The following is a 333,988-nucleotide window of genomic DNA, read 5'->3' as shown; positions in this document are numbered from 1 at the left end:
GAGGGGTGGAGCTGACCGGTACTAATAGGTCGAGGGCTTGTCCGCTGCAGATAATTGGATGTTCGCGCATGCTTGTTCACTAGGGAATGCTTCCCACGGTGCCGGCCGGAGTGGTGTCTGGTTGGTGGTGTGGGTGTGAGGTTTCCGTGGTGGTTATGGTGGGAGGGTCACACCCGGTCTCATTCCGAACCCGGTCGTTAAGTCTCCTTGCGCTGATGGTACTGCCCTGTGGTGGGGTGGGAGAGTAGGTTGCTGCCACGGTTTTTCTTGAGGGGGGTCGTCTTTGCGGGCGGCCCCTCTTTTTTTGTGTGTGGTGTGTGGGGGGTCCTGGCGGGCCCCCCTTTTTTTGTTGGCTGGGGGTTGTTTGTTGCCCGGGGACCGGCGGAGGGGCGGGGTCGCCCCGGCTCGGCAAGGGCGGGGCTTCCCGCCCTTGCCGAGCGGTCACAGAAGCTCCGTCACGCCCATCGATGCCGGTTCGGCGTGGGCGTGGAGGTCGGCCGCCTCGATCTCCTCGCGGGTGATGCCCAGGATGAAGGCGATCGTGTCCAGGTACGGCACGTTCACCGACGTGTCCGCCTGCTGGCGGACCACCGGCTTGGCGTTGAAGGCGACACCCAGGCCCGCCGTCTGGAGCATGTCCAGGTCGTTGGCTCCGTCGCCGACGGCCACGGTCTGCTCCAGGGGGACGCCGGCCTCCGCGGCGAAGCGCTCCAGCGTCGTGGCCTTGCCCTTGCGGTCGATCACGGGGCCGACGAGGCCGCCTGTGAGACGGCCGTCGACGACCTCCAGCGTGTTGGCCGCGGCGTAGTCCAGGCCCAGCTTCTCCACCAGCACATCGGTGATCTGGGTGAAGCCGCCGCTGACGATGCCGCACTCGTACCCCAGCCGCTTCAGGGTGCGGATGAGGGTGCGGGCGCCCGGGGTCAGACGGATCTCCTGGCACACCTTCTCGATGGCCGAGGCGTCCAGCCCACGCAGGAGGGACACACGCTTGCGCAGGGACTCCTCGAAGTCGATCTCGCCCCGCATCGCCTCCTCGGTGACGCGGGCGACCTCCTCCTCGCAGCCGGCGTGGGCGGCGAGGAGCTCGATGACCTCCCCCTGGATGAGCGTGGAGTCCACGTCCATGACGATGAGGTGCTTGGCCCGGCGGTGGAGGCCGCTCGGCTGGACGGCGACGTCCACACCCTGGGTGGAGGCTTCCATGGCCAGTTCGGCGCGCAGCTGCGCGAGCTGGGCCGGGTTCCCGGCGGCGCCGGAGATCTCCATCTCCACCGAGGTCACCGGGTAGCTGGAGAGGCGGTCGATCCGGTCGATGTTGGCGCCGGCACGCGCGACGCACGAGGTGATGGCCGCGAAGGCGCCCGGTCGCAGGGGGTCGGCGAGGACGGTCACGTGGAGCCGCTCGGACGCGGAGGACTCGCTGACCCGGTCGCGGCCGTCGCCGCTGTCGTAGTCGACCTCCATGTCGAGGTCGATCGCGGTCTTGCCGAGCGCGCTGCGGACCTCCTCGAAGACACGGCGGCGGCTCACACCCGGTGCGACGCGCTCGTCCACGTCGAGGACGGCACCCAGGACGAGGCGTCCCGCCAGTACCACCTGCTCGAGGTCGACGATGGTCACGGGGAAGACGGAGAGAGTGCTCAGGAGACGCGCGCTGATGCCGGGACGATCGCGGCCGGTCACCGTCACCAACAACGTGGTTTCATCATTCATGGCGCTGTCCACGGTACTCCGCCGCCGGGGCTGCCCGGCTGACCGGCCTCCTTCTCCGTCCGGCCGGTGCGCCGGGTGGAGTCCTGGACCTACTTGGACTTCTTGTGCCTGCGCGGCTTCTTCGCCTTGACGGAAACGGCTCCGAGCATGCATGTACCAGTCAGTCGGATGACCGGGGCGTTCACATCCGTCACCTGGTCGGTGCCACCGAGCTCGGCCGCACCGAGAATCGCCGACGTGTTGTTGATCACCCTGACGCCGTGGGGAACGACGATGTCCACGGCACCGAGGATGACGGCGAGCTGAATGGTGACGTCGCGCTGACTGAGCACCGCCTCGCGCAGGTCCAGCTCGATGGCGCCGCACAGCACGGAGGCGTTGGTCCGGGGCTCGACGAGCCAGCGGCCCTTGCGCTCGCAGCCGCCGAACACGGCCACGAGGTTCTCCGAGCCCTTGCTCTGCCCCGCGAGGTCGCGGGCCTCCTGGCCGAGGAGCTGCATGCCGTCGGTCCCCGCCGGCTGCGATCCCGCACTCGTGTAGTCGTAACCGGGCTCAGGAAGGTCGGAGACGATCGGAGCCAGCTCGCCGATGGTCTTGGCCCTGTACAGGGTGTCCAGGCGCTCCTCGTGCTCCACGGGAGTGAGCCGCCCCTCCGCCAGCGCCTCCCGGAGCCGTTCGGCAACCTTGTCACGCTCCGCGTCGGAGGCTCGGATGTGCTCGGGCTGCATGATGACGGATCTCCTCGTCCTGTTCCACGGGGCCGTTGTCGGCCGTACACCAAGTATCGGCTCTTGCCTCCTTCCGGCGGATCAGGTGACAGCCCTGGTCCTACCCTGAGACCCGCCCCGGAGCCTGTCGCCTCGGGGAGAGGTACTCCCTTCCAGGGTCGTCCTCCGGCGCGGGAACGGCAACCCCGGTCAGCGCTCCAGGGCGGCGTGGGCCGCCACGAGCGCCCTGCGCACGGCGGAGTCCAGGCGGCGCAGCGCCTCCCCGCGGGTCCCCGCCTGGTGGGCGCTCATTCCGCGTCCCGACCTCGGGTCGGCCGTCTCCACGATCCGGGCCAGCCGGACGGCCTGGTCGGCCACCCGCAGTGCGCGCGGTGGGTAGCCGGGGGCCAGGGAGGGGCCGGGAGAGCGGGCGAGCCGCTCGCGCACGTCCGCGGGGAAGGCGGTGATGTCGTCGACCCCTTCCAGCAGTTCCGCGGTCTCCACGAGGGTCAGCCTGAGTGCCTGCTCGGCCTCCGCCAGGCCGGGGACCTGCGGAGGCGTGTCATTCGCCGGATAGGGGGTCCACGCGACGCCCGCGTAGGACGACCCGCGCCGGTCGGCGGAGGGCACCAGGCCGACCTGGCGGTCGGCGAGCCGCAGCAGTACCCCTTCCCGGGCCTCCAGCGCGGCCCGGTTGAGCTCCGCGGGGCCGACGAGCCCGAGAGGGTCGCCCTCGGCGGGCAGGGCGAGCCGGAAGGCGGACAGTCCCAGGCCACGAAGCCGTACCAGAGCGGTCCGCAGCGGTACGCCGCTGTCGAAGGGCAGGCCGGGGACCGGTACTGTCCCGATCATGCCGGGGCCGCCGATGCGTTCGACGGAGTCGACGGCCTCGTCGAGGCCGGTGTGCCCCGCCAGCCATGCGTTGCCCCAGGCGACGAGTGGTGCGGACGTGAGATGCATTGCTTCAGGGTAGGTCGGCCCGTGCACCGGTGCGGGACGCGGACGAGGTGAAGGAGGAAGATGGACGAGCGTGTTCTGGACCTGAGCGGGGTCACCGTACGGAGGGGCGGCACCGCACTTCTGGACGGGGTCGACTGGTCGGTCGGGGAAGGCGAGCGCTGGGTGGTGCTCGGGCCGAACGGTGCGGGCAAGACCACCCTCCTGAACGTGGCGTTCTCCCAGCTCCACCCCACGGCCGGCCGGGTGGAGATCCTCGGTGAGCGGCTCGGCGCGGTGGACGTGTTCGAGCTGCGTCCTCTCATCGGCTACGCGGGGGCGGCCGTCTCGAACCAGGTGGAGGAGGGCACCCCCGTGCTCGACCTGGTGCTCAGCGCGGCCTACGGCTACCTTGGCCGGTTCCGGGAGGAGTACGGGACCCCGGACCTGGGGCGGGCCCGCGCGCTGCTGGGCCACTGGGGGGTCGGTGACCTCGCGGACCGGAACTTCCACACGCTGTCGGAGGGCGAGCGCAAGCGGGTGCTGATCGCGCGGGCGCTGATGTCCAACCCCGAGCTGCTGCTCCTGGACGAGCCCGCGGCCGGACTGGACCTGGGCGGGCGCGAGGACCTGCTGCGCCGCCTGAGCTCGCTGGCCCGCAACGATGCGGCCCCCACCCTGGTCGTGGTCTCGCACCACGTGGAGGAGATCCCGTCGGGCTTCACGCACGCGCTGATGCTGCGGGAAGGCGCGGTGGTGGCGTCCGGCCCGCTCGACGAGGTCATGACGGCGGAGAACCTGTCGGAGACGTTCGGTCTGGAGCTGAAGGTCGAGCGCGACGGCGAGCGCTGGAGCGCCCGGGCAGCCTGAGTCGGGTGCCCGTCCGGTCCGCTTCGGAAAAATAGGTCCTACTCAAAATCAGAAAAGGAACGCCCCTAAAAAATATTTCTGTCCGGATATGGTTTGGCTGGTGCATATGGGGTAGCGTCAGCGACCGGTGAACGGACCGGTCCATTTCGACGCGCCTTATGATCAGCGGGTGCGAGCGGGACCGCCGTGACGCGGTCCGCTCCCGCGCTGCCTGCCGCCCCCGCCAGCAGATCCGGAGCTGCCCGATGCCGATGTCGAACACCGTTCCCCGGACACCCGGCGGGGTGCGCCCATGACCGCCGTCATCATCGTCGCTCTCTTCGTGGCCGTTCTGCTGGTCATCTTCTGGCGCAGCGTGCGCATCGTCCCGCATTCGACCGAGGACGTCGTCGAGCGCTTCGGCAAATTCCACCGGACGCTGGGCTCGGGGTTCAACATCGTCATTCCGGGTGTGGACCAGGTGCGCGAGCGCATCGACCGGCGCGTCCAGGTGGTGAGTTTCCCGCCGCAGTCGGCGATCACCGAGGACAACCTCGCGGTGGAGGTCGACTCGGCGGTCTACATCCGCGTCGTCGACGCCTACCGGGCCACCTACGAGGTCGCCAACTTCATCCAGGCCGTCGAGCAGCTGACCCTGGCGACGCTGCGCAACGTCATCGGCGGCATGAACCTGGAGGAGACGCTCACCTCCCGCGACCAGATCAACCGCGAGCTGAAGATCGTCCTGGACGAGGCCACCCGGGACTGGGGCATCGAGATCAGCCGCATCGAGCTCAAGGGCATCGAACCGCCGGGCTCGGTGCAGGAGGCCATGGAGATGCAGATGCGCGCCGACCGGGAGAAGCGCGCGCAGCTGCTCAGCGCGGAGGGCGAGAAGCAGTCCGCGGTCATGCGCGCCGAGGGCGAGCGGTCGGCGGCGGTGCTGCGGGCCCAGGGCCAGGCCGAGGCCCAGATGCTCACGGCCAAGGCCGACGCCGAGGCCCAGGCGGTGCGGGCGCGCGGTGAGGCCGACGCCATCCACATGGTGTTCAAGGCGCTGCACGCCAGCCACCTCGACTCCGACGTGCTGGCCTACCACTACCTGCAGAAGCTTCCCGAGATCGCCCAGGGCGACGCCAACAAGGTGTGGATCGTCCCCTCGGAGATGGGGCAGGCCCTGAACGGGGTCGGCACCGCCTTCGCGCGGCTGCGCGACGAGGTCGTGCGGTTCCCCAACGGCTCCCACTCCTGACCTCGCCGGGCCCCGCTCACGCGGGGCCCGCCCGCCTTCGGCGTCCCCCGGAGCACGGACCGGACCGCCCCCTCTCGTAGGCTGCCCCCGATCATCGGGCGAGCACGGCGAGGAGAGGGCACATGGAACTCTGGGAGGCCGCCGCCATCCTCCTCGCGGGTGTGGCGGCCGGGGGGATCAACGCGATCGCCGGATCGGGCACCCTCTTCACGTTCCCCGTGCTCCTGGCCCTCGGCTACCCGCCGGTCGTGGCCACGGTCTCCAACAGCATCGGCCTGGCTCCGGGGACGTTCAGCGGCGCTGTCGCCTACCGGCGCGAGCTGGCCGGGCAGCGCCGGAGGACGATCCGCCTGGGCAGCATGTCGTTCCTGGGTGCGATGACCGGTGCCCTGCTGCTGATCCACCTGCCCCCGGGCGTGTTCGAGACCGTCGTCCCGTTCATGATCGGCGCCGCGTGCGTGCTGATCGTCCTCCAGCCCCGGATCACCGCGTGGGCGCGCTCGCGTCGGCCCGCGGGCAGGGACGGCGGCCCGTGGCTCCCGGTGGGTGCCTACGCGACGGGTGCCTACGGCGGCTACTTCGCCGCGGCGCAGGGCATCATCCTGATGAGCATCCTCGGCATGGGGCTGGACGACGACCTCCAGCGGGTCAACGCCCTCAAGAACGTGCTCACCACGATCGCCAACAGCACGGCTGCGGTGTTCTACATCGTGCTCGCCGACCCGGCCTGGCCGGTGGTCGGCCTCATCGCCGCCGGAACGATCGTCGGCGGCTACCTGGGGGCGCGCTTCGGCCGCCGCCTCAGCCCGACGGCACTGCGCGTGTGCGTGGTGGTCGTCGGCCTGTCCGCCGCGGTCCAGCTCCTGGCCGGCCGGATCTGAGCCTCGGCCGGATCCGGGTTTCGGAAGGACCCGGGGCCCGGCGGGGGTCAGCTGCGGAAGTAGCCTCTGCGGTCGGCGTCGTCGACCAGGGCGGTGGCGTAGGCCCCCAGCGCCTCGGACCCCTCCTGGATCGCCTTCACCTTCTCCATCACCTGGGCACGGGTGACACCGAAGCGGACCCATGATCCGCCGTCGTTGTGCCAGTTGGAGAGCATCGGCGACAGGCGGTCCACGGCCCGGGCGAAGCGGGCCTCCGGGGTGGAGCGGGCCTCGAACTCCTCCCAGAGCTCGCGGGCCCGGTCCGCCTGGTCCTCGGGCAGCAGGGGGAAGATGCGGTCGGCCGCGGCGCGTTCCCGGGCGGCCCGCGTCTCGGCGCCGGCCTGGTCGAAGAGGAAGGTGTCCCCGGCGTCGATCTCCACGATGTCGTGGAGCACCAGCATCTCCACGACCCTGTCGATGTCGGTGCCGGCGGGCGCGTACTCGGCGAAGGTGCGGGCGGTCAGGGCCATGTGCCAGGAGTGCTCTGCCGAGTTCTCCCGGCGGGATCCGTCCACCAGCAGGTTCTGCCGCAGGATGCGCTTGAGTTTGTCGACTTCCAGGAGGAAGCGCAGTTGGGAGTTCAACCGCTCGTTGTCGACCCCGCTGGCAAAGACCGGTGCCGGTTCCGTCACGTGGTTCGCCCTCCTGAAGGATGAGTCGAAACGGTCAGGCGGACCGCGCGTGCGGTCGCACCTGGATAATCCCATGAAACGCATACCAACTGTCGCGGCGGTGTCCGCCGAGGGGCCGGGGGCGGAGGCGGGACGGTGCACGCGGTGGACACCGGACGGTGCGGGGACACGGGTTCGGACACGCGGTGAGGGCCTGGGAGATCAGTCGAGGGGATCGCCGGAGACCTGCGCGGAAGCCGTGAGGTGCCGGTGGAACCACTCGGTCAGCGCGCGGTCGGTGAGGACCCCGGCGGGGGTGAGGGGGCCCGGCTCCAGGCCGGGCTCGGGGCCGATGACGTGTGCCAGATCGGGCACCACGATGTGACGGAGGGCATGGGCGCCGTCCTGTCCGGTGGGCGCGGACGCGTCGGCCAGGGCCGCGCACAGGGCGGCGCCGTGCTCGGGGGGCACGACGTCGTCCCGTCCTCCGCTGACGACGAGCAGCGGGGTGCGTTCGCGGGCGAGCTCCTCGGCCCTGGCGGTGAAGTCGAGCCGGCCGCGGGTGCGGGCGGCCTGGTCGGTCCAGGTGTAGGAGGCGCCGGTGAGGCGTTCGCGGGCGGAGACGACCAGGGCCGGGTCGACGATCGGGTTGACGGCGGCGGCCGCGCCGACCGGCAGGTGTCCCTCGGCCAGGGTGAGCAGGACGGCCGACGCGCCCGCACCCACGCCGACGATTCCGACGGGGCCGTCCGTGACGGGGAACATCGACCGCAGCTCCGCGGTGACGCGGTGCAGTTCGGAGGAGGCCTCCTCGACCACGGGGCCGAACAGCTCGACGAGGTAGTCGCGCTCCCCGCGCCGGTTGACCTCGGCGACCCCGCCCTCGGGCAGGCGCGCTCCGAAGAGGGGCAGGCCCAGGTAGATCCGCCAGGCGGGGAGCGGGACCATGGGGACGGCCCCCGCGAGCGCGGCCTCGCTGCGCGGTGGCTCGAAGGCGTGCAGGGCGAGCACGAGCGGGGCCGGCCCCCCGCCCGCGGCGGGCGGGAGGGCGAGGAAGGGGATCCCGGCGGCGGTTCCGGTGACCGGCCGGGTCGGTGTGTAGGTGTCGGTCACCACTGCGGTGCTCCTCCATGGCGTTGAGAGAAGTCGGTCAGGTAGCTGCTGACCATGCGCTTGGTCTCGTAGACGAGGTCGGGGTCGCCCTCGGGGTCGTCGCGGAAGGCCAGCTTGAGCACGGCGTCGGCGGACTCGACGGCCACGTGCACGGCCTGGTCGAGCGCCTCGGAGTCGGGGACACCGGTGACGGAGACGATGATCTTGCGCAACTGGGTGGAGATGACGCGGTTGTTGTCCGTACCGCCGCTGAGCAGCCGCGGGTCGACGATGTCGCCGAAGTGCAGGCTGCGAAAGCCCGGCACGTTGCGGTGCATGTCGATGTACTCGTCGACGATGATGTCGACGGCTCCGGTCCAGTGGGTGATGGTGGCCTCGGAGAGGCGCGTGGAGACGCGGGTGCCGAACTGGTCGAGGAAGCGCAGCCCCAGGGCCTGGGTGATCGCCTTCTTGTCCGGGAAGAACTGGTACACCGACCCGATGGCCACGCCGGCGCGTTCGGCGATGCGGGTGGTGGAGAGGTTGTCGTAGCCGGCCTCGTCGAGGAGTTCCGCGCAGCAGTCGAGCATGCGTTGGACACGGGCCACACTGCGCTGCTGGGCGGGCAGGCGGCGGAGCGGGGCCTTGGCGAAGGCCAGTCCGTCGAGGGTGACACCGGATGATTCGCGGCTCTCACGCGCGGTGTGGCCGGTTTCGCTCCTGTTGGAGGAACGTCGCGGGCGCGAGGGCGTTGAGCTTCGGGAATTAGTCGTCACGAAACCTATGATGCCTTTGCTCAATCGCCTGGTTCCGAGGAAATGGCAGTTTGGTACCCACGGATCTACCTCGGAGGACGTCTGATGGGTGATATGGCGGAAAAAGCGATCGGACTCCGCTATGTCTGTTCGGTGTTGGGAGTAACCGGCAAGGCCCCGGCGTGCCTTCTGTCCGTTGCCGCTGCGGGCTGATACGGGAAGAGGCCGACCCCGGAGGGCCCGAGCGGGGGACCGGCGGGCCCGGGAAGCGAGGGGCATGCGTAGTCTCGCGCCATGGAGAACCAGCCGAACCCCGGCATCGACGCCCTCGTCCGCGACCTGCCCAAGGTGGAGCTGCACGTCCACCTGGAGGGCTCGATGCCCCCCGAGACCCTGTTCGACCTGGCCCGCAGGCACGGGATGGAGGACATCCCCGCCACGCTGGAGGAACTGAGGAGCTGGTACGCCTTCAGCGACTTCCCCCACTTCGTCGAGGTCTACCTGGCGTCGGTGCGGACCCTGCGCGAGGAGGAGGACTTCGCGCTCCTGGCCTCCGTGGTCGCGGAGCGCCTCGCCGCCCAGAACGTCCGCTACGCGGAACTGCACGTCAGCCTCTACACCCACCTCATGCGGGGGGTACCCGCGCGGGTGGTGTTCGACGGGATCGAGTCGGCGCGCCGGCAGGCCGAGCGCGAGCACGGGATCCAGCTGCGGTGGATCCCCGACTTTCCCGGTGACTTCGGGCTCACGAGCGCGGAGGCGACGGTGGAGGCGGTACTGCGCGACGCGCCGCCCAGCACGGTCGGCTTCGGGGTGGGCGGTGTGGAGACGCCGCTGGAGCAGTACGCGGAGGTGTTCGGGCGGGCCCGCGCAGCCGGACTGGCGAGCCTGCCGCATGCGGGGGAGCACGGCGGCCCCGAGCGGGTGCGCGAGGCCCTGGACGCCCTGGCCGCCGAGCGCATCGGCCACGGCATCGACGCGATGAAGGACCCTTCCCTCGTCGCCCGCCTGGTCGACGCGCAGGTTCCCGTCGACGTCAGCCCCACCTCGAACGTGTGCACGCGCGCGGTGGAGGAGATCGGCGCGCACCCGCTGCCGAGGATGCTGGAGGCGGGGCTCCTGGTCACGCTCAACAGCGACGACCCGACGATGTTCGGCACGGATCTCACGGGTGAGTACCTTGCGGCGCACGGTCTCGGGCTGTCCGCCGCCGACCTGGTCCGGCTCGCGGCCAACGGTGTCCGCGCCTCCTACCTGGGCGCCGCCCGCCGCCACGCGCTGCTGTCGGAGATCGCCGCCGTCGCGGAGCGGCACGGGGTGGAGGTCTCCGTGTAGGCGGGGGTGCGGAGAGCCCGCGCGGCCGGCACTGACGCCCCGCCCGCCTCCTGGAGGTGTCAGGCGGGGGAGCCGGTGAGGCCGAGCCCGCACTCGACGCGCATGTTCTCCCAGGTCCGCGTGGCGGTGTCGGCGTCGGCACCCTCGTAGGGGACGGGCACACCGCCCTGGATCCGGGCCGGCAGCCAGTCGGCTCCGACGACGCTGCCCCGGTCGAAGGTCAGGGTGAGCACGCCCGTCTCCGCGGTGGGGCCGTCGAAGTTGTAGAAGACGAAGTTGCCCAGCCCGTGGTGCACGTAGGAGTCGCCGAGGAAGCCGCCGGGCGAGAGCACGTGGGCGTGCCCGCCGACGACGGCGGCGGCGCCGGCGTCGACCAGCTCCTGGGCCAGGGTCGGCGCGTGCGGCAGCGGGCAGTGTGCGCCCTCCAGGCCCCAGTGCAGGAAGACCACGACGTTGTCGTACTCCTCCGCGGCCCCGGCGACGGCGTCGAGCATGTACTGCTTCATCTCGCCCTTGGTGGAGGCCAGGCCCGGCTTGCCCTCGCCCGCGGTCCACTCGGCGATGAGGTGGTCGTCCATGACGTCGGTGGCGCCGAAGAGGGCGACGGTCTGCCCGTTGACCTCGGCGACATGGGGCGCGTAGGCCTCCGCGATGTCGTTCCCGGCACCGACCAGGGAGACCGAGGAGCCCTGTGCGTTGGCCAGGGTGTCCGCGAGCCCTTCGGCGCCGTAGTCCATGCCGTGGTTGTTGGCGACCGTGGCCACGTCCACACCGGCGGCCTCCAGCGCGGTCAGTGCGGAGGCGGGTGCGCGGAAGACGTACTCCTTGCCGGGGACGGGCACGCCGCCCTCGGTGACAGCGGTCTCCAGGTTCACCATGGCCAGGTCGGCGGCGGAGAGGTGCTCGGAGATCGGGTCCAGGGCGGTCTCCGGATCGCTCAGGCGGGGCCTCAGCATGCCCTCGAACATCACGTCACCGCCGAAGGCGACGGTGAAGGGCCCGCCGGAGGCGGCCTCGGACGCCTCGGGGACCACGGGATCGGCGCTGTCGCTGGGAACGGAGGCGCCTTGCAGTTCCCCGGCGGGCTCCTCTGCGGGCGAGCAGGCGGCGACGAGCAGGAGGGAGAGCGTCGCGGCGCCGATGGGCAGGAAGGGCCTCGGTCGGCCGGGGTCGGATGCCGTCTGCATGTCGTTCTCCAGGGGGACGGGGGAAATGGAGGCGTCGTGTGGAAGGACGCGCGGCACATGTTCCCGGTTGCCGGGCGGTCGGGGAAAAGGGGCCGATTCCGCCTTTGATCACTTCTTGAATTCAGGCTGTTGCTTTGCGTGTCTGCCGGGGTGGCGGGGCGGGGGAGGTTCCGCCGAGGGTTCCCCTCTCCCTCAGGGTAGGCGCTGCTGACCAGCGGTTTTGCATGTTTGTGTGGCCAGAGGGTCGGGAGTGGAGGAGGTGAAGGGTGATGCAAGGCCCTGTTGCGCGCAAAAAGGGCAAAAAAGATATTCTTCATTATTCAGATGTCGAGGGATAAGGTTCTCGTTCGGGAGTGCGGGAGTGAAGCAACTAAGCAGCTTAGTTGCTTCTGTTTCGGGGTTTACCCGGAAATTTTTTTTGTTGATTTATTTCCCCCGAGGGCCCTTTGTGTACGAAGGGTAACCTCTTTGCCTGCCTCTGAGCTGGGCTTGTTGCGGAGGGTAATTGTTCCTCTGTCGGCCGGCTCCGGGTGGTCGGACAAACATTTCCTGAAATGGCTTGTGCGCCGCCCGCGCCTTGCTAGCGTTTCGGTCTGTCGGCGGTTCGGACCGAAGAGAACCGCGTCCCATCTCAGGTCATCCCGCCGTTCCACCGCGTTTCCCGGTGGCGGCTCGCACCTGCCGCAGAGTCGGAACCCCGCGCCCCCCGCGAAAAGGTTCCGACCGCGGCCCGCGCCGAGATCAGGCGTTTTCCCCAGGCTTCACCGTTGAAAGGCCGTACCAGATGCGCAACACACTCCGTTACTCCTTCGCCGCCGCTGTCGCCGCCGGCCTGGCCTTCGTCCCCGCCACGGCAGCGTTCGCGGACGCCACCACCGACGGTTCGGGCAGTGTGGCCGGCGGCAACCAGATCATCGTCCCGGTCGACATCGAGGCCGACCTGTGCGGCAACGCGCTCTCCGTCCTGGGGATCTCCCAGGCCACCTGCACCAAGGTGTCCGAGGTCCTCTACGAGGCCAGCGGCAGCGGCGGTGCCTCCACCGACGGTTCGGGCAGTGTGGCCGGCGGCAACCAGATCATCATCCCGGTCGACGCCGCCGTCGACGCCTGCGGCAACGCCGTCTCCGTCGCGGGGATCTCCAAGGCCGACTGCGTCGAGGTGGTCGAGACCCTGGAGGAGGAGAGCGAGACCGGCACCTACTCCACCGACGGTTCGGGCAGTGTGGCCGGCGGCAACCAGATCATCATCCCGGTCGACGCCGCCATCAACATCTGCGGCAACTCGGTCGCGGTCCTGGGCGGGTCCACCGCCAAGTGCACCACCGTCATCAACGTCATCCAGGCCTCCCCCGAGAACGAGGGCGGCCCCTCCACCGACGGTTCGGGCAGTGTGGGCGGCGGCAACCAGGTCGTCGTCCCGGTCGACGTGGCCACCGACATCTGCGGCAACGCGGTGGGCGTTCTCGGTCTGGCCGAGGCCTCCTGCCTGGAGGTCATCACCGAGGAGGGCGGTGACAAGCCCGGCGAGGACAAGCCCGGTGATGACGAGCCCGGCAACGGCGGCGGCGACGAGCCCGGTGGCGACGAGCCCGGCAACGGTGACGGCGACAAGCCCGGCGAGGACAAGCCCGGTGGCGACGAGCCGGGCAACGGTGACGGCGACAAGCCGGGTGGCGACGAGCCCGGCAACGGCGGGTCCGAGGGCGACAAGCCGGGGACCGGCGACGACAAGCCCGCCCCCGGGCAGCAGGCCGACGGCGAGCTCGCCGTGACCGGTGCCGCCCTCGGCGGTCTCGTGGCCGCCGCCGTGGCCGCGATCGGCGCCGGCGGTGCGGGCCTGTACTTCGCCCGCAAGCGCAAGGCGGCTGCCGCCTCCTCCGAGGAGTAACCGCAGTTCTTCCCGGTGCGCGGGGCCGTCGGCGGGGGCCGGCGGCCCCGCGCCGCGTCCGGGCGGGTCGGTGCGGGGTGGTCGGGGGCGTCTCATAACCTCGAAGACGTGCTCAAGGTCCTGTTCTCGCGACGCATGCTGGCATTCCACGCGCTGGTCCTGGTGGTCGTCCCCAGCTTCATCTGGCTGGGCTTCTGGCAGCTCGGCCGCTGGGAGGTGCGCAGTGCCGCGGCCCAGCTCCAGCAGGACAACCTCGCCGCGGACCCGGTTCCGGTCGCGGAGCTGACCTCCGTCGGCGGTGACATCGACCCCGGCGACCGGTGGCGCACGGTGGAGGCCACCGGGACGTGGGACAGCGGCAACGAGATCCTGCTGCGCAACCGCGACGGGTCCGCCGGCGTGGGCTTCCACGTGCTGACGCCCCTCGTCACCGAGGAGGGGCCCGCCGTCCTGGTCAACCGGGGATGGGTTCCGCGCGGCGAGACCGCGCTCGACGTTCCCGAGGTGCCGCCCGCACCGGAGGGGACCGTGGAGGTGGCGGGCCGCATCCACTACACGGAGACCGAGGAGAACACCGGGCTGAGGAACCGCGACAGCCTGCCCGAGGGCCAGCTCCTCATGGTCGACGTCCCGGCCGTCGCGGAGGAGCTGCCGTACGAGGTGTACGGAGGGTACGTGGAGCTCACCGCGCAGGACCCGGTGCCCGAGGAGGCGCCCGAACCGGTCGCGGTCCGCGAGACCGATCTCGGGATGAGCGCGTCCTACGCGTTCCAGTGGTGGGTGTTCAGCGTCGTCGCCGTGGTCGGATGGATCTACCTGATGCGGCGCGAGGTCCGCGAGACCGCCGGCACCGCGAAGCCCTCGGCCGGGAAGGACCCGGACGGGGAGGCGCAGGGCGAGGCGCGCAGCACGAGCACGGTCTGACGCGGCCGGGGAGGAGTCCCGGCGGTCCCTGTGGCGGGGTTCGCGTCCCGGACGTCCTGCGGCACCGCGGCGTGCCGGGCGTCCCCGAGGTAGGTGGAGGAAGCGTGTACGAGGAGAGCGGATATCCGGCTCCGGCCGGTTTCGGGCGGCGCGAGGTGGGCCCCGAGGAGAGCGCCCGTGCCGGGAGGCTGTGGTGGGACGGCGCGGCCGACGCCTACCAGGCCGAGCACGGGGAGTTCCTCGGCGACGCGGAGTTCGTGTGGTGCCCGGAGGGGCTGACCGAGGCCGAGGCCGGTCTGCTCGGGGACCTGGGGGAACTGCGCGACCGCCGGGTGCTGGAGGTCGGCGGCGGTGCGGGGCAGTGCGGTCGCTGGCTGCGTGCCCGCGGGGTGCGGCAGGTCGTCTCCTTCGACCTGTCGCTGCGGCAGCTCCAGCACTCCCGGCGCATCGACGAGCAGACGGGCGACCGCCTGGCGACGGTGCAGGCCGACGCGCAGCGGCTGCCGTTCGCCGATGCCTCCTTCGACGTGGTGTTCTCCTCCTTCGGGGCGTTCCCGTTCGTGCCCTCCGCCGACGACGCCCTGGCCGAGGCGGGGCGGGTACTGCGGCCGGGCGGGCGCCTGGTGTTCTCGGTGACCCACCCGGTCCGGTGGAGTTTTCCGGACGATCCCGGTGAGCAGGGGTTCACGATCACCCAGTCCTACTTCGACCGTCGTGCCTACGTGGAGGAGGACGACCGCGGCAACGCCGTCTACGTGGAGCACCACCACACACTGGGGGACTGGGTGCGGGGGATCTCCGGGGCCGGTTTGGTGCTGCGGGAGCTGGTGGAACCCGAGTGGCCGGAGGGCCATGAGCGGGTGTGGGGCGGCTGGGGGCCGGTGCGGGGCAGGATGATCCCCGGCACGGCGATCTTCGTCGCCGACCGGCCTCAGGAGATGTCGGGGTCCAGGTAGGCGGGCGGTACCGCGGGTACCAGCCAGACCCCGTTGGCCGTCACACGGAACTCGTGTCCGTCGGCGCGCATGCGCCCCGCGTCGACGGTGAGTACCACCGGTCTTCCGCGGCGGGCGCCCACACGCGTCGCGGTCTCGGCGTCGGGTGACAGGTGGACGTCGTGCCGCTTCCCGGGGCGCAGGCCCTCGGCGGTGATCGCGGGAAGGAAGCGGGCGACCGTGCCGTGGTAGAGGGTCGGGGGCGGCACACACGGCTCCAGCCCCAGGTCGACCGGGACGGAGTGGCCCTGCCGGGCGCGGATGCGGGTTCTGTCGGGGCTGAACTCGAACCGCCCCTTGCCGTCGCGGGCCACCACTTCGTCGAGCAGGTCCCGGTTGATCCTCCTCCCGCTTCTGCGGCAGCCGGCGAGGAGGTCGTCGACCGGGGCCCAGCCTCGGGCGTCGAGGCCGATGCCGGCCCGGGCGGGATCGTGGCGCAGCACGAGCGACAGGAACTTGGACGTTCGTACGATCTCTTTCTGGTCCATGGCCCCATGCTCGTGCGAAGACGCACCCGAGGCCCAAGGGTTTTCGTCAGTTCTCCCGGCCGGGGGCGCGAAGTGCCGACTCCCGGCTCTGGGCGAGGCGGCGCAGGGCGGCGAGAAGGGCGTCGCCGAGCACGGTCCCCACGACCGCGCCCTCGATGATCTCGTCCAGTTCCTCCGTGTCCCGGAGCGTGTCGAGGTCGACCCGGGCGACCTGCTCGACGGCCTCGGCGTAGCGGACGAGGTATTCCTCGCCGAGGGGGTGGCCGGTGCGCCGGTAGCCGGCCAGGACTGCGGCCAGGCCTTCGACGGCGGGGTCGTCGGGGTGGCAGTTCCAGCCGCGGTCCCTGACGAGCTCCTGTGCCCGGGCGAGGTCCTCCTCCTCGGGGGAGCCGTCCTGTCCGGCCGGAGGGATCGCGTCCAGTACCCGGCCGAGCAGATTGTGGGTGCTGGACCGGGGAGCGTCGACATGGGCGAGGACCTCGCGGACGGCGGCCACGGGCAGGCCGCCGACATCGGTGAGGGCGCGGACCAGGCTCAGCCGCCGGAGGTGCGCCTCGCCGTACCGAGCCTGGTTGCGGCTGGTCAGCTCACCGCGGTGGAGGAGGCCTTCGCGCAGGTAGTACTTGATGGTCGGCACCGGGACGCCCGACCGCTCACTCAGCTCGGCGATACGCATGACCCCCATTCTCCCGCCTCGGGCTTGCCACGCCTGCTCCTCATATGGATACTACGACTATCTACAGTAGATAGTTCTACTATCCGAAAGGAGTTCCGTGCACACCTCGCGGAAGCCGCACACCGTGCGGGAGGTCATCGCCTGGCACCGGCCGCTCACACTGACCGCCCTCCTCTGCCTGTCGCTCCTCCCTGTCTGCGCGGCGGGTCTGATCCTCGACGGACGCCTGGTGGCGGGCGATCCGGCCTGGCTCAAGCCCACCAAGTTCGCCCTGTCCGTCGCCGTCTACAACCTGACCCTGGCCTGGCTGCTGTCCCTGCTCACACGCCTGCGCCGCACCGGGTGGTGGCTCGGTGCGCTCATCGCCGCGATGACCACGGCCGAGGTCCTCCTGATCACGTTCCAGTCGGTGCGCGGCCAGGCCAGCCACTTCAACTACGCGACCCCGCTCGACACGGCCGTCTACGGCCTGATGGCGGTCATGATCACGATCGCGTGGACCGCCAATCTCGGGGTCGGCGCGATCCTGCTGGTCCAGCGCCTCGGGGAGCGCTCCACCACGTGGGCGATCCGCCTGGGTACCGCGATCGGTCTCGGCGGCATGGCACTGGCGTTCCTCATGGCCAGGCCCACCGAGGAGCAGGCGGTCGTACTCGAGGGAGGAGGGGTCGCGGACGTGATCGGGGCCCACACGGTCGGAGTCCCCGACGGCGGCCCCGGCCTGCCGCTCCTCGGCTGGAGCACGGTCGCCGGTGACCTGCGCGTCGCCCACTTCGTCGGTCTCCACGGGCTCCAGGTGATGATCCTGCTCGCGCTCGCCCTGGTGCTCCTGGCCGCGCGCCACCCGAGGATCTCCCCGGACGCCGTGCGCCTGCGCCTGGTCCTGGTCGCCGGGACCGCCTACGCGGGGCTGACCGCGCTCACCGCCTGGCAGGCACTGCGGGGCCAGCCGGTCGTCCGGCCCGACGCCCTCACCCTCGCCGCCGCGGGCCTCCTCCTCGCCGCCACGGCCGCCGGCCTGTGGTGGGCCCTGCGCACGGAGCGCCCCGGAGGGCTTCCCCCGACGGCGGTTCACGACGAGTTGTGCGACTCTTTGCCCCGCCCAGACCCCCCGTGCGAGGTCGAGCGGACAGACTCGGAGATGACCTGTGCGCGAAGAGAGGGGCCTCGATGATCACCACCGACTTCTTGCCCGGGTCCCCGAGCTGGCTGATGCTGTCGTCACCGGACGTCGACGCCTCGCTCGCCTTCTACGGGGATCTGTTCGGATGGGAGGCAGCGTCCGCGGGCCCGAGAAGTGCCGGGCACGTGTATCTGACTCTGGACGGGGACGTCGTGGGGGTCCTCGGCCCGCTCGTCGGCGAGGGCGAGAAACCGGCGTGGACGATCTTCTTCAAGGACCCCAACGTCGACGACACCGTGCTCGCGGTGGAGCGGCTCGGCGGAACACTGCTGGTGGAGCCGTTCGACATCGGTGAACTGGGGCGGGTCGCCCACTTCTACGACCCCCAGGGCGGCCACTTCGCGGTGGCCAAGCCCTATCACTTGCAGGGGATGGAGGTCGCCGACCGACCCGGTTCCCTGTGCTGGGTCGAGCTGTGGACACCGGACGGGGCCGCCGCGGTGGAGTTCTACGGCGAGCTGTTCCGGTGGGGGTTCACCGACCACGACATGCCCGCGGGGCTCGACGGCACCTACAAGCTCATCACCCCCGCGGGTGCGGGGCAGGAGCGGGCACACGGCGGCATCATGGCGGTCGACCCCGACGCGCTGCCCGCCGACAACGGCTCCGCCGACTGGCATCCCGCATTCGCCGTCGCCGACATCGACGCCGCGGTGGACAAGGTGAAGGCCGGTGGCGGCCAGGTGTACACGAAGCCCGAGGACACCCCGGTACTGGGGCGGTCCGCGTTCTGCGCCGACCCCTTCGGCTCCGCGTTCTCCCTGTTCAGGTATCTGCCGGAGTGAGGGGTGCGCTCTGCCGCCCCGGCGGCGGAGCGCACCCGGGCGGCGGGGGCGGTGGAGGCGCCGCATCCCCGGCGCGGGCCTCCGAGATCCTCCGCCGCGGCTCCGCGCGGTCCGGACACGGCCTCCGGCGTGTCGGCGCGGCCCCGTATACGCTCCTCGCGCCTCTCCCGCCGTCCCGGCCGGAGACGGGGCCTCGGCCGGAGCAGGGAGCACAAGGCCATCCTGTGTCTCTCCGGCCACTGGGTTCACTTTTTATTCATTTTCCACAGGCATTTCTCCAGTCCTCTTCAGACTCTCCAGTTTCAGAGGGAAACAGCTGCCACTGGAACTTCCCCCGAGATTCCGTGGCCGGAACCGGCCACATGGTGTTTCACGTGCGGTGCCGTGTCATTCGGATCACCCTTCCCCGAGAGGGGGGTATCTGACCTGGAGATATCTCTGGGTGAGTGCGGTGACGATGCCGTTCCTGGCCTCCGCAAAGACGAACAATGCGGGCAAATCGCGCATAATAACGATATGACATCGTCGTCTTGCGGAGTCAGGAAGATCAGCTGACTTTGAACATAATCCGCGTCTGCCGCCGCACCGCCGGCCGCACGCAGGAAAAAAGAGCAACCCGTACCGCTGCCGTGCACACCACGGCACCCGATCAGTCCCCGGTGGAGCCGCCCGGGGCAGCGGCGGACCGGCAACCTCACCAGGCCGGCGCGGACCTTCCTCCGCTCATCCGCAACCTCGACTTCCAAGCCCTCTGGAGCAGCCGCTTCCTCGCCGGCCTCGGCAAGGAGAGCGGCGAGGTCGCCTACCCCCTCCTCACACTCATGGCCTCCGGGTCCGCCGCGCACGCGGGCACCATCGGCGCCGCCCAGGCGGTCACGGCCATGGTCGCCGCCGTGCTCGGCGGCTCACTGGCGGACCGGGCCGACCGCCGCACCGTGCTGCTCTGCTGCGACGTGGGCCGCCTGGTCCTCATGGGCGCGTTCACGGTGCTCCTGCTCCACGCACAGGTGGCCCTTCCCCTCGTCCTGGCCGTGGCGGTGTGCTCCGCGGCGCTGACCGGCATCTCCAACCCCGTCGCGATGGCCTCGGTCAAGCAGCTGGTCCCGCCCGCGCAGGTGGCCACGGCCTCGGCCCAGAACCAGATCCGCTTCTTCACCACCACGGCCCTCGGCGGGACCGCCGCCGGGTTCCTGTTCGGTCTGGGGCGGGCCGTCCCCTTCCTCGCCGAGGCGTTCGCCTGCCTGGTGTCGGCGGTGCTCGTGCTGTTCATCCGGCGTCCGATGCAATCGGGGGAGCGGCGCGAGCGCAGGCCGTGGACACCGGGCGGGGCGGTCGGCGGCTTCACCTTCCTGGCCCGGCACCCTCTCTTGCGCCCGATGCTCTGCTGGATCGTCGGGTTCAACCTGGTCTTCTCGCAGGCGGGGGTGTCCCTGGCACTCATCGCCACGGCCGAGGGACTGGGGGCCGGCCACCTGCAGATCGGGCTCACGGTGTCCCTGGCCGGGTTCGGCGGACTCGCGGGTGCCCTGGTGGCCGGGCCGGTCGTCAGGCGGGTACGCCCCTCGGCGATGTTCCTCGCCGCGGCCTGGTCGGCCCCGGTGTGTGCGCTGCTGCTGGTGGTGACCCCCCACATCGTCTGGCTGGGCCTCTTCGTGGGCGGCGTGTTCGCGATCGTGCCGTGCGTGAACGCGGTCTTCTACGCCTACATCGCCGTGTCGGTCCGCGACGAGTACCAGGGGAGGGTCCTGGGCGCGGTGACGTTCACGTGCATGGCCTCCCAGCCGGTCGGCATCCTCGGCGTCGGTGTCCTCTTCGACCTGGCCGGGCCCACCTGGGTGTTCCTGGCCATGGGCCTGGTCTCGGCCCTGGCCGCGCTCTTCACCCTGTCCCCCGTGATGCGGGACCTGCCCAGGCCGGAGGAGCTCGCGGCCGTCTGAGAGGCGTCCCGGACCGGGTACGGCCCCTTTTCGGGGCACTGGGGTCGGTTCGGGTCCGCGCGTGCAGGAGGATGTTTCCGGTATGTCTCCCCAGTGATCGGAGTTCCCCCACATGGCGCGGAAGACGCCCCTCGCAGGAGTCGCGCTGATGGTCGCGGGCAGCCTCGTGCTCAGCGGCTGTTCGAGCATCTCGGGCTGGTGGTCCGAGACATTCGGGGACGCCTCGGGTCCTCCTGAGGTCAAGGAGGAGTTCCCGTACGTCCGTGAGGGCCGGATCTTCCAGGACACCGGCCAGGACGCGCAGATGCGCTTCGCCGTCACGGGACTGGAGCGCACCGACGAGTACACGGTCATGTACTACGAGGTCACCTACCTCGACGACATCACCGGTCCCAACCGGAACATGAGCATGGCCCACACCCTCGTCGATCCCCTCACCGGGCGCGTCTACCGGCAGTTCCTCGACGAGAACGGCCTCAAGTACGGATCCGAGAGCCCGGGCGAGGACGGCCTCTACCCGGTTCACGACGGCGTCACCAACGAGTACGTCCGCTACTACCCGCGCATCCCCGACGAGGTCGAGCAGGTGACGTTCGTCGGCAGCGGCCTCGGCGCGATGACGGGTATCCCCGTCCAGGACGTGGAGGAGGAGCGGCCCGACCCGGAGGACCCCAACGGGGCCGACCACCTGACCCCGGACGATCCGCCTGCCCGGGGCGAGAACCTGACCTTCCCCAACCGGCGGCCGGACGAGGACGCCTCCGCCGACGAGGGATGGGTGCAGAGCTTCGTGGACTCCGAGATCGCCTCCACCACCCGTGACGGCGACCGCGAGATCATCTCGCTGCACTCCGACGTGATGTTCGAGTTCGACCGCGACGACCTGACCCCCGAGGCCGAGGAGGTCGTGCGCAGGGCCGCCACCACGCTGGCCCGCAACGTGGACCCGGACGAGCCGGTCATCACGGTCATCGGCCACACGGACAGCCTCGGCAGCGACTCCTACAACGACGACCTCTCGGTGCGGCGCGCCGAGACCGTCCGCGATCTCCTCGCCGAGGAGATCGGCCCCGGCCACACCCTGGAGGTGGAGGGGCGCGGTGAGAGTGAGCCGGTTGCGCGCGAGGGCGGCCCCGACGACGAGCAGGCCCGTGCCCGCAACCGGCGGGTGGAGTTCTCCTACGTCTTCGACGACGCTCCCCGGGTGAGCGAGGAGGAGGAGTACGACGACGACGGTCTGGGTGTCGCCCAGCGCAACGTCACCTGGCCCGCACCCTACGACGACGACCCCGGTGCGGTCGTGGCCGAGAGCGAGAAGGACGGGATCCGCCTGGAGGTCCACCCGCTGCGCCGGGACGGCGCCTACGTCATCGGCACGGTCGCGCTGACCAACATCACCGACGGGCCGCTGACGCCGGACGTGGGCGGGTCCGAGGTCGTGGCCGGCGGCCCCGAGCAGTTCAGCAAGGGCACACTGGGCGGTTTCCAGCTGTTCGAACCGGAGAGCGGTCTGGTGCGGTACGTGGCCCAGATGGACCTCGGTGAGGGGCGCTACAGCAGCTTCGCCGACGAGGTCCACGTCCTGCAGCCCGGCAACACCTACAACCTGGTCGCGGTGTTCCCGGCGCCGCCCGTGGACGTGGAGTCGCTGACCCTGCGCGCGGGTCCCTTCGGCGAGTTCGAGGAGATCCCGGTCGAGTACTGATTCCTCCGCCCCGGGAGAAGGGGGCCGCCGGCGATGAGCCGGCGGCCCCCTTTTTTTCTCGTGGCCGCATCGCCGGAGGGCGCGGAGGTTTCGCGGTCGCGGAACGCCGGTTTCCTGCCCTGATGTGGACGTTCGCGTTCAGACAGCGGACAATACGGGGTGATATGGAAGGATTCTCAGGTGACTGAAGAGTTCCGTGCCGCGTTCCAGCGCGTGCTCGACACCGCTGCCGAACAGGCGCCCGGGTTCCCCGCGGCTGTGCACGACGTCCTCCGGCTCTCCTCACAGGTGCCGACGGAGGAACTCAGCGCGGCCATGGAGGCGCTCTTCCCCGTGCTCGGCGACTGCGAGCCGGCCGCGGGCATCGCCGCCGACCTCGCGGTTCTGGCCGGGGCGCTGGTGGAGGCCGGCGCCCCCGCCGGACAGGTGGGTCTGGAGGTGTTGCGCCAGCTCGGCAGCTACGGGCAGGCCGCGGTGGCCTTCATGCACGCCTGGGAGAAGACCGGTGGCGGGCAGCTGCCCGATCCCAACGGCGTCACGGAGGCGGAGGAGCAGCGGGTCGAGGAGGTCCTGGGGGACAACGCGCCCCTGGCCACCGTCGGCTGGTGGACCTCCCTGCGCTACGGCCTGGCCGCCAAGGCCATGCTCGGCGACGCGAGGGTGCGGGCCGCCGTCCGCTCCGATGCCAGCGCACTGGACGGCCTGAGCCAGATCGTGCGCGCGCTGGCCCTCCACCAGCCGGTCTACGGCGAGGTCGCCGAGCTGCTGCGGATGGCCGAGGCGGACACCGTCCTGGTGCTGGACCGCGCCTCCTGGCGCGGCTTTCGCGTGCGCTTCGACGGGATCGGCGACAATTTCCAGCTCCACACGCTGCTCGCCGACGCCCTCATCGGCAAGGAGGGCCTTCGCGTGCCGGGCAACCGCCCCGACCCGAGGTGGACGGCCGCCTGCCTGGACGCCCCCGCCGACCCGCTGGCCGACGTGGTGACGGGGGAGTGGGACCTGGTCGGCGGTGACGGCACGTGGGTCGGCAACGAGGCGTGCCCCGCTGACATCCCCGTGGTCGACGGGGAGCGGGTGCTGGTACTGGAGCCGCAGTCGCTCGCCCATTCGTGGCGTGCGGGGAGGCGGTACCCGCACATCCCCGGTTCGCTGGAGGTCGTGGCCGAGCTGTCCCCGGACGAGGCCACCTCGTGGTGGGGAAGGATGCACCCGGTGGGCTCGGTGCGCCATCCCATGGCCCCCGAGATCGAACACGGCGACACGGGCGCGCACCGGCCGCCGCTGCACTTCGGGGTGGCCGCGCACTTCGAGGAAGTGGACTCCGGCCCGATGGCGGCGCCCCTGGCCGAACCGGACCACCCGGAGGTGCTGCCGGAGCAGGCCCCCGAGCCCTGGGGAGGGGGTGACGCCCTGCGGTCCGAGCCGGAGCCGTGGGACGTGAGGGAGGAGCCCCCGGCCGGCTCGTGGGGAGGGGGTGACGCCCTGCGGTCCGAACCGGAGCCGTGGGAGGTGAGGGAGGAACCCCCGGTCGAGCCCCGGCACGCGGAGCCTCGGCCCGCGGAGTCCTGGTCCGCGGAGTCCTGGTCCGCCGAGCCCGAGCGCCGGGCCCCCGGTGCCGGATGCCCCGGCGCACACCTCGTACCGCCGATGCCGCCCGGTGTGTCGGACAGCTGGGCGTGGGCCCCCGAGTGGAAGTGGCCCCCGCCGCCCGTGCGGTAGGGAGTGTCCGGTGGATGCCCGCCCACGACGGGGGTGCCCACCGGGCACACCCCTGGACGTGTCCTCCGGCGGTGGGGTCCCGGTCACACACCAGAGGCGAAAGCCGCACTAGGGTGTGTTCGTAGGTGCCTTTCGTATCTCGCGGCGGTGCGGGGGACGTCGCGAGCAGTCGAGACGATTCGCGGAGCACACCTCAGGCCGGCGGTCGCGGACCGACACCCTGGCAGAGCGACCGCGCTGGGTGTGCAACACACTCAAGGAGATCCCGTCATGGGACAGCGACACTTCGATCTGGTGGTTCTCGGCGCTGGGCCGGGCGGATACGTCGCGGCGATCCGCGCGGCGCAGCTGGGGCTCAACACCGCTGTCATCGAGGAGAAGTACTGGGGCGGGGTCTGCCTCAACGTGGGCTGCATCCCCTCCAAGGCCCTGCTGCGCAACGCCGAGCTGGCCCACCTGTTCACCAAGGAGGCCGACACCTTCGGCATCAAGGTCGAGGGCCGGGTCGAGTTCGACTACGGCAAGGCGTTCAGCCGCAGCCGCGAGGTCGCGGACGGCCGGGTCAAGGGCGTCCACTTCCTCATGAAGAAGAACAAGATCACCGAGATCGACGGGCGCGGTACCTTCACCGACGACCACACCATCGAGGTCCGCGGCCGGGACGGGGCCACCGAGACCGTCACCTTCGACCACGCGGTGATCGCCACCGGGGCCTCCACGAAGCTGCTTCCGGGCACCGAGCTGTCCGAGCGCGTCGTCACCTACGAGGAGCAGATCCTCGAGAGCTCCCTGCCCGAGAGCATGGTCATCGCCGGTGCGGGCGCGGTCGGTGTCGAGTTCGCGTTCGTGCTCGCCAACTACGGTGTGGACGTCACCATCGTCGAGTTCCTCGACCGCGTCGTCCCCACCGAGGACGAGGAGGTCTCCAAGGAGCTCTCCCGCGCCTACAAGAAGCTCGGCGTGAAGGTGATGACCTCCACCCGCGTCGAGTCGGTCGAGGACACCGGCCAGGGCGTGCGGGTCACGGTCACCGGTGCCGACGGCAAGGAGCAGGTCCTGGAGGCCGACAAGCTGCTCCAGGCCATCGGGTTCGCCCCCAACATCGAGGGCTACGGCCTGGAGAGCACCGGCGTGGCGCTGACCGACCGCGGTGCCGTCGACGTCGACGGCCGCTGCCGCACCAGCGTCCCGCACATCTTCGCGATCGGCGACGTCACCGCCAAGCTCATGCTGGCGCACACCGCCGAGGCGATGGGCATCGTCGCGGTCGAGACGATCGCCGGGGCCGAGACGCAGGAGATCGACTACAAGTTCATTCCGCGCGCCACCTACTGCCAGCCGCAGATCGCCAGCTTCGGCTACACGGAGAAGGAGGCGCGGGAGGCCGGGTTCGACGTCCAGGTGGCGAAGTTCCCGTTCATGGCCAACGGCAAGGCCCACGGCATCGGCGACAGCCGGGGGTTCGTGAAGATCCTGTCGGACGGCAAGTACGGCGAGATCCTGGGCGCCCACATGGTCGGCCCCGACGTCACGGAACTGCTGCCCGAGCTGACGCTGGCCCAGCAGTGGGACCTGACGGTGCACGAGGTGGCCCGCAACATCCACGCCCACCCGACGCTGAGCGAGGCGGTCAAGGAAGCGGTGCACGGGCTGGCCGGCCACATGATCAACTTCTGATCCTCGGGGGCCGCACGGCCCCGAGGGAGCGGGCGGCGCGGGGGCCGGTGTCGGAGCGGCCGGGGACTTGCTAAGTTTCCCTGTGTCCCCCGCCGGGGCCCTCTCGCCCGCCCGGCACTCCCCGAGATCCGAAAGCCACCCATGCGACTGATCCCGTCCTCTCCCCTGTCGTGCCTGGGCACAGCCGCCGTCGCCGTCGTGGTCGGCGGTGCGGTTCTCGTCGGCTGCGGAGTCGTGGACATCGACGAGTTCGATCCGGACTTCGACCTCTTCTCCTCCGACGGCGCGGAGAGCCCGCAGGAGGAGCCCAGCCCGAGCCCGAGTGCCGCGGAGGAGGACGAGGAGGCCGCCTCCGCGCAGTACGCGCTGCCGGAGTCGTGCGCGGAGGCGGGTGCGGCCGAGGTCGTCGGCGACCTGGCCCCGGGCACCGCGCTGTCCGAGGAGCGCGGCGAGGTGGAGGGCTTCGACGAGGCCGAGCAGCTGGTCTGCTCGTTCGGCGACGGCAGCGGCACGGCGGGCTCCGCCACGTTCACTCTCGTGTTCACCGTCAACGTGGACCCGAGCCTCAGCCCCGACGTGGTGCAGGTGCCCGGCGCCGAGGAGGAGATGGCCTGGGAGGTGGACATCGACGTGGACGTCGACACCTACCACACCGACGAGGCCGACTCCCTGGGCGGCGACCTGGAGTACGTGGGCACGGTGGACGGCTCCACCCGGCACCTGTACCTGGCCCTGCCCGGAGAGCTGTACGTGACCGCCATCGCCCAGGGCGAGGAGGTCGCGCGCGAGGACCTGGAGCGCGTCGTCCTCCTCGCCGCGGAGAACCTCCGGGGCTGAGGAGCCTGAGACACCGGCGGCCGGGCGCGTCCCGGTTCGCCGGTCCGGGCGGGTCGCCCGCGCAGGGTCACGGCGGAGCCGACCGCGCGCCTGCCTCCGCGGCCGGCGTGCCCCGGTTCGGCGGTCCCGCCAGCGGAAGCCGGAGCGTGAACACCGTGCCCTCACCGAGCACGCTGGACACCGATACCCCGCCACCGTGGAGACCGGCCAGGTCGCGCACGATGGCCAGGCCCAGGCCGCTGCCCCCCGTCCGGCGGCTGCGCGACTTCTCGGCCCGCCAGAAGCGGTCGAACACGTGCGGCAGGTCGTCCTCGGCGATGCCGGAGCCCGTGTCCTCCACCTCGACGACCGCCTCGTCGTCCTCGCGGCGCGCCCTGACGGTGATCTTCCCCGGGGCGGCCGTGTGCCGCAGTGCGTTGTCCAGCAGGTTGCCGACAGCCTGGAGCAGACGGGTCCGGTCGGCGCGCAGTTCCACCGGAGCGGTGTCGGCGACCAGCTCCAGCCCCGACTCCCCGGCCCGCAGCGCACGGCCGGACACGGCCTGCTCCACCAGCTCGTCCACCGACACCAGTTCCAGGGACAGCCTCAGCTCGCCCGCGTCGGCCAGGGCCAGGTCGCGGAGGTCGTCGATGACCTCCTGGAGCAGCCGGGCCTCGCCGAGCAGCATCCGGACCCGCTCGGGGTCCAGTTCCGCCACCCCGTCCTGGGCGGCCTCCAGCCAGCCGCGCAGGTTGCTCAGCGGTGTCCGCAGCTCGTGGGAGATGTCGCTGATCATCCCCCTGCGCTGTTCCTCCAGCCGTTCCAGGTGCTCCGACATCGCGTTGAACGCCGTCGCGAGCCGGCCGATCTCCCCCGAGTCGGACACGTCGACCCGCGCGGGGCCGCGGCCCCGGTGTGTCCGCTGCACGGCGTCGGTGAGCGCCCGCACAGGGCGGACGAGGCGGGCCGACACCGCCACACTCACCAGCACCGTCGGCACCAGCACCAGCAGCACCATGCCGCCGATCCGCAGCAGCCCTTCCCCGGACAGGGACAGAACGGACTCGGCGCCCTCGGACGGGTCGTCGATGAACAGCAGGGCGGCCGGGGCGACGTACGGTTCCAGCTGCGCCCGGCGGCCGGCGTCCACGCAGTCGGCCACCGCCGGGTCCAGGTCGGCGGACTCCGGGAGGGGAGCGGCCTCGGAGGGAGGGGGAACGGCGGTGGGCTCCTGCGTGGGCGGCAGCCACCAGCCCTCGGGCTCCGGGGATTCGGTGTCCTCCGCCGAGGGCGGGTCCTGGCCCGGTGAGGGAAGCATGTCCTGGGCGGGAACGGGCAGGACCTCCCCCTCGGGAGGAGGCGCCTCGGGACCTGCACCGCCCTCGTCCGTGTCCGAGGGGGGAACCGGATCCGCCGGGGCGCGCGCCTCGTCCGCGGGCGGCTCCGAGGGCGCGGCCAGGGCGGCCGGGACCCCCGTGGCCCCGTCGATCCCGAACCGCACCCCCTGCCCGTCCCCGGGCAGGCAGGAGGCGGTGGTCTCCGCCAGCTCCTCCAGCGCCTCGCGCTCGGTGTCGGTCGGCTCGTCCAGCGCGTCCAGGCCGCAGTCGGACCACTGGGCGCTGCCGACACGCGCTCCCGTGACCACGGGGCGGCCGCTGGGCCGTACCTCGACCTCCGCGGTGAGTCCGTACACCCCGTCGAGGCAGGCCGCCCCCGACTCCGCGACGGACAGCAGGCGCGACCGCTCCTCGTCCGGCAGCGAGAAGGGGCCGACCGCGCGCGGGTCGATCCGCCCCTGGGCGTCCGGTGCCAGCGTGAGGTCCACGGCGAGCGGGTCGACCACCGCCGACGTCCGCCGCGGCAACTCCTGCTCCCCCTGGGCGGAGTCGGCGATCGGTACGCGGTTCTCGGTGGTCAGCGCGATTCGGCGCCCCGTCTCGTCGGCCAGCTCGCGGACCGTGTCCTCGACCCCCGCCCACCCGGGATGGGAGGCCGCGTAACCGACGAGGGTTCCGTGGATGCGGGTGTCCACCGCGAGGGTCTCCCCCCGCCGGACGCTGATCGACTCCGAGGTGCGCTGCACGGAGAGCCAGGCGGTCGCGGTGATCGAGCAGACCGCCACGATCACCGAGCTGGCCAGCAGCCGGGTCAGCATGCTGTGCCGGAGCCGGACGCGTCCGGGCTGTGCCCTCCGGCGCCTTCCCCGTCGCGGTCCGGTGCGGGTACCCGCCCACCACGCCCTAACGGTGCGCACCGTCTGTCCCGGCGAGCTTGTAGCCGACCCCGTACACGGTGAGCAGCCGCACCGGCCTGCGGGGATCGGGCTCGATCTTCCGGCGCAGGTTCTTGACGTGCACGTCGATGGTGCGCTCGGTGATGAACCGGCTGATCCCGTGGATGTGCTCCAGCAGCTGGGACCGGTCCAGGACCTGCCCGGGCCGGGCCGCGAGGGCCGCGAGCAGCTGGAACTCCGCCGGGGTGCACGCCACCGGGGCGCCGTCCACCCGGACCGTGTGCCGCCCGGGGTCCACCGCGACCGCTCCCGCCCGCAGTACCCGCTCTCCGCCGTCGGCGCTCCGGCGCGACCTGCGCAGCAGTGTGCGCACCCGCGCCATCAGCTCGCGCGGGCTGTAGGGCTTGGTGACGTAGTCGTCCGCCCCCAGGTCCAGGCCGTTCAGGAGGTCGTCCTCGGTCGAACGGGCGGTGAGCATGAGCACCGCCACGTCGGACTCGGCCCGCAGCGCCCGGCACACGGCCAGGCCGTCCATGCCCGGCATCATCACGTCCAGGACCACCAGGTCGGGACGGTCGCGGTGGTACTCCTCGACGGCGGCCCGCCCGTCGTGGACCACGCGCACGAAGTGGCCCTCGCGCTCCAGGTAGCGCCGGACCAGGTCGGCCTGGTTGGCGTCGTCCTCGGCGACCAGTACATGCGCGCACACGTGGGCGACCTCCGCTTCCGCACCCGGGGCCGCGGTCGGCCGGGCTCTGTGCGGACGATCGTACGGCCGCTTCCGCGGACCCCGGGCCGGTGCCTTCGCGGTGGAGCAGGTCACCACACGGAAAGCACACGGCGGGCACACAGGATGCACACATTCGTCGGACATTCTCGTGGGCGTCCGGTTCGGAGGGACCGGCCGGACGCCTTGCCGACCTGGAGGGACCACCATGGGCCGACGCCCCGCAGCCGGGCTCCCGGCGACCGGAATCCTGCCGGCGCTCGCCGCGGCCGCTCTGTTCGCCCTGACCGCCTGCTCGGCCGGATCGGACGGGCAGACCGGACCGGGGGGCGCGGGGACGTCCGAGGGCGCCGGTGCGCCCGCCGCGGGCGGCGCGTGGATCGCCGGGGTCGCCGGCGACCGGATCGAGGTCCGGGCCGAACCCGGGGGAGAGGTGCTGCACACCCTCGGCAGCCCGAACGAACTCGGCGCGGACCGGGTGTTCCTCGTCCGCGAGGACGCGGGGGAGTGGCTGGAGGTGCTGCTCCCCGTCCGTCCCAACGGCAGCACCGGTTGGGTCCGCAGGGACGAGGTGGAGCTGTCGGTCACCTCCTACCGGGTGGAGATCGACCTGTCGGAGTTCTCCTTCGCGGTCCTGGACGGCGGTGAGGAGGTGCTCGGCGGGGTGATCGGTACGGGGGACCCCGAGACCCCCACTCCGCCCGGGGACTACTACTTCACCGAGCTGGTCCGTCCGCCGGAGCCCGGCGGGCCCTACGGCGCCTACGCCTTCGGTCTGAGCGGCTACTCCGAGACGCTGGAGAGCTTCGCCGGAGGCCCCGGGCAGCTGGCGGTGCACGGCACCGACGACGAGGCCGCCCTGGGAAGCCGGGTCAGCCACGGGTGCATCCGCGTCTCCGACGACGACATCACCTGGATGGCCGAGAACTTGCCGCTCGGCACCCCGGTCGGGATATCCGAGTGACACGCCCGTCCCTGTGACACACCTACGAGAGAAGGACATGCCATGCGTCCGAAGACCTTCCTGATCGCCGCCGGCTGTGCGGTGTTCGCCCTGTTCGCCGCCGCTCCGGCCACCGCCGAGGAGGCCGCGCCGACCCCGGCGGCCGAGGCGACCCAGGACGCGCCGGCCCCGCCGGAGGCCGAGCCGACCGAGGCCCCGACCGAGGACGCGCCCGCGCCGCCCGAGGCCGAGCCGACCGAGGCCCCGACCGAGGACGCGCCCGCGCCGCCCGAGGCCGCTCCCGCCCCGCCCGTGGAGCAGGAGCCCGTCTACACCGGCTGATGCACCGGCTGACACCGCGGGGCCCCGCCTCCCCCGCCAGGGGTGGAGGTCGGGGCCCCGCGACGTGTCCGGTCGGTATCCGCCGCTAGAAGCGGTCGAGCAGCTGGGCGCAGCGGATGAGGCCCAGGTGCGAGTAGGCCTGCGGGTGGTTGCCCAGGGCCCGCTCGGTCACCGGGTCGTACTCCTCGGGGATGAGCCCCGTCGGCCCCGCGCAGTCCACCAGGTGCTTGAACAGCTCCTCGGCCTCGGCGCGCCGGCCCGTCAGCAGGTAGGCCTCGATCAGCCAGGCCGTACACAGGTGGAAGCCGCCCTCGCCGCCGGGCAGGCCGTCGTCGCGGTGGTAGCGGTACACCGTCGGCCCGCTGCGCAGCTCGGCCTCCACGGCCGTCACCGTCGCCTGGAAGCGCTCGTCGGCGGGGTCGATGAGACCCGACAGCCCGATGTGCAGGGAGGCGGCATCCAGGTCGGTGCCGTCGTAGGCGGTCGTGAACGCCTGGGCCTCCTCGTTCCAGCCCTTGTCCAGGACCTCGGCCGCGATCTCCTCGCGCAGCCCCTGCCAGGTCGGGTCGGCGTCGCGCCCGTAGGTGCGGGCCAGGGTGAGGGCGCGGTCCAGCGTCACCCAGCACATCACCTTCGAGTAGACGCGCTGGCGCGGTTCGTCGCGCTCCTCCCAGATGCCGTGGTCGGGCTCGTGCCAGCGGCGGGCGACCGCCTCGGCCATGGCGCGGACCAGCTCCCAGTCGCGGTCCGCGAGGGTGCCGCGCACCGACGACAGGTGGGCGATGAGTTCGACGACGGGCCCGAACACGTCCAGCTGGACCTGGTGGTCGGCCAGGTTGCCGACGCGGACCGGGCGGGAGCCCGCGTAGCCCGACAGCGAGTCGATGACCTCCTCGGGCCCCAGGTCGGTGCCGCGCAGCGAGTACAGCGGGCGCAGCATCTCGGGGCCGGGCAGGGACTCCACCACGCGGTGCACCCAGTCCAGGAAGGCCTCGGCCTCGGCGGTGGAGCCCAGGGTGACCAGTGCCTGGACCGTCAGCGCGCCGTCGCGCAGCCAGCAGTAGCGGTAGTCCCAGTTGCGGACGCCGCCGATCTCCTCCGGCAGGGAGGTGGTGGCGGCCGCCATGACGCCGCCGGTCGGTGTGCACAGGCCGCGCAGGGTGAGTGCGGAGCGGGCGGACAGCTGCCGGGCGGTCTCGGGCAGGGTGAGCGTGTCCAGCCAGTCCGACCAGTACGCACCGGTCCGGTGCCGCAGCTCGGACTCGGGCAGCGCGGACGGTTCCAGGGAGTCGGTGCCGCAGCGCAGCTCCAGGACCACCGGCTGCTCCGAGCGCGGGTGGACGACGGCGCGGGCCACGTCGTCGAAGCCGTCGTGGTCGATCTCCCACTCGACGCCCGGTGCGTACAGGGCGATGGGGAACTCGGCGCCGTGGACGATCAGGCCGTCGGGCCGGGAGACGATGCGCACGGGTGCGCGGCCGAAGTCGGGCCGGGGCGCGAACTCGACGGTTGCCGGGGTCACACCGCTGATCACCCGGATCAGGTCGGTACGGCCCTGCGGGGTGCCCTGGGCGAGGTAGTCGGTGACGTCCATGCGCGACCAGCGGGTGCACACGCTCATGGTGCCCGGGAGGTAGCGCTGGCCCAGAGGACGGCCGCCGTGGGCCGGGGCGACGGCGAAGACGCCCGCCTGGCGGCCGCCGAGGACCTCGGCGAACAGCGCGCCCGAGTCGGGCTCGGGGTGGCAGAACCACAGCAGGCGCGCGTCGGGGCCGATCAGGGCGACGGAGCTCTGGTTGGAGAGCATGGACATGCGCTCGATGGGGGTGGGCCGCTCGCCGAAGACCCAGGAGCGGCGTTCGGCGGCCAGGAGGGCCAGCAGCGAGGCCGCGGTGGGGGTGTCGGGCACGCGGTGCGCCGCGACGGTGGGCTCCTCGCCGACGCGGATGCCCGCGTCGGCACCGCTCAGGCGCAGGAAGACGGGTTCCTCCCCGTCGCCTCCGCCGATGTAGAGGGTGGAGGTCGCCTCGACCTGGTCGCGCAGCAGTTCGAGCGCGGCCGCCTTGCCGGACGGCTCGGAGTCCGGGCCGACACCCTCCGGGGTGATGGTCAGGTCGGTGTCGAACTCGGTGCCGTGGGCGCCCACGAGCCGGATCTCGCCGGGCAGCCGGGAGAGCGTCGCGAGGTCGCGCAGCGGGCGGGCCGAGATCACGGCGCACACCGTGCCCGGGAGGTCGGCGAGCTCGCGCAGGGCGCGCAGCGCCTCGGGCAGCGGGCGCCGGGTACCCGGCTCGGCGGTGTCCACGGGAGCCAGCGCGCCGTCGTAGTCGCATGCCACGAGAAGACGCGAGGTACGGGCCAGGGCGGACACGCGCCGGCGGACGTCGGTGGGCAGGGGTGCTGGGGCTGCTCCGGCGGGCCTTCCCGAGCTCTCGGGGAACGCCTCGACCGCCTGGGTGAGCGTCACGTTGCCTCCTCCATCGGTCCACGCATGACCAGGGGAAAGTAGGTGCACTTGGGGCTGCCGCGCATGCCGGCGGTTCACACAGGGCTGGTGTGGAGAACGTAGAACGCAGGGCTTGTGGCGCGGTTCCGACTCCAGGGACTTTTAGGAAGATCTCAAGATTTTTTAACGCGAACGCGGGCAATCTGGTCACGCGAGCCGTAAAGATCCTGTCCGCAGGAAGTCAACGCGAGACTACCCGCGTAAGACGGTGTCCGTGACATCGGGAGGCTGTGAACCAGATCACAAAATCATCAACAATTCGCAGATGAGAGCATCCGTCACGTATCAGACACCGCCGAATGACCCACGGTCATGGACAAACCGGGCCCCGCACCGGTGCGGGGCCCGGTGCGGGGCCGGTCCACGTGTGTTCGGGCACATCGGCCCGGGAGTCAGGAGTCCTTCTCGGGCTTGCGGAGGTGGTGGACGAAGGCCGGCGGAATGTTGGCGAACACCTTCTCGGAGCGGATGCCGTACCGGTCGATCCACTCCTGCACGACCCAGCTCGTGCGCGCCTGGCGCAGGTAGTCCTCGCGGCGCGCGATGACCGCCTTCACCTCCTTCGTGTACAGGTAGCCGTAGAAGGACAGCGTCCCCCCGGGGCGCAGCACCTCGAAGTAGTAGTCGAGGATCTCCCGTACCGCGTCGGCGGTGAAGTTGGCGAAGGGCAGACCCGACACGATCACGTCGTAGGTGCGGTCGGTACCCATGTCGCCCACGAGCGCGGCGTGCACCGCGGACTGCGCGGCGATCGGGGACAGCACCGGGTCGGTCTCCAGGAGCCGCTCCAGGTGTGCGGCGAACTCGGGGTTGGCCTCGACGATGTCGAGGGTGTCGCCGGGGCGCATCTCGGCGGCGATGCCGCGCGTGATCGCCCCCGTCCCGGCACCCACCTCCATGATGCGCAGGGAGGGGTCGAGCTGGGGGCGCCGGCGGAGGTACTCGGCCATCGCGCGGGCCAGCGCGGCACTGCTGGGCACGACGGAACCGGTGGCGTGGAAGGTTCTCAGCGCCTGGCCGAAGAACAGCTTGGTGTCACGGAGGCGCTCCTCAAGCCTCAGGGCGGAAAGGGGTCCGGCATGGCTCTGTGTCTCGGACATAGGTGAACGCTAACCGCTTACAGGCCTCCCACGGCATCAGCCACGATGGGTTCGGTCGAATTCCTCCTCGAATCCGCCGTGTTCTCCGCAGTGTCCCCGCCGTCGCGGCGGTCGTGCCCCGGGCCTGACCCGTGTTGTCCGGACGCCCTCGCCGTATCGGCGGAGCCGATCCTCCGGCGCGGCAGGGGGGCGCCTGGCGGCCGTGCGGCCCGAGATGATCCGAAAAGCAGGGCCTAACCTTGTCCCATGAGCGAAGAGAGTCCCCTTCCCCCGCAGGGCGCGACCCGGCCCCGGACCGCACTGGTCACCGGAGCCTCCTCCGGGATCGGTGAGGAGTACGCCCGCAGGCTGGCGCAGCGCGGCTACGGTCTCGTGCTCGTCGCCCGGCGGGCGGAGCTCCTGGACGAGCTGGCGCGGGAGGTGCGCGACGACTACGGCACCCTCGTCGAGGTCCTCCCCGCTGACCTGGCCACCGCCCAGGGGCTCGCCGCGGTCACCGCCCGCCTGGCCGCGGACGGCAGCGGCCGCGCGGCCCCCGTCGACCTGCTGGTGAACAACGCGGGGCGCGGCGACGGCGGCCTCTTCGCCGAGCAGGAGCCCTCCGAGATCGACGCCATGATCGACCTCAACGTCCGCGCGGTGCTGCATCTGACCCGGGCGGTCCTGCCGGTGCAGATCGCCCGGCGCGCGGCGGGGGAGAAGGCCGTGCTCGGCGTCGTCAACGTCTCCTCCCTGGCCGGCGAGCCGGTGTCCAACCCCGGCGGCTCGGTCTACGGGGCGGGCAAGAAGTTCCTCACCCTGTGGAGCGAGAGCGTGGCCGCCGAGGTCCGCCCCCTGGGGGTGCACGTCACCGTGGTCCTGCCCGGTTTCGTGCGCACGGACATGACCCGCTCGGTCCAGGAGAAGGGACTGCCCGAGTTCGCGTTCGTCCCCAAGGAGCACATCGTCCGGGACTCCCTGCGGGCCTGGGCCGCCGGTCGCTCCCGGGTGATCCCCGGCGCCCAGTACAAGACGGCGGACGGCCTGCTCAAGGTGCTGCCGCGGTCCCTGGTCCGGGCGGTGGCCCGCCGGATGGTCTGACGCGGCCGGCGGACGGAACCGACCACATGCTGAGACTTATCTCTCGGGGTGCTGCCCGGAGTCCGTCCGAGCCCCTAACCTGGAGAGCGCACTGCCGGTCGAGGAAAGAGACCATGAAGACCTTCGAAGAGCTGTTCGCCGAGCTGTCCGAGAAGGCGCGCTCCCGCCCCGAGGGGTCCGGGACCGTCGCCCAACTCGACGCGGGCGTCCATGCCATCGGCAAGAAGGTCGTCGAGGAGGCGGCAGAGGTCTGGATGGCCGCCGAGTACGAGTCGGACGAGCAGGCGGCCGAAGAGATCTCGCAGCTCCTCTACCACCTCCAGGTACTGATGCTGGCCCGCGGCCTGCGGCTGGAAGACGTCTACAAGCATCTGTAGGTCGGCGCACCCGCCCGGTGCGTACCGGCCCCTTGCCGACGTCCTTCCACAGCCGATGACGAAAGCCGTGAACATGCCTGACATGCTGAGAATCGCTGTGCCCAACAAGGGCCAGCTCTCCGAGCCCGCCGCCGAGATGCTGCGCGAGGCCGGGTACCGGCAGCGCAAGAGCAGCCGCGACCTGGTGATGGTCGACCCCGACAACGAGACCGAGTTCTTCTTCCTGCGCCCCAAGGACATCGCCGTCTACGTCGGCGAGGGCATCCTCCAGGCGGGGATCACCGGCCGCGACATGCTGCTGGACTCGGGAGCCCCCGTCGACGAGGTGCTGCCCCTGGGCTTCGGCGGCTCCACCTTCCGCTTCGCCGCCCCCGGCGGCGCGGGGATGTCGGTGGCCGATCTCGAGGGAAAGCGGATCGCCACCTCCTTCGACGGGCTCCTGCGCTCCTATCTGGAGCGCGAGGGCGTCAACGCCCGCGTCATCCACCTGGACGGCGCGGTCGAGAGCTCCGTGCAGCTGGGCGTGGCCGACGCGGTGGCCGACGTGGTCTCCACCGGCACCACCCTGCGTCAGGCGGGACTGGAGATGTTCGGAGATCCGATCCTGGTCTCCGAGGCCGTCCTCATCCGCCCGGCCGGCGCCGGCGAGGACCCCAAGTTCGAGACGCTGCTGCGGCGCCTGCGCGGCGTCCTGGTGGCACGCGACTACGTGATGATGGACTACGACGTCCACGCGGAGAAGCTCGAGGCGGCGGTCGCCCTCACGCCGGGCATGGAGGGGCCGACGGTCTCCCCCCTGCACCGCGAGGGCTGGGTCGCGGTCCGCTCGATGGTGCTGAGCAAGGACGCCCAGCGCATCATGGACGACCTGTGGCAGCTTGGTGCCCGCGCCATCCTGGTCACGGACATCTACGCCTGCCGCCTCTGACACGTCGCGGCGCACGGGCCCCGCGGCGTCGCCGCGGGGCCCGCGGCCGCTTTCGGAGCCGGTCCCGGGAAAGGGGAGGACCGGAAGAGGAATGACAGCCTCCTGTGCCACGATGCCTTGGTGATCGATAACTTCCGCCGTGCCGTCGCCGACATGGTCGCGGTCGCCGAGAAGCGGCCGCGCGACGTCCTCCCCCTCGCCGGCTCACTGTTCCAGATGGCCGGACACGTCCCCGCCGGTGCCCGGGCCGAGGCCCTCGCCGTCCTCGCCGGGCTCCTCCGCCCGCCCGGCCGCGTCGCCGTGGGAGCGGCCGCCGACATCGCCGTGCTGTGCGGTGCCCTGGTGGAGATCGGCACCCCTGCGGGCTCCGCCGGGGTCGAGGTCCTGTACCGGCTCCGGCACCACGGCGGGCACGCCGCCGCCTTCCTCACCGCGTGGGAGCGCACCGGGGGCGGGCCTCCGCCCGACCCCGCGCAACCCGAGGCCCTCGATGCCGCCGCCGCGCGGGTCGGCCCCGAACTGGGCGAGGCCACGGCCTCCGCCGTCGAGGGATGGGAGGTGCTGCACCGCTACGCCCTCGCCGCCAAGGCGGTGCTGGGCGACGCGGACGTGCGCGCCGCCGTGCGGTCGGACCGGTCGCTGCTCTTCGCCCTGTTCTCCCTCGCCCGGCAGGAGGGCCATCGCATCCGCGAGCTGGGTGAGGTCTTCGAACTGCTGCTGATGGCCGAGGCCGACCGGATCCTGGTGCTCGACCGCGCCTCGGGGCGGGCCTTCCGCGTCTGGTTCGACGGGGTCGGTGACAACTTCCAGCTGCACGTCCTGCTGGCCGACGCCCTCGTCGGACCGGAGGGGCGCGGGGTCCCCGGCCACCGGCCGCAGCCCGAGTGGGTGGCCTCGGCGACCGATCTGCGCGACGACCCGCGGGAGGCGATCGCGGAGGCCGTGTGGGACCTGGTCGGCGGCGACGGCAACTGGGTCGGCAACGAGGCGACGCCGGGGGCCGTCCCCGTCATCGACGGCGAGCGGGTGCTCGTGCTCGAACCGCTCTCCCTGCGTCACACGTGGCGCACCGGCCGCCGCCACCCGCACATCGAGGGCCGGCTGATGGTCGAGGAGGAGCTGGGGCCGCGGGAGGCCGCGGTGTGGTGGCACCGGGTCCACCCGCCCGGCAGCGTCCTGCACCCCCTCATCGAGGGACAGGAGGACACCTTCGCCGTGGTCGACGTCACGGAGGACCAGGCGACCCTGTCCCCGGTGGAGTCCTGGGTGGAGGGCGTTCCCGTGCCCACTGAGGGATCCGCCGCGCAGCCGGCGCTCCCGGCGGAGTCGGCCGCGCTCCTGTCGGGCGCCGCGATGCTCCCTCCCCTGGAGAGGCCGCCGGAACCCGCGTCCGTGCCTCCTCCCGAACCCGCCCCGGAGCCCGTGGCCACTCCCGAGCCCACCCCGGAGCCCGTATCCGCCCCCGAGCCCGTGCCCGGGGAGGCCCCGGCCCCTCCGACCGGCCCCGCTGTGGCCGCCGATCCGCCGCCCGTCCCGCGCCCGGAGGTGCCCCCGGCCCTGGCGGGGGCGTGGGAGCGGCCCGCGCCGCCGCCCCCGTACCGGGGCAGGAGAGGCGGGGGCAGCGAGGACTCGGCCCCCGGTGCGGGGCTCCTGGACCCGCTGCCGCCCGGCGTCTCCGACAGTTCCGGCTGGGGCCCCTCCTGGAAGACCCCGGGCCGTTAGGGCCCGACCTGCGGTGATCTTGCTCCCGGCGGTGCCGACGGCGCCCGGCGGTGCCGCCAGGAGCAAGATCGCGGGGAACGGGGCCCGAGCCGGGACGGCTCCCCGGCCCGGCCCCTCTCAGCAGCAGCGCGCCCCCGGGTCGGTGTCGCCCCGGTCCGTGTGGCGGCGCCAGAAGACGCGCTCCGACAGGGGCTCCTCCCCGGGGTGCTCGCGCCGGTGGTGCTCCAGGTAGATCTCGTAGGCCCGCTCACCGGCGATACCCCGGGCGATCTGCCAGGCCTCCCGCAGTCCGCGCAGCAGGGCCGGACCCAACCCCGTCACCGTCATCCCTTCTCCTCTGCCTCCGCGGACACCGGCGCGGCCGCTCCCGCGGCCGCGGAGCGGCGGGCGTACTCGCGTTCCTCACGGGTGGCGACCAGGCCCGAGGGTGCCCAGAGCCGGGATCTCTCGTAGGGGTCCTCGGTGGTGGGCAGCGATCCCTCGGGTGCGCGCAGGGCCTTGATCCACACCCGCACCGAGTCGACCAGGATGACGACGACGAGCAGGGCGAACAGCACCGACAGGATTCCGTCGACGGTCGTGTTGACCACGACCTTCTGCATGGCGTCCACGCCCTGGATGGCGCCCACGCCCGTCTCTCCGTCCGCCAGGGCCTCGGAGAACTGCCGGCGCTGGGCGAAGAATCCGATCGCCGGGTCGTCGGAGAACACCTTCTGCCAGCTGGCGGTCAGAGTGACCACCGCGTCCCAGGCCAGGGGCACCAGGGTGACCCACGCGTACTTCGCCCGCCCCGACTTGATGAGCAGGGTGGTGCACACCGCCAGCGCGATCGCGGCCAGCAGCTGGTTGGCGATGCCGAACAGGGGGTACAGCTGGTTGATCCCGCCCAGGGGGTCGTTGACCCCCGCCCACAGGAAGTAGCCCCACGCGCCCACGACCAGCGCGCTGCACAGCCACGCACCGGGTCTCCAGCTGGGGTCGCGCATCGGCTTGTAGACGTTGCCCAGCGTGTCCTGGAGCATGAACCGGCCCACGCGCGTTCCGGCGTCGACGGTGGTGAGGATGAACAGGGCCTCGAACATGACGGCGAAGTGGTACCAGAACGCCATCATGGCCTGGCCGCCGAACAGGGTGGAGAAGATCTGCGCCGCACCCAGCGCGAACGTCGGCGCGCCTCCGGTGCGGGCCAGGATCGACTCCTCCTCGATCAGGCGCGCCGTGTTCTCCAGCGTCTGGGCGTCGACGGTGAATCCCAGCTGGCTCACCGCCTGGGCCGCGCTCTGGACGCTGTCGCCCAGTGCGGTCGCCGGCATGTTCATCGCGAAGTACACGCCCGGGTCGATGACGCAGGCGGTGACCATGGCCATGATCGCCACGAACGACTCGGTGAGCATCGAGCCGTAGCCGATCACGCGGACCTGGCTCTCCTTCTCGATGAGTTTGGGCGTGGTGCCCGAGGAGACGAGCGCGTGGAAGCCCGACAGCGCGCCGCAGGCGATGGTGATGAACACGAACGGGAACAGCGAGCCGGCGAAGACCGGGCCCTGGCCGTTGAACGCGAACTCGGTGAACTGCGGCAGCCGCAGTGACGGCGAGGCGACCACGATGGACACCGCCAGCAGCACCACCACGCCGATCTTCATGAACGTGGACAGGTAGTCGCGCGGCGCCAGCAGCAGCCACACCGGCAGGACCGAGGCGATGAAGCCGTAGGCGATGAGGCCGAAGGTCAGCTCGTTCCTGCTGAACAGGAAGATCTCACCCAGCACCGCGTGGTCGGCCACCCAGCCGCCCCCCGCGATGGCGGCCAGCAGCAGCACGACGCCGATCGCGGAGGCCTCCATGACCCGGCCGGGCCGGAGATACCTCAGGTAGACGCCCATGAACAGGGCGATGGGGATGGTCATGATCAGGGAGAAGGAGCCCCACGGGGACTCGGCGAGCGCGTTGACCACGACCATGGCCAGCACCGCGAGCAGGATGATCATGATCGCCATGACGGCGATCAGGGCGGCGATCCCGCCGACCGGGCCGATCTCCTCGCGTGCCATCTGGCCGAGGGAGCGGCCGCCTCGCCGGGTGGAGAAGAACAGCACCACCATGTCCTGCACGGCTCCGGCGAAGATGACGCCGACGATGATCCAGATGGTGCCGGGCAGGAACCCCATCTGCGCGGCCAGGACCGGGCCGACGAGCGGGCCCGCCCCCGCCACGGCCGCGAAGTGGTGGCCGAAGAGCACCCTCCGGTCGGTGGGGTGGTAGTCGGCTCCGTTGTCGACACGCTCGGCCGGGGTGGCCCTGGTGTCGTCGGTCATCAGGACCTTGTACTGGATGAACCGGGCGTAGAAGCGGTAGCCGATGGCGTAGGAGGCCAGCGCCGCGAAGATCAGCCAGGACGCCGAGATCTCCTCGCCCCGGCCGAGGGCGATCATGCCCCAGGCGACGGCCCCGACCACGGCGACGCCGGCCCACAGCGCCACACGTCCGGGTGTCCACCTCTGTCTGCGCGGTGCGGCCTCGGGCCTCGCACCGTTCGGTTCAGCGGGCATCGCATCCCTCTCTCGTGCCGAACCGCGCGGCCGCCGGGGGAGGGGTGCGGGCCGCGCCTGGACGTGCGTGACCTACCCCGATCCTCACCGGAACAAAGTATTTCGTCACGGAGGGTGAACAACATTTCGGACACTGTCCGGGCCGGTTCCCCGGAGGTTCCGCTCCGGCTGCCGACTGCGGGACGCCGGTCGCCGGGCCTTCCGGAGCGAGGAGGGGCACAATGTGGGCCATGAAGACGCGAGACACCACGGAGGAGACGGTCACGCTGGCCCGGGTGACCGGGGAGACGGGAGGGGACCTGGTGCTGCGCCGGGTCGGCGCGCACTACGAGATCTACTCGAACGGGGTCTTCCTCATGGACACCCGCGACGGGACCTCGGAACGGGAGATGGTGCGGGCCTCCCTGGGCGCCCTGCCGCCGGGGCGCTCCCTGGCCCGGGTGCTCATCGGCGGCCTGGGCGTGGGCTTCTCGGCCCGCGAGGCCCTGAACCACCCCAGGGTGGCGACCGTGGACGTGGTGGAGCTGGAGCCGCACGTCATCGACTGGCACGACGGGGAACTGGGGGAGGCCGCCGACCGCGTGCACCTCGACCCCCGCTGCCGGGTGTACAACGCCGACATCGTCGACTGGCTGGAGGAGACCGCCGGGGCCGCACGGCCTCCGCGCTACGACGCGGTGTGCCTCGACACCGACAACGGGCCCGACTGGACCGTGACGGAGGGGAACGGGCGCCTGTACGAGGCGCAGGGGCTGGAGTGGCTCACCCGCCTGCTCGCACCGGGGGGTGTGCTGTCCTTCTGGAGCGCGAACGCGGTGCCGGCCTTCGAGGAGCTGCTGCGCGGCCGCTTCGCCTCGGTGGAGGTGGTGGAGGTGCCGGTCGCGCGGGGCGTGCCCGACACCGTCTACCTCGCGAGCGCGCCGTACCGGGTCAGCGCGAGGACATGTAGCGGCTGAACTCCTCCAGGGAGATGCGCCCGTCGCCGTCGCCGTCCATGGCGCCGACCACCGCGGCGGCCTGCTCCTCCGTGCACTCGTCGCCCAGGTTGCGCATGAGGGAGACCAGCTCCTCGGCGGAGATGCGCCCGTCACCGTCGGTGTCGACGAGTGCGAACGTGGCCGCGTACTCGGTGGTCTGGGACATGTGGCTCTCACTCCAGGGGTTCGGGGGCGCTGCTCGGCACAGGTTACCGCCGGCGGAGCCCGCACCGGAAGGAGCGTGCCGACGCCGGGGCCGCGCCGGGGGAAACCGTGGCGCGGCCCTTCGGCGGAGGGCGCCTACCTGCTCACAGAGGCCCGCGAACCGATCCAGCGGGCGGCGATCGTGAACACCAGGACCAGCAGGAACAGGCACAGGGCGGCTCCCCAGGCACGGTCGATGCCGGCCTCGAACGGCTGGAGCGCGCCCCGGTACAGCTGCATCGGCACGGCGCCCTGCGGCTCGCCCTGGAAGGAGGTCACCACCAGGCCGGTGCCGAACGCGGTGAGCAGCAGCGGGGCGGTCTCGCCGATGCCGCGCGCGACCGCCAGCATCGAGCCGGTGACCAGGCCGGGTGCGGCCGCGGGCAGCACCGTGTGGACGATGGTCTGCCACGTGCGGGCGCCCAGGCCGTAGCTCGCGTTGCGGATCTCGTCGGGGACCAGCCGCAGCATCTCCTCGGCCGAGCGCGTGACGATCGGCAGCATCATGATCGCGATCGCCACCGCTCCGGTGAAGGTGCCGAAGCCGAGCCCGCCCCAGCCGATCACCAGAAGGCCGTACACGAACAGGCCCACGAAGATCGAGGGGATGCCCGTCATGACGTCGGTGAAGAAGCGGATCGCCCCGGTCAGCCGGTTGGGCCCGTACTCCACGATGTACACGGCGGTGGCGATGCCGAACGGGATCGACAGGACGACGGCGAGCGCCATGATGTACAGCGTCCCGAAGAAGCCGGCCGCGTAGCCGCCGCCCTCGCGCCGGGGTGGCGGCTCGGTCGCGGTGAGGAACTCCAGGTCGACCACGCCGATACCGCGCCGCGTCACCTCGAAGACGATGAGGACGAGCGGGATCATCGCCAGGACCATGGCACCGGTCAGCACGACCGAGGCGGCGCGGTCCTTGAAGCGCCGGTAACCGGAGCCGGGCGGGCGCTCGCTCAGCGGCACGTGCCGCGGGGGCGCCGGTGGGGTGGTGGTGGCGGTGCTCATACGGCGGAGTCTCCCGTGATCTGTCCGAGGCGCCAGACGATGACGCGCGCCAGGATGTTGACGACCATCGTGACCAGGAACAGGGCGACGCCGATCGCCATCAGGCCGGTCCGGGTCTCGGGCGCGGCCTCACCGAAGGTGGCGGCGATGTGCGAGGCCATGCTGCTGCCGGTGTCGAAGAGGCTGCCCCCCCACGACTGGGAGCCGCCGATCAGCATCAGGACGGCGATGGTCTCGCCGAGTGCGCGGCCCAGGCCCAGCATGGTGGCGGCCACGATGCCGGAGAAGCTGGCCGGCAGGACCACCTTGGTGACGACCTCCCAGCGGGTGGAGCCCAGGGCATAGGCGGCCATCTGCTGTTCGAGCGGCTGGACGGCGACCACCTCGCGGATGATCGCGGTCATGATCGGCAGGATCATGATGCCCAGCACGATGCCGGCGGGCAGGTAGCCGACACCGCGCACGGGGCCCTCGAAGAGGAAGAACCAGCCCATGGCCGCTTCGAGCCGGTCGAAGAAGGGCCGCAGCACGTGGGGCAGGAACCAGTGCAGGCCCCACAGGCCGAAGATGACGCTGGGCACCGCGGCGAGCAGCTCCACCGTGTAGGAGAGCGGCTTGGCCAGGCGGCTCGGCGCCAGGTGCGTGAGGTAGACGGCGATCATGATCGACAGCGGCAGCGCGATGGCGAGCGCGATGGCCGAGGTGACCAGGGTGCCGTAGATGAAGGGCCAGGCACCGTAGGTACCGGTGATCTCGGTCCTGGACCGCCCGCTGTCCCACTCCTCCCCGAGGAGGAAGCCGAAGAAGCCCTCCTTGGCGAAGACCGGCCAGGCCTCTGCGGTGGTCCGCACGACCATCAGCGCCAGGATGACCAGCACGACGGTTCCGCAGACGCCGACGGTCCACTTGAAGATCGGGTCGGCCAGGCGCCCCTTGCCGGATTGCAGGGTTCCCCGCCGCGCGTCGGGGGCCTTCGGGGCCTCGGGGGCCTCGGTGGACATGTGCTTCTCCTCTGTGGCTTTCGTGGGGAGTGGAGAGCGGCCGCCCCGGCACCTGAGTGCGGGGAGGAAGAGGGGCGTGGGTCGCGGCCGGGGCGGGGCTGCGCCGCCCCGGCCGCGAAGGATGTGCTCCGGTGGGGGAGCGGGTCACTCCTCGGTGGTGTCGGCCTCGGCCTCGCCTTCCTCGGCGCCGCCCTCGGCGGGGGCGTTGTCGGCGTTGGTCTTCTCGAGCTCGGCGATGACGCGCTCGGTCAGGCCCTCGCCCAGGGGGGCGTAGCCCAGCTCACCGGCCACGTCGCGGGCGCCCTCGTCGGTCAGGGCCCAGGTCCAGAAGTCGATGATGGCGTCGGCGGAGGCCTGCTCGTAGCCGCAGGTGTAGGTGAAGATCCAGTTGGTGCCGGCGATCGGGTAGCCCTCGCCGCCGATGTCGTCGATCGAGAACTGGAAGTTGTCGGGGATGTCCGCCTCCTCGGAGGCGGCGATGGTCGCCTCCAGGGTGGGCTCGATCGGGGTGCCGTCCTCGTTCACCACGTGGGCGACGGTGAGGCCGGCCTCCTGGGCGAAGGACTGGTTGACGTAGCCCAGGCCGCCGGGGTTCTGGGTGATGCCCTGGGCGACGCCGTCGTTCTGCTGGCCGCCGACCAGGCCGTCGGCCCACTCCAGCTCCTTGCCCTCGCCGTACTTGTCGGCCCACCAGTCCACCTCGGTGGACAGGTAGTGGCTGAACACGGCGGTGGTGCCGGAGCTGTCGGCGCGGTGCACGGGGACGATCTCGTCGCCCGGCAGGTCCATGTCGGGGTTGAGCTCGGCGATGGCCGGGTCGTCGAAGGAGGTGATCTGCCCGTCGTAGATCTTGGCGATGGTCTCGGCGTCCAGGACCAGGCCTTCGAGGTCCGGGTTGTTGACGGCGATGACCACGGAGCCGAAGACGACGGGGAACTGGACGGCCTCGCAACCGCGCGCCTCGGCGGCGGTGGCCAGCTCCTCCTCGCTCAGGTGCTCCTCGGAGGAGCCGAAGTCGACGGTCTGCTCGAGGAACTGCTCGACACCGGCACCCGAGCCGACGCTCTGGTAGTTGACGTCGACACCCGGCTGGACGTCGTTGGTGTAGCTGTAGATCCAGTCCTGGAAGAGCGGGTCGGGGAAGCTGGCACCCGCGCCGGTCAGGGAGGCGCTGAGGTCGCCGCCACCGGAGCTGTCGCCGCCGGCATCGTCGCCTCCGCCGCCGCACGCCGCCGCGAGCAGGGGGACGGCCGCCAGTACGGCGAGCTTGGAACGCCCGTTGCGCATGTCGAAGTTCTCCTCGTTGAAACACCACTGTCGGGGCTGACGTGAAACGACATTAAACGGGTGCGGAGTCGCGGCGACATCGAAATAGCGGCGGGACGGTAGAAGAAGGATGAATGGCGGGTGAATGAAGGTAACCGTTGAATAACGGGCCTTGTTCAATGGGGGGGCGGGTTCTGTGTCCACCGGCCGACTCACGGTGATGACCTGCGGGTACGGGGAGCCGTGGGGTGTTCTCCGGTGACCTCGGGGAAAGGGAAGGGTCTCCGGTGGTTGCCCGGTAGTTCACTTTCGCGTGTGTCTTCGTGTGCCCTGGTGCGAACATGGTCGATGGGGCGCTCCGATGGTGCGGAAGCGCCCCTGGAAATACACCGGAAAACGGCTCGGGTGCTTATTCTCCGCTCGCCGCGTCCAGCCGGTAGCCGATACCTCGGACCGTGTGGATGAACCTCGGCCGGGCCTCGGAGTCGCCCAGTTTGTGCCGCAGGCGGCGGATGTGTACGGCGATCGTGTTGTTCACGGGGGGAAGCGGTTTGCGCCAGACAGCGGTCCAGAGTTCCTCGCGGCTGACCACCCGGCCGCTGCGGCGCAGCAGGAAGTCCATGATCCCGAACTCCCGAAGGGCCAGGTCGACAGGGCTTCCGTCCACGAACAGCCGGTGCCCCAGGGCGTCCAGCTCCAGCGCACCCGAGCGCAGCGGCACCGCGGAACCCGGGAGCCGCTCCACGGAGGCACCGTCCGCACCGGGGAGCGAGCCGCGCAGCAGCGCGGCCAGCTCCGGAATGCGGTAGGGGCGGTTGACGCAGGCGGTCGCGCCGGCCGCCAGCGCCCGCATCGCCCTCTGGGAGTCGTCGGGGCCGACCCCGATCAGGATCGGGATGTCGGTGGCCCGGCGGGTCACGCGCACCAGCGTCTCCAGGTCCACCTCGGGCGGGGCCGCACTGGTCACCAGGGTGTCCGGCCTCGCCATCCCCACCCGCAGGAGGGCCTCCGCACCGTCGACGCACACCGTGATGTCCACGTCGTGGCCGCTCAGCGACAGCACCAGCTGGTGCGACTGCTCGGACTCCGGCTCCACCAGGAGCACCCTGAGGGGTGCCTCCTGGCGTTCCGCGCGCTCCGGGGCCCCGCTGTCCCGGGCGGCCGCGGGCCGGGGGACGGAGGCCGGAGGAGGAAGCGCTGGCATGAGCGGGTCCACTTCATCGGAGGGGCGTACGTCCTGGCGTCCGGCCGATCAGCCGAAGCGGCCGGAGATGTAGTCCTCGGTGCGCTGGTCGGAGGGCTTGCTGAAGATCTTCGCGGTCTCGTCGAACTCCACGAGGCTGCCGTAGCGCTCGCCGCTGTCGTCGACGCCCGCGGTGAAGAAGGCGGTGCGGTCCGAGACGCGGGCCGCCTGCTGCATGTTGTGGGTGACGATGACGATGGTGTACTCGCCGGCCAGCTCGTACATCAGGTCCTCGATCTTGAGGGTGGCGATCGGGTCGAGCGCCGAGCACGGCTCGTCCATCAGGATCACCTCGGGGTTGACCGCGATGGTCCGGGCGATGCACAGGCGCTGCTGCTGGCCGCCGGAGAGGGCGAAGGCACTCTCCTTGAGCTTGTCCTTGACCTCGTCCCACAGGGCGGCCTTGGTGAGGGTCTCCTCGACCAGGTCGTCCATGTTGCCGCGCATGCCGTTGATGCGGGGGCCGTAGGCGATGTTGTCGTAGATCGACTTGGGGAAGGGGTTGGGCTTCTGGAAGACCATGCCGATCCGGCGGCGCACCTCGATGGGGTCCACGGACGGGGCGTAGAGGTCCTCGCCGTGGTAGGAGACCTTGCCCTCGACCCGGGCGCCCGGGATGAGGTCGTTCATCCGGTTGAGGGTGCGCAGGACGGTGCTCTTGCCGCAACCGGAGGGGCCGATCATGGCGGTGATCTGGCGGGGTCCCACCTTGAGGTCGACATCGCGCACGGCCTTGTTGGCGCCGTAGTGGATGGACAGTCCCGAGACGTCGAAGACGGGGTCGCCCAGGCCGGGCACCTCGCGGTTGTACCGGATGGTGTCGGGTGCGACACCGCGGCCGGAGTCGGTGCCTCGGAGGGACGCGGCGTTACTGACAGACATGGGGCCACTTCCGGGTCGGACGGTGCTTGCGCGGTCAGGGGGGTGAACCGCCGGAGCGCGGTCGCCATCCATGGAAATATGCCGGTGTGAATCCGCGGTGAACGAACCGAGTGCCCGGGGTGAACGTGCGCGGTGGACTCGGAGGCGTGGTGAACACGGGCATGGGCGAGGCGTCACCGAACAGGGGAGAAGTGTCCTGCTTCGCACCCTCGGGGGTGGTGCTGGGAGGTTCCGGGCGGGGGTGGACAGCACGGAACCCCTGCCGGATCCGGCAGGGGTTCCGACCGGAGGCTACTGGGAGGAGCCGTCGCCCTGCTCGGAGATCTTCTGGCGGACCTCGTCCATGTCGACCTTGCGGGCCTCGGCGATCAGGCTCTCCAGAGCCTCCGAGGGAAGCGCGCCCGGCTGGTTGTAGATGATGGTGCGGTCGCGCACGACCATCAGCGTCGGGATCGACTGGATCTTGAACTCGAAGGCGAGCTCGCGCTCGGCCTCGGTGTCCACCTTGGCGTGCACGATGTCGGTGTGCTTCTCGGAGGACTGGTCGAAGACGGGGGCGAACTGCCGGCAGGGCCCGCACCAGTCCGCCCAGAAGTCGATGAGGACGAACTCGTTGTTCTCCAGCGTCTCGGCGAAGTTGTCCTTGGTGAGTTCGACGGTGGGCACGGGAATCTCCTGGTCTGTCGGCGTCGGCGGGTGGCCGGGCACCCGCTCTCCTCTTCGGTTACTACAGCGGTGGTGCCCATTCGTTTGTTCCGTATGCCTTGCGGGCGCCCCTCGGCCTCCCGGTGGCCTGCTGTTTTCGGCCTCAACACGCGTTACCTACCTGTTTGGGAGGAAAGTGGCTTTGCGGTTACTGTCGGGGTCCAAGGGCCCCCGGGAACGGATGTGCTCCGTTCGGGGCCGTGGCGACGCACCGGGGAGGTCGGGATGGGGATGGAGCCTCCGGAGGAGGACCGGGGCGTCGACTACCGTTTCACCCTGGCCAACGAGCGGACGTTCCTGGCCTGGGTGCGCACCGCGCTCGCCCTGCTCGCGGGGGCCGTCGCCGTCCTGCACCTGCTCCCGCTCGAATGGACCAGCGGTATGCGCACGGCGATCGGCCTGATCCTGGCCGGGCTGGCCGGGTTCATCGCGGTGTACGCGCTGGTGCGTTGGTACCACGTGCAGCGCGTCATGAGCCGCGGGGAGAACCTGGAGATGAGTGCTCTGCCGCTGCTGACGACGATCACGGTAGGCCTGGTGTGCCTGCTGGTGCTGCTGGGGAACCTGCTGTGACCGTGCCGGACGATCAGAGGGATCCCGGGCTCCAGCCGGAGCGCACGCTGCTCTCCTGGCAGCGCACGCTCATCCTGCTCGTGGCCGTGGGGCTGCTCTTCCTGCGCGGTCCGCTGATCCCCGGATCGGGGGCGGTACCGGAGGCGCCTCTGCCCGTGCGGGCGGCGGTGATGGGGGCGGTCCTCGTCGTGGCCGGGGGGATCGCCCTCCACCTGCGGAGGCGCTGGCGGAGGTCGGGCAACGGGGTGCCGGGCGCGGGACGCACGCCTCGGAACGTGGGGAGTCCTTGGACGATGGTGGTTCTGTGCGCCGTCGTTCTCGCGCTGTGTGCCGTTCAGGCGGCCACGGTGCTCTGAATTCCGGCGGATGGGGCCGGTTCCCCGGTTGGCGGGCCCGGTGCGGTACCGGGGGCCGGGGTTCCGGTGTGTCTCACCGACCGGTCACGCCGGCTGGGGGACGGAGTCCTGCGCGCGGCGGTGCGCCACGATGGAGTTGATGATGTCGTTGAGGTTCCGGGTCGGCCGGTAGCCGATCAGCCGGTGTGCCAGCGAGGTGTCGGGGTAGCGGCGCTGCATGTCCTCGTATCCGTCGCCGTAGGCCTGCTCGTAGTCGATGTAGACGATCTCGCTGGTGGAACCGGTGAGCTCGACGACCCGGTCGGCCAGGCCCTTGATGGAGACCTCCTCGTGGCCGCCCAGGTTGACCGCCTGGTTGTAGGCCTCCGGCGTCTCCATGAGGCGCAGGAGGCCCGGGATCACGTCGAACACCGAGCCGAAGCAGCGGCGCTGCGCGCCGGTGCCGTAGACGGTGATCGGTGCGCCCCGGAGCGCCTGGTCGACGAACCGGGGCACCACCATGCCGTACTGCCCGGTCTGGCGCGGCCCCACCACGTTGAAGAAGCGGGTGATGACGCAGGGGACGCCGGACTCGACGCCGTGGACGTAGGCCACGAGCTCGTCCAGCCCCTTGGCCGCGGCGTAGGACCAGCGGCTCTTGATCGGGGACCCGTAGATGCGGTCGTCGTCCTCCTTGAGGCCGTCGGCGTCGTTCTTGCCGTAGACCTCGCTGGTGGAGGCGACCATGTAGGGGACGCGGTTCGCGACCGCGGCCTCCACGACGTTCTCGGTGCCCTGCAGGTTGATTCGCAGCGACTTGAGCGGGTTGTCCACGATGTTGTAGACACCCACCGCCGCCGCGAGGTGGAAGACGGTGTCGGCCTCCTCGACCAGGTTGCGCACGAGGTCCCGGTCGAGGATGTCGCCCTGGACGAAGGTGAACCCCGGCGTGCCCTCCAGCTGGGTCAGGTTCTCCATGGAACCGGTGGACAGGTCGTCCAGGACGACGACCTCGTGGCCCTGGGCGACGAGGTGGTCGCACAGGTGTGATCCGATGAACCCGGCTCCGCCGGTGACTACGGCCTTCATGGCTGTCCCTTCACTTTCTGTGCTTCTCGACGGTTTCTCGCAGGGAGAGTGAGGTTCGGACAGGGGGGATTTCCCGGCGCTGCCGTCAGGCCAGACAGCGCAGGACGTGGTAGCCCTCGCCGAGGGCCACCCCCGCCTGCATGCCGCGCAGGACGGCGAGGCTGCGCAGGGTGAGCTCGGAACGGGTGTGGGGGTGTTCGTGGGTCTGGGAGCCGTAGAGCTCCATGCCGCGGAGTTTGTCCCTCATCTCCTGCTCGGACAGTTCCACGACGAGGTTGGGCGGGCACACCGCGTCGAGGCGCCACTGGTCGGCGGCCTCCTCGTAGGCCAGCGCCAGGCGGGGATGGTGGCGCAGGGCGGTGTTGGAGGGCCGCAGGGCGGTGTGCACGGCCTCGGCCACGGCCTGGTGGTCCTGGTTGTAGCTGGTGCGGTGGGGGGCGATGACCACCGTCGGACGGAGGCGCTCGAGGGACAGCGGGCTCTCCCGCTCGATGACCTGGGCGAGGTCGACCCGGGGAACCGCGTCGAGGCGCAGATGGTACTTGTCGCCGGGCAGGGCCATGTGCCAGTCGTCCCAGCGGAAGTGGTCGGCCACCGCCTTGATCTCGGCGTTGCGCTCCTGCGCGGTGGAGAAGCCGCGCGGCGACTGGTCCGCGGTGTCTCCGACCGTGAGGAACTGTACGAACACCTCGGCGCCGGCCTTCTTCGCCTTGCTCATCAGGCCGCCGCAGCCGAGTGTCTCGTCGTCGGGGTGGGGGGAGTAGACCAGAACGCGTTCCTGGGACCAGTCGATCGTCATAAGGGGATGCCGTCCTTCACGGAAAACGGGGGAAACGGGCGGCAGGTGTTCACCTGCGGGACACGGGGCAGAGGCCGCCGCGGTGTTCGTGGATCACGGACTCAGGCGCGGGCCTGTCGGAGAATCCTCAGGGAGTCCGGGCCGGCGTTGAACAGGAGGTCGAGTGCCGCCATGCGCGGTACGAAGTCGTCGGGGTCCCGCTGGTGCTGGCGGTAGACCGGGTGGCGGAACTCCTGCCATTCGAGTCCGATGCCGTGGCGGGCAAGGATCTCGGCGTCCAGGTAGTTCCTCGCTCCCTCTCCGGAGAGGTAGATGTCGGCTCCGGCCTTGGCGCAGATCTGGGCGATGAGTTCGCTCTTCTGGCCGGAGAAATCCCCGAGTTCGCTCGCTCGGACCATCGGTGTTTCGATACCGAAAGCGCGCATCAGCATACGCGTCGTGGCCAAGGCGAGATCGGTGAGATCTTCCCACTCCCTTGCGTACAGAAGGCTGATTTCCTCCTCATGTTCGCTCCAGTACGGGGCTTTGCGATAGCAGTGCTCCGCAAGTGCCTTGTGATGTTTGCTGCGCCATTTCTGGGTGTTGTCGATGGACTTGTCCAGAATTCGGTCATCCCTATTGCCCTGGGAGACCGGGACGGTCAGCAGGACCGGGGCGCCGCGGCCGGCGACGTAGTTCCGGTTCTGCCACCCCCGCCGCTCGAACTGGACCGTGTCCAGGACGACGAAGAGGTCGCACCGGTCGAGTTTGTCCAGGAAGCCCAGCCAGGGGAGGTAGTGGGGCTGGTGCACCGCCACCCGGACTCCCCCCGCGGGCACGGCGGGGGCGCGGCTCGCGGCGGCCGCCTCCGGCGCACGGGGAGTGCGGACGGTGTCGGGCGACGGGGGTATTGATCCGCCGATCACTCCGGCATTCTCCTTCTCTCTCGGTGTCGTGTTTCGGTCGGTTTCACGAGGCTCTGCGTGACATCAGATGAGCAGATGGTGAACGCGGAGTGCTCCGCTGCAAATACCTTCTAATGGTTACCATCCCCGGCGACTCCTTGTATACGTTTTTCGTGGCCTACATAGGACGCCGACCTGTGTGAACCGTTCCGCGCGGCGGGGCGTCAACCTATCGCAGACTTCGTGAATTATCGTCTGCCCGAAACAGCTGCCTTTGGGAGGGGTTCCCTAGCTGTGCGTATCGCGCGTTTCATCGGCGGCCTGCTGACCGGGCTCGTGGCCCTGGCGCTCGCCGTCACACTTTTCGTCTACTGGTTCGACTTCGCGACCGACATGGTCGCGGCCTCCGGCTTCGGCCCCTGGGGTTATGCGCTCCTGTGGCTGGCCTTCGGGGCCAATCTCCTTCTCTGGACCGTCATGGGCCTCGCACGCCTGGGCGACGACGCGGTGCACGCCGCCCTCGGCCGCACACCGCGCTCCCGGTACCGCAAGGGAAGGGGGCGCAGCCGGGCCCGCGGGCGCGTGCTCGCCGCTGCCGGCGCCCCCGCCGGTGGGGCGGGAGCCGAGGCCCCCGCCGGCGGGGCGGACGACGCGGTGCCGGCGCCCGGCGAGGCCGCGGGCGACCCGCCGCCCGCCCGCATCGCCGTCGTCATCCCGGCGCACAACGAGGAGCAGGTCATCGGGGGGGCCATCTCCTCGGCACTGGAGCTGTTCGACAGATGGGACATCTACGTGGTGTCGGACTCCTCGGGGGACGCCACCGCCGGCATCGCCGCCCGTGCCGGTGTCAACGTGCTCGAACTCATGAAGAACCGGGGCAAGGCGGGAGCCCTGGAGGCGGTCATCGAGGAGTTCGACCTGGCCTCGAACTACGACGGCGTGCTCATCCTCGACGCCGACACCACGCTCGACGCCGGCTACGTGGAAGGAGCCAGGAGGCAGCTGCGCGACCCCGACGTCGCCGCCGTCGCGGGCTTCGTGGTGTCGGAGTGGAAGCCGCGCGAGCGCACCTTCGTCGGCCGGCTGATCTCGGCCTACCGGGACCGCCTGTACTTCATGCTGCAGTACCTCATGCGCTTCGGGCAGACCTGGCGCTTCGCCAACACGTCGTTCATCGTGCCGGGGTTCGCCAGCGTCTACCGCAGCGAGGCCCTGCGGGAGATCGACATCAACCCGCGGGGGCTGGTCATCGAGGACTTCAACATGACCTTCGAGGTGCACCGCAAGCGCCTCGGGCGCATCTCGATGAACCCCGACACCAAGGCCTACAGCCAGGACCCGTTCACGTTCGCGGACTACCGCAAGCAGGTGACGCGGTGGACGCTCGGCTTCTGGCAGACGGTGCGGCGGCACAAGCTGTGGCCGAGCGTGTTCTGCTTCTTCCTCGCGCTGTACATCATCGAGGTCGTGCTCGTGTCCTTCCTGCTCCTGGTCACCGCGTTGACCGCCGGGTTCGTCCTGGTGGGCACGGTCGCCGGGGAACCGTTCCTCGGGGTGCCCTTCGCCGGGGACCTGTTCGCCGGCGTGACGGCCTTCCTGCCGCTGGTCGCCCTCGCGATCGGCCTGTTCATCCCCGACTACATGCTCACCTGCCTCATGACGGCGATCCGGCGGCGCCCGTCCTACCTGCTGTACGGGCTGCTCTTCTTCCCCATCCGCCTGGTGGACTCCTACCTGGCGCTGAAGACGATCCCCCAGGCGTGGACGGCCAGGACCGACGGGACCTGGACCTCCCCGGTGCGGGGCTGACGCGGTCGGCGGGGCCTCTCCCGGGTGCGGGGAGGCCCCCGGAGGGTTCTGGTCCGCGGCAGCGTTTAGCCTCGGAGAAGAACCCCGGCCAAAAATGGGAATCCTCTGATGGGTGTGAAGTAGCGGTGGACAAGAGGCGTGTGTCGTTCGCGTTGTACCGGGTGCTGGCCTATGTGACCGGTGTCTTTCTCCTGGGTCTGACCTTCGTGGCCATGCCCGCGAAGTACCTGGTCGGGGAGACCGCGCGATTCTCCCTGATGGCCGCGCCCGCGGGGCTGGAGGGGTGGTTCGGCCCCGAGTCACCGCTGATGCTGTTCATCGCCATGCCGCACGGCTACATCTACATGGTGTACGTGTTCGTGGTCCTGTGGGTGGCGCTGGACCGCCGCTGGGGCGCGGGGAAGACGCTCGGCGTGGTGCTCGCGGGCACGATCCCGGTGCTCGGCTTCGTGGTCGAGAACCGGGTCGTGAAGTCGGAGCGGGCCGCGGACGAGGCCCGTTCCGGAACTCAGGAATCGGCCGCCGCGGCCTGATCCCCCTTCGGAACAGGGGTCTCCTCCGGTTCGGAGGGGGCCCCTTCCTCTTGTTCGCGGGCGTCGGCGAGCTCCCGGCGCATGAGGATGATCCAGAAGACCACCCCCGAGACGCCGAACATCGCCCACTGGAGCGTGTAGCTCAGGCTGCGCCAGTTGACCGTGATGCCGGTCGGCGGCTGGGGCGGTTCGTCGGGCACGAGGGAGTTGGTCGCGGGGTCCTGCTCCGGAAGGGCGACGTAGCCCTCGTAGAGCGGGTGGTCCCACTTGTTGACCAGGAGGGACGTGGCGATCCGCTCCACCTGGCCCTCGGGCGGGGACACCGGGGTGTAGCCGCCGTCGGCCACGGGCGGCTGGAGCCAGCCCGAGACGGTGACCTCCTCGTCGGTGACCGGCGGGATCTCCTGCCCCTCCTCCGCCCAGCCGCGGTTGACGGTGACCGCGGCGCCGTCCCCGGTGACGAGGGGGAGGATGACGTGGTACCCGCGCACGCCTTCCTCACTGGCGGGGACGAGCAGCTGGGAGTCCGCGTCGTAGTGCCCCGTGGCCGTGACCGCGGTGTTGGCGTGGGTCTCGGGGTGCATGTACTGGCCCGGCTCCAGGAGCTCACCGATCGGCACGGCGTCGGCGAGGTCCTCGGCGGGGTTCGTGATGACCGTGCGGTCGGGCTCGAAGGCACGGGCGAACTGCCATGCGGTGCCGGCGACGCACACCGCGGCGAGGAGTACGACCAGGAGGTGGATGCCGAGCCACCGTGGGCCGAGTAGCGGTGATCTCACCGGTCCAGGCTATGCGCGCCGCCGGAGTGGACGCCCATGACCCCCGCTTGACCCTGCCCACAGGTCCTTGGCACGGGGCCTGTACACCAATGATGATTACTTTAAGTAGTTTCCAGTGACAGAGGGTTGTCCTTCGAGGTGGGTGTCGGTAGTGTCTTCATCAACGCGGAACGACAGGATCGCTCCGGACAACCGGGACACCGGTCACCGCGTGACAGGCCTTCAAGGCCTCGACTCCAGGGGGGAGGAGTCGCAGGCCGCTTCCCGGCGCGAGGGTCGCTTCCGTACTTTGAGGGGGGATGCGGGAGCGGCCCTCGCCACCTTTTTCGGGGGGCACGTCCGAGAGGACGTGCCCCCCGGCGCATGTCAGCCCATGGTCCTCTGGCCGTCGAGGGTCTCGCGGAGGATGTCGGCGTGGCCGCAGTGCTGGGCGGTCTCCCGGACGAGGTGCACGAGCACGTCGCGGGCCGTCCAGGAGGTCCCCTCCGGAAACCACGGCGCCGGGGGAAGGAGGTGGGAGACCTCCAGGTCGGGCAGGGAGCGCACGGTGCGGTCGGTCTCCTCGGCCGCCTTCGCGTAGTCCTCCAGGACCGAGGCCAGGGTCTCCCCGTCCGCCAGGTGGAAGCTTCCGGCGTGCTCCTTGTCGTCGTCGCCGGCCACCGGTGAGCCCTCCGCGCCTTCCAGGACGAAGGACATCCAGTCCCGCTCGACCTTGGCCACGTGCTTGACCAGGCCGCCGAGGCTCAGCTCGCTCACGGTGGGCCTGCTCCTCGCCTGCTCGTCGGTCAGGCCCTGGACGGTGAAGCGCAGGAAGCCGCGCTGCTCACCCAGGATGCGCAGGAGACACTCGCGTTCGGCGTCCACCGTGCTCTGCCCTGTAGACATGAGGAGCTCCTCTTGTTGTGTTCCGAAGCACACCAGCCTAGGAAGGAGGTACGACATTTCGGGGAGGGAAGCGCGGCGAAGGGGAAGGTTTCCCGTGTGGTGGAACCGGTACGGAAAGTGTCGGTACTCTGGCCTCCCGGCCACCCGGAGGTGTGTATGACCGTTCCGCTCCACTACCGGATCGACGGGCCCCGGCACGCACCCGTCGTGCTTCTCGTGCCGACCTTCGGTACCACGATGTCGGTCTGGGAGCCCCAGCTGCCCGAGCTGACGCGCGTACGCCGGGTACTGAGGATCGACCACCGGGGCCACGGCGCCTCGCCGGCCCCGGAGGGGCCCTACAGCGTCGAGGACCTCGCGCTCGACATCCTGCGGCTGCTGGAGGAGCGGGAGTTCTCCGGGATCTCCGCGGTGGGTGCCGGGTTCGGCGCGTCACTGCTGGTGTGGATCGCCGCCAACTCCCCCCGGACACTGGAGCGGCTCGTGCTGCTGGCCGCGGCTCCGCGCACACCTCCGATGCACCGGTGGGACCTGATCGCGGAGCGGGCGCGGGAGGAGGGGACGGAAGCGGTCGCCGCCGAGCTGTCGCTGCCCTGGTTCACCCCCGACACGATGCAGCAGAGGCCGGAGACGGTGGCCCGGTTCACCAGGGAGCTCAACGGCATCGACCCCGGCGCGTTCGCCGCGCTGTGCGAGGCGGCCGACGGCATCGACCAGCGCCATCTGGTCGCCGGGGTCCGCGCCTCCACCCTGGTGGTGACGGGGGCCCACGACCCCCTGCTGCCGCCGGGGCACGGGCGCAGGCTGGCCGACGGCATCGCGGACGCCCGGTTCGAGGTGGTCCCGGGGGCGGCCCACCTGGTCGGCGTGGAGCGCCCCGACCGGGTCAACGAACTGATCATGGACCACCTGGGGGCGTGACCGGCGGGAGCGTCGGAAGAAATGCGTGGACAAATGCCGCAATAAAGGCATTTCGCGGAAATGTGAAGAAGTTTCATATGCCCTGATCGTGCGAGCGGTCGGGTATTTCCCCAACTTCTTTTCCTCTACTTTCCGGTAACGCTCCCCCCATCCCCTATGATGCTGCCAAATACAACTGAACACGTGACCCCGCGACGCACACAAGCGCCCGGGGTCGTGGCCAGCAACTCACCACTTGAAGAACAGGATTGCCAGCGTGCACCAGTTTAGTGCTGCGCTTGTGAGCCGTACCCTGGGTACGCTCCTGGCGCTGATCCTCCCCTCCCGCGGCCGCCACTGCGGTTCCGCTCGCTTCTCCCGTCGCCGCAGGTCGACGCGGGTCCGCCGCTACGTGGCCAACCCCGACCCGGCGACCGCCCCGCGACACACCCCCGCGCCTTCCCAGTCCCAGTCCCGGCCCCATCCGGCCGAGCCCCGTCTGGCCGAGCCTCGTCTGGCCGAGCCTCGTCTGGCCGAGCCCCGCCAGGTGCTGAGCGCCGACGATGTGGCGCTGGTGCGGCCCTACTACGAGGCCCACGAAAAGCACGTGGCCCGCATGCGCGCCGCCTTTCAGGCAGACACCCAGCCGAAGCAGGAGCCCCAGCCATCTCGGCCGCCCCAGCTCCCGCAAGCACCCCAGGAACCCCCGGTGCCTCAGCTGCCCCGGCTTCCGGAGCCGCGCATCCCGGTAGGTGACCTGCTCGCCGGCGAAACCGCACCCCTCCCCGAGCCCAAGCCTGAGCCCGCACCCGTGACCGCCCCTGTGCCGGTGCCTGTCCCTGTGCCGGCGCCTGCGCGGGGCCGTCACCACCGTGTGGACGAGGCCGAGCTGGACCGTGAACTGGCCCGGCTCACCCGCATGTGGCACATCCAGCGGCAGAACCTCCAGATGGGGGTGCCCGCATGAGCCTGCGCCGCGCCTTCTGGGAACACCGCACCTACCCGGGCGATCTGGCCCAGCTCAGGCAGGTCCGCCAAGACCTGGCCACCGACCTGGCCGGCTTCCCCGACGAGGCGGTCGAAACCCTCGCCCTGTGCGCCAGCGAGCTGTTCGCCAACGCGTGCAAGTACACCGCCTCCGGCCAGGAAGACGGCCAGGTTCTCCGCACGCTGTGCCTGCGCCGGGGCCGCCTGCTGCGCCTGGGCTTCACTGACGACGGCGGCAGCGGCAGTGCTCCGCAGATCCCTACCGAGCGCAGCGATGACGAGTGGAACTGGGCCGAGGGCCAGCGCGGACTCCTCCTGGTCCAGGAGTTGTCCACAGCCTGGGGATACTCGCGCACCTGCCCCTGGGCTGACCTGGGCACCTCCACCTGGGCCCTGGTCCCCCTGCCCGAGGGCACCGCGCCTCCGCCAGGCCTGAGGCCCTACATCTTCACCCGCTGACACGGTGGGAACTCCTCAACCTCTCCCAACGGTGGGGACTCCTCGGAAGGCCGAGGAGCCCCCACCCCCTCCTCCACACCCAGAAAAACCCGCCCTTCCTTTCTCAGCTATGTCTTATCCCCCGTGATCTTGTACCTAGCACCAACCTCACCCCGCTTTCCTTCCCTCCCGCATCCAGCGAAAGTGTCCGCAAGTACAAGATCACGGCAAGAAAATCCACTGACCAGAGGGGAAGGCCGAATCCCGGCCGAGGTGAGGAAGGCCCCGAACCGAACCAGCCCGGGGGTAGACCTGAGTCTTCGAACCGACCGAAAACCCGCGCTTCCTCTTTTCGCTGTGTCTTACTTCCCGTGATCTTGTACCTAGCGCCAACTTCATCCCACCCTGCTGTCCTTCCGTATTCAGCGAAAGTGACCGTAGGTACAAGATCACGGGAAGAAAATCCGCTGGCCAGAGGGGAAGGCCGAATTTTGGTCGAGGTGAGGAAGGCCCCGAACCGAACCAGCCAGGGGGTAGGTCTGAGACCCTTGAGGCGCCTGGGATCTCGAACCGACTGGGAAGTCGGCGCTCCCTTTCTCGGCTGTGTCTTATTTCCCGTGATCCTGTACCTGGGGTCAACTTCACCCTGTTTTTCTGCCCTCTCGCATGCAGTGAAAGTGTCCGTAGGTACAAGATCACGGGGAGAAAAGTCGCTGGCCAGGGTGGAATAGACGGAAACCTTTGGCCATTCCTGCGCCCGTGCTCGGATCCTGCGTTCACATCCACGCCCCTACTTGGGTCCTGGTCCCTACTTGGGTCCTCTCTTCCAGAAAAGGAGTTGTATGCCCAGCCGATCCCATGAGATCCCTTTGCGGTTGGTCCAGAACCAACCCGCCCTGGCCCCGGTGCTGCTGCGCGAGGTCCTGGACTATCCGCTGCCCGAATACTCGGAGGTGGCCTCCACCTCCGAGGCCCTGACCAACTGCGACCCCAAGGAATGGAACGTCGACAGCGCGGTGGTGCTGCGCCAGGGGACCCGCACCGTTCTGGGCGTGGCGATCGAGCGCCAGAACTGCTACGACCCCAAGAAGCGCTACAGCTGGTATGCCTATCTGGCCACTCTGTGCGGGCGCCTGGAATGTCCGGCGGTGCTGGTGGTGCTGTGCCCCGATCGGGCGCTGGCGCGTTGGTGTGCCCGGCCCTTCGAGACCGGCCATCCTGACTTCGTGCTGCGTCCGCTGGTGATCGGTCCCGATGACCTGCCGGTGGTGGCCGAGGTGGAGCGGGCACGGGAGCTGCCGGAGCTGGCGGTGCTGTCGGCCCATGCCCACGGCAGTGGTGATGTGCGCACGTTGAAGGCGCTGGTGGAGGCGCTGGATGCCACCGCTGACCGCAACCGTGCGTTCTACTATGACTATGTGCTGAGCGGTCTCAACGAGGCGGCTCGCCGGGAACTGGAGGGCCTGATGTCCGTGGAAACCTACGAATGGCAGAGCGACTTCGCCCGCAAGTACGTCGGCATCGGCCGTGAAGAAGGCCGTGAGGAAGGCCGGGAAGAGGGCCGCGCGCAGGGGGTGGCCCGTAGTGTGATCGGGGTTCTGGAGGCCCGCGGGTTCACCGTCTCCGACCAGGTCCGCGCCCGCATTCGGTCCTGCACCGATCTGGGTGTGCTGGAGGCCTGGGTGCCCAAGGCCGTTACCGTCCAAGCCCCCGAGGACCTCTTCGACTGACCCAACGCCCCGGCACACGCCGGCCGGTCGTCGACGATCTTGCTCCCGGTGGACGGGATCTCCGTCGAAGTCACCCCTGGGAGCAAGATCACCGCTGCTGGATATCGAGTGCCAATAGCATTCAGCGGTCGACCAGGGCCCGGACGGTGATCGGCAGGCCCGCGCCTCCCGCCCAGTCCCAGTAGAGGCTGAGCCGCTCGACCAGGTGCAGACCTCCCCCGTGGGGGCGCGCCCGGGGAAAGGGGTACCAGCCGTCGGCGCCCTGGTCGGCGCCGTTGTCGGTGACGGTGACCTGTACCTGGAAGCGGTCGCGGGTGACGGTGACCTCGACGGTTCCGCGGGGAGATCCGGAACGGGTGTGCTGGTGGGCGTTGCGCACCAGGGCGACGGTGATGCGGGCGACCTGGTCCGAGCAGGCCTGCCCGGAGCGAGCGGCCCGATAGGCCCAGGAGTAGACGCGGCTGTCGTACCACGAGGGGTCCGCCGGGTCGGCGGGGCCGAGCACGATCGCCGACGTGCTCGGGTTGTCGGTCCGCACACGCCGCAGGTGCGCCTGGGCTTCCCAAGGAACCCGGGGGTTCGGAGCAGCGGCTTGCATATGCCTCATCTCGCCTGTCGTGTATCGAGAAGGCCTCGCAACCCATTCTCTGCTTCGGTTTCCGAGGCCTTTTGTCCGCGACTTCCGATACGAAGTCACGAACCCTTTTCCACAACAACTCTCCCAGTGCCGAGTCCGGTGGTCTAGGATGATCGCTGAGCTCGGTTGCTTTTGTATGTCGCGCGATAAGAGCAGATAAGACAGCGATATCGGCGGTGAGGCATGGGTGGTACCGACCCTGCGCGAGAGCGCTTCGGTGTGCTGCTGAAGAAATACCGTGTCCAGGCGGGTGCGACGCAACAGGAGCTGGCCAGGTCGGCAATGGTCGCGCAGAGCACGATCAGCGATCTGGAGCGAGGGCGAAAAGGGACGCGCCGTGACCAAGTGGTGCGTATCGATTCAGCGCTTAACGCCCACGGGGTTCTCGTGAACGCCTGGGAGGCCGCGTTCTCACCCACCGGCATGACAGGTTACTTCCGCGAAGTGGCCGAAGCCGAGCAATCCGCTGTCGCGATCCGTCAGTACGCACTCGGCCTCGTGCCCGGTCTGGTTCAATCCGAGGCGTACGCGCGATCGGTGATCTGTCTTGCCTGGCCGCATGCGACCCCGGACATGATCGACCGGATCGTCCGCACGAGAATGCACCGCCAAGAGATTCTGGAGCGGGACCATCCTCCTGTACTGACTGTGATTCTGGATGAGACCGCGTTGCTCCGGAGGTTCAAGAGTCCCGAGGTGATGGAGGGCCAGGTGGACCACCTCATTCGCCTGTCACATCGTGACAGGGTGACCATCCAGATATTGCCGATGGACACCGAAGGACATCCAGGCCTAGGTGGCTCCTTTAAGCTGATAGCTGCCCCTGACGGCGGCGATATCGTCTACGTCGAGGGCCACGAGGTAGGCATATCCCTCAAGGAACCTGAGACCGTGAACGGCTATGACCGGATTTTCGCGGAACTTCGCAGCGCCGCGCTGCCGGTCTCGGTATCCCGGTCTCGGCTTGAGCAGATTCGAGGCGGCATCTGATGATGGACGAGAGATGGAAGAAGTCCAGCCACAGCAACGGCCATGGTGGTGACTGTGTGGAAGCGCGCGGTGACATGGCGGTCTCCAGGGTGCTCGTGCGTGACACCCGGAACCGGGAGCTGGGGCACCTGGACGTCCCCGCCGGTGAGTGGGCCTCCCTGCTGGGGCTCCTGCGCGGCTGAACTCCTGAAGCACCCCGGCCCTGCCCCGAGTCCTCGGGCAGGGCCGGACCTGTGTCTCCGCCGGCTCGCAGGAGCGGACCGGCCGCGAACGGAGGTCTCCGGGAATCAGACGGGGATCAGTGGCTGGTTGATCTCCAGCAGGTAGCCGTCGGGGTCGCGGAAGTGGGCCGCGCGCACCCCCCACGCGGTCCAGTCGCGGGGCGGCAGCACCTGGCGGGCTCCGTCGGCGGCCAGCCGGGCGGCGGTCGCGTCCACGTCGTCCACCTCGAACACGACCGCCATGCGGTCCTGGTGGGGGAGCTCGGGGTCGGCGGTGTCGGTCTCCAGGGCCTCGGCCATCACCTCACGTTGGTTGAGGGCCAGGCGGGTGGACGAGTCCACGTCGAACTCGGCGTAGCGGGTGCCCAGGTCGCCGCGCAGGACGGGGAACTTGAGCACCTCGGAGTAGAAGCGGAAGCAGGCCTCGTAGTCGTTGACGAGAAGTCTGATGTAGCTGCAGCGCATGGGGCCTCCCGTGGTCGTTGGTCGTCGGCGCCGGGCGGGGGGTCAGGAAGGCGCATCCCTGAGTATCCGTACCCCGATTGCGGACGATAAGCGGACACGCGCCGACTGTCGGATTTCTGTGTACGGGCGCGCCTGGTCCGGTGCGGTCACCTCGGCGTCCTTCTGTAGTGGTTCTCCCATGACATGTAGCCCCCTTGCGCTCATATGTAGTACATGTACTATCAACAGCAGCAGGAGGGCGACAGGAAGGAGAAGGGCTGTGACATCTCTCAGCTCCGGGACGCCGGCGAGGGCCGAGGCCCAGGCGACCGGAGCCCTCGGACGGGCCGTGGTCGAGGTCCGCGGTCTGCGTATGAACTACGGGACCACCGAGGTCCTGCGCGGGGTCGACCTCACCGTCCGGCGCGGCGAGGTCGTCGCGCTGCTGGGCCCCAACGGCGCGGGCAAGACCACCACCATCGAGATCCTGGAGGGGTTCCGGCGGCGCTCGGACGGCGAGGTCTCCGTGCTCGGCACCGACCCCGACCGCGGTGACGAGCGCTGGCGCGCCAGGCTCGGCGTCGTCCTCCAGTCCTGGCGCGACCACGCGCGCTGGCGGGTGCGCGAACTCGTGGACCACTTCGGGCGCTTCTACGCCCCCTACTCGGAGGAGGGCCGGACCCGGCCCGCCGACACCGACCGGCTGCTGGAGGTGCTCGGGCTCACCGAGCACGCGGGCAAGCGGGTCGAGGACCTCTCCGGCGGCCAGCGCCGCCGTGTGGACGTCGCCCTCGGCGTCGTCGGCCGTCCCGAGCTCCTGTTCCTCGACGAACCCACCGCCGGGCTCGACCCCCGGGCCCGGCGCGACTTCCACGAGCTGATCCACCGCCTCGTGGACGAGGAGGACACCACCGTCCTGCTCACCACCCACGACCTGGACGAGGCGGAGAAGCTCGCCGACCGGATCCTGATCCTCGCCGGCGGGCGGATCGTCGCCGACGGCAGCGCCGAACAGCTCACCGCCCTGGTGGAGCGGGAGAGCGAGGTGGCCTGGACCGTCGACGGCGCGCGCCACCTCCACACCACCGGCAGCCCCGCCCGGCACGTCGCCGAGCTGTACCGGGTGCACGGCGACGCCGTCGCCAACCTCCGGGTCACCCGCCCGTCGCTGGAGGAGGTCTACCTCGACATGGTCCGCCACCACGAGTCCGGTGCCGCCGAGCGCGCCGCCGCCGAGTTCGGCAAGGAGATTCGATGAACACCAAGGCCGACGCGGTCCGTGCGGGGCTGTCCCGGGGCCTGATCGAGATCAAGGCGTCGCTGTCCAACCCGGCCGAGTTGCTCAGCGGCTACCTGCTGATGCCCGCCATCTTCATCACCATCGTCTTCCTCCTCGGCGACGGAGAGGGAGAGGCGGGCGCCACCGCCGGCTCGTTCGTGATGGTGGGCGGTATCACGATGCTGCTCGTCATGCTCGGTACCGCCACCGTCACCCAGGTGCTGGGCAGCGAGCGCGAGGACGGCACGCTGCTGCGGGCCCGCTGCGTGCCCGACGGCATGGTCGGCTACGCGGTGGCCAAGACGGCGCACCTCGCCGGCATGGCGGCGCTGTGCCTGGCCCTGATGATCGTCCCCGGACTGCTGCTCGTCGACGGGTTCGCCCTGCGCGGTGCGGTCGAGGTGTTCACCCTGCTGTGGGTGTGCGCCCTGTCGCTGCTGGCGCTGGCGCCGATCGGCGCGATCACCGGGGCGCTGATGAGCAATCCGCGTATCGCGGTCAGCGTGTCCATGATGCCGGGCATCGCCCTCGTGCTGTCCTCGGGCGTCATGATCCCCCTGGAGATCATGCCGGACTGGGTGCAGGCCGCCGTCAAGGTCTTCCCGGTCTACTGGTCGGGGGTGGGCCTCCAGAGCGCGCTGATGCCCGCAGAGTACGCCGCCGCCGAGCTCGGCGGGGCCTGGCAGCTCACGCGGGCCGCCGGTGTTCTGGCACTGTGGGCCGTGGCCGGGTTCGCCGTCGCGCAGCGGGTGCTGCGCCGGGCGGCGCGGCACACGTCGGGGTCGAGGGTCCAGGAGGCCCGGGAGAAGGCGATGAAGCGTGGTTACTGACAAGGGCCGCCGCGGCAGGGCGGCGGCCGGGGGCACCGAGGCCATCTACAACCGGATCGCGGTGCTGCGGGCCGAGCGGAACGTGTCCCGCCGCCAGCTCGCGGAGGAGCTCGGCGTCCACTACCAGACCGTGGGCTACCTGGAGCGGGGCGAATACAGCCCCAGCCTCCACCTGGCACTGCGGATCGCCCGCTACTTCGAGGTGCCGGTGGAGGTCGTCTTCTCCACCGAGCCCTTCCCCCGTATCGGCCAGTGAGGCCCGAAGGAGAGTTTCCCGTGTCCGCAGACCGTTTCGACAGCACGTACCAGGAAGGCCTTCGCGCCTCCGTCGAGAACCCTCGGCGGCGCGCGTTCTGGGCGCCGCGTTCCCGGCGCCGCCTGGCGGTGGTTGCCCTGGCCGCACTCACCCTGGCGGCCGCGGGCACCTACGCGGCGGTGGTCGTGGCCGAGGGGCCCGCGGCCAGAGGGGCCACCATCGGTTTCGTCGTCCTGCTGCTCCTGACCGCGGTGCTGGGTACGCAGCTCAACATCGCGACACGCTGGGTGGCCGGATACACCGGGCTGGACGAGTACCAGCGGGCGGAGATGGCCAGGGCCACCAAGCTGGGCCACCACGTGACCGCCGTCCTGATGACACTGCTGATCGCTGTGGCCACAGGGTTCGGCGGTGCGCTGTCCGCGCTCGACTGGGACGGGCGCCTGCCGCTCGCGGTCCTCGTGCCGATGGTGGTGGTCACGGCGATGTGCCACGCGTCCTTCCCCGCCTGCTACCTGGCCTGGACCCGGCCGGACGAGATCCCCGACGAGGAGGACTGATCCGCGCGGGCCGTCACCAGATGTCGGGGCCGGCCCAGCCGTAGGTGTCGCGGTGGGAGATCTGGGCGAGCTCGTCCTCGGTGAGGACGCGGGGCTCGCCCAGCTGCCGTGCGCGCAGGTAGGCCGCGCACAGCCAGTCGAGCAGGCGCAGGTTCTCCAGCGCGTGCCCCGGGCCGCGGCCCAGGGCCACCCCGCCGTGGTCGGCGAGCAGAGCGGCGTCGCGGCCCTTGAGCGCCTTGACGGCCTGGTCGGCGATCTCGCCGGTGCCGTAGGTCGCGTACGGGGTGACGGCGACGGCTCCGCCGAGGGAGGCGGCGCGGTGGTGGATCGGGGGGAGCTCGGGCAGGACCGCGGAGACGGCGACGGTGTCGGCGGTGGCGGCGTCGACGACGGCGGTGACGTCGCGCCCGTGTTCGACGGCCAGGCGGTGGACGGCCATGTGCAGCGTGGTCTCGGCGGCCGGGTCGCGGCGGCCCTCCAGCACGCGGTCGTCGAGGGACATGACCGGGCAGTCGGCGGGCTGGAGCTGGTCGAGGGGAACGCCGTGGGGGGTGACGACCACCAGGTCGCCGCTGCGGACGCTGACGGTGCCGGTCCGGCCCGGGGCGGCACCGGGGAGGGCGGTGAGGGAGCGGGCGACGAGGCAGATGTCGCGGCGTTCCTGTTCGAGCAGCATGACGTCCTCAAGGGATGCGCGCGGCCGCGGTCCGGAGCGGACCGCCGGTGGGGACCGCCCGTGCGGCGGACGGAACCGTTTAGGTACACCTAATGTACGCCACACCTCTTTTTCCGGGCTGATCCACCCCGGCGAGCCTGTTGCTGTTGTGCCTGATGAGGGCTGTGGAGCCTGTGTCCCCGCAGGGGCGGGCCCCGCCGATCTCCTCGCGGGCGCACCCCTTGTCCCGGCACCCGGGAGGGCCGAGAATTCCCCGTGTCCGCCGCCGGAGGAGCTGAGGGAGGGCCATGCGCTGGGACCGGTGCGCCGCCGCGGTGGGAACGATGCTGTTCCTGGACGCGCTGCGGGTGTTCCTGCCCTCGCTGATCACCCTCTTCGGCCGGGCCGGGGAGACCGGCCCCGAGGTGATGGGCCTGTACGCGCTGGCCTGGTTCCTCCTGCCGCTGCCCCTGGCCGCCCTCTCCCGGAGGCTGCCGCCGCTGCCGGTCGCCCTGGCCGCCGGCGCCGCGCTCGCCCTGGCCCGCCTGGCGCTCCAGGCCGCCGACGGCGGCGACCCGCAGCTCCACCTGGCGTCCCTGGCGGTGGGCGCGGGCACCGTGTGGCTGACGGCCACCGCGTCGGCCGCGTCCGCAGATCCGCGCCTGTCGGGGCACGGCGTCATGGTCGGCGTCGTCGCCGGGACGGCGGGCTCGGCGGTCCTGCACACCCTGCTCGGCCTGAGGAGCCCGGCCTGGCAGGAGGGGTTCCTTCCGTGGCTGCTCGTGGCGGCCGGCGCCGCGCTCTTCCTGGTCTCCCTGGACAGGGTGCGGCGCTCGGACCCCGGCGGCGCCCCGGCTCCGGTGCCCGCGCGGGCCTGGCTCGCCCTGGGGCCCCTGTTCTTCCTCGGCGGCCTGTGCACCGCCAACCCCGCCGTCGGGGAGACCATGGGAGGTTTCCCGGTGGGAGCCGCGGTCGTCGCCACCGCCGCGGTGCTGTCGGTGGGGGTGGCGGCCGATCCGCGCCCCACCCTGCACCGGGCCCTGCCGCCGGCCGTGCTGACTGCTGCCCTGGCCGCGATGCGGTGGGCCCCGACCGAGGTGGACGGCGTTCCCGGTGTGCTGCCCCCGGCGGCGCTGGCGGTACTGCCGGTCGGCCAGATCGCCCTGGCCGCCTGCGTGGGCTGGGCCGCGTACGGCGGCGGAGGAGGGACCGGGCGGGTGGCCTCGGCCTGGTACGCCTTCGCGGGGCTGCTGTGCTTCGTGGTGTTGGTGTTCGCCTACTACGCGGCCTTCGACCTGTACTTCTCCCACGCCTTTGTGCCCTTCCTCGCCCTCCTGCCGCTGGTGGCGGCCCTGGTACGCGCGTGGCCGCCCGCGTCGGAGCCGCCGGGAGGCCGGGGGAGGAGCCCCGGCCGCTTCCCGCCGCCGGGGAAGGACACGGCGGGGAGCGCACCGGTCCGGCTCGGGGCCGCGGTCGGCGCCGCCGGGATCACCCTGGCGGCCACGCTCGCGGTGCCGGTCCTGCACACCGCCTCCGAGCCCGCCCCCGCACCGGACGCGGGCCGCGGGGAGGGCCTGCGCCTGGCCGCCTACAACGTGCGCATGGGTTTCGACACGGAGGGCCGCCACGCCCTGCATCAGCAGGCGCGGCTGCTGCGCGCGGAGCGGCCCGACCTCGTCGCCCTCAGCGAGGTGGACCGCGGCTGGCTGCTCAACGGCGGGCACGACATGCTCGGCTCCCTGGCCCGGGGACTGGACATGGAGGCGCACTGGGCACCCGCCGACGGCCCCCTGTGGGGCGACGCCGTGCTCACCCGGCTGGAGGTGGTCGAGCGGCGCGGTTTCCCCCTCACCCCCAGCGGGCCGACGGGCGCCCAGGCCCTGGAAGCGGTGGTGCTGTGGGAGGGGCGGGAGATCAGCGTCGTGGCCACCCACCTCCAGCCCGACGACTACGGTTTCGCGTCCGAGAGCTCGCGCTCCCAGCTGCGCGACATCGCGCGCATCGTGACCGGGGCCAGGGAGGAGGGGCGGCCCGCGGTGGTCGCGGGTGACCTGAACATCGAACCCGGCAACCCCGCCTGGCACATCCTGGAGGAGGCGGGGCTCCGCGACCCCTTCGAGCGCCCCTTCCCCACGATCCCCACGGCGGCGGGACCGCCGCGGGAGATCGACCACATCCTGGTGACGCCGGAGTTCACCGCCTCCGCGCCCGCCAACCCGGACGAGCCCTGGTCGGACCACCGGATGATCGCGCTCACCCTGGACCTGTGAGAGAGACTGTCAGCGTTCGTGGCGCAGACGGCGGTTCACCCAGTACACGTTGACGCACGCGGCCACGAAACCCGCGCCCAGCAGCACCATGAGCCACACCTCGTCGGTGAGCAGCACCGCGCAGACCGTACCGACCAGCAGTACCAGCGCACCGAACAACGCGAGGACCATCCGGAACCCCAGCGCGCTCGCCGGGCGCTCGGGACTGCCCAGAGGTCCCTTCAACCGGCCTCGTCGCATGCCGATCACTCCTTTCCTCCCCCTCTCCTACCGCATCGGGGCGGGGGCCTAACAAGGGCCCCCGCCCACGGCGGCGGGGGTGCCCCCGAAGGGACACCCCCGCTGTCCGGAAGAGAGGTCAGACCCCGCTCATGAGGGCCGGGAGCGTGGACTCGTAGGCCTCGCGCAGCTCCTCCAGCGGAATCTCCACCGCACCCGAGGGGTGCTCGACGACCAGCGCGTCGCCGCCCACGGTGCCGATCTCCTCGACCGGAACCCCGTGGTCGGTGGCCAGCGCCAGGAAGGCGTTCTCCTCGCCGGGCCGCACCGCCACGATCGCGCGTGCGGCGGACTCGCTGAACAGGGAGGTGAAGGCGTCGCCGGACACGGCCACCCGGATGCCCCGGCCGCCGTGCAGCGCCGACTCGGCCAGGGCGACGCCGAGGCCGCCGTCGGACAGGTCGTGCGCGGCCGCGGCCAGGCCGCGCTCGGCCGCGCCGGCCAGCACCTCACCCAGCGCCGCCTCGGCGGTCAGGTCGACCTCCGGGGGAAGGCCGCCCAGGTGGCCGTGCACGGTGTCGGCCCACGCCGAGCCGCCGAACTCCGGCCGGGTCTCGCCCAGCAGGAACACGCGCGCCCCGTCGGTGTCGAAGGCGGACTTCAGGCGCGTGCGCACGTCGTCGATCACGCCGAGCACACCGATCACCGGGGTCGGGTTGATCGCCACGTCACCGGTCTGGTTGTAGAAGCTCACGTTGCCGCCGGTCACCGGGGTGCCCAGCTTCTGGCAGGCGTCGGCCAGGCCGCGCGTGGCCTCCGCGAACTGCCACATGACCCCGGGGTCCTCCGGCGAGCCGAAGTTGAGGCAGTTGGTGACCGCGAGCGGGCGGGCGCCCGTCGCCGCGACGTTGCGGTAGGCCTCGGCGTAGGCCAGCTGGGTGCCGGTGTACGGGTCCAGGCGGGTGAAACGCCCGTTGCCGTCGGTGGACAGGGCCACGCCGCGGTGGGAGTCGTCGGCGATGCGGATCATCCCCGAGTCGTGCGGCGCCGACACCACGGTGTCGCCGCGCACGTAGCTGTCGTACTGCTGGACGACCCACGACGGGTCGCCCACACCCGGCGCGCCGAGGACCCGCAGCAGCTGCTCGCGCAGCTCGGCGTCGCCCTGCGGGCGGGGCAGCGCGGCCGCGTCGTCGGCCTGGAGGGCGTCCTGGGCCGCGGGGCGGGAGTAGGGGCGCTCGTAGACCGGGCCCTCGTCGGAGGCGGTCCGCGGCGGCATGTCCACCACGGTCTCCCCGTGCCAGGTCATGACGAGGCGTCCGCCGCGCTCGGCCTCCTCCGGGGTCACGTCGGTGACCTCGCCGATCTCGGTGGCGAGCACCTGCCACTTCTCGCAGACGGCGAGGAAGTCGGCCATCTTCGACGGCTCGACGATCGCCATCATGCGCTCCTGCGACTCGCTCATGAGGATCTCCTCAGGAGTCAGGCGCGGGTCGCGCAGCGGCACCTTGTTGAGCTGGATGCGCATACCGCCGGTACCGCCCGCGGCCAGCTCGGTGGTGGCGCAGGAGACGCCCGCCGCACCCAGGTCCTGGATGCCGACGACCATGTCCTTCTCGAACAGCTCCAGGCTGCACTCGATGAGGAGCTTCTCCATGAACGGGTCGCCGACCTGGACGCTGGGCCGCTTGGCGTGCGACTCGTCGTCGAAGCTGGCGCTGGCCAGGACCGAGGCACCGCCGATGCCGTCGGGGCCGGTGGCGGAGCCGAACAGCACCACCTTGTTGCCGGGGCCGGGCGCCTGGGCGAGCTTGATGTCCTCGTGCCGCATGACACCGATGCACAGGGCGTTGACCAGCGGGTTGCCGAGGTAGCCCTCGCCGAAGCCGATCTCACCGCCGATGTTGGGCAGCCCCAGGCAGTTGCCGTAGAAGGAGATGCCCGAGACCACGCCGGGCAGGACGCGCTTGGTGTCCTCGGCGTCGGCCGGGCCGAAGCGCAGCGCGTCCATCACCGCGACCGGGCGGGCGCCCATGGTGAGGATGTCGCGGACGATGCCGCCCACACCGGTGGCCGCCCCCTGGTGGGGCTCCACGTAGGAAGGGTGGTTGTGCGACTCGATCTTGAACGTCACGGCGCGGCCGTCGCCGACGTCGACCACGCCGGCGTTCTCGCCCATGCCGACGAGGAGGGCGTCGTTCTCGGGGGCCTTCTCGCCGAACTGGCGGAGGTGCACCTTGGAGGACTTGTACGAGCAGTGCTCGCTCCACATCACCGAGTAGATGGCCAGCTCGGCGGAGGTGGGGCGGCGGCCCAGGATCTCGCGGACCCGCTCGTACTCGTCCTTGGCCATACCCAGTTCGGCGTACGGCTGGGGCGTGTCCGGGCTGCTCTGCGCCACGGCGACGGTGTCGAGACGAGGGACTTCAGACATGCGTGGTTCCGTTCGCGTGTGCGGATGTGTGCCGAGCCGTGGCGTCCGCCGACCGGCGCGGAGGGTCGTGGGTGGTGCCGCTCCCCGGTCAGGAGGAGGGGAGCCGGGCGTTGCCGAGCATCAGGACCGCCGAGGAGTTTCCCCCGCCGTGGTCGGAGGAGTCGGCGATCAGGGTGGTGCCGTCGGTCAGGAAGGTCTCGCCGACGTACACGTCGTCGGGCGACTCGACGCCCTCGGGGAGCATCATCTTCCAGCCGTGGTCCATGAGGTGGTGGTAGACGGTCTCGACGGCCTCCTCGGAGTCCTCGGGCGCCTCGCCCTCCTCGGTGAGGACGGCCACGAGCCGGACGCACTCCATCGCGTCGCAGTGCACGCCGTCCTCGGGATCGGAGGAGTAGGCGAGCCCCGGCGGCGCCGCGCCGAGCACGTCGGCCCCCGGGGCGTCGGCCGGGTCCGGCGCCTCCGGAGCGCTCTGCCCCTCCGGGGCGGCGGGGGCGGAGGCGGGGGCCGTGGCGATCGCGTTGAACAGGCCGAGCGCACCCGACACCACCAGGCCGACCACGACCAGGCCGACCAGGAAGAACATTGCTTTACGGGAGCGCAGGAGCGCCATCATCGCGAGGATCGTCCCCCTGTTGTCCGGTGTGCTGTCGGCCGGGTGCCGTCTCAGACCCCTGCGGGGGCCTTGGCCATGTGGGCCAGCACCGAGGTGAAGAAGCCGAGACCGTCGGTGGAGGGGCCGGTCAGCGCCTCCACGGCGTGCTCGGGGTGCGGCATGAGGCCCACCACGTTGCCGTGCTCGTTGGTGACCCCCGCGATGCCGCGGCGGGAACCGTTGGGGTCGGAGCCGGCGTAGCGGACCACGACGCGGCCCTCGGCCTCGATCCGGTCCAGGGTCTCCTCGTCGGCGACGTAGCTGCCCTCGCCGCTCTTGAGCACGACCAGGATCTCCTGGCCCTCGGTGTAGTCGCCGGTCCAGGCCGTGGCGCTGCTCTCCACGCGCAGGAGCTGGGGGCGGTTGACGAACCGCAGGGAGGAGTTGCGGGTGAGCGCGCCCGGCAGCAGGTGGCTCTCGCACAGGATCTGGAAGCCGTTGCAGATGCCCAGGACCGGGAGGGCCCCGGAGCGGGCGGCCGGCACCAGCTCGGACATCAGCGGGGCGAACCGGGCGATGGCGCCGCAGCGCAGGTAGTCGCCGTAGGAGAAGCCGCCGGGGAGGACGACGGCGTCCACGCCCTTGAGATCGGCGTCGTCGTGCCACAGGGAGACGGGCTCGGCGCCCGCGAGCGCGACGGCGCGCGCGGCGTCCTTGTCGTCGAGGGAACCGGGGAAGGTGACGACGCCCACACGGGCTGTCATGAGCAACTCCGAGTCGATAGTTCGGTCCGTCCCCGCGGCTGCGGGGAGCATCGGCGGGAGGGGTGGCGGCGTCCCCGCCCCATCGCCGAGGACACTGCGTCCGCACCTCGCAGAGTACCCGCTCACCTGTACTCGGGTACGACGGTCTCCCTCGGAAAGGGCATCCGAACTGTGTGATCCTCCGAAGCGGCGGTGCCGGGAAAGGCCCCGGCAGGGAGGAACGGACAGGGGCGCGGTGTGCGCCGCACGTGTCCCTCCCCCTCCGGACCGGAGGCGGTCCTCACACCCCGTGCAGCAGGAAGGACGGGTCGCCGACGGCGAAGCGCCCGCCCCCGTCCTCCGAGGAGACGTCGCACGACGAGCGACGCTTGCGCAGCATCACCGTCACGCGGGGTTCGTCCTCGAACCCGACCTCGTCCATGAGGCAGCGCATCAGCAGAATGCCCCTGCCCGATTCTGCTTCGAACCTGGGAAGGGGCGGGGATGCGGTGAAACGTTCGGCGAGCGCCGAGGGATCGGCGGCTCTCCCTGTGTGGGACACCCTCACCTCGCACCAGCGGGTGTCCACCTCGGCTTCGACCCTGTAGTCGGATGCGGCTCCGCCGTGCTCGATCGCATTGGCGCAGGCCTCCGACACGGCCAGGAGGAAGTCGTCCACGCATCCCTGGCACAGGCCCATCCGGGTGAGAAGGGTGCCGAGGACGTCGCGCACGACGGAGACCGTGTGCGCCTGCCGCGGGAGGGAGATCGAGAAGACGGCGTCCATGGGCAACACCTCTCGTGCTCCTTGTCGGTTACTGGCCCGGCACGTTAGGACACCTTCCCGAGGGCCGTGTCGGTAAAACGAACAGCCGTGTCCTCAAAGGGACACGGCTGAACGTTTACCTATACAGCGGGCAAGGAACGCACCCCGATTTTTTTCGGGTCCGGGTTTTCGTTCGGGACCTTCGGATCAGGACTCGACCCGGACCTCGAAGTCCTCGATGACGGTGTTCGCGAGCAGGGTCTCGGCGAGGCGGCGGACGTCGGCGAGGCGGGCCTCGTCGACCTCGCCCTCGACCTCGATCTCGAAGCGCTTGCCCTGGCGGACCTGCGCGATGCCGTCGAAGCCCAGGCGGGAGCAGGCACCGGCGATGGCCTGGCCCTGCGGGTCCAGGATCTCGGGTTTGAGCATGACGTCAACTACGACGCGGGCCACAGGGTCCTCCACAAGAGAAATGGGTGTGCCGCCCTCCCGCCCGCCTGCGGCTCCCCGGCCGGGCGGACGCCTCTCCGTCGCTCGGAGCGGGCGACGCCAGAGTACGGCACAGCGGGGGGATCCGGAGCCGGATGAGGCGTTGGCCACACATGCGGGCAAGGCGTTCGTATCCCGGGAAGAGGGAAGGAGAGAAAGTCCGAAGGGGGAGGAGAAGGAGCGATTTTTTTACTCGATGCCGAACAGGGAAGGTGCGTGTTTGGAGGATTACGTGACTCGAATCACCTCGATTGATGTCATCATTGGAAGGACGAAGTGGCGTCTAACAGAGTGGAAGTAATCGTCCGGTCGTCTGAGGGGGAATCTTGACGACTATCCACATGGACCAGACCTCCACGGCAGGTGAGACCCGCGACGAAGAGCAGGTGCTCGACTTCGCCGCCGCGGTGACGCCGTTCGCCGACCAGCTCTATCCCACGGCCCTGCGGATGACCCGCAACCCGGCCGACGCAGAAGACCTCGTCCAGGAGACGTTCACCAAGGCCTTCGCCAACTTCCACCAGTTCCGGGCGGGCACCAACCTGCGGGCCTGGCTCTACCGGATCCTGACCAACACCTTCATCAACGGTTACCGCAAGAAGCAGCGGGAGCCGCGCCAGGAGACCACCGACGAGATCAAGGACTGGCAGCTCGCCGCGGCCGAGGCGCACACCTCCTCGGGGATGCGCTCCGCCGAGAACGAGGTTCTCGACCGCCTGCCCGACTCCGACATCAAGCAGGCGCTCGCCCGGCTGCCGGAGGAGTTCCAGGAGGTCATCTACCTCGTGGACATCGAGGGCTACGCCTACAAGGAGGTGGCCGAGCGCATGGGGACCCCGCTGGGGACGGTGATGTCCCGTCTGCACCGCGCCCGCCGCCAGCTGCGGGAGATGCTCGGCGACTACGCCCGCGACCGCGGCATCAGGGTGCCCGCCGCCCGCTGAGCCGGGCGCCCTCCCCCGCGCGGGGCACCTCTCCCGCGATCCCCCTGTCAGCACTCTCCGTGTTCCCACCCCGGCCCTTCGTCGCTCCCGGGCCGGAACGCCCCTTCCCGGCCGGGTACACCGGCATCCTCCGCGCCCGAAATCCCGGCACATGCTAGGAAGCCCTGCTAACGGGGCACGGGGGCGGTCGTGGATCATGGGCCGCGCAACTGAAAAGGTGGCGCTGAGGGCTTGCGCTCTCCATGGTGAAGTCTGTCACGATATGGGGAGTCTGTCCGTGACACCCATCACCCCGGGTGTGCGGACCGGGAACGGTCGATCAGCGTTCACCCACGCGAATTCGGCCCCGAACACCGAGGAGCGACGTGTCGGACACCGGCGTCCATGAGGAACCAGAGCTCATCCAGCTCCTGACACCGGAGGGGGAGCTGACGGGACACCCCGACTACCCCCTGGAGATCAGTGCGGACGAAGCCCGCGCGCTCTACCGCGACCTGGTGCTGGTGCGCCGGGTCGACAGCGAGGCCGTCTCCCTGCAGCGCCAGGGAGAACTGGGGCTGTGGGCCTCGCTCCTGGGCCAGGAGGCGGCCCAGATCGGCTCCGGCCGGGCCCTGCGCGAGCAGGACATGGCCTTCCCCTCCTACCGCGAGCACGGCGTCGCCTGGTGCCGCGGTATCCAGCCCAAGGAACTGCTCGGCATGTTCCGCGGCGTCACCAACGGAGGGTGGGACCCCCACGAGCACGGGTTCCACCTGTACACGATCGTCATCGGCAGCCAGGCCCTGCACGCCACCGGATACGCGATGGGTGTGCAGCGCGACGGCGCCCTCGGCGAGGACGGCACCGCCGTCATCTCCTACTTCGGGGACGGCGCCACCAGCCAGGGCGACACCAACGAGGCGTTCAACTTCGCCTCCGTGAACAACGCGCCCGTGGTGTTCTTCTGCCAGAACAACCAGTGGGCCATCTCCGAGCCGCTGGAGCGCCAGTCCCGCGTGCCCATCTACAAACGCGCCGCCGGCTTCGGCTTCCCCGGCGTGCGCGTCGACGGCAACGACGTCCTCGCGGTCCTGGCCGTCACCCGGGCCGCGCTCGCCAACGCGCGCGAGGGCAACGGCCCCACGCTCGTCGAGGCGTTCACCTACCGCATGGGCGCCCACACCACCAACGACGACCCCACCCGCTACCGGGCGTCGGCCGAGCTCGACGAGTGGAAGGCCAAGGACCCCATCCTGCGGATGCGCCGCTACCTGGAGGGGAACGGCCTCGCCGACGAGGAGTTCTTCGCCTCCGTCGACGCCGAGGCCGACGCCCTCGGCGAGCAGGTGCGCACCGAGTGCCGGTCCCTGCCCGACCCCGAGCCGCTGGAGATCTTCCACGAGGTCTACGCGGAACCCCACGTCCACATCGACCGGCAGCGCGCCGAGTTCGCCGAGTACCTGGCCTCCTTCGAGGCAGAGGGGGCCTGACCGACATGACCAACCTCACGATCGGCAAGGCGATCAACGCCGGCCTGCGCGCCGCCATGGAGCACGACCCCAAGGTCCTCGTCATGGGCGAGGACGTCGGCAAGCTCGGCGGTGTCTTCCGCGTCACCGACGGCCTGTACAAGGACTTCGGCGCCGACCGCGTCATCGACACCCCGCTGGCCGAGTCCGGCATCGTCGGCACCGCCATCGGCATGGCCATGCGCGGCTACCGCCCCGTGGTGGAGATCCAGTTCGACGGGTTCTTCTTCCCGGCGGCCAACCAGACCTTCACCCAGCTGGCCAAGATGCGGCGCCGCTCGGCGGGCAAGCTCAGCATGCCCGTCGTCATGCGCATCCCCTACGGCGGCGGTATCGGCGCGGTGGAGCACCACAGCGAATCGCCCGAGTCCTACTTCCTGCACACGGCCGGCCTGCGCGTGGTCAGCGTCGCCAACCCCGAGGACGCCTACTGGATGATCCAGCAGGCCATCCGCAGCGACGACCCGGTGATCTTCCTGGAGCCCAAGCGGCGCTACTACGAGAAGGCCGAGGTCGACACCGAGGCCTCCATCGCCGAGGCGGCACCCATGGGCGCCGCCCGGGTGGCGCGACCGGGCACCGACGTGACCCTGCTCGCGTACGGCCCGATGGTCAAGACCGCCCTCCAGGCGGCCGAGGCGGACACCGACCACTCGATCGAGGTCCTCGACCTGCGGTCGCTGGCCCCCGTCGACTACCCCACCGTGTTCGAGTCGGTCCGCAAGACCGGGCGACTGGTGGTCGCCCACGAGGCCACCCTCACCGGCGGCCCGGGTGCGGAGATCGCCGCCCGCGTCACCGAGGAGTGCTTCTACCACCTGGAGGCCCCGGTCATCCGCGTGGCCGCGTTCGACACCCCGTACCCGCAGTCCCGGCTGGAGGAGTACTACCTGCCGGACCTGGACCGGGTCCTGGACGGGGTCGACCGGGCGTTCGCGTACTAGGGATCGGGGAAACCGAAGGACATGGCGATTCAGAAGAGCGCGCCCGCCGTCGGCGGCGTGCAGGCGTTCAAGTTGCCCGACGTCGGCGAGGGCCTGGTCGACGCGGAGATCCTCACCTGGTACGTCAAACCGGGTGACGTGATCGAGGTCAACCAGATGATCTGCGAGATCGAGACCGCCAAGGCCGTGGTCGAGCTGCCGAGCCCCTTCGCCGGGACGGTCAAGGAGCTGCTCGTCGAGGAGGGCGCCACGGTCGACGTCGGCACGGTGATCATCACCGTGGACGACGGCACCGGAGGCGGGGAACCCGAGCCGGCGGCGGAGCCCGCGGCCGAGCCGGAGCAGGAGGAGAAGCGCGAGAAGCCCCTGGTCGGCTACGGCGAGAAGGCGGCCGCCACCCGGCGCCGCCCGCGCCGCCGTCCGGGGGCGCAGCCGGCCCCCGGGGCCGCGTCGGCGCCCGCCGCACCCGCACCCGCGCCCGCTCCCCGGGCCGAGCCCGCCGCGGCCGTGCCGCCGGGCCCGGCCCCCGGCCAGGGGCGCCCCCTGGCCAAGCCGCCGGTGCGCAAGCTCGCCAAGGACCTGGGCGTGGACCTGGCCTCGGTGGCCCCCAGCGGAGCGGGCGGCATCATCACCCGCGACGACGTCCGGGCCGCGGCCGGTCAGGCGGCCGGACAGGTGGAGGCACCCGCCCCCGCCCCCGCGCAGGCCGCCGGGCGCGAGGACGTGTCCGCGCCGGTCGCGGACCGGGGCGCCCGGGAGCGGCGCATCCCGATCAAGGGGGTGCGCAAGCACACGGCCGCCGCGATGGTCGGCAGCGCGTTCACGGCGCCGCACGTCACCGAGTTCCTCCAGGTGGACGTCACCCGCACGATGAAGGCGGTGCGGCGGCTGCGCGAGCACCCCGACTTCGCCGATGTGCGGGTGTCGCCGCTGCTCATGGTGGCCAAGGCGCTGCTGCTGGCGATCCGGCGCAACCCCGAGATCAACGCCTCGTGGGACGAGGACAACCAGGAGATCGTGGTCAAGGACTACGTGAACCTGGGGATCGCCGCCGCGACCGAGCGGGGCCTGGTGGTGCCCAACATCAAGGACGCCGGCGCCAAGACCCTGCCGGAGCTGGCGGCCGCCCTGAAGCAGCTCACGGACACCGCGCGGGCCGGGAAGACCACGCCCGCCGACATGTCCGGCGGCACCGTCACCATCACCAACGTGGGCGTGTTCGGTGTGGACGCCGGAACCCCGATCCTCAACCCGGGCGAGGCCGCCATCCTCGCCTTCGGGCAGATCCGGGACATGCCCTGGGTGCACAAGGGCAAGCTGAAGATCCGCAAGGTGACGACCCTGTCCCTGTCCTTCGACCACCGGCTGGTGGACGGGGAGCTGGGTTCCAAGGTCCTGCGGGACATCGGAACCGCCCTGGAGGACCCGGAGACGACCGCCCTCGCCTGGGGGTAGACAGGACCGCCGTCGGGGCTGACGGCGAACGGACGGCTCCCGGGGCGCACGCCCCGGGAGCCGTTCCGGTCAGAAGGTCAGAAGGCCGGAAGATCAGAAGGGCAGCCACACCAGCCCGTAGCGGAAGCCGAGCGCCAGGACCGCCGCCGAGGCCAGGACCGCCAGGGACAGGTGGACCCGGGCGAGGGGGCGCAGCCACCCCTTGGCCAGCGAGACCGCGGTGAGGGCGGCGCCGGTCAGTGCCAGGGGGACCGCCACCGCCAGCGGCGCGGTGAGGGCGGGCGAGCCTCCGATGACCCACGACTCCAGGGCGGCGGAGTTCGTCAGGCCGTACAGCAGCAGCCCGACCCCGGTGAAGCAGGCCAGAGCGGTCAGGGAGAGCAGGACGCGGGCGGCCAGGGTCCAGCGGTTGCCGCGGCGCTGGAAGGGGACGGCCGCGGTCAGCAGCACCAGGAGCCCGGAGACCGCGACGACGGCGTGCGTGATCGGGCTGTCCGCCAGGGTGGTCCGCTCGTAGGCGTTGGTGGGGTTGGAGTCGGCCACGAGCGCCGCGGGGGCGGAGGCGTCCCCGACGACGGCGAGCACGTCCGAGCCGTCGGAGGCCGAGAACCTGCCGTCACCCAGCGGCAGCCACCGGTCGTCCGAGGCGGTCAGGCCGCTCAGGGACAGGGTTCCGTCGCCGGCGTCGCGCACCACGAGGTTGTCGAAGAGCGCGATGATCTGCGCCGGCCCCTCGGCCGCACGCCGGGTCGAGACGTAGGTCCCCTCCAGCGCGCCCAGGTCCGCCCCGGGATCGGCGGTCCCCTCCGCGGCCGCCTGCGGGGCGAAGGTGTCCATGAAGTCCTCGACCACGGCCATGCGCAGGTCGAGGAGAGGGTTGCCGCCCGCCGCCTCCGCGGAGTCGTCGCCGTTGACCGCGACGTACACGCCCGCGTCCAGCTCCGGCAGGACGACGTAGGCGGTGTGCAGGCCGAGGAGGTCGCCGGCGTGGCCCACGGCGGGGGAGTCGCCCGCCCGCCATTCGTAGGCGCCGTAGCCCATGGCAGTCGTCTCCGGGTGCGCCTCGTACTGCCGCGCCGTCATCGCCTCGACGACACCGGCGGGCAACCCCTCACCGCCCTCGGCCTCGCCGCCGTTCAGCAGCGCGAGCATGAAGGCCGACATGTCGTCCGCGGTGACCATGGCCGCGCCGGCGGGGGACGCGCTGACGTGGATCTCCTCGGCGCGCGAACCGTCGGGCGTGTACAGGAGCGGGATGTCGTACACCTCGCGGGCGTCGTCGATCTGGACGAACTCCGAGCCGTCCATGCCGAGGGGCGCGAAGACGTGCTCCGCGACGTAGTCCTCGAACGGCATCCCGCTCACGGACTCGACGACGTAGCCGGCGACCGCCGTCCCGTGGTTGGAGTAGGCGGCGAACTCGCCGGGGGAGAAGAGGTACTCCGGCTCGCCGAGGACGACCGCCTCCTCCAGGGTCCGGTGCAGGTGGGTCTCCTCGATCCGGGGCATGTCGATCACCTCGGCGAACCCCGCGGTGTGGGTGAGCAGGTGGTGCAGCGTGACCGGCTCCCCGCCAGGAGCCGGGGCGAGCCGCGCCTCCTCGGGCAGGTAGGCGTTGACGTCCTCGTGCAGGTCGAGCTCACCCTGCTCGACCAGGGTGAGGACGGCTGCCGCGGTGAAGGACTTGGAGACCGAGGCGGCGGGGAAGGTGTGCCGGGTGTGATCCAGAGGGGTTTGTTCGGCGAGATCGGCGTAGCCGTGCGAGGCCGCGGCGATCTGCTCGCTCCCCGACACGACCGCCGCGGCGACGCCGGGCGCACCGTGCTCCTCCAGGAGCTCGGCCACCCGGGTGTCGAGGAACTCCTGGGCGGTCTCCGCGGTGAGCGGGACGGCCTCGTCCCCCCGCGGTGCGGACGGCGCCGGGGCGGCGGCCCCCGGCAGGGCGGTCGCGACGACCACCAGGGGTACGGCCAGGCAGGACAGGGCGCGGTGCAGGCGTTTCACAGGAACTCCGGGAGAAAGGGGGAGGCGGTTGCGTCCTCTGTCAGGAAATCTACGGAACCGCGTTTTCCCGCACACTGGCGCCTGCGGGTGTCTTCGGGGTACAGCCTGCTGTACCCCCGCCCCGGACTCAGCCCTCCAGGGTGCCCAGGAGCTCCAGATGGGTGTCGTAGACGGCGATCCGGCCCGTTTCGGGCTCCAGGCCCGCCAGCAGCGAGCCGTCCTGGGACATGGCGGCCGGATACAGGTGGGGGGTCTCCGCCTCGAACACGATCTCGTGCCCCGTCACGTACTGCCAGGCCGCCACGTTCCCGGTGCCGTTGACGGGGTCGAGGACGACCGCGAACACCCGCCCGCTCGCCGCGCTGTAGAAGACGTCCACCGGGACCCCGGTCTCCTGGGCGGGAGCGAACGCCTGGAGCACCTGTCCGGTGGCGGGATCCACCAGGAGGACGCGGCCCTCACGCAGGATGAGCACCTCCGAACCGTCGGGGACCAGGTCGAAGGCGTCGGACCCCACCTGCGAGCGGTCGCGGATCAGCCCGCTCCGGAGGCCGTCCCCGGCCTGCCAGGTCGCGACGCCGCCGTCGGCCTCCCCGCCGGCCACCACGCCGCCGTAGAGCGAGTACCTGACCGCGCCGAGTCCGCCCGACCCCTCCATCGCGGCGGCCGGCTCCCACGTGCCGGTGTCGTACAGGCGCAGGAAGTGCTCCTCGGGGTCGCTCTGCGAGGCGACGGCGAGGAAGGACCCGTCGGGGCTGAAGGCCACCGAGCGCACGGACGGGTTGGCGCCGACGGTGTGCGACCGGCCGTCGGCGAGGTCGGTGACGACCGCGCCCTCCGGTGAGCTGCGGGCGAGGAGGCACCCGTCGGGGCTGAACGCGACCGGGGAGATCGGTGCGAACGAGGACTCGTGGGGCACGGCGGCGAGGGGTTCGGACTCCTCCCAGTCCCACAGGACCGTCCTCCGGCTGTGGGAGACGGCCAGGACGGAGTCGTCGGGGGAGAAGGAGAGTTCGAGGGGGGCGTCCGGGTCGAACCGGGTCAGCGGATCGGCGGGCGGGGCCAGGTCCTCGGTGATCAGCCCGCCCTCGGGGCAGGAGCGCACGTCGGCACCCGCGCTCCCCGCACGGGGGCCCAGGAGGGCGTGCACACCGATCCCGGCGAGCAGCAGGAGCACACCGAGAAGGGCGGTGACCTGCAACGGCGCGCGGCGGGAGGCCCGCCCCGGGACGTCGGGGAACACCGGGACCGGGTCCGCCGGCACCGACGGGCCGAGCACGGGGGCGGCCGCGGAGCGGTAGGCGCGCTCGGCGCGGGCGACGGCCTCGCGTGCGCCCGCGGGGAGCCAGGTCCGCTCCGGGCAGCCCTCGGGGAGAGGTCCGCCCAGCTCCGCGAGCACATCGGCGGCGGAGGGGCGGTTCTGGGGCAGCTTGTCCAGGCAGGCGCCGACCAGGCCGTGCAGGGGCTCGGGGATCCCGGACAGGTCGGCGGGCTCGCGCAGCACGCGGCGCACCGTCGCGGGCGCGCCGTCGGCCGCGCTGTCGGACGCGCCGCCTCCGAACGGGTCGCGGCCGGTCGCCGCGAACAGGAGCACACCGCCCAGGGAGAACATGTCGCCGCCGGGCACGGCGGCGCCCCCCGTGAGCTGTTCGGGGGCGGTGTAGGCGGGGAGGCCGTCGAGGTTCCCGGCCTCGCCGGACAGGCGGACGAGCCGCGGACCCCCGGCGTCCACCAGGACGTGGTCCGGGTCCAGGCCGCGGTGGACGGCGCCCGCGGTGTGGATCCGGTCGAGGGCCTCGGTCAGGCAGCGCGCGAGGGTCCCGAGCGCGGGCGCGGCCAGGGGACCGGTCTCCTCCACCAGTGTGCGCAGGGAGGGGCCGACCACGTAGGCGGTGGCCACCCACGGGCGCGGCGCGGTGAGGCAGTGGCCGAGCAGCGGAGGGGTGAAGCGGCTCCGGGTGCGCCGGGCGAGCGCGGCGTCACGGGCGAACCGGGCCCGGAAGCGCCGGTCGGAGGCGTACTCGGCGCGGACGGTCCGAACCGCGGCGGGGCGGCCGTCCGGAGCGATGCCCAGGTACACGCGGCCCATGCCGCCGGATCCCAGACAGGCGATCAGGCGGTAGCCGCCGAGTTGGGTGGGCTCGTCGGGGTTCAGGGCGCGCATGGGTCCTCTGGGGGTCCAGGGGTGGGCGAGGACTCGGTCCCGACCGGGTGTCCGGGGTCGGAGAGGCTGTCGGTGGTGGCAGCTACGTTAACCCTGAAAGGTTGCCGAAAGAGAACGATTCGGACCGCGTCGCGGCCGGGGGCGACGGAAGAGTCCCGAGTGGCGCGTGTCACATATCAGATGTACATGGAACCGATGCGCGCGGGTAGGCGTCGAAGTGTGTCGGCGGAGTGACCGAGGTGTCAGACGGCGAGGGCCTGTCGGTTCTCCACCGCGCAGGCGAACGGGTTGAGGAGCGCCGCCGCTCCCGCCGGGTCGCTCGCGGGGTGGGAGATGGTCCCGCCCTGGAAGAGGTCGTTCCAGAAGAAGCGGCCGTCGCGGCACCAGACGTTGACGTCGCTGCGCACGGACATGACGGCCATGTCGGAGGTCCCCGACCAGTAGAACTGCCGGGGGACGGAGGAGGAGAGCTCACTCAGGAGGGCCATGATCGCGCGCTCCGCGCAGAAGGCGTGCCGGGGCTTGTGCTTGACCCGTCTGGCAAGCGCCGACTTCACCCGGGATGCCCGGGGGTTGTTCAGTCGCCAGTGACTCAAGACCGTCTCCAGTGTCTCTCGGTTTCCGCGGTACGGGGCCGTGTGTGGTTGTTGCGGCCACGCCGCCGCGGTTTCGAGGGGTTCCGCCTGTCATGGCGACATCGGCGGCTTCCCTCCACAAAGTTGATGAGGTGCGAACTATGTCGTTACCTCGTAGTTATGCTTTGCGCTCCGGATGCTAGCAGCACCTGACCCCCTGTAGTCGAGACCCTTAAGCGTGACCAATGTCACATCGAGCAGGTGGGTCTGGACCATTTGGAGCTGAATTGTCCCTGATGGTAAGGGCTTTTTGGGAAGTGTGTTCGATGGAAGAACGCGTGGACCCGGGTCGGTAGTCCCGCTCCGAGTGTCAGGTGTTTCACCCGGAACAAGTACCCCAGGCACAGGTTCTGTCGCTCTCAGTTACTTTGTCCGGATTGTGGATTCTTGACCCTGTCGGGGTTGCGGTTTGCCGAGGCCGAACTCTCCTGGTATGTGCGGTTTCCGCGCGCTCCGCGTCCGGGTGGAGCCGGTGTGGTCGGGCCTTCCCGCTCTGGCGGACACTGGAGAGGTTGTCGTAGAGGGGGAGAACCCGGCTCGTGGTGCAGATCGATTCATCCGGTGACAGGACCGCCAACGGGGGAGGGCCCGTGCCAGGGGAACCCCGGGGAGGCGGCCGGGCGTGGCTCGTGTGGGGCGTCGCCGTGGGGAGCTACTTCCTCGCGATGCTGCACCGCAACGGCCTGGGCGTCGCCGCCCTGGAGGCCCAGAGCCGGTTCGACGTCGGCCCCGCGCTGCTCTCCGTGCTGCCGATGCTGCAGCTGCTGGTCTACGTCGTGCTCCAGGTGCCCGTGGGGCTGCTCGCCGACCGGCTCGGACCGCGCTACACGCTGGTGATGGGCACGGCCGCGATGGCGGCGGGTTCCCTCCTCTTCGCACTGGCCCCGGGAATCGGTGCGGCCGTCGCGGGACGCTTCCTCATCGGCCTCGGTGACGCGCTCGTCTTCCTCAACGTCATCCGGCTCGCCGCCCTGTGGTTCCCCCGCAACCGCTACGCGCTCGTCAGCGGCCTGACCGGCGTGGTCGGCGGCATCGGCCAGGTGGCGAGCGCCGCACCGCTGTCGTGGGCCCTGGACGGGGTCGGCTGGGTCGCGGCCTTCCTCACCACGAGCGGCCTCACCGTCCTCATGGGACTGCTGGTCCTGCTGATCGTGCGCGACCGCCCCGCCGGCGAGGCCGGACGCGTCACCGTCGCCGAGCCGATCCCCGTCTGGGAGGCGCTCAAGGAGGCCCTGCGATCCCGCGGCCCCAGGATCGGCATGGCCCACCACGCCGCGGTGATGGCGCCGTTCACCATGATGATGGTGGTGTGGGGCTACCCCTTCCTGGTCGAGGGCCTGGGCCTGACCGAGGGGACCGCGGCCGCGACCCTCACCGCCATGGCGGCCGGGGCGCTGTGGGCCTCTCCCCTCGTCGGTGCGCTGATCGGCCGCAGACCCGCGGTGCGGGGGGCGATCGCCCTCTCCCTCGGTACCGCGCTGTCCCTGGGATGGCTGCTGATGGTGGCCTGGCCGGGAGGGGTCCCGACGGCGCTCGGCCTCGGGGTGATGGCGGCCAGCGCGGTCGGCCAGGCCCTGGCGCCCACCGTCTCCTTCGACTACGCCCGCGACGGGATCCCGGCCAGCCGCACGGGCGTGGCGTCGGGCCTGGTCAACATGAGCGGCTTCACCACCGCGGTGGTGTGCACGGTCGCGGCCGGCGCCCTGCTGGAGGTGCTGCCCGAGGGCCCGGGGTCGTTCCAGACCGCCTTCGTCCCCATGGCCGTGGCGACGGCGTGCGCCACGGCGGTGCTCTGGTTCTTCATCCTGAGCCGCCCCCGCACCCCGTAGGGTCCCGGGTCCGCGCTCCCGGCCGGCGCGCCGGAGGGCGCCCGAAGGCGCGGAGGGCCCTGTGAGGGCCGCCGGGGGCCGGGCCGCCCGCCGCGCGGCCCGGGACCCGGTCGGGTCATCCCGCGCGCCAGGTGGCGTCCTGGAGGGCGCCGCCGGCCTGCGGCCCCATGAGGGTCAGGCCGCCGTCGACGAACAGCGACGCCCCCGTGACGTAGGAGGAGCCCGGCCTCGCCAGGAAGGCGATGGCGTCGGCCACCTCGTAGGCGTGGCCCGGCCGGGAGACCGGATAGCCCGCCCGGGAGTCCAGCGCCGGCTCCTCCTCGTGCTGGTCCGTCATGGGCGTGGCGATCTCACCGGGCGCCACCGTGTTGGCCGTGATGCCGTACAGGCCCAGCTCCAGCGCCAGGACGCGCGTCAGGAGCTTCAGACCGCCCTTGGCGGCGCAGTAGGCGCCGGCGTTCACACGGGGGAACTCCTCGTGGACGCTGCTGACGTTGACGATGCGCCCGCCCCGCCCGGCGTCGCGCATGTGCGCGGCGGCGATCTTCGAGCACAGGAACGGCCCGTCCAGGTCGACCGAGAACACCTGGCGCCAGCGCTCGTAGCCGGTGTCCAGCAGAGGCTCCCCCGAACCGGTCCCCGCGTTGTTGACCAGGACCCCGATGCCGCCCAGCTCGTCGATCAGCCCCTTGACGGCCTCCGACCCGCGCACGGGGTCGGTGAGGTCGTGGCGGCGCACCGCGACCCGGCGGCCCGCCGCGCGGGCCTCCTCCTCGGTCTTGCGCACACCCTCCTCGTCCTCGTGGTAGGTGATGCCGATGTCGAAGCCCTCGTGGGCCAGGCGCACCGCGGTCGCCCTGCCGATCCCGCTGTCGGCCCCCGTCACGACCGCCACGCGGTCGTAGTCGTCGAACGCGTTCACACCGGCCACGCGGCCGTCACCGTTCCCGGCCATGCTGTCCCCCTTCCGCGCCTTCCCCCGAGGCGCTCGGGTGTGCCAGCTACCCGCGCCGCCCTCCCGTACACGCGCGGGCGCCCGCGGCCGTGCGGGGTTACGCCGGTGGGACGGGGCCCCGCGGACCGGGCGGAGAACGCAGAGCGGGCGGGACGGCAGAGCCGTCCCGCCCGCGATGATGCGAGGGTTCCCCGAAGGGGAGAGCGCGCCTAGAAGGCGGACTCGGGAACCTCCATGAGGTCGTTGGTGACGGCCTCGGCGATGCGGCGCTCGGCGGCGATGCGCGGCAGGAACTGGTCGGCGAAGAAGCGCGCGGCGGCGATCTTGCCGGTGTAGAAGTCCTTGTCGGCCTCGTCGGCGCCGTCGATGCTGCCGAGGGCGATCTCGGCCTGGCGCAGCAGCAGCCAGGCGAGGACGACGTCGCCGAAGACCATGAGCAGGCGGACGGAGTTCAGGCCGACCTTGTAGAGCTCACGGGGGTTCTCGGCGCCGGCCATGGCGTGGCCGACCATGAGCTCGACGATCTTCTCGACGTTCTCGATGCCCTCGAGGAGCAGCTTGCGCTCCTCCTTGAGCTGGCCGTTGCCGGCCTCGCTCTGGGCGAAGGCCTTCATCTCGCCGGCCAGCGTGCCGAGGGCCTGGCCGCCGTTCTTCAGGATCTTGCGGAAGAAGAAGTCCTGGGCCTGGATGGCCGTGGTGCCCTCGTACAGGGTGTCGATCTTGGCGTCGCGGATGTACTGCTCGATCGGGTACTCCTGCAGGAAGCCGGAGCCGCCCAGGGTCTGGAGGGACTCGGCGAGCAGCGCGTAGGAGCGCTCGGAGCCCACACCCTTGACGATCGGCAGCAGCAGGTCGTTCATCGCCTCCAGCGCGGAGTGGTCCTCGCCCTTGGCCTTGGCGATCTGGATGGCGTCCTGCTGGGTGGCGGTGAGCATCACCAGGGCGCGCATGGCCTCGACGTAGGCCTTCTGCGTCATCAGGCTGCGGCGCACATCCGGGTGGTGGGTGATGGTGACCTTGGGGGAGCCCTTGCCGCCGGCCAGGTCGTTGCCCTGCACGCGCTCCTTGGCGTACTCCAGGGCGTTGAGGTAACCGGTGGACAGGGTGGCGATCGCCTTCGTGCCGACCATCATGCGCGCGTACTCGATGATGAGGAACATCTGGCGGATGCCGTCGTGCTTGTCGCCGACGAGGTAGCCGATGGCGGGGTGCTTGTCGCCGAAGGTCAGCTCGCAGGTGGTGGAGGCCTTGAGGCCCATCTTGTGCTCGACGTTGGTCACGTAGGCGCCGTTGCGCTCACCGAGCGAGCCGTCCTCGTTGACCAGGTACTTGGGCACGAGGAAGAGCGAGAGGCCCTTGGTGCCGGGGCCGGCGCCCTCGGGGCGGGCGAGCACCAGGTGGAAGATGTTCTCGCTCATGTCGTGCTCGGCCGAGGTGATGAAGCGCTTGACACCCTCGATGTGCCAGGTGCCGTCACCCTGGTCGACGGCCTTGGTGCGGCCGGCGCCCACGTCGGAGCCCGCGTCCGGCTCGGTCAGCACCATGGTGGCGCCCCAGCCGCGCTCGATGGCGAGCTTGGCGAACTCCTTCTGCTTCTCGTTGCCCTCGGAGAAGAGGATGCTCGCGAAGCCGGGGCCGGCCGAGTACATGTGGACGGCGGGGTTGGCACCGAGGATGAGCTCGGCCGCGGCCCAGACGAGGGAGCGGGGGGCACCCAGGCCGCCGAGCTCGGGGGAGAGGTCGAGGTTGTACCAGCCGGCGTCCATGTAGGCCTGGTAGGACTTCTTCAGGCTCTCGGGCATCTTCACCGAGTTGGTCTTGGGGTCGAAGACGGGCGGGTTGCGGTCCGCGTCCTCGAAGGACTCCGCGACGACGCCCGTGGCGAGGCGGTTGACCTCGTCCAGGATGGTCCGGGCGGTCTCCTCGTCCAGCTCCTCGAAGGGGCCCTGGCCCAGGATGTCCTGGCGCTTGAAGAGCTCGAAGAGGTTGAACTCGATGTCGCGCAGGTTGCTCTTGTAATGCGTCATGGACAGCTCCGCTGTGTCCCTGGCCGCGGTGTCTGTACACGCGGATCTACCGACTAGTAACAAAACAATGTTACTACCGAGTAGCCACCGGCGCCAGTGGGGGCAGGGACTTATGTCCCCAAAGGCACATTGACGTGGGGCGGAAGGCGCCGTAAGGGGCGCAAGGGGCCTACGGGAGCGCTCCCATAGTAGGGAGGGCGAGGCCGGAGGACCATGCCCCTTACGACGGTGGTCGCGGTGGTCGGGCCCGGGAGCGTGCCGGACGAGGTCGCGGCGGCCGGGCTCAGAGGACCCCGTACTCGGCGATGCTGTCGGCGGTGCCGCCCGTCACGGCGACCTCGGCGAAGACCTCCGTGCCGGCGGCCATGGCCTGCTCGAACAGGTCGCTGCCGCAGGGGACGTCGCCGTAGCTGCCCACGGTGGCGGACGCGCCCGCGACGGGGCAGGCGTAGAGGCCGGCGAGGATCTTGGTGTCCGCGGTGACGAGGAAGGACTGGCCGTCGACGGCGTACTCGCCCGGGCCGACGTACTGGAACTGCCCCGCGAGCGCACCGGTGAACCCGTCCCCCGCCGAGGCCTGCTCCCCGCCCGCGTCCTCGCCGGCCCCGGCGGGTTCCGACTCCTCGGGAGCCTCCGTGTCCGGGGACGGCTCGGGCGCCTCCTCGTACTCGGTGATCGAGTCGGCGACCCCCTCCTCGACCTTCACCTCGGCCAGGACGGTGGAGCCCTCCTGGAGGAAGGCCTCGAAGTCCTGGTGGCTGCACTCCACCACGCCGTTCCCGTCCCCGTCGGTGCTCGGGCCGTCCTCGGGAAGGCAGGCGTGGATGCCGGCGAAGATCAGGGTGTCGGAGGACATGGAGAACGCCTGCTCGCCGACGGCGTACTCGCCGGGGCCGAGATAGGAGACCTCGCCCCTGAGGACCTCGGTGTTGTCGTCCCCGGCCTCGCGGACCGCGCTCCCCGCACCGGAGGGCGCTTCCTCCTCTCCGGAGCAGCCGGTCCCCACGAGGAGGAGGACGGCGGCGGACGCGAGGAGAAGGGGGTGAGTACCGGGGTTCATACTCGTCGTTTCTGCTGTGCGGCGGAACCGGGGGCGGTGGAGCGGTTTCCGGGGGAGCGGAGGCGGGGCCTGCCGCTGCGGACCTGAGGAGGCGGAGCCCGGTGAGGGGACCGGCGAGCGCGCCGGCCCCGAGAACGCGAAGATGCTAGCACTACCGGAAGGTCTGCCCCGGGGCCGCGCCGGGGGCGGGCGGGCCGACCTGCGCTCTCTTCCCGGCGTCCGGTGTCCAGGCCCCGGAGCCGGGGCCTCGGAAACGGAAAAGGGCCCCCGGCGCCAGGCGCCGGAGACCCGTGGTCCCGAGAGGATCAGTACGTCTCGTACTCGGTGATGCTCTGGGCGACGCCGTCGACGATCACGACCTCGGCGAAGACGATCGTGCCGGACTCGAGGGTCTCCTCGAAGTCGGACAGCGGGCAGGAGACAGCGGCGTTGCCGTTCTCGTCCGTGCTGGGGCCGCCGTCGGTGTAGCAGGAGTAGATGCCGCCGGTGATCTCGGTGCTGTCCGAGACGAAGAAGGCCTGGTCGTTGACGATGTACTCGCCGGGCGCGAGGTAGGACAGCTCACCGGCGAGGCTCCCGCTCACACCGACCTCTCCACCGCCCGAGCCGTCGGCGGAGCCCTCGCCGGACTCGGGCGCGGTCGACCCGTACTCGGTGATGCTCTGGGCGACGCCGTCGACGATCACGACCTCCGCGAAGACGGTCGTGCCGGACGCGAGGGTCTCCTCGAGCTCGGACGCGGTGCAGGAGACAACGGCGTTGCCGTTCTCGTCCGTGCTGGGGCCGCCGTCGGTGTAGCAGGAGTAGATGCCGCCGGTGATCTCGGTGTCCTCCGAGACGAAGAAGGCCTGGTCGTTGACGATGTACTCGCCGGGCGTGAGGTAGGACAGCTCACCGGTGAGGGTCTCGTTGACGCCTTCGCTGGCCGCGACCTGCTCGGCAGCGGTCTCCAGGGCCGCGGACACCGTCTCCTCGTCCATGCAGCCGGTGGCGGTGGCGAGAAGGCCGGCCGCGGCGAGGGAGGCGAAGGAGAGGCGGATGCCGAAGTTCATGATGTTCTTTTCTCTCTGTGGAATCCGGAAGATTAAGCGCCGGGATCCGAGAGTGCACAGCAGAGCGGAAATGGCCGCCCAATGCTCTGGGATTCACGCGGTGCCGGAATTGCTTTGGGATTCCAGCGGGGCTTTCGCCCCTGAGAACAATGGTGATACTAGCACCCGATTGGGAGCTCTTCCAGGTGCTCCGCAAGGGCGGAGAGCTGTGACGGCCTGTGACTCTCCGCATCGCCCCGAAGGGCCGCCCAGGGCGGCGTGTAAGGCTCCGATAAATGTCCAGGTGAAAGGACGGTGCCCGGTTTACGTAATGGCTCGGGCCGAGAGTCCCGCAAGGGTTCGGGGAAAAAGTTCTGTCCGAGGGGCAGGTTTTTCGGGCAATTTTTCCGAGGTTCTGCGAAACCGCTGTGGTGTATGACACTTCGGCGGATGGGCGCGCCGGAGCAAGAAGATCCTCGGGTCGGGGGGGCCGTGGTCCAGGGCGCGGGGCAGGACTGGTGCAGGCTGACCAGGGAATTCGGGCGATCCCCCTCTGCCTCCGCGGGAACTGGAGCCGGGGTAGGCGGTCCGGCCCTCTTCCGGGTGCGGCGGGAAGGGGCCGCCCGCGCGGGGGCGAAGTTTCCCAGGGTGCCGGGGAGTGAGAACCAGGACGCTCCGGCGTCCTGCCGCCTCCTGGTTTCGGTCAGGTCAGAGTCTGGGGTCTTGCCCGCATCAACCCGTTCTGTCTGGCCATGGCTCTGATTGGGGCCTGAAGGAGCCCCCGGAGACCTGTTCGGGAACGGCTCGGCAGTACCGATGGCCCCGTCGGAATGTCCAAGGCTAGGCCGAACAACGGGGTGCCGGTCCTCACCCGGGGACGACCTGGTCCTCAGGCTCCCTCGGCGTTCAGGACCGCTGTGAGCAGGCCCGGCATGCGCGCCTCCAGGTCCTCCTCGCGCAGGCGGCTCAGGCGCGAGGTCCCCTCGTAGTGCTGCCGGATCACGCCGGCCTCGCGCAGCACACGGAAGTGGTGGGTGGAGGTGGACTTGCTCACGGGCAGGTCGAAGGCGATGCAGGCCATGTCGTCGTGCCCCTGGGCCAGGGCGCGCACGATGCGCAGGCGCACCGGGTCGGCCAGGGCGCTCAGTACTGCTTCCAGCTGGATCTCGTCGCGGTCGGGGTGGTGCAGTTGCCGACCCGACGCCGTCTGCCTGCTCGCGGACATGCTCCGACCTCCCTGCGGCTCACGTCACAAAGTACGAACGACGTCGTAGTTTGACAACCATCGTAGTACGACGTTTATCGTACCAAGGTCCCGTCCGACGACCTGAAGGATGCACCGTGAGCCTTCTGTTCACCCCGCTGACCCTGCGGTCGCTGACCATCCCCAACCGCGTGTGGATGGCCCCGATGTGCATGTACTCGGCCGCGCCCGAGGGCGACGCGGTCGGCGCACCCACCGACTTCCACCTCGCGCACCTGGCGAGCCGGGCGGCCGGCGGCGCCGGGCTGGTGATGGCCGAGGCCACGGGGGTGCGGCCCGACGGGCGGATCAGCCCGTGGGACCTGGGCCTGTGGAACGACCGCCAGCAAGAGGCCTTCGCACGGATCACTGCGGCGATCCGCGCCCACGGCTCCGTTCCGGCCCTCCAGCTGGCCCACGCCGGCCGCAAGGCCTCCACGGACAAGCCCTGGCTCGGCGGTCGGCACCTCGCGGAGTCCGAGGGCGGCTGGCAGGCGGTGGCCCCCAGCGCGGAGGCCTTCCCCGGGCACTCGGCCCCGCACGAGCTGACCGAGGCGGAGATCGACCGCCTGGTCGCCGACTTCGCGGCCACGGCGGAGCGGGCCCTGGCCGCCGGGTTCCAGGTCGTCGAGGTGCACGGGGCACACGGCTACCTGCTGCACTCCTTCCTCTCCCCCGTGTCCAACCACCGCACCGACGCCTACGGCGGCAGCATCGAGAACCGCATGCGCTTCCCCCTGCGGGTGGTGGAGGCCGTGCGCGAGGTCTGGCCGGAGGAGCTGCCCGTCTTCTTCCGCACCTCGGCCACCGACTGGCTGACGGAGAACCCCGAGGACCCCCGCGAGGGCTGGACCGCCGAGGACACCGTCCGCCTGGCCAAGGAACTCCAGGCGCGCGGTGTGGACCTGCTCGACGCCTCCAGCGGCGGCATCGTCCACGACGCCCGCATTGTCGCGGGTCCCGGCTACCAGGTGCCCTTCGCCGAGCGGGTGCGCAAGGAGACCGGTCTGCCCACCTCCGCCGTCGGGCTGATCCTCGAGCCCCGCCAGGCCGAGGAGATCGTGGAATCCGGGCGGGCCGACGCGGTCATGCTCGGCCGGCAGCTGCTGCGCGAGCCCTACTGGGCCCACCGCGCCGCCGCCGAACTGGGTGTACAGCAGGCCTGGCCCGCGCAGTACGGCTACGCGGTCGTCCGCCGCTGACCGGGGGATGTCCGGCCGGGCCTGCGGCCGGACACCCTCTCCCCGCCCGTATCCTCGGACTCCGACTTCCCACCGACGCGGAGAGCGGTACCACGATGCTGGAGATGCTGCCCGGACTCATCCGGATCTACGAGGAGTGGGCGGAGCGGTATCCCGACGTACAGCCGCTGACCATCCAGTTCGCGGCGGGCGAGACGTCGGACGGGGGACTCGACGGGGTCCTCGCCTACCCCCTCGACGGGCACTGGCTGCTGGTGACCTTCGGCCTGACCGAGCTGGGGGAGAAGACCAGTGACGAGCCACGGGTCTCCGGAGCGGGCTTCGAGTTCACCTGCCGCATTCCGCGCGAGGACCGCGACAAGTCCGTCCCCGCCTGGATCCTGCGTGTCCTCCATGCCCTGGCCGACCACTTCCTCTCGGGCAGCGACCTGGACGTGGGCCACTGGATCGTCACCCCGTCACCGCTCGGCGGAGATCCTGCCAACGGCGACATGACCTCCCTGGTGATCGTCCCCGACGTCGACGTCCGCGCCATGGACACCGACAACGGGATCGTCCTCTTCTTCCAGCTCGTCGGCCTGAAGGCCGACGAGGGCGCCGACGTCCAGAAGGCAGGGACCGCCGCCCCGCTCGTCGCGCTGCTGCGCGACCGCGACCCGAGGATGCTCACCAACCCCGGGCGGGAGACCGTCCGGCTCTGACCTCCCGGGGAGGTGTGGCCGTGCCGGCGGTACCCGGCACTTCCGCGTGTCACCCGGACTGCAGTTCCGCCACAGAACCATGCAGACCGTTGCGTTGGAGGCGGGCAAGGACGTCGGTCACCGTGCCGGGCGGCTTGCGCCAGGAGTCGGCGATCTGCTGGGCACAGGCCCAGACCACCTTCTTGTCCAGGTGGATCTGGTCGAGGACGAAGTCGTCCGGGCTCTTCGCCTCGATGTCCCACTCGGACAGAACTGGTGGGGGGAAGTCGGACAGGTTCTCCGTGACGATCACCTGGGCGCGTGCGCGGATCGCGGCGGCCAGAACGTGCCTGTCGTCGGGGTCAGGAAGTTCCAGGGAGGCGATCAGCGGCTCATAGCCCGTGACAAGGCAGTCCCGGACCGCAGAAATCATGAGTGCTCTCGTTCGCTGCAGCGCCTCGACCGGTAGGTCAGGACGGTTTCGAGCGAGGTTGTCAAAGGTCTCGTCCAGGATCTGGTGTGTCCACCTTGCCTGGACGAGACCGGCCTGGGCCACTCTGATGAGCAGGTCGCGCAGCGTACTCGGGTAGAGAACGTTCGCATCGTAGACGACGACGAAGGGCGTCTCAGTCCAGGCCCAGTTCCCGGGTCATCGCGGACAGCTCGTCAGCGGCCTCACGGCGGCGCTGGTCGTCCCTGCGCATGTACTCCATCAGGGAGGAAGCCTGGATGCGGCGGTGGGTGCCGACCTTGCGGTAGTCGATTTCTCCTGCCTGGAGGAGGCCGATGAGGTACGGGCGTGAGACGTTGAGCATGTCCGCGGCCTGCTGAGTGGTCAGCTCGGCGTGGTCGGGGACGACGGATACGCCGCGCCCGGCCGCCATGTGGGCCAGCACGCCGGCCAGCAGTTCGACAGCTTCCCGGGGAAGCAAGAGCTCTTCCTGACTGTCCTCGACGAGCACGGGGACGGAAGCCAGCGCTTCGGTGTGCTCGTCCAGGTAACGGCGGATTCGGGGCAGCGCTCCTGCGGCTGCCTGGGTCTGTTCGGTGTCCGGATGCGAAGACAACACGGCCATGGTTCCTCCTCACTCGGTCCAGCGACAGATACCTACCCTGCAATCGCATTATCCGAAACAAGCGAAGCAAGTGCAAGAAGACTGTCTGTTCCGCTGCCTCGCAGGGAAGAAGGAGGGCCTGGGAGGAGATGGTGGGCCAGCCGGAGACGTCATCGGTGGGCCGAGAGGGGACCTGACCTCGATGACTTGTACTTGCAGCTCGGCTCGATGCCTTGGGGCCAAGTGGTTGTCGCGGCGAGAAGCTCGTTGAGAGCCTCGGCCGGGGTGGCCCAGCTCAGGGCCTGACGGGGCGGTCGGGTGTCGGTCGGGTGGTTGGCGCAGCTTGTAGGACAGGATCCTGGGTGTCCCGAACAGGAGTCGCCTTGAGCGTGACGAGGCCCGGACATGGCAGACTGCTCAGGCGGGAAGTCCTTGTTTTCGGTCTATTGATAATCCGCTTGCTTGCCTGAAGTAATTGTTCCTGCTGGTCAGGGTATATATCGCGGCTAAACCTGTGTAACGTGTCCGAATTAGGCCAAAGTGGGCCTCGGTTCCCTTTGGGTCACTGAAGGCTCACGTCATGTGTCCGCGTGTCATGTAAAGTGATTTGTGTCACTTTATTTCCGGCTTCCTTCCAGTGCTAGTTTCTCGCTCGGTCCCAGACAAACCACCGACCGTGTCCGGATGGCACGGTCACCCCGGTGATCCCCCAACCTGGGTTAGAGAGCTTTGCCATGCCCCGCCATGCGCGGGCACTCGGCGCTGCCACCCTGGCGTCGGTGCTCCTCATGTCCGCTCTGTCCGCTCCCGCACATGCGGAGGAGGAGACCGAGAACGGAGCCTTCGTCGATACCGCCGACCTGGTCGGCGAGCAGGCGGCTCTGACCCTGGCCCAGGAAACCGGTGAACCGGTCGAGATCACCGTGGCGACCACCGAAACCACTCGCCACCTGGCCAACCCCGACGGTAGTTTCACCATGGAGCAGTCGGCTTTTCCCGTTCGCGTGCGCGACGAGGACGGCTGGGTCCCGGTGGACACCGATCTGGCCGTTGCCTCCAACGGCACGCTCCGGCCCAAGGCCGCTGTCGCCGACATCGCCTTCTCCGGGGGAGGGAACCAGGACCTGGCCCATATCGGCCTCGGTTCCAACAGCGTCACCCTCGGCTGGCACGAGGAACTGCCCGAGCCCGCGGTGAACGGTCCCCAGGCCACCTACGCCGACGTCCTGCCCGACGTCGACCTGGTGATGACTGCGGGGGTCGACGGTTTCGGGCAGGTTCTGGTCGTACACACCCCCGAGGCCGCCCAGCACCCCGACCTCGCCGAGCTGCAGATGGCCCTGTCCACCCGAGGCGTCACCATGCGCCTGGGCGAGAACGGAAACCTCGACGCGGTTGGTGAACTGGGACAGGAGAGCGTCTTCACTGCCGTGGCTCCGGCCATGTGGGACTCCGCAGGAGCCGAGGAAACGGGTGAGGACCCCACACTGATGGCGCCTGCCACCGCCCGTACCGAACTCCTCGACGTGGACCTGGCCGTCGACAGCATCCGCCTGGTGCCCGACCAGGCCATGCTCACGGACCCCGACACCGCCTACCCGGTCTACATCGACCCCTCGGTGGCGGTCAGCCGTGTAGGCCGCACCTACGTCAACGCCAACTACCCGAACCAGTCCTACTGGAACTATCCCACCTCCCACGCCCCGGGAGTCGGATACGAGCCCAGCCAGGGCAGCACCAAGCGTGCCTTCTGGCGCTTCAGCGTCGACTCGCGTACCAAGAACGCCACCATCACGCGGGCCACCTTCCGCGCCAAGGTCACCCACGCCTACGGGTGCACCAACGCGAAGGTCGAGCTGTGGCGCACCAACGCCATCACTTCTTCCACCACCTGGAAAACCCAGAACTCTTCCTCGTTCTGGGACGCTCGACTCGACACCAGAACCATCAACGCCGGTCGCTCCAACTGCTCCGGCGGTGCCTCCCCCACTGTGGAGTTCAACGCCACCAACGGCTACGTCTGGAGCCGTGACGCAGGCCACGCCACCACGACCGTGGGCCTACGCGGCAACGAGAGCAAGTCCTCCGGTAACCACGACTGGCGGCGCTTCGCCTCCAACCCCACCCTCCAGGTCGACTACAACAACCCGCCCGAGATTCCCACCAAGCTCTCGGACTCACACGGTGGCTCCTGCGCCACCAACCCCGACAACCCCCGCCTGATCAACCAGACCAGGCCCACGTTCACCGCTTACGTCCGGGACCGCGACTCCACCTCCAGCAACCGCCAGAAGGTCAAGACCCGTTTCGCCTGGTGGGTCGACGGCACACGTGTGGGCGAGGTCGACACCTCCTCCACCGATGTGGCCGTGTGGTCGTCGGGCTCCTACCAATCGGTGCGCGCAACCGCCTTGCCCGAGGACGTACTGATCGGCTACCGGGCCAACGCCCACGACGGAACCTCCTGGTCGGGCTGGTCGGCCTACTGCTACCTGATGGTCAGCACCGCCCGTCCCGATCAGGGCCCCGAGGTCACCTCCACGGATTACCCCGCTGGTGACGTTTTCCACGGTTCTCCGGGCCTGCCTGGTGAGTTCACCTTCACCAACAACGGTGTCACCGGGGCCACCGACTACTACTACGCCCTCAATGACAGCTCCTGCACCACGCGGCTGACCCCTGACGAGCCGGGCGGACCGGTGACCGTCACCCTCACCCCGCGCCAGAGCGGTCCCAACTGGATCTACGCACGTACCGTGGACGCCTTCGGCAACTCCTCCGACTGCGTCCTGGCCTACTCCTTCCTCGTAGCCGAACCCAGTGACCCCGTCGCCCACTTCCGGTTCGACGAGGGCCAGGGCGACCGGGCTGCCGACACCGCCAACCCCGGCGAGGGTGCCACGCTCTCCGGCGGAGTCGAATGGGTTCGCGGCAGGGTCGGTGCCACAGAGAATCCCGACACCAATCCCAGCCCGAGGATGGAGGGCACCGCCGTCCGGACCAGCGGCTACACCGACGGCGACCCCGGCCCCTATGACCAGATCAACGCCGACCACTCCGCGGTGGACACCTCCGGAACCTTCTCCGTCTCCGCCTGGGTGAAGCTGGACCGTGCCTATGCCCACCACACCGCGGTGGCCCAGGAAGGCACGGAACAGAGCGCCTTCCACCTGGGCTACCAGGGCAACACCGGTGAGTGGGTGTTCAAGATGTCGCCCGAGGACGAGTACTGGGACGGTTCGCGGGACTGGACCACTGTCACCTCCACCGAACCCGCCCAAGTAGGTGCGTGGACCCATCTACTGGGTACCTACGACGCCCAGACCGGGAAGACCACCCTGTACGTCGACGGTGTGAAGCAGGGCGAGGCCACCCACACCGGGACATGGAACGCCACCGGGCCGCTGACCGTGGGACGTGCCCTGTTCCAGGGCGCCGGCAACTACTACTGGCCGGGTTCCGTCGACGATGTCAAGGTGTGGGACCGCCTCGTCCTGGACGAGACTGTCGCCAGCAGTGAGACCTACAGCGAGGTGTGGCGCCTGGCCAACTGGCCGGTCGCGGTCGAAGGCCGCTGGATGCTCGACGAGTGGGACGGCACCGCGGTGGAGGACGCCACCGACCACGGCCTGGACGCCACCCTGCACGGTGACCCTCTCACTGCATGGAATGCCGCGGAGAACTACATCACCGCCTCACCCGGGGTGCGTCTGAACGGAGTCGACGAGTACATCGAGGCGCCCGGGCCCGCTCTTCGCACCGACCGCAGCTTCACCGTTGCGGCCTGGGTGCGCCTGGACGAGACCGGTGAGGGCGTCAATACCTCTGCCACCAGCCAGGCCGGCGAATTTCAGAGCGGCTTCCACCTGGGTTACCAGGGGTCGGAAGGCGCTTGGGTGTTCAAGATGGCGCCCCACGACGACAGCCCGACGTCGGGATCGTCCGGATGGACCTACGCCTACTCTTCCACCGGCGCAAGCCTCGGGGAGTGGACCCATCTGGCAGGGGTCTATGACCACACCCGCGGCGAGCTCGTCCTGTACATCAACGGATACGAGGAGTCCCGGGTCGCCGTGGACCATGCCTGGCACGCCGATGGCCCCCTGCGGATCGGCAGCGCCCAGCACGCCGGCTCCAACACCTACCACTGGACCGGCGACCTCGACGACGTCCACACCTACCAGGGCGTGCTTGATAACCGAAACCTGGTCCAGGTGTACGCAGGCGAATTCCCCCGTACTCAGAGTTGACTCCGGCTCAAGACTTCCAGCTCCCCGACCCTGTGATCGTCCCTGCCCGAGCGGTGGGACAGGAGGAAGACCGTGACCCCCCGCAGTGATGTCCCCATCCGTCCTGGTCGGATCAGGCGGAGCCTGACCTACGGCACCGCACTTCTGATGATGGTGGCGCTGTTCAATACGCTTCCGGCCTCGGCCAACGCCTACAATCACCAGCCCGAGGTCGATGATGTTCCTTCTGTCGAGGGCCACGACCTGGTGGCCCAGGCCATGGCTGAGGACAATGCGGTGGCCGAGGCGGCTCTCACCGCCCCAGAAGAGATTGATTGGCCGGAGGCTGCTTCCAGCGACCTTGCATTGGAGGATGGGGCCCAGAACCTGAGCGGTCGGGAAAAGTCGCCTATCACGGTCGCTCCGGTGACAGGAGCAGATTTCGACGAGTGGGATGTACCCGAGCATTGGCAAGAATGGGCCCCTGAGCTCCAACCGGAGGAAGACCCTCAAGAGATACCAGAACAGGAGGAATTGGTAGAGGAGAAGGCGCCGGAACAGGAAGAGCCGAGCACGGAGGAAACCGGAGAGATCTCCGAGGAGGGCCCTGAGCAGGGCAACGACGCGGAAGCCTCAGAAGCCGCTGTTTCTTCCCCTGAGAGCAGCTCATCCCCACCCCGGAGCGACTCCCGGAGAGAACCCACCAATCCTGATGCATCACAACCGCAGATTGATGTCTTCGCCGACCCCGAACCGGTGGAGTCGGTCCGGGTTGACCTCCTGGACCGTGCCGAGGCCGAGGCTATCGGCGTCGACGGACTGCTCGTCCACGTCACCCGCACTGATGACTCACCTTCCATTGCTCCAGTGCAGATGAAGGTTGACTATTCGGAGTTCGCCAACGCATTCGGTGGAGACTATGCCTCCCGTTTGAGCGTCGTCGAGGTCGATCCCTGTCTCCTTGACGATTCCTGTGCCTCTGACGCCCCGGTCACCTTCGATTCGCCCCAGCTTCTGGGTAATGACCTCGAGGAACAGAGCCTGTCCGCAGTTGTGGCCGCAGCCCCTGCCCAGGGGGCTCTGTTCGCAGTTGCATCTGCACCTGCGGGAGGTAACGGTGACTACGGTGCGACTCCGCTGTCTGCCTCCTCCACCTGGAACGTCAACACTCAAGCGGGCGACTTCTCTTGGTCCTACGGTCTGTCGGTCCCGCCCGCGCCCAGCCAGCTCTCCCCCGCGGTGTCGCTGAGCTATTCCTCAGGCGGGGTCGACGGACGTATTGCCACATCCAACAACCAGACCTCGTGGATCGGCGACGGTTTCTCCTACGCACCTGGCGCGATCGAGCGTCGCTACGCCGCCTGCGTCGACTCCGGACATGACACCGGTGACCTGTGCTGGAACACCGACAACGTCACTCTCTCCATGAGCGGGCACTCCGGAGCTCTTGTTAAGCACGAGGACGGCACCTACCGCCTCACCAACGACGACGGCACCAAGGTGGAGCGCCTCACCGGCGCCACCAACGGTGCCCACAGCGGTGAGTACTGGAAGGTAACCACTCCCGACGGCACCCAATACTTCTTCGGCCGCAACCGCCTTCCCGGTTGGTCCAGCGGTGACCCCGAGACCAAATCGGCACAGACCATGCCCGTCTACGCCGCCAAGTCCGGGCAGCCCTGCTACGACCCGAACTTCTCCGAGTCATGGTGCCAGCAGGCCTATAAGTGGAACCTTGACTACGTCGTGGATGTGCACGGCAATGTTATGACGTTCTACTACGCATCTGAGACCAACCACTACGGTCGTAACCTCACTAAAACCGCCACCCCTTACGTGCGTGCCGCCAATATCAGTCGGATCGAGTACGGGCTGCGCAGTGACGACGTCTATGCCATTGCCCCGGCCCGCATTGTCTTCTCCACCTCCGAACGGTGTCTGCCTACAGACTCCTTCGACTGTGCAGTAGAGAAGCGCACCTCTGCCAATGCCGAACACTGGCCCGACGTACCTCTGGATATGGCGTGCAAGGCGAATGAATCTTGCACTGGCACGCACACACCGACATTTTGGTCCACCAGAAAACTCGACTCCGTCACCACTCAGATCCGACAGGGTAACGAGTACACCAAGGTCGACTCCTGGAAGCTCGAACACTCCTTCCCTGAGTCAGGCGACGGCACAGGACCGACTTTGTGGCTGGACTCGGTTGAGCACACCGGTCACGTAGGCGGTACCGAGACCCTTCCCAAAGTGAGCTTTGCCGGCACTCAGATGCCCAACCGGGTCGATTCGCCCACCGACAACATCGCCCCCATGCTCAGGTGGCGTATCACCTCGATCTACACCGAGACAGGTGGGCAACTCGACATCACTTACTCCGAGCCGGAGTGCGAACCGGGCAAGACCCCTAAACCGCACAGCAACACCAAACTCTGTTACCCGGTCAAGTGGACCCCCGAGGGCGGAGTGGAACTGACCGACTGGTTCCACAAGTACGTCGTCACCGAGGTTAACGAACTCGACCTGGTCACCGACCAACCCACCCTCACCACCAGCTACGACTATGTGGGTACCCCGGCCTGGCGCTACACCGAAGCCGACGGCATGGTCAAGGACAAGTACCGGACCTGGGCCGATTGGCGTGGCTACGACCGTGTCATTGTCCGCACCGGGCACCCCAGTGAGCAACGTACCGAGACCGAGTACCTGTACTTCCAAGGCATGGACGGGGACAAGCAGCCCAGCGGGACACGCAATGTCTCTGTCACCGATTCGCGCGGAGTCGCCCACACCGACCATAAGGAACTCAACGGCATCCTGCGTGAGGTGATCACCCGTAATGGGGAAGGTGGCGAGGTGATCTCCCGTGAGATCACCACCCCCTGGCTGCAAAAGACTGCCGAGGTTAACCATTCCTGGGGCAGCCAGAGCGCCCACATGATTCAGACCGAACAGGTTGTCAAGTTCACCCGCAAGGCGGATGGAACCTGGTACCAGACCCGCGTCGACAACACGATCAACGAGCGAGGCGCGGTTACACAGGTGCGTGACCACGGTGACGTGGACGTGTCCGGTGACGAGAAGTGCGTCAACACCGACTACGTCAGCAACACCGACAAGTGGATACTCAACCTCGCTTCCCGGACCGAGACGCTGGCGGTGGACTGCAGCCAGAGCCCTGAACGCCCTGCCGATGTCATTACCGACGAACGTGTCTTCTACGACGAAAAGGAACATGGAGCGGCACCGACTCGGGGGTTGCCCACCCGTACCGAGAAGCTCGACTCCTACGAGGAGGGCGATCCCGTCTACCAGGTGGTCCAGCAGGCCGAGTTCGACCTCTACGGCAACACTGTTTCCGAAACTGATGCGGCCGGCGGTGTGACCACCACCGAGTACACCTTCACCAGCGCCGGGCTCCCTGAATCCACCACTGAGACAGACCCGCTCGGTCACACCACGACCACCAGAGTCGACCCCACGCGTGGTTTGCCTGTTTCAGAGACCGATGCCAACGGCCGCACTATGGCGATGTCCTATGACCCGCTCGGCCGCTTGGTCAGTGTGTGGCTTCCTGACCGGGATCCTGAAACGGTCAGTCCCACCACCGAGTTCGAGTATCACATTCGCCAGGACGCGCCTACCTCGATTGTCACGCATTCACTGGGGACACAGGGCGAATACGTCACCAGTTACGAGATCTTCGACGCGTTTCTGCGACCGCGCCAGGTACAGACCCCGGGTGTGAACGATGGGCGGCTGATCACCGACACCTTCCACGACACCCGTGGACAGATCGTCAAGGAGCGCGAAACATACCACAATAAGGAGAGTCCGAGCGACTCCTTGTTCATTGTCGCCAACGACGCAGACATCCCACGCCAGACCGAGACTCTCTATGACGGGGCTGGTCGTGCTACCGACGTCATCCATGTCGCTTTTGGCGAGGAGCGTTGGCGCGCCACTACCGAACACCACGGTGACCGATTCCTCATCACTCCGCCCGAAGGCGACATAGCCACCACCGTCGTCAATGACGCCCATGGACGGATGGTCGAAACCCGTACGCACTACGGTCCTACACCCGAGGGTGCATACGACTCGATCACCTACACCTACGCCAAGAACGATGAGCTTGCTTCGGCCACCGACCCTGAGGGCAACACCTGGTCCTACAGCTACGACCTGCGCGGTCGCCTGGTTCGGACCGAAGACCCCGTTGCCGGGACCACCACAATGTCCTACAACCAGCTCGATCAGCTGGTTGCCAAGACCGATGCCCGGGGGGAGACCCTCGCCTACACTTACGACGCTGTTGGCCGCCAGACCGGTCTGTACGACGACAGTCCTGACGGGACTCTGCGTGCCAGTTGGGTCTACGACACCCTTGCCAAGGGCCATCTGACCTCAGCTACCCGCTACGTGGATGGCAACGCTTACACCAGTCGGGTCGTGGCCTACGACAAGTTCTACCGGCCCACCACAACAGAGGTCCTCGTCCCCTCCAGCGAAGCAGGGATCTCAGGGCGTTATCGCTTCTCGACCTATTACAACATCGACGGCACGGTCCGGGCAGTGACAATGCCGGCGGCAGGTGGACTGGGTCGGGAAACAGTGGACTACTCGTTCAACGACCTGGGCCTGCCGGTTCAGATGTCAGGCCTTTCAAACTATGTCACCGAAACGCGCTACAACAACATCGGTGAACTGATCCAACGCACCATGGACCTGGGCGTCTCCGGTACGCATGCGACGTGGATGACTCGCAAATACGATAATGCCACGGGAAGGCTGACCGAAACGAGCCTGGTGCCTCAGTTCGGTGTCACCGGGTCCTTGGCCCAGCAGAGCTACACCTACGACGACGCCGGCAACGTGTTGAGCCTGCGCAACGAGCCCACCGCTGAACACCTGCGGTCGGACGTGCAGTGCTTCTCCTACGACCACATGCGCCGTATGACGGATGTGTGGACTCCTGATACGGAGGGCGAGCAGGCCTGCGCTTCCGATCCCTCGGCAGACGAGTTGGGGGGTGCAGCCCCTTATTGGCACTCCTACACCTACGACGCTCTGGGCAACCGCCTTGTCGAGACCCGCCATGACCCGGTGGCGGACACGGTGCGTACGTACACCTACGGCAGCCAAGAGGGTACGGCGTCGCAGGCACTGACCCAGGTCAACGAGACCGGTCCTGCCGGTGACCGCATGGAGCAGTACACCTACGACGAGGCCGGTAACATGACCGGCCGCATCACTGCCTCCCGGGACCAAGAGCTGGAGTGGGACCCCGAGGGCAAACTGTCCCGCGTGGTCGAAGAAGATGGATCGGCCACATCCTTCGTCTATGACGCCGACGGTCAACGGCTGATTCGCCATGCGCCGGATTCTTCCACTTTGTACCTGCCAGGTATGGAACTGCGTCTGGATCGCACAACACTGCTGAAGGAAGCGACCCGCTTCTATACCTTCGCTGATGAGGTTGTGGCGGTACGTGAAGACGACGGAACCTTGTCGTGGATCCACTCCGACCACCACGGGAGTGGGCAGGTCGCGGTCAACGCCCGCACCGGCGAGGCTACTCACCGATACATGACGGCATTTGGTCAGGAGCGGGCAGAGCAGGGGCAGTGGCCATCCGAACGCGGGTTCGTGAACGGAACTATCGATGAGTCGACAGGACTGACTCAGCTCGGTGCGCGCGCCTACGATGCGTCGTTGGGGCGCTTCATCTCAGTGGATCCGGTCATGGACGTGACCGATCACCAGCAGATGCACGGCTATACCTACGCCAATAACAACCCGGTTTCCTTCAGTGACCCTGATGGACTCTTCCTTGGGAAGATTGGCGACATTGTCGGACGCGTAATGAAGGTTGCGCTGAACCTGATGGCCAGGGTTGGGCAGCGCTATGGCGTTGACATGACCCAGAACCCTCAATGGCGATCCATGATGGGCTTGGCGAACAGGCTGTCTTTCCAAGGGGGTTCGGGTGGCTCTTCGGGGAGCACCTATCAGAGCCAGCAGAGCCAGGCTTATCTGGATGCCAAGAGAGAGCAGGAAGAGGCGAAGCAAAAACTAATCAAGGCCGCTTCTGGGTTGGCTCAGCTGGTTGCTGATGAGCTGGGGATCACGGCAGGACTGGAGTGCTTCACCACAGGGAACCTCGCTGCGTGTGGTGAGACGGCACTGAACGTGGCGCTCATGTTCGTGGGTGGCCTCCCTGCCAAGATTGCAGCGAAATACGGGCTGCGGTGGGGTAAGGCCGCCGAGTTGGGGCGAAAGATCACCGAGCTGGGCGGTGAGCTGGTCAGCGGTGTGAGGGACCTGCTCAAGGCCAACAAGAAGGTGAACAACCTCGGCCGTAAATGCAACAGTTTCATGCCTGGTACTCGGGTGGTAATGGCTGACGGGTCGACCAAGCCGATCGAGGACGTCGAGATCGGTGACAGTGTGTTGGCCACGAACCCGGAGACAGGTGAGCAGACCGCACGGACGGTATTGGCCACCATCATTGGCTCAGGCAGCAAACACTTGGTCGAGATCATGGTCGACCCCACCACCGAGCGTGACGCTCCCGAGGGTGAGAACGGCCAGACCGACTCTGGTTCTGAGGATCAGATCGAGCAGTCGGGTATTCCGGGGCCGGTTGCGGCCGGCGATGTGATCGTCGCGACCGACGAGCACCCGTTCTGGGTCCCTGAATTGGGTGCGTGGTTGTACGCCATCGACCTGTCCCCGGGGACGTGGCTGCAGACTTCCGCAGGCACCTGGGTACAGGTCAACGCGGTCCGGTCCTGGACCCAGTCGGCCACCGTCCACAACCTGACGGTCCAAGGCGTCCACACCTACCATGCGGCTGCTGGGCCACTCGACGTTCTTAGTCACAATTCTGGTGGTGAATCATGTAGCATCACCAATGCAGTCATCTCTGAAACAAAGGATGCCAGAGGTAAAGGTAGCATTGTAGGAAATGTGCCAGTCACTGCTGACCAGGCATTGGATGCAGGAATAGAGTTCCTCGGTTCGGGCTACAGGGAAATGGGCGAAGGCCGCGGGGTTTTTCGGAGTGCCGATGGTCTTAGGCAATTCAGAATCGATCCCGACTCGCTGGACGGGGGCCATTGGCCTGATTTTCCTCACGTGCATTTTCAGATGTTCGATAGTCCTGGTGACAAGAAGAATTCAGTGAACAATCACGTCCCACTCATAGGGAGGTAAGTGGGGTGTTCAATTGGTGATATGGGGTTGTCCTATTTGTTTAGGGGTTTTTAGGGTGTAGCTGCTTGCGGGGGTCAAAATTGGAGTTTCTTCTGTGATTAGTATTGGTGTTGTCGGTAGGATAGTGGAAGGCGATGAAGTGGGGAGGTTTGTCTTTGTCCAGGAGCTCCCAGACGATCCGCCGAGTTACCTGGTCCACACTGCGGCCGATAAAGACTTTAAAATCTCGGGTGGAGATGAGTGGGTTGAGGATTTCTCTTCGTTGGTTGAGTTCTTCAAAGAAGGTGGGTGGACTGTGGAGTGGCTTCGCTAGGTTCGGGTCGTGGCGCCTTACCGTGATCAATCACGGAAGGTTTTCATGGCGGCTTTTCGGGCCTGCCATGTGCCTCTCAATGAGATCGTCTTACTGGAGGCCTCGGGGCGTCCCCGTGAGCGTATTGGATGCCTCGGAGATCGTCTCATTTGGTGAATCTCGGTAGCAGATCAGTCCGGACACCTATCCCTGCCCAATGAGAAGTGCCCCGGCCGGCCGGCAGGGCGACCGCGCCGAGGGCCCGACTTGGACGGCGGACAACCGCCCCGACGCCGGTTCCGTGCAGGAGGTCCACGTCGTCGGCCGGGTTCTCGTACCTGAAGGAGGCGATGTGGCACGTATCGGGATCACCGGTCACTCGAACCTGACCGCGGACAGCGTGCCCCTGGTGCGCCGGGCGCTGGACGAGGCGCTGAAGCCCTACGCGGACAACCGCCTCGTCGGGATCTCCTGCCTGGCGCGCGGTGCGGACCAGCTCTTCGCCGAGGCCGTCCTCGACGCCGGCGGAACGCTGGAGGTCGTCCTGCCCTCGGTGGACTACCGGGAGAACAAGGTCAAGCCCTCCAACCGGGACCAATTCGACGCACTGCTCCTGCGCTCCTCGCTCGTCCGGTACATGCCGCACCGAACTGCGGGCAGTGCCGCCTACGCCGACGCCAACGAGGCAGTCCTGAGCGGGATCGACCGCCTGTTCGCCGTCTGGGACGGCCGTCCGGCCGGCGGCAGAGGCGGAACGGGGGACGCCGTGGAGGCGGCTCGCGGCCGCGGGGTCCCCGTCGAGGTGATCTGGCCTGCGGGGGCCGAGCGCGAGCAGTGACCGGAGAGGCAGCCGTTTTCGAGGAGGAACTGCCCTTCCCGACAGAACTTGCTCCGTATCGGCCACCGCTGGCGGCCCGCGGACGAAGCGCGTCGGTGGCGGACGCTGGGCCCGTTGGCGGGAACCGCGGCGGTGACGTGCGGGGGCGTCAGTTCTCGGACCAGACACCCAGTTCGTTGCCGCTGGGGTCGGTGAAGTGGAAGCGGCGCCCGCCGGGGAAGGCGTAGGGGCCCTGGACCACGCGCCCGCCCGACTTCTCCACAGCTTCGATGGACTGCTCCAGGTCGGTCGAGTACAGCAGTACGAAGGGGCCGCCCGCCCGTACCTCCTCACCCAGGGCGAGTCCGCCCACCTCGGGGGCGTCCGCTCCTTCCGGGTTCCGGATCCCCGCGTACCGGGGGCCGTAGTCGTTGAAGGTCCATCCGAACGCCTCGGAGTAGAAGCGCCGCGCCCGGTCCAGGTCGGTGACCGTGAACTCCAGGTAGTCGATGGCGTGGTGCCGGCGTGCTTGTGAGTGGGTCATGGGCGGATGGTGCACCACGGCTGCGACATTCCGCCGTACCAACACGGCCCTGGTCTGCCGCTGCGCACGGCCACATCCGGCCAGCCGCCGAGGCCCAGCCTTTTGCGGTGACAGGTACAGAGTTGACACGAGAGGAAGGAAGCGTGAGTCAGCGGCGTATGAGGTGCTGGGGGCGCGATTTCCTCGTCTGGAAGGGCGTGGAAGGTCTGGCAGTGAAGTCAGGTACTCCCAGGGTCGCCCGGCCCGTTTCCTGCAGGGGAGGGACGCATCTCCGAAGAATTTCTGCCCCTTTTGATATATTTTCTGCGGTTTGAATATAACTTACTCTATTCTCTTTTTTCTTGGCTTCGTGGATGATGTGGAGGGTGCTTTTATGCGAAGCCAAAGGGGTGTGTCGTGCGGACTCTTTCCTGCGTGGTAGCGGTTTCTGTGGCTCTGGTTCTTGCCTCGGCTCCGGGGGCGGCCTCGGCTGTCGAGAACGACGAGCCGGTCTCTGCCGATATCCGTACGTTTGCCGGCTACGGGGCTTCCGTGCTCGGGACTTTCGAGGCAGCCAGTGGCAACTGCGGTGTCCGGGTCGACATCCCGCATCCCTCGCGTACGACCAACAACCAGATCCACACCCGGGTGGAGTCCTTCTGCCAAGGGAGCGCCATCGTCGACAACACCATTACCGGTAAGTCTTACCGTTCACGTTGGTACGGCTGGGAGCACAGGCGAACCAAGACGAACGGGCCCAAGAACATTTGGCGTATTCGGGTCACTGTCGATGTGGATTGCGACTACGGAAGCCGGCACCGCTGGCGCACAGAAGGATACGGGAGCGGCATGCTCAACGGGCAGCCTGTCAGCGCCAGCGCCTACGAGCAGACCGACAACGAGATCACGTGCGGGGCGAACAACTGACGGGTCCCTCGGCACTGGGGCGGATATACGGCCGGATGCTTTGGGGTGCAGGAGCCGTCTGAGGGATCCTGATACCTCTTGCCGGATGCGTTCCTTCCACACCGGGCGAAAGCACGGATGTGGAAGAGGTGTCCAGTAGCAGGGCAGGAATTCCCTACCTGCCTCAGGAGCAGGTCGAAGCTCCTCTTCAGCCGCCGGGTCTGTACCTGGGCGATGGGTCCGGCGGAGCAGGACTGGACATGGTAGCTGTGGACTGGCGCTCTCTCGGTGGCCCCTTAGACCGACCTGCAGGGGTGGTCGAGTGGCCGGACCGGTCTGCTGTGTCCGAACCGGTGCTTACCCTCACGTTCGACACCCGGCAGCTTCCCTCCCGCGTGGTGCTCTACTCCTATCCGGAGGTCGGCAGGAACGGAGTACCCGACGAGACCGACGGTCGCGAGGAGAGGTGTCTGTTCGCCGAGGGCTCCGCAACGTGCTGGTACCAGGGCCGTGAGGGAGAGGAAGTGCGTGTCTTCGCCGACCGTGCGGATCTGGGTGAGTTCCTGGTGCTCCATGCGGCATGGCCCGTCCTGTCCACGCAGAGTGGAACCGATGATGTGGACATGGTGTCGGGATCCTGGCTGCTCAGAATCGATCCCTGAAGGAGGAAGCCATGCTTGTGGACGCGGCCGCGCTGCTGGCGCACATGACGCGTGAGAGTGCTCGCGCGTGTGTCCTGGTCGAGCGTTCGGAAGGCGAGAACCCGGGTGAGTCGGTCCCGCTCCGGTACCGGATTTCCGCACGTGACCTGCTGCACTGGGAGTACACCGTCGACGAGGCCGGGGCCACGGTGCTCCGGCAGGCCTGCGACGGGCGGGAACTGGTGCAGGACTCCGGACGCGGACCCCTGCGCTCCCCGGTGCCCGGGCACGACACCGTCGACGATCCCCGCTACTTCTACTCCTGGGTGGGAGCCGTCGACACCTGGTTGGTGGAGATGCTGCGTCCCGTCGACCTTCTGGCCCGGGTCCGGGTCACCTCGGTGGCGGAGGAACCTTCCGGTACGGGGTTGCGCATCGGTGCCCTGCCTCTGGGCAGCGAGCCGTCCCCCTACAGCGGCTTCTCCATGCCGGACGGGCGGACCCTGGACATGGTCCTGGACCCTGGACGCGGTCTGCTGGTCCGGGTCGGAATCAGGGCGGCTGACGGCTCCCTCATCGATTACTCGCTCACCGAGGAGTCCGGGAGCGGCACGGCGTGACAGCGGTTGGCACGAGCGCGGCCTGCTACCTGGGGGCGTGGGCGCGGTAAACGTCCAGACCCATCGGGTGGCCGCCGCTGCGGTGGCGGGACTCGAACACGTACCTGCTGGTCGCGGTAGACCGGACGGCGTGACGGATCTCAGCGGGGCCGCCAGGACTGTGTGGGGCTGGGCGATGCGCGTCGGGGTGCCGCGGCCCAGAGGGATCTTCGCGAACGCACAGCGGATGCGGATGCTGCCGGCGTGCGCGACACCGGTGATCTGCCGGTCCGGGCTGCGCCGCAGCTCGGGGCGGTGCCGGACCTTGACGGCCGGGCCACGCTCCCTGCGACGTGGGGCAGGTAGGACTCGACCATGCGCAGCACCACCTCGCTGACGCGGGTGTTGTTCGGTATCTCCCGCACTTGCAGGTGCGGGGCGACGTCATCTGCCATGGCGACGCTGTCGCGGTCCATGATGATGCGCATGTCCGCTCCTCTCGTCAGGGTTCCTTGCAGGAGTCACCCGCTCTCCCCACCCGGTTCGTCTCGCACTGGCTCACTGCTGACGGCCTGTGGACGGAGCACATCGGCGGTGACTGAGAACTGCCGGACGGGCGAAGTACCGAGGCGTCAGTTCTCGGAGCAGACACCCAACTCGTTGCTGCTGGGGTCGGTGAAGTGGAAGCGGCGCCCGCCGGGGAAGGCGTAGGGGCCCTGGACCACGCGCCGGCCCGCCTTCTCCACAGCTTTGACGGACTGTTCCAGGTCGGCGACCGTGAGCTCCAGGTGGTCGATGGCGTGGTGCCGGTGCGCTTGCGAGTGGATCATGGGCGGATGGTGCACCAGGGCTGCGACAGTTCCCGATACCGACACGGCCCCGGGCGGCTGATGCCGTACTCATGTGCTTCTTCGGCGAGTACGAGAACTTTGAGGACCTGCAGCCGGTCAGCGGCACTGCTGTCGAAGGAGGAAAGGCGTGATCGCGCCGACCAGGACCATCTCACCTCAGCGCGCGTTGCTGACCGTGGGCGCCCAGATCCTCATCTCCAGCAGGAGGCAGGACCTCACCGTCAACCAGGCATGGCACAGGTTCCAGGACTGGCGGGCCGAGCACGGCCACAAGGCTTCGGTCCCCTTCTGGTGGTTCGCCCTCGCCCTCGATGTCTTGTATGCGCTGGGGGTCGTCGAGATGCGAGGGGACGTTCTTGTCTTCGGGGAGGTACGGCACGGGGAAGGCCTCCCCGGTGATCTTGCTCCCGGTGGGCAGGGCCACCGTTCCGGTCACGCCTGGGAGCAAGATCATCGAGGCTGAGGGCGGTACGCCCTAGAAGCCGCCGTCGCTGCTGACGAGCTGGCCCGTGACCCAGCGGGCCTCGTCGGTGGCCAGCCACGCGATGACGCGGGCGGCGTCGTCGGGTTCTCCGCAGTGCCCCAGGGCGAACCGGGGAACCAGGTCCTCCATCACCTCAGGGGTGATGTACCCGGTCTGCACGGGACCCGGGTTGACGACGTTGACGGTGATGCCGCGCGGACCCAGTTCCGCGGCCAGGGTGGGGACGATCTGGGCCAGGACCGCCTTGGCGGAGGCGTAGGCGATCTCGCCGGGCATGGGGCCCTTGAACTGGCCCGAGGTCATGAGGACGACGCGCTCTCCGGGGCGGCCGTCGTGCTGCGCGGCGAATGCCTGCGTCAGCAGGAGCGGGGAGCGGGCGTCCACCGCCCAGTGGCCGTCGAGCATCTCGGGGGTCACCTCGGCGAGGGAGGCGTCTCCGCCGCTGCGGGCGTGGTTGGCGACGAGGACGTCCACGTGGCCGAACTCGGCGACGGCGGCGTCCATGACCCTCCGGGGTGCCTCGGGGTCGGCCATGTCGGCGGAGATGTGGGTGACGCGCGCGTCGGGGTCGCCGAGGGCGTCGCGGACGCCTGCGACGACGGCGTCGATGTCGTCGCCTCCCCACGGCTGCACCACGTCGTGCGGTCGGTAGTGGTGGAGCATGAGCCCGGCGCCGTAGGCGGCCAGGCGGCGGGCGACGGCGTACCCGATGCCGCCGCGGCGGCCGGCCCCGGTGACGAGCGCGGTGCGCCCGCGCAGCGGCAAGGGGTCGCGTGCCAGGTCGGTGCGGTCATCAGGGCCGGAGGTGTGTGCGCGCTCGGTCATCGGGAGCCACTGTGCCATTCCGCTCCCCCCTTGCGCACAAGGTTTTCCGGTGTCCCGGCCCGTGGCCGGCGCCCGGGCGGCGCGCCCGGTCCCGGCAGGGAAGCCGTGAGCCCGGTTCGGTGCGGAGGAGGAGTATGGACCTTTGCCTGACACCTTCCTTGTTCTAATATCGCACACATGGTTCTTGATGCCCGTCACCTCGGTCTCCGCGTTGCCGAAGCGCGTCAGCGCGCAGGACTCACCCAGAGCGAGCTGGCACGCTCCGTGGGCCTGGACCGGTCGAGCCTGGCCAAGATCGAGACCGGTGCACGCCGCGTCACGGCGCTGGAACTCGCCCAGGTGGCCGAGGCACTCGACGAGCGAATCGAATGGTTCGTCGAAGAGGCCCCGCCCGCGATCGTGTCCCACCGCAACGTCACCGACCCCGGTGAGCCCAGCCCGCGCATCGATCGCGAAGTGGAGCTGCGTGCCCGGGCGGTCGAGTTCGTGTCCCGGCATGATCCGATGCTGCGCAAGGCCCTGGACCGTCTGCCTGTCTTCTCCGTACCTGCTGACAAGGAGGAAGCGGAGCAACTGGCGCACGAGGCTCGGATGCTCTTGGGCGCAGAAGCGGAAGGGCCCCTCAAGGAACTCGGCGCCAGGGTGGTCCGAGCAGGACTCGTTCCCTTCGTGGCCGACCTGGGCACAGAATCCGCGGACGCGGCCAGTGTCCTGCTGGAGGCCGGAGCCGTGGCTGTTGTCAACGGAGGTCTGCGTGTGGGCCGCCGGCGCCTGTCCCTGGCGCATGAACTCGGCCATGTGCTGATGGCGGACGAGTACACGGTCGACTGGCGCATCGACGGCGCTTCGACCCCTGATCTCCGCGAGCAGCTCATCGATCGTTTTGCCCGGGCTCTTCTGCTACCGGAGTCCTCGTTCCGTGATGCGTGGGACAGGTGGCTTGCCGACAAGGGAGCCCGTGCAGCAGCGGTGATGGCGGCAAGCTGCTTCCGCGTCGACATGTCCACGCTGGCGCGCCGGCTTCTGGAGCTCGAGATGGTCGAGGGCACCCAGGCCGCACAGGTGAGAACGACCAGAACCACCAGAGCGGACATCGTCGAACACGATCTCGTCGTCTCGGACGAGCTGGGTTCCGGCTGGCTTCCGCGAGACTACGAGGCTGCTGTCCTGCGCCTCTTCAGGTCCGAGAGGGTGAGCGGGGCGAGGGCACTCGAGCTGCTGTTCGGCACGTGGGATGCGGCAGACCTTCCCGAGCTTCCGCAGCGGAACGCATCGGCGATATGGGACTTCGTCTCGTGAACGGCGATCCAGGTGAGGAACTCGTCGTCGACACCGGTCCGCTGAGCCACCTGGCGGAAGCAGGATGGCTCGGCGTTCTGCGTTCGGTTGCCGGAGCGAGGAAAGTGGTCGTACCTGACGCGGTCGAGTACGAACTGCGCCGGGGGGCGAGCACCAGACCCCATCTCCAGCAGGTTCTGGGAACGGAATGGATCTCCAGGTCTGCACTCGACACGCCTTCCGAGAACGCTGCCTTCGCTCACTTCTCCGCCTTCCTGGTCTCCGGGGGGAGGAACATCGGAGAGGCAGCCGTTCTGGCCTACGCCCAGGTTCACGGGGCGACTGCGGTCATCGACGACGGGGCAGCAAGGCGTGCCGCCAAGGAGGCGAAGGTCAGGTACACGGGTACGCTCGGGTTGCTCTGCGAGGCTGTTCGTGCGGGTTTCCTGACGCTGGCGATGGTGAGCAGTGTGGCAGACCACCTCATGGAGACCGAGTACAGGCTTCCCTTCGGGCCGGGTGAGTTCGAGAAGTGGGCGCAGGAGAACGGAGCTGTCTGAAGGCTGCGGTGAGCGCTTCCGTGCCGCCGCCGGGGCACGCCCGGGCGGGTTGCCCCTGTGTGGGGTCCTCCCGCCCGGGGGCGATACCGATCACCCCTGCTCCCTCCGGTCGAGGGCCGTGCTGATCTCGCCGACGCGGTCGGCGAGCAGGCCCATGGCGCCGATGGCCCTGGTGAGCGGGTCGTCCTCGGCCCCGCCCAGGGCCTGGGTGCGCCGGTAGGCCGCCTTGACCGCGGCCCAGCGCTCCTTCTGCTCCGGAGTCATCACCCCGCGCAGCTCCGCCAGCTTGAGGAGGTTGGCCTCCGCGCCCGAGGTGAGGGTCTGGGCCTCGCCCAGGTAGTGGTCGTCGACCACCGCCTCGACCTCGTCGTCGTTCATGACCGGGACGATCTTCTCCGCCATCCGGTTCATGTTGCGGTAGGAGCCCTGGAGCTGGAACGGCGGTTCGGTGCGGGCGTCCTCCGACTGCGCCGCGGAGGCGATGTAGGCCTGGTTGACCGCCAGCACCGTCTCCTGGAGCCGCAGCAGCTTGCGCAGCACCGACACGATCCGCTCCGCCTCGACCGCCGAGTACGGGTGGTCGAGCCGGTCGAGGGCCACCGAGTCGTCGCCGCGGGCCATGCGCACGAAGCGGTACACGTCCTCGCGTCCGCGCGAGGACAGCGGCGCCAGCACCGGGTTGGAGGTGAGCGCGTTCTCGATGTAGCTGAGCGCGAACACCTCCTCGCGCCCCGACAGCACGTCGCCCAGGTTGTACACGTCGGCGCGGTTGGCCAGCATGTCCGGGATGCGGAACCGCTTGCCCTGCTCGGTGTACGGGTTGCCCGCCATGCACACCGCGAACCGCTTGCCGCGCAGGTCGTAGGTGCGCGTGCGGCCCTCCCACACGCCCTCCATGCGGCGCTGGCCGTCGCACAGGGAGATGAACTTCTGCAGCAGCTCCGGGTTCGTGTGCTGGACGTCGTCCAGGTACAGCATCACGTTGCTGCCCATCTCCAATGCGAACGAGATCTTCTCGACCTCCTGGCGCGACGTGGCGTCCGGAGCCTCGGCCGGGTCCAGAGAGGTCACCGCGTGGCCCAGGGCCGGGCCGTTGACCTTGACGAACACCAGGCCCAGCCGGTCGGCCACGTACTCCATGAGGGTGGTCTTGCCGTAGCCGGGAGGGGAGATGAGCAGCAGCATCCCGCTCTGGTCGGTGCGCTTGCCGTCGCCGGCCGCGCCCAGCTGCTTGGCGAGGTTGTCGCCGATGAGCGGCAGGTAGACCTCGTCCAGCAGCCGGTTGCGCACGAAGCCGCTCATGACCTTCGGCCGGTACTCCTCCAGCCGCAGGCGCTCGCGCTCGGCCGCCACCAGCTCGTGGCGCCGGTGCTGGAAGTCCCGGTGGGCGGGCACCTCCTCCAGGCGGAAGCGGCGGGTGCGCTCCAGGAACTCGTCGATCCGCAGCTCCATCGACCGGTTCCCGATGCGCGGGTGCGTGCCCAGGAGGCCGGTGACGGTCTCGCCCACGGCCGCGGAGGACGCGTAGCGCTCCACGTCCGCCAGTGCCAGCACCGCAGCCTCGGGCAGGTCGCGCGGGTCGGCGCCCTCCTCGGTGGAGGCGTACGCCTCCAGCCAGGCCGACACCAGCTGGTACCGGGCCGGCAGGTCGCCGCCGAGCGCGCGCAGGTCCTCCTCGAAGGCGCGGCGCGTGGTCGCCCGGGAGCTGCCCAGCGCCCGGTGGAAGCGGTCCAGCAGGGCGCGGGCCGAGGCCCCCGACACGAACCCGCGCTCGCCCGGGGAGTCCAGGGCCAGCTCCTCGAAGAGGTACTCGGCCACCAGGTCCAGGTCGGCGTCCTGGTGCAGCCCGGTGCCGGTGAGGAACCCGTCGACCGCCTCGGCGAGCTCGGTGCGCAGCGCGTCGATCGCGGGGGAGCGGCGCGCCCCGAACACCGCGCGGGCGCGGGCCAGCGAAGCCGCGCGCACGCCCCAGGCCCTCCGGGGCTCCTCGGCGGTGCCGAAGGCCCAGAACAGCTGGGCCACCGCGCGCACCGGAGCCGGGTAGCGCAGCAGGCCCGCACCGGTGCGCAGGCGCAGCAGCGCCTCCAGGACCAGCCCCGCGTCGTGGTCGTGCACGCCGCGCTCGTAGCCCTCGTCGTAGCGGGCCGACGCGGCCCGGCGTGCGACCTCGGCCGGGTCGGCCTCGCGCAGCCCGTCCAGGGTGAGCCCGTCGCGGCCCTCCTCGGCGGCGGCCATCAGCGACGCCGCCAGGTACTCGGAGCGGTACACCTCCGGGCTCTCCGAGACCAGCGGCCGGTCCCACAGGTGGCGCGTCCGCCCGAAGGCGGGATCGGTGACCGGGGACCGGAAGTCGGTGCCGGTGATCGCCACCGCCATCTCCCCGCCGTACGGGGTGAGGGTGATGTCGACGGGCTGGGTGTTGACCGCGAACTTGTGCTTGCCCAGGCGGACGGTCTCGCCGTCGTACAGGTCGCTGCGGTCGCGCAGCGCGCGCCCGGCCTCCTGGCGGGCGGCCAGCAGGCGCCCCTCGAGCTCCTCGGCGCGCACGCTCTCGCCGAGTTCGCGCATCTCCTCGACGGTGCGCCGCAGCCGCGCCACCATCGCGTCGGAGGCGAAGTAGGTGTTGACGTCCTCCAGGGTGGTGAGCGAGGCGACGCGCCGCCGCACCCCGTCCAGGACCCGCTCGGCGGAGGAGGACAGCCGGTCGGCCCGCCGCGCCCGCTCGTCCACGAGGGTCTGCTTGCGGGAGGAGAACGCCTCGTACACGTCCTCGCGCTTGTCGGCCAGCTCGGCGAGGAAGTCGTCGAACTCGGCGAAGCGCGACTCCAGGTCCTCCAGCCGGAGCATGATCCGCCCCAGCTGCTCGTCGCAGCGGTCGGGGGTGTCGGCGGCGGCGAGCGCGCCCGTCACCGCCTGGCCCAGCAGGGCGAACTCGGCGGCGAACTCCGCCCGGCCCTCCACGGCCAGCAGTTCCCGGCGCCGCGTCTCCAGCACGGCGCGCGCCCGGTTGGTGCCGGCCAGCACCTCGCTGATCCGCTCCAGGATGCGCGTGCGCACCTGGGCGTCGCCGATGTCGAGGGAGCCGATCACCTCGGTGACGGTCTGCAGGCCCTCGGTCAGCTCACCGATGCGCTCGCCGACGGCCGCGGCGGCGCTCACGGCGTCGAGGGCCTCGGCGTCCTCGGCGAGCCGCTCCACCTCGGCGCGGTAGCCGTCGAAGGCGTCGTCGCGCTCCAGGAAGGCGACCGTGCGCCGACCCGCGGAGGCGATCTCCTCGCCGAGCCTGCGGTCCAGCTCCTCCAGGCGCCCGGTGTCCACGTGGCGGACCTCGCGCAGCGTGGCGGCCCGCCCCTGGGCGCGCCGCAGCCCGGTCAGCCGCTCCACCCAGCCCTCCGCCGTCCGGGGCGCCTCGCCCCGCGCGGTGCGGATGAGGGAGGCGGCCTCCTCCTCGGCCTCCGCCAGTGCCTCGGCCGCCTGCCGGGTGAGGGCCTGGACGGCCTCGAACTCCTCCAGGACCCGTTCCGCGGTGGCGCGCACCTGATCCAGCGGCTCGGCCAGGTCGCCGAGTTCGGCCTCGCCCAGCCAGTGGAACCGGTCGGCGACGCTGCGGCAGGAGGCGATGAGCGCTTCGAACACCTCGGTGGAGGGGCGCATCTCCTCGGCCATGCGTGCCACGGAGAGGCATTCGGAGACGCCGCGCACCAGCTCGGCGTTGCCCACCCGCTCCAGCGGACCGGTGCCCGCCGGCTGGGCGGCCGCGTACACGTCGGACACGTAGGGGGTCTGCCACACCTGCATCGGGTGCACCCGGGTGGGGCCGTCCGCGCTCTCGCGGAACACCGCCATGGTGCCGTCGTCGAACAGCGAGTACCCGTGGCAGACGATCGGGGCGGCGACCTCCTTGCGGATGGTGTTGTACGACAGCAGGAGGCTGCGCCCGTCGGCCCTTGAGTGGAAGACGTACAGCACGTCCTCCCCGTTGGGGGAGCGCACCACGCGCTCGAACTCCAGGCCGGTGACGTCGGTGTCGAAGGTCCGGACCGCTCCGGTGGACAAGTAGTGGCCGCCGGGGAAGATCAGCCCCTGGTCGTCGGGCAGCCGCCGGCACGCCTGGCCGATCCCGTCCAGGCGCAGCACGTCCTTGGTGCGGGTGTTGAAGACCAGATGGCGCCACTCGGTCTCGTTGTAGGGCAGGATCCGCAGCAGGATCAGCGATCCCACGCGGGCGTACATCACCGAGGCGTCGGCCAGGCTCTGCAGCGGCTCGTCGACGGGTTCGCTGTAGATCCCCTCACCGGACTCGGTGTTGTCCTCGACCTTGACGGTGAGGTCGCCGCCCACCGTCTCCACGAACACCTCGTCGAGGATCGAGATGTGCGGGTGGCGGCCCTGGACGTGGTCCTCGCGGGTGGCCTCGGTCCAGGTGAAGTCGTGCGAGGGCGGGAACACGTGGTCGCGCTCGCCCCGGTCGTCGAGGTAGGCCGTCTCCCCGGTGGGGGAGACCGACCAGCGCAGCACGCGGACGTCCTCGGTGCGCGGCCCGGTCTGGAAGACGGCGAGGAGGCGGCCCTCCAGCCGGCGCAGCTGGAGCAGCCGCGTGTCGCGGTAGTAGCGGTAGAGGTTGGCGAAGTCCTGGCGGAACCGCTCGTCGGCGAGCAGCCCCGGGACGGAGTCCTCGGACATGTCGGAGAACGAGAGCGCGTCGCCGTCGCGCTCGAACCGGTGCAGCGAGAACACGTCGGAGACGTGCGTCTCCCGCTGCATGCCGAGGAAGACGTTGTAGCCGAACAGCATGGTGTCGCCGACCGAGTGGCCCACGCCGGCGACGTCCCGGGGCACGCAGTTGTGCTCGGTGCGGATGCGCTCGGTGCCCAGCAGCGCCAGTTCGGTGCCGCCGAACACCTCCAGGCGGCGGGCGTTGAGCTCCTCGGTGCGCCGGGCGAGCTCGCCGGTCTGCTCGCGCAGGCGGGTGCGGAGCACCTCGTAGGTGCCCGAGTCCAGGCCGGGGGCCTCGGGCGCGCTGTCGGGTGCGGTGGACGGTCCCTCGGTCAACGTGCGGTCACCTCTTCGCTCTGGAGCTCTCACGCGGGGGAAAGGGGCGGGCCCGAGGGCCCGCCCCTGCCGGGAACGGTCAGTTCTTGACCGCGTTGCCGTTCAGCGCGGACAACGGCATCGAGTCCACGCCCAGCTTCCGCGCGGAGGCCAGCAGCTGGTCGAGCTTGGCGGCGTCGGGGCCGCCGGCGCCGATCAGCTTCATCAGCAGGGCGGAGAGGGTGAGGTTCTTGACGTCCTCGCTGCCCGCCGCGGCCAGGGCCCGGCCGAGCACGGAGTCGGTGCCGCCGTCGAGCAGGGACTCCCCGAGGGAGCGCACCGACTCGGAGTTGGCCACGAATCCGTCCACGGCCTTGCCCATGCCGATGGAGTTGACCATGCGGTCGAAGAACGCGCCGTCGCCGCCGACGATGTTGATGTCGGCGCTCTCCAGGCCGGTGGCCAGGACGGTGGCCTGGGCCTCGGCGACCTGGCGGTGGACGTCGATCCCGGCCAGGCGCACCTCCTTCTCGGCCTCCAGGCGCAGGCGGTACTCCTCGTGCTCGCGGCTGACCTCGTCCAGGGCGGCCATCGCGCCGGCCTTCTCGTGCAGGCCGGCGGCCTCGGCGCGCAGCTTCTGCTCGACGGCCTCGGCCTCGGCCAGCGCCTTCTCTCGGGCCACGGCGGCCTCGGCGCGGCCGACCTTCTCGATCGCCTCGGCGTCCTGCTCGCGGACCTGGACCTCGGCCAGCCCGGCGGCCGCGGTCTCGGCCTGGATGCCCTCGGCCAGGCGGATCTTGGCGCGGGTGTCGAGCTCGGCGGCCTGCTGGCGGGCCTCGGCGAGGGTGAGCTCCTCGGCGGCCTTGTGCTTGGCGGCCTCCTCCGCGGCCTCGGCGGCCTTGATGTCCTTGACCAGCCGCTCCTGGGCCTCGGCCTCGGCGTGGATGACGAGGGCCTGGCGCTCGCGCTCGGCCTCCTCCACGGTGCGCAGGCGCTTGATGGCCTCCTCCTGCTCGGCCACGGTGCGGTCGACGGCGACGCGTTCGCGGATCACCTCGGCGACCTCGCGGCGCTCGGCCTCGACCTCCTTGTCCTTGGCGATGCGGGTCAGCTCGGTCTCGCGCTCGCGGCCGATGACCTCCAGCAGCCGGTCCTTCTCGATGCGCTCGGTCTCGATGGCGATGACGCGCTCGCGGTTCTTCTCGGCGACGGCGATCTCGCGGCGCTGGTTCTCGTGCTGGACCCCGAGGGCCTCGGAGGTGCGGATGTTGGCGGTCTCGGCCTTGAGGCGCTCCTCGGCCTGGACGCGCGCGGTCTCGGCCTCCTCGCGGGCCTTGATGATCTCGATCTCGCGCTTGGCCTTGGCAGCGGCCTCCTCGCGGCGCTTCTCCAGCTCGGCGAGGGTCTCGGCGGTCTCGGTGTTCTGGCGGTCGATCTCCTTGCGGCGGTCGTTCTCGAACTCGTTGGTCCGCTTGTGCTCGGACGCGGTGCGCTCGGTGATCTTGGAGATGCCCTGCGCGTCGAGGATGTTGTTGGCGTCGTGCTGGTGCAGCGGCGTCTGCTCGAGGTAGTCGATCGCCACGTCCTCCAGGACGTAGCCGTTGAGGTCGGAGCCGATGACCGCGATGATCTGCTGGCGGAACTCCTCGCGCTGGGTGAACAGCTGCTCGAAGTCGAAGCGCTTGCCGACGGTCTTGAGGGCCTCGGCGAACTTGGCGTTGAACAGTTCCTGGAGCGTCTCGTGGTTGCTGGCCCGCTCGGTGCCGATGGACTTGGCAACCTTCTTGACGTCCTCCTCCGTCTCGTTGACGCGGATGAAGAACTTGACGCTGATGTCGGCCCGGATGTTGTCCCGGCAGGTCAGGCCTTCGCGGCCGCGGCGGTCCAGGTCCAGGGACTTGACCGCGATGTCCATGTACTCGGCCTTGTGCAGGACGGGCAGCACGACCGCGCCGGTGAAGGTGACGTGGACGTCGCGCGTCTTGGAGATGATCAGGGCCTCACCCTGCTTGACCTTCTTGAACATCTTCAGGACGGCGACGACCAGCAGGAGCAGTACGAGTACCGCGACACCGAGGGAGATGCCCACGGTCAGGAACGCCGCGTTGGCGGCTTCCTGGCCGGTGGAGGGAGCGCTCAGCAACACGTGGGGGCCTCTTTTCCGCGAGTGGACGGAAGGGAAGGCGGTCGGGGGTGCACGGGCGGGATGCCCTGGCCCGGGGACCGCTCACGGAAAGTGAGACGCGGTGCGACCGAACCCGGTTCCACTATTCGGAAGATTTCGCTCCCGGGGCGGAGGATCGCTGGGAGAAGGCCTGCTCAGGGCCGTCCGGGGTCCAGGGAGGGATCGAAGCCGGTGACGAGGAAGACGTCCTGCTCGTCGCTGCGCTCGAAGACCAGGGCGGTGCTGCCCACCGGCAGCACCTCACCGCCGATGGTGCGCACCGGGATGACAACGGTGGCCCCGCTCTCGGTGGTGATCTCGGCCTGCCCGAAGCTCTCGCCGGCCTCGCCGACACGGATCACGCAGGTGCGGCCCACCAGGTCCCGCTGGGAGGAGCCCCCGCGCCGGGGGAGGAAACGCTGCACGGCCATGACCAGGCCGCTGGTGAGCGCCCAGGCGGCCACCACCGCGATGACGAGCACGACCGCGCCCAGTGCCCAGGACAGGGCGCTGCCGGGGGAGGTGAGGAGACTGGTCACGATGCCGCCCATCATGCTCACGAACCAGGCGGAGAGCACCAGCGCGGTGATCTCCACCGTCACCGGTGCCTTGCTCAATCTCATGCGTTCCAGGACCGCGCTCGCACCCACCGGGCTGCCGTCGGCGTCCGCGGCGTCGAGCATCTCGGTGTCGGCCAGGCCGATCGCGACCACGATCCAGTAGAGGGTGACCACGGCGAGCACGGGTGTGAGGAGCACGGCCGGGAAGCCGAAGGCCGTGTCGAGAAACAGCCCCACGCGAGCCACACCCCTTGCGTCCACCGGGCCCCCGGCGGTGCCCGGAGGCTGCCGTCAGGACGGGGACCGTGCCCGGAACTCTACCGAACGCCCCAGTTCAAGACAGGAGGGAAGCCCCAGAATTGGCCGGAACCGGACACTCCGCTCCTTTTCTCGCCACGGCGGTCCTCAGTTGCGGCCGTTCCAGCAAAACCTCCGGCAGGACAGCAAAAGCCCGTGGCCGGACAGCGTGAACACGTCGACGAATTCCGTTTCGTACGTGTTTCCGAACGGTGCCGCGCGCCCGGTGAACCTGCCGATCGCCGCCACGGTGTCCCCTTCGGAAACCGTCTTGAATATGCGGTGGCGGCCGCGCGTGTAGGCCAGCGACTCCATTGCCGCTGCGGCCTCGTCCGGGCCGCGCGAGACCGGGTGGCCGGGGTGGTGCAGGCGTGCCTCCGGGTCGAGCAGCGACATGTAGCCCTCCATGTCGGCCTGGTCCAGATAGTGGTACGAGAGCCTCACGTGCTCCGCGCCGATGGTGGCGGCGACGTCACCTGCGGTGATGTCCGGGGCTCTGGCCTGGGAACGCATGGAAACCTCCTGGGGTCGGGCGTTCCCAGGGTGGGCCGGAGGGCAATCCGCCTGCTATCGCGGCGCTATCTTCCTTTTCGATAAAAAGTCAATTGGTGCTTCCCATTTTCCCTATTTGATGTGATATAAGTCCGAGTGTGCCGGGGTTATGTCCGCAGTGCCGACGGAAATGGGGCATCACCATAAGCACCGAAACAACCACCGTCAGTCATACGCCCCGGCCGTTCTTCCGCCTTCTCGGTTCACCGGAGGTCGAAGGTCCGGAAGGGCCCGTACGCATACCTCCCGGACGCCAGCAGGCGGTGCTCGCCTCCCTGCTGCTGGAACTCGGCCGGGTCGTCTCCACGGACCACCTGGTGGACGTCATCTGGGCCCAGGATCCTCCCGAGACGGCCCGTACACAGGTGCAGATCTGCGTGTCCCGGCTGCGCCGCCTGCTGTCCCCGCTGGGGACCACCATCGATACCCGGCCCCCCGGCTACCTCCTGCGCGCCGACCCCGGCAGCGTCGACGTCCACCTGTTCCGGGTCGCCGTGCGCGACGCGGAGATCCTCCTCAAGGAGGGCCGAGAGGAGGACGCCTCGGCCTGCCTCCGGGAGGCCGTGGAGTATTGGAGGGGCCCCGCGCTCTCGGGGCTCGACGGGGAGATCCTCCGCAACAAGGCCGTCCTGCTCGACGAGGACCGCGTCGCCGCTGTCGAGGCCTACATGGACATCGACCTGCGCCTGGGCCGGCACGCGCGCCTCCTCGGCGAGCTCGCCGAGCTCGTGGACCGGTACCCGCTGCGGGAGCGGCTGCGGGCCCAGCTCATGCTCGCCCTGTACCGCTCCGGCCGCCAGGCCGACGCCCTCCAGGTGTACCGGTCCGGCCGCGAGCTGTACGTCGACGAGCTGGGCCTGGAACCCGGGGGAGAGCTGAGGTCCCTGGAGGCGGCGATCCTCGGCTCCGACCCGGCACTCGACCTCCCCGTCCGGTACACCCCCGAACCGGGGCCCGGCACCGGGACCCCGGACGCCCGCGCCGGCACCGGCGCCCCCCGGACCCCGGACACGACCTCCGCAGCCCCGTTCCAGCTGCCGACCGCGGCCGCCGACTTCGTCGGCCGGCCCGAGGCCGTCTCCGCTGCCACCGAGATTCTCCTCGGAGACCCCGAGAAGGTCGGTATCGCCGTGCTCCTGGGCCGGCCCGGCGTCGGCAAGAGCGCCACCGCCGTCCACATCGCCCACCGCCTCGCCGAGGAGCACTTCCCCGACGGCCAGCTCTACTGCGACCTGCGGGGCAGCCACGAGTCGCCGCTGAACGCCGCGAACGTGCTCGGCAGGTTCCTGCGGGCGCTCGGCGTGCCCGGCCAAGCGGTGCCCGACGACCTCGACGAGCGGGCCGCCATGTACCGCGGCATCGTCGCCTCCCGCCGGCTGCTCGTCGTGCTGGACGACGCCGCCGCGGAGGCCCAGGTGGCGCCGCTCGTCCCGGGCAGCGGCGCGTGCGGGGTGCTCGTCACCTCGCGCGCACAGCTCACCGGGCTTCCCGGCGCGCGCCGCGTCGAACTCGGCATCCTCGACGAACCGGTGGCCCTGGCCCTGCTCGAACAGGTCGTCGGACCCGACCGGGTCCGGCGGGAGCCCGAGGCCGCCCGGGCCCTGGTCCGCACCGTCGGACGGCTGCCGCTGGCCCTGCGCATCGTGGCGGCGCGGCTGGCGGCACGACCGCACTGGAGCCTGGCCGCGATGGTGACGCGCCTGGCCGACGAGAGGAACCGCCTCGACGAGCTGGCGCACGGCGACATGACCGTCAGGGCCAGCCTCTCCCTCACCTACGACGGCCTCGGGGCGGAAGCGGCCCGGACCTTCGGCCTCCTCGGCGCCGCGGAGGGGCCGACCATCCCGGCGTGGGCGGCGGGCGCCCTGCTGGACGACCTCCGGCCCTTCCCCTCGGACCTGGCCGAACCGCTCGTGGACGCGCACATGCTCGACGTCACCGGCATCGACGCCGCCGGAGAACCGGTCTACCGCTTCCACGACCTGGTGCGCGGGTACTCCCGGGAGAAGGGCCGGGCCCAGGGCCTGCCGGGACCGGAGGAGACCCGGCGCCTGATCGGCGGATGGCTCTTCCTCCTGGAGGAGGCCAACCGCCGGATCCTCGGCACCAACCTCCTGCGCGTGCGGGGGCAGGGTGAGCGCTGGCGTCCCCCCGCCGCCTACACGGACCGCCTGCTGTCCGACCCCCACCAGTGGATCGACCGGGAGCTCCCCAACCTCCTGGCGGCCATCACCCAGGCGGCCCGGCTGGGGTTCGACGAGCAGTGCTGGGAACTCGCCTCGCAATTCTGCGTCTACGCGGAGAGGCGCGGCTACTTCGACGAGTTCGGCGAGGTCCTGCAGGTCGTCTCCGAGGCGGTCCGCGCGGCCGGCAACCGCCGAGGGGTCGCCGCCATGGACTTCGCCGCGTGCCTGCTGATGAGCAACGACCGCCGGACGGAGGAGGCCGACGAGGCGCTCTCCGCGTCGTTCGCCGGCTTCACCGAACTCGGGGACCGGTTCGGCCAGGGGCTGTGCCGGTCCTGGATGGCCGACTCCGCCCTGGGACGCGGGGACCGGAGCGGCGCGCAGAAGCTGGGCGAGGCGGCCCTGGACGACTTCGCGGCGGTCGGGGAGAGCGGGGCCGCCTGGCGGCCGCTGATCGTGCTCGGGCGCATCGCCGTGGACCAGGGGGAGCACGAGAGGGCGGACGCCCTCCTGGAACGGGCCCTGGGCTGCACGCGGGAGACGGGTGACCCGCGCGCACAGGCGCAGGTCCTCTACCAGAGAGCGCTGCACGACATGGCGCGCGCCGCCCACGCGGACGCCCGCGCGCACTTCCTCGACGCCCTGGACCGGATCGCCCATCCGGGGGACCCCGTCGGAGAGGCGCTCCTGCGCTTCGGTCTGGGCCGGGCCCAGGCGGCGATGGGGGACGTGGGGCCGGCCCGTGCGTCGATGGAGCAGTCGATCGCCCTGTGGGAAAGGCTGGGCGACCGGGAGGGCGCAGCCGAGGTGCGGGCCGCTCTGGAGGGGATCGCCGGTCTCGCCGACTCCGTCGTCACCGCGGCCGGGACACCGGGGGCACCGGGGAGCTGACCCCGGCGGGGCGGCCTACTTGGGCCAGTTGCCGCTGTCGGGGCAGGTGACCGTCTGGCAGGGGGGAGGCGGCGTCTCGGAGCCGTCGTCGGCCAGGGCGGGGGAGGCCAGCAGCGGGCCGAGGCTCAGGGCGGTCACGACGGTGAGGACCAGGGTGCGGACTCGCATGGGGGTTCCTTTCTCCGGGGCCTCTCCTCGAGGCGTGTCCCTACCGTAGAAATCCGTCCTGTTCCGCCCCTATCCCCGCGCTATCCCCGACCCGACCTGCGCCTCTCCCCTCATCCCGAGCACCGGTAACCGCGAGGACAGGGCCGTGATAGGCCTCTCCCCGACGGTGGTTCCACGTCCCAGCGAACGCTTCTGGAAAGGTCGTCGTGGAACATGGAACTCCGGGAAGAACAGCACTCCTTCGGACACCTCCTCCGCAGATACCGCCTCCGCCGTGAGATGACCCAACAGGAGCTGGCCGACTTCTCCACCATCAGCGTCCGCGCCATCAGGGACCTGGAGCACGGCCGGGCCCGCAACCCGCGCCGGGACACCGTGCGGCTGCTGGCCGACGGGCTCCGTCTCGGCGACCGGGACCGCGAGGACCTGAGGGCCGCGGCCGGCCGGGGACCGGGACGCAACCGGCTGCGCGCCGGGGCCCCGGGATCCGCCGGCGCCCCGCCCGCCGCCCGGACCCCCTTCGTGGGCAGGCAGGACGAGCTCCACTTCCTCACCTCCCGGATCTCCGCGTCCGAGGACCGCCTCTTCTCCGTCGTCGGGGCACCCGGGGCGGGCAAGACCCGCTTCGCACTCGAAGCCTCCGCCCGCCTCCAGCGCGACCTCGGCCTCCGCGTCGTCTGGTCCTCCGCCGACCTCCTCCGCGCCCCCGGGAGCCAGGGGCAGCCCCCCGGCGCCCCCGGGGAGGAGGGGCACGGGCAGGAGGCGCCCGACCCGGTGGCCGCGTCCGTCGGCGAGGAGGCCGCCCTGCTCGTTCTGGACGGACCCGGGACCGCGCGACCGGACCCCGGACCGGTGGAGGCCCTCCTGGAGGCCCACCCCCGCCTGCGTGTGCTGACCACCGCGCGCTGCCCGTACGGGACGGTGGACGAGCAGGTCTTCCTCCTCGAACCCCCCGGCGCCGGCGACGCCTCCGAGATCCTGCGCCACCACCTCCACCGGGCCGACCCCCTCGCGCAGGTCGACGACGCCCGGGCCGAGCGGATCTGCGCCCTGCTCGACCGGCTCCCCGGCGCCCTCGCCGCGGTCGCCACCTGGTCCGCCGTCTATGACCCGGCCTCCCTCCTCTTCCTCCTGGAGGAGGACCCGCTGCCCCTGCTCACCCCCCTCGGCGACGCCGGTGCCGAAGCCCGGGGCGCCGACACCCGGACGGCCCTCGCCTCGGCGATCGCCGACTGCCCCGAGGAGCAGCACCTCCTCCTGAGAGAGCTGTGCGACGCCGGCGGGGGAGCCACCGCCGCCTCGCTGGCCGGGGCCCGCGGAATCTCCATGGCCGACTGCGGCCGGGCCCTGGCCGGCCTGATGACCCGGGGGCTGGTGCTCCGCGACCGCAGGTCCGCGGAGTCCCTCTTCCACCCCTTGCGCCTGGCGGACGTGCTGGTCAGGGAACTCGACACTGCCGACGACAGGATGGAGATCGCCTCGTGAGCACCACAGGACGCCTCACCCGGGGGCTGCGGGCCGGGACCCGACGCCGGCTCTTCGAGGACGCCTCCCAGGACATCGGCGCCGAGCTGGCCCTCATCACCGAGGTCGACCTCGCCCACCTGGTCATGCTGGCCCGTACGGGACTCCTCGACCGGGCCCGGGCCGCCGCGATCACCCGAGCCGTCGTGCACCTGCGCGAGGAGCGGTTCGCCGGCGTGCGGGACCTCCCCCGGCCGCGCGGCCTCTACCTCGCCTACGAGGAGCACCTGAGCCGGCTGCTCGGCCCCGAGACCGGCGGTGCCCTGCACACCGGCCGGTCGCGCAACGACCTCAACGCCACCACCGCCGCCATGCGCCTGCGCGCCTGGACGCTCGACTTCCTGGAGCAGGCGCTCCGCCTCCACGCGGTGCTGCTCGGGCGGGCCCGCGCCCACCGCGACACCGTGATGCCGGTCTACACGCACTTCCAGGCGGCGATGCCGGTCACCTACGGGCACTACCTCCTCGGCATCGCCGAGGCCCTGGGCCGGGACGCCGACGCCGTCGCCGACGCGGCGCGGGGCCTGGAGCGGTGCCCGCTCGGTGCCGGTGCGGTCGCCGGCACCGACCTGCCCGTCGACCCGGCGGCGACAGCCGCGCTGCTCGGCTTCTCCGCACCCGCGCGGCACGCCACCGACGCCGTGGCCAGCCGCGACACTCATCTCCGGATCCTCGCGGCGGTCGCCGGGACGGGGGTCACCCTCAGCCGCCTGGGCACCGACCTCCAGCTGTGGAGCACCGCCGAGTTCGGCCTGGTCCACATGCCCGACCACCTGGTCGGCGGAAGCTCGGCCATGCCCCAGAAACGCAACGCCTTCCTCCTGGAGCACCTCAAGGCCAAGGCGGGAGCCGCCATCGGCGCCTGGACGGCGGCCTCGTCCATGGTCAAGTCCACCCCCTTCACCAACTGCATCGAGGTCGGGACGGAGGCGGTCGCCGCCTGCCGCCCCGGGCTCGACGCCGTGCACGAGGCGGTGCTCCTGGCCCAGGTCCTGGCGGGAGGCGCCCTGCCCAGGCCCGAGCGGATGGCCCGGCGTGCGGAGGAGGGCTTCACCACGGCCACCGCCGCGGCCAACCACCTCGTACGGGAGGGGGTGGCCTTCCGCACCGCCCACCACGCCGTCGGCGAGGAGGTGCGCAGGGCCCTGGAGGAAGGCCGCACCGGGCTGGACGCGGTCACGGTCGGAGGAACCCGCCGGCCGGTACCCGCACACCTCACCTCCCCGGAGGCGGCCGCCCGCGCCACCGGGGCCGGAGGGGGACCCGGTGCCTTCGACATCCTCTTCGAGCAGGCCCGCCGGGAGCTGCGCGCACGCGCGCTGCGGCACACCCGGGCCCGGCAGCGCCTGGCCGGCGCCCGCCGCGGCCTGGAGGAGGCGGTCCGCGAGCTCACCGCCCCGGTCGCCTCCGGCGGACGGCAGCCGGCGAGGACCCCTTGAGGCCGGACGGCGGGGACCGCCCCGCCGCCCGGACCGCACACCGCGCACACCACGACAGAAGGAGGGACCCCGTGTCCGCCACCCCGCCGAACCCCGACCGCCTGGTCCTCGTCGAGAGCAACACCACCGGATCGGGCCGCGACTTCTGCGACCGGGCCCGCGCCCGGGGCCTCGAACCCCTGCTCCTCACCCGCGACCCCGACCGCTACCCCTACGTCCGGGAGGACGCGGTGCCCGTGCGCGTCATCGACACCGCCGACCCCGAGGCGGTGCTGCGCGAGTGCCGCTCCCTCGGCGCCCGCGCCGCCGGTGTGACCTCCAGCTCCGAGTACCACGTCGCCACCGCGGCGGCCGCCGCACGGACCCTCGGTCTGCCCGCCCCCGACGCCGAAGCCGTGTCCCGCTGCCGCGACAAGGCCGCCCAGCGCCGGGCGCTCGCCCGGGCCGGTGTCCCCGGACCGGTCTTCCACGAGGTGCGCAGCGCCGCCGAGGGCGCCGCCCTGGCACGCGAGGCGGGCGGCACCGTCGTCGTCAAACCGGTCCTCGGCTCCGGGTCCGACGGCGTGCGCGCCTGCACGGGCCCGGCGGAGACCGCCGCCGCCCTCGCCCCCCTGCTGCGCGGGGAGCCGGGCCGCGCCCTCGTCGAGGAGTACCTCGACGGCCCCGAGTATTCGGTGGAGACCTTCGACGACCGGGTCGTGGGCATCACCGCCAAACACCTGGGCGCGCCCCCGCTCTTCCTGGAGACCGGCCACGAGTACCCCGCGCCGCTCCCCGCCGGAGTGGAGCAGGCCGTCGCGGAGACCGCCTTGGAGGCCCTGCACGCCCTGGGCCTGGGATGGGGGCCCGCCCACGTCGAACTCCGCCTGACCGCCGCGGGCCCCCGGATCGTGGAGGTCAACCCCCGGCTGGCCGGCGGCATGATCCCCACCCTGGTCCGGGCGGCCACCGGGATCGACCTGGTGGCGGCGGCGGTCGCCCGCGCCGTCGGCGAACCCCCCGCGACGGCTCCCGTGCGCGGAGGGGCCGCCGCCATCCGCTTCCTGTTCGCGGAGCGCTCCGGGACGGTCGCACTCGTGTCCCGGGACGGCGCCCGGACCTCCCCCGGTGTGGTCCGGGCGGCCGTCACCGTCCGCGAGGGCGACCGCGTCGAGGTCACGCACACGTTCCGGGACCGGATCGGCCACGTCGTCGCCGCCGCCGACCACCCGGAGACGGCCGCACGCAGGGCCGAGCACGCCCTCGGGCTCCTCGGCGTGCTCGTGGCCTCGGAAGGGGAAGTCACCGTTCCCGCCGACTGATTGCCTCTTCTTCTTCCGGTCCGCCGGGGACCCCGAGGGATACGTTTCTCACGCCTGACGAGAAGAACGCCCCCTCCGAGCCACTGGCGGTGTCCCATGAGGCCCATCCCCCAAGGCACGTCCCTCGCGGGTCCCGGACCCGTGACAGTACTTTCCGGAACCTCCTCCGACTCCCACACCTGGAACCTCGTCTTCCTCCAGCTCCTCCTGGAGGAGGCGGGGCACCGGGTCGACAACGTCGGACCCTGCGTCCCCGACGACCTGCTCGTCGACCGGGTGCGCGCACAAGAGCCCCGCCTCCTCGTGGTCAGCAGCGTCAACGGGCACGGGTACGAGGACGGACTCCGTATGATCACCGCCCTCCGCGCAGCCCCGGGAACGGCCGGGGTCACCGCGGTCATCGGCGGAAAACTGGGCGTCGACGGGGCCCTGGCCCCGGACCGGGTCCGCGACCTCCGCGACGCCGGATTCGACGAGGTCTTCGCCGACGGCGACGCCGGCGCCTTCCGCGGTTACCTCGAACGGCTCGTCCTCGAGGCGGCGTCATGACCCGCGACGACCTCCCCGACACGGACGCGTTCGGCTCCTTCGTCGCACGGGAGCACGCCCGGGGCCGCCTCGTGGTCCAACCGCGCATGGGGTTCGGCGACCCCCGCCGGATGCGGGCCGGACTCGCGGCCACCCGGGCCGCCGACGCCGCGTCGGTCGGCACCATCACGCTCGACAGCTACACGCGGGTGGGTGACAACGCCTCCGCGCGGCGCGCGGTGCTCGCCGGCACCGACCTCAACGGCTACCCCATCGTCGCCCGCCCCCCGGAGCAGACCCGCGAGGTCCTCGCCGGACTGGCCGGGCCGGACTTCCCCGTGCAGGTCAGACACGGCTCGGCGGCCCCGCAGGAGATCTTCCGGTCCCTGCTGCGGGCCGGGCTGACCGCGACCGAGGGAGGACCGGTCTCCTACTGCCTGCCCTACGGGCGGACCCCTCTGGAGCGGTCCGTCGCCAACTGGCGGGAGGGGGCCGCGATCCTTGCCGCGCACGCGGAGGACGGACGGTCCGCGCACGTCGAGACGTTCGGCGGCTGCATGCTCGGCCAGCTCTGCCCGCCGGGGATGCTCGTGGCCCTCAGCCTCCTGGAGGGCATGTTCTTCCTCCAGCACGGGATACGCGGCATCTCCCTCAGCTACGCCCAGCAGACCAGCCCCGCGCAGGACCGCGAGGCGATCCGCGCCCTGCGGCGCCTGGCCTCGGAGTTCCTCGGCGGTGCCCGGTGGCACGTCGTCCTCTACACCTACATGGGGCTCTTCCCCCGCACCCCCGGAGGAGCGCGCTCCCTGCTCCGGCAGGCGGCCAGGACCGCCGTGGAGGCAGGGGCCGAACGCGTGATTGTCAAGACCGAGGCCGAGGCGCACCGCATCCCCACCATCGGCGAGAACGTACGGGCCCTGGAGATCGCGGCGCGGGCCGCGGAGGAGACCCGGCCCGCGGCCGGCGGAGACCCCGACAGCGACGTCTACCTGGAGGCCCGGGCACTCCTGTCCGCCGTCCTGGAGCACTCCGACGACATCGGGACCGGGCTCCTGCGCGCCTTCTCCCGCGGCCACCTCGACATCCCTTACTGCCTGCACCCCGACAACGCCGGACGGGTGCGCTCCCGCATCGGCGACGACGGACACCTGCGCTGGGCGGACACCGGTTCGCTGCCCCTCCCCCCGGTGGCCCACCGCTCCGGCGCGGTGACCTCCGCCGACCTGATCTCGACCCTCTCCTACATGGAACGCAGACACGACAGCGGCGCGGCCCCCGTGCCCGAGAGAAACGGGTGAACCCATGACCGGCACGAAGACCACGGCCTACGGAAACGCCTTCACCGCCCACATGGTCCTGGCGGACTGGACCGAGGAGAGCGGCTGGTCCCCGGCGCGGACTGTCCCCTTCGGGGAGCTGCCCATGCACCCCGCCATGGTGGGACTGCACTACGGCCAGGTCGTCTTCGAGGGCCTCAAGGCGTTCCGGGGGCGCGACGGAGGCCTCGCCCTCTTCCGCCCCGAGGAGAACGCCCGGCGCTTCCGGGACTCCGCCCGCCGCCTCGCCATGCCCGAACTGCCCGAGGAGGTGTTCCTCGCGGCGGCGGAGGAACTGGTGGCGGTGGACGGGGGCATGCTCGGCGGCGACGGCTCGCAGAGCCTCTACCTGCGCCCCCTCATGTTCGCGAGCGAACCCGACCTCATGCTCCGGCCCGCACGCCGGTACACCTTCCTGCTCATCGCCTTCGCCACCGGCGGGCTCTTCGGCGACGCGGACGCCATCTCGGTGTGGGTGTGCCACGACCAGAGCCGCGCCATGCCCGGTGGGACCGGGGACATCAAGTGCGCGGGCAACTACGCCCCCACCTACCTCGCCCAGAACCGCGCCTCCGAGAAGGGATGCCAACAGGTCGTCTGGCTCGACTCGGAGGAGCGCCGCTGGATCGAGGAGGCGGGCGCCATGAGCCTGTTCTTCGTCCGCGGAGGCCCCGACGGGGCCCGGGTGGTCACCCCGGAGCTCACCGGTACGGTCCTGCCCTCCGTGACCAGGGCCAGCGTCCTCGACCTCGCCGCCGACCTGGGACACACCCCGGTCGTCGAACGGGTCTCGCTGGAGCAGTGGCGCAAGGAATGCGAGTCGGGCGAGATGACCGAGGCGTTCTCCTGCGGCACCGCGGCGGTCGTCACCCCCGTCTCCCGGGTCCGCGACGAAGGCGGCGACTGGACGATCGGCGACGGAACGCCGGGTCCCGTCACACGCGCCCTGCGCGGCGCCCTCCTCGACGTGCAGCACGGACGCGTCCCCGACCACCGCGGCTGGCTGAGGCCGGTCCCCGCCCGATGACATCCACTCCCGAATCACGACCGCACCACCCCCCCAGAAGGAGCCGTACCATGACCGTCACCGACACCGTCCGCGCCTTTCCCTCCGCCCCCTCCCGGCCGGCGCCCGCCTCCGCCGGTGAGCTGGACGCCCGTGCCCGCGAGGTCTACGCCCGGGTGGACGGGGGAGACATCGGCGGGCTCCTCGAACTCTTCAGCGACGACGTCGTCTACGAGCGCCCCGGCTACCAGCCGATCGTCGGGCGCACCTCCTTCGAGCGGTTCTACCGCGAGGCCAGGGTGATCCGCGAAGGCGTCCACACCCCCGACTCCGTGGTCGTGGGCGAGGACGGCCGCGTGGCCGTCCAGGGAAGCTTCGCCGGCGTCCTCAAGGACGGCACCTCGGTCTCCCTGCGCTACGCGGACTTCTTCACCTCCGGGCCGGACGGCCGCTTCCGCCGCCGGGACACCTACTTCTTCTCGCCCATGGTCTGACCGGGGCAGCGGACGGGGCAGACCGGCAACTGCCGTCGATCTGCCCCGCTCGTGTGCCGGGGACACGGGAGACGCGGAACTACGTTTCTGCTCGTACCGCAACGGCGGTCTCTGTGATCACCCGACGACGAGGAACCGTGCGATGTCCCCCCACCATGACGAGACCTGGCCGCTCAGTGAATCGCAGAGCGGGATCTGGTTCGCCCAGCAGGCCGACCCTGCGACACCGATGTTCGTCAATGCCGAGTACCACGAGATCGAAGGCCCGCTCGACGCCGAGGTGCTGGCGCGTGCCGTCGACAGGGTCGTCGAGGAGTCCGAGAACCTCCGGCTGCGCTTCATCGGCACCGACTCCGGACCGGTGCAGTACCCCGACCCCTCGGCACGCCGGCCCCTGAGGGTGGTCGACCTGAGCGGGGCCCCCGACCCCCGAGGCGCGGCACTGGAGTGGATGCGCCAGGACGTGGGCCGCGCACCGGACCCGTACACGGACGACCTGTGCGCCTTCGTCCTCTTCCGGATCGGCGAGCAGCACCACCTCTGGTACGTGCGCGCCCACCACCTCGTCGTCGACGGCTACACCTTCATGCTCCTGGCCCGCCGGACCGCCGAGGTGTACACCGACCTGGCCGCCGGAGCCGACCCTCTTCCGGCCTTCGGCTCCTTCCGGGAGCTGCTGGACGAGAACCTGCGCTACCGGACCGGCGACGAGGGCGCCGCCGACCGCGCCTACTGGGAGGCCCGGCTGGCCGGGGCCCCGTCGTACACCTCCCTGACCGGCCGTGTCGCCCCGCCCTCCCACCACCACCTGCGCTCCACCAGCGTCATCGGGGAGGAGGGGCTGGCCCGCATCGAGGCGGCGGCCGCCCGGATCGGGACGGGGTGGAAACAGGTGCTCATGGCCGCGGCCGCGGTCTACACGCGCCAGTGGTCGGGGGAGGAGGACGTCCTGCTCAGCCTGCCCGTCGCGGCGCGGGCCACCCCGCTCAGCCGCCGGACCCCCGGTATGCAGTCCAACGTCGTCCCGCTGCGCTGCTCGGTCACCCCCGGCACCACGTTCGCCGAACTCGCCCGGACGGTGGCCGCCGACCTGCGCGCCTGCCTCCCCCACCAGCGCCACCCGATCGCCTCGGCCCTGCGCATGCTCGGACAGACCGCCGACGCGCGGCACGAGTGCGGACCCATCGTCAACATCATGGCGTTCGACTACGGCCTCTCCTTCGCGGGCCTGCACGCGACGTCGCACAACATCTTCCAGGGACCGATCGAGGAACTGCGGATCGACATCCTCCAGCGCGAACGCGGAGGCCCCCTGCACGTCGACTTCGATGCCAACCCGGCGGTCTTCTCCCCCGAGGAGCTGGAGCGCCACCGCCGGAGCTTCGAGGCCCTGGTCGAGCAGCTGTGCGCCGCACCCGACACGGCGGTGCGGGACGCCGACGGCCTGGACCCGGCCGACCGCCTCCGCCAGATCACGGAGTTCAACGCGACCGGGAGCGGGGTGTGCGATCGGACGGCTGCCGAGGTGTTCGGGGAGCGGGTGCGGGAGGCTCCGGACGCGGTGGCGGTGGTGTTCGGTGAGGAGCGGCTGACCTACGCCGAGCTCGACGAGCGTGCGAACCGGTTGGCCCACCACCTGGTGGCGCGCGGGGTCGCGCGGGGCGAGGTCGTGGCGGTCCTGCTGGAGCGCGGGCCCGATCTCGCGGTGTCGGTCCTGGCGGCGGTGAAGGCGGGGGCCCCGTACCTGCTCCTGGATCCCGCCTTCCCCGACGAGCGGCTGGGCTCGCTGGTGGAGGGTGCGGGAGCGCGTCACCTGGTGACGTGTGCGCAGCAGGCGGGGCGCGTGTCCACGGTCTTCCCGCCGGTGGCGGTGGACACCGACGCGGAGGTGATCGCGTCGCGGCCGGGGGCGGCCCCGGGTGTGCCCCTGGGCGCGGCCGACGGCCTGTGTGTGATGTTCACGTCGGGTTCGACGGGGCGTCCCAAGGGTGTGCTGGTGCCGCATCGTGCGGTGGTGGGGACGCTGCGGGGTCAGGACTTCGCGGACTTCGGTGCGGATCAGGTGTGGTTGCAGTCGGGTCTGCTGTCGTGGGACGTGTTCGCGCTGGAGTTCTGGGGCTCTCTGCTGAACGGGGCGCGGTGTGTGCTGCAGCCGGGCCGGCACACGCGCCCGGAGTTGATCGAGGCTCTGGTGGCCGAGCACGGGGTGACGACGCTGTGGCTGTCGGCGGGGCTCTTCAACCTGATGTTGGACGAGTATCCGCGGGTGTTTTCGGGTGTGCGCCAGGTGATGACCGGTGGCGAGGCGCCCTCGGTGGAGCACCTGCGCCGGTTCCGGGAGATGTTCCCGGGGGTGCGGCTGGTGCATGGCTACGGGCCTGTTGAGGCCATGATCTTCACCAACGCGATGACGTTGGACGACATGTCCGGGGACTGCGCCCCGGTGGGCCGTCCGCTGTCCGGTAAGCGGGTGTATGTGCTGGACGAGCGGCTGCGCCCGCTCCCCGTGGGCGTGGCCGGTGAGGTGTATGCGGCGGGTGTGGGTCTGGCCGACGGTTATCTGGGTCAGCCGGTGGCCACAGCGGAGCGGTTCCTGCCGGATCCGTTCGGCGGTCCGGGGGAGCGGATGTACCGGACGGGTGACCTGGGGAGGTGGACCGAGGACGGTCATCTGGTGGTGGTGGGCCGTGCTGACGGCCAGGTGAAGATCCGCGGTTTCCGTATCGAGCCCGGCGAGGTCGAGACCGCGTTCACGGCGCTGCCGCAGGTGGCGGCGGCCGTGGTGACGGCCCACGGCGGCACCGTCGGGGAGAAGCGCCTGGTGGCCTACGTGGTTCCGGAGCCGGGGGCGGACCTGGAGCCGGTGGAGCTGCGGGCCCGGGCTGCCGAGGTCCTCCCCGAGCACATGGTGCCCTCGGCCGTGGTGCCGCTCGACGCGCTGCCCCTCAACGACAGCGGGAAGCTGGACCGGCGTGCGCTTCCCGAGCCCGATTTCGGGGCGCTGTCGCGGGGGCGTGCCGCACGCGATGCGCGCGAGGAGGTCCTGTGCGGGCTGTTCGCGGAGGTGCTGGGGCTGGAGTCGGTGACCATCGACGACTCCTTCTTCGACCTGGGCGGGCACTCCCTGCTGGCCGCACGCCTCATCGCCCGGATGCGGGAGGTGTTCGGCTCGGAGGTCACCCTGCGCGAGGTGTTCGCCCGACCGACGGTGGCGGCCCTGGCGGAACAGGTGGCGGACGGCGGCCCCCGGGCCCCGGAACTGCCGGCGGTCGTTCCGGTGGACCGTCCGGAGCGGGTTCCGCTGTCGTTCGCGCAGCGGCGGTTGTGGTTCCTGGACCGGTTGGAGGGGCCGAACACGACGTACAACATTCCGGTGGTGCTGCGTCTGTCGGGTGCGGTGGACGCGGGCGTGCTGGAGGCGGCGCTGGGTGATGTGGTGGAGCGCCACGAGTCGCTGCGCACGGTGTTCCGCGAGGCCGAGGGCGAGCCCTACCAGCACGTCCTCGACCCCGGACCGGCCCGCGAGGCGCTGGTGTTCGAGCACGGGGCGGAAGCCGCGTCCTCACCTGTCCCCCTGGCCGAGTACCGGTTCGACCTGTCGGCGGAGCTGCCGGTGCGGGCACGGTTGGCCGAAGAGCCCAGTGGGTGGTGTCTGGAGCTGCTGGTGCACCACATCGCGGGTGACGGTGCCTCGATGGGCCCGCTGCTGCGGGATCTGGAGGAGGCCTACCGGGCCAGGAACGACGGTCAGGCTCCGGCGTGGGAACCGCTGGAGGTCCAGTACGCCGACTACGCCCTCTGGCAGCGGGAGTGGCTGGGCTCGTCCGGCGGGGTGGGTTCGGACGAGGACGGCACGGGTGTGCTGTCGCGTCAGGTGGAGTACTGGCGGACCGCTCTGGAGGGTGCTCCGGAGGAGTTGGCTCTGCCGTGGGACCGGGTGCGTCCCGCGGTGGCCTCGCACCGGGGCGGGTTCGTACCGCTGGCTCTGCCCGACGAGGTGGGTGCGGCTCTCGAACGGGTGGCGCGTGCGCACGGGTGCACGCTGCACATGGTGTTGCAGGCCGCGGTGGCGGTGGCGCTGTCTCGGTTGGGCGCGGGGCCGGACATCCCCCTGGGCACGCCGGTGGCCGGGCGGTCGGGCCGTGCTCTGGAGGACCTGGTGGGGTTCTTCGTGAACACGGTGGTCTCCCGGGTGGATGTGTCGGGGGATCCGTCGCTGGGTGAGTTGCTGGGTCGGGTGCGGGATCGGGCCTTGGTGGATCTGGAGCACGGGGACGTGCCGTTCGATGTGCTGGTGGAGGAGCTGAATCCGGTGCGTTCGGCGGGCCGCAACCCGCTGTTCCAGGTCATGCTCACCCTCGAACACGACACCCTGGTGCCCCTGGACCTCGGCGGCACCTCCGCCCTGCCGGAACTGGACCCCGGCTACGACATCGCCAAGTTCGACCTGGAGCTGTCCTTCTCCCGGACCTCCGCCGGAGCACTCCGGGGCCGTGTGGGTTATGCGGTGGATCTGTTCGAGGAGTCGACGGTGCGCCGGCTGGCCGGTGTGCTGGTGCGGGTGCTGGAGCAGATGGTCCGGGACACCAGTGCGTCGGTGCACGGTATGGACGTGGTGTCGGATTCTGATCGAGCCGCGTTGGAGGCGTGGAACGCCACCGGGAGCGGGGTGGCCGACCGGACGGTGGCGGAGGTGTTCGAGGAGCATGCCCGCCGGGATCCGGGTGCGGTGGCGGTGGTGTTCGGCGAGGAGCGGCTGACCTACGCCGAGCTCGACGAGCGCGCGAACCGGCTGGCGCACCACCTCCTCGCGCGGGGAGCGGCCAAGGGTGACGTGGTGGCGATCCTGCTGGAACGCGGGCCGGACCTGGCCGTCGGTGTCCTCGCCGCTGCGAAGGCGGGAACGCCGTACCTGCTCCTGGACCCGGGGTTCCCCGACGAGCGGCTGCGCTCCCTGGCGGAGAGCGCGAACACCCGCTACGTCATCGGACGCGAACTGTTCGCGGACAGGGTGGTCACCGCCCATGCCCCCGTTCTCGTGGACACCGACGCGGAGGTGATCGCGTCGCGGTCGGGGGCGGCTCCGGATGCCGGTGTGGGGGCGGGGGATCCGTTCGGGGTGATTTTCACGTCGGGTTCGACGGGGCGTCCCAAGGGTGTGCTGACCTCGCATCGTGCGGTGGTGGGGACTTTCCTGGGCCAGGATTTCGTGGATCTGTCTCCGGATCAGGTGTGGTTGCAGTGTGCTCCGGTGTCGTGGGACGGGTTCGTGCTGGAGTTCTGGGGTGCGCTGCTGTCGGGGGCGGCCTGTGTGCTGCAGCCGGAGCGGTCTCCGGAGCCGGGTCGGATCGCCGAGTTGGTGGTGCGCGAGTCGGTGACGACGCTGTGGTTGTCGGCGGGGTTGTTCAACCTGTTGCTGGATGAGTATCCGCGGGTGTTTTCGGGTGTGCGCCAGGTGATGACGGGTGGTGAGGCGCCGTCGGTGGAGCATCTGCGCCGGTTCCGGGAGGCTTTCCCGCCGGTGCGGTTGGTGCACGGGTACGGGCCGGCCGAGGCGATGATCTTCACCAACGCGATGGCGGTGGAGGAGGTTTCCGAGGGCCGAGTGCCGGTGGGTCGGCCTCTGGCGGGCAAGCGGGTGTACGTGCTGGACGGCCGGTTGCGGCAGGTGCCGGTCGGGGTCGTGGGCGAGGTGTATGCGGCGGGTGTGGGTCTGGCCGACGGTTATCTGGGTCAGCCGGTGGCCACGGCGGAGCGGTTCCTGCCGGATCCGTTCGGCGGTCCGGGGGAGCGGATGTACCGGACCGGTGACCTGGGGAAGTGGACCGAGGACGGTCATCTGGTGGTGGTGGGCCGCGCCGACGGCCAGGTGAAGATCCGCGGCTTCCGGATCGAGCCCGGCGAGATCGAGACCGCACTCGCCGCGCTGCCCCAGGTGGCCGCAGGCGTGGTGACCGTGCACGAGGACAGCTCCGGTGACAGGCGGCTGGTCGGATACGCCGTACCTGCTGACGACTCACCCCGGATCGACGGTCCGGAGCTTCGGTCCGAACTGTCGGCGGTGCTTCCCGAGCACATGGTGCCGTCGGCGGTCGTGGTGGTGGACCGGCTGCCGCTGACCCCGAACGGGAAGGTGGACCGGCGTGCGCTGCCGGAGCCCGATTTCGGGGCGCTGTCGCGGGGGCGTGCTGCGCGCGATGCGCGTGAGGAGCTCCTGTGCGGGCTGTTCGCGGAGGTGCTGGAGTTGGAGTCGGTGACCATCGACGACTCGTTCTTCGATCTGGGCGGGCACTCCCTGCTGGCCGCACGCCTCATGACGCGCATCCGCTCCTCCCTGGGCGTGGAGATCACGCTCAAGGACCTCTTCCAGACCCCCACCGTCGCCGAACTGGCTGCCATGCTCCGGGAAGGGGGACGGAAGGACGGCCGGCGTCCGCAGCCGCGGCGTATGGAGCGTCCGGAGCGGATTCCGCTGTCCTATGCCCAGCGGCGGTTGTGGTTCCTGGACCGGTTGGAGGGGCCGAACACGACGTACAACATTCCGGTGGTGCTGCGTCTGTCGGGCACGGTGGACGCCGGCGTGCTGGAGGCGGCGCTGGGTGATGTGGTGGAGCGGCACGAGGTGCTGCGCACGGTGTTCCGCGAGGCCGAGGGCGAGCCCTACCAGCACATCCTCGACACCGATCGGGCAAGGGAGATGCTCGTCCTCGACCGGGGCGAGCACACCGACATCTCGGTCCCCCTGGCCGAGTACCGGTTCGACCTGTCGGCGGAGCTGCCGGTGCGGGCGCGGTTGTCCGAGGATGTCGGCGGCGGGTGGTGTCTGGAGCTGCTGGTGCACCACATCGCGGGCGATGGCGCCTCGATGGGGCCGCTGCTGCGGGACCTGACTCGCGCCTACGAGGCACGTCGCGCCGGCGTCACGGACGACCGTGCTCCTCTCGCCGTGCAGTACGCCGACTACGCCCTCTGGCAGCGGGAATGGCTGGGCTCGTCCGGCGGGGCGGGTTCGGACGAGGACGGCGGAAGTGTGCTGTCGCGTCAGGTGGAGTACTGGCGGACGGCTCTGGAGGGTGCTCCGGAGGAGCTGGTTCTGCCGTGGGACCGGGTGCGTCCTGCGGTGGCTTCGCACCGGGGTGGGTTCGTGCCGATCTCCCTGCCTGAAGGTATGGCCGAGAGGTTGGAGCGGGTGGCGCGTGTTCACGGGTGCACGCTGCACATGGTGTTGCAGGCCGCGGTGGCGGTGGCGCTGTCGCGGTTGGGCGCGGGGCCGGACATTCCGCTGGGTACGCCGGTGGCCGGTCGGGGTGAGGGTGTGTTGGAGGACCTGGTGGGGTTCTTCGTGAACACGGTGGTCTCCCGGGTGGACGTGTCGGGGGATCCGTCGCTGGGTGAGTTGCTGGGTCGGGTGCGGGATCGGGCCCTGGTGGATCTGGAGCACGGGGACGTGCCGTTCGACGTGCTGGTGGAAGAGTTGAACCCGGTGCGTTCGGCGGGCCGCAACCCGCTGTTCCAGGTCATGCTCACCCTCGAACACGACACCTTCGGAGACGTCGACCTGGGCGGGATCGGCGCGGTGGTCGAGGCCGACACCTCCGTCGACGCGGCCAAGTTCGACCTCACTGTCGCCTTCGAGTCGGACGGTTCCGGTCTGCGCGGTCGTGTGGGTTATGCGGTGGATCTGTTCGAGGAGTCGACGGTGCGCCGGCTGGCCGGTGTGCTGGTGCGGGTGCTGGAGCAGATGGTCCGGGACACCGGCGCGTCGGTGCACGGGGTGGACGTGGTGTCGGATTCTGATCGAGCCGCGTTGGAGGCGTGGAACGCCACCGGGGCCGGGGTGGCCGACCGGACGGTGGCGGAGGTGTTCGAGGAGCATGCCCGCCGGGATCCGGGTGCGGTGGCGGTGGTGTTCGGCGAGGAGCGGCTGACCTACGCCGAGCTCGACGAGCGCGCGAACCGGCTGGCCCACCACCTGGTGGCGCGCGGGGTCGCGCGGGGCGAGGTTGCCGCGGTCTTGCTGGAGCGCGGCCCCGATCTCGCGGTGTCGGTCCTGGCGGCGGTGAAGGCGGGAACGCCGTACCTGCTCCTGGACCCCGGATTCCCCGACGAGCGGCTGCGCTCCCTGGCCGACAGCGCCGGGGCGCGCATGGTGGTGACACGCCGGGAGGAGGCCGATCGGGTGCCCACGGGAGCGGAGCCGGTCCTGGTGGATGCCGACGCGGAGGTGATCGCGTCGCGGTCGGGGATGGCTCCGGATGCCGGTGTGGGGGCGGGGGATCCGTTCGGGGTGATTTTCACGTCGGGTTCGACGGGGCGTCCCAAGGGTGTGCTGACCTCGCATCGTGCGGTGGTGGGGACATTCCTGGGCCAGGATTTCGTGGACCTGTCTCCGGATCAGGTGTGGTTGCAGTGTGCTCCGGTGTCGTGGGACGGGTTCGTGCTGGAGTTCTGGGGCGCGCTGCTGTCGGGCGCGGCCTGTGTCCTCCAACCAGGACGGAACCCGGAGCCCGAACTGATCGAGAAACTGTGTGTCCAGCACCGTGTGACGACCCTCTGGGCCTCGGCGGGACTGCTCAACCTGCTCCTCGACCAGCACCCGGACACCTTCTCGTACGCACGTCAGGTGATGACGGGTGGCGAGGCTCCGTCGGTGGAGCATCTGCGCCGGTTCCGGGAGGTGTTCCCGCGGGTGCGGCTGGTGCATGGCTACGGGCCGGCCGAGGCGATGATCTTCACCAACGCGATGGCGGTGGAGGAGGTTCCCGAGGGTCGCGTGCCGGTGGGTCGGCCTCTGGCGGGCAAGCGGGTGTACGTGCTGGACGAGCGGCTGCGCCCGCTCCCCGTGGGCGTGGCCGGTGAGGTGTATGCGGCGGGTGTGGGCCTGGCCGACGGTTATCTGGGCCGGCCGGCCGAGACGGCGGAGCGGTTCCTGCCCGATCCGTTCGGTGCTCCGGGCGAGCGGATGTACCGGACCGGTGACCTGGGGAAGTGGACCGAGGACGGTCATCTGGTGGTGGTGGGCCGCGCCGACGGCCAGGTGAAGATCCGCGGTTTCCGGATCGAGCCCGGCGAGGTCGAGACCGCACTCGCGGGCACGGCCGGAGTGGACCACGCAGCCGTCCTCGTCCACGGTGACACGGTGGGCGAGAAGCGCCTCGTCGCCTACGTCGTTCCTGCGGGAGAGGCCGAGGTCGACCCCGCCCAGGTCCGGATGTCGGCATCGGCGGTCCTTCCCGAGCACATGGTGCCGTCGGCGGTCGTGGTGGTGGACCGGCTGCCGCTGACCCCGAACGGGAAGCTGGACCGGCGTGCGCTGCCGGAGCCTGATTTCGGGGCGCTGTCGCGGGGGCGTGCTGCGCGCGATGCGCGTGAGGAGGTCCTGTGCGGGCTGTTCGCGGAGGTCCTGGGGCTGGAGTCGGTGACCATCGACGACTCCTTCTTCGACCTGGGCGGGCACTCCCTGCTGGCCGCACGCCTCATCGCCCGGATGCGGGAGGTGTTCGGATCCGAAGTCGGTCTGCGGGACCTCTTCCTCCATCCCACGGTGGCCGCGCTGTCCGCAGTCCTCGGGGAAGAGGGACGCAAGGGCGGCCGGCGTCCGCAGCCGCGGCATATGGAGCGTCCGGAGCGGATTCCGCTGTCCTATGCCCAGCGGCGGTTGTGGTTCCTGGACCGGTTGGAGGGTCCGAACACGACGTACAACATTCCGGTGGTGCTGCGCCTGTCGGATGCGGTGGATGCGGGTGCGCTGGAGGCGGCGCTGGGTGATGTGGTGGAGCGCCACGAGTCGCTGCGTACGGTGTTCCGGGAAACCGAGGGCGAGCCCTACCAGCACATCCTCGACCCCGGACCGGCCCGCGAAATGCTCGTACTGGAATGCGCGCGTGCCGCGGATGGTCCCTCCTTCCCACCGCTCTCCGGGCACCGGTTCGACCTGTCGGCGGAGCTGCCGGTGCGGGCGCGGTTGTCCGAGGATGTCGGCGGCGGGTGGTGTCTGGAGCTGCTGGTGCACCACATCGCGGGCGATGGTGCCTCGATGGGTCCGCTGTTGCGGGATCTGGAGGAGGCCTACCGGGCCCGGGTGGCTGGGCAGGTGCCGGCCTGGGAGCCGTTGGAGGTCCAGTACGCCGACTACGCCCTCTGGCAGCGGGAATGGCTGGGCTCGTCCGGCGGGGCGGGTTCGGACGAGGACGGCGGAAGTGTGCTGTCGCGTCAGGTGGAGTACTGGCGGACGGCTCTGGAGGGTGCTCCGGAGGAGCTGGTTCTGCCGTGGGACCGGGTGCGTCCTGCGGTGGCTTCGCACCGGGGTGGGTTCGTGCCGATCTCCCTGCCTGAAGGTATGGCCGAGAGGTTGGAGCGGGTGGCGCGTGTTCACGGGTGCACGCTGCACATGGTGTTGCAGGCCGCGGTGGCGGTGGCGCTGTCTCGGTTGGGCGCGGGGCCGGACATTCCGCTGGGCACGCCGGTGGCCGGGCGGTCGGGCCGTGCTCTGGAGGACCTGGTGGGGTTCTTCGTGAACACGGTGGTCTCCCGGGTGGATGTGTCGGGGGATCCGTCGCTGGGTGAGTTGCTGGGTCGGGTGCGGGATCGGGCCCTGGTGGATCTGGAGCACGGGGACGTGCCGTTCGACGTGCTGGTGGAGGAGCTGAACCCGGTGCGTTCGGCGGGCCGCAACCCGCTGTTCCAGGTCATGCTCACCCTCAGACACGGAGGCATCGACGCGATCGACCTCGCCGGCGTCACCGCGACCCCGGATCTGGACGACGACCTCGACGTCGCGAAATTCGACCTGAGCATCGGCTTCGAGTCGGACGGTTCCGGTCTGCGCGGTCGTGTGGGTTATGCGGTGGATCTGTTCGAGGAGTCGACGGTGCGCCGGTTGGCCGGTGTGCTGGTGCGGGTGCTGGAGCAGATCGTCCGGGACACCGGTGTACCGGTGCACGGCATGGACGTGGTGCCTGAGCAGGACCGGCGCGCGCTGGAGGCGTGGAACGCCACCGGGAGCGGGACGGCCGACCGGACCATGGCGGAGGTGTTCGAGGAGCATGCCCGCCGGGGCCCGGGCGCGGTGGCGGTGGTGTTCGGTGAGGAGCGGCTGACCTACGCCGAACTGGACGAGCGCGCGAACCGGTTGGCCCACCATCTCCTCGCGAGGGGAACGGCCAGGGGTGACGTGGTGGCGATCCTGCTGGAACGCGGCCCCGATCTCGCGGTGTCGGTCCTGGCGGCGGTGAAGGCGGGAACGCCGTACCTGCTCCTGGATCCGGGATTCCCCGACGAGCGGCTGCGCTCCCTGGCCGGCAGTGCCGGGGTGCGCACGGTGGTGACACGCAGCGAGGAGGCCGACCGGGTGCCCACGGGAGAGGAGCCGGTCCTGGTGGATGCCGACGCCGAGACGATCTCCCACCTGCCCGGCAGCGTCCCCGACGCCCGGGCGAACCCCGCCGACGGTGCGTGCGTGATCTTCACGTCGGGTTCGACGGGGCGTCCCAAGGGTGTGCTGACCTCGCATCGTGCGGTGGTGGGGACGTTCTTGGGCCAGGATTTCGTGGATCTGTCCCCTGGCCAGGTGTGGTTGCAGTGTGCGCCGGTGTCGTGGGACGGGTTCGTGCTGGAGTTCTGGGGTGCGCTGCTGTCGGGCGCGGCCTGTGTGCTGCAGCCGGAGCGGTCTCCGGAGCCGGGTCGGATCGCCGAGTTGGTGGTGCGCGAGTCGGTGACGACGCTGTGGTTGTCGGCGGGACTCTTCAACCTGCTGCTGGACGAGTACCCGCAGGTGTTCGCGGGTGTGCTCCAGGTGATGACGGGTGGTGAGGCGCCGTCGGTGGAGCATCTGCGCCGGTTCCGGGAGGCGTTCCCGCAGGTGCGGTTGGTGCACGGGTACGGGCCGGCCGAGGCGATGATCTTCACCAACGCACGAACCCTCTCCTCCGTCACCGAGGGCCGCGTGCCGGTGGGCGGCCCGCTGGCGGGCAAGCGGGTGCATGTGCTGGACGAGCGGCTGCGCCCGCTCCCCGTGGGCGTGGTCGGCGAGGTCTACGCCGCAGGTGTCGGACTGGCGCACGGATACCTGGGGCGTCCGACCGAGACGGCGGAGCGGTTCCTGCCCGATCCGTTCGGCGGTCCGGGGGAGCGGATCTACCGAACCGGTGACCTGGGAAAGTGGACCGAGGACGGCCATCTGGTCGTGGTGGGCCGTGCCGACGGCCAGGTGAAGATCCGCGGCTTCCGGATCGAACCCGGCGAGGTCGAGGCCGCGTTCACGGCGCTGCCGCAGGTGGCGGCGGCCGTGGTGGTGGCCCACGGTGACACGGTGGGGGAGAAGCGCCTGGTGGCCTACGCGGCCCCCGAAGCAGGGGCGGACCTGGAGCCGGTGGAGCTGCGGGCCCGGGCTGCCGAGGCGCTCCCCGAGCACATGGTGCCGTCGGTGGTCGTGGTGGTGGACCGGATCCCGCTGACCCCGAACGGGAAGGTGGACCGGCGTGCGCTGCCCGAGCCCGATTTCGGGGCGCTGTCGCGGGGGCGTGCTGCGCGCGATGCGCGTGAGGAGGTCCTGTGCGGGCTGTTCGCCGAGGTCCTGGAGTTGGAGTCGGTGACCATCGACGACTCCTTCTTCGACCTGGGCGGGCACTCCCTGCTGGCCGCACGCCTCATGACGCGCATCCGCTCCTCCCTGGGCGTGGAGATCACACTCAAGGACCTCTTCCAGACCCCCACCGTCGCCGAACTGGCCCACAAGGTCGGTCAGGCGACCCCCGCCAAGCGGGCCCGGCCCAAGCTGAGCCGGCGCACCCGCCAGGGCGTCCGGCTCTGAGCAGGCAGGCGGGGACACCGAACCGGTGTCCCCGCCCGTCCGGGGCGTTCCCCGCCCCTTCGCCCCACCACCCCGGCGAACGTCGGACACCCCAACTGCCGCCCACCCTGCCCGTCCACCTGCCGAGGCGCAGCGGCTTCCGTTCCTAGTGTCGTGAGGGAAAGCGAAACAGAAGGCGAACGCCGGCAGGCGGGACGACAGGCGGGTCGACATGCTTCCCCTTTCTTTTGCTCAGCGGCGGTTGTGGTTCTTGGACCGGTTGGAGGGTCCGAGTGCGACGTACAACATTCCGGTGGTGCTGCGTCTGTCGGGTGCGGTGGATGCGGGTGCGCTGGAGGCGGCGCTGGGTGATGTGGTGGAGCGCCACGAGGCGTTGCGGACGGTGTTTCCGTCGGTGGACGGTGAGCCGTTCCAGCGGGTGCTTCCGGTGGGGGAGGCGCGTCCTGTGCTGCCGGTGGTGGAGGTCGGTGCGGGCGGGTCGGCGGAGCGGGTGGCCGAGGCGGTGCGCCATGTGTTCGACCTGGGGTGTGAGGTCCCGGTGCGGGGGTGGTTGCTGCGGGAGTCGGAGCGTGAGCACGTACTGGTGATGGTGCTGCACCACATCGCGGGTGACGGCTGGTCGATGGGTCCGCTGCTGCGGGATCTGGAGGAGGCCTACCGGGCCCGGGCGGTCGGACGGGCTCCGGGGTGGGAGCCGCTGGAGGTCCAGTACGCCGACTACGCCCTCTGGCAGGAAGAGGTTCTCGGCTCCGCCGACGACCCCGACAGCCTGGCGGCCGAGCAGATCTCCTACTGGGAGCACGCACTGCGCGACCTTCCCGAGGTGCTGGACCTGCCGACCGACCGTCCCCGGCCCGCCGTCGCCGGCTACCGCGGTGGTATCGCCCCGATCGCCCTGGCACCCGAGACCCACCGCGCCCTCCTGCGGCTGGCGGCGGAGCACGACGCCACCCTGTTCATGGTCCTCCAGGCGGCGCTGTCGGTGCTGCTGGACCGGATGGGCGCGGGCTCGGACATCCCCCTGGGCACACCCGTGGCCGGGCGTGACGACGAAGGTCTCGAGGACCTGGTCGGGTTCTTCGTGAACACGCTGGTGCTGCGCACCGACACCTCGGGCAACCCCGGTTTCGGAGAACTGCTGGACCGGGTGCGGGAGACGGACCTGGAGGCCTTCTCCCACCAGGACCTGCCCTTCGACCGGCTGGTCGAGGCCCTCAACCCGGCCCGGTCCACCGCGCACCACCCGCTCTTCCAGGTGATGCTCGTCCTCCAGAACAACGCCGGCGGCACGATGTCCCTGCCCGGCCTGGAAGTGGCGGAGGAGCCCTTCCGCACCGGCATGGCCAAGTTCGACCTCACGTTCATCCTCGGCGAGTCCTTCGCCGCAGACGGTTCCCCGGCAGGTCTGGAGGGCGGACTGGAGTACGCCACCGACCTCTTCGACCACACGACGGCGGAGTGCTTCGTCACCCGCCTCGTCCGGGTCCTCGACACCGTGGCCGCGTCCCCCGGAATTGCCGTCGGCGACATCGACCTCCTCACCGCCGAGGAGGAGGCGAGGCTCCGCGAGTTCAACGCGACTGGGAGCGGGGTGTGCGATCGGACGGCTGCCGAGGTGTTCGGGGAGCGGGTGCGGGAGGCTCCGGACGCCGTGGCGGTGGTGTTCGGCGAGGAGCGGTTGGCCTACGCCGAGCTCGACGAGCGGGCGAACCGGTTGGCGCACCATCTCCTCGCGCGGGGAGCGGTCAAGGGTGACGTGGTGGCGATCCTGCTGGAGCGCGGGCCGGACCTGGCTGTCAGCGTCCTGGCGGCGGTGAAGGCGGGAACGCCGTATCTGCTGCTGGACCCGGGGTTTCCCGACGAGCGGCTGCGCTCCCTGGCCGGCAGTGCCGGGGTGCGCACGGTGGTGACGCGCCGGGAGGAGGCCGACCGGGTCCCGACGGGATCCGAACCGGTCCTGGTGGATGCCGACGCCGAGGCGATCTCCCGCCTGCCGGGCAGCGCCCCCGAGCCGGGGACGGGGCCTGCGGACGGCCTGTGTGTGATGTTCACGTCGGGTTCGACGGGGCGCCCCAAGGGTGTGCTGGTGCCGCATCGCGCGGTGGTGGGGACGCTGCGGGGCCAGGACTTCGCGGACTTCGGTGCGGACCAGGTGTGGTTGCAGTCGGCTCTGCTCTCGTGGGACGCGTTCGCGCTGGAGTTCTGGGGAGCGCTGCTCAACGGGGCGCGGTGTGTGCTCCAGCCGGGCCGGCACACGCGCCCGGAGCTGATCGCGTCCCTGGTGGCCAAGCACGGGGTGACCACGCTGTGGCTGTCGGCGGGACTCTTCAACCTGATGCTGGACGAGTACCCGCAGGTGTTCGCGGGTGTGCGCCAGGTGATGACCGGTGGCGAGGCGCCGTCGGTGGAGCACCTGCGCCGGTTCCGAGAGGCGTTCCCGCAGGTGCGGCTGGTACACGGGTACGGGCCCGTCGAGGCCATGATCTTCACCAACGCCCTTCCTCTCGACTCCGTCGACGGAGAGCGCGTGCCGGTGGGTCGGCCTTTGGCCGGCAAGCGGGTGCATGTGCTGGACGGCCGGTTGCGTCGGGTGCCGGTCGGGGTCGTGGGCGAGGTGTACGCGGCAGGTGTCGGACTGGCGCACGGATACCTGGGCCGCCCGGCCGAGACGGCGGAGCGGTTCCTGCCGGATCCGTTCGGTGCTCCGGGGGAGCGGATGTACCGGACGGGTGATCTGGGGAGGTGGACCGAGGACGGTCATCTGGTGGTGGTGGGTCGTGCCGACGGCCAGGTGAAGATCCGCGGCTTCCGGATCGAGCCCGGCGAGATCGAGACCGCCCTGGTATCCCACCCCGACGTCACCCAGGCCGCGGCGGTGGTCCACGGTGACACCGTGGGGGAGAAGCGCCTGGTGGCCTATGTGGTCCTCGAACCCGGATCGTCCGCCACCCCCTCCTCCCTGCGTTCGGACCTGGCCTCCGCCCTTCCCGAGTACATGGTGCCCTCGGCCGTGGTGCCGCTCGATGCGCTGCCCCTCAACGACAGCGGAAAGCTGGACCGGCGTGCGCTGCCCGAGCCCGATTTCGGGGCGCTGTCGCGGGGGCGTGCCGCGCGCGATGCGCGCGAGGAGGTCCTGTGCGGGCTGTTCGCCGAGGTGCTGGGGCTGGAGTCGGTGACCATCGACGACTCGTTCTTCGATCTGGGCGGGCACTCCCTGCTGGCCGCACGCCTCATCGCCCGGATCCGCGGTGCGCTGGAAGCCGAACTCACCGTCCGCGACCTGTTCCGCGCCCCCACCGTCGCCGGGATCGCACGGACGCTGGAGCAGAGCGGTGCGGTGCCTCTCCGTGCGGCCCTGAGCCGGCGCGAACGTCCGGAGCGGGTTCCGCTGTCGTTCGCCCAGCGGCGGTTGTGGTTCTTGGACCGGTTGGAGGGTCCGAGCGCGACGTACAACATTCCGGTGGTGCTGCGTCTGTCGGGTGCGGTGGACGCGGATGCGCTGGAGGCGGCGCTGGGTGATGTGGTGGAGCGCCACGAGGCGCTGCGGACGGTGTTTCCGTCGGTGGACGGTGAGCCGTTCCAGCGGGTGCTTCCGGTGGGGGAGGCGCGTCCTGTGCTGCCGGTGGTGGAGGTCGGTGCGGGCGGGTCGGCGGAGCGGGTGGCCGAGGCGGTGCGCCATGTGTTCGACCTGGGGTGTGAGGTCCCGGTGCGGGGGTGGTTGCTGCGGGAGTCGGAGCGTGAGCACGTACTGGTGATGGTGCTGCACCACATCGCGGGTGACGGCTGGTCGATGGGTCCGCTGCTGCGGGATCTGGAGGAGGCCTACCGGGCCCGGATGCTCGGACGGGCTCCGGGGTGGGAGCCTCTGGAGGTCCAGTACGCCGACTACGCCCTCTGGCAGCACGAACTGCTGGGGGACGACGCCGCTCCCACGGAACTGCTCAGGGAGCAGAGCGAGCACTGGAAGGAGTTCCTCGACGGCATCCCCGAGGTGCTGGACCTGCCCGCCGACCGGCCCCGACCCGCCGTCGCCGGCTACCGCGGGGACGTGCTCACCTTCGAGATTCCCGCCGACGTCCATGCCAGGCTGGCACGGATCGCGGCGGAGCACGACGCCACCCTGTTCATGGTCCTCCAGGCGGCGCTGTCGGTACTGCTGGACCGGATGGGCGCGGGCTCGGACATCCCCCTGGGCACACCCGTGGCCGGGCGGTCGGACCGTGCGCTGGAGGACCTGGTCGGGTTCTTCGTGAACACGCTGGTGCTGCGCACCGACACCTCGGGCAACCCCGGCTTCGGGGAGCTGCTGGACCGGGTGCGGGAGGCGGACCTGGAGGCCTTCTCCCACCAGGACCTGCCCTTCGACCGGCTGGTCGAGGCCCTCAACCCTGCCCGGTCCACCGCGCACCACCCGCTCTTCCAGGTGATGCTGACCTTGCAGAACAACGCCGGGACGATGCTGTCCCTGCCCGGTCTGGAGGTGGCGGAGGAGCCCTTCCGCACCGGCATGGCCAAGTTCGACCTCACGTTCTCCCTACGGGAACGGCGCGGTCAGGACGGCTCCCCGGCAGGTCTGGAGGGCGGACTGGAGTACGCCACCGACCTCTTCGACCGGGAGAGCGCCGCACTCCTCACCGCCCGGCTCGCCCTCCTGCTCGACGAGGCCTCGGCCGACCCCGGGCGGGGCGTGCGCGACCTCCCCCTCGCCACGGGGGCGGAGTACCGCCGGGCCGTGCACGAGTACAACGACACCGCGGCCCCGGGCCGGCCCCGCGTCCTCGTCCACGAGCTGTTCGAGGACCGGGTCCGCGAGACACCCGACGCGGTCGCCCTGGTCGGCGACGGGGAGAGCCTGACCTACGCCGAGCTGAACACGCGCGCCAACCGGCTCGCCCACCACCTCGCCTCGCTCGGGGCGGAACCGGAATCGGCGGTGGCCGTGCTCGTGGAGCGCTCCGTCGACCAGCTGGTCGCGACCCTGGCCGTCGTCAAGTGCGGGGCCGCCTACGTGCCCCTGGCCGACTCCTTCCCGGTCTCCAGGGTCCGGGACATCATGGCCGACACCGGCGCCCGCGTCCTGGTCACCGACCGCGAGGGGGAGGTCCCCGCGGCCGAGGCGGAGCAGGGGACGGCCGTCGCACAGGTCCGCGACGTCCCCGCCGGCCTGCCCGACCGCGACCCCGCCGTCAGGGTGGGGGACCGGGCCCTCCTCTACGTCATGTTCACCTCGGGCTCCACCGGCCGGCCCAAGGGCGTCGCGGTGGACCACCACAACGTCGTCCAACTGGCCCTGGACCACTGCTGGGACGGGGAGAACCACCGGCGGGTCATGGTCCACTCGGCGTACGGCTTCGACGCCTCGACGTACGAGATCTGGGTGCCGCTGCTCCGCGGCTCGACCCTCGTGGTCGCCCCCCGGACCGACGGGGACGCGCACGTGCTGGCGCGGACCATCCGCGACCACGGCGTCACCGCCGCCTACTTCACGACCGGCCTGTTCAACGTCATGGCCGACGAGTGCGTCGAGGGGCTGGCCCTGCTGCGCGAGGTGTGGACCAGCGGCGACGTCGCCTCCCCGGCGGCCGTGCAGCGGGTCCTGGACCACTGCCCCGACACCGTGGTCGTGCACGGCTACGGGCCCACGGAGACCACGGTCTGGTCGAGCTACCAGACCTTCGGGACCGGGCAGCGCCGCCTGGACGAGCTGACGCTGGGCACCCCGATGGACAACACGACCATGTACGTCCTGGACGACAGGCTGCGGCCGGTCCCGCCCGGAGCGACCGGGGAGCTCTACATCGGAGGCTCCCACGTCGCCCGCGGCTACGTGGGGCGCCCCGACCTGACCTCGGAGCGCTTCGTCGCCGACCCCCTCGGCGAACCCGGCCGGCGCATGTACCGCACCGGCGATCTGGTCCGCTGGACCCGCCAGGGAGGTATCCGCTTCATCGGCCGGGTCGACGGTCAGATCAAGATCCGCGGCTTCCGCATCGAGCCCGCCGAGGTCGAGGCCGTCCTCGGTGCCTGGCCGGGGGTGGCGCAGTGCGCCGTGGTCGTCCGTGAGGACCGCCCCGGTGACAAGAGGCTGGTCGCCTACACCGTCATGGAGGCCGGATGCACGCTGGACCGGGAGTCGGTGCGCCGGAGCATGGGCGAGACCCTGCCCGACTACATGGTTCCCTCCCTGTTCGTCGCGCTGGAGCAGATGCCGCTCACCGGCAACGGCAAACTGGACCGCCGGGCCCTGCCCGCACCCGACTACGGCGCCCTGTCCCTGGGGCGCGGACCCCGCACGCCCCGCGAGGAGGTCGTCTGCGGAATCTTCGCGGAGGTGCTCGGACTCGAACGCGTCGGCATCGACGACTCGTTCTTCGACCTGGGCGGACACTCGCTGCTGGCCACCCGCCTCGTCAGCGGTGTCAACGAGGCGACCGGCCTCGGCCTGGGGGTGCGCGACCTCTTCCAGACCCCCACGGTCGCCGGACTCCTGGGCGAGGAGGACAGGTCCGGAGCCCTGGACGTCCTCCTGCCCCTCAGAACCGAGGGAGGCGAGAACCCGCTCTTCTGCGTCCACCCGGCCGCGGGTATGAGCTGGTGCTTCGCCGGCCTGACCCGGTGGCTCGGCGACGGGCAGCCGGTCTACGGGCTCCAGAGCCGGACCCTCACCGAACCCGGGTGGCTCCCCGCCACAGTGGAGGAGATCGCCCGTGACCACCTTCGGGAGATCCGGAGCGTACAGGCCCGAGGACCCTACCGGCTCCTGGGCTACTCCTTCGGAGGACTGGTCGCCCACACCATGGCGGCCCTCCTCCAGGAGGAGGGCGAGGACGTGGAACTGCTCGCCCTCATGGACTCCTATCCCGTCCACGGGATCCGGGACACCCCCGGACCCGGCCACGAGCAGCTCATGGACATGCTGCTGGGGAGACCGCCGGAGGACCTTCGGCCCGGCTCCCGGCAGGAGGAGCCCCCCGACATCGCCCGGGTCGTCCGCGAACTACGCGCAGCGGACCCGGTGATGGCCGGTTTCGCCGAGGCCGAGGTGACCGCACTGGTCACGGCAGCGGTGAACCACATGGAGATCGCCCGCGACCACGTCCCCCGTGTCTTCGACGGTGGCATCACCTTCTTCCGTGCGGAGCTGGGACGTGTCGACGGGGCCCCCGACACCGATGCGTGGACCGAGTACGTGAAGGGAGGGATCGACGTCCACCGGGTCGGTGCGACACACGGACAGATGGCGGAGCCGTCGCCGATCGAGCAGATCGGCGGTGTGCTGGCCGGACTCCTGAAGGCAGAGAGACGCGCCGGGCAGAGCGGCGCGATGAAGGAGATGCTGAGATGACGAACCCGTTCGAGGACAGCGAAGGCCGTTTCCGTGTCCTGGTCAACGACGAGGGACAGCACTCGCTGTGGCCGTCGTTCGCCGACGTCCCGGCCGGCTGGACCGTCGCGAAGGACGAGGACACCCGCCAGGCGTGCCTGGACCACATCGAGGAGAACTGGACCGACATCAGGCCCCTGAGCCTGGTCGGCTGACGGAGAACGACCACGGGCGGAGCGCGCCACGAGCGCGCGCACCCGCACCCGGCCGCCCCGGCACCACCGGCCGGCCGAACCCCGACCGGACCACCGCACCGGTACGTCCCCACGCGAGCCCCGGACACGGAGAGAGACCCTCTCCGTCCGGGGCTCGCGTGCGTCGCGGGAGCGGTGCGGAGACTGCCGGTGTGCTGCCGCAGGAAACTACCCGCCGCCGGCCGGAGCCCTCCGTAGCCTTCTTCGTGGTCGGCCCCGGGTCCGGCGGCCGGCTCCACGGCCGGTGCGCTCCCTCCCGGGTACCGGGAGGGCGGGAAACCGGCGAGCGCCACGGATGGGGTACGGGAATGCGGATATCGGAAGGCCGGACGACCGGTGGCACCAGTTCACCTGCGCAGGCGCCCCTTCGCCTGCGCGCGAGGCCGGGGGCCGGCGGCATCGGGTTCGGCTCGTGCGACGCGCACCACGGAGAGATCCTGCAAGGCGTGTTCGAGCACGGGGGCGAGCTCGTACGCGGACTGGTGACCCTGCCCTGCGACCTCTACCGCTCCTACGCGGTGTTCGAGCCCTCGCCGGTGCCGGTGCTCACGGTGGCGCCCGCGGACCGGGCCAAGGCGTTCCGGGCCGCGGCGGAGACGCTCGCCGTGCTGGGCCGCTCCTACACGGGCGGGCACCTCTACATCGAGTCGGGGGCGCCGCTGTCGCGCGGCTTCGGCTCCTCGACCAGCGACGTCATCGCGACGGTCCGGGCCGTCCACGACGCGTGCGGCTGGGTCGCGGACGGCGAGGTCACCGCCAGACTGGCCGTCGCCTCCGAGAAGGCCTCGGACTCCCTCATGTTCGAGGAGCACGCGGTGCTCTTCGCGCAGCGCTCGGGCTTCGTCGTGGAGAGGCTCCCGGCCCCGCTTCCCCCTCTGGCCGTCCTCGGGTTCGGGACGAGCCAGGACGGGGCCGGCGTCCCCACCCTGGGGATGAGCCCCGCCGTCTACGGCGACGCCGAGGTCGCCGCCTTCGCCGAACTGCGGACGTCGCTCCGCGAGGCCGTGGCGGCACAGGACGCGGCCGGCGTCGGCGCGGTCGCCTGGGAGAGCGCCCGCATCAACCAGCGCCACCTGCCGGTACCGGGCTACGCCGATCTGGAGTCCCTGGCCGTCCGCTGCGGCGCGGTCGGCCTCCAGGTGGCGCACAGCGGCGACATCGCCGGCCTGATGTTCGACTGCGCGGACCCCGCGCTCGGGCACCGGCTGGACACCGCCGAGGCCGGACTCCGGGAGCTGGGCGTGACGAGCAGCTGGCGGTTCACCACCCGCGGACATGGGAAGGACACCCCGTGAAACAGCAGACCCCCCTTTTCGACTCCATGGTCGAGGCAATGGCCATGCCCCGCTTCGTGCGCCTCCGTCCCAACCTCTACGCGGTCGTCTTCAGCCTGATGAAGATCCTGCCGGCCAAGCACATGGTCGAGCAGGCCCGTGCCGACGGCCGACTCTCCCCGGGCACGCCCGTCCTGGAGACCTCGTCGGGGACCTTCGCCCTGGGGCTGGCCATGGTCTGCCGCCGCTGGGGCCACCCGCTGACCATCGTGGGCGACCCGGCGATCGACCCGGCCCTGCGCGTCCGGCTGGAGATGCTGGGGACCCGGGTGGAGATCGTCGACGACTTCGACGCCCCCGGCGGTATCCAGGGGGCGCGGCTGGCCCGCCTGGAGGAGCTGCGCCGGGAGCAGCCCGGCGTGTTCGTGCCGGGGCAGTACGACAACCCGGGAAACCCCGCCTCCTACCTCCCCGTCGCCGAACTCGTCGCGGGCACGGTCGGAAGGGTGGACCGCCTCGTCGGCCCCGTGGGCTCCGGCGGCTCCAGCGGAGGCATCGCCGGTGCGCTGCGCATGTTCGGCGAGGAACTGGAACTGGTCGGTGTGGACACCCCCGGCAGCGTCCTCTTCGGCCTGGAGAACGGCCCCCGCCCCCTGCGCGGCCTCGGCAACAGCCTCTACCCGGGCAACGTCGTCCACCGGTCCTACGACGAGGTCCACTGGGTGAGCGCCGCCGCCGCGTTCCACACCACACGGCACCTGTTCGCCGAGCGCGGCGTGTTCGCCGGCCCGACGAGCGGGGCCGCGCTCCTGGCCGCGGACTGGCACGCGCGCCGATCCCCGGAGGAGACCACCGTCGTCGTCTTCCCCGACGACGGGTACCGGTACCAGGACACCGTCTACTCCGAGGACTGGCTGCGCGACCAGGGGCACTGGGCCCCCGACCTCGCGGACGACCCCCTCCTGGTGCGGAAGCCCTGCGGCCTGGACCCCCACTGGACGCGGATGCGCTGGGACCGGCGCCCCGCCCCCCGGCACGCCGTGGCCCGCTGACGGCCCGCTGCTGGCCAGCACCCCGACCTCGCACCGACCACCGGAGACCCCCGATGACAGACACCACCGCCCCCGCAATGATCGCCACGGCGGATCTCATGGACGAGCACGGCGCCCTCGCGGTCTGCTCCGCCCCCTTCCGCAGCTTCGGCGGCAGGTCCGCGTTCCACGGACCCCTCGCCACCGTCCGGTGCCACGAGGACAACGGCCTGGTCAAGGCCGCCGTCGCCGAGCCGGGTCGCGGCCGCGTCCTGTTCGTCGACGGCGGCGGCTCACTCGGCGCCGCCCTGGTGGGGGACAACGTGGCCCGTACCGCCGCCGGCAACGGCTGGGCGGGCATCGTGGTCAACGGCGCGGTCCGGGACACCCGGCAGCTGGCACACGTCGACATCGGCGTCCTCGCCCTGGGCACCCACCCCCGGCGTCCCTCGCACCTGGGGGCGGGCGAGACCGGTGTGCCGGTCGTCTGCGGCGGCACCGTCCTCCGGCCCGGCCGGCTCCTGTTCGCCGACGAGGACGGCGTCGTGGTCGCCCCGGACGACATGCCGCCCGCGTTCCCCGGCCTTTCCTCCCACCTCTGACCCCCACCTCCGACCCCCCGAGGAGCAACCGTGACCACCGCTGTACCGACGGAGAAACCGAACGCCCTGGGAAAGGACTTCTCCCGCTTCTGGTCGGGAAGCCTGCTGAGCAACCTCGCCGACGGCATCATGCTGACCGTGCTGCCCATGGTCGCCGCGATGCTGACCAACGACCCCATCCTGGTCTCGGGCCTCATGGTGGCCCGCTTCCTGCCGTGGCTGCTCCTGGGCCTGTTCGCCGGGGTGTTCGTGGACCGCCTGGACCGGGGCAGGATCATGGTCGTCGCGAACTTCGTCAGAGGCGGGGCCGTCGCCGCCCTCGCGGTCCTCGTCGCGACCGGGAACGCCTCGATCTGGGCCCTGTACGCCGTGATGTTCACTGTCATGACGTGCGAGGTCTTCTACGACCTCTCCGGCCGTGCGATGCTGCCCGCCCTGGTCCCGGCCTCGGGGCTGGAGAAGGCCAACGGCCGCCTCGTGGGCGGCAAGACCGTCACGGAGGACTTCGCGGGAGCCCCGCTCGCGGGCCTGCTCTTCGTGGTCGCCGCCGCGCTGCCCCTCGCGGTCAACGCCGGGGCCTACGTCCTGGGGGCGGTCGTCCTGCTCGGGCTGCCCCTGGCGGTCCGGCGGGCCCGTCCGGGCGGCGAACCGGACGAGGGCGCCTCCTCCGGCGCGATGGGCGCCGTCCTGGCGGAGATGCGCGCCGGACTCGCCCACGTGTTCACCGACCGCGTGCTCCGCCCGACCGTGCTGTTCGGCGCCCTCGTCAACATGGCCTTCATGGCCCAGGCCGGCATCCTGGTGCTCCTGGTCCAGGAGTACCTCGGCGTCCCCGAGGCCCTGTACGGCGTGTTCCTCGCCTCCTCCGCGGTGGGCGCGCTCGCGGGGTCCGTGCTGGTGGGGCCGATCACGAGCGCGCTGGGCCGGTTCCGCACCGAGCTGGTGTCCTTCGGCCTCATGGGCCTGTGCTGCCTGGTCTTCGGCCTGGTCCCCAACGCCTACGTGGCGGCCCTGGCCTGGATGGTGCTCGGTGCCGCCATGACGGTGTCCAACGTCGTCATGATCGGCGCGGCGCAGCTCATCGTCCCCGGCACCCACCTGGGCCGGGTCATGTCGGTGATGCAGGTCATCGGCTTCGGCCTCGCCCCGGTCGGTTCCCTGCTGGGCGGCCTCCTGGGCCGGGTGGAGCTGAGCTACGTGCCCGTCGCGTCCGGTGCGGTGATCCTGGCGGCCCTGGTCCTCAACGCCGGGGCCCTGCGCCGGCTCACCCGCCGCGCCGACGAGGCCGCCGCGGCCGCCGGATGACACCGGGCAGGGGGCGGCCCCCGACGGTTCGAAGCCTCCCCGGGAACACGCCCCGGTTGCGGGACCCGATGCGAAGCGCGGCCCGGGGCGCCGAGATGCCGCAACCGCCGCGGATTCTGCCGGCAGCAGTATGCCCTGGCGTGCCGGGAATCCGGCGGGGGAGACTGCCGGCATGAGACTTCTGGTGCTGGGTGGTACGGATTTCGTCGGATGGGCCGTGGCCGAGGAGGCGCTGGAGCGGGGGTGGGACGTCACGGTGTTCCACCGGGGGACCCGCCCCTCCCCGGAAGGGGCGGCCGTGCTCCACGGGGACCGGACGGCACAGGACGGCCTGCGCGCCCTGGAGAAGGGTGAGTGGGACGCCGTCGTCGACACCTGGTCGGCCGCTCCCTGCGCGGTCGCGGCGGCCGCACAGCTGCTGGCCGACCGGGTCGGCCACCACTCCTACATCTCCAGCCGCTCCGTCTACACCTTTCCCTCACCGCTGGGAGCCGACGAGAGCTGGCCGACGGTGGACGCCGATCCCGAGTCCGACGGAACCGACTACGCGGCGGACAAGCGCGGGGGTGAGCTGGCCGCCGAGGGGGCCTTCGGCAGCCGGGCCCTCGCGGTCCGCGCGGGCCTGATCCTCGGCCCTCGCGAGAACGTCGGCCGCCTGCCCTGGTGGCTGGGTCGGATCGCCCGGGGCGGGCCCTTCCCGGCACCCGGCCCCGCCGACCTGCCGATCCAGTACGTGGACGCCCGCGACCTGGCCGCCTGGACCTTGGACGCCGCCGCGTCCGGGCTGTCGGGGCCGTACAACCTGGTGAGCCCGGTGGGGCACGCCACCATGGGAGACCTGATCACCGCCTGCACCGAGGTCACCGGCTCGGGTGCCGAACCCGTGTGGATCACCCCCGAACAGGTCGCCGCGGCCGGGGTGGAACCGTGGACGCAGCTGCCGGTGTGGGTGCCGCCGGGCGAGGCGCACGACGCGATGCACGGCAGCGACGTCTCGCGCGCACTGGCCGCCGGCCTGCGCTGCCGTCCCGTCGCCGAGACCGTCGCCGACACCTGGGAGTGGCTGACCTCTCTCGGTGGCACTGCCCCGCAGCGCTCCGACCGCCCCGTACCGGGCCTGCCCGAGGGTGCGGAGGAGCGGCTGCTGGCCGGCGCACGGTAGGTCAGCAGGCACGCAGACGGGCGGCTGCCATGCGCAGGGTGAATGGCAGTCTGCCGCAGCGGTGCGCGATGTCGGCGCAGGCGGCCTGCATCGCGGCCACCGCCTCCGGGGCGGCGACATGGCGGATCAGCTCGACCGACGACTCCTCGGAGAGGACATCCAGGTGCAGGCGGTGGGCGCCCGACAGCGCGACCAGCGGCACCAGGCTGCTCCTCCTGGCGCCTCCGCCCTGGAGAGGCGATCGCGCTCACGTGGTGTCCCGGTAGCTCCGAGAGAAGGCATGTAGCACCGTGGGACACGGAAAGCTACAATCAGAGTATGAAGACCATCACCCAGCGCGAGTTCCGCAACAACGCGGCCTCCGTCATGGACCAGGTGGAAGCGGGCGAGAGCTTCTACGTGACCCGCAACGGGGTCGAGGTGGCCCAGGTCAGCCCTGTCGCACGCCGCCGGCGCCTCAGCGCAGAGGAACTCGTGGAGCGTCACCGCAGGCTCCCCCGGGTGGATTCCGCACAGATGCGTGAGGAAGCCGACGAGTTCTTCGGTGGCGAGGACCGGGTCGGGGACGACGAACGTGGCTGAGCGGCCTGACCGAGGCGTCCTCGACACGTGTGTCTTCATCGACCTCGGCGAGATCGATCCGGCTGGACTTCCCAGATTTCCCGACATCACCTCCATCACGATGGCTGAGCTCCACCAGGGCGTGGCGATGGCAAAGGACCCGGTGGGCAGGGCTCGACGCATGGAGAAGCTCCAGGCCGCGGTGAGGGACTTCTCCCCCCTGCCCTTCGGGGGCGAGGCAGCGGCCCGTTACGGAACGCTGGTCGCCCTCACCCTCGCGGCGAACCGCAACCCGAAGCCGCGCCGCCTGGATCTGATGATTGCCGCTGTGGCCTCACTGCACGGACTGCCCCTGTACACACGCAACGCCGACGACTTCGCCGGCCTCGACAGCGCCGTACAGGTAGTTCCGGTCTGAGCGCCGACCGGTCGGTCGCGGACGCGGCGAAAGGGCCGCCTCCCCCGCGGGGAGACGGCCCTTCCGCGCTCGTGTCCGGTTCAGGCCACCGGGGCCCCTCGGCCTTCTTCGCCGAGACGGTGAGGAGGAGGGGGAGCTCGCCCGGGCGCTGAGTCTTTACAGGGGACCGTTTCTCAGCAAGAGCTACAGCCCTTTTGCGGCCCAGACCCGTGATCACGTGGAGCAGCGGATCGCCCGCACCGCGATCGACAGCGACGACCTCGCCCTGATCGAGGCGGCGGACAGGGTGGTCAAGCATCCCGAGCTGAGCGAGGAGTTGGTGCGCAGGGGCAAGGACAGGATTTCCGCGTCTTTGAGCCGCTCCTGGTTGGCAGGGCTGGAAGCGGTTGTGTGAGTACCCGGATGACATACAGGAGAGGGGCCGACGGACGATCCGTCGGCCCCTCTCCTACGGGATGCCGTGATGTGTCAAGCGGTCTTGCGGTTCTGGCCCATGCGCGCGACGACTGCGACGACGCCGACGAGGAGTACAACGGCCAGGGCGATACGCAGAGGACCGTCGAGGGCAACGATGGAAAAGCCGGCGAAGACGGCCAGAATCGCGAGGACGATACCCAGGACGGAGTTCGAACGGTGCCACTGCTTGGTGGGCATGCAGATGTGCCTTCCGATGTCGGGGGGTGTGCGTACATGGTGTTGAGGCCCGGTGTGGTGAGGGTTCTTCACACGGGCATCACACAAAGACACACGCTGTCAGGAAAAGGGATTCCCCACTGTGGGGCTGGGGAAGCCTCTCGGGACAGAACATCTCAAAGACCTCTTGCCGGGTGCACGACAGCATGCCGATAAAGCCATGGAGGTGCTTTCAGAGGAGCGCCGCCGTCCACCACGGTGAGCTCGGCAGCGAGGTCGGCGAAGGCGGGAAAGGGTAGGGACGGGCCAGTCACGCAGCAGGGTCCGCTGAAGGCCGAAGACGTGGGATCCTCTGGTCCTCCAGCGGACTCCGCTGCTGTGTGCAGGGTTTCTGCCGAATCGCCGCGGTCGTGTGATCGTTGCTGATGGCACCCACTTCCGGTTCGGGAGTGGCCCTGCGGATCAGGGGACCGGATAGGGACAGATGCCCAGCCAGATCTGGCACAGCTGCGGGGGCCCGATGAGCCCGTTGGAGGAGCGGGAGTCGGCGGACGCGGAAGCAGCGTGCTCGGAGACGGCGGTGCTCTCATGAGGGGCCGCCGCGGCCGGGGCCTGGCCGAGGGCGAGGCTGCCGAAGACCAGTGCGGAGGCGACTGCGAGCTTTCGGGAAGACATGGTGGTCCTTTCGTCATCGGGAAGGACCATCGTCTGCTCTCCGCGCTCACACGGGCTTCACACCTGTTCGGGTACGGACGGCCACTGTGTCGGCCGTAGTGGGTTCTGGCCGGTTGCGGACGACCGGGAACTGTACGTACACGCGAGGGCCGCCCCTTCCGGGACGGCCCTTCGCGCATTCTGCCGGTCAGCCGGCCGGCTCCTCCGCCTTCTTCGCCGAGACGGTGAGCCTGTCGGCGTTGTCGCCGACGTCCACCACCACCGTGTCCCCCTCGGTCAGCCCGCCCGACAGCAGCTCGCGCGCCAGCGGGTCGCCGATGGAGGACTGCACCAGGCGGCGCAGCGGCCGGGCCCCGTAGTTGGGGTCGTAGCCGGACATCGCCAGCCAGTCGCGGGCGCCCGGGGTCACCTCGAGCGAGAGCTGCCGGTCGGCCAGGCGGCGGGCCAGCCTGTCCACCTGGAGGTCCACGATCTCCGTCAGGTTCTCGATGGACAGAGCGTCGAACATGATGACGTCGTCGAGCCGGTTGAGGAATTCCGGCTTGAACGTCGCCCGGACCACGTCCATCACGCGGTCGCGGCGCGCCGACTCCTCCAGGGTCTGGTCCACGAGGAACTGCGAGCCCAGGTTGGAGGTGAGGATGAGGATCGTGTTGCGGAAGTCGACCTGGCGGCCCTGACCGTCGGTCAGGCGGCCGTCGTCGAGCACCTGGAGCAGGGTGTCGAAGACCTCCAGGTGGGCCTTCTCCACCTCGTCCAGCAGCACCACGGTGTACGGGCGGCGGCGCACCGCCTCGGTCAGCTGGCCGCCCTCCTCGTAGCCGACGTACCCGGGAGGCGCGCCGACCAGGCGCGACACCGAGTGCTTCTCGGAGTACTCGCTCATGTCGATGCGCACGATCGCGCGCTCGTCGTCGAACAGGAACTCCGCCAGCGCCTTGGCCAGCTCGGTCTTGCCCACACCGGTCGGGCCCAGGAAGAGGAAGGAACCCGTGGGGCGGTCCGGGTCGGAGATGCCCGCCCGGGCGCGGCGCACCGCGTCGGACACCGCCGTCACCGCGTCCTTCTGGCCGATGAGGCGGCGGCCCAGCTCGTCCTCCATGCGCAGCAGCTTGGAGGTCTCCCCCTCCATCAGGCGGCCCACCGGGATGCCGGTCCACGCCGAGACGACGTCGGCGACCTCGTCGGCGCCCACCTCGTCCTTGACCATCGTGTCCTCGCGCCCGGTGGCCTCCTCCTCGGCCTTGGTCGCCTCCTCGATCTGGCGCTCCAGCTGCGGGATGTCCCCGTACATCAGCCGGGAGGCCTCGTCGAAGTCGCCCTCGCGCTGGGCCAGCTCCGCCCGGGTGCGCAGCTCGTCCAGCTGCCCCTTGAGCTCACCGACCCGGTTCAGGCCCGCCTTCTCCTGCTCCCACCGGGCGATGAGCCCGTTGAGCTGCTCCTGCCGGTCGGCCAGGTCGGCGCGCAGCCGCTCCAGCCTCTGGACGCTGGCCGGGTCCGACTCCTTGGCCAGCGCCATCTCCTCCATCTTCAGGCGGTCGACGGTGCGCTGGAGCTCGTCGATCTCCACCGGGCTGGAGTCGATCTCCATGCGCAGCCGGGAGGCCGCCTCGTCGATGAGGTCGATGGCCTTGTCCGGCAGGAAGCGCGCGGTGATGTAGCGGTCGGACAGGGTCGCGGCCGCCACCAGCGCGGCGTCAGCGATCTGCACCTTGTGGTGCGCCTCGTAGCGGCCCTTGAGGCCGCGCAGGATCGCGATCGTGTCGGTGGCCGAGGGCTCGCCCACCATCACTTGCTGGAAGCGGCGCTCCAGGGCCGGGTCCTTCTCGATCCGCTCCCGGTACTCGTCCAGGGTGGTGGCGCCGACCATGCGCAGCTCACCGCGGGCCAGCATGGGCTTGAGCATGTTGCCCGCGTCCATGGCGCCCTCGGCCGCGCCGGCGCCGACCATGGTGTGCAGCTCGTCGATGAACGTGATGACCTGGCCCTCGGAGTCCTTGATCTCCTGCAGGACCGCCTTGAGCCGCTCCTCGAACTCGCCCCGGTACTTGGCGCCGGCCACCATCGCCGACAGGTCCAGGCTCACCAGGCGCTTGCCCAGGAGCGACTGCGGCACGTCGCCGGCCACGATGCGCTGGGCCAGGCCCTCGACGACCGCGGTCTTGCCCACGCCGGGTTCACCGATGAGCACGGGGTTGTTCTTGGTGCGCCGGCTCAGGACCTGGACGACGCGCCGGATCTCGCTGTCGCGGCCGATCACCGGGTCGACCTTGCCCTCGCGGGCGCGCTGGGTGAGGTCGACGCCGAACTTCTCCAGCGCCTTGAAGGTGTCCTCGGGGCTCTCCGAGGTCACCCGGCCCTTGCCGCGCACCCGCCCGAACGCCTCCAGGAGAGCGTCGGGGGTCGCACCGGCGTCCTTCAGCAGACGGGCGGCCTCGCCGCCGTCGGCGGCCAGGCCCACGAGCAGGTGCTCGGTGGAGACGTACTCGTCCTCCATCTGCTGGGCGCGCTGCGCCGCCGTGTTGATCGAGACGATGAGCTGGCGCGAGGAGCTGGGAGAGCTGACCGTCGAACCGGAGACCTTGGGAAGCGCGGCGATGCCCGCCTCGACCTTGTCCTTGAGGCTGTCGGGGTTGGCGCCGATCTCCTTGAGCAGCGGCCGGGTGATGCCCTCGGCCTGGTCCAGGAGGGCGGACAGGAGGTGCAGGGGCTCGGTCTGCGGGCTGCCGTCCGCGGTGGCGCGGCGGATGGCCACCGACAGGGCCTCCTGGCTCTTCCGGGTGAGCTTGTAGTCCATGTGAGGCGACTCCTTTCACAAAGGGTGCAACTCAGAGTCATGAGATGGGGCCGGACGCGCCGCGCTTTCGCTGCGTGCCCGGGGTCAGCCGCGGTGGCCGCGGTTTCCCTCGGGGCCGCCCCTGTCCTCCTGGCCCGGCGGGGGGATCTCGGCGGTGTCGAAGACCGTCACGCGGGTGCGGCGGACCAGCTCTCCCCGGACCGGGGACGCCTCCGGCGCCCGGGTCCGGCGCGTCACCGCCCGGCGTGCGGCCTCCAGCTCGTTCGCCAGGTGGAAGACCTGCTCGCGCAGCTGCTCCACCTCGTCCTCCAGCTCCAGGATCCGCTTGATCCCGGCCAGGTTGATGCCCTCCTCCTGCGACAACCGCTGCACCTGGCGCAGCATCTGGATGTCGCGCATGGAGTAGCGCCGCCCCCGGCCGGACGTCCTCCCGGGGGAGACGATGCCCAGCCGGTCGTACTGGCGCAGGGTCTGCGGGTGCATCCCCGCCAGCTCGGCGGCCACCGAGATCACGTAGACCGGGGCATCAGGACCGAAGGAGCCGTTCACCTGTCTCACACACCCTTCGCCCGCGTTTCGAGCCCGTCACGCGGGTCGTAGTCGGACGTCGCCGCGCGGAACTTCTCCAGAGCCTCGCGGGCGTCGCTGCTGAGATTCTCCGGCACCGCGATCTCCAGGGTGACGATCATGTCGCCGGTGGTGCCGTCCTTGCGGGTCGCGCCCTTGCCGCGGACCCGGAGCTTGTGGCCGTTGCGGGTGCCCGGGGGGACCTTCACCGTCACCGGGAAACCGCTGAGCGTCGGAATGCGCACGTCGGCGCCGAGCGCGGCCTCGGGAACGGTCACCGGGACGGTGACCGTGATGTTGTCGCCGCTTCTGCCGAACAGCGGGTGCTCCTTGACATGGACGACGACGTAGAGGTCTCCGGCCGGGCCGCCGTTCTCCCCGGGCGCGCCCTTGCCCTTGAGGCGGATCTTCTGCCCCTCGGACACACCGCCGGGGATCCGGGTCTGAACGGTCCGGGTGCTCTTGCCGCGTCCGCTGCCCTTGCAGTCGGTGCAGGGGTCGTCCACGACCAGGCCGCGGCCCTTGCACTCGCTGCACGGCTCGGAGAGGGAGAAGCCGCCGAGGTTGGTGTTCTCGTGTCCGGTGCCCGAGCACCGGGGGCACATCCTGGGAGCGGTGCCCGCCTTGGCGCCGGTGCCCTTGCAGGTGGGGCACGGCGCCTCGCTGGCCAGCTGGAAGGAGCGGGTGGCCCCCTCCGCGGCCTCGCGGAAGGTCAGGGTGGTCTCGGTCTCGACGTCGGCGCCCCGCCGGCTGCGGGTCGTCCCCGTGCCGCGGCCCCGGCTGCCGAAGAGGCCGCCGAACAGGTCGCTGAGCCGCTCCCCGCCGGAGGTGCCGGTACCGCCGCTCTGGCCGAACAGGTCGCTCATGTCGAAGCCGCCCGCGCCGGAGGCGCCGCCCGGCCGGTAGGCGCCGCCGAACAGGGAGCGCGCGTCGTCGTACTCCTTGCGGCGCTTGTCGTCCGACAGGACGTTGTAGGCCTCGGAGATCTCCTTGAAGCGCTCCTCGGCCTTGGGGTCGCCGGTGTTGGCGTCGGGGTGGTTCTCCCGGGCCAGCTTGCGGTAGGACTGCTTGATCTCGTCCTTCGAGGCGGTCTTCGAGACACCCAGGACCTTGTAGTAGTCCTTCTCCAGGTAGTCCTTCGTGCTCATCGACTGGTGCCTTCTCCCGCTGGTGCCGGTGGTGTCCGATGTTTTCACGCGGCCCCGGGCCCGCGAGGGGCCGGGGCCGCTGCCGGGTCCGGCCGCGCCCGCTGTCGGCGGTCGCGGCCGGACCCCTCGCGGCCGGTGGCCGCTACTTGTCGTCGCCGGTGCCGGCCTCGTCCGCCTCGTCGGCGGACGCCTCGGTCCCGGTCTCCTCCGCACCCTCCACGGGGTCGCCGACGACCACTCGGGCCGGGCGGAGGATCCGCTCCCCCATCCGGTACCCCGGCTGGAAGACCTCCACCACCGACTGGGTGGAGATGCCCGGCATCGGGACCATGGTGAGCGCTTCGTGGATGTTGGGGTCGAAGTCGTCCCCCTTGTCCCCGTAGCGCTCCAGGCCCAGCTTGGTGGAGAGGGCCTCCAGGGCCTCACCCACCGCCTTGAACCCGCCGTTGAGCTCCTCGTGCTCGCGGGCCCGGCCGATGTCGTCCAGGATCGGCAGGAGTTCACCCAGGACCTGGGCGGTGGCGAGCTCGCGTACGGCCACCCGGTCGCGCTCGACGCGCTTGCGGTAGTTGGCGTACTCGGCCTGCACCCGCTTGATGTCGTTGGTGAGCTCGACAACCCTCTCGTCGGCGTTGATCGCCTCCGACACCACCTGCTCGGGGGTGTCCGGAACCTCGATCTCCACCTCCTCGGCCTCGACCTCCTCGGCCTCCTCGGTGTCCGGGGCCTCGTCGGCCTCGGCCTTCGGCTCCCGGACCTCGCCGGTCTCGGGGTCGATGCGGCGGTTGTCGCGGATCACCGGACCCTTGCGCTCGTCGCCCTCGCCGGTACCGTTCGTGCTGTCAGACAGCGCCATCGGGAAGCGCCCTCCTCTCCTCGACTCGGCCTCGGGTCAGGACTGCTTGCCCTTGTTGTCGTCCTCGTCGACGATCTCGGCGTCCACGACGTCCGCGTCGTCGGCCGAGTCGGAGGCAGCCTGGCCCTCGGCACCCTGCTGGCTCTGGCTGTAGATGGCCGAACCGATCTTCTGGCTGGCCAGGGCGACCTTCTCGCTGGCGGTGCGGATCGCCTCGATGTCGGAGCCCTCCAGGGCCGTCTTCAGCTCGGCGACCGCGGCCTCGGTCTCGGAGCGCACGTCCGCGGGGACCTTGTCCTCGTTGTCCTTGATGACCTTCTCGGTCTGGTAGACGAGGGACTCGGCGTTGTTGCGGACCTCGGCCTCCTCGCGGCGCTTGCGGTCCTCCTCCGCGTACTGCTCCGCCTCGCGGACCATCCGGTCGATGTCGTCCTTGGACATCGCCGAACCGCCGGAGATGGTGACGGACTGCTCCTTGCCGGTGCCCAGGTCCTTGGCGGTGACGCTGACGATGCCGTTGGCGTCGATGTCGAAGGTGACCTCGATCTGCGGCACGCCGCGCGGCGCCGGGGGCAGACCGGTCAGGTCGAAGACACCCAGCTTCTTGTTGTACTGCGCGATGTCGCGCTCGCCCTGGTACACCTGGATCTGCACGGACGGCTGGTTGTCGTCGGCCGTCGTGAAGATCTCCGAGCGCTTGGTCGGGATGGTCGTGTTGCGCTCGATGAGCTTGGTGAACACGCCGCCCTTGGTCTCGATGCCCAGCGACAGCGGGGTGACGTCCAGCAGCAGGACGTCCTTGACCTCGCCCTTGAGCACGCCGGCCTGGAGCGAGGCGCCGATGGCGACGACCTCGTCGGGGTTGACGCCCTTGTTGGGCTCCTTGCCGGTCATCTCCTTGACCAGGTCGACCACGGCGGGCATGCGGGTGGAGCCGCCGACCAGGACGATGTGGTGGATGTCCTGGAGGCTGATGCCCGCGTCCTTGATCACCTGCTGGAAGGGGACCTTGGTCCGCTCGAGGAGGTCGGCGGTCAGGCGCTGGAACTCGGCCCGGGTGAGCTTCTCGTCCAGGTGCAGCGGGCCCTCCGCCGAGGCGGTGATGTAGGGCAGGTTGATCGCGGCCTCGCTGGAGCTGGACAGCTCGATCTTGGCCTTCTCCGCGGCCTCGCGCAGGCGCTGCAGCGCCATCTTGTCCTTGGAGAGGTCGACGCCGTTGGCGTTCTTGAACTTCTCGACGAGCCAGTCCACGACGGCCTGGTCCCAGTCGTCGCCGCCCAGGTGGTTGTCGCCGTTGGTGGCCTTGACCTCGACGACGCCGTCGCCGACCTCGAGCAGGGAGACGTCGAAGGTACCGCCGCCCAGGTCGTAGACCAGGATGGTCGCCTCGTCCTCCTTCTCCAGGTGGTAGGCGAGCGCGGCGGAGGTGGGCTCGTTGATGATGCGCAGGACGTTGAGGCCCGCGATGGTGCCGGCCTCCTTGGTGGCCTGGCGCTGGGAGTCGCTGAAGTAGGCCGGGACGGTGATGACGGCGTCGGTCACGTCCTCGCCCAGGTAGGCCTCGGCGTCGCGCTTGAGCTTCTGGAGCACGAAGGCGCTGATCTGCTGGGGGTTGAAGGTCTTGTCATCGATCTTCACCGACCAGTCGGTGCCGATGTGGCGCTTGACCGAGCGGATGGTCCGGTCGACGTTGGTGACGGCCTGACGCTTGGCCACCTCACCCACGAGGACCTCGCCGTTCTTGGCGAAGGCGACGACGGACGGGGTGGTGCGGGAGCCCTCGGCGTTGGCGATGACCGTGGGCTCGCCGCCCTCCAGGACCGCGACACAGGAGTTCGTCGTACCGAGGTCGATTCCGACCGCACGTGCCATGGTTGATTCCTCCGTCGAAGTTGAGTCTTCCTGACGTAATTTTGCTTCGCCCCTTGAGCTCTGTCAAGTCAGTTGAGTCGACCCGGCTCAAGTTAATTTCTACGACCTGACAACGGTCGGCCACGCGAGGATGTTCCCGGGCGGGCCGGTTCTACCGGAAACACGGCCGAACTCCGGGGAAACCCGGGGGGATCCTTGACCCCTGCCCGGGGGTACCCCCGGCGAACACCGGGGGATCGGGTGGAGGGGTGTCGGGGTGAAGAGTGATGCACGACACATCGGCGCCCGCCCGGTTCGGGATCGGTGCACTCACCAGTTCTTCCGGCGCGGGCGCGCGGAGGATCGGCTTTTCGCCGCTCTCCGCATGCGATCGAGTGCCGAGAGTGATGTTCCGCGCCTCGGGGGCTGCTCGGAGGGGGGATAGGGGTGTACCCGCGTGATCTTTGGGTCCGGGGGCGAACTAGCGTGAATCAGAGGCGGTCAGCGCCCCGCCGGCGCTGTTGACTCCGCAGTGATTACTCGCTAGTAACATAGATTCGACCGCCGGTGTGTGGCGCACCGGACGACGAAGCAGGATGGGAGGCCACGGACGATGTTGTACCTGACACTGGGCATCATCACCTCGGTCTTCGCCGTGGTCGCGTTCACCATGTTCGGACTGGCGATTCGCCAGATCGTGCGAACCGTGGGTGTCGGCCGAGCGGTGGAGCCGGAGCGCAAGGGCCCGTTCGGGCAGCGCTTCACGATGACGCTCATCGAGATCCTCGGGCACGGACGGATGCTCAAGCGGCCGTGGGTCGGTATCGCCCACTGGTTCGTGATGGTCTCCTTCCCCCTGCTGTTCTTCACGGTGGTGGAGGCGCAGGGCGAGGTCTTCTACCCGCACTTCAAGCTGCCGATCATCCACGACTGGACGATCTACGGCCTGGCCATCGAGGTCATCGCCGGGCTGAGCCTGGCGAGCATCATCGGCCTGACGATCTACCGCCTGATCAAGGGGCCGCACCGCCTGGGGCGCGACTCCAGGTTCTACAACTCCAAGACCTGGACGGCCTACTACGTCGAGGCCTACCTGTGGGCCCTGCTGATCTCGATCTTCGTGATCCGCGGGTTCAAGGCCGCCATGGGCGACTTCCCGTTCCCCGCCTGGGCGACCCCGATCTCCACCGCCCTCGGCTCGATCCTGCCCGGTGACCCCGCGATCGCCGAGCCCGGCATCGCCCTGGTCGCCGCGTTCAAGCTGATCATCAGCTACCTGTTCTTCGTCGTCATCGCCCGCATGCTGACGATGGGCATCGGCTGGCACCGCTTCCTCGCCCCGGTCAACATCTACTTCAAGCGCAACGCCGACGGCTCCCCGACGCTGGGTGCCGCCAAGCAGATGATGGACAAGACCGGGACCAAGCCCCTCGACTTCGAGGAGGCCGACCCGGACGAGGACCCGTTCGGCGCCGGGAAGATCGAGGACTTCACCTGGAAGGGTCTCCTCGACTTCACCACCTGCACCGAGTGCGGCCGCTGCCAGTCGCAGTGCCCCGCCTGGAACACCGGAAAGCCGCTCTCGCCCAAGAAGGTCATCCTCGACCTGCAGCGGCACGCCTACGAGAAGGCCCCGTACCTGCTCGACGGCATCACCGCGGAGACGCTCGCGGAGAAGCCCGACGAGAGCCACGCCGGTGTGGACGTGCTCGCCCTCCTGGAGAAGCCGCTGGTCGGCACCGAGGAGGAAGGCGGTGTCATCCACCCGGACGAGCTGTGGGCCTGCACCAACTGCGGTGCCTGCGTCGAGCAGTGCCCGGTCGACATCGAGCACATCGACCACATCCTCGACATGCGCCGCTACCAGGTGATGGTCGAGTCCAACTTCCCGTCCGAGGCCAACACCCTCCTCAAGAACCTCGAGAACAAGGCCAACCCGTGGGGCATGTCCGAGGACAAGAGGATGGACTGGATCCAGGAGCTGGCCGAGCAGGAGAACCCTGTCGAGGTCCAGGTCGTGGACGACAAGCTCCCCGAGGACACCGAGTACCTCTTCTGGGTCGGCTGCGCCGGAGCCCTGGAGGACCGCGCCAAGAAGACCACCAAGGCCATCGCCGAGCTGCTGGACATCGCGGGCGTCAAGTTCGCCGTCCTCGGCGGCATGGAGGCCTGCACCGGTGACCCCGCGCGCCGCCTGGGCATGGAGTACGTCTTCCAGATGCTCGCCCAGCAGAACGTCGAGACCCTCAACGAGGCCGGCGTCACCAAGATCGTGGCCAGCTGCCCGCACTGCTTCAACACCCTGGCCAACGAGTACCCGCAGCTGGGCGGCACCTACGAGGTGATCCACCACAGCCAGCTGCTGGCCAAGCTCGTGGACGAGGGCAGGCTGACCCCGGTCGAGTCCGTCAACGAGAACATCACCTACCACGACCCCTGCTTCCTGGGCCGCCACAACAAGGTGTACACGCCGCCGCGCGACATCATGGCCAAGGTCCCCGGGGTCAAGACCCAGGAGATGCACCGCCACAAGGAGCGGGGCTTCTGCTGCGGCGCCGGCGGCGCCCGCATGTGGATGGAGGAGCGGATCGGCAAGCGCATCAACACCGAGCGTGTGGACGAGGCGCTGACCACCAACCCCGACACCGTCTCCACCGCGTGCCCGTTCTGCCAGGTCATGCTCGGCGACGCCATCAACGAGAAGAAGTCGCAGGGCGAGGCCAAGGAGTCGCTGGAGGTCGTGGACGTCTCCCAGCTGCTGCTCCGCTCCGTCCGGGGCGAGAAGGCGCAGGAGACCACCTCCGCCTGACGGCCGGGGGCCGGTGCTCCCAGGGGGCCGGGACGACCGCGAGGTCGCCCCGGCCCCCTCCGCTTTTCCGGTCCTGCTCTTCCGCGCTCAGGGGGCGAGGTGCTCACCGAGGAACTCCTCCAGCTCGTGCCGGGTGACCTGGCTGGCGAATCCGCCCCAGTTGAGGTCGAACATGTGCTCCGCCCAGGGGATCTCCAGGTGCTCGTGGGGGACTCCCGCCTCGTCGAGGCGAGCGGCGAACCGGCGGTTGTCCTCCGGGTCCAGGAACAGGTCGTGGCCGGGCATGACCAGCAGGGTCGGAGGGGTGTCGGGAGAGACGTGCTCGAGGGGCGAAGCCAGCGCGTACTCCTCGGGAAGCTCCTCCACGGTGCCGCCCATCATCTGCACGCTGCTCTCGTGCAGCTCCTCACCGAGGGGGGAGAGGCGTTGCCGCCACGGGACCTCAGGTGCGGACGCGGTCCCGTCGGATGCCGAGTACCAGGCAACGGCGGCGTCGACGCCGCTGTCGCCCTCGCAGCTCGGCGCGATCTCCTCGTCCGTGGTGTACGCGGCGAGGAGGGCGAGAAGGCCGCCGGCCGACTGCCCGGTGACAGCGACCCGGTCCGGGTCGGCTCCGTGCTCCTCGGCGTGCGCGCGGGCCCAGCCGATCGCGCACTTGACGTCGGACACCGGCACCGACCAGTCGCCGTCGGGGAAGTGGCGGTAGTCCGCGTCGAAGACGACGTAGCCGCGGTCGGCGATCCAGGTGTCCCAGCGGGGGAGAAGGCTCTGCGGCAGGTCCTCGGCGCCCCCGTGCACGTTCACCACGATCGGCAGCAGGTCCCTGTCGGTGTGCTCCGCGGGCCTCCATACGTCCAGAACCAGGTCCTCGGGGGTGTCGGGGTCGCCGACCGGGGAGTCCCCGGTCCGCAGGTAGACGTGTGTCTCGGGCTCCCGGTCGGTGCTGGTGGAGAGTCCGGCGGTGTAGGCGCCGAGGTCGAGCGGGATGCCCTCGTCCCGTGCCGTGGACCAGATCGCGGCGGGCGGGACGAGCGCGGCGACCAGCACGGCTCCGTTGGCCGCGGCGGCGATCACCCTGGCAGGCCCCCGCGCGAGGAGGGACGCCGACAGTCCGACCGCGGCCAGGGCGGCGAACAGCAGGCTGAACTCCAGCGCCAGGAGTGCGTACTGCCAGGCGCTCCAGGAGACCGGAGGGAGCAGGACGAGTGCGGTGGCGCCCGCTCCGGTGAGGGCTGTCGCGAACGTGAGTGCGGTGGCGCACCGGCGCCCGACCGCGGCCAGGCGCTTTCCGGCGGGATGTGATGGGTGCGGGTTCATGCCTCCTCCAATCGATACACTTGTATCGATACGACTGTATCATCATGGGTCCTGTGCCAGAATGTGCTCGTGCCCAGGTACGTGGACAAGGACGAACGCCGCCGCCAAGTGGCCGCTGCGCTTCACCGGATCGCTGCTCGGGAAGGGCTGGACAACGTCAGCATCCGCACCGTTGCGGCCGAGGCGGGGCTGTCCGCCGGCGCCGTCCAGCGGGACTTCGGCACCAAGGACGCGCTGCTCCACTTCGCGCTGCGGGAGGCGCTGGCCGGCGTCGAACGGCGCTTCTCGGAAGTGCGCGTCGGCCCGGGGAGGCTTTCCTTCGCCGACGGGCTGAGGACGGCCCTCCTAGACCTGCTGCCCACCGACGAGCAGCGTCTGGCCGAGACCCGCGTCTGGTCCGCGTTCTACGCGCGCGCCGCGGTGGACCCCGGCTTCGCCGACGTCCTCGCCGAACTCGACGCCCGGTCCCGCGAGGCGCTCCGCGCCGCGGTCGGCTGGGCCGAGGAGGAAGGCGAACTGGCGCCGGGGCAGGACCTGGACGCCCTCGTCGAACTCCTGATGGTCCTTGTGGACGGGATCTGGCTCAGTGCTGTCCGCCTTCCCCGGGACGCCTCGTTGGACGGCCTGAGGGCCGCCGTGGACGCGGCGGTGGCCGCTGTCACCGCCGGGGGGCCGCACCGCGGCTGACGGCGCCCGCGTATGACATCTGTCAGGTCCCGGGAACTGCGTCTCTCATGAGCAGCCGGTGACAGCGGTGTCTGCCGCGGGAAGCGGGATTCCGCGAACCTGGATCCATGACGACGACCAGCACCGAATCCCCCGGTACACCCCCCGCCGCGGCCGAGCCCGTGGTGACCGTGCGCGACCTCAGGCAGAGCTACGGCGACTTCGAGGCGGTCCGGGGCGTGTCCTTCGACATCCGCCCCGGCGAGCTGTTCGCCCTCCTGGGCACCAACGGCGCCGGCAAGACCACCACCGTCGACGTCCTGGAGGGCCTGAGACGCGCCACCTCCGGCACCGTCCGCGTCTTCGGCCACGACCCCTACGGCCAGCCCGCCGCGCTGCGGGGCCGCACCAACGCCGTCCTCCAGGGCGACGGGCTCCTCGACGACCTCACCGTCGCCGAGACCGTCGTGCTCTCCCGCGACCTGGCCGCCGACCCCCGCGACCCGGCCGAGGTGATGGAACTCGTCGGCCTGACCGACAAGCGCTCCGTCGCGGTCCGCCAACTCTCCGGCGGGCAGAAGCGCCGCCTGGCCCTGGCCTGCGCGCTGGTCACCCGGCCCGAGGTGCTCTACCTCGACGAGCCCACCACCGGCATGGACCCCGAGGGGCGCCACGAGATCTGGCGGCTCCTCCGCGACCTCAAGGAGCAGGGCACCGCGATCCTGCTCACCACGCACTACCTGGAGGAGGCCGAGCGCCTCGCCGACCGGCTGGCCATCATGCACAGGGGCGAGATCCGGGTCGAGGGCACGCTGCAGGGCGTCCTCGCCGACTGGGGCGACCGGATCGGCTTCCGGATGCCCGAGGACGTGGGTATCGCGGACCTGCCCCGGCCGGCCGACACCTCGGTCGCCGTGGAGACCCGCGACCAGGCCCTGTGGGCCGCCTACACCGTCTCGGGCCCCGACATCGCCGGCCGCGCCTCCGCGGCGGTCGCCGAGCTCCTGGCCTGGGCCGGGGAGCACGGGACCTCCCTGCAGCACCTCCACGTGCGCGGCGCCTCCCTGGAGGACGTCTTCCTCCGCGTCGCCGGCGACCTGAACCAGAACTGACCCCCGAGGAGAACGCCACCATGACCATCGCGACCACCCGGACCGCGCCCCGGCCCACCATGGGGGCCCTGCGGCAGACGCTGCGCCTGACCCGCATGGAGTTCACCCTCTTCATGCGCTACAAGACCGCCTGGCTGTTCCTGGCCATGGCGCTGTTCCTGATCGCCGTACCGCTCAACACGCCGGGGGAGGAGGTCTTTGGCGGCATGGCCTCCAACGAGCTCTCCGCGCTCGGGATGATGGGCAGCATCGCCGTGATCATCGGTGTGGGCCACCCCTCGAACGTGTTCACCGCGCGCAGGGAGGCCCTCGTGCTCAAGCGGATGCGGGCCGGCGGCGTGCCCAGCGCGGCGCTCTTCGGCGCCGTCACCGCCATCGTGGCGGGCTTCTCCCTGGTCATCGCGGCCCTGGGTGTGGGGCTGATGGTGTCCGTCGGCGCCGGCATGCCCCAGGACCCGGTCATGCTGCTGTTCGCCGTGGCCCTGAGCGCCGTGCCCATGACCTTCCTGGGGCTGCTGATCACCCCGCTGGCGCGCAACGCCGAGTCCGCGCAGATGGCGGCGATGGCGCCGATCATGCTCCTGCTCTTCAGCGGCGGTGTCATGCCGGTCGGCCTGTTCCCCGACATCCTGCACAAGATCTTCTCCCTGCTGCCCTCGGCCGCCACCGGCCAGCTGATCCAGGCGGGCTACACCGGGTACGACGTGTTCGGCGGGTTCGAGGGCGCCTCCGCGGTCGGCCCCTTCGAGCTGTGGGTCGCGGCCCTGCCCTCCATCGGCGTCCTGTTCGCCTGGACGGCGGTTCTGGGCGTCGCGGTGCACCGCTGGTTCAAGTGGGACCCCCGCCAGGCGTGACCTCGCGGCGTGGGTGATCCTGTAACCCGGTGCCCCCGCCGCCCCACCCCGCATCTCCCGAGGAACGACATTGACCGAGGACCCCGTCACGAGGGCGCCGCGCAGAGGTCCCGAGGCCGACCGCAGGCTCCGCATCGCCCGCGCGATCATCATGTCCACCCTGGCCTTCATCGTGGTCACGGTGCTGGCGCTCCCCCTGGCCGAGTTCGCGTCCTTCTTCGCCGGGGCGGGCCCGGTCGCGGAGGGCAGGACGCTGACCTGGTGGCGCCCCGCGGCGGCCGAGGTCCTCCTCGTGGTCATGGTGGTGCTGCTCTTCCTGCTGCTGCGCGACCGGATGGACGGGCGCAGGATCCCCGACCCGCGCCTCTACTGGGGTTCGCTCGCCCTGGTGGCGGCCTCGGTGCTGCTGCTCCAGACACCGGTCACGGGCATGAGCGTCGTGGGGGCGTGGTGGGCGATCGGGGCGTTCCTGGCCCCGCGGCGGCGCACCGCGGCGGTCACGGCCGGCCTCGTCCTCCTCCCGTGGGCGGCGCTGCCGCTGAGCCCGATGGACACCCATCCCGCGGTCCTCGTCATCACCTGGGTCCTGATGGTGCTGTGGGCGCTGCTGCTGGCGAGCGGAACCCTCGCCACCCTGTGGCTGTGGGACATCACCGCCGAGGCGGTGGAGGGCCAGCACGCGCGGGCCCGGCTGGCCGTCACCGAGGAGCGGCTGCGCTTCGCCCGCGACATGCACGACCTGCTCGGGCACAGCCTCTCGGCCCTGGCGGTCAAGTCGGAACTGGCGAGCAGGCTGGCCGAGCGCGACCCTGCGCGGGCCGCCGCGGAGATGACCGAGGTCAACGAGCTCGCCCGCCAGGCACTCCAGCAGGTGCGCAGCGCGGTCAGCGGCTACCGCGAGGTGAGCCTGGCCGACGAGGTGCACACGGTGGGCGAGGTGCTGTCCGCCAGCGGGACGCGGGTGCGGGTCAAGGGCCTGGACGGGCTGGAGCTCGACCCCGGCCAGGAGTCCCTCGCGGCCTGGGTGGTGCGCGAGGGCGGCACCAACGTGCTGCGGCACAGCGACGCCACCGAGTGCGGCATCGTCTTCTCCCGGACCGAGGACGCCGGCACGGGGGAGCGGAGCCTGGTCGTGGAGGTCTCCAACGACCGGGCCCACCCTCTCGGCGGCCGGGAGGGGGGCTCCGGCAACGGGCTCGCCGGGCTGTCGGAGCGGGTCGCCCTCGGCGGCGGCGTGCTGACGTCCTCGCGGACCAGGGACGGCGGCTTCCTCCTGCGCGCCGTCCTCCCGCTCTGAACTACAGCAGGGACACCGACGCGAAGGCGGCGTCGATGGCCTCGGTGGCGGCGTCGCCCCCGTTCGGGTTGAGGCCCAGCACGAACGCCCCGGCGCCGTCCTCCGGCTCCAGCAGGAGGAAGCGGCCGTAGGCCCCGTCGGCCTCGTCGCTCTCCAGGGTTGCCTGGAACGCGGGCACGCCGTCCACCTCGAGGGGGCCCGAGGGGCCCAGGCCGAGCGAACCGAGATCGGAGGCCAGACCGGCCATCGCCTCGACGGCCAGGCGGGCCCCGGCGACAGGGAGGGGCTCCACCGCGTTCAGCTCCCGGGCCCCGGTGACGATGAACGCGTCGGGGTCCTCCGGATCCCCGAGCACCACGTAGGAGGTGTAGCCGGAGGGGACCTCGTCGTCGCCGGCCCGGACCCAGCCGTCGCCGGGCAGGGGGTAGGACAGGCCCGCCCGGGGGTCGGTGAGAGTACCCTCCCCTCCGCCCCCGCCTGCCTCCGGGGCCGCCGCGCCCGGGCTCTCGGAGTCCGAGGCGGTGCCCTCGTCCGACAGCGGGCCGTCGTCGGAGAGGAACCAGCCGATGCCGACCGCGGTGACCAGGAGGAAGGCGAAGGTCACGACGAGCGCGACGGCGAGCGTGACCTTGCGGGCGGTGCCCTCTCCCCGGGCGTCGGTCCGGACTCCCCGGCTCTCCCCTGCGCTGTCCCGGTCGTCTGGGTACATGTGCTGCTCCTGAGCGTGTCTCCTCCGGGGCTGCGGTGCCCCGCAGGAGGCGTACCCCGCCCGGGTGCGGAAGCAGACATCCGAACGTGGCCGGTTGAGGACGATTTCTCAGGAACGCTGCGGGGAACGGGGGCTGGGAGCCGCTCCGGGAGGAGGCCGGCCCGGTAGATCGGCGGGGGAGACCCCGAGCACGCGGTCGATCTCCTCGGGGGTGAGTCTGCGGTCGGCACCGGCCACGGCGATGAGCACCTCGGCGTACAGCTCTATCTCGTCCAGTGCCTCGTGGTCGTGGACCGTGTCGGGACCGCGCGGGCGGATGCCGTACCGCACGTGCGCTCACCTCCAGGATTCGCCGTGGTCTGCCGCGGAGGGTGCCGGTCAGGGCGCGACTGTGTCCCCCCATGGAGAAGTGGAGGGATTCCAGACTACGTCGGGAGAGCGGCGGCGAACATGGTCCGTGCGGACCATGGAGGGCGTGATCCGGACGGGTCAGGAACGGCCGTCCGCCGCCCCGGGGCGGGGTGTCCGCGCCGCCGGGCGCGCGCTTACGGCTACGGGATCCGGGGAACCCCGCCGTAAGCGCACACCCGGCGGGACCGCCGTCAGCGCCAGGACACCTCCTGGTGCTGCAGGGCCAGTGAGGCGTAGTGTGCCGGGGTGTGCTCCAGCACGAGGCGGTCGTTGTCGTTCAGCTCTCGGACGACCTTGCCGGGCACGCCCGCCCACAGGGTGTCCGGAGGCACGGTCTTGCCCGGGGGCACGAGCGCTCCCGCCGCGACGAAGGCGCCCTTGCCCACGCGGGCCCCGCCCATGACGATCGCGCCGATGCCGATGAGCGCGCCCTCCTCCACGACGGCGCCGTGCACCATCGCCTTGTGGCCCAGGCTGACCCCGTCGTGCAGGACGACGGGTTCCCCCGGGTCGGAGTGCAGGCCGCACTGGTCCTGGATGTTGACCCTCTCGCCGACGGTGATCTCCTCCGTGTCGGCGCGCAGCACCGACCCGTACCAGACGCTGCTGTGCGCGCCCAGGCTCACGCGGCCGACCACGACGGCGCCCGGTGCGACCCAGGCGGTGGGGTGCACCTCCGGACGTCCGAACGGGGCGTCGCCGATCCGCGCGCCCTCCGGGGCGCCCGTGCCGCGGCCCTCCGTCTCGCTACCCATCTTCTCGTCCTCCCTCATGTGCGGAACAAGCATCCTTTTTCATGACGGGTCGGTCAGGGGTGAAGTTGACCGCTCTGCCCCGTACGGGGATGATCGCGCATACCTTGGTAGACAACGCGGTCAGGGTCCGCGCGGTGGGCACTGCCTCCGGCGCCTTCCCTGGTCGGAAACCCCGTGACGCCCCGACTCCGATTGATTCCCCCTCTTCGGCCTCAGGGGCGGCGAAAATGGACATATATGGGGGGAGCATGATTTACGTGGAACTGAGGATGCTCCCCTGGTAGGTGGGTACGGGGCAGATCTCACCTGCTGCGATGTGCAGTCAAGACGGTGTACAGGACAACGAAAGGCGCATGAGCGATATGTTGCCGGGTGGCGGGCTGCAACAGGACAGGTTCCCGACGGTGCGCAAGGGCGGCTACGACAAGGCCGCTGTAGACGAACAGTTCGTTCGTCTGAGCAATGAGAACCAGACGTACCGCGATCGTCTGCGGCGTATGGACGACGATCTGGAGCAGTACAAGCGCGATCTTGCCATTGCCCGGGAAAAGGCCCAGACCAAGCCCGAGCACGAGCAGATCAGCGAGCGCATGGCGGAGATCCTCCGGATCGCGGAGGAGGAGGCCAAGGAGCGCCGCGCCAAGGTCGACGCCGAGGTGCAGGAGATCCGGAAGAAGGCCCAGGAGGAGATCGCCAAGCTCCGCAAGGACGCCGAGGAGCACTCCGAGCGGATCATCTCCTCCGCGCGCAGCGAGGCCACCGAGCTGGTCGGCTCCGCCAAGAAGGAGGCCGAGCAGCTCCGCGAGCAGGCCAAGAAGGAGGGCGAGCGCCGTCTGAGCGAGGCCGAGGCCCGGGCCAAGAAGATCCACGACACCGCGGACCGCAGGCTCGCCACCCTCACCGCGACGCACGCCGAGGCGCTGCGCCGCCTCAAGGACATGAACTCCACCCTCGACGACCTGCTCGGCGCCGAGGACAAGGCCGGTCCCCTGGAAGCGGGACTGGCCCGCGGGGAGAGCTCCGGGCCCGCCCCGGCCGCGAAGGCGGCCGAGAAGGCCGACGGCCCCAAGGGGGCCGCGCCGGCCCGCGAGCAGCAGCGTCCCGAGCCGCAGCAGGCGGGGACCGGGCAGAAGCCCGGGACGGCCGGAGCGGCCAAGCCCCAGGCGGCGGGAAACGAGCGCAAGCCCGAGACCGCCAAGCCCGAGACCGCCAAGCCCGAGGCGGCCAAGCCCGAGGTCGCCAAGCCCGACGCTGCCAAGCCCGAGGCGGCCAAGCCCGAGGCGGCCAAGCCCGACACTGCCAAGCCCGAGACCGCCGGGTCCGAGTCGGCCCAGCAGGCCAGGCCCGTGCCCTTCCGGTCGCAGCAGGCCCGGCCCGAGCCGGCCGACGCCGCGCAGAAGGCCGGCCAGGCCGGAGCACAGCCGGCCAGGCCCGAGCGCCCCTGGGCGACAGGGACGCCCAAGGGGAACGACCGCTCCCCGGAGAACACCGGTCCGGCCCCGGACGAGGCGACCGTGCGCATCAGGCCCCTGGCGCGGCCCGAGGCCGCCGCGGGCGACTCCGCTCCGCGCCCGCCCCAGGGCGTCGGCTTCGCGGGTCCGGCTCCGCAGGGACCGGCACAGCCGTCCGCCGACAGCGGTGACCCCGGCGTCACCGGTGTCTACCCCCGTCCGGGCATGCCGCCCGCAGGCGGGGAGGGCGCGCAGCCCCGTCCCTAGAGCGTGTTCGGCGGGCGCCACCCGCCGTGAGCGCTGCCGCCATGCGTCCACCGCAGGGCCCCGGTGCTCCGAACGGCGACGAGCCGTGCGGATCGCACCGGGGCCCTGTGCGGCGGAACGGGCCCGGCGGGACGGACCCCGGCCGACCGGTTCCGGCGGGGCGCCTCCTCACGCGTCCGGCGGCGGCGACCCGGACGCGGTGCCGCGGAAGGTGCGCCGGTAGGCGCTGGGGGTCACGCCCAGCTCCGCGTGCATGTGCAGGCGCAACGACGCCGCCGTTCCGAAACCCGACCGGTCCGCGACGAGGTCCACGGACAGATCGGACTCCTCCAGCAGCTGCCGGGCCCGGTCCAGGCGCTGCTGGGACACCCACTTGCCCGGGGACAGCCCCATCTCCTCGCAGAACCGGCGGGTGAAGGTGCGCACGCTCATGGACTCCTGCTCCGCCATCTCCTTCAGACCCGGTTGCAGGTGGAGGTTGGCCAGGGCCCACGCCCTGGCCCTGGCGGTCGCCGGGCGCTCCGGCCCGGGCACGGGGCGCCGGATGTACTGCGCCTGGCCGCCGTCCCGGTGGGGCGGGACGACCGTGCTGCGGGCCACCTCGTTGGCGACGGCCGAGCCGTGGTCGGTGCGGATCATGTGCAGGCTCAGGTCGATGCCGGAGGCGACGCCGGCGGCGGTCAGTACGCGCCCGTTGTCGGTGTAGAGGACGTCGGGGTCCAGGTCGATGTGCGGGTACATGGCGCGGAAGCAGGCGGCGGACTTCCAGTGCGTGGTCACCCGGCATCCGTCGAGCATCCCCGCGGCGGCGAGCACGAACGCGCCGGTGCAGATGGAGGCCACGCGCGCCTCCGGACGCACGAATGCGAGGGCCTCGGCCAGAGCCGGATCGATCGGGTCGTGGGGGCGCTCGCCGTAGTCCTCGTCTGCTGCGGGCAGGATCACCGTCTGGGCTTCGCCGAGCACCTCGGGGCCCCGGGTGACGTTCAGGGTGAAGTCGGTGTCGGTCCTGACCTCTCCCGGTTCCAGGGCGCAGGTGACGACCTCGTAGAGCAGCCGGCCGCCCGCGTCGCGGGCCTGGCCGAACAGCCGGTGGACGATCCCCGCCTCGATGGGCAGCAGACCGTGCCGGGCGAGGACGGCCACGCGATGGCGCCCGGGGTGGACGAAAGCAACCATGGCCGGATCCTTGCACATGTTGGCATTCAGGACACTGTCGGCCGCAGCGGTCCCGAAGGACGCTGAGGGCATGTGCCACGACACCGCTGCCGAACGCAGGCCCGCAGCCGCACCCTTCCACCGCGCATGGCCGATCGCCCTCGTCGCGTGCCTGACCATCGTGGCCGCGGCGGCCTTCGCCGCCGTGCCCGGCCTCCTCACCGACCCCCTGCACACCGAGTACCGGTGGTCGCGCGCTTCGATCGGGGTCGCGGCGTCGGTCAACATGGTCGTCTACGGCCTCGTCGCCCCGTTCGCGGCGGCGCTGATGGACCGGTTTGGCATCCGCAGGACCGCCCTGGCTGCGCTGACCGTCATCGTGGCCGGGGCCGGGCTGACCACCGTGATGAACTCCGTGTGGCAGCTGACCCTGTACTGGGGGCTGCTCATCGGCGCGGGCACCGGATCCCTGGCGATGACCTTCGCGGCGACCGTCACCGACAACTGGTTCACGAGGCACCGCGGACTGGTCATCGGTGTACTGACCGGCGCCAGTGCCTTCGGGCAGCTGGTCTTCCTCCCCCTCCTCGCGGAGATCGTCGACCACCGGGGATGGCGGCCCGCCGTCGTGACCCTGGCCCTGGCGGCGGGCGCCGTGGCCGTGCTCGTCGCCCTGGTGCTGCGCGACCACCCCGCCGACGTGGGGCAGCGGCCCTACGGGGCGGTGTCCTTCGTACCGAAGCCGAAGACGGACCGGAGCGCCGCACGCCGGACCGCCCTGGTGCTGGCCGGCGCGGCGCGCGATCGCAGGTTCTGGCTCCTGGCCGGTTCGTTCGCCGTGTGCGGTGCGACCACCAACGGGATCATGTGGACCCACTTCGTGCCCGCCGCGCGGGATCACGGAATGGACCTCACGGTGGCCGCCTCCCTCGTCTCGGTGATCGGTGTGTTCTCCCTGGTGGGGACGGTCCTGTCCGGATGGCTGACCGACAGGTTCGACCCCGGGAGGCTCCTGGTCGGCTACTACGCGGGCCGGGGCCTTCTCCTGGTCGCACTGCCGGCGCTGCTCGGACCGGACGCCGGAGCCGCGATGGCGGCCTTCGTGGTGCTGTTCGGTCTCCTCGACGTCGCGACCGTACCCCCGACCGTCCTGCTGTGCCGCCGGATCTTCGGCCCGGACGGAGCCATCGCCTTCGGATGGGTCAACGCCGTCCACCAGGTCGGCGCCGGGGGCATGGCGGTCCTCGGCGGGTTCGCCCGGGACACGGCGGGAAGCTACGGCCCCGTGTGGCTGCTGGCCGCCGCCCTGTGCGCCGTCGCCGCGGCGGCCGTGCTCCGGATTCCCCGCAACGCCGGGGGCGGGGACGGCCCCGTCCGGGCGGTCGGGCGCGGAACCGGGCGGTCGGAGGCGTGAGCGGCACGGACAGGGACACCGGGGCGACCGCCGGCGGCCGCGAGCACCGCACGGCGTCCGGCGGTCCTTCCCTCCCGTTCTCGCTCGTCCTGCTGCTCCTGGCGGCGGCGGTGGCCCACATCGGCTTCACCGGCCTCGACCAGAGCCTGCGTGCGGCGCGCGGAGAGGGGATCCCGGGAACGTTCGAAGCGGTGGAGACCACGTGCGTCCGGCATCCGGGGCACGAGTCGTGCACCTGCCACGGCACCTTCACCGCCGAGGGAGGCGAAGAACCGCGCGGGGTGTATCTGCACGCCGCCGGGCGTGACACCTGCGTGGAAGAGGCGGAGATACCGGCCGTGGACGCGGGGGCGGACAACCGCGTCTACGGTCCCGACGGCTCCCGGGAGTGGATCGTGTCCGCACTGCTCCTCCTGGCCCCGGCGGCCGTCGCCGGGACGGTGGCGGCGACGTGGGTGCGCCACCTGCGGCGGGCCGGGTCCTCCAGGTAGTTCCGGACTCGGGCCTTTCCGGCATGGGACGGCAGCGACATGACCACACCGCTTCCCGACGGGAAAGGGTGCGCGGCCGGTCCACGGCGGTTGGCACTCATTCCGCGTCTTCCGTCTCGCCCACCGCCCCCGAAGCCGGGACGTCATGCCTCCGCCACGGGCCCGGGAGCGGCTTTCCACCGGACACCCACTCGTGAAGCCGGTCGAACGCGGCATCTGACTTCACGAGGCTTCGCCGGAGTGCGTGGAAGTCTTCCCTTGCCTGGACGAGGAACGCCCGAAGCTCCTGTGTGGTGGCACAGGACGGCGGGTCGGCCCAAGCCCCCGCTTCGGGCCGTTCCCGCAGTGTCTCCGACACCGTGTCGAACAACCAGTCAGCGAATTCCTCCGGGTCGTTCGCCTTCTCGGGGGCCTCGTCCACGTCGTCGTGCGTCACGCGTCGTCCTTCCGTCATCGCCTGTGTCCAGCGTGCCGGGGGCGCCTGTCCGGCGGAGTGGCCCGAGTGTGGGCCCCGTTGTGGGCCCCTCGTCGACAATGAGGAGCATGACCCCCGAAAACCTCCCCGCTTTGCTCCGCCGTCTGCGCACGGGCCGTGGTTGGTCGCAGGCGCGTCTGGCGGACGTGCTGTGCTCGGTCTCCGGGCGGCCCACCGTGACACGCCACGACGTGTCCAGGTGGGAGCGGGGAAAGCGCGTTCCCCGCGCGTGGCTCCCGTACCTCGCGGAGGTCTTCGGTGTCTCCCGGGAGCGGCTGGAACTCGCCACGGCCGCAGACACGGGACCCGGAGCGGCGGAGACACTGGCGGAGCTGCTTCCGCCGGGGGACGCGTCGGCCCCGCTGTCCGCGCGAAACGGCCGGAAGGTCGGACAGAGTACGGCCGCCGATCTCGCGGCACGAGCGCACGGCCTCCGCCTGGCGGACGACGTGCTGGCTGGTGGGGACCTCATCGGCCCTGTCTTCCGAGAACTGAGAGCGGCCGTTCGCATCCTCCGGGAGTCCACACACACGGAGGCGGTACGGCGGGAGCTGCTCCAGGCCGTTGCGGAACTTGCGCAGATAGCAGGATGGACGGCATCCGATGCGGCGGACCCGCGCGCGGAAGCGGCCTACCGCCTTGGTCTGGACGCCGCGAGGGAAGCCGGGGACGGAACGCTGGCGGCGCAGTTGGCCGGATCCCTCGGATATCACCTCGTGAACAACGGCAGGGTCCGGGAGGGGGCCGCGCTGTCTGTTGCGGCGGTCGCGGAAGCGGGCCCGGACGCTCCGGGAAAGACACGGGCGTTGTTCCATGACCGGGCCGCGTGGGCCCTCACCAAGGCCGGAGACGCACAGGCCGCCATGCGGTCTCTCGGGGAAGCACACGAGGCACTGGGGGAAGACACCGGGGGCAGCCCGTCATGGGCATATTGGGTGACGGAAGCGGAGCTGGAGGTCATGGACGCGCGCGTGTACACAGAACTCCGGCGGCCCCTCCGTGCTGTTCCCCTGCTGTCCCGCGTTCTCCGCGAATATCCGGCCACGTCCACGCGGGAACGAGCACTGTACGAGTCGTGGCTCGCCATCGCCTACGCGGATGCCAACGAGCCGGAGGAAGCCGCGCGCGTCGCGGCCCACGTGATGGCGCTGTCAGGGGATGTGGCGTCCGCACGGACATCCGACCGTGTCCGGGCCGTGTTGTCACGGCTGGCAGAGTACCGAGACGTCCCGGAGGTCCGGGAAGTACTCGCATCCTCCTAGGACGTGTTCGAAGGAAGGGCCTCCGAGCCGCCGCTCCTGGTGTTTTATGGCCTGCTGTAGGGCGACGTCCGCCTTGTCGCAGGCCGTCGGCTACGATTCCGACAGCCATGATTATCCGCGCGGCCATCAGGTCCGATCTCGGTGCGATTCTGCGTCTCCTCCGCGAGCTCGGTGACACCGCCCACATGCAGAGCGCTCATGTCCGCATGTCCTCGGCCGCGGTGCGTGCCTGGACCCGCATGGAGAGCGACCCCGACCGCACCATCCTGGTCGCCGAGGAGAGGGGCCAGATCATCGGCACCCTGGACCTGCTGGTGGTGGCCAACCTGACCCACGACGCCCAGCCCTGGGCCGTGGTGGACAATGTGGTCGTCGACCCCCAGCTGCGCCGCCGGGGCATCGGCCGGGCCCTCGTGGAGGACGCCCTGGACCGCGCGACCCGGGCGGGGTGCTACAAGGTGGAGCTGCTCTCGCACGAGAGCCCCGACGGCGTGCGGAAGTTCTACGCCGCACTCGGCTTCAGCGGTTCCGCACTAGGCTTCCGCCGCAGGCTGTGAAATGCCAGTCTGGGAACGGAAACCCGATACAGAGCCGCCGAGAGGTGCCGACATGGAGCGTCCGGAAGAGGCCGGAGGTGCCGCCGCCCCGCCGCGCGGTCGCGAGGCGACGAAGGCCCGCATCCTCGCCAGCGCACGGGAGCTCTTCACCAGCGAGGGCTACGGAGCGGTCTCGTCCCGCATGATCGCGTCGCACGCCGGCGTCAACGTCGCCCTCATCAACCGCTACTTCGGTGCCAAACGGGGCCTGCTGGCCGAGATCCTGCGCGAGGACGGCGTCTTCCCCCGCATCTTCGAGGGCGACCGCGACACCCTCACCCGCCGTCTGGCCGAGCACACGGTCAGCCGGCTGCACGGGGAGAGCACGGCGCTCCAGCGCACGCTGGACAACGCGGCGGGCGACCCCGATCTCCAGAAGGTCCACCAGGAGCGGATCAGCAGCGCGATGATCGACCCGCTCGCGGCCTACCTCGGCGGGGACGAGCGCGCGCGTGCGCACGCCTCCCTCCTGTCGGGGGTGCTGCTGGGGCTGACCCGTGTGCGGCTCGTGGAGGGCGCGACGGCGCTGCGGGCCCAGGACCGCGAGGTGCTCACCGCACGGGTGCAGGCCCTCCTCGACCTGTGCCTGGTGGGTTTCGAGGACGAGGAGCACGGGGAGGGCTGAACCTCCCCGCACGACCCTGCCGCGTCAGTCGCGCAGCAGCGCCACGACGTCGATCTCGACGAGGATGCCGGCCAGTTCCGATCCCACCGTGGTGCGGACCGGGTACGGGGCCTCGAAGTGCTCCCTGTACACCGCGTCGAACTCGGCGAAGTCGGCCTTGAGGTTGTGCAGGTGGACGGTCGTCTTGACCACGTCGGCCAGGGTGAGGCCGCGCTCGGCCAGCACCGCGGAGATGTTGGCGAGCACCTGGGCGGTCTGCTCGCCCACGGTCGGGGCCACCTCGCCGGTGCCGGGGTGCTGCGGCCCGAAGCCCGCCGTGTACAGGAAACCGCCCGCGGCGATCCCCTGGCTGTAGGCGCCCGCGGGAGCGGGGGCGCCGTCGGTGCGGACGGCCTGCCTCGTCATGGGTACTCCTTCTGTAGGTGCTGCCGCAGCTATTGGTAAACAAAGTTACCAATTATCTCGCGGAAAGCGTATCTTGGACCGTGCCGACACGCGGTCCGCCGGCACCGGGCCCTGAACGGAGGAACTGTGCAGTCCGAGACCGTACTGACCGGAGGGCTGGTGGCCGACGGCAGCGGCGCTCCCGCCCGGCCCGCCGACGTCGTCCTGCGCGGACCGCGCATCACCCACGTCCTTCCCACCGGGGACGGGCGCTCCGCGGCGGGCACCGGGGGAGGCCGGCCCGCCGACGTGGTCGACGTGACCGGGCTCGTCGTCGCCCCCGGCTTCATCGACATGCACTCCCACTCCGACCTCGCCGTCCTCGCGGACCCCGCACACGAGGCCAAGGTGCTCCAGGGCGTCACCCTGGAGGTGGTCGGACAGGACGGCCTGGGCCACGCGCCCGTCACCGACACCACCGAGGAGGAGCTGCGCGTCCGGCTCGCCGGATGGAACGGCACCCCGGACCTCGACACCTCCTGGAGAACGGTGGGGGAGTACCTCGACCGGGTCGACCGGGGCGCGCCCGTCAACGTCGCCTCCCTCGTCCCCCACGGCAACGTCCGCATGGCGGTGCTCGGCGACGACGACCGGCCGCCCGCGGAGGCCGAGCTCGACCGGATGCGGGAGATGATCGCCCGGGGGATGGCCGACGGGGCCCAGGGCCTCTCCACGGGGCTCACGTACACGCCGGGCATGTACGCCACGGACGACGAGATCGTCGAGCTCCTCCGACCCGTGCACGCCGCGGGCGGGTACTACTGCCCCCACCACCGCAACTACGGCTCCCGGGTCGTGGAGTCCTACCAGGAGTGCCTGGACATCGCCCGCCGCGCCCAGGTGTCGCTCCACCTCGCCCACTGCCACGTCAACTTCCCGCAGAACCGGGGGCGCGCCCCCGAGGTGCTCGACGCCATCGACGAGGCCACCGTGCGCCACGGCCTCGACGTCACCCTGGACAGCTACCCCTACACGGCGAGCGCCACCTACCTCGCGGCCCCGCTGCCGAGCTGGGCCCAGGCCGGAGGCGCGGCCGCCACCCTGGAGCGCCTGCGCGACCCCGCCACCCGCGCCCGCATTCTCCGCGAGATCGAGCACGAGGGGACGGACGGCAACCACGGCATCCCCATGGACTGGTCCTCGATCGTCGTCACCGGCACCGCCGACCCCGCCCTGGGCTGGGCGGTCGGCTCCTCCGTCGCCGATCTGGCGGCGCGGCGGGGCCGGGAGCCCGGCGACCTTTACGCGGACCTGCTCGTGGCCGACGAGCTGCGCAGCGGCTGCCTGCTCCAGGTCGGCAACGAGGACAACATCCGCACCATCATGCGGCACAGCTCCCACACGGCCGGCAGCGACGGCATTCTCGCCGGGGACAAACCGCATCCGCGTGGCTGGGGCACTTTCCCCCGTTACCTCGGCCACTACGTGCGCGAACTCGGCGTGCTCACCCTGGAGGAGTGCGTCCGCCACCTCACCTCCCGGCCCGCCCGGCGCCTCGGCCTCACCGACCGCGGCCTCCTCCACGCGGGAGCGACGGCCGACCTCGTGGTCTTCGACCCCGACACGGTGGCCGCCCGCGCCACCTACGACGAGCCCCGCCGCACCCCCGTCGGCATCGAGCACGTGCTCGTGTCGGGGGAGTTCACCGTCCGCGGCGGGCGGCGGACCGACCGCCTGCCCGGCCGCTCCGTGCGCAGGAACCGGTGAATGCGGCAGAGCCCGCGACCGGAGGGACCGGCGCGGAGATCGACGCCGTCTGCGTCGGCGAGACCATGGCGGTGCTGCACGGACGCGGACCCCTCGCGGCGGGGGCGCGGCTGACCGTGGGCACCGGCGGCGCCGAGTCCAACACCGCCGTCGCCCTGGCCTGGCTCGGCCACACCGCCGCGTGGGTGAGCCGGGTGGGCGGCGACCCCTTCGGCCGCATCGTCACCGAGGCGGTTGCCCAGGGCGGTGTGGACGTGCGCGGCGTGGTCGTCGACCCGGCGCGGCCCACGGGCCTGTACGTCAAGGACACCGGCCCCGGCGGCGCCGGAGCGCTGTACTACCGCGCGGGATCGGCCGCCTCGGCCCTGTCTCCGGCCGACGCCGACCGGGTGTGGTCGCGCCGTGCCCGGCTGATCCACCTGTCGGGCATCACCGCTGCGCTGTCCGCCCCGGCCGCCGCCCTGGTGGAACACCTGCTGGACCGGCGTGCGGGAGAGGGGGTGCTGCGCTCGTTCGACGTCAACCACCGGCCCGCGCTGTGGTCGCCGGGGACGGCGGCCCCGGCCCTGCTGGACCTCGCCCGCCGGGCCGATGTGGTGTTCGTGGGCCGCGACGAGGCGGAGCGGCTCTGGGGAACCCCTGAGGCGGAGGACGTGCGTGCGGTCCTGCCCGAGGTCCCGGTCCTGGTGGTCAAGGACGCCGGGCACGGGGCGACGTGCTTCGACGCCTCGGGGGAGGTGTTCGTCGCCCCTCCCCGGGTCGACGTGGTCGAGGAGGTCGGTGCCGGCGACGCGTTCGCCGCCGGGTTCCTGTCGGGGCTGCTCGACGGGCTCCCGGCGGAGCGGGGACTGCGGCTCGGCCACGCCGTCGCCGCCGAGGTGCTGCGCTCCGCCGGCGACACCCTGGAGAGCGTGCCGCCGGACGCCGCCGAGATCCGCAGAGGCTGAGCGCCTTCTCAGCCGATGACGACGGCACCCGCCAGGACAGGGGTGCCGAAGGTGACCGTGCCGCTGCCGGAGGCCAGGGCGCGGCTGCCCTGGCAGCTGGTGCCGGAGAAGAGCGCGAACCGCACCCTCGGCCCGCCGGAGATCCCGGTGACGCCGCCCTGGCCGGTCTCCAGGACCCGGCACCCGCCCTGGCGCACATCCTGATGGTGGCCCGACTCGAAGGTGATCCGGACGGGGAGATCCTGCTCCCCCCGGCCCGACAACCCGGCGACCGCTCCGGAGATGGTGGCGGACATGGTGGCGAGGTTCGCTGGACGGATCGGCACGGGCTCCCCTTCGGCTCGCTCTGCCGACCGGCGGGCAGGCGAGGTTCTCATCACGCTGAGTTATTCAGTTACAGAGGTCATTTAGCTACAGGAGCGCGGCGAACGAGCGGATCACCGGCGGAGTGTCGGCGGATTCGTGCCGGGGGAGGGACGGGCGCGTCGGACACGGGTAGCATGCAGGGGCAACCGGGAAAGGGAGGTGGGAACGTGGCGAACGCGCTCCTGGCCCTCCTCGAGTTCGTCCTGCTGGGCACCGTCCCGGCCGAACCCCTGCCCGTCCCCGCCCCGCTGGCGCTGCTGTTCGTCGCCGTCGGCGCGGTGGTCGCCTGGTACTTCCTGAGGGGCAGCGCCCCCGGCCCGGCGACCGAGGCGGTGGCCACCGCCGCGCGCGCCATGCGCCGCAGGTCGGAGCAGCTTCCCGTACTCCCCCTTCGTGACCCCGATGCGGCGGGCAGGCCGCGTCCGAGGGCACCCGGGCGGTCCCTGACCGCCCGCTGATCCCCGGCGAACCGGTACGCGCGCCGACGCGTGCCCCCGCCGTGTCCGGGCGGTCCACCACCGGTCGTGTGTCTCCCGCCTCCCGGACGAAGGGTCCTCTCCCGTGTACAGCTTCTGGCCGGTCTCGGCCGCCATGTCCCTGCTCACCGCCGTTCTGACCGCGCTGACGGACGCGCTCACCCCCGTCGCCGGCGGCACGGCCGCCGCCCTGGCGGTGGTGGCCCTGACCGTCGCCGTCCGCCTCCTGCTCCTGCCGCTGGGAGTGGCCCAGGTCCGCGCGGAGAAGGCCCGCGCCCGTATCGCCCCCCGCCTGGCCGAGGCCGCGGCCAGGTACCGGAACACGCCGGAGAAGCTCGCCGCCGAGCAGATGAAGGTGTACTCCGAGGCAGGCACGTCGCCGCTGGCCGGCTGCCTGCCGTCGCTGGCGCAGATCCCCGTGGTGATCGCCCTGTACGGGGTGTTCATCGGCGCCGGCGAGGCCCCGACACCGCTGCTGGAGCACGCCCTGGCCGGGGTGGAGCTGGGTGCGACCGCAGCCGCGGCGGGCGGGGCGGGAGCGCCGGTGTTCGTGCCGCTCCTGGCACTCCTGGCCGCGGTCGCCTGGGCCAGCCGGCGCTACGTCCTCCTGCCCGCGTCCGCCGCGAACCCGGCCCCGGCCCCGGAGCAGGCGGGGATCCTCCGGGTGATGTCGTACATGCCCTACACGACCGTGCTCTTCGCCGCCTTCGTTCCCCTGGCGGCCGGACTGTACCTGCTGGCCTCGACCGCCTGGACGGTGGGCGAGCGCGTGCTGCTGCGCCGCGTCGTCCCCGCCCCGGTGCTGCGAGGAGGGTCCTCGCGCCGATGACCTCGCACCTGCGGCCCGCCGCGCACGCCCGGGCGGGCCACGGGTACGAGGTCACGGTGCATGCCGGGTCAGAACTCGACGCTGACGCAGGCGAGGCGGTCTCCGGCGGAACCCGCCTCGCCCTCCTCGGTGCTCGTGTGCTCGGCGTGCAGGACCACGGAGGCGGCCTCGCCCTCCCGGAACTCCCACGGGACGGTCGCCGTGGCGAAGGCGTTGCCGTCCTCGCCGGTGGTGAAGTCCAGCCACACCTCGTTCTCGGGGTTGGCGTAGGCGGGGTCGGTGGAGGGCGTGCCCTCCCCGGCCGCGGGGTCGGCCTCGTCCTGGTAGTGCGGGCCCGCCTCCTCGGGGTCCTCCCCGCACGGGCGCGTGTGCACGTGGGCGCCGAAGTCGCGGTTCCCCTCCAGGCCGGTGCCGGTGAACTGCACGTAGGTGGAGCCGTCCTGGACACGCACCTGCACGTCGGCGGTGGCTCCCACGGGAACCGCCTCCTCGTCGTAGGTGACGGCGCCGGTGCTCTCGCCCGGCTCCATGAAGATGGCCGCGGTGACGCTGGGCGGGGCGGTCGGCTGGATCGCCGCGGGGCTCTCGGTGGCGGGGGAGCTCTCCTCGGTGTCGGCTCCGTCCTCCGAGCAGCCGGTGAGGAGGACCGCGGTCAGGGCCAGGAGGCCTGCGGTGAGGGGTGGCGTGCGCATGGCGGAACTCCAGGGTGTTCTCGACGGATACCCGCATCGTCACCAGACGTTAGCAACAGTGACTAGGGGTTCGGGGAGGTCGAGGCACCGGAAGGCTGCACCGAGGTCGGCCGGGGGAGGTCCGAAGGCGGAGGGAAGGGGGTCCTGAGGGTGAAGGCCTCGGGGGTGGGGCCGTGCTCACGCAGCAGGTCGAGACGCCTTCCGGCCTCCTCGACAGAGGGGATGTTATCGCTCGGGAACCACCACAGCACCAGATGGGCCGTGTCCATGCGCTCGAACCACTGCCGCCGCCCGCGCAGCAGCGCGAGGTGGTCGGTCCGGTAGGTGAAGTTCCAGAGGGACTCGACGTCCTCCCAGACGGAGTAGTTGACCAGGTAGGAGTCTCCGAAGGGGCGCAGGCCGGTGGCGTCCTCCTTGCCCTCCTCCACGAGCCGCCACACGAACCCGGGGGCGTGCTCGGCGAGCTGGTTGACCGCGTCGATCTGTGAGCTGAATCCCTCCATGGAGGGGTCGTCGAGGGGGGCCGTGAGGCGGCCGACGTTGAACTGCGCGAGGTGGTGCCGGGGGTCGCTCATGGGCACAGCACACCACGGCCCGGTTTCTATGTCAACGAATTTTGTTTTTAGAGACGGCGACGCAGCAGCCCTCCGTCCGCGGGGCCATCCGGGCGCGGTCGCCGTCCTCGCCGAGGCCCTCCAGCATTCCCCGCAGCAGTTCCAGGTTCAGCCCGCAGGCCAGCGGCGGGAACGCGCGCGCCAGCGTGTGGAAGGGGCAGTTGCGCATCCGGACGTCGTCCCCGGCCTCCTCGGGCTCGTAGCCGCGCTCGCGCAGCAGCTCCTCCACGGACCCGGCCCCGCTGCCGGCGCCGAGCCTGCGCCCCTCCTCGCGCGCCGCGGCGTGCACGGCCTCCTCGGCTCCGTGCCGCTCCACGGCCTCGGCCAGCACGTGCGCGGCCAGCTCGTACTCGCGCGGCGGCAGGTGCAGCGACAGCTGGTGCCCGGCGCGCCGGTACAGCTTGGCGGGACGGCCGGCCCCCGGCCCCTCGCGGCCGTTGACGCGGCGCCGCTCCACCTCCAGCAGGCCGGCCTCCTCCAGCCGGTCCAGGTGGTGCGCGGCCAGCGTCCGCCGGATCCCGAGCGCCTCGGCGGCCTCGCCCCGGCTCACCTCGCCGCCGGAGTCGGCCACGTACTCGTACAGCCTGCGTCTGAGCGGATCGGCGAGGGCTCCGGCCGCGTCGATCGAGGAGTCGTCCATGCCCCCATTGTCGGCGGTGGGGAGAAGTGGTCGAGGGGGACGGGGGGAGGCGCGGGCCGGTGCCCGGGGGAGGGGCGCGGCCGCAGCCGGCCCCGGGCACCGGTGTCCCGGATCCGCTTTCCGCGCGGCGGCCCGGGGGCCGCACCCCGGACCCGGCCCGGGAGTCCTACCGGGGGCGTTCGTAGGCGACCCGGTCGCTCGCGTCGAGGACCACTTCCAGGGTGTCGTCGCCGAAGGAGGCGAGGTAGCCCTCCGGCAGGGCGAGGGCCTGGAGGAGGCTCGGCCGGAGTTCGAGGAGCTGGTACACATGGACCGCTTCGAGGGAGTCGACCCCTTCGAAGTCCTCGCCCTCGGTGCCGACGAACCATCCGGAGTCGCCGGTGCCGGAGGGCGCGCTCCGCTGCGCCACGACCCTGGGGGCGGTCAGGGCGCCCTCGGAGAGCACGACCTTCTCGTTGAACACCGCGGGCTTCCCCGCCGCCACGCCCGCGAGGGAGAGCACGTGGGCCTGCTGCGCGTCGACGGCCAGTGCGAGGCTGAGGTTCTCGGTGTCGGAGGTGACGTCGCCGACGTAGTCGGGGCAGCGCACGGTCAGCGCCGTGCCGGTCCCGGCCAGCGAGTAGGCGCTCCAGCCGGCCCGGAAGACGAGCCCGTCTCCGAAGGACTCCGCGGGGATCTCGTGCAGGACCCCGAAGAACCGGTCCACCTGCGGCGAGAGAGCGTCGTCGGCCGTCACGGACACGGTCCTGCCCGAGACCTCCCGGGTGGTCGTCGCCATGCTGCGGTCTGCCTTCCTCTGGAGCGGCCCGGGAGCGGCGGCCCCGGGAAGGAACACGGGGATTCTCCTTCGGAGGAGGGATTCCGGGGCGCTGCGCACCCCGGGCGTCCGCCTCCTGGGTCGCGGGACGGGAGCCCCGGCGGAGAGGGCCGGAGGGGTCCCGCCCCGGGCGCCCTTCTACGGAAGCCCCTCCTCGTCCAGCTTCTCCAGGGAGGCGAAGAGGATCCCGGCCGTTTCGGGCTCGATCGTATAGCCCTCCGGTGTCTCCTGGTAGACGGGCGCGTATCCGCGGGCCTCGGCGTGCCTGTTGGCCCGCGCGATGTCCTCCCGGATCTCCTCGGGGGACCTCTGGAGCTCCTGTCCGGCGTCCTCCAGGGAGACGGACCTCCCCGGATGGTTGCTGAAGAAGCCGAGGGTGCCGGTCGCCGGCCGTCGAATCCTGAGGAGGTACGCCTCGACGTCGGCGGCCGGTATCTCCGGCGACCAGGGGCGCGGCGTCGTGCTTACGGTGTTCTCGTCCATGGCGGTCACAGCTCCGTGTCCGGTGGATGGGGCGGGTCTGGGGCGAAGCGGGCTCGTGTCCGGTGTGCTCCTCGGTCCTGCGGCAGCGGTCGTGCCCCCTTACTTCTTCCCACTTGCCGCCGGTCTCAGGCTCGGAATCCGACTCCGGGACGACCTCTGGCGGAGTTTTCCTTGCCCAAATATTTCTTGCCAGGAAGATATTTCCTGAGTATGGTTCGAGGTGTAGGCAAGGACGTCCCGGCAAGGAGAGGTGAAGGCCGACCGGCCACGGGGGCGCCGCACCGGAACAGACAACCAGAGGAGCAGCTCATGCCGATCAGCACGAGCGGACTGCACCACGTGACCGCCATCGGCGGAGATCCGCAGCGCAACGTCGACTTCTACGCGCGCGCCCTCGGACTGCGACTGGTCAAGACCACCGTGAACTTCGACGACCCGAGCGTCTACCACCTGTATTACGGGGACGGCGAGGGCAGGCCGGGCACCCTCATGACCTTCTTCCCCTGGCCCGGTGTGACCGGCGGCCGGCACGGCAACGGGCAGGCCACCGCCACCGCCTTCTCGGTCCCCGAGGCCTCGCTCGGCTGGTGGGAGCGGCACCTGGCGGACACGGGGGTGCAGACCTCGCGGAGCCGGACGCACGGCGAGGAGGAGACCCTCACCTTCCTCGACCCCGACGGGCTGCGGATCTCCCTGGTCGCGCACCCGCAGGGCGACCCGCGCGACCCGTGGGACACGCCGCTCGTGCCCGCCGAGCACGCCGTGCGCGGCCTGCACTCGGTGACCCTCCAGGTCTCCCAGGAGGACGCCACGGCCGGAATGCTGACCGAGGGGCTCGGCCTGCGCCACGTCGGCGGGAGCGGGGACCGGCTCCGGTTCGCCGCCGGGGACGGCGGTCCGGGCGCCCTGGTGGACGTGCTGGTCACCCCGGACGCCCCGCGCGGGCTGGTCGCGGGCGGCACGGTGCACCACGTCGCCTGGCGCGTTTCCGACGACGCCACCCAGGTCGCCTGGCGGGACGAACTCGTCGACAAGGGCGTGAGCGTCACCGAGATCCGGGACCGCCAGTACTTCCGGTCGATCTACTTCCGGGAGCCGGGCGGCACGCTGCTGGAGATCGCCACCGACGGACCCGGCTTCACCGCCGACGAGCCCCTGCTCGAACTCGGCCGCGCCCTGAGGCTCCCGCCGTGGCTGGAGCCCCGCCGGGAGCAGATCCGCGACTCCCTGGCGCGGCTCGACCTGCCCGAGGAGAACAACCCCGGAGCGGCCGGAGGCCCGCTCCGGCCCGCAGAGGGGAAGTAGGCCGCATGGGTACCGAGCTGTCCCTGGAACACCGCTTCACCGAGGGCGACCCCGCGGCGCCGGTGCTGCTGCTCCTGCACGGCACCGGCGGCGGCCCCGACGACCTCAGGGCCGTGGGCAGGGAGATCTGCCCCGACGCCGCCGTCCTGGCCCCGGCGGGCCCGGTCAGCGAGCAGGGCATGGCCCGGTGGTTCCGCCGGCTGTCCGAGGGCGTCTTCGACACCGAGGACGTGCGCCGGCAGGCCGGCCGGCTCGCCGACTTCCTCCTGGCCGCCCGTGAGCGGTACGGGTTCGAGGACCGCCGGGTGGTGGCCGTCGGGTTCTCCAACGGGGCCAACATCGCCGCGGCGACCGTGCTGCTGCGCCCGGACGCGCTGACCGAGGCGGTGCTGTTCGCGGCGATGGACCCGGTGCCGGACCCGCCCGGGCACGACCTCTCCGGATCCAGGGTCCTGCTGTCCAACGGGCAGCGCGACCCGATGGCCCCGCTCGACTCGGCCCGGCGGCTGGTGGAGTCCCTGAGGGAGCACTCGGCCGCCGTGCACGAGCACTGGCACGAGGGAGGCCACCAGATCACCCCCGAGGGGGTACGGCAGGCACGGGACTGGCTGACGGGGGAGACGGGCTGACCGGGAGGGCGGGCCGGTCGGGGGCCCGGCCCGTCCTCCCGTGATCCTGCTCGTGGCGGCGTTGCCGGTGTTCGGCAGCGCCGCCACGAGCAGGATCACCGGGGTTCGAGCCCCGCTCAGCAGCGGCCCCGAGGCGTGGAGGGAGAGCCGATGGAGGACGACGTCCGGGATGCGGGACCCGCGCGGGTGGTGTTCGGCACGGGCACGGCGGACAGGGTCCGGGAGGAGGCCGAACGACTCGGCGCGACGCGCGTACTGCTGCTGTCCACCCCTTCACAGGCACGGACGGTGCGCAGACTGCGTGAGATCCTGAACCCGCTTCCGGTCGCGGAGTTCGGCGGCGCGGCCCTGCACACCCCGGTCGAGGTGACCGAACGGGCCCTGGAGGTCCTGCGCGGGCACGGGGCCGACTGCCTCGTCGCGGTCGGAGGGGGATCGGCGATCGGGCTCTCCAAGGCCCTGTCGGTGCGCACCGGGCTGCCGCAGCTCGTCCTCCCCACCACCTACGCCGGGTCCGAGGCCACGCCCGTGCTCGGCGAGACCGAACACGGGCGCAAGACCACCCGGTCCGCGCCGGAGATCCTCCCGGACACGGTGGTCTACGACGTGGAGCTCACCCTCACCCTGCCGGTGGCGGTGTCGGTGACCAGTGCCGTCAACGCCCTGGCCCACGCGGTGGAGGCACTGTACGCACCCGAGGCCGGTCCGGAGAGCGACCGCAGGGCGCTGGAGGCGGTCGCACGCATCGCCCGGGCCCTTCCGGCGGTCACCGCCCGTCCTTCCGACCCGGAGGCACGGGCGGACCTCCTCCAGGCGGCCCGGCTCGCCGGAACCTGCCTCGGTGCGGTCGGCATGGGCCTGCACCACAAGCTCTGCCACACCCTGGGCGGCGCGTTCGGGATGCCGCACGCCGCGACCCACACGGTGGTCCTGCCCCACGCAATGGCCTACAACGCGTCCGCCGCACCCGATGCGATGGCTTGCATCGCCCGGGCACTCGGCGCGGACGGGAGCGCCCCGGCCGGGGTGTACGACCTCGTCGCCGGTGTCGGCGGCCCCACGTCGCTGCGCGGCCTCGGCATGGCCGAGGCCGACCTCGCGCGCGCCGCCGAACTCGCCGTGGCGCAGCCCTACCCCAACCCCCGCGACCCGACCCGGGAAGGGGTCGAGGCGCTGCTGATCGACGCCTGGCACGGCCGCCGGCCGGACTGAGGCAGGGCGCGAAGCCCGGACCGAGCCGGAGGCGGCGCGGAAGGACACGCTCCCCGGGTGTTCGGACGGTTCAGGAGCGGGCCTGCCGCCAGGGTTCGGGGAGGCGGGCGCCGGACCGCAGGTGGTGGTCGAGGGTGCTCAGCAGGCGGTCGGCCTCGCGCATCAGCTGGTAGGCCTCGCCGGCGTGCCGGGGGCGGGTGCGCAGCACCTCGGACAGCTGGTCGTAGAGCTCGGTGGTGTTCCTGCGCCGTGGAAGTTCCCTGCTGCCGAAGGGGCGGGTGCCCTGATCGGAGTGGCGGGGCACAGGTACCCGTTCGGCGTCGGCGGTCATCGCTCCCCGTCCTTCCTCGGTCGGCTCCCCGACCTGCGTGGGCTGTTCACGTGTGTTGCGACGCGGGCGGGCGGCCCGGCCGGGCTCGGCGCGGCGGTGTCGACCGCGGGGTGGAAGGGCGTGCGGCAGCCCGTGTTCCTCCGCACGCGGGCCGTGGGTCATGTGCTCACCTCGGGAGAAGTAGATGTGAGAACGACGTTACGGAGCGTGCGGGTCTCCGGTGTTCCGATTCGGAACACCGGGGTCCGTGACCTCTCAGCTGATCTGCATCCGCCTGGCCAGGCCGCGCAGCGGCTCGGGGACGGACCGGTGGAGGTCGATCAGGTGGGCGGTGACCGCGCGCGCCGACGGGTGGTAGCGGGTCATCTGGGGTGCGATCCGCTCGGCCGCCGCCAGCCGTGCCAGCGCCTTCTCCCGCTTGCCGGCCTCGACCAGCGCGCGTGCCATGTCGATGTCGTGGTGGGCGCGGCGCGCGGCGGGCAGGGACGCCAGCACCGACTCGGTGACGAGGGCGTCGCGGCGGAGGGCCTCGTCGTGGTCGCCCATCTCCACCGCGACCGCGCACCCGTGGATCTGCACGTTGGCCGGGTTGAACTGGAGGGCGTACCAGTCCCGGGTGTGCCCGGGCAGCCGCCGCACGGTCTCCTCGGCCCGGCCGAAGTACTCCCAGGCGTCCCCGGGGGTCGTCGAACCCGTTGAGGTGCCCCGCGCCGACAGCACCGCCGAGCGGAGTTGCAGGGCGCCGTGGACGGCAAGCGCCCGGGGCGTGTCCTGGTCGACGGACGAAGCGGCGGCGCGCACGATGTGGAGGCCCACCACCCATGAGCCGTACATCATCATCATGAGCGCCCGGGAGAGCTGTGCGAGCGCGGGGAGGTTGGGGTCGTCGCTGCGCGCCGCGCTCGCCGCGGCGTCCTTGATGGCGGACATGGCCAGGTCGGTGTAGCCCAGGCGCCGGGAGAGCGAGACGGCAAGGGCCTGCGCGGCGTTGACGTGCCGCCAGGTCCGGGGGTCGTCGCCGCTGTGCGCGTGGACGGCGAGTTCGGTGAGCAGGGCCGGCAGGCGGGTGCCGATCTGGAGGTGCTCGGCGTTCTTCGAGGCCAGCCGCAGCGACTCGATCTCCTGGACGAGCACGCTCATCGGCCGGGGCCGCACGTCCGGATCCGAGGGCACGTCGACCGAGTCCAGCGCCCTCCGCACCTGGGGGATGGTGGCGTGGATCCGGTCCTGGGCGAGACCGCGGCCGGGGCAGGTGTGGCCCGAGATCTCTGCGGGGTCCACGGCCAGGGCGGCGGAGACCGCGGCGATGAAGGCGGGGGTGGCCAGGCTGTGTCCGCGTTCGACCTTGGCGATCAGGCTGCGCGACACGTGGCTCCGGGCCGCGAGGCCGTGCTGTGTCAGTCCTCGGAGCTTGCGGAGTCGGGCGACGCGTTGGCCGGCGGTCTCTTCGATGTCCTGAACAGGCATGGCCCCGTCCTTTTCCTGAGCGGTCGCGCTCTCAGGGTAGGGCGGGGCTTTTGCCGTGTCAGGCGGTTGACCACATCGCAATCCGAGGAGAGGGAGGGCCGGGATCCGCTGTGCTCCTTGCGCGGAGCGGGACCGGGGGGCTCCCCCGGGGGCCCTGCCCGCGCCGAGCCGCAGCGGAAGAGGGGCGCCGGCCCTGCCCGCGCCGAGCCCTGCCCGCACCGAGCCCTGCCCGTGCCGAGCCCTGCCCGTGCCGCGCTCCGTCCGTGCGCTTCCCACTCACGCTGTGCTTCGCTCACGCCGAGCTCCATTCGCCGGACGAACGTGCGATCACCCAACTCAACCCGCGCGCCACTCCAGCCAACGACCTTTCTTCTCGTGATCTTGTACCTACGGCCACTTTCACTAGATGCAAGAGGGCAGCAAGGCAGGGTGAAGTTGTCGCTAGGTACAAGATCACGGGAATGAATCGCAGCTGGAGGGAGGATCGCGGTTTTTCGGCCGGGGTTGGGTTTGCGGTCCGCCTCGGATCGTAGGACCAGCCATCTGGTGAGGAAGTCAGCCAATCCGTCCACAGGGATGGGCCTTTCTCGTTTGGGAGAGTCTCGACGCATGGACGCAGTGGGCTTGGGGAGCCGTCCGCATATCTTCGCGGGAGTCTTGCTGAACGTCTAGGAAAAAATCACCGGGGCTGTCATTTCTCGAACGAGTGAGGCGGCGATGTCCTTGTGCTCGACCCCCAGGAATGCTGTCTCTGTCACATACCCGTTGGGCAAGGTCCTCTTGATGAAGAAGCACTTCTCCCGTACGCGGGTGCATGTGTTTTCCGTGTAGACCACAGGATCAGATGTCCTCTCGAAACTGGTGCCGGGAACCCGTAGTGCTTTCAGTGCCATGTAGAGGCCCTGGAGCACCTCGGCCTTCCTCTCGGCCGACCACGGTCTCATGACACGTTCACGGTGTAGATGACCAGCTCCAGCGCTCTGTGGAACAAGGACACGGGGCATGCCATCTCGCCGCCGCAGCGGTGCCACACGTAGAGGTCCTCCGAGACCGTGACGACGACGGGGACCCGCGTGCCGGGGATGGACACGTGCAGCTCCGGGGGCTCTCCGGCCTGCCAGAGTCGGCAGTCGTCGGACTCAAGGCCATCGAGGCCCTGGCCGTGGAGCACGCCGGACACCTGGCGCTGCATAAGTCCTTTTTGTAGCTCTTTAAGCTTCAGCAACTGCCAACGCCTGGCATCTCCTGAAGTCATGGTTTCCCTCAGGGGGCTTGTACTGGCCATGTCGGGAGGCTGCCACCTGCGTGAAGCTCATGGAAGACGAGATACAGAATGGTCACGACTGGTCTTATCGAGTACATGTGTGTACTCGCGCCGTGACACCATCGGTACATGGTGGACCAGAAGAAGCCGGTCTGGATCAGCTTTGGCGAACACGTCCGGGGTTTGCGCAGGCAGATGGGCTGGTCGCTTGACCAGTTGGGCAGGGAGACCACATACTCAGCCACCTACCACAGCAAGGTCGAGCGCGCCGTGAGATCGCCGAAACAAGGCATAGTGGAAGCGATGGACTCTGCCTTCGGTACAAACGGCGCCCTGCTCAGGATGTGGCGTGATGTGGCACGCTTGGAGAGTGGGGCGGGCTGGTATGAGCAGTCCGAGGAGTACGAGAAGGAAGCGAACGAGATCCGCTTCTTCCATCCCTTCGTGATCCCGGGGTTCTTCCAGACCGAAGGTTACTCCCGTGTGCTCATATCCCACACCGTTCCCATGGCGAACGAAGCGCGCATCCAAAAGACCGTCGCAGCGCGCAAGGCATGGCGCGAACGCCTGAAAACCGAAGATTCCCTCATGCTGAGCGTCGTCATTCCCGAGCTGGTCCTCACACAAAGAGTGGGTGGTTCCCAGGTGATGAGGGAGCAGCTCGGTCGTTTGGCGGAAGAAGCCATGGCAAGAGGAACGACAATCCAGGTGCTGCCTTTGGGGCTGAGCGACTTCACCTGGACCGTGGGGGCTTTCCGACTCATATACGTTGGTGATCGGAGCCCCATTGCGTGCTCAGAGCACACCACAGGAGAGCACGTAACTGACGAGGCCATGCAAGTGCGCAGGTTGGAGGTCGCGTACAATAAGCTTCTGTCGTGGTCCCTACCCCCCGACGCCTCTCTAGCGAGGATGACCGAAATAAAGGAAGCACTGTGAACGAGTGGCGCAAGTCCAGTTACAGTCAGGGAGAAACCAGCTGTGTGGAAGTCAAGGAAGGCTCGCACAGCGTTCTGGTTCGGGATACACAGAACAGGGATCTCGGGCATCTGAGCTTCAATGCCTCGGAGTGGGCTTCTTTCGTGCGGGACCTCAAGGGCGGCGACCAGTAGGACGAGCGAGTCGGTCGCTGCTTCGGGAGGCCCGCCCCGGCTCCGGCTCCGTGGTGGGTCTTCTGCGTGTGAGGAGACCTCCTTCCCTGTTCGCCGCCGCGGTCCCGCTGTACTCCCTCGACCCTGATCAGAGAACCCGTATCCCTCGTCCTTACACATTGGTATGAATGGGCTTACATCACCTGCCTCGTGAGATCGGAGCCCCCGGGTTGCTTGAGGACTGGCTGCGCACAGCGATCACCGAGTACGGCCAGGAGTGCGCCGACAAGCTCCAGGACGGCATCGGCCAACCCGAGGCGGCGATCCGCGGTCCGGTGGAAGGGTTTCTCACCAAGGTCGGCCTGGCCGCAAAGCTGAAGGTCGTCGTCCACGACGAGGCCCACCTGAAGGACGCCGGCGCCCGGCCGGACTTCGCGGTACGGGTGAACGGTGAGGTCACCGGCCTCGTCGAGCTGAAGAAACCCAAGGAGAACCTGGACCCGGCCAGGTTCAAGGGGCACAACAAGCGCCAGTGGGAACGGCTCAGGGACCAACCGAACCTGCTCTACACCAACGGCACGGAGTGGCGCCTGTACCGGTACGGCGAGCTCCAGCTCAGCGTGGAGTTCGACGGTGACCTCCACACCTCCGGTACGGATCTGACCAGCCACGACCCGGCGGTCGAGAACCTCTTCCGCGCTTTCCTCCAGTGGTCACCTCCGCCGATCACCACGGTCGACCAGCTCGTCAACCGGGTGGCCCCGCAGTGCCGCCTGCTGCGGGACTCGGTCCTGGAGCAGCTTGCCGAGGAGGCCAAGAAGCGCAAGGCAGGGGCGGACGAGTACGACCTGCCGTTCACCATGCTCGCCAAGAACTGGCGGGAACTTCTGTTTCCCACCGCCGATGACGAGGTGTTCGCCGACGGGTATGCCCAGACCATCACCTTCGCGTTCCTGCTGGCCCGTACGGAGGGCATCGACGTCGCAGGGCTGGAGACGTGGAAGATCGCTCATCAGCTCGGCGCGGGCAAGCCGCACGCGCTGATGTCCCAGGCGCTCAAGCTGCTGGCCAGCAGCGCGGTCTCCTCCTTCACCGTCACCATCGACCTGCTGCGGCGGATCATCGGCGCGGTGGAGTGGGAACCGATCTGGGCACAGCGGGAGGACGCCTACCTCCACCTGTACGAGTCGTTCCTGTCGGTGTACGACCCGGAACTCCGCAAGGAGTCGGGGGTCTACTACACACCGATCGAGGTCGTGCGGAACATGGTGCGCCTGACCGACGACATCCTCACCACCCGGCTGGACGCCGAACAGGGATACCTGTCGCCGTCGGTGACCACGATCGACCCGGCGATGGGTACCGGCGCCTACCTGCACGCCGTCATCGACCACGCGGCCAAGCGCGCCGAGGAGCTCGAAGGCCCCGGCTACGTGGGGCCGGCGATCAGCAACCTGGCCGAACGGCTCATCGGATTCGAGTTGAAGATGGGCTCCTACACCGTGGCGGAGATGCGCGCGGTGGACATCCTCAAGAAGTACGGTGCCACCCTCCCCAAGGGCGGGGTCCGGCTGCACGTGACGGACACCCTGGCCAACCCGTTCACTTCCGAGGTGTCGGTCATCCCGGATCTGGTGGCGCTTGCCAAGTCGCACAAGGCCGCCAACAAGATCAAGGCCGACACCCCCGTGACCGTGGTCATCGGCAACCCTCCCTACCGGGAACGAGCCCAGGGGCAGGGCGGGTGGATCGAGTCCGGAGCCGAGCATGTCGGAGGCGCCACGCCGCTGGACCGGTTCCGCAAGGTCGGCAACGGACGGTTGGAGAACAAGCTCAAGAACCTCTACGTCTACTTCTGGGCCTGGGCCACGTGGAAGGTGTTCGACGCCCACCCCCAGGACCGGCACGGGGTGGTCAGCTTCATCACCACCTCGGGCTACCTCAAGGGCCCCGGGTTCAAGGGAATGCGCCGCTACCTGCGCGAGACCTGCTCGGAGGGGTGGATCGTCAACGTCAGCCCCGAAGGCATGCGACCCGACATCCCCACCCGGGTGTTTCCGGGTGTGCAGCAGCCTCTGGCAATCGCGATCTTCGTCCGTAAGAAGGACACCGATCCCCGGACGCCGGCGAGGATCCACTACGCCAAGGTGACGGGCAAGCGGGAGGACAAGTACGCCCAGCTCGATGCCCTGGCCCTGGACAGCGACGCCTGGCAGACGGTGCGGACCGGATGGGAGGACCCCTTCGTGCCCGTTGCGGAGTCGGCGTGGGACGACTACCCGGCGCTGGAGGACCTTTTCTGCTGGTTCAGCCCGGGCTTCACACCCAACCGCAACTGGGTGACGGCCCCGTCTCCGAAGATCCTTCAGGAGCGCTGGAACAGGTTGGTCCACGAGCCGGACGAGGCGCGGAAGGCGGTCCTGTTCAAGGAGACGCGGGACCGGACACTCAAAAGCACGAAGGCTCCTCTCCCCGGGTTCCCAGAACAAGAGAAGGCGGTCTGCGAAGAAGCAGGCGAGTGCCCTACTCCAACGAGAGTGTCTTACAGGTGCTTTGACCGACAGTGGATCATTCCGGACAGCCGGGTGATCGACTTCCCCCGGCGGAGCCTGTGGGCAAGTGCAAATGTTGAGGGTCAGCTCTTCATCAATGAGATGCACAGACTCGCAATCAGCAGCGGGCCGGCAGTGGCTTTCGCTGCGCTGATCCCAGACGTCCACCATTTCAAAGGCAGCGAAGGCGGGAGGGAATTTCCTCTCCTACACCCCGATGGTTCTCCAAACATCGCTCCCGGCCTGCTCAGGCAGCTTGAAATTGCTCTCAAGCTCACCGTGACAGCTCAGGACCTGGCCGCCTACATTGCCGGGGTCACCGCCCATCCAGCGTTCACCGATGAGTTCACTGAAGAGCTCGACGCTCCTGGCGTGCGGGTTCCGCTCACCGCTGATCCCGCGCTGTGGGAAGCGGCGTGCGAGATCGGCCGACACGTGGTGTGGTCAGCCACCTATGGCGAGGCCTTTGCTGATCCGAAGGCAGGGCGACCTCAGGGGAAGATCAGCTTCGACCCCACGGACCGGCGCCGCCCCAAGAACCTATCTGCCATCGCAGCCGGGCTTCCCGCCAAGATCACTTACATTCCTGCCGAAGATGGTGAGGGACAGATCAGGGTGGGCGAAGGGCTCTTCGGACCTGTCACGGAGCGCATGTGGAACTACGACGTCGGTGGCACGAACGTCATCAACAAGTGGTTCTCCTACCGCAAGGAGAACCCTGGTGGCAAGAAGACCAGTCCTCTCGACGACATCCACCTGGACGCGTGGCCCATGGAGTGGATCACGGAGTTCAACGAACTCCTCACCGCCTTGCGCCGGGTCACGGAGCTGGAGGAACGCCAGAGCGAGCTCTTGGACAAGGTGGTGGCGGGGCCCGTTCTCACCCTGGACGACCTGAAGAAGCGGGGAGTCAAGATCCCGGATTCGAGCAAGGACCGAAAGCCCCGCTACAACCTAGCTGCCGTTTCCGAGCCCGACGATGGCTCTTTTCCGTTCCTCGAATAGGAGATTGCTGACGCCCCCGCGCTGCACAAGCGGTACGTGCTTTGGCGAAAACTTCCAGTCACCCCTACTCCAGCCAACGGATTTTCCTCGTGATCTTGTACCTGCGGTCACTTTCGCTGGATATTGGGAGGGCTGCAAAACGGGGTGAGGTTGGCGCTAGGTACAAGATCACGGGAAGTAAGGCAGAGCCGGGAAAGGGGACGCGGGTTTTCCTGGCCGTGGAGAGAATGGGCGTGGTGGGGACTCCTCGGAGAGGTCGAAGAGTCCCCACCGTGTCAGCGGGTGAAGATGTAGGGCTTCAGCCCCGGCGGAAGCGCGGTGCCGCTGGGCAAGGGGATGAGGGCCCAGGTGTGGGTGCCGGTGTCGGTCCAGGGGCAGGTGAGGTCATATCCCCAGGCTGTGGACAACTCCTGGACCATGAGCAGCCCGCGCTGACCCTCGGCCCAGTTCCACTCGTCATCGCTGCGCTCGGTCGGGATCTGCGGGATGCGGCCGCTGCCGCCGTCGTCGGTGAAACCCAGCCGCAGCAGGCGGCCCCGGCGCAGGCACAGCGTGCGGATCACCTGGCCGTCTTTCTGGCCGGAGGCGGTGTACTTGCAGGCGTTGGCGAACAGCTCGCTGGCACACAAGACCAGGGTTTCGACGGCTTCGTCGGGGAAGCCGGTCAGGTCGGTGGCCAGGTCTTGGCGGACCTGCCTGAGCTGGGCGAGGTTGCCCGGGTAGGTGCGGTGCTCCCAGAAGGCGCGCTGCACGCTCATGCGGGCACCCCCATCTGGAGGTTCTGCCGCTGGACGTGCCACATCCGGGTGAGCCGGGCCAACTCGCGGTCCAGCTCGGCCTCGTCCACACGGTGGTGACGACCCCGCGCAGGTACGGGCGCAGGGACAGACACCGGCACAGGGGCGGGCTCAGGCTTGGGTGCGGGCTCGGGCTCGGGGAGGGGTGCGGTTTCGCCGGCGAGCAGGTCGCCCTCCGGGATGCGCGGTTCCGGAAGCCGGGGCGCCTGAGGCACCTGGGGTTCCTGGGGTGCCTGCGGGAGCTGGGGCGGCCGAGATGGCTGGGGCTTCTGCTCGGATCCGTCATCTGCCTGGAAGGCGGCGCGCATGCGGGCCACGTGCTTTTCGTGAGCCTCGTAGTAGGGCCGCACCAACGCCACATCGTCGGCGTTCAGCACCTGGCGGGGCCCGGACAGATGGGGCCGAGGCCGGGGAGGCTCGGGGGTGTGTCGCGAAGTGGTCGCCGGGCCGGGAGCGGGGTCGGCGACGTAGCGGCGGACCCGCGTCGACCTGCGGCGACGAGAGAGAAGACCGGAGCCGGAGTGGCGGCCGCGGGGCGGGAAGATCAGCGCCAGGAGCGTACCGAGGGTACGGCTCACAAGCGCAGCACTAAACTGGTGCACGCTGGCAATCCTTGTCTTCAAGTGGTGAATTGCTGGCCACGACCCCGGGCGCTTGCTAGCGTCGCGGGGTCACATCGATTTTGATGAGAAGCGTAGGGGATGGCGGGGGTTGATGTGAGGGAAAAGCGAAGTGGACTGAAAAAAATTTGATGTGCGCAGGTCAGAGGCCTGGAAAGACTTTCCTCTCCAATTTCTCTAAAAGGGCTATTCGGGCATTCTGATCCGAGGTTGGATCCTTGCCGGTGGAATGGACGCGCCGGAAACCTGCCTGGCCTGAGCCCTCGTGTCCTCTGCGCCGACACCTCCGCGCGGCCCGCGTGCGTTCGCCCCGGGGCACGTCCCGGCGGGCGCCCTCCGGGGCGGGGTGGGAGACTGGGGGAAGACCACGACCTTTGTCCGGACAGGCGAGATGCGAACGATCAGGCGCGACGGCGAGTACGAGCTGGAGATCAAGAAGTCCCGGTTCCTCTGCGCCATGGCCAGGGTGGACAGCGAGGAGGCCGCACGGGCCTTCATCGCCGCGCGGCGCAAGGAGCATTGGAGCGCCACCCACAACTGCACCGCCTACGTCCTCGGTGAGGACGGCGACGTGCAGCGGTCCAGCGACGACGGCGAGCCCGCCGGGACCGCCGGGGTGCCGATGCTGGAGGTGCTGCGCCACCGGGAGCTGACCGACACGGTCGCCGTGGTCACCCGCTATTTCGGCGGTGTCAAGCTCGGCGCCGGCGGCCTCATCCGCGCCTACGGCAACGCCGTCTCCGCCGCGGTGGACGAACTGGGTGTGCTGGAGCGGCGCCGGCTCCTCGTGGTCGACGTCTACGCCGACTACGTGCTCGGCGGGCGGCTGGAGAGCGACCTGCGCGACTCCTCCCTCATTGTGCGCGGCACCTCCTACGAGGAACGCGTGCGGGTGGAGGTGGCGCTGCCGGAGGAGGACCTGGCGGAGTTCGAGGTCCGGCTGGCCGAGCTCACCGGGGGGAAGGCCGAGTTCGAGGTCCGGGGCGCCACGGTCGTCGACGTCGAGCCGTAGTGCCCGTGGCCGCCTCGGGGAGCAGGCCGGAGGCGGGAGTGCTCCCGGAGCCGAAACCACTGCGGGGCGCGTCCAGTATTCAGATGGCGTAACGACCGGTGTCCGTGTGTGTCCGCCCCTGCTCTTCCGGCTTAGGATTTGCCGTAAACGTCACCGTTCACGGGGAGAAACCGTTCATGTGCAGCTCACGGGTGCCTGGGGCCCTGGCCTGCGGGCTCGTCGCGCTGCTGGTCGCCGGATGCACCGGCGACCCCGAGCCCCCCGCACCCCCGGCCGGAACCCCGGAGGAGCCGGCCCCGGTGCCGACCTCCTTCGAGGGCGACCCGCCGCCCGGCATCGAGGGCGAGGTGCTGCGCTACCTGCACGGCGACTCCGCCGACGTCCACGAGATCTTCGCCGACCCCGGCGGTGTGCGCATCAGCGCGGTGGGGGACGCCTTCCTCGTCAGCGCGGGCAGCGAGGACCGCCACCTTCTGCACGACGCCGCCACGGGCGAGACCCTGTGGGAGGGCGGGGTGCGGCTGCGCGGGTTCGACGCCGACCTGGAGCGTGAGGCGGTCATGCTCATGGAGGACGCCGAGGGCACCTCCTTCGCCCTGGACGGGCAGGGCGGCGTGCTGTGGGAGGAGACCCGCGAGGGCGACATCTTCCTGGACGGCATCGCGGTGCGCAGGCCCGCCGAGTGGACGCACGACGACCCCTACGGCGAGTACGTGCTTCTGGACGCCGGTGGCGAAGAGCTGTGGAGCTACGAGTTCGCCGCTCCCGAGGAGGAGGGCGACGAGGAGGACGAGGCCGAGGAGGACGGCGAGGAGGACGACGGGTCCCAGGAGGAGCCCGCCCTCGGCGTGCCCGTCGCCGCCTGGCAGGACCTCGTCCTGCTCGCCTCCGGCGGCCCAGAGCTGCACGCCCGTTCCCTCGACCCCGACAGCGCCGGAGAGGAGCTGTGGACCGTCGACGGCGAGGACGAGGACCTCGGCCTCGTCTCCTCGGGCCCGGTGCCCACCCCCCAGGTCCTCGGCTTCCACCCGCTGCCCGACGAGGGGGGTGACGTGCTGCTGGTGCGCTGGGCCTCCTCCGAAGCGGCCTCCGTGCTCTCCGCGCACGACCCCGATGACGGGGAGCTGCTGTGGACCCTGGAGGAACCCGGCACCAACCCCGTCGCCCACCCCTACGACCCCGCCGGAACCGGAGGCGCCCTCTACGACGGCGAGACCGGAACGCTCCTGCTGCCCCAGGCCAGCGGGACCGCGACCGCCGTCGCCCTCGACCTGGCCGAGGGCGAGACCCTGTGGGGCCTGGAGGAGGAAGGCGGAGCCTTCTCCCCGGCCTTCGCCTTCGACGGCATGTTCTACGGCACTTCCCGGGGCGGAGGCGACCAGCCGGACACCCAGGTCGTCCTCGACGCCCGCAGCATGGACACCGTCTCCGGGGAACTGTCGTCCCAGGTGGAGGCGGTCACGGACAGCGGCCACGCCGTCCTCGTCCAGGGCCGCCAGCGCTTCGTCTACGGCCCGTCCCCGGAAGAGGCGGAGTCCTCGGAGAGCCCCTCCCCGGAACCGTCGGAGTAACGACCTGCGGAGAGGACGCCACCGGCGCGGCCACCACATATCCGGTGGCCCGCACGGCGGCCGCCATGGCCGGTATCGGCCTTTGTGTCCGCCTGGAGTGGAAGGAAATCTTAGAGCCACTAGTATCCGGATGTCCCCCTTGTGCGTGTTCTCCTCCTCCACCCCATGCCCCTCGGGGGGACCCCTCTGCGCATCTTCCGGACAGACCTGTGAGCCGACAGCCGTGAGCAAACCCCCCTTGGCCGTTGCCCTTCCCGCGACCGCGACGGACCTGACCTCCACCGACCCGGCAGCCATCGGCCCCTACCGGCTGCTCAAGCGCCTCGGCGCGGGCGGGATGGGGGTCGTCTACGCGGCCGTCGACGCGCAGGGCGCCCTCGTGGCGGTCAAACTGATCCACGCCGAGTACTCGGCCGACCCCGAGTTCCGGGCGCGCTTCGCCCGCGAGGTGGAGCTGCTCCACCGTGTGGGCGGCGCCTGCGCGGTACCGCTGCTGGCGGCCGACACCGGGGCCGAGCGGCCCTGGCTGACCACCCCGCTGGTGAGAGGGCTGACACTCAGCGCCTACGTCCGTGAGAACGGGCCGCTCGACGAGCGGCTGCTGCTGGGCCTGGCGGCCGGGGTGGCCGAGGCCCTGGTCAACATCCACGCGGCCGGGGTCGTCCACCGGGACCTCAAGCCCGCCAACATCGTGCTGTCCCCCGAGGGCCCCCGGGTCCTGGACTTCGGTGTGGCCCGCGCCGCCGACCAGACCGCGATCACCCGGACCGGGTCGGTGACGGGGTCGCCCGGCTGGATCAGCCCCGCCCACTATCAGGGCGAGGCAGCCCGCGCCGCCGACGACGTCTTCGGATGGGGAGCCGTCATGGCCTACGCCGCCACCGGACGGCCGCCGTTCGGCACAGGGGATCCGGCGGCGGTCGCGCACCGGGTCCTCGACGGTGAGCCGGACATGGAGGAGTTCACGGGGCCGCTCGCCGACCTCGTGCGGCGGTCGCTGGCCAAGCGTGCCGACGCCCGGCCCACCGTTCTGGAACTGGTCCGCACACTGGCATCGGTGAACTCCCCGTGGGATTCCTCCGGCCCGGTGAGGTCAGCGGAGGAGGCAGCCGGCGCGATGGCCGCCGTGGTCGGCCACACGTGGCAGGGGGTGCGGCCGGCACCCGAACAAGAGTTCCGGGTACCTCCGCCGAGCGGACGGAACAGGAAGGCCCTCGCGGTCGGCGCGGTGGCGGGCGCCCTGGCGCTGGTCGCCGGTCTCGGTGTCGGCGGGGTGGCACTCGCCGGGAACTGGGACTCGCTGCCGGCCGCCGCCTGGTTCACCGGAGAGGGGGAGGAGGGCTCCGCGCCGGGGCAGGGGACCGGAGAGGCGGAGGGAGAGCGCCCCGGACCGGGCGGCCAGGAACCGTCGGAGAGCGCAGCGTCCTCGGTGGAGCCGTCCGAAGAGCCCTCCGAGGCGGAGGAGGGCACGGAGGAGGAACCGGAGACCGGCGGCGGTGAGACCGTCACCGTCTCCGGGGTCGTCGGTTCGGGGGTGAGCGCCTCGGGGCCGCGACCCTCCGGCGAGCACGTGGTGCCCTTCCAGCCCGCGGGCGGTACAGGCGTGTACGCGCGGCTCGACGGCGCGACCGTCGTGTGCGCGTGGAGCTTCTGCCAGGACTCCGGCGTCAGCGTCTCCGAGGGCAGCACCGGGACGGTGCCCTCCAGCCCCTCCGCGCTGGCCGTCCACGTCAGCAGCGGCAACCGCACCGTCCAGGCGGAGGTCACCTACACGACCGACGCGGACGGGACCGTGACCATCACCCGTCTGGTCGAACGGCACAGCGCCGCCGGCACGGGGACCCCGCCGTGGTGACCGGGGGCCCGCGACGCGACGCACACGAGGAGGAGCAGGGATGAAGGCGATCGTCCGCAGGACCGCCGCAGGGCTGGGCCTGGCACTGATCGCGGCCACCGCGGGTGCGGCACCCGCCGCTGCCGCCACCTACGGCGGGCAGTGCGGCAGCGGCTACGGGGTGGTCAACCAGGCAGCGGTCCCCGGGGGAACGGTCTTCCTGACCTACAACTCCTCCACCCGCAAGAACTGCGCCGTCACCATCCGCTCCGCCCCGGGCGCGGCGATGAACATGGACGTCGCGCTCAAACGCAGCAACAGCACGGCGTGGCAGACCGACCCCGGCAACTGGACCCAGTACGCCGGACCGGTCCACCTGTCGGCGGCGGGGCAGTGCGTGGACTGGGGCGGCGCCATCGGTGACGACTGGATCGTCCGGACCGGCACCAACTGCGGCTAGCCTCCGCCCTCCAGCGCTCGCCCGGCGGCGTTGCGGGCTGCGGCCCCTGCTCGGGGACCGCATGGTGAACCCGGACAGCCCTACGATGGGCCGATGACCGAGCCGCTGCCTGCCGTCGGCCTCTTCGATGTCCGACGGCTCCGCCTGGTGGAGACCGAAGCACCGCAGCTGTCGCCCGAGGACGCACGGGCCAGGGACCGTGTGTGGAGCCGGGCGGTCCGGGCCAACCCGCACCTGTTCGACGGCCCGGTGGTGGCGTGTGCGGGGATGGCGCGGGAAGGGGACGGCCTCGTGCTGTCCTGGGCGCGGGTGACCTACCGGCACTACGCCCTGCGCCGGGTCCCCGGTAACACCTCGTGGCTGCCGCCGCTGTTCGTCAGCGTCGTACAGCCCACCTGCGGCGGGCATGTGCTGGTGGGAAGGATGTCGCCGTCGACGGCCGCTCCGGGACGGTGGCAGCTCCCGGGCGGGTCCGCAGAGCCGCCGGCGGACGGCGGGGCGCTTGACGAGGGGGCGTTGCGCAGCCACGCCGCGCGGGAGCTGGAGGAGGAGGCCGGCACCCGCCTGGATCCCGAAGACCTGCGGCTGTGGGCCGTCAGCCGTGGTGAGAACCGCAGTGTGGGTCTGTTCTACCTGGCTCCGCCCCGCTCGGCGGCCGAGTTGCGGGAGAGCTTCGAGGCGGCGACGGAGGCCGAGCGGGCCTCCGGGCGTGCCCCTGAGCTGGACCGGATCGCCTTCGTGGCCTCGCCCGCCGACCTCTCGGACCTGGAGGGCCCGCACGTGGCCTACCTGGAACACGTCGTGCGCCGCTGCTGGGGGTGCGGCGGCTTACCGAGCGGTGTCCGCAGTGCCAGATGAAGGGCCTCACCCGGATCACCGAGCGAGGCCCCGTCCTGTGTGACTACTGCGGCCTGAGCATGCAGGAGGCCAACCAGCGAATGAGGTCAGGAATGGGCGGCTTCGCTTCGTTCTGCACGCACCTGCCACCCACCGCCCTCCCGACGTAGCACAGGGCGCACCTGCGCCCATCCCGGACAGCCGGCGGTTCGCCACTCCTGGACCCACCCGCGCGCCGTGGACTCAGCGGGGGTACCGATGGTGAGAGCGTCCAGCCCGACCGGTCGGAACAGGAAAGCCCCAGCCGAGTCGGCCACGCCGATACCGAACCTCTGTGGCCCTCCGAGGACGACCAGCTCGCTCGGATGTGTGGCGTACAGCCAGGCCCGGAACTCTGCGGGGTCGTCGCCGTCCTCGAACACCCGGACTGTCCGTACTCCGTCAGCGAGCCGAGCCAACAGGCTCTCGGCGTCGGCCGGGTGCTCCCTCGCCCATGTCCCTGCGATCCACCACGTCGCGCCCTGGCCGTCCTGCGCGCGAGCGTCAACGCCTCGGGGCGGAACCGTCCATTGGTCGAGGTCGGCCCCGTGCATGCTGTAGCCCGAACCCGTTCTGATCTCCAGCACCTTCATGCCGGGCCGGAGATCAAGCCCGTCGAGAGTGGCGGCGATGCGCTCTCGGGCCGTGGTCTGCGTGATGAGAGATCCGTCGGCGTTGAACGTGTAGACGTCTTCGGGTACCGCCGCCAGGGCAGTGGACACGCGGGGGCTGTACTCCATGATGCCTTTCAGGTTCGGGTGATCACGATGAGCGGCCGGTCGTTAGCCTCGCACCATGATTCCTGTCTCCCTTGACGGCCCGGCCCTGTCACTACGAGAGCTGAAACCCTCCGACGCCGAGGCGCTGCACACCGTTTACGGTGACTCCAAGACCGTCGAACACCTCAGCTTCAGGCCCCGCACGGTGGATCAGTGCAAGGCGATCATCGACTCCGCCGTGAAGGATGCGGAGACCGAGCCGCGCACGGTGTACATGCTCGCAGTGCTCCATGACGAGGAGCTCGTCGGCGCTGCCAGGCTCGCGAAGGACGAGCGTCCCCATTCCGCGCAGATCGGCTTCGCCCTCCGTCATGACATGTGGGGGCGCGGACTCGGGGCGGAACTCGTCCAGCTCTTGCTCCGTCTGGGGTTCGCCGAACTACGGCTGGCCCGGATCTGGGGCGCCCGGTCTCCGGAGAACTCCGCGTCTGAAGCCGTGATGAACAAGATGGGGATGATCGAGGAAGGCCGCATCCGGAGACACCTGTGGACCGGGACCGCGTGGCGAGACTCCATCGTCCATTCGATCCTGTCGGACGAGTGGGCCGGCTAGTCACCGTTTCCTCGAAGCGCATCACCGCACGTCTTCAGATTCGATCTGGTGAGGGTCTGTGGTGATGCGCTTCCTCGGGACCGTGGACAAAGTGAGCCTTTTTACATCCTGCTTCTCGGAGATGAAGGACCAGCACCGCGCGGGTGATCTCCCCGACGCGATGCGGGCGGCAGCGCAGGCGGCGCAGGATGTCCCACTGCTTGAACTGGGCGAGGGCCGGTTCGAGATCGGTGTGTTCTCCTACGGGTCCCACGGTGAGCGCGCCGCCCAGGACTACATCGACATCCTCCGAGCCTGGGACCGCCACGACGGCTCCATGGCCCGGATCGAGGTCTGGCCCAGCGGCACACCCGACGCCGACCTACCCGCAGACCGGGTCTGGGTCCTGGACAAGCCGCACACGCACACGGTCCTGGCCTGGACCTGAATGCACCCTTCGGTGTCGTGTTCCTCCTGGCGAGGAGAAGAGCACCATGCAGGGGCCCGGGGCGGACCCAGGTCGAGCGCCAACCCGAACCAGGCACCGATCGCAGCAGGCGTTGGCCAGGTGCAAAGCCTGGCTCTCAGAGAAAAACGAGGCCTGTCCGGATCCGGCCAGACCCGGTGGCCCGGGCCTTCGACGGGGGTAGAACCGCAGTACCCGTCCCCCGACAGGAGATTCCCGTGGCCCAATGCTCTATGTGCAAGGGTGAAGGCACCATCGTGATGGAGTCCGACGGTGACGGCAGCGGAGGCGGGTGGGCCCACCGTGAAGTGGCCACCTGCAGCGGCTGCAACGGGACAGGAGAGAAGTGACAGATCTCGACGCGCTTCATACCGCCCTGGTGGCGCGTCTCGACACCGCCCCCGTGATCCGCGACGCGTTCGCCGCCCACCCCCGGCACCGTTTCGTCCCCGACATGATCTGGCCCGACGCGACCGGGCTACCGCTGTACCGGAGTTCCGACCCCGATCGGTGGACGAGCCTGGTCTACTCCACCGAAGCGGTCACCACCCAGGCCAACGACGGTGGCCCCGGGCCGCGCAACGAGCCCAGCTCGTCGTCCTCGGCCCCTCAGGTGATGGCGGACATGATCGCCGCGGCCGGGATCGAGGAGGGCATGCGGGTGCTGGAGATCGGAACCGGCACCGGGTGGAACGCCGCGATCCTGTCCGAGCTGGTCGGTGAGAAGGGGTCGGTCACCAGTGTGGAGATCGACCCCGGTGTGGCAGCCCTGGCCCGGGAAAGACTCACCGGTACCGGCGTCACCGTCCGCACCGGGGCAGCCCCTCCCGCCGACCAGGTCTACGACGCGGTCATCGCCACCTGCGCGGTGACACACGTTCCGCTTCCGTGGTTGGCCGCTCTTCAGGAGAACGGCACCCTCGTGCTGCCCTGGAGTCCCCACCCGGCCGCGCACAGCACACCGATCGCGGCGCTGCGGCGCCGGGGCCACTCGATCTCAGGGCCGTTCGTACGCGAGGGCGCGTTCATGCGCGACCGCACCCAGCGCCCCGGCGACCTACCTTTCCCGGGCCTCGGCCAGAGGCCCACACCTTTGCCGCCCTTCCCCGTCGGGTCGGTGGAGCTGATCGGTTCGGGGATGCTGACCCAGCTCCTGCTCATGCTGCCCGGGGTGCGTCTGGGAACCGGGTCGCGTCCTTTCAAGGGCGAGCCGGGAAGGATCGTGTGGATGGGTGCCGGTGCGGCATGGTCCTATCTGTGGCCGGACGGCACCGTCACCGGCGGCGGCGACCGTGCCTTGGGCGAGGAGCTGGCGGAGGCCTACCTGCTGTTGCAGGACAACGGGCTTCCGGGGCTGGAGAGCTTTGCTCTGGAAGCTGTCCCTGATCACGGCCTCTACCGGGTGACGTGCGCGGTTCTCGGCAGACACTGGGACCATTCCGTCTCCCCCCGAAGCTGAACGGCATGCGGGGGCAGGACCTTACCGGTCCAGGGTGGATGCCTGGCGGGTGAAGGAGGTCATGCGCCCGGGTCGGCTTCCCAGTCCAGTCGGCCTGTACCGCGCTGGTCCCACAGGGCGAGAAGGCGGGTGTGGCGTGTGGAGATCACCCGGGGTGCGTCCGGGAGGTCGGGGTGGGTGAGGAAGCGTGGGCCGGGGCCGCTGCGGTGCTCTCGGTCCCACCGCCGGACGTGGCCGACCATGAGGTCGACCAGTTCTGCGGCCTCGGGACCGTGGCCGCGGGCGAGGAACTCCCACCGGACCGGGTCGGTCGACACCTCGGGGAGCAGCAGGTAGGCCAGGGAGGTGCCGGTCCACATCGCCGGAGTCCGGTGCACACCCATCGTGGCGTGGCCCAGGTCGCCGGCGTCACCGGACAGAGTGGCGAAATCGGGCAGGGTGGTGGCCAGCCACAGCTGCAAGCCGCCGAAGTACTCGTTGCGGCCCATCCGCACCCCGGTGTACTGCTCGCGGGCAGCTTCCGCGAACACCTCGGGCAGGCGGTCAGGGGCAGGGACGGGATCGGCGTCGGTGGTCAGCACCACGGTGTCCGTCGCAGCCACGGTGGTGGGTGCCGGCGCGCCCAGGCCCTGCATCGGCACGAAGCCGGCATGGTCACCCGTCTCACCCACCAGCAGGCCTCCTCCGTGGTGGGTGAACGCGTAGACGCGCTGGAACCCCCGCAGGCCGAGGGGAAGTACGAGGCGACCTCCGCTGACGAGCTGGTCGGTCCACGCCCGGGGCAGATCGGTGGCGGCCACCGTGACGACGACCCGATCATAGGGAGCGCGGTCGGGATGGCCGTGTTCGGCGTCGCCGACGACCACTTCCACCCGATCGGCGTATCCGGTCTGTTCCAAGTGGATGCGGGCCCGGTCGACGACCTCCGAGTCGATGTCGATCGAGGTGACGTGCCCGTGGGGGCCGACAACTTCGGCGATCAGGGCGGCGTTGTACCCGCCGGACCCGATCTCCAGCACACGCATCCCCGGCCGGATGTCCGCGCGCTCCAGCATCAGGGTCTGGACCCAGGTGGCCGAGACGGAGCTGGTGGCTCGGCCGTCGCTGTCGAACTTGGTTTTCAGTACAGCTGTGGCGTCATAGACCTTCTCCAGCGGGAAATCTGGTGCGAACCGGTGACGCGGCACTGCACGCACGGCGGCGGTCACCCGTTCCGAACACAGGGCGTTGACAGCCCGCAGCCGCTCGATCATCCGCTCACGCAAGGCGTTGATGTGGCCGGTGTCCTGGGCGGGAGTGGTCTCGGAGGTCGTCACACCGGCAGGCTAGCCGGACAGGGCACGGCGGGCAGGGGCTTTCGGAACAGCAGTGCGGAAGAGGTAAGGGCGCCTGCCTGGTTCGGTCTGGGGGGCGGCGCCGTGCAGGTCGGAGCCATGTCCATGACCGCGTCGGTAAACGGAGCCCCACCGGCGCGACTTCGCGCCGCCACCACGTCTGGTCACCCCGTGCGTGTCTGAGAAGCAGAGCTCTCGGTTCAGCACCACAGCTGTCCGGCACCCGCGCTTCTGGTTGCTCGTGCGAAGACGGATACAGGTCTGCTCTCCGGGCACGAAGGCCACGGACAGCCGCAGCATCGCGAACGCCGAGTGGCGTTTTCCCAGAACACCGCTGCTCGTGCGTGCCGACGTTCTACGCTGACCCTGCCCCGGCCACCGTGAGGGCCGCCCGACACGGCAGAAGAGGTGCGATGACTTCGACCACCACCGGACACCCTCATGACCTGCTACGTCGGGCCATGGTGGATCGCCTGGCCCAGCGGCAATCCCTCACCGCTCCGGTGGCCGAGGCATTGCGGGAGGTGCCCCGACATGTGTTCGTGCCCCAGGCCTCGGCCGAGGACGCCTACGCTGACCGCACCGTGTCCGTCAAGGACGGCCCGGACGGCGACTCGGTCAGCTGCGCCTCACATCCCGGTGTGGTGGCCCACATGCTCACCCAGGCGGCAGTTGAACCGGGCATGCGAGTGCTGGAGGTGGGAACCGGGACGGGGTACAACGCGGCTTTGCTCGGCCACCTGGTCGGCCCGACAGGGCAGGTGGTGAGCGTCGATGTGGACGCGGATCTGGTCGAGAACGCCCGCGTTCATCTGAAGCAGGCCGGGGCAGGCAACGTGCGGGTGCGGTGCGCCGATGGCGCTTTGGGGGCGCCCGATCTGGCGCCGTTCGATCGTATCGTCGCCACTGTGGGCGCCCATCGTCTTCCCATCGCCTGGCTGGAGCAGCTCGTACCCGGTGGCGCGCTGGTCGTGCCGATGCGGGTGGTCGGGGACGTGGGGTACTCGCTGGCCTTGCGGGCTCACCAGGACCACTGGGTGTGCACCAGCGCCGAGCTGTGCAGCTTCATGCCGATGCGCGGTGGGATCGGGGACGACTCTCGTCGGTTGGTGGACGTGTCGGGGGACGGTGGGGTGCGGTTGCAGGTCAACCAGGAACAGGCCATCGCCGACTCCCAGGTGGCCGGGGTGCTGGAGGAGCCCGCGGAGACGGTGTGGACCGGTGTGAGGTTCGGCGGCATGGAGCCGCTGGACACGATGTGGCTGTGGCTGGCGCTGCACTTGGACAACGCGATCTCGCGGCTGATGTACAGCCGGGAGGAGGAAGCCCGCAGGGGGCTGGCACGCGGTCTGGGGTGGGGCGCGATGGCGAGTGTGCCGGTCAGCGAGCGCGGGTTGGCCTACCTCACCCACCGGGTTCTCGCCTCCGCAACGGAGGACCCGCTCCAGGACGGCCCCTCCACGGAAATCGGCGTGGTCGGACATGCCGCTGCCGGGCGAGCCCTGGCTCGTCGTGTGGCCGACGTCATCGATGCGTGGGCACCGCAGCGGCATGTGAAGCCCACCTACACCGTGTACCGCGCCGAGGCTCAGACACCGGCTCCAGGCCCACAAGCGTTCGTTCTGGATCGGGGGCCTGTCCAGGTGGTCCTGTCCTGGGATCTGTAGAAGGCAAGTGCTGGTCGGGTTCGCCTCGCCTGAGCAGGTACGTGCGGACTTGATCGGTCTCGGGACAGAAACGTCTGTGCACATCATGTCGGGCCGGCCGCTGTCCCGACGCTCTCACCAGGCCAACGACCGACAGTGCCGCCACCGCAGACAAACGGCCGGCGAATCCTGACACACCAGGTCTACAACCGGAGTACCAGGGTGCGGGTGTGAGTACTCGATGGACGGTCCACGACGAGAAGCTCGTGGACCAGAACCGGCACATCCGCCTCTCCACCGTCGATGTCACTCTCCCGGACGGGGTCTCGTTCACCCAGTACGTCGTTGCCATGCCCCCCGCCGCGATGACGATCGTGGTCAACGACCAGCGCGAAGTCCTGCTGATGCGGCGACACCGGTTCATCATCGACCGGTGGGTGTGGGAACTGCCCGGCGGCTACGTCGACGGTGCCGAGGACATCGAGGCCGCGGCGGCACGCGAGGTCGAGGAGGAAACGGGGTGGCGCCCCCGCTCGATGGAACACATGGTGACCTTCCAGCCCGCCATCGGATCGGTGGACCAGCCCCAGATCGTCTATCTGGCCCGAGGTGCCGACCTCACCGACACCCCTCCGGACATCAACGAGGCCCAGGAGATCCGCTGGTGGCCGTTGGAAGAGGCGGTGGAGATGATTGCCGGTGGGGAGATCGTCGGCGCCTCCACAGTGGTCGCCTTGTACCGGGCACTCACTCTGGTATGACCTCCCTGACGTGTGCAGTGAATTCTTCCGCCTGGGGCAGTTTCGGGTGAGGCCGAAGCCGGTGACGCAGGCGGCGCAGGTACGGCAGCACACGGGGCCTCCGGGCGCCGGCGCCGCACTCGGGACACGAATGCTCGGTCCCGGCCGCCGCGCGGCACCTGGGCGCCCGTGGCCCGCTCCTCGACCAGGATCCGGTGGGAGCAGTTCGGGACGCACGCTCACGGAAACGGGAGGAGTCGGCGGGCCCACCACAGGGCGCTCCAGGCAGCCAGGCCCAGGGCGGTGCCGGTGAGGGTGCCCACCAGCGCGGCGCGGACGAGGTCGTAGCCGCTTTCCGCCGGGTACCCGGACAGGCCGCCCAGCACCGTGCCCCCGAGGGCGCAGGCCGCGACGGCGGCCAGGGCGGCGGCGGGCAGCGGGCCCCGGGTGTGCGCGCGGGCCCGGGCTGCGGCCCACCACAGCACGGCGGCCAGGCCCAGGGCGGAACTCGCGTACATCAGCACGTTGTACAGCAGGTGCGGGCCGACCACCGGGGTGCTCAGCAGCGGCCACACCTGTACCAGCGCACCCCTGGTCTGGGTGAAGGAGTCCCACAGCATGTGGGTCGCCGAGCCCGCGGCCAGTGCCGCGGCGGCCAGGGCGGCCCCGCGCGGACCCGGCCGCGGCGGGGCGGGCGGTTCCAGGCCGGCCAGGGCGTGCAGCGGTGCCCGGAGCGCGTACAGGTACACCGCGAGCAGGCAGGCCCCCAGCAGCACGTCCGCGCCGAGCCCGAAGGGGGAGTGGGTGAGCGCCGGCGGAACCGGCACCGGAACGTAGTACGGGAGGTCAGGGGCGACCGCGCCGACGACCAGGGCGGACGGCGGGAGCACGCGGACCAGGGGCAGGACCGCGGCGGCATGGCTGGGGGTGAAGGGCACCGGATGCTCCGAAGGGTGGGGGCGCGGTCGTCTCCCGCCGCCTCCGGGGAAGGCGGGAGACGGCGGACGGCGTCTCCGTGATGCGGACCCCACCGAACCCGCGTTGGTTCTCGCACGGCGGCGGATGTGATGTGCGGCACATGTCCGGGCTCCACCGGTTCGCGCACGACCCGCTTTTCTCACAGGGAGGGAAAGCGGAGGCCATGAGAGCGTTCTCCTGCGCCACCCGGCGCACCCCCACGCACGCGGGACCGAACCCGGTTCTCTACCATCCCAGATATGGATGTCCCTGAGAGCGGGGCTGCCGGACCGGCCGCCCCTGACCTGGCAGAGGGGTTCCCCGCAGCGACCCTGGAGCGGTGGCGCGAACTCGTCGCCGGAGTGCTGCGCAAGAGCGGCGTCTCCGAGGACCGCCTGGCCGAGAACCCCGAATCGGTGCTGGCCACACGGACCTACGACGGCTTCGCCATCGAGCCCCTCTACACCGCCGAGCCTCCGGCGGCAGACCCCGGCTATCCCGGGCTCGCCCCCTTCACCCGCGGCTACCGGCCCGGCGGCGGAGTCCCCACGGGCTGGGACATCCGCGCGCGCCACACCGACGCCGACGCCGAGACCGTGCGCAAGCGGGTCCACACCGACCTCATGAACGGCGTCTCCTCCCTGTGGATCGCCGTCGGCGGACGCGGTCTGCCCGCCGCACGCCTGGGTGAGGCCCTCGCCGACGTCCACCTCGATCTGGCCCCCGTCGTCCTTGACCCCGGCGACGGGTACGCCGACGCCGCCGACGACCTGCTCGGCGCACACGCCGACGCCGACGTCCCCGACGGCCGCGTCGTCTCGCACCTCGGCATCGACCCCCTCACCTGCGCGGCCCGGGCGGGCCGGAGGCCCGACGTCGCCGACGCCGCGCGCTTCGCCGCCGACCGCGCCGCCGGCCGCCCCGGCCTCGGCCTGGTCGTCGCCGACGGCACCCTCGTCCACAACGCGGGCGGTTCCGAGGCCCAGGAGCTCGGCCACGCGATCGCCGCGGGCACCGCCTACCTGCGGGCGCTCACCGCGGCGGGTATGGACACCGCCGACGCCGCCGGCAGGATCGAGTTCCGCCTGGCCGCGAGCGCCGACCAGTTCTCCACCATCGCCAAGCTCCGCGCCGTGCGCGCCATGTGGAACCAGGTGCTGTCCGCGAGCGGGGTGCCCGCCGACCGGCGCGCCATGCGCCTGCACGCGGTCACCTCCGAGGCGATGGCCACCCGCCTCGACCCGCACGTGAACATGCTCCGCGCCACCGTCGCCTGTTTCGCCGCGGGCACCGGAGGCGCCGACGCGGTCACCGTGCTGCCCTTCGACGCCGCCGCCGGGCTGTCCGACGACTTCGCGCGCCGCATCGCCCGCAACACCCAGTCCCTGCTGATCGAGGAGTCCCACCTGGGCCGGGTCGTCGACCCCGCCGGCGGGTCCTTCTACGTCGAGGCGCTCACCCGCGACCTGTACCTGGCCGGATGGGCCTTCCTCCAGGAGCTGGAGGCCGCGGGCGGCGCCGCCGAGGCGGTCGCCGACGGCCTGCTGCGCGAGCGCGTCGACGAGGTCTGGGAGCGCCGCCGCCGCGACCTCGCCCACCGGACCGCCCCCCTCACCGGCGTCAGCGAGTTCCCGAACCTCGACGAGGAGCCCCTGGTCCGCGAGCCCGACCCGGCGGCCGTCGGGGACAGCTGGTTCCCGGTCCGGCGCTACGCTCGCGACTACGAGGAGCTGCGCGACCGCAGCGACGCCGCGCTGGCCCGCACCGGCGAGCGCCCCACCGCGTTCCTGGCCACCCTCGGACCCGTGGCCGCGCACACCGCCCGCGCCTCCTTCGCCGCCAACCTGCTGGCCGCCGGGGGTATCGCCTCGCTCAACCCCGGCCCCCTCGACGGGGCGGAGGCCGCTGCGCGCGCCTTCACCGGCTCCGGGCTCCGGGTCGCGGTGCTCTGCTCCTCCGACAAGCTCTACGCCGAACACGCCGCGGCCGCCGCGCGCGCCCTCAAGGAGGCCGGGGCCGAGCGCGTCCTGCTCGCGGGCTCCCCCGACGACGCCTACCGGGAGGCGGGGGTGGACGCCTTCGTCCACAAGGGGTGCGACGCCGTCGCCCTCCTCGGCGGCCTGTCCGGCCTTCTCACCGACGACACCGCGGCACCGTCCGCGAAGGGGGCGAGCGCATGATCCCCGACCTCTCCACCGTGGCCCCCGAGCCGCCCGAGTTCTCGGGGCAGGGCGCCGCCGACTGGCAGCGCGCTGTCGAGGCCGCCACCGGCAAGGCCCCCGACGCCCTGGAGTGGGAGACCCCCGAGGGCATCGCGGTCAAGCCGCTGTACACGCCCGCCGACCGGGCGGGCCTGGAGTTCACGGACGGCCTGCCGGGCATCCCGCCCTACCTGCGCGGGCCCTACCCGACCATGTACGTCAACCAGCCGTGGACCATCCGCCAGTACGCGGGGTTCTCCACGGCCGAGGAGTCCAACGCCTTCTACCGGCGCAACCTCGCCGCCGGCCAGAAGGGCCTGTCGGTGGCCTTCGACCTGGCCACCCACCGCGGCTACGACTCCGACCACCCCCGCGTGGCCGGCGACGTCGGCATGGCGGGCGTGGCCATCGACTCCCTCTACGACATGCGCCAGTTGTTCGACGGCATCCCGCTCGACCGGATGAGCGTGTCCATGACCATGAACGGGGCGGTGCTGCCCGTCCTGGCGCTGTACATCGTCGCGGCCGAGGAGCAGGGCGTCGCGCCCGAGAAGCTGTCGGGGACCATCCAGAACGACATCCTCAAGGAGTTCATGGTCCGCAACACCTACATCTACCCGCCGCAGCCGTCGATGCGGATCATCTCCGACATCTTCGCCTACACCTCGCAGCGGATGCCGCGGTTCAACTCGATCTCCATCTCCGGCTACCACATGCAGGAGGCGGGGGCCACCGCCGACCTGGAGCTGGCCTACACGCTGGCCGACGGGGTCGAGTACATCCGCGCCGGACAGCGTTCGGGCCTGGACGTCGACGTGTTCGCGCCCCGGCTGTCGTTCTTCTGGGCGATCGGCATGAACTTCTTCATGGAGGTCGCCAAGCTCCGCGCCGCCCGCCTGCTGTGGGCGCGCCTGGTCCGGGACCTGGGCGCGGCCAACCCCAAGTCGCTGAGCCTGCGCACCCATTCGCAGACCTCCGGCTGGTCGCTGACCGCGCAGGACGTGTTCAACAACGTGGCCCGCACCTGCGTGGAGGCCATGGCGGCCACCCAGGGCCACACCCAGTCGCTGCACACCAACGCGCTGGACGAGGCCCTGGCCCTGCCCACCGACTTCTCCGCGCGCATCGCCCGCAACACCCAGCTCCTGCTCCAGCAGGAGTCGGGCACCACCCGCGTGGTGGACCCGTGGGGCGGCAGCTACTACGTGGAGCGCCTCACCGCCGAGCTCGCGGCCAAGGCCTGGGGTCACATCCAGGAGGTGGAGAAGGCCGGCGGCATGGCCGCCGCCATCGACGCGGGCCTGCCCAAGATGCGCATCGAGGAGGCGGCCGCCCGCACCCAGGCGCGCATCGACTCCGGCCGCCAGCCGGTCATCGGCGTCAACAAGTACCGGCCCGACAGCGAGGACTCCATCGACGTCCTCAAGGTCGACAACTCCCGCGTGCGCACCGAGCAGCTGGAGAAGCTGCGCCGCCTGCGCGAGGAGCGCGACGAGCAGCGGGTGCGCGCGGCGCTGGACGCCCTCACCGAGGCGGCCGGGCGGGAGTCCTCCGCCGGGGAGGGCCTGCCCAACAACCTGCTCGCCGCGGCCGTGGACGCGGCCCGCGCCATGGCGACGGTCGGTGAGATCTCGGAGGCCATGGAGAGGGTGTTCGGGCGCCACTCCGCGAACATCCGTACCATTCAGGGCGTGTACAGGGAAGAGGCGGCGAACGGGGGCGGCGAGGCCGGCCTCATGGAGCGCGTCACCCGCCGGGTGGAGGAGTTCACCGAGGAGGAGGGGCGCCGGCCCCGCATCCTCGTGGCGAAGATGGGCCAGGACGGGCACGACCGGGGCCAGAAGGTGATCGCGACCGCGTTCGCCGACCTCGGCTTCGACGTCGACGTCGGCCCGCTGTTCCAGACCCCGGCCGAGGTCGCCGCGCAGGCCGTCGAGGCCGACGTGCACGTGGTCGGGGTGTCCTCGCTGGCGGCCGGGCACCTCACCCTGGTCCCGGCCCTGCGCGAGGAGCTGGCCGCGCTGGACCGCGGGGACATCATGATCGTGGTCGGCGGGGTCGTGCCCCCGCAGGACTTCGATGCCTTGAGGGAGGCGGGCGCGGCGGCGATCTTCCCGCCCGGAACGGTCATCGCCGAGGCCGCGATCGACCTGCTCGACCAGCTGGAAGAGCGCCTGGACGGCTGAGGGGGAGCGGACGTGGGCGACGGCAAGGCACGGCGGCGCCGTCCGGTGGACGTGGACGCCCTGGCCGAGGGGGTGCTGGCCGGGCACCGGCCGACCCTGGCCAGGGCGATCACGCTCGTGGAATCGCGCCGGCCCGACCACGTGCGGGCGGCGCAGGAGCTGCTGGTCCGGCTGCTCCCGCACACCGGCAACGCGGTCCGGGTGGGGATCACGGGCGTCCCCGGCGTCGGCAAGTCCACGTTCGTCGACGCGCTGGGCACCGATCTGACGGGGGCGGGCCACCGGGTGGCGGTCCTGGCCGTCGACCCGTCCTCCACCCGCACCGGCGGCAGCATCCTCGGTGACAAGACGCGCATGGCGCGCCTGTCCACGGACCCGAACGCGTTCATCCGGCCCTCGCCGACCGCCGGGACCCTGGGCGGTGTCGCCCGCGCGACGCGGGAGACCCTGCTGCTCATGGAGGCGGCCGGGTACGACGTCGTGCTGGTGGAGACCGTGGGGGTCGGCCAGTCCGAGGTCACGGTCGCCGGGATGGTGGACTGCTTCCTCTTCCTCACCCTGGCCCGCACCGGCGACCAGCTCCAGGGGATCAAGAAGGGCGTGCTGGAGCTGGTGGACGTGGCGGCGGTCAACAAGGCCGACGGTCCGCACGCCGCCGACGCACGCAAGGCGGCCCGTGAGCTGTCGCGGGCGATGCGGCTGCTGCAGTCGGTGCACCCCGACTGGCGCCCGCCCGTGCTGACGTGCAGCGGTCTGACCGGCGAGGGCCTGGACGAGGTGTGGGACGCGGTGCTGCGGCACCGCAAGGTGCTGGAGGAGAGCGGCGCGCTGGAGGAGCGGCGCAGCTCCCAGCGGGTCAGCTGGATGTGGGAGCAGGTGAGGGACCGCCTGATGGACGCCCTCGTGCGCGACCCGGCGGTGGGCGAGCTCGTCCCCGATCTGGAGGAGGGGGTGCGCTCGGGGCGGACCACGGCCACCCTGGCCGCGGGCACCCTGCTGGAGGCCTTCGCCGGCAAGGGCCGCGAGGCTGCGGGAGGGGGAAGCGCCGGAGCGGGATGAGGAGGGACCAAAGACCCTGAATTTTCCGCAGGAGTGGGTTATATATCCTGAAATCACCTAGTGTGATGGGATGATTTCGAACACGGTCGGGGAGGTTCGTGCCCCCGGGGCGAAAATTTCTTCCGGTATGGCATTCCCGAAAGTGCGGTTCGCTTATACCGTGTGTGTCCAACGACTTACCGGACAAGCGGCCGCGCGGGTGTCTCCCCTCCCAGCGGTCCGGCGCAGCGGGAGTGGCAGCCGGACCAGTGGCGCGGACGCCGTGTCTGCGTATGGTTAAGCGAAGGGACCCCCGCCATCTGAACGTGGGGCCGGGAGGAGTGAACGTGCACAGGCTCGGGCTGAGCACGCGGGTAGAGAGCCGCAGCGTCATCGTCGCGATCAAGGGGGAACTCGACATCGCGACCACCAGTGACCTCCAGGAACACATCCAGGCCGCCATCGCCGCACACGGCCCCTGGCTGATCCTCGACATGTCGGAGCTGGAGTTCATGGACTCCAGCGGACTGAACGTCGTCATCAACGCCTATCGGACCGTCCGCGAACAGGAGGGCGCCCTCGCGCTGGCCGCCCTCAACGAACGCGTCACCAAGGTCGTCCGCCTGGTCGGCCTGCACCGCCAGGTCCCGGTCCACCAGACCGTGGCCACCGCCGTCGCCGCGATGGAGGCCCTGGAGGCCAAGCGCCAGGCCGGGTAGCCTCGCGCGACACCCCCGGTGTTCCGGAACCGCCGCCCGGACCCCCGCGGCGGACAGCCGCAGATCCGTTCTCCCGTGGGCCGGACATCGAGCCGGAGCCCGGCCCACACCGCACGTCCTACCGCGCCCGGGTCGCACCGAGGGCCAGGACGAGCACCCCCGCGCACACGAGCAGGCAGTGCCCCACCGCCCAGGCGAGGGAGAGCATGTCGAGGGCGCGGGAGGGGTGGACGATCTCCTGCGCCTGCTCCACGAGGGCCAGGTAGCGCCACACCTCGACGAGCGCCGTGAGCACCGCCGCCGGGAGGAAGAGGCATGCCGCCCCCGTGCCGCCGGCCCCCCTCCTGCGGAGGGCGAGCAGGAGCAGTACCACCGCGGCTGCGGAGGAGACGGTGCCGAAGAGGACGTTGTACGCCGCGGGCAGCGGGAAGACGTGCCCGTCCGCCAACCGCAGGTGGTCGTCCACGTGGTCCGCGATCCGGAACAGGCCGATCAGCAGGGCGCTCACGGAGACCACGCCCCCGGCGAGCACGAGGCCCCCCGACCGGTGCGACGGGCGCGAGAAGGAGACAGCGACTCCGAGCCCCAGGAGGAGCTGGAGGGCGAGGAGCACCAGGAGGAGCGCCAGGAGGGGGAAGGACTGCTGGACGGGGGGTACCACGGCGGGGTTCTTTCGCGGGGACGGGGACATTCCCTGGGACGCCGCGCCCCGGCCGCCGGTTGCGGACCGCTCCCGGGGCGCCACCGATCCGGACGGGGCATTGCGCCGCCGGGGTGTCCTGCGTACCATCGCATCGAATCGCTTCGACGAGGAGGGGCGTCCCGGTGCGGATCTCCGATGTGGCCCGGCACGCCGGTGTGTCGCCCAGCACGGTCTCCTACGTGCTCAGCGGCAAGCGCTCCATCTCCGACAGCACCCGGCGCCGCGTGCTCGACAGCATCGAGACCCTCGGCTACCGCCCGCACGCCGGCGCCCGCTCGCTGGCCAGCCGGCGCAGCAACGTCATCGCGCTCGTCATTCCGCTGCGCGAGGACGTGCACGTCCCCGTGGCGATGCGCTTCGCGGTCTCCGTCGTCACCGCGGCGCGCGCCCACGACCACGACGTCCTCCTCCTCACCCAGGGAGAGGGGCCCGAAGGGCTGCACCGCGTCGCGAGCAGCGCGATGGTCGACGGAGTCATCGTCATGGACGTGGAGACCGAGGACGCGCGCGTACCCGTCCTGCGCTCCCTGGACCTGCCCTCGGTCCTCATCGGGGTCCCCGCCGACACCGAGGGCCTGACCTGCGTCGACCTGGACTTCGCCGCGGCGGGGGCGGCCTGCGTGCACCACCTCGCCGACCTGGGGCACGAGGACATCGCCTTCGTCGGGCAGCCGCCGTCGGTCTACGACCGGCGCACGGGCTTCGCCGAGCGCACCGTCTCCGGCTTCGAGGCCGCCGCCCGCGAGCGCGGCGTGCGGGCCGCCCTCCATCCGTGCGCCTCCGGCGAGGCGCGGGCACTGGCCGAGGAACTGCTCCGCCGGGACCGGGTTCCCACCGGCCTCATCGTGCACAACGAGCCGTCGGTCGTCCCCCTGCTCGACGCCTTCGCGGACGCCGGCCGGACCCCGCCCGACCTGTCGGTGGTCGCGATCGGCCCCCTGCCCCCGGGCTCGCCCGACCTGACCCGCGTCGACCTGCCCGCCGAGGAGGTGGGCGCCCGGGCGGTCGGCCTGCTCATGGACAAGATCGACGGCCCCGGCGGCGCCGGGGTCACCCTCCTGGAACCCCGGCTCGTCCGCGGAGGCAGCACCGCGCACCGACCCGGGCCGACCGTCTCCCTCTGAAACCCCGGACGGGGAAACCGCCCCGTTCGGCGCAGGCTCCGTCGAAGCGCTTCGACGGATCCGTGTCCGATCCACGTACCGAGCGTGACCGAAGGTCCCACCCCCCGACCGGAAGGACAGAGCGTGTTCCATCAGATCGAGGACGGCGTCGAGTGGCGCGGAAGCCACCAGGTCGTCCGCGCCCAGGCCTGGGGCGCCGACAGCATCCGCGTGCGCGCCGGGCTCTCGGTGGTCCGGGAGGACCTCCCCGGGGCCCTCGACGCACCCCCGCCCGCAGACCCCGGGTCGGTGCGGATCCGCGTGGACGAGGAGGGGGCCGAGCTCGCCAGCGGCTCCCTCGTCCTGCGGATCACCCCCGAGGGCATGCTCACCTTCCTGCGTACCGGCGCCGACGGGCGGCAGGAGGAGCTGCTGGCCGAGGAGCGCGCCCACTTCTGGTGGCCCGGCCCGCGCGCCTACACCTCCACCGGCAACGGCTACTACCGCATCGAGCAGCGCTTCAGGGCCTACGAGGACGAGAAGGTCTTCGGACTCGGCCAGCACACCCACGGCCTGTTCGACCAGAAGGGCGCGGTGATCGACCTCGTCCAGCGCAACGCCGAGGTCACCATCCCCTTCATGGTCTCCTCGCGCGGCTACGGCCTGCTGTGGAACAGCCCCGCCGTCGGCCGGGTCGAGCTGTCGGCCAACGGCACCCGCTGGGTGAGCGACAGCGCCCGCCAGATCGACTACTGGGTGACCACCGGCGACGGTCCGGCCGACGTCCTGGAGCACTACGCCGACGCCACCGGGCACGCGCCCATGCTGCCGGAGTACGCCTCGGGCTTCTGGCAGTGCAAGCTGCGCTACCGCACCCAGGACGAGCTCATGGAGGTCGCCCGCGAGTACAAGCGGCGCGGCCTGCCGCTGTCGGTCATCGTCAGCGACTTCTTCCACTGGACCCACCTGGGCGACTGGAAGTTCGACCCGGCCGAATGGCCCGACCCCGAGGGCATGGTGAAGGAGCTGCGCTCGATGGGGGTGGAGCTCATGGTGTCGGTGTGGCCGTCGGTGAGCCCGCTCAGCGAGAACTACGGGACGATGCTGGCCCGGGGCCACCTCGTGGCCACCGAGCAGGGCCCGCCGGTGCACGCCGACTGGGCCGACAAGGGCGTGGACGCCCAGATCCAGGTGTCCTTCTACGACCCCACCAACCCCGACGCCCGCGCCTTCGTCTGGGACCGGGTGCGCGAGAACTACCACTCCCTCGGCATCCGGCTCTGGTGGCTGGACGCCTGCGAGCCCGAGCTCAAGCCCGGCCACTCCGGGAACCTGCGCTACCACGCCGGCCCCGGTCTGGAGGTCGGCAACATCTATCCGGCCGAGAACGCGCGCACCTTCCACGAGGGCATGCGCGCCGCCGGGGAGCAGGAGATCCTCACCCTGTGCCGCTCGGCGTGGGCGGGCAGCCAGCGCCACGGGGCGGCCCTGTGGTCGGGCGACATCGCACCGACCTTCGCCTCCCTGCGGGCGCAGATCCGCGCCGGCCTCCACACGGCCATGTCCGGAATCCCGTGGTGGACCACCGACATCGGAGGCTTCCACGGCGGCGACCAGGAGTCCCCCGAGTACCGCGAACTCCTCGTGCGCTGGTTCCAGTACGGGGTCTTCTGCCCGCTGTTCCGCCTGCACGGCTACCGCGAGCCGTTCTCGCACGACCTCTACCCGAGCATGTCGGGCGGACCCAACGAGGTGTGGTCCTACGGGGAGGAGGTGTACGAGCTGCTCCGGGAGATGCTGTTCCTGCGGGAGCGCCTGCGCCCCTACGTCATGGAGCAGATGCGCGCCGCCCACGAGCGGGGGCTGCCGCCGATGCGCCCCCTGTTCGTGGACTTCCCCGGGGACGCCCGCGCCTGGGAGGTCGGGGACCAGTTCCTCTTCGGCCCCGACGTCCTGGTCGCCCCGGTCACCGAGTACGGCGCGCGCTCGCGCAAGGTCTACCTGCCGGAGGGATCCGGCTGGACCGACCCGTGGACCGGCGACGTCCACCCGGGCGGCACCGAGATCCTCCTCGACGCCCCGCTCGACCGCGCCCCGGTCCTGCTGCGCGAGGGTGCCGACGTCCCCGTCCGCCCCTGACCTGGCGGCCGGTGACCGCTGCGGGCCCCGCGACGGCCGCTCCCCCTTGCCCCGGGGAGCGGGGGCTCGTGCGGGGCCGGGCAGCGGGAGGGTCAGGAGGTGAGGGGATGGCCGCGCAGGACCGCGACCCCGCCGCCGGGCAGGCGGAGGCCCTCGGCCGGGGTGCCCGAGAGCAGGTCGACGGAGCCCGGGCCCAGTCCGAGGCGGGCCGGGTCGATGCGCTGCGCGTGGCGTCCGTGGTTGGTGAGGAACACCCATACCCCCTCGGGCCCGACCCGCCGCACCACGTCCAGGTCCTCCTCGGGGAAGGCGCCCGCGCCGGCGGCCTCGGTGATCACCCGGCCCAGGCCGCGGTCGTTCAGGTGCGCCGACACGTACCAGGCCTCACCCGCCCCGTGCCTGCGCCGCGTCACCCCGGGGAAGCCGTCCAGCGGACCGCCCGCGTAGCGCGCCACCGCCTCGGCCCCGGTCAGGTGGACGTGCTCGCTCCACCGCGACACCTCCTCGCGGACCATGCCCACGTCCATGCCGACCGTCTCGCCGGGGGCCATGGGGTACATCTCCTCCACCCGGATGCCGAGCAGGTCGCGCAGCGCGCCCGGGTAGCCGCCGGTGCGCACGGTCCCGGTGGGATCGGCGATCCCGCTCATGTAGGTGACCACGAGCGTGCCGCCGTCCTCGGTCCAGCGCGCCAGGCGTTCGGCGGCCCGGTCCGACAGCAGGTACAGGGAGGGCACCACGAGCAGCGGCACCTGCGGCAGGTCGCGGTCGGGCCGGACGAAGTCCACCGTGCGCCCGGACCGCCACAGCACCCGGTGCGCCTGGCGCACCGCCTCCAGGTAGTCCAGGTCCTTGGACGGCAGGGAGGCCGCCCCCATCGCCCACCAGCTCTCGGGATCCCAGACCACGGCCGCGTCGGCGAGCACGTCGGCGTCGCGGACCTCCGCGAGCCGGCCGAGGACCTCGCCCAGCTCGCAGATCTCGCGGAAGATCCGCGATTCCGGGCCGGCGTGCGGCACCATCCCCGAGTACCACTGCTCGGCGCCCCCGCGCGAGGCGCGCCACTGGAAGAACATGGCGCCGTGCGATCCCCGGGCCACGTGCGAGAGGCTGTGGCGGGCGATCTCCCCGGGGGCTTTGGGACGGGTGAGCCCGCCGGTGTAGACCACGCCGGCGGCCTGCTCCATGAGGAGCCAGGGCCGCCCGCCGGCGGGGACCCGGTCGGCCCACGACCGGGCCAGGTCGGCCGCGAACGCGGTCTGCTCGTCCCCGGACCCGCCGGGCCGGTCCGGGTAGTCGTCGATCGCGACCAGGTCCACGTGCTCGGCCCATCGCCACTGGTCCACGGGCACCCAGTCGCCGAAGGCCAGGTTGGTGGTGACCGGTACGTCCGGGGTGCGGGCGCGCAGCACGTCGCGCTGGTCCAGGAAGTGGTCGAGCATCTCGTCCGACAGGAAGCGGCGGAAGTCCAGGACGTGCGCCGGGTTGGCCAGGTACTGGGTGGCGCGCGGCGGCAGCACCTGCTCCCACGCCGAGTAGTGCTGGCCCCAGAACGCCGTGGTCCACGCCCGGTTGAGCTCCTCCAGCGTGTCGTGGCGCCGCCGCAGCCAGTCCCGGAAGGCGCGGGCGCAGTGGTCCGACCAGGTCCAGGTCCCGTACTCGTTGTGCACGTGCCACAGGGCCAGCGCCGGATGGTCCCCGTACCGCTCCGCCAGTGCGCGGGTGATCCGCACCGAGGCCTGGCGGTAGGCCGGGGCGCACACGTCGTAGGTGTCGCGGCTGCCGTGGACGAGCCGCGTCCCCTCGGCCCCGACCGGCATCGCGTCGGGATGGGCCAGGGTGAACCAGGGCGGCGGGGAGGCGGTCGGGGTGGCCAGGGAGACCCGGATCCCCGCCCCGTGCAGCCGGTCCATGACCCGGTCCAGCCACCCGAAGTCGTACTCGCCCTCCCGGGGCTCCAGGAGCGACCACGAGAACACGCCGACCGTCACCAGGGTGACACCCGCCCGGCGCATGAGTTCGAGGTCCTCTGCCAGGGTCTCCTCGGGCCACTGCTCGGGGTTGTGGTCGCCTCCGAACCACAGCGGTGCGGGCGGGGTGGGCATACGGACTCCCTCGGATCGGACGGTCCCCCGAAGTATGGCGAGAAAGCCCCTGTGCCGACACCCCCGACGCAAGGAGAGACATGGCCCGGACCCGGAGGTTCCACACCTTCCACCCCGTCGCGGACTGGGAGGACGCCCTGGTCACCGGCAGCGGCACCCTGGGCGCGCTGGTGCACTCGACCGCGGAGAGGATCTCCCTCACCCTCTGCCACGAGCGGCTCTTCCTGCCGGCGGCCGAGCCCCTCCCCGCGCCGCGGACCGCGCGCATCCTGACCGAACTGCGGTCGCTGCTGCGGAGCGGACGCTCCCGGGACGCGGCCGTGCGCATCGCGGAGTTCGCGGCGGCCGAGCACCCCGGTTACGCGGACACCCGCTGGATCGACCCCCTGGTGGGTGCCGCCGTGCTGTCCCTGGAACCGGACGAACCCGGCACGGGCCCGGTCCTGCGCACCTGCGACCCCGGCTCCGGCCTGGTCGGCGAGCACCTGCCGGACGGGACCGCGCACCGCGTGTTCGCCTCCCGCCCCGACGACGCCGTCGTCGCCGAACTGCGGTCCCCCCGCGGCCTCTCCGGGCGGCTGCGCCTCGGCCTCCTGCCCGAACCCGTCCCCGTTCCGGTACGGGTGCGCGCGCGGGCCGACCGCGACCGGCTGTCCCTGCGGGTGGACTTCCCCGCCCGCCCCGCCGGATCCCTGCCCGGCTACACGGTGGACTGCGCCGTCTCCGCCCGGGGCGGCGCGGTCCGGTGCGAGGACGGGGAACTGGTCCTGTCGGACGTCGCCCTGCTCCGGCTCGCCGTCCGCATCGGCACCGACCGGCCCGGAGGCCCGGCGGCGGCCCCGCGGGCGCGCGTCACCGGCTTCGACGGGGCCCTGCGGCGGCACCGCCGGGTCCACGGGGAGCTGATGGACCGGTTCCGCCTCCGGCTGGGCGGCCCCGCCCCCGACGCGCCGGGCGAGGAGCTCCTGGCGGGCGGGCCGACCCCGGAGCTGGTCTCCCGCCTCGTCGACGCCGGGCGCTACGTCACCGTGTCCGCCTGCGGGGAGCTCCCGCCCACCCTGCAAGGGGTCTGGAGCGGCACCTACGACCCGCCGTGGCGCTCGGGCTACACCTTCGACGGGAACCTCTTCTCCGCGGTGGCGGCGCTGCACACCACCGGCACGCCTGAACTCATGGTGCCGGTGTTCGACCTGCTGGAGGGCATGGCCGGAGACCTCCGGGAGAACGCCCGCCGCCTCTACGGCTGCCGCGGGCTGCTGCTGCCCGCGCACGCCTCCACCTCGGGGCGCCACCACCACTTCGGCCCCGAGTGGTGCCTGACCTGCTGGACCGCGGGTGCGGCCTGGGCGGCGCGGCTGTACTGGGACCACTACTCCCACACCCGCGACCGCGACTTCCTGCGGCGGCGCGCGTGGCCGTTCCTGCGGGAGGCCGCGCTGTTCCACGAGGACTTCGTGACCGAGGAGGGCTTCGTGCCGTCGTACTCCCCGGAGAACACCCCCGCGGACGGGGACGGCCAGGCCGCGGTCAACGCCACCATGGACGTGGCCGCCGTCCGCGACCTGTGCCGCAACCTCGTCCGGACGCACCGGATCCTCGGTGAGCCCGGCGCCCGGCGCTGGGCCGCGCTGGCCGCCCGGCTGCCGGGGTACCGGATCGCCCCCGGCGGCGAGCTCGCCGAGTGGGCGGGGCCCGCCGGGCCGGTGGCGCAGGAGGAGCGGCACGCCCACCGGCACGCCTCCCACCTGTATCCGCTCTGGTACGAGCCCGATCCCGTGTTCGCCGCGCCCCGGTGGCGCGCGGCGGCGGTGCGCGCGGTCCGCGCCCGGCTGGCGTGGTGGCGGGGGCAGGAGGCCGACGAGATGGCCTTCGGGCTGGTGCAGCTCGGGCTGGCCGCCGCGCGCCTCGGCCTGGCGGAGGAGGCGCACGAGACCGTGTCTCTCCTGGCCGCCCGCTACTGGCGGCCCACCCTCGTGCCGACGCACAACCGGGGTGCGCTGTTCAACACCGACATCGGCGGCGGGTTCCCGGCGGTGGTGGCGGCGATGCTCCTGGGGTCCACCGAGGGCCGGACCGACCTGCTGCCCGCGCTTCCGCGCGCCTGGCCCGAGGGCCGGGTGGAGGGGCTGCGGGGCAGGGGAGGCGTGGTCGTGGACCGGCTGGAGTGGTCCGGTGGGCAGGCCGAGGCCGAACTGCGCTCGGTGGAGCCGCGCACGGTCCTCGTCGGCCTTCCCGGCGGAACGCGGTGCCGGGTGGCGGTGAATCCCGGGAAAGCGGCTGTCCTGCGTTTCCGCGCATTCCCCGAAAGGAGTTGTCGAAGCGCTTCGAAAAATTCCGACTGACCCCCTTGCCGACCTGTTCCCGCCTCTTCACACTGATCGGGAATTGACGTCCGCCGCCGACCCGGAGCCCTCCGCGGCGGTGGGCGACCCCCCTGATCCGAGGAGGCGCACATGCCCCCCGCGCACCGACAACCCGCTCGATCGGATACTTCTCGGGAGCGCTCCCAGAGCCGTTCCCTGACCGCGGTGGCGACCGCGCTCGCCACGGCCGCCGCCACCGTGTCCCTCACCGTCGCCGGCAGCGCCGGCGCCGACCCCGTGGCCGCCGCGCAGGAGTCCTACACCTGGGACAACGTCCAGATCGCCGGAGGCGGCTTCGTCCCCGGCATCGTCTTCAACCAGACCGAACCCGGCCTGGCCTACGCGCGCACCGACATCGGCGGCGCCTACCGCTGGGAGCCCGACACCGAACGCTGGACCCCGCTGCTCGACTGGGTCGGCTGGGACCGGTGGGGCTGGACCGGCGTGGTCTCCCTCGCCACCGACCCGGTGGACCCCGACCGCGTCTACGCCGCCGTCGGCAGCTACACCAACGACTGGGACCCCGGCAACGGGGCCATCCTGCGCTCCGACGACCGGGGCGAGACCTGGGAGGCCACCGAGCTGCCCTTCAAGCTCGGCGGCAACATGCCCGGCCGCGGCCTCGGCGAGCGCCTGGCCGTCGACCCCAACGACAACAGCATCGTCTACTTCGGTGCCCGCGGCGGCCACGGCCTGTGGCGCAGCACCGACCACGGCGAGACCTGGGCCGAGGTGGAGGCCTTCCCCAACCCCGGCGACTACGTGCAGGACCCCGACGACGAGTGGGGCATGCACAGCGATGTCATCGGCGTGACCTGGGTCGTGTTCGACCCCCGGTCCGGCGGTGACGGGGAGGCGACCCAGCACGTCTACGCAGGCGTCGCCGACCTGGACGACCCCGTCTACCGCAGTACGGACGGGGGGCAGAGCTGGGAGCCGGTGGAGGGAGCGCCCACCGGCTTCCTGCCCGCCCACGCCGTGCTCGACCACGAGGGCGGGCAGCTCTACCTCGCCACCACCAGCACCCCCGGCCCCTACGACGGCGACGCGGGCGAGGTGTGGCGGATGGACACCGCCACCGGTGAGTGGAGCGACATCAGCCCGGTGCCCTCCGGCTCGGAGGACAACTACTTCGGCTACGGAGGCCTGACCGTCGACCGGCAGGACCCCGACACGCTCATGGTCGCCACCCAGATCTCCTGGTGGCCCGACATCCAGATCTACCGCAGCACCGACCGCGGGCAGACCTGGACCCAGGCCTGGGACTGGGGCGCCTACCCCGAGCGGGAGACGCGCTACGAGATGGACATCTCCACCGCGCCCTGGCTCGACTTCGGAAGCGAGGGCACGCCTCCCGAGACCCAGCCCAAGCTCGGCTGGATGACGCAGGCCATGGCCATCGACCCGTTCGACTCCGACCGGTTCATGTACGGCACCGGCGCGACGATCTACGGCAGTGACAACCTCACCAACTGGGACGCGGGTGAGACCTTCGACATCGAGGTCAAGGTGCACGGCCTGGAGGAGACCTCCATCAAGGACCTGGCCTCCCTCCCCGGCGGCCCGCTGGTCTCGGTGATGGGCGACATCGGCGGCTTCGTCCACGACGACATCACGCAGGTCCCCGAGCGCATGCACCAGCAGCCCTACTGGGGCAACGGCACCGGCGTGGACTTCGCCGAGCTGTCCCCCTCCACCGTGGTGCGGGTGGGCAACGCCGAGGACGACGCCAACTCCTCCATCGGCATCTCCACCAGCGGCGGCGACAGCTGGTGGGGCGGCCAGGAGCCCGCCGGGGTGACCGGCGGCGGCACGGTCGCGGTCGGCGCCGACGGGTCGACGATCGTGTGGAGCCCCGACGGCACCGGGGTCCACCGCTCCACCACCCTCGGCTCCTCCTGGACCGCCGCCGAGGGAGTTCCGGCCGGTGCCGCGGTCGAGGCCGACCGGGTCGACCCGGACGTGTTCTACGCGATCGCCGACGGCACCTTCTACACCAGCACCGACGGCGGTGCCACCTTCACCGCGTCGCCCTTCGCGGGCCTGCCCGCCGAGGGCGAGATCCGCTTCGGGGCCGTGCCGGGGCACAGCGGCGACGTGTGGGTCGCCGGCGGGAGCGCGAACGGCACCTACGGCATGTGGCGGACCACGGACGCCGGCGCGACCTTCGAGCGGATCGAGGCGGTGGACGAGGGCGACGCGGTCGGCTTCGGCGCCCCCGCACCGGGCTCGGACTACCCGGCGGTGTACACCAGCTCGCGGATCGACGGGGTGCGCGGCATCTTCCGGTCCGACGACGCCGGGCGGACGTGGGTGCGTATCAACGACGACCGGCACCAGTGGGGCTGGACCGGCGCGGTGGTCACCGGTGACCCGGACGTCTACGGGCGCGTCTACATCGGCACCAACGGCCGGGGCATCGTCTACGGCGATCTCGAGGGCGGCGCGCCCGGTCCCGGAGATCCCTCCGAGGAGCCCACGGAGCCCTCCGAGGAGCCGACGGAGCCCTCCGAGGAGCCGACGGAGCCTTCCGAGGAGCCGACGGAGGACCCCGGGCCCGGGGCGGAGGTCTGCGAGGCCGACTACCGGATCACCCACACCTGGTCTGGCGGGTTCCAGGCCCAGGTGACCGTCACCAACACCGGCACGGAGGAGATCGACGGCTGGGAGATGAGCTGGGACTTCACCGCCGGTGAGCGGGTCAGCAGTCTCTGGAACGCCTCCTACCGGCAGGAGGGCACGTCCGTCACGGCCTCCGACGCCGGCTGGAACGCCCGGATCGCCCCGGGCGGATCGGTGACGGTGGGCTTCAACGGCATCGCCGACGGCGAGCCGCAGGTCCCCGGCGCCGTCGAGCTCAACGGCAGCACCTGCGGCTGACCCGTCCGCAGCGCGGGCCCGTACCCGCGGTCGACCCGGTCCCGGTACCGGGGACGCCGCGGGTACGGGCCCGCCGGGGCGGAAGCCCCCGCCGGGCCGGTCAGCCCTTCACCGCGCCGATGATGACGCCCTTGGTGAAGTGCTTCTGCACCAGCGGGTAGACGACCGTGACCGGTACCAGCGCCACCACCACGATGGCCATCTGGATGGCCAGGTTGGGCGCCGACGCGGTGCCCTGCACGGCGTCGCCGACCACCGAGCTGGAACTGAGCTGCTGGCCCTGCTGCACGTACTGGCGCAGCACGAGCTGGAGGGGCCACTTGGCGTTGTCGTTGATGTAGAGGATGGCGTTGAAGAAGGCGTTCCAGTAGCCCACCGCGTAGAACAGGCCGACCACCGCCGTGACGCCCTTGGACATCGGCAGGACCAACCGGGTGAGGATCGTCCACTCGCTCGCCCCGTCCACGCGGGCGCTGTCGGCGATCTCGCCAGGCAGGTTCATGAAGAACGCCCGCATCACCACCAGGTTGAACGCGTTCACCGCCGTGGGCAGGATCAGCGACCAGTAGCTGTCGATCAGCCCGACCTCGCTGACCAGCAGGTACAGCGGGATCATCCCCGGTGCGAACAGGAACGTCAGGAGGATCGTGAACAGCAGCGGGCGGTGCCAGAGGGATCCCGGCCGTGAGAGCCCGTAGGCTGCCAGGACCGTGGCGGTCAGGCTGACCAGGGTGCCGACCGCGGTGACGCCCAGGCTCACCAGGACGGCGCGGGTCACCACGCCGCCGCCGAACAGGTCGGCGTAGGCCTGGAAGGAGATCCCCTGGGGGACCACGACCAGGCCGCCGGCGCCGTTGACCGCCGAGGCGGGGGACAGGCTGGTCAGCACGACCACGTAGATCGGGAAGACGACGGCGGCCGCGATGGCCGCCAGGACCGTGTTCTTCGCGGCTCTCGCGGGCAGGCTCGGGCGCTCCGCCCACACGGGGCGCCGGTTGTCGAACAGTGTGCTCATGCTCGCCTGTAGATTCCGTTCTCGCCCATCATGTGGGCCAGCTTGTTGGCGGCCAGGATCAGGACGAGGCCGACGACCCCCTTGAGGAGGCCGGCCACCGCGCCCGCGCCGAAGTTCCCCGTGACCAGGCTCTGGTGGTAGATGAACGTGTCCAGCACCTCCGACACCCCTGATCCGAAGGCGTCGCGTTGCAGGAAGAACTGCTCGAAGCCGACGTTGAGGATGTCGCCGAGCTTGAGGATCAGCAGCAGGACGATCACCGGCCGCAGGCCCGGCAGGGTAATGTGCCACAGCCGCCGCCAGCGCCCGGCGCCGTCCACGGCCGCGGACTCGTAGAGGTTCTGGTCGATGGCGGCCAGCGCGGCCAGGAAGATGATCGTCCCCCAGCCGGCGTCCTTCCAGATCATCTGGGAGGTGACCACGAGCAGGAACGCGTCGGGGTCGGTCATGATCTCCAGCGGTGCGTACCCGTTCTGGCGCAGCATCTGGGAGACGAGCCCGGCGCCGCCGAGGATCTGCTGGAACAGCGTCACCACCAGCACCCAGGAGAAGAAGTGCGGCATGTAGACAATGCTCTGGAGGACCAGCCGCATCCGCCTGCTGAGCACGCTGTCGAGCAGGATCGCCAGGGCGATCGGGACGGGGAAGAAGAACACCAGCTGGACCGACGCGATCACCAGGGTGTTGCCGACGGCGTTCCAGAACCGGGGGTCGGTGAGCAGCCGCTCGAACTGGGTGAGGCCCACCCACGGGCTGCCGAGGATCCCGTCCCACGGGTTGTACTCCTGGAAGGCGATGACGTTGCCGAGCGTCGGGACGTAGTGGAACACCGCCAGCAGGCCGATCGCCGGCAGCGCCATCAGCAGCAGCTGCCAGTCGCGGCGCAGCCGCGCCCCCAGGGAGGGGCCGCGCCGCCGGGGCGGGCGCCGCCCTCGCTCCGGGGGACTCCCCCCGGACGGCCGGGCGGCGCCGCGCGACCGCTCAGTCACGGCCGTGTTCACCGAGGACCTCCAGGTAGAACTCGCGGCCCTCGTCGCCGCCGTCGCGCCTCCAGTCGGCGACGGCCTGGTCGAGCTGGTCCAGGCCCTCGCGGCCGCGGATGATGTCCTCCACCTTGTCGGCCATGGGCGTCTCGGCGGCGGAGAACCGCTCGGGCCGCTGGATGCGGATGCCCGCGAAGGGGTCCTCCTCGGCGTACTGGACGGCGTGGTTGTACCAGTCGGTCTTCCACTGGACGAAGTCCGGGTACTGGCTCTCGGTGACCGCCTGCGGCCGGCCGCTGATGAAGTAGTAGCCGTCGTTGACCTCCTTGTGCCCGAGGTCGGTGAGCTGGGGCGCGCCTTGGTCGTCGAGCTCGTGGTGCACGCCCTCGGCCCCGTAGCGGTAGTCCATGTACTCGCGGGTGCCGTAGGGGGCGGCGCAGAAGTTGATGACGTTCAGCACCTCCTCGACCTGCTCGGGGTCCATGCCCTTGCGGACGAAAACGGATTGGGCGGAGGGGTCGTTGCCGTGCAGCACCGGGTCGCCGCCCTGGGCGCCGAAGACGGGCATCAGGTCCAGCCGGAAGTCGGGGGAGTCGCCGAGCATCTGCCCGTAGGCCTCGTGCCAGGCGCCGATGCCGTCCTGGTTGAAGAGGATCTGTCCAGAGTTGAGCAGTTCCTTGGCGTTGTCGCCCTTGGCCACGATGTCGGGGTGGACGAGCCCGGCGTCGAACACCTTGCGCATGTACTCGATGCTCGCCCGCCACTCCTCGGTCTCGAACATGTGGACGAGCTCGCCGTTCTCGTAGCGCCATTGCTTGGGCGCGCCGAAGATCTGGCGCATGGTCAGGTTGAAGTCGCCGAAGGCCCAGCGGTTGTTGTCGGGGTCGTTGACCTCCTCGCCGATCGCGAACAGGTCGTCCGGGCTCGCCGGCGCCTCCAGCCCGTACTCCTCCAGCAGGTCGCGCCGGTACAGGACCCAGTTGCCGAACGGCTCCGCCGGCCAGGGCACGCCCTGGAGCTTGCCGTTGAAGACGTTCCACCGCCAGGCGTCGCTGTCCAGGTTGGCCAGCAGCGGGTAGGCGGCGGCCGCGTCCCCGGCCAGGTGGGGCGTCAGATCCTCGAAGAGCTCGCCCACGGCCCGGTTGAACTGGGGGATCAGGTTGACGACCCAGTCGGGGATCATCGTGATGTCGGCGACGTCGCGCCCGGCGATGACGGCGTTCATCTTGTCGATGACCGTGTTGCCGTCCTGGAAGTTGAACTCGACCGTGGTCCCCATCCGCTCGTTGACGTGGTCGAGGAACGAGTTGTTGCCGAGGCCCGGGGGGACGGGGCCCCACAGGGGCGTCATCGCCGTGTAGTGGCCGCCCCTTCCGCGCGGTTCCGGGACCGCCGGGACGAACTCGGTCGGGTAGGCGGTGAACCCGTCCGGTGCGCCGCCGACGCCGGGGATGTCGGGGGAGACCCCCTCGAACGGGATGTACGTGGGGATGAGGCCGTCCAGCGAGGTGGCCTCGGAGGCGGAGCCCCCGCCGCTGCCCCCGGAACCGGAGGAGCAGGCGGGGAGCACCCCGGAGGAGAGCACCGCGGCGGCGCCCGCCATGCCGAGGAAGCGGCGGCGGGTGGGGGAGGGGAGGGCGAAACGGGATGCCCGGGGGGTGGGAGGCATGACGTCGTTCCTTCGTACGGTCGGGCCGAAGCCCCTGGGGGTAGGAAACGAGCGGCCATTTTGCTATGAATTATTTGGCCGTTGGGGAAAACAAATTACTTCAGTGTGAACTGTGACACAAGGGTCTGTCGGCGTCGAAGTCGAAGCGGTTCGATTTGGGTCGGCATTGCCCACCGACGAGAGGCGGAAACCCCCCATGACCCCTGCTCCGACCGCTCTGCCCCACCGAGACCCCGGCCTCCCGGACGAGGAGAGGCTGGACGCCCTGCTGGGCCTGCTCACCACCGAGGAGAAGATCGGCCTGCTCCACCAGCACCAGGCACCCGTCGAGCGCCTGGGACTGGCCCCCTTCCGGACGGGGACCGAGGCCCTGCACGGCCTGGCCTGGCTCGGCCCCGCCACTGTCTTCCCCCAGGCGGTCGGGCTCGCCGCCGCCTGGGACCCCGACCTGCTCCGCCGGGTCGGCGGGGCCACCGCCGACGAGGTCCTCGCGGCGAGGGACCGGGGCGCCGGCCGCAACGTGTGGGCACCCGTGGCCAACCCGCTGCGCGACCCCCGCTGGGGCCGCAACGAGGAGGGCTACTCCGAGGACCCCTGGCTCACCGGGCTGCTCGCCGCCGCCTACGCGCGCGGGCTGGCCGGGGACGGGCAGCGCCTGCGCACCGCACCGACCCTCAAGCACTTCCTCGGCTACAACAACGAGACCGACCGCTGCACCACCTCCAGCGACCTGCCGCCCCGCGTACTGCGCGAGTACGAACTGCCCGCCTACCTCCCCGCGCTGCGCGAGGGCTCCGCGGTGGCCGTCATGCCCTCCTACAACCTCGTCAACGGCAGGCCCGCGCACCTGAGCCCGCTCCTGGGCGACGTGCTGCGCGAGGAGGCCCCCGACGAGCTGCTCGTGGTGAGCGACGCCTTCGCCCCCGGCAACCTCCACGGGCTCCAGGGCTTCCACCCCGACGCGCCCACCGCCTACGCCGCCGCGATCCGCGCGGGCCTGGACAGCTTCACCCAGGACGACGACCGGCCCGAGGAGACCCTCGGCCACATCCGCGAGGCGCTCAAGCGCGGCCTGCTCACCGAGGACGACATCGACCGCGCCGCGCGCCGCGCCCTGTCGGTGCGGCTGCGGCTGGGCGAGTTCGACCCCGGCCCCGCCGACGAGGGGGCCGCCGACACCCCTGCCTTCCGAGCCCTGGCCCGCGAGGCGGCCGCCCGCTCGATCGTCCTGCTGCGCAACGAGGGCGGTGTGCTGCCGCTGCGCGACGTGCGGCGCGTGGCGGTCGTCGGCCAGCTCGGCGACACGGTGCTGGAGGACTGGTACAGCGGAACCCTGCCCTACGCGGTCACCGCCCGCGCCGGACTCGCCGAGCGCGTCGAGACCGTGTTCTGCGAGGGCGCCGACCGGGTGCGGCTGTTCACGTTCGGGGCGGGGGTGGTCGCCGAGCCCGGGGAGGGGGAGCCGCTGCGGTTGGAGTCCGTCGGCCGGGAGGCGGCGCCGGTGCTCCCGCCCGGCAGCGGGTTCGCGCTCCTGGACTGGGGCGGAGGGGCCTTCGCCCTGCGTTCGGAGCAGACGGGGAAGTACCTGGACGAAGGGCCGGACGGGGTGCTCGCCTGCACAGCCCCGGGGCCCGGGACGTGGGAGGTGCGCCAGACCTTCCGACTGGAGGAGGTCATCGCCGGCCACCTGTACACGCTGGTGCAGATCCACACCGGGCGCCACGTGTGCGTCGGCTCCGACGGCGCCACCCTCGAACTCTCCGAGGACGGGGCGCGCGCCCTGCCCGTGTGGATCCGGGGCCTGGGCTCGGGGGCCGAGGAGGCGGCGCGGGTCGCGGCCACGGCCGACGTCGCCGTGGTCGTGGCGGGGGACCACCCGATGGTCAACGGACGCGAGACCGAGGACCGCACCGACCTGGCCCTGCCCGCCGCCCAGGAGCGGGTGCTGCGCGCGGTCCGCGCGGCCAACCCCGCCACAGTGCTCGTGCTCAGCAGCGGATACCCGTTCGCCGTCACGTGGGCGGACGAGCACGTCCCGGCGGTCCTGTGGTCGGCGCACGGCGGCCAGGAGTACGGGCGCGCGCTCGCCGACGTGCTGTTCGGCGACACCGAGCCCTCCGGGCGGCTCCCCCAGACCTGGTACCGGTCCGCCGACGACCTGCCCGACCTGCTGGACTACGACATCATCTCGTCGGGCGGCACCTACCTCTACTTCGACGGAGAGCCGCTGTACCCGTTCGGGCACGGGCTCGGCTACACGCGGGTGGAGTACCTGGACCCGGAGGTCGCCGTCGACGGCGACCGGGTCTCGGTGAGGGTGCGGGTGGCCAACACGGGGACGCGCCCGGCCGAGGAGGTCGTGCAGGTGTACACCCGCCAGCTCACCTCGCGGGTGCGCGTGCCGCTGCGGGCTCTGCGCGGCTTCGCCCGGGTCCGGGTGGAGCCGGGCGAGAGCGCGGTGGCAGAGGTGTCCTTCGACACGGCGCGACTCGCGCTGTGGGACACCACGCGCGACCGCTTCACGGTGGAGCAGGCCCCGCGGGAGGTGCTGGTGGGCCGGTCGGCCGCCGACATCCGCTCCGTCCTCCCCTTGGACGTGCCGGGCGAGGTGATCCCGCCCCGGGACGCCGCCCGCGCCTGGGCCGCCGACGGGTACGACGAGGCCCGGGGAACCGTGCTGTGCCCCGCCGCCCCGGACCGGGGCGACGCCGTGCGCTCCCGCCACCCCGGTTCCTGGCTGCTGATGCGCGGGGTCGACTTCGGTGAGGGTGTCTCCTCGTGCCGGGTGAGGGCGGGCTCCGAGCGGCCCGCCGAGGTCCGCCTGGTCCTGGACGACCCCCACGCGGGGCCGACCCTGGCCGCGCTGAAGGTCGCGCCCGGCGGCCCGTACGACTTCGCCGAGGTCGCCGCGCCGGTGGTCGGGGCACAGGGGGTCCGCGACCTCTACGTCGTCCTCGACACCCCGGGCACGGCCGTGGCCGAGATCGCCTTCGACAGGTGAGGCGCGCCCGGGCGGCCGGCCCGCCCGCCGACCGCCCGGGCACGGGGACCCGCCGGGGCGGTCGGGCACGGGGGCGGGTGTCCGCGGAACACGCCTTAGGGTCGGGGCATGCCCGTACCTGAGTTTCTTGTGGAGTTGCGCCGCCATGTGGGACACGACCTCGTCCCCCTCGTCGGGGTGACGGGGATCGTGCTCGACGAGGAGGGCCGGGTGCTCCTGCACCGGCGTGCCGACGACGGCCGCTGGTGCACCCCCGGAGGAATTCTGGAGCCGGGCGAGCAGCCGGCCGGCGCGGTGGTGCGCGAGGTCCGCGAGGAGACCGGTGTCGAGGTCGCCGTGGAGCGCCTGGCCAGCGTGGTGGCGCAGGAGCCGCACACCTATCCCAACGGCGACCGGGTGCAGTTCCTCGACCTGGCCTTCCGCTGCCGCCCGGTGGGCGGCGCACCCAGTGCCGAGGGCGACGAGACGCTGGAGGTGCGCTGGTTCGCCCCGGACGAGCTCCCGCGGATGCACCCGCGCATCACCCGGCGCATCGACGACGCCCGCTCCGATCGACCCGACCCCTACCTCGTCCTCTGAGGGGCTTCGCGACACGCCGGGGCGGTGTCCCGGACACGGGGGCGCCGGGATTCTAGGGTGTTCGGCGGCCGGTTCTCCGGTTTCCCCTGTCACCGACAAACTCGAACACGAGTTCGATAGGCTGCCCCAGTGAGTCTTCTGAACGAACAGATCGACGTCCGCTCCACCGCCGGTGGGAACCCCGCGCAGTTCACCTGGCGCGGCCGCACCTTCCGGGTCCTCCGGATCATGGGCGACTGGTCCCCCCACCCGGAAGCGCCCGACACCCGCCTGATCCGCGTCTCGGCCGAGTCCGAGGCGGGCGAGCCCAGCATCATCGACATCAGGCGCGACGCGGCCTCCGACTGCTGGACCATGCGGCGGCAGTGGAACTGACGCCCGGTGCGCCTCCGGACCGCGGAGGCGCACCGGCCTCAGAGGAAGATCCGGCCCCGGCGGCCGCGGTCGCGCAGAGCGGCCATGCGGCGGATGTTGCTCGGCCGCCGCGACACCAGGTGGTAGAGCAGGAGCGAGAGGCCCCGGTCGGTACGCACGCGGTCGGCCATCTCCCCCATGTTCACCCTCGGGTACAGGTGCGGACCGCCCGCGTGGATCCGCACGGTGTGGGCGCCCTCGGGGAAGTACGCGTAGGCGTGGTTGTCGGCCGTGTACTCGGCCGCCCGTGCCAGCGCGGCACCCAGACCGGGGACGAGCTCGGCACCCAGGGTGGCCACCCTGCGCCAGAACCCGGTGTGCCCCGCGACCAGATGCCCGAGCTGGTGCGCCACCCGGAAGGTGAGGGCGTCGGGGTCACCGACCCTGGCACCGCCCTCGAACAGGGAGCCGGGCAGCACCAGGTAGCGGCGCAGCCCGTGCGCCGCCGCACCGCCGCGGCCGGGCGCGGTGAGCACGTAGGCCTCCGGCGGACGGGGCAGCCCCATGGCGGCGGACAGCGTCGTGACGATCCGGTGCGCGTCGGGGAACTGGGTGGGGGAGACCCGCACCGACTCCGCCCGGTGCCGCGCGTGGCGCAGGCCCCGCACCGCCCAGCACACGGCGGGCACCGCCGACACGGCGGCGGCCGTCCACACCGGTGATCCGGTCAGCGACCACACCGCCCCGGCCAGGAGCGCGATGGCGGACAGGCCGACGGCCGTGCACACGACCAGCAGGAGTGCCTCCCACGGGTGGGCGGTGACCGGAACGGCCTCCTCGTCGGCGCCGGGTTCGCACAACTCCTCGGGGCACGGCGGCGCGGAGTACTCGGGCATGCCTGCTCTCCTCGGGGCACGGGCCGCGAACGACACAGGGCAATGACTGTCTGTACTCGATTATTACTTTCCGTTTCCCCGGAGCGGGGACATCTCCCGGCGGCGTGTCAGGACTGCTCGTGGCCGCGCAGCTCCTCGGCGAGGAGATCCAGGAAGTGGTCGACCTGCGAGGGGTCGTATCCCGGCCGGGCCCTGGTGGTCGAGAACTGGACCCGCTCCACGTCCGAGGAGGTCAGGCACCGCCGGTCCCGGCGGCCCCTCAGGAGCATGTCCAGCGTGAACTCGGCGCGGTCCAGGAACTCGTCGACCTCCTGCTCGTTGTAGCCCGTGGTCAGGCGGGTGGTCGCGAAGCGCTGGTCGCGGACGTCCTGCGGCGTCATCCCCTGCCGGCGGCGCGCGGGGCCGGCGGCGCGCGCCGGCTCCGGCGGGGACGGCGCCGGCCGCTCCGGAAGCGGCGGTGCCTCGCTCGCCCGGCCGAGTCCGCGTCCCGCCAGGTCGGCGATCACGATGTCGAGGAAGTCGTCGACCTGGTCCTCGCGGTACCCCGGGCTCAGCCGCGTGGTGCGGAACCGGGAGTTGCGTACTTCCTCGGCGGTGACGAGCTCCCCCCGCCGCGGCCCGCCCTCCAGCGCGACGAGCGTGGCCTCGATGCGGTCGAGCAGCGCGTCGACATCCTCCTCGTTGTATCCCGGGCGCAGGCGCACCGTCTGGAACTTCTTGTTGCGGATGTCCGCCGGTGTCAGAGGCATGGTCCCCATTGTGCAGATCAGGAGGTTGTCGGGGCGGTCATCGAGCGGTGCGGTCCTCGGCCGCGCGCAGCCGCGCGACGAGGTCGTCGACGTACGAGCCCACCTGGGTGCGGTCGTAGCCGCGCAGGACCACGTCGAAGTTGAGCGCGGCGAGTTCGGCTGCGCCGATGTGCGGTGCGGAGGAGTCACCGTTCAGGGTGGCGAACGCGCGGGTGACCGCATCGGTCACCTGGGTGCGGTCGTAGCCGCGCAGGAGGAGGTCGAACTCGGGTGGAGGAGGAGCGGACGACGGAGGAGCGGGATCCCCGCCCTCGGCCACGCGCAGTTCCGTGAGGAGGTTGTCGACGTACCAGCCCACCTGGGTGCGGTCGTAGCCGCGCAGGACCACGTCGAAGTTGAGCGCGGCGAGTTCGGCTGCGCCGATGTGCGGTGCGGAGGAGTCACCGCTGACGGCGGCGTGGGCGCGGGTGACGGCATCGGTCACCTGGGTGCGGTCGTAGCCGCGCAGCACCACGTCGAACTCGGGCACGGGGGGAGGGGAAGGGAAGCCCATGCGCCGCATTATGCCGGGAGGCACTGTGGCGCGCCAGACTCGGCGCGGGCAGGTGTCCGATGGCGGACACGTCCTCCCGCTGGTTCCAGGCCCTGTTTTTTGGATGCTCTCGCCGTATCGGCGGAGCCGATTCCTCGGCGAACGGCCGGCCAAGCGTTCCCGTGCAGGGCGGAGAGCGCAGCTCGGCCTGGCGGGTTTCGCAAGCTCTCCGGCGCTGCAAGGGGGCGCCTGGCCGGCCGTGCGGCCCGAGATGCTCCAAAGAACAGGGCCTAGTTCCTCAGGAGGTAGACGGCCAGACCGCGGGCCACGGCCGAGGCTGCCTGTTCGCGCCACTCGGGGTCCTCCATGAGCGCGGCGTCCTCGGCATTGCGCATGTTGCCCATCTCCAGGAACACCTTCGGCACGTCGGACATGTTGAGCCCGCCCAGGTCGGTGCGCTCGTCGAAGCCCCCGTCGGCGAGGTAGTCGGCGTAGGGGATGCCGCTGCCGTCCAGGTACTCGCGGTGCAGGTCCTCGGCCAGGACACGGGACTCGTCGGTGATGTCGTCGGTGTAGCCCTCGACCTCGCCCGGCAGGATCACGTGGAACCCCCGGCCCGACTCGGGGCCGCCGTCGGCGTGGATGGACACGGAGGCGTCGGCACCGGCCTCGTTCCCGATGCCGGCGCGCTCGTCGATGCAGGGCCCGACGCTCTCGTTGTCCTGGCGGGTGAGGACCACGGTGGCGCCGTCCGCCTCCAGCTTCTCTCGGACGAGGAGGGAGACCTCCCAGTTGAACTCGTGCTCGGCGTAGCCGCTCGCGGTCTGGGCGCCGACGGTGTCGCACGCCTTCTCGTGCTGCCCGGCGGGGACGAGCTCGTTGATCTCGGAGGGTGCCTCGGCGTTGCCGCCGTTGTGACCGGGGTCGATGACGACGACGCGGCCGCCGAGGGGGCCGTCGCCGACCGGACCGGTGGAAGGAGCGGCGTCGCCCGGCTCTCCTCGCTCCTCCGTGCCCGAAGAACCGTCGTCGGGACCGGGGAGCGGCAGGGTGGCGGTGGGGTCCTCGCCGGGGGCCGGCCCCGGCGAGCCGGAGCAGGAGGCGAGCAGGAGGACCAGGGGGAGGGAGGTCAGGGCGCGGGCCGCGCGGCTCCGGTGCCCCGGCGGTGCGGAGTCGGGCATGGGCTCAACCTAACCGCTCGGAGGACCGGAGCACCCCGGCGGGTCCGGCACAAGGGGCCGGAAAGCCTTTCCTCCGGAAAAGGCGCTCTTGGTAAGACGCTTGAACGGGCGATTGGTTTACGCGATATTCAAAATTTTTCTCGCTCTGCTCTCTGTGTCGCCGATGTCGGTCCACGATGTGCTTGTGATGTTCTTGTTATCATATTTCGTACATTTCGGTCGTCTGTATATGTGTAAGCTTTACGCAGGAGATGGGAAGCGATCCGGTTTCGGATCCGCCGGCCCTTCCGTTCAAGGCCGAGTCCTGAGATTCCCCTGGTAGATGGCTTTTCCGTGCCGTCTTGTCCCCCCCGTCCCACCCTGGCCCACCCTTCCCGCGGTGACTTTCCCTTCGCCTGCGGTCGTTGTCCGGGTCAGGCGCAGTCCGACAGGTTCGGGCTGAGATCCCAAGAGGATTGATTTTGAAGAGCACCCCCAAAATCACCGCTCGCCGCATTCTCCAGGGCAGCGCGGCCTTCGCCGCTCTGGGTGCGATGAGTATTGCGACGGCCCTTCCCGCCGCTGCCGACACGAGTGCCGCCGGATGGGCCTATGCCTACGTCGGCTACGAGCAGGGCGTCTCCGCGACCGACGTCATCCCGCAGGGCGGGAGCGGCGGCGACAGCAACAGCTTCCAGGGCAGCCTGGACGAGTTCCTCAGCCTCAGTGCCTCCACCTCTGCCTCGGTCAACGGCAACGGCGCCAGCTCCACCGCCACGGTGGACAGCGCCCGGATCGTGCTCACCGCCGACGACGTCCAGGCCATCCTCGACGGTCTCGACGAAGAGGACGAGGAGGAGACCGAGGAGGACGAGGAAGACAAGGACGAAGCGGACGAGGCCGAGGAGACCGAGGACGGGGAGTCCGACGACGCTCCGGACGAGTCCTCCGAGGCCGACGGTGACTCCACCGGTGGCGACGACACCGGCAACGGCGAGACCGACGGTGGCTCCACCGGCGGTGACGACACCGGCAACGGCGAGGCCGACGGTGGCTCCACCGGCGGTGACGACACCGGCAACGGTGAGACCGATGGCGAGGCCGGTGGCGACAGCGGTTCCACCGATGGTGAGGCCGACCCCACCGAGGAAGAGACCGCCCCTGCCGACGAGGTGGACGCCGAGGCCGCGGTCGTCGACTCCACCGAGGACGAGGTTCTCGCGCTGGAGGAGTACGAGCTCACCGACGGCGGTGACGCGATCGTCCTGGACGCCACCCTCAGCGGCGCCAGCGTCACCACCACCTACAGCTGGAGCGGCAAGGTCTCCCACTCCTTCGACCCCGGCAGCGTCTCCTACTCCGTGAACGAGTTCGGAGCCAACGTCGAACCGTTCGATGTCAGCGAGGCCTGGACCTCCGTGGAGCTCGGCTACGACTGGCAGGACGCCTACACCGGCATCATGCTCGGCGTCGACGTCCCCGCGACGGACGAGGCCGACGGCTTCTACGGCGAATACCCCCTCGGCGTGGCCTACGCCAGCTACGGCCTCGAGTCCGTCGACGCCGGTGGCGGCGAGGACAAGGGTGACGACAAGGGCGACGGCAAGGACGAGGCCGAGAACACCCGGAACACCGAGGAGCTCGCCAAGCCCGAGCCCAAGCCGACCGAGGCCGCTCTGGCCACGACCGGCAGCCCGGTGGCCGGCCTGATCGCGGCCGGCGCCGCGATCGCCGCCGGCGGTGGCGCCGCCGCCTACCTGGCCCGCCGCAAGAAGAACGCTGTCGCCGACTCCGCCGAGGAGAACAGCGAGAGCTGAGTCCGGTAGGTCGACATCCGTCGGCCGACCGGCACGGACCGGCCCCGGGGCGCCCGCCCCGGGGCCGGTCGTTGTTTTCTCCGCTCCTGTGAGGGCAGGAACTTCTTCGGAGACGTCGTCGTTGTCCCCGTATCCGCTCCTACACGACGAGTAGCCCCCGCGTCCGGACGGTGGAACAGTTTCCGTTTTGTGATCCAACGGCTATTCTCACCTAAGGGCACTGAGCATGTGCGCTACGTGCCTGCCCCTTTCTGCGCGGGACAGCCTTCGGCCTCTCCCGCGCCCCGTGCCCGGTTCCGAGACCGGCCGCGCCCCTCGACGTCGAACGCGGGGCACAGGCCCGTTCCGGGAACGGACATCCCCCAGACCGGCAGGAGTGTTGTGGTGACTCCCGAGAGAACGACCATCCGTCGCCTTCTCAGCGGTACCGTCATGTCCACAGCTCTCGCGGTGGTCGGCCTCGCGGTCGCGGCTCCGGCCGCCGCGGACCCGCTCGTGTGGGGCAGCGCCCAGGCCTGGTCCTCCTCCGGTGACGCCGTCAGCGGTTACTCCACCGCGGTCAGCCACGGCGGCAGCGGTGAGGGGGAGGCCGTCACCGAGAGCACCTTCGGCGCGCTCTCCCCCTACATCGAGATCAAAGGGCGGACCCGCACCTACATCGACGCCCAGGGGGCCCACGCCGAGGCGGTCGTCGAGTCGGCGACCCTGCGCATGGAGGCCGACGACCTCGTCGACCTGGGCATCGTCGAGCTTCCGCCCGAGGACGGGAGCACCCCGGGGCATAGCGCGTCCGGGACATCGACCGGACAGAAGACACCTCCCGAGGACGCCCCGGAGGAGAGGACGGCCCCGTCCGGGGACGCCTTGCCGCCGGACGACGACCGGGCCCCGATCCCCCGGCAGACCCCGTCGGTGAAGCCCTCCGTCTCCGGAACGTGGCCGAGCCCGGGAGAGGACGACGTGATCGTCCTCGACGACTCCAACACACGCAGGCTCTCCTCGGGAGGCGCCCTGACGGTCACCGCCGCGGACGTGACCGCCACGGCCAGCGCCGGGTACGACGGCACGTCCGCCACCACCTTCGAGCACGGTGACCTCACGGCGTTCGGCATCCCGACCGGCCCCCTGGAGGGCGACGGCAACGGGTACCGGGTGGAGGACGTCCTGGAGGTGCTCGACGGGGACGGGAACGTGGTCGAGGAAGTTCCCGTCAGCGTCCAGTTCACCCGCCACCAGACGGCCTTCGGCGACGAGGAGACGGGTTGGGAGGGCGGCGGTGCCCGCACCTGGCTCGGCGTGCTGGTCCGGATCGGGGAGGGCGACGGCGCCCTCGAGTGCACGGTGGACCTCGCCGACGCCTGGGTGCTGGGATCCACCTACACAGCAGGAGGGACCCCCGAGCCCGGAGGCCGCAGCGAGAGCTTCCACCAGGGCGCGGTGGAGGAGGACCGCTCGGGGAACCGCCTGGCGATGACCGGCAGCTCGCTGGCCGCCCTCGTCACGGCCGCCGTGATCGCGGTGGGAGGCGGAGGCGCGGCCACCTTCCTGGCCCGCAAGCGCCCCAGTGCCCTGGACGACCGCTTCGAGGACTGAGACTGTGTTTGCTTTGGGGCCTCCGCTTCGCTTTGGCCCCGGTTCGGGCGCCTTTGGGGCGCGGTTCTTCGTCGCTGCGCTCACATCCTCGTTCCTCGGATGTTCGCTCCGCTCCTGCAGAACCCCGCCGGCGCCCTCACGGCATACCCCCTGGGGCTGGGGTGGACTTGCGGGTGACCGGCACTTCGCTCCGCTCCTGCAGAACCCCGCCAGCGCCCTCACGGCATACCCCCTGGGGCTGGGGTGGACTTGCGGGTGACCGGCACTTCGCTCCGCTCCTGCAGAACCCCGCCGGCGCCCTCCCCTGCCCCTTCGGGGCCTCCGCTTCGCTTTGGCCCCTGCTCGGGCGCCCTCAGGGCGGGGTTCTTCGTCGCTCGCTCCTGCAGAACCCCGTCGGCGCCCTCACGGCACACCCCCTAGGGCGGGGCTGTGCCTGTCTGGGGGCTCGCCTCGTCCTGGCCGGTGTCCCCGCCTGGTCCTCGGACATGCGGAGGGCGGGTCCTTCCTGGTGGAAGGACCCGCCCTCGGATCTCTCGGCTCCTGTCAGTGCGCGGAACCTGTACGGCTGTTCTCCCCCGGAGTCGGCGCAGCTCGGAAGGTCACTCCGTACGCTGGCTGGGGATCCCCGCCAGCAGGGCGCGGACCTCGGTCTCGCGGTAGCGGCGGTGTCCGCCCAAGGTGCGGATCGAGGTCAGCTTGCCCGCCTTGGCCCAGCGCGTCACGGTCTTGGGGTCCACGCGGAACATGGTGGCAACCTCGGCGGGGGTCAACAGGGGCTCCGCCTCGGGCGTGCGAGTTGACATGTGTACGGCCTCTCTCCTCCTGGATCTGCGTGCCGATCCTTGAGCCTGCATCCTGGCGCTTCGCCCGGATGTCCAATATTTCCCGTAGGTCCATATTGGCATCACCCGAGGTGATGATGCGACCACAACAAGCAACTTTGCATGTGGGAGGCGTCGGAAAGCCGCCCGTGGCCGCGTCACGCTAAGTGATTCTAGCGACACGTTTAGTGGCATGTGGCGTATTCGGTCAAAACTTCGTTCTCGGGCTTCGTTTTTCTCGATCCGGAGCGCCCGAAGTGCTACCGGGGGCCGACCGAAACCGGACTGCTCCGGTGTCGAGCGGCGGTGCTGTCCGTGCTCGGCTGCTGTGCGGGGAATGGGTTGCCGGAGGGGGCGACGTCCGGGTTTCGCCCGCTTCGGCGGCTTGGTCTGGCGGGGTGGAAAGCCCGTGCGGCAGGGGTTTTCGCCTTCGGGGGAGAGGGTGCGGCGTCGACGTACCGTGACCGGGCAACTACAGTCTATCGAGACCTATGGGGCGTTATGCCCAGCTTCCCGGGGGTGGCTCCCGGGTGGCGGGATCGGGCCCTTCGCAGGCCCTGCCACGTGCACGAACTCTTTTTCCGAAGAGGCGAGAAACCTGGCGTACCAGGTTGAGGAGCGGCGCGTCGCCCCTCGGGGACGGCGACAGAGGCCGCCGGGTGTCCACGAAAACATGAATTGCACTTCATGTTCAGTTGGCGTGTTCCAGTGCCTTGACGAACCTCCAGCGCCTCAGCATGCGCTCCCGCAACTCCAGCACGCGCTCCGTGTCGCCGTCGGCCAGCGCCCTCAGCGCCTCCGACACCTCCGCGACCGAGTGGTCGTCGTTGAGGTGGTCGTCGCTCAGCAGGTGCGGCAGCCCTCCGTAGTCCAGCTCCAGCAGCGAGTCGGGGTGCGCCGTCAGGCGCAGCCAGTCGACGAGTCCTTCGGTCGAGCCCGACGCGGCGTGCTGCCCGATGTACTCGCGCAGCACCCCGGACGTGTGCTCCAGCCGGCGTACCGCCAGCGAGGTCCGGGTCAGGTACAGCAGGGTCCGCGTCGTGTCCGCCGACAGCACCAGGCACCGCTCCTGCCCCTCGAAGGCCGCGAACCACGGCACCGGCACGGTCCAGTTGCTCGACAGGATGCCGGGCCGCACCTGGGCGCCCGAGTCGAGCCAGGACCGGTAGGCCTCCTCGGTGCGCTCGGCCTCGCTCTCGGGGACGAACGCCTCGCTCAGCGACGGCGGCGTCGCGTCGGCGAACTCGGCGAAGGCCTGCCACGACCGCAGCCGGGTCTGCCACGGGCACACGTACAGGCGCCCGTCCACCCGCCGGAGGTAGGCGTTGCGGCTCTCCTCGGCGGGTGCCACCACCGGGGGTGCGGCGACGAGCCTCTCCAGGCTCTCGGCGTGCTCCGCCGCCAGGGCGTTGATTCTGCGGGGGCGGTCGGAGGAGTCGGCGTAGCGCTCCCAGTGCAGCCGCTCCTCCCAGGGAAAGGAGCCGATCGGCTGGTAGATGCGGAGGTAGGCGGTGTAGGGAAGCACGCAGGAATGGTGGCACAGATCGCGTTGTGTGGCACTCATCACGCGGGTTCTCCCGCCTCTGTGTGCTTCACAGCCCCCACCGGCCACTGCACGCCGCTTCCGTCACACCCGGGGTCCGTAGGCATGGCGCCGCCCGACCAGGTACGGTTGTATGTGTACGTAAGCTGGCGCCTGTCGTCAGCCGCGTTTGACGGCCGTCAGCCCGATAGTGCGGGTTAGTTAAGGATCTGGGGTTCGTCGGAATCCCATCGTTGAGGGGGTCGAGCCAATGGGGCGCGGCCGAGCCAAGGCCAAGCAGCAGAAGGTCGCCCGGAAGCTCAAGTACAGCACCGGTGGGACCGACCTTGATCGGCTGCGGTCGGAGCTGGGTGTCGCTGAGCGTGCAGCGTCTTCGGAGCCTCCGGTTCCGGACGATGCCTACACGGAACCTCACGACGACCTGGTCGACCGTTACGCGGATCTCGCCGAGAAGTACTCCGACTCCGACAGATAGTCGGACGGATCTGCCAGACAGCTCGGACAACAACCGCTGACCTGTGTACACCGCCGGTCCCGCGCCTCGGGACCGGATCGGACAGGTGGATATAGCCGGTGCGAACCACTTCGGTGGTTCGCACCGGCTATGTTTGTGCCCTTCATACGCCTCCGTGCTCTCCGGACAGGCGCGCCCGGCCGGAGCCGGCCGTCACCGAGCCCAGCTGCCACGCGGGGACACCGCGTCCGGCCAGTACCTCCAGCGCGCGCCCGGCGTCCTCCGCCGCGACGACCGCGACCATGCCCACGCCCATGTTGAACGTGGCCTCCATGTCCTCCCTGCTCACGCCGCCCTTCTCGGCCAGGTAGCCGAACACGGGGGCCGGTACCCAGGTGGAGCGGTCCAGCTCGGCGTCCAGGTGCGCGGGCAGCGACCGGGACAGGTTGGCCGCCAGGCCGCCGCCGGTGATGTGCGCGTAGGCGTGCACCTCCACCGCCCCGGTCAGCGCCACGCAGTCCTGGGCGTACACCCGGGTCGGAGTCAGCAGCACGTCGCCCAGGACGCCGTCCAGCTCGGGCACGTGCGCCGACAGGTCCAGCCCGGCCCTGTCCACGATGTGCCGGACCAGCGAGTAGCCGTTGGAGTGCGGCCCGGAGGAGCCCATCGCGATGACGGCGTCGCCCTCGCGGATCCGGTCCGGACCCAGGACGGCATCGCCCTCCACCACGCCGGTGCCCGCGCCGGCCAGGTCGTACTCGTCCGGTCCCATCGCACCGGGGTGCTCGGCGGTCTCGCCGCCGATCAGCGCGCACCCGGCCTGGTGGCAACCCTCGGCGATGCCCCCGACGATCTCGGCGATGCGCTCGGGCACCACCGAGCCGCAGGCGATGTAGTCGGTCATGAACAGCGGCTCGGCGCCGCAGACCACCAGGTCGTCGACGACCATCGCGACCAGGTCGATGCCGATGGTGTCGTGGCGGTCCATCTGCTGGGCGAGCAGCACCTTGGTGCCCACGCCGTCGGTCGAGGTCGCCAGGACCGGATCCTTGTACTTGGCGGTGTCCAGGCGGAACAGGCCCGCGAAACCGCTGGCGTCGGGAACCTGCTCGGGCCGCCGTGTGCGCGCCACGTGGCGCTTCATCAGGTCGACGGCGCGCTCACCGGCGGCGATGTCCACGCCCGCGGCGGCGTAGGCGCCCGCCGTTCCCGTGCTGTCGGCTGCCACGCGAGATCTCCTCGTGCTGTGTGTGGGTGCTGGCGCCCCGCGGCGTCGAGCCGCCGCAGGGCACGGTCGGGTGAGGGCGCGGCGGAGTGCTCCGCCGCACGCGGTCACTTCTTGGTGCCGGCCAGGGTCGGGCCCCCGGGCGTTCCGCAGGCCTTCTCCAGCAGGTACTTGCCCCGGGACGCGGGGTCGACCTCGATCGGGTAGACGCCGTCGAAGCACGCCCGGCACAGGCGCTCCTCGGGAACCCGGGTCGCGGCGATGAGCTCGTCGAGGTCGACGAAGGCCAGGCTGTCGGCATCCACCGATGCGGCGATCTCCTCCACCGACAGGTTCGCGGCGATGAGCTCGGCGCGGGTGGCGAAGTCGATGCCGTAGTAGCAGGGCCACAGCACGGGCGGGCTGGAGATGCGCACGTGCACCTCGGCCGCACCGGCGTCGCGCAGCATCCGCACCAGGGCGCGCTGGGTGTTGCCGCGCACGATCGAGTCGTCCACGACCACCAGGCGGCGGCCCTCGATGACCTCGCGCAGCGGGTTGAGCTTGAGCCGGATGCCCAGCTGGCGCAGGGTCTGGCTCGGCTGGATGAAGGTGCGGCCCACGTAGGAGTTCTTCACCAGGCCCTGGGCGAACGGGATGCCGCTGGCCTCGGCGTAGCCCACCGCGGCGGGGGTGCCGGACTCGGGCACCGGGATGACCAGGTCGGCCTCCACCGGGTGCTGCCCGGCCAGGCGGCGGCCCACCTCCACGCGGGTGGAGTTGACGTTGCGCCCGGCGATGGTGGTGTCGGGACGGGCCAGGTAGACGTACTCGAACAGGCAGCCCTTGGGCTCGGCGGGAGCGAAGCGGCGCGAGCGCACGCCGCGCTCGTCGACGGTGATCAGCTCACCCGGCTCGATCTCGCGGACGAACTCGGCACCCACGATGTCCAGGGCCGCGGTCTCGCTGGCCACGACCCAGCCCCCCGCGTCCGAGGCGCTGCCCAGGCGGCCCAGCACGAACGGGCGGATGCCCTGCGGGTCGCGTGCCGCGTAGAGGGTGTTCTCGTCCATGAACACCAGGGAGAAGGCACCCAGGACCTTCGGGAGCAGCTTCATGGCCGCTTCCTCGACGGTGCTGCCGCTGCGTGCCTCGTCGGCCAGCAGGTTGGTGAGGACCTCGGTGTCCGTGGACGCGCCTCCCCGGCTGGGGGGCAGCATCGCGGCCAGTTCCGGGGTGTTGATCAGGTTGCCGTTGTGGCCGAGGGCGAGTCCCCCCTCGCGCGCCGTGTAGAACGTCGGCTGGGCGTTCTCCCAGGTGGGGGAACCGGTGGTCGAGTAGCGGCAGTGGCCGATGGCCAGATGGCCGCGCAGCGAGTCCAGGGTCGCCTCGTTGAAGACCTGGGAGACCAGTCCCATGTCCTTGTAGACGAGGATGCGTTCGCCGTCGCTCAGCGCGATCCCCGCGGACTCCTGTCCGCGGTGCTGAAGAGCGTAGAGGCCGAAGTAGGTGAGCTTGCTGACTTCTTCGCCGGGAGCCCAGACCCCGAATACACCGCAGGCGTCCTGCGGTCCGCGTTCGAGCGGGTCGAGGTCCATGGAGAGCCGGCCGTCGGAATGCGACACGGTCACAGCTTAGTGCCTGGGGCCCGGCGAGATGCCACCCGGGGTCGGAGGGGAAGGTGTCCGGACAGGTCGGCACGGGTGCCGCTGGCCTGTACCGCGTGCTCGGCGACCGCCTGTTCCCACGCGGTGTCACCGACGGCCAGGCGCAGCCAGGTGGTGGGGTCCGTCTCCACGACGCCGGGCGGGGTGCCCCGGGTGTGACTGGGGCCCTCGACCGCCTGGACGGCACCGAAGGGCGGTACGCGCACCTCCAGGGCGCGGCCGGGGGCGCTGTCGGCGAGCATGGCCAGGCTCGCGCGCACGGCTGTCCTCACAGCGGCCCTGGGTGGCTCCCCGGCGCGCAGGACGGCCCGTGCGCAGGCGAGGACGGCCTCCTCCTCACCGTCCGGGCAGGGTTCGCCCAGGGTGTCCAGGGCTTCGCGGAGACGGCGCACGAGACTCGGTGTCAGGGAAGGCATGCCGCCAGCGTAGGACCTCCCCGCGACAGCTGTCCGGAGCCTGCGGGCGATGGCCCGGGTGAACAGGTCCGGTACTTGTGTTTACGCCGGTATTGCCGGAAAGTGGAGATCGGGAACGCCGGTGGAACTGTCTACCGGTCTCCCCTCGATCGGGTGATTCCTGTCTCATCGCACCGCTGGTCAGAGGAGGCCCGACACGGTAGCGTCCCGAAGCGTCCCGGTGTTGTTGAGATTGGGAGGATTGCGATGGAACCCGGCCCCCGGGGTGTTCCGCGCACCGACACCGCAAGATGAACAGGGGATGTCCCCGTCCGTGCCCGGCGGCGCCTGCGCCTCCGTGACGTGCCGATTCCGAAGGCCCACGCCCCTTAACATCCACCAAGGAAGACCCACCGCACCATCGGGAGAACGACGTGCGCCTGCGTTTGCGCCCGCGTGATGACAGTTACTACGAGATGTTCACCGACTCGGCGAACAACCTGGTCATCGCGGCCCGCCTTCTGGTGGAGCTGATGAGCGACGGAGCCGATCGCGAGGCCATCACCGAGAAGATGCGCGCCTGCGAGCACGCGGGTGACGACGCCACCCACGCGATCATGCGCCGACTCAACAAGGGGTCGGCGCCGCCGATCAACCGCGAGGACATCTACCAGCTGGCCTCCAACCTCGACGACGTCATGGATTCCATGGAGGCGGCCGTCGACCTCATCGGGCTCTACGGGCTGGAGCGCCTCCCCAAGGGGATCATCGACCAGATCGAGGTCCTGGAGCGCGCGGCGGAACTCACGGCGGAGGCCATGCCCCGGCTCCGCCACCTGGACGACCTCACCAGGTACTGGATCGAGATCAACCAGCTGGAGAACCAGGCGGACCGCATCTACCGCAAGCTCCTCGCCCGGCTGTTCAGCGGCGAGTACGACGCCCTCACGGTCCTGAAGCTCAAGGACGTGATCGAGGAGCTGGAGAACGCGGCCGACGCCTTCGAGCACGTGGCCAACACCGTCGAGACGATCGTGGTCAAGAACGGCTGACCCCCTCCCCCTTCCTTCCCGGAGCCGGCACCCGTGCGGGCCCAAGGTAAAGAACGGGTACAGGATCTCCCTCCTTCCAGAAAAGTTCCGCCTGCGGCACCGGTCCCCGGGTAGTCGCGCCGTGACGGTCCGCTCGCCCGAGCGGGCCGTCGCGGCATGTCGTGCGGGAGGCCTCACAGGCCTGCCGCCGGCGCACGCGAACCCGGAAAGGAGCAGCCGTGGAGGAGTCCAACCCGCTCAAGGCGGCGGTCGACAAGGTTGTCGACATGGTGACGGAGGAGGGGGACCCGGCCGCGGCGGCCCCCGGGCGCCCGTCCGTCCGGCCACCGCAGTTGGAGGAGCCCACCCGACCGCGTGAGCCGCTCCCGCCCAAGCCGGACCAGGGCAAGCCCGAGCCGTACACGGCCACCGGCCGCCCCACGGGCGGATCGGCGGAGGCCCGGTCGCAGGGCGGTGCCCACCTGACCACCGCCCAGGGGCTGCGGCTCCCCGACTCCGACCACTCCCTCAAGGCCGGCCCCCGCGGGCCGGTGCTCCTGCAGGACCACCACCTGCGGGAGAAGATCATGCACTTCGACCACGAGCGCATCCCCGAGCGCGTGGTGCACGCGCGCGGCGCCGCGGCCCACGGTGTCTTCAAGGCCTACGGGACGGCCGAGACCGTCACCAAGGCGGCCTTCCTGCGCAAGGGCGTGGAGACCCCCGTGTTCACGCGGTTCTCCACCGTGGTCGGCTCGCGGGGCTCCGCCGACACCGTGCGCGACACCCGCGGCTTCGCCACCAAGTTCTACACGTCCGAGGGCGTGTACGACCTGGTCGCGAACAACATCCCGGTGTTCTTCATCCAGGACGCCATCAAGTTCCCCGACATCATCCATGCCGCCAAGCCGCACCCGGACCGGGAGATCCCGCAGGCCCAGAGCGCGCACGACACCTTCTGGGACTTCGTCTCCCTGCACACCGAGGCCATGCACCACACGATCTGGTTCATGGCGGACCGGGGCATCCCGCGCTCCTACCGCACCATGGAGGGCTTCGGCGTCCACACCTGGCGGCTGGTCAACGACCGGGGCGAGACCAGCCTGGCGAAGTTCCACTGGAAGCCCAAGGCGGGCGTGCACTCCCTGGTGTGGGAGGAGGCGCAGATCGTCAACGGCGTGGACCCCGACTTCCACCGCCGCGACCTGGCCGACGCGATCGAGGCCGGCGCCCACCCCGAGTGGGAACTGGGCATCCAGGTCTTCCCCGACACCCCCGAGCAGACCTTCGAGGGCATCGACCTGCTCGACCCGACCAAGATCGTCCCCGAGGAGCTGGCCCCGGTCCAGCCGATCGGCCTGCTCACGCTCAACGCCAACCCGTCCAACTACTTCGCCGAGACCGAGCAGGTCGCCTTCCACCCCGGCCACCTGGTGCCCGGCATCGACGTCACCGACGATCCCCTCCTGGCGGGCCGGCTGTTCTCCTACCTCGACACCCAGCTGATCCGGCTCGGCGGTCCCAACTTCGGACAGCTGCCGATCAACCGCACGCACGCGCCCGTCAACGACATGCTGCGCGACGGCATGCACCAGACGGCCGTGCACACCGGTGTCGCCCCCTACAAGCCCAACAGCCTGGACGGGGGCTGCCCCTTCTTCGCGGGGAACGAGGAGGGGGGCTACGTCGAGGTGCCCGCACCGGTCGAGGCCTCCAGGAAGGTCCGCCAGGCTCCCGAGTCGTTCGACGACCACTTCACCCAGCCCAGGCTCTTCTGGCTCAGCCTGTCGCCGGTCGAGCGCGAACACACCATCGCCGCCTTCACCTTCGAGCTCGGCCGGTGCTACGAGGACGCGATCAAGGAGCGCACCCTGCGGGCCCTGGCCGAGATCGACCCGTACCTGTGCGAGAAGGTGGCGGACGGACTCGGCCTGCCCGCGCCCAGGGCCACGAGGGAACTCCCCTCCGTCACGCCCAGTGCCGCGATCTCGCAGGTGGGCAAGGAGTGGCCCGTCAAGGGGCGGATGGTCGGCATCGTCGCCGACGAGAACTCCGACCTCGACACGGTCCGCGCGCTCCAGGGGAAGATCTTCGAGGGCGGCATGGTCCCGATCGTCATCGCCCCGACTGGGGGCAAGCTCGGCGCGGACAGCAGCGAGCCGGTCACCGCGCAGCGCAGCTTCGCCACCGCGCGCTCCATCGAGGTCGACGCCCTGATCCTGGCGGGCGCCCCCGGCAAGGGGGAGGACGCCTACGCGACCCGTGACGCCAAGGCCTGGAGCGGGGCCGTCGACGCGCCCGTCGACCCGCGCGTCGTGCTCATGCTCACCGAGGCCTACCGCCACGCCAAGCCGCTGGGCGCCGTGCCCGCGGCCCGGCAGGCGCTCGACGCGGCGGGCATCCCCGTCGACGCCCCCGGCGTCGCCGTGGGCGACGGCGACGCCGTCCTGGCACAGGTCGTCGACCTGCTCGGCCGCCACCGCGTCTGGGACCGCTTCCCGGTCCAGGCCTGACACCCGACCGAGCGGCGGCGGACACGAAAGGCGTCCGCCGCCGCCCGGCTGCCACGGCCCTCGTGCGTGGCCGAAGATTTCCGATCACCCCACCCCGGCCAGTGATTTTTCTTCCCGTGATCTTGTACCTACGGTCAACTTCGACCGACTACGAGACGACAGCGAGACGGGGTGAAATTGACCGCAGGTACAAGATCACGGGAATGGGGCACGACTGGGGGAGGGTGCGGGTTTTTGGTCAGGTCGAATTATCCTCCCTTTTCTGACCGATTCGGTCCGGTTTCTTCTCCACTCCGACCGGAAGTGAGCCCCTGCCCCAGTTGGAAAGGTCGTGCACGACTGTGGTCAGTGGCTTTCCTTCTCGTGATCTTGTACCTGCGGTCACTTTGGCCGGCTGTGGGACGGCGGCGAGACGGGGTGAAGTTGACCGCAGGTACAAGATCACGGGAAATGAGGAGTGATCGGGGGAGCGGGGGGCTGGAATTCCTGCGCCTTGGATCCTTGCAGCCCGTCCCCGGGTGATGTCGCCAAGCTTGAGGGTCCTGCCCGGATCGGTGTGGGGCCTGCGTCCGGATACGGTGTTGCTTCCACGAGTTGACACTACTCGGAGCTGACGCGAAGTCAGCAAAAATCAATAGACAACAACTTGAAGGAGCGTGTATTTCTATTGGTGGAAGTATGGCTGCTCATCGAGCAGGTGGCCAGAGGGGTATAGGTGTTGTTGTCGTTCAAGGAAGGCATGGAAGAACTGGGAAGGAGGGTTTGCGATGGTTGTGAGGATCTTGAGAGTGGGCATGGCCGTTGGGCTGTTTATTCTCAAGCGATCAAGGATGAAAATGAGTGGCCAGGATTATTGGAGCTGGTCAAGCAAGAGCCAGATAAGGCGGTCGCTTCGTCTGTTGTCGTAAACCTGCTGGAGTTGCTTCCGGAGTCCCGGAGAGGGGATGCTGTTGCGGTTCTTCCTGCTGGGAAGATTCGCGAGAATGCCGAACTCCGGTCTCGGGAGATCTCGGTGCTCGAAGCGCTTTCTGTTGAACGCGCGGTATTTGATGAGTCGAACTTGAACATCCGGGGGTGGTCCAACTGGCTGCAGATGCGGGTTGCTGTATCGGCTAGGCGCAAAGAAATCCTTGGTGCTCTGAGTACAGCTGGATCCACGAAGCGGATTAGGAATACTGCCAAAGAAAATTTACGCCTCCTTCTCCTTTCCGGAGACCGCGACGGGCGGTAGGGCAGCATGGAGTCTTTCTCATTCTGAAGGCGCAGGCCACAGCCTCGTGCCAGCCTGCCGGGAACACCCCTGACAGCAAAAAGACCCTGGCCGCACGTGCCATGCGGGTCCACCGCAGGAGGACCCGTTCCCGATGGCGGCGCCCGGCCCCTGCGCAGCAGGCACTGCTGGTGCTGGTCCGCCTGTACAAAGGCGGGACGTTCACCCAGGTCTCGGCCAATTTCGAGGTGGGCGCCACGACCGCCTGGCGCTACGTGCTCCAGGCCACGGCCCTGCTCGCCGAGCAAGCATCCACCCTGGCTCACCGCTCTGCAAGCAGAGGGGTATTTTGATGGATAAAATAGATCCTTTTCTGGTTCTTGCTTCTGCTGTTTCTGAGGGGAGGATTTCCGCTGAAGATTTCTCCGTCGTCTGTCTTCCCTTGTTCAAGGGGGGAAGCGGTAAATTTCCCTCCGAGGGGCAGTATCAGGCTGAGAATGGTTTGTTCTATGTGGCGCACGACTTCTGTGTTGACGATGAGTGCGCGGAAGACCCCTGTATCAACGAAGACCAGGTCAGGGAAGCGGCGGGGAAGATCGCCGAGAGAATGGAAAAGCTGAAGGCGTTGGCGGAGTGATCCCCTCCACCGGCCTTGGTGAGGGCATGGCTGCCTGTCGAGCAAGCGGCCGTGAGGGGCGGTGTGACGGTGTCGCTTTCCCCGGTGCGGGTGGCCCCGGTGCCGTTCTGTGGTGGGCCCGCACGGGAGTTCGGGCAGCGCCTGCGACCTGTGCACCGTCTTGGGGACGGAAGGTTGGAGGCTTCCCGGGTGCCCGGGGCGGGCACCCGGGGGACGCCTCAGAGGCCGCTGATCGCCCGTGAGGGGGTGGTCTGCCGGGTCAGGAGGTCGCGGATGAAGGCGTAGAAGCCCTCGGCATCGATCTCCTCGACCACCGTCGCGTTGGGCTCCAGGCCGTGGACGCCCCACGACATCGCCGAGTAGCCGCGGGTGAGCTCTCCGGCGGTCTCCACGTCCACGTGGTAGCGGGAGGCCTTGCGGACCAGCTCGGGGTGGAGCAGCACGGCGGCGGTCAGCGAGTCGGGGTGGGTGGTCCCGTCGATGCCCACCCGGCGGTCGAACTCCAGCGTTGCCGCGCACACCCGAGTGAAGAACGCCGACAGCACCGTCCCGAGGCCCTCGATCTCCGACAGCCGCTCCTGGCCGAAGACGGCCTGGCGTAGCGTCAGCGGGTCCCACGGGACGACCGTGACGTCGAAGCCCGCCGCGAACACGGCCTTGGCGGCTTCGGGGTCCACGTAGAAGTTGAACTCGGCGGCGGCGGTGATGTTGCCCCGGCCGTTGTTGGACCCGCCCATGACGTACAGGGACTTGACGTTGCCGGCGAAGGAGGGGTCCTTCACCACGGCGGCGGCGATGTTGGTCAGCGGGCCGATGGCCACGATCGAGAGCTCGCCTGGGTTCTCCGCGGCCAGCCGCACGAGTGCGTCCACGGCGTGCTCGGACTCGGGGACCAGGCCCTCCTGGTCCATGGACAGCCCGCCCGAGCCGTCCCCGTGGACGTTCTCCGCGCTCACCCACTCGCGCACGAGCGGGCGGCGGCAGCCCAGGTACACGGGGACCTCGCCCAGCCGCCCGGCCGCGGAGAGGGTGAGGAAGGCGTTGCGGACCTGCTGCTCGAAGCCCACGTTCCCGGCGACCATGGTGATCGCCCGCAGGTCGGCGGCGGGGTCGAGGAGGCCGACGAGCAGGGCGACGCAGTCGTCCTGCGCGGTGTCGGTGTCGATGATGAGAGGCATGGCCCCTGTCTATCCGACCCGGGGACCCGCCGCCCCCTCCGGGACGGACGAAACGGCAGGTCCGCTTATCCGAAGCGGCCGGTGATGTAGTTCTCGGTCTCCTGCTTGTCGGGACGGGTGAAGATCTTGTTCGTCTCGCCCATCTCGACCAGCTTGCCGGGCTTGCCCGGAGCCGAGAGGTTGAAGAAGGCCGTGCGGTCCGACACCCGGGCCGCCTGCTGCATGTTGTGGGTGACGATGACGATCGTGTAGTCCTCCTTCATCTTGTGGATGAGGTCCTCGACCGCCAGCGTCGAGATCGGGTCCAGGGCCGAGCAGGGCTCGTCCATGAGCAGGACCGAGGGCTTGACCGCCGTGGCGCGCGCGATGCACAGGCGCTGCTGCTGGCCGCCGGAGAGGCCCGAACCGGGCTTGTTCAGCCGGTCCTTGACCTCCTCCCACAGGTTGGCGCCGCGCAGGGACTCCTCGACCAGGTCGTCGGCCTCGGACTTCTTCATGCGCTTGTTGTTGAGCCGGGCCCCGGCGATGACGTTGTCGTAGATCGACATCGTCGGGAACGGGTTGGCCTTCTGGAAGACCATGCCGACCTCGCTGCGGACCATGACCGGGTCCACGTCGGGGCTGTAGATGTCCATGTCGTCCAGGAGCACCTTGCCCTCGGCGCGGGCGCCCGGGGTGACCTCGTGCATCCGGTTGAGGGTGCGCAGGAAGGTGGACTTGCCGCAGCCGGACGACCCGATGAACGCCGTCACCGACCGCGGCTCGATGGTCATCGACACGTCCTCGACGGCCAGGAAGTCGCCGTAGTAGACGTGGAGACCGGAGACGTCGATTCGTTTCGCCACTGGATGTGTTCCTCGTGAAGTCTGACCCGGGTGCGGGCGTGAGCGGGTGGTCAGCGGGCCTTCGGCGCGAACAGGCGGCCGATCATGCGGGCCAGGAAGAAGAGCAGCATCACCACGATGATGAGCGTCAGGGCCGCGGCCCAGGCCCTCTCGTAGTTCACGGCGCCGCCCATGCGGACCTGCGCGTAGATGAAGACGGGGAGGCTCATCATCTGGCCGTCGAACAGGTTCCAGTTGATCGCCACCGCGGAGGTTCCGGCGGTGAGGATCAGAGGAGCCGTCTCTCCGATAACGCGGGCGATGGCGAGCATGATTCCGGTGGTGAGGCCGGCCGCGGAGGTGGGCAGCACCACCTTGGTGATGGTCCGCCACTTGGGCACGCCCAGCGCGTAGGAGGCCTCGCGCAGGTCCTGGGGGACGAGCCGCAGCATCTCCTCGCTGGAGCGCACCACCACCGGGATCATCAGCACGGACAGGGAGATCGCGCCCGCGGCCCCGTTGGTCACGCCCGGGCCGAACAGGATCATCCACAGCGCCACGACGAACAGGCCGGCGACGATCGACGGGATGCCCGTCATCACGTCGACGAAGAACATGATCGTCTTCTTCATGCGGCCCCGGGCGTACTCCACCAGGTACACGGCCGTCATGACGCCGATCGGGACCGAGATGAGCGTGGCCATGCCGGTGATCGCCAGGGTGCCGACGATCGCGTGGTAGACGCCGCCGGCGTCCATGCTCGGCAGGACGCCGTTCATCGACACGCTCAGGAAGTAGCCGTCGAAGCGATCCAGGCCGTAGCCCAGCACGGTCCACAGCACCGACACCAGCGGCAGCATCGCCAGGACGAAGCAGCCGTAGACGAGGGTGGTGACCAGCCGGTCCTTGGCCTTGCGGCCGCCCTCGACGCCGGCCGAGACGGCGACGACGACGATCGCGTAGGAGGCCGCGGTCAGCAGGCCCCAGACGACGAGGCCGAACGAGGAGAAGGCCAGCAGGATCCCGGCGACGACGGCGGCGCACGCCGCCAGGAGGGCGGCGGGGAAGTGCCGGTGCAGGGAGCCGCGGCGGAGCTCCCGCTCGGTGGCGGGAGGCTGCGTGGTCGTGCTCATCGTGACTCCTTGCTCCCGCGCGCCACGATGTAGCGGGCGCCCATGTTGACGACCAGGGTGATCGCGAACAGGACCAGGCCCGCGGCGATCAGTGCGGACACTCCGTAGCCGGTGGCCTCGGGGTACTGGAGCGCGATGTGCGCGGCGATGGTCTGGTTGCCGCTCTGGAGCAGGTTCCAGGAGATGGCCAGCGAGGGCGACAGGATCATGGCGACGGCCATCGTCTCGCCCAGGGCCCGGCCCAGGCCGAGCATGGCGCCGCCGACGATGCCCGAGCGGCCGAAGGGCAGCACCGCCAGCCGGATCATCTCCCAGCGGGTGGCGCCCATGGCCAGGGCGGCCTCCCGGTGCCCCTGCGGGACCTGGTGGAACACGTCGCGGGACATGGCGGTGATGATCGGCAGGACCATGACGGCCAGCACGATGCCCGCGGTGAGGATCGTGCGCGCGGAGGTGGAGGCGGGGCCCGCGAACAGCGGGATCCAGCCCAGGTGGCGGGCCGCCGCGCTGTAGACGGGCACCAGCTGCGGGGCGAGGAACCCGATGCCCCACAGGCCGTAGACGACACTGGGGATCGCCGCGAGCAGGTCCACCAGGTAGCCGAGCACGGCGGCGAGCCTGCGGGGCGCGTAGAAGACGATGAAGAGGGAGATCCCGATCGCGACAGGCGTGGCCAGCAGCAGGGCGATGGCCGCGGCGAGCACCGTGCCGAAGGCCAGTGCCGCGACACCGAAGGAGGGGTTCTCCCGGACGTTGGGGTCCCAGCCCGTCTCGAGGAAGAAGTTCGCCGTGTTGGCGCGCAGCGACGGCCATGCCTGGATCACCAGGAAGGCGGCCACTCCGGCGAGGATCACCAGGATGAGGATGCCCGAGCCTCGGGCGAGCCCGGCGAAAACGGTGTCGCCGATCCGGCGCTTGCCCCGGGGCGGTGTCCCCGCCTCGGGCGCGTCCGTCATCGTCATGGATTGGCTCCGGTTCGGAATGGGTGCAGTGCCGGCCGCCCGCCCCGGAGGGCGGGCCTCGGACCCGGACGGGTACGGCTCCTGATCAGGGGGTTACCCCGAGGGAGATGGTCGCGACCGTCGAACGCGGAGCGGTCGCGATGCGCCGAATGCGAAGGTAGGGCCACTAAGTGACCAGATGTCCCAACAAAGATGAACAGGAGGTGAATGGAGCATCGCACTGCTGTGGCGGTAAGGAGTTCTGCCGATGAATGTGACGAGGCGCACGAGCCGGACCCGCTCAGACGGTCGGGGCGTACATCACATCGGTGTCCCACATGCCGAACCCCAGCGACTCGTACATCCGCACCGCGGCCGTGTTGTCCCCGTCCACGTACAGGTGGACCCAGGGCAGGCCGAGGTCGCGCAGGTGGCGCAGCCCCATGAGGGTCAGGGCGCGGCCCAGGCCGGTGCCCTGCCAGTCCGGATCGACCCCCACCACGTACACCTCGCCGACCGGCTCGCCGTCGGTGAGCCCGGCGCCGTCCGCGTGCACCTTGGTCCAGTGGAACGCGGCCACCTTCCCGTCCGCGGTGACGGCGAGGAAGAAGCCCTGCGGGTCGAACCAGTCCTCGGCCTCACGCTGGAGCAGGTCGTCCAGGTCGAGCTGGCCCTGCTCGGGGTGGTCGGCGAACGCGCGGGCGTTCGCGGCCAGCCACGCCTCCTCGTCCTGGCCCACCGTGAACGGGCGCAGCCGCACCCGCTCCGAGGTCTCGGGGCGCAGCCGCGGCTCGGGCAGTTCGGGCGCCCGCCACGGGCCGCCCGGCACGTCCTCGGGGATGTCGTGCAGCGGCATCCGCATCTTGTGGAGCTCGCGGACGGCGGTCCAGCCGCCGGCCTCCGCCACCGCGACCGCCTGCGGGGTGCGCCCGTGCGCCCACACGCGGACCCCGCCCGGGCCGGCGTCCGCCCGGACGGAGCGCAGCAGGGCGGTGCCGTGGCCGCGCCGCCGGTGGTCGGGGCCGACGACGACCTCTCCCGAGTCGGGTTCGCCCTCGACGCGCTCGACGAAGGCGAAGCCGACCACGCGGCCGTCCTCGACGGCGGTGTGGAAGCGGCTGCTGCCGGAGGGCGCGCCGTGCCGGACCCTGAGCAGCGTGTGCTCCGACAGCGGTGCGACCCCGTCGGCTCTTCGTGCGTCCTCTGCGAGTGCCAGGACCTGGGCGGCCGTGTCGGAGTCCAGGTCCTCGGTGACGTTCGGAGTGCTCATGGCCCGACAGCCTATGCCGCGGCGGTCCCCGGACCCTGTCCCGACTCCCCGCTCGGGCGTGCCGCCGGGTCAGCCCTTGCGGCGCCTGCCCTGGTAACCGCTGCCGAGGCGGATCCTTCGGGTGGGTGCCATCGGGGCGGCCAGCAGCAGCATGAGCAGGAAGGCGGCGAGCAGGATCGCGGGAGCCATGTTCGGCCCCATGTCGGTGTGGCCGGCCGCGACCTCGGTCTCCTCCGCCCCCTCGTCGGAGGGGGTGACCAGAGGCAGGTCGGCCAGGTCCTCGGCCGTGCCGGAGGTGAGCGGCGGCAGGTCGGCCTCGCCCTGGGGGAGGGTGGGGATCCGGGAATCACCGGTGGGGACGTCGCTCACCCCGCCCGTGGGGCCGCCCGGGCGCACCGGGGTCCCGGTGCCCGACGGGCTGCGGCCGCCGGAGGCGCCTCCCCTGTGCTCCGAGGGGGTGCTCGGCGATCCGGTGGCGGTGGGCGAGGGCCGCTCCGTCTGCTCCGGCCGGTCGGAGGGGGAGGGGGTGGGCCTCGGGCTGGGATCCTCCGGGGACGAGGGGCTGGGGGAAGGCTCCTTGGTGGGGGGATCGGAGGGCTCCGGGCTGGGATCCTCCGTCGGTTCCTCGGTGGGCTCCTCCGTGGGCTCCTCGGTGGGTTCCTCCGTGGGCTCTTCCGTCGGCTCCTCGGTCGGCTCCTCGGTCGGTTCCTCCGTCGGGTCGGGGGAGGGGGCGGCGACCGACACGTTCCACACCGCCGCCGCGGTGGCGGTGTCGCCGGGATCGGCGCACCCCTCCTCCGTCTCCGAGAGCACGTAGGCCAGGGCGGCCGTGACCGCGACGGACGCGTCGGCGGCACCGCCGACCGCGATGCCGGAGGCCGCCTCGCCGGGCGCCAGCCACCGCGCGGTGAAGCCCTCGGCGGTGAAGCCGCTGTCGACGTCCATCGAGACCAGGCAGACGCCGAGGTCGCCGTGGTTGGTGACGGTCAGGCCGTTGGCGGGCAGGGCCTCGCCGGGGGCGATCGTGTCGTGGGACCGCGTGAAGGAGAGGTCCACCGGCCCCTCGGCGGCGGGAGCGGCGTGGGCCGGGGAGATCACGGCGATCAGGGTGGACCCGACGAAGGCCGCACCCAGCAGCGTTCCGAGGCGCCGGCCGGGAGCGGGCGGGGTGTCCGCGGCGTCTGTGGACATCGGGGCGGGTCTCCTCCGGGGGGCACAACTCTGGGATCGCACCCGGCTTCGGTGAGTACGCCGCGCCTGCTGTTCCCGAGCCGGAGTGCCTTCCAGATCTTAGGCCCTTCCGCCGCCGAAAACGAGACCGGAACCGGGGTTTTCTCACGCTCGTGACACGTGCCGCGACCCTCCGGATACCCCGGCGCCCGGACCGCCCGGTACCCGCGGGTACCGGGCGGGGCGTCCCGGGCCCGTCAGGTGCCGCTCGTCTCCGGGGTGCGGCCGGCCTCCTCGGCGGGGAGCGCCTGGTTCCTGTTCGACGTGTCGGGCACGAAGCGGTAGCCCACGTTGCGCACGGTCCCGATGAGGGACTCGTACTCCGTTCCCAGCTTGGCGCGCAGGCGCCGTACGTGGACGTCGATGGTGCGCGTGCCGCCGAAGTAGTCGTAGCCCCACACCTCCTGGAGCAGCTGGGCCCGGGTGAAGACCCGCCCCGGGTGCTGGGCCAGGAACTTGAGGAGCTCGAACTCCTTGAAGGTGAGGTCGAGGATGCGGCCGCGCACCCGTGCCGTGTAGGTGGCCTCGTCGATGACGAGGTCGCCGCGGCGGATCTCGTCGGGGTCGTCCGACCCGGCGCCGGCGGATCCCACGGCCAGCCGCAGCCGGGCCTCCAGCTCGGCCGGGCCCGCGGTGGCCAGGACGAAGTCGTCGATCTGCCAGTCGGGTGTCAGAGCGGCGACACCGCCCTCGGTGAGGACCGCGAGCAGGGGGCAGTCCAGCCCGGTGGTGTCCAGGAGGCGGCAGAAGTTGCGTGCCGAGGCGAGGTCGGTGCGGGCGTCGACGAGAATGGCGTCGGCCGGCGTTCCGGCCCTTCCGCCCGCGCCGGGGGTGAGCAGTGCCCCGGCCTCGGCGGGTGCGACCCGCACCGAGTGCAGGAGGAGTCCGAGGGCGGGTAGTACGTGGTCGGACGGTTCGTTCGAGTTCGTGAGTAGCAGCAGATGGCTCATACGTCTCTTCTCGTCCTCCGCACTGATGCGGCCGAGCGAAGGCCCCGTTGCCCCCGTGAACAATTGTTTTCTTGTCGCCTCCGAGCAATACCAAGGATAATCAGCAGATGGTGAAGTGCACTATCAGGTACTGGGCCGCGGCCAAGGAGGCCGCGGGAACCGCCGAGGAGAGCGTCGATGCCGCGACCTTGGCCGACGCGCTCGACACGGCGCGCCGCCTCCACCCCGGCGACCGTTTCCACCGGGTGCTGGGGATGTCCTCCTTCCTGCTGGACGGCAACCCCGTGGGCCACCGGGAACACGGCGGAATCCCGGTCACCGAGGGAACCGTGATCGAGGTCCTGCCCCCCTTCGCCGGCGGATGAGAAACCGCAAGGTCCGTGGAATCCGGAGGAGACATGACCGAGAACCCCGAATGGGCCGGACGGGCCAGGGTCGTCGTGCTGGGAAAAGAGGGATGCCACCTCTGTGAGGACGCCTGGGGCGTCGTCACGCGGGTCGCCGACGACCTCGGGGCGAGCCGTGCCGAGGTGATGCTCGGCGAGGTCGGGGAGGCCGAACGGGAGGAGTACTGGGACAAGATCCCGGTCACCTTCGTCGACGGCCGCAGGCACGACTTCTGGAGGGTGGACGAGGGGCGCCTGCGCGAGGCGCTCGGTGCCCGCCTGTGAATCCGTGAGCCCGGCATCACACGGCCCCCCACTTTGTGCACCCTTTCACAAGCCCGTAATCTAAGGTGTCCGGCTTTCCCCGGGGCGCCGGCGGCCACGGCTCCTCGGCGGGCCGCGCCGCCGTCCCGGGGCAGCCCCCGTTCCGCCCCGCGATGCCCAGGAGCACCCGCCTGTGACCAGTCGAACGCCCAGGCCCCGGGAAAGAGGGATCCCGGAGGCCACCGTCGCCCGGCTCCCCGTCTACCTGCGCGCCCTGCAGGCGCTCCAGGAACGGGGAACCCCCACGGTCTCGTCCGAGGCCCTGGCCGAGGCGGCGGGGGTGAACTCGGCCAAGCTCCGCAAGGATCTGTCCCATCTGGGCTCCTACGGGACACGCGGTGTGGGCTATGAGGTGGAGCACCTCGTCCACCAGATCTCGCGTGAACTTGGTCTCACCCAGGACTGGGCCGTGGCCATCGTCGGTATCGGCAACCTGGGGCGCGCTCTGGCCAACTACGGGGGTTTCGGGACCCGCGGCTTCCGGATCGAGGCCCTGCTCGACGCCGACCCGGCGATGGTCGGACAGCGGGTCGCATCCCTGGAGGTAGGGCATATTGACAGTCTGGAAGAGGTTGTCGGTTCCAGAGGTGTCTCCATCGGGGTCATCACCACTCCCGCAGAGGCCGCGCAGGCGGTCGCGACCCGATTCGTCGAAGCAGGGGTCGGAAGCATCTTGAACTTCGCCCCCGTCGTGCTCAATGTGCCGGACGGGGTCGATGTGCGTAAGGTCGACTTGTCCATCGAACTCCAGATCCTCGCCTTCCACGCGCAGCGCAGGGCCGCCGGGGACGGACAGGTCGCGGCGGCGCCGGGACTGGAACTGACATGAGACGAGCAGGGGCGGAAGCAGGAGCACACCGCCTTTCGGGGGGTCGCGCACAGAGACCGGGGGCCCTGTCCGAGCATGGAGAGACGCTGAGTAGTGCCTGCATAGGAGAATGCGGATGAGTGTCCTGGCCGTGGGGTTGAGCCATCGCAGTTCGCCGGTGGCGCTGCTCGAACGTGTCGCGCTGAACGCCGAGATGCGCGTCAAGACGGTCGAGGAGATGCTCGGCACGGAGGCGGTCAACGAGGCCATGGTGGTCTCCACCTGCAACCGCACGGAGGTCTACGCCGACGTCGAGACCTTCCACGGCGGCGTCGCCGCCATCACGGAACTTCTCTCCTGGCACACCGGCGTCCCCCTCGGCGAGCTCTCCGAGCACATGTACGTGCACTACGAGGACCGTGCCGTCCAGCACCTGTTCTCCGTCACCTGCGGGCTCGACTCCATGGTCCTCGGCGAGGGCCAGATCCTCGGCCAGGTCCGCGACGCCCTCAAGGAGGGGCAGGAGCGCGGTTTCGTCGGCCGTGTCCTCAACGACCTGGGCCAGCGCGCCCTGCGCGTGGGCAAGCGCGCCCACACCGAGACCCACCTGGACCACGCGGGCGCCGACATGGTGAGCTTCGGTCTCACCGTGGCCATGGACGGCCTGGGCCTGGGCCCGACGGGCGGCCGGGAGACCACCGCCGACCAGACCGTGCCCGCGGTGGGCGCCACGCCCCCGGCCGGCTGCCCGATGTCCGCCGAGCCCGGCGACACCGGCTCCGCGCCGCTGGCCCGTGCCACCGAGGGGCCGCTCGACGGTGTCCGCGTCCTCGTTCTCGGCGCGGGCTCCATGAGCGCGCTGTCCGCCAACACCGTCGCCCGCCAGGGCGCCTCCACCGTGGTCGTCGCCAACCGGACCCGCGAGCGCGCCGAACGCCTCGCCGAGTGCCTCACCGAGGCCTACGACAGCGTCTCCTCCCGGACCGTCCCCTTCGACGAGGCCGCGTCCGCCCTGCCCGACGCCGACCTCGTCATCTCCTGCACCGGAGCGCAGGGGCTGGTCCTCACGGCCGACGAGGTGGCCGGCGCCACCGAGGGCCGTACCACCCCCCTCGTCTTCCTGGACCTGGCGCTGCCCCGCGACATCGACCCCGCCGTCCGCGACCTGCCGGGCGTGCAACTCGTCGACATCGAGGACATGCGCCGGGCCGCGGCCACCGGGGACACCGGTGAGGGCCGCGCCGGAGCGCTCACCCTCGTCCGCGAGATCGTGGACGAAGAGGTCGCCGAGTTCCGCGCGGTCCGCCGCGTCAACCAGGTCACGCCCACCGTCGTCGCCCTGCGCGCCCAGGCGCAGCAGGTCGTGGAGGCGGAGCTCTCGCGCCTCCACGGGCGCCTGCCCGACGACCTCGACGACCGCACCCGCGAGGAGATCACCCGCGCCATGCGCCGCGTCGCCGACAAGCTCCTGCACAGACCCACCGTGCGCGTCAAGGAGCTGGCCGCGGACCCGGACGGGGGCTCCTACGAAGCTGCACTGCGGCGACTGTTCGACCTCGACACCACGACGGCGGCACAGGCCGCCCAGGAGAAGGCATGACCGCCACCACAAGGCCGGCCAGGCTCGGCACCCGGCGCAGCAACATGGCCACCAGCCAGTCCCAGATGGTCGCCGACACCATCACCGAGCGCACCGGCCAGGCCATCGAGCTGGAGCTCATCACCAGCTTCGGCGACGTGACCCGCGCCCACCTGACCCAGCTCGGCGGCACCGGCGTGTTCGTCAACGCCCTGCGCGACGCGCTGCTGGAGGACAGGATCGACTTCGCCGTCCACTCGCTCAAGGACCTGCCCACCACGCCCGCCGACGGGCTCGTCCTGGCAGCCGTCACCGAGCGGGACGACCCGCGCGACGCCCTGTGCGCCCGCGACGGCCTCAAGTTCGCCGACCTGCCCGCCGGCTCCAAGGTCGGAACCGGTTCGCCGCGCCGCGTCGCCCAGCTCTCCATCCTGCGCCCCGACCTGGTCTACGTCCCCATCCGGGGCAACGCCGAGACCCGTCTGGGCAAGGTCGCCTCCGGCGAGCTCGACGCCGTCGTCCTGGCCTACGCGGGACTCGGCCGCGTGGGCAGGCTGGACGACGTCACCGACGTCTTCGAGCCCGAGCAGATGCTGCCCGCCCCCGGCCAGGGCGCCCTGGCGGTCGAGTGCCGCACCGAGCGCCGGGACGGGGACCTCGCCTACCTCGCCTCCGTCGACCACCCGGGCACCCGCGCCGCCGTCACCGCGGAGCGGACCGTCCTGGCCGAGCTCGAAGCCGGCTGCGCCGCTCCCGTCGGCGCCTACGCCGAGTACGACGGCGAGGCCGGCACCCTCCGGCTGCGGGCCGTGGTCGCGGCCACCGACGGCAGCGAGTCCGTGCGCCGCGAGCGCACCGTGGCCCTGGCCTCGGCCGGGGACCTCGACACGGCCGCCGCGCTCGGCCGCGACCTCGCCCAGCAGATGATCGCCGAGGGTGCCGACCGCATCGTCGCCGAAGCCTTCGAGGAACGGGACACGCCCTGAGTCCCCGCAGAGGAGCCAGTAAGTGAACGCCAACGCCAGTTCCCAGGACCGGCACGCCTCCGCGCGTGCGGGACACGTCGCCCTGGTCGGAGCCGGTCCGGGCGGCGCCGACCTGCTGACCCTGCGCGGCGCCGAGCTGCTGCGCCTCGCCGACGTGGTCGTCACCCTGCGGGAACCCGATGCCGAGGAACTCGCCGGCTTCCGCGCCGAGTTCCTCGCCCTCTGCTCCGAGGACGTCTCCGTGGTCGAGGCCGAGGGGTGCGGCAGCGACGTCAACTCGCTCGTCCTCGCCCGGGCCCGCGAGGGCCTGCGCGTGGTCCGCCTCTACTCCGGGGACCCGTTCTTCGGCTGCCGCGGCGCCGACCTCGTGGCCGCCTGCCACGAGGCGGAGATCGAGGTCGAGGTGGCCCCCGGCGTCTCCTCGGCCACCGCCGCGGCGACCTTCGCGGGCATCCCGCTCCTGGGCGACGCGGGTGCGGAGGTGCGCATCCTCGACGCCCGCTCGCGCGGCGGGGACGAGATCGACTGGCACGAGGCCGCGGCCGGCGGCGCCACCCTGGTCGTCCTGGGCGCCGACGCCCCCGCCGAGGCGGATCCCGAGCACCGCGGCCCCGGCTTCGACGTCCTGTGCAAGGCCCTGGTCGCCGGGGGCCGTCCGGCGACGACACCCGTCTCGGTGGTCCGCGCCGGCGGCACCACCCGCCAGACCACCGTCACCTCCACCCTGGCCCGCCTGGTCGCCGACCTCAAGGCCAAGGACGCCAAGGGGCACCACGTGACCGCGCCCGCGACGATGATCGTCGGCCCGGCCGCCGCCCGCCAGCCCGAGCTGTCCTGGTACGAGAGCAGGCCGCTGTTCGGCTGGCGCGTCCTGGTGCCCCGCACCAAGGAGCAGGCCGCGGCCCTCTCCGACCAGCTGCGCGCCCACGGGGCGGTCCCCGAGGAGGTGCCGACGATCTCCGTGGAGCCGCCGCGCACCCCGCAGCAGATGGAGCGCGCCGTCCGCGGGCTGGTCACCGGCCGCTACCAGTGGGTGGCCTTCACCTCCGTCAACGCGGTCAAGGCCATACGCGAACGCCTGGAGTCCTACGGCCTGGACGCCCGCGCGTTCGCCGGGGTCAAGGTCGCCGTCGTGGGCGAGGCCACCGCGCAGGCGGTCCGCGACTTCGGGATCGAGCCCGACCTCTCCCCGCCGGAGGAGGCCCAGTCCGGCGCCGGACTGGTGTCGGTCTGGCCGCCCTACGACGCGGAGATCGACCCCATCGAGCGGGTGCTGCTGCCGCGTGCCGACATCGCCACCGAGACCCTGTCCACCGGGGTGACCAACCTCGGCTGGGAGGTCGACGACGTCACCGCCTATCGGACCGTGCGCGCGGCGCCGCCGCCCGCCCCCGTCCGAGAGGCGATCAAGGGCGGCGGCTTCGACGCGGTGCTGTTCACGTCCTCCTCCACGGTGCGCAACCTGGTGGGGATCGCGGGCAAGCCGCACAACACCACCGTCATCGCCGTGATCGGCCCGGAGACGGAGAAGACCGCCATCGAGTTCGGCCTGCGCGTCGACGTGGCGGCGCCCAAGGCCTCCGTATCGGCCCTCGCGGAGGCTCTGGCGGAGTACGGTGCTGCCAAGCGCCGTGAGGCGATCGAGGCGGGCAAGCCCGTCCTCAAGCCGAGCCAGAAGCGCCGCGGCCGCCGCCGCAAGCTCTGACCGAGCCCGTCCGTACACACCAGGAGCCCGAAGTGACCGCCAGCAGCCACGACGCCGCCTTTCCCGTCGCCCGGCCGCGCCGCCTGCGCCGAGGCGCCGCGCTGCGCCGCCTGGTCGCCGAGACGCGGGTCCTGCCGGAGAACCTCGTCCTGCCGGTGTTCGTCAAGGAGGGGATCGACGCGCCCGTGCCGATCTCCTCCATGCCGGGCCAGGTGCAGCACACCCGGGACAGCCTGCGCAAGGCGGCAGCCGAGGCGGCCGCCGCCGGCGTGGGCGGGCTCATGGTGTTCGGGATTCCCGCGCACAAGGATGAGCGGGGCTCGGCCGCCGACGACCCCGAGGGGATCGTCCAGGCGGCCCTGCGCGACCTGTCCTCGGAGGTCGGCGACGACCTCGTGGTCATGGCCGACCTGTGCCTGTGCGAGTACACCTCGCACGGCCACTGCGGCCCGCTGGAGACCGGCGGCCACGTGGACAACGACCTCACCCTGGAGCGCTACGCGTCCATCGCCGCCGCGCAGGCCGAGGCGGGCGCCGCCGTGGTGGCGCCCAGCGGCATGATGGACGGCCAGGTCGCGGCGATCCGCGCCGGGCTGGACGGAGCAGGTTTCCCCCAGGTGCCGATCCTGGCCTACGCCGCCAAGTACGCCTCGTCCTTCTACGGCCCCTTCCGGGAGGCCGCGGAGGGCGCGCCCCAGTTCGGGGACCGCTCCGGCTACCAGCAGGACCCCGCCAACGTCCGGGAGTCGCTGCGCGAGGTGGCCCTGGACGTCGCCGAGGGCGCCGACATGGTGATGGTCAAGCCCGGCTTGGCCTACCTCGACGTCGTCGCGAAGGTCGCCGAGATCTCGCCGGTTCCCGTCTCGGCCTATCAGGTCAGCGGTGAGTACGCGATGATCGAGGCGGCGGCGGAGCGCGGCTGGATCGACCGGGAGAAGGCGATCCTGGAGACCCTGACCTCCTACCGGCGGGCCGGGGCCGAGCAGATCCTCACCTACTGGGCCACCGAGGCCGCGCGCCTGCTGCGCTAGCAGGGCCCCGTCCCGGTCGCGGCCGCCGGGGGACGGGACAGAAGGCCGCACCTGTTCCGGACCGATGGGGAGGACTCCCTTGGCAGAGGTGTTGTATCGGCGCAAACGGCGTCCGGCGGCGGCTGCGATGGTCGACGCCGCGCTGGGCTACGCGGCCCTGGGATGGCCCGTGGTCCGCGGCGCCGCGCCGGGGGAGGACCGCGCGTGCTCCTGCGACCGCATGGGATGCCCCGATCCGGCCGCGCACCCGATGACGGTGGCCTGGGGGGTGGAGGCCGCCACCGACGCCGACACCATCCGGCGCTGGTGGACCGACAACCCTGACGCCAACGTCGTCCTGCCGACCGGCCGGGTCTTCGACGTGTTCGACGTCCCGCGCGAGGCCGGTGTGATGGCACTGGCCCGGATGGGCCGCGCCGGGCTGCCGGCGGGACCGGTGGCGGCACTGGGCTCGCGGTACCTCTTCTTCGTCGCGACGCGCTCGCCGGTCGACGAGGACGAGTGGTGGTCGTGCCACCTGGACTGCGTGCCCGAGTCCGTCGAGGAGATGCCGGGCCTGCGCTGGCACTGCCGCGACAGCTTCGTCCTGGGCGCCCCCTCCCTGCTGCCCTCCGGCGACCGGGTCACGTGGATCCGCACCCCCCGCGACGGCGACGGATCGGTGGTCCTGCCCGACCCGATCGCGGTGCTCGGGATCCTCGCCGACGCCAGCGAGGAGTTCGGGCAGGGCTCCTGACGGCCCCTCCCCGGCACGCGGGCCTCAACGGAACGCAATCTCTTTTTCACGCGGTGTTTACAACTCGGTGTCGCGTGGCTACGCTCATGGGAGCGCTCCCGAAAAAGTGGGATGCGTCACTCGGAACAAGGCCTCCTGTCCGCGAACCCACCCGCACCGACCCCCCGCTCATTTTCGGAAGCGTATCCCGACGGCTGCTTGGGAGCGCTCCCGAAAAACGGTACGACACCGTCCGCCGGAGAATGCCATGCCCCGCGCACCACCACATCCGCAGAGAGAACCGGATTTTCGCAACAGTCGGAACGGCACGTCCCGACCGACACTTCTCACCCCCCTCCTTATTGGGTCCCCACACCATGAGGAAGCAGAAGATGAGCAGAATCCCCAGTGCGGCCCGGACCGGTCCGGCGCGCGCACGACGCGGCACAGCCGCTCTCTCCGCCATGGTGGTCGGTACCGCCCTGGCTTTCGTCCCCACCGCTCCGGCCAGTGCGGCCGCAGGCTGCTCGGTCGACTTCGACGTCAACGACTGGGGCTCCGGCTACACGGCCAGTGTCACCATCACCAACCACGGTGACGCGGTGAACGGCTGGGACCTGGAGTGGACCTACTCGGGCAATCAGCGGATCACCAACCTGTGGAACGGCACCTACAGCCAGTCGGGGCAGGACGTCACGGTCGGCGACGCCGGATACAACGCCTCCATCGCCTCCGGCGGCAGCGTGGAGTTCGGCTTCAACGCCTCCTACTCCGGCTCGAACACGAACCCGACCGAGTTCACCCTCAACGGCGTGTCCTGTGACGGCTCCGTGGAGGAGCCCGGGGATCCGGACGAGCCCGGTGAGCCCGGTGAGCCCGAGGAGCCCGGCGAGCCCGGGGAACCGGGTGAGCCCGGCAGCCGCGTGGACAACCCCTACGTGGGCGCCGACGTCTACGTGAACCCGATCTGGTCGGCCAACGCCGCGGCCGAGCCCGGCGGCGCCGCCGTCGCCGACGAGCCCACCGGCGTGTGGCTGGACCGCATCAGCGCCATCGAGGGCAACGACAGCCCCACCACCGGCAACATGGGCCTGCGCGACCACCTCGACGAGGCGCTCGAGCAGGCGGACGGCGACCCGCTGGTGTTCCAGGTGGTCATCTACAACCTGCCCGGCCGAGACTGCTCTGCCCTGGCCTCCAACGGCGAGCTGGGCCCGGACGAGATCGACCGCTACAAGAACGAGTACATCGACCCGATCGCCGACATCCTCGCCGACTACGAGGACACCGAGCTGCGGATCGTCACGACCGTCGAGATCGACTCCCTGCCGAACCTGGTCACCAACGTCACACCGAGGGACACGGCCACCCCGCAGTGCGACGAGATGCTGGCCAACGGCAACTACGTCGAGGGCGTGGGCTACGCGCTGGCGCAGCTGGGCGCGATCGACAACGTCTACAACTACGTGGACGCCGGCCACCACGGCTGGATCGGCTGGGAGGACAACTTCACCGCCTCCGCCCAGATCTTCTACCAGGCCGCCAACGCCGCCGGTGCCACCCCCGACGACGTGCACGGCTTCATCGCCAACACGGCGAACTACTCGGCCCTCAAGGAGGAGAACTTCTCCATCGGCCAGACCATCGCCGGTGTTCCGGTCCGGCAGTCCTCCTGGGTCGACTGGAACAACTACATCGACGAGCTGAGCTTCGCTCAGGCCCTGCGTGAGGAACTGGTCTCCCAGGGCTTCGACAGCAGCATCGGCATGCTCATCGACACCTCCCGCAACGGCTGGGGCGGCCCCGACCGTCCCGACGGCCCCGGCCCCACCGCCAGTGTGGACGCCTACGTGGACGGCGGCCGCTACGACCGGCGCATCCACCCCGGCAACTGGTGCAACCAGGCCGGCGCCGGCCTCGGCGAGCGCCCGCAGGCCGAGCCCGAGCCGGGCATCGACGCCTACGTCTGGATGAAGCCCCCGGGTGAGTCCGACGGTTCGAGCGAGCTCATCGACAACGACGAGGGCAAGGGCTTCGACCGCATGTGCGACCCGACCTACGGCGGCAACGTGCGCAACGGCAACAGCCCCTCGGGCGCCCTGCCCGACGCCCCCGTCTCGGGCCACTGGTTCTCCGAGCAGTTCCAGGAGCTCCTGGCCAACGCCTACCCGCCCGTCAACTGACGCGCTGAGGCACCCCTGGTGAGGCCCCCGGCGGGGCCCCACCGGGCCGGGCGGGCGACCCCGCCCGCCCGGCCCCTCCACACCACCCGAACCCGTTCCCCCCGGTCCCGCCAGCGCGGGTGGCGTGGCGCCGCCGTGCCCGGAACCGGCGGACGGGTGAGACGTCCAGGAGGACGAACGTGCACACCCTCCGCTCGGGCGAGCGCAGACGATGGCGCAAGCCCCCTCCCCTCGTCGCGGCCGCGATACTGGCGGCCGCCCTGCTCCCGGCGGCACCCGCACAGGCGGCCCCCGCCTGCGAGGTCGACTACCGGATCACCAACGACTGGGGCAGCGGCTTCACCGCCGACGTCACGGTCACCAACAACGGCTCACCGGTCTCCCCGTGGAGCCTCGGCTGGGAGTTCCCCGGCAACCAGCAGATCACCAACTCCTGGAACGGCACGCACAGCCAGAGCGGCAGCTCGGTCACGGTCACCGCACCGGCGTGGTCACCCGGCCTGGGCACCGGCCAGAGCGCGACCTTCGGGTTCCAGGGCACCGGCTCGGGAGCCGCTCCCACGGCGTTCAGCCTCAACGGCACGGCCTGCGGCGAGGACGCCGAGCCCGAGCCCGAGGAGTCGGAGCTGGTCGTCTCGCCCACCTCGGTCTCCCTCGACCCGGGCGGCTCGGCCACCTTCGACGTGGCCCTGTCCGCCGAGCCCGAGGACACCGTCGACGTCACCGTCGAGCGGTCCTCCGGCAGCGACACCCTCTCGGTCACCAGCGGTGCCGCACTGTCCTTCGACAGTGGCAACTGGGGCGAGTCCCAGGAGGTCACCGTCAGCTCCTCCGGCGACGGCAGCGGTGACCCGGCACGGGCCGAGTTCACCGTCTCCGCCGAGGGCCACGACCCCGTGACCGTCTCCGTGCGCGAGCGGTCCGGCGCCGGCAGCGCCTACGAGGAGGAGTTCCTCGACCAGTACGAGAAGATCAAGGACCCCGCCAGCGGCTACTTCCGCGAGTTCGACGGACTCCTGGTGCCCTACCACTCGGTGGAGACCCTGATCGTGGAGGCGCCCGACCACGGGCACGCCACCACCTCCGAGGCCTACAGCTACTACCTGTGGCTGGAGGCGACCTACGGGCGCATCACCGGCGACTGGGAGCCCTTCAACCAGGCCTGGGCGTCGATGGAGACCTTCATCATCCCGGGCACCGCCGACCAGCCCACCAACGCCTCCTACGACCCCTCGTCCCCGGCGACCTACATCCCCGAGTCCATCGACCCCAGCGACTACCCGATGGCGCTGGACCAGGGGGTCGAGGTCGGACGGGACCCGCTGGCGGCCGAGCTGGCCAGTACCTACGGGACCGACGAGGTCTACGGCATGCACTGGCTGCTGGACGTGGACAACACCTACGGGTACGGGTTCTGCGGCGACGGCACCGACGACGCCCCCGCCTACGTCAACACCTTCCAGCGGGGCTCCAACGAGTCGGTGTGGGAAACCGTGCCGCACCCCTCGTGCGAGACGTTCGCCCACGGCGGTGAGAACGGGTACCTCGACCTGTTCACCGACGACGAGAACTACTCCGAGCAGTGGCGCTACACCAACGCGCCCGACGCCGACGCGCGCGCCGTCCAGGTCGCCTACCTGGCGCACGAGTGGGCCTCGGAGCAGGGCAACGAGGGCGCCATCGCCGACAGCGTCGCCGACGCCTCCCGCATGGGCGACTACCTGCGCTACGCGATGTTCGACAAGTACTTCAAGGAGATCGGCGACTGCGTCGGCGCGACTTCCTGCTCCCCCGGAACGGGCAAGGACTCCGCGCACTACCTGATGTCCTGGTACTACAGCTGGGGCGGCGCCCTGGAGAGCGCCGAGTACCCGTGGGCCTGGCGGATCGGCGGATCCTCCGCCCACCAGGGCTACCAGAACGTCATGGCGGCCTACGCCATGTCGGAGAGCGCGGCCCTGGAGCCCGAGTCGCCGACCGGGGCCCAGGACTGGGCCACCAGCCTCGACCGCCAGCTGGAGTTCCTCCAGTGGCTGCAGTCCGCCGACGGCGGTATCGCCGGCGGTGCCACCAACAGCTGGGAGGGCACCTACTCCGCGCCGCCCGCGGGCACCTCCACGTTCTACGGCATGTTCTACGACGAGAAGCCGGTGTGGCACGACCCGCCGTCGAACCGCTGGTTCGGCTTCCAGGTGTGGGACATCGAGCGCGTGGCCGAGTACTACCGCATCACCGGTGACGAGCGCGCCGGGGAGATCCTCGACAAGTGGGTCCCCTGGGCGATGGAGAACTCCTCCGTCGGTCCGGACGGCGAGTTCGCGATCCCCGCCGACATGGAGTGGACCGGACAGCCCGACGACTGGACCGGGACCTCCACGGGCAACCCGGGCCTGCGGGTCGAGGTCCTCAACCACAACCAGGACGTGGGCATCGCGGCCGGCCTGGCCAAGACGCTCATGCACTACGCGGCCGCCACCGGCGACACGGAGTCGCGCGAGTTCGCCGAGGGCCTCCTGGACGCCCTGCTGCACCACGAGGACGACCTCGGTGTGGCGGTTCCCGAGGTCCGCGCCGACTACCAGCGGTTCGACGCCCCCTACGACTCGCCCGACGGCGGTCTGTACGTCCCCGACGGCTGGACCGGCCAGATGCCGAACGGCGACGTGATCGACTCCGACTCCACGTTCCTGTCGATCCGGTCCTTCTACGAGGACGACCCCGACTGGCCGAAGGTCGAGGCCTACCTCGACGGCGGTCAGGCCCCCGAGTTCACCTACCACCGGTTCTGGGCCCAGGTCGACGTGGCCACCGCCCTGGCCACGCACGGCGAGCTCTTCGGCTGATCCGCCGACACAGACGGGGGCCGGGCCTGCGGGCCCGCAGGTCCGGCCCCTTCCACCCGCAACGGCAAGACAAGAAAGGAAAGGAGTGGTCATGGCAGCAGGAAGAAGAACCGTGGCCGCGCGTGTGGCGGCGTTCCTCGCCGTCGCGTCCCTGGCCCTCGTCACGGGGGCGGCCGGGGCCGCACAGGCGGAAGAGACCCCGCTGCGCGACCTGGCCGACCGGCACGGGCTGCGCATGGGCGTGGCCGTGTCGTCCCATCTGCTGGACAACGCCCGGTACGCGGACATCGCCGCGACCCAGTACAACTCCGTCACCCACGAGAACTCGCTCAAGTGGGAGTCGGTCCAGCCCCAGCGCGGCCAGTTCAACTGGTCGGGCGCCGACCGTCTGGTCGACTTCGCGCAGGCCAACGGGCAGGACGTCTACGGGCACACGCTCGTGTGGCACAGCCAGCTGCCCTCGTGGGTGTCGAACGGGGGCTTCAGCGGACCCGAGCTGGAGCAGGTGATGGAGGAGCACATCTCCACCACTGTCGGGCGGTACCGGGGCGACATCGACTACTGGGACGTGGTCAACGAGGCGTTCAACGAGGACGGGAGCTTCCGGGACTCGGTGTTCCACCGGACCCTCGGTGAGGGCTACATCGCCACGGCCCTGGAGATGGCGCACGAGGCCGATCCGAACGCCCGCCTGTTCATCAACGACTACAACGTCGAGGGGATCAACGCCAAGAGCGACGGCCTGTACCGCCTGGCGTCCTCGCTGCTCGCCCAGGGCGTGCCGCTGCACGGGGTCGGCCTCCAGTCGCACCTCATCGTGGGCCAGGTCCCCAGCAGCATGCAGGCCAACATCCAGCGCTTCGCGGACCTCGGGCTGGAGGTCGTCATCACCGAGGTCGACATCCGCACGTCGACCCCCGCGAGCCAGCAGGCGCTCCAGCAGCAGGCGAACGACTACAGGACGGTCTTCGAGGCCTGTCTGGCGGTCGACGGCTGCGGCGGCGTGACCGTGTGGGGCGTCGCCGACCCCCACTCGTGGATCCCCGACACCTTCCCGGGGCAGGGCGCGGCTCTGCCCTACGACGACAACTACCAGCCCAAGCCGGCCTACTGGGCGATGCACGAGGCCCTCGGCGGCGGACAGACCGACCCCGGCCCCGACCCCGATCCGGACCCGGACCCCGAGCCCGGGGACGGCTCCTGTGACGTCGACTACACCGTCGTCAACCAGTGGGGCCAGGGCGCGGTCGTCGACGTCACCGTCCGCAACACCGGCGACGCGGCGGTGAACGGCTGGCGCCTGACCTGGACCCAGCCCTCGGGCGAGCGGATCACGAACGCCTGGAACGCGACGGTGAGCCAGAGCGGCAGCTCGGTGACCGCCGAGGGCGTCTCCTGGAACGGGACCCTCGCCCCGGGTGCGAGCACCTCGTTCGGCTTCCAGCTCACCCACACGGGACAGGCCGGAACGCCGAGCGGCTTCAGCCTCAACGGGGCCGCCTGCGGCTGACAGACCCCCGGGGCGTCCGACTCCCCACCGCGGGCGTCCCGGGCTCCACCCATGCTCCCGGGGGCCGGGCCTCCTCCTCCCGGTCCCCGGGACCCAACCCCCCACCGGAGAGATCCATGTTGCAACGACTGGCCATAGCGCTGGGATCCGTCCTGGCACTGGTCGCCTCCCTCCTGGCCCTCAGCCTGCCCGCCCACGCCGACACGGGGTTCCGCGTCGAGAACGGGCGCCTGGTGGACGCCGCCGGGAACGACTTCGTCATCCGCGGCGTCAGCCACGCCCACACCTGGTTCGCCCACGAGACCGGCGCCTTCGCCGACATCAAGAGCCACGGCGCCAACACCGTCCGCGTCGTCCTGAGCAGCGGTGACCGCTGGACGGAGAACAGCGTCTCCGACGTGGAGAACGTCGTCTCCCTCTGCAAGGCCAACCGGCTCATCTGCATGCTGGAGGTCCACGACACCACCGGCTACGGCGAGCAGGCCGGCGCGGCCACCCTCGACCAGGCGGTCGACTACTGGCTGCGGATCCAGGACGCGGTCAAGGGCGAGGAGGACCACATCCTCGTCAACATCGGCAACGAGCCCTACGGCAACGACGCCGCCGCCAACCAGGGCTGGGCCGCCGACACCGGTGCGGCGATCAACCGGCTGCGCGACGCCGGCTTCGACCACACCCTGGTCGTGGACGCCCCCAACTGGGGCCAGGACTGGCAGGGCATCATGCGCGACAACGCCTCGTCGGTCTTCGACTCCGACCCCGACCGCAACACGGTCTTCTCCATCCACATGTACGGCGTCTACCAGCAGGAGTCCACGGTCGTCTCCTACCTGGAGCACTTCACGGACGCCGGCCTGCCGCTGATCGTCGGCGAGTTCGGCCACGACCACAGCGACGGCAACCCCGACGAGGACGCCATCATGTCCCACACCGAGCGCCTGGGACTGGGCTACATCGGCTGGTCGTGGAGCGGCAACGGCGGCGGTGTCGAGTACCTCGACATGGTCGAGGGCTTCGACGGCGACAGCCTCACCCCGTGGGGCGAGCGGATCTTCTACGGTCCGAACGGCATCGCGCAGACCGCGCAGGAGGCGCCGGTCTACGGCGGTCCCGGCGGGGACCCCGGGGAGGAGCCCTCCGAAGAGCCTTCCGAGGAGCCCTCCGAGGAGCCGACCGACCCGCCGGCCGACGGCGGCTGCACCGCCGAGTTCCGGGTGGTCAACGAGTGGTCCGGCGGTTTCCAGGGCGAGGTCACCGTCACCGCCGACGCCCCGATCACCGGCTGGACCGTCACGTGGACCCAGCCCGCGGGCCAGAGCGTGACCCAGGCGTGGAACGCCGACGTGTCCACCTCCGGCAGCACCGTCACCGCCTCCAACGTCTCCTACAACGGCACCCTCGCGGCGGGGCAGTCCACCGCGTTCGGGTTCACCGGTACGCACAGCGGCGGGGCTTCGGCGCCCGACGCCACGTGCGCCGCCGCCTCCTGACCGGAGCGGCGGCGGCCCGGCCGGGCAGGCGCCCGGCCGGGCGTCACCCACCTGAAAGGAAGAACACATGAGGTCACGTATCCGCAACCTCCTCTCCACAGGGGTGGCCCTCGGCGCGCTCGCCGTCGGCTACTCGGTGGTGGTCGCCCCTCCGGCGGCCGAGGCGCACGGCGCCTTCACCTACCCCGCCTCCCGCACCTACGCGTGCTTCCAGGACGCCACCGGCGGCAGCTCCGGCGGTGCCCTGGCGCCCACCAACCCGGCGTGCGCCGACGCGCTGGCCGAGGGCGGTGACTACCCGTTCTGGAACTGGTTCGGCAACCTGATCAGCAACTCGAACGGGCAGCACCGCGCGTTCGTCGCCGACGGGGAGCTGTGCGGCCCGACCGAGCCCTTCAGCGCGTTCAACGCGGCCCGCACGGACTGGCCCTCCACCGCGCTCCGGGCGAACACGACGGTGGAGTTCCGCCACAACGCCTGGGCGCCGCACCCCGGCACGTTCTACACCTACGTCACCAAGTCGGGCTGGAACCCCAACCAGCCGCTGACCTGGGACGACCTGGAGCTGATCGACGAGGCCGTCGACCCGCCGCTGCGCAGCGGCGGGGACGCGGGGGCCGAGTACTACTGGGACGTCGACCTGCCCAACCGCGACGGCCGGCACATCATCTACTCGGTCTGGGAGCGCTCCGACAGCCCCGAGGCGTTCTACAACTGCTCCGACGTGGTCTTCAACGGCGGAACCGGTGACCCGGGCCCCGACCCGGAGCCGGACCCGGAGCCGGACCCGGAGCCGGACCCGGACCCGGACCCCGAGCCGGACCCCGGGCCCGACCCGGAGCCCGCGGAGGAGTACTGCACCGCCGAGTACCGGGTGGTCAACGAGTGGTCCGGCGGCTTCCAGGCCGAGGTCGAGGTCACGGCCGGTGACGACGGCACCGACGGCTGGATGGTCGACTGGGTCTACGCCAACGGCCAGCAGATCAGCAGCCTGTGGAACGGTTCGGTGGTCAACCACGGAGCCCACTTCGAGGTGACCAACGCGGCCCACAACGGCGTGCTCGACGCGGGGGAGTCCGCCACCTTCGGGTTCACCGCGACCGCGACGGGCACCAACATCGACCCCCGGGTGGAATGCGGGCCCGGGGCGTAGCGACCGCTGAGGCCGGACAGGGCCCGGCAGCGGTGTGACAGCAGGGGGAGGGCCCCGGCACGGGCGGAGGTCGACGGGACCGCCGCCCGAGGGCCGGGGACCTCCGCGGCCCGCACCGTCCGCAGGGCACGCCCCGGCCCACCAGGAGAAAGGATCCTCCCCGGGCGGCGACGCGCGCCCGGGGAGGATCCTTTTCGGCATCTCTTCCGGGAGGATCCGGAAGGGCGGGGAGAGGAACGTCCCCGGTTCCCGGTCGGCCCCGTGCCCCGTGTCCGGTCAGATCCTCTCGGCGTTCACCACGATGCCGTCCTCGTCGCTGTAGAGCCATTCTCCCGGGTGAAAGGTGACGTCGCCGAAGGTCACCGGCACGTCCAGGCGGCCCGCGGCGTCCTTGGCGGACTTGCGCGGGTTGGACCCCAGCGCCTTGACACCCAGGTCGAGCCCGCCGATCGCGACGGTGTCGCGCACGGCGCCGTGGATCACCACGCCGGCCCACCCGTTGGCCACCGCGGCCTCGGCGATCATGTCGCCCATCAGGGCGGAGCGCAGCGAGCCTCCGCCGTCCACGACCAGCACCGCGCCCTCGCCGGGGGTGTTGAGGACCTGCTTGACCAGACCGTTGTCCTCGTGGCACTTGACCGTGCGGATCGGGCCGGAGAACACCGCTCGGCCCCCGTAGCGACGGAACTGGGTGGAGCAGCTGCGCAGGGTGTCGCCGTGGTCGTCGATCAGGTCCGCTGTGGTGAAGTTCTCGGCCATGACAGCTCCGGTCTCGTGGTGAAGCGGATGGGCACCGCCCAAGTTACTTGTTGGTAGCTCCTCCGGTGGCGGAGCACCCGCCGTTTCCGGCACCGCCGGGATCGGCGCAGGCAGCAGGACTGCGAGGCGGGTCATGGTCCTGAAACCGGACACAGCTGACACACTGGTGAGGTGGGTACTCAACAGACTTCAGAAGAGCTCTTCCAGCGCGCCGCCGCCGTCATCCCCGGCGGGGTGAACTCGCCCGTGCGCGCCTTCGGCGCGGTCGGAGGCACCCCGCCCTTCTTCGTCGGCGGGCAGGGGCCCTACCTCACCGACTCCGACGGGCGCCGGTACGTCGACCTCGTCTGCTCGTGGGGTCCGCTGATCCTCGGCCACGCGGAGCCCTCCGTCGTCGCGGCACTCCGCGCCGCGGTCGACGCCGGAACCTCCTACGGTGCGCCGACGCCGGGCGAGGTCGAGCTCGCCGAGCTCATCACCGAGCGCGCGCCCGTCGAGAAGATCCGCCTGGTCAACTCGGGCACCGAGGCCACCATGTCCGCGATCCGCCTGGCCCGCGGCTTCACCGGGCGCAGCAAGGTCGTCAAGTTCGCGGGCAACTACCACGGACACGTCGACGCGCTCCTGGCCGCCGCCGGCTCGGGCCTGGCCACCTTCGCCCTGCCCGACTCCCCGGGCGTCACCGGTGCCAGCGCCGCCGACACCCTGGTCCTGCCCTACAACGACACCGAGGCCGTCGAGCGGGCCTTCGCCGAGCACGGCGACGACATCGCCTGCGTCATCGCCGAGGCCTGCCCCGCCAACATGGGCGTCGTTCCGCCCGGGGAGGGCTTCAACGCGCGCCTCAAGGAGATCGCGCACGCCCACGGCGCGCTGCTCGTCCTCGACGAGGTCCTCACGGGCTTCCGCGTCAGCGCCTCGGGGTGGTTCGGCCTGGAGGGCGTCACCCCCGACCTCATGACCTTCGGCAAGGTCATGGGCGGCGGCCTGCCCGCGGCGGCCTTCGGCGGCCGCGCCGAGATCATGGACCGCCTGGCCCCGAACGGCCCGGTCTACCAGGCGGGGACCCTGTCGGGGAACCCGCTCGCCACCGCGGCCGGCCTGGCCACCCTGCGGGGGGCGACCCCCGAGGTCTACGCCCACCTCGACCGGGTCTCCGCGCAGGTCCGCGGCGAGGTCGCCGCGGCGCTCACCGAGGCCGGGGTGACCCACCGGATCCAGACCGGCGGCAACCTGTTCACGGTGTTCTTCACCGACCGGGAGGCGGTCGACTTCGACACCGCCCGCACCACCGACACCAAGGTCTACGCGGCCTTCTTCCACGCCATGCTCGAACAGGGCGTCTACCTGCCCCCGGCCGCCTTCGAGGCGTGGTTCTTCTCCGCGGCGCACGACGACACCGCCGTCGAGCAGATCGTCTCCGCCCTGCCCCGGGCCGCCCGGGCGGCGGCAGAGGCCCAGAGCTGACCAGCGTTCGGCCCGGGCCGTCCACCGGTCCGGGCAGACCAGTAAGAGAAAGACGCACACGATGACCACGACCACCGTCGTGCACCTGCTTCGGCACGGCGAGGTACACAACCCGTCGAAGGTCCTCTACGGCAGGCTCCCGGACTTCCACCTGAGCGAGCGCGGCCGGCAGATGGCCGAGGCGGCGGCCGAGTGGTTCGAGGGCCACGACATCGCCGCGCTGTACTCCTCGCCGCTGGACCGCACACAGGAGACGGCGGTCCCGCTCCAGAAGGCGCTGGACCTGCCCGTCGTCCTCGACGAGCGCCTCATCGAGGCCGACAACAAGTTCCAGGGCAAGACCCTGTCGAGGCGCTCGATCCGCGACCCCGAGGTCCTCCGGCGCGTGTACAACCCCTTCCAGCCGTCCTGGGGCGAGCCCTACCGGCAGATCGTCGCCCGCATGGTCGACATCATCAAGGTCGCCCGCCGTGCGGCCTGGGGAAGGGAGGCGGTGTGCGTCAGCCACCAGCTCCCCATCTGGATGGTGCGGCGCGCGGCCGAGGGCAAGCGCCTCTGGCACCGCCCCGACATGCGGGAGTGCAACCTGGCCAGCGTCACGTCGCTGACCTTCGTCGGCGAACGCCTGGCCGGTGTCAGCTACGCCGAGCCGGCCGCCTCCCTGTACGTCGGCGGCTCCTCGGTCCCCGGGGCATGACGCGCAGCGCACACCCGGGGCGGTAAGCTGGAGCTTCGGGTGCGGTAGGTGCACGGCTCCGCCGAGCACCGGCCCACCGGGGCCCGCCCCGGCAGCCGAGGTGGTCCCGTGCCCCGCGCACGCGCCCGCCCGGACGGCCCGGCAGTCGCATCCGTACCCCTTGCCGCACCGCCAGGGTGGTCCGGCATGTCTTTACCCGTTGTCAGCGAGAGGGTGGTCCCATGGGCTCCGTCATCAAGAAGCGCCGTAAGCGCATGGCGAAGAAGAAGCACCGCAAGATGCTCAAGCGCACGCGTATCGCGCGCCGCAACAAGAAGTAGCGGCGGCCTCGGCGATCTTCGCCTCTCCGCGGGGGCGGGCGGGCCGTAGGGCGTGTTCGACGGATTCTCCTCGGCCTTTCGGCCGCCAGGCTGCTTCCCGCGGCGCCGGAGGCGCTCGCGGGCTCCCGGTCCGGTCCCCGGCCCTCGCGGGGCCGCCCGGCCGGAGAACGCCGGGTATCCGCCGAGCACGCCCCACGGCACGCCCTTGACGTGAGAGCGATCCCCGGCCGCGTGACGGAATTCTGCGGCCGAGGCATTGTTGTCACCAGGGACGCGGACGCTCGTCCATCCCGAGAGTGGGCGGCCCGCGATCCCAGCCCCCGTCTCCTCTCGAGGAACGTATCGCCATGGCTCAAGTCGTACTCGTCACCGGGGTCTCCAGCCCCATGGCCGCCCGGGTCGCCCGGGCCCTGCGCACGGCACCCGGCGTCAGCCGGGTGGTCGGAGCGGATTCCGCGCCGCCGCCCGTGTCCGCGGGTGTCGACCACGTCCACGTCGACCTGCACGACGGCAGCCTGGACAGGATCGTCGCCGACTCCGGCGCCGACATCGTCGTCCACCTCGGCCTGGACAACGCGCACAGCGTCAACCGGGAGGAGAACCTCCTCGGCACCATGCGCGTGCTCGCCGCGGCCCAGCGCTCCACCACCGTCCGGCGCCTGCTGGTGCGCTCCAGCGCCACCCTCGACGCCGACGACGCGGCCGAGGTCGAGCGGCACACCCGCGGCCTCCAGCGCCGCCGTCCGGACCTTTCCGTGGCCGTCCTGCGGTTCGCCAACCTCATCGGTCCCACCGTGGACACCCCCCTCACCCGCTACCTCGACTCGCGTGTCGTGCCCACGGTCCTGGGCAGCGACCCCCGCGTGCGCTTCCTGCACGAGGACGACGGGGTCGAGGCGCTCGTGCGCATGGCGCTGAGCGGCGAGACGGGCTTCTTCGACGTCGCGGGCAAGGACGACGTCCCGCTCTCCCAGTGCCTCCGCCGCGTCGGCGGCCGGCGCCTGCCGATCCCGGCCACCGGCCTGCGGGTCCTGCGCGGAGTGGCCCGCCGGGGCAGCATCGACTACGCCTCCGCCAGCGCCGCCCGCGCGGTCCGGACGGGACTGGAGGCGACCCTGGATAGCTCCGACCTGGAGAACGCCCTCGGCTGGACCCCGGCCCACAGTTCCGTCGAGGCCTTCGAGTCCTACGCGGGCAGCCGCGAGCACCGCGGCCGCGGTGGTGGTGGCGGCGGCCTGCGCCCGGTCCACGTCCTGGCCCTGGCGAGGACGACCCTGCGCCGCTGATTGTGCTGGCTTGGGGCCTCCGCTGTGCTTGCTTTGGGGCCTCCGCTTCGCTTCGGCCCCGGTTCGGGCGCCTTTGGGGCGCGGTTCTTCGTCGCTGCGCTCACATCCTCGTTCCTCGGATGTTCGCTCCACTCCTGCAGAACCCCGCCGGCGCCCTCACGGCACACCCCCTGGGGCGCGGGTGGGCTTGCGGGGAACCGGTGCTTTGGCCCGCTTGTCACCCGCCACTGCCCTCGACGGACGGCCTACGGCCGTGGCTTCCTTGCTCGGGCGCCTTCAGGGCGGGGTTCTTCGTCGCTGCGCTCACATCCTCGTTCCTCGGATGTTCGCTCCGCTCCTGCGGAACCCCGCCGGCGCCCTCACGGCACACCCCCTGGGGTTGGGGTGGGCTTGCGGGTGGCCGGTGCTTCGGCCTGCTCAATGCCCGCCGGCGCCCTCGACGGACGGCCTTCGGCCGTAGTCCCCTCGTTCGGGCGCCTTTGGGGCGGGGTTCAGGCGGCTCTGCGCTGTCGGAGGGCGCGCAGGGCGACCGCTCCGGCGGCCACACCGACGGCGGCGGGGATGGCCGCCTTGAGCGTGCCGCGGTGGCGGCGGAAGTCGTACACCGGCCAGCCGCGGCTGCGGGCGTAGCGGCGCAGCGCGCTGTCGGGGTTGACCGCGTGCGGGCGGCCCACCAGGGACAGCAGCGGGAGGTCGTTGGAGGAGTCGCTGTAGGCCGAGCACTGGGACAGGTCCCAGCCCTCCTTGCCGGCCAGGGAGCGCACCGCCACGGCCTTGGCCGGCCCGTGCAGCAGGTCGCCGTTGAGGCGGCCCGTGTACACGCCGTCGATGTTCTCGGCCTCGGTGCCCAGCGCACCGGTGAGCCCCAGCCTGCGCCGGATGATCTGAGCGAGCTCCACCGGGGTGGCGGTGACCAGCCACACCGGCTGCCCGGCGTCCAGGTGGCGCTGGACGAGCCGGCGGGCGCCCTCCCAGATGCGGTCGGCCATGGTCTCGTCGTAGATCTCCTCGCAGAGGGAGACCAGATCGGCCACGCCGTGTCCGGCGACGAAGGCCAGAGCGGCCTCGCGGGCCGCGTTGATGTGCTCGGGCTGCTCACTGCCGGTCACGCGGAACACGGTCTGCCCCCATGCGAAGCGCATCAGGTCGCGTGTGGTGAACAGGTCGCGTGAGGCCAGGCCGCGGGCGAAGTGGTAGATCGACGCACCCCGCATCAGGGTGTTGTCCACGTCGAAGAAGGCGGCCCCAGCCGGAGACGGGGGGACGGCGTGGTGTGACACGGTTCTCTCCTGGCTCGAGTGGGGATCCGGTGCTCTCCGCTCCCCGAGTAGTGCGAGCCTACGGCCCCTCGCGTGCGGTACGCGGGCCCTGGCCGAGGGCGATAAATCACGTGATGAAGGTCACAGTAAGGAGTGCTGTTTTGCCCTTCGTTCTGCGGGATCTTCCTCCGAAGGGTCTTCCCATACCGGGACGGAGTGCACACCCACCCGCTTACGTGCATCATCATGGTCGGGATGGTGACGGTAGCACTGGCATTCATAAGCGCGTTGGTCGGTTGGAGCGCGACCGCCGCGCTCGCTGCGTATGCCCAACGCCGCCCGGGGATCCCCACGGTCGGGTGGCTCGTCGGGGCACTGGGCATCACCGCCGGCCTCAGCGTCGGCGTGGTCGGCGCGATGTTCGAGTTCGGTGAGCTCACTTTCCGCCTGTTCCACATCGGCATCAGCCTCATCGGCCCGCTCTACATCGCCTGGGGCGCCCTGGAGTACGGGGTCCGCTCCCCGAGGGGCCGGTTCACCTCGCGGCTCTTCCTCAGCGCCTTCACCATCGTCCCCCTGGTCGTGCTGAGCGTCGACCGCCTCAGCGGCCAGTTCGCCAAGGCCTTCCCGGCCCTGGGCGACCACTACGACCTCGTCCCGCGCTCACTCGTCAACGTGGTGCAGGTCGTCGTCGCGATCTTCCTCGTCTCCGCGCTCGTCGCGGTGCTGCGCAAGCCGCGGGGCACCCGCAGGGTCCAGCTGGGCGTGATCGGACTCCTCGCCCTGGCCGCCGTGCTCTCCGTCGCGGTCGGCCGCCTCGGCCTCGGCGCCGTCGGCCCGCTGCTCATGCTCGGCGCGGTCGCCGCGCTGTGGGGCGCCGCCGCCATGGCCGTGCGCCCCCGCCGGGACGAGCTCGACGAGGACGAGTACGACGACTACGACGACTACGACGAGGACTTCGAAGAAGACGACCTCCCGGAGGAGCCCGTGCGCCGCAAGCGCCGCAACGCCGACCCCTACGACGAGGCCTACGACGGCCCGCCCGTGCGCCGCGCGCCGGCCGCCAAGCTGCGCGGCGTCATCACCATCTACACGCTCGGGGAGGGGCAGGAGGCCGGCTTCGACCGCATCGCGGACGAGGTCGTGGAGGAGGTCGCCCGGCGCGAGCCGGACACGCTGCTGTTCGCCTGCCACACGGTCCCCAGGGCGCCGCTGCAGCGCATCGTCTACGCGATCTACCGGGACGACCTGGCCAAGGAGGAGCACGAGCAGCAGCCGCACGTCATCGAGTTCGTGCGCCGCAGCTCGGCCCACGTCGCGGCGACGAACGTGATCGAGCTCTCCCTCTCGGGTGCGGCGGCCAGCGACGGCCTCGCCGCGCTGCTCATGCCCCACTGACGGGACCCCGGCGGAGGGGTCCCACCTGGGGAGGAGCGCTCGGCGGGACCTTTTTGCCCTGGTCCCAAAACCGCATAACGGTTCTCGGCGTCCAAGTACCGGTGAAGTACCCTTCCCTACAGGTTCTCCATGATCGGCGCCCGCCCCGCGCCGGTGGCGTGTGACCGAAGACCGGCCGGACATCCGGCCGAGAGGCGCGTCGGAGCGAAAGAAAGTGTGCCGGGATCCCAGATGCGTAAGTTCCTTGTCGTCCTCCTCATCCTCCTGGCGGTCCTCGTCGTAGCCGCGGACATGGGAGGACGCAGCCTCGCACAGAGCATGATCGCGCAGCAGATCTCGCAGCGGATGGAGATGTCCGAGGAGCCCGAGGTGTCCATCGAGGGGTGGGCCTTCCTGCCCCAGGCCCTCGGCGGCACCTACGAGGAGCTCAACATCCGCGCCACCTCCGCCACCCTCGGCGAGGTCACCGCCGAGCAGATCGAGATCACCGCCTCCGACGTCGAGGCGCCCCTGGCCGACCTGCTCTCCGCCCCGAACGTCGTCGCCGGGACCCTGGAGGGCACCGCCGTCCTTCCCTACTCGTTCGTCAACCCCTACCTGCCCGAGGGCGTCACCGTCTCCACCGAGAACGGCAGCCCCCGCATCTCGGGCACGGTGGCCCTGGCCGACTTCGGCATCAGCGTCCCCGTCGAGGCCGCACCCGAGATCACGGTCGAGGAGGGGACGATCCTGGTCACGCCGACCGACGTCCAGGTGGGCGACGCCCCGGTCGACGTCAGCGGCATGGTCGCGGACATGATCACCTTCAGCTTCCCGATGCCGGAGCTGCCCTACGGCCTCGCCCTCACCGGTGCCGAGTCCGTCCCCGGCGGCCTGCGGATCACCGGTACCGCCACCGACGTCCCCCTGATGGGCTCCGAGGCGGCCTGACACACGCCGCGCGGACGGAAGGGAGAAGCCACATGGGAGCCGGAACCGGCGAGGCCCTCACCACGGCCGACCTCGGCGCCGAACCGGGGGAGCGGGCCACCCTCGTGCAGTTCTCCACCGCCTTCTGCCAGCCCTGCCGGGCCACCCGGCGCATCCTCGACGAGGTCGCCGACATGGTCGAGGGGGTCGCCCACGTCGAGGTCGACGCGGAGTCCCGGCTCGACCTCGTACGCCGCCTGGGGATCACGGGCACCCCCACCGTGCTCGTCCTCGACGCCTCCGGCCGGATCGTGCGCCGGGCCTCGGGCATGCCCCGCAAGGCCGACGTGATCGCCGCGGTCGGCGCCGCCGTCCTCTGAACGAGGGCCGGTGGGGAGCTTCGGCGGGCCCCTCACCGGCCACGACGGAAGCCCTGTGATCCAGGCCACTGGTGACAAAATCACCGGTCTCGAGTAGCTTCGTAGTCGTGACTTCCTTGACGAGCGCTTATCTGACGAAGCGACGGGCAGTGGACCTCTGCCGCGTCGCCACCGCGCTCTGTCTGTGCCCCTAGGGCGCACGGGCTCCCTCCAGGTGAGACCCGCGCCCCCTCGCGCGACCGACATCCGACTCGTGCACGCAGCTGGGGACGACACGTCATGCAGGTCCACCTTCGGGAACAGCATCCCACCGCGGCCCTGACCGCTTCCGTACCGGTCGCGGCCCTCTCCGCCGACCTCCGGCGCTCGGAGCTCCGGGCTCCGGCGGACCTTCTCCCCGTGCTCCGGCCCCTCGCTGCCGTACGCGACCTCTCCGCAGCTCCTCCCGGCACCGTGCTCCGACCGACCGCCGGGTGCGTGCTCCCCCGCTGCCGTACGCCGGCACCGGCGAAGACAGCCTGACGACCCCCTTGCCCCGGGCGGCCCTCCACTCCGGGGCATCCATCACGTACGCCACACCGCACAAGAAACAGCAGGAGGTTCCCCATGAGCCGCTCCGACGCCCTCGTGGACGCCGATTGGGTTGAGGCTCACCTCGACGACGACAACGTCGTCCTGGTCGAGGTCGACGAGGACACGTCCGCCTACGACGGGGGGCACATCCGCGGCGCCGTCAGGATCGACTGGGCGACCGAGCTCCAGGACCCGGTCCGCCGCGACTTCGTCGACAAGGCCGGCTTCGAGAAGCTGCTCTCCGACAAGGGCATCGCCAACGACGACCTCGTCGTCCTCTACGGCGGCAACAACAACTGGTTCGCGGCCTACGCCTACTGGTACTTCAAGCTGTACGGCCACGAGAACGTCCGCCTGATGGACGGCGGCCGCAAGAAGTGGGAGCTCGACTCCCGCGAGCTCGTCAAGGACGTCCCCGAGCGCCCCGCCACCCAGTACAAGGCCAAGGACCAGGACCTCTCCATCCGCGCCTTCCGCGACGAGGTCGTCGACTCCATCGGCAAGAAGGTCCTGGTCGACGTCCGCTCGGCCGACGAGTTCACCGGAAAGCTGGCCACGCCCGCGCACCTGCCGCAGGAGGCCGCCCAGCGCCCCGGCCACATCCCCACCGCGCGCAACATCCCGTGGGCCAAGACCGCCAACGAGGACGGCACCTTCAAGAGCGACGAGGAGCTCCGCGCGCTCTACACGGAGGCCGGCGTCGACCTCGACCAGGAGATCATCGCCTACTGCCGCATCGGCGAGCGCTCCTCGCACAGCTGGTTCGCCCTGCACGAGGTCCTCGGCCTGGAGAACGTCAAGAACTACGACGGCTCCTGGACCGAGTACGGCTCCCTGGTGGGCGTGCCGATCGAGCTCGGGGAGGCCAAGTGAGCTGCGCGGCCCCGATCGGCGGTGTCGCCCTCGAGGGCGTCGACGCCGGAAACCAGGCAGTCATCCAGGGCACCGTGACCCGCGACGGGCAGCCGCTGCGCGGTGCCTACGCCCGGCTGGTCAACGCCTCCGACGACTTCGTCGGCGAGGTGGCCACCGGGGACGAGGGCACCTTCCGGTTCTTCGCCGCCGACGGCGACTGGAAGGTGCGCGTCCTGGCCTCCCAGGGCTTCACCGGCGAGTACCCGGTGACGGCCCAGGTCGGCAAGGTCATCGACATCCAGGTACAGGCCTGAGGGCCTGACGCGCGCGAGGGGCGCCGGTGCCCGCGGTACGACCGCGGCGCCGGCGCCCCTCGCCGTCGCGGGGAGGCACACGCGGCGCGCCGCCCGTACGGCCGTGACAAGCACGCGGGGCAGTGGCAGCATTCTGATCACCCCTCCGGCCCCGCGCCGGCGGAACCGCCCCCGCGTGAACCGAATCTCCGGCCGCCCGCCGGGCAGCCGACCTGGAGGTGTCCGGACGTGCCCCCCAACCCGCGGCCAGGCAGTGCGTCCCGAGGCGAGGCCGGCCGGACCTACCTCGGCTGGCAGCACGCCGTACTCCTGCCTCCACCCGGACCGGCGCCGCGCCGGCCCGCCCCGGCCGACGCGGAGACCGTCGGCGAGGAGTGGATCGCCGCCCAGCGCGACAGCGAGGCCCGGACCAACCGGCCGCTCCACGCCGCACTGGCCGGACTCGCCGTGTTCGCCCTCCTGTGCCTGCTGCTGTGGGCCCTGCGCATCCTCCCCGGCGTCCTCGCCGTCGGAGGGGTGCTGGCCTGCGCCGCGATCGCGGCCCCCGTCGGCCTCGCCCTCGTCCAGAGCCGCCAGGTCGTCGCCCAGCGCCTGGCGCGCGCCCGCGAGCTCCTGGAGGCCGAGCGCGAGGAGCGCGACCGCTCCCTCCACGAGCAGCAGCGGGAGCACGCCCGCGAGTACACCGAGTGGCAGGCCGCCTGCCGCGCCTACGAGGCCCAGCCCCTCTGGCACGGGGTGACCGTCCCGCCCGGGACCGGCACCGTCGTCGTGCTCGGCGGCACGGACGCGGGCTGGTCGGCACTGCTCGCCACCGTCGGGGCCTCCCGGTTGCGCGAGGGCGGCGACCTCACCGTCGTCGACCTCACCGGACGCCCCGTCTCCCGCGAACTCGTCCGGCTGGCCCGGCGCTGCGCCGTCGCCCCCCGCCGCTGGGTGCTGCCCGCCGACCTGCCCCTGATGACCCTCGGCACCAACCTCGACGCCGGACAGCGGGCCCGCGTCCTCTCCGCCGTCGCCGCCGCCTCCGGCCCGGCCGAGGACGTCGACGCCGACGAGACCCTCCTGCTGCGCCTGCTGGAGGTGCTCGGGCCGCAGGCCGGCGTCGCCGAGCTCATCGGAGGCCTGCGCGCCCTCATCACCCCCGAGGACGACGCCGCCGAGGACGACCCCGCGCTCGCCCTGCTCGATGCGGGCCAGCGGGCCCGGGCGCGCGAGCGCTGCGCGGACGTCGCCTGGGAGCGGGCATGGGAGCTGGAGCGCCGCCTGGCCCCCTTCGAGGCGGTCGGCACGAGGGCCGAGGACGACGCCTACGCCCAGGTCAAGATCATCTCCATGGACCGGGCCTCCGGGGAGACGGCGGCCCGCGTCTACGGCACCTACGCCGTGGCCTCGCTCAGCGAGCTGCTGGAGGTGCCCCGCTCCGGCCCCTCCGCGGCGGGCGGCCACACCAGGAGGCGCCCCGCGCGCACCCGCACGGTCGTGGTGTGCGGCGCCGACGCCCTTCCCGCCGAGGAGGTGGAGCAGGTGGTCCTCGCCGCCCGTGAGAGCGGCGTGGAGGTCGTCCTCATGTTCCGGAGCCCGGTCCCGGCCGCGCTCGCCCGCTTCGGCACCCCCGACTGCCTCCCCGTGGTGATGCGCCAGGAGGGGGAGGCCGCGGAGGAGGTCGCCCGCGCGGTCGCCGCGCTGCCGGGCGCCGCCGACCCCGACCCCGCGAACCTGCTGCTGCACCGCCTCACCGAGGCCGTGGGCGAGGCCGTCGGGGAGTCGGCCACCGCGATCGGGGACGACCCGGACGCGGAGGTGGCCGACGACGACAGGTTCTTCCCCTCACCGCACACCGAGTCCGGCGCGGTGATCCGCAACGCCGCCTCCGTCGCCCCGCTCGACCTCGTACGCCATGTGAGATCCGCCACGGCCTGGGGAAGGGCCACCGCGGAGGAGGCCCGCGCGGACGCCCCCCTGCCGGCGGAAGGGGACGGCGGCCTCCGCGCCCGCCCCCACGGACTGGACGCCGGCGCCCTGCGCTCGCTGCCGCCCACGGCCGCCGTGGTCCTGGGCCCCGCCGGACCTGTCCTGGCGGACACCAATCCGGGTATTCTCACCCTGTCCACCGCCACGCTGGCCACGGTGGACGATTCACGCAGGACCGGTGACGAAACGGCCGCGGGGCGCGGCGGGGCAGCGAACGGGAACGAGGAGCGCGGCGGGTGGGAAAGACCCCGCACCGCCTCTCCGGATGCCTCCGCCGATCCGCCCGCCGGGGTGCCCGCGGCATCCCCGGGAGTCGACGCCGGACCTGACCGCGTACCGCCCAATCTCGGTCCGCCGCCGGAGCGGCTGGACTGGCGGGTCCGACCGCGGGTGGACAATGAGGCATGGCCGACACATCGCCCGCCGCCGCCTCGTCGGCGCAGGTGATCCAGCGATCGTGGAGAGTAGATGAGCGAGCTTCCCTTGCGCGCCCAACTGGCATCGGTACTGGGGAGGAGTGCGGCCAGCCTGTCCAGGGCCACCGGACGGGGTGACGGCTCCGTCATCGGCGGCAGGGTCGCCCTCAAGGTGGAGCCCGATCTCCTCTCCCAGCTGGCCCGGGGACGGCGCCTGGCACTGGTGAGCGCCACCAACGGCAAGACCACCACCACACGCCTCATCTCGCAGGCACTGCGGGAGTTCGGCGAGGTCGCCACCAACGAGCACGGCGCGAACATGCCCACGGGGCACATCACCGCCCTGTCCAACAGCATGTCCGCCGTCAACGGTGTGCTGGAGGTGGACGAGAAGTACCTGCCGCAGGTCCTCGTCGCCACCCAGCCCGCGTTCGTGGTCCTGATGAACCTCAGCCGCGACCAGATGGACCGCGCCTCCGAGATCAACCTGCTCGCCAAGAAGTGGCGGACCGCCCTCGGCAAGAGCAACACCCACGTCATCGCCAACGCCGACGACCCGCTCGTGGCATGGGCGGGACTGGGCGCGCCCCACGCCACGTGGGTCTCGGCCGGGCAGCGCTGGAAGGAGGACTCCTGGTGCTGCCCCGAGTGCGGCGGCCACCTGCGCCGCGACCGCGACCCCTACTGGGAGTGCCCCGAGTGCGGCCTGTCCCGGCCCCAGGCCACGTGGGCCGTGGACAACGACTCCGACGTCCTCGTCACCCCGCAGGGCGAGCGCCTCAAGCTGCGGCTGAACCTGCCCGGTGACGCCAACCGCGCCAACGCCGCGATCGCCGCCGCCACCGCGGCCGGTTACGGCCTGCACCCCGCGCGCACCCTGGAGCGCCTGCGCGAGGTCACCTCCGTCGCGGGCCGCTACACCTCCGTGGTCACCATGGGCGTGGAGGTCCGGCTGCTGCTGGCCAAGAACCCCGCCGGATGGCTGGAGTCCTTCGCGGTCCTGGACCCGCCGCACACCCCGGTGATCCTGTCGGTCAACGCGCAGGTCCCCGACGGACGGGACACCTCCTGGCTGTGGGACGTCGACTACCGGGTGCTGCGCGGCCGCCGCGTGTTCGTCATGGGCGAGCGCCGCACCGACCTCGCGCTGCGCCTGGAGACCGACGGCGTGCACTTCGAGGTGGCCGACCGCGTCGACGAGGTCCTGGGCCGGCTCAAGGCCGAGCAGCCCGGCATCACCAAGGTCGACCTCATCGCCAACTACACCGCGTTCCAGCAGATCCGCACGGCGTACGGCCGCGTTCAGTAGGAGAGACACACATGAGCAACACCAGCGCCCTGCGGATCGTGTGGATCTACCCCGACCTGCTGAGCACCTACGGTGACCAGGGCAACGTCCTCATCCTCAAGCGCCGCGCCGAGCTGCGCGGCATCCCGACCGAGGTCGTGCGGGTCAACTCCAGCGACCACGTGCCCGAGCAGGGCGACATCTACCTGCTCGGCGGCGGCGAGGACCGGCCGCAGATCCTGGCCGCCGAGCGCCTGCGCGCCGACGGCGGCCTGGCCCGCGCCGCGGCCCGCGGCGCCTGCGTGTTCGCGGTGTGCGCCGGTTACCAGATCATCGGTGAGACCTACGGCGACGACGAGGCCAACCCGCTCCCCGGCGTGGGCATCCTCGACATCCGCAGCGGCCGAGGCGAGTCCCGCGCGGTCGGCGAGATCGTCGCGGACATCGACCCGGCCCTGGGCGGAGGGCGTATCACCGGCTTCGAGAACCACCAGGGCCGCACCGCGATCGGCCCGTCCGCCCGGCCGCTGTCGACCACCGTGGTCGGCACCGGCAACGACGGACACACCGAGGGCGCCTACCAGGGCCAGGTGCTGGGCACCTACCTGCACGGCCCGGCACTTCCCCGCAACCCCCACCTGGCCGACCTGCTGCTGAGCTGGCGTGTGGGGCGCATCGCGCCGCTCCAGCCGTCCTGGGGCGAGCGCCTGCACGAGGAGCGCCTGGCGGCGGCCCTGCGCCAGTAGACGGGGAGGGGAGGGCCGCAGGGCCCTCCCCCCGCCCGCCAGGGGGTTCGCGGACGCGGGAATGCACGACCCCGGCCGTTTGCTGCCCTTGCCATGAAGGCAATCGCACTGAACAAGTACGGGACCGCCGACGACCTCGAGCTGATGGAGCTGCCCGAGCCCAAGGTGATGCCGGGAGAGGTCCTCATCCGCGTGAAGGCGGCGGGGGTCAACCCCGTGGACTGGAAGCTGGCCGCGGGCGGCCTGGACCCGCTCATGGAGACGGCCTTCCCTCTGGTACCGGGCTGGGACGTGGCCGGTGTCGTGGAGGCGGTCGGTGTGGACGTCCCCGAGTACGAGGTCGGCGACGAGGTCTACGGCTACGCGCGCAAGGACTGGGTGCAGCTCGGGACCTACGCCGAGCGGGTGGCGGCGAGCGTGCGGCTGATCGCGCCCAAGCCCGCCTCCCTGAGCTGGCAGGAGGCCGCCGGCGTGCCCCTGGCGGGGCTGACCGCCCTCCAGTCGCTCAAGCGCGCGCGGGTGGGCTCGGGCGACACGGTCCTGATCCACGCCGCGGCGGGCGGCGTCGGCTCCTTCGGGGTCCAGATCGCCCGCGTCCTGGGGGCGCGCGTGATCGGTACCGCGAGCGAGCGCAACCACGACTACCTGCGCTCCCTGGGCGCCGAACCGGTGGTCTACGGCGACGGACTGGCCGACCGGGTCCGCGACCTCGCCCCGGAGGGCGTCGACGCGGTCATGGACTTCGTCGGGGACGGAGCGGCCGAGCAGTCGCTGCCGCTGATCGGGGACCGCAGCCGGATCATCTCGATCGCCGATCCCACCGTGGTCGAGCACGGCGGCCACAACCTGTGGGTCCGCCCCGACACGGCCGACCTGGTCGAGCTGGGCCGCATGGCGGACAAGGGCGAGCTCAAGATCCACATCGAGCGCGAGTTCCCCCTGGAGCAGGCCGCCGACGCCTGGCGCCTGAACGAGGAGGGCCGCACGAGGGGCAAGATCGTCCTCACCGTCTGACCGGCCGGAGGCCGCGGCGCCCGGGACCGGTTCCGCACCGGCCCCGGGCCCTTCCGCGGGTGGACATCCCTCCCGCCGCGCCGGGCCGCGCGCCCCTCGGCTCCGGCCCTCTCCCCGGTGGGGACCGGCCCGGTCTCTTCCTCGGAGGGCCGACCGGGGAATGAATCAGGAGTGATCTGCGTCTCATTTGTATGAGCACCGGCAAGAGTCCCCACGGGCCCGGGCGGGTCCTGAGAGCCGTCGCCGTCCCCGCCGCGGTGCTCCTTGCCGGAGCGGGCTGCATCACCACCGCGATCGCCCTGAACTCGGTACCGATGCCCACCGTCCAGGTCGTGGTGGGGGAGCGCACCTCGGAGCAGGCCGAGGACGGGGCGGAGGAACCCGAGGAGAGCGGGGGACCGCAGGAGACGGAGGAACCCTCGCCCCCGGAGGCCGAACCGGAACCCGCTCCGCCACCGCAGGCTCCCGAGCCCACCGTGAGTGCCCCGCCCGAGTCCTACAACGGCTCCTCCACGGTGTTCGGCGACTTCCTCGTGACAGTGGAGACCGGGTACACCGATCCCACCGTCACGGACGGCATGGGCTCCTACGCCACCGCTCCGGCCGGCATGGAGTACCACGTCTACCGGTTGAACGTCACCAACCAGGGGGCGGGGCCGAGCATCTTCGACACCTACGGCACCACAGGGACCGCCGTGGACGGGCGGACCTTCGCGCACGACCCCGACGCCGAGTACACGGTCGCCTGGGACTACTTCTGGGACGAGGTCAACCCGGGCGAGACCGTCACGACGCACATCCTCTTCCTGGCGCCGGTGGGGACCGAGTTCAGCCGGATCATGGTCGGCGGCGTCAGCCCGCTCGAACCCGCTTAGGCCGTGTGCTGTGCGGCCGCGCCCCCTCCGCAAGGGGAGGCGCGGCAGCCGGCGGTCACCGGGGGCGGCGCCGGAGGGTGATCCGGGCGTTGGCGCCCGTGTCCGGGTCGACCACGACCTCCTGGCCCGCGGCGATGCCGTCGACCACCAGGTCGGCGTCCACCGGGGCCGTCCGCTTGACCACACCCAGGGCGATCGGGCCCAGTTCGTGGTGGCGGGCCGAGCTGCCCACGCGGCCGATCGCACGCCCGTCCAGCTCGATCGGGCTGCCCACCGCCGGCAGCCGCTCGGCGGTGCCGTCCAGGTGCAGCATCACCAGGCGGCGCGGCGGGCGCCCCAGGTTGTGCACGCGGGCGACCGTCTCCTGGCCCGGGTAGCAGCCCTTCTCCAGGTGCACGGCGCGGCCGACCCAGTCGACCTCGTGCGGAATGGTGCGCTCGTCGGTGTCGAGCCCCGGGCGCACCCGGTGGTGCTCGATCCGGTGGGCCTCGTAGGGCCACATCCCGGCCGGGCGGGCGCCCGCCGCGGTGAGGGCCTCGGCGGTCTCCACCAGCCGCTCCGAGGGCACGAACAGGTCGGTCTGGTCCTCGGCGGCACGCACCGGCGTGTCCTCCGGGGCGACGGACTCGATCACCGAGGCCCGCTGGGGTCCCAGAACGGTGAGCACCGAGCGGGAGCCGCCGAGGTCCTCCACCTCGACGCGCAGCATGAACCGCATGGAGTCCAGGAAACGCGCCAGTTCCGCGCCCTGGCCCGGCTCGGTGTGGATCCACACCGCCTCGCCGTCCTCGACGAGGGACAGGTGGTGGCGCAGGTGCCCGCGGTTGTCGAGGACGAGGGCCTCGGTGGCGGTGCCCGGTGCCAGGTCCTTGGTGAGCTGGCTCGTGAGGTCGTTGAGCCAGTTGAGGCGGTCGGGCCCGCTCACACGGACGACGTCCCGGTTGCTGCGGTCGACCCACGCGCTCGAACGCTCGATGGCGCGTCCCTCATGGGCGGGGTCCCCGTAGTGCGCGGCGACTCCGGAGTCGGGGGCCTCGGCGCTCACGGCGCCCGGTGTGCTCAACAGCGGCGAAGTCATACCGCCGAGACTAGGTCATGTGCGGCGCGGACATCCGCCCCGCTGCGCGGCGCCCCGCAGCCCGTGCCGTCCCGGCCCCGCATTCCCCCGCTGCCTGCGGCGATGGCCACAGAAAAAACATTTGCCCGCGACTCGAACCGCGACGTACTGTCGGTGTCACGCAGGAAAGGAGGTGGTCCGGAAGATGATTTCTCCCAGGACTTGCGAGGTGTCCGTCCGCTAGGACGACGCATCGGCGTCGTTCGCGGCGAATACCAGACGGACACCCGGACCCCGGGCTGCCGGAACTTGTCCGACCGGCCCCGCCGCACCGGCGGGAAGCAGCCCGGGGTTCGTCCTGCCTACTGGGCCGCCCGCTTCAGCTGCGCGGACATGTAGGAGCGCAGCTTGTGCCCCCTCGCGGCCAGGTCCCACGCGTAGCCCAGGGTCTCCCGGTTGTCGCCGAACAGGCCGTACAGCCGGTGCGAGGCCGTCACGTCGAGGCCCGTCGGGGTGTGCAGCACCGCGTCGGTGGCCATCTCGACCCGGTGCGCGAACACGTTGCCCACGTACGACTCGATGAAGCCCTCGTTGTGCGTGACGAGTACTTCCAGGTGAACGACAGGTTCGTCCTTGTCGCGTTGGGCGGTGTCCTCCTCGGAGAGCGCTCGCCAGTACCCCGACTCCTCGGTGATCAGCTCACCCAGGGTTCCGTCGGGCTGCATCCGCCAGGCCTTGCCGCTGTAGCTCAGGTAGGGCAGACCGGGGCGATGGGCGAACTCGATCTCCTGGCCGAACTGGAACTCCTCCACGTCGGCGTAACCGGCGACGCCGACGCCCTCCCAGCGGCCGATCAGGAAGGACAGCTTTGCCAGATCGGGGTGTACATCAGCGTGCATAACCTCTGAGCGTAGCGCCGACCGGGCGGGCCCGCGGCCACCGCCACCCCGGGGTGGGGGACTGGACACGCCCAATTGGCCCCGCTTTCCCGGAGAACTGGTAAAGATGGTCACCTGTGCGGTGTGGCCACGGGGTGCACGAAACGCCCGCCGCTGTCGTCTGACCTCCGACATGCTCCAAGGGGCGGCCTGTGTTACTGCTCATCGGTTGGGTACTCCTCGCGGCCGCGGTCGTTCTCCTGCCACTCGCACTCCTCGCCCTGCGGCGGTGGCGGCGCCAGCGCGGCCTGGCCCTCCTCAGGCCCGCGGAGCTGGCCCGGCACGCGGGCAGGCGTGTCACGCTCACCGGTGTCGCCGCCCCCGGCCCCGGCGGGACCGTCGCCTCCGGACTGGCCGGGGTGGACTGCGTCTGGCACGGCCACGAGGTGCTGCGCCACTACATGCCGCTCGGCAAGGAGGGAACCGTCCGCGAGCGCACCTGCGACTCCATCGCGGACTACGGCTCCGAGGAGCTGTTCGGCCTGGTCGCCCCCGGGCAGTCCCCGGACGGTGCCCGCGTCCTCGTCGACCCGGGCGACACCCGCCCCGGCGACGCCGAGCTGTGCCTCCAGCGCGTGGTCGGACGCCCGCAGCCGGGGGTGGCCTCACCCGCCGACGACCTGCTTCCGCGCGTGCGGGGCCGTATCTCGGGCGTCTTCCGCGGCGAGACCATCGAGTTCGAGTACCGCGAGTGGGTGATCCGCCCCGGCGTGCGCGTGCGCGTCACCGGCACGCTGCGGGTCCGCGACGGCCACGTGGTGATGACCGCCTCCGAGGGCGGGAAGCTGCTCGTGGAGCACGACGCGGCCGACCGGCCCCGGCGCGACTCCCCCCGGCGCGTCGAGGCGGTCGCCCTGACCGCCGCCGCCCTCCTGTGCGCCGCGGCGGGCGCGGTCCTGCTCCTGCTCGCGGGCGTGTGACCGCTTCCCGTCCCCTCGAACCCCCTCGGGGCAGGGGGTAGGCTGACCGCCATGTCTCGTTCCCTGGTGATCAAGATCACCGCAGGCGACAACGATCCCGAGCGCTGCAACCAGGCCTTCACGGTCGCTGCCGCGGCCGTGGCGGCGGGGGTGGACGTCTCCCTGTGGCTGACCGGCGAGTCCGCGTGGTTCGCCGTTCCCGGCCGCGCCGCGGAGTTCTCCCTTCCGCACGCGGCCCCCCTGGAGGACCTGCTCGACACCGTGCTCGCCGCGGGACGGGTGACCCTGTGCACCCAGTGCGCCGCCCGCCGCGGGCTCACGGAGGAGGACCTGGTCGCGGGGGTCCGCATCGCCGGCGCGGCGGCCTTCGTCGAGGAGACCCTGCGCGACGGCGCCCAGGCCCTCGTCTACTGACGGTGCCCGCACCGCCGGGGCGGTACGGGCACGGGGAGCGGGGGAGGGCTACTTCTTGCCCTGGTTGGCGACGGCCTGGATGGCGGCCTCGGCGGCCTTCGGGTCGAGGTAGGTGCCGCCCGGGTTGGTCGGCTCGAACCGCTCGTCCAGCTCGTACACCAGCGGGATGCCGGTGGGGATGTTCAGCCCGGCGATGTCGGTGTCGCTGATCCCGTCCAGGTGCTTGACCAGCGCACGCAGCGAGTTGCCGTGTGCGGCGACCATGACCGTCTTGCCCACGGCCAGATCGGGGACGATCTGGTCGTACCAGTACGGCAGGGTGCGCTCCAGGACGTCCTTGAGGCACTCGGTGCGCGGCATGAGCTCCGGCGGCAGCTCGTTGTAGCGGGTGTCCCCGGCCTGGGACCAGGGGTCGTCGTCGGCGATGGGCGGCGGAGGCGTGTCGTAGGAGCGGCGCCAGATCATGAACTGCTCCTCGCCGTACTCCTCGCGGGTCTGCGCCTTGTCCTTGCCCTGGAGGGCGCCGTAGTGGCGCTCGTTGAGGCGCCACGAGCGCTGGACCGGGAGCCAGTGCAGGTCGGCGGCGTCCAGGACGATCTGCGCGGTGTGGATGGCGCGCTTGAGCAGCGAGGTGTGCAGGATGTCCGGTGTGACACCGGCCTCCTTGAGGAGCTCGCCGCCGCGGCGGGCCTCCTCCTTGCCGGTGGGGGAGAGTTCCACGTCCACCCATCCGGTGAACAGGCCCTTGGCGTTCCAGACGCTCTCACCGTGCCGAAGCAGTACCAGAGTTCCCATGGGGCAAGCCTAGCCACTTGCCCCTCCCCCACGGGAGCCGCCCGGCCCTTGGCGGGGCCTTTCTCAGGCGTCGGTCCCGGTGTCCACCAGATGGGCGAAGGCCCGCAGGTTGCGCATGTCGTGGCCGCGCTCGGCCCGCCACTTCCACTCCTTGCGGATCGCCGACGCGAAGCCGCGCTCCAGGGCGCCGTTGAAGTTCTCGTCCGAGTAGGTGAGCACGCACCCCAGCAGGCGGTCGACCTCGTCGGGGGTGACGCCCTCCAGCGGCAGGCGCCCCCGGATGTACACGTCGCCGACCTCGTCGGCCGCGAACGCCATTCCGTACATGTCCGAGTTCTTCTGCATGAGCCACAGGTAGAACTCGGCGGCGTTCTCGTCCGGCTGCCGGCAGAAGAACGACGTGAGGGTGAGGCTGTGCGGACCGACCTCCAGCCATACCAGGGTCTTGAGCTTGGCCTTGCCCGGCAGGGTCACCAGGAACGACCCCTCCCGGGGGCGCTCCACCTCCAGGCCCGCCTCGGCCACCGACTCGATGATCGCCTCGGCCGCGGCCTCGCGCGCCGTCCTGGTCCCCACGTCGCAGCTCCTCCCGTTCCCTCGCCTCTCCCGACCGACGGTAGCGCCCCGCGTCACCGGCCGGCCGCGAGGGGAAGGGGATCCGCGTGCGGGGCGAGGCTCTCGCCGTACACGGCGAGCAGCGAGTCCACCGTCCGCTCCCAGCCCAGGGTCGCGGCGTGGGCGGGCGCCGCCTCCGCCAGGTGCGCCCGCCAGGCCGGCTCGGTGATCATGCGGTGCAGGACCGCCGCGTAGTCGGCGGGGTCGTGCCCCTCCACGAGGATCCCCGAGCGGCCGTCCGCCACGGCGGTGCCCAGGCCGCCGACCCGGGCGGCGACCACCGGGGTCCCGCAGGCCTGGGACTCCACGGCGACGAGGCCGAAGGACTCCGAGTGGGAAGGTACGACCGTCGCGGTGGCCGCCCGGTAGTAGTCGGCCAGGCGCTCGCGGCTCTGCGGCGGCTCCATCCGCACCACGTCGGCCACCCCCAGCGACCGGGCCAGGTCGGCGAGCATCCGCGGCTCGTGCATCCCGGCGCCGGACAGGCCGCCCACCACGCCCACGACCAGGCGTGAACGCAGCGACGGGTCGCGCTCCAGCAGCTCCGCGGCGGCGCGGACGAGCACGTCGGGGGCCTTGAGCCGCTGCACGCGCCCCACGAACAGCAGCAGCTCGGTGTCGGCGGGCAGGCCGATGCGCGTGAGCGCCTCGCGGCGCGCTCCGGGGGTGAAGACCTCCAGGTCCACCCCGGGCGGAATAACGCTGATCCGGCTCTCCCGGGCGCCGTAGTGCTCCCGCAGCTGGCGGGCCTCGTCCTCGGTGTTGGCGATGAGCCGGTCGGCCTGGTGGACGAGCTGGTCCTCCCCGCGCACCCGCAGCTCGGGCTCGGGGGCGTCGCCCTCGGCGAGGGAGGCGTTCTTGACCCGGGCCATGGTGTGCATGGACTGCACCAGGGGGACCCCCCAGCGGCGGGCGGCCATCACCCCGGCGCGCCCGGACAGCCAGTAGTGCCCGTGCACGAGGTCGTAGTGTCCGGGATCTCCCTGGGCCTCGGCGCGCAGCATGCCGAAGACGAAGGGGCACAGGTGGTCGGCGAGGGCGTGCTTGTCCATGCGGCCGTAGGGCCCGGCGGGCACGTGCCGAACGCTGACGCCCGGAGCGAGCTCCACCACCGGGGGCAGGTCGGGGGCGGTGGCCCGGGTGAACACGTCCACGGCCACACCGCGCTCGGCCATGCGCCGGGCCACCTCGACCACGTACACGTTGAGACCGCCGGCGTCGCCGGTACCGGGCTGGTCGAGCGGGGAGGTGTGCAGGCTGACGGTGGCGACGCGGGACGGAACCGCGGTCCGCCCGTCCGCGGGAACGATTCCGGACACCGGTGATTCCTCCCAGTTCGTGTGTACGCCGCTGAGGACAACAGCGAAGAAGGTACACACTGTTCCCGTGCATCGGCACAGCGGGTCACGGTCCGGGTGGAGGGAGTCGGGGCTCAGACCGCCACGGGGTGGCGGAGCCCCAGGGAGTCCGGATAGGGACGCAGGTAGGTCTGCCGGCAGGCCCAGGCCACCTCCTCGGCGTCGCAGTGGTGCCGCAGCAGGGCCACCGGCAGGCTCAGCGGCACCTGCCCCCTCCTGTAGTCCTCGACGGCGGCGAGCAGATCCTTCCTGCGGCTGCCGTCCAGGAGCGGGCCGATCATGCCGAACACGTGCTGGAGCGCGTTGGCGTGCCTTCCCCGACCGGCCGGCACCGCGAGTGCGCGCCGGAAGGCGTCCGTGTACTCGCGCACGGTGCGGTCCCGGTCCCACGCCCCCGCCCGGGCGGCGATCCTCCCCGTCTCGCGGTAGCCCTCCGGGGTGTGGGCCATGAGCTGGATCTTGTGCCGGGAGTGGAAGCCGACCAGGTCGCGCGGCCTCCAGTCCGACTCCCACAGCTCGCGCAGCCTGGCGTGGGCGAACAGCCGCTCGACAAACGCCTCGCGCAGCGACGGGTCGGACAGGCGCCCCTGCTCCTCCATGGGGAGCCCGGGCACCAGTTCCGCCAGGCGGGAGGTGAACGCGCCCCTGCCCCTGCCGCCCACGCGGTGGCCCTCCTCGTCGAAGACCGGCAGGGCGAACATGCCGCAGCTCGGCGACTTGTGCTTGAGCACGTAGCCGTCCAGCCGGCGGAGCCCGTCCAGGTGCTTGTCGGCGACGGCGGCCAGCTCCTCGGTGTGGTCGCTCCCGTCGCGCGCGCCGACCACCCGGTCGGAGCCGGCGCGCCGCTGCAACCGCAGCGTCGGGCGGGGGACGCCCAGCCCGATCTCGGCCTCGGGGCAGACCGGCAGCCAGTCCACGTACGGCGACAGCTCCTCGGTGAGGAAGCGGAAGCGGCAGTGTCCCCCGTTGTAGCGGACCGGTGCGCCGAGCAGACAGCTGGACACCCCGACGCGGGGCCGGCCCAGAGCCTCCTCCTCGTGCTTCTCGTGCCCTCTCATGTGGTGTTGGATACCCGTATTCGCAGGTCGGACCCCTCGCAGGGTGCCCGATCCGGTACCGATCCGCCGCGGGGAGGGCCGAGGGCGCTGAGGGGAAGGGCCGAAGGCAGCTTCCGAAAGTCCTGGGACGGGGGTCCTAGGACCCTGTCCTTCGGGCCATGAGGGATTAACCTGGGGGTACGACAGCCTGTAGTACGACCGCAAGTAGACTCGAAAGCATGAATCGGCTCGGCGAACTCGAACGTGCGGTGATGGATGTACTGTGGGCAAGGGATGAACCAATGACGGTTCGTGAGGTGGGCAAAGCTCTCTCGGAGCGAGACCTGGCGCACACGACCGTCATGACCGTGCTCGACAGGCTCGCCAAGAAGAAGGTCGTCACCCGGGCACGTGAAGGACGTGCGTGGCGGTACCGTCCGGCTGCCAGCCGGGAATCCTACGTCTCCGAGCTGATGTTCGACGCGCTCGGGCAGACGGGGGACCGCGACGCAGCTCTGGCCGCCTTCGTCCAGTCGATGGACGGCAAGGGGGCTGACGCGCTCCGGCGCGCACTCGCGGAAATCGAGCAGCCAAGGAACTAGTCCGTATGGTCAGTGCCGCCCTCCTCATACTTGTATCGGTTGGCTGCCTCATCGCCATGGAGCTCCTCCACCGGGCGAAGTGGCCCTCCCGGGGGCCCTACACGGCAGTGATCGCCTGGCAGGCACTCGGCCTGGCGTGGGGAGTCTCCACCATCGGCGCGCTCCTGGCCTTCGGTCTCTCCTCCTACCAGCTCGGCGCGGCCGCGGGCCTCATGGCCCTGGCCGAGGACATCGTCACCGGGAACCTCATCATCTCCGAGCTCTCCCAGGGTGCCGAGGGCATCAGCCACATCGCGGCGGTCGTCCTCGCGGTGGTGCTCACCCTCGTGCTCTTCTGCGGACTGGTCTCCTCCTTCGTCCACGTGATCCGTGTCCGGAGGCGCCACTACGACCTTCTCCAGCTGGTCTCCAGCGACCACCCCGACGTACCCGGCGCCCGCGTGGTCGACCACCCCGCCGCCGCCGCGTACTGCCTGCCCGGTGTGCTCCGCTCCCAGGTCGTCATCAGCGCCGGAGCGCTCGCGGTCCTCGACAACCGCGAGCTGGCCGCGGTCCTGGCCCACGAGCAGGCGCACCTGCGCGAGCGCCACGACCTCGTGCTGCTGCCCTTCTCCTCCCTCAAGCGCGCCTTCCCCAGGGTGCGCCTGGTGCGCACCTACTACGAGACCGTCGCCCTGCTCATCGAGATGTGCGCCGACGACCAGGCCCGGCGCAAGAGCACCTCGCGCGAGCTGGCGATGGCGCTGCTGCGCTTCGGCGCGGCCGGGCCGGCGCCGGTGCCCGCCGGTGCGCTGGCAGCCGTCGCCGAGCCCGGCGTGGTGCTGCGGGTCAACCGCCTCCTGCACCCGCACGAGGAGCTCTCCTACCACGCGGGCGCGGTCGTCATGGGCGCCTCCGCCTTCCTCCTGGCCGCGGTCACCTGCCTCTGGCACATCCCGATCTGACCGGGAAGCGGTGCCCGCGGAGGGTGATCCCGGTAACGGCGGGCACGATTCGGGACGCCGATCCGTTTACCGTGGAGAGCGGGCGGATCCCCGCTCGAGACCTCGTCGGGAGTGTGTTGTGTTCGGACTGATCTGGCAGCTCATCTACCTGGTCACCTTCGTGGCCAGCCTCTTCGCGCTGATCGAGGCTCTCCGGACACCGGCTGCGGCCTTCGAGCTCATGGACAAGCAGACCAAGAAGCTGTGGGTGATCCTCACCGGTGTCGCCACCGGTCTGTCCGCCCTCGCGGTGTTCTCGGGCACCGGCATGTTCGTCATTCTCGGCCTGGTCGCCACCCTCATCTTCCTGCTGGACGTGCGCCCCGCCGTCAAGGGTGTGGGCGGTGGCAGGAACCAGGGCCCCTACGGCCCCTGGTAGGCCTCCTCCAGCGAGTCCAGCGACTCCCGGAGCGCCTCGGCGTAGGCGGGGTCGTCCGTGTAGCAGGAGTGGCCCATGATCTCCGGCCGCCGGGCCTCGCCCGGCGGGGCGTCGTAGTTGCGGGGGTCGGGCAGGGACTCGTCGGGCCCGACGGTGCCGGTGCCGCCCGGACCGGAGCGGACCCGCACCGGTCCGGCGATCGCGTCGGTGGTCCGCCACAGATTGCGCCAGTCGGCCAGCCGCCCCTGGAGGTCGGCGAAGGGCACCGGCCCGAAGTAGGCGGGGAAGTAGCGTGCGTACAGCCGGTCCAGCGGAGAGCCGTGCGTGACGAGCGCGACCCGGCCCAGGCAGTCGTCGGGCAGCTGCCACACCGTGGCCGCCGCCAGCACCGACCCCTGGGAGTGCCCGGACAGGACCACCCTGGTGCCCTCCCGCGTCATCCGCGCCACCCGCGCCACGAGCTGCGGGACGGCCCGCTCCGCGTAGGAGGGCGGTGCCAGCGGGTGCGCCACCCGCGGCCAGAACGTCCCCACGTCCCACAGGGCGCCCACCGCCTGGCGGGTCGGCCGGTCCCGGTAGGCGCCGTGGCCGATCCACGCCAGCGCCACCAGGGAGGCCCCGCCCAGCAGGGAGCCCGCCCCGATCAGCACCGACACCACCCCCTGCGCGACCCCGAGCGCCCCGCCGGCGGCCGGAACGGGGCCGTCGGCGGCCAGGTTCCCCGACAGCGCCGAGTAGAGCACGAGCCCGGCCAGGGCCGCGGCCGGGAGCAGGAGGGCGGCCAGGACCGCGGGCAGCACCTCGGTCATCCGGCCCAGCGCCCGCGCCTCCGCGATGTGCCACGTGCGGAGGTCGCGCGCGCTGCGCTCGTACTCCCTGGTGACCTGGAGCAGGTGCGCCCGGGTGCCCCGGCGCAGCCGCAGGGCGAGGAAGGCCAGGACCAGGACCGCGATCGCCCCCTCCAGGGCGATCGCCAGCTGGACCCAGGAGTAGGCGGCCGGCGGGGACAGCGGCAGGCAGGCCGCCCCGTCGGGGGTGAGCGGGCCGCACCCGCTCAGCCACAGCGAGCCCTGGTAGACGACGGCGGCCGAGAAGGCGCTGCCCAGGAGCGCGCCCAGAGCCGCCGTGGCCGGCCCCGCGAGGCCGTACATCGCCGCGCCCTCCGGGGCCCGCTCCGTCGTGTGCAGCACCGCCGCGGCCACCAGGGCCAGCAGCACCAGCCCCGACTGGGCCGCGAACAGGGTGCCGAGCAGCACGGAGTGCCCCGGCAGCTGCCCCACGGCCTCCCAGCCGGGCCGGGGCCACAGCGTGTACCCGGCGGCGACCGCGGCGAGCAGCAGGGCGGCGTCGCGCAGCACGCGGCAGAACCGGTCGGCCCGCACGTTCCAGCGCGGGTCCACGCCGGGGACGAGGACGCTCAGCGCGCTCGCGGTGACCACCGCCGCCAGCAGCACCACCAGGAGCGAGCCCGCCACCCAGGGCTCCACGGCCGCACCCAGCAGCTCGGGCAGCGTGCCGGGGAACTGCTCGCGCCGGGCGAGGTCGTACCGCAGGGCGGGCAGGAGGAGCAGGATCACGACCGTGCCGATCGCCACCGACACGTGCGCCGAGCGCAGGCGCGCCATGATCTCGCTGTTGCGCCAGAAGTCGGGGTCGCTCAGCGGCGCTTCCCGGCTGTGCACGGGCGGGGCCGCGGCGGTCACCACCTCGTAGTCGGCGGCGGTGCGCCGCGACAGCCTCCACAGCACCGCCACCACCGTGGCCGGCATCAGGGCGCCCACCAGGAGGGCGGGGCCGGTGGCCGACAGCGCCGACGAGTGCGAGGCCAGGAACGACAGCCACGGCCGGACGCGCGCGCACTCCTGGCCGAGCCCCGCCGCGCACTGCCAGGCCACGAGGTCCATGCCGATGCCGGCCACCGCCAGGGTGATGAGCGAGGTCAGGGTCAGGGCGAGCAACCGCACCGCCGCACCGTAGGTGTTGTCGGCGATTTTGCCCAGGCCGGCCACGGGCCGGTCCTGGCACCCCGGACGCATCCAGTACGCCACGTTGACCAGCATGAACGGCAGCAGCAGGAGCCAGAGCGCCCGGGAGGAGCGGCCGGAGGTCAGGTTGCCCCAGGCGAAGATCTCCCGCCGCACCCCCGGCACGGTCTCGGTGTCGGCCTCCCTGCGCCACCGGAAGAAGCCGGCCAGGCGGTCCCCGCCGACCCGCATCGCGGGCTCCACGTCGAGGAGCTCCTCGGCCTGGCCGCCGCTGACGCCGTGCACGCGCAGCTCGACGCTGTCCAACTGGTTCTCGGCGGAGCCGGGGACGATCTCGTCCTCGGCACCGCGGTCCGGGTTCGGGGGCAGGCCGGGCCCGCAGGAGCACATGCGGGAGGCCTCGGAGGAGACGGCGGAGGACGGAGGGGAGGCGGCAGGGGGCTCGGTCCCACGGGAGCCGAGGGGGCCGACGTGTTCCGACATGGAATCATCCTGCCACGCCAGGCCCTGTTTTTTGGATGCTCTCGCCGTATCGGCGGAGCCAATTCCTCGGCGAACGGCCGACCAGGCGTTCCCGTGCAAGGCGGAGAGCGCAGCTCAGCCTGGCGGGCTTCGCAAGCTCTCCGGCGCTGCAAGGGGGCGCCTGGCGGCCGTGCAGCCCGAGCTGATCCAAGAAACAGGGCCTCGGCCCTGTTTTTTTGGATGCTCTCGCCGTATCGGCGGAGCCGATCCTCCGGCGAACGGCCGGCCAGGTGTTCCCTTGCGAGGCGGGGAGCGCAGCTCAGCCTGGTTGGCTTCGCAAGCTCTCCGGCGCTGCAAGGGGGCGCCTGGCGGCCGTGCAGCCCGAGATGATCCGAAAAACAGGGCCTACGTGTCTGAGCGCAGCAGTTGGCGCCGGTCGGCGGCCGACCGGAGCCTCATTCCAGCAGAGGGGAATCCTCCAGCTCCCACGTGTTGCACGCCCCCGGCGCCTGCTCCCGCCACCCCGTGAGCATCCACCGCTCGCTGTTGGCGGCCGAACCGTGCGTGCGGTCCTCCTCGGGCCCGCCCTCCCGGTCGGAGGTGGCCCTGGCGTCGGCGAGCAGGATCTCCAGGTCGGTGCCGTCCAGCGGATAGGTCACCCGCACCGATCCGAGGAAGACCCCGGCCAGGCAGTTGGCCTGCAACTCGCTGCGGCGCGTCCACGCGTTGCGGTCGAGGACGTCGGCCTCCAGCTCGCGCTGCTCGTGGTAGTACTCCAGCAGGCCCGACTCCCCCTGCACGTGGTGGGCGTACTCGTGCGCGAGCAGGGAGGCGTACACGACGCCGTCCTCCGTGCCGTTCCACTTCTCCACCACGTCCGAGACACCGATGTAGACGCTCGTGCTCGCCCGGCAGTAGAACGCCCCCGCCTGCGACGGATAGGGACGGCACGGGCTCACCCCCGGCTCCGTCCAGAAGACCCGGTCCGGAGGCTCGAACGGGATCCCCGCCCGCTGGAACTGGGTGCTCCAGGCGTCGTCCAGGCAGTCCGCCACCGTGTGCAGGAAGTCCTCCACCGAGGCGGGGACGTCCACGTCCAGCTCCGGCACCGGACACGGACGCGGAGTCAGCCGGCCGGTCCCGTAGAGCGGGTTGTCCACCAGCGCCGCCTGTCCCGAGGGGCGGACGGGCTTCTCCGGGACGCCCGGGAGCGTCGTTCCGGAGCTGCTGCCCGACGGCCCCCCGTGCGGAGCGCCCACGTCGTCGGCGACCCCGCCTCCCGCCGCGTCCTCCTCACCGCCCGCGGACCACGACAGCAGGACCAGTGAGAGCACGACCGCCAGCAGGCCGGACACCAGCGCGAACGCCCGCCCGTCGACCCGGCGCGCCCTGCGGGCGGCCTCCGCCCCGGGCGCCTCTTCCCAGCCTGCGTACACTCCTGCCCGCCCGCCCTCTCACCAGGGGCCCGGTCCCGGCCCCCGCATCACCGCACGAGCTCCTCGGGAGCGTCCCAGGTGTCGCACGCCCCCGGGTCCATGCGATCCATGCCGTGCACCGTCCACATCCTGCTGTTGTCGGCCGAACCGTGGGTGTGCCCGCCACCGCGGTCCGAACGCCGGACGACGTCGTCGAGGATATTCTCCCGTCCCTCCTCGCCGAAGCCCAGGGAGTCCTCCGAGGCACCCAGGAACACGCCCCCCAGGCAGTTGGCCTGGAGCTCCTTGCGCCTGGTCAGCTCATCGGCCTCGTCCTGCGGGGCCCCGGCCCGGACCTCGTGGAACTCCGCGAGGATGCGTGCCTGGCCCTGCACGTGGTGGCCGTACTCGTGGCTGAGGAGGAAGGTGTAGGCCTCGGGCCGGCCGCTGCCCGCGGACGCCGCCACGACGTCCTCCACGCCCAGGTAGAGACCGTGGTTGGCCTGGCAGTAGAACGCGGCCGTGCCCTCGGTGGGGAAGGCGCCGCAGGGGCTGTGCCCCCCCGTGTGCCAGTACACGCGGTTGGGCGAGGAGAACTCCATCCCCGCCTCCGCGAAGTAGGAGCCCCACGCGTCGTCCAGGCAGTCCGCGATGTCGTGGGCGAACGCCTCGACCGACTCGGGGTCCTCCTGGTCCAGCTCCGGCGCCCGGCACGTCACCTCGCCGATCTCGCCCACCCGGTACAGCGGGCTGTCCCCGGGGAGCCCGTCCGGGCGCCCGTCCGCGGCCGGCCGCTCCTGCGCCGCTCCCGCTCCCGCCGCCGCCCCGGTCACCGACCCGTGCGCGGCGGGGTGCGACCACGCGGGTTCCGCCGACTGCAGCAGCGAGGAGATCACGAGGAAACCGGTCATCCCGACGGCGGCCAGCCCAGTGCCCAGGCAGAGCGAGACACCCAGCCCCATCTGCTGGAGGAATCCGGGGCGCTCGGACCAGTAGCCGGCGCCGGACGGCCGGAACCGCGGGCTCACCTCTGCGTCCCCTCACCGCACGGCCCCCGCCGGCGCGATGCGCGCACCACCGGGGACCACGGGGTACGGGGGGACCGGATAGGCTCTCGCGTCATGTGGTGGGTCGGCTCCTGGCGCCTGGCCGTCGCGGTGGCGACGGCCCTCTTCGTGTTCTTCCCGCTCTTCGCGGCGCCCGCGGCCGCGGGGCCGGGAGGGGCGGCCGTCGCCGCGGCGGCTGCGGCACCGGCCCCCACAGTACCCGCCGGAGGTGAACACCGCTCCGGGGCCGAACCACTGATCACCAACAGCATCCGGCTCGACCTCGACCGTGCCGGTGTCCTCGGTGCCGAGGAGGTGATCACCTTCGAGGGCGGTGCTCCCGACGCCTTCACCCGCGCCCTCACCGAGACGATGCTCTACGACACCGAGCACGACCGGGAGTTCGAGATCACCGGCATCGAGGCCACGACCCTCGACGGAAACGCACTCGAGGCCGAGGTCGAGCACCGCAACGGCGCCCTCCTGGTGACCGTCCCCACGGAAGGGCTCGACGGGACCGTGCTCACCTACCGGGTGGGCGGCACCGTCAGCGAGATCTCCGGCGGTGTCCAGATGGAATGGCGCGCGGTCGGCGCCTACAGCCATCCGGTCGAGACCACCGACGTGACCGTCACCGCGCCCCTGCCGCCCGAGGCGCTCTCCTGCCTGGCGGGGGAACCGCGCAGCGCCATGTACTGCACGGCCTCCGATATGGGACCGGAGAAGTCGGTGGCGCACTTCCTCCAGGTCGACATGGAACCCTCCGACCGCCTCGACATCGTCGTCAACTACCCCCCGGGGACCGCGGGAGGGGAGCCCATCCTCACCCGCCGCTGGTCGCTGGCCTCCGCCTTCGCGGTCACCCCGGTGACCGGGGGCGTGTTCGGCCTCCTGATCGCCGTCCTCGTGGGCGGCCTGGCCGTGCTGATCCGGATCCGGGGCCGCGACGAGCGCGCGCTGCGCCGCGAGGCGGCCCGGGGCGACCACGCGCCCGTCGCGCAGGGCGAGCACGGGGAGCTCCGCTTCAGCCCTCCCGACGACGTCCATCCGGGGCAGATTGGCACGCTCATCGACGAGCGCGTGGACATCGCCGACCTGACCGGAAGCGTCGTCGACCTGGCCGTGCGCGGCTACATCCGCCTGGAGGAGCTGCCGCACGAGCACTTCACCTCCGTGGACTGGCGCCTGGTCCGCCTGGACGGCCCGCCCGACGAGACCCTGCTCCCCTCCGAGTGGCTGCTGCTGGACGCCCTCTTCGGGGAGAGCCGCACGGTGCGGCTCTCCCAGCTCGGCTCCTCCCGCGTCTCCCCGGACTTCCCCGTCCGGATCGACCGCGTCCGCGAGGAGCTGTACCGGGACATGGTGCGGCTCAAGTGGTTCGCCCGCTCGCCCAGCCAGGTGCGCGGCCGCTGGAGCACCGCGGGCATGGTCGTCACGGCCGCCGGCGTGCTCCTCACCGTTCTCCTGGCGATGTTCACCACCGCCGCGTTCACCGGCTTGGCCGTGGTCATCGCGGGCGCCGCGATGACCGTCGGTGCCCAGTACATGCCCGCCAAGACCAAGCTGGGCAGCACGGTGTACGCGCACACCCTCGGGTTCCGCGACTACCTGCTCAGCCCCCGGGCGCAGACCGCACCGCCCGGCCAGAGGGTCGAGCTCTACTCGCGCTACCTGGCGTACGCGGTCATCTTCGACGACGTCGACAGGTGGGCCGGCATCCTCGCCTCCGCCGCCCTTGCCGACCTGACCCCCGAGGAGCTCACCGGGGACGGCCTGGCCTGGTACACCGGCCCCCGCGAGTGGCGGATCGACGACTTCACCGACTCCATCCGCATGTTCGTGGTCGCCCTGACCGGCATCATCACCAACGCCCGCCGCCTGCGGGTGCTCAACCAGTTCCAGCAGTCGGGACAGAGGAGGTAGGGACCATGCGCGCGGTCGTGCAGCGTGTGTCGCACGCGTCGGTGACGGTGGGCGGGGAGACCGTCGGGGAGATCACCGAACCCGGCCTGGCCGTCCTGGTCGGCGTGACCCACACCGACACCGGGGCCGAGGCGGCCAAGCTCGCCAGGAAGCTGTGGACGCTGCGGATCCTGGAGGACGAGCGGTCCTGTTCCGACACCGGTGCCCCGCTGCTGGTGGTCAGCCAGTTCACCCTCTACGGCGACGCCCGCAAGGGCCGCCGCCCCACGTGGCAGGCGGCCGCGCCGGGGCCCGTCGCCGAGCCCCTCGTCGACGCGGTGGTCCGCGAGCTGCGCGCGCTGGGCGCCGCGGTCGCCACGGGGTCCTTCGGGGCGATGATGTCGGTCTCCCTCACCAACGAGGGGCCCTTCACCGTCCTGCTCGAGGTCTGAGGGGGCCGGAAGGAGGAGGTCCCGGTTCGCGGTGGGGAAGCCCGCGAACCGGGACCGCGTCGAAGGAGAGGGTTCTCCGGAGGGGCGGGTACCGGGGGTTCAGGCGCCGACGGCCACCGGTTCGAACTTGTAGCCCAGCCCCCGCACGGTGACGATGTACTTGGGGCTGCTCGGGTCCTCCTCGATCTTCGCGCGCAGGCGCTTGACGTGGACGTCGAGCGTCTTGGTGTCGCCGACGTAGTCGGCGCCCCACACGCGGTCGATCAGCTGCATGCGCGTCAGCACGCGCCCGGCGTTGCGCAGCAGCACCTCCAGGAGCTCGAACTCCTTCAGGGGCAGCTGCACGTTCTCCCCGCGCACGGTCACCACGTGCCGCTCCACGTCCATGCGGACGGGTCCGGCCTCCAGCGCGGCGGGCAGGACGACCTCGTCCTCGCCGCGGCGGCGCAGCACCGCGCGGATGCGGGCGACCAGCTCCCGGGAGGAGAAGGGCTTGGTCACGTAGTCGTCGGCACCCAGCTCCAGACCGACGACCTTGTCGATCTCGGAGTCCTTGGCGGTCAGCATGATGACGGGGACGTTGGACTTCTGCCGCAGGCTCCGGCACACCTCGGTGCCCGACAGGCCCGGCAGCATCAGGTCCAGCAGGACCAGGTCGGCACCGGTGCGGTCGAAGATCTCCAGGGCCGCGGTCCCTGTCGGTGCCACGGCGACCTCGAAGCCCTCCTTGCGCAACATGTAGGACAGGGCGTCGCTGTACGATTCCTCGTCCTCGACCACGAGTACGCGAGTCACTGTGCCGCCTCCTGACGGTCGTTGTCCCGGGCGGCGTCGCGCCCCCGGTTGTCGGGACGGGGCAGACGCAGAGTGAACGTCGATCCCGCCCCTTCTTGGCTCCACACGGTCACTTCTCCACGGTGGTGGGTCATGATGTGCTTGACGATCGCCAGGCCCAGACCGGTACCTCCGGTGGCCCGGCTCCGAGCGGCGTCCACACGGTAGAACCGCTCGAAGATCCTCTCCAGGTCCTGCTGGGGGATGCCGATGCCCTGGTCGGCCACGCTGATGCCCACGCTCGTCTCGCCGACCTCCACGGACACCGCGACACGGGTGTTCTCGGGGCTGTAGGAGACGGCGTTGGCCACGAGGTTGCGCAGTGCCGTGCCGAGCAGCCCCTCGTCGCCCAGGACGGTGACGCCCTCGGAGCCGCTGCTGACGAGTTCGATCCCCTTGGCGTCCGCGGGCATGCTCAGGGCGTCGAGGGCGTCGGCCACGAGCGCCTCCAGGTCCACCCGGGTGGGTTCGGTCATGGGTTCCGCGCCCTGGATGCGCGAGAGCGTGATGAGGTCCTGGATGAGCGCGGACAGGCGGGAGGCCTCGGCCCGCATGCGGGCGGTGAAGCGGCGGACCGCCTCGGGGTCGTCGCTGGCGTCCTGCACGGTCTCGGCGAGCAGGGACAGGGCGCCCACCGGGGTCTTGAGCTCGTGGGAGATGTTGGCGACGAAGTCGCGGCGCACGGCCTCCACCCGGCGGTGCTCGGTCTGGTCCTCGGCCAGGACCAGTACCAGGCCGGTGCCGCCGAGGGGGGCGACCCGGACGGCGAAGGAGGTGGCGTCGGGCCCGAACTTGCGCACGGCCACCTCGATCTCGGTCTCCCGGATCACGCCGTCCCGGCGCACGTGCCGGGCGAGGGTGAGGAGCTCGGTGATCACCAGCTCCTCGCCCCGGACGATGCCGAAGGCGCGCGCGGCCGAGGAGGCGCGCAGGACGCGGTCGGTGGAGTCCAGGACCACGGCGGAGGAGGGGAGAGCGGAGAGTACCTCGGCGATGCCGGAAGGTAGCGTGTTGGTGTCCTTGCGCTGCGCAGCCGGAGCCGGGCGCTCGGTTCCGCGGACGCGGAAGAGCGAACTGGCGACGACGCCGGCGACGACGCCCGTCACGAGTCCGACGATGCCGGTCAGAGCGGCGAGAAGTTCCCCTTGCACGATTCGATCGTAAACGTGTGGACTGGGGCTTTACCCGTTCGGGGTAGGTGACGTGCCCGAGCTTCTTCCATCGTTCACCTGCTTTTGGCCGGTTCTTCAAGAAACCACAGGGAGCATTGACGCCATGCGCGACATGTATCACGAGGATCTCGACAGTTTGGGCGAGCGTCTGGTCGAGATGACCAGGCTCGCCCGGCACGCCATCGCCCGGGCCACCACCGCGCTTCTGGACAGCGACCTGAACGCCGCGCAGGAGGTCATCTCCGGGGACGAGCGGATCAACCGGCTGGACCAGGAGATCGAGGACACCGCCTTCAGCCTGATGGCCCGGCAGCAGCCCGTCGCCTCCGACCTGCGGGCCATCATCACCTCGCTGTACATGCGCGGCGACCTGGAGCGGATGGGCGACCACGCCGTCCACCTGGCCAAGATCGCCCGGCGCCGCCACCCCGACTCGGCGATCCCCAAGCCGGTGCGCTCGATCGTGCTGGAGATGGGCCACCAGGCGGAGCTGCTCGTCACGAAGGCCGGCGAGGTCATCCTCGACCGCGACCCCGACACCGCGCTCGAGCTGGACAAGGACGACGACAGGATGGACCGGCTGCGCCGCAAGCTGCTCCAGCGCATCCTCGCCCCGGGGTGGGAGTACGGGGTGGAGGCGACCATGGACGTCACCCTGGTGGGCAGGTTCTACGAACGCTTCGGGGACCATGCCGTTCACGTTGCCGACAACCTTGTTTACATGGTGACGGGAGAGAAGCGCGAGGACTACGAGGCGGAATCGTGACGGCCCTTCTTCTTCCCGGGGCACCGGTGGCGGACGGAACGTGACAGATATCGCGCAACGGCCATTTCCGGTGTCCCGCGGAGGGGCGCCGCGCCGGTCCCCGAAGCCTTTGTGAAGGGTGCGAAGACCCCTGCACCAAGGGGCTCCGGGCTTTCGCGCACCCGTCCTGACCAGCGGTCCAAGGGGGTTCGGGTAGACTTTGTCAACCCCAGAAAAGTGCGCTCTGACCTGCGGGTTCGCAAACCTAATAGGTAGGTTAAGTCATGGATTCATGGTATCCTTGTGGTAGCGGAAGGGGTACCTGTCACATGGCTTTCAAGGTCGGCGACACTGTTGTCTACCCCCATCATGGGGCTGCTCGTATTGAAGCGATCGAGACTCGTACCATCAAGGGCGAGGACAAGACCTACCTCGTGCTGAGGGTGGACAAGGGCGATCTGACGGTGCGCGTGCCCGCCGCGAACGCCGAGGACGTCGGGGTTCGCGACGTGGTGGGGCAGGAGGGCCTGGACAAGGTCTTCGAGGTCCTTCGGGCGCCGCACACGGAGGAACCCACCAACTGGTCCAGGCGCTACAAGGCCAACCTGGAGAAGCTCGCGTCGGGCGACGTGAACAAGGTCGCGGAGGTCGTCCGGGACCTGTGGCGACGGGACAAGGAGCGCGGCCTGTCGGCGGGTGAGAAGCGGATGCTCGCCAAGGCGCGCCAGATTCTCGTCAGCGAACTCGCTCTCGCGGAGAAGACCAACGAGGACAAGGCCGAGGCCCTCCTCGACGAGGTTCTCACGACCTGAGACACGGGCAGGGAATCGCGTAATTCATGACGAAAATGCCTCGGGTGGGCGTCGGCACCGACGTCCACCCGTTCGCTCCTGGAAAGACACTTTTCCTCGCCGGTCTGGAATGGCCGGGTGAGGAAGGGGTCAGCGGCCATTCCGACGGGGATGTCGCCGCCCATGCCGCCTGCGACGCACTCCTCTCGGCGTGCGGTCTGGGCGACCTGGGCTCCAACTTCGGCACCGCCGAGCCGCAGTGGAAGGGCGCGTCCGGCGCCGCCCTGCTGGCCGAGACGGTCGCCCGCGTGCGCGCCGCCGGCTTCGAGGTCGGCAACGTCGCCGTGCAGATCATCAGCAACCGGCCGAAGTTCGCACCGAGGCGGGCGGAGGCGGAGAAGACCCTCTCCGAGGTCGTGGGCGCACCGGTGTCCGTCTCGGCCACCACCACGGACGGCCTGGGCCTCACCGGCCGGGGCGAGGGCATCGCCGCCGTCGCCACGGCGCTGTGCGTGCCCCGCGACTAGGCCCTGTTCCCGGTCACCGGAACGGCTTCGCGCGACGGCCCCGCATCCTCAGAGGATGCGGGGCCGTCGCGCTGTTCCGGTCGGGCTGTCAGTCGTCGGGGGGCAGGGGCTCGCTGCGGACCCGGCCGGACGGCGGCCCGGAGGTGAAGTCGGGCATCGGCGGGCGCTTCGGTTTGAGCACCATCGGGCGCTTCCTCATGGGCGGCCGGGGCTCACGCGGTGCGGCCGGGGGTGCCTGCTCCTCGGCGTCGTCGCGGGGGCTCGCGGCTCCCGGCGGCACCTGGGGCCCGCGCGGCCACGCCTGCCCGCGCGGACTCTCCGGGGCCTCCTGCGGCGAGGTGCCGATGTGGAAGGCGGCCCGGACCGTCGGCCCGGTGTCGTGGTCCAGGACGGGCGCGGGAAGCGGTTCGCGATCCCCGTCGTCCTCGGGCGGCGTCCACACGGGGGGCACGTAGTCGTCGCTCGACCAGCCGCGCGATCCCGTGTCGGCGGGAGGCTCCCACCGGGCGGGCTCGGAGCCGCTCCCCGTGAAGAGCCGCGCCGGCCCCGGGCGCCCCGCCGGAGAGGAGCCCTCCGTCCGGGAGCCCTCCTCGGATTCCCGGTGCGCGGGGGTGTCCGCGAGGGGCTCGTCGGCCGCGGGCCCGGCCGTCTCGGCAGGGGACCCGTGCCCGGGCCGGGCGCGGACGTGCTCCCTCCCGCTGTCGGCCGGAGCCGCCGTGAGGGGGAGGTCCCCGAGTTCCTGCTGTCCTGCGGACCGCTGCTCGCCGAGGTCCTCCGAGGTGCGGTCCCCGGTCTCGGGGAGGGCAGAGGCGCCTGCCTCCTCTGCGGAAGGCTCTGCGGAAGGTTCGGCGGAGGGCTCTGCGGGCTCCTCGGGGAGAGCCCCGGCCCTCGGGGAGCCGGGGACGTGCTCCGGGGACCCGTCCCGCTCCGCCGGGGACTCCGGGTGGGCAGCGGGCGGTGCCGGCCGGAGGCGGACCGGGGCGTGCTCCTCCTCCTCCGCGGGCAGGGGAGCGGTCCGCCGTGCCGCGGCGGCCGGGAACTCCGGAGATTCCGCGGGGGAGCCCGCCGCTCCGGTGGTGGCCGCTGCCGCCGGCGGCAGCGCCGAGTCCCTGGGCGCGGGGGCCTCGGCCTCGTCCGTGGCGGGATCGCCCGCGGGGGAGTCGTGGTCGAACCCCTCGTCCGCCAGGTGCTCGGGGACGTCCTCCGGGACGTCCTCCCCGTCCCGGGGCCCGTCCGCTCGCGCGCGCTGCGGCATCGGTACCAACGGCGGCCGCTCGGCGGCCTCCCTGATCGGGTTGTCCCCGCTCCTGGGACGGCGGGGGAGCCGGAGGGTGGGGACCGACATCTCGTCCTCGCCACCGGTCTCGGGCAGCGGACGCGCCACGGGGGCGGGGGCGGGGGGCTCCTCGGGGCTTTCCGCCGCCGGGGCGGGGGGAACGCCCGTCAGCCGCTCCTCGAGCGTGGGTTCGGGGTCGCGGGGGCGGGGCTCCTCGGGTTCCGGGGAGGTCCCGGCGCGGCCGTCCGGAGGGCGCCGGCGGAAGGCGGCGGAGGTCCGGTTGCGCAGGTGCGCGCGCAGGGCCATCCACAGCAGGAACGCCACCGCCAGCGCCACCAGCGGGGAGACCGCCACGACGACCGCAGCGAACCGCCGGGGGAAGCCGTCGATCAGCCCGAGGTTGTTCATCAGCATGGCGACCGCCGCCACAAGGACGAGCACGGGGATGAGCACGGCGTCGACCCAGAAGCGTTCGCGGGGTTCGGCGCCGCGCAGCAGGTAGCTCACCCAGAACGCCATGATCAGCAGCAGGGTGAACACGATCGGGTACACGTGGGCCAGCGCGCTGCCCTCGTGGCCGCCGTGCTCGGCGAACCGGAAGATGCCGTTGTAGGAGATGACGAGGGCGCACAGCGCGATCAGGCCGACGAACAGGGCGCCACCGAGGAGAGCACCGGCTCCCGGGCCGCGCTCCGCGGGCCTGCCGTTCCGTGTCCCGGATCCGGAGGGGTCGTTGTAAGGGGCCATCGCCAGGAAGCGTAGTCGAGACGGTCCCGCCGACACGAGATTCCGGCCGATTGCGGCTACGTGCAGACGTGCCGAAATCAGAGGTGCGCATGCCGGTATATCGGGATATGCGAGGTCTGTTGGTCGGGTATTCCTGAGGTGGGTTACCCCGTTCCGCTCGATCTCACACGCAGGCGTTTCGAATACGGCTCGACATATATACGGTCTCGGGGATGTCCGATCGAAAGGCGGAGGGCCCCGGCGGGCACCTTCCCCCGTCGAAAGTCCGTTCGTGACATGGGGGCGAGGGGAAAGCCGATAGGCTTGACAGCGTGAGTCTGCGCTTCTACGACACCAGTGCCCGGCAGGTCCGAGAGTTCGTCCCCCTCCGCGAGGGACATGCCTCCCTGTACCTGTGTGGTGCCACGGTGCAGGCACCTCCCCACATCGGTCACATCCGCTCCGGGGTGAACTTCGACATCCTGCGACGCTGGCTGACCTACTCGGGCTACGAGGTCACCTTCTGCCGTAACGTCACCGACATCGACGACAAGATCATCAACGTCTCCGCCGCGGAGGGCGTGCCGTGGTGGCAGGTGAGCGAGCGCAACCAGCGGGCCTTCACCCACGCCTACGACACCCTGGGCTGCCTGCCGCCCACGGTCGAGCCGCGCGCCACCGGCCACGTGCCGGAGATGATCGAACTCATGCAGCGCCTCATCGACGAGGGGCACGCCTACGCCGCCGGTGACGGCTCCGGCGACGTCTACTTCGACGTGCGCTCCTACCCGGCCTACGGCGAGCTGTCCAACCAGCGCCTGGAGCAGGTCGTCCCGTCCGCCGACACCGGCTCCGACCGCGACAAGCGCGACCCCCGCGACTTCGCCCTCTGGAAGGGCGCCAAGCCGGGCGAGCCCAGCTGGGACACCCCGTGGGGGCGCGGTCGGCCCGGCTGGCACCTGGAGTGCTCGGCCATGTCCACCAAGTACCTCGGGCCCAGCTTCGACATCCACGGCGGCGGCCTCGACCTGGTCTTCCCGCACCACGAGAACGAGCTCGCCCAGTCCCGCGCCGCCGGTGACGGCTTCGCCCGCTACTGGCTGCACAACGGCCTCCTGGCCGTCGGCGGCGAGAAGATGAGCAAGTCGCTCGGCAACTCGATGCTCATTCCGCAGATGGTCCGCAAGGTGCGGCCCGTCGAACTGCGGTACTACCTGGGCCAGGCGCACTACCGCTCCACCATCGACTACTCCGACGCCGCCCTGCACGAGGCGGCCGCCGCCTACCAGCGGATCGAGGGCTTCCTGACCCGGGCCGCCGAGGTACTCGGCGAGATCGCCCCGGCCGCGCGGGTCCCCGCCGCGTTCGCCGACGCGCTCGACGACGACCTGGGCGTGTCCCAGGGGCTCGCCGTGGTGCACGGGCACGTGCGCGAGGGCAACACCGCCCTGGCCGCCGGAGACAAGGAGAAGGCCGCCGAGATCGCGGGGGAGCTGCGCGCCATGCTCGGCGTTCTCGGCCTGGACCCGCTCGACGAGCAGTGGGCCACCGGTGGGGACCAGGGGCTGCGCGAGGTCGTCGACGCCCTCGTCGCGGTCGCCCTCGGACAGCGCCAGGCGGCCCGCGGCCGCAAGGACTACGCGGCGGCCGACGCGATCCGCGACCAGCTCACCGAGGCGGGCATCGTGGTCGAGGACACGCCGGAGGGCCCCCGCTGGGACCTGCGCCGGGACTGACTCCGGGCCCGTGCGGTGGCGCGGCCGCACTAGTCTGGGACTTTGCCGCCGCGCTCTGCGGCGGAACCCACCGGCCGGACGCACCGCGACTCCGGCATGCCCGCGAGACGCAGGAAGGCGGCGACCATGCCGGCGAAGAAGAGCAAGAAGGGCCCGACCAAGGGGAGCGGCGGCAAGGGCCGCCGCGCACTTGAGGGCAAGAGCGGCACCCTGCCCGCCGAGCAGCGGCACTGGTACGAGGGCAAGCAGCGCGCCAAGGCGGCCCGCCGTCCCCGGCCCGCCGCGGGGAGCGAGCCCGGCACCGGGGCCGAGCGGCGCCGCAGCACGGACTCCGACCTGCTGGTCGGCCGCAACCCCGTGGTGGAGGCGCTGCGCGCCGGGATGCCCGCCACCCGCCTGTTCCTGGCCAACAGCCTGGACAGCGACGAGCGCGTCACCGAGGCCGCCCGCCTGGCCGGTGAGAGCGGCGTCGACGTCGTCGAGGTGACCCGCGCCGAGCTGGACCGCCGCTGCGAGAGCAACGGCCAGCCCGGAGCCGCCCACCAGGGCCTGGTGCTCCAGGTGCGGCCCTACCAGTACTGGTCGGCCGAGGGCCTGCTGGAGCGCGCCCAGGAGGCGGACACCCCGCCGCTGATCGTCGCCCTGGACGGCGTCACCGACCCGCACAACCTGGGCGCCATCGCGCGTTCGGCCGCGGCGTTCGACGCCCACGGCCTGCTCATCCCCGAGCGGCGCTCGGCCGGCGTGAACATGACCGCGTGGAAGACCTCCGCCGGCACCCTGGCCCGCCTCCCCGTCGCCCAGGCCACCAACCTGACCCGGGCCCTGGAGACCTTCAAGAAGGCGGGTCTGTTCGTCGTGGGGCTGGACGCGGGCGGCGACACCGTGATTCCGGGCCTGGAGCTGGCCACCGGCCCGCTGGTGATCGTGGTCGGCTCGGAGGGCAAGGGGCTGTCCCGGCTGGTGCGGGAGGCGTGCGACGTGGTCGCGGGCATCCCGATCGGCGACGCCGAGTCGCTCAACGCCTCCGTGGCCGCGGGCGTCACCCTCTACGAGGTCTCCCGCCTGCGCAACGCGGCGGCCGACGCGAGTTAGCCCGTGCCCCGCCGGGGCAGCGGTAGGGGTATGTCAGCGGGGGAGACCGACGAACTGCTCGGCTCGGGGCTGCGGCGCAGCGATCCCACCGAACCGGGGATCCGGCGCATCCGGCGCGGGCGCGGGTTCAGCTACCACGACGCCGAGGGGAACCGGATCACCGATCCGGACGAGCTGAGGCGCGTCAAGGACCTGGTCGTGCCCCCGGCCTGGCGCGACGTGTGGATCTGCGCCTCCCCGGAGGGGCACATCCAGGCGTGCGGAACCGACGATGCGGGGCGCCGCCAGTACCTCTACCACCCCGAGTGGCGCCGCCGCAGCGACGAGGCCAAGTTCGACCGCACCCTGGACTTCGCGCGGCTGCTGCCCCGGATCCGCGCGAGGGTCGCCGAGCACCTGGAGGGGCGCGGTCTGGGCCGCGAACGCGTCCTGGCCGCGGCGCTGCGGATGGTCGATCTCGGCTTCCTGCGCGCGGGCGGGGCCGAGTACGCCGAGCAGAACGACTCCTACGGGGTGGCGACCCTGCTGCGCGAGCACGTCCACCTCACCCGGGCCGGGGCCGTCGTCGAGTTCCCCGGCAAGGCCGGCAAGCAGCAGCGCTTCGAGTGCGCCGAACCGGACGTGTGCCGGGTGCTGGCCTCCCTGCGCAGGGCCCGCGAGCCGGGCCAGGAGCTGTTCGCCCACCGGAACGGGGACGGCTGGCACAACGTCCGCAGCGAGGATCTCAACGCCTACCTGCGCGAGGTCTCGGGCGAGGACCGCACCGTCAAGGAGTTCCGGACCTGGCACGCGACGGTCCTGGCCGCCGTGGGCGTGGCCGTGGCGGTCCCCGGCGAGGCCGACCGGGCCCGCGTGGAGGCCCACGTGGTCCGCGAGGTCGCCGACCACCTGGGCAACACCGAGGCGGTCGCCCGCGCCTCCTACATCGACCCGAGGGTTTTCCGGCTCCACGAGGAGGGTGTGACCGTCGCCGCGGCCCTGGCCGAGCTCGGCGAGGACACCCCTCCGGGCGAACTCGCCACCCGGGGCGGCGTGGAGGAGGCGGTCCTGGCCATGCTCGAGAAGGCCTGACCGGTGCCGACGGCATCCGAGTGGGCCCCCGTGTCCCACAGCCGGTACCATTCGGGTGGAAGCGGTCCCCGGCACGGGGATCCGCGGTCCGCCGGCGTAGCTCAATCGGCAGAGCAACCGCCTTGTAAGCGGTAGGTTAGGGGTTCAAGTCCCCTCGCCGGCTCCAACCTCACTCACGTGGGGAGCGGTGGAACGACAGTTCTGTGCGACCCCCGCCGGAGGTCTGCGGGCTTGGCCTCAGGCAGTGAACGCAAGATCCCAGGGGACCGGGCACATTCTTCATGCCGAAGTTGGCACCTGGCACGGTTGCCCCGCCATGCCCGAGCGTGGAAGCTTGGACGGCTCCCCTATCCCCAAGAAGCACCGCATTTTTGCGTGGTTGCCACAGGCCCGCCCCAATCGGTAGTTGCTGCCCTGGCCGATCTTGGCGGTGACTGGCCAAAGCTTCCCTCACACCCCCGAACGACCCTTCGGGCGCGGTGGCACCCCAGTAACCACGCCAACCGCCATGATCACGCCCGCAGCGATCAGCGCAGGCGCCAACGGATCAGCCATCACCGACACCGCCCATGCCGCAGCGATCCCGCCGACGATCAGTGCCGCAGCGACCGTACCCATGATCCACGCAGATGACATGCACACCTCTTTCAGTAGGGGGAAGCACCAGGGCGGACGGCGCACAGGTACACCTGCGTGGCAGTAACACCCCGGCGACAGAAGGCCTTCGCCCGGCCTCCCATGCCTGCCAGACCCGTCCGGCGGGCGGCGTTCAAGGGCCTGACCCTCATGCCTCCCGGGGGGAGTGTCCATGGCCAACGGCACCGCCGACCTTTGCTTGCACTCCCAGACCGGTACGGGCGGACTGCGTGAACTCGGCACGATCACCGTCATCGCTCAGAAGGCGATGGTGACCTCAAGATCCACGCGGGCGACCCGGAAGAGAGACTCCGGGAGTTTGTGCGCGGCCTCGTCGGCCACCTGGATGGGAGCACCACCTGGGCCTCCGGCGGTCGGCTCACTCACCGCGTGCCCTGCTCGGGCTCCGCTCCCGTTGGGGGTAGGGACGCTGAGCCAGTCGGGGTGTCTACAGACGCGCCACGATCTGCCCGAACTCCTCTGGAGACAGAGCGCCACGATTGCGCAACTCCTTCACCAGTTCGAAGGACGGCACCTGGGACAGTGAAGCTGGAGCGGGTGTCGGCTGAACTGGAGCGGTTGTGACCGGGACAGCCGGAACGGGCGCCGGAGCCTTCGTGATGATGCTGTTCAACGCATCCACGATGGCCTTGCCGTCCGGCTTCTGCACCTGCTCGATCTCGGCCTTGTTACCACTGGCGAAGATGGTGATCTTTCCGAGCATCATCCCTGCCGACCACTGCACCGACGAGATCTTCTCGAATGGGAAGTCCTCGGTGACCTGACTGGTCCACCCGTCCTTGATGAACATCATCCGCCTGTCGGTGAGCACCACAAGGCCGGTGCCGGGTCCGTACACTCCGCCTACCAGGTGGGTGACGGTCTCGCCCTCCCACAGGTAGTTCACGAGCCTCTTGATCTCACGGTTCGACCCGAGCCGGTACGACATTCGGTTCCGGGCAGCCTGAATATCGGGACGGAGCTGGACGTCAGCCATGGCGAACTCCTCGCAGGACGGGGATGTGCGGCCCATCGTGGCACGCCACACCATCCCGCAAACCCGCCTGGCCAGTTCAGGTCAGCGTGTGCACCAGCTGCCCTCTCGTGCGTCGGGAGGTCAGCATGTGCATCCCCCAACACCGGGGGCGTCATAGTCCGCCGTCGCGTCCTGCAGATCTTCGACAGATGGTCAGGCGCGCGTGCACGCAGTCGGGGGATGACTCAGTGAAACAGGACCTTCTCCCCTGTGCTTGCCGCCTCCCGCAGTCCCGCAATAAACCTGTGCATGGAGGCCACGGTCTCCTCTCGCTCCCACGGTGCGTCCCCGGAGCTGGTGTCCTCCACCGCGGGGATGAGCCCTTCGAGGCGGTCGGCGAGCGGCCCGGCGTGCTCGGGGTGGATGTGCCCTTCGCAGTCGGAGTGGACCAGCAGCACGAACAAGATGTCGGCGGGTGGGCTGTCCCAGTCGCCTTGAATGTGCTCGTCGGTGTACTGCTCTTCGCCGATGTCGACGAAGACGATGGGCCCGTACCGGCCCTGGACCTCGCCGAGGGGGTATCCGGCGGCTTCGGCGATGGTGTTACGCCAGTGGTTGAACGCATGGTAAGGGCCGGCCCAGCATGTGGGGGTGGTGGCGAGTCCCATGTTTCCTCCTGTGGGGGTGAGTTCATAGTGTCCCGCCGCACAGGGCGATGTCGCGCGGCGGGGCAGGCGGTCAAGCCGTGGCCATCTCTTCGAGGGCGGCGCGGACATCCTTCAGGGTGCGCCGCCCTGTCCGCTCGGACACCCGGTGGCCACGCCCGTCCACGGTGGCGATGATGATCGCCGCTTCCCACTCGGGGACGATCCCTTCGGACCGGGCGCACGCGCCCTCGTCCGCGGCTTTCGTAACGCACTCAGCGGACGCGGCAACAAGCTTGCTATGCCCTTGAGGTCCATTGCGCCGACCAGCAGGCTGCCCGCACGACCCACGCCTTCGCTCAAGCATCAGGGAAACCCTGACAACGCATGTACGAGAACACCGCGAAAGCGCCAGAATCGGTACATGCGACGAACCTGGGTGTGGGCCCTGGCAGCCGCCGGGGCGGCCTTGCTCGCAGTGCTGTGCGCCTTTCTGATGCTGTCCGGACCGGAGGAGGTGTCCTGGGCGGCGGGGATCGGGTCGTTCGTGCTGGCTGCCGCGGCCCTGGCCCTGACCTGGCCACGCCGCACACCTTCACCACCAGCTCTCCCACCCGTTGCCACAGCCCCGCAGGTGAACAACCGTATGGGCGACAACTCCGGCACCGCAGTCCAGGCCGGCACCATCCGCGGCCCGGTCACTGTGCACTCCCCACCCACCCCGACCACTCCGCCGGTGCCGGGGTGGGTGGACACCGCCCTGCCCGCCCACCGGGCCGATCCGCGCGAACTGGGTGCCCACCACGCCCCGCCCGGCCCCGACGGCGAAGACCTGCCTCCCTACGTGGCTCGGGACGTGGACGCCGACCTCGACCAGCGCCTGGCCGAGGTTGGCGCTGCACCGCGTGGTGGGCTGGTGCTGGTGACCGGGGCCTCGACCGCGGGCAAGACCCGCGCGCTGGCAGCGGCGTTGGTCCGCACCCTGCCCGAGCGGATGCTGGTGGCTCCGCCCGAGGACGCCGACCTACGGCCCTTGCCTGCCTGGCTCGCAGAAAGAGCCAGGCAGGCGCCGCAAGGGTGGGTGGTGTGGCTGGACGACCTGGACCGCCACCTGAGTGTGTCCGGCCTTACCCCCGCCCTAGTGGCCGAGCTTGGCCACGCCGGCGCGGTGGTGGCCGCCACCATCCGCCAAGAACGACTGGAAGCCCTGCGCCCCAGCGCCACCGACCACACCCCTATCCCTGAGGGGGTGGGATATGCAGTGCTCAAAACCGCCTCAGTCACCATCGACCGCCGCTGGAGCGATTCGGAGCGCGAGCGGGCCCGTACCAGCGACGACCAGCGCTTGGCCCAGGCCGCAGACGGCGAGCGCTTCGGCGTGGCCGAGCAGCTGGCTGCTGGCCCCCGCCTCCAGGAGATCTGGGACAACGGCCCCGACAACGGTCACCCGCGCGGCTACGCGCTGGTGGCCGCAGCGGTGGGCCTGGCCCAGGCCGGGGTGTCCAGCCCGCTGACCCAAAAGCAGCTCCAGGCCGCCCACACCGCCTATCTGCCCGCCCCACCGCCTTTGCCGGAGGAGAGCGACCGGGCGTGGGAGTGGGCCACCCAGCCGCGCAGCGGCCAAGCCGGCCTGTTGGTGCCTGCCGACCACGACGGCCGCCGGTGGCGGGCCTTCGACTACCTCACCACCCCAGGCCCTCTACCCGACGCGGTATGGCACACCGCCTTGAACACAGTGACCGACCAAGAGCGCTTCACCGTTGGCGTTGCGGCTTACAGCGCTGAGCGAACCGATATTGCTGACGCGGCCTGGTGCCCGTTGGCCGATGCTGGTGACGCCCGTGCGATGGTCGGTCTTGGGCTCCTGCTGTTGGAGGTGGGTCGGGCGGGGGAGGCTGAGACTTGGTGGAGTAAAGCCGCCAATGCTGGTAACGCTCTCGCGATGGTCAGCCTCGGGTCCCTATTGAAGGCGAGTGGTCGGGTG

At 71.0% G+C, this 333,988-nt stretch carries 287 protein-coding genes, 1 tRNA gene, 1 rRNA gene and 1 pseudogene; 166 read left to right on the top strand and 124 right to left on the bottom strand.

Annotated features, from left to right (window positions below; all coding sequences use genetic code 11):
- Positions 1-145 precede the first annotated feature (145 nt).
- Positions 146-261, top strand: a 5S ribosomal RNA gene (rrf, locus tag FHS13_RS02330).
- A 180-nt stretch (positions 262-441) separates the two neighbouring features.
- On the opposite strand, the gene serB is transcribed toward rrf, so the two are convergent.
- The 3 genes from serB to FHS13_RS02315 all read right to left on the bottom strand — a co-directional run bounded on the left by serB (position 442) and on the right by FHS13_RS02315 (position 3,383).
- Positions 442-1,716: a phosphoserine phosphatase SerB gene (serB, locus tag FHS13_RS02325; RefSeq protein WP_184286574.1), complete on the bottom strand. Its 1,275-nt coding sequence runs from the start codon at positions 1,714-1,716 to the stop codon at positions 442-444.
- A gap of 89 nt (positions 1,717-1,805) precedes the next feature.
- A complete protein-coding gene (locus FHS13_RS02320; protein ID WP_184286572.1) occupies positions 1,806-2,444 on the bottom strand; it encodes a DUF1707 SHOCT-like domain-containing protein in 639 nt (212 codons plus the stop codon).
- A 189-nt stretch (positions 2,445-2,633) separates the two neighbouring features.
- Complete coding sequence (locus FHS13_RS02315; RefSeq protein WP_184286569.1) at positions 2,634-3,383, bottom strand: hypothetical protein; 750 nt, start codon at positions 3,381-3,383, stop codon at positions 2,634-2,636.
- Between the two features lie 60 nt (positions 3,384-3,443).
- On the opposite strand from FHS13_RS02315, the gene FHS13_RS02310 reads away from it, so the two are divergent.
- The 3 genes from FHS13_RS02310 (at position 3,444) to FHS13_RS02300 (ending at position 6,341) form a co-directional block, all read left to right on the top strand.
- Entirely contained in the window at positions 3,444-4,229 is a 786-nt protein-coding gene (locus tag FHS13_RS02310; protein WP_184286565.1) for an ABC transporter ATP-binding protein, read from the top strand.
- Between the two features lie 292 nt (positions 4,230-4,521).
- Positions 4,522-5,460: an SPFH domain-containing protein gene (locus tag FHS13_RS02305; protein ID WP_184286562.1), complete on the top strand. Its 939-nt coding sequence runs from the start codon at positions 4,522-4,524 to the stop codon at positions 5,458-5,460.
- Between the two features lie 122 nt (positions 5,461-5,582).
- Complete coding sequence (locus FHS13_RS02300) at positions 5,583-6,341, top strand: sulfite exporter TauE/SafE family protein (protein WP_184286559.1); 759 nt, start codon at positions 5,583-5,585, stop codon at positions 6,339-6,341.
- A gap of 47 nt (positions 6,342-6,388) precedes the next feature.
- Here the strand turns inward: FHS13_RS02300 and FHS13_RS02295 are convergent, their stop codons facing one another.
- The 3 genes from FHS13_RS02295 to FHS13_RS02285 all read right to left on the bottom strand — a co-directional run bounded on the left by FHS13_RS02295 (position 6,389) and on the right by FHS13_RS02285 (position 8,691).
- Entirely contained in the window at positions 6,389-7,012 is a 624-nt protein-coding gene (locus FHS13_RS02295) for an HD domain-containing protein (protein ID WP_184286558.1), read from the bottom strand.
- A 201-nt stretch (positions 7,013-7,213) separates the two neighbouring features.
- Positions 7,214-8,107: a prolyl oligopeptidase family serine peptidase gene (locus FHS13_RS02290; RefSeq protein WP_184286554.1), complete on the bottom strand. Its 894-nt coding sequence runs from the start codon at positions 8,105-8,107 to the stop codon at positions 7,214-7,216.
- A complete protein-coding gene (locus tag FHS13_RS02285; RefSeq protein ID WP_184286705.1) occupies positions 8,101-8,691 on the bottom strand; it encodes a TetR family transcriptional regulator in 591 nt (196 codons plus the stop codon). The genes FHS13_RS02290 and FHS13_RS02285 overlap by 7 nt, the downstream gene beginning before the upstream one ends.
- A gap of 441 nt (positions 8,692-9,132) precedes the next feature.
- Here FHS13_RS02285 and add point away from each other — a divergent pair, with 441 nt between their 5' ends.
- Complete coding sequence (add, locus tag FHS13_RS02280) at positions 9,133-10,173, top strand: adenosine deaminase (protein ID WP_184286551.1); 1,041 nt, start codon at positions 9,133-9,135, stop codon at positions 10,171-10,173.
- Between the two features lie 59 nt (positions 10,174-10,232).
- Here the strand turns inward: add and FHS13_RS02275 are convergent, their stop codons facing one another.
- The gene (locus FHS13_RS02275; RefSeq protein WP_184286548.1) at positions 10,233-11,360 is read right to left on the bottom strand and encodes a CapA family protein; all 1,128 of its coding nucleotides are present in this window, start codon (positions 11,358-11,360) and stop codon (positions 10,233-10,235) included.
- Between the two features lie 784 nt (positions 11,361-12,144).
- Here FHS13_RS02275 and FHS13_RS02270 point away from each other — a divergent pair.
- The 3 genes from FHS13_RS02270 to FHS13_RS02260 all read left to right on the top strand — a co-directional run bounded on the left by FHS13_RS02270 (position 12,145) and on the right by FHS13_RS02260 (position 15,128).
- On the top strand, positions 12,145-13,248 hold the full coding sequence (locus FHS13_RS02270; protein WP_184286545.1) for a chaplin family protein: 1,104 nt from the start codon (positions 12,145-12,147) through the stop codon (positions 13,246-13,248).
- A 108-nt stretch (positions 13,249-13,356) separates the two neighbouring features.
- Positions 13,357-14,172: an SURF1 family cytochrome oxidase biogenesis protein gene (locus tag FHS13_RS02265; protein ID WP_184286542.1), complete on the top strand. Its 816-nt coding sequence runs from the start codon at positions 13,357-13,359 to the stop codon at positions 14,170-14,172.
- Positions 14,173-14,276: 104 nt separating this feature from the next.
- Positions 14,277-15,128, top strand: a complete 852-nt coding sequence (locus FHS13_RS02260) for a methyltransferase domain-containing protein (RefSeq protein WP_184286539.1) — start codon at positions 14,277-14,279, stop codon at positions 15,126-15,128.
- Here the strand turns inward: FHS13_RS02260 and FHS13_RS02255 are convergent.
- A complete protein-coding gene (locus FHS13_RS02255) occupies positions 15,104-15,655 on the bottom strand; it encodes an RNA 2'-phosphotransferase (RefSeq protein WP_184286536.1) in 552 nt (183 codons plus the stop codon). The genes FHS13_RS02260 and FHS13_RS02255 overlap by 25 nt on opposite strands.
- A 46-nt stretch (positions 15,656-15,701) precedes the next feature.
- Positions 15,702-16,331 (bottom strand): MerR family transcriptional regulator, encoded by a 630-nt coding sequence (locus FHS13_RS02250; protein WP_184286534.1) that lies wholly within the window; start codon positions 16,329-16,331, stop codon positions 15,702-15,704.
- A 97-nt stretch (positions 16,332-16,428) separates the two neighbouring features.
- Here FHS13_RS02250 and FHS13_RS02245 point away from each other — a divergent pair, with 97 nt between their 5' ends.
- The 7 genes from FHS13_RS02245 (at position 16,429) to FHS13_RS02215 (ending at position 26,177) form a co-directional block, all read left to right on the top strand.
- Positions 16,429-17,505, top strand: a complete 1,077-nt coding sequence (locus tag FHS13_RS02245; protein WP_184286531.1) for a hypothetical protein — start codon at positions 16,429-16,431, stop codon at positions 17,503-17,505.
- Positions 17,502-18,299, top strand: a complete 798-nt coding sequence (locus FHS13_RS02240) for a VOC family protein (RefSeq protein WP_184286529.1) — start codon at positions 17,502-17,504, stop codon at positions 18,297-18,299. The genes FHS13_RS02245 and FHS13_RS02240 overlap by 4 nt, the downstream gene beginning before the upstream one ends.
- A gap of 629 nt (positions 18,300-18,928) precedes the next feature.
- Positions 18,929-20,236 (top strand): MFS transporter, encoded by a 1,308-nt coding sequence (locus FHS13_RS02235; RefSeq protein ID WP_420220557.1) that lies wholly within the window; start codon positions 18,929-18,931, stop codon positions 20,234-20,236.
- A 112-nt stretch (positions 20,237-20,348) separates the two neighbouring features.
- Entirely contained in the window at positions 20,349-21,941 is a 1,593-nt protein-coding gene (locus FHS13_RS02230) for an OmpA family protein (RefSeq protein ID WP_184286526.1), read from the top strand.
- A 180-nt stretch (positions 21,942-22,121) separates the two neighbouring features.
- On the top strand, positions 22,122-23,663 hold the full coding sequence (locus FHS13_RS02225; protein WP_184286524.1) for a hypothetical protein: 1,542 nt from the start codon (positions 22,122-22,124) through the stop codon (positions 23,661-23,663).
- Between the two features lie 270 nt (positions 23,664-23,933).
- A complete protein-coding gene (lpdA, locus tag FHS13_RS02220; RefSeq protein ID WP_184286521.1) occupies positions 23,934-25,340 on the top strand; it encodes a dihydrolipoyl dehydrogenase in 1,407 nt (468 codons plus the stop codon).
- A gap of 141 nt (positions 25,341-25,481) precedes the next feature.
- The gene (locus FHS13_RS02215; protein ID WP_184286518.1) at positions 25,482-26,177 is read left to right on the top strand and encodes a hypothetical protein; all 696 of its coding nucleotides are present in this window, start codon (positions 25,482-25,484) and stop codon (positions 26,175-26,177) included.
- A gap of 67 nt (positions 26,178-26,244) precedes the next feature.
- Here FHS13_RS02215 and FHS13_RS02210 read toward each other — a convergent pair whose 3' ends face one another.
- On the bottom strand, positions 26,245-28,311 hold the full coding sequence (locus FHS13_RS02210; RefSeq protein ID WP_184286515.1) for a sensor histidine kinase: 2,067 nt from the start codon (positions 28,309-28,311) through the stop codon (positions 26,245-26,247).
- Between the two features lie 85 nt (positions 28,312-28,396).
- Positions 28,397-29,098 carry a response regulator transcription factor gene (locus FHS13_RS02205; protein WP_343064872.1) on the bottom strand — a complete coding sequence of 234 codons (702 nt, stop codon included), beginning with the start codon at positions 29,096-29,098 and terminating at the stop codon, positions 28,397-28,399.
- A gap of 226 nt (positions 29,099-29,324) precedes the next feature.
- Here FHS13_RS02205 and FHS13_RS02200 point away from each other — a divergent pair, with 226 nt between their 5' ends.
- Together FHS13_RS02200 and FHS13_RS02195 are read left to right on the top strand one after the other, a co-directional pair.
- Positions 29,325-30,080, top strand: coding sequence for a L,D-transpeptidase (locus tag FHS13_RS02200; RefSeq protein WP_184286509.1), 756 nt, complete (start codon positions 29,325-29,327; stop codon positions 30,078-30,080).
- A 42-nt stretch (positions 30,081-30,122) separates the two neighbouring features.
- The gene (locus FHS13_RS02195; RefSeq protein WP_184286506.1) at positions 30,123-30,401 is read left to right on the top strand and encodes a hypothetical protein; all 279 of its coding nucleotides are present in this window, start codon (positions 30,123-30,125) and stop codon (positions 30,399-30,401) included.
- An 85-nt stretch (positions 30,402-30,486) separates the two neighbouring features.
- Here FHS13_RS02195 and FHS13_RS02190 read toward each other — a convergent pair whose 3' ends face one another.
- Positions 30,487-32,868 carry a trehalase-like domain-containing protein gene (locus FHS13_RS02190; RefSeq protein WP_184286503.1) on the bottom strand — a complete coding sequence of 794 codons (2,382 nt, stop codon included), beginning with the start codon at positions 32,866-32,868 and terminating at the stop codon, positions 30,487-30,489.
- Between the two features lie 431 nt (positions 32,869-33,299).
- Positions 33,300-34,007: a class I SAM-dependent methyltransferase gene (locus tag FHS13_RS02185; protein WP_184286501.1), complete on the bottom strand. Its 708-nt coding sequence runs from the start codon at positions 34,005-34,007 to the stop codon at positions 33,300-33,302.
- 246 nt (positions 34,008-34,253) lie between these two features.
- On the opposite strand from FHS13_RS02185, the gene FHS13_RS02180 reads away from it, so the two are divergent.
- From FHS13_RS02180 to FHS13_RS02165, 4 genes are all read left to right on the top strand, one after another.
- Complete coding sequence (locus tag FHS13_RS02180; RefSeq protein WP_184286498.1) at positions 34,254-35,087, top strand: SDR family NAD(P)-dependent oxidoreductase; 834 nt, start codon at positions 34,254-34,256, stop codon at positions 35,085-35,087.
- Positions 35,088-35,200: 113 nt separating this feature from the next.
- Positions 35,201-35,464, top strand: a complete 264-nt coding sequence (locus FHS13_RS02175) for a phosphoribosyl-ATP diphosphatase (protein WP_014913038.1) — start codon at positions 35,201-35,203, stop codon at positions 35,462-35,464.
- Positions 35,465-35,537: 73 nt separating this feature from the next.
- Positions 35,538-36,392 (top strand): ATP phosphoribosyltransferase, encoded by an 855-nt coding sequence (gene hisG / locus FHS13_RS02170; protein WP_184286495.1) that lies wholly within the window; start codon positions 35,538-35,540, stop codon positions 36,390-36,392.
- A 120-nt stretch (positions 36,393-36,512) separates the two neighbouring features.
- Positions 36,513-38,114 (top strand): hypothetical protein, encoded by a 1,602-nt coding sequence (locus FHS13_RS02165; protein ID WP_184286492.1) that lies wholly within the window; start codon positions 36,513-36,515, stop codon positions 38,112-38,114.
- 117 nt (positions 38,115-38,231) lie between these two features.
- On the opposite strand, the gene FHS13_RS02160 is transcribed toward FHS13_RS02165, so the two are convergent.
- Together FHS13_RS02160 and FHS13_RS02155 are read right to left on the bottom strand one after the other, a co-directional pair.
- The gene (locus tag FHS13_RS02160) at positions 38,232-38,441 is read right to left on the bottom strand and encodes a YbdD/YjiX family protein (RefSeq protein ID WP_184286490.1); all 210 of its coding nucleotides are present in this window, start codon (positions 38,439-38,441) and stop codon (positions 38,232-38,234) included.
- Positions 38,438-40,663 (bottom strand): carbon starvation CstA family protein, encoded by a 2,226-nt coding sequence (locus FHS13_RS02155; RefSeq protein ID WP_184286488.1) that lies wholly within the window; start codon positions 40,661-40,663, stop codon positions 38,438-38,440. Before FHS13_RS02155 ends, FHS13_RS02160 begins: the two co-directional genes overlap by 4 nt.
- A gap of 230 nt (positions 40,664-40,893) precedes the next feature.
- On the opposite strand from FHS13_RS02155, the gene FHS13_RS02150 reads away from it, so the two are divergent.
- Positions 40,894-41,619 (top strand): spermine/spermidine synthase domain-containing protein, encoded by a 726-nt coding sequence (locus FHS13_RS02150; RefSeq protein ID WP_246404298.1) that lies wholly within the window; start codon positions 40,894-40,896, stop codon positions 41,617-41,619.
- Here the strand turns inward: FHS13_RS02150 and FHS13_RS02145 are convergent.
- The 7 genes from FHS13_RS02145 to trxA form a co-directional block, all read right to left on the bottom strand.
- The gene (locus tag FHS13_RS02145) at positions 41,594-41,806 is read right to left on the bottom strand and encodes an EF-hand domain-containing protein (protein WP_184286483.1); all 213 of its coding nucleotides are present in this window, start codon (positions 41,804-41,806) and stop codon (positions 41,594-41,596) included. The genes FHS13_RS02150 and FHS13_RS02145 overlap by 26 nt on opposite strands.
- Positions 41,807-41,940: 134 nt before the next feature.
- Entirely contained in the window at positions 41,941-42,852 is a 912-nt protein-coding gene (pstA, locus tag FHS13_RS02140; RefSeq protein WP_184286480.1) for a phosphate ABC transporter permease PstA, read from the bottom strand.
- Complete coding sequence (gene pstC, locus FHS13_RS02135; RefSeq protein WP_184286478.1) at positions 42,849-43,853, bottom strand: phosphate ABC transporter permease subunit PstC; 1,005 nt, start codon at positions 43,851-43,853, stop codon at positions 42,849-42,851. Before pstC (FHS13_RS02135) ends, pstA (FHS13_RS02140) begins: the two co-directional genes overlap by 4 nt.
- A 144-nt stretch (positions 43,854-43,997) precedes the next feature.
- The gene (gene pstS, locus FHS13_RS02130; RefSeq protein ID WP_184286475.1) at positions 43,998-45,140 is read right to left on the bottom strand and encodes a phosphate ABC transporter substrate-binding protein PstS; all 1,143 of its coding nucleotides are present in this window, start codon (positions 45,138-45,140) and stop codon (positions 43,998-44,000) included.
- A 388-nt stretch (positions 45,141-45,528) separates the two neighbouring features.
- Positions 45,529-46,323 carry a response regulator transcription factor gene (locus FHS13_RS02125; protein WP_184286471.1) on the bottom strand — a complete coding sequence of 265 codons (795 nt, stop codon included), beginning with the start codon at positions 46,321-46,323 and terminating at the stop codon, positions 45,529-45,531.
- Between the two features lie 48 nt (positions 46,324-46,371).
- Positions 46,372-47,244: a phosphate ABC transporter ATP-binding protein PstB gene (pstB, locus tag FHS13_RS02120; RefSeq protein ID WP_184286468.1), complete on the bottom strand. Its 873-nt coding sequence runs from the start codon at positions 47,242-47,244 to the stop codon at positions 46,372-46,374.
- A gap of 291 nt (positions 47,245-47,535) precedes the next feature.
- Positions 47,536-47,910: a thioredoxin gene (trxA, locus tag FHS13_RS02115; RefSeq protein ID WP_184286465.1), complete on the bottom strand. Its 375-nt coding sequence runs from the start codon at positions 47,908-47,910 to the stop codon at positions 47,536-47,538.
- A gap of 264 nt (positions 47,911-48,174) precedes the next feature.
- On the opposite strand from trxA, the gene FHS13_RS02110 reads away from it, so the two are divergent.
- Positions 48,175-48,522, top strand: coding sequence for a YidH family protein (locus tag FHS13_RS02110; RefSeq protein ID WP_184286462.1), 348 nt, complete (start codon positions 48,175-48,177; stop codon positions 48,520-48,522).
- The gene (locus FHS13_RS02105; protein ID WP_184286459.1) at positions 48,519-48,878 is read left to right on the top strand and encodes a DUF202 domain-containing protein; all 360 of its coding nucleotides are present in this window, start codon (positions 48,519-48,521) and stop codon (positions 48,876-48,878) included. The genes FHS13_RS02110 and FHS13_RS02105 overlap by 4 nt, the downstream gene beginning before the upstream one ends.
- 84 nt (positions 48,879-48,962) lie before the next feature.
- Here FHS13_RS02105 and FHS13_RS02100 read toward each other — a convergent pair whose 3' ends face one another.
- The 3 genes from FHS13_RS02100 to FHS13_RS02090 all read right to left on the bottom strand — a co-directional run bounded on the left by FHS13_RS02100 (position 48,963) and on the right by FHS13_RS02090 (position 51,542).
- Positions 48,963-49,946 (bottom strand): NAD-dependent epimerase/dehydratase family protein, encoded by a 984-nt coding sequence (locus tag FHS13_RS02100; RefSeq protein ID WP_184286455.1) that lies wholly within the window; start codon positions 49,944-49,946, stop codon positions 48,963-48,965.
- An 85-nt stretch (positions 49,947-50,031) separates the two neighbouring features.
- A complete protein-coding gene (locus FHS13_RS02095; RefSeq protein ID WP_184286451.1) occupies positions 50,032-50,745 on the bottom strand; it encodes a PIG-L deacetylase family protein in 714 nt (237 codons plus the stop codon).
- 101 nt (positions 50,746-50,846) lie between these two features.
- Complete coding sequence (locus tag FHS13_RS02090; RefSeq protein ID WP_184286447.1) at positions 50,847-51,542, bottom strand: WbqC family protein; 696 nt, start codon at positions 51,540-51,542, stop codon at positions 50,847-50,849.
- A 381-nt stretch (positions 51,543-51,923) separates the two neighbouring features.
- Here FHS13_RS02090 and FHS13_RS02085 point away from each other — a divergent pair, with 381 nt between their 5' ends.
- Together FHS13_RS02085 and FHS13_RS02080 are read left to right on the top strand one after the other, a co-directional pair.
- Positions 51,924-53,438 carry a glycosyltransferase family 2 protein gene (locus tag FHS13_RS02085; protein ID WP_184286444.1) on the top strand — a complete coding sequence of 505 codons (1,515 nt, stop codon included), beginning with the start codon at positions 51,924-51,926 and terminating at the stop codon, positions 53,436-53,438.
- Positions 53,439-53,563: 125 nt separating this feature from the next.
- Entirely contained in the window at positions 53,564-53,971 is a 408-nt protein-coding gene (locus FHS13_RS02080) for a DUF3817 domain-containing protein (protein WP_184286441.1), read from the top strand.
- On the opposite strand, the gene FHS13_RS02075 is transcribed toward FHS13_RS02080, so the two are convergent.
- Together FHS13_RS02075 and FHS13_RS02070 are read right to left on the bottom strand one after the other, a co-directional pair.
- Positions 53,947-54,750, bottom strand: a complete 804-nt coding sequence (locus FHS13_RS02075; RefSeq protein WP_184286438.1) for an SURF1 family cytochrome oxidase biogenesis protein — start codon at positions 54,748-54,750, stop codon at positions 53,947-53,949. The genes FHS13_RS02080 and FHS13_RS02075 overlap by 25 nt on opposite strands.
- A 366-nt stretch (positions 54,751-55,116) precedes the next feature.
- Positions 55,117-55,635, bottom strand: a complete 519-nt coding sequence (locus FHS13_RS02070; protein WP_184286435.1) for a DinB family protein — start codon at positions 55,633-55,635, stop codon at positions 55,117-55,119.
- A gap of 156 nt (positions 55,636-55,791) precedes the next feature.
- Between FHS13_RS02070 and FHS13_RS02065 the strand changes: the two genes are divergently transcribed.
- From FHS13_RS02065 to FHS13_RS02050, 4 genes are all read left to right on the top strand, one after another.
- Positions 55,792-56,556, top strand: coding sequence for an alpha/beta fold hydrolase (locus FHS13_RS02065; RefSeq protein WP_184286432.1), 765 nt, complete (start codon positions 55,792-55,794; stop codon positions 56,554-56,556).
- A gap of 280 nt (positions 56,557-56,836) precedes the next feature.
- Entirely contained in the window at positions 56,837-57,502 is a 666-nt protein-coding gene (locus FHS13_RS02060) for a hypothetical protein (protein WP_184286429.1), read from the top strand.
- Entirely contained in the window at positions 57,499-57,981 is a 483-nt protein-coding gene (locus FHS13_RS02055) for an ATP-binding protein (RefSeq protein ID WP_184286427.1), read from the top strand. Before FHS13_RS02060 ends, FHS13_RS02055 begins: the two co-directional genes overlap by 4 nt.
- Positions 57,982-58,802: 821 nt before the next feature.
- Positions 58,803-59,690: a hypothetical protein gene (locus tag FHS13_RS02050; protein WP_184286423.1), complete on the top strand. Its 888-nt coding sequence runs from the start codon at positions 58,803-58,805 to the stop codon at positions 59,688-59,690.
- A gap of 121 nt (positions 59,691-59,811) precedes the next feature.
- On the opposite strand, the gene FHS13_RS02045 is transcribed toward FHS13_RS02050, so the two are convergent.
- Entirely contained in the window at positions 59,812-60,228 is a 417-nt protein-coding gene (locus FHS13_RS02045; protein ID WP_184286420.1) for an ATP-binding protein, read from the bottom strand.
- 282 nt (positions 60,229-60,510) lie between these two features.
- On the opposite strand from FHS13_RS02045, the gene FHS13_RS02040 reads away from it, so the two are divergent.
- Together FHS13_RS02040 and FHS13_RS02035 are read left to right on the top strand one after the other, a co-directional pair.
- On the top strand, positions 60,511-61,317 hold the full coding sequence (locus tag FHS13_RS02040; RefSeq protein WP_184286418.1) for a helix-turn-helix domain-containing protein: 807 nt from the start codon (positions 60,511-60,513) through the stop codon (positions 61,315-61,317).
- Positions 61,317-61,499, top strand: a complete 183-nt coding sequence (locus tag FHS13_RS02035; protein ID WP_184286415.1) for a DUF397 domain-containing protein — start codon at positions 61,317-61,319, stop codon at positions 61,497-61,499. Before FHS13_RS02040 ends, FHS13_RS02035 begins: the two co-directional genes overlap by 1 nt.
- 105 nt (positions 61,500-61,604) lie before the next feature.
- Here FHS13_RS02035 and FHS13_RS02030 read toward each other — a convergent pair whose 3' ends face one another.
- Positions 61,605-62,003, bottom strand: a complete 399-nt coding sequence (locus FHS13_RS02030) for a VOC family protein (protein WP_184286412.1) — start codon at positions 62,001-62,003, stop codon at positions 61,605-61,607.
- 259 nt (positions 62,004-62,262) lie between these two features.
- Between FHS13_RS02030 and FHS13_RS02025 the strand changes: the two genes are divergently transcribed.
- From FHS13_RS02025 to FHS13_RS02010, 4 genes are read left to right on the top strand one after another with little or no spacing between them, the layout of a single operon-like run.
- On the top strand, positions 62,263-63,240 hold the full coding sequence (locus tag FHS13_RS02025; RefSeq protein ID WP_425491115.1) for an ABC transporter ATP-binding protein: 978 nt from the start codon (positions 62,263-62,265) through the stop codon (positions 63,238-63,240).
- Positions 63,237-64,091 carry an ABC transporter permease gene (locus tag FHS13_RS02020; RefSeq protein WP_184286405.1) on the top strand — a complete coding sequence of 285 codons (855 nt, stop codon included), beginning with the start codon at positions 63,237-63,239 and terminating at the stop codon, positions 64,089-64,091. Before FHS13_RS02025 ends, FHS13_RS02020 begins: the two co-directional genes overlap by 4 nt.
- Positions 64,081-64,347, top strand: a complete 267-nt coding sequence (locus tag FHS13_RS02015) for a helix-turn-helix domain-containing protein (RefSeq protein ID WP_184286401.1) — start codon at positions 64,081-64,083, stop codon at positions 64,345-64,347. The genes FHS13_RS02020 and FHS13_RS02015 overlap by 11 nt, the downstream gene beginning before the upstream one ends.
- Positions 64,348-64,367: 20 nt before the next feature.
- Positions 64,368-64,907, top strand: coding sequence for a hypothetical protein (locus tag FHS13_RS02010; RefSeq protein WP_184286398.1), 540 nt, complete (start codon positions 64,368-64,370; stop codon positions 64,905-64,907).
- 13 nt (positions 64,908-64,920) lie between these two features.
- Here FHS13_RS02010 and FHS13_RS02005 read toward each other — a convergent pair whose 3' ends face one another.
- Positions 64,921-65,583 carry a class II aldolase/adducin family protein gene (locus tag FHS13_RS02005; RefSeq protein ID WP_184286395.1) on the bottom strand — a complete coding sequence of 221 codons (663 nt, stop codon included), beginning with the start codon at positions 65,581-65,583 and terminating at the stop codon, positions 64,921-64,923.
- A 287-nt stretch (positions 65,584-65,870) separates the two neighbouring features.
- On the opposite strand from FHS13_RS02005, the gene FHS13_RS02000 reads away from it, so the two are divergent.
- The gene (locus FHS13_RS02000; RefSeq protein ID WP_184286392.1) at positions 65,871-67,832 is read left to right on the top strand and encodes an endonuclease/exonuclease/phosphatase family protein; all 1,962 of its coding nucleotides are present in this window, start codon (positions 65,871-65,873) and stop codon (positions 67,830-67,832) included.
- A 9-nt stretch (positions 67,833-67,841) separates the two neighbouring features.
- Here FHS13_RS02000 and FHS13_RS01995 read toward each other — a convergent pair whose 3' ends face one another.
- From FHS13_RS01995 to purS, 6 genes are all read right to left on the bottom strand, one after another.
- The gene (locus FHS13_RS01995; protein WP_184286390.1) at positions 67,842-68,072 is read right to left on the bottom strand and encodes a hypothetical protein; all 231 of its coding nucleotides are present in this window, start codon (positions 68,070-68,072) and stop codon (positions 67,842-67,844) included.
- Between the two features lie 118 nt (positions 68,073-68,190).
- Positions 68,191-70,485: a phosphoribosylformylglycinamidine synthase subunit PurL gene (purL, locus tag FHS13_RS01990; RefSeq protein ID WP_184286387.1), complete on the bottom strand. Its 2,295-nt coding sequence runs from the start codon at positions 70,483-70,485 to the stop codon at positions 68,191-68,193.
- A gap of 88 nt (positions 70,486-70,573) precedes the next feature.
- The gene (locus FHS13_RS01985; RefSeq protein WP_184286385.1) at positions 70,574-71,101 is read right to left on the bottom strand and encodes a hypothetical protein; all 528 of its coding nucleotides are present in this window, start codon (positions 71,099-71,101) and stop codon (positions 70,574-70,576) included.
- A gap of 50 nt (positions 71,102-71,151) precedes the next feature.
- Positions 71,152-71,844 (bottom strand): phosphoribosylformylglycinamidine synthase subunit PurQ, encoded by a 693-nt coding sequence (purQ, locus tag FHS13_RS01980; protein WP_184286383.1) that lies wholly within the window; start codon positions 71,842-71,844, stop codon positions 71,152-71,154.
- A 280-nt stretch (positions 71,845-72,124) separates the two neighbouring features.
- Positions 72,125-72,610: an ATP-binding protein gene (locus FHS13_RS01975; RefSeq protein WP_184286380.1), complete on the bottom strand. Its 486-nt coding sequence runs from the start codon at positions 72,608-72,610 to the stop codon at positions 72,125-72,127.
- A 186-nt stretch (positions 72,611-72,796) separates the two neighbouring features.
- Entirely contained in the window at positions 72,797-73,042 is a 246-nt protein-coding gene (gene purS, locus FHS13_RS01970) for a phosphoribosylformylglycinamidine synthase subunit PurS (RefSeq protein WP_184286377.1), read from the bottom strand.
- 377 nt (positions 73,043-73,419) lie between these two features.
- On the opposite strand from purS, the gene FHS13_RS01965 reads away from it, so the two are divergent.
- From FHS13_RS01965 to FHS13_RS01950, 4 genes are all read left to right on the top strand, one after another.
- Positions 73,420-74,022 carry a sigma-70 family RNA polymerase sigma factor gene (locus FHS13_RS01965; protein WP_184286699.1) on the top strand — a complete coding sequence of 201 codons (603 nt, stop codon included), beginning with the start codon at positions 73,420-73,422 and terminating at the stop codon, positions 74,020-74,022.
- 365 nt (positions 74,023-74,387) lie between these two features.
- Positions 74,388-75,491 (top strand): pyruvate dehydrogenase (acetyl-transferring) E1 component subunit alpha, encoded by a 1,104-nt coding sequence (gene pdhA / locus FHS13_RS01960; protein WP_184286373.1) that lies wholly within the window; start codon positions 74,388-74,390, stop codon positions 75,489-75,491.
- Positions 75,492-75,496: 5 nt separating this feature from the next.
- Positions 75,497-76,474: an alpha-ketoacid dehydrogenase subunit beta gene (locus FHS13_RS01955; protein WP_184286370.1), complete on the top strand. Its 978-nt coding sequence runs from the start codon at positions 75,497-75,499 to the stop codon at positions 76,472-76,474.
- Positions 76,475-76,495: 21 nt separating this feature from the next.
- Positions 76,496-77,929, top strand: coding sequence for a dihydrolipoamide acetyltransferase family protein (locus tag FHS13_RS01950; RefSeq protein WP_184286367.1), 1,434 nt, complete (start codon positions 76,496-76,498; stop codon positions 77,927-77,929).
- Between the two features lie 93 nt (positions 77,930-78,022).
- Here FHS13_RS01950 and FHS13_RS01945 read toward each other — a convergent pair whose 3' ends face one another.
- The 3 genes from FHS13_RS01945 to FHS13_RS01935 all read right to left on the bottom strand — a co-directional run bounded on the left by FHS13_RS01945 (position 78,023) and on the right by FHS13_RS01935 (position 82,693).
- Positions 78,023-79,933: a serine hydrolase gene (locus FHS13_RS01945; protein ID WP_184286364.1), complete on the bottom strand. Its 1,911-nt coding sequence runs from the start codon at positions 79,931-79,933 to the stop codon at positions 78,023-78,025.
- 127 nt (positions 79,934-80,060) lie between these two features.
- The gene (locus tag FHS13_RS01940) at positions 80,061-82,097 is read right to left on the bottom strand and encodes a serine/threonine-protein kinase (RefSeq protein WP_184286361.1); all 2,037 of its coding nucleotides are present in this window, start codon (positions 82,095-82,097) and stop codon (positions 80,061-80,063) included.
- Between the two features lie 242 nt (positions 82,098-82,339).
- Positions 82,340-82,693 (bottom strand): hypothetical protein, encoded by a 354-nt coding sequence (locus tag FHS13_RS01935; protein WP_184286358.1) that lies wholly within the window; start codon positions 82,691-82,693, stop codon positions 82,340-82,342.
- A gap of 629 nt (positions 82,694-83,322) precedes the next feature.
- Here FHS13_RS01935 and FHS13_RS01930 point away from each other — a divergent pair.
- Positions 83,323-84,561 (top strand): MFS transporter, encoded by a 1,239-nt coding sequence (locus tag FHS13_RS01930; RefSeq protein WP_184286355.1) that lies wholly within the window; start codon positions 83,323-83,325, stop codon positions 84,559-84,561.
- Between the two features lie 115 nt (positions 84,562-84,676).
- Here FHS13_RS01930 and FHS13_RS01925 read toward each other — a convergent pair whose 3' ends face one another.
- From FHS13_RS01925 to FHS13_RS01905, 5 genes are all read right to left on the bottom strand, one after another.
- Entirely contained in the window at positions 84,677-85,516 is an 840-nt protein-coding gene (locus tag FHS13_RS01925) for an SDR family oxidoreductase (RefSeq protein ID WP_184286351.1), read from the bottom strand.
- A 209-nt stretch (positions 85,517-85,725) separates the two neighbouring features.
- Positions 85,726-87,543, bottom strand: a complete 1,818-nt coding sequence (locus FHS13_RS01920) for an acyl-CoA dehydrogenase (RefSeq protein WP_184286348.1) — start codon at positions 87,541-87,543, stop codon at positions 85,726-85,728.
- Between the two features lie 283 nt (positions 87,544-87,826).
- Complete coding sequence (locus FHS13_RS01915; RefSeq protein WP_184286345.1) at positions 87,827-88,603, bottom strand: hypothetical protein; 777 nt, start codon at positions 88,601-88,603, stop codon at positions 87,827-87,829.
- Positions 88,604-88,908: 305 nt separating this feature from the next.
- Entirely contained in the window at positions 88,909-89,655 is a 747-nt protein-coding gene (locus tag FHS13_RS01910) for a hypothetical protein (protein ID WP_184286342.1), read from the bottom strand.
- Between the two features lie 868 nt (positions 89,656-90,523).
- Positions 90,524-90,859: an ArsR/SmtB family transcription factor gene (locus tag FHS13_RS01905; RefSeq protein WP_184286340.1), complete on the bottom strand. Its 336-nt coding sequence runs from the start codon at positions 90,857-90,859 to the stop codon at positions 90,524-90,526.
- Between the two features lie 116 nt (positions 90,860-90,975).
- Here FHS13_RS01905 and FHS13_RS01900 point away from each other — a divergent pair, with 116 nt between their 5' ends.
- The gene (locus FHS13_RS01900; RefSeq protein ID WP_184286337.1) at positions 90,976-92,079 is read left to right on the top strand and encodes an oxidoreductase; all 1,104 of its coding nucleotides are present in this window, start codon (positions 90,976-90,978) and stop codon (positions 92,077-92,079) included.
- A gap of 95 nt (positions 92,080-92,174) precedes the next feature.
- Positions 92,175-92,780, top strand: a complete 606-nt coding sequence (locus FHS13_RS01895) for a suppressor of fused domain protein (RefSeq protein WP_184286334.1) — start codon at positions 92,175-92,177, stop codon at positions 92,778-92,780.
- A gap of 49 nt (positions 92,781-92,829) precedes the next feature.
- Here FHS13_RS01895 and FHS13_RS22000 read toward each other — a convergent pair whose 3' ends face one another.
- From FHS13_RS22000 to FHS13_RS01885, 3 genes and pseudogenes are all read right to left on the bottom strand, one after another.
- A complete protein-coding gene (locus FHS13_RS22000; RefSeq protein ID WP_484549403.1) occupies positions 92,830-93,072 on the bottom strand; it encodes a VapC50 family PIN domain-containing toxin in 243 nt (80 codons plus the stop codon).
- A pseudogene (locus FHS13_RS21995) lies at positions 93,064-93,360 on the bottom strand (PIN domain-containing protein); the annotation flags it as partial. The gene FHS13_RS22000 and the pseudogene FHS13_RS21995, both read right to left, overlap by 9 nt.
- Before the next feature lie 25 nt (positions 93,361-93,385).
- Positions 93,386-93,835, bottom strand: coding sequence for a helix-turn-helix domain-containing protein (locus FHS13_RS01885; RefSeq protein ID WP_184286331.1), 450 nt, complete (start codon positions 93,833-93,835; stop codon positions 93,386-93,388).
- Positions 93,836-94,548: 713 nt separating this feature from the next.
- Between FHS13_RS01885 and FHS13_RS01880 the strand changes: the two genes are divergently transcribed.
- The 4 genes from FHS13_RS01880 (at position 94,549) to FHS13_RS01865 (ending at position 106,394) form a co-directional block, all read left to right on the top strand.
- Positions 94,549-98,064 (top strand): LamG-like jellyroll fold domain-containing protein, encoded by a 3,516-nt coding sequence (locus FHS13_RS01880; protein WP_184286328.1) that lies wholly within the window; start codon positions 94,549-94,551, stop codon positions 98,062-98,064.
- Between the two features lie 72 nt (positions 98,065-98,136).
- On the top strand, positions 98,137-105,264 hold the full coding sequence (locus FHS13_RS01875) for an RHS repeat-associated core domain-containing protein (RefSeq protein ID WP_343064871.1): 7,128 nt from the start codon (positions 98,137-98,139) through the stop codon (positions 105,262-105,264).
- Between the two features lie 94 nt (positions 105,265-105,358).
- Positions 105,359-105,577, top strand: a complete 219-nt coding sequence (locus FHS13_RS01870) for a hypothetical protein (RefSeq protein ID WP_221442196.1) — start codon at positions 105,359-105,361, stop codon at positions 105,575-105,577.
- A gap of 331 nt (positions 105,578-105,908) precedes the next feature.
- Entirely contained in the window at positions 105,909-106,394 is a 486-nt protein-coding gene (locus FHS13_RS01865; protein WP_184286325.1) for a hypothetical protein, read from the top strand.
- Positions 106,395-106,542: 148 nt separating this feature from the next.
- Here the strand turns inward: FHS13_RS01865 and FHS13_RS01860 are convergent, their stop codons facing one another.
- The gene (locus tag FHS13_RS01860) at positions 106,543-106,917 is read right to left on the bottom strand and encodes a VOC family protein (RefSeq protein WP_184286322.1); all 375 of its coding nucleotides are present in this window, start codon (positions 106,915-106,917) and stop codon (positions 106,543-106,545) included.
- Positions 106,918-107,346: 429 nt separating this feature from the next.
- Here FHS13_RS01860 and FHS13_RS01855 point away from each other — a divergent pair, with 429 nt between their 5' ends.
- The 3 genes from FHS13_RS01855 to FHS13_RS01845 all read left to right on the top strand — a co-directional run bounded on the left by FHS13_RS01855 (position 107,347) and on the right by FHS13_RS01845 (position 109,063).
- The gene (locus FHS13_RS01855) at positions 107,347-107,823 is read left to right on the top strand and encodes a hypothetical protein (protein ID WP_184286319.1); all 477 of its coding nucleotides are present in this window, start codon (positions 107,347-107,349) and stop codon (positions 107,821-107,823) included.
- 332 nt (positions 107,824-108,155) lie between these two features.
- Complete coding sequence (locus FHS13_RS01850) at positions 108,156-108,464, top strand: hypothetical protein (RefSeq protein ID WP_184286317.1); 309 nt, start codon at positions 108,156-108,158, stop codon at positions 108,462-108,464.
- An 11-nt stretch (positions 108,465-108,475) separates the two neighbouring features.
- On the top strand, positions 108,476-109,063 hold the full coding sequence (locus tag FHS13_RS01845) for a hypothetical protein (RefSeq protein ID WP_184286315.1): 588 nt from the start codon (positions 108,476-108,478) through the stop codon (positions 109,061-109,063).
- Positions 109,064-109,674: 611 nt separating this feature from the next.
- Here FHS13_RS01845 and FHS13_RS01840 read toward each other — a convergent pair.
- Positions 109,675-109,917 carry a VOC family protein gene (locus FHS13_RS01840; protein ID WP_343064870.1) on the bottom strand — a complete coding sequence of 81 codons (243 nt, stop codon included), beginning with the start codon at positions 109,915-109,917 and terminating at the stop codon, positions 109,675-109,677.
- Between the two features lie 103 nt (positions 109,918-110,020).
- Between FHS13_RS01840 and FHS13_RS21260 the strand changes: the two genes are divergently transcribed.
- On the top strand, positions 110,021-110,356 hold the full coding sequence (locus FHS13_RS21260; RefSeq protein ID WP_246404294.1) for an ABC-three component system middle component 6: 336 nt from the start codon (positions 110,021-110,023) through the stop codon (positions 110,354-110,356).
- A 12-nt stretch (positions 110,357-110,368) separates the two neighbouring features.
- On the opposite strand, the gene FHS13_RS01830 is transcribed toward FHS13_RS21260, so the two are convergent.
- On the bottom strand, positions 110,369-111,220 hold the full coding sequence (locus FHS13_RS01830; protein ID WP_425491113.1) for an SDR family oxidoreductase: 852 nt from the start codon (positions 111,218-111,220) through the stop codon (positions 110,369-110,371).
- A gap of 159 nt (positions 111,221-111,379) precedes the next feature.
- On the opposite strand from FHS13_RS01830, the gene FHS13_RS01825 reads away from it, so the two are divergent.
- Together FHS13_RS01825 and FHS13_RS01820 are read left to right on the top strand one after the other, a co-directional pair.
- The gene (locus FHS13_RS01825; RefSeq protein WP_184286309.1) at positions 111,380-112,501 is read left to right on the top strand and encodes a helix-turn-helix domain-containing protein; all 1,122 of its coding nucleotides are present in this window, start codon (positions 111,380-111,382) and stop codon (positions 112,499-112,501) included.
- Complete coding sequence (locus FHS13_RS01820) at positions 112,483-113,040, top strand: PIN domain-containing protein (RefSeq protein WP_184286306.1); 558 nt, start codon at positions 112,483-112,485, stop codon at positions 113,038-113,040. Before FHS13_RS01825 ends, FHS13_RS01820 begins: the two co-directional genes overlap by 19 nt.
- 90 nt (positions 113,041-113,130) lie before the next feature.
- On the opposite strand, the gene FHS13_RS01815 is transcribed toward FHS13_RS01820, so the two are convergent.
- From FHS13_RS01815 to FHS13_RS01800, 4 genes are all read right to left on the bottom strand, one after another.
- Positions 113,131-118,092, bottom strand: a complete 4,962-nt coding sequence (locus tag FHS13_RS01815; protein ID WP_184286302.1) for a DNA repair ATPase — start codon at positions 118,090-118,092, stop codon at positions 113,131-113,133.
- A 79-nt stretch (positions 118,093-118,171) separates the two neighbouring features.
- On the bottom strand, positions 118,172-120,217 hold the full coding sequence (locus tag FHS13_RS01810; RefSeq protein ID WP_184286300.1) for an SPFH domain-containing protein: 2,046 nt from the start codon (positions 120,215-120,217) through the stop codon (positions 118,172-118,174).
- Between the two features lie 173 nt (positions 120,218-120,390).
- Positions 120,391-121,032, bottom strand: a complete 642-nt coding sequence (locus tag FHS13_RS01805) for a DUF1449 family protein (protein ID WP_184286297.1) — start codon at positions 121,030-121,032, stop codon at positions 120,391-120,393.
- A gap of 168 nt (positions 121,033-121,200) precedes the next feature.
- Positions 121,201-121,605, bottom strand: coding sequence for a nuclear transport factor 2 family protein (locus FHS13_RS01800; RefSeq protein WP_184286294.1), 405 nt, complete (start codon positions 121,603-121,605; stop codon positions 121,201-121,203).
- Positions 121,606-121,907: 302 nt separating this feature from the next.
- Between FHS13_RS01800 and FHS13_RS01795 the strand changes: the two genes are divergently transcribed.
- Positions 121,908-124,721 (top strand): AfsR/SARP family transcriptional regulator, encoded by a 2,814-nt coding sequence (locus tag FHS13_RS01795; RefSeq protein ID WP_343064869.1) that lies wholly within the window; start codon positions 121,908-121,910, stop codon positions 124,719-124,721.
- 15 nt (positions 124,722-124,736) lie between these two features.
- Here the strand turns inward: FHS13_RS01795 and FHS13_RS01790 are convergent, their stop codons facing one another.
- A complete protein-coding gene (locus FHS13_RS01790) occupies positions 124,737-124,889 on the bottom strand; it encodes a hypothetical protein (RefSeq protein ID WP_184286291.1) in 153 nt (50 codons plus the stop codon).
- Positions 124,890-125,102: 213 nt separating this feature from the next.
- Between FHS13_RS01790 and FHS13_RS01785 the strand changes: the two genes are divergently transcribed.
- The 15 genes from FHS13_RS01785 to FHS13_RS01715 all read left to right on the top strand — a co-directional run bounded on the left by FHS13_RS01785 (position 125,103) and on the right by FHS13_RS01715 (position 158,260).
- Positions 125,103-126,374, top strand: a complete 1,272-nt coding sequence (locus tag FHS13_RS01785; RefSeq protein ID WP_184286288.1) for a helix-turn-helix domain-containing protein — start codon at positions 125,103-125,105, stop codon at positions 126,372-126,374.
- Positions 126,371-127,852 carry an argininosuccinate lyase gene (argH, locus tag FHS13_RS01780; protein WP_184286286.1) on the top strand — a complete coding sequence of 494 codons (1,482 nt, stop codon included), beginning with the start codon at positions 126,371-126,373 and terminating at the stop codon, positions 127,850-127,852. Before FHS13_RS01785 ends, argH begins: the two co-directional genes overlap by 4 nt.
- 71 nt (positions 127,853-127,923) lie before the next feature.
- Positions 127,924-129,153, top strand: coding sequence for an ATP-grasp domain-containing protein (locus FHS13_RS01775; protein ID WP_184286283.1), 1,230 nt, complete (start codon positions 127,924-127,926; stop codon positions 129,151-129,153).
- A gap of 141 nt (positions 129,154-129,294) precedes the next feature.
- Positions 129,295-129,702, top strand: a complete 408-nt coding sequence (locus FHS13_RS01770) for a cobalamin B12-binding domain-containing protein (RefSeq protein ID WP_343064868.1) — start codon at positions 129,295-129,297, stop codon at positions 129,700-129,702.
- A complete protein-coding gene (locus tag FHS13_RS01765; protein WP_184286278.1) occupies positions 129,699-130,979 on the top strand; it encodes a methylaspartate mutase in 1,281 nt (426 codons plus the stop codon). The genes FHS13_RS01770 and FHS13_RS01765 overlap by 4 nt, the downstream gene beginning before the upstream one ends.
- Before the next feature lie 4 nt (positions 130,980-130,983).
- Complete coding sequence (locus FHS13_RS01760) at positions 130,984-132,024, top strand: branched-chain amino acid aminotransferase (protein WP_184286275.1); 1,041 nt, start codon at positions 130,984-130,986, stop codon at positions 132,022-132,024.
- 50 nt (positions 132,025-132,074) lie between these two features.
- Entirely contained in the window at positions 132,075-132,497 is a 423-nt protein-coding gene (locus FHS13_RS01755) for a nuclear transport factor 2 family protein (RefSeq protein ID WP_184286272.1), read from the top strand.
- A 142-nt stretch (positions 132,498-132,639) separates the two neighbouring features.
- Positions 132,640-145,308, top strand: coding sequence for a non-ribosomal peptide synthetase (locus FHS13_RS01750; RefSeq protein ID WP_184286270.1), 12,669 nt, complete (start codon positions 132,640-132,642; stop codon positions 145,306-145,308).
- A gap of 211 nt (positions 145,309-145,519) precedes the next feature.
- Positions 145,520-152,653, top strand: a complete 7,134-nt coding sequence (locus FHS13_RS01745) for an amino acid adenylation domain-containing protein (protein WP_184286267.1) — start codon at positions 145,520-145,522, stop codon at positions 152,651-152,653.
- The gene (locus FHS13_RS01740; RefSeq protein WP_184286264.1) at positions 152,650-152,847 is read left to right on the top strand and encodes an MbtH family protein; all 198 of its coding nucleotides are present in this window, start codon (positions 152,650-152,652) and stop codon (positions 152,845-152,847) included. Before FHS13_RS01745 ends, FHS13_RS01740 begins: the two co-directional genes overlap by 4 nt.
- 485 nt (positions 152,848-153,332) lie before the next feature.
- Positions 153,333-154,181, top strand: coding sequence for a GHMP family kinase ATP-binding protein (locus tag FHS13_RS01735; RefSeq protein ID WP_184286261.1), 849 nt, complete (start codon positions 153,333-153,335; stop codon positions 154,179-154,181).
- Positions 154,178-155,212, top strand: a complete 1,035-nt coding sequence (locus FHS13_RS01730; protein ID WP_221442194.1) for a pyridoxal-phosphate dependent enzyme — start codon at positions 154,178-154,180, stop codon at positions 155,210-155,212. Before FHS13_RS01735 ends, FHS13_RS01730 begins: the two co-directional genes overlap by 4 nt.
- 53 nt (positions 155,213-155,265) lie before the next feature.
- On the top strand, positions 155,266-155,793 hold the full coding sequence (gene rraA, locus FHS13_RS01725) for a ribonuclease E activity regulator RraA (RefSeq protein ID WP_184286258.1): 528 nt from the start codon (positions 155,266-155,268) through the stop codon (positions 155,791-155,793).
- Positions 155,794-155,823: 30 nt separating this feature from the next.
- Positions 155,824-157,098 carry an MFS transporter gene (locus tag FHS13_RS01720; protein ID WP_343064867.1) on the top strand — a complete coding sequence of 425 codons (1,275 nt, stop codon included), beginning with the start codon at positions 155,824-155,826 and terminating at the stop codon, positions 157,096-157,098.
- 172 nt (positions 157,099-157,270) lie between these two features.
- Positions 157,271-158,260: an NAD-dependent epimerase/dehydratase family protein gene (locus FHS13_RS01715; RefSeq protein ID WP_184286255.1), complete on the top strand. Its 990-nt coding sequence runs from the start codon at positions 157,271-157,273 to the stop codon at positions 158,258-158,260.
- A 1-nt stretch (position 158,261) separates the two neighbouring features.
- On the opposite strand, the gene FHS13_RS01710 is transcribed toward FHS13_RS01715, so the two are convergent.
- Positions 158,262-158,462, bottom strand: coding sequence for a hypothetical protein (locus FHS13_RS01710; protein ID WP_184286252.1), 201 nt, complete (start codon positions 158,460-158,462; stop codon positions 158,262-158,264).
- A gap of 116 nt (positions 158,463-158,578) precedes the next feature.
- Here FHS13_RS01710 and FHS13_RS01705 point away from each other — a divergent pair, with 116 nt between their 5' ends.
- The 3 genes from FHS13_RS01705 to FHS13_RS01695 all read left to right on the top strand — a co-directional run bounded on the left by FHS13_RS01705 (position 158,579) and on the right by FHS13_RS01695 (position 159,633).
- Positions 158,579-158,842 carry a type II toxin-antitoxin system Phd/YefM family antitoxin gene (locus FHS13_RS01705; protein WP_184286249.1) on the top strand — a complete coding sequence of 88 codons (264 nt, stop codon included), beginning with the start codon at positions 158,579-158,581 and terminating at the stop codon, positions 158,840-158,842.
- Entirely contained in the window at positions 158,835-159,239 is a 405-nt protein-coding gene (locus FHS13_RS01700; RefSeq protein ID WP_184286246.1) for a type II toxin-antitoxin system VapC family toxin, read from the top strand. The genes FHS13_RS01705 and FHS13_RS01700 overlap by 8 nt, the downstream gene beginning before the upstream one ends.
- A 217-nt stretch (positions 159,240-159,456) precedes the next feature.
- Entirely contained in the window at positions 159,457-159,633 is a 177-nt protein-coding gene (locus FHS13_RS01695; protein ID WP_184286244.1) for a hypothetical protein, read from the top strand.
- Between the two features lie 74 nt (positions 159,634-159,707).
- Here the strand turns inward: FHS13_RS01695 and FHS13_RS01690 are convergent, their stop codons facing one another.
- The 7 genes from FHS13_RS01690 to dnaK all read right to left on the bottom strand — a co-directional run bounded on the left by FHS13_RS01690 (position 159,708) and on the right by dnaK (position 167,787).
- Complete coding sequence (locus FHS13_RS01690) at positions 159,708-159,893, bottom strand: hypothetical protein (protein WP_184286240.1); 186 nt, start codon at positions 159,891-159,893, stop codon at positions 159,708-159,710.
- A gap of 441 nt (positions 159,894-160,334) precedes the next feature.
- Positions 160,335-160,547, bottom strand: a complete 213-nt coding sequence (locus FHS13_RS01685) for a hypothetical protein (RefSeq protein ID WP_184286238.1) — start codon at positions 160,545-160,547, stop codon at positions 160,335-160,337.
- A gap of 187 nt (positions 160,548-160,734) precedes the next feature.
- Entirely contained in the window at positions 160,735-163,344 is a 2,610-nt protein-coding gene (clpB, locus tag FHS13_RS01680; protein WP_184286235.1) for an ATP-dependent chaperone ClpB, read from the bottom strand.
- Positions 163,345-163,428: 84 nt separating this feature from the next.
- The gene (locus tag FHS13_RS01675) at positions 163,429-163,902 is read right to left on the bottom strand and encodes a heat shock protein transcriptional repressor HspR (protein WP_184286232.1); all 474 of its coding nucleotides are present in this window, start codon (positions 163,900-163,902) and stop codon (positions 163,429-163,431) included.
- On the bottom strand, positions 163,899-165,059 hold the full coding sequence (gene dnaJ, locus FHS13_RS01670; protein ID WP_184286229.1) for a molecular chaperone DnaJ: 1,161 nt from the start codon (positions 165,057-165,059) through the stop codon (positions 163,899-163,901). Before dnaJ ends, FHS13_RS01675 begins: the two co-directional genes overlap by 4 nt.
- 142 nt (positions 165,060-165,201) lie before the next feature.
- Complete coding sequence (grpE, locus tag FHS13_RS01665; protein WP_184286226.1) at positions 165,202-165,915, bottom strand: nucleotide exchange factor GrpE; 714 nt, start codon at positions 165,913-165,915, stop codon at positions 165,202-165,204.
- A 36-nt stretch (positions 165,916-165,951) separates the two neighbouring features.
- Entirely contained in the window at positions 165,952-167,787 is a 1,836-nt protein-coding gene (gene dnaK, locus FHS13_RS01660; RefSeq protein WP_184286224.1) for a molecular chaperone DnaK, read from the bottom strand.
- A 592-nt stretch (positions 167,788-168,379) separates the two neighbouring features.
- Here dnaK and FHS13_RS01655 point away from each other — a divergent pair.
- Positions 168,380-170,575: a (Fe-S)-binding protein gene (locus FHS13_RS01655; RefSeq protein ID WP_184286221.1), complete on the top strand. Its 2,196-nt coding sequence runs from the start codon at positions 168,380-168,382 to the stop codon at positions 170,573-170,575.
- A gap of 87 nt (positions 170,576-170,662) precedes the next feature.
- On the opposite strand, the gene FHS13_RS01650 is transcribed toward FHS13_RS01655, so the two are convergent.
- Positions 170,663-171,892 carry an alpha/beta hydrolase gene (locus FHS13_RS01650; RefSeq protein ID WP_184286218.1) on the bottom strand — a complete coding sequence of 410 codons (1,230 nt, stop codon included), beginning with the start codon at positions 171,890-171,892 and terminating at the stop codon, positions 170,663-170,665.
- A gap of 63 nt (positions 171,893-171,955) precedes the next feature.
- Here FHS13_RS01650 and FHS13_RS01645 point away from each other — a divergent pair, with 63 nt between their 5' ends.
- From FHS13_RS01645 to FHS13_RS01630, 4 genes are all read left to right on the top strand, one after another.
- Entirely contained in the window at positions 171,956-172,579 is a 624-nt protein-coding gene (locus tag FHS13_RS01645; protein WP_184286216.1) for a TetR family transcriptional regulator C-terminal domain-containing protein, read from the top strand.
- A gap of 107 nt (positions 172,580-172,686) precedes the next feature.
- The gene (locus FHS13_RS01640) at positions 172,687-173,670 is read left to right on the top strand and encodes an ABC transporter ATP-binding protein (protein WP_184286213.1); all 984 of its coding nucleotides are present in this window, start codon (positions 172,687-172,689) and stop codon (positions 173,668-173,670) included.
- A gap of 20 nt (positions 173,671-173,690) precedes the next feature.
- Positions 173,691-174,524: an ABC transporter permease gene (locus FHS13_RS01635; protein ID WP_184286210.1), complete on the top strand. Its 834-nt coding sequence runs from the start codon at positions 173,691-173,693 to the stop codon at positions 174,522-174,524.
- 70 nt (positions 174,525-174,594) lie between these two features.
- Positions 174,595-175,821 (top strand): sensor histidine kinase, encoded by a 1,227-nt coding sequence (locus FHS13_RS01630; protein WP_246404288.1) that lies wholly within the window; start codon positions 174,595-174,597, stop codon positions 175,819-175,821.
- A 1-nt stretch (position 175,822) separates the two neighbouring features.
- Here the strand turns inward: FHS13_RS01630 and FHS13_RS01625 are convergent, their stop codons facing one another.
- From FHS13_RS01625 to FHS13_RS01615, 3 genes are all read right to left on the bottom strand, one after another.
- The gene (locus tag FHS13_RS01625) at positions 175,823-176,530 is read right to left on the bottom strand and encodes a hypothetical protein (RefSeq protein WP_246404286.1); all 708 of its coding nucleotides are present in this window, start codon (positions 176,528-176,530) and stop codon (positions 175,823-175,825) included.
- A 108-nt stretch (positions 176,531-176,638) separates the two neighbouring features.
- The gene (locus FHS13_RS01620; RefSeq protein ID WP_221442277.1) at positions 176,639-176,860 is read right to left on the bottom strand and encodes a hypothetical protein; all 222 of its coding nucleotides are present in this window, start codon (positions 176,858-176,860) and stop codon (positions 176,639-176,641) included.
- A gap of 272 nt (positions 176,861-177,132) precedes the next feature.
- On the bottom strand, positions 177,133-177,696 hold the full coding sequence (locus tag FHS13_RS01615) for a gamma carbonic anhydrase family protein (RefSeq protein ID WP_184286207.1): 564 nt from the start codon (positions 177,694-177,696) through the stop codon (positions 177,133-177,135).
- A gap of 353 nt (positions 177,697-178,049) precedes the next feature.
- On the opposite strand from FHS13_RS01615, the gene FHS13_RS01610 reads away from it, so the two are divergent.
- Entirely contained in the window at positions 178,050-179,414 is a 1,365-nt protein-coding gene (locus FHS13_RS01610; protein ID WP_425491110.1) for a F0F1 ATP synthase subunit B, read from the top strand.
- A gap of 168 nt (positions 179,415-179,582) precedes the next feature.
- On the opposite strand, the gene FHS13_RS01605 is transcribed toward FHS13_RS01610, so the two are convergent.
- A complete protein-coding gene (locus FHS13_RS01605; protein WP_184286204.1) occupies positions 179,583-180,593 on the bottom strand; it encodes a GlxA family transcriptional regulator in 1,011 nt (336 codons plus the stop codon).
- Positions 180,594-180,663: 70 nt separating this feature from the next.
- Here FHS13_RS01605 and FHS13_RS01600 point away from each other — a divergent pair, with 70 nt between their 5' ends.
- Positions 180,664-181,986 (top strand): MFS transporter, encoded by a 1,323-nt coding sequence (locus tag FHS13_RS01600; RefSeq protein WP_184286202.1) that lies wholly within the window; start codon positions 180,664-180,666, stop codon positions 181,984-181,986.
- Positions 181,983-182,477 (top strand): hypothetical protein, encoded by a 495-nt coding sequence (locus tag FHS13_RS01595; RefSeq protein WP_246404284.1) that lies wholly within the window; start codon positions 181,983-181,985, stop codon positions 182,475-182,477. The genes FHS13_RS01600 and FHS13_RS01595 overlap by 4 nt, the downstream gene beginning before the upstream one ends.
- A gap of 97 nt (positions 182,478-182,574) precedes the next feature.
- Here FHS13_RS01595 and FHS13_RS01590 read toward each other — a convergent pair whose 3' ends face one another.
- Positions 182,575-182,913, bottom strand: a complete 339-nt coding sequence (locus tag FHS13_RS01590) for a hypothetical protein (protein WP_343064866.1) — start codon at positions 182,911-182,913, stop codon at positions 182,575-182,577.
- Between the two features lie 98 nt (positions 182,914-183,011).
- Here FHS13_RS01590 and FHS13_RS01585 point away from each other — a divergent pair, with 98 nt between their 5' ends.
- The 3 genes from FHS13_RS01585 to FHS13_RS01575 all read left to right on the top strand — a co-directional run bounded on the left by FHS13_RS01585 (position 183,012) and on the right by FHS13_RS01575 (position 185,435).
- Positions 183,012-184,214, top strand: a complete 1,203-nt coding sequence (locus tag FHS13_RS01585) for an NsdA family TPR-like regulatory protein (protein WP_343064865.1) — start codon at positions 183,012-183,014, stop codon at positions 184,212-184,214.
- A 107-nt stretch (positions 184,215-184,321) separates the two neighbouring features.
- Positions 184,322-184,771 (top strand): GNAT family N-acetyltransferase, encoded by a 450-nt coding sequence (locus FHS13_RS01580; RefSeq protein WP_184286196.1) that lies wholly within the window; start codon positions 184,322-184,324, stop codon positions 184,769-184,771.
- A gap of 52 nt (positions 184,772-184,823) precedes the next feature.
- Complete coding sequence (locus FHS13_RS01575) at positions 184,824-185,435, top strand: TetR/AcrR family transcriptional regulator (protein WP_184286193.1); 612 nt, start codon at positions 184,824-184,826, stop codon at positions 185,433-185,435.
- Positions 185,436-185,459: 24 nt separating this feature from the next.
- Here the strand turns inward: FHS13_RS01575 and FHS13_RS01570 are convergent, their stop codons facing one another.
- Positions 185,460-185,840: a RidA family protein gene (locus tag FHS13_RS01570; RefSeq protein WP_184286190.1), complete on the bottom strand. Its 381-nt coding sequence runs from the start codon at positions 185,838-185,840 to the stop codon at positions 185,460-185,462.
- Between the two features lie 126 nt (positions 185,841-185,966).
- Here FHS13_RS01570 and FHS13_RS01565 point away from each other — a divergent pair, with 126 nt between their 5' ends.
- On the top strand, positions 185,967-187,586 hold the full coding sequence (locus tag FHS13_RS01565) for an amidohydrolase family protein (RefSeq protein WP_184286187.1): 1,620 nt from the start codon (positions 185,967-185,969) through the stop codon (positions 187,584-187,586).
- Positions 187,583-188,533 carry a sugar kinase gene (locus tag FHS13_RS01560; protein WP_343064864.1) on the top strand — a complete coding sequence of 317 codons (951 nt, stop codon included), beginning with the start codon at positions 187,583-187,585 and terminating at the stop codon, positions 188,531-188,533. The genes FHS13_RS01565 and FHS13_RS01560 overlap by 4 nt, the downstream gene beginning before the upstream one ends.
- An 8-nt stretch (positions 188,534-188,541) precedes the next feature.
- Here the strand turns inward: FHS13_RS01560 and FHS13_RS01555 are convergent, their stop codons facing one another.
- Positions 188,542-188,859, bottom strand: coding sequence for a hypothetical protein (locus tag FHS13_RS01555; protein WP_184286184.1), 318 nt, complete (start codon positions 188,857-188,859; stop codon positions 188,542-188,544).
- Between the two features lie 207 nt (positions 188,860-189,066).
- Between FHS13_RS01555 and FHS13_RS01550 the strand changes: the two genes are divergently transcribed.
- Together FHS13_RS01550 and FHS13_RS01545 are read left to right on the top strand one after the other, a co-directional pair.
- Positions 189,067-189,357 carry a DUF6412 domain-containing protein gene (locus FHS13_RS01550; protein ID WP_343064863.1) on the top strand — a complete coding sequence of 97 codons (291 nt, stop codon included), beginning with the start codon at positions 189,067-189,069 and terminating at the stop codon, positions 189,355-189,357.
- Positions 189,358-189,460: 103 nt separating this feature from the next.
- Positions 189,461-190,204 carry a membrane protein insertase YidC gene (locus tag FHS13_RS01545; RefSeq protein ID WP_184286178.1) on the top strand — a complete coding sequence of 248 codons (744 nt, stop codon included), beginning with the start codon at positions 189,461-189,463 and terminating at the stop codon, positions 190,202-190,204.
- A gap of 68 nt (positions 190,205-190,272) precedes the next feature.
- Here FHS13_RS01545 and FHS13_RS01540 read toward each other — a convergent pair whose 3' ends face one another.
- From FHS13_RS01540 to FHS13_RS01520, 5 genes are all read right to left on the bottom strand, one after another.
- Complete coding sequence (locus FHS13_RS01540) at positions 190,273-190,896, bottom strand: superoxide dismutase family protein (protein ID WP_184286175.1); 624 nt, start codon at positions 190,894-190,896, stop codon at positions 190,273-190,275.
- Positions 190,897-190,958: 62 nt separating this feature from the next.
- Complete coding sequence (locus tag FHS13_RS01535; protein WP_184286173.1) at positions 190,959-191,471, bottom strand: DUF3291 domain-containing protein; 513 nt, start codon at positions 191,469-191,471, stop codon at positions 190,959-190,961.
- A 31-nt stretch (positions 191,472-191,502) separates the two neighbouring features.
- Positions 191,503-192,150 (bottom strand): helix-turn-helix transcriptional regulator, encoded by a 648-nt coding sequence (locus FHS13_RS01530; RefSeq protein ID WP_184286170.1) that lies wholly within the window; start codon positions 192,148-192,150, stop codon positions 191,503-191,505.
- A gap of 166 nt (positions 192,151-192,316) precedes the next feature.
- On the bottom strand, positions 192,317-192,928 hold the full coding sequence (locus FHS13_RS01525; RefSeq protein WP_184286166.1) for an immunity protein Imm33 domain-containing protein: 612 nt from the start codon (positions 192,926-192,928) through the stop codon (positions 192,317-192,319).
- 177 nt (positions 192,929-193,105) lie between these two features.
- Positions 193,106-193,450, bottom strand: a complete 345-nt coding sequence (locus tag FHS13_RS01520) for a hypothetical protein (protein ID WP_184286163.1) — start codon at positions 193,448-193,450, stop codon at positions 193,106-193,108.
- Between the two features lie 309 nt (positions 193,451-193,759).
- Here FHS13_RS01520 and FHS13_RS01515 point away from each other — a divergent pair, with 309 nt between their 5' ends.
- The 3 genes from FHS13_RS01515 to FHS13_RS01505 all read left to right on the top strand — a co-directional run bounded on the left by FHS13_RS01515 (position 193,760) and on the right by FHS13_RS01505 (position 196,596).
- Complete coding sequence (locus FHS13_RS01515; protein ID WP_184286160.1) at positions 193,760-194,755, top strand: ring-cleaving dioxygenase; 996 nt, start codon at positions 193,760-193,762, stop codon at positions 194,753-194,755.
- Positions 194,756-194,760: 5 nt separating this feature from the next.
- Complete coding sequence (locus FHS13_RS01510; protein ID WP_184286157.1) at positions 194,761-195,384, top strand: alpha/beta hydrolase; 624 nt, start codon at positions 194,761-194,763, stop codon at positions 195,382-195,384.
- Between the two features lie 150 nt (positions 195,385-195,534).
- Positions 195,535-196,596: a maleylacetate reductase gene (locus FHS13_RS01505; protein WP_184286154.1), complete on the top strand. Its 1,062-nt coding sequence runs from the start codon at positions 195,535-195,537 to the stop codon at positions 196,594-196,596.
- A gap of 70 nt (positions 196,597-196,666) precedes the next feature.
- Here the strand turns inward: FHS13_RS01505 and FHS13_RS01500 are convergent, their stop codons facing one another.
- The 4 genes from FHS13_RS01500 to FHS13_RS01485 all read right to left on the bottom strand — a co-directional run bounded on the left by FHS13_RS01500 (position 196,667) and on the right by FHS13_RS01485 (position 199,586).
- Positions 196,667-196,927, bottom strand: a complete 261-nt coding sequence (locus tag FHS13_RS01500) for a hypothetical protein (RefSeq protein ID WP_184286712.1) — start codon at positions 196,925-196,927, stop codon at positions 196,667-196,669.
- A gap of 255 nt (positions 196,928-197,182) precedes the next feature.
- Positions 197,183-198,394: a helix-turn-helix domain-containing protein gene (locus tag FHS13_RS01495; protein ID WP_184286151.1), complete on the bottom strand. Its 1,212-nt coding sequence runs from the start codon at positions 198,392-198,394 to the stop codon at positions 197,183-197,185.
- 668 nt (positions 198,395-199,062) lie between these two features.
- A complete protein-coding gene (locus FHS13_RS01490; protein WP_184286148.1) occupies positions 199,063-199,338 on the bottom strand; it encodes a hypothetical protein in 276 nt (91 codons plus the stop codon).
- Positions 199,335-199,586, bottom strand: a complete 252-nt coding sequence (locus FHS13_RS01485; protein ID WP_184286146.1) for a hypothetical protein — start codon at positions 199,584-199,586, stop codon at positions 199,335-199,337. The genes FHS13_RS01490 and FHS13_RS01485 overlap by 4 nt, the downstream gene beginning before the upstream one ends.
- 201 nt (positions 199,587-199,787) lie before the next feature.
- On the opposite strand from FHS13_RS01485, the gene FHS13_RS01480 reads away from it, so the two are divergent.
- The 3 genes from FHS13_RS01480 (at position 199,788) to FHS13_RS01470 (ending at position 204,306) form a co-directional block, all read left to right on the top strand.
- Positions 199,788-200,597 (top strand): helix-turn-helix domain-containing protein, encoded by an 810-nt coding sequence (locus tag FHS13_RS01480; protein WP_184286143.1) that lies wholly within the window; start codon positions 199,788-199,790, stop codon positions 200,595-200,597.
- Entirely contained in the window at positions 200,594-200,770 is a 177-nt protein-coding gene (locus tag FHS13_RS01475; RefSeq protein WP_184286140.1) for a DUF397 domain-containing protein, read from the top strand. Before FHS13_RS01480 ends, FHS13_RS01475 begins: the two co-directional genes overlap by 4 nt.
- A 209-nt stretch (positions 200,771-200,979) precedes the next feature.
- A complete protein-coding gene (locus tag FHS13_RS01470) occupies positions 200,980-204,306 on the top strand; it encodes a type ISP restriction/modification enzyme (RefSeq protein ID WP_221442192.1) in 3,327 nt (1,108 codons plus the stop codon).
- A 275-nt stretch (positions 204,307-204,581) separates the two neighbouring features.
- Here FHS13_RS01470 and FHS13_RS01465 read toward each other — a convergent pair whose 3' ends face one another.
- Both FHS13_RS01465 and FHS13_RS01460 read right to left on the bottom strand, forming a co-directional pair.
- A complete protein-coding gene (locus FHS13_RS01465) occupies positions 204,582-205,064 on the bottom strand; it encodes an ATP-binding protein (RefSeq protein WP_184286134.1) in 483 nt (160 codons plus the stop codon).
- Positions 205,061-205,681, bottom strand: a complete 621-nt coding sequence (locus tag FHS13_RS01460) for a hypothetical protein (protein WP_184286131.1) — start codon at positions 205,679-205,681, stop codon at positions 205,061-205,063. Before FHS13_RS01460 ends, FHS13_RS01465 begins: the two co-directional genes overlap by 4 nt.
- Before the next feature lie 433 nt (positions 205,682-206,114).
- Here FHS13_RS01460 and FHS13_RS01455 point away from each other — a divergent pair, with 433 nt between their 5' ends.
- The 5 genes from FHS13_RS01455 (at position 206,115) to FHS13_RS01435 (ending at position 211,458) form a co-directional block, all read left to right on the top strand.
- A complete protein-coding gene (locus FHS13_RS01455; protein ID WP_184286128.1) occupies positions 206,115-206,735 on the top strand; it encodes a YigZ family protein in 621 nt (206 codons plus the stop codon).
- Positions 206,736-206,911: 176 nt separating this feature from the next.
- On the top strand, positions 206,912-208,306 hold the full coding sequence (locus tag FHS13_RS01450) for an outer membrane protein assembly factor BamB family protein (RefSeq protein WP_184286125.1): 1,395 nt from the start codon (positions 206,912-206,914) through the stop codon (positions 208,304-208,306).
- 238 nt (positions 208,307-208,544) lie between these two features.
- Positions 208,545-210,161 (top strand): serine/threonine-protein kinase, encoded by a 1,617-nt coding sequence (locus FHS13_RS01445; protein ID WP_246404280.1) that lies wholly within the window; start codon positions 208,545-208,547, stop codon positions 210,159-210,161.
- Positions 210,162-210,201: 40 nt separating this feature from the next.
- Positions 210,202-210,600 (top strand): spore-associated protein A, encoded by a 399-nt coding sequence (locus FHS13_RS01440; RefSeq protein WP_184286119.1) that lies wholly within the window; start codon positions 210,202-210,204, stop codon positions 210,598-210,600.
- Positions 210,601-210,693: 93 nt separating this feature from the next.
- Positions 210,694-211,458 (top strand): NUDIX domain-containing protein, encoded by a 765-nt coding sequence (locus FHS13_RS01435; RefSeq protein ID WP_184286116.1) that lies wholly within the window; start codon positions 210,694-210,696, stop codon positions 211,456-211,458.
- 86 nt (positions 211,459-211,544) lie between these two features.
- On the opposite strand, the gene FHS13_RS01430 is transcribed toward FHS13_RS01435, so the two are convergent.
- Positions 211,545-212,198, bottom strand: a complete 654-nt coding sequence (locus tag FHS13_RS01430; RefSeq protein WP_343064862.1) for a hypothetical protein — start codon at positions 212,196-212,198, stop codon at positions 211,545-211,547.
- 73 nt (positions 212,199-212,271) lie between these two features.
- On the opposite strand from FHS13_RS01430, the gene FHS13_RS01425 reads away from it, so the two are divergent.
- The 3 genes from FHS13_RS01425 to FHS13_RS01415 all read left to right on the top strand — a co-directional run bounded on the left by FHS13_RS01425 (position 212,272) and on the right by FHS13_RS01415 (position 214,712).
- The gene (locus FHS13_RS01425; protein WP_184286111.1) at positions 212,272-212,808 is read left to right on the top strand and encodes a GNAT family N-acetyltransferase; all 537 of its coding nucleotides are present in this window, start codon (positions 212,272-212,274) and stop codon (positions 212,806-212,808) included.
- 121 nt (positions 212,809-212,929) lie between these two features.
- Positions 212,930-213,235, top strand: coding sequence for a hypothetical protein (locus FHS13_RS01420; RefSeq protein ID WP_246404278.1), 306 nt, complete (start codon positions 212,930-212,932; stop codon positions 213,233-213,235).
- Positions 213,236-213,599: 364 nt separating this feature from the next.
- Complete coding sequence (locus FHS13_RS01415; protein WP_184286108.1) at positions 213,600-214,712, top strand: methyltransferase domain-containing protein; 1,113 nt, start codon at positions 213,600-213,602, stop codon at positions 214,710-214,712.
- A 59-nt stretch (positions 214,713-214,771) separates the two neighbouring features.
- Here the strand turns inward: FHS13_RS01415 and fxlM (FHS13_RS01410) are convergent, their stop codons facing one another.
- Complete coding sequence (gene fxlM, locus FHS13_RS01410) at positions 214,772-216,028, bottom strand: methyltransferase, FxLD system (RefSeq protein WP_343064861.1); 1,257 nt, start codon at positions 216,026-216,028, stop codon at positions 214,772-214,774.
- Between the two features lie 431 nt (positions 216,029-216,459).
- Between fxlM (FHS13_RS01410) and fxlM (FHS13_RS01405) the strand changes: the two genes are divergently transcribed.
- Positions 216,460-217,713, top strand: a complete 1,254-nt coding sequence (gene fxlM, locus FHS13_RS01405) for a methyltransferase, FxLD system (RefSeq protein ID WP_184286105.1) — start codon at positions 216,460-216,462, stop codon at positions 217,711-217,713.
- A 209-nt stretch (positions 217,714-217,922) separates the two neighbouring features.
- Positions 217,923-218,453 (top strand): NUDIX domain-containing protein, encoded by a 531-nt coding sequence (locus FHS13_RS01400; RefSeq protein ID WP_184286102.1) that lies wholly within the window; start codon positions 217,923-217,925, stop codon positions 218,451-218,453.
- A 218-nt stretch (positions 218,454-218,671) separates the two neighbouring features.
- Here the strand turns inward: FHS13_RS01400 and FHS13_RS01395 are convergent, their stop codons facing one another.
- Positions 218,672-219,370 (bottom strand): DUF4184 family protein, encoded by a 699-nt coding sequence (locus tag FHS13_RS01395; RefSeq protein WP_184286099.1) that lies wholly within the window; start codon positions 219,368-219,370, stop codon positions 218,672-218,674.
- Positions 219,371-219,649: 279 nt separating this feature from the next.
- Here FHS13_RS01395 and FHS13_RS01390 point away from each other — a divergent pair, with 279 nt between their 5' ends.
- The 4 genes from FHS13_RS01390 (at position 219,650) to FHS13_RS01375 (ending at position 225,533) form a co-directional block, all read left to right on the top strand.
- A complete protein-coding gene (locus FHS13_RS01390) occupies positions 219,650-221,569 on the top strand; it encodes a methylmalonyl-CoA mutase family protein (RefSeq protein WP_184286097.1) in 1,920 nt (639 codons plus the stop codon).
- Positions 221,566-223,776: a methylmalonyl-CoA mutase gene (gene scpA / locus FHS13_RS01385; protein ID WP_184286094.1), complete on the top strand. Its 2,211-nt coding sequence runs from the start codon at positions 221,566-221,568 to the stop codon at positions 223,774-223,776. Before FHS13_RS01390 ends, scpA begins: the two co-directional genes overlap by 4 nt.
- 12 nt (positions 223,777-223,788) lie before the next feature.
- Positions 223,789-224,835: a methylmalonyl Co-A mutase-associated GTPase MeaB gene (meaB, locus tag FHS13_RS01380; protein WP_343064860.1), complete on the top strand. Its 1,047-nt coding sequence runs from the start codon at positions 223,789-223,791 to the stop codon at positions 224,833-224,835.
- Between the two features lie 326 nt (positions 224,836-225,161).
- Positions 225,162-225,533 carry an anti-sigma factor antagonist gene (locus FHS13_RS01375; protein ID WP_184286091.1) on the top strand — a complete coding sequence of 124 codons (372 nt, stop codon included), beginning with the start codon at positions 225,162-225,164 and terminating at the stop codon, positions 225,531-225,533.
- Positions 225,534-225,651: 118 nt separating this feature from the next.
- On the opposite strand, the gene FHS13_RS01370 is transcribed toward FHS13_RS01375, so the two are convergent.
- Positions 225,652-226,194: a hypothetical protein gene (locus FHS13_RS01370; RefSeq protein ID WP_184286088.1), complete on the bottom strand. Its 543-nt coding sequence runs from the start codon at positions 226,192-226,194 to the stop codon at positions 225,652-225,654.
- A gap of 164 nt (positions 226,195-226,358) precedes the next feature.
- On the opposite strand from FHS13_RS01370, the gene FHS13_RS01365 reads away from it, so the two are divergent.
- Both FHS13_RS01365 and FHS13_RS01360 read left to right on the top strand, forming a co-directional pair.
- A complete protein-coding gene (locus tag FHS13_RS01365; protein ID WP_184286085.1) occupies positions 226,359-227,360 on the top strand; it encodes a substrate-binding domain-containing protein in 1,002 nt (333 codons plus the stop codon).
- 123 nt (positions 227,361-227,483) lie between these two features.
- Positions 227,484-229,478 (top strand): TIM-barrel domain-containing protein, encoded by a 1,995-nt coding sequence (locus FHS13_RS01360; RefSeq protein ID WP_184286082.1) that lies wholly within the window; start codon positions 227,484-227,486, stop codon positions 229,476-229,478.
- A 92-nt stretch (positions 229,479-229,570) separates the two neighbouring features.
- Here FHS13_RS01360 and FHS13_RS01355 read toward each other — a convergent pair whose 3' ends face one another.
- Positions 229,571-231,583 carry a beta-galactosidase gene (locus tag FHS13_RS01355; protein WP_184286079.1) on the bottom strand — a complete coding sequence of 671 codons (2,013 nt, stop codon included), beginning with the start codon at positions 231,581-231,583 and terminating at the stop codon, positions 229,571-229,573.
- Between the two features lie 80 nt (positions 231,584-231,663).
- On the opposite strand from FHS13_RS01355, the gene FHS13_RS01350 reads away from it, so the two are divergent.
- Together FHS13_RS01350 and FHS13_RS01345 are read left to right on the top strand one after the other, a co-directional pair.
- Complete coding sequence (locus tag FHS13_RS01350) at positions 231,664-233,925, top strand: glycosyl hydrolase family 95 catalytic domain-containing protein (RefSeq protein ID WP_184286076.1); 2,262 nt, start codon at positions 231,664-231,666, stop codon at positions 233,923-233,925.
- A 111-nt stretch (positions 233,926-234,036) separates the two neighbouring features.
- Positions 234,037-236,826 carry a cellulose binding domain-containing protein gene (locus tag FHS13_RS01345; RefSeq protein ID WP_184286073.1) on the top strand — a complete coding sequence of 930 codons (2,790 nt, stop codon included), beginning with the start codon at positions 234,037-234,039 and terminating at the stop codon, positions 236,824-236,826.
- 100 nt (positions 236,827-236,926) lie between these two features.
- Here FHS13_RS01345 and FHS13_RS01340 read toward each other — a convergent pair whose 3' ends face one another.
- The 3 genes from FHS13_RS01340 to FHS13_RS01330 are packed head-to-tail and all read right to left on the bottom strand — an operon-like array spanning position 236,927 to position 240,493.
- Entirely contained in the window at positions 236,927-237,841 is a 915-nt protein-coding gene (locus FHS13_RS01340; RefSeq protein ID WP_184286071.1) for a carbohydrate ABC transporter permease, read from the bottom strand.
- Positions 237,838-238,830 carry an ABC transporter permease gene (locus tag FHS13_RS01335; RefSeq protein ID WP_343064859.1) on the bottom strand — a complete coding sequence of 331 codons (993 nt, stop codon included), beginning with the start codon at positions 238,828-238,830 and terminating at the stop codon, positions 237,838-237,840. Before FHS13_RS01335 ends, FHS13_RS01340 begins: the two co-directional genes overlap by 4 nt.
- Positions 238,823-240,493 (bottom strand): extracellular solute-binding protein, encoded by a 1,671-nt coding sequence (locus tag FHS13_RS01330; RefSeq protein ID WP_184286068.1) that lies wholly within the window; start codon positions 240,491-240,493, stop codon positions 238,823-238,825. The genes FHS13_RS01335 and FHS13_RS01330 overlap by 8 nt, the downstream gene beginning before the upstream one ends.
- A gap of 196 nt (positions 240,494-240,689) precedes the next feature.
- Between FHS13_RS01330 and FHS13_RS01325 the strand changes: the two genes are divergently transcribed.
- The 3 genes from FHS13_RS01325 (at position 240,690) to FHS13_RS01315 (ending at position 244,448) form a co-directional block, all read left to right on the top strand.
- Positions 240,690-243,494 carry a glycoside hydrolase family 3 C-terminal domain-containing protein gene (locus tag FHS13_RS01325; protein ID WP_184286065.1) on the top strand — a complete coding sequence of 935 codons (2,805 nt, stop codon included), beginning with the start codon at positions 240,690-240,692 and terminating at the stop codon, positions 243,492-243,494.
- A gap of 108 nt (positions 243,495-243,602) precedes the next feature.
- Complete coding sequence (locus FHS13_RS01320; RefSeq protein WP_184286062.1) at positions 243,603-244,073, top strand: NUDIX hydrolase; 471 nt, start codon at positions 243,603-243,605, stop codon at positions 244,071-244,073.
- Between the two features lie 129 nt (positions 244,074-244,202).
- Positions 244,203-244,448 (top strand): DUF6504 family protein, encoded by a 246-nt coding sequence (locus FHS13_RS01315; protein WP_184286059.1) that lies wholly within the window; start codon positions 244,203-244,205, stop codon positions 244,446-244,448.
- Positions 244,449-244,486: 38 nt separating this feature from the next.
- Here FHS13_RS01315 and FHS13_RS01310 read toward each other — a convergent pair whose 3' ends face one another.
- The 4 genes from FHS13_RS01310 to FHS13_RS01295 form a co-directional block, all read right to left on the bottom strand.
- Entirely contained in the window at positions 244,487-245,323 is an 837-nt protein-coding gene (locus FHS13_RS01310) for a M48 family metalloprotease (RefSeq protein WP_184286056.1), read from the bottom strand.
- Between the two features lie 107 nt (positions 245,324-245,430).
- Positions 245,431-246,081 carry a DivIVA domain-containing protein gene (locus tag FHS13_RS01305; protein ID WP_184286052.1) on the bottom strand — a complete coding sequence of 217 codons (651 nt, stop codon included), beginning with the start codon at positions 246,079-246,081 and terminating at the stop codon, positions 245,431-245,433.
- Between the two features lie 28 nt (positions 246,082-246,109).
- On the bottom strand, positions 246,110-246,625 hold the full coding sequence (locus FHS13_RS01300) for a DivIVA domain-containing protein (protein ID WP_246404276.1): 516 nt from the start codon (positions 246,623-246,625) through the stop codon (positions 246,110-246,112).
- Between the two features lie 269 nt (positions 246,626-246,894).
- Positions 246,895-247,785, bottom strand: coding sequence for an N-acetylmuramoyl-L-alanine amidase (locus FHS13_RS01295; RefSeq protein ID WP_184286047.1), 891 nt, complete (start codon positions 247,783-247,785; stop codon positions 246,895-246,897).
- 461 nt (positions 247,786-248,246) lie between these two features.
- Here FHS13_RS01295 and FHS13_RS01290 point away from each other — a divergent pair, with 461 nt between their 5' ends.
- On the top strand, positions 248,247-249,581 hold the full coding sequence (locus FHS13_RS01290; protein ID WP_184286044.1) for a cell wall protein: 1,335 nt from the start codon (positions 248,247-248,249) through the stop codon (positions 249,579-249,581).
- Between the two features lie 432 nt (positions 249,582-250,013).
- Positions 250,014-251,174, top strand: a complete 1,161-nt coding sequence (locus FHS13_RS01285; protein ID WP_184286041.1) for a hypothetical protein — start codon at positions 250,014-250,016, stop codon at positions 251,172-251,174.
- Positions 251,175-251,773: 599 nt separating this feature from the next.
- On the opposite strand, the gene bldC is transcribed toward FHS13_RS01285, so the two are convergent.
- Both bldC and FHS13_RS01275 read right to left on the bottom strand, forming a co-directional pair.
- Positions 251,774-251,977: a developmental transcriptional regulator BldC gene (gene bldC, locus FHS13_RS01280; RefSeq protein ID WP_013155387.1), complete on the bottom strand. Its 204-nt coding sequence runs from the start codon at positions 251,975-251,977 to the stop codon at positions 251,774-251,776.
- A gap of 709 nt (positions 251,978-252,686) precedes the next feature.
- Positions 252,687-253,559, bottom strand: a complete 873-nt coding sequence (locus FHS13_RS01275; protein WP_221442188.1) for a DUF8083 family protein — start codon at positions 253,557-253,559, stop codon at positions 252,687-252,689.
- A 229-nt stretch (positions 253,560-253,788) separates the two neighbouring features.
- Between FHS13_RS01275 and FHS13_RS01270 the strand changes: the two genes are divergently transcribed.
- Positions 253,789-254,013 carry a DUF3073 domain-containing protein gene (locus FHS13_RS01270; RefSeq protein ID WP_184286036.1) on the top strand — a complete coding sequence of 75 codons (225 nt, stop codon included), beginning with the start codon at positions 253,789-253,791 and terminating at the stop codon, positions 254,011-254,013.
- Between the two features lie 142 nt (positions 254,014-254,155).
- Here FHS13_RS01270 and purM read toward each other — a convergent pair whose 3' ends face one another.
- From purM to FHS13_RS01255, 3 genes are all read right to left on the bottom strand, one after another.
- On the bottom strand, positions 254,156-255,220 hold the full coding sequence (purM, locus tag FHS13_RS01265) for a phosphoribosylformylglycinamidine cyclo-ligase (RefSeq protein ID WP_184286033.1): 1,065 nt from the start codon (positions 255,218-255,220) through the stop codon (positions 254,156-254,158).
- 104 nt (positions 255,221-255,324) lie between these two features.
- Complete coding sequence (gene purF / locus FHS13_RS01260) at positions 255,325-256,821, bottom strand: amidophosphoribosyltransferase (RefSeq protein ID WP_184286031.1); 1,497 nt, start codon at positions 256,819-256,821, stop codon at positions 255,325-255,327.
- Positions 256,822-256,823: 2 nt separating this feature from the next.
- Positions 256,824-257,279 carry a sterol carrier family protein gene (locus tag FHS13_RS01255; RefSeq protein ID WP_184286028.1) on the bottom strand — a complete coding sequence of 152 codons (456 nt, stop codon included), beginning with the start codon at positions 257,277-257,279 and terminating at the stop codon, positions 256,824-256,826.
- Between the two features lie 413 nt (positions 257,280-257,692).
- On the opposite strand from FHS13_RS01255, the gene FHS13_RS01250 reads away from it, so the two are divergent.
- From FHS13_RS01250 to FHS13_RS01230, 5 genes are all read left to right on the top strand, one after another.
- Positions 257,693-258,310 carry a DUF47 family protein gene (locus FHS13_RS01250; RefSeq protein ID WP_184286025.1) on the top strand — a complete coding sequence of 206 codons (618 nt, stop codon included), beginning with the start codon at positions 257,693-257,695 and terminating at the stop codon, positions 258,308-258,310.
- A gap of 218 nt (positions 258,311-258,528) precedes the next feature.
- Entirely contained in the window at positions 258,529-260,802 is a 2,274-nt protein-coding gene (locus FHS13_RS01245; RefSeq protein ID WP_343064858.1) for a catalase, read from the top strand.
- A 739-nt stretch (positions 260,803-261,541) separates the two neighbouring features.
- Positions 261,542-262,033 (top strand): hypothetical protein, encoded by a 492-nt coding sequence (locus tag FHS13_RS01240; protein WP_184286022.1) that lies wholly within the window; start codon positions 261,542-261,544, stop codon positions 262,031-262,033.
- A 101-nt stretch (positions 262,034-262,134) separates the two neighbouring features.
- The gene (locus tag FHS13_RS01235) at positions 262,135-262,365 is read left to right on the top strand and encodes a transposase family protein (RefSeq protein ID WP_246404274.1); all 231 of its coding nucleotides are present in this window, start codon (positions 262,135-262,137) and stop codon (positions 262,363-262,365) included.
- Complete coding sequence (locus tag FHS13_RS01230) at positions 262,365-262,649, top strand: hypothetical protein (RefSeq protein ID WP_184286017.1); 285 nt, start codon at positions 262,365-262,367, stop codon at positions 262,647-262,649. The genes FHS13_RS01235 and FHS13_RS01230 overlap by 1 nt, the downstream gene beginning before the upstream one ends.
- A gap of 218 nt (positions 262,650-262,867) precedes the next feature.
- Here FHS13_RS01230 and FHS13_RS01225 read toward each other — a convergent pair whose 3' ends face one another.
- From FHS13_RS01225 to FHS13_RS01195, 7 genes are all read right to left on the bottom strand, one after another.
- On the bottom strand, positions 262,868-263,827 hold the full coding sequence (locus FHS13_RS01225) for a nucleoside hydrolase (protein ID WP_184286013.1): 960 nt from the start codon (positions 263,825-263,827) through the stop codon (positions 262,868-262,870).
- 65 nt (positions 263,828-263,892) lie between these two features.
- On the bottom strand, positions 263,893-264,672 hold the full coding sequence (gene pstB / locus FHS13_RS01220) for a phosphate ABC transporter ATP-binding protein PstB (RefSeq protein WP_184286010.1): 780 nt from the start codon (positions 264,670-264,672) through the stop codon (positions 263,893-263,895).
- 50 nt (positions 264,673-264,722) lie between these two features.
- Positions 264,723-265,784, bottom strand: a complete 1,062-nt coding sequence (gene pstA / locus FHS13_RS01215) for a phosphate ABC transporter permease PstA (protein ID WP_184286007.1) — start codon at positions 265,782-265,784, stop codon at positions 264,723-264,725.
- Positions 265,781-266,746, bottom strand: coding sequence for a phosphate ABC transporter permease subunit PstC (gene pstC, locus FHS13_RS01210; RefSeq protein ID WP_184286003.1), 966 nt, complete (start codon positions 266,744-266,746; stop codon positions 265,781-265,783). The genes pstA (FHS13_RS01215) and pstC (FHS13_RS01210) overlap by 4 nt, the downstream gene beginning before the upstream one ends.
- 280 nt (positions 266,747-267,026) lie before the next feature.
- Complete coding sequence (gene mshD, locus FHS13_RS01205) at positions 267,027-267,995, bottom strand: mycothiol synthase (RefSeq protein WP_184286000.1); 969 nt, start codon at positions 267,993-267,995, stop codon at positions 267,027-267,029.
- 69 nt (positions 267,996-268,064) lie between these two features.
- On the bottom strand, positions 268,065-269,186 hold the full coding sequence (locus FHS13_RS01200) for a PT domain-containing protein (RefSeq protein WP_184285997.1): 1,122 nt from the start codon (positions 269,184-269,186) through the stop codon (positions 268,065-268,067).
- 236 nt (positions 269,187-269,422) lie between these two features.
- A complete protein-coding gene (locus FHS13_RS01195) occupies positions 269,423-270,175 on the bottom strand; it encodes a winged helix-turn-helix transcriptional regulator (RefSeq protein ID WP_184285994.1) in 753 nt (250 codons plus the stop codon).
- A gap of 107 nt (positions 270,176-270,282) precedes the next feature.
- Here FHS13_RS01195 and FHS13_RS01190 point away from each other — a divergent pair, with 107 nt between their 5' ends.
- The 13 genes from FHS13_RS01190 (at position 270,283) to FHS13_RS01130 (ending at position 286,888) form a co-directional block, all read left to right on the top strand.
- Complete coding sequence (locus tag FHS13_RS01190) at positions 270,283-270,540, top strand: MoaD/ThiS family protein (protein ID WP_184285991.1); 258 nt, start codon at positions 270,283-270,285, stop codon at positions 270,538-270,540.
- 33 nt (positions 270,541-270,573) lie between these two features.
- On the top strand, positions 270,574-270,846 hold the full coding sequence (locus tag FHS13_RS01185) for a glutaredoxin family protein (RefSeq protein WP_184285988.1): 273 nt from the start codon (positions 270,574-270,576) through the stop codon (positions 270,844-270,846).
- 172 nt (positions 270,847-271,018) lie between these two features.
- Entirely contained in the window at positions 271,019-271,714 is a 696-nt protein-coding gene (locus tag FHS13_RS01180; protein WP_184285986.1) for a redox-sensing transcriptional repressor Rex, read from the top strand.
- A gap of 115 nt (positions 271,715-271,829) precedes the next feature.
- The gene (locus FHS13_RS01175) at positions 271,830-273,293 is read left to right on the top strand and encodes a glutamyl-tRNA reductase (protein ID WP_184285983.1); all 1,464 of its coding nucleotides are present in this window, start codon (positions 271,830-271,832) and stop codon (positions 273,291-273,293) included.
- Positions 273,290-274,258, top strand: coding sequence for a hydroxymethylbilane synthase (hemC, locus tag FHS13_RS01170; protein ID WP_184285980.1), 969 nt, complete (start codon positions 273,290-273,292; stop codon positions 274,256-274,258). Before FHS13_RS01175 ends, hemC begins: the two co-directional genes overlap by 4 nt.
- Before the next feature lie 22 nt (positions 274,259-274,280).
- Complete coding sequence (locus FHS13_RS01165) at positions 274,281-275,963, top strand: uroporphyrinogen-III synthase (protein ID WP_184285977.1); 1,683 nt, start codon at positions 274,281-274,283, stop codon at positions 275,961-275,963.
- A gap of 32 nt (positions 275,964-275,995) precedes the next feature.
- Positions 275,996-276,994, top strand: a complete 999-nt coding sequence (hemB, locus tag FHS13_RS01160; protein WP_184285974.1) for a porphobilinogen synthase — start codon at positions 275,996-275,998, stop codon at positions 276,992-276,994.
- Between the two features lie 127 nt (positions 276,995-277,121).
- Positions 277,122-277,730 (top strand): bifunctional DNA primase/polymerase, encoded by a 609-nt coding sequence (locus tag FHS13_RS01155; protein WP_184286651.1) that lies wholly within the window; start codon positions 277,122-277,124, stop codon positions 277,728-277,730.
- A 371-nt stretch (positions 277,731-278,101) separates the two neighbouring features.
- Complete coding sequence (locus tag FHS13_RS01150; RefSeq protein ID WP_184285971.1) at positions 278,102-279,892, top strand: glycoside hydrolase family 6 protein; 1,791 nt, start codon at positions 278,102-278,104, stop codon at positions 279,890-279,892.
- 179 nt (positions 279,893-280,071) lie between these two features.
- Positions 280,072-282,735 carry a glycoside hydrolase family 48 protein gene (locus FHS13_RS01145; RefSeq protein WP_184285968.1) on the top strand — a complete coding sequence of 888 codons (2,664 nt, stop codon included), beginning with the start codon at positions 280,072-280,074 and terminating at the stop codon, positions 282,733-282,735.
- A 91-nt stretch (positions 282,736-282,826) separates the two neighbouring features.
- A complete protein-coding gene (locus FHS13_RS01140) occupies positions 282,827-284,245 on the top strand; it encodes an endo-1,4-beta-xylanase (RefSeq protein ID WP_184285964.1) in 1,419 nt (472 codons plus the stop codon).
- Between the two features lie 116 nt (positions 284,246-284,361).
- Positions 284,362-285,735: a cellulase family glycosylhydrolase gene (locus FHS13_RS01135; protein ID WP_184285961.1), complete on the top strand. Its 1,374-nt coding sequence runs from the start codon at positions 284,362-284,364 to the stop codon at positions 285,733-285,735.
- 67 nt (positions 285,736-285,802) lie between these two features.
- Complete coding sequence (locus FHS13_RS01130) at positions 285,803-286,888, top strand: lytic polysaccharide monooxygenase (protein ID WP_184285958.1); 1,086 nt, start codon at positions 285,803-285,805, stop codon at positions 286,886-286,888.
- A gap of 276 nt (positions 286,889-287,164) precedes the next feature.
- On the opposite strand, the gene rraA (FHS13_RS01125) is transcribed toward FHS13_RS01130, so the two are convergent.
- On the bottom strand, positions 287,165-287,647 hold the full coding sequence (gene rraA / locus FHS13_RS01125; protein ID WP_184285955.1) for a ribonuclease E activity regulator RraA: 483 nt from the start codon (positions 287,645-287,647) through the stop codon (positions 287,165-287,167).
- A 171-nt stretch (positions 287,648-287,818) separates the two neighbouring features.
- On the opposite strand from rraA (FHS13_RS01125), the gene hemL reads away from it, so the two are divergent.
- The 4 genes from hemL (at position 287,819) to FHS13_RS01105 (ending at position 291,417) form a co-directional block, all read left to right on the top strand.
- Positions 287,819-289,114: a glutamate-1-semialdehyde 2,1-aminomutase gene (gene hemL, locus FHS13_RS01120; RefSeq protein ID WP_184285952.1), complete on the top strand. Its 1,296-nt coding sequence runs from the start codon at positions 287,819-287,821 to the stop codon at positions 289,112-289,114.
- 61 nt (positions 289,115-289,175) lie between these two features.
- Complete coding sequence (locus FHS13_RS01115; RefSeq protein ID WP_184285949.1) at positions 289,176-289,811, top strand: histidine phosphatase family protein; 636 nt, start codon at positions 289,176-289,178, stop codon at positions 289,809-289,811.
- A 221-nt stretch (positions 289,812-290,032) separates the two neighbouring features.
- The gene (locus tag FHS13_RS01110) at positions 290,033-290,131 is read left to right on the top strand and encodes a 30S ribosomal protein bS22 (RefSeq protein WP_184285946.1); all 99 of its coding nucleotides are present in this window, start codon (positions 290,033-290,035) and stop codon (positions 290,129-290,131) included.
- Positions 290,132-290,478: 347 nt separating this feature from the next.
- Positions 290,479-291,417 carry an NAD-dependent epimerase/dehydratase family protein gene (locus FHS13_RS01105; protein ID WP_184285943.1) on the top strand — a complete coding sequence of 313 codons (939 nt, stop codon included), beginning with the start codon at positions 290,479-290,481 and terminating at the stop codon, positions 291,415-291,417.
- 491 nt (positions 291,418-291,908) lie between these two features.
- Here the strand turns inward: FHS13_RS01105 and FHS13_RS01100 are convergent, their stop codons facing one another.
- Positions 291,909-292,697 carry an HAD-IB family hydrolase gene (locus FHS13_RS01100; RefSeq protein ID WP_184285940.1) on the bottom strand — a complete coding sequence of 263 codons (789 nt, stop codon included), beginning with the start codon at positions 292,695-292,697 and terminating at the stop codon, positions 291,909-291,911.
- 267 nt (positions 292,698-292,964) lie between these two features.
- Here FHS13_RS01100 and FHS13_RS01095 point away from each other — a divergent pair, with 267 nt between their 5' ends.
- The 11 genes from FHS13_RS01095 (at position 292,965) to FHS13_RS01050 (ending at position 303,415) form a co-directional block, all read left to right on the top strand.
- Positions 292,965-294,074, top strand: a complete 1,110-nt coding sequence (locus FHS13_RS01095) for a putative quinol monooxygenase (protein WP_246404273.1) — start codon at positions 292,965-292,967, stop codon at positions 294,072-294,074.
- A gap of 231 nt (positions 294,075-294,305) precedes the next feature.
- Positions 294,306-295,004 (top strand): LmeA family phospholipid-binding protein, encoded by a 699-nt coding sequence (locus tag FHS13_RS01090; RefSeq protein ID WP_184285934.1) that lies wholly within the window; start codon positions 294,306-294,308, stop codon positions 295,002-295,004.
- A gap of 32 nt (positions 295,005-295,036) precedes the next feature.
- Positions 295,037-295,363, top strand: a complete 327-nt coding sequence (locus FHS13_RS01085) for a TlpA family protein disulfide reductase (protein ID WP_184285931.1) — start codon at positions 295,037-295,039, stop codon at positions 295,361-295,363.
- Between the two features lie 71 nt (positions 295,364-295,434).
- Positions 295,435-295,557: a putative leader peptide gene (locus tag FHS13_RS21915; RefSeq protein WP_425491103.1), complete on the top strand. Its 123-nt coding sequence runs from the start codon at positions 295,435-295,437 to the stop codon at positions 295,555-295,557.
- A gap of 412 nt (positions 295,558-295,969) precedes the next feature.
- A complete protein-coding gene (locus FHS13_RS01080) occupies positions 295,970-296,809 on the top strand; it encodes a sulfurtransferase (protein ID WP_184285929.1) in 840 nt (279 codons plus the stop codon).
- The gene (locus FHS13_RS01075) at positions 296,806-297,105 is read left to right on the top strand and encodes a DUF1416 domain-containing protein (RefSeq protein WP_184285925.1); all 300 of its coding nucleotides are present in this window, start codon (positions 296,806-296,808) and stop codon (positions 297,103-297,105) included. Before FHS13_RS01080 ends, FHS13_RS01075 begins: the two co-directional genes overlap by 4 nt.
- 228 nt (positions 297,106-297,333) lie before the next feature.
- Positions 297,334-299,523 (top strand): hypothetical protein, encoded by a 2,190-nt coding sequence (locus FHS13_RS01070; RefSeq protein WP_343064857.1) that lies wholly within the window; start codon positions 297,334-297,336, stop codon positions 299,521-299,523.
- 21 nt (positions 299,524-299,544) lie between these two features.
- Positions 299,545-300,801 (top strand): MurT ligase domain-containing protein, encoded by a 1,257-nt coding sequence (locus FHS13_RS01065; protein ID WP_184285921.1) that lies wholly within the window; start codon positions 299,545-299,547, stop codon positions 300,799-300,801.
- Positions 300,802-300,812: 11 nt separating this feature from the next.
- Positions 300,813-301,526 (top strand): type 1 glutamine amidotransferase, encoded by a 714-nt coding sequence (locus FHS13_RS01060; protein ID WP_184285918.1) that lies wholly within the window; start codon positions 300,813-300,815, stop codon positions 301,524-301,526.
- 93 nt (positions 301,527-301,619) lie between these two features.
- A complete protein-coding gene (locus FHS13_RS01055) occupies positions 301,620-302,540 on the top strand; it encodes an NADP-dependent oxidoreductase (RefSeq protein WP_184285915.1) in 921 nt (306 codons plus the stop codon).
- A gap of 191 nt (positions 302,541-302,731) precedes the next feature.
- Positions 302,732-303,415 (top strand): DUF4352 domain-containing protein, encoded by a 684-nt coding sequence (locus FHS13_RS01050; RefSeq protein WP_184285912.1) that lies wholly within the window; start codon positions 302,732-302,734, stop codon positions 303,413-303,415.
- A gap of 55 nt (positions 303,416-303,470) precedes the next feature.
- Here FHS13_RS01050 and ygfZ read toward each other — a convergent pair whose 3' ends face one another.
- On the bottom strand, positions 303,471-304,493 hold the full coding sequence (ygfZ, locus tag FHS13_RS01045) for a CAF17-like 4Fe-4S cluster assembly/insertion protein YgfZ (protein WP_184285909.1): 1,023 nt from the start codon (positions 304,491-304,493) through the stop codon (positions 303,471-303,473).
- Between the two features lie 341 nt (positions 304,494-304,834).
- The gene (locus FHS13_RS01040; RefSeq protein WP_184285907.1) at positions 304,835-305,371 is read right to left on the bottom strand and encodes a nitrobindin family protein; all 537 of its coding nucleotides are present in this window, start codon (positions 305,369-305,371) and stop codon (positions 304,835-304,837) included.
- Positions 305,372-305,562: 191 nt separating this feature from the next.
- Between FHS13_RS01040 and FHS13_RS01035 the strand changes: the two genes are divergently transcribed.
- Positions 305,563-306,330, top strand: a complete 768-nt coding sequence (locus FHS13_RS01035; RefSeq protein WP_184285904.1) for a GIDE domain-containing protein — start codon at positions 305,563-305,565, stop codon at positions 306,328-306,330.
- 51 nt (positions 306,331-306,381) lie between these two features.
- A complete protein-coding gene (locus FHS13_RS01030) occupies positions 306,382-306,744 on the top strand; it encodes a DsrE family protein (protein ID WP_184285902.1) in 363 nt (120 codons plus the stop codon).
- Between the two features lie 48 nt (positions 306,745-306,792).
- On the opposite strand, the gene FHS13_RS01025 is transcribed toward FHS13_RS01030, so the two are convergent.
- The 4 genes from FHS13_RS01025 to FHS13_RS01010 form a co-directional block, all read right to left on the bottom strand.
- Positions 306,793-307,539, bottom strand: a complete 747-nt coding sequence (locus FHS13_RS01025; protein WP_184285898.1) for a phosphoglyceromutase — start codon at positions 307,537-307,539, stop codon at positions 306,793-306,795.
- A gap of 63 nt (positions 307,540-307,602) precedes the next feature.
- On the bottom strand, positions 307,603-308,115 hold the full coding sequence (locus FHS13_RS01020; protein ID WP_184285895.1) for a YbjN domain-containing protein: 513 nt from the start codon (positions 308,113-308,115) through the stop codon (positions 307,603-307,605).
- 53 nt (positions 308,116-308,168) lie between these two features.
- Positions 308,169-309,473, bottom strand: coding sequence for a D-inositol-3-phosphate glycosyltransferase (mshA, locus tag FHS13_RS01015; RefSeq protein ID WP_184285892.1), 1,305 nt, complete (start codon positions 309,471-309,473; stop codon positions 308,169-308,171).
- A gap of 113 nt (positions 309,474-309,586) precedes the next feature.
- A complete protein-coding gene (locus FHS13_RS01010) occupies positions 309,587-310,570 on the bottom strand; it encodes a YbgA family protein (protein WP_184285890.1) in 984 nt (327 codons plus the stop codon).
- A gap of 218 nt (positions 310,571-310,788) precedes the next feature.
- Between FHS13_RS01010 and FHS13_RS01005 the strand changes: the two genes are divergently transcribed.
- The 3 genes from FHS13_RS01005 to FHS13_RS00995 all read left to right on the top strand — a co-directional run bounded on the left by FHS13_RS01005 (position 310,789) and on the right by FHS13_RS00995 (position 312,513).
- Positions 310,789-311,151, top strand: coding sequence for a BlaI/MecI/CopY family transcriptional regulator (locus tag FHS13_RS01005; RefSeq protein WP_184285886.1), 363 nt, complete (start codon positions 310,789-310,791; stop codon positions 311,149-311,151).
- A 5-nt stretch (positions 311,152-311,156) separates the two neighbouring features.
- Positions 311,157-312,095, top strand: a complete 939-nt coding sequence (locus tag FHS13_RS01000) for a M56 family metallopeptidase (RefSeq protein WP_184285884.1) — start codon at positions 311,157-311,159, stop codon at positions 312,093-312,095.
- 118 nt (positions 312,096-312,213) lie between these two features.
- On the top strand, positions 312,214-312,513 hold the full coding sequence (locus tag FHS13_RS00995; protein WP_184285881.1) for a DUF2516 family protein: 300 nt from the start codon (positions 312,214-312,216) through the stop codon (positions 312,511-312,513).
- Here FHS13_RS00995 and FHS13_RS00990 read toward each other — a convergent pair.
- From FHS13_RS00990 to FHS13_RS00980, 3 genes are all read right to left on the bottom strand, one after another.
- Positions 312,498-314,981, bottom strand: a complete 2,484-nt coding sequence (locus tag FHS13_RS00990; protein WP_246404272.1) for a hypothetical protein — start codon at positions 314,979-314,981, stop codon at positions 312,498-312,500. The two genes, FHS13_RS00995 and FHS13_RS00990, sit on opposite strands and share 16 nt — an antisense overlap.
- Before the next feature lie 434 nt (positions 314,982-315,415).
- On the bottom strand, positions 315,416-316,396 hold the full coding sequence (locus tag FHS13_RS00985; protein WP_184285878.1) for a neutral zinc metallopeptidase: 981 nt from the start codon (positions 316,394-316,396) through the stop codon (positions 315,416-315,418).
- A 47-nt stretch (positions 316,397-316,443) separates the two neighbouring features.
- Entirely contained in the window at positions 316,444-317,337 is an 894-nt protein-coding gene (locus tag FHS13_RS00980; RefSeq protein ID WP_184286646.1) for a neutral zinc metallopeptidase, read from the bottom strand.
- A 159-nt stretch (positions 317,338-317,496) separates the two neighbouring features.
- Between FHS13_RS00980 and FHS13_RS00975 the strand changes: the two genes are divergently transcribed.
- Together FHS13_RS00975 and dtd are read left to right on the top strand one after the other, a co-directional pair.
- Positions 317,497-319,344, top strand: coding sequence for a DUF2207 domain-containing protein (locus tag FHS13_RS00975; protein WP_184285875.1), 1,848 nt, complete (start codon positions 317,497-317,499; stop codon positions 319,342-319,344).
- Positions 319,345-319,349: 5 nt separating this feature from the next.
- On the top strand, positions 319,350-319,775 hold the full coding sequence (gene dtd / locus FHS13_RS00970; RefSeq protein ID WP_184285872.1) for a D-aminoacyl-tRNA deacylase: 426 nt from the start codon (positions 319,350-319,352) through the stop codon (positions 319,773-319,775).
- Between the two features lie 99 nt (positions 319,776-319,874).
- Here dtd and FHS13_RS00965 read toward each other — a convergent pair whose 3' ends face one another.
- Both FHS13_RS00965 and FHS13_RS00960 read right to left on the bottom strand, forming a co-directional pair.
- Positions 319,875-320,570 carry a response regulator gene (locus tag FHS13_RS00965; protein ID WP_184285869.1) on the bottom strand — a complete coding sequence of 232 codons (696 nt, stop codon included), beginning with the start codon at positions 320,568-320,570 and terminating at the stop codon, positions 319,875-319,877.
- Positions 320,567-321,760, bottom strand: a complete 1,194-nt coding sequence (locus FHS13_RS00960; RefSeq protein WP_343064856.1) for a sensor histidine kinase — start codon at positions 321,758-321,760, stop codon at positions 320,567-320,569. Before FHS13_RS00960 ends, FHS13_RS00965 begins: the two co-directional genes overlap by 4 nt.
- 124 nt (positions 321,761-321,884) lie before the next feature.
- On the opposite strand from FHS13_RS00960, the gene phoU reads away from it, so the two are divergent.
- From phoU to ispF, 3 genes are all read left to right on the top strand, one after another.
- Positions 321,885-322,547, top strand: a complete 663-nt coding sequence (phoU, locus tag FHS13_RS00955) for a phosphate signaling complex protein PhoU (RefSeq protein ID WP_184285866.1) — start codon at positions 321,885-321,887, stop codon at positions 322,545-322,547.
- 308 nt (positions 322,548-322,855) lie between these two features.
- On the top strand, positions 322,856-323,338 hold the full coding sequence (locus FHS13_RS00950) for a CarD family transcriptional regulator (RefSeq protein ID WP_184285864.1): 483 nt from the start codon (positions 322,856-322,858) through the stop codon (positions 323,336-323,338).
- Between the two features lie 35 nt (positions 323,339-323,373).
- Positions 323,374-323,844 (top strand): 2-C-methyl-D-erythritol 2,4-cyclodiphosphate synthase, encoded by a 471-nt coding sequence (ispF, locus tag FHS13_RS00945; RefSeq protein WP_184286640.1) that lies wholly within the window; start codon positions 323,374-323,376, stop codon positions 323,842-323,844.
- Positions 323,845-323,932: 88 nt separating this feature from the next.
- On the opposite strand, the gene FHS13_RS00940 is transcribed toward ispF, so the two are convergent.
- Entirely contained in the window at positions 323,933-325,867 is a 1,935-nt protein-coding gene (locus tag FHS13_RS00940; protein ID WP_184285862.1) for a DUF2637 domain-containing protein, read from the bottom strand.
- A gap of 311 nt (positions 325,868-326,178) precedes the next feature.
- Between FHS13_RS00940 and cysS the strand changes: the two genes are divergently transcribed.
- The 4 genes from cysS to FHS13_RS00920 all read left to right on the top strand — a co-directional run bounded on the left by cysS (position 326,179) and on the right by FHS13_RS00920 (position 329,914).
- Positions 326,179-327,582 carry a cysteine--tRNA ligase gene (gene cysS / locus FHS13_RS00935; RefSeq protein ID WP_184285860.1) on the top strand — a complete coding sequence of 468 codons (1,404 nt, stop codon included), beginning with the start codon at positions 326,179-326,181 and terminating at the stop codon, positions 327,580-327,582.
- Positions 327,583-327,708: 126 nt separating this feature from the next.
- Complete coding sequence (rlmB, locus tag FHS13_RS00930) at positions 327,709-328,677, top strand: 23S rRNA (guanosine(2251)-2'-O)-methyltransferase RlmB (protein WP_184285858.1); 969 nt, start codon at positions 327,709-327,711, stop codon at positions 328,675-328,677.
- A 30-nt stretch (positions 328,678-328,707) separates the two neighbouring features.
- On the top strand, positions 328,708-329,748 hold the full coding sequence (locus FHS13_RS00925; RefSeq protein ID WP_184285855.1) for a DNA topoisomerase IB: 1,041 nt from the start codon (positions 328,708-328,710) through the stop codon (positions 329,746-329,748).
- 90 nt (positions 329,749-329,838) lie between these two features.
- Positions 329,839-329,914 (top strand) — tRNA-Thr (locus FHS13_RS00920).
- A gap of 284 nt (positions 329,915-330,198) precedes the next feature.
- Here FHS13_RS00920 and FHS13_RS00915 read toward each other — a convergent pair.
- The 4 genes from FHS13_RS00915 to FHS13_RS00905 all read right to left on the bottom strand — a co-directional run bounded on the left by FHS13_RS00915 (position 330,199) and on the right by FHS13_RS00905 (position 332,028).
- Entirely contained in the window at positions 330,199-330,384 is a 186-nt protein-coding gene (locus tag FHS13_RS00915) for a hypothetical protein (RefSeq protein WP_184285851.1), read from the bottom strand.
- Positions 330,385-330,642: 258 nt separating this feature from the next.
- Positions 330,643-330,771, bottom strand: a complete 129-nt coding sequence (locus FHS13_RS21665; protein ID WP_281388682.1) for a hypothetical protein — start codon at positions 330,769-330,771, stop codon at positions 330,643-330,645.
- A gap of 61 nt (positions 330,772-330,832) precedes the next feature.
- Positions 330,833-331,381, bottom strand: coding sequence for a PH domain-containing protein (locus FHS13_RS00910; protein ID WP_221442187.1), 549 nt, complete (start codon positions 331,379-331,381; stop codon positions 330,833-330,835).
- A 224-nt stretch (positions 331,382-331,605) separates the two neighbouring features.
- Positions 331,606-332,028 carry a hypothetical protein gene (locus FHS13_RS00905; RefSeq protein WP_184285848.1) on the bottom strand — a complete coding sequence of 141 codons (423 nt, stop codon included), beginning with the start codon at positions 332,026-332,028 and terminating at the stop codon, positions 331,606-331,608.
- A 400-nt stretch (positions 332,029-332,428) separates the two neighbouring features.
- Here FHS13_RS00905 and FHS13_RS00900 point away from each other — a divergent pair.
- On the top strand, positions 332,429-333,988 hold a 1,560-nt coding region (locus FHS13_RS00900; protein ID WP_246404271.1), incomplete at its 3' end, for a sel1 repeat family protein.

The sequence above is a fragment of the Nocardiopsis algeriensis genome, from assembly GCF_014203695.1.
GTDB lineage: Bacteria > Actinomycetota > Actinomycetes > Streptosporangiales > Streptosporangiaceae > Nocardiopsis > Nocardiopsis algeriensis.
The sequence above is the reverse complement of the archived record's forward strand: the minus strand, read 5'-3'. Positions and strand labels throughout refer to the sequence as shown.

What these genes read in the sequence shown, in the direction of transcription:
- FHS13_RS02050 (WP_184286423.1), top strand. Translation starts at nt 58,803, where the DNA reads ATGCCCAGCCGATCCCATGAGATCCCTTTGCGGTTGGTCCAGAACCAA.
- FHS13_RS01915 (WP_184286345.1), bottom strand. Translation starts at nt 88,603, where the DNA reads ATGAACCCCGGTACTCACCCCCTTCTCCTCGCGTCCGCCGCCGTCCTC.
- FHS13_RS02240 (WP_184286529.1), top strand. Translation starts at nt 17,502, where the DNA reads ATGATCACCACCGACTTCTTGCCCGGGTCCCCGAGCTGGCTGATGCTG.
- FHS13_RS02250 (WP_184286534.1), bottom strand. Translation starts at nt 16,331, where the DNA reads ATGCGTATCGCCGAGCTGAGTGAGCGGTCGGGCGTCCCGGTGCCGACC.
- FHS13_RS01285 (WP_184286041.1), top strand. Translation starts at nt 250,014, where the DNA reads ATGTCCACAGCTCTCGCGGTGGTCGGCCTCGCGGTCGCGGCTCCGGCC.
- FHS13_RS00905 (WP_184285848.1), bottom strand. Translation starts at nt 332,028, where the DNA reads ATGGGACTCGCCACCACCCCCACATGCTGGGCCGGCCCTTACCATGCG.
- FHS13_RS01440 (WP_184286119.1), top strand. Translation starts at nt 210,202, where the DNA reads ATGAAGGCGATCGTCCGCAGGACCGCCGCAGGGCTGGGCCTGGCACTG.
- FHS13_RS01830 (WP_425491113.1), bottom strand. Translation starts at nt 111,220, where the DNA reads ATGGCACAGTGGCTCCCGATGACCGAGCGCGCACACACCTCCGGCCCT.
- rraA (WP_184286258.1), top strand. Translation starts at nt 155,266, where the DNA reads ATGACAGACACCACCGCCCCCGCAATGATCGCCACGGCGGATCTCATG.
- FHS13_RS01130 (WP_184285958.1), top strand. Translation starts at nt 285,803, where the DNA reads ATGAGGTCACGTATCCGCAACCTCCTCTCCACAGGGGTGGCCCTCGGC.
- mshD (WP_184286000.1), bottom strand. Translation starts at nt 267,995, where the DNA reads ATGAGCACTCCGAACGTCACCGAGGACCTGGACTCCGACACGGCCGCC.
- FHS13_RS01330 (WP_184286068.1), bottom strand. Translation starts at nt 240,493, where the DNA reads ATGCCTCCCACCCCCCGGGCATCCCGTTTCGCCCTCCCCTCCCCCACC.
- ispF (WP_184286640.1), top strand. Translation starts at nt 323,374, where the DNA reads ATGCCTCGGGTGGGCGTCGGCACCGACGTCCACCCGTTCGCTCCTGGA.
- dtd (WP_184285872.1), top strand. Translation starts at nt 319,350, where the DNA reads ATGCGCGCGGTCGTGCAGCGTGTGTCGCACGCGTCGGTGACGGTGGGC.
- FHS13_RS01255 (WP_184286028.1), bottom strand. Translation starts at nt 257,279, where the DNA reads ATGCCTTCCCTGACACCGAGTCTCGTGCGCCGTCTCCGCGAAGCCCTG.
- FHS13_RS01825 (WP_184286309.1), top strand. Translation starts at nt 111,380, where the DNA reads ATGGTTCTTGATGCCCGTCACCTCGGTCTCCGCGTTGCCGAAGCGCGT.
- dnaJ (WP_184286229.1), bottom strand. Translation starts at nt 165,059, where the DNA reads ATGAGCACGAAGGACTACCTGGAGAAGGACTACTACAAGGTCCTGGGT.
- phoU (WP_184285866.1), top strand. Translation starts at nt 321,885, where the DNA reads ATGCGCGACATGTATCACGAGGATCTCGACAGTTTGGGCGAGCGTCTG.
- FHS13_RS01110 (WP_184285946.1), top strand. Translation starts at nt 290,033, where the DNA reads ATGGGCTCCGTCATCAAGAAGCGCCGTAAGCGCATGGCGAAGAAGAAG.
- FHS13_RS02200 (WP_184286509.1), top strand. Translation starts at nt 29,325, where the DNA reads ATGGGCCGACGCCCCGCAGCCGGGCTCCCGGCGACCGGAATCCTGCCG.
- FHS13_RS01240 (WP_184286022.1), top strand. Translation starts at nt 261,542, where the DNA reads ATGGAAGAACTGGGAAGGAGGGTTTGCGATGGTTGTGAGGATCTTGAG.
- FHS13_RS01885 (WP_184286331.1), bottom strand. Translation starts at nt 93,835, where the DNA reads ATGGCCGTGTTGTCTTCGCATCCGGACACCGAACAGACCCAGGCAGCC.
- FHS13_RS01580 (WP_184286196.1), top strand. Translation starts at nt 184,322, where the DNA reads ATGATTATCCGCGCGGCCATCAGGTCCGATCTCGGTGCGATTCTGCGT.
- FHS13_RS01955 (WP_184286370.1), top strand. Translation starts at nt 75,497, where the DNA reads ATGACCAACCTCACGATCGGCAAGGCGATCAACGCCGGCCTGCGCGCC.
- scpA (WP_184286094.1), top strand. Translation starts at nt 221,566, where the DNA reads ATGATCCCCGACCTCTCCACCGTGGCCCCCGAGCCGCCCGAGTTCTCG.
- FHS13_RS01425 (WP_184286111.1), top strand. Translation starts at nt 212,272, where the DNA reads ATGATTCCTGTCTCCCTTGACGGCCCGGCCCTGTCACTACGAGAGCTG.
- FHS13_RS01350 (WP_184286076.1), top strand. Translation starts at nt 231,664, where the DNA reads ATGGCCCGGACCCGGAGGTTCCACACCTTCCACCCCGTCGCGGACTGG.
- FHS13_RS01175 (WP_184285983.1), top strand. Translation starts at nt 271,830, where the DNA reads ATGAGTGTCCTGGCCGTGGGGTTGAGCCATCGCAGTTCGCCGGTGGCG.
- FHS13_RS01920 (WP_184286348.1), bottom strand. Translation starts at nt 87,543, where the DNA reads ATGACGCATTACAAGAGCAACCTGCGCGACATCGAGTTCAACCTCTTC.
- FHS13_RS01950 (WP_184286367.1), top strand. Translation starts at nt 76,496, where the DNA reads ATGGCGATTCAGAAGAGCGCGCCCGCCGTCGGCGGCGTGCAGGCGTTC.
- FHS13_RS01500 (WP_184286712.1), bottom strand. Translation starts at nt 196,927, where the DNA reads ATGACCGCCGACGCCGAACGGGTACCTGTGCCCCGCCACTCCGATCAG.
- FHS13_RS01325 (WP_184286065.1), top strand. Translation starts at nt 240,690, where the DNA reads ATGACCCCTGCTCCGACCGCTCTGCCCCACCGAGACCCCGGCCTCCCG.
- FHS13_RS02310 (WP_184286565.1), top strand. Translation starts at nt 3,444, where the DNA reads ATGGACGAGCGTGTTCTGGACCTGAGCGGGGTCACCGTACGGAGGGGC.
- FHS13_RS01690 (WP_184286240.1), bottom strand. Translation starts at nt 159,893, where the DNA reads ATGCCCACCAAGCAGTGGCACCGTTCGAACTCCGTCCTGGGTATCGTC.
- FHS13_RS01185 (WP_184285988.1), top strand. Translation starts at nt 270,574, where the DNA reads ATGACCGAGAACCCCGAATGGGCCGGACGGGCCAGGGTCGTCGTGCTG.
- FHS13_RS01480 (WP_184286143.1), top strand. Translation starts at nt 199,788, where the DNA reads ATGGTGGACCAGAAGAAGCCGGTCTGGATCAGCTTTGGCGAACACGTC.
- FHS13_RS01985 (WP_184286385.1), bottom strand. Translation starts at nt 71,101, where the DNA reads ATGATGGCGCTCCTGCGCTCCCGTAAAGCAATGTTCTTCCTGGTCGGC.
- FHS13_RS02275 (WP_184286548.1), bottom strand. Translation starts at nt 11,360, where the DNA reads ATGCAGACGGCATCCGACCCCGGCCGACCGAGGCCCTTCCTGCCCATC.
- FHS13_RS02315 (WP_184286569.1), bottom strand. Translation starts at nt 3,383, where the DNA reads ATGCATCTCACGTCCGCACCACTCGTCGCCTGGGGCAACGCATGGCTG.
- FHS13_RS01635 (WP_184286210.1), top strand. Translation starts at nt 173,691, where the DNA reads ATGACCATCGCGACCACCCGGACCGCGCCCCGGCCCACCATGGGGGCC.
- FHS13_RS01090 (WP_184285934.1), top strand. Translation starts at nt 294,306, where the DNA reads ATGCGTAAGTTCCTTGTCGTCCTCCTCATCCTCCTGGCGGTCCTCGTC.
- FHS13_RS01295 (WP_184286047.1), bottom strand. Translation starts at nt 247,785, where the DNA reads ATGCCCGACTCCGCACCGCCGGGGCACCGGAGCCGCGCGGCCCGCGCC.
- pstS (WP_184286475.1), bottom strand. Translation starts at nt 45,140, where the DNA reads ATGCGCAACGGGCGTTCCAAGCTCGCCGTACTGGCGGCCGTCCCCCTG.
- FHS13_RS01465 (WP_184286134.1), bottom strand. Translation starts at nt 205,064, where the DNA reads ATGAGCGTGCAGCGCGCCTTCTGGGAGCACCGCACCTACCCGGGCAAC.
- FHS13_RS02040 (WP_184286418.1), top strand. Translation starts at nt 60,511, where the DNA reads ATGGGTGGTACCGACCCTGCGCGAGAGCGCTTCGGTGTGCTGCTGAAG.
- FHS13_RS01755 (WP_184286272.1), top strand. Translation starts at nt 132,075, where the DNA reads ATGACCGTCACCGACACCGTCCGCGCCTTTCCCTCCGCCCCCTCCCGG.
- FHS13_RS01640 (WP_184286213.1), top strand. Translation starts at nt 172,687, where the DNA reads ATGACGACGACCAGCACCGAATCCCCCGGTACACCCCCCGCCGCGGCC.
- FHS13_RS00950 (WP_184285864.1), top strand. Translation starts at nt 322,856, where the DNA reads ATGGCTTTCAAGGTCGGCGACACTGTTGTCTACCCCCATCATGGGGCT.
- FHS13_RS02005 (WP_184286395.1), bottom strand. Translation starts at nt 65,583, where the DNA reads ATGCTGCTCGAACAGGAACGCCGCGACATCTGCCTCGTCGCCCGCTCC.
- FHS13_RS01685 (WP_184286238.1), bottom strand. Translation starts at nt 160,547, where the DNA reads ATGTCTTCCCGAAAGCTCGCAGTCGCCTCCGCACTGGTCTTCGGCAGC.
- FHS13_RS01065 (WP_184285921.1), top strand. Translation starts at nt 299,545, where the DNA reads ATGAGCGAGCTTCCCTTGCGCGCCCAACTGGCATCGGTACTGGGGAGG.
- FHS13_RS02320 (WP_184286572.1), bottom strand. Translation starts at nt 2,444, where the DNA reads ATGCAGCCCGAGCACATCCGAGCCTCCGACGCGGAGCGTGACAAGGTT.
- FHS13_RS01625 (WP_246404286.1), bottom strand. Translation starts at nt 176,530, where the DNA reads ATGTACCCAGACGACCGGGACAGCGCAGGGGAGAGCCGGGGAGTCCGG.
- FHS13_RS01505 (WP_184286154.1), top strand. Translation starts at nt 195,535, where the DNA reads ATGGAGGACGACGTCCGGGATGCGGGACCCGCGCGGGTGGTGTTCGGC.
- FHS13_RS02110 (WP_184286462.1), top strand. Translation starts at nt 48,175, where the DNA reads ATGGGGATGGAGCCTCCGGAGGAGGACCGGGGCGTCGACTACCGTTTC.
- FHS13_RS01785 (WP_184286288.1), top strand. Translation starts at nt 125,103, where the DNA reads ATGGAACTCCGGGAAGAACAGCACTCCTTCGGACACCTCCTCCGCAGA.
- FHS13_RS01115 (WP_184285949.1), top strand. Translation starts at nt 289,176, where the DNA reads ATGACCACGACCACCGTCGTGCACCTGCTTCGGCACGGCGAGGTACAC.
- FHS13_RS01345 (WP_184286073.1), top strand. Translation starts at nt 234,037, where the DNA reads ATGCCCCCCGCGCACCGACAACCCGCTCGATCGGATACTTCTCGGGAG.
- FHS13_RS01760 (WP_184286275.1), top strand. Translation starts at nt 130,984, where the DNA reads ATGACCGGCACGAAGACCACGGCCTACGGAAACGCCTTCACCGCCCAC.
- pstA (WP_184286007.1), bottom strand. Translation starts at nt 265,784, where the DNA reads ATGAGCACGACCACGCAGCCTCCCGCCACCGAGCGGGAGCTCCGCCGC.
- FHS13_RS02035 (WP_184286415.1), top strand. Translation starts at nt 61,317, where the DNA reads ATGATGGACGAGAGATGGAAGAAGTCCAGCCACAGCAACGGCCATGGT.
- FHS13_RS02305 (WP_184286562.1), top strand. Translation starts at nt 4,522, where the DNA reads ATGACCGCCGTCATCATCGTCGCTCTCTTCGTGGCCGTTCTGCTGGTC.
- FHS13_RS01085 (WP_184285931.1), top strand. Translation starts at nt 295,037, where the DNA reads ATGGGAGCCGGAACCGGCGAGGCCCTCACCACGGCCGACCTCGGCGCC.
- purL (WP_184286387.1), bottom strand. Translation starts at nt 70,485, where the DNA reads ATGTCTGAAGTCCCTCGTCTCGACACCGTCGCCGTGGCGCAGAGCAGC.
- FHS13_RS01570 (WP_184286190.1), bottom strand. Translation starts at nt 185,840, where the DNA reads ATGACGAGGCAGGCCGTCCGCACCGACGGCGCCCCCGCTCCCGCGGGC.
- FHS13_RS01535 (WP_184286173.1), bottom strand. Translation starts at nt 191,471, where the DNA reads ATGAGCGACCCCCGGCACCACCTCGCGCAGTTCAACGTCGGCCGCCTC.
- FHS13_RS01715 (WP_184286255.1), top strand. Translation starts at nt 157,271, where the DNA reads ATGAGACTTCTGGTGCTGGGTGGTACGGATTTCGTCGGATGGGCCGTG.
- FHS13_RS00910 (WP_221442187.1), bottom strand. Translation starts at nt 331,381, where the DNA reads ATGGCTGACGTCCAGCTCCGTCCCGATATTCAGGCTGCCCGGAACCGA.
- FHS13_RS01320 (WP_184286062.1), top strand. Translation starts at nt 243,603, where the DNA reads ATGCCCGTACCTGAGTTTCTTGTGGAGTTGCGCCGCCATGTGGGACAC.
- FHS13_RS01340 (WP_184286071.1), bottom strand. Translation starts at nt 237,841, where the DNA reads ATGAGCACACTGTTCGACAACCGGCGCCCCGTGTGGGCGGAGCGCCCG.
- FHS13_RS02155 (WP_184286488.1), bottom strand. Translation starts at nt 40,663, where the DNA reads ATGCCCGCTGAACCGAACGGTGCGAGGCCCGAGGCCGCACCGCGCAGA.
- FHS13_RS01925 (WP_184286351.1), bottom strand. Translation starts at nt 85,516, where the DNA reads ATGGCCGGGAACGGTGACGGCCGCGTGGCCGGTGTGAACGCGTTCGAC.
- FHS13_RS01940 (WP_184286361.1), bottom strand. Translation starts at nt 82,097, where the DNA reads ATGCGCGCCCTGAACCCCGACGAGCCCACCCAACTCGGCGGCTACCGC.
- FHS13_RS01510 (WP_184286157.1), top strand. Translation starts at nt 194,761, where the DNA reads ATGGGTACCGAGCTGTCCCTGGAACACCGCTTCACCGAGGGCGACCCC.
- FHS13_RS00915 (WP_184285851.1), bottom strand. Translation starts at nt 330,384, where the DNA reads ATGTCATCTGCGTGGATCATGGGTACGGTCGCTGCGGCACTGATCGTC.
- FHS13_RS01820 (WP_184286306.1), top strand. Translation starts at nt 112,483, where the DNA reads ATGGGACTTCGTCTCGTGAACGGCGATCCAGGTGAGGAACTCGTCGTC.
- FHS13_RS01705 (WP_184286249.1), top strand. Translation starts at nt 158,579, where the DNA reads ATGAAGACCATCACCCAGCGCGAGTTCCGCAACAACGCGGCCTCCGTC.
- FHS13_RS02100 (WP_184286455.1), bottom strand. Translation starts at nt 49,946, where the DNA reads ATGAAGGCCGTAGTCACCGGCGGAGCCGGGTTCATCGGATCACACCTG.
- FHS13_RS01540 (WP_184286175.1), bottom strand. Translation starts at nt 190,896, where the DNA reads ATGCGCACGCCACCCCTCACCGCAGGCCTCCTGGCCCTGACCGCGGTC.
- FHS13_RS02180 (WP_184286498.1), top strand. Translation starts at nt 34,254, where the DNA reads ATGAGCGAAGAGAGTCCCCTTCCCCCGCAGGGCGCGACCCGGCCCCGG.
- FHS13_RS02195 (WP_184286506.1), top strand. Translation starts at nt 30,123, where the DNA reads ATGCGTCCGAAGACCTTCCTGATCGCCGCCGGCTGTGCGGTGTTCGCC.
- lpdA (WP_184286521.1), top strand. Translation starts at nt 23,934, where the DNA reads ATGGGACAGCGACACTTCGATCTGGTGGTTCTCGGCGCTGGGCCGGGC.
- FHS13_RS01005 (WP_184285886.1), top strand. Translation starts at nt 310,789, where the DNA reads ATGAATCGGCTCGGCGAACTCGAACGTGCGGTGATGGATGTACTGTGG.
- FHS13_RS00940 (WP_184285862.1), bottom strand. Translation starts at nt 325,867, where the DNA reads ATGGCCCCTTACAACGACCCCTCCGGATCCGGGACACGGAACGGCAGG.
- FHS13_RS01200 (WP_184285997.1), bottom strand. Translation starts at nt 269,186, where the DNA reads ATGTCCACAGACGCCGCGGACACCCCGCCCGCTCCCGGCCGGCGCCTC.
- FHS13_RS01530 (WP_184286170.1), bottom strand. Translation starts at nt 192,150, where the DNA reads ATGGACGACTCCTCGATCGACGCGGCCGGAGCCCTCGCCGATCCGCTC.
- FHS13_RS01895 (WP_184286334.1), top strand. Translation starts at nt 92,175, where the DNA reads ATGCTGGAGATGCTGCCCGGACTCATCCGGATCTACGAGGAGTGGGCG.
- FHS13_RS01800 (WP_184286294.1), bottom strand. Translation starts at nt 121,605, where the DNA reads ATGCGTTCCCAGGCCAGAGCCCCGGACATCACCGCAGGTGACGTCGCC.
- FHS13_RS01150 (WP_184285971.1), top strand. Translation starts at nt 278,102, where the DNA reads ATGAGCAGAATCCCCAGTGCGGCCCGGACCGGTCCGGCGCGCGCACGA.
- add (WP_184286551.1), top strand. Translation starts at nt 9,133, where the DNA reads ATGGAGAACCAGCCGAACCCCGGCATCGACGCCCTCGTCCGCGACCTG.
- FHS13_RS01300 (WP_246404276.1), bottom strand. Translation starts at nt 246,625, where the DNA reads ATGGGCTTCCCTTCCCCTCCCCCCGTGCCCGAGTTCGACGTGGTGCTG.
- ygfZ (WP_184285909.1), bottom strand. Translation starts at nt 304,493, where the DNA reads ATGACTTCGCCGCTGTTGAGCACACCGGGCGCCGTGAGCGCCGAGGCC.
- FHS13_RS01845 (WP_184286315.1), top strand. Translation starts at nt 108,476, where the DNA reads ATGCTTGTGGACGCGGCCGCGCTGCTGGCGCACATGACGCGTGAGAGT.
- serB (WP_184286574.1), bottom strand. Translation starts at nt 1,716, where the DNA reads ATGAATGATGAAACCACGTTGTTGGTGACGGTGACCGGCCGCGATCGT.
- FHS13_RS01000 (WP_184285884.1), top strand. Translation starts at nt 311,157, where the DNA reads ATGGTCAGTGCCGCCCTCCTCATACTTGTATCGGTTGGCTGCCTCATC.
- FHS13_RS01040 (WP_184285907.1), bottom strand. Translation starts at nt 305,371, where the DNA reads ATGCACGCTGATGTACACCCCGATCTGGCAAAGCTGTCCTTCCTGATC.
- rraA (WP_184285955.1), bottom strand. Translation starts at nt 287,647, where the DNA reads ATGGCCGAGAACTTCACCACAGCGGACCTGATCGACGACCACGGCGAC.
- FHS13_RS01905 (WP_184286340.1), bottom strand. Translation starts at nt 90,859, where the DNA reads ATGTCCGCGAGCAGGCAGACGGCGTCGGGTCGGCAACTGCACCACCCC.
- FHS13_RS02175 (WP_014913038.1), top strand. Translation starts at nt 35,201, where the DNA reads ATGAAGACCTTCGAAGAGCTGTTCGCCGAGCTGTCCGAGAAGGCGCGC.
- FHS13_RS01025 (WP_184285898.1), bottom strand. Translation starts at nt 307,539, where the DNA reads ATGGGAACTCTGGTACTGCTTCGGCACGGTGAGAGCGTCTGGAACGCC.
- FHS13_RS01650 (WP_184286218.1), bottom strand. Translation starts at nt 171,892, where the DNA reads ATGAACCCGCACCCATCACATCCCGCCGGAAAGCGCCTGGCCGCGGTC.
- FHS13_RS01155 (WP_184286651.1), top strand. Translation starts at nt 277,122, where the DNA reads ATGGTCGACGCCGCGCTGGGCTACGCGGCCCTGGGATGGCCCGTGGTC.
- rlmB (WP_184285858.1), top strand. Translation starts at nt 327,709, where the DNA reads ATGCCGGCGAAGAAGAGCAAGAAGGGCCCGACCAAGGGGAGCGGCGGC.
- FHS13_RS01995 (WP_184286390.1), bottom strand. Translation starts at nt 68,072, where the DNA reads ATGCGACGAGGCCGGTTGAAGGGACCTCTGGGCAGTCCCGAGCGCCCG.
- FHS13_RS02070 (WP_184286435.1), bottom strand. Translation starts at nt 55,635, where the DNA reads ATGTCTACAGGGCAGAGCACGGTGGACGCCGAACGCGAGTGTCTCCTG.
- purQ (WP_184286383.1), bottom strand. Translation starts at nt 71,844, where the DNA reads ATGACAGCCCGTGTGGGCGTCGTCACCTTCCCCGGTTCCCTCGACGAC.
- FHS13_RS01605 (WP_184286204.1), bottom strand. Translation starts at nt 180,593, where the DNA reads ATGGTTGCTTTCGTCCACCCCGGGCGCCATCGCGTGGCCGTCCTCGCC.
- FHS13_RS01230 (WP_184286017.1), top strand. Translation starts at nt 262,365, where the DNA reads ATGGATAAAATAGATCCTTTTCTGGTTCTTGCTTCTGCTGTTTCTGAG.
- FHS13_RS01520 (WP_184286163.1), bottom strand. Translation starts at nt 193,450, where the DNA reads ATGGACGAGAACACCGTAAGCACGACGCCGCGCCCCTGGTCGCCGGAG.
- FHS13_RS01745 (WP_184286267.1), top strand. Translation starts at nt 145,520, where the DNA reads ATGCTTCCCCTTTCTTTTGCTCAGCGGCGGTTGTGGTTCTTGGACCGG.
- FHS13_RS01860 (WP_184286322.1), bottom strand. Translation starts at nt 106,917, where the DNA reads ATGACCCACTCACAAGCACGCCGGCACCACGCCATCGACTACCTGGAG.
- FHS13_RS01060 (WP_184285918.1), top strand. Translation starts at nt 300,813, where the DNA reads ATGAGCAACACCAGCGCCCTGCGGATCGTGTGGATCTACCCCGACCTG.
- FHS13_RS01485 (WP_184286146.1), bottom strand. Translation starts at nt 199,586, where the DNA reads ATGCAGCGCCAGGTGTCCGGCGTGCTCCACGGCCAGGGCCTCGATGGC.
- pstC (WP_184286478.1), bottom strand. Translation starts at nt 43,853, where the DNA reads ATGTCCACCGAGGCCCCCGAGGCCCCGAAGGCCCCCGACGCGCGGCGG.
- FHS13_RS01055 (WP_184285915.1), top strand. Translation starts at nt 301,620, where the DNA reads ATGAAGGCAATCGCACTGAACAAGTACGGGACCGCCGACGACCTCGAG.
- FHS13_RS01585 (WP_343064865.1), top strand. Translation starts at nt 183,012, where the DNA reads ATGAGGAGCATGACCCCCGAAAACCTCCCCGCTTTGCTCCGCCGTCTG.
- FHS13_RS01740 (WP_184286264.1), top strand. Translation starts at nt 152,650, where the DNA reads ATGACGAACCCGTTCGAGGACAGCGAAGGCCGTTTCCGTGTCCTGGTC.
- FHS13_RS01880 (WP_184286328.1), top strand. Translation starts at nt 94,549, where the DNA reads ATGCCCCGCCATGCGCGGGCACTCGGCGCTGCCACCCTGGCGTCGGTG.
- FHS13_RS01270 (WP_184286036.1), top strand. Translation starts at nt 253,789, where the DNA reads ATGGGGCGCGGCCGAGCCAAGGCCAAGCAGCAGAAGGTCGCCCGGAAG.
- FHS13_RS02150 (WP_246404298.1), top strand. Translation starts at nt 40,894, where the DNA reads ATGAAGACGCGAGACACCACGGAGGAGACGGTCACGCTGGCCCGGGTG.
- FHS13_RS02030 (WP_184286412.1), bottom strand. Translation starts at nt 62,003, where the DNA reads ATGCGCTGCAGCTACATCAGACTTCTCGTCAACGACTACGAGGCCTGC.
- FHS13_RS01135 (WP_184285961.1), top strand. Translation starts at nt 284,362, where the DNA reads ATGTTGCAACGACTGGCCATAGCGCTGGGATCCGTCCTGGCACTGGTC.
- FHS13_RS01235 (WP_246404274.1), top strand. Translation starts at nt 262,135, where the DNA reads ATGCGGGTCCACCGCAGGAGGACCCGTTCCCGATGGCGGCGCCCGGCC.
- FHS13_RS02300 (WP_184286559.1), top strand. Translation starts at nt 5,583, where the DNA reads ATGGAACTCTGGGAGGCCGCCGCCATCCTCCTCGCGGGTGTGGCGGCC.
- fxlM (WP_184286105.1), top strand. Translation starts at nt 216,460, where the DNA reads ATGACTTCGACCACCACCGGACACCCTCATGACCTGCTACGTCGGGCC.
- FHS13_RS01655 (WP_184286221.1), top strand. Translation starts at nt 168,380, where the DNA reads ATGTTGTACCTGACACTGGGCATCATCACCTCGGTCTTCGCCGTGGTC.
- FHS13_RS00975 (WP_184285875.1), top strand. Translation starts at nt 317,497, where the DNA reads ATGTGGTGGGTCGGCTCCTGGCGCCTGGCCGTCGCGGTGGCGACGGCC.
- FHS13_RS01750 (WP_184286270.1), top strand. Translation starts at nt 132,640, where the DNA reads ATGTCCCCCCACCATGACGAGACCTGGCCGCTCAGTGAATCGCAGAGC.
- FHS13_RS01030 (WP_184285902.1), top strand. Translation starts at nt 306,382, where the DNA reads ATGTCTCGTTCCCTGGTGATCAAGATCACCGCAGGCGACAACGATCCC.
- bldC (WP_013155387.1), bottom strand. Translation starts at nt 251,977, where the DNA reads ATGTCAACTCGCACGCCCGAGGCGGAGCCCCTGTTGACCCCCGCCGAG.
- FHS13_RS01450 (WP_184286125.1), top strand. Translation starts at nt 206,912, where the DNA reads ATGTGCAGCTCACGGGTGCCTGGGGCCCTGGCCTGCGGGCTCGTCGCG.
- FHS13_RS01010 (WP_184285890.1), bottom strand. Translation starts at nt 310,570, where the DNA reads ATGAGAGGGCACGAGAAGCACGAGGAGGAGGCTCTGGGCCGGCCCCGC.
- FHS13_RS01050 (WP_184285912.1), top strand. Translation starts at nt 302,732, where the DNA reads ATGAGCACCGGCAAGAGTCCCCACGGGCCCGGGCGGGTCCTGAGAGCC.
- FHS13_RS02055 (WP_184286427.1), top strand. Translation starts at nt 57,499, where the DNA reads ATGAGCCTGCGCCGCGCCTTCTGGGAACACCGCACCTACCCGGGCGAT.
- FHS13_RS01225 (WP_184286013.1), bottom strand. Translation starts at nt 263,827, where the DNA reads ATGCCTCTCATCATCGACACCGACACCGCGCAGGACGACTGCGTCGCC.
- FHS13_RS01080 (WP_184285929.1), top strand. Translation starts at nt 295,970, where the DNA reads ATGAGCCGCTCCGACGCCCTCGTGGACGCCGATTGGGTTGAGGCTCAC.
- FHS13_RS01195 (WP_184285994.1), bottom strand. Translation starts at nt 270,175, where the DNA reads ATGAGCCATCTGCTGCTACTCACGAACTCGAACGAACCGTCCGACCAC.
- FHS13_RS01515 (WP_184286160.1), top strand. Translation starts at nt 193,760, where the DNA reads ATGCCGATCAGCACGAGCGGACTGCACCACGTGACCGCCATCGGCGGA.
- FHS13_RS02185 (WP_184286501.1), bottom strand. Translation starts at nt 34,007, where the DNA reads ATGTCCGAGACACAGAGCCATGCCGGACCCCTTTCCGCCCTGAGGCTT.
- FHS13_RS01790 (WP_184286291.1), bottom strand. Translation starts at nt 124,889, where the DNA reads ATGCGAGTCCGCACCCTGGTCCTCACCGTCGTGACCGCCCTGAGCCTC.
- FHS13_RS00990 (WP_246404272.1), bottom strand. Translation starts at nt 314,981, where the DNA reads ATGTCGGAACACGTCGGCCCCCTCGGCTCCCGTGGGACCGAGCCCCCT.
- FHS13_RS02210 (WP_184286515.1), bottom strand. Translation starts at nt 28,311, where the DNA reads ATGCTGACCCGGCTGCTGGCCAGCTCGGTGATCGTGGCGGTCTGCTCG.
- FHS13_RS02270 (WP_184286545.1), top strand. Translation starts at nt 12,145, where the DNA reads ATGCGCAACACACTCCGTTACTCCTTCGCCGCCGCTGTCGCCGCCGGC.
- pstA (WP_184286480.1), bottom strand. Translation starts at nt 42,852, where the DNA reads ATGAGCACCGCCACCACCACCCCACCGGCGCCCCCGCGGCACGTGCCG.
- FHS13_RS01455 (WP_184286128.1), top strand. Translation starts at nt 206,115, where the DNA reads ATGCGAACGATCAGGCGCGACGGCGAGTACGAGCTGGAGATCAAGAAG.
- grpE (WP_184286226.1), bottom strand. Translation starts at nt 165,915, where the DNA reads ATGGCGCTGTCTGACAGCACGAACGGTACCGGCGAGGGCGACGAGCGC.
- FHS13_RS01910 (WP_184286342.1), bottom strand. Translation starts at nt 89,655, where the DNA reads ATGAACTTCGGCATCCGCCTCTCCTTCGCCTCCCTCGCCGCGGCCGGC.
- hemC (WP_184285980.1), top strand. Translation starts at nt 273,290, where the DNA reads ATGACCGCCACCACAAGGCCGGCCAGGCTCGGCACCCGGCGCAGCAAC.
- FHS13_RS01610 (WP_425491110.1), top strand. Translation starts at nt 178,050, where the DNA reads ATGAGCGATATGTTGCCGGGTGGCGGGCTGCAACAGGACAGGTTCCCG.
- FHS13_RS01525 (WP_184286166.1), bottom strand. Translation starts at nt 192,928, where the DNA reads ATGGCGACGACCACCCGGGAGGTCTCGGGCAGGACCGTGTCCGTGACG.
- FHS13_RS01765 (WP_184286278.1), top strand. Translation starts at nt 129,699, where the DNA reads ATGACCCGCGACGACCTCCCCGACACGGACGCGTTCGGCTCCTTCGTC.
- hisG (WP_184286495.1), top strand. Translation starts at nt 35,538, where the DNA reads ATGCCTGACATGCTGAGAATCGCTGTGCCCAACAAGGGCCAGCTCTCC.
- FHS13_RS02255 (WP_184286536.1), bottom strand. Translation starts at nt 15,655, where the DNA reads ATGGACCAGAAAGAGATCGTACGAACGTCCAAGTTCCTGTCGCTCGTG.
- FHS13_RS02160 (WP_184286490.1), bottom strand. Translation starts at nt 38,441, where the DNA reads ATGACGGTGACGGGGTTGGGTCCGGCCCTGCTGCGCGGACTGCGGGAG.
- FHS13_RS02230 (WP_184286526.1), top strand. Translation starts at nt 20,349, where the DNA reads ATGGCGCGGAAGACGCCCCTCGCAGGAGTCGCGCTGATGGTCGCGGGC.
- FHS13_RS01490 (WP_184286148.1), bottom strand. Translation starts at nt 199,338, where the DNA reads ATGAGACCGTGGTCGGCCGAGAGGAAGGCCGAGGTGCTCCAGGGCCTC.
- FHS13_RS02000 (WP_184286392.1), top strand. Translation starts at nt 65,871, where the DNA reads ATGCGCTGGGACCGGTGCGCCGCCGCGGTGGGAACGATGCTGTTCCTG.
- FHS13_RS00925 (WP_184285855.1), top strand. Translation starts at nt 328,708, where the DNA reads ATGTCAGCGGGGGAGACCGACGAACTGCTCGGCTCGGGGCTGCGGCGC.
- FHS13_RS02215 (WP_184286518.1), top strand. Translation starts at nt 25,482, where the DNA reads ATGCGACTGATCCCGTCCTCTCCCCTGTCGTGCCTGGGCACAGCCGCC.
- FHS13_RS01435 (WP_184286116.1), top strand. Translation starts at nt 210,694, where the DNA reads ATGACCGAGCCGCTGCCTGCCGTCGGCCTCTTCGATGTCCGACGGCTC.
- FHS13_RS01305 (WP_184286052.1), bottom strand. Translation starts at nt 246,081, where the DNA reads ATGGGGACCATGCCTCTGACACCGGCGGACATCCGCAACAAGAAGTTC.
- FHS13_RS01105 (WP_184285943.1), top strand. Translation starts at nt 290,479, where the DNA reads ATGGCTCAAGTCGTACTCGTCACCGGGGTCTCCAGCCCCATGGCCGCC.
- FHS13_RS02145 (WP_184286483.1), bottom strand. Translation starts at nt 41,806, where the DNA reads ATGTCCCAGACCACCGAGTACGCGGCCACGTTCGCACTCGTCGACACC.
- FHS13_RS01420 (WP_246404278.1), top strand. Translation starts at nt 212,930, where the DNA reads ATGAAGGACCAGCACCGCGCGGGTGATCTCCCCGACGCGATGCGGGCG.
- FHS13_RS01575 (WP_184286193.1), top strand. Translation starts at nt 184,824, where the DNA reads ATGGAGCGTCCGGAAGAGGCCGGAGGTGCCGCCGCCCCGCCGCGCGGT.
- FHS13_RS01140 (WP_184285964.1), top strand. Translation starts at nt 282,827, where the DNA reads ATGGCAGCAGGAAGAAGAACCGTGGCCGCGCGTGTGGCGGCGTTCCTC.
- FHS13_RS02095 (WP_184286451.1), bottom strand. Translation starts at nt 50,745, where the DNA reads ATGACGATCGACTGGTCCCAGGAACGCGTTCTGGTCTACTCCCCCCAC.
- FHS13_RS01615 (WP_184286207.1), bottom strand. Translation starts at nt 177,696, where the DNA reads ATGGGTAGCGAGACGGAGGGCCGCGGCACGGGCGCCCCGGAGGGCGCG.
- FHS13_RS01495 (WP_184286151.1), bottom strand. Translation starts at nt 198,394, where the DNA reads ATGCCTGTTCAGGACATCGAAGAGACCGCCGGCCAACGCGTCGCCCGA.
- FHS13_RS01390 (WP_184286097.1), top strand. Translation starts at nt 219,650, where the DNA reads ATGGATGTCCCTGAGAGCGGGGCTGCCGGACCGGCCGCCCCTGACCTG.
- pstB (WP_184286468.1), bottom strand. Translation starts at nt 47,244, where the DNA reads ATGTCTGTCAGTAACGCCGCGTCCCTCCGAGGCACCGACTCCGGCCGC.
- dnaK (WP_184286224.1), bottom strand. Translation starts at nt 167,787, where the DNA reads ATGGCACGTGCGGTCGGAATCGACCTCGGTACGACGAACTCCTGTGTC.
- FHS13_RS01355 (WP_184286079.1), bottom strand. Translation starts at nt 231,583, where the DNA reads ATGCCCACCCCGCCCGCACCGCTGTGGTTCGGAGGCGACCACAACCCC.
- clpB (WP_184286235.1), bottom strand. Translation starts at nt 163,344, where the DNA reads ATGGACTACAAGCTCACCCGGAAGAGCCAGGAGGCCCTGTCGGTGGCC.
- FHS13_RS01975 (WP_184286380.1), bottom strand. Translation starts at nt 72,610, where the DNA reads ATGGACGCCGTCTTCTCGATCTCCCTCCCGCGGCAGGCGCACACGGTC.
- pstC (WP_184286003.1), bottom strand. Translation starts at nt 266,746, where the DNA reads ATGACGATGACGGACGCGCCCGAGGCGGGGACACCGCCCCGGGGCAAG.
- FHS13_RS01275 (WP_221442188.1), bottom strand. Translation starts at nt 253,559, where the DNA reads ATGAGTGCCACACAACGCGATCTGTGCCACCATTCCTGCGTGCTTCCC.
- FHS13_RS01965 (WP_184286699.1), top strand. Translation starts at nt 73,420, where the DNA reads ATGGACCAGACCTCCACGGCAGGTGAGACCCGCGACGAAGAGCAGGTG.
- FHS13_RS01600 (WP_184286202.1), top strand. Translation starts at nt 180,664, where the DNA reads ATGTGCCACGACACCGCTGCCGAACGCAGGCCCGCAGCCGCACCCTTC.
- FHS13_RS01310 (WP_184286056.1), bottom strand. Translation starts at nt 245,323, where the DNA reads ATGCCCGAGTACTCCGCGCCGCCGTGCCCCGAGGAGTTGTGCGAACCC.
- FHS13_RS02125 (WP_184286471.1), bottom strand. Translation starts at nt 46,323, where the DNA reads ATGCCAGCGCTTCCTCCTCCGGCCTCCGTCCCCCGGCCCGCGGCCGCC.
- FHS13_RS02020 (WP_184286405.1), top strand. Translation starts at nt 63,237, where the DNA reads ATGAACACCAAGGCCGACGCGGTCCGTGCGGGGCTGTCCCGGGGCCTG.
- FHS13_RS01190 (WP_184285991.1), top strand. Translation starts at nt 270,283, where the DNA reads ATGGTGAAGTGCACTATCAGGTACTGGGCCGCGGCCAAGGAGGCCGCG.
- FHS13_RS02065 (WP_184286432.1), top strand. Translation starts at nt 55,792, where the DNA reads ATGACCGTTCCGCTCCACTACCGGATCGACGGGCCCCGGCACGCACCC.
- FHS13_RS00980 (WP_184286646.1), bottom strand. Translation starts at nt 317,337, where the DNA reads ATGGGGCTGGGTGTCTCGCTCTGCCTGGGCACTGGGCTGGCCGCCGTC.